The organism is Massilia sp. YIM B02769 (assembly GCF_030411995.1).
Lineage (GTDB): Bacteria > Pseudomonadota > Gammaproteobacteria > Burkholderiales > Burkholderiaceae_D > Telluria.
Map to the genome: position 1 here is coordinate 1 of NZ_JASNRC010000005.1, position 371,429 is coordinate 371,429.

Sequence of the window (371,429 nt, forward strand, 5' to 3'; positions counted from 1 at the left end):
TCTTCGAGGCGCGGGTTTCCGCCTTGCGACGGAGCGGGGTCGCTGCCGACCGGCTCATCCTCGATCCGGGGATGGGATTTTTCTTGAGCCCCGCACCGGAAACATCGCTGCACGTGCTGTCGAACCTTCAAAAGCTGAAGTCGGCGTTGGGGCTTCCGCTATTGGTCTCGGTGTCGCGGAAATCCTTCTTGGGCGCCACCGTTGGCCTTCCTGTAAAGGATCTGGGTCCAGCGAGCCTTGCGGCGGAACTTCACGCGATCGGCAATGGCGCTGACTACGTCCGCACCCACGCGCCTGGAGATCTGCGAAGCGCAATCACCTTCTCGGAAACCCTCGCGAAATTTCGCAGTCGCGACGCCAGAGACCGAGGGTTAGATCATGCCTAGCATTCACCTTCCGGCCGCCCGCTAGCGGACCCTGGTCAGGTTCCGCGAAGGTGGGCGCAGACATGCTGGGCTCGTCAGGATCAAACTGCACTATGAGGCGGCGGTTCATACCGCGCCAGGGGAGCGAATGGACAGCGAGGAGCCTCCGAACGTTCGGGTCGCCTGCTCGGGTGATATCGACGAGGTTGTGCGGCTGATGCACGACGCTGCGGCGTGGATGTCCGCCAAGGGAACGCCCGCCTGGGACGTCGCGCGGATCGACCGGACATTCGCGGAGACCTTCGTCCTGAGATCCGAGCTCCTAGTCGCGAGTTGCAGCGACGGCATCGTCGGCTGTTGCACCTTGTCGGCCGAGGATCCCGAGTTCTGGCCCGACGCCCTCAAGGGGGAGGCCGCATATCTGCACAAGCTCGCGGTGCGACGGACACATGCGGGCCGGGGTGTCAGCTCCGCGCTGATCGAGGCTTGCCGCCATGCCGCGCGAACGCAGGGGTGCGCCAAGCTGCGGCTCGACTGCCACCCGAACCTGCGTGGCCTATACGAGCGGCTCGGATTCACCCACGTCGACACTTTCAATCCCGGCTGGGATCCAACCTTCATCGCAGAACGCCTAGAACTCGAAATCTAACGTCCGTTCGGGCATCGAGGTCCATGTCGGGGTGGGACGGGCCCGTGGCTTCAAGATCACTTGCAGTCCGACCGCGATGTCTTGGTTGCGCGAGAGGTTGTCGATATCCTCCACTTCCATCATCAACCCTGGATAATGCCGCCGCCGTCATCGCCGCCGACGCCCGTGCCGGGCTTTTCGGGCCTGTCAGGCTTGCTCGGCCTTCAGCCTGCCTGGGCGAGATCTCCGGCGGACGGATTAACGGCGGAGCTTCGCCGCCTTTCGTGCGTGTGAAGGCCGAAGATAGTTCTCTCAAAAACATCCGTTTATGAGAGATACCAAATGTCATTTTCAGAAGACGACTGCACCAGTTGATTGGGCGTAATGGCTGTTGTGCAGCCAGCTCCTGACAGTTCAATATCAGAAGTGATCTGCACCAATCTCGACTATGCTCAATACTCGTGTGGGCTCTGTTGCAAAAATCGTGAAGCTTGAGCATGCTTGGCGGAGATTGGACGGACGGAACGATGACGGATTTCAAGTGGCGCCATTTCCAGGGTGATGTGATCCTGTGGGCGGTGCGCTGGTATTGTCGCTATCCGATCAGCTATCGCGACCTTGAGGAAATGCTGGCGGAACGCGGCATTTCGGTCGACCATACGACGATCTATCGCTGGGTCCAGTGCTACGCCCCGGAGATGGAGAAGCGGCTGCGCTGGTTCTGGCGGCGTGGCTTTGATCCGAGCTGGCGCCTGGATGAAACCTACGTCAAGGTGCGGGGCAAGTGGACCTACCTGTACCGGGCAGTCGACAAGCGGGGCGACACGATCGATTTCTACCTGTCGCCGACCCGCAGCGCCAAGGCAGCGAAGCGGTTCCTGGGCAAGGCCCTGCGAGGCCTGAAGCACTGGGAAAAGCCTGCCACGCTCAATACCGACAAAGCGCCGAGCTATGGTGCAGCGATCACCGAATTGAAGCGCGAAGGAAAGCTGGACCGGGAGACGGCCCACCGGCAGGTGAAGTATCTCAATAACGTGATCGAGGCCGATCACGGAAAGCTCAAGATACTGATCAAGCCGGTGCGCGGTTTCAAATCGATCCCCACGGCCTATGCCACGATCAAGGGATTCGAAGTCATGCGAGCCCTGCGCAAAGGACAGGCTCGCCCCTGGTGCCTGCAGCCCGGCATCAGGGGCGAGGTGCGCCTTGTGGAGAGAGCTTTTGGCATTGGGCCCTCGGCGCTGACGGAGGCCATGGGCATGCTCAACCACCATTTCGCAGCAGCCGCCTGATCGGCGCAGAGCGACAGCCTACCTCTGACTGCCGCCAATCTTTGCAACAGAGCCTCCGTCGCCATGCTCACCTCGCTTTGGTGCACACGAGTATTGAGCATAGTCGAGATTGGTGCAGATCACTTCTGATATTGAACTGTCAGGAGCTGGCTGCACAACAGCCATTACGCCCAATCAACTGGTGCAGTCGTCTTCTGAAAATGACACCTTGCCTGACATCCAGTTAGGGTATAGCTCAGGCTGACATCCAAGCAGGACGCCCTACTCAGGGTTGACTCGCAGTAATTACCCTCTTCCTGTAGACTGTCGCGGCCATTGAGTTACCAAAGACACTCGATAAGACCTCATGCTTACCCTGCAAAACATGATCTGGCTGCCTACGCCGCCATAGCGCTTCGCCCCCCGCATCATCTGTGACTGCTTGCTCTGCCAGCGGTCGCGCTCTGCTGTGCTTTCGGTTTCAACACCCGCCACAGCCCCCCTACATCCGACAATTTGACCTCATATCGACCAGTTGCACATGGCCTGCGCCATGCTGCGCTGCGTGATCCATTGCCTTGGGAATTCTGATGCTCCACTCGTTAAAACAAACCTGGTTATCCAACATCCGTGGCGACATCCTCGCCGGTATTGTGGTCGCACTGGCCCTCATCCCTGAAGCCATCGCTTTCTCGATCATTGCCGGGGTTGACCCCAAGGTCGGCCTGTACGCCTCTTTCTGTATCGCCGTGGTGATCGCCTTTGTCGGTGGCCGACCCGGAATGATCTCGGCCGCAACCGGGGCCATGGCACTGCTGATGGTGACCCTGGTCAAGAATCATGGTCTCGAATACCTGCTGGCCGCCACGCTGCTATGTGGTGTTTTACAGATCGCTGCTGGGTACCTGAAGCTCGGCTCACTGATGCGCTTCGTCTCGCGCTCGGTGGTGACCGGCTTCGTCAATGCCCTGGCGATCCTGATCTTCATGGCTCAGCTACCCGAGTTAACCAACGTCACCTGGCACGTCTACGCCATGACAGCCGCAGGCCTCGGCATCATCTATCTGTTCCCCTACGTCCCCAAGATCGGCAAGCTCATCCCATCGCCGCTGGTGTGCATCATCGTGCTGACCGCCGTCGCCATGTCGGTTGGGCTAGATATCCGCACGGTCGGCGATATGGGCCAACTGCCCGATACGCTGCCAATCTTCCTCTGGCCTGACGTGCCGCTGACGTTCGAGACGTTGGCCATCATCTTCCCTTACTCGGCAGCACTGGCCGTGGTCGGTCTGCTGGAGTCGATGATGACCGCGACCATTGTTGACGACCTGACCGACACCCCCAGCGACAAGAACCGCGAGTGCAAGGGCCAGGGCGTGGCCAACATTGCTTCGGGTCTGCTCGGCGGTATGGCCGGCTGCGCGATGATTGGTCAGTCGATCATCAACGTGAAATCCGGTGGTCGTTCGCGCCTGTCGTCCCTTGCCGCAGGCGTATTCCTGCTGCTGATGGTGGTGTTCCTCGGCGACTGGTTGAAGCAGATCCCGATGGCGGCGCTGGTGGCAGTGATGATCATGGTGTCCATCGGCACCTTCAGTTGGGATTCGCTGCGCAACCTGAAGAAGCATCCGCTGTCGACCAACATTGTCATGGTCGTCACCGTGGTGGTCGTGGTCGCCACCCATAACCTGGCCTTCGGCGTGCTGGCCGGCGTGCTGCTGGCCGCGATGTTCTTCGCCAACAAGGTTGGCCATTACATGGCGATCAGCTCTTCGCTGGACGAAGCCGGCGAGCATCGTAGCTATAACGTCACCGGCCAGGTGTTCTTCAGCTCAGCAGACAAGTTCGTCGCGGCCTTCGACTTCAAAGAAGCCCTGAACAAGGTAACCATCGACCTGAATCGCGCCCACTTCTGGGATATCACCGCCGTTGCCGCTTTGGACAAAGTGGTCATCAAGTTCCGCCGCGAAGGCACCGAAGTCGAAGTGCTGGGCCTCAACGAAGCAAGCGCCACTATCGTGGATCGCTTCGGCGTTCACGATAAACCCGACGCCATTGATCAACTCATGGGCCACTGAGAAGGAGAACAACAATGAACCACATAATCGCCTGTATCGACGGTTCCGCCTCGGCCCCAGCCGTGTGCGACTATGCGGCCTGGGCCAGTCTGAGCCTGGAAGCCCCGTTGACCTTCCTGCATGTGCTGGATCAGCGCCAGTACCCGGTTGCACCGGATCTGAGTGGCAATATCGGCCTTGGCAGCCGCGAGCACCTACTCGATGAGCTTGCTTCCCTGGATGAACAGCGCGGCAAGTTGGCCCTGGAGCAGGGGCGGATCATGTTAGCGGCCGCGAAAGAGCGGGCCATGAAGGATGGTGTGGCCGCACCGGAGTCCAAGCAACGTCATGGCGATCTGCTGGAGAGCCTGCAAGAGCTGGAAAGCGAAACGCGCCTACTGGTCATCGGTCGCCAGGGCGAGTCTAGTGGAGGCCTGAGTCAGCATGTCGGAAGCCAGCTGGAAAGCGTGATTCGTGTCATGCACCGGCCGATCCTGGTCACCCCGACCAGCTTTCAGAAGCCCCAGAGCGCAATGCTGGCCTTCGATGGCAGTGCTACTACCCGCAAGGGTGTGGAGATGCTGGCAGCCAGCCCCCTGCTGAAGGGACTACCGATCCACCTGGTCATGGTCGGGCCCGTGAACGACGAGTCGTCGGCGCAGCTGGACTGGGCGCAAAAAGTGCTGCTCAACGCCGGGTTCACTGTTCGTGCCGAGACCCTGAGCGGTGAGATAGAGCCTACCCTGCACGCCTATCAGAAAGAGCATGGCATTGATCTGCTGGTGATGGGGGCCTATGGCCATTCCCGTATCCGGCAGTTCCTGGTCGGAAGCACCACGACCAGCATGCTCCGCACCACCACCAGTCCGCTGTTACTGCTGCGCTAATGGCCATGGACGACGCCCTCGATCTTGCCCATTTCAAGACCCTGCTGGAACAGCGGGCTGCCGAGCTGGATCGATTGCTGGAAGACGCTGAGTCTCGCTCGCAATCGGTAGAGCTGGATCAAGGCAAGGTAGGGCGTTTGTCGAGGATGGATGCACTCCAGCAGCAAGCAATGAACGATGCCATCCGCAGTCGGGCGCAGCATGAACGCGTCCGCCTCCAGCTGGCCCTCAAGCGTTGGCACGAGGGTGAGTATGGCTGGTGTAACCAATGCGGCGAGTTGATCGCCTCAGGCCGCTTGGAATTCGATCCGGCCACGCCACTGTGCATCACCTGTGCCAGCCGCGTCGAGTCGGGTTGAAACCACCGCGCGGCGCGCTGCATCTCCCAATTAACGAGGTCTCTGATGTATTCGATGGCTAAACACTGGCTGGGCCGAACACGGAAAGCAAGTGCTTGGATGTGGGTGCTGTTGTGCCTTGCCCTGCTCGCCGTATTCCAAGTCCGCACCCATCACCTTGATGATCGTTTGTACTTCTGGATCAAGACCCACTGGCACACCGATGATTGGCAGGAGCGCTCTGTGTGGCTGCCTGACTATCGGGTTGAGCTGGATGCTAAGCCGGTTCCAGGTGTGGACAACAATCTTTCGGGCCTGACCTTCGACCCTGACCTAAACCTGCTGTGGGCGGTCACCAACGGCCCAAACGAACTATTGGCCCTCAGTCGTGACGGTGATGTGGAAAGACGTTACAGCCTGGATGGCTTCCACGATGTGGAGGCGGTGTCCTATGCCGGCAACGGCCAGCTGGTAATCGCCGAAGAGCGCCGGCAGAGCCTGGTTGTCGTGGATGTCCCCATCGCTGAAGACGGTAAACTTTCTCCTGATCGACCATTGAGCCGAGACCAGTATCCAGCTCTGACCCTGGCGCTTGGCAAGGAGGACAACAAAGGCCTTGAAGGGCTCGCCTACGACCTGAAAGGCGACCGCCTGTTTGTGACCAAGGAGCGTGACCCCCGCCAATTGCTGGAAGTGGGCGGCCTTCGTGCCAGCCTGGCAGGAGGTTTTTCCCTGCACGTCCGCGACCTGTCCAGCTTGGTAAAGGACAAGGTGTTTGCGACTGACTTATCTTCGGTCGTCTTCGACCAACAGAGTGGCCATCTGATTCTGCTCAGTGACGAGTCGAAACTGCTGATTGAAATGACCGACGAGGGCAAAGTGGTGAGTTTCCGCTCCCTGGCGAGAGGGTTTGCTGGTTTGCTGAAGGGCATACCCCAGGCCGAAGGCGTAACCATCGACGATGAAGGGTATTTGTACGTGGTCAGCGAGCCGAACCTGTTCTATCGCTTTAGCCGCGAGACAGATTAACCGGTCAACAAGCTACAGTCGGGCGTGGTCGGGACGCTTGCACTGTTAGCGTACGATTTTTTCCGAATTCTGCGGGCTCCCCTTCAAGGTCCCGCCGCGCCTGATCGCCGCCATCATGGCCTTCGGCAGCGGCGTCCTGATTTCCGCCCTCTCCTTCGAACTGATGGAGGAAGCCTTCCACACCGGCGGCTTCACTGCCACCGCGCTCGGTTTCCTGGGCGGCGCCGCCGTCTATACGCTGGCCAACTGGTGGCTCGCGCACCGCGGGGCGCGGCACCGCAAGCGCTCGGGCGACCAGCAGCCCAAGCCCGATGAAGACGGCAGCGGCGCCGCCATCGCCGTCGGCGCCCTCCTCGACGGTATTCCGGAATCGATCGTCATCGGCCTGTCGATGCTCGGCGGCGGCAAGGTCAGCATGGTGGCGGTGGCGGCGATCTTCCTGTCGAACGTGCCCGAGGGTTTGTCGAGCGCGGCCGGCATGAAAAAGGCCGGGCGTTCGGCGGCCTACATCTTCGGGATCTGGGGCGGGATTGCGCTGGCGTCCGGTATTTCGGCGCTGGTCGGCTACACCGTGTTCGAAGGGTTTTCGAACGAGGTGGTGGCGGCGACGACGGCGGTGGCGGCCGGTGCGATCCTGGCGATGCTGGCCGATACCATGATTCCGGAAGCCTTCGAGGAGGCGCACGATTTCGCCGGATTGATCACCGTGGCCGGCTTCCTGTCGGCTTTCGCGTTGAGCAAGATGGGTGGGTGAAGGAGCGGATTGCCGGCTGATCGCGGTGACGCAGGCGCCTGTTGGACGCGTGGACGGCGCAGCCGTCCACCCTACCGCGCCGTGCACGCGTCATCGACACCCTGGCACCCTATACCCTGGGCGGATCGGTCTCGCGCTCGTACACCCGGTGCCGCATGATCGCCGCCTTGAAGGCCGCGAACGCCGCCGCCGGTTCTCTTGCTCCCATGATCAGGCCCCAGTCCTCGCCACCGTCCGGGAGCCGCTGCGGAATGCCGGCCGCCTGCAGCAGGCCGGCGCCGCTGCCCAGGGCCAGGATCGGTTTCAGGTGGCGGTACTGCTCGCGCACGAATTCCAGTGCACGGCCGTCGCGGCTAAGGGCCAAGATGGCGGCGTCGCCCGGCGGCAGGACCAGGGCGTCGTACATCACGGCCGGGCTGGTCTCGAGCGTGATCTCGATGTCGAGCGGATGGCCCGTGCTTGACTCGGCCTTGCCCAGACGCTGGCCGACCAGGCGCGGCTGCTCGCCCTCTTTCAGCAGCGCGGCATACAGCTCGCGCACCGTGTCGCCATCGACGCCGGACGCCACCAGGATCGCGATGCGCCGCGTGCGGATGCCGGTCTTGCCGGGCCGCGACAGCAGCGACAAGGGCGGCGAAGCCGGATAATCCGGGATCGGCAGTTCGGTCGCGCGCGGCAGCGGCGCCGGCACGGCGATGCCCAGCTGGCTGGCCACGGCTTGCGCGAGCGCCGGATCGACGTTGACCAGGCCGGCGACGATGCGCTCGCGTACCGCCGGCGTCTGCACCCGCGTCAACTCGAAGCGGTAGGCATTGATGATGTGCGCCTGCTCGACCGGCGTCTGGCTTTTCCAGAACAGGCGCGCCTGGCCATAGTGTTCGGCAAACAGCTCGGGTTTGCCGCGCACTTTACTTCCCTCGACCGGCTCCGGATAGCTGTTGAAGCCACGCGCGCCGGCCTGGAACGGACAGCCGCCGGCCAGTGAATTCGGCTCGTAGGCCACCCGGCCGCGGTTGATGGCCTGGCGATGAAAACCGTCGCGCTGGTTGTTATGGACCTGGGCCACCGGCGCGTTGATCGGGATCTCGTGGAAGTTCGGCCCGCCCAGGCGCGTGAGCTGGGTGTCGACATACGAGTGGATACGTCCTTGCAGCAGCGGGTCGTTGGTGAAGTCGATGCCGGGAATGACGTGGGCGGTGCAAAAGGCCACCTGCTCGGTCTCGGCGAAGAAGTTGTCGGGGTTGCGGTCCAGGACCAGGCGACCGACCGTTCGCACCGGCACCAGTTCTTCCGGCACCAGCTTGGTCGCATCGAGCACGTCGAACACGCCAAAGGCGGCCGCTTCCTGTTCGGTGAAGACCTGCAGCCCGAGTTCCCATTCCGGGAAGTGGCCCGCCTCGATGGCTTCCCACAATTCGCGCCGGTGATAGTCGGGGTCGGCGCCGGCCAGCTTCACGGCTTCGTCCCAGACCAGCGAGTGGGTGCCCTGTAGCGGCGTCCAGTGGAATTTGCAGAAGCGCGATTCGCCGGCGGCGTTGATCAGGCGGAAGGTGTGCACCCCAAAACCCTGCATCATGCGGTAGCTGCGCGGAATGGCGCGGTCGGACTCGACCCACATCAGCATGTGGAAGATCTCGGGCGACAGCCCGGCGAAGTCGTAGAAGGTATCGTGCGCGCTCGACGCCTGCGGGATCTCGTTGTGCGGCTCCGGCTTCACCGAATGGATAATGTCGGGGAACTTCATCGCATCCTGGATGAAGAAGACCGGGATGTTATTCCCGACCAGGTCCCAGTTCCCCTCCTCGGTGTAGAACTTGGTGGCGAAGCCGCGCACGTCGCGCACGGTGTCGCTTGATCCGCGCGAGCCGGCCACCGTCGAGAAGCGCACGAACACCGGCGTCTTCTTGCCGGCCTTGGCAAACGGTGCGGCGCGCGTGATGGCGGATAGATCCTGGTAGCTCTCGAAGTAGCCGTGCGCCGCCGAGCCGCGCGCATGCACCACGCGTTCGGGAATGCGCTCGTGGTCGAAGTGGGTGATCTTTTCGCGCAGGATGAAGTCTTCCAGGGCTGTCGGCCCGCGCAGGCCGATCTTCAGCGAATCCTGGTTGTTCCCGACCGGGACGCCCTGGTTGGTGGTGAGCACGCGGCCGCTGTCGTCCACACGCACGCGGTCGAGCGGGCCATTCAGGGGGTTGCGGCCGATTTCCGGGGTGCCGTCGCCGGCCTTGGGCGAGGCGATGTTTTCGGTGGTGGTGCTGGCGGTGGCCAGCGGCGTCGAGGGCGCGTGGCGCGCCCCTTCGTGCGGCGGTATCGAGTCCTCGCCGTACTCCAGCGGCTTGGTCGGGTTGAAGGGCATCTCGGCGGCCAGGGCCTGGTCGGACACCACTTTCTCGAGCAGGCGCTCGCTCTCCGGGGTCCTGGCACCCAGGCTGGTCGGCGGCCTGGCGTCGGCCGGGCCGGCGACCGTGCTGAGGATGGAGCCGGCGCCGTCGAGCGCCCCGTTCTTCTTGCGTGTGGCCATGGGTTACCTCGTCAATTGATTGTCGGATAGACGGCGCACAAACCAATTTGTGATGCACGGCAAGATGCGACAAATCGGCGGCGCTCAATGGACGAGTCTGCTTTTGGTGTTCAGGCTACTTCTTGATATTCGTCAATCTCCGTGTGCCTCCCAGCGGAACTGACAGGTGATGAACGCACTCAGTCTGGTTCCAGGCTGGCAGGGTCGACGAGCGGCAACACCACGGTGAAAGTGCTGCCGCGCCCGGCGCCTGCGCTGTCGGCACGCACGCTGCCGCCGTGCATCTCGGTCAGGCGCTTGACCAGGGCCAGGCCCATGCCCAGGCCGCCTTCCGAGCGTTCGGGCGTGAGCGCGGCCTGGGTGAACATCTCGAACACGCTCGGCAAAAGTGCCGCTTCGATGCCTGCGCCGTCGTCGCGCACGGCAATCTCGGCCTGCCGGCCGTGCGCACGCAGCGTCAGGTACAGCTTGCCGTTCGGCGGCGTGTACTTGGCGGCGTTGTTCAGCAGGTTCGCCAGCACCTGCACCAGGCGCTTGCCGTCGCCCAGCACCCAGACCGGATGGGCGGGCGCGTCGATGCGCAACGCGTGGTGGCGGCGTTCGATCAGCGGGCGCACCTGTTCGTGGGCGGCGCCGATCACGCTGTTCAGGTCGACCGGCGCCTGCTCCAGCGCGATCTGGCCGCTGCGCACGCGCGACACGTCCATCAGGTCCTCGACCAGGTTCACCAGGTGGTCGACCTGGCGTTCGATGATGCCGCTCATGCGGCGCAGGTGCTCGGGGTCGGTGGCGCCGGTGCGGCCCAGCAGCTGGGCCGTAGCCTTGATCGGCGCCAGCGGGTTGCGCAGCTCGTGGGCCAGGGTGGCCAGGAAGACGTCCTTGCGCTGATCGGCGGCATGCAGCTCGTGCATGGCGCGGCGCACCTCGGCCTCGGCGTGCTGGCGCGCGACTTCCACCTCGTGCAGTTGCAGGCAGAGGCGCCAGATGATCACTGTGAACACGACGATCGTGCCCCACACCAGCAGCGGCAGCGCGCTCACGGCATCGTAGAGTTCCGCCTTCAGCGCCAGGGTCACGCCGATGCCCAGGCCCAGCGGCACCAGCACCGCCGAGAGCAGCAGGCGGCGCGCGATGCGGATCGCCGGCAGGTCGCTGGTCACGGCCGCCATGATGCCGTGCCGCGGCTGGAGGAACAGCACGCCAACGGAAAGCATGAGCGCGGAGAGGGTGGTCGTGATCGCCACGCCCTGTCCCGGCAGGACCTCGAACAGGAAGGTATCGCGGAAAAAATAGACGCTCGCATTCAGCAGCGACACCAGGAACACGGCCATGGCAGCCGCCTGCGCCAGCACCGCCGAGCGGCGCAGCGCGAACAGCGACAGGGAAATGCCCAGCCCCATGAACACCAGCGACGTAAAGGTGGACGACAAACTGATGGCGCTCTGGCTGCCGAACGCGGCTGCCAGGAAAGGCCCGATCGGCAGCTTGAACAGGTGGCCGAGCGCCATCGTCAGGCCGAGCAGCGCCGCAGCCGCGCCGAAACACAGGGCCGGCACCCGCAGGGGCAAGGCGCGCGCCTGGCACGCGAGGCTGGCCGTGGCCAGTACCAGCAGCAAGGTGGTGGCCGGCACCATCTTCGGCAGCGACGGCAGGACCGACACCAGGACCGGCAGGCCGAACACCCAGCCCACGGTATTCGCCAGGGCGATCAGCGCGCACAGCAAGACGGCGCACCTGGAGACGATGAAGCTGGAGGTCAGTCGGTCCACTTGTGGAGGGTTATCCTGTCGAAAGGGCAAGCGTTGATGAAGGCAGCATGGATGGTCGCATGCATACCTTGGCATGCTGACAATGTTATCAGGTCTATATTAAGAAACCGTTAACTGCCGCGCGTAACCTTGGACGCGACGGCAGGATTTACCGGCGCTTTACCTCAAGGCCTGCGCTTTTTAGACAATCTTTACGGGCCGACGGCTAATCTGGCCGGGCTGTTTCCCTGCCCGCCGGACCGTCCGGCGGGCCTTACCGTTCGTCCGAAAGAGACCCATGAAGAATGTCATCCTGCTGGCTGCGGGCCTGGCCAGCCTGGCCGGCGCCGCCCAGGCGCAAGAAGCCGCCGCCACCGCCACCGCCACCGCCAATGTTGCCCTCACCTCCGACTACCGCTACCGCGGCATCTCGCAAACCCGCCTGCAGCCCGCCGTCCAGGCCGGCGCCGACTACGCCGCCGCTTCCGGCTGGTACGCGGGCGCATGGGCGTCGTCGATCACCTGGACGCGCGACGCCGGCGGCTCGGGCAGCATCGAGGCCGACATCTACGGCGGCAAGCGCGGCAGCTTCGCCAACGGCATCGGCTACGACGCCGGCCTGCTCGGCTATCTCTACCCCTCGAACGGCCTGTCGCATGTGAGCGGCTTCGACAACGCGAATACCGCCGAAGTCTATGCCCAGCTGGGATACGGCGTCGCCACCCTGAAGTATTCGCACAGCCTGAGCAACCTGTTCGGTATCCCGGATTCGCACGGCAGCGGCTACCTCGACCTGAACTTCAACTTTGCCGCCGGCGAGAAAACCACCGTCAACCTGCACGCCGGCCGCCAGCGCGTGCGCCACGCGAGCGCCGCCAGCTACACCGACTGGAAGGCAGCCGTCGCCCACGACTTCGGCATCGCCACCGTGACCCTGGCCGCCATCGGCACGGACGCCAGCCGCGCGGCCTATGCCTCGCCGGCGGACGGCCAGTTCCTCGGCAAGCGGGCCTTGCAACTGACCGTCGGCCGTACTTTCTGAGCCGTTTTTACATTTCCTGTACAGCGGCGGGCCAGGTCTTTATCCCATCTTGAGGCGGCCCGTCTTACGCTTCCCACAACAAGAACAACGTGAGGGTTTTCCATGGATGTGATCTTCATTGCCGCCCTTGGCGGCTTTACGGCGCTGTGCTGCGCCCTGGTGGCGCTGTGCGCGCGTTTGGGGAGGACCGAATGAGCGGCCTCTATCTGGGAGCGGGCCTGCTGGCCGCGGCCCTCCTCGTCTACCTGGTCTACGCGCTCATGAAAGCGGAGGACCTGTGATGACGACCCAATCGATGTTGCTGCTCGCAGCCTTCCTGCTGGCCCTGCTGGCCCTGGCCTGGCCGTTGGGCCTGTTCATGGCCCACGTGGCCGGCCGCGACAAGGTGCCGGGCATGGGCTGGCTGGCGCCGGTGGAGCGCCTGCTCTACCGCGCGGCCGGTCCCGCCGCCACCCAGGACCAGGGCTGGCGCGGCTACGCCGTCGCGCTCCTGCTGTTCAATGGCGTGGGCGCCCTGTTCACCTATGCCGTCCAGCGCCTGCAGGGCGTGCTGCCGCTGAACCCGCAGGCCCTGCCGGGCGTGTCCCCCGACTCCTCGTTCAATACCGCCATCAGCTTCGTCGCCAACACCAACTGGCAAGGCTACGCCGGCGAACAGACCATGAGTTACCTGAGCCAGATGCTGGTCCTGGCCGGCCAGAACTTCTTTTCCGCCGCCACCGGCATCGCCGTCGCCTTTGCCCTGATGCGCGGCTTCAGCGCGCGCTCGGCCGGCGCGATCGGCAACTTCTGGGTCGACCTGACGCGCTCCGTGCTGTACGTGCTGCTGCCGCTGTCGCTGCTGTTCGCGCTGTTCCTGGTCAGCCAGGGCGTGATCCAGAACTTCGACGCTTATAAGGAAGTGGCGCTGATCGATGCCGCAAAGGATGCAAGCAGCCAGCTGCTGGCCATGGGCCCGGTCGCTTCGCAGGAAGCGATCAAGCTGCTCGGCACCAACGGCGGCGGCTTTTTCAATGCCAACTCGGCCCATCCTTTCGAAAACCCGACGGCGCTGTCGAACTTCGCGCAGATGCTGGCGATCTTCCTGATTCCGGCCGGCCTGTGCTTCACCTTCGGGCGCGTGGTCGGCGACCGGCGCCAGGGCTGGGCCGTGCTGGCCGCCATGAGCCTGCTGTTCGTGCTCGGCGCGGTGGCGGTGGCCGGTTTCGAGCAGCAGGCCAATCCGGTGCTGGCGGCGCTCGGCGTCGACCAGGCGGCAAGCAGCCTGCAGGCCGGCGGCAACATGGAAGGCAAGGAGGTGCGCTTCGGCGTGGCCGCCAGCAGCCTGTTCGCGGCCGTCACCACCGCCGCCTCCTGCGGCGCGGTGAACGCCATGCACGATTCCTTCATGCCCCTGGGCGGCATGGTGCCGCTGGTCATGATGCAGCTGGGCGAAGTGGTGTTCGGCGGCGTCGGCTCGGGCCTGTACGGGATGCTGGTGTTCGCCATCCTGGCCGTGTTCGTGGCCGGCCTGATGATCGGCCGCACGCCGGAATACCTGGGCAAGAAGATCCAGGCCTTCGAGATGAAGATGGCCGCCATCGTGATCCTGGTGGTGCCGGTGCTGGTGCTGGCCGGTAGCGCCGCGGCCGTGGTGATGGATGTCGGCAAGGCCGGCCTGGCGAACCCCGGCGCGCACGGCTTCAGCGAAGTGCTGTACGCCTTTACCTCGGCCGCCAACAACAACGGCAGCGCCTTTGCCGGCCTGTCGGCCAACACGCCCTTCTATAACACCATGCTGGGCATTGCCATGTGGTTCGGACGCTTCGCCGTGATCGTGCCGGTGCTGGCGATCGCCGGTTCGCTGGCCGCCAAGGGGCGCCTGAACGCCACCGCCGGCACGCTGCCGACGCACGGCCCGATGTTCGTGTTCCTGCTGGTTGCCATCGTGGTGCTGGTCGGGGTGCTGAACTACGTGCCCGCGCTTGCCCTCGGCCCCGTCGCCGAGCACCTGCAGCTGTTCGCCCGCTGAAATTCATCCTGGAGTAAACGATGTCCGCCATATTGCCTGCACAATCAACGCCGGACCGCGCCAGCCGCGGCCTGACCCTGTTCGACCCCAAGCTGGTCGGCCCCGCCATCAAGGGCGCCTTTGCCAAGCTCGACCCGCGCGTCCAGCTGCGCAGCCCCGTGATGTTCGTGGTCTACGCCGGCAGCATCCTGACCACGCTGCTGTTCTTCCACGCCCTCGCCGGCGCGGGCGACGCGCCGCCGGGCTACATACTGGCGATCGCCGTCTGGCTCTGGTTCACGGTGCTGTTCGCGAACTTCGCCGAGGCCCTGGCCGAAGGCCGCAGCAAGGCGCAGGCCGCCTCGCTGCGCGGCCTGAAGGTGGCCACCATCGCCAAGAAGCTCAACGCCCCGCACCACGGCGCCGGCTGGCTGCCGGTCTCCGCGTCCGACCTGCGCAAGGGGAACGTGATCCTGGTCGAAGCCGGCGACGTGGTGCCGATCGACGGCGAAGCCATCGAAGGCATCGCCTCGGTCGACGAAAGCGCGATCACCGGCGAATCCGCCCCCGTGATCCGCGAAGCCGGCGGCGACTTCTGCGCAGTCACCGGCGGCACCCGTGTGCTGTCGGACTGGCTGGTGGTGCGCGTCAGCGCGAATCCAGGCGAGACCTTCCTCGACCGCATGATCGCCATGGTCGAAGGCGCCCAGCGCCGCAAGACTCCGAACGAGATCGCGCTGACCATCCTGCTGGTGGCGCTCACGATCGTGTTCCTGGTAGTGACGGTGACCCTGCTGCCGTTCTCGCTGTTCGCGGTAGGTGCCGCCGGCAGCGGCGCGCCGGTCTCGGTGACCACCCTGGTAGCCCTGCTGGTGTGCCTGATCCCGACCACCATCGGCGGCCTGCTGTCCGCCATCGGCGTGGCCGGCATGAGCCGCATGATGGGCGCGAACGTCATCGCGACGTCTGGCCGCGCGGTGGAAGCCGCCGGCGACGTCGACGTCCTGCTGCTGGATAAAACCGGCACCATCACCCTCGGCAACCGCCAGGCCAGCGATTTTCTGCCCGCTCCGGGCGTGACCGAGCCGCAATTGGCCGACGTCGCGCAACTGGCGTCGCTGGCCGACGAAACGCCGGAAGGCCGCAGCATCGTGGTGCTGGCCAAGACCCGCTTCGCCATGCGCGAACGCGAACTGGCTGCGCTCGGCGCCCATTTCGTGCCTTTCACTGCTCAGACCCGCATGAGCGGCGTCGACATCGGCGAACGCTGTATTCGAAAAGGCGCCGCCAGCGCGGTGCGCAAGCACGTCGAAGCCCTGGGCGGCGCCTGGCCCGACGCCGTGGCGCGCGCCGTGGACGAGGCGGCGCGCCGCGGCAGCACGCCGCTGGCCGTGTCCGACGGCGCCCGCGTGCTGGGCGTGGTCGAACTCAAGGACGTGGTGAAAGGCGGCATCCGCGAGCGCTTCGGCGCCCTGCGCCGCATGGGCATCGAGACGGTGATGATCACCGGCGATAACCGGCTCACTGCGGCCGCGATTGCCGCCGAAGCCGGCGTCGACGACTTCCTGGCCGACGCCACGCCCGAGGACAAGCTGGCCCTGATCCGCCGCTACCAGGGCGAAGGCCGGCTGGTGGCGATGACCGGCGACGGGACCAACGACGCCCCGGCGCTGGCCCAGGCCGACGTGGCAGTGGCCATGAACTCGGGCACGCAGGCCGCCAAGGAAGCCGGCAACATGGTCGACCTCGATTCAAACCCGACCAAGCTGCTCGAGATCGTCGAGATCGGCAAGCAGATGCTGATGACGCGCGGCTCGCTGACCACCTTCTCGATCGCCAACGACATCGCCAAGTACTTCGCCATCATCCCGGCGGCCTTTGTCGGCGTGTATCCGCAGCTGGGCGCGCTCGACATCATGGGCCTGCACAGCCCGTCCTCGGCGATCCTGTCGGCGGTGATCTTCAACGCCCTGATCATCGTGTTCCTGATTCCGCTGGCCTTGCGTGGCGTGGCCTACCGCCCGATCGGCGCCACCGCCCTCCTGCGCCGCAATTTGCTGGTGTATGGCGTAGGCGGCCTGCTGCTGCCGTTTGCGGGCATCAAGGCCATCGACATGCTGCTCGTTCTCTTCAACCTTGCCTGACCTGGAAAACATCATGAAGAATGCCATTCGTCCCGCCCTTGCGGTCTTCGCGGCCCTCACCCTGCTGTGCGGCCTGGCCTACCCGCTGGCAGTCACCGGCCTGGCCCAGCTGCTCATGCCGCGCCAGGCCAACGGCAGCCTGGTCGAACAGGACGGCAAGGTGATCGGCTCGCAGCTGGTCGCCCAGTCCTTCACTTCTCCGGCCTACTTCTGGGGCCGGCCGTCGGCCACGGCGCCGACGCCGAACAATGGCGCCGGCTCCTCGGGCGCCAACCAGGGGCCGAGCAACCCTGCCCTGAAGGAGGCGGTCGCCGGCCGCATCGCCGCCCTGCGCGCCGCCGATTTAAGCAACCGCGACGCCATCCCGGTCGACCTGGTCACCGCCTCGGCCAGCGGCCTCGACCCGCACATCAGCCCGGCTGCCGCGCTGTACCAGGTCAACCGGGTAGCCGCCGCGCGTGGTTTCCCACGCGAGCGCGTGCTGGGCCTGGTCGAGGCGCATACCGAGCGGCCCTGGCTGGGGGTGTTCGGCGAGGCGCGGGTTCATGTGCTGGCCCTGAACCTGGCATTGGACGAGCAGATGCCGCATACTCGCTGACATGATGACCCGACCCGACCCCGACACCGTGCTGGCCCAGGTGCGCGCGCAGGAAAGGCGTGATGCGCGCGGCAGCCTGCGCATTTACGTCGGGGCCTCGGCCGGCGTCGGCAAGACCTATGCGATGCTGCTCGAGGCGCGCAAGCTGGCCGCCAGCGGCACGCCGGTGCTGGCCGGCGTGGTCGAGACCCACGGGCGCCAGGACACGGCGGCCCTGCTGGCCGGCCTCGATCTGCTACCTGCCCGCCGCCTGCCCTACCGCGGCCGCGAGCTGCCTGAATTCGACCTCGACGCCGCGCTGGCGCAGCGCCCGGCGCTGATCCTGGTCGACGAGCTGGCGCACTCGAATGTGCCCGGCTCGCGCCACCCGAAGCGCTGGCAGGACGTCGAGGAGCTGCTGGCGGCCGGCATCGACGTCTTCACCACCCTGAACGTCCAGCACCTGGAGAGCCTGAACGATGTCGTCGCCGGCATCGCCGGCGTGAAGGTGGCCGAGACCGTGCCCGACAGCGTGTTCGACGGCGCCGACGAGGTGATCCTGGTCGACGTCCCGGCCGACGAACTGCTGGCGCGTCTGAAGGCCGGCAAGGTCTACCAGGGCGCCCAGGCCGAGCGCGCATCGAACAACTTCTTCCGTAAGGGGAATTTGATCGCGCTGCGCGAGCTGGCCCTGCGCCGCACCGCCGAGCGCATTGGCGACGACGTGCGCGCCTACCGCGTCGAGCAGGCGATCGCGCCGGTGTGGAAGACCGACGGCGCCCTGCTCGCCTGCGTCGGCCCCGGCGCGTCTGGCGAACACGTGGTGCGCAACTGCGCACGCCTGGCCGGCCAGCTCGATTGCGCCTGGCATGCCGTGTACGTGGAGACGCCGGCCTTGCAGCGCCTGCCGGATGCGGCGCGCGAAGCCACGCTCGGCGTGCTCAAGCTGGCCCAGGAATCGGGCGCCACCACCGCCGTGCTGCCCGACGCCGAACCGGCCCAGGCCCTGCTGTCCTATGCCCGCGCCCACAACCTGCAGCGCCTGGTGCTGGGGCGTGCGCGCAGGCGCTGGGGCCGGCGCCTGCACGCGAAGCTGGCGCGGCTTGCGCCGGACGTCGACCTGCTCGAAGTCGGCGCCGGCGCCGCCGGCCGTCCGCGCGCCGCCCAGGAGCCGTCGGCCATCCCGCCGCCCCAGGCAAGCCGGCTGCGCTACCTGTGGGCGGGACTGGCCGGCCTGGGCGCGGCGCTGCTGTTCGCGCCGCTTTCGGGCTGGCTCGACCTGGCCAACATCGCGATGCTGTTCCTGCTGGTCGTGCTGCTGGTGGCGGTGCGCTTCGGGCGCGGGCCGTCGGTGCTGGCCACCTGCGTGAGCGTGGCCGGCTTCGACTTCTTCTTCGTGCCGCCGCGTTATACCTTTGCGGTGAGCGACGTGCAGTATCTGATCACCTTCGGCGTGATGCTGGCCGTCGGCCTGATCACCGGCCAGATGACCGCCGGCCTGCGCTTCCAGGCCCAGGTGGCGAGGAGGCGCGAGGCGCGCGCCCAGTCGCTCTACGAATTCGCACGTGAACTCTCTGGCGCGCTGCAGAACGAACAGGTGCTGGAATCGACGCGCGCCACCATCGCCGCGGCCTTCGGGGCGCGCGCCGTGCTGCTGCTGCCGGATGCCGAGGGCAAGCTCGTCGCGGGCGCTTCCGACCTGGCCGGCCTGGACGCGGGCGTCGCCCAATGGGCCTTCGACCACGCCAGCCCGGCCGGCCACGGCACCCACACCCTGCCCGGCAGCCCGCTGTTCTACCTGCCGCTGGTGGCGCCGATGCGCACCCGCGGCGTGCTGGCGATCGCGCCGGATGGCGGCCGCTGGCTGCCATTGCCCGAACAACGCCAGCAGCTCGACACCTATGCGGCGCTGGCCGCCATCGCCCTGGAACGGGTGCACTACATCGAGGTGGCCCAGGCGGCACTGGTGAGCATGGAATCCGAGCGCCTGCGCAATTCGCTGCTGGCGGCGCTGTCGCACGATCTGCGCACGCCGCTCACCGCCCTGGTCGGCCTGTCCGAATCGCTGCTGCGCGCCGAGCCGCCCTTGCCGCCCCAGGAGCGCGACACCGCCGTGGCCCTGCACGAGGAATCGCGGCGCCTGGGCACGATGGTGGCCAACCTGCTCGACATGGCGCGCATCGAAAGCGGCGCCGTGCGCCTGAACCAGCAATGGCAGGCGCTGGAAGAAACCGTGGGCAGCGCGCTGCGGCCGCTGCGCCAGGCGCTGGGCGCGCGCACCATCCGCACCCGCATCCCGCCCGACCTGCCGCTGCTGCGCTTCGACGCCGTGCTGCTGGAACGCGTGCTGTCCAACCTACTGGAAAATGCGGCAAAATACACGCCGCCGGCGAGCACGATCACTATTGCCGCGCAGGTGCGCGAGGACTGGGTCGACGTCACCGTCAGCGACGACGGCCCCGGCCTGCCGCCGGGCCGCGAGGAAGCACTGTTCGAGAAGTTCGCGCGCGGCCAGCAGGAATCGGCCTTGCCGGGCGTGGGCCTGGGGCTGGCGATCTGCCGCGCCATCGTCGAGGCGCATGGCGGGCGCATCGTGGCGGGCGCCGCGCCCGAAGGCGGCGCCGCCATCACCTTCTCGCTGCCGCGCGGCGAACCGCCGGCCCTGCCCGAGCCACATACCTTAGACATGGAAGTCCACGATGAGTGAACCGCGCCCCACCGCCCTGCTGGTGGAAGACGAACCCCAGATCCGCCGCTTCGTGCGCGCCGCCCTCGAACAGGAAGGCTGGCAGGTGCACGAGTCGGTCGAGCTGAAACGCGCCCTGATCGACGCCGGCACCCGCCGCCCCGACCTGGTGGTGCTCGACCTCGGCCTGCCGGACGGCGACGGCGTCGATTTCATCAGCGACGTGCGCAAGTGGTCGGGCATGCCGATCATCGTGCTGTCGGCGCGCGACGCCGAGCAGGCCAAGATCCGCGCGCTCGATGCGGGCGCCGACGACTACCTGACCAAGCCTTTCGGCACCGGCGAGCTGCTGGCGCGCATCCGCGCCACGCTGCGGCGCCAGCGCCAGCCCGCGGCGGCGGATGCGGTGGTCCGTTTCGGCGAGATCAGCGTGGACCTGGTCGAGCGGATCGTCATGAAGAACGGCAGCCGCGTGCACCTGACGCCGCTGGAATTCAAGCTGCTGTCGGTGCTGGTGGCGAACGCCGGCAAGGTGATGACCAACCCGCAGCTGCTGCGCGCGGTGTGGGGGCCGTCGAACGGCGAGAACGGGCATTACCTACGCGTGTACATGGGGCACCTGCGCCACAAGCTGGAGGATGAACCGGCGCAGCCGCGGCACCTGATCACCGAGACGGCGGTCGGTTATCGCCTGGTCCTCGTTCCCTGAGCGCCGAGGCCTTACAATACGGGCTTCACCAAACGAGGCGGTAATGAAAGTATTGAAGGTTCCGTACGCGGAGAAAGACGAAGCCAAGGCGCTGGGCGCGCGCTGGAATCCCACCCGCAAGAGCTGGTATGTGCCGGATGGCGTGGCGGTGGAGCCGTTTGCGAAATGGCTGGCGGGTAGCGCCGCTGCCGGTGCAAGTGCGGGCGAGCCATCGTCGCGCGATGCGCGGGCGGCCAAGCCGGTGGTCGGGTCGAAATACGTCGAGCTGGCCCACGCCTGCAACCCGTTCGAGGAATGCGCCGAGTGCAGGCCGAAGCTGATCGACAGTGGCTGGTTCGAGGCGCACCAGACCGTGCGCAAGATGCTTGCCGCGCTTTAATTCGTAGGGTGGCCCGCTCTACCCTACGCCCCTTCGGCCCGCGACGTGAATGTTCGTAGGGTGGGCGCCCTGTGCCCACGCGGTGATCGTCACCGTCCAAGGTGCTGCACACGTCGATCTTGACGCATGCTTTACGCGTGGGCACGGGGCGCCCACCCTACATGTCACCTGCCGCGGGCGTTATTTGACGCGCTGCTTTTCGAGCTTGCGCGCCAGGGTGCGCCGGTGCATCCCCAAACGCCGCGCCGCTTCCGAGATATTGAAATCCGTCTCCGCCAGCACCGCGTGGATATGCTCCCACTCCAGCGTCTTGATCGATGTCGAGCGGTTCGTCACCTCCACATCCGTGCTCCCCGCCACGTGCCCGAAGGCGGCCTCGATGTCGTCGGTGTTCGACGGCTTGGCCAGGTACTGGCAAGCCCCGAGCTTGATCGCCTCCACCGCCGTGCCGATGCTGGCGAACCCGGTCAGCACCACGATCAGCATCTCCGGGTCGTGCGCATGCAGCATCTGCACGCAGGACAGCCCCGACGCATTGCCCTTCAATTTGAGATCGACCACCGCGTAGCCCGGGTCGTGCTCGCGCAGCACTTCCGCCGCTTCCTCGTAGCCCGGCGCGTGCAGCACCTTGTAGCCGCGCCGTTCGAACGAGCGCCCGAGCGTGCGGGCAAAGGCTTCGTCATCCTCGACGATCAACAGTACCGGCGTCTCAGGCATGCTCGCCCTCCCCGGCCAGGCGGATCGCCGCCAGTGGAATCGTCAACTTCACTTCCGCACCGCCTTCATCTCCATTGCGTGCCACGACGGCGCCACCCAGGGTGCGCGCCACGTTCACGACCAAAAACAATCCCAGGCCGCCACCCGAGCGTCCCTTGGTGCTCTGGTAGGGTTTGCCGAACTGGGCCAGTACCGACGCCGGGAAGCCCGGCCCGCGGTCGGTCACGATCACGCACAGATGATCGTCCTCCACGCTCGCACTCATGCCCACCCAGCCGGTCGGCGAGGCTTCCAGCGCATTGTCGAGCAGGTTGTCGACGGTCTGCTTCAGGGCAGAGTCAAAGGCGACCGGCATGTCGTCGAGAATCGAATTCTCGTACACGAAATCCTTGACGGGCCGGCTGTCTTCCCACTCCTCGGCCAGGCCGTCGAGGAAGGTATGGATGGTCGTGCGCACCGCCGATTCGCCGCGCGCCTTGCCGGCCGAGAGCAGGATGCCGCTGACGATGGACTTGCAGCGCTGGAGCTGGGTCTGCATCTCGCCGATCTCTTCCAGCAGGTCCGGGCTGCCCCGGAACTCCGGCATGCGCTTCCAGTCGCCCAGGATCACCGACAGGGTCGCCAGCGGCGTCCCCAGCTCGTGCGCCGCACCGGATGCCAGCAGGCCCATGCGCACGATGTGGTCTTCCTCGGCCGCGCGCTGGCGCAATTCGGCCAGTTGCGCCGCCTTGGCCCGCACCGTACCGCTGATGCGCGAGACGAAGATCACCAGCAGCCCCGCATTCAGCGCGAAGCAGATCAGCATCCCCTGCACGTACAGGCTCGCGATGCCGCGCGCGTGGTCGAACGGCAGCGCGAGCGGCTGCGCATACACGGCCAGCGCACCGAGGCAGGCAATGGTGATGGCAACGATGGTCCAGGTCGACCAGGCTTCGAGCAGCACGGCAGAAATAATAATCTGGAGCAGATACAGGAAGGCGAAGGGGTTCGTCGTGCCGCCCGACAGATACAGCTGGACGGTGAGCGTGGCCACGTCCACCAGCAGGGCCATGAACAGTTCGCTGTTGGCGACCGGGCGCCGTTCATGCCAGCGCAGGTGGCTGGCGATATTGAAAGCGATCAGGCAGGCCAGCACCTGCAGCATGTGCACCAGCGGCAGGTTGATGTCGAAGATGAGGATCGCGCCGGCGATGGTCGTGACCTGGCCGATGACCGCAATCCAGCGCAGCTCGATGAGCTGCAGCATGTTCTTGTGGCCGGCGGCGTATTCGACGTGGGCTTCTTCGGCGGAAGCGATCGAAGGCGTTATTCTTGTTAGTAGATCAAACTTTACTGCCATTGTTGCGCGACCGAGCGGTCTCTCCTTTACCCAAGCGCGCAATATACCACCACGCGCCCATCACCATCAAAGCCAATGCATACCAGGTGCCGGCATACACGAGATGGTTGTTCGGGAAAGAGATGACGGTCAGGCCGCCAACGGGCTGGTCGGGCGCGCCAGGAGGCTCCTGCCCCTTGGCGGCGTCGATGAAGTAAGGAGCAACATTGGTCAAGCCGCGCGCGGCGGCGATGCCGGCGACGTCGCGCGAGAACCAGCGGTTGCGCGCCGGATCGTTATCGCGCAGGAAGCCGCCGCCGGGTTCGGCGATGCGCAGCAAACCGGTCAGCGTATGCGGCGAGCCGGAAGCGGCAGCGCAGGCATCGGCGGAACCTTGCCGTGCCGGGAAGCGCGCAGCAGTGTTGCCGGAAGAAGCGATGAAGCCGCGGTTCACCAGCACGATGGCGCCGTCGGTACCGCAGAAAGGCGTGACCAGCCAGAAGCCGGCGCCCAGGTCGGATACGGCCTGGACAGGCGTCGTGTATTCGTAGAGGAAGTGCCCGGCGAGACGTACATGCCGGTATTCGTCGGATTCTTTGGAGACTTGCGCCCAGCGGGAAGATGCGGGCGGTGCAACGGGAGCCGCGTGCACACGCGACTCCACCCGTTCGATCAGGGCCAGTTTCCATTGCAGGCGTACCACCTGCCAGGTTCCCAGCCCTGCGAACAGCACGATCAGGAGCAGCCCGAGGATCGCGAGGATCACTCGCACCACACTACGCCGCGGAGCGGCTGCTGCCGGATCGTGCCTCGACATCACTGCATGTCGTGAGGACCGTGGCCGGTCACGGCCGCGGCGTCGCCCATGCCGGGCATCATGTTGGCGTTCATGTGGTGCATGACCCAGATCGAGCCCGAGAGCACGATGACCAGCAGGACAATGGTCAGGATCAGCGCCATCATGTTCCAGCCGCCTTCCGACTTCGAGTTCATGTGCAGGAAGTAAATCATGTGCACGATGAGCTGGACGCCGGCGAAGCCGAGGATGACGAACTTGGTGGTCGACGGATCGAGCACGTTGCCCATCACCAGCCAGAACGGGATCACGGTCAGGATCACGGCCAGCACGAAGCCGGTGGTGTAGTCCTTCAGGCTGTAGTGCACGCCAGGGTGGTCGCCGTGGGTGTGGCCGTGCAGCGCGTCGTGGCCATGGTCGTGGTGTTGGTTGCTCATGGCAGCACTCCCATCAGGTAGACAAAGGTGAAGACGAAGATCCAGACGACGTCCAGGAAGTGCCAGAACAGCGACAGGCACGACAGGCGGCGCATGTTTTCTACGCTCAGGCCATGCTTGGCCAGCTGGAACATCAGAACGACCAGCCACACGATACCGAACAGCACGTGCAGGCCGTGGGTACCGACCAGCGAGAAGAACGCGGTCAGGAAGCCGCTGCGCGACGGGCCGGCGCCTTCGTGGATCAGGTGGTAGAACTCGTACAGTTCCAGCGCCAGGAAGCAGGCGCCCAGGACGCCGGTGATGCCGAGCCAGAGCTGGGCCGAGCCCAGCTTCTTGGCCTGCGCCGCGATCATCGCGAAGCCGAAGGTGATCGACGACACCAGCAGGAAGCCGGTATTGATCGCCACCAGCGGCAGGTCGAACAGCTCGGCGCCCGACGGGCCGCCGGCGAAGTTACGGCCCAGCACTGCATAGGCCGCGAAGAGCGATGCGAACAGCAGGCAGTCGCTCATCAGGTAGATCCAGAAACCGAGCAGCGTGCCCTGTTCCGGGTGATGCTCGCGCACGTGGTATTCGCGCACGGCAGCGGCGCCGCCGTCGGCGCCGGTCATCGTTACGTTAGTGTTAGACATGGGCTTCCAGCAGTTTGGTACGCTCGTTCTCGGTACGGGTCACTTCTTCGGCCGAGATGTAGTAGTCGCGCTTGTAGTTGAAGGTGTGGACGACGATCGCCACCATCATCGCGATGAACGCGAGGCCGGTCAGCAGCCACATGTGCCAGATGATGGCGAAACCGATCACCATGGCGATGGCCGAGATCACGAAGCCAGCCCAGGTGTTCTTCGGCATGTGGATCGCGACGTAGTCCTTCAGCGGACGCTTCCAGCCGGCTTTCTTCATGTCGGCGAAGGTGTCGTTGTCGTACACCACCGGGGTGAAGGCGAAGTTGTAGTCTGGCGGTGGCGACGAGGTCGACCATTCCAGGGTACGGCCATCCCATGGGTCGCCGGTGACGTCACGCAGTTGCTTGCGGTTTTTCCAGGTCATGAAGAACTGCATCAGCAGCGCGCCGATACCGCCGGCGATCATCAGGGTGCCCACGAAGGAGATCTGGAACAGCCATTGCAGTTCAGGATCTTCGAAGTGGCTCATGCGGCGGGTCACGCCCATGAAGCCCAGGATGTACGGTGGCGTGAACGCAACCCAGAAGCCGATCGACCAGAGCCAGAACGACACCTTGCCCCAGAACTCGTTCAGCTTGTAGCCGAAGGCTTTCGGGAACCAGTAGTTGATACCTGCAAACAGACCGAACACCACGCCGCCGATGATGACGTTGTGGAAGTGGGCGATCAGGAACAGCGAGTTGTGCAGCACGAAGTCGGCCGCCGGGATCGCCAGCATCACGCCGGTCATGCCGCCGATGGTGAAGGTCAGCATGAACGAAATCGTCCACATCATCGGCAGTTCGAAACGGATACGGCCGCGGTACATCGTGAACAGCCAGTTGAAGATCTTCGCGCCCGTCGGGATCGAGATGATCATCGTGGTGATACCGAAGAACGAATTGACGCTCGCGCCGCTACCCATGGTGAAGAAGTGGTGCAGCCAGACCAGGTAGGACAGGACCATGATGACGCAGGTCGCATACACCATCGAGGTGTAGCCGAACAGGCGCTTGCCCGAGAAGGTCGAAACGACTTCCGAGAAGATACCAAAGGCCGGCAGGATCAGGATGTAGACCTCAGGGTGGCCCCAGATCCAGATCAGGTTCACGTACAGCATGGCGTTGCCGCCGCGGTCGTTCGTGAAGAAGGCGGTGTCGAACAGGCGGTCCATGCCCAGCATGGCCAGCGTGGCGGTCAGGATCGGGAAGGTCACCACGATCAGGATGTTGGTGCACAGCGAGGTCCAGGTGAAGACTGGCATCTTCATCATGTCCATGCCTGGCGCGCGCATCTTGACGATGGTGACGATCAGGTTAACACCGGACAGCAAGGTACCTACCCCGGCCACCTGCAGCGCCCAGATATAGTAGTCGACCCCGACACCCGGACTGGCCAGGATGCCCGACAGCGGCGGATAGGCCAGCCAGCCGGTACGCGCGAATTCGCCGACGAACAGCGAAGCCATCACCAGCACCGCGCCCATGGCCGTCATCCAGAACGAGAAGTTGTTCAGGAACGGGAAGGCCACGTCGCGCGCGCCGATCTGCAGCGGCACCACGTAGTTCATCAGGCCGGTAATCAGCGGCATTGCCACGAAGAAGATCATGATCACGCCGTGGGCGGTGAAGACCTGGTCGTAGTGGTGCGGCGGCAGGAAGCCGGCGTTCTCGCCGAACGAGAGCGCCTGCTGGGCGCGCATCATCAGTGCGTCAGCGAAGCCGCGCAGCAGCATGACAATACCGAGCACCATGTACATGATGCCGATTTTCTTGTGGTCGATGCTGGTGAACCAGTCGCGCCACAGGGTGCCCCACAGGCGGAAGTAGGTGATCAGGCCGATCAGGGCCGCACCACCGACGAGCACGCCTGCGAAGGTAGCGATCAGGATCGGCTCATGGAAGGGAATCGCATCCCAGCTGAGCCGTCCGAAGATAAGCTTCGTCAAGTCAAAAGAGTCTTGCATGGTTACTTCTTCACAGAATTGGTAGGGGTTTCGCAGACTTCCGTCGTCGCACCCAGCGCCGCATTCGCGGCGACCTGGCGGCGTGCTTCGGCCGGCAGGTTCTTCAGGGCGACGTCGTTGCGCAGGCGGGTCATGTCGGAAGCCATCTGGTGGTTCGCGCAGACCGCGCCTTCGGCGACGCAGCGGTTCAGGATGGCGTTGAACAGGGCTGGCTGCACGTTGCCGTAGTGACGGACCGGCTCTTTCTCCGACGGCTTTTCCAGGGTCAGGTACTCGGCGCGGCCGAGGGTGTTGCCGCTGGTCTTGGCCTTGGCGACCCAGGCGTCGAAGTCGGTCGCCGACACGCCGCGGTAAGCGAAGTGCATGTGCGAGAAACCGTCGCCGCTGAAGTTGGCCGAGAGACCCTTGTAGTCGCCGGCCTTGTTGATCACCGCGTTCAGGGTGGTCTCCATGCCGGGCATCGTGTAGATCATGCCGGCCAGGGTCGGGATGTAGAAGGTGTTCATCACGGTCGACGAGGTCATCTTGAAGCGGATCGGGGTGTCGATCGGCGTGACCAGTTCGTTAACGGTGGCGATGCCCTGCTCCGGATAGATGAACAGCCATTTCCAGTCCAGCGACACGACCTGCACTTCGAGCACCTTGTGTTCGGCCGTGACCGGGCGGTTGGCGTCGATGCGGTCCAGCGGACGATACGGGTCGAGCTTGTGGGTGCTGATCCAGGTGATCAGGCCCAGCGCGATGATGATCAGCAGGGGCGCGCCCCAGATCACCAGTTCGAGCTTGGTCGAGTGGTCCCAATCGGGCTCGTAGCGTGCGTTGGCGCCTTTGCGGTACTTCCAGGCGAAAACCACGGTCAGGATCAACACCGGAATGATGATGATCAACATGAGCAGGACCGATACGGTGATCAGGTCTGCCTGCTGCTTTGCAATGTCGCCGGCTGGATTCATCACCACCGTATTGCAGCCGGACAGCACCGCAAGCAGGAGGAGTGAAAGTCCGGGACGGACTATTTTAGGAATCATGCTAGGTATCTAACGTTACATGGGAATGAGAACATGCTACTGTAATGCCATCGGCATTCGTTGCACATTGGACGTTTTGTCCCACCCTTGCCCAGGCCAGGGGGATTCCTGAAGGCCACTGACTTACCTGGAGACCCATCTATGCAAAGCTCGAATACGTATGGCGGCGCAGGCGCTGCTCCCGTCACGGCGCCACATAGCGGCGCCCGTAACATCAATGCCCGGGATGCCCACATCTCCCCGGGTGAAATAGCTGTTGGTGTGGTCATTGGCCGCGCCTCCGAATATTTCGACTTCTTCGTGTATGCCATCGCCTCGGTGCTGGTCTTTCCAGCAGTTTTCTTCCCGTGGGCAGATCGGCTCGAAGGCACACTCTACTCGTTTACGATTTTTGCGTTCGCATTCATCGCGCGCCCCCTCGGGACCGTGATCTTCATGGCCATCCAGCAGCGCTTCAGTAGGGAAATAAAGCTCACGATTGCCCTGTTCCTGCTCGGGACGGCAACCGTGACCATTTCTTTCCTGCCAACCTACGCCCAGCTCGGCACCACCTCCATCGTCCTGCTGGCCCTGATGCGCATCGCCCAGGGCGTGGCCCAGGGCGGCTCCTGGGACGGCCTGCCCTCGCTGCTCGCGCTGAACGCGCCGGAACACAAGCGCGGCTGGTACGCCATGCTCGGCCAGCTGGCCGCGCCGCTCGGCTTCCTGATCGCCGCCGGCCTGTTCGCCTACCTGCTGGATAACCTGCAGACCGACGACTTCCTGGTCTGGGGCTGGCGCTTCCCGTTCTTCGTCGCCTTTGCCATCAACGTGGTCGCCCTGTTCGCCCGCCTGCGCCTGGTCTCGACCACCGAGTACTCGCACCTGCTGGACTCCCACGAACTCGATCCGGCCCCGGTCGGCGAGCTGGTCAGCAAGCAAGGCACGAACATCGTCATCGGCGCCCTTGCCGCCCTGGCCAGCTATGCGCTGTTCCACCTGGTGACCGTGTTCCCGCTGTCCTGGATCCAGCTGTACGACACTCGTCCGATCAGCGGTTTCCTGTACCTGCAGATGTGGGGCGCGGCCATTGCCGGCGTGTGCATCCTGATCTCCGGCCTGGTCGCCGATAAAGTCGGCCGCCGCACCACGCTCGGCACCTTGGCGGCGCTGATCGCGATCTTCTCGGCCTTTGTCCCGATGCTGATCGACGGCGGCGAAGGCGGCCAGAACGCCTTCATCCTGATCGGCTTCGCCCTGCTCGGCCTGTCGTACGGCCAGGCCGCCGGCGCCGTGACCTCGAACTTCCAGTCGCGCTTCCGCTACACCGGCGCCGCCCTCACCTCGGACCTCGCCTGGCTGGTCGGCGCCGCGTTCGCACCGCTGGTCGCCCTGGGCCTGTCGGCGCACTTCGGCCTGGGCTATGTGAGCCTCTACCTGCTGTCGGGTGCGGTCGGTTCGCTGGCGGCGCTGTCGCTGAACCGCAAGCTCGAGATCAAGACCGACCGCGAGTAAGCGAACTGGCGTGACCTTTTCGGCCTGGTGTGCGCACCCGGCCAAACTGTTCCGGCGGGCTGCGGCTTGCCGGAATTTTTTTTGCCTGTCGTGGTCAAAGGCGTATTTGCGCAAGGCCTGCACGATGACCCGCACGATGCCCGTGACCGTTCCAGCGGGGGCGGCCCAGCTGGAAGGCATACTTGCCCTGCCCGCGTCACCCATCGGGGTGGTGCTGTTCGCGCATGGCAGCGGCAGCGGGCGCCTCAGCCCGCGCAACAGCTTCGTCGCGGCCGAGCTGCACGCGGCCGGCATCGCCACCCTCCTCCTCGACCTGCTCACCGTGCAGGAAGATAGCGTCTACCAGAACCGCTTCGATATCGCCTTGCTGTGCCGGCGGCTGCACGCTGCCGCATCCTGGCTCGGCACCGAACCCTTGACGGCGCCGCTCGCGCTGGGCCTGTTCGGAGCGAGCACGGGCGCGGCGGCGGCCCTGCGCCTCGCCGCGGACAGCGGCAGCGGCGTGGCGGCGGTGGTGTCGCGCGGTGGCCGGCCCGACCTGGCCGGAGCGGCGCTCGCGCAGGTGGACGCGCCGACGCTGCTGATCGTCGGCGGCGAGGATGGGCTGGTGATCGGGATGAACCGGCAGGCGCTGGACACGCTGCGCTGCGAAAAGGAACTGGCGATCATACCCGGCGCCGGGCATTTGTTCGAGCAGCCCGGGACCTTGCAGCAGGCGGCAGACCTGGCCCGTGCCTGGTTCGTCCGGCATTTCGCGCCCGCCTGATCTGACGCCGGCGGAAACCTTTGAGGCGGCCTCAACGTAGGGTGGGCACCCCGTGCCCACGCGAAAACACGCCTCGCGATCGCGCTCGCAGAACCTGTAAAGCTGCCAGTCGTTAGCGCGTGCGAATGATCATTCGAAACGTTTCGAGCGGCCCAGGTCGGCATTGGAGACGGAGCCAACATGACGCGACCTTCGGCGTGGGCACAGAGTGCCTATCGCGGCCGGGACCACCATACCCAGCCGCCCATCCGTGGCTCAGGACCGCGATTTCCGTTCGACCGGCGATTCGACGAGCGCGAACACCCAGAGCACGATCAGGTTCACGCCCGGAATCAGCGTCAGGATCGACCAAGCGCCCGAATAGCCAGCCTTGTTAAGAATGCGCCAGAAAGGAAACAGCGCGAACGCGACGAACGCGAAAAGAATAAGCCAGTGCCAGATGCTGAATGTGTTCGAACCCATGTCGAGGACCTCGTTTTCGGCATCGATGCGTGCCGATTCGCCCCGCTATTGTAGTCAGGGGCGGGGGCTCGAAATCTCGTCAATTGTCACGTAGCGGCATCGCCGGATGCCGCCCAGGACCGGCATCCACGGGCGCTAGGCCAGCGCCGTATCCAGCACCGTCATCAATATGAAACCGAAAATGAGCGCAATCGTCGCCGTGGTCCCGTTCCCGCTTTCGCGCATCTCGGGAATAACGTCATTGACGATCACGAACAGCATCGCGCCACCCGCCGCCGCCAGGGCAAACGGCAACAAGCCCGCCGAGATGCCGATCAGGGCCACGCCGAGCGCGGCGGCGATCGGCTCGATCACCCCGGACAGCACGCCCAGGCCGACCGAGGTCAGGCGGCCGTAGCCGACGGTGCGCAGCGCCAGCGCCACGACCAGGCCTTCCGGCACGTCCTGGATCGAGACGCCGGTGGTCAGCGAATTGGCTTTTTCGAGGTCGATGCCGGCGTAGGCGACGCCGATGGCCAGGCCTTCGGGCATGTTGTGCAAAGCGACGGCGGCGACGAACATCCAGGCGCGGCGCAGCGAGTTGCCGCGCACGTCATCGCGTTCCAGCACGTGGGCCGGTTCGATGGCGCGGCCGAGCAGCAGGATGGCGCCGGCGCCAAACATGATGCCGGCGCCGGCCAGCAGGCTGGCTTCCCAGGCGCCGGCGCCGGCCGAGCGGGCGGCGGCGAGCGCGGGGATCACGAGGGAGAAGGCGGTGGCGCCCAGCATCACCCCAGCGCCGAAGCCGAGGAAGCTGTCATAGGTGCGTTTCGAGAAATTCTGGGAGAGCAGCACCGGCAAGGTGCCGAGTGCGGTGGCGGCGGCGGCCGTCCCGCCGCCCAGCAGAGCGGCATGCATCTTCGGATTGGCATTCATGATCTGCTCGGCCAGGCTGCCAAGCAGGAGCAGGCAACCCACCGAACAAATCAGCAGGCCAACGGCACGGCGTACGGTGAAGGCGCGTACCAGCGCGTCGGTCCAGCGCAGCTTCTGTGAATCTGGGTCCATCAGGAATCCTTTCTGCGACGCGGGATGTGCGCCTGCGCCTACCGGCTTGCTGCCGGTCGGCGCAGTCATCTGCTACCCTTGCGTCGATTCTACGCCAACGGCGCGGAAAACTCCGGCACCGTTGGTTGCCAGACAAGCTTACGGCTTGCTGATGGCGGACGCGCCCTTCGGCGTGGACGGGTCGAGGCCGAGTTCGGCGCCGGTCTGCGGATCCTTGGTCGGATCGGACAGCGTGCGCGCCTGCATCTGCTTCAGCACTTCGACGTCGGCCGCCGGCAGCTTGACTTCGGCTTCGCCGGAGCCGCCATCGACACCCATCTGCTTTTCGCGGTCGGTGACGAAGTCCCACTTCTCCCCCTGGTTCCATGGGCCGCGCATTTCGCCCGGACCTTGGGACATGTTGAAGTACACGCTGGCGAAGCGCGGATCGGCCGGCATTTTGCCCGGTGGGAAGTTCGATTCCATCGAGTACAGGGCTTTCTCGAAGGACTTCTGGTGCGCGACCTCGCGCGTCATCAGGAAGCCCAGGGCTTCCTTCACGCCCGGGTCGTCGGTACAGGCGATCAGGCGCTCATAGACGATCTTGGCACGTGCCTCGGCTGCGATGTTCGAGCGCAGGTCGGCGGTCGGTTCGGTGATGGAGTCGATGTAGGCGGCGGTCCATGGCACGCCTGCCGAGTTGATCAGCGGCGTCCCGGCGCCGTACAGCACCTGGGTGATGTGGCTGTCGTTGCCGGCGCCGGTGATCTGCTTGTACATCTCGGCTTCGGTATCGACGGCCTCGGCCAGACGGCCCTTGGCGCCCTTGTTCAGCATCGCGATGATGTGGCCGATGATCTCGAGGTGGCTGAGTTCCTCGGTAGCGATGTCGAACAGCATGTCCTTGCGGCCTGGATCGTCTTCCGATACGGCCTGGGTGAAGTAGCGCATGGCCGCAGCGAGCTCGCCCTGTGGGCCGCCGAACTGTTCCAGCATGAGGTTTGCCAGACCAGGATTCGGGCCGCTGACGCGGACCGTATATTGCAGGCGCTTGTTATGTGCAAACATTCCGACTCCTTTGATAGATGAAAACTAAGCGTCCACGCGACAGCGTGCGACGCCATCCAATCACGGCTGCACGGTACTGCACCGTCAGTCGAACGTGGATTCATCTTGGCAGCGATGCGGAGTCAAGTAATCAGAAGTGCCGCCGTATCCGTGTAGGACTAGGGTGACAAACCGTTAAGGCTCATTGAAACCTTTCCGTAACTCATCGTTCTAGAAGTTAGGCGACGTTCGTGAAAGATGACGGCAAGAAACGACAGTCGGCGCCCGTCAAGCTGCCAGTGATAACCCTACTGGCGTCGCGCCTTTTGCCGACGTTGACATACGGCGTCGTCCTACGTTACTCGCTATTTTGACGAGCTAGGATATTAGTCAATCACTAACTAGGAGACACACATGTTTTCTTTGAAACAACTCAGCCCGACCATTACCGACATGATCCGTTTCGATCACTCCCACGTGATGGTCACCTTCCACCAATACACCAAGGACAAGGCGCCGAGCGTCAAGAAAGCGCTGGCCGAGACCATCTGCACCGCGCTGGAAATCCACGCGACGCTGGAAGAGGAAGTGTTTTATCCGGTGATGCGCCAGCTCGACAAGGGCGAGCCCTTCGTGCACAAGGCCGAGCCCGAGCACAACGAGATGCGCCGCATCATCAGCGAGCTGCGCCGTACCAGCGGTTCCGATCCGCGCCACGACAAGCTGATCCTGGAGCTGATGCGCGACGTGATTCACCATGTGGCCGACGAGGAAACCACCCTGCTGCCCCAGGCCGAAACCCTGATGAGCAAGCAACGATTGTCGGAACTGGGCGCGCAGATGACCAAGCGCCGCATGGAGCTGGTGGCGCCGAAGGCGGGCAAGCTGGCCAAGAGCCACGCGGTGGGATTCTCGGGCAGCACCGCGGCGATGGTCGTGGGTGCGGCGAGTGCGCTGATTGCGCTGCGTACGCTGGTGAAGAAGCCGTCGATGCCGGGGACGAACCGGACCTGGGCGCATGCGAATTCGACGCCGGGGCAGTAATCGCCTGGTGATCGTCGGAGGCAATTCGACAGTCGGTGGTTCCGTCGTGGTGGGTACGAGTACCCACCCTACAGACTCGTATCCACCACAACCACGTTTCCAAAATCGAAACGTCAATGAAGGCGTGTAGGGTGGGTACTCGTACCCACCACAACCACGTTTCCAAAATCGAAACGTCAATGAAGGCGTGTAGGGTGGGTACTCGTACCCACCACAACCACGTTTCCGAAACCGAAACGTCAATGAAGGCATGTAGGGTGGGTACTCGTACCCACCACTCGAACGTTTCCGATATCGAAAAACGAATTACGCCACTTCCGCCTGCTTGATCGCCCCACGCTTGATCTGGTCACGCTCGATCGACTCGAACAGCGCCTTGAAGTTACCCTCCCCAAAGCCCTCGTCGCCCTTGCGCTGGATGAACTCGAAGAACACCGGCCCCAACTGCGCTTCGCCGAAGATCTGCAGCAGCAGGCGCGGCTTGCCGTCGGTCACGGCGCCATCCAGCAGCAAACCGCGCTTCTGCAGTTCGCCCGCGTTCTCGCCATGGCCGGGAATGCGGCCGTCGAGCATCTCGTAATAGGTTTCCGGCGGTGCGGTCATGAGCGGCACGCCGGCGGCGCGCAGGCCGTCGACGGTGGTGATCAGGTCGTCGCACAGCAGGGCGATGTGCTGGATGCCCTCACCGTTGAACTGCAGCAGGAATTCCTCGATCTGGCCGCCACCGGCCTTGCCTTCTTCGTTCAGCGGGATGCGGATCTTGCCGTCCGGCGCGGTCATCGCCTTCGAGGTCAGGCCGGTGTACTCGCCCTTGATGTCGAAGTAGCGGATTTCGCGGAAGTTGAACAGGCGCTCGTAGAACGCGGCCCAGAACGCCATGCGGCCACGGTAGACGTTGTGGGTCAGGTGGTCGATGATCTTCAGGCCGTGGCCGAACGGACGGCGTTCGACGCCTTCGATGAACTCGAAGTCGATGTCATAGATCGACTTGCCGTCCTCGAAGCGGTCGATCAGGTACAGCGGCGCGCCGCCGATGCCCTTGATCGCAGGCAGGCGCAACTCCATCGGGCCGGTCGGGATCTCGATCGGGTGGGCGCCCAGTTCCAGCGCGCGCTGGTAGGCGGCGTGCGAATCCTTGACACGGAAGGCCATGCCGCAGGCCGACGGACCGTGCTCGGCCGCGAAATAGGCGGCGTGGCTCTTCGGCTCGTTGTTGATGATGAAATTGATTTCGCCCTGGCGGTACAGCGCCACGTCCTTCGAGCGGTGCTTCGCCACCTTGGTGAAGCCCAGCGCCTCGAAGATCGGTTCCAGCGTGCCCGGGGTCGGGGATGCGAACTCGACGAATTCGAAGCCCATCAGGCCCATCGGATTCTCAAACAGGTCAGCCATGTTGTGTTCCTTCTTCTTGCAATTGTTATCTCCTCCAGACGGCGCCCCCTCTCGTGGATGCGGGCGCCGCAAGGAACCATGCGGCCGGGAGCGATGCCCGGCCGGACGAATGCACGACAGTGCCGCCGGTACGCCGTGGCGCGCCGGGATGGTGTCGACGTGACCCGAATCATACGCCAGAGCGGCGGCGCCGATGTGCAGTTTTTGATGTCGAATCGGCACGATGGCACGCCAGGCGCCCTACTCCGCAAAGGCCTGGGCGACCAGGCTGCGCAGCCAGGCATTGCCCGGGTCCTGGTGGTAGCGGCGGTGCCAGAACATGTTGGTCTGCAGCGTCGGCAGCGTCAAAGGCGGCGTGATCCAGGCCAGGCCGAAGGGCGGTCCGGCGCGCTCGGCCAGCTTTTGCGGCACCGTCACCACCAGGTCGTGGCCGGCGACGATATACGGCACCGCCGTGAAATGGGGCACGCGGAAGCGGGTCGACGCGCCGATGCCGGCCTTTTCCAGCAAGCCGTTCACCCGGTCGTAGGGGCTTTCGGCGGAGTCGACGAACAGATGTTCGGCGGCGGCAAAGCGCGGCAGGTCGACCTTGCCATCGAGCAGAGGGTGGCCGCGCCGCATCATCGAGACATAGGGCTGGCGAAACAGCAGGCGCTGGTAGAGCGCCTCGGAAATGTCCCCGAACGGCCCGATGGCCAGGTCGACGCGCCCGCTTTCCATCTCTTCCTTCAGCGCGATGCTGCCGGCGCGCACGGTGCTCAGCTGCAGCTGCGGGGCGGCTACCCGGCAGCGTTCGATCAGCGCCGGCATGAAGTGCAGTTCGCCCACATCGGTCATGGCCAGGGTGAAGCGGCGGCCGCTGGTGGCCGGATCGAAGCCGCTGCGCCGGTTCAGGGCCAGCGCCACCTGGGCCAGGGCGCTGCCGATCGGTTCGGCCAGCCCTTCGGCAAACGGCGTCGGCTGCATTCCCTGCCCGGTGCGCACGAACAGCTCGTCGCCGAACAGGCGGCGCAGGCGCGCCAGGGCATTGCTGACCGCCGACTGGGTCAGTCCGAGGCGCTTGGCCGCGCCGGAAATCTGGCGCTCACGGTAGACTTCCTGAAACACGGCCAACAGGTTCAAATCGATGCTGTGGGGCTCGATCATGGATACTCCACTATTGATGAGATGAATAGTCTACATTCATCTATTCATGTCGTAAAATACCAACGGCTGGCTTAGAGTGCGTACTAATCTAGAATCGACGCATTTTGCGAGGAGACGCGCATGAGTCAGCACATGAGCCAGCACATCGGCACCGACACGGGCTACCAGTCCGGTTTCGGCAACGAATTCGCCACCGAGGCCCTGCCCGGCGCCCTGCCGCGCCACCGTAATTCGCCGCAACAGGTAGCCTACGGCCTGTACGCCGAGCAGATTTCCGGCACCGCGTTTACCGCGCCGCGCGGCCACAACCGCCGCTCCTGGCTGTACCGTATCCGTCCGGCCGCCATGCACGGCCCGTTCGAGGAAATGGGCAATGGCCGCATCGTGGCGGGATTCACCGGCGTCGCGCCACCGCCGAACCAGCTGCGCTGGAGCCCGCTGCCGATGCCGGATGCGCCCACCGACTTCGTCGACGGCCTGGTCACGATGGCCGGCAACGGCTCGCCGGAGAGCATGAACGGCTGCGCGATCTACCTGTACGCCGCGAATCGCTCGATGACGGAGCGCTTCTTCTACAGCGCCGACGGCGAATTCCTGATCGTGCCCCAGCAGGGCCGCCTGGAGCTGGCCACCGAACTCGGCACCATCGACCTGGAGCCGCAGGAAATCGCCGTGATCCCGCGCGGCATTCGCTTCCAGGTGCGCCTGCTCGACGGCGAAGCGCGCGGCTATGTGTGCGAAAACTTCGGCGCCTTGCTGCGCCTGCCCGACCTGGGGCCGATCGGCTCGAACGGCCTGGCCAATCCGCGCGATTTCCTCACGCCCGTGGCCCGCTATGAAGACCGCGAAGGCGACTTCGAACTGGTAGCCAAGTTCTGCGGCAATTTGTGGCGCGCGCAGCTCAAGCATTCGCCGCTGGACGTGGTGGCCTGGCACGGCAACTACGCGCCCTATAAATATGACCTGCGCCACTTCAACACCATCGGCTCGATCAGCTACGACCACCCGGACCCGTCGATCTTCCTGGTGCTGCAGTCGCCCTCGGACACGCCGGGCGTCGATACCCTCGACTTCGTGATCTTCCCGCCGCGCTGGCTGGCCGGCGAAGACACCTTCCGTCCGCCCTGGTTCCACCGCAACGTGGCCAGCGAATTCATGGGCCTGGTGCACGGCGCCTACGACGCCAAGGCCGAGGGTTTCGTGCCGGGCGGCGCCAGCCTGCACAACTGCATGAGTGGGCACGGGCCGGACGCCGCCACCTTCGAGAAGGCGAGCAGCGCCGATACCAGCCAGCCGGCCAAGGTCGCGAACACCATGGCCTTCATGTTCGAGACGCGCAATGTCCTGTGCCCGACCGCCCAGGCCCTGGCCTCGCCCCAGCTGCAGGGCAGCTACCACGAATGCTGGGCCGGTATCCGCAAGCACTTCCGCGCCACGCCATGAGGACGTAACACATGGCGCACCAGGCGATCCTCAGCTTCGATACCCCAGGGCGCGGCACGCGCGACATCACCCGGGACGTCGCGCACGTGCTGGCGCAGTCCGGCGTGGAATGCGGCCTGGTCCAGGTGTTTGTCCAGCACACCAGCTGCTCGCTGACCATCACCGAAAACGCCGATCCCGACGTGCGGCGCGACCTGGAAACGCTGATGGAACGCCTGGCGCCGGACGGCGACCCGGCCTGGCGCCACGACGACGAAGGCCCGGACGACATGGCGGCGCACGGGCGCAACGTGCTGACCGACACTGGGTTGACGGTCCCGGTGGGCGGCGGCCGCCTGCTGCTCGGCACCTGGCAGGGCATCTATCTGTGGGAGCACCGCACCGCGCCGCACCGGCGCAAGGTGGTGGTGACGGTGCTCGGATAAGGGCGCTGGCGGCCTGCTACTGCGCAGGCGTGCGCCCCGTGAATTCCAGATAGCCCTCGAAGCGTGCCGACGGCGCGACCCGGAACGGCCAGCGCGGGTCTTCCTGCGCCGCCTCCAGCGCGACCGGCCCATCGCACCAGTCGCCGATGACCCGCGTCCCCTCAACGCTGGGCACGACCGCGCTCAGCTCGACATAATTGAACCAGAAGGGTTCGCGCAGGCTGGCGAGAAAGGTGTGCAGCCCGGTTTCCTGGCGTTCCTTTTCAAGCAGCCTGTTGTAGAGACCCTGCGGATTCAGGCGGTTGATCCTCTGGTCGGCAAACTGCGCGCCTTCCGGGATGAACACGTGCGGCACGATGAGAAGGACCGCCGGTTTCACCGACACGAGGAAGAAGCGGTTGTTCGCGAAATACACGGGATTGCCAGGCTTGCTGCTGGGCAGGCGCGCCGCATCCAGGCCGTCGAACTTCGTCATCAGCCGCATGGCGACGGCGTTCATGTCGTCGAGCGAATAAGTGTTGAACATGCCGGCCTTGAAGCGGATATCGCGCCTGCGCCTGGCCGGACTGAAGTCGATCAGGTGGTAGCGGAATTGCGCCTGCAAGGGCAGGCCCTCGTGCAGCGGGGTGGAGGTCGTCTCGGTGACGGGTTCCCAAGCAGCCACCGCCTGGCGTAGCGGCAAGAGCATGAAGAAGACGAGTGTGCAAGTCAGTGTACGGATAGAGACAGGGTTGATTGTCATGTGCATAAACGCGGGACTCGGAGAGTAGCGCCGAGCCCGCCCTGTGCCGGCTGCGGCGTGAAGCATCTTATCGTGGGCGGTGTTGATCATCAATAAACAACAGCCTGGCGTGATCCCTCGTGGCGCGCGCAGGCTGGCCGGCCGACGCCGCGCCAGCGGTGTGCGGCGGGCCCTGCCGCCCGTGCGATGATGACAACAACTCCACCGCACCCATCGAGCAAGCACGCCACATGACCGACATCCTCATCATCCTGTTCCTGATCCTGCTGAATGGGGTCTTCGCGATGTCCGAACTGGCCCTGGTCTCGGCCAAGCGCACGCGCCTGGAAAGACAGGCCGCCGAGGGCAGCCGCGGCGCGCGCACGGCATTGAAGCTGGCCGATAACCCCAGCCACTTCTTGTCCACCGTCCAGGTCGGGATCACCGTGATCGGCATCTTCAACGGGGCCTTCGGCGAGGCCTCGCTGGTGGCGCGCCTGAAGCCCTGGCTGGAATCGATGCCGGCGCTGGCGCCCTATTCCTACCAGCTTTCGCTCGGCATCGTGGTGGCCTGCATTACCTTCGCCTCGATCATCCTGGGCGAACTGGTACCGAAGCGCATCGCCATGCAGTACCCGGAAGCGATGGCCACCCTGATCGCCCCGCCGCTGCGCCTGCTCTCCACGCTGATGTCGCCTTTCGTGAAGATCCTGGCCCTGAGCACCGAGGCGATCGCGCGCCTGCTCGGCATCGGCAGCCACAAGGCCGAGGCGCCAACCGAAGAAGACATTACCGGCATGATCAAGGAAAGCACCGACGCCGGGGTGTTCGAGAAGACCGAGTACGACATCGTCTCGCGCGCGCTGCGCCTGGACGACCGCCACCTGAAGGCGCTGATGACGCCGCGCGTCGACGTCGCCTTTGTCGACCTCGAGGGCGACCGGAATACGGTGCTGGCCCGGATCGCCGACAACAACTACAGCCGTTTCCCGGTCTGCCGCGGCGACCGCACCCGGGTGGTCGGCTTCATCCACACGCGCGACCTGTTTGCCCAGGCGGTGCGCGCCGGTTCGCTCGATGCGGTCGACATCGACGCCGCGGTGCAGGACATCCTGTATGTGCCGGAAACCGTCAGCGCCATGGCCCTGTTAGAGCTGTTCAAGAAGCGCGGCGCCGAGCTGGCCCTGATCGTCGACGAGTACGGCGACATCCAGGGCATGGTCACCCTCACCGACGTGATGAGCGCGCTGGTGGGCGACGTCACCGTGATCGGCGAACACCACGATGCCGACGCCGTGCAGCGCGAGGACGGCAGCTGGCTGGTCGACGGCGGCGTGGCGCTGGACCGTTTCCGCGACCTGTTCGGGCCGCACGTTCGCTTCCCGGGCGAGGAAGTGGCGGCCTACCACACCCTGGCCGGCTTCCTGCTCTACCAGCTGGGCTATATTCCGCGCGCGGCCGAGTGCGTGGAGTGGGAAGAATTCAGGATCGAGGTGCTGGACATGGACGGCAACCGCATCGACCGCGTGCTGGTGACGCACACGCCGCGCCCGCCGGCGCCGAGCGAGGACGACGAGGAGGCCGCCGGCACGCCCTGAGCACGGCCCGCCGCTGTCGCATCAACCCGTCCGGGTCACGTGGGCATCGCGCAGCGAACGCCAGCCCAGCCTGGCGGCGATCACGCGCCGGTAGCGGGTGTCGATATGGGCCGGGGTGCGGCGGATGTAGTCTTCGGCGGCGGCGCGCTGGTCGCCGCTGCGGCTGTCCAGCCAGGCGACCACCTCGTCGGCGCTCGGCACGCGTCCGCTCACGCCCTCGAACTTCGGCGGCAGCGCGGTCCAGACGGCGGCGGCGATCCCCTTTTCCTTCAGCCAGTCCTGGATGCGTGCATCGACGCGGGCGCCGTCGACGGGCGGGATACTGCCGATGTAGTCCGGCCGGTCCTCTGCGATCTTTTCGCGCGCGCCCAGCATGGCGCGCGCCGCATCGAGATCGTCGGTGTCGAGATAGGCCCAGTAGGTCGGCATGGGGCGCGCGCCTTCGCACAGCACCAGGGCCAGTTCCGGGCTGTCGTCGCTCTGGCGCGTGTATTCCAGTGGCAGCTTCGGTCCGCCCGGGTGCCAGCCGGAGGCGAGTTTCAGGGGCTGCGGCTTCCACAGCAGCGAACCCCAGGCAATGCAGACGATATTCATGACGGTATGTACTGAAAGTAGGAGAAACAAGACGACAGTCTAGCCCGCCATGGGAATAGGCGAAGCGCGGCTGGGTTGGCGCGGCCGCGGGCTTGCGCAGTTTGCGAGATAGCGAACGGAAGGCCGGCGGCCTTGCGCGCACACTGGCCGCATCAATCTGCACTGGAGTCTTGCCATGACACGCCGTTTCACGCTTGCCACCACCGTTCCCGCCTCGGCCGCCGAGGCCTGGTCGTGGTCCACCTCGATCAAGGGCATCAAGCAGGAAATGTGGCCGGTGCTGAAGATGACCTTCCCCAAGGGCCTGACCCACATCGGCAAGGACACCACCCTCGACAAGCCGCTCGGCCGCTGCCAGTTCCTGCTGCTCGGCCTCTTCCCCATCGACATGTCGAAGCTGACCTTCGTGGAAATCGAACCGGGAAGGCGCTTCGTCGAGCAGTCGCCGCTGCTGTCGATGCGCCTGTGGCGCCATGAACGCATCGTTACGCCCTCGGGCGATGGCGCCATCGTCACCGACAACGTGGAATTCACGCCGCGCTTCGCGCCGCCGGTCGTCGGCTGGTTCGTGAAGCGCTTCTTCGAGCACCGCCACGCCGTGCTCTCGCGTTCCCTGCGCTGATTCGACCCGCCCTCCTCCCGCGCTTCGCTCCGCCCATGCCGGGCGGGTAAGCGCGCACGCCTGCAACGCGGCGGTTTGACGCTGCGCGCAAATCGGCCTATATTTTTCCTCAACGATTGGAAAGGTTTCCAGTCAACGTATCCCCAAGCTTCGATCAAGACCAACCCCCGAGTTGGCAAGCCGTGGTGTGGCCGTCCTGGCCGCTCCACTTTTCTTGGAGTAACACGAGGAGATAGCGTGCATAACGATAACCAACAACACCAGCGGAAATGGAAACCTTTCCAGGCAATCGCGGCGGGGCTGCTGCTGGCTTGCGGCGCCCAGGCATCGGCCAGCGTCACGAATCCGGCCATCGGCCAGCTGCTGTGGTCCGAGGAATTCAACGGCAACAGCGTGGACAGCGCCACCTGGACCGCGCAGGATGGCAATGGCTGTCAGATCAATCTCTGCGGCTACGGCAACGCCGAGTTGCAGTACTACAGCCCGAACAACGCCTCGATCTCCACCGTCCCCTTCGAATCCGGCACCCGGGCCCTGGCCATCCGCGCCCAGCGCCAGACCGTCGGCGGCAACAGTTTTACGTCGGCCCGGCTCGACACTAAGGGCAAGGTGCAGGTCCAGTACGGCATGATCGAGATCCGCATGAGCACGCCGCCGCTGGGCACGGGCTTGTGGCCGGCGGCCTGGATGCTCGGCGTCAGCCCGCAGACCTGGCCGCGCAACGGGGAGATCGACATCATGGAGATGGGCCACAAGGCATCCAGCCGCGCGGCGTCCGGCGCGCCCTCGCCCGACCGCTTCACCGCCTCGAACGTGATCACCTGGCAGCAGGCCGCCTGCGTGCCGGGCAACGAGAGCTGCGCCGCATCGACCGCCTGGCAGACCAAGAACTGGGTGGTGCCCCCGACCTCGCTGGCCAACCGTTTTGTGCTGTACCGCATGTACTGGCTTGATAACGAAATGCGCTTCACGGTGGTCGACAACGGCGTCGAGCGCAACATGTACGACGCACCATTGCCGGTGAATTCGACCGCGCTGCAGGCGCCCTTCTACCTGCTGCTGAACATGGCGGTGGGCGGCAACTTCACCGACGCCGCGTCGCCGGCACAGGTGACGTCAAGCCTGCCGGCGACGATGTACGTCGACTATGTCCGCGTCTACCAGCTCGACGGCAAGGGCAGCGTGAAACTCGGTAACCAGACGCTGCCGGAAGTCGGCAAGTTCGGCGTCTTCACCGACAACACGGCCGTGAACAGCAAGCTCGTTGCCGGCACCAGCTCCGACATCTTCCTGTGGAACGGCGCTTCCAGCGGCGCCGGCAACACCGCGCCCTACGAGGGCAGCAACGTGATTGCCTGGAACTACACGGCGCCGGGGCAATGGTTCGGCGGCGGCGTGCAGGCGCGCCAGGCGCGCGATTTGTCGAACTTCCGCAACGGCACGGTGAAATTCCGCATCAAGATCCCGGCCAACGTGTCGTTCAACATCGGCGTCGGCGATACCTACACCAACCAGAACTGGGTGAATTTCCCGGCGAACACCACGACGTACGGGCTGGTGAGGAATGGCGACTGGGCCCAGGGCAGCATCCCGGTCTCGACCCTGATCGGGCCGAGCGTGGCGCTGCAGTCGATGCTGGACGTGTTCATGATCTCGAGCGACGCCAACCGCCTGCCGGCGTCGGCCTTCCAGTTCGCGATCGACGACATCGTCTGGGATGCCGGTTCGAGCGGTGGCAGCACCAACCCGCCGCCGAGCAGCGGCCCGACCTCGGTCAGCCAGCTGTCGGCCACCACACTGCAGTTCACGACCACCACCGGCAGCTGGGCCGACGTCCACTACACGGTCAACAACGGCCTGCAGCAGAACATCCGCATGCGGCTCGACGGCAGCACCAACACCTATGTGGCGGGCGGCCTGAAGATCGGCGACGTAGTGCGCTACAGCTTCACCTACTGGGACACGGCGCGCAATTTTGCCGTGGATAGTGCGCAGCAAAGCTATACGATGAAGTAAGGCAGTAGAAAACGGGAAACCACCGGGCTGCCTGCAAGGGCCGGCCCGGCGCCTGGGGGACGCATTCCAGGCCCCTCTGCCAAGCTGTCTCGTTCGGCCTGTGCATCGTGTCCGGTTTTGTCTTTTTTTGGCTCGGCCGGCGGCGCGACAGAAACGAACGAAAAAAGACAAAACGCGCATGCATAACGAGACAGCTTTTCAGCGGGACCCCCGACGGGCTCCCCGCCCTGCCGTCGGCTGACCTCCCCGGTAACCGTCCTCAGCGCCGGTCCTCAGCTGCGCCCTCAAGCGCGCAGCACCAGCCCCGCCAGCACCAGCATGGTCACGCCCGTCAACGCTTCGACCCCGCGCCACACCGCCGGCCGCCCGAGCACGCCCGCGCAGCGCCGCGCCAGCAGTCCCAGCAGCGAAAACCACAACAGCGACGCCGCCATCGCCCCGGCCGTGAACGAATGGCGGTGCTCCAGCGCCAGGCTGCTGCCGACCGCGCCGAGCAGCACGACGGTGTCTAGATACACGTGGGGATTCAGCAGCGACATCGCCAGCACGGCGGCCAGGGCCTTGTGGGCGCCGCCCTTCGCCGGCCCGCCTTGCGGGTCTTGCAGGTCTTGCGGGCCTTGCGGGCCGTGCGCCAATCCCGGTGCAGCGCCGCCGCGCCAGCTGCTTGCCAGGCAGCGCAGGCCGTACCACAGCAGGAAAGCCGCGCCGCCCCAGCGGCAGGCGGCCAGCAGGCCGGGCGAGGATGCGACCAGGGCGCCGAAGCCCGACGTTCCGAGCGCGATCAGGCTGATGTCGACGATCACGCAGGCCGCCACCGTCAGCACCACGTGACGCCCGCGGATGCCGGTGCGGATCACGTGCGCGTTCTGGGCGCCGATCGGCATGATCAAGCTCGCGCCCAATCCCAGCCCCTGCATGAATACCTGTTGCGAAAACATTGCGCGCTCCCCGATAAAGCCCACAGCATGCGGGCGCGCCGTCTTCTCATCAATTATATTCATGCTTTCTAAGGATGGATTAGCGAGGCTAATGTATGAAGATCGATCCGCGCCGCAGCGCCGCGTTCATCGCCGCCGTCGATACCGGCAGCCTGGAAGCGGCCGCGCTGCAACTGCGCATTACGCCCTCGGCCGTCTCGCAACGTATTACCGCGCTGGAGCAGGACATGGGCACGCCGCTGCTGGTGCGCGCCCGTCCCTGCCGCCCCACCGCGCCCGGCACCCGCCTGCTGCAGTTCCTGCGGCGGCAAGCCCTGATGGAAGCGGAATTCCTGGCCGAGCTCGACAACGATGCCGGCCCGGTGCGCGTGGCCCTGGCCGTCAACAACGACACCCTGGCCACCTGGCTGCTGCCGGTGCTGGCGCCGGTGCTGGTCGAGGAAGGCTTGCTGGTGGAATTCGTACTCGACAATCAGGGCCACACCTTTGCCCTGCTCGAGGGAGGCCAGGCGCTGGCCTGCGTGTCGGGCGAAGACCAGCCGATGCGCGGCTGCACCGTCACGCCGCTCGGGATGATGCGCTACCGGATGGTGGCCTCGCCGGCGTTCGCGCATCGCTGGTTCCCCGAGGGCATCAACCGCGATGCCGCCCGCCACGCCCCGGTGATGGTGTTCGACCGCAAGGACAACCTGCAAACCGCCTTCCTGCTCCAGCACTTCGGCTTGCCGGACGGCGCCTATCCCTTCCATTACGTGCCGGCCAGCGACCCCTACGTGCAGGCGATCCGGCTCGGCCTCGGCTACGGCATGCTGCCGCAGGAACAGTGCGCCGCGCTGCTGCACAGCGGGGAGCTGGTCGACCTGACGCCGGCGCTGCACGTCGACGTGCCGCTGCATTGGCATGCCTGGCGCATCCAGCCGCCGCGGATCGAGCGCATGGGTGCGGCGCTGGTCAAGGCGGCGCGCGCGGTCTTGCTTCCGCTACCTTGAACACCTGCCTTCCGAGAATGTAGAATGATAAGCATTCTCATCTGGATCGCACCCATGCCTCGCCTCGACCACACACCGCAGATGTCCCGCCGCCGCCTGCTCGGCGCCTCCGCCCTCGCCGCCAGCGGCATGTTCAGCCTGCCGCTGGCGCGCGCCGCCGAAGGCTGGCAGCCCGCCACCCTGCCGCAGGGCCAGCAGCGCGACATCGACTCGGCCAGCACCGGCCAGCGCTACCGCATCTACGTCAACATCCCGTCCACCCCGGCGCCGGCGGGCGGCCACCCGGTCCTGTATGCCCTCGACGGCAACGCCACCTTCCCGGCCCTGGCCCTGATGGCGCGCAGCACGGCCAGCCGCAGCGCCACCACCGGCCGCACGGCGCCGGTCATCGTCGGCATCGGCTACCCGAGCGGCCAGGATTTCGGCGGCGGCCGCGCGCGCGACTACACGCCGCCGGGCGGCAAGGACACGCCCGCCGGCGAAGGCGGCGCCGACCGCTTCCTCGATTTCATCGAGCGCGAACTGAAACCCCTGGTGGCGACACTGGCCCCGCTCGACCCCGCACGCCAGGCCCTGTTCGGCCATTCCTACGGCGGCCTGTGCACGCTGCACGCGCTGTTCACGCGCCCGGGTATGTTCCAGGCCTACCTGGCGGCGAGCCCGTCGATCTGGTATGGCGAGCGTTTGATCCTGGCCGAGCTCGAGGGCTTTGCGAAACGCGTGGCGGCCCTGCCCGCGAAACCGGCGCTGATGCTGTCGGCAGGCGAACTCGAAGCATTCAGGGCCAGGGGCGCCGCGCCCAAGGACCGCGCCGCCATCGCCGCCGGACGGCGCATGGTCGGCGAGGCCGAGGACCTGGCCACCAAGTTGACGGCTTCGGGCAGCCTGGCGCGCGTGGAATACCACCTGCTGGCCAAGGAAAACCACGGGACGGCGATGTTCCCGGCCATGGCGCGCGGGATGGAGTTTTTTGTCGGCTGAGGCCAGCGCAGGCTTAATCAACCGTTAATATTGCTGCGCTAACATTCGCGCACGATCAATCGGGAGAGATGCCTTTGGATGCCATCAACATCGGCCCTGTGGCCATGCCGGTCCGCGTGCTGGCGGCCCTTGCGGCGGTGCTCGCCGCCAACCTGGCCGCGCTGTGGTGGCGGCGCCGGCGCGGGATCGATACCGATCCCGCCCTGTGGCACATGCTGCTGTGGGGCTTCCTGGCGGCGCGCGCCGCCTTCGTGCTGAAGCACTTCGCCAGCTACCGTGACGATCCCCTGTCCATGCTCGACATCCGCGACGGCGGCTTCGTCGCCTTTGCCGGCCTGCTGGTGGCATTTGCCATCGGCTTCGAACACGTGCGCCGCCATGGCGCGCTGCGCCGGCCGCTGATGAGCGCGGCGCTGCTGGGCGTCGCCGTCTGGGCCGGCGCCACGTTCGCGGCCTACGCGACAGGACCGGCCGCGCCGCCGCTGCCCGACATCGCGCTCAAGCGCCTCGACGGCAGCGACGTCGCCCTGCGCTCCCTGTCCGGCAAGCCGATGGTGGTGAATTTGTGGGCCACCTGGTGCCCGCCCTGCCGCCGCGAGATGCCCGCCCTCGGCCGAGCCCAGGCGGCCGACCCCGGCGTCGCCTTCGTGTTCGTGAACGGCACCGAGGACGCCGCCACCATTGGCCGTTATCTCGACGACGCCGGACTGAAGCTGGGCAACATGCTGGTCGACCCGGCGCTGGCACTGGCGCGCGCCACCGGTGTCCAGGGCTACCCGACCACGCTGTTCTACGACAGGGACGGCAAGCTGGTGGCGCGCCACATGGGCGAACTCTCGCCGGCCCAGCTGCAGGAGCAGATGGCAGCGCTACGCTAACACAGCGGGGGTCAGGTCTGACATCCGGACACGAGCTCAAGCGTAACTCCCGGTCCGAAAGAAGCGGCGTGCGGCGTCGCCCGGTCGAATTGCGGTATGCTCGTATTGACGTCGGAGAGCCACCATGACGATCGACTGGCTTCACTTCACTCCCTGGACCTCGCTGGCCGGCGGCATGCTGATCGGCCTGGGCGCCGCCCTGCTGATGTTGCTCAGCGGACGCATCGCCGGCATCAGCGGCATCCTCGGCGGCCTGCTGCGCCCCGGCCGCGGCGACACCGCCTGGCGCCTGTTGTTCCTGGGCGGGATCGTCCTCGCGCAGCCGCTCTGGTCGCTGCTGGCCGACCCACCCGCAGCCCGCATCGACGCCGACGGTGCCACCCTGGTCCTGGCCGGCCTGCTGGTCGGTATCGGCACCCGCTACGGCGCCGGCTGCACCAGCGGCCATGGCGTGTGCGGCGTCGCGCGCCTGTCGCCGCGTTCCCTCGTAGCCACCGCCTCCTTCGTCGCCGCCGGCTTCGTGACGGTCTGGCTCGTACGCCATGCCTTCGCCTGAGGAGGGGCCATGCAACTAGTCATCGCTTTCGGCGCCGGCCTCGTGTTCGGCCTCGGCCTGCTGGTCTCCGGCCTGACGAACCCCGCCAAGGTGCTGGCCTTCCTCGACCTCGGCGGCGCCTGGGACCCGTCGCTGCTGTGCACGATGGGCGGCGCGATCGCCGTGGCCGCCCTCGCCTTCCGCAGCGCCAGGCGGCGCGGCCGCACGCTGCTGGGCGCGGCGCTCCGCCTGCCGTCGGCTACCGACATCGACCGCCGCCTGGTGCTGGGCAGCGTGGCCTTCGGCATCGGCTGGGGCCTGGCGGGCTTTTGTCCCGGCCCGGCCATCGCCTCGCTCGGCGCCGGGTCGTCCAAGCCGCTGCCGTTCGTGCTGGCCATGGTGGCCGGCATGGGCCTGTTCGAGCTGGCCGAGCGGCTGCGCCGGCGCCATCCGGAAGTCGCCTGAGCATGACGCGCGTGGCGTAGAATGCGGCTCCCGAACCGGAGGCCACCATGCACATCAATCCGATCCAGCTGTTCGACGCCGAGTCGTCGACCTTTACCTATATCCTGGCCGCCCAGGACGGCAACGACGCCGTGATCATCGATCCGGTCGACCGCCATTGCGAACGCGACCTGGCCCACCTGGCGCGCCTCGGGCTGAAGCTGGCGTACGTGCTGGAGACGCACGCCCACGCCGACCACGTCACCTCGGCCGGCCGCCTGCGCGAACGCACCGGCGCGCGCGCCGCCGTGCCCAGCGGCTGCGGCATCGCGCCGGCCGAGCTGCAGCTGGACGACGGCGACACGGTCCGCTTCGGCGCCGCCGAGGCGATCCGGGTGCTGCACACGCCCGGCCACACCGCCGGCAGCGTCAGCTTCCTGTGGCGCGACAACCTGTTCAGCGGCGACACCCTCCTGATCGACGGCTGCGGCCGCACCGACTTCCAGGGCGGCAGCGCCGCCGCCCTGTACGACAGCATCCACGGCAAGCTGTTCACCCTGCCCGGCGCCACCCGCGTCTGGCCGGCCCACGACTACAAGGGCCAGAGCGTCTCGACCATCGGCTGGGAGCGCGAGCACAATGCCCGCCTGGCCGGGCGTTCGCGCGCCGACTTCATCGCCCTGATGGACGGCCTGGACCTGCCGCGCCCGAAACTGATCGACATCGCCGTGCCCGCCAACCGCCAGCTCGGCCTCGGCCACGCGGCCTAGGCCATCCAGAGCCGCCCGTTGGTAAGATTGCACGCCGGCATCGCCAACATGCATTAGAATCATCGACTTTTGCACACTGGCGCAGGCGGCAATGGCAGAACCGACGCAACAACTCACCCGCGGCCTGAAGGGCCGCCACATCCAGCTCATCGCCCTCGGCGGCGCAATCGGCACCGGCCTTTTCCTCGGCATCGCCCAGACCATCCAGATGGCAGGCCCCTCGGTACTGCTCGGCTACGCGGTCGCCGGCCTGTTCGCCTTCCTGATCATGCGCCAGCTCGGCGAGATGGTGGTGGCCGAACCGGTCGCCGGCTCGGTCAGCTACTTCGCCGACAAGTACGGCGGCCACATGGCCGGCTTCGTCACCGGCTGGAACTACTGGATGATGTACATCCTGGTCAGCATGGCCGAGTTGTCCGCGGTCGGCGTCTACGTCCAGTACTGGTGGCCCGAGATCCCGACCTGGGTCTCGGCCCTGGCCTGCTTCGCCGTCATCAACTCCTTCAGCCTCCTGAATGTGCGCGCCTTCGGCGAGCTCGAATTCTGGTTCGCCGTCATCAAGGTCGTGGCCGTGATCGGCATGATCCTGTTCGGCGGCTATCTGCTGGTGAGCGGCACGGCCGGCCCCGAAGCCGGCGTGGCCAACCTGTGGCGCCATGGCGGCTTCTTCCCGAACGGCGTAGGCGGCCTGGTGATGGCGATGGCCGTCATCATGTTTTCCTTCGGCGGCCTGGAACTGATCGGCATCACCGCGGCCGAAGCGGCCAACCCGGAAAAGACCATCCCGCGCGCCACCAACCAGGCCCTGTACCGGGTGCTGATCTTCTATGTCGGCGCCCTCTTCATCCTGCTGTCGCTGTTCCCGTGGCAGAAGGTTGTCAGCGGCGGCAGCCCGTTTGTCCTGATCTTCGCGGCGCTGAACAGCAATGCGGTCGCCACCATCCTGAACGTGGTCGTGCTGACCGCCGCGCTGTCGGTGTACAACAGCGGCGTGTACGCGAACACGCGCATGCTGTACGGCCTGGCGGTGCAGGGCAATGCGCCCGGCGTGCTGAAAAAGCTGACGACCAGCGGCGTGCCGCTGGCGGCGCTGGGCGTGTCGGCCGCCGCCACCCTGGTCTGCGTGGTGGTGAACTACCTGATGCCGGGCGAAGCCTTCGGGCTGATGATGGGGCTGTCGGTGTCGGGCCTGATCATCAACTGGGCCACGATCTCGCTGGTGCACCTGCGCTTCCGCCGTACGCGCGCCGCGAACGGCCAGGGCGCCACCGTCTTCCCGAGCCCGGTGCATCCGCTGTCGAACTGGCTGTGCCTGGCCTTCCTGGCCGGGGTGCTGGTGGTGATGTACATGACGCCCGGCCTGCGCACCTCGGTCTACATGATCCCGGCCTGGCTGCTCCTGCTGTGCGCAGGCTACGCCCTCCGCCAGCGCAGGGCAGCCTGACGAGATGAAAGGATGGCAGCCAAGGCACGGCCCGGCCGCGCCTTGGCTGCGCCACCAATTTTGCTTTAAGGTTACTATCCCCGGCTGACTACAGCGTGGCCGAGGCATGAGAACACATCACGAACCAACAGGACCAGGGGGCAAGTTCTTCCCGCCCGAGGCCGCGGCGCCGCCCGGCGTCGACGCCCTGCTCGATATCGTGCCGGCCGGCGTAGTGGTGCACGGCCCGGATTCGCGCGCCTTTTACGCCAACCGCTACGCCCTGACCCTGCTCGGCCCCGCCCTCGACATCATGCGCACCGCACCCGCGGCCTCGGGCGCCTGGCCGCTGCTGCGCGCCGACGGCGGCGCCCTGCCCGCGCACGAGAATCCGGTACAGCGCGCACTCGACAGCCGCAGCGCCGTGGTCGATGTCGTGATCGGCCTGCGCGGCGCGGCGACCCGCTGGCTGATCTGCAGCGCGCACCCGGCGCTCGGCGCCGGCGGCGAGGTGGCCGAGGTGGTGGTCTGCTTCACCGACTGCAGCGAACTGAAACGCATGGAGCAGTCGCTGCGCGACTCGAAAGAGCGCCTGCGCCTGATGCTGCAGGGCTCGACCGACGCGCCCTGGGACTGGAACCTGGCCGAGCCCCAGCCCTACCTGTCGCCGCGCTGGTGGGAGATGCTCGGCTACGCCAAGGGCGAACCCGGCGCCGACGACGCCTCCTGGCCCGGCCTCGTGCACCCGGAAGACCTGGCGCACCTGAACGACTACGTCGCGCGCCTGCTGGCCTCGAGCGAGTCGGCCTACCGCATCGAGTTCCGCCTGCGCCACCGCGACGGCCGCGACGTGCCGGTGCTGGCGCGCGGCCTGGTCCAGCGCGACGCCGCCGGCAAGGCCCAGCGCATCTCCGGCACGAATACCGACCTGACCGCGGCCAAGCATGCCGAGCAGCGCATCTACGAGCTGGCCTACTTCGATGTCCTGACCGGTCTCCCCAACCGCCGCCTGCTGCACGAGCAGATGGCCAAGATCCTGACCCGCAGCGCGCGCTCGCGCCAGTACGGCGCCCTGCTGTTCATCGACCTCGACAACTTCAAGCTGCTCAACGACACCCTCGGCCACGACGTCGGCGACGAGTTGCTGCGCATGGTGGCCGGGCGCCTGCGCGACACGGTGCGCGAAAGCGACCACCTGGCGCGTTTGGGCGGCGACGAATTCGTGGTGGTGCTCGAGAACCTGGGCGAGACCCAGGAAACCGCGGTGCACGAGACCCAGGCGATCGGCGCCAAGCTGCTGGCGGCGCTGGGCCAGCCCTACCGCCTGTCGGCGCGCGAGCACCGCAGCACGCCGAGCATCGGCGTGGCCCTGTTCGGCGCCGACGCCACGGGTGTCGACCTGCTGCTGCGCCAGGCCGACCTGGCCATGTACCGCGCCAAGGGCGACGGCCGCAACACGGTGCGCTTCTTCGCCCCCGGCATGCAGGCCGCGGCCGACCGCCAGATCGATTTGCAGAACGACCTGCGCGACAGCATCCACCACGAGCATTTCGAGCTGCATTGCCAGCCCCAGTTCGGCGCTGACGGCCGCCTGCTCGGCGCCGAGGTGCTGGTGCGCTGGCGCCACGACGTGCGCGGCCTGCTCGCGCCCGGCGAATTCATTTCGCTGGCCGAAGCCTCGGGCCTGATCGTGCCGCTCGGGGCGCTGGTGTTGTCCGAGGCCTGCCGCATCCTGGCGCGCTGGGCCCTGCACCCGCGCCTGAAAGGCTTGACCCTGGCGGTGAACGTCAGCGCCCACCAGCTGCGCGAGCCCGACTTCGTCGAGCGCGTGCTCGACACCCTGCTGCGCAGCGGCGCCGACCCGCGCCGCCTGTGCCTGGAACTCACCGAAAGCGTGTTCGCCGAAAACGTCGACGCCGTCAGCGCCAGGATGAACGCCCTGCGCGCCCATGGCGTGCGCTTTTCGCTCGACGATTTCGGCACCGGCTACTCCTCGCTCAGCTACCTGAAGCGCTTCCCGCTGAACGAACTGAAGATCGACCGCAGTTTTGTTGCGGACCTGCCCGGCGATACCCACGCCGGCGCCATCGTCGACGCGGTGTTGGCCCTGGCCCATACCCTCGACCTGCAGGTGGTGGCCGAAGGCGTGGAGACGCGCGCCCAGCGCGACTACCTGGTCGCCCACGGCTGCCGCGTATTCCAGGGCTACCTGCTGGGCGAGCCGCTGCCGGTCGCCGGCTTCGAGGCCGGGTTCGGCACTGCCTGACATGACGCCGCCTGTCGGAAAAGGATTACAATCCTGTATTGACATCGATGCAGGCAGGCATGATGGGTTCTGAACGTTCCGATGAGCAAGCATCCGCGCCACCCGGATGGCGCTCGCGCGATTTCAAGGTGCTGCTCGACCATATTCCCGCCGGCGTCGTGATCCACGGCGCCGATTCGCGCGCCGTCTACGCCAACCGCTGCGCACAGCGCCTGCTCGGCCCCATTATCGATCTGATGCGCACCTACCCGGCCGACTCGGGCGTGGTGCCGCTGCTGCGCGCCGACGGCAGCGCGCTGCCGGCCGACGCCAACCCCGTGTCCTGCGTGCTGCGCACCGGCAGGACCGTGCACGACACGGTCGTCGGCCTGCCCGGCGACAGCGTGCGCTGGCTGATCTGCAATGCCTATCCCCTGCACGACGCCGAGGGGCGGATCCACGAAGTGGCGGTCTGCTTCACCGAATGCACCGACCTGAAGCGCACCGAGGAGACCCTGCTGCGCTCGGAAGAGCGCCTGCGCCTGGCCATGCAGGGCAGCACCGACGCGCCTTGGGACTGGAGCGTCGACACCGGCCTGGTGCATTATTCCGAACGCTGGTGGGACATGCTGGGCTTTCCGCATTCGCACGGCGAGCGTGACCCGGTGGCGTGGCGCACGCAAATGCATCCCGAGGACATGCCGCGCGTGGATGCCTTTGTCGCGTCCCTGGTGGCGTCCGGCGAGAGCACCTACAGCGTCGAATTCCGCCTGCGCCACCGCGACGGCCACTACGTGCCGGTGCTCTCGCGCGGCTTCGTGCAGCGCGACCGCAACGGCAAGGGCGTGCGCATCGCCGGCACGAATACCGACCTGACCGCCGCCAAGGAAGCCGAACGCCGCATCCACGAACTGGCCTATTTCGACTATCTTACCGGCCTGCCGAACCGGCGCCTGCTGATCGACGAACTGTCGCGCATCCTCTCGCGCAGCGACCGCAACGGCGAGTATGGCGCCCTGATGTTCATCGACCTCGACAACTTCAAGCTGCTCAACGATACCCTCGGCCACGACGCCGGCGACGCCCTGCTGCGCGAGGTGGCGAAGCGCCTGCGCGGCACCGTGCGCGCGAGCGACCACCTGGCGCGCCTGGGCGGCGACGAATTCGTGGTCGTGCTCGACGACCTGGGCACGAGCGAGCGCGATGCGATCCACGAGGCGCGCCTGGTCGGCGCCAAGCTGCTGGAAGCCCTGGCCCAGCCGCACGCGCTGGGTGCGCGGCCCAGCATCAGCACCCCCAGCATCGGCGTGGCCATGTTCGGCGCCGGGGCCGGCGCCGACAGCGTCGACCAGCTGCTGCGCCAGGCCGACCTGGCCATGTACCGCGCCAAGGCCGAGGGCCGCAACACCCTGCGTTTCTTCGATCCCGACATGCAGGCGGCGGCCGAGCGCCAGGCCGAGCTGGAGGGCGACCTGCACGACGCCATCGGCCAGCACCGCTTCGAGCTGTATTGCCAGCCGCAGGTCGGCGTCGACGGCAGGCTGGCCGGCGCCGAGGTACTGCTGCGCTGGCGCCACGCCACGCGCGGCCTGGTGCCGCCCGACGAATTCATCGGCCTGGCCGAAACGAGCGGCCTGATCGTGCCGCTGGGCGCCATGGTCCTGGCCGAAAGCTGCCGCGCCCTGGCGCGCTGGGCCGGCACGCCGCTGCTGCGCGAGCTGACCCTGGCCGTGAATGTCAGCGCCCAGCAGCTGCGCGACCCCGGTTTCGTCGACGCCGTGCTCGCCACGCTGGCCGCGACCGGCGCCCCGCCCCAGCAACTCTTCCTCGAACTGACCGAAAGCGTGTTCGCCGAAGACCTGGACGCCGCCTGCGCCAAGATGCATGCGCTGCGCCTGCACGGCGTGTGCTTCTCGCTCGACGACTTCGGCACCGGCTATTCCTCGCTTGCCTACCTGAAGCGCTTTCCGCTTACCGAACTGAAAATCGACCGCAGCTTCGTCAAGGACTTGCCGGGCGAAGCCCACGCCGGCGCCATCGTCGACGCCATCCTGGCCCTGGCCCGCACGCTGCAGCTCGACGTGGTGGCCGAAGGCATCGAGACCGGCGAGCAGCGCGATTTTCTCGTTGCGCGCGGCTGCCGCCTGCTGCAAGGCTACCTGCTGGGCAAGCCGCGTCCCATGGCCGAGTTCGAGGCCAGCTTCGGCGCTGCCGACGCCTGAGCCGGCCGCATGCGCCGGAAAGGCCGAAAGCGCGCTTATTCGGGCGGTATAATTGCCTGAATGAAAACACAAATGCTGGTCCGCCGCATGCGCGGCTTGTCCTTTGCCGCGCTGCTGGCCGCCGATCCGGTGCAGGCGGCCGAGACCGACGGCTTGCGCGCGCTGCGCATCGACCGCGCCGACACCCCGACCATCGACGGCATGCTCGACGACGCCGCCTGGCGCCGCGCCCCGCTTCACACGGGCTTCCACAAGCACCTGCCGCGCGATGGCGAGGCGCTGCCGGCCGCGCTCAGGACGAGCGTGCAGCTGGTGGTCGAGGATGACGCGCTGGTGTTCGGCATCCGCGCCTGGGACGGCGATCCGGCGCGCCTGCGTGGCCTGCTGGCGCGGCGCGACAAGGTGAATGTGGACCAGGACTTCATCGGCATCTGGATCGACCCGGCCGGCCACGGCCGCGCGGCCCAGTTCGTGCGCGTGAACATCGCCGGCGTTGTCAGCGACGGCATGCACCGCGCCGACAACGACGAATCCGACCTCGGCCCGGACTTCCCGGTCGACGCCGCCGTCCGGCTCCTGCCCGACGGCTACAGCATGGAAGTGCGCTGGCCATTGTCGAACCTGCGCTTCCCGTATGCGGACGGACGCAACTGGCGCGTGCTGGTCGAGCGCAGCATTCCGCATGCCGACGGCGCCCTGGTGGCGACCGCCCCGTTCCGCATCGACACCCTGAGCCGCCTGAGCTACCTGCAGGAGGTCGAGGGCATGGGCGCCACCGTGGCGGCCGTGCGCGACCGCGGCTTTGTCGAGCTGCGCCCGGAACTGACGGTGCGGCGCGAACGCGCCACGGCGCCGGGCGCGCGCTCGCGCGGCCAGCAGGCCGAGATGGGCCTGGAAATCAATGCGCGTCCGCGCGCCGACTGGGTCTTCAACGCCACGCTGAACCCGGATTACTCGCAAGTCGAGATCGACGTGCCGACCTCGCAGGGCGCCGGCAACATCGCGCTCAGCCTGCCGGAAAAGCGCGGCTTTTTCCTGGAAAGCGCCGACGTGCTGGGCCTGCCGCTGCCGGCGTTTTATTCGCGCACCGTGAACGACCCGGAGTACGGCCTGCGCGCGACCTGGCGCGGCGCCGAGATGGACGCCACCGCGATGAGCCTGCGCGACGAACCGGGCGGCCTGCTGCTGCGCGGGCGGCCCTACGAAACCCTGGAAACGATCCAGACTGGACGCACCGTGGCTAGCCTGGCGCGCGCCCGCTGGCACGGCGACGGGCTGCTGCTCGGCGCCTTTGCCTCGCAGCGCGACTACGGGCGCCATGGCAGCAACGACGTGCTCGGGCTGGACGCCCAGTGGCAGGCCGAAGGCGGCGACGGCGCCCAGCATCAGGTCTCCAGCGTGGCCATGGCCTCGCGCACCACGGCCGGCTTCGGCGCCGACGGCATGGCGGCGCGTGTGGGCGGGCGCGCGGGCGGCTATGCCTGGGGCAAATACCTGCACAAGACCGAGCGCTGGTGGCACGAGGTCGAGCTGGAAGCGATCGCGCCGGGCTTCGTCAACGACAACGGCTTCGTGCCGCAGGCCGGCGTCGCCCGCGTCAGCGGCTCGATCAACCGCATCCTCGGCGCGCAGGCGCTGGGCAAACTGGAACTCTACGAATTCGAGACCTACCTGGCTTTCCACGAGATGCGCACGCTGGCCGACCACACGACGGGGCAGCGCGGCGGCGAGACCGTCGAGCGCAGGCTGCGGCCCGGCGTGTGGATGGCGGCGCCCTTGCAGACCGGCTTCTGGGCCGAACTCGGCTTCGACCGCCAGCGCGCAGGACCCGGCGCCCGCCTGCACGATACGCGGGTCGTCAACTTCGGCATCGAGACGACGCCGGCGCCGTGGATCTCGAAGATCGCGGCGGAAGTTGCCATTGGGCGCCAGCTCGACTTCGCCGCCGACCGCGTCGGCCCCGGCGGACAGGCGATCCTGGATGTGGGACTACGCCTGCCGCTGCCGATCCGGCCGGGCTGGTCGCTGGAACTCGACGGGCACCTGAACCGCAGCTGGATTCGCGGCCGCCTGGGCCAGCCGGCGTTTGCCGACACCGCCTGGCGCGCGCTCGCCATCGTCCACTTCAGCCCGCGCGATTCGCTGCGCCTGCTGGCCCAGAACACCTGGGCCGCGCGGCGCGACGACGGCGTGACCCAGCTGGAAGCATGGAATGAGCGGCAGGTGCACCGCTCGCTGCTGTACCGCTACCAGTGGCGCCACGGGCGCACGCTGTCGCTGGGCGTTGTCGACGACAGGCTGCCGCTGGTGGACGAGAACAGCAGGTCGCTGACTTTCAAGCTGCAATGGGAAGTGTGAGCGTGCCGCCACCCTCCTTTGCGCCGCATGGCGCGAACGCGATGCGATTGTGATAACAGTGCACCATGAGCGAACCATCCTGTGCGATGCTGCCGCCAACGGCTTCGTTCATTTCGATCATGGGCACCCACACACCTGACCAGGCAGCGCAAGAGACCCTCGACAACGCCCCGCTTTCCTTTCCGATCGTCGGCATCGGCGCATCCGCCGGCGGCCTGACGGCGCTGGTCGACCTGCTGGAACACCTGCCGCCTGCGCCGGGCATGGCGTTCATCATCGTCTTCCATTTGCCGGCCGACCAGCACAGCAACGCGGACCGGGTATTGCAAGGGTCGACCCGCCTGCCGGTCGTGCAGGTCAGGCATGCGACCCCCATCCTGCCCGACCACATCTACGTCGTTCCGCCCGCCTGCAGCATGAAGATGGAGAACGCCCACCTGGTCCTGTACGAACTCGATCGCACACCGGGCATTCCGGCGACCATCGACGGTTTCTTCGCGACGCTGGCCATGGCGCACGGTGCACGAGCGGTCGGCGTCGTCCTGTCGGGCCTCGGGTCGGATGGCACCGCGGGCCTGGCGCGCATCAAGGGACAGGGCGGCATCACCCTGGTCCAGTCGCCCACCGATGCCGAGCATTCCGGCATGCCGCAGGCGGCGATCGATGCCGGCACGGCCGATTTCGTGCTTGCCGCCGCCGACATTCCGGCCAGGCTGGCCGCACTGCATGGCGCCACGCAGCCAGGCCGGGGGAACGCTCCGGATGGCCATGCCGGCGCCAGCCCGGACCTGGAGGGCGCCTTGCACGAGGTGCTGTCGACGCTGCACGAACATACCGGCCATGACTTTCGCCAGTACGCGCGCGCCACCCTGCTGCGCCGGCTGGAGCGGCGCCTGGAGCTGCGCCGGCAGCCGGATTTGCCGAGCTACCATGCGCTGCAGCGGCAAGACCCGGCCGAATCGCAGGCCCTGCTCAAGGACCTGTTGATCGGTGTGACCCGGTTCTTTCGCGACCCGGCGGCGTTCGCCCTGCTCGAGCACGCTGTCCTGCCGCAGATCTTCGCCGGCAAGGGTCCGGACGATACGGTGCGGGTGTGGGTGGCCGCCTGCTCCACCGGCGAGGAAGCCTATTCGATGGCGATGCTGCTGGCCGATCATGCCGCCGCACTGGCCGATCCGCCTGCGATCCAGGTATTCGCTTCCGACATCGATGCCCAGGCGATTCGCACGGCGCGTGCCGGCCTGTATCCCGCATCCATCGCGCAGGACCTGCCGCAGGACCGGCTGCAGCGCTATTTCACCGTCGAGAACGGCGCCTACAAGGTGCGCAAGGCGCTGGCGCGGCAGGTACTCTTTGCCGAACATAACCTGTTGCGCGACCCCGCCTTTTGCACGCTGGACCTGGTCAGTTGCCGCAACTTCCTGATCTACCTGAACAAGGACATGCACCGGCGCGTCCTGGACATGGTTCACTTTGCCCTGCGTCCCGGCGGCTACCTCATGCTTGGCAGCACCGAAACGATCGATGAGGCATCCGGCCTGTTCGTCACGGTCGATGCCGGCATGCGGCTGTATCGGACGGCGGCGGCGCCGGCGCACCAGCCGGCGCGCGCCCTGCCCCGGCCTGTCGAAGCGCCACAAGCGCAGCCCGGCATGCGCCGCCGCAGCCGCCTGTTTTCCTTCGCCGACATCCACCTGCACAAGATCGCCGAGCAGGCGGCCCCCAGTATCCTGGTCGACGGCAATGCCGACATCGTGCACATCGCGGCGGAGGCCAGCCGCTTCCTGCGCCATGCCGGCGGCGAGCCGACGCGCGACCTGGTGGCACTGGTCCCGCCGGCATGGCGGCTGGCATTGCGCACCGCGCTGTTCCAGGCACGGAAGACCTGCCGCGAGACAGCCACCGGTGCGGTGCGCTACGAGGAAAACGGCGAACAGCGCGCGCTCGACATGCGCATCCTGCCGTTCCATGACGAGCATGCCGAAGGCTTGCTGATGCTGGTGAGCTTCTTCGATCTCCCGATCATGCCGGTGACGGCCGCGCCCTCCGACACATGCGAGCAGCCGCTGCTGGAACAATTCGACCAGGAACTGCGCGCTACCCGCCGCAAGCTGCTCGACACCATCGACCAGGCCGAACAGTCCGACGCCGCATTGCGCACCACCCTGGAAGAGATGACGACCACCATCGAAGCGCTGCGCTCGGCGAACCGGCAGCTCGGCGCAAGCCTGGAGCATGCGCAGGCCGCCAACCGGGAACTGCGCGCTGCCAACGGCGACCTGGCGCAACGCCTCGACAGCCTGGTCAAGTCGCACGACGACCTGAACAACCTGATCGCATCGTCCGACGTCGCGACCCTGTTCCTCGACCCGCACATGTGCATCGAGCGCTACACGCCGCGCATCGCCGGCCTGTTCAACGTGATCCCCGCCGATGTCGGCCGCCCACTGCAGCACATCACCAGCCGGCTCGACAACCCGAACCTGGCCGAGGATGCCGCCCGCGTGTTCGAGACGCTGCAGCCGCTGGAGCAGGAAGTCGGCAGCAGGGACGGCCAGGTGTACATCGTGCGCGTCTATCCGTATCGGACCGGCGCGCATCGCATCGCGGGCGCGGTGATGACCTTCTTCGACATCACGGGACGCAAGGAAGCGGAAGACAGGCTGCGCGAGAGCGAGGTCTTGCTGCGTACGCTGCTGGAGAGCCATGCGCAAGCCATCTGGCAGACCGATGCGCATGGGCGCGTGGTAAGCGATTCGGCGTCGTGGCTCGCCTTTACCGGGCAGACAGGGATGGAATGGACCGGCGAAGGCTGGGCCGACGCACTGCATCCGGACGACCGCAGGATGGCGCTGCGGGTGTGGCGTGCCGGCATCGCTGCCGGCCAGGTCATCCGCAACCGGTTCCGGCTGCGAACCGCGCATGGCGGCTGGCGCTGGACCAGCGTGCTGGCCGCGCCGGTGCGCAATCCGGATGGGTCGGTGCGCAAGTGGGTGGGCATGAACATCGACATCGATACCGAACAGCGCGCCGCAGACCTGCTCCGCGCGAGCGAGACGCGCTTCCGGGCACTGGCCAGCGTCGGGGCGTCGTCGTTCTACCGCATCAGCGCCGACTGGCATGCGATCCATCGGTACGACGGTTCGGGCATCCTTGCCGATGACAAGCAACCGGGCGCCGGCTGGCTGCAAGACTGTATTCCCGCGGACGAGCGTCCACGGCTGCGCGCCGCCATCGCGCGCGCGATCGCCAGCCGCAGCGCTTTCGCGTTCGAGCACCGCGTGCTGCGCCCGGATGGGTCGGTGGCCTGGGTCGCCTCGCGCGCGGTCCCGCTGCTGGACGACCACGGCGACATCCTCGAATGGTTCGGCGCGCAAACCGATGTCACCGCGCGCGTCAAGGCCGACCAGGCTTTCGCGCGCCTGTTCGAGGCCGCGCCGGCGCCGCTCCTGGTGCCCGGAACCGACGCGCCGCGCTTCACCATTCGCCAGGTTAACAGCGCCTGGCTGGCGGCCACGATGCGCACGCGCGACGCCATCCTCGGGCGCGGCATCGTCGTAGCCTACCCCGACAATCCGGACGGCACTGGCGCCGGCGCTGCCGCACTGCTGCGCGCCTCGCTCGAACAGGTGCTGGCCTCGCGCCAATCCGACCGCTTGCCCGACCTGCGCTACGATGTCGCGCGGCCGGACGGCAGCGTCGAGGAACGCTGGTGGCGCCCGGTGAGTGCGCCGGTCCTCGACCCGGACGGCATGGTCGAGGCCATCCTTCACCATGCCGACGACGTGACCGCCGCCTGCCGCGCCGGGAACGGCGCCGGGCAGTAGCGGCGCGCGCCCGGGGCCGTGGTCCGTGGCGTGCGCTGGATACCGCACGAATCGCAGTATTCTAGTAGCAAATAGACAATGAGCAACGCCGTGCGCAAGCAATGCCGCACCGCCCTCCTTGCATGCCCCGATCAACCGGACAAAGGTGTCCCACTTGACCACCACGCTTCGCTCCGACGCCGCCCTGCGGCGCGACCAGATCCTCGACGCCGCCGATGCCGTCTTCTCGCGCCATGGCGTGACCGCGCCGCTCGAGCTGGTGGTGGCGCAGGCCGGCGTCGGCCGGGCCACCCTGTACCGCAACTTCCCCGACCGCGCGGCCCTGATGGACGCCCTGCTGGAACGTTCGCTGGCCGGCCTCGAAGGCCAGGCCGGCGGCGCCGATTTGTTCGCCCTGCTGGAACAGGTGGCGCAATGCATCGTTGCCTCGCCTGCCGTGACCGATTACTGGCGCGCGGTCGAGGCCGACCATCCGGTGGCCAAGGCCGGACGCGAACGCCTGGCCAGGCTGTTCCGGGCGCCGCTGGCCGCCGCCGTGAAAAGCGGCGCCTGCCGCGCCGACCTGAAACCGGCCGACATCGTGCTGGTCTGCGGCATGCTCGGCGCCGCCCTGCGCGGCAGCACCCCGGCCCAGCAGCGCAGCCTGGCGCGGCGCGCGCTCGAACTGGTCGGGGGCGGGATCGCCGCGCAAGCGCCCACCCGGAAACGCTAGCATGGCGGTGCTGCTCAAGCCGACGCCGAACTGGGAAGAGCACGAAAAGCCCACCCTGCCCGGCTCGGCCTCGATGCCCTACCACACCCCGGCGGTGCGCGCGGCCTATGCCTGCGTCGCGCTGCTGGTCGGGATCACGGGCGGCCTCGGGAATGCCCTGGTCACGGCCAACCTGGCGACCATCCAGGGCCAGCTCGGCCTGACGCCGTCCGAAGGCGCCTGGCTGCCGGCCGCCTACGTGATGGTCAACATCACGGTGAACATGCTGGTCTTTAAATTCCGCCAGCAGTACGGGCTGCGCCTGTTCGCCGAGATCGGCCTCGGCCTGTACGCCGCCGTCACCCTGCTGCACCTGATGGTCGGCGGCTTTGCGATGGCGGTGGCGGTGCGCGCCGCCAGCGGCTTTGCCGCCGCCACCGCCACCACGCTGTCGATGCTGTACATGCTGCAGGCAGCGCCGCGCGCCTACACCGGCAAGATGGTCGTGCTCGGCGTCGGCATCCCGCAGCTGGCCACGCCGCTGGCCTGGCTGCTGTCGCCGACCCTGCTGGTGTTTGGCCAGTGGCACAACCTCTACCTGTTCGAGGCCGGGCTGGCACTCTGTTCGCTCGCCGCGGTGGTGGTACTGAAGCTCCCGCCCGGCATGCACATCAAGGTCTTCGAGAAAAAGGACTTCATCAGCTTCGCCCTCATGGCCCCCGGCGCGGCGATGCTGGTGGCGGTGCTGGCCCAGGGCTATTCGCACTGGTGGCTGGACGAAGCCTGGCTGGCCTATCTGCTGATGGGCGCCGTGGTGCTGATCCTGGCGGCGCTGTATGTCGAGCACCACCGCGAGAACCCGCTGCTGCAGACGCGCTGGCTGGTCACGCCGAACATCCTGCGCTTCATCATCGGCGCCTTTTTGATCCGCTTCCTCACCTCCGAGCAGACCTTCGGCGCGGTGGGCCTGCTGCGCACGCTCGGCATGGGGCCGGACCAGATGCAGCCGCTGTTCGTGGTAATCCTGGCCGGGACGGTCGCCGGCATGGTCGCCAGCGCCCTCACCTTCAGCCCCAAGACCCTGATCGCCCAGCTGATCGCGGCCATCGTGCTGTTCGGCGTGGCGGCGCTGCTCGACTACGGCCGCACCAGCCTGGACCGGCCGCAGGACTTTTACCTCAGCCAGTTCCTGGTGGCCCTGGGCAGCGGCATGTTCATGGGGCCGCTGGTCCTGCTCGGCATCACCCAGGCGCTGAAGTTCGGGCCGAACTACGTGGTGACCTTCACCGTGGTGCTGTCGCTGACCCAGTCGCTCGGCGCCATGACCGGCTCGGCCCTGCTGTCCACCTACCAGCTGCACCGCGAGCAGGTGTATTCGAGCGAACTGACCGCCGACATCAACCCGGCCGACCCGCAGGTGGCCCAGCGCCTGCAGCAGCAGGGCGGCGTGTACCGCGCCCTGATCACCGACCCGGTGCTGCGCAATGCCCAGGGCACGGCCCTGCTGGCGCAGATCGCCCGGCGCGAAGCGAATGTGCGCGCCTTTAACGACGTATTCGCCCTGTCCGGCGTACTGGCGATGGCCTTCCTCTCCTGGTCGCTGTTCGTGGCGATCCGCGCCGCGATCCGCAACCGCAGGGCCGCTCCAAACAACCCTTGAAACATGAAGAACGCATGAACACCCCGAACCAGCCGACACGCGCAGAAATCGAAGAAGCCGAAGCCAACCCGCCGCCGCCCGGCGACGCCAACGACGCCAGCGAAAGCCGGCCGACGCCGGGCGCTGTGCAGGCCGCCAGCACGCCCCCCGCGCCGGCATCCGGCGCCGCGCCAGGCCCGGTGCCGCCGCCGGCAGGCACTGCCGGTACCGCCGGCGGCGCGCCACCCGCGCCCGAGGCCCCGCCCAAGAAAATCCGCGCCACGCCGGCCTCGATCGGCATCATGGTCGTGGTGGCGGCGGTCGGCATCGCCCTCATCATGTGGGCCTGGCACATCGGCCCATTCAACAGCACCCGCATGAGCACCGACAACGCCTATGTGCGCGGCGCCGTCACCGTGCTCTCGCCCCAGGTCAACGGCTACGTCGCCGAGGTATTGGTCAAGGACTTCCAGTACGTGAAGGCCGGCCAGGAGTTGCTGCGCATCGACGACCGCATCTACGCCGAGCGCGTGCGCCAGGCCGAGGGCCAGCTGGCGAACGCCGTGGCCCAGCTGAACAACGCCGAACAGACCCAGGCCCAGAACACGGCCTCGGTCGGCTCGGCGCGGGCCAACCTGGCCGCCGTCCAGGCCGAGCAGGCACGCGCCCGCGCCGAACAGGGCCGCGTCGACGAACTGGCCGAGCGCGGTTCGGTCTCGCTGAACGAGCGCGACCGTGTGCGCACCACCGCGCGCCTGGCGGCGGCGAATGTACTCAAGGCCCAGGCCGACATCGACATCGCTCAGCAGCGCGTGAAATCCACCACGGTGGCGCGCGGCGGCCTCGAAGCCCAGGTCAGCATGGCAGAGGCCCAGCTGGCCCTGGCGAAGATCGACCTGGCGAATACCGTCGTCAAGGCGCCGCGCGACGGCCAGGTGAGCGAAGCGACGGTGCGGCGCGGCCAGTACGTGACCGCCGGCTCGCAGCTGCTGTTCCTGGTGCCGGACCAGTTGTGGGTGGTGGCCAACTTCAAGGAAGGGCAAACCTGGCGCATGCGCATCGGCCAGCCGGTGCGCTTCACCGTCGACGCCTTCGAGGGCGCGGCGCTCACCGGCCACGTGGAGCAGATCGCCCCCGCCACCGGCTCCGAGTTCAGTGTGCTGCGGCCGGATAACGCCTCGGGCAACTTCACGAAAGTCGTGCAGCGCCTGCCGATCCGCATCGCCATCGATCCCGGCCAGGAGCTGGCCAGGCGCCTGCGGCCGGGCATGTCGGTGACCGCCGAGGTCGATACCGGGGCCCAGCCGAGGCAAGCGCGCACCACCGGGGCCGCCCGATGAAGCGCAGGACGTTCAACACCGCGCTGGCGATCGTCGGCATCGGCGCGCTGGCCGGCTGCGCACCGGCCTGGCGTCCGGCCCCGCCGCTGGCCAGCGTCACGCCGCCCAATGCCTGGCGCGAACCGAACGACGGCATGGCGCCGGTCGATGCGCACTGGTGGCGCAGCTTCGGCGACCCGGTATTGACTACCCTGGTCGAAGCGGCCCTTGTGCGCAACAGCGACGTGCTGATCGCGTTGGCGCGCGTGGACGAAGCGCGGGCCCAGGCCGAACTGGCCGAGGCGGCGCGCCTGCCGGCGCTGAACGCCGCCGTCGGGCTGCAGGCCGGACGCTCGCTGCAGGCGACAGGCATCAGCGATGCGCGCGCGGTCCAGCCTTCGCTGCAGGCCAACTGGGAGCCCGATCTGTTCGGACGTATCCGCACCCAGATCCGCGCCGCCGCACTGCAGTTCCGCGCGACCCAGGCCGAGCGCGATGCCGCTGCCCTCACGGTGGCAGCGACCACTGCGCAGAACTACATTGCCCTGCTGGCGGTCGACGCCCAGCTGCGCATCACGCGCGAGACGGTGGCCTCGCGCGCCGAGGCGCTGCGCCTGGCCAGCGACCAGGCGCGCGTCGGCTATATCTCGCAACTGCAGCTGACCCAGGCCCAGTCCGAGTACGAGGCGGTGCTGCAATCGATCCCCGAACTCGAGCTGGCCATGCGGCGCCAGGAAAACGCGGTGCGCCTGCTGGCCGGCGAACTGCCGGGCGCGGTCGAACGCGGCAAGGCCTTCGCGGACCTGACCCTGCCGCCGGTGCCCGCCGCCCTGCCCTCGCAACTGCTGGCGCGCCGGCCCGACGTGGCCCAGCGCGAGCTGTTGCTAGCCGCCAGCGACGAAGCGCTGGCCCTGCGCCGCCAGGCCTTCCTGCCGCAAGTGAGCCTGACGGCGCAACTCGGCAGCATTCTCACCAGTTCGCTCGACTACGACCCGGTGAGCGTCTGGAGCATCGGCGGCAGCGTGCTGGCGCCGCTGTTCTCGGGCGGCCGGCTGCGCGCGCAGTACGCGGCCTCGGCATCGGTGCGCGACCAGGCCGCGTTTGCCTACCGGCGCACGGTGCTGACCGCGTTTTCCGAAGTCGAGAATGCGCTGGCCGGGGTGCCGCGTTTGCAGGACCAGGTGGGGCATGCGATGCGGCGCCGCGAGATTTTGACGCGCTCGCTGGGCTATGCGCGCGACCGTTACCAGGCCGGATATGCCTCGTATCTCGAGGAATTGGATGCGCAACGCAATTTGTACCAGGTGGAGTTGTCCATGGTTACGCTGCGGCGCACACAAATCGAGAACCTGATCAACCTGTATCGGGCGCTGGGTGGCGGCTGGACGCATTCTTGACGCGCACGTTTGGCGGGGATCGTGTCTCCGGGTACTGCAGGGTGCTAGGGTTTTCTCTTGTGCGCCGGTGCATTTCCGATTTTCATACGGCAAGGATCAACGCGTGGACGGGGAACCCGTCCACGCGTCGATCCGCGCAATAAATGCATTCGAACGCGCTCCGGTTCCGCACTATTTCACCCAATAAATGCTGCATAGCAGCACGAAAATACTTCTACGCAATGCTCGTGCGCGCTCTTGCAGGATTTATCATTCCCGCCTGCCGCACATCACCTCACAAAGGGAAAGCGTATTATGAGCCAGGGTAATCCTCTGTCGCTGCATGTTCCGGAGCCAACCGGCCGTCCGGGTTGCAAGACTGATTTTTCGTATCTCCAGTTGTCCAAGGCAGGCGACGTCCGCCGGCCGCCGGTCGACACCGCATTCGGCGACACCGCCGACCTCGTGTCCTCCCTCATCCGCGTCCTCGACGAGGACGGCAATGCCGTCGGTCCGTGGGCGCCCGAGATCGGCGTCGACCAGCTGCGCTTCGGTTTGCGCACGATGATGAAGACGCGCATTTTCGATGCGCGCATGGTCATCGGCCAGCGCCAGAAGAAAATGTCCTTCTACATGACCTCGCTCGGCGAGGAAGCCATCGGCACCGCGCATTCGCTGGCCCTGAAGGATGGCGACATGTGCTTCCCGACCTACCGCCAGCAAAGCCTGCTGATGGCGCGCGAATACCCGATGGTCGACATGATCTGCCAGCTGCTCTCGAACGAGCGCGACCCGATGAAGGGCCGCCAGCTGCCGGTCATGTACTCGGTCAAGGACAAGGGTTTCTTCACCATTTCCGGCAACCTGGCCACGCAAGTGCCGCAGGCGGTCGGCTGGGCCATGGCCTCCGCGATCAAGGGCGATACCAAGATCGCCTCGGCCTGGATCGGCGACGGCGCCACCGCCGAATCCGACTTCCACACCGCCCTGACCTTCGCCCATGTCTATCGGGCGCCTTGCATCATCAACGTCGTCAACAACCAGTGGGCGATCTCGACCTTCCAGGCGATCGCCGGCGGCGAGAGCGTGACCTTTGCCGCGCGCGGCGTGGGCGCGGGCATTGCCTCGCTGCGCGTGGACGGCAACGACTTCCTGGCCGTCTACTCGGCTTCGTGCTGGGCCGCCGAGCGCGCCCGCCGCAACCTCGGACCGACGCTGATCGAATGGGTCACCTACCGCGCCGGCCCGCACTCCACCTCCGACGATCCGTCGCGCTACCGTCCGGCAGACGACTGGACCCGCTTCCCGCTCGGCGACCCGATCGCCCGCCTGCGCCAGCACCTGACGAAAATCGGCGCCTGGTCGGACGAAGAACACGAGCGCGTCCAGGCCGACCTCGAAGCCGAGGTCATCGCCGCGCAAAAGCAGGCGGAACAATACGGCACGCTGGCCGACGGCCGCGTCCCGAGCGCGGCCTCGATGTTCGAGGATGTCTACAAGGACATGCCGGAACACCTGCGCCGCCAACGTCAACAACTGGGGGTGTGAGATGGCACGCGATAGCGACAACAATACCGCGGAAAAAGACGCGGTGAACGAGGGTGCCGCCAAGGCTGGCACCTCGCAAATGACCATGATCCAGGCCCTGCGTTCGGCCATGGACGTGATGCTGGGCCGCGACGACAACGTCGTTGTCTACGGCCAGGACGTAGGCTACTTCGGCGGCGTATTCCGCGCCACCGACGGTTTGCAGGTGAAATATGGCAAGCAGCGCGTGTTCGACGCGCCGATTTCCGAAGGTGGCATCGTCGGCACCGCGGTCGGCATGGGCGCCTACGGCCTGCGCCCGGTGGTCGAGATCCAGTTCGCCGACTACTTCTATCCGGCGTCGGACCAGATCGTCTCGGAAGCGGCGCGCCTGCGCTACCGCTCGGCCGGCGATTTCACCGCCCCGCTGACGATTCGCATGCCTTGCGGCGGCGGCATCTACGGCGGCCAGACCCACAGCCAGAGCCCGGAAGCCCTGTTCACCCACGTCTGCGGCCTGCGCACCGTGATGCCGTCGAACCCCTACGATGCGAAAGGTTTGCTGATTGCCGCCATCGAGAACGACGACCCGGTGATCTTCCTGGAACCGAAACGCCTGTACAACGGTCCCTTCGACGGCCACCACGACCGTCCGGTGGTCTCCTGGGCCAAGCACCCGATGGGTGAAGTGCCCGAGGGTTACTACACCGTCCCGCTGGACAAGGCCGCGATCTTCAGGCCGGGCAACGATCTGACCGTGATCACCTACGGCACCATGGTCTGGGTCTCGGAGGCGGCGGCACTGGAAACCGGCGTCGACGCCGAGATCATCGATTTGCGCACCCTGTGGCCGCTGGACCTCGACACCATCGTCGAATCCGTGAAAAAGACCGGCCGCTGCGTGGTCGTGCACGAAGCCACCCGTACTTCCGGCTTCGGCGCGGAACTGGCCGCGCTGGTGCAGGAACACTGCTTCTATCACCTGGAAGCCCCGATCGAGCGCGTCACCGGATGGGACACCCCCTACCCGCACGCGCAGGAATGGGCGTATTTCCCGGGGCCCGACCGTGTCGGCGCCGCGTTCAAACGTGCGATGGAGGCAAAATAAATGGGTATTCACGTCATCAAGATGCCTGACCTCGGCGAAGGCATCGCGGAAGTCGAAGTCGTCGCCTGGCACGTCAAGCCGGGCGACACGGTCAAGGAAGACCAGGTGTTGGCCGATGTCATGACCGACAAGGCCACCGTCGAAATCCCGTCTCCGGTGAACGGCACCGTCACTTCGCTCGGCGGCAAGCTGGGCGAAGCGATGGCCGTCGGAGCGGAACTGATCCGCCTCGAAGTCGAAGGCGCGGGCAACCACAGCGGCGAATCCGCCGCGGCCAACACCGCCACGGCGGCGCGCCAGCATACGTCCACGGCCAAGGCGGCGGCAGGTAGTAATAACAGCAGCAGCGACACGGTCGACGAATTCATCCCGATCACCGTCGCGCAACCGGAAACCGTGGTCACGACCGTGACGAGCGAAGCGACGACGGCGCCAGCCAAGGCCGCGCCACAGCGTCCAGCCGCACCTTCGTACACGCAGCCAGGCGGTCAAGCCTCGACGCCATCGCACCACGGCCGCGCCGCCGGCGAAAAGCCGCTGGCCGCACCGGCCGTGCGCCAGCGCGCCTGGGACATGGGCATCGAACTGCAATACGTCACCGGCACCGGCCCGGCCGGCCGCATCCAGCACGCCGACCTCGACGCCCACGTGGCGCGCGGCCAGCGCAAGGCGGCCGAAGGCGACCGCCGCTACGCCGTGCTCGAAGGCGAGCAAGCCATGCCGCTGATCGGCATGCGCCGCAAGATCGCGGAAAAAATGCAGGAAGCCAAACGCCGCATCCCGCACTTCACCTACGTCGAGGAAATCGACGTCACCGAACTCGAAGCCCTGCGCGTGCAGCTCAATACCCGCTACGCCGGCCAGCGTCCGAAGCTGACCCTGCTGCCCCTGATCATGCGCGCCGTGGTGCTGGCGATCCGCCGCTATCCCTCGGTGAACGCCCGCTTCGATGACGACGCGAATATCGTCACCACCTACAACGCCGTCCACCTGGGCATCGCCGCCCAGACCGACGCCGGCCTGATGGTGCCCGTGGTGCGCAACGCCGAAGCGCGCGACCCGTGGTCGGCCGCCGCCGAAGTGGCGCGCCTGGCCGAAGCGGCGCGCACCGGCAAGGCCCTGCGCGAGGAACTCTCCGGCTCGACCATCACCATCACCAGCCTGGGCGCACTGGGCGGCATCGTCACGACGCCGGTCATCAACCGTCCGGAAGTGGCGATCGTCGGCGTGAACCGCATCATCGACCGCCCTGTCATCAAGGACGGCGCCATGGTGGCGCGCAAGCTGATGAATTTGTCGTCGAGTTTCGACCACCGCGTGATCGACGGCATGGTGGCGGCCGAGTTCATCCAGACCATCCGGAGCTACCTCGAGTGCCCGGCAACCCTGTTCGTGGAATAACGCAATGAATCCAATCTCCACAACCCTGCTGGTGATCGGCGGCGGCCCGGGCGGCTACGTGGCCGCCATCCGCGCCGGCCAGCTGGGCATCAAGACCATCGTGGTCGAAGCCGCGCAACTGGGCGGCACCTGCCTGAACATCGGCTGCATTCCCTCGAAGGCCCTGATCCACGCCGCCGAGGAATTCGACAAGGCCCAGCACTACGCCAGCGGGTCGGCCATCGGCATCTCGGCCAGCGCGCCGAGCATCGACCTGGCCCGCACGGTGCAGTGGAAAGACGGCATCGTGAAACGCCTGACCGGCGGCGTCGGCGCCCTGCTCAAGAAAAACGACGTGCAGGTAATCAACGGCTTCGCCCGCATCCTCGACGGCAAGACGGTTGAAGTCAAACAGGCGGACGGCGAGCTGGTGCGCATCCGCTGCGAGCACCTGCTGCTGGCTGCCGGTTCCGAGGCCGTCGAACTGCCCTTCATGCCCTATGGCGGCATGGTGGTCTCGTCGACCGAAGCGCTGTCCCCAGGCACGGTGCCGCAGCAGCTGGTGGTGGTCGGCGCCGGCTACATCGGCCTGGAACTCGGCACCGCCTACCGCAAGCTGGGCGCGGAAGTGACGGTGGTGGAAGCGGCCGACCGCATCCTGCCGGCCTACGACGCGGAACTCACGAAACCGGTGGGCGCGGCCATCAAGCGCCTCGGCATCGACCTGCGCCTGGGCACCTCGGTGCTGGGCCTGAACGCCGGCGGCGACGGCGTGCGCGTGCGCGAAGCCAATGGCGAGGAAACCCTGCTCTCCTGCGACCGCGTGCTGGTGGCCGTCGGCCGCCGCCCGCGCACCGGCGGCTGGGGCCTGGAATCGCTGCAGCTCGACATGAACGGCCGCGCCGTGAGGATCGACGACCAGTGCCGCACCTCGATGCGCAATGTCTGGGCCATCGGCGACCTGGCCGGCGAACCGATGCTGGCGCACCGCGCCATGGCGCAAGGCGAGATGGTGGCAGAGATCATCGCCGGCAAGCGCCGCCATTTCACGCCGAACGCGATTCCTGCCGTCTGCTTCACCGATCCGGAAGTCGTGGTGGTCGGCCTGTCGCCGGGCGAAGCGGAAAAGGCGGGTTTCGACGCCATCAGCGCCAACTTCCCGTTCGCCGCCAACGGCCGCGCCATGACGATCGAGTCGACCGACGGTTTCGTGCGCGTGGTCGCGCGGCGCGACAACCACCTGATCCTCGGCTGGCAGGCGGTAGGACGCGGCGTGTCGGAACTGTCGGCGGCCTTTGGCCAGTCGATCGAACTCGGCGCCACGCTGGAAGATATCGCCGGCACCATCCACGCCCACCCGACCCTGGGTGAGGCGGTGCAGGAAGCGGCACTGCGCGCCCTGGGCCACGCCTTGCACATCTGAGCAAGCTTCAGGCTAACGACAGCGCGGGAGCGGGCCATCGGCCTCCTCTCGCGCTGTCGTTTTTGCACTACATTTTTGCCCAACCGTGTGATCTCCATGCACCAATATGTGGCATAACGTCAATCCCATTCGTCCTGGCTGCCCGATCAGCGCACGACGTGGGTTAATCGTTCGTGGCGGCGCGCTGCGCCGTTCATTCATCCCATACGAGAGATCACACACCATGTTCAAGAAAATCGCATTTGCCGCAGCACTCGTCATCGCCTCCGCGGCGGCTTCCGCCCAGCAGGCGCCACAGTGGTACGCCGGCGTCGACGCCTCCTCGACCAAGATCGAAGGCGCGGACCGCGAAGGCGGCGGCGGCGTCTTCGTCGGCTACACCTTCAGCCCCAACCTCGCCGTCGAAGCCGGCTGGCACCGCCTGGCCGAAGCCGACCTCTACTACTGGGACCTGGACGCGCGCGCCAAGGCCAAGTTCGACCAGACCGACATCTCGCTGATCGGCACCCTGCCGCTGAGCAATGGCTTCGGCGTGTATGGCCGCCTCGGCTACAACCACCTGAAGATCAAGGCATCGGCACGTGCCGGCAACGTGACCGTGTCGGAATCGGATTCGGAAGACAAGGTGCTGTATGGCCTGGGCCTGTCCTATGCCTTCTCGCCGCAAATCGCGGGCCGCCTGGAAGTGCAGAAACCGCATAGCGACATCACCAAGGTGGCGGTGGGCGTCGGCTTTAACTTCTAAGCAGCCAATTCCCGGCCACGACGCATGGCCGGAATAAGCAAGGCAATGAATACGTAATGCGAGAATGTGTGAGAATTGAATTCCACACATTCTCGCATTTTATTTTGCCCGATTCATCTGCCGATAAAGGCTGTTGCGGTACGACAGGAAATGGCGCTATCCGTCTGCAGGCACCGATTTGCGATTTCCGATATTTACCATGCCAGGGGCATATTCATTCCCGAATCCGTCTTTGCACGCACAATCTTATACATGCATGTGTCTCTTTTTATGACATATGTATTTAATAAAACTGTCTTTCATTTGTAACTGACACGACAATATGTCATAATGATTCTCGACGGCAATATTAGAGCCGTGTAACTATTCGAGAAAGAAAAACTGTCATGTTCAAGAAAATCGCAGCTGTAGCAGCACTGGTTATCGCTTCGTCGTCGGCATTCGCCCAACAAGCGCCGCAATTCTACGTCGGCGGCGAAGTCGCTTCGACCAAGATCGACGGCTTCAAGCGTGACGAAGGCGCCGGCGTCTACTTCGGCTACAACTTCAACCAGAACTTCGCCGTCGAAGCCGGCTGGAGCCAGCTGGCCGAGTACAAGGAAACCGCCGGCGAAGTCCGCGGCAAGGCAACCTTCGAGCAGACCAGCATCTCGCTGATCGGCACCCAGCCGCTGAGCAACGGCTTCAGCGTATACGGCCGCCTGGGCTACAACCAGATCAAGGCCAAAGTGCGCCTGAGCGTCGATGGCGAAAGCGGTTCGGGTTCGGACGACCTGAACAAGGCCGTGTACGGCCTGGGCCTGGCTTACACCTTCGCTCCAGCCATCACCGGCCGTATCGAAGTGCAGAAGCCACACAGCGAGATCACCAAGGTTGCTGTCGGCGTCGCTTACAACTTCTAAGTTGAACGCTTCCGGCTGGTCCGGATAAGACGAGCCCCGGAATACAGCCGTATTCCGGGGCTTTTTCTTTTATGTTGGAAGGCTTTAACCTAGCTAGCTGCAAAGCGGGATATAGATTGTCTTGTTCCAGCGGATGGATGTGAATAAACAGCTTCCATTCGGTCTGGATGACCTGACAATACGCTGGCACCGGTTATGCAATATGACTGTCAGGAAATTTTACAGTATTACAAAAAGTATATTGATATACGTAAATTTTTCCAATTGGAATCAATGGCTTATGTAAATATTTCATCCATGGCACGCTCCTTGCAAACACGAAGGGTCCACACTAACCGGAGATCAACATGTCCCTGAATGCCCTGAAAGCTGTGCTCGCTGGCCTGACCCTGCTCGCTTCTTCTTCGCTGTTCGCTGCACAGATCACCGTCGATATCGGTGGCGTCAACAGCTATGGCGAAATCGGCGATCCGGCCAACTCCATCATCAACCAGTTTATCGGTGAGAATTCCCATCTCACCGGCATCAGTTACGACATCAACGTCACCGCTTACCGCCCAAGCTGGCTGGAAGAGCTGGGCCTGTCGATCACCAACTCGAAAGGCACGGCAGGCATCTTCTTCAATCCAGGCATTGGCGACTGGTTCGCCGGCACCACCTCGTATTCCGGTTCCGCCAACCTGGTGGACCTCGGCCTGGACTTCTTCGTCGGCAACGATGGCATCCTGCGCCTCGAGTTCTTCGAAGACTTCGACGATTTCGGCGTGAATCCGGACGGCCGCTGGAACTTCGGCACCATCACCTTCGAGTACACCCCGCAAGCCGACCCCGTGGATGTGCCGGAACCGGCCACCGCCCTGCTGCTGGGCGGCGGTGCGATGCTGATGGGCTTCGCTGGCCGTCGCCGCCGTGCCGGCAAGGCGTCGGCAGCCGTAACTGCCTGATCTGTATCAAGTTTTCCAGCAAAGGCGCCTCAGGCGCCTTTGTTCGTTTACAGTCCCGCCAGCCCATCGTTAAGTTGGCTCCAACAGCGCTTCACCGCAGAAAGTTTAGCCTTGCCAGCAGGAAAAATACGTTCGTGCGATAATCCGGCCCCGGCCGAAACATGGCGTTTCGGCCCTTTCCGTTTTACCGCAAGAAAAGGCAACAAAACATGTTCAAGAAATTCGCAGTCGCAGCAGCCCTCGTCGCCGCATCGTCGGTTTCCTTCGCAGCCGCACCAACCCCGTTCTACGCCGGTGTCGACGTCTCCTCGACCAAGGTCGACGGCTTCGACGACAAGGGCGGCTACGGCGCCTTCATCGGCTACAAGCTGAACGAGAACGTCGCTGTCGAAGGCGGCTACCACCGCCTGGCCGACACCCACGTCAACTTCGACGGCTACCGCGCCGCCACCACCCTGGACCAGATCGACGTTTCGCTGGTCGGCACCGTGCCGCTGTCGAACGGCTTCAGCCTGCTCGGCCGCGTCGGCTACAACCGTGTCAACGGCGAAGTCAAGTTCGACGGCATCAAGTCGAAAGACCACTCGACCAACGCCCTGTACGGCATGGGCCTGGGCTATACCTTCAGCCCGCTCGTCAGCGCCCGCCTGGAAGTGCAGAAGCCTGACACCGACATTACCAAGCTGGTCGTCGGCGTCGCTTACGCCTTCTAAGGGCGGCTAGTGCCCGGCGCCTTGCCGGGGCATTCCAGAAAACCGGGCTGCCAGTGCAGCCCGGTTTTTTTATGTCCACGCCGATGGCCCACGCCAGGACCGGGGCAGCTGTACAATTTGGACAACACCATTACTCCGCTCCCATGTCCAATCACCGCATCCTGGTGCTCTACGCCCATCCTGCGCCGCACCGCTCGCGCATCAACCGCCGCCTGGCCGATGCCGCGCGTGCGCTCGACGGCGTGCTGCTGCACGATCTCTACGAAACCTGTCCCGACTTCTTCATCGACGTGGCCCGCGAACAGGCGCTGGTCGAACAGGCCGGGCTGGTCGTCCTCCTCCACCCTTTGCGCTGGTACAGCATGCCCTCCCTGCTGAAGGAATGGGTCGATGCCGTACTGCAGCCCGGCTGGGCCTACGGCCCCGGCGCCACTGCCCTGCGCGGCAAGGGCTACCTGCTGGCCATCACCGCCGGCAGCGCGCTCGATGCCTATGCCGGGGGCGAACGCCATGGCCATGCCTTCGACGCCTTCCTGCCGCCCTTCCGCCAGACCGCCGCCCTGTGCGGCATGCACTGGCTGGAACCCCATGTCCTGCACGGCGCCAACAGCGCCGACGAAGCGGCGGTGGATGCCCACGTGGCCGCCTTCCGTGCGCGCCTGCTGGCCTTTCTGGAAGGACAAGACGATGGAGCATAACCTGCTGTCGAACGCCCTGGTCTATCTGGCCGCCGCCGTGGTCGCGGTGCCGCTCGCCAAACGCCTGGGCCTGGGCGCGGTGCTCGGCTACCTGCTGGCGGGCATGGCGATCGGGCCTTGGGGCCTGGGCCTGATCGGCGACGTCGAGACCATCCTGCACTTCTCGGAATTCGGCGTGGTGCTGCTGTTGTTCCTGATCGGCCTGGAGCTCGAGCCCGAGCGCCTGTGGTCGCTGCGCCGCCAGATCTTCGGCTGGGGCACGGCCCAGGTGCTGGGCGTGGCCGCGGCCTTGTTCGGCGCGGCCCTGCTGCTCGGGATCGACTGGCATGTGAGCCTGATCGCGGCGCTCGGCCTGTCGCTGTCGTCCACCGCCATCGCCCTGGCCACGCTGGGCGAACGCAATTTGATGGGCACGCCCGCCGGCCAGGCCGGCTTCGCCCTGCTGCTGTTCCAGGACATCGCCGCGATCCCGATGATCGCCCTGGTGCCGGTGCTAGGCGTGGCGGCGGCGGACGCAGCGCACGGCGCCGGCGGCTGGCAGAACGCGGCGCGCCTGGCGGCCGTCATCGCCGGCGTCGTGGTCGGCGGACGCTACCTGGTGCGCCCCGCCCTGCGCATCATCGCCAAGGCGGGCATGCGCGAGATCTTCACCGCCTTTGCCCTGCTGCTGGTGATCGCCATTTCGCTCCTGATGCAGTGGGTCGGCATGTCGATGGCCCTGGGCGCCTTCATGGCCGGCGTGCTGCTGGCCGACTCCGAATACCGTCATGCACTGGAAACCGACCTCGAGCCGTTCAAGGGGCTGCTGCTCGGGCTGTTCTTCATCGCGGTCGGGATGTCGGTCGACTTCGGCGTGTTCCTGTCGAAACCCCTGCTGATCCTGGGCCTGGTGCTGGGCTTCCTGGCCATCAAGCTGGCGGTGCTGTTCCTGCTGTCCTTCCGCTTCGGCATCGCGCGCGGGCAGCGCTGGCTGTTCGCCTTCCTGCTCTCGCAGGGCGGAGAATTCGCCTTCGTCGTGTTCGGCGCGGCCGCCACGGCGCGCGTGTTCGCGCCGGAAACCGGGTCGATGCTGGTGGCGGTGGTGGCGCTGTCGATGGTCTCGACGCCGCTCCTGCTGCTGTTCCACGACAAGGTGCTGGAGCCGCGCTACCGCGGCCAGAACAAGCGCGAGCCGGACGCCATCGACGACAACGAGGACCACGTCATCATCGCCGGCTTCGGGCGCTTCGGCCAGATCATCGGGCGCCTGCTGAACGCGAACCGCGTGAAACTGACGATCCTGGACCACGACCCCGACCAGATCGAGCTGCTGCGCCGCTTCGGCTTCAAGGTGTTTTATGGGGACGCGACCCGCATCGACCTGCTCACCGCCGCCGGCGCCGCCAAGGCGCGCGCCCTGGTGCTGGCCATCGACGACATCGACGACAGCCTGGCCCTGGCCGACGCCGTGCGCGAGAACTTCCCCGACCTGCCCATTCTGGCACGCGCCCGCAACGTGACCCACCTGTACCAGCTGATGGACCGCGGCGTGACCATCATCGAGCGCGAGACCTTCGAATCGGCCCTGCAGCTGGGGCGGCGTGTGCTGCACCAGCTCGGCTTCGGCGCCTACCGCGCACGCGAAGCCATGCTCAAGTTCCGCGAGCACAACCGCGCCAGCGTGGACGCCGTCTATCCCTACTACAAGGACCGCGAACAGTACGTCTCGCTCGCCAAGCGCGCCCGCGACGAACTCAACGACATGTTCGCCCGCGACTTGAAGAACATCGACAACGAAACCGACAAAGGCTGGGACTGAACAGCCGGGGTCAGGTCTGACATTCGGACACGAGCTCACCCGTAACGCGGCTACGGCCGAGGCCGTGTCCGAATGTCAGACCTGACCCCCGTTGTGGTTTTACAACTGGCGCGGCTGGGCTGCAGTTGGCGCTGTTGGGGTGCATTTCGTCGCATGGCCAGGTTGACGGGACGGGCGGGTGGCAAAGTGGCGGCAACTTAACCCACTTTGCGGAGCCTGCCATGAACCACCTGCTGACCCATACTCCTGCCTACGTCTGGCTGATCCTGGCGCTGGTCGTCGCGCGCGGCGTGATCGCCCTGCGCGCGCGCGAGACGACGCTCGGGAAGCTGTTCGTCATTCCCGCCATCATGCTGCCGGTTGCGCTGCTCGATATCGCACGCAAATTCGGCCTGGAAGGATTGCCGCTGGGCGCCTGGGGGCTGGCCGTGGCGGCGGCGATGTGGGCTGTGTGGTCGCTGGGCGGTACGCGGATTGCGGCCGGCGCGGCGCCGGGCCGGGTGCGCGTGGGTGGCAGTGCGATGCCGCTGCTGTTGATGCTGCTGATCTTTGTCGTCAAGTACGTGACGACGGTGCTGCTGGTGACGGCGCCGGCGCTGCTGCATGGCGCTGCCGTGACCGCCGTGGCCTGCGCCCTGATGGGCGGCGCGAATGGCTGGTTCTTCGGCAGGCTGCTGCGCGATGTGGTGGATGTGCGGGCGGCCGCTGGCGGCGTGGCGAAAAACGCGGCCGTCGCGGCATGAGGTTGGGTGGGTTCTCGAACCCACCTGCGTGATGTTCCGGTCCATACCGGTGGGTTCAAGAACCCACCCTACGCGCTGGAGGCGCTGGCGCCGGTCAGCCGCCCAGCTGCTCGCGCAGCGTCGCCGCGAAACGTTCCTTGTCGAACAGGCAGATCACGCGTTCCACGCCGCCCTCGTCCGGCACCTCCAGCACCTCGTTCAGGTCGCGCCGCATGTCGCCGGCCACGCCGTCGTTGCGGGTCAGCTTCGGCGACGGGCGGCGCTGGCGGTCCGATACCGTCATGATGCTGTCCACGCCGTCCACCACCAGGCCGAAGCTCTCGCCCTCGTGCTCGAGGATCAGGATCTTGCGCTCCGACAGGTCATCCAAGGCCGGCATGCCGTACAGGCGGCGCAGGTCGACCACGCAGACCATCTGCTGGCGCAGCTGCATCATGCCTTCCACGCATTCCGGCATGCCCGGCGGGCGCAGGGCGATCGCGCCGAAGGGCACGATCTCGCGCACCTGGCTGATGTCGGCGGCCCAGCTGGAGCCCAGCGAGAACGCCAGGTAGACCTGGCGCCGCGTCACGCTGGATGCGGCGCGGCTGGCGGCGGCCGCTTCGTCGCCGTACAGGCGGCGGTGGCCGGCGCAGATCTCGGCGACTTCGCCCTGGGTGAAGATGTGTTCCGGCGCCAGGAACAGCGCGTCCTTGCCGTCGGGATGCGGCAGGCAGCCGCGGAACATGCCGGCGCGGCGCGTACCCAGCATCGGGATCGGCAGGATGTCGCTGTCGAAGTAGGAGCGCACGTCGTTGACCGAATCGACCAGCAGGCCGAGCAGGTCCTCGCCCATGCGCACGATCAGGATGCGGCGTGCGTCGTCGCCCTCGGCGGGCGCGGCGCACTGCAGCAGCACGCCGAAGTCGACCACGCCGACGGCCTTGCCGCGCAAATTGATCCAGCCCCTGCACAGCTGGCTGAGCATGACCGAAGCCTTGATTTCCGGGACGCGGATGATTTCCTGGATCGCCAGCATCGGCAGTGCGAAGGTCATGGCGCCGGCGCGGAAGGTGATGCCCTTGTGGCCCTCGGCCTGGCGCAGGAAGCGCGCGCGCTCGGCGCTGCGGGCGGCGCCGGCCAGCGAACGCACCTGAGGAACATTCTCCACGCGGATCAGGGCGTTCGCATCGAGCACCTGCACCAGGCGCCGGCCTTCGTCGAGCAGGATGGCGCCGTTGATCACGGCAGCGGCGCCTGTACTTTCCCCATACTGCACGCTGCTGCGCTGCTCGGGACGCACACGCAGCACTTCGCCGGTGGCGTCGAACAGCAGGCCGACCTGCACGCCGTCGTGGTCGAGGATGGCGATGCGCTGGCCCTCGGCCACGCCGGGAGCCGAGGCGTCGAAGATGCGGCCCAGGTTCAGCACCGGGATCGCGGCGCCGCGCAGGGTGAAGATGCCTTCCAGGTAGCCTGGCGACAGCGGGATCGCGGTGATCCGTTCCGGCAGGTTCACCACTTCGCGAATCGCCAGCGCCGGCAGCGCGAACTCCTGGCCGGCGAGCAGGAAGGTGCCGTACAACTCCATGCCGGCGGCCTCAAGCAGCACGCGGGCGGCCTGGGCGCGGGCGGCGTTCATGGCGGCCAATGCCTGTTTCGGATCGAGCGCCGGTTCGATGGCAGCCGCTTCATGCCCCAGTGCCGGCATCATTGCAGCACCCCTGGCGTACGGCCGATGCCGACCACCGAGTAGCTGTGGCTGTCGCAGTCGATGCTGATGCGGCGGCCCTGGTGGCCACCGACGTCCTCGTAGCGCACGCGCAGGCCGCGCCGGGTCAGGTGTTCGCGTGCGGCGGCCACGTTGCGGCGGCCGATCGGCTCGGCGCCGCGCAGCGCGGCCAGCATGCTGGCGCCGCCGGCAACCACCACTTCCACTTCGTCGTACTGCTCGCGGCGCACGCCGAGTTCGCGCAGCATGCGCGGCACGGCGTCGCTGACGTAGCGCGCGCCCAGTTCCGGCGTCGCGACATCGGTTTCCGGCAGCAGGCAGTGCGCCAGCGCGCAGCGGCGGCCGTTACGCCAGATCATGCCGATGCCCACGCAGGAGCCGAGCAGCGCGGTCAGGACCTGCTCGCCGGCGCCAATCTGCATCTGGCCGGCAAAAACGTGACGGGTTTGTTCGATCGTGTTCAGGTTCATGCTTGGCCTTGGCGGATGCGGTAGACGTGGGTTTGTTCAAAGTCGAAAGGGGTGGCGATACGCGTGATCGATTCCTGCTCGCCCAGGATCAGGCGCGCCTGTGGCGCCATGGCGGCGCGCACGCTGTGCAGCACGCGCTCCTGGGTCGCTTCGTCGAAATAGATCAGCACATTGCGCAGCAGGACCAGGTCGAACTGGGCGCCCTGGCGCCATGGCGCCAGCAGCTGGTGCTCGCCGAAGCGCACCGTGGCGCGCAGTTCGGGAATGGCGCGGATGCCCGCCCCTTCGCTGCGGAAGTACTTGCGCACCAGCTCGGGACGACTGGCGCCGAAGCGCTCGGCCGAGCGGCCCTCGTAGTAGCCGGCGGCGGCGGCGGCCAGCACGCCGGTGTCGATGTCGGTGGCTTGGATGGCGAACCTGAAGCCGCGGTTGCGCTCCGCGAATTCGCTGCACAGCATCGCCATCGAGTAGGCTTCCTCGCCGCTGGCGGCGGCAGCCGACCAGATGCGCAGGGTGCAGCCCGGGTTGCCCGCCAGCCAGGCCGGCAGGAAGTCGCGTTCCAGGTAGTCCCACACGGCCGGGGTGCGGAAGAAGGCCGTGTCGTTGGTCGTCACCAGATTGATGAAGGGCTGCAGCTCCGAGCGGTCGGCACGCACGCGCTCGATATAGTCGCGGTAGCGCGCGAGACCCAGCGTGCGCATGCGCGGCAGCAGGCGGCCCTGGAGCAGCACACGCTTGTGCTCATGCATGGCGATGCCGGTGTGCTCGCGCACCAGCCCGGCCAGTGCGGCGAATTCCAGCGGGTTCAGGTCGGTTTGTTCCGGCATGTCCTTACACCACGAAGCTGGAAACGATGCGGTTCAGCTGCTCGGCGTTCTCGTTCAGGCCTTCGGTCGAGCGGGCGATGCTGTCGCAGGAGCCGGCGGAACGCTCGGTTTCCTGGGCGATGTAGGAGATGGCGGCGGCCACTTCCTTGGCGGTCAGCGACTGCTCGTCGGCGCTGCGCGAGATGTCGGAGATCGCCAGCGAGGTCTTTTCCACGCCCGAGGCGATGCGGTCGAAGGCATCGCTGGCCTGGCGCGAGATGTCGCTGCCCTGCACCACGCGGCGCACCGATTCGTTGATCAGCTTCGAGATTTCCTTGGTCGCCTGCGAGGAGCGCTCGGCGAGTTTACGCACTTCGTCGGCCACGACCGAGAAGCCCAGGCCGTGTTCGCCGGCGCGCGCCGCCTCGATCGCCGCGTTAAAGGCCAGCATGTTGGTCTGGCTGGCGATTTCGCCGATTACCTTCACGATTTCGCCGATGTCTTCCGAGGACTGGTTGATCAGGCCCATCGCCTCGATGGTCTTGGCCACCGCCTTGGCGCCCACTTCCGCTTCGTTGCGGGTGGCTTGCGCCAGGGCGTTGGCGTCCGTGGTGCTGCGGGCGATCGAGCCGATCGAGGCGGTCAGGCCGTCGACCGAGGCGTTCATTTCCTCGACGGTGGCGCCGAGCGCCTGGGCGCTGGCGGCCACCACGTTCGAGCGGTCGGCGATGGTGCGCGAGGAACCGGACAGCTTGCCGGCGGCTCCCACCACCTCGCCGATCACGCCGCGCAAATCGGCAATCATTTTCATCACGCCGCGCGAGAGCTGGTCGAGCGGCTCGTCGCCGACGACGACGGTCTCGCCGGTCAGGTCGCCGTCGGCGGCGCGCGCCACCAGGTCGAGCAGCACGGCCACCTTGCGCTGTTCGGCTTCGGCACGCGCGGCGCAGCCCTGCTCCAGCAGCACCTGCTCGGTGATGTCGGTGGCGAACTTGACCACCTTCACCGGGTTGCCGTTCAGGTCGAGAATGGGATTGTAGGTGGCCTGGATCCAGACCACCTTGCCGTTGTTGCCGAGGCGGCGGTAGCGGCCGCAGTCGAACTCACCGCGGTTCAGCTTTTGCCAGAACTTGCGGTAGGCCAGGCTGGCGGCATAGTCGTCGTCGCAGAACACGCGGTGGTGTTCGCCGCGCACGTCGTCAATGGCGTAGCCCATCAGGTTCAGGAAATTCTCGTTGGCATTGACCAGCAGGCCATCCATGTCGAACTCGACCACGGCTTGCGCCTTTTGCATGGCGTCGACCAGGCCGGCCAGCTCGGCGGTGCGGGCTTTCTCGGCGGTCACGTCGGTGGCGAACTTGACGATCTTGTGGACGCGGCCTTCGGCGTCGAGCACCGGGTTGTAGGAGGCATTGATCCAGACTTCACGCCCACCCTTGCCGATGCGCTTGTACTCGGCGCGCTCGATCTTGCCCGAGGCCAGGTCGGCCCAGAAATCCACATACGCCGCCGACTGCTCGAACGACGGCTCGCAGAACATCGAATGGTGCTGGCCGACCACTTCTTCCAGGGTGTAACCCATGACGGCGAGGAAATTCTCGTTGGCATGGGTGATATAGCCGTCGAGGGTGAATTCGATGACGGCCTGGGCGCGGTTGAGTGCGCTGTGGATGGCTTGCAGTTCGTGCACGGCGTTCTGGGATTCCTGTTGGTTGATTTGCATGGCTGACCTGTTAAGAGCGTGTTAGGAGCAAGGAGCTGCGGCACCCTGTGTGCCGGAGACGGGCTGACGGTCTTTCTTGGTCAGCGGAACGTATGATGCCGCAAATCAACGAATCAGTAAATCCGGCAAATCGGAAAATACCGAAATGATGCTGAGGTGTTGCCAGAAGACAACAAACACTTGACACGCCGCCGATTTTGGCGAATTGGCACCAAATTTTCTGCAGCTGAGCACCCGCCAGGTGTGTAACCGGAAGTCGCAGCGAAACCAAATTTAATATTGCTGAGCTTTGGGTCGGCGTGGTCGGCCCCTTCTTCCGTTCCGAATTTTCCACAGCCGGGCGATAGGCAAGCACGGGCCAAGGCCCCGTGCAGACAATGGGCCGCCGACCAAGGAAGGTGCACAAGCCGCCTTTATAAAGGGTGCTCGCGTACCTCTCGTCCACCATGCCCGTGCAACACAGCAACAATCATTCTCTGAGGAAAAAAAGTCTTTGCACCAAATCGGTAAATTCAGTAATATGCGTTGCGTCAGGGCAATTCAGTAAAGTCAGCAGCCGTGACCGGCCTTCGCCACCCGGGCCTTTTCCAGCGGGCGGCTCTCGATACCGGAGCAATTGTGGAACGCGTCTTTCTCTTCCTGGCACTCTGCCTTTTTCAACTGAGCTCGGCATTCGCCGCTTCGGGCGATGTCGATGTCACCCTGCAAGCTTTCCAGGTTGTTAATACGGCCAAGGAAGTCAAGCTGGTCCCGACCACCCGCGCCAACCCAGGCGACACCATCGAATACCAGGTGACCTACCGCAACAACGGCAGCACCGCGGCAAAACAGACCAAGGCTGTGTTGCCGGTCCCGGCAGGCGGAATGGCTTACCTGCCCGACACGGCCTCCCCGGCCAAGGTCGAAGCCAGCCTGGATGGCAAGACCTACGCCGCCGTGCCCCTGAAGCGTGAAGTAGTGCGCGAAGGCAAGAAAGTCACCGAAACCGTTCCTGCAACCGAATACCGCTTCCTGCGCTGGGACCTGGGCGATTTGCCCCCCGGCCAGGCAGCGACCGTGAAGTCCCGCATGCGCCTGAACAGCGCTTCCAAGTAAACATAAACCTCTGTTTTTAAAAGGAATAACAAGATGAAACTTCGTTTCAATGCTCCTGCACGCCTGTCGCTCGCGGCAACCATGCTCGTGCTCGCTTCCCAGGGCGCGCATGCGGCGACCACCGCCGCCGGCACCGAGATCACCAACCAGGCCAGCGCCTCCTACCTCGACTCGCTGCTGCGCGGCCATACCGCCGTGTCGAACATCGTCACCACCGTCGTGCAGCAGGTCGGCAGCGCCGACATGGGCGACGGCTCGGCCAAGAATGCCGCCGCCAGCGCCCAGGTCGTGTACTCGCACAGCATCACCAACACCGGCAACGGCGCGGACACCTTCACCCTGAGCTCGACCAACGGCGGTAACTTCGCCATGGCCAACGTCGTGTTCTACGCCGACGCCAACGGCGACGGCATCGCCGACAACAACACCCCGATCACCAGCACCGGCAGCCTGCCGGCCGGCGAAACCTTCCGCTTCGTTGCCGTGGCAACCCTGCCGGCGAACGCCGCCGCGGGCACCAACAACGAGCTGACCGTCACCGCCACCAGCACCTTCAACCCGCAAGTGACTGCGACCAGCAAGGACACCACCACCGTCACCGCCTCGGCGCTGATGGATATCACCGCCAACGCCTCGGGCAACGGCGCGGCAGGCGCAGGCGCCGGCGCGGAACCGAACGCCGTGATCACCAACACCACCACCGCCGGCGCGACCACCCGCTTCACCCTGTACCTGAACAATGCCGGCGGCAGCAACGAAACCTTCAACCTGGCCGCCAGCACCAGCGCGACCTTCGCCAACACCGACCTGCCGAGCGGCTGGACCGTGGTGTTCAAGGATGCCTTCGGCAACACCATCAACAACGCCACCGTCAACAGCGGCGCCTACCGCCTGGTGTATGCCGACGTCACGGTTGCCGCCGGCGCCACCCCGTCGACCACCCAGCTGTACTTCCGCGCCCTGTCGGGCACGACCAACGTGGGCGACACCATCCACCAGGCCGTGAACATCGTCAACGAAGCCGTGCAAGTGACCCTGAGCAAGAAGCAAGCCCTGGACAAGACCTGCGATGGCACGCCGGATACCGCCTTCAGCGCCGACAACATCACCACCGGTGCGGTGCCGGGCGCCTGCATCCGCTACGAAATCACCGCCACCAACACCGGCGCGACCGACGTGAATACCCTGGTGATCCGCGACACGATCCCGGCCTACACCACCTTCCACTCGGCACCGGGCAGCACCACCGGTTCGGTGGTGGCACCGATCGTCAACCTGCTGGGCACCCTGTCGGCCACCATCGGCACGATGACGCCGGGCCAGTCGTCGACGATGACCTTCGGCGTCAAGATCTCGCAGTAACACCCCCGGCATTCGCCAACAACACACCAAGTAATTAACAAGAAACGCCCTGTCCACCGCCAGCAATGGCGGCGGATAGGGATCTCTACGCCCGAATTCCTGAGTTTGCCGCCATGAAAAATCGTCTGCGTTTCCTGATCTCCCTGTTCACCCTGCTGTTCCTGTGCAGCGGCGCCCATGCGGCGATCCGCAACCAGGCCAGCGTCGGCTTTGCCGATCCGCAAGGCAAGAATGTAAACCTGCAGTCGAACGTCGTGCGTGCGATGCAGCCGGAAACCATCCGATATTTCACCAACGCAAACTACAGCACCCCGGCCATGGCCACGACCTATGGCCGCGCGCTGTTCGTCGAAGCGGTCGCGCCGGCCTGCGACACCGACCCGAACAAGATCGACACGATTACCCTGAACATCGCGTCGAAAAAGACCGGCGACACGCAAAGCTACCTGGCCGACGAAACCGATGTCGACAGCGCCGTGTTCCACATCACCTCGAAAGTGACGACCAGCGAAGCGTCGACGATGAGCGACGTCAGCGCCAGCAACGGCGCCCTTGACGTCATGGCCGACGACACCCTGATGGCCACCATCGAGAGCTGCGGCAGCAAGACCGCGTTCGCCTCGATCCTGGTCGACCCGGTCGGTATCGTGTTCGACAGCAAGACCAACCAGCCGCTGGCCGGCGCCACCGTGACCCTGATCGACGTGACCGGCGACGGCAACGGCGGCCGTCCGGGCGAAGCCGCGATCGTGTTCGACGTCGACGGCGAAACCCGCGTACCGAGCACCGTCGTCACCGACGCCGACGGCCACTACCACTTCCCGCTGGTCGCGCCGAGCCTGTATCGCCTGGCCGTCACCTCCCCTACCAATTACACTTTCCCGTCGAAGGTCGCTCCGGGCCTGCTGCCAGAAGGCCGCGAAATCAACCTGTACGGTTCCTTCGGCGGCAGCTTCACCGTCAGCGCCGCCAGCGGCGTGGTCACCATCGACATCCCGCTCGACGCCGTGCCGGGCACGCTGTACCTGGAAAAGAACGCCTCGCGCGCCATTGCCGAGATCGGCGACTTCGTCGACTACACGGTCGTCGTCCACAACACCGCCGAGCAAGCCCTGGTGGGCGTGAAGGTCGATGACGTGCTGCCGGCCGGCTTCGCCCTGGTCCCTGGCAGCGTGCGCCTCGACGGCGCCAAGGCCGCCGATCCAAAGGCCGGCGCCGCCACCGCCCTGCAATTCGACATCGGCGCCGTGCCGGCGAGCGGCAGCGTGACCCTGCGCTACCGCGTGCGCCTCGGCGCCGGCGCGCTGCAAGGCGACGGCATCAACCGCGCCAGCGCCACCAGCGCCGCGCCGCTGGCCCTGGCCAGCGTGGTCGCGGCCGCCAAGGTCAAGGTCGAGGCCGGCGTATTCACCGAAAAAGGCGTGATCCTGGGTAAAGTCTTTGCCGACTGCAACGCCAATGGCGTGCAGGATGGCGACGAGCCGGGCGTGCCGGGCGTGCGCCTCTACCTGGAAGACGGCGCCTTTGCCCGTACCGACATCGACGGCAAGTACAGCTTCCTGGAAACCCGCCCACGCACCCACGTCGCCAAGGTCGATCCATCGACCCTGCCGCAGGGCGCGACCCTGTCGGTGCTGTCGCAGCGCAATGCGGGCGACGCCGGCAGCCGCTTCGTCGATGCCAAGGATGGCGAACTGGCCAAGGCCGATTTCGCCCTGGCCGGCTGCAGCGACGCCCTGCGCCGCGAGATCGCCCTGCGCCGCGCCGCCATCAAGGCCGACAACAAGATCGTCGACGCCAGCGTGCAAAAGGCGCCGGCTACCGCTGCCAAGGCCGCTAAAATCGACGTCGCCCAGCTCGACAACACCCTCGGCTTCGTCGATCTGAAGGACGGCGCCGTGCTGGCCTCGAGCCAGGCCACCGTGCGCGTCAAGGGCGCGCTGGGCGCCCGTTTCGCCCTGGTGGTGAACGGCGAAGCCGTGGCGGATACCCATATCGGCCAGCGCAACAAGGTCGCCGAGCGCCAGCTGGAAAGCTGGGACTACGTCGGCGTCGCCCTGCGCGCCGGCAAGAACACCCTGGAACTGCGCCAGAACGACAGCTTCGGCAACGCCCGTGGCAGCAGCCGCGTGGACGTGATCGTGCCGGGCGCCCTGGCCAAGCTGCGCATCGACGTGCCGCAAGCCAAGGTCGCCGCCGACGGCCGCGCCGCCGCCAGCGTGGTCGTGCACCTGGAAGACGCGCAAGGCGTGCCGGTGCTGCAACGCACCCCGGTCACCCTGGACGCGACCCACGGCGCCTGGCTGCAGGCCGACCTCGACCCGCGCGAAGCGGGCCTGCAAGTCTTTGTCGAAGGCGGCCAGGCGGAATTCGCCCTGCGCGCCCCGACCGCAGCGGCTGAAGCCAAAGTGATCGCCGCCAGCGGCGCGGTGAAGGCCGAAGCCCCGGTCTCGTTCGTGCCGGACCTGCGCCCGCTGGTCGCCGCCGGCGTGATCGAAGGCGCCGTCAGCCTGAACAACATCCGCGGCAACACCAGCAACCCGAACCGCTCGTTCGACGCGTTCGAAGACCAGCTGCGCAGCGTCTCCGGCAAGGCCGGCAACACCGACGCCGAACTCGGCGCGCGCGCCGCAGTCTTCATGAAGGGCACCGTTGCCGGCGACACGCTGCTGACCCTGTCCTACGATTCGAGCAAGGAAAAAGAAGAAAAGCTGTTCCGCGACGTCGACCCGGTCGCCTTCTACCCGACCGTCGGCGACAACGCCGAGCGCGGTTTCGAAGCGCAGTCGACCAGCCGCGGCTACCTGCGCGCCGACCGCAATAAATCCTGGCTGCTGTACGGCGACATGACCCCGCCCGGCACCACCCCGGCGCGCAACCTGGGCGCCTACAACCGCAGCCTGACCGGCCTGCGCCATCACTACGAAGACGGCGGCCTGACCGTGGACAGCTTCGCCAGCCGCGACAGCACCCGTCAGATGGTGGAAGAAATTGCCGCCAACGGCACCTCGGGTCCCTACCTCACCGGCAGCGCCCTGATGGTGCTGAACAGCGAACGCGTCGAGATCGTCGTGCGCGACCGCAACCAGAACGGGATCGTGCTGTCGAGCACGACCCAGGTGCGCTACGTCGACTACGATATCGAGCCGCTGACCGGCCGCATCCTGTTCCGCGGTCCGGTGGCCAGCCTGGATGCCGACCTGAACCCGGTGTCGGTGCGCATCAGCTATGAAGTCGACCAGGGTGCGCCGCAGTTCTGGGTTGGCGGCGTCGCCGCCCAGTACAAGCTGAACAAGATGATCGAAGTTGGCGGCAGCTACGTCAACGACCGCAACCCGATCGCCCAGCAGACCCTGACCAGCGTGAACGCTACCGTCAAGCCGGACGACAAGACCACCGTCATCGTCGAAGCCGCGCAGATGAACAAGCAGCTGCACGACGGCACCGCCGCGCGCATCGACGCCACCCGCGTCGACGGCAAGCTGGAAAGCCGCCTGTACGCCGTGCGTACCAGCGAATACTTCGACAACCAGTCGGCCATCCTGCCGAAAGGCCGCATGGAAGCGGGCCTGCGCGCCAGCTACAAGCTGACCGAACAGGTGCGCCTGGACGCCGAAGCCCTGCATACCGAAGACCTGGTCACCGGCGCCGCGCGCGACGGCGTCCAGCTCGGCGCCGGCTATGCCTTCAAGAACGGCGTGCGCGTCGAAGGCGGCGTGCGCCACTCGAAGGAAACCGCGGCCGAAGGCACCACCCTGGTGCAACCGGACCTGACCAGCGTGCGCGCCAAGGTGAGCAGCCAGATCCCGGGCCTGCCGCAGGCCAGCGTCTCGCTGGAAGCCGAGCAGGATATCAAGGACAGCGGCCGCCGCATGGTCGCCCTGGGCGGCGACTACCGCCTGGCCGGTGGCAGCCGCATCTACGGCCGCCACGAGCTGATCAGCAGCCTGGGCTCGAACTACGCCCTGAACGAAGGCCAGGAACGCAACGCCACCGTGTTCGGCATGGATTCGGAATACATGAAGGATGGCCGCGCCTTCTCGGAATACCGTGCCCGCGGTTCGGCCATCGGTTCGAAGGAAGCGGAAGCGGCAATGGGCCTGCGCAACCTGTGGACGATCGCCGACGGCGTGCGCGCCAGCACCAGCTTCGAGCGTGTGCGCGTGCTGAGCGGCCCGGCCACCAATGAATCGATCGCCGCCGCCGGCGCCATCGACATCACGCGCAACCCGCTGTGGCGCGGCAATGCGCGCCTGGAAGTGCGCCATGGCGAAGACAGCGACGCCGTGCTGAACACCCTGGGCCTGGCGTATAAACTGAGCGACGAGTTCACCTTCCTGGGCAAGAACACGTATGCTGCCAACCGCAGCCGCACCACCGACAGCGAGCGCGTCAACGAACTGCTGCAAAGCGGCGTCGCTTACCGCGCGCCGGGCACCCTGGGCCTGAACGCCCTGGCAAAGTACGAGTTCAAGCTCGAGTCCGACAACGGCCCGGCCGACCTCAAGCGCGCCGTGCACGCCGTGTCGGTGGCCGGCAACTGGCAGCCCACCCGCGAGACCGTGTTCAGCGGCCGCTACGCCGGCAAGCTGGTGCGCGACCGTTCGAGCGGCCTGGATACGCGCGGCACCGCCCACCTGCTGGCCGCCCGCGTGACCCATGAAATCAAGCGCGACTGGGACGTCGGCGCGGTTGCCCAGGTGCTGTTCAATGGCGAAGGCAGCGGCCGCCAGTACGGCCTGGGCCTGGAAGCCGGCTACCAGCTGCAAAAGAACATGTGGGTCTCGGCCGGCTATAACTTCCTGGGCTTCAAGGAACGCGACCTGGCCGGGGCCGATGCCACCAGCAAGGGCGTGTACCTGCGCCTGCGCATGAAGTTCGACGAACGCGCCCTCGAGGGCATGATGAACGCATTCAACTAAGGTAACGACGATGACCTTCCTGACGAACCGTTTCACCTGGCTGCGCGCCCTCTTCCTCGCCTGCGCCCTGCTGGCCGTGCTGCCGGCGCAAGCCGCCTGCGTGGCCGGCGCCTGCATCTCGGCCGGCCCGCGCCTGGCCAGTGTCGACAGCACGCAAAGCGCCCTGCTCAATCCACTGCTTGGCGGCCTGCTCGGCACCAGCCTGAATCTCAGCGTGGCCGACTGGAACGCCCTCGCCGGCGGCGACGTCAAGCTGCTCGACTTCCTCAACGCCCTCAAAGTGCAGGCGAACGTGTCGAGCCCGACCCAGGCGCTCGGCACCACGGTCACGCTGGCCCAGGTGGCCGCGGCCCTGAACGTCGCGGCCCAGCTTGATGCGAAGACCAGCCTGTCCGGCGTGCTGGGCCGTTTGCAGCCGGTGCTCGCCAACACCGGCGCCAGCGTGCGCGTAGGCGACCTGCTGAAAGTGAGCACCGATGCCGGCGCCCTGGCCGGCACCGCCATCAACTCGCTCGACATGCTGACCGGCTTGATCCAGCTGTACAACCACCGCAACATGCTCACCACCCCCACCCCGGTCGGCATTTCCGGCGGCGCGCTGGGCATGGCGGGCCTGGTCAACAACCTGCAGCTGTACGCGCAAGTGATCGAGCCGCCGGTGTATGTGTGCGGGCCGACCGGCGCGCAATTCCACACCGCCGCAGTTCGGCTCAAGCTCAAGCTCGACCTGGTGACCCTGAGCCCGGTGACCGATACCCTGAAAGCGGTGGCCGGCGTAACCAGTGCATCGGTTGCGATCAGCAAGCTCGACGTGTACGTGGAAGCGGCGCGCGGCGAAGGCAGCCTGTCGGCGGTCGACGCCGTGGCGAAAGCCGTCACCCTGCAGGTCGCGCCGGGCGTGGGCGACATCTATCTCGGCAGCATTCCGGACAGCGTGTTCTTCAACCGCACCCGTACCCTCTCCGCCGCCGACGTCGGCTACGGCCAGATCGGCGAACTGGTGCTGAACGGCGTCCGTGTCGCACTCGAGATCAAGAGCACGGCGCGCGGCCAGGCGCCCTTCGCGTCCAGCGTGACCATGTCGGGCAGCTTCCCGCAAACGCGTACCGTGAGCACCAGCGCTGCCTTCGTGACCGGCCTGACCAATAGCCTGGTCGGCAATCTGTCGCTGCGCACCACCATCCTCACCAGCGGCCTGCTCGACATCGTGCTGATCCCGGTGACCCGCCTGCTCGACGGCCTGCTGCAGCCGGTGCTGAAAGCGCTGGTGGCCGACACCCTGTCGCCGGTCCTGACCCCGGTGCTGACCGGGATCGCCGATCCGTTGCTCAAGCTGCTGGGCATCGGCCTGGGCGAGATGACGGTGACGGTGAACGGCATCTGCCAGTCCTGCGACAGCTTCATGCTGACCAAGACCGCTGACAAAGCGAATGCCGTGCCCGGCAGCACTATTACCTACGAAGTCGCGTTCGAAAACACCGGCACCACGACGCTGTCGGGCCTGACGGTGACCGACAACACGCCGGCATTCACCACCTTTGCCGGCGCCGAGTGCGGCACGATGCCGGCCGACCTGACCACCTGCGCGATCGCGGTGCAGCCGAAGCCGGGCGAAAGCGGCCCGGTCGAGTGGCGCTTCACGGGCAGCCTGCAGCCGGGGGCCAAGGGCAGCGTGCGCCTGAAGGTCGTGGTCCAGTAGCGGCTCACATGCCATGACAAGGGCGTGGCGGCGTCACCCGGAGCGGGTGGCGCCGCTTCATATGTGTACAATGCAAGTTTTCGCATCGAGGACAAGCGTGGACAGGACTACCGGCGAGCATGCGTTCCTGGACAACGGCGGCGCGATGGGTGAACGCATCCGCGCGCGCGACTGGTCCGGCCATGCCCTGGGTCCGGTCTCGGGCTGGGCGCCAGCGCTGCGCACGGGCCTGGGCATCGTGCTCGGCTCGGCCTTTCCGACTTTCCTCGCCTGGGGCGAAGGCCTGACCCTGTTCTTCAACGACGCCTATGTGCCAATGCTCGGCAACAAGGCCGACACCGCCCTGGGCCGCCCCCACTCCGAGGTCTGGCACGAAGTCTGGCCCGAACTCGCGCCGTATATGCGCCGCGTACTCGGCGGCGAATCCTTTTTCTTCGAAAACTATCAGGTCACGCTGACGCGCCACGGCTACGAGGAGCAGGCCTGGTTTACGTTCTCGTACAGCCCCCTGCGCGACGAGACCGGCGCTGTGCGCGGCGTGATCTGCACCGTGATGGAAGTCACCGACAAGGTGCGGGTGCTGGCGCGCCACAAGGAAGCCGAGGAACGCCTGGCGCTGTCGCTCGAGGCCTCGGGCAATATCGGGACCTGGAGCTACGACCTCGATACCCTCGCCACCCACGTCGACGAGCGCTTCGCGCGCCTGTTCCAGGTCGAGGCGGCGCTGGCGCGCGAAGGCACGGAGCTGAACCGCTTCACCGACATGATCCACCCCGACGACCGGCCGCGCGTGCTGGCCGCCATCGAACACGCGATCCGCAGCGAGACCCTGTACGACATCGAGTACCGCATTCCGCAGCGCTCCGGCATCGACGTCTGGGTGAATGCGCGCGGCAAGGTGTTCGCCGATGCGGCGGGCGCGGATGGCCGAATGCGGCGGCGCTTCGCCGGCATCGCGGTCGACATCAGCGAACGCAAGGCGCAAGCCGAAGCGCTGCGCGCCAGCGAGGCGCGCGCCGAGGAAGACCGGCGCCGTCTCGACGCCCTGCTCGACGCCGCCCCGGTCGGCATCTTCTATGTCGACCGCGACGGCAAGCTGCTGGTCGCGAACGCCGCCAACAATGCGATCTGGGGCAATTATCCGCAAAGCCAGTCGGCCGATGAATACGGCGAGTGGCGCGGCTGGTATATCGACGGCCCGCGCGCCGGCGAACCGCTGGCTGGCGGCGACTGGCCGGTGGCGCGCGTGCTGGCCGGGCGCGAGCAGGACGCCGGCGTGTTCGAGATCGAGCCCTTCGATATTCCAGGGCTGCGGCGCACGGTGATGGTACGCGCCGCCGTGCTGCGCGACGCCAATGGCGAGATCGCCGGCGCGGTCGCCGCCCACATGGACATCACGCCGCAGGTGGCGGCCGAGAAGGCGCTGAAGGAAAGCGAGGGGCGTTTCCGCGCCATCGCCAACGTGATCCCGCAAATGGTGTGGGCCACCCACGTCGACAGCGGCGTCTATTATTTCAACGAGCGCTGGCAGGACTTCACCGGGCTTGATGCGGATGCATTGCAGGCAGGCGCCTGGCGCGGCGCCGTCCATCCCGACGACCGCGAGGCCCTGCACGCCAACTGGCAGCGCAGCCGCGACGCCGGCGTGCCCTTCGAGTTCGAGCACCGCCTGCGCCACCAGGGCGGCGAATACCGCTGGGTGCTGAGCCGCGCCCTGCCCTTCGCCGACGCGCACGGCAAGGTCACCGACTGGATGGGCACCCTGACCGACATCCACGCGCAAAAGACCGGCGAAGCCGAGCTGCGCGCCCAGGCACGCCGCAAGGACGAATTCCTGGCGATGCTGGCGCACGAGCTGCGCAACCCGCTGGCGCCGATCAGCAACGCGGCCCAGCTGCTCGGCATGCCGGGGCTGGACGAACGGCGCCTGCGCCAGTCGAGCGAGATCATCGCGCGCCAGGTGCGCCACATGACCGAGCTGGTGGATGACCTGCTGGACGTGTCGCGCGTCACGCGCGGCCTGGTGCAGCTCGACCGCGCGCTGGTCGACGTCGGCGCCGTGGTGGCGGGCGCGGTGGAACAGGCGCGCCCCTTGATCGAGGCGCGCGGCCACACGCTGGAACTCCAGCTCGACGCCGGCGGCCGGATCGACGGCGATCGCACGCGCCTGGTGCAGGTGCTGTCGAATTTGCTGAACAACGCCGCCAAGTACACGCCGCAGGGCGGGCGCATCGCGCTGCAGGTGGCGCGCAGCGAAGGCCAGGTGACGATCTCGGTGCGCGACAACGGCATCGGCATCGCCCCCGACGTGCTGCCCCAGGTGTTCGACCTCTTCACCCAGGCCGAGCGCACCCCGGACCGCTCCCAGGGCGGCCTCGGCCTGGGCCTGGCGCTGGTGAAAAGCCTGGTGCAGCTGCACGGCGGCAGCGTGCGCGCCGAGAGCGCGGGCCTGGGCCAGGGCAGCGTGTTCAGCGTGACGCTGCCGCTGGCGCAGCGCGAAGACGCGGCCCTGGCACAGGCCCAGGCCGGCTCCCCGGCGATACCGGGCGCCAGCGGCCGCGCGCGCATCCTGATCGTCGACGACAACCTGGATGCCGCCGCCTCGCTGACCGAGGTATTGCGCGCCTTCGGCCACGTGGTGGCGAGCGCCGCCTCCCCGCACGAGGCGCTGGCCATGGCGCAGCAGGACTGGCCGCAAATCTTCGTGCTCGACATCGGCCTGCCCGACATCGACGGCTACGAACTGGTGCGGCGGCTGCGCGCCCTGCAGGCCGGCCGTCCGGCCCTCTACCTGGCGCTGACCGGCTATGGCCAGGCGCACGACCGCGTGCTCTCGCGCAGCGCCGGTTTCGACCACCATTTTGTGAAACCGGTCGACCTGCGCGCCCTGGTTGCCGTCATCGACGGCATCGGGGCCGCGCCGTGACCGCTGCCGTTCCGTTTCCCCGCACGCACGCCAACCACGGTAGAGGCAGCTCTATGGCCGCTAGTGGTAGCATGATGCCCTACGCGTTTGCGCCCCTGGCACATGCGCCGCAACAGGGCCACCGCGTCGTCTTGACAGAAGACCCGGCGGCCCCAAGAATCCTTATTTATGCTGAAACCTGAAGAAGAAGTCCGCGACCCGGCCTATAACGCCGCCGAGTTCTGTTCCACCAAAGACGCCGCACGCCTGCTGGGCGTCTCGCACCGCACCGTCCAGCTGTGGGTCGAGAACGGCACCCTGCAGGCCTGGAAGACCGCCGGCGGCCACCGCCGCATCACCATGGCCTCGGTCAACAAGCTGGTCAACGAACGTCACGAGGCGACGGCCCCGGCCGCGCCGGCCGCCCTGCCGGAACCGGAAAAGTCCCGCCGCAAGAAGGTGCTGCTGGTCGACGACGACCGCACCCTGCTGCGCCTGTACGAACTGGAACTCCAGGGCTGGGACCTGCCGCTCGACGTGGTCAAGGCCCACGACGGCTTCGAGGCCCTGATCCGCATCGGCGAACAGCGCCCCGACCTGCTGGTTAGCGACCTGAGCATGCCCGGCATGGACGGCTTCCGCATGATCCGCACCCTGCGCGGCGACGCCGGCTATGGCCAGATGGCGATCATCGTCGTCAGCGGCCTGGACCGCGCCACCATCGCCTCGATGGGCCTGCCCGCCGACATCCCGGTGTTCCCGAAACCGGTGCCGTTCGCCCAGCTGCGCGCCGCCGTCGAGGATGCGCTGGACGTGCGGGCCGGCGTGGCCTGACACCGACCCGACGCCGCCGACCGCCATGCTGGAACCGACACTGCCACCCGACGAAGAGCGCCGCCTGCAGGTCCTGCTCGACCTGCAGCTGCTCGACACCGGCCCGGATGAATGTTTCGAGCGTATCACGCGACTCGCCTCGCGCCTGTTCGAGGTGCCGATCGCCTCGGTTGGGCTAGTCGACGCCCAGCGCGTCTGGTTCAAGTCGCATCTTGGCGTGGCCGAGCAGGAGATACCGCGCCGCACCTCGTTCTGCGCGCACGCCATCCTGCAGGATGGCGTGTTCGTGATCGAGGATGCGGGCGCGGACTGGCGTTTCGCCGACAACCCGTATGTGACCGGCCCGCACAACCTGCGCTTCTACGCCGCCCAGCCCGTCGCGGCACCTGATGGCAGCGTGGTCGGCACGCTTTGCCTGCTGGACCATGCGCCACGCCGCTTCAGCGAAGCCGAATGCGCTCTGCTGCGCGACCTCGGCGCCGTCGTGGCCAACGAATTCGCGTCGCGTGAACTGCGGCTTGCGCTGCGCCGGCAGCGCGAGAGCGAAACCTGGCTGCGCGCCCTGCTCGACCACCTGCCCGAAAGCGTGCTGATGCTCGACGACGCGGCCAAGGTGCTGTCGGTGAACCCGGCGGCCGAGCGCATGTTCGGCGCTCCCGCCGACCAGCTGGTGGGGCGCAGCCTGCAAAGCCTGCTGGTGGAAGCCGTGCCCGACCTGGTGCGCTGCCTGCCCGAAGGCCAGGTCTGCACGCGCGAAGGCACCGGCCGGCGCCTGGACGGACACACCTTCCCGCTCGAGATCTCGACCAGCGTGATGCACCTGGGCGGCTACCGCCGCTACGCCGCGATCGCGCGCGACAATGCGGCCCAGCTCGAAAATGCGCGCCGCATCCGCGCCGCCGGCGAACCCCGCGGCACCTTCTTCAAGATGGCCTCGCACGAACTGCGCACGCCGCTGGCCAGCATCCTCGGCTTTTCCGACCTGCTGCTCAAGCGCGATTTCGACGCCGCCACCGCGCGCGAACTGCTCGACATCGTGCACCGCCAGGCCACCCACCTGTCGGCCCTGGTGACCCAGGTGCTGGAACTGGCGCGCCTGGAAGCCGGCGGCCCGGCGGCGCTGCAGCTGGGGCCGCAGCGCATCGAGACGATCGTGGCCCAGGCGCTGAAATCGGTCGAGCATCGCGGCCAGAACGGGCGCATCGCGCTCGACCTCGGCGCCGGGCTGCCGCCGGTTGCCGCCGACGCCCACAAGCTGTGCGCGGCGCTGGTCCATGTGCTGGACAACAGCATCACCTACTCGGCGCCGGACAGCCCGATCACGGTGCGCGCCTGGCGCGGCCCGGACGCGGCCGTCGGCACCGTGCTGCTGCGCGTCAGCGACACCGGCATCGGCATGAGCGCCGAGCAGCAAGCCAGCATGTTCGAGGCCTTCTGGCGCGCCCAGCCCGGCGCCAAGCCGGACAGCACCGGCCTGGGCCTGGCCATCTTCCGCGAGACCATCGCCCTGCACAACGGCAGCATCGAGGTCGGCTCGACCCTGGGCCGCGGTACCGACATCACCATCACCTTGCCGGCCGCGGCCGAGATTCCCCATGCCTGAAGCCATCCTTGTCGTCGACGACCAGCCCGAACTGCGCCTCCTGATCCGCCTGACCCTGCAAACCGTGGGCAAGGTGGCCGTGGCCGGCTCCAGCCAGGAAATGCGCGAGCGCATCGCCGCCGAGCGCCCGCGCGTGATCGTGCTCGACGTCTCGCTCGGCCACGAGAACGGCCTGGAGATCTGTAGCGCGCTGAAGGCCGACCCAGGCACGCGCGACATCCGCATCCTGCTGCTGTCGGCGTTTGTCCAGGAAGCCGACATCGCCGCCGGCAAGGCGGCCGGCGCCGACGACTACATGGCCAAGCCCTTTGCCCCACGCGACCTGCAGACCGCGGTGGCGGCGCTGCTGGCTTGATGCAAACGATATGGCGCTGTCACCGTTAGCTATGGATGAGCAGTGAACTGTTGAGTTCATTCGTGGTCCAACCCGTCTCGCCATCGATACGGGTCGACCATGAAAGCACCGCGCTTCACGAAGTGGTTTGCGGCCTTGCCCGCACTGAACGGGCCACAGCGGCTGCGCGTCCTCGACGCCTTGCGGCCGGCTGCCGGGCTGCACCAGGTCCTGGCGCTGATCGCACAATGCAGGGCGGCCGGCCGCCGCTGCCCGCATTGCCAGTGCGAACGCTGGCACCGGCACGGCCACGCAAACGACCTGCAGCGCTACCGCTGCTTCTCATGCCGGCGCACCTTCAACGACTTGACCGGCACCCCGCTGGCGCGCCTGCGACTGCGCGGGAAATGGCTAGGCTATCTCGATGCGCTGCTTGCGTCGCGCCCGGTGCGCGCGGCGGCGGACACTGTCAAGGTGCACCGTAACACCGCCTTCCGCTGGCGCCATCGCTTCCTGGATCGGGTGAAGGAAGACCGCCCGGGTTGCCTGAACGGTATCGCCGAGGCCGACGAAATGTTCATCCTGGAATCGCAAAAAGGGTCGCGCAAGCTCGACCGGCCGGCGCGCAGGCGCGGCGGCGGCGCCGGCAGGCGCGGCATTTCACGCGAGCTCGACTGCATCCTCGTCGCGCGCGACCGCAACAAGCAGACCATCGATGCCGTCACCGGCCGCGGCCCCGTCAGCAAAGTCCAGCTGGAGCGCCACCTGCTGCCGTTTTTGGACAAGGACGTCTTGCTTGTGACAGACGCGAACGCGGCTTATCGGGCTTTCGCCCGCGCCCACGGTATCGCGCACCAAGCCGTGAATGTCAGCGCCGGCAAGCGTGTCCGCCCGCACCCCAACGGCGCCATCCACGTGCAGAACGTAAACGCCTATCACCAGCGTTTGCGCGAGTGGCTGGCGCCCTTCCACAGCGTGGCGTCGCGCTGGCTGCCGAACTACCTGGGCTGGCGCCGGATGCTCGATGGCGGAAAAGTGACGTCTGCCGATCAATTGTTTCGCCTTGCAATTGGGCTCATCCATAGCGAACGGTGACAGCGCCAACGATATTTGCCTGCAAGGCCTAAAATCGATAAAAACGATACCAAGATCGGCCAACGTCGCCCTATTCTTTGCTTGCAACCACCGCCAGGCAAATTTCGTGTATCATCGTCTTGCAATTGATTTACAGCAATATCTGTAGAAACCGAAACAAGCACCCCCATTCCATGAGCCGTTCCCTGATCCCTGGCGCCCTGTTGCTGGCCCTGCTCGCGCTTCCCGCGCAGGCGGGTACGGCCAACGCGTCCATGCAGGTCAGCTTCGTGCTCACCGAAGCCTGCACCGTCAGTGCGCAGGCGACTACCCCGACTGTATCGTGCTCGCACGACCGCCCCTACCGCCTCGGCCGCATCGACGCGGGCGTGCAGCAAAGCCCGCAGGCGCCGGACGGCGCCTGGACCATCTACTTCTGAGTCAGCCGAAGCGCGACTGGTATTCGCTCGGCAGCACGCCCAGTTGCGCCACGAATGCCCGGCGCAGGTTGTATTCGCTCCCATGGCCGCTTTGACGCGCCACCTGTTTTACCAGGGCGCCCGGCTGTTCCAGCAGCAGGCAGGCGCGCTCCAGGCGCAGCCGGGCCAGCAGCTGCGCCGGCGTCAGGCCGACTTCCGCCCCCAGCTTCCGGTACAGCGAACGCTCCGACAGCGCACAGGCGCTTGCCATCTGGCCGATATCGATCTGCCGGGCCAGGCGCGGGCGCAGCCAGGCGGTCAGCCGGGCGCTGACGCCCGGCGCCGGCGATTGCGCCAGCAATTCCGAGCTGAACTGGCGCTGTCCGCCCGGCCGCTTCAGGAACAGCACCATGCGCTTGGCCACCGCCAGCGCGGCCTCGCGTCCCAGGTCTTCCTCGACCAGGCTCAGCGCCAGGTCCATGCCGGCGCTGATGCCTGCCGAGGTACGGAACTTGCCATCCCTGACGTGCAGTGCGTCGTCCAGCACATGGAGCGCCGGCTGCTCGGCGCGCAGGGCGTCGACGTCGGCCCAGTGCGTGACCGCGCGGCGCCCCGCCAGCAAACCGGCGCGCGCCAGCACGAAACTCCCCGTGCACACCGACCAGCAACGCCCCGCCGCCGCGCCAGCCTGCGCGACCCAGTCCAGGGCGGCGCGGCCGGCCGCTTCGGCGGCGGAGGGCAAGTCATCGACCCGTCCACCCGAGACGATCAGCGTCGCACCTTCCAGGCCGATCGGGGGCAAGGCCTCCGCCAGCAGACTGATGCCTGAAGACGAGGCGACCACACCTCCGCCGGCTGCGACCAGGCGCATGCGGTAAGGCGGCGCCAGCCCGGCGTCACGCGCTTCGTCGTTTGCGCTCGAGAACACCTGGGCCGGGCCGGTGGCGTCGAGCAGCAGGAAGCCGGGGAAGACCAGGATGCAAATGTCGATGGCGGCGGCGCCATGGGGCCGGGTGGACGAGGCGGATCGGTTCATATTGGCAGATATTCATGCAAGGCTGACATTTCTGTCAAGCATCCCCCAACTACGATGGCGGCTCCCTTGTCGACCTGCGATCAACCGATGCCGAACCTGTCCTGCACCCGCCTTGCGAGCATTGCCGCCGCCATTTTCCTGTTCTCCGCCCTGGCGAACCGGGCCGCCGCCCAGGCGCCGCTGCCACCCGGCTGCCAGATGGCCGACGCCAACCCGGCCCCCGCCGAGCGCACCGAACCTGCCCCGGTCTTCCCGCCGGTCCAGCTGCAAGTGCGCACGCCGCTGGCGCCGGCCGTCTTGCCGGACGCGGGGCGCAACTACCTGCTCTACGAACTGCACCTGCAGAATTTCACCACGGAGGCCATGACGGTGCGCGGCGTCGAGGTGCGCGACGCCGACCGCCCGGACGCTGCCCCGCTGGCCGTGCTGGATGGCGCCGCGCTGCGTGAACGCCTGCGCCAGGTAACGATCGGCGACGATGCGGCGGAGATCCGGCGCCTCGGCGTCGGCCAGGGGGCGGTCGCCTTCCTGTGCCTGGCCTTCGATGCGAGCGCGCGGGTGCCTGCCAGGCTCAGGCATCGGATCCTGCTCGATACGGCGCAGGCGGATGGCCCTGCGGTTCCTGTCCGGCAAACGCCCCTGCCGCGCCTCGGCCGCCCCCTTGTGGGGCCGGACTGGACGCCCGGCAACAATCCGAGCCTGGCATCGCATCACCGCATGGGCCTGTGGGTGGTCGATGGCGAAGCGCGGATTTCGCGCCGCTATGCGCTCGACTGGAAAAAATACGACAAGGATGGCAAGGCGTATGCCGGGGACCCGCGCGACGTGCGCGCCTATTACGCCTATGGCCAGAAGGTGCTGGCCGTGGCCGATGGTCTTGTGGTGGACGCGCGCGACGGCTTCCCCGACAACGTCCCGAAAACCGGGGCCGGCTTCACGCCGGCGCGCCTGGTGACACTGGACAGCATCGGCGGCAACCAGGTCGTCCTCGACCTGGGCAATGGCCGGTTCGCCGCCTATTACCACCTGCAGCCGGGCAGCGTGTCGGTCAAGCCGGGCCAGCGCGTGCGGCGCGGCCAGCCGCTGGCGCGCATCGGCAATTCGGGCGACGCCCGCTGGCCGCACCTGCACTTCCAGGTGACGGACCGGGCCGATGCGATGGCGAGCGAAGGCCTGCCCTTCGTGTTCGGCCATTACCGGGTCAAGGCCGCCGGCGGCGCGTGGGAAACGCGCCGCGACGCGTATCCGATGGGCGATGTCGTGCTCGACTTCGGCCCCGATGGCGCCGCTCAGAAGTAGATCGTCGCGGTGACCGTGTCCTTGTAGTCCCCCGGCGACGGCGTGGTCTGCTTCGGCACGCTGCCGAAGATCGGCACGCTCTGCACGGCGCCGGTCCCGGTGCCGGTCACCATGCTGGTACCCAGGCTGCCGTCGCCCCAGACCGGGCCGTCGGGCGTGCCCGAGATCGCATACAGCACCATTTCGCCCGTGCTGGGGTTGCGCATGCGGCGCGCGGCGACGGTGCCGTTCAAGCCGCCGTTCAGGCTGATGCGATAGGCGTTGTTGGCCGTGCACTGCACCGACAGCGCCGCATTGGCGCGCACGGTGCCGGTCAACACAGTGCTGGCGCCGAAGGCCAGGTTCGAGGCGTTGATCACGCAGTTGTTGATGACCGTGGCGCGCACGCGGAACGGCACCGTGGCGCTGGCGCCGGCCGTGCAGGGCGAGGACACCAGGCTCCAGAACGCATAGTTGATGATGGCTTCGCCGGAAAAGTCGCTGGAAAACACGGTGTCGACGTTGCCTACCGTGCCGACGCCGCCCAGCGCATTCCCGGGAATCTTGCCGTAGATGGTGAAGGTCGCCGTCTGGGTTCCGAGCGACAGCAGGCCGGCGCTCATGTTGAGGTTCAGGCCGGTCGGGCTGCCTGGCGTGCTGGGGCTGCCCCAGACCGACGCGGCGGCGTAGCTGCTGTCGCGGTAGAGGTTGAACGGCAGGCGCCCGGTGCCGCCGGTCATGGTGCGCCACTGGCCCTGGACGCCGCCGGTCCCGAGGCCGAGGTTGACGCAGATCGACGCATTCGGGAACAGCAGTTGCGGCGGGATCCCGGTCAACAGGCCCCAGGTGCAGCTGACCGTCAGGGTGCCGCTGGCGTAGCTGTCGGCGCCCGCGATCGGGCTGACGTTGGCGAACACGATGTCGGTCATGGTGCCGCTGCAGCTGTCGGCGCGCGCCGCGCCCGCTCCCATCAGCCAGAACACGGCCGCCAGGGCCACTACCCGCATCAGGCGCTTGCACCTCGACTTATACGACATTACTTTCCTCCCTTGATGGGCACGCAGGTCAGCGGCCCGATGCTTGCCATGCCGCTGGCCGCAGCCGCGGCTGCGGCCGGATAGCGGAACTTTACTTCGCATGCGCCGTCCCGTGCGCGCAGCACGAGGCGGTTGTCGGCGCCCGCGTTCTCGACGAAGACCACGCCGTCGTGGCCGACGATGGTGGCGGCGCCGCCGTCCACTTCCACCGCCGTGCCCAGGGCGACCGGCCGGCCCTGGGCATCGTGCACGGTGACGCTGGCCGCCTGGTAGCGCTCGAGGGTGAAGCCGGCCACCACGCCCGACAGCAGGCGCGGCGCGATCTCGACGCTGGTGGCGCGCACGCGCACGTCGAGCGGCAGGTCGCTGGCGTCGATCGCCAGCTGGTTGGCCGCGTACGGCACCAGGTCGGGCACCAGCAGGCGGCCGTGGCGGTCGGTGCGGCCGATGACGCGGTTTTCCTGCAGCACCGGCACGTCCGCCACCCCGGCCGACACCAGCGCAAAGGCGCGCCCCACCTGGCGCGCCGGCAGCAGCGCGCCATCCATGGCGACCAGGGCGCCGGTGGCGTTCAGGGCGGTCGTGACGGCGGCGCCGCTGTCCTGCACCAGCACGCCCACCTGGCCGGCATTGCCGAGGTATTGGAGTTGCGCCTGGCCGTAGCGCTGGCCGGCCTGGCTGGCGCTTTGCACGTTCCAGCCGAAGCCGCCGGCGAAATCGGCCGAGCGGTTCAGGCCCACGTTCCAGGTCGGATCGCCGCCACGGCGCCCGCCGCCGACGCTGGCGCCGATCCGGCCCGGCAGGCTGAAGCTGAGCGAGGCCGAGACCCCGCGCGCCGACGCCAGCCCGAGGTCCTGGTAGGCGTTCACGCCCAGGTAGGCGCCCTCGCCCAGGCGCATCGACCAGGCCAGCGAGGCGATGCGCGAGGTGGTTTGCCCAGGCGCGCCGCCGGCCAGGCGGTAGGCGACCAGGCTGGCGCTCACCGATTGCCCGGCCGAGGGCGAGAAATTCGCGGTGATGCGGTCGTCGACGCGGCTCACCGGCACGCCTTCGCGGGTGCCGAGGTCGGCGTAGCCGGCGCTGGCGCGGGTGCTCTGCACGTCGAACGACAAGCGCGGCGACAGATACTGGTAGCCGAGCGTGGCCTGGACGCCGCGCCCATCGCCGCCGCTGGCGGCCAGGGCGCCATGCAGCACGCCGGCGTGCCCGAGCCGGACCAGGGCGCCGGCGCCGGCATTCGCCACGCCGGCGCCGGCTTCCGCATGCGCTTCCAGCGTCAGCGCGTCGTTGACGCCATGGCGCAGCGAGCCGGTCAGCGCCGGGCGCGCGGCATAGCTGAACGAGCGCAGGCCATAGTCGCGCCGCGGCAGGCCGAAAGCGACGGCGTAGTCGGACAGGCCGGGCGCCAGCAAGCGGGTGTCGACATACAGCGGCACCGAGGTGGCGACTTCGCGCCCCAGGCTGTCGCGCGTGACCACGGTGGCCTGGCCGGCGCCGTTCAGGCCGGCCACCTGGTCGAGCACGAAGGGGCCATCCGGCACCGTCGAGCTGTACTGCTGCATGCCGTTCACGTACAGGGCGACGCTGCTCGGCACCACGGCCGAGCCGGCGATCCGGGCCATCGGGTAGGTCACCAGGTCGGGGCGCAGGTCGAAATTCTTGCGCCACTCGATGCCGCCGATGCGCAGCGAGCGCGACCAGCTGAGCGAGCGCGTGATCAGGTCGCCCACCTGGAGCGAGGTCAGGGCCACCGGGTCGGCCCAGCTCCAGGAGGTGTCGTGGCGCAGGTAGCGGCGCCCGCCGCCGCTCAGGCCGACCACGCCGGTGCTGCTGAGCGCCCCGCGTTCGTCGAACCAGCGCAGCTCGTGCAGCATCGAGGTGCGCGCGTTGGCGCCGAGCTGGGCGTACACATCGTAGTTGAGCAGCATGCCGGGACTGGCGCTGCCCGCCCCGACCGGCCGGGCGTTGCGCGCCTGCAGGCGCACGGGCGTGCGCAGGGCATCGGCCAGGCGCAGGGCGATGCTCTGGGCGGCGGCGTCGAAGCTGTAGGTAAGGCCGGGAAGCGCGTCGAGATCGCGCTCGCGCGCGTCGCCGAAGCCGAGGGCCGCCGGGTCCAGGCCGAGTTCGCGCAGGGTGTCGGCATCGACGCGCAGGCCTTGCGGTCCGCGCGTGAAACGGGCAACGGCGCCGGTGGCGGCGCCGTTCAGGGTGACTTCGAGGTAGAGCTCGACCGGGGCGGCCGCGTTGGCCGGGTTGGCGGGAAGGTTGGCTGCGGGCGCGCCCGCCTGTGCGCGTGCCGGCAGCGGCAAGGCCGCAGCCAGGGCAAACGCCATGGCAAGCGCCATGGCAAGCGCCGGGAACGCGCAGGACAGCAGCGCGCGTGCGCGGTTACCGCCTCGCTTCATCGGCCGTTCACTTGCCGCCGGCGCTCTCCGCCGCCACGCTGGGGGCTGCGCTGCTGGGGCGCGCATTCACGTTGGCGCGCACGGTGAGCGGCGCGCTTAGGCGCACCGACGGCTCCACCGGCAGGCGCCATTCGCGTTCGCGCCCGGCCAGGGCGTAGCCGAGCAGGCCCTTGCTGATTTCCGTTTCCTTGCCGGCGCCGTCGACCAGGCTGGCCGCGCCCACTTGGGCATGCAGCGCGCCGCTGTTCCGCACGCGCAGCACCCAGGCATTGTCCTTGCGCAGCACGCTCCAGGCCAGATTCGGCGCCGCGGCTTCGTCGACCGGCGCCACGAACACCGGCACCGAATATTGCAGGCGGATCGCCACGCCCGAGGCCTGCTCGTCCTCGCGCGGGATCTCGTCGATCAGCAGGCGATAGGTGCGTTCGCCGGCCGCGGCGCCGGCGGCCGCGCCGCCCTTGCGCACCAGGCGGATGGTCTGGCTGCCCTTGGCGCCGACTTCGATGATCGGCGGGCTGGCCACCAGTTCGTCGGTCGGAGTCAGCACGTCTTCGCCGTTGCGCTGGTTCCAGGCGAATACCCGCACCTGGCCGTACACCGGGCGCTCGCCCAGGTTCTGCAGGTTGATGCCGCCCGCCGCCTGGTTGGCGCGCAGGCTGATCGAAACCGGCGAAATCTGCAGGCTGGCCGCCTGCGCGCCCAGGGCCAGGACGGAGCCGGCGAGCGCGGCCAGGACGATGAAGGGGGACAGGCGCGCGCGCAGTGACGGGAAGCGGATCATCTATCAGAAGTAGACGGTGGCGGTGATGGTGGATTTGTAATTGTCCGGCGTCGGCGTGTTCTGGGCCGGAATCTCGCCGTAGACGGTCAGGTTCTGGGCGGCGCCGTTGCCGGTGCCGGCCAGGGTGTTGTTGCCCTGGGTTGCGCCCCATGGGGTGCCGCCCTGTGCCTGGTACAGGTTGAACTGGATGGTCTCGGTGTTGCTGCCGGTGCCGCGCATGTAGCGGGTGGTGCCGCTCGAACCCGGGCCGGTGCCCTGGTCAAGACCGATGTTGTACGGGGTGGTGTTGCTGCAGGTGACGCTGATGTTCGCGGTGGCCGCAACCGTGCTCGACAGCACGCCCTGCCGCTGGCCGAAGTCCAGGCCGTTTGCCGAGATGGCGCAGTCGGCGTTGATGCGCAAGGTCACATCGAAGCTCGCAGGCTGGCCCGACTTGGCATAGACGGCGGCGTTGGCCAGTGCCGGGAAGGCTGCGATGACGATGGCGCCGAAGGCGGCGGCGCGAAGCTTGGCTGCGAACATGGATTCCCCTGTAAAAAATCGAAATTGATGAATTGCCGTACATCAACTATACGACAATTACCGAAAACGGTAAAGTCGAAACTTTCAGAAATTTCGATACGAGTTGCGCAAAAGCATCACTCAGATTTTTTCGTCGCTCACTCCATGGTGACAGTGGTTTTCGCCGGCGCCACCGACACTTCGCGCGGCAGGTTCACGTGGAATACCGTGCCGCCACCCGGGGCGTCCGCGATCGAGATCGTGCCGCCGTGTTCCTCGACGATGCGCTTGCAGATCGCCAGGCCGAGGCCGGTGCCGCCCTGCGGCTTGCCGCCATCCTTCTGGGCGATCTGGACGAAGGGCTGGAACACGCGCTCGCGCAGCTCGGGGCGGATGCCGGGGCCGCGGTCGGCCACCGACAGGCGCGCCCCGTTGGCCTGGGCGATCACATGCAGGATCACGGCGCTGCCGGACGGCGCCACCTTGATCGCATTCGACAGCAGGTTGGTCATCACCTGGGTCATGCGGTCGTAGTCGATCAAGGCCACGGCTTCCTGGGCATTGGCGCCGGTGTCGAGCACCAGCGAGACGTTGTTGGCGGTGGCCATGCCCTGCATGGTGCGGATCGCCTCGCGCGCCAGCGGCAGCACCGGCTGGGTGACGGGGATGAAGGACATCATGCCGGCCTCGATCTTCTGGATGTCGAGCATGTCGTCGACCAGGCGGTTCAGGCGGATGCAGTTGTTGTAGCAGATGTCGATCAGTTCCATCACGTCGGGCGAGAGTTCGCCCATGGCGCCGTCGGCCAGCAGGGCCAGCGAGGCGCGGATCGAGGTCAGCGGCGTGCGCAGCTCGTGCGAGACGGTGCCGACGAATTCGTTCTTGGCGCGGTCGATGCGCTTGCGCTCGCTGATGTCGCGCAGGAAGATGCTGAGCATGGTGCTCTCGCCCTGCCCGGTCAGGCTGGTGCTCATCTCGACCGGGATCTCGGCGCCGTGGCGGTCGATCACCACGCGTTCGACGCGGCGGTCGAGCGCACCCTGGCGGTTCGAGGCCAGCAGCTGCGGCAAGGCGTCGCTGTCGCTGCCGCGCAGCGGGTCGGCCAGGTTCAGGTCGTCGAGGCGGCGGCCCAGGGCTTCGGCGCGGCGCCAGCCGAGCATCTGTTCGGCCTGCGGATTCCATTCGCTGATGCAGCCCTTCAGGTCGACCCCGATAAAGGCATCCTGGGCGGTGTCGACAATCGCGCGGATGCGCATTTCGCTGCCCTGGACGGTTTCCAGGGCGCGCCGCAGTTCCACCGTGCGCGACTCGACCAGCTGTTCCAGGGTGCCGTTCAGCTGCTGCAGCTGGCGGCGCCGCTCGCCGAGATCGAACACCAGCGAATTCAGGGAGCGGCTCAGGGCCGCCACTTCCTCGTAGGGGCCGCCGCTGGCGATCGCGACCTCGGCGCCGTCGCGCAGTTCGCCGGCCGAGGCAGCCAGCTGCTTGAGCGGACGGGTGATGCGGCGTGCCAGCGCCATCCCGACCAGCGAGAACAGGAGGGCCAGGATCAGGCCGCTGACCAGCGCATAGCGGCGCATTTCGTCAAGCGGCTGCCAGGCAAGATCGGCGGGCTGGCGCACCAGCACCACCCAGCCCAGGCCCGGATAGCTGGCGTAGCCGCTGCCCTTCTGGTAACCGACCAGGTAATCCTTGCCGTCCGGCCAGCGCTCGACCGTGTAGTCGCCGCGCCGGGTTGGCGTGGCATTCCGGAAGCTCTCCAACGACAGCGTGGTGTCCATCAGTTCCTTCGGCCCGAGCAGCACGCGCCCGGTCGAACTCAGGATCAGGGTTTGAACGGTGCCTTCGCGGTCGGCCGAACCGACCACCGAGCGCTCGACGTCGCGCGCCCAATTCCACGACAAATGGGCGCCGAGCACGCCGCGCACCCTGCCCTCGTCGTCGGCGAACGGAAACGCCACGTCGACGAAGCGGCGCGGCGCGTTGCCCTCCTGCGGCGGCAGCAGCTTGTCGAGCAGCAGGGCTTCGTGCACGTCGCCGACGTGGCCGCCGCGCAGGCCGTCGGCGAACCAGGGGCGCTTCGACACGTCGGCGCCTTCCAGCAGGCCGTTCGAGGCGACCAGCACCTTGCCGTCGAGGTCGGTCACGCCCAGCCACTCGTAGTAGGCATAGCTCTGCTGCACCCGCGCCAGGGCCTGGCGCCGCTGGTTCAGGTTGTAGTCGGGATTGGTGAGGATGGTGCGGCTGGCGATCAACCCGACCTCGCGGTAGCGCTCGAACATGCCGCGTTCGAGCTTGTCGGAAGTCTGGGCAGCCAGGTCGGCCAGGCTATTGCCGATCCGGATCTTGATCTGGTCGACGGCGCGGCGCTCGACCACGGCGACCAGGGCCAGGGTCAGCACGACCGACAGCAGCGAAAACGCCAGCGCCAGCTGGGCGCCGAGACCGCGTGGGATAAAACTGTTGAGTTTGCTTTGCAAGGCAGCCCTCTGGTTGATCCGATGACGCCGACGTGCCGAGGCTACCATATTGCGAAATGCCGAGCGGTTAGCTTGCCAGGCGTGCGGATTCATGCGCCTTGCATGAAGTGCGCACCGGGCGCACGCGGGACCGTGCCGTTGCGCCGGAACGCGGCCATGCGGTGGTCTAGCGCAGTATAAGGAGGGGCGGGTTGCTTGTTGAGGACAATAAATGCATAACAAAAAGGCGCTGTTCATGAAACAAGTGAATCGCCGCCTTCCGCGCCCGGGACTGCCATTGCTATTCGCCATGCGAAGGAGGAGACGGCATGCGCCCGATATCGGCCCGGGCGCGCCAGGCATCCGCGAACCGATCCTGCGCGACACCGTCTGCTTGCCCGCACCCGGCCGAGGACACATGCAAGCCGCTGCGCGACCTGGTGCTGGACGCCGGTTTGTTTACCGACCAAGAACTTATCCGGCGGTGCTGGCCGCGGGCTTGCGCCGCGGCGCCGGCGCCGCCAGCACCATGCCCAGGCGCAGCGCGGTTTCGGTGACGCTGTCGAGCGACGGCTGGTAGCCCTGCTCGATCCAGCGCAGCGCGATGTGCATCACGCCGCCCACGATGCCGGACTGCAGCAGCTCGTCCCCGGCGGCGCCGGGTGCGGCGTAGCGCGCCACTTCCTGCCCGATCGCGCGCAGCGAGGCGTCGAAGGCCTTGTCGACGGCGCGGCTGACACCACGGATCTCGACCAGGAACACGCGCGCCGACAGCGGATCGCGCTGCAGCGCCGCAAAATAAGCCTTCAGCATGGCCCGCCCCTTGTCGCCGCGCGTCTTGCCGGCCGCCTTCCCGGCCGCCGCGATCTCGCCGAAGACCTGGTAGGTCACGGCGTTGTAGGAGGTGATCAGGAGATCTTCGCTGTTCTCGAACGACTCGTAGAAGTAACGCTCGGTGAGGCCGGCCGCTTCGCACACCGCCTTGACGGTCGCCTGCCGGTAGCCGCGTTCGCCATACACGGCGATCGCCGCCGCGATCAGCTTGCTGCGCCGCTGGGCACGGCGTTCTTCGGGCGACACGCCGCGGTAGGCGCGTGCAGGTTGAGGGTCTGGGGTGGCTGGCGTCATCCATCTATTTTGACACACCCACGCTGCGCGACGGAAAGTTTCGTCTTGCCATACGAAAGTTGACAATGTAGAGTGTCAATTAGAAAAAACTCATCAAACCATCACGAGACACCATGCTTACTGCTCCTGACGAGGACGGCCTGCTCGATGTGCTGATCGTCGGCGCCGGCCTCTCGGGCATCGGCGCGGCCGCGATCCTGCAGGCGCGCTGCCCCGGCAAGCGCTACGCCATCCTGGAAGCGCGCGAGGCCATCGGCGGCACCTGGGACCTGTTCCGCTACCCCGGCATCCGCTCCGACTCCGACATGTACACGCTGGGCTATGGCTTCAAGCCCTGGCGCGATGCCAAGGCGATCGCCGATGGGCCGTCGATCCTGCACTACATCCGCGAGACCGCGCGCGAGCACGGCATCGGGCAGCACATCCGCTACGGCCACAAGGTGGTGCGCGCCGACTGGTCGAGCGAGCAGGCCTGCTGGACCATCCACGCCGTGCATGCGCCGGGCGGCGAAACGCGCACCGTACGCGCCCGCTTCCTGTACATGTGCAGCGGTTACTACAGCTACGACCACGCCTACCGCCCAGAATTCGATGGCGAGGACGCCTACCGCGGACGCATCGTGCAGCCGCAGTTCTGGCCGCGCGACCTCGATTACAGCGGCAAGCGGGTGGTCGTGGTCGGCAGCGGCGCCACCGCCGTGACCCTGGTGCCGGCGATGGCGAGCCAGGCCGCCCACGTGACCATGCTGCAGCGCTCCCCGACCTATGTGGTGGCGCGTCCGTCCGAATACGGCTTCGCCCGGCGCCTGCAACAGCGGCTGCCGCCGAAGGCCGCCTACTGGGCCACGCGCTGGCGCGTGATCCTGGAATCGATGCTGCTCTACCGCCTGGCGCGCGCCAGGCCGGCGCTGGCCAGGCAGCGCATCGTCGACATGGCCCGCCACGAGCTGGAGCCGGGCTTCGACGTCGCCACCCATTTCACGCCCAGCTACAAGGTCTGGGACCAGCGCGTCTGCGTGGTGCCCGACGGCGACCTGTTCCGGGCGATCCGCAAGGGCCAGGCCTCGGTCGTTACCGACCACATCGCGCGCTTCACCGAGCGCGGCCTGCTGCTGCAGTCCGGCCGGGAACTCGAGGCCGACGTGGTCGTCATGGCCACCGGCCTGAGCCTGTCCATCCTCGGGGGCGCCGCCATCAGCGTCGACGGCAAGCCCTTCGCGCCGAACGAGGCGATGTCGTACAAGGGCATGATGCTGTCGGACTTGCCGAACTGCGTGATGAGCTTCGGCTACACCAATGCCTCGTGGACCCTGAAGGCCGACCTCACGGCCGAGTGGGTGTGCCGCCTGCTGAAGCACATGGACAAGAAGGGCCAGGACGTCGCCGTGGTGCGGCGCGAGCCGGGGGTGGCGCCCGCGCCCTTCCTCAGCTTCACCTCCGGCTATGTGCAGCGCGCCGCCGCCCTGCTGCCGCAGCAGGGTTCGCGCCGCCCCTGGCAGGTCTATCAAAACTATTTGCAGGACATGATGACGATCCGGTTCGGCCGCATCGCCGACGGCATCATCCGCTTTGGAAGCAAAGGAACCGCCTCTTGAAGGTCTCGAACCGTGTAGCCCTGATCACCGGCGCCGGCAGCGGCATCGGCCGCGCCACCGCCCTGGCGCTGGCGCGCCGCAGCTGCCACCTAGCGCTGGCCGACATCAACGCCGGGGGCCTGAAGGAAACGGCCTGGATGCTCGCCAACCTGGGCGTGCGCGTCACCACCCACCCCCTCGACGTGGCCGACCGCGAAGCCGTGCAGGCCCTGCCCGCCGAAATCGAGGCCGCCCACGGCCGCCTCGACATCCTGATGAACAACGCCGGGGTCGCCCTGGGCGGCAGCTTCGAGCAGGTGTCGGAAGCCGACTTCGACTGGCTGATGGACATTAACTTCAATGGCGTGGTGCGCATGACGCGCGCCTTCCTGCCGCTGCTGCGGCGCAGCGACGACGCGCGCGTGGTGAACGTGTCGAGCATCTACGGCATCGTCTCGCCGCCGGGCCAGTCGGCCTACTCGGCCAGCAAGTTCGCGGTGCGCGGCTTTTCCATGGCCCTGCGCCACGAGCTCGAAGGCAGCACCGTCGGCGTGAGCGTGGTGCACCCGGGCGGCGTGGCGACCTCTATCGCGCGCAACGCCCGCATCCCGGCCGGCGCACCGCCCGAGGAAATCGAACGTGGGCGTAAAATCGCGGAACGCCTGCTGCGCCTGGCGCCGGAAGAAGCCGGCGAGATCATCGCGCGCGGCATCGAGCGGCGCGACGCCCGCATCCTGGTCGGCAGCGACGCCAAGGCCGTCTCCATCCTCGAACGCCTGTCGCCGGTGAACTACTGGCGCTACCTGAAGAAAGCGACTTCCCGATGAAAGCACTGTTGTTCGTTCTCGGCCTGGTGGCCCTGGTCGTGCTCGGCCTGGCCTGGTTCACGCGGCGCACCGCGGCGCGCATCGTGCAGTACCTGCCGGCGAAAGGCCGCTTCGTCGACGTGCCGGGCGGACGCCTGCACGTGCGCGAGAGCGGCGACGCGCAGGCCCCGGCGGTGCTGCTGGTGCACGGCCTCGGCGGCCAGATGAGCCACTTCGACTACGGCCTGGCCGAGCGGCTGTCGGCGTCGTTCCGCGTGGTGGTGGTCGACCGCCCCGGTTCCGGCCATTCGCTGCGCGACGAGATGACCTCGGCCGACGTCTCGACCCAGGCGCAGGCGCTGGCGGTATTGATCGACAAGCTGGGACTGGGCCGTCCGACGGTGGTCGGCCATTCGCTCGGCGGCGCGATCGCGCTGGCGCTGGCGGTCGAGCACCCGCAGTCGGTGGGCGCCCTGGCCCTGGTGGCGCCGCTGACCCATGCGCCGGAAACGGCGCCGCAGGTGTTCAGGGCGCTGACCATCGAGACGCGCTGGGTGCGCACCCTGTTCGCCTGGACCCTGGCCACGCCGGGCGCAATTGCCGGCAGCAAGAAGGTGCTGGCGGCCGTGTTCGCGCCGGAACAGGCGCCGGCCGACTTCGCGGTCAAGGGCGGCGGGCTGCACAGCCTGCGTCCTTCGCAATTCCTGGCCGCCTCGAACGACCTGCAGGCGATCCCGCTGCGCATGCCGCTTGTGCAGGGCCGCTACGCCGAACTGGCGCTGCCGGTGAGCGTTCTGTACGGGCGCCAGGACGCCATCCTCGGCTGGCAGGAAAATGGCCAGGCCCTGGTCGACAAGGTACCGGGCGCGCGCCTCGAACTGGTGGAGGGTGGGCACATGCTGCCGGTGACCCAGCCGCTGGTGGTGGCCGATTTCGTCGAGCGCGCGGCGCGTGCGGTGGCGCCGCAACAGCGGGCGGGGTGACGCCCCGGCGTATTGGTGGGTTGGGGGACCCCACCAAAAANGTGACCCAGCCGCTGGTGGTGGCCGATTTCGTCGAGCGCGCGGCGCGTGCGGTGGCGCCGCAACAGCGGGCGGGGTGACGCCCCGGCGTATTGGTGGGTTCGAGAACCCACCCTACATGTGAATGCTGCGCCGGCAACCCGCCGCCGCTGTAGGGTGGGTTCTCGAACCCACCATCCACTATGCCGGCTCGCCGGCGCGTTTTCGTTGCTTCCCGACTCGGCTTGGCTCTACACTGGCGCTGGCGCCCGGCCGTCGAGCCGGGTTTTTCGCAACCGACCTCCAACCCGGCCACCATGCTGACCGCGCTCGACAAGCTCCTGCTCGACGACCGCCCGCGCCAGCTGGCCGGCCTGCGCCGCGGCCTGCTCGAATTCTGGTACTTCGGCATCAAGCAGGCGCGCGCCTGCCTGTTCGTGTTCACCTTCATGGCCGCCGTGCTCCTGATGCCGCGCACCGGCATCGCCGGCATCCCGCGCTACGACCTGCTGCTGGTGGTGGCGCTGGCGATCCAGCTCGGCATGGTCTGGACCAGACTGGAAACCTGGGACGAACTGAAGGCGGTCTGCCTGTTCCATGCGGTCGGCTTCGCGCTGGAAGCCTTCAAGGTGTCGGGCAGCATCCAGTCCTGGACTTACCCGGACTTCGCCTATACCAAGGTGCTGGGCGTGCCGCTGTTTTCGGGCTTCATGTACGCCGCCATCGGCAGCTACATCATCCAGGCCTGGCGCATGCTGGACCTGCGCGTGCGTCATCACCCGCCCTACTGGATGGCCGCCACCATCGCGATCCTGATCTACGCGAACTTCTTCACCCACCACACCATCGGCGACTACCGCTGGTACCTGGCCGCCTGCGCGCTCGGGCTGTATTCGCGCACGGTCGTCATCTACCGCCCGCTCGACCGCGAACGCCAGATGCCGCTGCTGCTCGGCTTCGTGCTGATCGGCTTCTTCATCTGGCTGGCCGAGAACATCGGCACCTTCTGGGGCGTGTGGCGCTACCCGAACCAGCTGGGAGCGTGGTCGCTGGTCCACCTGAGCAAATGGAGCTCGTGGTCGCTGCTGGTGATCATGACCTTTACCATCGTGGCCAGCCTGAAGCACGTGAAGGCGAAGATTCATATTCCGGAGGCGTGAGCACCGAGCCGGCGACCGCGTTCACGCCTCGGCGTCGCCGTCCGCCTCGATCTCGCCCGGCTCGTAGCGGATGATGTCGCCGGGCTGGCAATCGAGCCGCTCGCAGATCTTCGACAGCGTCGAAAAGCGGATGCCCTTCACCTTGCCGGACTTGAGCAGGCTGAGGTTCTGTTCGGTGATGCCGACGTAGCTCGCCAGCTCCTTCGACTTCACCTTGCGCTGGGCCAGCATCACATCGAGATACAGGACGATCGCCATTAGACGAAGCCCTCGTTGTCCTCGGCGATGCGGCGCGCCTGGTGCATCATCGATGCGACCAGGAAGAACAGCGCACACACCAGCACCAGCGTCAGTTCTTCCGAGGAGACACCGACATTCACCGCACGGCCGCTGTCGCCGAAGCCGATCTTCCAGACCAGGGCGCGCAGCGCCGGCTCGACGATGGTCAGCACCAGGGTGGCGAGCACCCCACCGGAAAAGGCCTTCATGTGGCCGACGGTCGCTTGCGCGAACATCTGGCCGCGTGCGCAGGCGCCCAGCATCAGGTCGAGGCGCCACAGCGCATAGGCCAGGGTGAACAGGGCCGGCAGCGCACAGGCCAGGCCGGACCAGCGCAAGGCTGGCGCCAGGCCGGCCACCACGCCCGGCGCCAGCCCGCGCGGCGTAAAGGTGACGGCAACCGGGCCAAGCTGCGTGGCATCCGCGAACACCCACGACAGCAGGAAGTAGCCGAGCTGCAGCAATGCCAGCAGTACGCAAAGCACGCGCACAAGGCGCGCATAACGGCGATGTGCCAACGTTGACTTATCGTTATCCATTGCTTTATTATCGTTTTACGTTAAGTAGTTACCCTATAACGATCAGTATAACAGGAGCTTCGATGCGTTTACCCTTGCTGGCGGCCTGCATGTTCTTGTCCCTCGCGCTGACCGGATGCGCCAGCATCCGCGTGACCGAAGCGCACTTCCTGAAACCGGATGCACCCGGAGCGATCCAGCCCGAGCGTTACGCCGCCGACGGCATCACGGAGCTCAGCGTGGTCCGTCCGGACGGCGCCGTCCTGAACGGCGTCCTGCTCGGACAGCCGGGCGCGCGCACGACCATCCTGTACTACGGCGGCAACGTGTTCCACCTCGACCAGCACGCGCAGGCCTTGCTGCCGGTACTGGCTGCCTGCGGGACCAACGTCGCCGTCTTCGACTACCGCGGCTACGGCCGCAGCAGCGGCAAGCCGACCGTCGCCCACATGCAGGACGACGCCCTGGCCATGTTCGATGCCGTGGATGCCCGCTTCCCGGGCCGGGTGATCGTGCACGGGCAGTCGCTGGGCAGCTTCATGGCGGCGCACGTCGCGGCCAGCCGCCCGGTGCTGGCGACGGTGCTGGAAACCACTGCCACCAGCGCCGCCGAACTGGTCGAAGCCCAGGTGCCGTGGTATGCCGCGCCCTTCCTGACGATCGAGATGGACCCGGCGCTGCGCCAGGTCGACAACCGGGCGGCGGCGGCGCGTTTCCAGGCCGCGACCCTGGTGATCGCCGCCGGGCGCGACAAGATGACCCCGCCGAAACTGGGCAAGAAGGTGTTCGAGGCGATTGCGCGCCCGGACAAGCAGTTGCTGATGCTCGAGGACGCGGGCCACAATGACGCCCTGCGCGCACGAGGCGCGCAGGGGGCCTATTGTAGATTCTTGCAGTCCGTGTAGGACAATTTACTGCGCGCTCACCAGCCAGCAAGCCGCACGAAACGATACCGACTCTCCGCTGACAAAGGCATTGAAGGCGGTGTGCACTTTACTGATCACACCTTCGCGCGTGACCGTATCGACTGAATCCAGCGCCCGCCCCACCGGCCCCATGCGGCTCAGGTAGCCGATGAGCTCGCTTTCGGGAAAACGGCACGGCACATCGACCGGCTCCATCCTCACATCGCGCCAGCCCGCACGGGTGACGATGTCGCGCACCCGCCCCTCACGCGCAAATCCGAACTGCCCGGCCTCGTCGGTCTGACGGACCGGCAGGCCCGGCAACAAGGGCCGCGCCGCGTGCTCGGCGGCCGTCATGAAGGGGTTTTCCTCGGCAGAGCGCCAGACAACGACGTGCAGGCGTCCGCCGGAGCGCGTGGCTTGCCGCAGGTTGGCAAACGCCGCCACCGGATCGTCGAAGAACATCACGCCGAAGCGCGACACGACCACGTCGAACGTGCCCGGCTCGAAGCGGTGGTGCTGGGCATCCGCGCACACGAAATCGACCGGCAATCCCTCCTGCCCCGCTTGCCGGCGGGCGCTGGCGATCATCGGCTCCGAGATATCGATGCCGGTGCACCGGGCGCCGCGTCCCAGCCGGCGCGCCAGGGCCAGCGTGGTGCCGCCCGTGCCGCAGCCGACATCGAGCACCCGCGTGGCCGCGCCCGATGCCGCCGCATTCACCAGCAGCGTCTCGATCTGCCGGAACATCTGGTCGATGACGGCCTGTTCCTCCACCCAGGCGTTGCCGGCGCCGCTGTTCCACAACGCGCCCTGCCCGCTCGCTTGCGTTCCCATGGTCTGACTCCTTGTCTGAAATACATGCCTGGTGCTATCGTGCCAGCTCAAGTGGACTTGAAGTCAAGGACGATCGATGGACATTGGTGAAGTCGCCGCGCGCTCCGGCCTGCCCGCCTCGACGCTGCGCTATTACGAGGACAAGGGACTGATCGCCTCGACCGGCCGGCGCGGCCTGCGCCGCGTGTTCGACCGGGGCGTGCTCGAACGCCTGGCCCTGATCGCCCTGGGGCGCGCCTCCGGCTTTTCGCTGGCCGAGATCGCCGGCATGTTGTCGGCAGACGGCAAGCTGGCCATCGACCGTACCCTGCTGGACGCCAAGGCCAACGAGCTCGACCACACGATCCGCAAACTGACCGCCCTGCGCGATGGCCTGCGCCATGCCGCCGCCTGCTCGGCGCCCAGCCACCTGGAATGCCCGCGCTTCCGGCGCATTCTTGCCGGGGCGGCGAAGCCGGGAGCGCGTGCAAAAGGCACAAGCCCGAAGCAAGCCCCCGGTCTCGTGAACAAGCGCGCAGCGCCGCACTGCTGAGCCCGGCAGAGCGGCGAAGGATGGGTTAAGATCGCCCGTCCCCGGCGGCAATGCAGACCTGCGCCGGCCTTCCTCGATCATGCCGCCCGGCGGCGCAGCCAGACCATGTTTTCGATCATCCTGAACGTCATCGGTTCCCTCTTCCACTTCTACGTCGCCCACCGCATCTACCGCGTCGGCCCGGTCCGCGGTCGCATCTCTCCGCGCGCCTGGTGGCTCGGCGCCATCGTCGTCTGGGCTATCTACCTGTGGGGCGTGCGCCTGGGCGACGAGGCGATCGACTGGCGCTGGTGGCCCGGCCAGTTCGCGATGACCTGGCTCGGCGTGCTGTTTCTGATGACCCTGTGCCTGCTGGTGGCCGACCTGCTCACCGGCTTCGGCCTGTGGTGGCGCGCGCGGGCGCCGCGCCTGCTCGGCATCGCGGCCGTGGCCGGGGTGATGGTGAGCGGCTTCGCCATCTTCCAGGCGGTGCGCGCACCGGCGATCAGCCAATACGAAGTCAGCGTGAAGAACCTGCCGAAGGAGCTGGACGGCATGGTGCTGGTGGCGGTGTCCGACCTGCACCTGGGCGCCCAGCGCCGCTCCGCCTGGATGGCGCAGCGGGTCGCGCAGATCAATGCCCTGCAGCCGGCGGCCGTGCTGATGGTGGGCGACCAGGTCGAGGACAATCCGCTGGGCGAGCCGGAACTGGCCGGCGTACTGCGACAACTGAAAGCACCGCGCGGCGTGTTGGCGGTGACCGGCAACCACGAGTTCTACGGCGACGTCGACACGACCATCACCGAGTTCAGCGCCGGCGGCGTGCGCTGGCTGCGCAACGAACAGGTGGAACTGGCGCCGGGCCTGCTGCTGGCGGGGGTCGACGACATCGGCCGCACCATGCGCGGCGGCGGCGAATTCCTGGGCGGGCTGGACAAGGTGGTGCCGCGCGATAGCGGCGTGGCCACCATCCTGCTGTGCCATATTCCGGCCACCCGCATCGTCGAGGGCGCGGCCGCGCGCGGCGTCGACCTGATGCTGTCCGGGCACACCCACGGCGGCCAGATCTGGCCGTTCAACTACCTTGTGCAGCGCCAGTTCCCGCGCTACATGGGCGAGTACAAGGTGGGCGACATGGCGCTTGTGGTCAGCCGCGGCGCCGGTGGCTGGGGGCCGCGCATGCGCTTGTGGCAGCCCGGCGAGATCGTCAAGCTGACCCTGCGTTCCGGCAGCTGAACGACGGTCCGGCTGGGTCAGCCGTCGATCGCCCGCGCCAGTGCCGCGCGCGCCAGCAGGCGCGTCGAATCGAGCGTCGGCAAACGTGAATTCGTGTGGTTGATGACCAGCGGAATTTCGGTACAGCCGAGCACGACCGCGTCGCAGCCTTCGGCGGCAAGTCCCCCGATCACGCCTTGGAAGCGCGGCACGGCTTCGGGCTTGATGTCGCCGCGGACCAGCTCGTCCATGATGAGACGGTTGATATCCTCGCGCTCTTCGGGCGGCGGCCGCAGGCATGCGATGCCCAGCGGCGCCAGGCGCTCCGGGTAGACGTCGCTCTCGACCAGCCAGCGTGTGCCGAGGAGGCCGAGTTTCCGGTAGCCGCGCGCCTGCGCCTGGGCGGCGACCGCGTCGACGATGTGCAGCCAGGGCAGCGGCGTGCGCACTTCGATCAGGGGCAGCGCCTGGTGGATCGTGTTGTCCGGGCAGATCAGGAAGTCGGCGCCGCTGCGCGCCAGTTTTTCGCTCGATGCCAACATCAGCTCGCCCACGCCCTCCCAGTCGCCCGCCTCGATGCAGGCGACGTAGTCGGCCAGCGAATGGGTGTGCATGCTGATTTCCGGGTGGGCATGCGGACCGAGCTGCTCCGCGCCTTCGATGCAGATGGTGCGGTAGCACAGGGCCGTGCCCTCGGCCGAGCAGGCGACAATACCGATGTGTTGCGTCATGCTGGTTCGCTCTCGCTTGTTGTGCTTTCTTGATAGCGCCGGCACCGCTGCGCGGGCGGACGAGTGCACGTGATGACGCGCCCGGACGGCATGCCGCCCGGGCGTGGGTCGTGCTCACGGCACCCGGCGCCCGGCGCCGGTCCGGACGGCCTGCTTAACGGTTACCCGAGCCGCTATCCGACTCGTTCGCGCCGCGCGCTTCCGACTGGGCTTGCTGCTCGTCTTTTTGCCGATTACCCGCACCGTTGCCGCTCAGGCTGCCGATGCCGGCCATGCCGGTCTGGATCTCTCCCTTGCCTTTCGGGTTCTGGAAGCCTTCGGCGCCGCCCTTCTCGTCCGCACCGGATGCCAGCAGATCGTCGGTGCGCGTGTCCTGCTGGCTGCTGCCGGCATCGGTATTGCCCGACATGCTGCCGATGTCACCCGTGCCGCCGGTGCCCATGCTGCCGGCACTGCTGGTGCCATCCTTGGTCACCTGGTCCCAGGAACGGCCTTTCACATCCTTCGGGTTGTCTTTCGTATCCATGGTGCTTCCTCCGTATCGTTACAGTAGTTTCCATACTACCGTTCCAGCAGAGTGAGGCAATAGGTACACGGGCGATGCGGTTGTAGGACTAGCCGCACGGAGTACGTGCAGGCAACGGATTACCCGGCGGCCTTCGGAATGCGCTCGAGCTGGAGGCGCGCCAGGGTCGGATACAGCGGCGGGCTGATCAGGCGCGACACGAAGCTCGCCACAAGCGCGCAACTCATCAGGCTGAGCACCATCGCGTGGCCGTTGACCATCTCCATCACGATGATGAAGGCGGTCAGGGGCGCCTGGGTGGCCGCGGCCAGGAAGCCGACCATGCCCAGCGCGATCAGCGCCGGCACCTGGGTGTGGAAGACCAGCAGGGCCACGTCGTTGCCGAGCGCGGCGCCGATCGCCAGCGAAGGCGCGAAGATACCGGCCGGCACGCCCGACCAAGTGGAGAGCCAGGTGGCCACGAATTTGAAGAGCACATACACCGGCTGCATGACTTCGCTGCCCTCGACCATGGCGCGCGTCGATTCGTAGCCGGAACCGAAGGTGGCGCCGCCGGTCACGACGCCGATCACCGCCACCAGCAGGCCGCAGACGGCGGCAAACAGCACCGGGCGGCTGCGGCGCAGGCGGCTCATCGGGTCGTTGCCAAGCCCGCGCAGCGAGGTGATCAGCAGGCGCGAAAACAGTCCGCCGGCCACCCCGGCCAGCAGGGTCAGCACCAGGCCCGGCAGCAACAGGTTGAAGTCGAGCGAGGCCACGCGGATGATGCCGAAATAGGTGGCGTTGCCGTAGACCGACACCGCGATCATGCCGGCGAGCACGATGGCCGTGATGATCAGGCCGCTGTTGCGCTGTTCCGGCGAGCGCGCCAGTTCCTCGATGGCGAACACGACGCCGGCCAGCGGCGTATTGAAGGCGGCGGCGATGCCGGCCGCGCCGCCGGCCACCAGCAAACCATGGACGTTCATGCGGCGCAGGTCGGGCACCAGGCGCCGCGCCTGCAGCATGACGCCGGCGGCGATCTGCACCGATGGCCCTTCGCGGCCGAGCGACAGGCCGGCAAGCAGGCCGCCCGTGGTCAGGGCGATCTTGGCCAGGCTCAGCCGCAACGACACGAACAGGCCGCGCGAACCGGCGCCCGAATCGAGCGCCGCCATCACCTGCGGGATGCCGGAGCCGGCCGCGCCGGGAACGAAGCGCCGGGTCAGCCACACGATGCCGGCCGCCAGCAACGGGGTCCACAGCAAGGGAAACCACCAGCCGATGCTGCGCACATCCTGGAAGATACGGAAGGCATGTTCGGCAAGGGCGGTGAAGGCGACGATGACCAGGCCGGAGGCCACGGCCAGCGCCACCACGACGGCGCGCGCCCACCATGTGCGCCAGTCCGAGAATTCGGTGCGCATCGCGAGGCGCCAGTCGTGTCCGCGTCCGCCCTTGGCGTGTGGTGGCTGGGGCGGTTCCTGCTGTTCCGGTGGCGGGGCGCCCGGATCGGTCGGTGTCATGTGCAGCTTTGTCGGGAATAAAAAAACGAGCCCGCAGGCTCGCTTCCAAGACTACTCCTGCTCGCGCGGTTTGACAACTCCATTTGCACAAATAGAGTTGACTATCGCGCGAGCGGCAGCGGATTACTTGTCCTTGTACAGCACGCGGCCCGACAGCTTGATGGTGCCCTGGCCGGTGGCCATGTCTTCGCCGCCGGTCAGGATGCCGCCGCCGGTGATCTTGGCGTACTTGCCGGTGCCGCCGGTCACCTGGAAGGTGGCGCCCGAGAACACGTACTGGGTACCCTGGCCGGTCGGCACGAACTGGCCGCTGTAATTGGCGTAGATCTGGTCGCCCGAGGTGGTCATGACCACGAACTTGCCGCCGCTGAAATTAAACAGCGGGCCGATCGGCGTGATGCAGTCGGTGCCGATGAAGACGACCTTGCCCATGAGCGCACTGTTGCCGTGGCCGCTGATCGTGCCGCCGAACTTCGACAGGCAACGGCTTGCCGGGCCGACTTCCTCGACCAGGACGCCTTCGATCTCGAGCGGCTTGTAGGTCCATCCGCCGGCCGCGGCATGGGCCGAGGCAGCCAGCAGGACGGAAGCAGACAGCACGCGCAGGGGTTTTTTGAACATGAACATCTCCAGTGGTGGTTGTGTAAAATCCAATACTATCTTTTTTGCAAAAATTTACGCGCACACTCAGCAGTTCGTGCGCGGCCATGCCCGTGGCATGACCAGCCGCGCTGGCGTGCGCCCACGCCGCTCAGGCTACGTTACAAAGAACAACTCATCAGACTGGAGAATCCATGCGCATCGCCACCTTCAACGTCAACGGCATCGGCAGCCGCTTGCCCGCCCTGCTCCAGTGGCTGGAAGAAACCAGGCCGGACGTCGCCTGTTTGCAGGAACTGAAGGCGCCGCAGGAACGCTTTCCGCTGGCGGAGATCAACGCCGCCGGCTATGGCGCCATCTGGCATGGCCAGAAAAGCTGGAACGGCGTGGCGATCCTGGCGCGCGGCGTCGACCCGGTCGAGGTCACGCGCGGGCTGCCGGGCGACCCCAGCGACGAACAGAGCCGCTATATCGAGGCGGTGGTCAACGACATCGTGGTTTGCGGGCTGTACCTGCCGAACGGGAATCCGGCGCCGGGGCCGAAGTTCGACTACAAGCTGGCCTGGTTCGAGCGGCTGATCGCGCGCGCGGCGCAGTTGCTGGAGACCGGGGCGCCGGTGGTGATTGCGGGTGACTACAACGTCATGCCGACCGAGCTCGACGTATACAAGCCCGAGCGCTGGGGCGACGATGCGCTGTTCCGGCCGGAGACGCGCGAGGCCTTCCACCGGCTGGTGGCGCAGGGCTGGACCGATGCGCTACGCACCATGCATCCGGGCGAAGTGATTTATACCTTCTACGATTATTTCCGGAATGCGTATGGGCGCAATGCCGGCCTGCGGATCGACCATCTGCTGCTCAGCCCGAGCCTGGCGCCGGCCTTGACGGCGGCCGGGACCGATCACGAGGTGCGTGGGCGGGAGAAGCCGAGCGATCACGTGCCGACGTGGGTAGAGCTGGATTTGTCGAAGCTGAAAAAATAGTGTTAACGTGACCCGTACGGTGGGCACTCCGTGCACACGCGGAACGCGCCGCTGTGTTGGCGGCGTTTGGACCCGGGATGCGGCCGTTTGCAGGCGCCTCCAAATGATCATTCGAGACGCTTCGATGGGCCGACAATTCCGGCGGAAGTGATGCCAACGATGTGCGCCGTTCCGCGTGGGCACTTCGTCATTGATGCCCCCAGCATCAATGACCCCACCGTACGGTCAAGGTTTCGGGCCAGGCTTGGTCCCGGAGGCGTTCAACGGTTACTGCGATCCGCCAGAAACTGCTGCGCACGCGGATGCTGCGGCTGCGTGAAGAACTGCTCCGGCGTCCCCTTCTCCAAAATCTTCCCCTCGGCCATGAACAGGATCCGGTCCGCGACATCCCGCGCAAACCCCATCTCATGCGTCACGCACACCATGGTCATGCCCTCCCCGGCCAGCCTGCGCATCACCTGCAGCACCTCGCCCACCATCTCGGGATCGAGCGCGCTGGTCGGCTCGTCGAACAGCATGATCGGCGGGCGCATTGCCAGCGCGCGGGCAATCGCCACCCGCTGCTGCTGGCCGCCGGACAGCTGGTGCGGATAGGCATCGGCCTTGTGCGCCAGCCCCACGCCCTCGAGCAGCTCCATCGCATACGCCCTTGCCTCGGCCTTGCTGGCGCGCTTCAGGTTCACCGGCGCCAGCATGCAGTTCTCCAGCGCCGTCAGATGCGGGAACAGGTTGAACTGCTGGAACACGAAGCCGATCCCGGCGCGCAGCGCGTTCGCATCGAGCCCACGCGCATGGATGTCGCGGCCGTCGACGGCAATGCGGCCGCCGTCGATTTCCTCCAGCCGGTTCAGGGTACGGATCAGGGTCGATTTACCGGAACCCGAAGGCCCGCACACGACCACGACTTCGTTCTTGGCGACGGTTTCGGTCACGTCGACCAGCGCGTGATACGCGCCGTACCACTTGTTGACTTGTTCGAGAACGATCATCGTTCACCTCTCTTTACAGCGAAATGGGTGTGACCCGCGCGGCGCGGCCGCCGAGGCGGCGTCCCAGCAGGAAGGCCAGCCGCGACAGGCCGAAGCACAGCACGAAATAGGTCAGCGCCAGGATGATGTAGACCTCGACCGCCTTGGTGAACACCAGGGTATTCACCTGGGTGGCGATGAACGACACTTCGGACAGGCCGATGATGTAGCCCAGCGAGGTCGCCTTGATAGTCGACACCAGCTGGTTGAACAGCGACGGCAGCACATGCTTCAGCGCCTGCGGCAGCAGCACCAGGCGCAGCGCCTGGAAATAACCCAGGCCGAGCGAACGGGCACTTTCCAGCTGCCCTTTCGGCAGCGCGCGGATGCCGGCGGCGACGATCTCGGCCAGGTAGACCGCGTCGAACAGCACCAGCGTCATCAGCATGGTGGTGGCTTGCCCGGTCTTCACGCCGGTCACGGCCGGCAGGAAGAAGTAGGCCCAGAATACGACCAGCAGCAGCGGCACGGCGCGCACCACCTGCACCAGCGCCGTCACCGGCCAGCGCACGGCGCGGTAAGGGCTGACGCGCGCCACGCCCAGCAGCAAGCCGAGCGGCATCGCCAGCACCAGGGCGCCGGCCGACAGCAGGATGGTCAGCGAGAGGCCGCCCAGCGGTCCGTTCGGGTATTGGCCGACAAGGAAGTACAGCCAGTATTCCTGGATCAGTTCGATCATGATCGTCCCCTTACACCGTACGCACCGGGAAGCGGCGCTGATACAGCTGCGCGGCCAGGGAAATCAGCAGCGACACCGTCAGGTAGGCCAGTGTCGCGAACGTGAACGCTTCCACGCTGCGGAAACTCGCCGTTTCCACACGCGCGGCCTGGTACATCATCTCGGCGGCGCCGATCACGGTGGCGACGCTGGTGTCCTTCCACAAATTGACGGTTTGCGACAGCAGCGGCGGCACCGAGATACGGATCGCCTGCGGCATCAGCACCAGGCGCACGGCGGCGAAGCGTCCCAGGCCGAGCGAGCGCGCCGCTTCCAGCTGCGCGGCCGGCACGGCGCGGATGCCGCTGCGGATGTCCTCGGCCATGTGCACGCCGGCATACAGGCTCAGGGCGATCACGGCGCAGATGGCTTCCGGGTTGCTGTCGTAGAGCGCCATCCTGACCGGTTCGGGCAGCAGCTCGGGGAAGGCGAAGTACCAGAACAGCAAATGGGCCAGCAGCGGCACGTTGCGGATGCCTTCGACGATGACGGCGCCGACCGATTGCAGCACCCGGTTCGGCGAGCTGCGCATCAGCGCGAGGAGCGCGCCAAACGGCAAGGCCAGCACGAAGCTGGCCGCCGTCAACTGCAGGGACAGGATGAAACCCTGTACCAGCCAGTCATGGTACTGGCCGGATTGCAGGATGCTGGGATCGAAAAACGTCAAGGCTTACTGCTCAGATCTTGTCGGTGCTGATAGTGAACGTGCGCTTGGCCATGTTCGGGCGGGTGCCCGGCCCATACCACTTGTTGAACAGGCCGTTGGCCGCGCCGCTGGCTTCCAGTTCGCGCAGGGTGGCGTCGACCACACCCTTCAGGTTCTTCTCGCCCTTGCGCAGGCCGAGGGCGATCGACTCGACGCCGATGCTGGTCGGCAGGATGGTGAAGTTCTTCGCCGCCGGACCCAGCTTGCCGTAGTCGGCCAGCAGCGAGGATTCGTCGTTCACGTAGGCGATGCCCTTGCCCTGCTGCAGCGCCTGGAAGGCTTGCTGGGTGTTTTCGAAGGTGACGATATTCGCCGTCGGCACGGCGGCGCGGATATTCGTTTCCTGGGTGCCGCCACGGACGGTGACGACCTTCTTGCCGGCCAGTTGCGGCAGCGCGGTGATGCCGCTGGCGGCGCGCACCATGACTTTCGAACCGGTGACGAAATGGGTCAGCGCGAAGTCGACCTGGGACTCGCGTTCCTTGTTGTGGGTAAGCGTGGCGGCCAGCACGTCGACGTGGCCCTGCTGCAGCTCCGGAATGCGGGCGGCCACCGACAATTGCTTGAACACCGGCTTGACGCCGATCTTCTTGGCCACGGCCTTGGCCAGGTCGATCTCGTAGCCGACCAGTTCGCGGGTTTTCGGATCGATGAAGCTGTTCGGCTCGTCCGTGCCGAGCACGCCGAACACGATCTCGCCCTTCTTCTTGATGTCGGCCAGCTGGTCGGCATGAGCGGCATTCGCGAAGGCGAACTGGGCGCAAAGCGCGATGGCGCAGCTGGCAAGGGAAAAGCGCAGGGTACGGCTGGTGGCCATGAGATCTCCGACGGCATGAATGAACGAACCGTGAAGTATATTCGATGTGAATGACAGGGTGAAGGATCGAATTCCCATAAGGACATGTCGGAATGGCATAAAGGCGCGGCGCCGGGTGGTCGGCGCCGCGCCTGCTGCAACGCTCGCTCCTGCGTCAGTTACCGCCGGCTGCCTTGCCCGCCGCCTGGCCGCTGCCCGAGGCGCCGCCGCTGAGCGAGCCATTCACCGAGGCCGCGGCCGGCAACTGGCTGGCCCGCGCCTGGTCCGCCAGGCCGCGCGCGCCGCCGGTCACGCCAGCTGCGCCGGACTGGACCGCACTACGGGCGTTGGCGGCGCTGCCGGCGGCGTAGTCGCGGGTAGCGGCGGCCTGGCTGCGGGCGGCGCCGGCCACGGGCGCGGCGGCCGACCGGGCACTGCCTGCCGCGCTGCCGGCCAGCTCGCGCGCGCCGCCCACGAATCCGGCCGGGTTGACGCTGCCGGAAACGCCGACACTGCCCGCTGCATTGCCGTTCGCGTTGGCGCCCGCACTGCCCGTGGGTTGTGCGGCGGGTGCGGCAGGTGCGTCGCTCGCAGGCGTGGCGCCGGCCAGGCCTGGGCCACTGCGCGAAAGGCTGCCGGCCAGGCCGGCATCGCCGTTACCGCCGATGCTGCCGCTGGCGCTGCCGCCAGCATTACTGTTCGATTGCATCGCGCCGCCGCCAGCCGCGCCGAGGGCGCCGCTCAAGCCGCCGGCCAGGCTGCCCGCCGCGCCGCCGCGGCCACTGCCGCCCGCTTCGGCGGCGGACTGGCGCACCGGGGTGGCACGTTCGGCCGGCAGCGCACGTTCGACGCGGCGCACATCCGGCATCGGTGCAGCCTGGCGCATGCCGCCCAGGCCGCCGCCCATGCCGCCGCCGATCATGCCGCCGACGGAGCCGCCCAGGCCGCCGCCGCCGCCCAGCAACTGGGCCTGGGCCGACGCGGCGGCGGACAGGGCGAAAACGATGGCGAGCTGGCGAACGATGTTGTTGGTATTCATGGTGGTTTCTCCTGTTAGAGGCGCGCATTCGGCGCCGTTATCAGGAAAACGAACGGGCTCGGCCGTTTATTCCGTCCATCCAAAAATATTTTTAGACATCTAGCGGAAGCGTGCCGGATCGATGCGCAAGGCGGCGCCGACGACGCCATGGCCGGTAGCATTACTGATACGGTCGCCCTCGCGCACCGCCTGGGCCGTCAGCGCGGCGATGGCGCGCGCAGCGCCGGCGCGGTCCGGCCGGGGCAGCGACTTCGACAACAGGCCGGCAACCAGGGGCGCCGCAAACGAGGTGCCGCGCACCTGGCGGTAAGGCGGCGTGCCGATCGCCGCGCTCACCATCTGGCTGCCGGGCGCCGCGAACATGACTTGCGGACCGCGGCCGGCTTCCGGCAGCGGCCGGCCCTGGCGGTCGACGCCGCCGACCCCGACCACGCCCGGGTAGCTGGCCGGATACAGTGGCGGCGCGGCCGGTCCGTCGTTGCCGACGGCCGCCACCAGCAGGTGCCCGCGCGCGACCATCGCGGCCACCACCCTTGCCAGGGTCGCGTTCGGCGGCCCGACCAGGCTGATGTTCACCACGCCCACGCCCGAGCGCGCCATCCAGCCGAGTGCGCCTGCGATCTTGTCGGCCGAGCCGCCGGTCGGACTGTCGCAGTAGACGTCGGCCGCGAACAGGCGCGTTCCCGGAGCGGCGCCGGCAAAGCGGTCCGAACGTCCGACCAGCAGCGCCGCCACCGCCGTCCCGTGCGGCGCCGGGTGGCGCGTGCCGTCGCAGCCGAAGGATTCGATGGCGGCATCCTCGAAGACCGGATGGCCGGTGTCGACGCCGCTGTCGACCAGGCCCACCGCGCCGCTCCCGCCCGGCCCGCCGCGCGCGGCCTGGCCGGCTGCGCCACCGGCCGGCGGCGGCGCGCCGCTGCCCGTATATACATGGTTGAAGTCGTAGGAGCCTTCCGGGTCGAGCGCGCGCAGGCGGGCCAGGGCCTCGCCCGTCGCCAGGTGGGCGGGCGCGCGCAGCACGACCAGCGACTCGCCCAGTTCCTCGTAGCGTTCCTCGCGCACCACCTGGAAGCCGAGGCCAAGCGCGGTGCGCAAGGCTTCCGGGTCCGGCGAATTGGCCAGGATCTCGCGCCGCACCACCGGCGCGCCGCGCGGATCGGCTTCCAGCAGCGCGCCGTGGCGCTGAAGCAGGCGCGCCACACTGTCCAGGCGCAGTCCGCGCAGGTCGCCCGGCACGCTGCGCTCGATCAGGCGCTCGGCCGGACGCGCCAGGCCGTCCAGTCCGACGACGCCCGCGGGCTGGGGAAGGTTCAGGCTGGGCAGGCGCAACTGCGCCTGGGCCGCCCCGGCCCAGCACAGGAGCAGCAGGCAAGCCAGGCGCGTGCGGCGTAAATGGACACTGTTCATGAAGGCGATCATAAGGGTTGCACACTGTTCTGTATGAAAAAACGTTTGGCGGATGGAATAAAATCCATGCCGCCATCGTTTTACTCCATGTGAACCCTGCCCAACCCATGCTTGCCAACGAACTTGCCGCCCTGCTGCCCCGGATGCGACGCTTCGCGCGTTCGATCACCTTCCATCGGGAAGATGCCGATGACCTGGTCCAGGTCGCGATGGAGCGTGCGCTCGGCCGCGGCGAACAATATACAGAAGGAACCCGGCTCGACAGCTGGCTGTTCCGCATCATCCGCAATGCCTGGATCGACGAAGTGCGCAGCCGCATCCGGCGCGACGCCGTCTTCGCGCCGGAAGAAGAAGGCGAACACGTCGGCCACGACAGCCTCGAAGCGCACAGCCAGCGCCTGGCCGTGCAGAAGGCGATGAGCCTGCTGTCCGAGGAACACCGCATGGTGATCGGCCTGGTGCTGGTCGACGGGCTGCCCTACAAGGAAGCCGCGGCGGTGCTCGAAATCCCGATGAGCACGCTTACCAGCCGCCTGTCCCGGGCCCGTGAAGCCCTGCAAAAACTGTTGTCCGAAGAAAGAGCCGCATCATGAACCCGACCTCCCCCTACCCTGACGACATCCTGATGGCCTATGCCGATGGCGAGCTGGACGAGCCGCAGCGCAGCGAAGTGGAGCGCGCCGTACGCGCCGATCCGGCCCTGGCCGCCGCCGTCGAACGCCACCGCGCACTGCGCAAGGAGGTCTTCGAGGCATTCGCCGGCGTGCTGGACGAGCCGGTGCCGGACCGGCTCCAGCACGCGGGCTCGGACAAGGTGCACTCGCTCGCCGCTGCGCGCAACGCCCGCGCCCGTGGCGGCGCGGCGGCAAGCGCCGCGCGCCGCGCCGCCTGGCCGCGCTGGACCGCGCTGGCCGCCACCCTGGTCGTGGGCGTGCTGGCGGGCGGCGTCTGGCTCGGCGGCGACGGCGGCGACGGCGGCTATGTCAGCGCCGACGCCAGCGGACGCCTGGCCGCGCGCGGCCAGCTGGCCGACGCCCTGTCGCGCCAGCTGGCCAGCGAGCCGGCGCCGGACAGTCCGGTGCGCATCGGGGTCAGCTTCGCTACCCGGGACGGCGGCTATTGCCGCAGCTTCAGTGTGGGCGCCGATGCCGGCCTGGCTTGCCGCGACGGCGACGGCTGGCGCATCCCGGTGCTGGACAAGGCCGGCGCCACCGGCGGCGCCTACCGCCAGGCTTCCAGCGGCATGCCGCCGGCGGTGCTCGACGCCATCGACGAGCGGATCGCCGGCACCACCATGGACGCGGCCGCCGAACGCGCGGCGCGCGAACGCGGCTGGAAGCGCTGAACGGCTACCGGCAACTTTCGGGCCCGTGCTATACAATCGACGCCACCCGGCGCCTGGACGCCGGGGCCGCATCGAATAGGAGAAAAACATGTCGGGCTACAGCATCAACATCGAACAAAAAACGCTCGCGGGGAACAACTTCCGCGAAGTCCTGTACACCACCGAGCGCAGCCAGCTGGTCATCATGACCCTGCAGCCGGGCGAAGAAATCGGCCTGGAACACCATACCGGCCACGACCAGTTCATCCGCGTCGAGGCGGGCGAAGGCGTGGCCATCCTGGACGGCGAACGGCACCAGCTGGAAGACGGCGTGGCGGTCGTGATCCCGGCCGGCACCGAGCACAATGTGATCAATACCTCGCAGACCGAAGCGATGCGCCTGTACACGCTGTACACCCCGCCTGAGCATCCGGACGGCATTGTGCATGCGACCAAGGCGGAAGCGGACGAGTACGAGAAGCAGCATCACGCGGAGTGATGTGCTGTAGCGCGCCGGTGCTGACCGGCGCTCGCCTGTTTGGGGCGTTCGCAGTGGTGGGTTCGAGAACCCACCCTACGCGCTTCTCGGAGCGGCGTGATTGGACGGTTTTGTAGGGTGGACTCCCGAGTCCACGCTGTCGTACCTGGGCAGGCCGCAATGTGTGAACCAGATCGCGGCGCAAGCAGGCCAGATGAAGCCTCTCGACGGGCACACGCCGTACCGCGTGGACTCGGGAGTCCACCCTACGGGACTGCCTCGGTAGCGGGCCTCAGGCATCCTTGGCGCGGGCGCGGTCTTCCAGCAGCGCGCGTTCGCGCGCATTCGTCGTCATGGCCGCCGCGCGGGTGAATTCGGCGCGGGCTTCCTCCCTTCTTCCCAGCTTTTCCAGCAGATCGCCGCGCACGCTCGGCAGCCACTGGTAATCCTGTAAACGCGTATCGCCGGCCAGCCTGTCGACCAGGGCCAATCCCGCCGCCGCGCCCTCGGCCATGCCGACCGCCACCGCGCGGTTCAGCTCCACCACCGGCGACGGCATGACGCGCGCCAGTTCTCCGTACAGTCCGGCGATTGTCGACCAGTCGGTCTCCTGCGCGGTGCGCGCCTGCGCATGGCAGGCTGCGATTGCCGCCTGCAGCGCATACGGGCCGTGACGTCCGCCCAGCGCCTCGGCGCGCGCCAGCGCAGCCAGGCCGCGCCGGATCAGGAGCTTGTCCCAGCGCGCGCGGTCCTGGTCGAGCAGCAGCACCGGCCGGCCGGCGGCATCGACCCGGGCCTTGGCGCGCGCGGCCTGCAATTCCATCAGCGCGGTCAAGCCATGCGCTTCGGGTTCCGCGGGCGCCAGGCCGGAGAGCATGCGGCCCAGGCGCAGGGCTTCGTCGAGCAGCGCCGGGCGCATCCAGTCGTCGCCGGCGGTGGCTGTGTAGCCTTCGTTGAAGACGAGGTACACCACCTCGAGCACCGAGCCCAGGCGCTCCGGCAGCGCTTCCGGCGGCGGCAGCTCGAACGGTATGCCGGCCTGACCCAGCGTGCGCTTGGCGCGCACGATGCGCTGGGCGATCGTCGGCTCCGGCACCAGGAAGGCGCGCGCGATCTCGTGGGTCGACAGGCCGCCGACCAGCTTCAGGGTCAGCGCCAGCCGCGCTTCCTTCGACAGGACAGGATGGCAGGCGATGAACATCAGGCGCAGCAGGTCGTCGCCGACACCGCTGAGGGCGTCGTCGAGACTGTCGACGAAATCGGGCACGATGGTCGCCTCCCGCGCTTCCAGGTCGAGCCCGATCTGCTGGAGCTTTTCCCGAAGCAGCTTGTCGCGGCGCAGGCGGTCGAGCGCGGCGTTCTTTGCCACGCGCATCAGCCAGGCGCCTGGGTTGTCGGGCACGCCGGCGGCCGGCCAGGTTTCCAGCGTGGCCACCAGCGCGTCGCCGGCCAGTTCCTCAGCCAGGCCGATGTCGCGCACCAGGCGTGCGACACCGGCCACGATCCTGGCCGACTCGATGCGCCAGACCGCGGCGATGGCCTGGTCGGCGCCAGCCCAGGTGCTTGTTTGCGTCATGCCTGGGGCGGCACGGCGTTCGGGTCCATGTACATCAGTTCCCAGCCGTGGCCGTCGAGGTCTTCGAAGCTGTGGTAGTACATGAAGCCGTGGTCCTGTTTCTCGTTCGGCGCGCGCCCGCCGCCGGCCACCGCCTTGGCCACCATGCTGTCGACCTGTTCGCGGCTGTCGCAGGACAGGCAGGTCAGCACCTCGGTACTGGTCCGGGCGTCGGCCACCGGCTTCTTGGTGAAGGTCTGGAAGTAGGCTTCCTGCAGGAGCATGGCGTAGATGTTCTCGCCGATGATCATGCAGAGCGCGCGCTCGTCGCTGAACTGCGGGTTGAAGGTAAAGCCGAGGCCCGCGAAGAATGCGCGGGTCTTGCCGATGTCCTTCACCGGCAGGTTGACGAAGATCTGCTTATGCATGGGATGTCCCTGTTCTGTGTGGTCGAGGATGGCGCAACTTAATGTCGAGGCTGGCTACCGGCTTCCAGTTCGCGGAAGCGCTCGATGGCCGGCGTCTCGGGAAAATCGTCGAGCTCGAGAATCTGGCGCACCTCGATTTCGGCGTCCAGCCCTTCGCCGCGCGGGTTTGGGAAGCGGCGCGCCCACTCAAGGGCTTCCTCCCGTGAGCGCACCCCGATCATGGTGAAGCCGGCGATCATTTCCTTCGATTCCGTGAACGGGCCGTCGATGACGGTGCGTTCGCCGCCCCGGTAGCGGATGCGCATGCCGCGGCTGCTCGGGTGCAGGCCGCTGGCGTCGAGCAGGACGCCGGCGCGACCGAGTTCGCCGTGGTAGTCGGCCATTGCATTGAGCAGGTCTTCGCCGGGCATGCAGCCGGCTTCGGACTCTGGCGTCGCTTTGACGATGATCATGAAGCGCATGGTCGTTCTCCTGTGTGTCGAAAGAACCGGCCCGGAGCCGTTGCCCCGTCAACACCGGTTCTTTCCATGACGACGAACGGACGGGCCGGGAATCGACACGCCATGCAAACATTTTTCAGCGCAGGCTCAACTTTCGTAGCACGGCGCCAGGGCACGCACCTCGACTGTTGCCCACTCCGCGGCCGGACAGCGGGCGGCCAGCGCCACCGCCTCCTCGTGCGTGGCCACATTCACGTGGAAAAAGCCGCCGATCATTTCCTTGGCTTCCGCAAACGGCCCGTCGACGACGCGCGCCTGGCCGTTGTCCTTCGTGACGCGCGTGGCCCGGGCCAGCGGCGCCAGCGATTGCGCATCCAGCAGCACGCCTTCTTCACGCAAGGCATCGCCGAAGCGCAGCATGCGCTCGTACAGGGCACGGCCCTCGAGGTCGGAGCGGGTGGCGCGCTGGCCGACGGGCTCGTGGATCAGCAACATATAGGACATGGGGCTCCTTGGCGAGGTGTGGAGTAAATGTCGGAAGGTGACAGAATCACAATCACGCATTCTACGTGCGGACTGCCCAGTCAAGCACGCTGCGGCGCGCAAAAATCCCGGCTGGCGCAATCGTGCGCGCGCTGCTGTGTTGGCGCGACAGGAACATTGGCCAACTGCGCGGTGGGCACAGATTGCGCTCGGAATTGGCTGAGGCGCCGTCCGACAGTTCCTACAGATGTATCGCGTTATCTCCTATTGTTCCTCGCTGCCCACGCGCTACCATGGGTCATCGACATGCAAAGCGGGAGGCAACGATGGGTGAAAACAAGGGTAAAGGTACGAAAGGCCGGAATTACGACGAACTGAGCGGCGTCGGCACCAGCAGTGCCGGCATCACCGGTACCACCGGTAACCTGAACAACGGTGTACGCGACGGCGGCATCGGCAAGCCATCCTCGCGCGACAGCGGCAACCGGGCCGGCAACATGCAATCGGCCGAGATCGACGACGATGTCACGCCGGCGCTCGGCACGGGCAGCCGCTCGGGCGGCGCCGCAGGCAACCAGCAAAGCGGACTGCAGCAGCAACAGCAGTCCGGCCAGCAGCAGTCCGGTTCCCTGCAGTCGCAATCAGGCTCGCGGCAATCGGGTTCGCAGCAACCAGATTCGCAGCAATCAGGTTCGCAGCAGTCGGGGTCCCAGCAGTCCCAATCCGGGCAATCCGGATCGCAACAATCCAGCACATTGCAATCGAAGCGCAGTCTGGACCAGGACGTGTTGGGCAAGGAGAACTGAGGCTCCGGCGGCATCCTCCGCCGCCACGACTCCGACCGGCGCAGGCGCTGCGGTACCATCCGCACGCCTGCGCATCCTTGCGTACAGCCGCGGCACGTGCAGGGCGCCGCCCACCTCACCTGACATCCCATGCGAATACTGCTGCGCAGCCTGGTCCTGATCGTGCTCTTTGTCGGCGCCTATGCGCTGTTCGGTCCCTACATCAAGAACGCGCTGTACGCGATGCGCCTGGCCGCGCAGCCGGTACCGACCGCGCTGCCGGTACCGGTACGTGGCGTCGAGCCGCGCGCCCTGCGCGACACCTGGGGCGGCGCACGCAGCGGTGGCCGCAGGCACGAGGGCATCGACATCTTCGCCAGGCGTGGCACGGCCGTGATCTCGTCCACCGAGGGCGTGGTCCTGCGCGTCAGCACCAACAACCTGGGCGGCCAGGTGGTCTGGGTGCTCGGACCGGGCGGCCAGCGCCATTATTACGCCCACCTCGACAGCTATGCCGACATCGAGAACGGCCAGCGCGTCCGTCCCGGCACCATCCTCGGCTACGTCGGCACAACCGGCAACGCGGCCGGCACGCCGCCGCACCTGCACTACGGCATCTACGAAAGCGGCGGCGCCATCAATCCCTACCCCCTGCTGCGCGCGCAAGCCGCGCCGGCGCGCACGACGACACCCGCGCGCTGACGCCATTTTCCTGGCTGTGATGTAATGCAGGCTCGCATACCGAACAGGAGAACCCGATGCAATCCCAGGAACCGCCACGCCCCGCCAACCCGAGCGAACTCGACGAAGACACCCTCGCCTTGGTGCGCCGCGTGTTCCAGCATGCGCGCACCGGCGAGGCGGGCGAGCTGGCCACCCTCCTCGGCCAGGGCCTGCCGCCCAACCTGCGCAACGAACGCGGCGACAGCCTGCTGATGCTGGCCTGCTACCACGGCCACCTGGACGCCGCCCGCGTCCTGCTCGAACACGGCGCCGACCCGGAACTCCTGAACGATGCGGGCCAGACCCCGCTGGCCGGTGCCGCCTTCAAGGGTGACCTGGCGGTAGCGACCCTGCTGCTCGACAGCGGCGCCGGGGTCGACGCCTCCGGCCCGAACGGCAAGACCGCACTGATGATCGCCGCCATGTTCAACCGCGTCGACATCGCCCGCCTGCTGCTGGCCCGCGGCGCCGACCCCTACGCCGTCGACGCCACCGGCATCTCCGCCCTCGACGCCGCCGCGAAAATGGGCGCCGACGACACCGTCGCCCTCCTCACGTCGATCACCGAAGAACGCTAACACGTAGGGTGGACCGGGCCGCGCAAGGCGGCTGTGCCGTCCACGCGTTCAACCAGCACTCGATAAGCCACGACCTCTGCAAGAATCGCTTACCGATGAATACGTAGGGTGGGCGCCCCGTGCCCACGCGTCCAACGACCGCAGAATCAATCGCGCTACGAGCATCAACCCGCTATCGCGTCGCCTAAAACGCCCCCACATAATTCTCCGCCAGCGCCGTACTCATCGCCCGCGACGCCACCACATTTTCCAGCTCGGCCCGCTGCACCTGCCGCTCGAACGGCGACGCATCCGCAAACGTATGCAGCATCCTGGTCATCCACCACGAGAAATACTCCGCCCGCCAGATGCGCTTGAGGGCCGCCTCCGAATACCCATCCAGCCCCGCCTCGCTCCCCTTCTTGTAAAAATCATCCAGCGCCCGCGCCAGGATCTTCACATCCGAAATCGCCAGGTTCATCCCCTTGGCCCCGGTAGGCGGCACGATGTGCGCCGCGTCCCCCGCCAGGAACAGCCGCCCCGCGCGCATCGGCGCGCACACGAAGCTGCGCATCCCGATGATCCCCTTCTGGAAGATGCGCCCTTCATTCAGCTTCCAGCCATCGTTGTTCTCCAGCCGCCCATGCAGCTCGGCCCAGATGCGGTCATCCGACCAGTTATCGACGTGGTCCTTCGGATCGCACTGGAAGTACAGCCGCTGCACGGTGGGCGAGCGCGTCGACACCAGCGCAAACCCGCGTTCGTGCTGCGCATAGATCAGCTCATCCGACGACGGCGCCGACTCGACCAGGATGCCGAACCAGCCGAAGGGATACGTCCGCTGGTAGTCCTGGCGCAGCGTCTCCGGAATCATCGGACGCGACACGCCATGGAACCCGTCGCAGCCGATCACGAAGTCGGCCTCGATGTGCTGGGCCTCGCCCTTGTGCACAAAAGTCACCACAGGCCGGCTGCCGTCCGTGCCCTGCAGCTTCACCTCGCTCGTCTCGAACAGGATTTGCCCGCCGGCAGCCAGCCGCGCCGCCACCAGGTCGATGATCACCTCGTGCTGCGGATAGACGGTAATCGCCTTGCCGGTGAGTTCGGTGAGATCGATACGGTGCCGTTGTCCGCCGAAGGCGAACTCGATCCCGTGGTGCAGCGCACCCTCCTTGCGCATGCGCTCGCCGACGCCCGCGTCGTTGAGGATATCCATGCTGCCCTGTTCCAGCACGCCGGCGCGGATCGTCGCTTCGATCTCCGCGCGGCTGCGCGACTCGAGCACGCTTGATTCGATACCGTTCAGGTGCAGCAGATGGGATAGCAAAAGGCCGGCCGGACCGGCGCCGATGATGGCGACCTGGGTGCGCATGATGTCTCCGTTTGTGTTTTGTATAAGGAGATCGTAGTGCGCGTGATCGCCGATATGAATGGATGAAACCCGATAAAACTTGTACTATTTTTGCATTCCCTTGCAGACACCGAGGACCGCCATGCCCGTTTCGCCCTCCGCGCGCACGTTTCCCGCTACCGCCCAGATCCCGCAATTCGCCTTGTATGGCGAGCTCACGCGGGGCACGGATGCCGAAGGCGTGCACATCGAGCTGATCGAAACGCGCAGCCGCAAATACGACTGGCATATCGACACCCATACCCACGCCGGCCTGTTCCAGGTACTTTTTTTACTCGGTGGACAGGTCCGTGCGAACATCGACGGCGCCCTGTGGGAATGCGACGCGCCGGTGGCATTGACGATCCACCCTTCGCTGCCGCACGGCTTCGACTTTTCGGAAGAAGCGCACGGCTACGTGCTGACCATCGACCAGAACATGCTGTTCGCCGCCGCAGGCCACGAGGGCGATCTGTTCACGCCGCTGTTCGTGCAGCCGCTCGCCGTCCAGCTCGACGCCGTACCCGAGACCGCCGCGCGCATCGAGGCCCTGCTGCAGAACCTGATCTTCGAGGCCGCCTGGCCGCGCCAGGGGCACACGCTGATGCTGGAATGGCTGGCGCGCAGCGCACTCCTGATGCTGGTGCGCGTGCAGGCCGAACGGAGGATTGCCGATACTTCGGGGCGCGGGGATTTCGAGCTGTTCAGCCGCTTCCGGGTGGAGGTGGAGCGGCACTACAAGGAGCAGTGGCAGGTCGGGCGCTATGCCGACCTGCTGCGGGTGGCGCCAACGCGGCTGAACCGCCTGTGCCTGAAACTGTCGGGGAAGTCGGCCTTCGAGATCACGCAAGACCGCCTGATGCTGGAGGCCTGCCGCAAGCTGACCTATGTACCGGCGGGGATCGCCAGCATCGCCTATGAACTCGGGTTCCAGGACCCGGCCTACTTCAGCCGGCTGTTCAAGAAGCTGGTCAAGGTGACGCCGAAGGAATTCCGACAGCAGACCCAGCACGGCACGGCCGGAGCGAGCGGCGACTCCCCGGCCTGATCGCATAAGGACGTGCCGCCTGCGCTGCGGGTGCGCAGGCGGGCGCGCACATTACCAGGTGTAACCGGCCTTCAGGTAGTAGAAGCGGCCATTGAAACCGTTCGGCGCCCACACGCTGTACGGCTGGGTGCCGTTCACGTTCAGGTTCGACAGCGACGTCACCTGCGCCGGGTAGCGGTTGGTCACGTTGTCGATGCCGGCCGTCAGGCGCCACCCGCTGCCGACGCGCACGCTGGCGGCCAGGTCCAGCACCCATTGCGGATCGTAGGTCTGGTCGCGGGTCGGGTCGTTTTGCGGCACGGTGAACTCGCCGTAGCGCGTGACGGTGGCGCGGCCATTCCACATGCCGCGCGTGTAGTCGCCCGACAGGCTGAACTTGTCCTTCGGCGAACCGACGGTCAGGCGGTTCACGGTCTGGCGGTCCACCAGCACCAGGTTCTGCTCGGCCAGCACGGCCGGCGTATCGGCCACGCGCTTCACCTCGTTGTCGTTGTGGTTGTAAGCCAGGGTCAGGTCGGCACGCCCGTACTGCTGCAGGTTCAGGCGGTAGGTGCTGACCAGGTCCACGCCTTTGGTCCGGGTGTCGACGGCATTCGTGAAGTAGCGCGCGGCGCCGACGTACACGCCGCGGGCCGCCAGCGCGCCCGCCAGGTCCGGCTTGTTCGCCAGCTGCAGGTTCGACGAGAACACGATGCGGTCGTCGATGTCGATGCGATAGAGGTCGAGCGTCGTGGTCCAGTTGCGGGTTGGCTGCCACTGCGCGCCGATGCTCAGGTTGCGCGCCTTTTCCGCCTTCAGCGGCTGCGCGCCGAGCAAGGCGGCGGCGGCGCTGGCGACCGGGAAGGTGCCGGTTTCGACCAGGGCGCTGTTGCCGTTCACCAGCAGCGAATTGGTGGTCGTGATCGTGTAGAACGACTGGGCCAGCGACGGCGCACGGAAGCCGCTCGACGCGGTGCCGCGCAGCGCGAACTCTGGCGTGAAGGCATAGCGCGCCGAGGCCTTGGCCGAGGTCGTGTTGCCGAAGTCGCTGTAGCGCTCGTGGCGCAGCGCGAGGGAGCCGGACAGTTCCTGCGTGATGTCGCCTTCCAGGTTCAGGTAGAGCGACTTGTTGTTGCGGGTGTTCTTGCCGGCGTTTTCGGGACGGAAGCCGGCATAACCCTGGGCGCCGGAGCCGAAGTAGGAATTCGCTTCGCCCGCACCGATTTCATACGACTCGAAACGCGCTTCGGCGCCGACTGCCACCGTCAGCGGGCCGCTCATGAAGGAGACCGGGATGTCGCGCGCGACGTCGAGGTTCGCCAGCTTCTGGGTCGAGGTCAGCTCGCCGGCATAGAAGCGCGTCGGGCTGGTGGCGCCCAGGTCGTAGTTGACGGTGTTGTCGACGTCCAGCGTGAAACGGTTGCGGCCGAAGTTCACGCTGGCGTCCCAGCGCCAGCCGGCCAGGTCGCCGCGCAGGCCGGTAACCAGCGAGGAATCGACCGACTTGCTGTCGAGCAGAGGCTGGAAGCCTTCCGGATACAGCGGGGTGCGCAGCGCGGTCTGGAAGTCGTTGGTGAAAGCGGTGCGGAAGGTCGCCGCCGACGAGGTCTTGCGCTCGCCGTAGTTGGCAAAGGCGTACCAGTCGAGGTTCTCGTTGATGCGGTACTGGCTGTTGGCAAAGACCGTGCGCGGCTTGCTGTCGGGGTCGCCGTAGCGCTGGGTCACCGTGCCCTGGCGCGGGCCGGCGGACAGGCGCGGATCGGGGAAGGAACGGTTGGTGAAGTCGCGGTCGGCCGCTTCCACGGCCACGCGCACCCAGCCGTCGTCGCCCAGCTTGAAGCCGGTCGAGCCGCGCACGGTGACCTGTTCGCCGTCGCCCTTGTCGTACTGGCCATAGACGATCTCGGCTTCGCCGCCTTCGGCGCCTTTTTTCAGGATGATGTTGACCACGCCGGCAATCGCATCCGAACCATATTGGGCCGCCGCGCCGTCGCGCAGCACCTCGATGCGCTCGATCGCCGCCAGCGGAATCGCGTTGAGGTCGACCGGGGCCGAGCCGCGGCCGAGCGTGCCGTTGACGTTGACGACCGACGATGCATGGCGGCGCTTGCCGTTCACCAGCACCAGGGTCTGGTCGGGCGACAGGCCGCGCAGCTGCGCCGGACGCACCGCGTCGCTGGCGTCGGCGCCGCTCGGGCGCGGGAAGTTCATCGATGGCAGCAGGCGCGACAGCACGGTGGCGAGTTCGCCCGAACCGGTGCTCAGCAACTCCTTGGTGCCGATGACGTCGACCGGCGATTCGGAGTCGAGGGTGCGGCGGTTCAGGGAACGCGTGCCCGTGACGACGACGGTTTGCAGCTGCGCCGATTCATCTTGTTGGGCTTGCGGGGTCTGCGCGGCCGCCGGCACCGCGCTGGCGATCAGGCCGAGGATCAGCAAGGCGCGGGCCGGGTTGGCGTGTGGATGTTTGCAGCTCATGGGTTCCTTCTCTTGTTCTTGAATGTAGAGCGGCAGCACCCTGGCTGCCGACGGGAAGCAAGCTTAGCAGGCACAGAATGGCAATTCCAATACCGATTACGCTTATGCTTATGCGTGCGGTGCTGCCGGACCCTCTCGTGTGAGAGCGGCCCTGTTTGCCCTGATAGGTTCGGCGTCTGCTTGCTTAACGGAAAATGTCGATGCACCGGCGAAGCGGGCGACAGCAGCGGTTTCCGCCCTGCCGGTTTCGCCGCAAGACCGCACACACTACTGAGGATCTATGCCGGAAATCTTCCTGATCATTGCCTGCATCCTGGCGTTTATCGTTGCCCTCCTGGCTCTCGCTGCGCAGCTGCGCGTGCTCAATTTCATCGACTACCGTTCGGACCGGGCAGTCGTGCGCCTGAACCGTTACGCCGCCGCGCGCCTGGCCGTTCCCATCGCCGTCAACCTGGGGAGCGGCTGCCTTGGTCTTGAATGGCCGGAATATACGCTGCCGCTCCTTTTCCTGGCGCCGGTTTCGATCCTGAGTGCGGTGATCTGGATCGCTGCGGGCGCGAACGGCGTGAACCTGCGCGCGGAACTGGAGTAGCGGGAGTCCGTCAGAGCAGCGCCCCGAGTTCCACCTGAATCTTGATCATCGCCGGCAGGCAGCGTTCCACCATCTGCGCCACCGGCAGCCGGCCGGCATGCACACTGACGTTCATCGCCGCCACCACGTCGCCACGGAAATTACGCAGCGGGACGGCCACCGTGCGTAGCCCCAGCTCCAGTTCCTGGTCCACCAGCGCATAGCCCTGCGCCCGCGCCCGCGCGATCTCCAGCGCCAGGCGCTCCTTGTTGACGATGGTGTGCTGGGTGATCTGTTCCGGCTCGGCGCGTTCGAGAAAGCGCGCGATCTGGTCTGGCGGCAGGCTGGCCAGCAGCATGCGGCCGTTCGCGGTGCAGTAGGCGGGCACGCGCGTGCCCGGCTGCAGCGTGGCCGATACCAGTTGGCCGGCACTCACCGCCGCCACGCAGACCAGCTGATCATGGTCGAGCACACCGACCGAGGCTGCCTCTCCCAAGGAATAGGCCAAGCGGTACAGCAAGGGCTGGGCGATGCGCGGCAGGCGCGCCGAGTGCAGGTAGGACTGGCCCAGGCGCAGCACCGCGGGCGTCAGCGAAAACAGCTTGTTTTCGTGCCGCATGTAGCCGAGGTGGGTCAGCGTGATCAGGTAGCGGCGGGCGGCGGCGCGCGTCAGGCCGGTGGCCTCGGCCACCTCGGCGATGGTCAGGCGCGAGCGTTCCTGGTCGAAGGCCTCGATGACTTTCAGGCCTTTTTCGAGGCCGGCGACGAGGTCGCGTTCCAGCGGTGGGTCGGTATCTTGAGGCATGGGAGCAGATAATCGGCAATTTGTGCGAGTATCGCACAATGTGTGCGCTCTGCGATTACCTCCTGCACGCCGGCGCTTGTGAGGCATTGAGGAATCTTCTACGATTTTTGCCATCACAAGACCTCAGCGAAGGAGACACGCCGTGAAATTCGATACCGTCGAGCCGGGCACCTGGCCGGAACTCATCTATCCTCCCTATAAATCGACCGTCAAGCGCGGCCCATTGCAGCCGAACCTGCGCATCGAAGCCTTGGCGCCGGTGTCGCAGAACATCGTCGCCGCGCCGCGCATCCTGCTGCCGCACGACACCGACCTGACGGCCCACGGCGAATCCGAGCCGCTGGGCGAAAAGATCGTCGTCACCGGCCGCGTGCTCGACGAGGACGGCAAGCCGGTGCGCAATTCGCTGGTCGAGGTCTGGCAATGCAATTCGGCCGGCCGCTACTGGCACAGCCGCGACCAGCACGCCGCGCCGCTCGACCCGAATTTCTACGGCCTGGGCAAGATGCTGACCGACGACGACGGCCGCTACCGCTTCGTCACCATCAAGCCCGGCCCCTACCCCTGGGGCAACCATGACAAGGCCTGGCGCCCGGCCCACATCCACTTCTCCCTGTTCGGCAACGTGTACGCCCAGCGCCTGGTAACGCAGATGTATTTCCCGAGCGACCCGTTGTTCGACTACGACCCGATCTTCCAGAGCATTCCCGACGAAGCGGCGCGCCAGCGCCTGATCTCGCGCTTCAGCCTGGAGCAGACGGTCGGCGCCGAGATGCTCGGCTACGAATTCGACATCGTCCTGCGCGGACGCAACGCCACGCCGATGGGCCTGTAAGGAGAACACCATGAGTAAGATCACGACATCCCAGACCATCGGCCCCTTCTCGCACGAAGCCTGGAAATGGGCGACCGACGCCACCCTGCCCGGCAGCCTGAAGATCGATGGCCCGAGCATCCTGGTCAGCGGCGTCATCTACGACGGCGACGGCACCCCGATCAACGACGCCCAGATCGAAGCCTGGATCCCGGACGGCGCCGCCGCCGAGTCCGAGCACGCGATTCCGGGCTTCCGGCGCGTGCCCAGCGGCGCGGACGGCGAGTTCAGCATGCGCGTGCCGCTGCCGCAGCCGGCCACGCGCGGCGAGCCGGTCATGTACGTGACCGTGTTCGCGCGCGGCCTGGTCAAGCACCAGTTCACCGCCGTCTTCCTCGAGGACGATACCGGCCTGGCGCAGTCGACCATCCTGAACCAGGTGCCGGAAGCGCGCCGCGCCGCCCTGCTGGCGCGCAAGAGCGGCGACGCGCAGTATCATTGGGACATCTGGATGCAGACCGAGAAGGAAACCGTCTTCTTCGACTACGCCTAATAGCTGTTCAGACAGGAGCTTCAATGAGTGTGTCGATCTTCGACAGTTTCCTGACCACGCCCGACATGATCGCCGCCTTCGACGACGCGGCGGTCGTGCAGGCGATGTTCCGCTTCGAGGCGGCGCTGGCGAAAGCCCAGGCCGAGGAAGGCCTGATTCCGCACGGCGCCGCTACCGCGATTGCCGGCGTGTGCAATGCCCAGCTCTACGACATCCCCGCCCTGATCGTCGCCGGCCGCCGCGCCGGCAGCCTGGCGATCCCGCTGGTGAAGGAGCTCACCAAGACCGTCGGCCTGTACGACGAAGCCGCCGCGCGCCACGTGCATTGGGGCAGTACCAGCCAGGACGTGATCGATACCGCGATGGTGCTGGTCACGCGCGAAGCCTTGCAGCTGCTGGACGACGGCCTGCACGACCTGTGCGGCCATTTGCTGCGGCTGGCCGAGGAACACCTGGCCACGCCGGTGCTGGCGCGCACGCTGATGCAGCCGGCCCAGGTGACGAGCCTCGGCTTCAAGGCGGCCAACTGGCTGGCGCCGCTGGTGCGTGCGCGGGCGCAGATCCGCGCGGCCTCGGCACGCGCACTGCAATTGCAGCTGGGCGGCGCGGTCGGCACCTTGTCGGTCATGGGCGAAGCTGGCGGCGCCGTGGCCGAACGCATGGCGCGCGAACTGGGCTTGAAGGTGGCCGACGCCGCCTGGCATACCGGGCGCGACGAGTGGGTGCGCCTCGGCATGGAAGTGGCGGTGCTGACCGGCAGCCTGGGCAAGCTGGCGACCGACCTGAGCCTGATGGCCCAGGGAGAAATCGGCGAACTGGCCGAGCCTTCCGGCGGCGGCCGTGGCGGCTCCTCGGCCATGCCGCACAAGCGCAACCCGGTGTCGGCCATGATCACGGTTGCCGCCGCACGGCGCACGCCCCAGCATGCGGCGGCCCTGCTGGCCTGCATGAATCAGGAACACGAACGCGGGCTCGGCAACTGGCAGGCGGAACTGGCCGAGTGGCCTGGCCTGTTCCTGTCGGCCCACGGCGCCCTGCGCGCACTGGACGAAGCCTTTGCCGGCCTGAAGGTCGATGGCGAACGCATGCTGGCGAACATCCACGCCCTGCACGGGCTGGTGTTTGCCGAAGCCGCGTCGAGCTACCTGGCCTCGGCCGTCGGCCGTCCGAAAGCGCACGCGCTGCTGGAAGACCTGAGCGGCCGTGCCGCGGGCGGCAAGCGCGGCCTGGACGACTTGCTGAAGGAAGCGGTGCAGGCCGATCCCGCGCTGGCCTCGCATGTCGACCTCGACAAACTCACCACGATCTTCGACCCTGCCGCCGCCGCCCTGCCCGCACGCCGCCTGGCCGAGCGCCAGCTGAACCGACTGCGCGCCGACATGGCCGCGTTCGACCACCACCACCCTTTTCACGAGTGACGAATCACGATGAGTTTCGACCCGATTGACCACGACTTCGAACGCGGCCTGCAGAACCGCCGCAATGTGCTCGGCGACGCCTGGGTGGACCGTTCGCTGGACAAGGCCACCGGCTTCAACGCCGACTTCCAGAACCTGATCACCCGCTTCGCCTGGAACGAGATCTGGGGAAGGCCCGGCCTCGACCACAAGACACGCCGCGCGATTGTCCTGTCGATCACGATCGCCCTGGGCCGCTGGGAAGAGTTCGAACTGCACGTGCGCGCCGCCTTGCTGGGCGAGCCGGACAGCCGCCTCACGCCCGACGAGATCAAGGAAGTCCTGATGCAGTCGGCCATCTACGCCGGCGTGCCGGCAGCGAACACCGCCTTTACCCACACGCTGGCGATCCTGCGCGAAGTGGGCGAGCAGATCGGCTACGTGCTGGAACCGGCCGCGCCGGCCGCGGCGAGCCACAGCGGCATCGGGCGCGAGGGCCGCACCGTCAGCAGCCCGGTGCTGCACTACAGCGTGCGCGAGCCGCGGAGCGGCAAGGCGCCGCGTCACACGGTGGTGCTGAGCCATGCGCTGGGCTGCGACCTGACGATGTGGGACGCGCTGGCGAACACCCTGGCGCAGGACTGCCGCGTGATCGCCTACGACCACCGCGGCCATGGCAGTTCGGATGCGCCGGATGCGCTGTATTCGATGGCGGAGCTGGCGGACGACGCGGCGCGGCTCCTGCGCGAGCTCGATACCGGGCCGGTGGTATGGGTGGGCCTGTCGATGGGCGGCATGGTGGGCCAGGAGCTGGCCTTGCGCCACCCGGCCCTGGTGCGTGCGCTGGTGCTGGCGAACACCACGGGCGGCTATCCCGAAGCGGCGCAGGCGGTGTGGGAGCAGCGCATCGCCACCGTACGCGAACAGGGAATCGAGGCGATTGCCGATGCGGTGATGGGGCGCTACTTCCACGATGGCTTCCGGGCGCAGAAGCCGGGCACGGTGGCGCGCTACCGCCGGCGCGTGGTGAGCACCGACCCGGTGGGGTATGTCGGCTGCTGCAATGCGGTGGGCAAGGTGGATACCACGCCGCGCCTCGGATCGATCACCGTGCCGACGCTGGTCATCGCGGGCGAGCTCGATCAGGGCACGCCGGTGGCGATGGCGCAGGCCCTGGCCGATGGGATCCCTGAGGCGCGGTTAGTGGTGCTGCAGGAGGCGTCGCACCTGAGTGCGGCCGAGCAGCCGCAGGCGTTCGAGGAAGCGGTCGTGGGGTTCGTGACCTGGATTTGACCTTTCGCTTCGGTGGCGGTGGTAGGATTGCGGCACATCCCGTACCCGTCGGAGCGGCCATGATCCTGCATCCCCAGCATACCTATGTTCATCTCGCCGAAGACGGTGCGGCGCGTGCGTTGTCGGCCGCGGGGTTCTGGCAGCTTCCCGAAGCCGAGGCTGACCAGAATGGCCAGGGCTGGCTGATCAGCGAATACGAATTCGTGGAAGATTGGCCTACCTGGGAGATGCATCCGGAAGGTGACGAATTCGTTTATTTGTTATCGGGCGCGGTGGAGTTGCTCCTTGACCGCGCTGGCACGATCGAGCGTATTTTTGTGGACGGCTCCGGCGCGGTGGTCGTGCCGCGCGGCGTCTGGCACACCGCCAAGGTCTGCATTCCAAGCCGCATGCTGCACGTCACGCGCGGCGCCGGCACCCAAACGCGGCCCGTGTAGGCTGTTGTAGATTTTGTAGGGTGGGCTCTCGAGCCCACGCGGTACGACATCGGCACCTCGAAAAACCACCCGATAGGGTCATGCCTCCGGCACAGCGATACGTTTGGGGGCGATACCTCTCCGCCGCAGGTGCAAGCAACCACACGTAACCGCGTGGGCACGGAGTGCCCACCGTACGATTGACGTTCCCGACTCTACAGATCCAGCACCAGCACCGGCGTCTTTGCCCGCGAACAACATGGCGTGAACTGATCGTTCGCCGCCTGCTCTTCCTCGGTCAAGTACATGTCCCGGTGATCCGGCACGCCCTCGATCACCCGCGTCAGGCAGGTCCCGCAGACGCCCTCCTCGCATGAATACGGTATCACCACGCCCTGCTCTTCCAGGATCTTGATGACCGTCTTCCCGGCCGGGATGGTAAACGTCTGGCCGCTCGAGGCCAGCTTGACGTCGAACGGCCCATCGCCCGAGGTATCCACCGCCGCCGCACCGAAGTACTCCACATGCAGCTGCGCCGCCGGCCAGCCCTGCGCCTTGGCCGTATTCATCACGTAATCGATGAAACCCTGAGGACCGCACACGTAGACATGCGTGCCCTGTTCCGGCTGCGCCAGGAGCGTGGACAGGTCGAGCTTCTGCGCCGCATCGCCACTGTCGTAATGAAACTGCACCTGCGCCGCGAACCCGCAGGAAGCCAGGCGTTCCTTGAACGCCGCCTTCTCCGGCGAACGCGCGCTGTAATGCAGCTCGAAGCGCGCGCCCTTCGCCGCCAGCGCCTCGGCCATCGCCAGGATCGGCGTCACGCCGATGCCGCCCGCCAGCAGCACGGTACGCTGCGCCTCCACCAGCGGAAAGTGGTTCTTCGGCTCGCTGATCTGCAGCACCGACCCCGTGTCCACATGGTCGTGCATCGCCTGCGAGCCGCCGCGCGAATCGGTGTCGCGCAGCACGCCGATCTGGTAGCGATGGGTCTCGCCCGGCGCATTGCAGAGCGAGTACTGGCGGATCAGGTTGCCGGCCAGGTGGACGTCGATGTGGGCGCCGGCGTCGAACGGCGGCAAGGCCTGCCCATCGGTGCGCACCAGTTCGTAGCTGCAGATGCCGTCGGCCTCGCAAACGCGCTGTGCGACCTTCACTTCGATGGTGCTCATGCCGCAACCTCCTGCTGTTGCGGACGCTCGCGCGCCAGCCAGCTGTCGATGATGCGGCGCGACTGCACGCCGCCGGCATCGATGTTCAGCATCAGCAGCTTGCGCTCGGGGTGGCGCAGGATGTTCTGCTGCTGCAGCTCCAGCATCTCGCGGTCTTCGCTGAAGATTTTCCCTTGGCCGGTGCGGATGGTGTCGGTCAGCGCCGCATCGTCGGGCTTGAAGTTGCGCGCCATGCCCCAGAAGTACCAGTGCGAGGTCTCGGTTTCGGGCGTGATGAAATCGACCACGATGCTCGACGCCTTGTGTTCGGCCGGCGCGTGGTAGCCGCCCTTGCCCGCATGGGCCACGCCGACCTCGATCATCACGTGGCTCGGCGCGTTGAAGCGGCAGATCTGCCAGCGGTCGACCGGTACGTCGTCAGCCAGGCCGTTGCCGCGCAGGGCCGCCTGCCAGAACGGCGGCGGCATGATGTTCTCCATGAAGCGGCTGGTGACAACCTGCTCGCCTTCGAGCTTGGTGGTGACCGGCGCTTCGTCGATCTCCTTCTGGCCGATGCTGGACGCGTGGACGTAGGTCTCGTGGGTCAGGTCCATCAGGTTATCGACCATCAGGCGGTAGTCGCAGTTGATGTGGTACAGGCCGCCGCCGTAGGCCCACTCCGGGTTGTCGGCCCATTCGAGGTGGTGGATGGTGGCCGGATCGGCCAGCGCCTTGTCGCCCGGCCAGACCCAGATGAAGCCGTAGCGCTCTTCGACCGCATAGCTGCGGATGCAGGGGAAGCCGCGCACGCGCTGGCCGGGCATGGCGATGGCCTTGCCTTCGCAGCCCATTTCCAGGCCGTGGTAGCCGCAGACCAGGTTGCCGTCGCGGACGAAACCGAGCGACAAAGGCGCGCCGCGGTGCGGGCAGAAGTCTTCGACGGCGGCGACCTTGCCGCCTTGGCCGCGGTAGAACACGATCTTTTCGCCGCAGATCTGGCGGCCCAGGGGTTTGCCTTCGATCTCGTCAGGCGTGCATGCAACGTACCAGGCGTTTTTGGGGAACATCGTTGTCTCCTTGATGGTTGTGCTTTATATTCAGTGTACTGAATGTGGAAAAAAGTATCACGCGTTTGCGGGACAAAGTAAACTGCGTTTTCAAACTTTTTTGATGGTGCAGCGCACCAGATTTAGATGAGAAATATGCCGACAGAAAAAGCAGCCGACAGCCAGGGCACGATGCTGGATTTGTACGAACATCCTGGCCACTTGCTGCGCCGGGCACAGCAGATTTCGGTGTCGTTGTTCTACGACGAGATGGGCGATGAGCTGACGCCGGTGCAGTATGCGATGCTGAGCCGGCTGGCCGAGCATCCGGGGATCGACCAGGTGTCGCTGGCGGGGCTGGCGGCGATCGATACGTCGACCGGGGCGACGGTGTGTGCGCGGCTGGAAGAAAAGGGGCTGCTGGAGCGGAAGGTGTTGCCGCATAATCGGAGGCAGCGGGCGTTGACCATTACGGCGGCAGGGAGCGCCCTGCTGCGTGGGCTGGTGCCAGGGGCGCAGAGGTTGCGGGATCGGTTGCTGGCGCCGCTCAGTGAGGCGGAGCAGGCGAAGTTCATGGAATTGCTGGGCAAGCTCGTTCGCGAGAACAATGGCCAAAGCCGCGCACCGTTGACCTTGTAGGGTGGGCCGGGCCGCGCAAGGCACTCGTGCCCACGCGGTTTCATTGGCGCCATCAAATTCAACATCGATCGCATGCCCAAACGGGGCTGTTGCCTGTCCCGCTAACGGTGTGTTGAATCCGCGTGGGCACGGGGTGCCCACCGTACGAGACAGGCCGCAGGCCGTTATCGACAATCCGAGACAGGCCGCAGGCTCGCATCGACAACCCGAAACAGGCCGCGGGCCGTCATCGACAATCGATGCGCCGCCGGCTGCCGGTCATGCAACCCGGCGTCGGCGGCGGGTCAATCAATCCACGCCGGGATCCTTGAACTTCTCGACCTTGTCGAATTCGACGTTGTAGATCCCGCCATCCACCTGCTCCGCCTTGCGGATATACACGGTCTGCACGATATCGCGCGTTGCCGGATCAATCGACACCGGTCCGCGCACGCTGTTCCAAGACAGGCCCTTCATCGCCTCGACCAGCTTCGGTCCGGTGCTGTCGCCGTTGGTTTTCTTCAGCGCCGCATACAGCATCTGCATGCCGTCATACGCGCCGACGGCATGGAAGTTCGGGCGCATGTCCTTGTTGGCCTTGGTGAAGGCGGCAACGAAGGCCTTGTTCTCGGGCGACGGGTGGGCGGCCGAATAATGGTGGCTGCTGACCACGCCCAGGGCGGCTGGCCCGATGCTTGGCATCAGGTCGTCGTCGAGCACGTCGCCGGTGGCGATCAGGCGAATGCCGGCGTCAGCCAGGCCGCGGTCGGTGAACTGCTTCAGGACAGCGGCGCCCTCCCCCGACGGTACGAACACGAAGACCGCGTCCGGCTTGGCGTCCTTCACGCGCGCCAGGAAAGGCGCGTAGTCCGGGTTGCGCAGCGGTGCGCGCAGCGAGGCGACGATCTTGCCGCCGGCCGCGGTGAAGTCCTTCACGAAGACCTTCTCGGCGTCGATGCCGGGACCATAGTCGGACACGAAGGTGACCACCGACTTGATCTTGTTCTTGGCCGCCCATTGCGCCATCGGCGCGGTCACTTGCGCCAGCGTGAAGCCGCTGCGCACGATGTAGGGCGAGCGCTGCGGGATGACCGAGGTGGCGGCGTTCATGACGATCATCGGCACCTTGGCCTGCGTCGCCACGGGCGCGGCGGCAAAGGCCAGCGGGGTCAGGCCGAAGCCGGCCAGGACCTGCACCTTGTCGCGCGCCACCAGCTCCTGGACCAGGCGCTTGGTGACGTCGGGCGAGACACCGCCGTCGTCCTTCAGGATGATCTGCACCTGGCGGCCGGCGACGGTATTGCCGTTTTGCTGAAGGAAGAGTTTCACCGCCGCGTCGACCTGGCGTCCGGTGGAGGCGAAGGGGCCGGACATGGGGACGATCAGGCCGACTTTCAGGGGTTCGGCGGCGTGGGCGGTGAAGCCTGCGGTGAGCATGGCGGCGCCGAGCAGGATGTGACGGCGGGTGGTGTTCAGTGTTGACACGTTGTCTCCTTGGTTTTTATGGTTGCGCGTTGTTGGCGCTTTAATGTGACCGTAGGGTGGACGGGTTCCCCGTCCACGCGTCGATCGTTATCGGCTCCGATTGCGTGCTCGTTGATCTCGCTGCCAACTATCGACCGTGGACGGGGGGACCCGTCCACCCTACGCGACAGCCACGAGCCGATCGAGCTTTTCTCCATCGGCCAGCAAGCTGGCCGAATCCGAGTCATGCACGATCCGCCCGCGATCCAATACGATCGCACGCGAGGTCAGCGACAAGGCGAGCCGCGCATGCTGCTCGACCACGATCACCGACATGCCTTCATCCGCCACCAGCCGCCGGATCACCCGCACCAGTTCCTGCACGATGATCGGCGCCAGCCCTTCCATTGGCTCATCCAGCAGCAGGATGCGCGGATTGGTCATCAGCGCCCGGGCGATGGCCAACATTTGTTGTTCGCCACCAGACAATTGATTGCCCATGTTGGCGCGGCGCTCGTGCAAGCGCGGGAAGATCTCGTAGATCTTGGCCAGGTTCCACGGCCCCGGGCGTTCGACGACGGTCAAGTGTTCCTCGACCGTCAGCGACGGGAACATATGGCGTTCCTGCGGCACCCAGCCCAGCCCCGAGCGCGAGCGCTTATAGGTCGGCACGCGCGCGATGTCGCCGCCGGCCCAGCGGATCGAGCCCTTGTGCAGCTTGGTCAACCCCATCAGCGTGACCAGCAGACTGGTCTTGCCGACGCCATTCCGGCCCAGCAGCGCCAGGCTGTCGCCCTCGTTCATGGTGAACGACACATCCTCTAGAACGATCGACTCGCCGTATCCGGCGGTCACGCGGTCAAGCGCAAGCAATTCAGGCATGTTCGGCCTCCCCCAGATACACTTCCTTCACGCGCGGATCGGCCGCGATCTCCTCGGGCGTGCCTTCGGTCAGCACCTTGCCGCCCACTAGCACGGTGATGCGGTCGGCAAAGCGGAACACCAGGCCCATGTCGTGCTCGATGAAGAGTACCGTCACGTCGCGCGGCAGGCCGGCGATGACCTCGAACAGCTCCTTGCTCTCGGCCGAGGGAATGCCGGCCGCCGGCTCGTCCAGCAGCAAAATCGTCGGCCTGGTGGCCAGCGCCAGGGCGATCTCCACCAGGCGCTGCTTGCCGTAAGCCATGCTGCGCGTGATGCTGTTCGCCTCTTTCGTCAGCTTCAGCGTGGCCAGCAGGGCCATCGCTTCCTCGACCACGTCGGCATGGTTCGCGACCGTCTTCCACCATACTTTCTGCAGGCCGCGTCGCTCGCAGATCGCCAGCATCACCGATTCCAGCACCGTCATGCCCGCGAACAGGGTATTGATCTGGAAGGTGCGCGTCATGCCGCGCTTTACCCGCTCGTGCTGGGCCAGTTTGGTGATGTCCTCGTCGCCGAGCCAGACCTTGCCGCTGGACGGCGGGAAGCCCCCGGTCAGCAGGTTGATGAAGGTGGTCTTGCCGGCGCCGTTCGGGCCGATCAGCGCGTGGCGCGCGCCCGGTTCGAAGGTCAGCGAGATATCGGTGTTGGCCTTGAAGCCGCCCCACTGCTTGCAGAGCGCTTCGGTGCGCAGGGTCATGGTCATGCTGCCTCCGAACGTTTGAAACGGGCGACGATTTTTTCCAGGCCGCCGAGGATGCCGCCGCGTGCGAACAGCACGATCAGCACCAGCAGCAGGCCGATGTAGAACTGCCAGTAGGTCGGATCGAAGCCCGAGATCTTGTCCTGGGCGACCATGAACACGGCCGCGCCGACCAGCGCGCCGTACAGGCGCCCGGTCCCGCCCAGCACCAGCATGATCAGGAGTTCCGCCGAACGCGGGAAGCCGAGCACGTCCAGGCCCACGAACTGCGTGGTCTGGGCCAGCAACGCGCCGGCGATGCCGGCCACCGCCGCGCCCAGGGTGAAGACGGCCACCAGGCGGCGGTCGACATGCGCGCCGATCGCCGGCATGCGGCGCCCGCCTTCGCGGATGCCGCGCAGCGACAGGCCGAACGGCGAATTCACCAGGCGGCGCATGGCCACGAACAGGATGAACAGCACGGCAAAGCTGTACCAGAAGGCCGTCTTGCCGAAGAGGTCGAACTCGAAGGTGCCGAACAGCGGCTCCATCACCATGCCCGACAGGCCATCGACACCGCCGGTGATGAAGGCCGCCTTGTTCGCCGCCTCGAACAGCATCAGGCCGATGCCGAGGGTGACCATCAGCCGCGCCAGGTCCTGGCCGCGCACCACCAGGAAGCTGACGATGAAGCCGGCCACCGCCGCGACCACGGCCGCCGCCAGCAGCCCGGAGATCGGCTCGCCCCAGCCATGCACCGACAGCAGGCCAGCCGTATAGGCGCCCAGCCCGAAGAAGGCCGCGTGCCCCAGCGAGACGATGCCGGCATAGCCCAGGATCAGGTCGAGCGACATCGCGAACAGGCCGATGATCATGATCTGGCTGATCAGCACCAGGTAGTCCGGGAAGAAGAAGTAGGAGGCCACCGGCAGCAGCCAGAACACGATCTCCAATGCCTTCCAGCGGTCGTTCGGCAGGCGCAGCGCGCTGTGGTTCACGGCTTGCGCTTCCGGGCTTGGGGTGGCATCAGTCTTGGCCTTCAGGGCCGTCGTCGAATAGGCGTTCATGCTTTCCTCCGTACCAGGCCGAACGGGAACAGGATGAGCAGCACCACCATCAGCGTGTAGATGACGAAGGCGCCCACTTCCGGCACATAATATTTACCGGCGACGTCGAACACGCCGAGGATGATCGCCGCGATCAGCGGCCCCTTGATGGAACCGGCGCCGCCCACGGCCACCACCAGCAGGAAGTAGACCATGTACTTGACGGGGAAGCTCGGGTCCAGGCCCAGCACGTCGATGCCGAGGCCGCCGCCCAGGCCGGCCAGGCCCGAGCCGAGCGCGAAGGTCAGCGAGAACACGCGGCTGACGTTGATGCCCAGGCCTTCGGCCGCGGTCTGGTTGTCGACCGAAGCGCGGATCTGGGCGCCGAAGCGGGTGCGTTCGATCAGCAGGTAGAGGCCGAGCGTGACCAGCACCACCACGCCGATCAGGAACAGGCGGTAGGAGCCGAGGTCGAGACCGAGCACGTGTACCTGGCCGCGCAGCCAGTCCGGCAGGTGCACCGGCTGCTGGGTCGGGCCGAACAGGAAGGTGGCGCCGGCCACCGCCATGAAGGTCAGGCCGATCGAGAACAGCACCTGGTCCAGGTGCGAGGCTTTATACAGCTGGCGGTACAGCGAGCGCTCCAGCACCAGGCCGACCACGGCCGCCGCAACAAAAGCCAGCGGCAGCGTGGCCAGGAAAGGCAGGCCGAGCTTGCCGAGCAGGCTCACGCAGACATAGCCGCCGACCATGGCGAAGGCGCCGTGGGCCAGGTTAATGAAGTTCATCATGCCCATCGTGACCGAGAGGCCGACGCTGATCAGGAACAGCAGCGCGCCGTAGGCGATGCCGTCGAATAGGACGCCGATGAAGTTGCCGATCATGGCAGCCTCCCGCGTGAGGTGTCTTGGTATGTCATGTTTGTCTCCTGCTTCTCTTCTTGTCAATCAACGCGCTCAGACGCGTTCGATCACCATGGCGATGCCCTGCCCCACGCCGATGCACATGGTACACAGCGCGTAGCGCCCACCGGTGCGGTGCAGCTGGTACATCGCCGTGGTCACCAGCCGGGCGCCGCTCATGCCCAGCGGGTGGCCCAGGGCGATGCCGCCGCCGTAGGGATTCACCCTCCGATCGTCGTCTGCAACGCCGAGTTCGCGCAACACGGCCAGGGCTTGCGATGCGAATGCTTCGTTCAGCTCGATGATGTCCATCTGGTCGATCGTCATACCCAGCTGGGCCAGCAGTTTCTTCGATGCCGGCGCCGGGCCGATGCCCATCACGCGAGGCGGCACGCCGGCGGTGGCCATGCCGACGATGCGCGCCTTGGGCGTGAGGCCATATTTCGCCACCGCCTCGCCGCTCGCGATCAGGAGCGCACAGGCGCCATCGTTCACGCCGGAGGCGTTCCCGGCCGTGACCGAGCCTTCCGGATGCACGACGCCTTTCAATTTCGCCAGCGCCTCGAGGCTGGTCTCGCGCGGATGCTCGTCATGCTCGAAGCGGACGTGGTAGGCCGCCCCCGCTGCGCGGCGGCTCTGGGGAATCAGCACCGGCACGATCTCGTCCGCGAACAGGCCTTCTTTCTGGGCGCGCGCCACCTTCTGCTGGCTGGCCAGGGCAAAGCGGTCCTGGTCTTCGCGCGACACCTTGTAGTCCACGGCCACGTTCTCGGCCGTTTCCGGCATCGAATCGGTGCCGTACAGGTGCTTCATCTGTTTATTCGGGAAGCGCCAGCCGATGGTGGTGTCGTAGATCGTGGCCTGGCGCGAGAAGGCGGCATCCGCCTTGCCCATCACGAAAGGCGCGCGCGTCATCGATTCGACGCCGCCGGCGATCATCAGCTGGGTTTCGCCGGCCTTGATGGCGCGCGCGGCGATGCCGATGGCGTCCATGCCCGAGCCGCACAGGCGGTTCACGGTGGTGCCCGGCACGTCCGGCGGCAAGCCGGCCAGCAGCGAGGCCATGTGGGCGACGTTGCGGTTGTCTTCGCCTGCCTGGTTGGCGCAGCCGTAGATCACGTCGTCGACCTGGCTCCAGTCGACGGAGGGATTGCGCGACATGAGTTCGCGCATGGGGATGGCGCCGAGGTCGTCGGCGCGCACGTCTTTCAGCGACCCGCCGTAGCGGCCGATGGGCGTGCGGATCGCATCGATAATGTAGGCGTCGGTCATGCTGGGTCTCCTGATTCTGGTGGCAGCAAGGGCGCCGCCGTGACGGCCTGCAGCTCGGGCAGGCTCAGGCCCGGCGCCATCTCGCGTACGCGCAGGCCATGCGGCGTGACGTCGAGGACAGCCAGGTCGGTATAGATACGGTTGACGCAGGCCACGCCAGTCAGCGGGTAGGTGCATTGCTGCACCACCTTGCTTTCGCCGGTCTTGGTCTGGTGGTCCATCATCACGAACACCTGCTTGGCGCCGATTGCCAGGTCCATGGCGCCGCCGACGGCGGGAATCGCGTCCGGCGCGCCGGTATGCCAGTTGGCCAGGTCGCCCTTTTCCGAGACCTGGAACGCGCCCAGCACGCAGATGTCGAGGTGGCCGCCGCGCATCATGGCAAACGAATCGCCGTGGTGGAAATAGGCGCCGCCGGTGAGCAGGGTCACCGGCTGCTTGCCGGCGTTGATCAGGTCTTCGTCTTCCTCGCCTTCAGCCGGCGCCGGACCCATGCCGAGCAGGCCGTTCTCGCTGTGCAGGAAGACTTCACGGTCTGCCGGCAGGTAGTTGGCCACCATCGTCGGCAGGCCGATGCCGAGATTGACGTAGGCGCCCTCGTGGATGTCCTGGGCCACGCGCGCGGCGATCTGGTCGCGGGTGAACTTGTTCATGCTGCCTCCTTGACGACGCGCTGGACGAAGATGCCCGGGGTGACGATGACTTCCGGGTCGAGTTCGCCGAGCGGCACGATGTCCGCCACCTGGGCGATGGTGGTCTTCGCCGCCATCGCCATGATCGGGCCGAAGTTGCGCGCGGTCTTGCGGTAGACGAGGTTGCCCCAGCGGTCGCCGCGATGGGCCTTGATCAGCGCGTAGTCGGCGTGGATCGGCGACTCCAGCACGTAATAGCGGCCCTCGATCAGGCGCGTTTCCTTGCCCTCGGCCAGCAGCGTGCCATAGCCGGTGGGGGTAAAGAAGCCGCCGATGCCGGCGCCGGCGGCGCGGATGCGTTCGGCCAGGTTGCCTTGCGGGGTGAGTTCGAGTTCGATCTCGCCGGCGCGGTACAGGGCGTCGAAATGGTGGGAGTCGGTCTGGCGCGGGAAGGAGCAGATGATCTTGCGTACCCGCTTGGCGGCCAGCAGCGCGGCCAGCCCGGTGTCGCCGTTGCCGGCGTTGTTGTTGACGATCGTGAGCTCACGCGCGCCCTGCGCGATGAGTGCGTCGATCAGCTGCGCGGGCATGCCCGCATTGCCGAAGCCGCCGATCATGACGGTCGCCCCGTCGTGCACGTCGGCGACGGCACGCTCCAGCGATTCATAGGTTTTGTCGATCATGTCTCCACCTTGGGGCCTGATCCATCCGGCCCACTTGAAATGATGTTGCCGTTGTTCGATAAGCGAACTATTGTTTGATTACCGCCCAACGCAGTGTAGTGGTAGCGTGGCCGAAAGGTCAAGAAAAAAGACCAATCGAAGCGCACCCCGCTGCATTACAATCCCGCCATGACAAATATTGCGATCCCCCATACCGAGGCCGACAGCCTTGAACTCGATGCCGGCGGCGAAGAACGCGAACTCAGCATCGCCGAGCAGATCGACGCCCTCACCGACCCGAGTTTCATGACCTCGCTGGCGCGCGGCCTGGCCGTGGTGCGCGCCTTCAGCGATTCGCGCAAGCCGCAGACCATCGCCCAGATCAGCCAGAAGACCGGCATCCCGCGCGCCGCCGTGCGCCGCTGCCTGTACACGCTGCAGCAGCTCGGCTACGTCGACGCCGAGCACAACAACTTCTCGCTGCGGCCCAAGGTGCTGACCCTCGGCTACTCGTATTTGTCGTCGACGCCGCTCACCGTCTCCAGCCAGCCCTACCTGAACAACATCAGCCGCGAGCTGGGCGAATCGAGTTCGCTGGCCGTGCTCGACGACGGCGAAGTGCTGTACGTGGCGCGCGCCGCCACCACGCGCGTGATGTCGGTGGCCCTGAACACCGGCAGCCGCCTGCCCGCCTACTGCACCTCGCTGGGCCGGGTGATGCTGGCCCACTTGCCGCCGGACGAACTGAACGCCTACTTCGCCAGGACCCGCCTGAAGGCGATGACCGACAAGACCGTCACCACGCAAAAGCGCCTGCGCGAGATCCTGCTTGGAGTGCGCCAGGACGGCTACGCCATCAACGACGAGGAACTGGAACTGGGTCTGCGCTCGATCTCGGTGCCGGTGCGCGGCGCCTCGGGCCAGGTGGTCGCGGCGCTGAACGTGGGCGCCCAGGCGGCCCGCGTCAGCGTCGAGCGGATGCAGGGGGAGTTCCTGCCGGTGCTGTTGCGCGGGGCGCAGGAACTCTCGGTGCTGCTGCCGTGACGCCCTACTCACGCGGCCATCGGGTGGGTGCTCGAACCTGACATCGCCACGGGCCGCGTTTCGACATGCGGCCGCGGTCATGGTGGGGTCGAGAACCCACCCTACGCCGCCCGATACCGTAGGGTGGGTTCTCGAACCCACCAGACAGCACCGTGGCCGGGAAATCAGAAATGGTGGCGCAAGCCCACCATGACACCATTCTGGGTCTTGCCCGCACCGACAGTACCGCCGGCGTCCAGCGCGACCGCCGAGGCGCCGTCGTTGTCCATGCGGCCAATCGCCGTGTACAGGACGGTGCGCTTCGACAGCGCGTAGCTCAGGCGCGCCACCAGCATGGTGACGTCGTCGTCGGAGTTCTTCGTGTTGCGCGCCGCGGCCTGGACGTCGACCACGAAGTTGTTGACCGGGTGGCTCACGCCCAGGTACCACAGCAGCGACTCGGTCTGGCCGGTGGCCGCATTCGTTTCGCGGTCGATGGCGCCGCCGCCGATCTTGGTGGCGCCCAGCATCAGGTAGCCGTTGACGGTGGTGCGGATGTCGGTGTTGTTCGGGCTGGTCAGGCCGCCGGCCGCGCCCGTGTTGCCGTTCAGGCGGTCGTAGGACGCGTTCAGGCCCCACTGCTTGTTCTCGTAGCCGAGCAGCGCCGTGTACTGGCGGCAGGCCTTCGAGTTGCCCGCCACTTCGCCGCCGCAGTTGGTGGCGGCCGGTCCGCCGGCGGCGGAGGCGTCGCGCCCGAAGCTGTAGGTGGCGCCCACCACGAAGCCGTTGAAGTTGCCCATGTAGCCGATGGCGTTGTCGCTGCGCGCGTTAGGCAGGTAGGGATCGATGCTGCCGATCGCGAACAAATGCGGGCCGAGGACGTCGGTCTTCAGGCCCGAGATGTAGGTCATGTTGTTCTGGCGGCCCAGGGTCAGCGTGCCCCAGTCGCCCTTCAGGCCCACCTGCGCCGCGCGGCCGAACATGCGTCCGCCCTGCTGGGACGATCCGTTGTCCATCGCCAGGCCGCTTTCCAGCACGAAGAACGCCTGCAAGCCGCCGCCGAGTTCCTCGCTGCCCTTGAAGCCGATGCGCGAGGGGAAGGAGCTGGTCAGCGACGGCACCTTGGTGTTCGAGTCGCCGGCGGCGTTCACATTGGTCATGTGGGCGACGCCGCTGTCGACGATACCGTAGACCTGGACCGAGGTCTGGGCTTGTGCCGAGGTGGCGGCAGAAACGGCGGCCAGGCCGCACACCAGCGCGGCTGCGCTGGACAGGATGTTCTTCATGTTGTCTCCGTTGGTTTATTGTACGCGTTCGATTATCGAACAAGAGGTTGTTAATCGAACGCTAAAACGATACTATTGTTGTCACGGAACCTTGTCAACAATATGCTTGAGTCATTTTTTGATGAGGTTGCGACATAGCGACGACATCGCCGGCGTGCACATGGACGACAAGTAAGCGACAAGCAGACGACAAGCAGACCAACCGACAGGAGACAAGCATGCAATCGAAGACCATCGCGGCGCTCGCCGCGGCCACCGCCTTTGCCACTACCTTCGCCGCACCCGCGGCCTGGGCCCAGGACACCATCAAGGTCGGCGTGATCGCCTCCTTCTCGGGTCCCTTCGCCGACTACGGCAAGCAGATGCAGGGCGGGATCAAGGCCTGGATGGCGCAGAACGGCGACAGCGTCGCCGGCAAGAAGATCCAGATCATCTACAAGGACACCACCGGCCCGTCGCCGGAGATCGCCAAGCGCCTCGCGCAGGAGCTGGTGGTGCGCGACAAGGTCGACTTCCTGGCCGGCTTCGGCCTGACGCCGGAAGCCCTGGCGGTGGCGCCGATCGCGCAGCAGGCCAAGAAGCCGATGATCATCATGAATGCGGCGACGTCCGTCATCACCACCAAGTCCGACTACATCGCGCGCTTCTCGATGACGCTGCCGCAGATCTCGGCGCCGATGGGCGACTGGGCGCTGAAGAACAAGATCAAGAACGTGGCGACGGTGGTGGCCGACTACGGCCCCGGCATCGATGCCGAGAAGGCCTTCAGCGACCGCCTGGTGAAGAACGGCGGCAAGGTGGTGGAAGCGATCCGCGTCCCGCTGCGCAATCCGGAGTTCGCCCCCTTCATCCAGCGCATCAAGGACGCCAAGCCGGACGCCGTGTTCGTGTTCGTGCCGGCCGGAGAGCAGAGCATCGCCTTCATGAAGGGCTACCGCGAGCGCGGCCTGGCCGCTGCCGGCATCAAGGTGATCGCCACCGGCGACCTGACCGACGACCACGTACTGCCGGCCATGGGCGACAACACCTTGGGCGTGATCACCACCTTCCACTACTCGGCCGCGCACAAGTCGCCCGAAAACGACGCCTTCCTGAAAAGCTTCGCCGCCACCAACCCGCAGGGCGGCCGCCCGAACTTCATGGCCGTTGCCGCCTACGACGGCATGAACGCGATCTACCAGGTCAGCAACAAGCTCGGCGGCAAGATCGACGGCACCGAGGCGATGGCGGTATTGAAGGGCATGAAGATCAACAGCCCGCGCGGCCCGATCAGCATCGACCCGGCCACGCGCGACGTGGTGCAGACGGTGTACGTGCGCAAGGTGGAAAAAGTCAACGGCGAACCCTACAACATCGAGTTCGACCAGTTCCCGAACTTGAAGGACCCGGGCAAGCAGTAACAGCCGGGGTCAGGTCTGACATTCGGACACGGGCTCAGCCATGCTGTCCGAATGCCGGGTATCTGCACGCGGGGACGCGGCTACGCGCCCGGCTTGCGCACGGTCGTCACCAGGGTCGGCAAGGACCAGGCGCCGCCGGGCGCGATGCCATTGCAGGCGCCGCTGTTGCCCAGGTTCGTATGGACGAAGCGCTTGCCGTCCCAGGTCCAGTGTTCGAAGGCCCAGCAGTCGCCCATGCCGCGGCCCTTTTGCGAGCCGTCGATCTTGCCGGCGTCGTAGCCCGCGCCGTAGCTGGTCACCAGTTCGGGCGCGTACGGCGGGTTCGCATTGATCACCCAGTAGGCATCGCCTGTGTTGGAAGCCCCGCGCCAGCACAGCGTGGAAGCCAGCAGCTTGCCACCCGACAGGCGCCGCACGATGATCTCGTTTGGCGACTCGCCGGGTTCGGTCAGGACCGGGCAGTCCTCGGCCTGCGTCTTGAGCGCCGCACGCAGGGCATCCAGGCGCGCCTTCGGCCACGTGACGAGATCCTGACGCGGCACGGCGGCGGCCACCACCACGGGCGCCGGCAGCGGCGGCAACACGGTCTTCTCGTCGCGCGCGCCCTTGCGCGCCAGGGCGCCGGGCGTACCGAGGCGGCCCTGGAATTCATCCATCTTGAGCAGCACCGCCGCCGCTCCCTTGTCGGACAGGCGCCAGGTGCGGGTGCCGTCCGTCCACGCGATCCTGCTGCGGCGGGTCAGCGATGACAGCAGCGCCTGCGTCTGGGCCGGCGCCAGGTCGACTGTCCATTTGCCCTGCTCGATCAGCACCTTGCCATGCGCCTGCCCGTTGATCCTCATCGCCAGCGTCATTCGCTGCGGCAGCTGGTCGGTGGTCTGGTCGGCGCCGGGGTTCCCGATCTGGAATTCGCCGCGTACGGCTTCGTTCGGCCCGGCCTTGCGCGTGAACAGGACGGACACCGGCAGCGGCTCGCCGTTGCCGGCGGCCTCCGCGTCGTCATCGTCGCTGCCGCTCGTGCTGTGGTAGCCGGCGGCGCGGCAGGTGCGGGTATTGTCGCAGGCCAGTTCCCAGTCGCCGTGCTCGAAGCGCACGCCAGGCGCACCGGCAGGCTCGATGGCGGCCGCCCCGGTCGTGGCGCAGGCAGCCAGCATGGCCAGGAAGGCCGCATTGCGGGTCGATCTCATTCGTCGTTCTCCAATCGAGCGTGACGGCCCTCAGGGCCTGTTTGTAGGGCGCGCCGGCTGCACGGCGGTCACCATTACCGGCAGCACCCAGGCGCCACCCGGCGCGACCAGCCTGCAATCGCCGGTGTCGCCCTCGCTGCTATGCACGAAGACCTTGCCGTCCCAGGTCCATTCGTCGAACGAAAAGCAGTCGCCCAGCCCGCGTCCCTTCAACGAGGAACCGATGATCCCGGACGCGTAGCCGTTGCCGGCGGTCGTCACCAGCCGCGGCGCGTACGGCGGCCTGGCGTTGACGACCCAATAGGCGGCGCCCTCGTTATACGCCGCCCGCCAGCACGGCAAGGACGCCAGCAGCTTGCCGCCGGTCAGGCGCCAGACGGCGATGTCGCCGGGCGTGCCGTCGATATTGTCCGGCTCCGTGCAGGTGTCGGCCGGCGCCTTCAGGGCCTGGCGCAAGGCTGCCAGCCGGGGCGCCGGCAGGTCGATGGCCCTGTCGTCGAGCGCGGGTACGCGGACCACGGGTTCCGGCAAGGGGGCCAGGACGCTGGTTTCAAGCCTGGCGCCCTTGCGCACCAGCGCGCCTGGGGTGCCGACGCGGCCCTGGAACGCGTCCATCTTGAGCAGGACCGCGGCGGCGCCGGCGTCGGACAGGCGCCAGGTAAACGGGCCGTCCGTCCACGCGATCTTGCTCACCCGTGTGAGCGCCGCCAGCAAGGCTTGCGTCTGGCCGGGCGCGAGGTCGACCGTCGGATTGTCCCCGGTGACGGCGACCTTGCCGTGCTCCTTGCCGTCGATGGTCATGGTCAGCGACAGCGTCCTAGGCAGCGGCGCGGCGGGCTGGGTGTCCTCGTAGGTGCCGATCTGGAGTTCGGCATGGACGAGGGTATCCGGACCGGCCTTGCGGGTCAGCAGCACCGACATCCGCCGCTGCCCGGCGCCGTCATTGTTCCCAGCGTCGCTGCTGTTTTCACTGTCATACCCGGCGGCGCGGCAGGTGCGCGTGTTATCGCAGGCGATCTCCCAGTCACCGTAGGAAAACCGCAGCCTGGGCAGCTCGGCGCCATTGGCGTTCCAGGAAGCGGCCAGCAGGGACAGGCCCAGGGCCGGGAATGCGGTGAACAGTCGTTTCATGTGTCGTATTGTGCGCGAGCGCCCGCGGGCTCGGCCCATCGGCTTGTTCCAGGACAACCGAAGTCTACGTTACCGTTGTTTTGTTGGCAAGACAACTCAGCCGCTATCCGTGTGGACCGCGTGCTCGACGGTCAACTCCCTGCAAGAAAACACGATCCGGGCCGTTGGAGTTTGCGAACGGGAAGCAAGCCGCACCGCATATTGCTTCAAGCCGCGCTGTTCGGCCCCTGGCCTGTTCTTCCATGAACGCTCAAGGAGGCGACGTGGCGTCATCCGATTCGTGCCTGCGCAGCCAGGCTCGTGCCGTGTCGTTGTCCGGTTCGAGCGCGATTATCGTGCGGTAGGTTTGCGCGGCGGCTTGTACCTCTCCGGTCTTGACCTGCATCTCGGCGAGGTCCAGCTTCGCCCACAGGCTGGGGTAGAGATGGTCGCCGAGGCGGAAGATTTCGCGCGCCTGGGCAAAGCGCCCGCGCTGTTTCAGGGCGGTGGCCCAGCCGATGAAGTCGTTGCGCTCGACCTTGAAGCTGGCGCCCTGCGCCTGCAACTGCGTGTACACCGGAATCGCATGCTCGAAGCCTTGCGCCCTCAGCCGCGCGACGAAGCTCTCCCAGCCTGGCGCAGGGTCCTGCGTCTTGCGGCGGATGTCGACCGTCACCAGGTTGCCGGCCGCGCCGTTCGCAGCCGGCGTGTTATCGATGAAGGCGCGGCCGGCAGCGTCCCCCTTCAGCTGGGCGTCGAGGAAGCGCAGCGTATAGCGTGCGGCCCAGCCATAGGCGGTCGCCACCTCGTCGCGCGTATGGCTCACGAAGTCGCTGTCCGCCGCAAAGCGCCCGTTCAGCGACGAAAAATCGACATGGCGCATCGGCTCCAGGGTGACCAGCACCACGTCGGCGTAGCGCATCCCGTCGATGAAGGACGGAGCCGGGTCCTTGCTGGGCGCTTCGTCGGGTTCCGGGCGCGCGCCCACATACAGCAGCGGCACGGCCACGCGCGCCGGCGAGACGTTCCTGACCGCGTCCTTGCCGCCGTCGACGAGTTCGGGGAAGTAGCGCACCGAGCCTTCCAGGCTGACGAGCGCCTTGATGCGCGGGTCCCTGGCCGCGGCCACCATATTCGCCAGCCCGCCCCAGCTGAAGCCGGCCACCGCCAGCCTGCCGGTATCGGCGTGCGCGAGGGTGTCCGCAAAGCCGATCAGCCAGGAGATGTCGCGCGCTTGCGGTTCCAGGCCTTCGGCGGTCAGCGTGGTTTCGCGCCGGTGCTCGCCCAGCGAGGGACTGGCCAGCACGACGTAGCCGTGGCTGGCCAGGTATTCGCACAAGTCGGCGTTCTCGATGGCGCTCGCCGAAAAGCCCGGGGCATAGACCACGACCGGAAACCTGCCCTGCTTCGCACGGGCATCGCGTACCGCCAGCATCGGGCGCGCCAGGTCGCGCAGCAGTGCCGCACGGCGCGCACCGCCGCCCTCCTCGATCAGGCGGTCGGCGAAGCGCCTGCGCTCGGCGGCACTGCGCGTGAAGTCGTCCTCGCCCATGCTGGTGTCGAGATAGTCGCGGAAGCTCAGGCGCTTCCCGCCCTGTGCGGCCGGATACCAGACGAGCACCTGGATCGGACGCGCCCTTTCGCCCTGGGCCGGCTCGCCGGTGTAGAGGTCGATTGCCGTCTTGTAGAGACGCGAGCGGTCGTACTGCTGGACCACTTTCACGCCCACGGCATGCGGCCCGGGCGGGTTCGAGAAGGTGAAGCTATCGGCCGCGCGGGCGGCCATGGCGCTGCACAGGAACAGGAGCATGAGCATGAGCGTGAACAGGCGCGGCATCGCAAGGGCTTTCTTTCGTGTGAGGTTTGGCGGGATGGCTGGCAACGACGGGTATGGCGGAGCCGATGGTAGAGCATCTAGACAAGTTTGTCTATGAATGGATGCGAGGCATGCGCATGGCATGGCCGCTGCGGTCGTCGGTCAACCGTGCCCTCCCCTGCGATGGTGCGGTGTAGCATAAGTCAGGGAGGCGACCGGCAAACCGCGCCCCACCGACTAACCGAACGAGAAAGGACCAATGGTGAACCAGCGCTATCGACCGATCACGCGCCTGGGCCTGGGTGGCACCGGGCTGGGCGACATGTACCACACCACCAGCGACGAGGCGGCATCGGCCACCGTCGACGCCGCGTGGGAAGCGGGCATCCGCTATTTCGACACCGCGCCGCACTACGGCGCCGGCCTGTCCGAGCACCGCTTCGGCCAGGCCCTGCGCCGCCGTCCGCGCGACGCGTACACGCTGTCGACCAAGGTCGGGCGCCTGCTGGTGCCGCACGCGGGCGGCGAGATCGCGGCGCCCTTCGTCGGCTCGCTGCCCTTCAAGCGCGTGCTCGACTACACGGCCGACGGCGTGCGCCGCGCCGTCGAAGACAGCCTGCAACGCCTGGCGCTCGGCCACGTCGACATCGTCTACGTGCACGACCTCTCGCCCGACGCCCTGCCCCAGGCCGAATTCGAACACCATTTCGGCATCGCGGCCGGCAGGAACGGCGCCTTCGAGGGCCTGGTCAAGCTGCGCGAGGAAGGCCTGATCAAGGGCTGGGGCATGGGCGTGAACACCATCGAGCCCTGCATGCGCGCGCTGCGGCAGTCCGACCCCGACATCTTCCTGCTGGCCGGCCGCTACACGCTGATGGAAACCACGCCGCTGCAGGAGTTCTTCCCGCTGTGCGCGCAGCGCGGCGCCAGCGTGGTGCTCGGCGGGCCCTTCAATTCCGGCTTCCTGGCCGGCGGCGAGCATTACGACTACCAGCCGGCCAAGCCCGAGCAGCATGCGCAGCGCGAGCGCCTGCGCAAGGTGGCCGCCGAACACGGCGTCGACTTGCCGGCGGCGGCGCTGCAGTTCGGGCTGGCGCATCCGGTGGTGGCGGCGACGATTCCTGGCGCCAGCAGCCCGCAGCACCTGAAGCGCAATGCCGCGCTGATGGATATCCAGATCCCGGCCGCCTTCTGGGAAGCGCTGCAGGCCGAGGGCCTGCTGCCGCAGGACGCACCCATCCCACCGCGCAAGCCGGTGGTGTAAGCTGTAGCATACGCAAGACAGGCCGCCGCCCTGCCCCGCAGGCGCGGCGGCCGACGTCATGCATCTGCGCCCGCGTATGCGGGGCATGCCGACTGCGCGGCACAGCGCAGCGGCACACCATAGACAACAACAAGGATATGGAGACAACATGCAAGCCCAGCCAAGCTACGTCCATGGCGCGCACGACGTGCCCCTGATCGGCCAGACCATCGGCGACTTCCTTACCGACATCGCAGCCCGCCACGGCGACAACGACGCGCTCGTCGTCCCGCACCAGGGCGTGCGCTGGACCTACCGCGACTTCGACGAACGCGTGACACGCCTCGCGGCCGGCCTGCTGGCCCTGGGCCTGCAGCCGGGCGACCGCGTCGGCATCTGGTCGCAGAACTGCGCCGAATGGGTATTGGTGCAGTTCGCCACCGCGCGCGCCGGCCTGATCATGGTGAACATCAACCCGGCCTACCGGCGCTCGGAACTGGAGTATGTGCTGGGCAAGGTGCAGTGTGCGGCCCTGATTTTGTCGCCCGTCTTCAAGACCAGCGACTACATCGGCATGGTGCAGGACGTGGTGCCGGAAATCCGCGACGCGGCGCCGTCGCAGCTGCGCTCCGGGAAGCTGCCGCAACTGCGCCATGTGATCCGCCTGGGCAGCGAGCAGACGCCGGGCATGCTGAACTTCGACGATTTGTTGGCGCAGCCGAGCGCCGGGCAACTGGAGAGCCTGGCGACGCTGGGCGCGGCGCTGCAATTCGACGACCCGGTGAACATCCAGTTCACCTCGGGCACCACGGGTTCGCCGAAAGGCGCAACGCTCACGCACCACAATATCCTGAACAACGGCTTCTTCATCGGCGAGGCGATGAAGCTCACGCACATCGACCGCCTCTGCATCCCGGTGCCGCTGTACCACTGCTTCGGCATGGTGCTGGGGAACCTGGCCTGCGTGACGCATGGCGCGACCATGGTCTTCCCCGGTGAAGGTTTCGAGCCGAAGTCGGTGCTCGAGACGGTGCAGGCCGAGCGCTGCAGCGGGCTGCATGGCGTGCCGACCATGTTCATCGCCCTGCTCGACCATCCGGACTTCGGCCAATACGATCTGTCGACCCTGCGTACCGGGATCATGGCCGGCTCGCCCTGCCCGGCCGAGGTGATGAGCCGCGTGATCGAGCGCATGCACCTGTCCGAGATCACGATTGCCTACGGCATGACGGAAACCTCGCCGGTCAGCTTCCAGAGTTCGACCGATGATCCGGTGCCGCTGCGGGTGGCCACCATCGGCCGCGTGCACCCGCACCTGGAAGTCAAGATCGTCGACGCCGACGGGCGCATCGTGCCGCGCGGCGTGAAGGGAGAACTGCTCACGCGCGGCTATTCGGTGATGCTGGGCTACTGGGGCGACGAGGAAAAGACCCGGGAGACCATCGATGCGGCGCGCTGGATGCATACCGGCGACCTGGCCGTGATCGACGAGAACGGTTTCGCCACCATCGTCGGCCGCGCCAAGGACATGGTGATCCGCGGCGGCGAGAACATCTATCCGCGCGAGATCGAGGAATTCCTGTACAAGCATCCGAAGGTACTGGACGTGCAGTGCGTCGGCGTGCCGGATGCGAAGTTCGGCGAGGAGCTGTGCGCCTGCATCATCCTGCGGCCCGGGATGGAAGCGGAGGCCGACGAGATCCGCGACTTCTGCAAGGGGCAGATCGCCCACTACAAGATTCCGCGCCATATTCGCTTCGTGACGCAATTTCCGATGACGGTGACCGGCAAGATCCAGAAGTACCTGCTGCGCGAGCAGGCGGCGACCGATCTCGGGCTGGCGGGTTGAGGCGAACATGGAAACGGCGCGCTGGTACTACGATCTGATTTCGCCTTTCGCCTACCTGCATTTTCATTCGCTGTCGCCGCTGCGCGAACGCATGCGGATCGAGCCGGTGCCGGTGCTGCTCGCGGGGATGCTGAAGCACTGGGGCACCAAGGGGCCGGCCGAGACGGCGCCCAAGCGGCTGCACACTTACCAGTATTGCGTATGGCAGGCCGGCGTGCAGGGCCTTCCCTTCCGCATGCCGCCGCGCCATCCCTTCAATCCGCTCGCGGCGCAGCGGCTGATGGTGGCGCTTGATGCGCCGGAGGACGCGATCGGCAAGGCCTTCGGTTTCATCTTCGGCGAGGGGCGCGATCCGGAGGTCGAATTCGATGCGCTGGCCGAGAGGCTCGGCGTGCGCGAGCCGGCCGGGCTGATCGGCCGGCCGGAAGTGAAGCAACAGCTGATCGCGAATACGCAGGAAGCGATCGACGCGGGCGTGTTCGGCGTGCCGAGCCTGCTGCTGCGCGGGCAGGTCTTCTGGGGCAATGACACGGTCGCGTGGGCGACGCGCTTCCTCGATGAGCCAGGTTTGTTCGCGCGCCCCGAATACACGGCAGTGCGCGCAACCGGCGTGGGTGTTGTCAGGGCTTGAATCGCATGGTTGCCGACTACGCCCTGCCTGGAACGATCCAGACGCCGATGTGTTCGGCCAGGGCCAGCAAGGCGCCGTAGCACGCCGCGTCGGCGGCAACGCCGAGCGGCGTCGAAACAGGCGTCAGTACGCCAGCGGGGATGCGGTCGCCGAACAGGACGACGGCCTTGGCGCTGTCGTCCTGGCGCGAGGTCCAGCATAAACCCTGGATATCCGGCTCCTGCGCGTGGATCGCCTCGGCCCATCGGCGGGTCATCGGGTACTGGTCTTTTTCGGTATCGATCAGCTGGTCGCGGCGTACACCGAGTTTCCTGAGTGCCTTGCTGCTGAAATCAGCGAGAAAGAGGTCGTGGGCGGCTTGCAGCTGGCTACACGTTTGACCAGTCAACTTCGCCTTGTCGTAAGTCTTGACGCCGGCGACATATGGCACATCGTGGAATACCGTTTCCATGGCGGCGCATTCGAACGAGTCGCCGGCATACAAGGTGGGGATGAGCGCGCCGGCGGCGTCCTTGATGGGACTGAAGCGCGCATTGCCGCGGATGCCGGGATTGAATACCTCGCCCGGATAATCCTCAAGATGGATGCGATGGAGCACATTCCCGCTGCGCCAGCGGACCCTGGACACATGCGGCATGGGCGGCGGCGCGATGGCTTTGCCGGCATCAGCCATGCGCCACGCCTTCCAGCTCGTCCGCGGCGGCATCGGCAACCCGTTGCGGCGCACTGCGCAGCAGGTCTTGCGGCCTCTGCCCGCCGAGGAAGCTGTTTGGCGACAGGAACCAGTAAGCCAGTCCCCATCCATCCTTGCTGTGTTCGAAGATCTGGATGATGTTGGCCAGGGTCTTCAATGGCCGGTAGCCTGCGGCAGGGTCGAGCCCGTAACCTGGAAAATAGTCGACGCCATTGTGCGAAATCGTGAAGATGGCTTTCTCGCGTTTCCACTTGCTCGGCTGGGCGCTCGGATTGGAAGAACTGAAGCCGGCTGCGTTGGCGATCTGGCTCGCCGTCATCCAGTCGCCGCTGGCCAGCACCGCGGCCCGCGCACGGGCTTGCATCTCGGCCTCTTTCAGCACGTTCGGCAGCGGCATCACCTTCGGCATCAAGGCCTCGACCACCGCCTTGATCGCCTGCTGCTGCTGGGACTCGATCAGCGACGGCACCAGCTGGGCGATGTTTTGGAGTGTTTGCGCGATCGCACCCGCCGACGCCCCACTCCCCCGGGGCAAGACGACGGCCACGACAGGCTCGTTCGGCACCGTCTCCAGCTTCTCTCGCACCTCGCGCCCCAGGCCAGTCAAGGTCGACCCTTCGGGAAACGCAAGCGGGTAAGCGGCTAGGACACTCATGGCAGCTCCAGATGAGATGAGTTAACGTGATTTCATGGCAACCCAAATAACCTTACATTGCTAGTAGCGGCATCGTTGCGAACCTGGTAGCAAGCGTTTCCTACGGACGAGCGCCTCGAGAATGTAGCCGGCACACGGGATCAGCCGCAGGCAGCGGCTTGGTTACAGGCCCTGCAAACTGAGTGCCCGCACCGCTCCCCGCAACTGCGCCTGCAACGTCGTCTTCGCGTCCTCGTCCAGGTCGGCAAACATCAACTGCTCCAGCTCGGCCACGTGCGCATCGCATTCGTCCAGCGCCGCCTGCCCGGACTCCGTCAAGCCGATCTGGATGATGCGCCCATGTGCCGGATCGGGCGTGCGCGCGATCCAGCCCTTCGCTTCCATCTGCTTGACCATCTCGTTGGCCGATTGCGGCGAGGTCATCGTGCGTGCCGCAAGCTGGGCGTTCGAGAGCGAACCGTGCGCGCGGAACACCGACAGCGCCGTGTACTGCGGCACCGACAGCCCGCAGGGCGCCAGGCTGTCGCGCAGACGCTGCTTCAAGATGTGGTCGAGGCGGCCCACCAGGTAGGCCAGGCTGGTCGGTTTCGAGGTCTTCGGGACGGGCGATAATTTTTTTGCAGTGTTCATAAAAAGGTACTTGTAAAGCCGATCAGGCCCGTATAGTATAAGCCACATATCAGGCAGCCTGATACAAAATTTACTACGAGGAGACATTGTATGTCCAAATACGAGGCACGCTGGCAAACCGTCAAAGTGGATGTGGAGAACGGTATCGGCTGGATCACCCTGAACCGTCCGGAGAAGCGCAATGCGATGAGCCCGACGCTGAACCGCGAGATGATCGACGTGCTCGAAACCCTCGAGCTCGACGACGATGCGCAAGTCATCGTCCTCACCGGCGCCGGCGACGCCTGGACCGCCGGCATGGACCTGAAGGAATACTTCCGCGAAACCGACGGCAAGCCGGAAATCACCCAGGAACGCATCCGCCGCGACTGCTCGCAGTGGCAGTGGAAACTGCTGCGCATGTACAGCAAGGCGACCATCGCGATGGTCAACGGCTGGTGCTTCGGCGGCGCGTTTTCTCCGCTGGTCGCCTGCGACCTGGCGATTGCCGCCGACGACGCCGTATTCGGCCTGTCGGAAGTCAACTGGGGCATCCCGCCGGGCAACCTGGTCAGCAAGGCCGTGGCCGACACCATGGGTCACCGCAACGCCCTGCACTACATCATGACCGGCGACACCTTCACCGGCAAGGAAGCGGCGAGCATGGGCCTGGTCAACAAGAGCGTGCCGAAGGAGCAGCTGCGCGAGGCCGTGATCGAACTGGCCGGCAAGCTGCTGGAAAAGAACCCGGTGGTGCTGCGCTACGCCAAGATCGGCTTCAAGCGCGCCCGCGAACTGACCTGGGAACAAGGCGAAGACTACCTGTACGCCAAGACCGACCAGTCGAATTACCGCGACCCGGAAAAAGGCCGCAAGGAAGGCCTCAAGCAGTTCCTGGACGACAAGACCATCAAGCCGGGCTTGCAGACCTATAAACGGGGCTAATAAATATAACTGCGTATTAAGAGCAAAACAATAATAATGGCGGCAGCCACTCTGAGAGCGTGTGAAAAAGCGTCAGGGCAAGGGATGCGGCCACCCGACGCATCGTCGAAGACAGTACGAGTGTACGGCGAGACGATGCAACGCAGCCATGGCGATTTTTCACACGCTCTCCGCAGCGGCCGCCTTCTATCCGATAACAGAGGAGACCTCTGATGTTCCAGACCGATCTGCTGATCAACGGCGAGTCGCGCCCCGCCTCGAATGGCGCCAGCTTCGAACGCCACAATCCCGCCACCGGCGAAATCGCCACCCGCGCCCCGGCCGCCACGCTCGACGACGTCGACGCCGCCGTCGCCGCTGCCCAAGCCGCCTTCCCTGCCTGGTCGGCCATGCAACCGGGCGCCCGCCGCGCCCTGCTCCTGAAAGCCGCCGACAAGATGGAAGCCCTGCGCGGCCAGTTCGTCGAAGCCGCGGTCGAAGAAGCCGGCGGCGCGCCGGTGTGGTACCAGTTCAACGTCACCCTGGCCGCCAACATGCTTCGCGAAGCGGCGTCGATGACCACCCAGATCGCCGGCGAAGTCATCCCGTCCGACGTGCCGGGCTCGCTCGCCATGGGCGTGCGCCAGGCCTGCGGCGTGGTGGTCGGCATCGCCCCGTGGAATGCGCCGGTGATCCTCGGCACGCGCGCGGTGGCCATGCCGCTCGCCTGCGGCAATACCGTGATCCTGAAAGCCTCGGAACTGTGCCCGGCCCTGCACCGCCTGATCGGCCAGGTGTTCGTCGACGCCGGCTTCCCGCCGGGCGTGATCAACGTCATCACGAACGCGCCGGACGACGCGCCGGCCATCGTCGAGCGCCTGATCGCCGCACCGGCCGTGCGCCGCGTGAACTTCACCGGTTCGACCAAGGTCGGCCGCATCATTGCGCAGACCGCCGCAAAATACCTGAAGCCGGTGCTGCTGGAACTGGGCGGCAAGAACCCGGTCGTGGTGCTGGACGACGCCGACCTCGACGCCGCCGTCGAAGCCGCCGCCTTCTCCGCCTTCTTCAACCAGGGCCAGATCTGCATGTCGGCCGACCGCATCCTGGTCGATAGCAAAGTGGCCGATGCCTTCGTCGAGAAGCTGGCAGTGAAGACCGCCACCCTGAAGGCGGCCCGCTCCGACGCGCCGCTGGCCGGCATGGTCGACCCGGCGGCGGCCCTGCGCGTGGACGCCATGCTGCAGGACGCGCGCGCGCGCGGCGCCAAGGTCACGCAATCCGGCGAAGGCGTCGAGGGCAACATCATGCAGCCGGCCATCGTCGACAAGGTCACGCCGGAGATGCTGGTCTACCAGGAAGAATCCTTCGGCCCGATCGTCTCGGTGCTGCGCTTCGACAGCGACGAGGAAGCGATCCGCCTCGCCAACGACAGCGAATACGGCCTGTCCTCGGCCGTGTTCAGCCGCGACATCGGCCGCGCCATGGCGGTGGCCCAGCGCATCGAATCGGGCATCTGCCACATCAACGGCCCGACCGTGCACGACGAGGCGCAGATGCCCTTCGGCGGCGTGAAGGGCAGCGGCTACGGGCGCTTCGGCGGCAAGGCGGCGATTGCCGAGTTCACCGACCTGCGCTGGATCACGGTCCAGACCACCCCGCGTCACTTCCCGATCTGAGCGGAGGCCGCCATGACCCAATCGACGATTGAGGAAGGCGGCAGCGGTAGCGTAAAAAGGCGTCAAGTCGAACTCGGGCACCCCGAGGTCGCAGCGTACCAGGTGGATGGCGCCTGGCACGTGGACGCCGTCACGCCGCTGCAACCCGTGCCCGCGCGCTTCACCGACCGCCTGGTCGAGGGCGCCCGGAATCACCCCGAGCGCACCCTGGTGGCGCGCCGCGGACTGGACGGCGAATGGATCCGCCTGTCGTATGCCCAGGTGCTGGAGAGCGCCCGCAGCATCGGCCAGGCCCTGCTCGACCGCGATTTATCCAGCGAGCGCCCGCTGGTGATCCTGTCCGGGAACGACCTCGAACACTTCCAGTTGGCCCTGGGCGCGATGTACGCCGGCGTGCCCTATTCTCCGCTGTCGCCGGCCTACTCGCTGGTGGCCACCGACCCGGCCAAGCTGCGCGACCTGATCGAGCAGCTGACGCCCGGCGCCATCTACGCCTCCGACGGCGCAGCGTATGCGCGCGCCATCGACGCCGTGCTGCCGGACGGCGTGGAACTGATCCTGGCCCACGGCGACGTGCCCGGACGCCCTGCGACGCGCTTCGCTGCCATGCTCGCCACCGAGCCGACGACGGTCGACGCCCGCAACGCCGACGTCGGTCCGCAGACGATCGCCAAGTTCCTGTTCACCTCCGGCTCGACCAAGAAGCCGAAGGCCGTGATCACCACACACGGCATGTTGTGCAGTAACCAGCAGATGCTGCTGCAGACCTTCCCCTTCCTGGGCATGGACCCGCCGGTGCTGCTCGACTGGCTGCCCTGGAACCATACCTTCGGCGGCAGCCACAACGTCGGCATCGTACTGTATAACGGCGGCACGCTGTACATCGACGACGGCCGCGCCACCCGCCGCGAGTTCGAAGGCACGCTGCGCAACCTGCGTGAGATCGCGCCGACCGTCTACTTCAACATCCCGGCCGGCTGGGAGATGCTGGCCGAGGCGCTGGAAGCCGACGACGCCCTCGCCGCCAACTTCTTCTCGCGCGTGAAACTGTTCTTCTGCGCCGGCGCCGGCCTGTCTCAGGCCTGCTGGGACCATCTCGACCGCGTAGCCCTGCAGCGCGCCGGCGAAACCATCCGCATCATGACCGGCCTCGGGATGACCGAGACCTCGCCGTCCTGCACCTTCGGCACCGGCCCCATCGTCAAGGCGGGGTATGTCGGCGTGCCGGCGCCGGGTTGCAAGGTCAAGCTGGTGCCGGTCGGCGACAAGCTGGAAGCGCGCTTCCACGGCCCCCATGTCACGCCCGGCTACTGGCGCGCGCCGCACCTCACGGCCGAGGCCTTCGACGACGACGGCTATTACTGCACCGGCGACGCCCTGCGTTTCTTCGACCCCGCCCAGCCGGCGCTCGGCTTCATGTTCGACGGCCGCATCGCCGAGGACTTCAAGCTCAGCTCCGGCACCTTTGTCAGCGTCGGCCCGCTGCGGGCGCGCGTCATCAGCCAGGGCGCGCCGTATGTGCAGGACGCGGTGGTCACGGGCATCAACCGCAGCGCCATCGGCCTGATGGTGTTCCCGCGCATGGACCACTGCTGCGAACTGGCCGGGCTGCCTGCCGGTTCGCCGGCAGAAGACATCCTCGCGCACGCAACGGTACGCGCCCACTTCAAGACCCTGCTGGACAGGCTGAACGTCGGCGCCAGCGGTTCCTCGATGCGCATTGACCGCCTGCTCCTGCTGGCCGAGCCGCCGTCGATCGACCACCGCGAGCTGACCGACAAGGGATCGATCAACCAGGCGGCGGTGCTGAACCGGCGCGCGGCACTGGTCGAGGCGCTGTACGACGGTACGGATTCGAGCACGATAGTTGCGGCATAAAGACAGGCATGCATCACGACAGAAGTACATAACTACGACAAACTGGAGACGACATGAAACTGAACACCCTGGCTTGCATCGGTTTGGCATTCTCTTTCGCGGGCGGCAACGCCTACGCCCAGGACGACACCATCAAGATCGGCGTCATCGCCGCCCTGACCGGACCGTTCGTCAACATCGGCAAGCCGTTCGAGGACGGCATCAAGACCTACATGAAGCAGCACGGCGACACGGTGGCCGGCAAGAAGGTGCAGATCATCTACCGCGACGACGGCGGCAGCAACGTCGAGCTGTCCAAGCGCGCCGCGCAGGAGCTGATCGGGCGCGAGAAGGTCAACTTCCTGATCGGCTTTTCGCTGACCCCGAGCGCGCTGGCCGTGGCGCCGGTGGCCACCCAGGGCAAGACCCCGATGATCGTCATGAACGCCGTCACCACCGGCATCACGGCCAAGTCGCCCTACATGCTGCGCACCTCGATGACGATGCAGCAGATGACCGAACCCTTCGGCACCTGGACCGCGAAGAACAAGATCAGCAACGTGTACTCGCTGGTCACCGACTACAGCACCGGCCACGACGCCGAGGCCAAGTTCGCCAAGGGCCTGCAGGAAGGCGGCGGCAAGATCGTCGGCTCCTCGCGCGTGCCGCTGGCCAACCCGGACTATTCGCCCTTCGTGCAGCGCGTGAAGGACCAGAAGCCGGACGCCCTGTTCTTCTTCGCCCCTGGCGCGGAAGACGGCGCCGGCCTGCTGAAAGCCTTCAGCGACAAGGGCCTGGACAAGGCCGGCATCAAGTTCCTGGGCGTGGGCGACATGACCAGCGATTCGCCGACCCTGGAAGCGCTGGGCGAGCGCGCGCTGGGCGCCGTCACGGTGCTGAACTATTCCACGGCGCTCGACAACGAGGCGAACAAGACCTTCCTCAAGGCCTATGCCGAGGCGAACCCGAACCGTCCGGCGCCTACTTTTGTTACCGTCGCCGCCTATGACACCATGGGCATGATCTACGAGACCGTGCGCAAGCTGAACGGCAAGGTCACCGGCGACGCCGCCGTCAAGACCCTGAGCGGCATGAAGTGGAACAGCCCGCGCGGCCCGATCAGCATCGATCCGAAAACGCGCGACATCGTACAGAACATGTACATCCGCGAAGTCAAGAAAGTCAACGGCAAGCTGGTGAACCAGCCGATCGGCGTCCTCAAGGACGTGATGCCCGACTAATCAGCCTTCTCCCCGCAGTGCAGGTCCGCCGCAGCCCCGTCAAAGGGCTGCGCGGACCGGTTCGTCCCGACGTTTTGCAAATCCAACCGGTTTCACGACAGGAGACAACACGCATGAAGATCCAGCACATCACCGGCCTCGCCGCCCTCGCCCTGCTCGGCCTCGCCGGCTGCAGCGACAACGACCACGACGAACCCGACACCCCGGCGCCGCCACCGGTGGCCCAGTTGCCGCAACTCAGTCCCGCCGTCGGCGCCACGCTCGGCGCCTGCACCGAACTCGCCACCCGCGTCAACATCGCGGACACCACCATCACCGCCGCCAACGAGATCGCGGCCGGCACCCTCACCGTCGCCGGTAAACCCGTTGCAGCGCACTGCCAGGTGCTGGGCCAGATGTTCCGGCGGGTCAGCCCGGTCGACGGCAAGAGCTACGCGATCGGTTTCGAAATGCGCCTGCCGCGCGACTGGAACGGCCGCTTCTTCTACCAGGCCAATGGCGGCGTGGACGGCAGCGTCGTTACCGCCACCGGCCCGGTGGGCGGCGGCGGCCCGCTCGATAACGCGCTCAATCAAGGCTTTGCCGTGATCAGTTCCGACGCCGGCCACGGTGCCCCGACGCCCTTCTTCGGCATCGACCCGCAGGCGCGGCTCGACTACGGCTACCAGGCTGTCGGCAAGCTGACGCCGATGGCGAAGACCCTGATCCAGACTGCCTACGGCAAGGCGCCCGACCGCTCCTACATCGGCGGCTGCTCGAACGGCGGGCGCCACACCATGGTCGCGGCGGCGCGCTATGCCGAGCAGTACGACGGCTACCTGGCCGGCAATCCCGGCTACCGCCTTCCGCTGGCGGCGCTGGCGAACATCGCCGGCGCCAAGAGCTACGCGTCGCTGGCCTCGACGCCGGGCGACCTGACCACCGGTTTCACCCAGGCCGAACGCAGCCTGGTGTCGAACGCGGTGCTGGGCAAGTGCGATGCGCTCGACGGCGCGGCCGATGGCCTGGTCCAGGACACCGGCGCCTGCCAGGCCGCCTTCAACCTGGAGCGCGACGTGCCCACCTGCAGCGGCACGCGCGACGGCACTTGCCTTTCCGCCGCCCAGAAGACCGGCATCGCGGCGCTCTTCACGGGGGCGAAGACCGAGAGCGGCGCCACGATCTATACCAGCTTCCCCTACGATGCCGGCTTCGGCACGAACGGTTGGGCCAGCTGGAAGTTCGGCGCCCCGATCGACCGCGATTCGGGCGCCGCCGCCTTCATCTGGGCGGTGCCGCCGGAAGACCCGGCCACGTTCAATGGGCGCGATTTCGTGCTGAACGTGAACCTGGCGAGCCTGCTGGGACGGGTGAATGCGACCAACGCCACCTATACCGAATCCGGCACCTCCTTCATGACGCCGCCCGACGGCGCCAACCTGGCGCGGCTGAAGAACCGTGGGGCGAAGATGCTGGTCTACCACGGCACCAGCGACCCGATCTTCTCCAGCGACGACACCACGGGCTGGTACGAGGCGCTGCGCGCGGCCAACAGCGGCGACGCATCGAACTTCGCGCGCTTCTTCCGGGTGCCGGGCATGAACCACTGCTCGGGCGGCCCGGCGACGGACCAGTTCGACATGCTGACGCCGCTGGTGAACTGGGTCGAAAAGGGCCAGGCGCCGGACAGCGTGCTGGCAAGCGCGCGCGGCGCCGGGAATGCGGGCGGGGTGAATGCCGACTTGCCGGCGGCGTGGTCGGCTGCGCGCTCGCGGCCACTGTGCCCGTATCCGAAAGTGGCGCGCTACAAGGGCAGTGGCAGCGTGGAGGATGCGGCCAGCTTCAGTTGCCAGTGATGCCGTTGTAGGGTGGACTCCCGAGTCCACGCTGTCTGACCGGCCGAAAGCCACGGTGATACCGCGGTCGTCCCGGTAAGCGCCTCGGATTTTCCGGCGGCCGGACAGTGTGGACACAGGTGTCCACCCTACACAAGCGCAGGCGCGGTGTACCTTGGATAACGCTTCAGCGCCTCAGGAAATCCGTCGCCTGCGCCGCCGGCAGCGGCCTGCTGAACAAGTAGCCCTGGAACAGATCGCAGTTCGCCGCCGCCAGCGCATCGTGCTGCTCGCGCGTCTCCACGCCCTCGGCCACCACGTGCATGTCGAGCTTGTGCGCGAGCGCCATGATGCCGGCGCACAGGTCGGCGTCCTTGGCGTCGACCGCGATGTTGCGCACGAACGAGCGATCCAGCTTCAGGGTATTCACCGGCAGCTGGCGCAGGTAGGCCATCGAGGAAAACCCGGTCCCGAAATCGTCGATCGACAGCGCGATGCCGCCTTCGCGCAAGCGGTTCAGGATGGCGATCGCCCGCTCGGGGTCGGACATCATCATCGACTCGGTCAATTCTATCTCCAGGCAGCCGTCGGCCACGCCATGTGCGCGCATGCGCTCGAACACGAAGTCCGGCAGCGCGGCGCTGGCGAGCTGGCTGGTCGACAGGTTGACCGCCACCGGCACGTCGCCCATGCCCTGCTCGCGCCAGCTTGCCACCTGGCGGCAGGCTTCGTCGATCACCCAGCGGCCCAGGCCCAGCAGCAGGCCGAGCTGCTCGGCCAGGGGGATGAATTTATCGGGCGACACCAGGCCGACGCCCGGCCGGTTCCAGCGGATCAGCGCCTCGAAGCCGGCGACGGTGCCGTCGCGCCGCATCTTCGGCTGGTAGTGCAGCGTGAATTCGCGCGAACCCATGCGGCGCGCAGGTCGCGCTCGAGGGCCACCCGCTCGGCCACCGTGGAGCCGAGCTGGCGCGAGTAAAAGCGGTACTGGTCGCGCCCGTTGTCCTTGGCCGAATACATGGCCGCCTCGGCGCGGCTCAGCAAGGCGTCGGCGCTGCTGCCGTCTTCGCCCGAGAGGGCGATCCCGGCGCTGAAGGTCAGGTGCAGCGGCGGCTCCTGCACCGCGTAGGGTTGCGACAGGAAGGCGCGGATCTGCTCGACCTGGCAAGCCACCTCCTCCACCGTGTCGGCCTGCGGCAGGGTAAAGCCGAACTCGTCGCCGGACAGCCGCGCCAGGCTGCCGATGCTCACGCCGCACTGCTGCAAGCGCGTGCCCACCGCCTGGATCAGCCCGTCGCCGACGGCCTGGCCGAAGTTGTTGTTGATGTACTTGAACTGGTCGAGATCGACCATCACCACCGCCAGGCGGGTGTTCCCGAGCCTGGCCATCAATAGCTGCTCGTCGAGCGCCGACTCGAACATGACGCGGTTGGCCAGGCCGGTGAGGGAATCGGTGATGCGGTCGTGCTCGATGCGCTTGCGCAGGCCGCGCAGCTCGGTGATCTCGGTCGAAAAGCCGATCAGGCAAGTCGGCTGGCCGGGCAACTGCAAGGGCATCTTGCGCGACCAGAAATGGTGTTTGCGCCCATCCACGCCGAACACGCTTTCCTCGATGCCGCTGCGCGCGCCGCCGGCCATCACCGCGCGGTCGTTCTCGATTACCTGGCGCGCCTGCTCGGGCGGCAGGATCTCGTTGTCGGTGCGGCCCAGCATGTCTTCCAGCTTCAGGCCGAGCAGCTTCAGCACCTGGCCGTTGGCGTACAGGTAGCGGCCCTCGATGTCCTTCATGTAGATCGAGATCTCGACGTTCGAGAGGATGGTGTCGAGCAGGGTATTGCGCTCGATGAGCTTCTCGACGGCGCGCTGCTGCTCGGTGACGTCGGTCGAGATACCGCACAGGCCGGTCACGCGGCGCGCCGCATCGAACAGCGGCAGCTTGACGGTGCGAAACACACGGTGCGCGCCGTCCGGCATGCAGAGTTCCTCGTCGCGTTCCAGCCTGGCGCCGCTGGCGAAGACTTCGCGGTCGCTGACGAGCAGCATGTCGCAGGCCTCGACGTCGACGAAATCGGCGTCGGTGCGGCCGACGATGTCGGCGGGGTCGGCATCGAAGGCGACGCCGAGCGCGCGGTTGGCAAACCGGTAGCGCCCGTCGAGGTCCTTGACGTAGAAGCACGCATCGAGGTTATCGATCAGCGTCCACAGGCTATCGAGCTGTTCCGGAGCGGCCGATGCCGCCCGCGCCGTCTTGCGCATGCCACCTCCCTTGCCACCGGCGCAAACAAGCCGCGCCAGCGGCGAGTGTACCCCCGTTCGACTGCCACCGGAGCACCGCAGGCCGGCAAGATGAAAAAAAGCCTTTGCCTGCCTGCATCAGAAAAACGAACAACATTTCCTGGGAAATTTTGCGGCTTTCAACGCCCTATACGCCGGCTTATTTGCGGGCTTACTTGCGGGATTATTTCGTAACGGCCAGCACCGTACGCCGTCCACCCTTGAAGGTGTACAGCGTGATCGTGCCGTCGCGGATATCGCCGCGCGCATCGAAGGCGATCGGACCGGTCACGCCCTTGGTCTCGATCTTCGCCAGCACCGGCAGGTATTTCGCCGGCGCGCTGGAACCGGCTTTCACCATGGCCTCGGCCATCGTCATCACCGCGTCATAGGCGTAGGGCGCGTTGATCTGCACGTCGATGCCGAAGCGCTTCCTGTAGTCGGCGCGGAACTTGCCGGCCGCATCGACACCGCCGGCCTCGGCACAGAACACCTGCCCATCGGCCATGGCGCCGCCCGCCAGCTTGTGGATCTCGTCCGAGCAGATGCCGTCGCCGCCCATCATCTTGACGTTCATGCCGAGCTGCTTCATCTGGCGCAGCATCGGGCCGGCCACGGCGCTCATGCCGCCGAAGAACACCAGGTCGGGTTTAGCGGCACGGATCTTGGTCAGGATCGCATTGAAGTCGCTGGCCTTGTCGTGCGTGAACTCGCGCGCGACAATGGCGGCGCCCTGGTCGCGCAGGCCCTTGCTGAATTCGGTGACGAGTCCCTGGCCGTAGGCGGTGCGGTCGTCGATCACGGCCACGCGGCGCGCGCCCATCTTCTGCACCGCGTAATGGCCCAGCGCCTGGCCCAGCTGCACGTCGTTGGCGACCACGCGGAAGGCGGTGTTGAAGCCCTGCTTGGTGTAGACCGGGCTGGTGCTCGACGGCGAAATCTGCGGGATGCCGGCCTGGTGGTAGATCTTCGAAGCCGGAATCGTGGTGCCCGAGGTCTCGTGCCCGACCACGCCGTTCACGCGGCCGTCGACCAGCTTCTGGGCCACGCTGGTGGCCTGCTTCGGATCGCCGCCGTCGTCCTCGGCCACCAGCTCGAAGCGCACCTTCTTGCCGCCGATGACGACACCGCGCGCATTCAGGGCCTCGATCGCCATGCGGGCGCCGTTTTCGGTGTCCTTGCCGAAGTAGGAGACGGGGCCGGTGACGGCGGCCGAGTGGCCGATCTTGACCACTTCCTGGGCAGTGGCGAGTCCGGCGACGGACAGGATGGCGGCGGCGATGGCGTACTTCTTCATTGTTTCCTTATCGATGAGTCTTGTGATGGGCGTGGCGGGCCGAGACGACAGCCGCGACCAGGCAGGCGTGGGCGAGCAGCCACACGTAGAAGCCTGGACGAATGATCTCGCCGCTTTGCAACACGAAAGGCGAAACTATAGCAAGGATCAAGCCGCACAGTGTGGCGGGCGGCAGCCAGCGCGGCAGGCTGCCCTTCCCTCTCCTGCGGTACAGGCAGACCCCGGTCACAATGAAGTTCAGGTTTGACAGGGCCGCGAGGAACGGCAGCAGATACAGCGGCTTGAGGCTGGCGATCCCGGTCAATGCGTCGTCCAGCGTTCCGGCGCCGGCAGCGAACGAAAGCAGCATGGCGGCCCAACCCGGAATCAGTACCGGCTGCCTTCCGTAATTGGCTCGCATGGCGGGCATGAACAACGACGCGACAAGCAGCACGACGGCGAGCATCAACAACACCTTATGCGCCCGGGAAGCGTCGATCTTCATCTCTAAGTTACCCCGGGAAGCGCACTGCACATATAGGTGGCGACGGACGGGTAGCTGGCCAGCGCCAGCCGGGCGGCATGGCCGGCGCAGGCTCGCTCCACAAACCCCAGCCCTTCCCAGAACGTCTTCGAATCCTGGACCGATACGAGCGCGCACTGCGCCAAGTTGGCGCCGGCCGCCAGGGACCGCAACCTGGCAACCAGCTGCCTGGCAATGCCCAGCCCGGCGGCCGCGGGTGCGACCGACAGGTCATGGATGTAGAGGGTGTCGCCGGCTTGCTTGACCTCGAACGGCGCGTCCAGCGGTGTCACCGCGCCGGCGTCGCTGCGGTAGGCAAACACATAGGCGCACACGGCGCCGCCTTGCAGGGCAACCAGGGTGGTGTCGCTCGCCGCCCGCAGGCGCGACAGGACCACCGCGCGCGGCTCCTGCATCGCCGGCGGATAGCAGGCTGACTGGACCCGCAGGACAGCGTCGAGGTCGTCCTCGCGAATGGCTCGGATCAGGATGGGCGCGTGCGTGGTCATGCTGGATGGGATAGTCAAAGACGCCATCCTAGCGGCTAGCCGGGCATTTGCCCAGCCGTGGCGCAGTTGACACGCAGAATTGCTACTGGGATTTTGTTTCCGCACGGTTTGACGCTGCCGAGCAGCGGCCGCGCCGCTTCCGGCATACTGGGGTTTCGTTTGCCCGCCCTGGACGAAAGTTGACCATGACGACCACGCCGGAACCACAGCGCACACCGCCCACGACCGCACAGCAGGTCGAGGAGCTGCCGTTTTGCACGCTGCTCTACCGCTTCATCTTCTTCGACTGGCTGTTCAAGGACGTCGGCGGCGCCCGCACGGCCATCGAGCGCCACGCCGCTTTCCAGCACAACCGCCGCATGAGCAAGTACCTGCCGGTCTACCTGCGGCGCTGGTCCTTCTTGACCGCCTTCGACTTCGCGCTCGGTTTCCTGCTCGAGCGCGCGCTGCAGGCGACGCTGCTGTCGGCCTGGTTCTTCACCTGGAGCTGCGTAACGGCCACGGGCATGGTCGTGATCGCCGTGGCCTGGATTTTCCTGAGCCAGCCACCTCAGTCCTGAACCATTCAGTCCTGTGCGCGCCGCCGGCGCCGGGCACTCGCGAGCGCCGCAGCACCGCCAAGCATCAGGAAGGCCGCGGTCGGCTCTGGAATCTCGCTCGGCGCAACACGTTGCAACGAAGTGATGTCTGCATCGAATGCGAAGTAGCTGCCGGTTTCCAGATCGTCGAACCATCCGTTGAAAGTGAAGTAATGCGCCAGGTCGAACGTCTCTGGGAAATGCGTATCGTCCAGCGCATCGCCACCCCAGTCGTAGTAATTCAACAAGGCGTAGCTGGTTATCTTGTCCTCCTCGCGAATCGTGTGGAATTGGACCTCGTCCCATGAGTACCCTGCGTCGCTATCGCGTACGAGATCAGTCTTGCGTGCATTCAACGACGGCATCGAGGCCCAGTCAAAGCCATTAACCTGATAGGAGACGAAATTCGTCCCGGGAATTTCATACCGTATCACCCGCGTGTAAAACGGCACATACGGCGGCTGCACGCTCGCAGGTTTGGCCGCTGTGTCGTAGCTGAATCTGCCGCTAATCACCGAGCCTTGCTGAATCGGCAGGAGAGATAGACGGCCACCTTGCGCCGATTCAGGCTCATACAGGCTTGTATCAGACACAGTTGCAGTGAAATCGTAGGTAATGACTGCCGCGTTCGCAACTCCAGCGAGCACACTGCCCAAAAGGAAAATGCCGATTTGTTGTACAAGGCCCATATTCAATTCCATAAACAGGTTAGCTAAATTGAAATTATAAAAATATTATTTATAGAATGCAATTACAACGCTCCAGGACAATCCACGCACCTACTAACCGGCCCACGGCTTTGGTCGTCACGCAACAGTTCAGCAGCTTTGCTGCTTGACACCAAACTATATTCGGCCTACAGTCGTATCAATGTCTACCCAATTGCATCTGCTAACTGTCCTATCGCACGCTGCGCTATCGCCGGCGTCGCACCTACTACGCGCCTGATCTGCCGCGTCCGAGTCCGGCCACCCTCGCCGGAACCTTCAAAGTAGTCATAGGAAAGTTGTACGATGCCAGTCTTCCCGAATCTCCAGTCTGTATTTCCTTGCCAGGACGCGTTCCTGCCGGCCGGCGCACGCGCCGCGCTAAACCTACCGATCGGTTGCCGGGCCTAGCGTCTCGTGGCCCGTCCGGCAGCCTTCGCCACTCCCCGCCGCCTCGCATACCGATGATGCGGCACCGTTTTTACCGCACAAGCAGGAGTACCGATCATGTTGACCAACCCATCCGCCAAATACCGCCCGTTCGCCGCCGTTCCCCTCGACAACCGCCAGTGGCCCGGCAACACCATCACCCGCCCGCCAATCTGGATGAGCACCGACCTGCGCGACGGTAACCAGGCCCTGATCGAGCCGATGAGCGTGGACAAGAAACTGCGCTTCTTCCAGACCCTGGTACAGATCGGCCTGAAGGAAATCGAAGTCGGCTTCCCGTCTGCCTCGCAGACCGACTTCGATTTCGTGCGCATGCTGGTCGAAGACGGCCACATTCCCGACGACGTCACCATCATCGTTCTGACCCAGGCGCGCGACGAGCTGATTCGCCGCACCGTGGATTCGGCGGTCGGCGCCAAGCGCGCCATCGTCCACATCTACAACTCGGTGGCGCCGGTTTTCCGCCGCGTGGTGTTCGGCATGGAGCGCGAGGAGATCGTGCAGATCGCCGTCAACGGCACGCGCCTGATCAAGGAATTGGTCAGCCAGCACCCGCAAACGCAATGGGGCCTGGAGTATTCGCCGGAATCCTTCTCCACCACCGAACTCGATTTTTCGAAGCAGATCACCGATGCGGTGAGCGCCGTGTGGCAGCCGACGCCGGATAACAAGATGATCGTCAACCTGCCGTCCACCGTGGAAGCGAGCACGCCGAACGTGTATGCCGACCAGATCGAATGGATGTGCCGCAACCTGAACAACCGCGAGTCGCTGGTCATCAGCGTTCACCCGCACAACGACCGAGGCACCGCCGTGGCGGCCGCCGAACTGGCCGTGATGGCCGGCGCCGACCGCGTCGAGGGCTGTCTGTTCGGGAATGGCGAGCGCACCGGCAACGTCGACCTCGTCACCCTCGCCATGAACCTGTACACGCAAGGCGTACACCCGGGCCTGGACTTCTCCGACATCGACGCCGTGCGCCAGCTGGTCGAGGAATGCAACCAGTTGCCGGTGCACCCGCGCCATCCGTATGCCGGCGACCTGGTGTTCACCGCCTTCTCCGGCTCGCACCAGGACGCGATCAAGAAGGGCTTCGCCCAGCAAAAGCCGGACGCCATCTGGGAAGTGCCCTACCTGCCGATCGACCCGGCGGACCTCGGCCGCAGCTACGACGCGGTGATCCGCGTGAACAGCCAGTCGGGCAAGGGCGGCATGGCCTACCTGCTCGAACAGGAATACGGCCTGCAGCTGCCGCGCCGCTTGCAGATCGAATTCTCGCGCGTGGTCCAGCAGCTGGCCGACAGCAGCGGCCGCGAGATCGCGGCGGGCGACATCCACGCCCTGTTCGGGCGCGAGTACCTGGAGCAGGAAGCGCCCTACCGCTATATCTCGCACCGCATGAGCGAAGACAGCACGGGCGAACAGCCGGTGCAGATCGAAGTCACGGCGATGCAGGACCGCGTACAGGCGGTGCGCCGCGGCGCCGGCAACGGTCCGATCGACGCCTTCGTGAACGCGCTCGGCCTGGATATCCGTCTGATGGACTACCACGAGCACTCGATCGGCTCCGGCGCGAACGCGCGTGCGGCCTGCTATGTCGAGCTGCGCGTGGGGAACGGCCCGACCCTGTTCGGCGCCGGCATCGACAGCAACATCGTCACCGCCTCGTTCCGCGCCGTGCTGTCGGCAGTGAACCGCCACATGGCCGCGCAGGGCGAAGCGCGCACGCCGATCGCAGCCTGACACGGGGCCCACGACGGGCAGCCGCCGCTTCCGGCAACGGCGCTGCCCGCCGGGCTTCCGGTATCGATATAATTGGGCTCAGCCGTGCACGTGGCGCGGCGCGTTCATCTACCGGAAAGCCCATGAAGAAAGCCCTGTACCTGCCTTTGTTCCTGCTCGCGTCGAACGCAGCCCTCGCGGACGACGCCGCTGTCCTGAAATGCCGTACCCTGCCCGATACCGCCCAGCGCCTGGCCTGCTATGACGCCATGCCGGTCGGCGCCGCAGCGCAGGCTTCCGTTCCTGCCGCCATCCCCGCCGCCCCCGCAGCCCCGTCGGCAGCCGTCCCTGCCGCGGCGCCGGCAACCGCCGCGGCCCGCACGGCCGAGCAGAACTTTGGCATGGAAAAGGCCAAGAAGAAGGACGAGGCGGACGTCATGGAAAGCACAGTCGTCGGCACGTTCAGCGGCTGGGAAGGCAATACCACGATCAAGCTCGCCAATGGCCAGGTCTGGCGCGTTGTCGACGGCAGCAGCGCCGTCTTGCCGCAGCAGACCAATCCCGCCGTGCGCATCAAGCGCGGCGTGTTCGGCGTGCTGTACCTCCAGGTCGTCGGCCAGAACCCCATGGCGCGCGTGCGCCGCATCCAGTAAGCCCTGCGCGAGCCGGCCCTGTGCCGGCGCCACCAATGGAACCCATGACCAAAAGCGAAGCCCGGCGCGAGGCCATCCTGCGCACAGCCACCGAGGTGTTCCACGAGGCCGGCTTCGACCGCGCCTCGATGTCCGACATCTGCAACCGCGTCGGCTATTCTAAGGCGACGGTGTACGCCTATTTCAAGTCCAAGGAAGAACTGCTGGTGGCGATTGCCCTCGACGCCGCCGAAGCCGAGTTCGAGGCCGTGCGCGCGGCGCTCGGCGAGGCGCCCGCCGGGCTCCAGGCCGCGCTCGAACACGTCGCGCAGCGCTACCTGGCCCACGCCTGCGCGCCTGCCACGCTGGCGGCGCGCCGGCTGATGCTGGCCGAAGCCGGACGCGCCGGGCTGGGGCAGCAATGCTACGATCTGGGTCCGGCGCGGGTGATCGCCGTCCTCGCCGCCTTGCTGCACGCGGCGATGGACGACGGCCGGCTGCGCGACGCCGGCAGCGAACTGGCGGCGCGCCACCTGAAGGGCCTGTTCGATGCCGAATGGAGCGAGCGCCTGCTGTTCCAGGCAGCCGGCGCGCCGGGCGCGGACCAGCTCGCGGCGGCAGCGGCGCGCGCCGTGGCGGTCTTCCTGGCGGCCTATGGCGCCGCCACGTCAGTTTCCTGAACCTGTCCCGATAATGAAGAACCTCAGTCTGCTCCTGCTGCTTGGCCTGCACTTCGGTGCGCACGCCGCGGACCTGAACAACGGCCAGCGCCTGTTCGGCGCGCGCTGCTCCTCCTGCCACGCCGTCGGCCCCTCGGCCAGCAACGGCTTCGGCCCGCAACTGAACGGCCTGTTCGGCCGGCGCGCCGGCAGCACGCCCGGCTACGCCTTTTCGCCCGCCATGAAGCGTTCGAACATCGTCTGGTCCGACAAGACCCTGGCGGCCTTCCTCGACGACCCGGGCGAGCTGGTTCCCGGCACCAAGATGCGCTTCTGGGGCATGAGCAATGCGAAGCAGGTCGGCGACCTGCTGGCCTACCTGCGCAGCCAGCAGCCGGCGCCGCAGCGCTGATGCGGCCGCCCGTGCGCGACGGCGCCTTGCCCATGCAGATCAGCCTTGCCGAGGCCGCCGATGCGCCGCGCCTGTTCGAGGTCTGGGAAGCTTCGGTACGCGCCACCCACCACTTCCTGCCGGAGCACGCGATCGCCAAGCTGGCGCCGATCGTGCGCGAGCTGTTGCACACCTTCACCCCGATCCACTGCATCCGCGACGCATCGGGCCTGCCCTACGCGTTCATGGGAACGAGCGGCAGCATGCTCGAGATGCTGTTCGTCGATCCGGCGCGGCGCGGCAACGGCGCGGGACGCGTGCTCGTCGTCCATGCGATCGAACGGCTCGGCGTCACCGAGGTCGACGTCAACGAGGACAATGCCCAGGCGCTCGGCTTCTATGAACACCTGGGCTTTCGCCGCCACGCACGCTCGCCCGTCGATGCCTTTGGCGATCCCTATCCCATCCTGCACCTGAAACGCTAGGCGGCGGCTGGCCGGAAGCCGGGCAGCAATGGCCGCGTGACGCGACATCCGGGTGACATGTCAATACAATTTCACCAAGATTTCGCCGCGCCGCTCTGCCATACTTTCCAGCTCCGTTCCGGATCGACTGCCGCCATGCGCTTCTTCGCCGACTTGTCCGCATCCTCCCCCCCGCGCCGCCCGGCTGCGCTCCTGTTCCTGGCTGCGGCCGCCGTCCTGTCGGCGTGCGGCGGTTCCGGCGCCGGCGCCGATACGCCAGCGCCCCAGCCGGTGCCGCCCCGGCCGAACCTGGCGCTCGCCCTGCCCGGCGTATTGCCCGTCAAGCTGCGCAGCGAGGGCGATACCTGGGTCGTGCTGGCCGAGAAGCCGCATGGCTTCATGGACGAGACCATCATGGAGAGACGGCTGCGGATCTCGGATGCCAATGGCGCCGACGCGCATGAATGGACGCCGCCAGCAGGCTGGACCCTGGTCGACTTCGCCCTGCACCCGCAGCGCGAGATCTCGGCGGTACTCTCGAACGGCGTCACGCTCCGGCTGGTGCGCCTGGACAGCCAGGGCCGCCAGCTGGCCATGCAGGATTTCCGCGACCAGAACCTGGCGCAGGATCCCTATTTCGGCCGCCCGGGCGAAGTGCGCGACCGCGCGGCGATGGCGCCGCTGAAGACACGCGACGCGGTGCGCATCGCACCCTCGGGCGAACACCTCGGCCTGGCGCTGCGCAGCGGCGGCAACGGCGTCGTCGCCTACCGTTTCGACTACACGGGCGGCCGCTTCGCGCAGCGCTGGCGTACCCTGGTCGAGCCCGGGATCTACCTGGACGGCATCCGGCCGCGCAGCGGCAGCTACGATCCCTTCGAGGGCAGCGACAACCACTGGAAACTGGTGATGGACATGGACGCGCGCGGCCGCATGGCGGTCGGTGTCCTGGTGTCGAGCCGTTCCGACCTGGCCTTCGCGCACCGCCAGACCTTCGACGAACCCCTGCCCGCCGGCTTCGCCGATGGCGTGCTGCTCACCGTCCTCGACGAGCGCGGGATGCGCTCGCGCGCGCTGGCCATCGACAACCGCGACAAATCCGAAGTCCATGCGCTGAAGTGGGCGGGCGAGACGCTGCTGGTGGCGGGCCGGGTGCGCACGACGCGCGCGTCCGACGGCAGCGGCTGGGACGGCTACGTGGCCCGCACCGACGGCGCCGCCGCTCTGCGTTCCTACCGGCTGGTCGACGTCGACCGCGGCGACGCCATCCTCGACCTCATGCCCCTCGACGGCAATGCCGTGCTGCTGGCCGGCGCCAGCGGCTACACCCAGAACCCGGACGGCGAAAGCGTCTCGGAGACCAGTGCGCCGCTGCTGGCGCGCCTCGACACCGGCACCGGCGCAACCACCCGCATCGCGCTGCCGGCCGGGCCGCGCGGCAACCAGGTGCGCGGCCTGGCCGCCTACCGCGCGCGCTGGCTGGCCGCCGGCATGCAGAACGTGCCGGGCACGCACAGCGCCGACAGCGACCCGCGCCTGCTGGTCACCGACGGCTGGCTGCGCGAAGTCGAGCCGGCGCGTTGAGCGAGCGGCCGCTCAGGCTGGCCGGGGCCGCGCCAGGCGATACAGGACATGGCGTGACAGCGGGTGCTCCGGCGCCAGTGCCGGGTGGGCGAAGTCGCCTGCCGGATCGTGGCGCAGGCCCAGCCCTTCCATCACGCGGCGCGAACGGACGTTTGCAGGCACCGTGAACGAAATGATCTCGTCGAGCCCGAGCGTGCCGAATCCGTGTTCGATGCTGGCGCGCGCGCCTTCGCTCGCATAGCCGCGCCCCCAATGCGCGCTGCCGAGGAACCAGCCAAGCTCGAAACAGGGTGCGAAGGGCTGGTCGAAATCCTGGTACTTCAGGCCGACGAAGCCGATTAGTTCGCCGCTGTCGCGCAGCGTGGACGCGAAATAGCAGGTCCGGTCGCGTGCGCACAGCCGGTTCTGCGTGGCGATGAAGACACGGGCCTTGTCGTCGGTCCAGGGGCCGGGCAGGAACTCGTAGACCGCCGGATCTTCGCTCAGGCGTACGAAGTCGCCGATGTCCTCGTCGCGCCAGGTGCGCAGCGACAAGCGGGCGGTACGTAATATCTCCATGGCGGTCTCCTGGTCGGCAAGTCAACAGGCGTGCAGTGTAGGCGAAGAAGACGTGTTTGCCGACGCTTGCGGCAGCTTGCGCCCCCACCGAACACGTCTAGCCCTCCGCATCTCGCGCCAGGTTCGACCGCACCCGCAGCAGCAAGCCATGCAGCTGCTCGCGTTCCGCTTCGCTCAGCCCCTCCAGCGCCACGCCCGACAACCCGGCCCCGATTTGATGCAAACGCCCGTGCAGCGCCAGCCCGGCCGCGCTCAGGTGCAGGCGCGTGCTGCGCCGGTCGGCCGCGTCGGCGCTGGCGTCGAGCAGGCCGCGGTCGCGCAACCCCTTGATCAGGCGCGTCAGCTGCGCCTTGTCGCGCCCCGAGTGCGCCACCAGGTCGCTCAGCGTCGCTCCGGGCTGGCGGGCGAAGAAGCGCAGCACCTTGCTCTCCATGTGGGTGAGCTCGTGCTCGGCGCCGGCAAAGGCGCGGAACTGCTGCGAGCGGTAGAGGTGCATGATCGAATGGATGGCATCGAACACGTCGCCCACCGTTCCTGACGGATTTTGGTTGACTTTATCAACTTGTTTTCGCATAATAGGTGACATTATCAACCAATCTCAATGAAAGTGTGAATCATGGAACAGCAACAACGCAAGACCGTCCACCGCGTGCGCCATGAACTGCGCATGCGCGAGGTCACCGTCGCCAGCATCGCGCCGGTCGGCGAACACTTCGCCAGCATCACCTTCCAGGGCGAGGCGCTGGCCGACTTCGTATCGCTGTCGTTCGACGACCATGTGAAATTCATGTTCGACGACGGCGCCGGCAACCAGGTGCGGCGCGACTATACGCCGCGTCGCTTCAGCGCGCAATCGCGCGAGCTGACGATCGAATTCGCCTTGCATGGCGACGGCGCGGCTTCAAACTGGGCGCGCAACGCCAGGCCCGGCGACCGCGCCATCATCGGCGGGCCGCGCGGCTCGATGATCGTGCCGCCCGACTTCGACTGGCACCTGCTGGCCGGCGACAGCACCGCCCTGCCGGCCATGCGCCGCCGCCTGGAAGAATTGCCGGCACCGGTGCGCGCCACCGTGGTCGCGTTTGCCGGCGCCGGCGACCGCCTGCCCTTTACCAGCGCGGCGCAGGTCGAGGTGCACTGGGTCGACAGCGAAGACGCCCTGGTCGAACGGGTGCGCGCATTCAGCGTGCCGGCGGGCGAAGGCTTTGCCTGGGGCGCCGGCGAAGCGGCGACGATGCGCCGCCTGCGTACGGTGCTGGTCGAGGAAAAAGGCATCGCCAAGGAAGCGATGCGCGTCTCGGCCTACTGGAAACAGGGCGTGGCCGACCACCACGAGAACCTCGAGTAAAGCCTCAGCGCTTACGGCCGTGCAGCGCCTGGCGCGAGCGCTTGCGCTCCTCGGCCTTTTCGTAGCGCCGCAACTGGTCTTCGCCTTCGGGCACCAGCTTCGGCACCGCCTGCGGCTTGCGGTTCTCGTCCACCGCCACCATCGTGAAGTAGCAGCTGTTCGCATGGCGCACCGTGCGCGCCTGGATGTTCTCGCTCACGACGCGAATGCCGACTTCCATCGAGCTGTTGCCGGTGTAGTTCACCGACGCCAGGAAGGTCACCAGCTCGCCCACATGGATCGGCTCCAGGAACATCACCTGGTCCACCGACAGCGTCACGACATACGAGCCCGAATAGCGGCTGGCGCAGGCATAGGCCACGCTGTCGAGGAATTTCAGGATGGTGCCGCCGTGGACATTGCCGGAGAAGTTGGCCATGTCGGGCGTCATCAGGACCGTCATGGTCAGTTCGTGGATCGGGCGTCCGTGCTGGTCGTTCATGGTGCTGTCCTGCGATTCGAAATGTAAAGACTTATTGTAGCGGCAATCGGTTTGACTTTCCCATTCGCAATTGGTTCACGCCGAAGCAAACGCCACGTTACCCTCGACCGCCACCCGGCCTGCGCTCACCAGCACAAAGCGGCCGGCGCCGGGCGCATGCAGCAGCTGCACGGCCGCACCCAGGGGTACCGTCGAACGGAAGCGCACCTCGACCGAACGCACGCGTTCGCCGCCGCTTTCCAGCAAGGCCAGCGCCCTGGCCACCGAATGCATGCCGTGGATGATGGGTGCGCGCAGGCCGAACAGCCGTGCCGCCGGGCGCGCCAGGTGGATCGGGTTCCAGTCGCCCGACACCCGCGCGTAGGCCCGCCCTTCGCCGTGGCCGACCTGCCAGCCGCCATATGCCGGTAGCGCAGGCATGGCTTGCGGCGCACTGCGCGCCCCGTCCTTGCGCCCCGCCAGCGCCAAGTACTTGCTGGTACAGCCGAACACGCTCGTGGCGCCGTCCCAGGCCATGGTCTCGAGCACGCAGAAGCGCGCGCCGCTGCGGGTTGGCGGCTCCACCCGCAGCGTCGTTGCCAGGCGCAGCAGCCGGCCCGGCACGGCAGCCGCATGCTCGGCGATGCTGTTCTCCACATGCACCATGCCCAACAGACGAAACGGAAACCGCGGCGACAGCATGGTGGCGAGGTGGGCGCGCTGCGCCAGCAGGTAATGTGCACTCACGGGCAACGAGCCAGGCGCAAAGCCGAGCAACGCGTTGTAGCGCCCGAGTGCGGCCGCGTCGAGCGCCGGAGCGTCGAACACAGTGGCGGGCACCTGCGGCGCGTCGCCGGCCTGGGCGCCGCGCTTGAACAGCGCCCGCAACAGGAGCGCCGGCGCGGCGGGCAACGGAGGCGCAGTCGGCGTCTGCGCTGGCGGTATCTGGAACAAGCACGAGCTCCTTGGGGGCGACACCGAATTATACGCAGCCAAAGCGGCCATTCAGGCAATGTTGACGCTTTCAAAATGCCATTCGCAACAAACCCGGCGAATTGACCGATAATAGGGGTTTTGCGGGCCAGCACCATGCCCACCCGCTGTTTCTGGAGACTGTATGAACAAAGAAGGCCAATCGACGCTGTCGATCGAAAAATGCTTGATTCCCCTGCCGCCGGCGGACCGTTCGGCGCTGCTGCAAAACCCGGGCTTCGGCCGCGCGTTCAGCGACCACATGGTCACGATCCGCTACACCGAAGGCAAGGGCTGGCATGACGGCAAGGTCGAGGCGCGCGCCAACCTGCCGCTCGATCCGTCGACCATGGTCCTGCACTATGCGCAGGAAATCTTCGAAGGCCTGAAGGCCTACCGCCTGCCGCAAGGCGGCGCCGCCCTGTTCCGTCCGGACGCCAACGCGCGCCGCTTCGCCAACTCGGCCCGCCGCCTGGCCATGGCGCCGCTGCCGGACGAATTGTTCCTGGAATCGGTGCACGCGCTGGTCAGCGAAGACCGCGACTGGATCCCGGAAGCCGAAGGCTCGGCCCTCTACCTGCGTCCGTTCATGATCGCCACCGAAGCGGCCCTGGGCGTGAAGCCGGCCAGCGAATACCTGTACTGCGTGATCGCTTCGCCGGTCGGTTCTTACTTCAAGGCCGGCGCCGCCGGCGTAACCCTGTGGGTCTCGGAAAACTACATCCGCGCTGCGCCAGGCGGCACTGGTGACGCCAAGTGCGGCGGCAACTACGCCGCCAGCCTGGCCGCGCAGGCCGAGGCGATCCGCCAGGGCTGCGACCAGGTCGTCTTCCTCGACGCCGTCGAGCGCAAGTACGTGGAAGAGCTGGGCGGCATGAACGTCTTCTTCGTGTTCGAAGACGGCTCGATCCAGACCCCGCCGCTGACCGGCACCATCCTGCCCGGCATCACCCGCGATTCGCTGATCACCCTGGCGCGCGACATGGGCATCACCGTGCGCGAAGAAGCCTACTCGATCGACCAGTGGCGCGCGGACGCCGCCAGCGGCCGCTTGACCGAAGCCTTTGCCTGCGGCACCGCAGCCGTTGTCACCCCGATCGGCAAGGTCAAGGGCAGCAGCTTCGAAGCGACCATCGGCACCGGCGGCGCCGGCGAAGTGACCACCAGGCTGAAAGCGGCCCTGCTCGACATCCAGAACGGCCGCGCCGAAGACAAGCACGGCTGGCTGCAACGCGTTTTCTAAGCGGCACCGCACCAGCTCCACTGCGCGGCCGCTCCGGTCGCGCAGCTTTTCTGCAGCGGCGTCCTGCCGCTGCAACATTTCCCGCCCTTTGCCCCGATCTCTGCAAAAGAAATTGCAAAGAAGAAATGGCATCTTTACAATACCGGTCCACGGGAATGCGCAAGCCCGGGCACTGCCGTCATTACAATAACGATATCGACCAATGAAAAAACCTGCATTCGCACTTTTCCTGGCCCTGACCGCCTTCGGCGCCCAGGCACAAACCGTTGAATCGGCGCCGGCGCCCGTCGCGGCCCCTGCCGTCCAGTACGAACCGGTCGGCGCCAAGCCGCTGCGCTTCGTCCTCGGCATCGGCGCGACCTTCGGCGGCGACAAGCTGGCCACCGCCTACTACGACGACGGCGACGAAGTCGACCTGAAGGCCGGCGACCTGGTGGCCCTGGTGGCGGGCGTGGATTACCGCATCAACCAGGAGTTCTCGGTGCAAGGCACCGTCGGCTACCACGTCGACCGCGCCGGCGCCGACAACGGCGACATGCGCTTCGAACGCATTCCCTTCGAGCTGCTGGGCTACTATCATGTGAACGACAAGGTGCGCGTCGGCGGCGGCCTGCGCTACGTCACCGGCGTCAAGTTCCGCAGCAGCGGCGCCGGCGACATCGGCGACTACAAGTTCAAGGACAGCACCAGCGCGGTGGCCGAGATCGAATACCTGTTCTCGCCGCGCATGGGCCTGAAGCTGCGCTACGCGAACGACGAGTTCAAGGAAAAGTACTACGGCGGCAAGGTCAAGGGTGACCACGTCGGCATCTTCGCCAACTTCTACCTGTAAGCTGCTCCTGAAAACCACGGCGCCGCCCCGTGCGGCGCCCGCATGAGACCATGTTGAAACTCAGCCTCGACGCCCTGCTCACCGTCGACACCATCGCCCGCCGCGGTTCGTTCGCGGCCGCCGCCAAGGAACTCTTTCGGGTGCCGTCGACGATTTCGTACACGGTCGCCAAGCTCGAGGAAGACCTGGGCGTGCAGCTGTTCGAGCGCTTCGGCCCGCGCGTGACGCTCACCGACGCCGGAGAAGAGCTGCTCAAGGAAGGCCGCTATCTCCTGAAAGCGGCCGGCGACCTGGAACGCCGCGTACGCCGCGTCGCCTCGGGCTGGGAAACCGAATTCACCATCGCCATCGACTCGATGCTCGACCCGGGCGCATTGATGGGCGATATCCAGGCCTTTTACGAAGTGGCCGACCAGACCCGTCTGCGCCTGTTGAAGGACGCTTTGTCCGGCACCTGGGAAGCCCTGCTCGACCGCCGCGCCGACTTGCTGGTGGGCGCGGCCGGCAGCGGCCCGTCGGGCGGCGGCTATACCTCGCTGCCGCTGGCGACCGTCTCGTTCGTCTTCGTGGTGGCGCCCGGCCACCCGCTGGCCGCCATCGAGCGCCCGCTCTCGAAAGCCGACCTGAGCGCCTGGCGCGCGGTGTCGGTATCGGATTCCGCGCGCCAGCTGCAGGCGCGCACCGTCGGCCTGCTGTTCGGCCAGGACACGCTAGCCGTGCCTGACATGCAGACCAAGTACGACTTCCAGCGCGCCGGCCTGGGCTTCGGCTTCCTGCCCGAACCCTGGGTGCGCGACGACCTGGCGCAGGGCCGCTTCGTGGCCAAAACGGTGGACGAACCGAAACCGGACGAGACCCTGCACCTGGCCTGGCGCACCGGCGAAGAAGGCGCGGCGCTGGCATGGTGGAAAGACCGTTTGCGCGAATCGGACACGGTCGCCGAGATGCTGCGGCGCGGACCGCGCTAGGCGGCAATCTTCTGCTGCGCCGGAACGAAACACGGCGCCGCCAGTCCAATCGCATGAGCTAACGAACCTGCGAGGACGCCATGAGCACGAGCATTACCGGCAGCACGGTTACCACCCGCGACGGCACGTCGATCTACTACAAGGACTGGGGCCAGGGCACGCCCGTGGTCTTTTCCCACGGCTGGCCGCTGCAGGGCGACGCCTGGGAAGACCAGATGCTGTTCCTGGCCGAACACGGCTACCGCGTGATCGCCCACGACCGCCGCGGCCACGGCCTGTCGAGCAAGCCCTGGGACGGCAACCACATGGACACCTATGCCGACGACCTGGCCGACCTGCTCGACGCGCTCGACCTGCAGGGCGCCACGCTGGTCGGCCACTCCACCGGCGGCGGCGAAGTCACGCGCTACATCGGCCGCCACGGCACGGCGCGCGTGGCCAAGGCCGTGTTGATCAGCGCGGTGCCGCCGCAGATGCTGCGCACCGACACCAATCCCGAGGGCCTGCCGATGGAAGTGTTCGACGCCATCCGCGCCGGCGTGCTGCACGACCGCTCGCAATACTTCAAGGATCTCGCATTGCCCTTCTATGGCTACAACCGGGCGGGCGCGACGCCCTCGCAAGGCGTGATCGACACCTTCTGGCTGCAGGGCATGCAATGCAGCATCCGCAGCGCGCATGCCTGCATCGCGCAATTCTCGGAAACCGACTTCACGGCCGACCTGGCGAAGATGACGATCCCGACCCTGCTGCTGCACGGCGACGACGACCAGATCGTCCCGATCGGGGCGAGCGCCCGGCACGCGGTAGAGCTGCTGCCCCAGGCCAGGCTGGTCGTCTACGAAGGTGCGCCGCATGGCATTCCCACCACGCACAAGGACCGCATCAACGCCGACCTGCTCGACTTCCTGCGCTCCTGAGGCAGGCCGATGAAAAAACGCGCCGGCCACCGCTTCCGGCGCCGGCGTAGGGTGGGTTCTCGAACCCACCATTGCCACCACCGGCCCGCTACCACTCGTAGGGTGGGTTCTCGAACCCGCCATTCTCACCACCAGCCAGCTACCGCTCGTAGGGTGGGTTCTCGAACCCACCATTGCCACCACCAGCCAGCTACCGCTCGTAGGGTGGGTTCTCGAACCCACCATTGCCACCACCGGCCCCCTACCTCGCTCAGTGCGGCAAATCAAACAGCAGCACTTCCGCGTTATCCGCACCATTGAGCACGATCGCCGCTTCGTCGTCGACCCGTACCGCATCGCCCGCCTTCAGTGCGATGCCGTTCACGGTCAGCGCCCCCTGGGCCACGTGCAGGTAGCCGATGCGGCCGGCCTGCAGCGGGAAGCTGACTTCGTCGCTGCCGGTCAGGATGCCGGCGTACAGCGCCGCGTCCTGGCGGATCGTCACCGATCCCTCGCGGCCGTCGCTTGACGCCACCAGGCGCAGGCGGCCCAGTTTCGATGCGCGGTCGAAGTGCTTTTCTTCGTAACCGGCCGGAGCGCCGATCTGGTTCGGCTGGATCCAGATCTGCAGGAAGTGCACCGGGTCGGTCTTCGAGCCATTGAACTCGCTGTGCACCACGCCCTTGCCCGCACTCATGCGCTGCACGTCGCCGTAGCGCAGGACCGAGCCGTTGCCCATGCTGTCCTTGTGCTCCAGCGCGCCATCCAGGACATAGGAGATGATTTCCATGTCGCGGTGGCCGTGGGCGTCGAAGCCGCGGCCGGCGTGCACCCGGTCTTCGTTGATCACACGCAGCGGACCGACGCCCATGTGGGCCGGGTCGTGGTAGTGGCCGAACGAGAAGGTGTGCTTCGAATCGAGCCAACCCAGGTTGGCAATGCCGCGTTCTTCGCTTTTACGTACTTTCAACATGATCTGCTCCTTTTATTGTGGGCCGTTCGAACTGTTCGAACATCGGCGCCGGCGGGTCCTTCGACTCCCCGTTTGCGCTGTGGCCGCGTTGTCGATGGAGTCATTATGCGACGTCCCGGCCGGATCAAAAAGCGAGTAGTTTGCCGCTGTATCGTCGAAATTTTCGAACGAGCATTGGACGCCTATTCGGGGTGCACCACGTGCGCCGCCATCGCCTCGCCGATCGCGTAGAAATGCCCGCCCGCCACGTGATGAATGCTGCGCCATTCCGGCCCCGCCTGTTCGAACTCCCAGTGCCCATTGCAGAACACGCGGTCGTCGGCCCAGGCAGCGGTCACTTCGCCGATGAACAGGTCGTAGACCTGCTGGTTGTGCGGCTCGGGAATCAGCCGGCATTCGAGCCAGGCCGAGCAGCCGGCCACGAACGGCATGCCGCTGGCGCCCAGCCGGATCAGTTCCACACCGATCGCGTCCAGTTTCCCGGGTTCGCGCGCACGGCTGCGCGTCCCCACCTCGTGCGTCAGCTGCAGCAGCTGCGCGGTCGGCACCTGGATCACGAACCCGCCACTGGCTTCGATCAGCTCGCGCGTGCGGGTGCTCTTGTCGAGCACCACGGTAAGTTTCGGCGGGGCGAAGTCGAGGGCGCAGGCCCAGGCGGCGGCCATCAGGTTGTCGATGCCGTCGTGGCGGGCCGAGACCAGCACGGTCGGCCCATGGGTCAGCAGGCGGTAGGCTTTTTCGAGCGGGACGGCATGGATGTGTTCGTTCATGTTCGATTCCATTGTCAGTTCAAGGATGCAGTTGCGGGTGGGCGGCGAACAGCGCCTCGATCCAGGCGTTGAAGACGCGCAGCTTGGGCGCCGCCATTTGCCCCTTAGGATAGACCAGCGAGACCGGCATCGCCGCACAGGGGAATTGCGCAAGCAGCGGCACCAGCGCGCCGCTGCGCAGGTGCGCTGCCACCTGGTAGCTGGCCGCCTGGATCAGGCCCAGGCCCTGCAGGCCGGCGCAGACATAGGCATCGGCGTCGTTCACCGCCACCGGTCCGGCGAATGTCATGCGCCGCACCTCGCCATCGACCGCGAAATCCCAGTCGAAGGCACGCCCGGTACGGCCCGAGAAATGCACGACCGCGACGTGGCCCTCGAGATCGGCGATGGTCTCCGGCCTGCCGTGGCGCTCCAGGTAGCCAGGCGCCGCGCAGGTGATGAAGCGCATGCTGCCGATGCGGCGCCCGATCAGGGCCGAGTCCTCGAGTTCGCCGACGCGCAGGGCGCAATCGATGCCGTCGCGGTTCAGGTCCGCCAGCCTGTCGCTCAGGCCGACCACCAGTTCGACCTCCGGGTAGGCGGCGTGGAATTCGGCGAGGCGCGGCATGACCACATTCCGGCCCAGCGCCCCGGGCAGTTCGACGCGCAGGCGGCCCTGGGGCGGCGCATCCGCCATGCGGAACGGCGCCTCGGCCGCGTCGAGCGCGGCCAGGATGGCGATGCAGTGTTCATAGTAGGCCGCCCCATCGCTGGTAAGCGACACGCTGCGCGTGGTCCGCTGCAGCAGTGTGCGGCCCAGGTAGGCTTCCAGGTTCTGCATGGTTGCCGTCAGCGAGGCGCGCGGCAAGTCCAGGCTCTCGGCGGCGCGCGAGAAGCTGCTGGCCTCGACGATGCGGACAAAGGTCTGCATGGCTTTGATACGGTCCAAATCGAGCACCCTCCAGCATGGTCGTGATTGTTCAGATAATATGAATTGTAAGGGAGGCCGGACGGTGGATTATCTTTTGCGCCGGCCTTTCTAGAATGGACACATCATTTGTCCATCCCACAGGAGAATCCATGAACCACCCAGCCACACCCGGCGCCGACATCGCGCCCGGCATGGTGCGCCTGCTGGCGCTGTCCGCCGGCCTGATCGTCGCCAACCTCTACTACTCGCAAACCCTGGTCGGCCCGATCGCCGCCAGCACCGGCCTGTCAGAGGGCGCCGCCGGCCTGATCGTCACGCTGACCCAGATCGGCTACGCGCTCGGCCTGTTCTTCATCGTGCCGCTCGGCGACCTGCTGGAAAACCGCCAGCTCGTGTTCTGCCTGCTGCTCGGCACCGCCGCAGCCCTCGCCTGCGCCGCCTTCAGCAGCAACGCCTGGCTGTTCCTCGCCAGTTCGCTCGGCATCGGGCTCGGCTCGGTGGCGGCCCAGGTGCTGGTGCCGTTCGCCGCCCATCTGTCGCGCGAGGAAACGCGCGGCCACACGGTCGGCAAGGTGGTCAGCGGCCTGCTGCTCGGGATCATGCTGGCGCGTCCGGTCTCCAGCCTGGTGGCCGACCATGGCGGCTGGCACACCGTGTTCGGCGCCGCCGCCCTCATCGTGATGGTGCTCGCCTTTGTGCTGCGCACCCGCCTGCCGGAGCGCCGTCCCGCGCACAGCATGTCCTATGCCCGCCTGATCGCCTCGCTCGGCCACCTGTTCGCCAGCACGCCGGTCCTGCGCCGGCGCGCCGCCTACCACGCCGCCATGTTCGCGTGCTTCAGCCTGTTCTGGACCGTCACGCCGATGATGCTGTCCGGTCCCGCCTTCCACCTGTCGCAGACCGGTATCGCCATCTTCGCCCTGGTCGGCGTGTCCGGCGCCGTCGCGTCGCCGATCGCCGGCAAGCTGGCCGACCGCGGCCACACGCTGCCCGCCACTGCCTGCGCCATGCTGCTGGCCATCACCGGCTTTGCCTTGCCGCTGTTCGCACCGGAGTCGCGGAATATCGCCCTGGCCCTTCTGGTAGTCGCCTCGATCGTGATCGACATGGGCGTGGCCGGCAACATGGTGCTGGGCCAGCGCGCCATCTTCTCGCTGCCGGCCGAGGTGCGCAGCCGCCTGAACGGCCTGTACTTCTCGCTGTTCTTCGTCGGTGGCGCAGTGGGTTCGGCCTCGGGCGCCTGGGTATTCTCGCAGTACGGCTGGCATGCCGCCCTGCTGCTGGGCATGGCCTTCCCGGCGCTGGCCCTGCTCTACTGGGCCGGCGAACTGATGGCCAGCACCAAGTCGGTGCGCACGCCGGTGTGAACCAGCGTTGATCAGCCGAAGCGGGCCAGCTCCGCTTCGCTGAAGCCCGCACGGCGCCGGGCTTCGATGTTGAACGGCCCCTTCAAGACCGGCGCCTTGTAGCGCACGGTGAGCTCGTCATAGGTGGCCATCGGTTCCAGGCCGCGTTCGGCGCACAGGTGGAAGAACCAGCGGTTGCCGATCTCCACGTGGCCTTCTTCCTCGACCAGCAGGATATCGAGGATGGCGGCAGCGGCCAGGTCACCGGCCTGGGCCAGTTTCGCGCGGAGCGGCGGAATCGCATCCAGGCCGCGCGCCTCCAGGGTGCGCGGCACCAGCGCCATGCGCGCCACCACGTCGCCGCTGGTCTTCTCTACCATCTCCCACAGGCTGTTATGGGCCGGGAAGTCGCCATAGGCGTGTCCCAGCGTGGCCAGGTGCTGCGAGAGCATGTCGAAGTGCGTCGCCTCCTCCTTGGCCACGCGCAGCCAGTCGGTGTAATAGGTGTCCGGCAAACCGGGGAAGCGCCACAGGGCATCCAGCGCCAGGTTCACCGCATTGAACTCGATGTGGGCCAGCGCGTGGACCAGCATCGCCCTGCCCTCGGTAGTGGCCATCGAGCGGCGTCCGACCTGCAGCGGCGGCACCAGGTCTGGCTTTGCAGGGCGGCCGGGAATGCCGGGCGGCGGCGCCACCTCTGCGGCGCTGTCCACGGTCCAGTTGCCGGCGCGGTGCTGCTGCGCCATGGCGAACACCATGCCCACCTTGGCTGCCGGATCGCATTCCAGCAGGCAGGCCAGCGCCTGTTCGCGCAGCTCGATAGGGAGCGACTTCATACACTTTCTCTATATGTTTAGAACGAGCCGCGCAGTTTACCGCATCGCGCACGCCTCTTGCCCCGGCAAGGCTCTTCTTATGCGAAAAACAAATACGTATGGTCAAAAAGCTTCGTTCACACGCCAGGGCCGCCGCCAGTAAGGTGCTCCTACTGATGACTTCTCTTAAGAAACAACCATGATCAAGAAAAAATTGCTGGTCCTGCTGGCCGCCACCGCACTGCTGCAACCGGCCTTCGCCGCAGACGTGAACCTGCTGAACGTGTCCTACGACCCGACCCGCGAGCTGTACCAGGACGTGAACGCCGCCTTCGCCAAGTCGTGGAAAGCGAAAAGCGGCGACAACGTCAAGATCAAGCAGTCGCACGGCGGCTCGGGCAAGCAGGCGCGCTCGGTGATCGACGGCCTGGAAGCGGACGTCGTCACCCTCGCCCTCGGCTACGACATCGACGCCCTGAGCGAGAAGAACCTGCTGCGCAAGGATTGGCAGACCCGCCTGCCGCACAACGCGTCGCCCTACACCTCGACCATCGTGCTGCTGGTGCGCAAGGGCAACCCGAAAGGCATCAAGGACTGGAACGACCTGATCAAGCCGGGCGTCGCCGTCATCACCCCGAACCCGAAGACCTCGGGCGGCGCGCGCTGGAACCACCTGGCCGCCTGGGGCTATGCCCTGCGCCAGCCGGGCGGCAACGAAGCCAAGGCCAAGGAATTCCTGAGCAAACTGTACAAGAACGTGCCGGTGCTGGACTCGGGCGCACGCGGCGCCACCACCACCTTCGTCGAGCGCGGTATTGGCGACGTGCTGATCGCCTGGGAAAACGAAGCCTACCTGGCGGTCAAGGAGCTCGGCCCGGACAAGTTCGACATCATCACCCCGTCGGTCAGCATCCTGGCCGAGCCGCCGGTGGCGGTCGTCGACAAGTTCGCCGACAAGCACGGCACCCGCAAGGTGGCCGAGGCTTACCTGAACTTCCTGTATACCGACGAAGCGCAGGCCATCATCGCCCAGAACTACTACCGCCCGGCCACGCCGAAAGCGGCCAAGCAGTACGCGAAGAACTTCCCGCAGGTGAAGCTGTTCACGATCGGCGACGTTGCCGGTAACTGGGCCAATGCGCAGAAGACCCACTTCGCCGACGGCGGCGTGTTCGACCAGATCTACCAGCCGAAGTAATTGCCGGCCCAAGCCTCAGCGTGAGGGCAAACCGGGCGATAATCGCAGGATTGTCGCCCGGAGCATGACCATGTACGTTCCCTCCCATTTCGCCGAAAACCGTCCCGAGGTCTTGCACGACCTCATCCGCCGGCATCCGCTCGGCATCCTCGTCACCCACGGCGCGGCGGGGCTCGACGCGAATCACCTTCCCTTCGAACTGAGTGCCGCAGCGGGCAGCCTGGGCATCCTCAGCGGCCACGTGGCGCGTGCCAATCCGGTCTGGCAGGAGCTGGCCGACGGTGCCGAGGTGATGGTGATCTTCCGCGCGGCCGACGCGTATATCTCGCCGAACTGGTATCCATCGAAGCACGAGCAGCACAGGCAGGTGCCGACCTGGAACTACGTGGTGGCGCATGCGCACGGGCGGGTGCGGATCGTCGATAACGAGCGCTTCGTGCGCGGGATCGTGGGGCGGCTGACCAAAGCACATGAAGCGTCGCAGCCGGTGCCGTGGACGATGGCGGACAGTCCGCGCGAGTTCATCGACGGCCTGCTGCAGGCGATTGTCGGCATCGAGATCGAGATCACGCGGCTGGAGGGCAAGGCGAAGCTCAGCCAGAACAAGGAAGCGCGCGATGTGCAGGGGGCGGTGGATGGGCTGAAGGCAGCGGGTAAAGACGACGTTGCCGAGGCCGTGCAGCGCGGGCCTCGGTAGCGTACCCGATTGGTGATCGAATCGCACTCTTCGGCACCAGTTATCGTGCGGTCGGTAAACATGTTGTGCCAGCCGCTGCATTCGGGTGTAGAGCATCCACACTTTGTAGCCCGTAACTGCTCAGTCAACGCGGCATATCGAGGAAATTCCGGTATAGCCGGCGCACGTCGGACAGCCAATGCCGCTACACTGGTTATTTCCATTCACGGCAAGCCTGCCGGCGCGATTGCAGGCAGCGACTTCTTACGGAAACCGATCATGCACCGCACCCGCTTTCGCAATCGTCGCACCTCCCAACCCATCCTGGCAGCCTGCCTGTCGGCGCTGACGCTGCTGTCATCCGCCAGCATCGATGCCGCGCCACAGGCAGCCGCCGCCGACACGCGCTATGAACGCGTCGCCCCCAGTCCGGATGGCATCGGCAAGCGCTACATGGGCCGCGAGATTGCTGGGGTGATGGGATGGGAAGGCGCGCAATGGCTCGAGCGCGAAAGCCGCGCACGCGAGGAGCGGCCCGAACTGCTTCTGCGGGAACTGGCGCTCGCGCCCGGCATGACGGTGGCCGACATCGGCGCCGGCACCGGCTACTACACCTGGCAGCTGGCGAAACAGGTAGGGCCTGGCGGTCGGGTGTATGCGGTGGACGTGCAGCCGGAAATGATCGGCATGCTCGACCGCCAGATGGCGAAGCGCGGCGTGCGCAATGTGGTCTCGGTGCTAGGCAGCGAGACCACCGTTAAATTGCCGCCGGCTAGCGTCGATTTGGCAATCATGGTCGATGTCTATCACGAGCTCGCCTATCCCTCGGAGGTCCTCGACAGTATCGTCGCGGCCCTGAAGCCGGGCGGGCGCGTCGTCTTCGTCGAATATCGGGCTGAGGATCCTGCGGTCGCGATCAAGCCGCTGCATAAGATGAGCGAGCGGCAGGTAAGGCGTGAAGCCACGGCGCATGGCATGAAGTGGGAACGTACGATCGAATCGCTGCCGATCCAGCATGCGATCGTATTTCGGAAGCCGTGAGCGCAGCGTCTCTTGCCGTTGCTATTGATGAGTAACGGCCAAGGGATGGAATGCTTTTAGCTTGCCGTTACCGACAGAACCCGCTTCTTGCCGATTGCGGACTTATTGTAGCGTTCGCTTCCGCCCCAAATCAGACGTTCAGGAAGCAAGCACGCCATAAAAAAAGAAAACTAACGGTACAGCCAGTACCACCCACAAAACCTTGCGTACCACGGCATACTGCCTGGCACTGATTGGACCGAGAATATTCAGAATCAGGTCGGCAAATATACGTTTTCCTTCAGGTGTCTTCTACAGTATAGGTGATCTGCTCGCGTACGTCCGCTAATGACGGGTCGGGATCTCTTGTCACGTCCGCTTACGACCCACAGCGGACGTTCAGAGTCAGAGATGAAGGCTCTAAAGCTTGTAAGTAAAAGCGACCTGCAAAAAGCAATAAAGCGCGAGGTTCACATCAGCTTCCAGGTCACCGTCCTGAAGCTCGACCAGATCACTTTTAAATACTCGATTGAATGACAGCTTCGCTTTGGCCGTATATGGAGCTGCATCCACAATTTTCTCAACCAGATCAGATCCGAAGGATCGCGCGCTCAAAAACCCGCGAATTCCTTCGAGGCACACCTTAATCACCGTCTCTGCATTTTTTTGGTCGAGCGAGAACTCGACGTTCATTAAGCGATGGCTCATCCAATCCGTTACCCAAATCGTAGGATTGAGTTCTCGCTTCAGATGTTCGAAATACTCTTCTCGAGTTGGGGTGTCCACTAGCTATCCTCCTCCGCCACCAGGCGATTTATCCGATGATCGCTACGTCCGCTTCTGGCCGAAAGCAGCTGTCCGAAGCAGCATAGCAGGTTGCTGAGGCAACAAACTCGCCGATTATCACGACCGGCCGCTACCGACCCATTGCTGACATGGCTACACTTCGAAAGCGGACATTCAACGTGAGGTGTCAGCTGNTCCCTGCCAGTCTGCGACAGACCGGACCCGACCCGAAGCGGACCTCACAGCTACCGCTAGTCTTGAAGCGAAGCGTTTCCGCAAACGAATTCAACGCCTAGTGGCTGGGTGACTTCGAGATTGTCCTCTCCCGGTAACGGGCCGCGATACCGTTCAAGGTACGGATGCTGGAAGTTATCGGGCGTGCTTTCTGGAGCAACCACACCCCACACCCATCCCTCTGGGTGGCGCATGATCGAAATAAATCTACGGTCCGGATTTCTTACCTTACCCCCAACCCGCCGTAGACAGCCTTTTTTATCAACCAGCGCACACGTCGCGGTTCAGTTATGCGTGCTTCGTCCGGTAAAGGCGATATAAACTGCTCTGTTGGCTCCAAACTTTTCTCCACCCCTTTAGGTCGGTTCCTGGCCGATAGCAGACCTCCCTAGCCTCATCCGCCACAACCGCATCGCTTAAGCATTGCTCTCCTATCGGCTAACCTCACGGTCGCCGTCGAGGCAGTGAACACGACTTACCGCTTCTCGTTATTCAATGCCTGCAGCAGCTTGAACGCCTCGTGCTGGATTGCCGGTTCCGCAGCCGCAAGCTCCTTGCTCGCCTGGACATACGCCGCACGCTTGCGTTCTTTCTTTTCTTCCGGCGGCACAGCACTCGACATCCCCGGCATCATGATTTGCGGGCCGCTGTTGTACTTCTGCTGGTTGAGTTTCTTGCCGTATGGGGTGTTATAAAAGCGGGTCATCTCGAGCGCCGTATCGGCGGAGATCTTGCCGGCCAGTGTAGGCGCAAGACGGCGATGCACTTCCGCCGGTGGCATCTTGTCCAGCTTGGCGTTCACGGCCTTGCGCTGCGCCTCGCTCGGGAAGCGGGTGCGGGCGGCGACCGCGCGCAGTTCGTATTCGACATGCATCACGCCGAGCAGGTCCTGCACGGCCTGGACGTGCGCCGGGCTGGCTGCAACGGCATTTGGCGCCGGCGCGGCAGTGGCGGAAAACACAGGTGCGGCGACGAGCATGGAAAAACCGAACGCGGCTTGCATTACGAACTTCATATATTTCCCTTTGGATGAGCATGTCATGGCGTCGAGGTGGCGCGCAGCGAGTATATACCGCTGACTTCCATTGGAATCTCGCCAATTATTGCAGGAATAAAAAAGGCCTTTAGTACGTTGACGACTGGCTTTCTTGCAATTCCGGCGAACGACCTCGTACACTCCGTTTTCCCGCGTCCCCTTTACCTCCCGGCTTGCACAGTCAATGAACATCCGGCACTTCCTGATCCACTCTTATCTATTCTGGGCGGTCTTCTCGCTCCTGAATTTTCCGCTGCTGTGGTTCCTGGTCGTGCCCTTCCTGCCGCTTGTGTTCGTTCCGCGCGTATTGGAAATTTTCCCCTTCCTGTGGACGCCGGCAGTCGCGGCAGCAATATCGAGCGTGGTGTTGCTGCTCGCGGCCACCATGGCGACGCGCCGATGGCGCACGAAATGGGTCGTACCGGTGTCACTGGCCTATGTGGCGAATGGAGCCTTCCTGCTGGTTTTCCTTGCGATGGCAGAGCACGAAAAGAACGCGGCAATCGAAACGCGTTTGTCCACGCGCCATCCCGACTGCGTCGAAGTCCACTCGGTAATCGAATCGATCCAGCAGGCCAGTGGCGACTTCAACTTCACCGCGCACGCGCTGATCAAGGAAGACGAAAAAAACTTCTACTGGAGTTTCAAAACGATGGATTTTTTCGAGGGGCATGAAAGCCTGGACCGCAATTTCCCGTGCAGGCCATCGAAGGGGTGGACCACGGCGGCGGTCCGCAATCTCCCGCAGCGACCCGACTAGATCGGAGACGCCCCGCCATCCACCGCAACCCGGTCACGCCCGCCGCGCTTGGCCGCATACAACGCCTTGTCCGCCGCCGCGACCAGCGCGGCAGCCTCGTTCAACCCCGATCCGTCGAAGCCGGCCACGCCGATGCTGAGCGTGACCACCGGCCGCACGGCAGCAGGCGCCTGCGCCAGTGCCAGCGAGGCCACGTGTTCGCGGATTGCATTCGCATGCGCGCATGCCTGTTGGAGTGTGGTGTCCGGCAGGATGGCCGCGAACTCCTCGCCGCCGTAGCGCGCCGCCACGTCCGCCGGACGCTTGAGCATGGCCGCCAGCGCCTGCGCCACCGTCGACAAACAGACGTCGCCCTGCTGGTGGCCGAAGTGGTCGTTGTAGGCCTTGAAGGAATCGATGTCCATCAACAGCAGCGCCAGCGGGCTGCCGGTGCGCTGGGCGCGGCGCAGTTCGCGGTCGAGGGCGACGTCGAAGTAGCGGCGGTTGGCGATGCCGGTCAGGCCGTCGACGTAGGAGCGGGCGCGCAGCGTTTCGGCATGCTCGCGCAGCTGGCGTTCGCGGCCGACGCTGCCGCTGACGTCGCGGATCTCGATCAGGCAAAAGCGCGCGCCCTCCTCGACAAACGGCGTCACCGACACCACCTGGTCGATCCGCGCGCCGTCGAAGCTGCCCGCTTCGCGCAGCGGAAAAGGCGCGCACTCCTGGGCTTGCGGGACATTCCCCGCGATGTTCGACGCCAGCGCCGCCAGCACCGCCGTCTCCACGCGCGAGCCGCGCAATTCCGGAAACACCTCGAACAGCGAACGCTCCTGCACCCGCGCGCCTGCGTAGCCCGAGCGCGCCGCCATCCAGCGGTTCCACAACACGATCCGGTGCGCGTCGTCGAGCACCACCAGGCCGCAGTTGACCAGGTTCAGGGCGCGCGTTGCAAGACTGGTGGCGGTAGTGGTGGCGGTCACGACGAAGTTGGAATGGGCAGGACCGGCGATGATAACGGAAATGCACGCCCTTGCCGAGGGCGGGAACGCCCTACTTCGCCGCCCGCATCCGCGCCCGGTCCAGCGGCAAGTCGCGCACGCGCACGCCGGCTGCCTGCGCCACCGCGTTCGCCAGCGCCGCAGCCGCCGGTCCCTGCGACGCTTCACCGGTGCCGAGATACGGTTCGCCCGGCCGGTCGATCAGATGCACCTCGAGCTGCTGCGGCACCTGATTGAACCGCAGGATCGGATACGAGGCCCAGTCGACGGTCTGGACCTGGCGCTCGTCGAAGCGCACCTGCTCCAGCAAGGTCCAGCTGGCCGACTGGATGATGCCGCCCTCGATCTGGTTGCGCACGCCGTCCGGGTTCACCACCTCGCCGCAGTCGACCGCCGCCACCGCACGCAGGATGCGCACGAATCCCGTCTCGCGCGCGACCTCGACTTCCAGCGCGATCGCGCAGTACGCCGCCAGGTTCTTATAACGCGCAAAGGCGAAGCCGCGGCCACGGCGCGGACCTGGCCGATAGGCGTTCCAGCCGAACTTCTCGGCGGCGCGCTTCACTACATCGATGGCGCGCGGGTCATCCAGGTGGCGCAGGCGGAAGGTCACCGGGTCGGCATTCGCGGCCTGCGCCAGTTCGTCCATGAAGCTTTCGATGGCGAATACGTTGCAGTAAGCGCCGAGCGAACGCAGGGCCGAGGTGCGCAGCGGCGCATGCTGCTGGAAACGGTGCACCACGCGCGCATTCGGCAGCACGTAGTACGGGACCGCATTGCGGTCGCCGCCGCCCTCGGGCTGGGGAATCGGCTTGCCCGGCGGCGGCGTGAATGGCTTGGCCAAATGGGTTGCGGCCAGCAGGTTGCCGGCCTTGCCGGGCCGGTTGTTGTGCGACGGGCTGGTCACCGCATAGTGCCAGTCGGCGATGCGGCCATCGGCGCCGAGGGTGGCCCGCGCTTCCACCAGCATCGCCGGGCCGATCGGTTCCCAGGCATGTTCTTCCTCGCGCATCCACTGCACCCGCACCGGCCGGCCCGGATAGCTGCGCGCCAGCAGCGCGGCGTCGGCAGCCACATCGTCGGCCGCATTATGGCCATAGCAGCCCGAACCCTCGACGTGGATGCAGCGGATGGTCTCCTTGTCCACGCCCAGCAATTCGGCCAGCGCCTCGCGCAGCGGATACACGCCCTGCGAGTGGGTCCAGACGGTGTACTGGCCGTCGACCAGCTGGGCCACCGCGCACGACGGGCCGACCGAGGCGTGCAGTTGCCAGGGCCGGGTGTAGGTGGCGCTGAGCGTGCGCCCGCCCGCCTGGACCGTGCCGCGTTCGAGGATGGGAATGGCTTCGGCGGGCCGCGCGCGCACGTCCGCCGGCACATTCGCCGTGCCCGGCAACGATGCGGGCACGTCCCAGCGCGTGGCGCGGGCCAGCGCCGTTGCCGCCTTCACGGCGCGGTATTCGCCGTCGGCGATCACGGCCAGGTAGCGGCCATCGCGCACCACCTTCAGCACGCCGGGCAGCCGCGCCACGGGCGCCGTATCGACAGCGACCAGTTGCGCGGCTTGCGAAGGCGGACGCACCACGCGCGCATGCACCATGCCGGGCAGGCGCAGGTCCTGCACGTAGGCGCTGCCGCCGCTGACCTTGGCCGGGATGTCGGTCCGGCGCAGCGACTTGCCCGACACCGTGTGCACGGCGCGTGCCCGCAATGGCGCCTTGCCGTCGGCGCGCAGGTGCAACTGGCGCCCGGCAAGCAGTTCGCCGTAGGTGACGCGTCGTCCGCCGGGCGCTTCGAAGACGCCGTCGCGCAGGGTCAAGGCGCTGTCGGCTAGCTGGAAGCGCTGGGCCGCCATGCCGGCCAGGATGAAGCGCACCTGGGCCGCCGCGTGGCGCAAGGCCGTGCCGCTGTCCTGCATCGAATGGCTGCCGGCGGTATAGCCCTCGTTCGGGGTGCGCGCGGTATCGGCCGTCACCAGGCGGATGCGGCCTGGGTTGACCTGCAACTCTTCCGCCGCCACCTGCAGCAGCGCGGTCTTGATGCCCTGCCCCAGCTCGGCCTTGCCGGTGAAGATGGTGACGGCGTTGTTCGCCTCGATACGGATCCAGGCGTCGAGCCATGGCTCTTTTTCCAGGCTGCCGGGCAGGCCGCCTTTTTCCTCGCCGCCGCCTCCTTCCTGGGTCCAGGCAGGATGCATGGCAAACGCCAGGGTCAGCGAGCCGCCGGCAAGCAGCAGGCGGCGCCGCTGCGGATTCGGCAAGGGCGCGTTCACGAACGCCCTCCGCCCGCCTGGCCGCGCAGCGTATCGGCGGCGCGCCGTACCGCGCGCAGGATGCGCATGTGGGTTCCGCAGCGGCACAAATTCGGCATCATGTGGCTGCGGATCTGCGCATCGGTCGGCGCCGGATGCTTGTCGAGCAGGGCCTGGGCGCGCATGATCATGCCGGCGATGCAGTAGCCGCATTGGGCCGCCTGCTCGTCGATGAAGGCCTGCTGCAGCACACCCGGCTTGTCCACCGTACCCAAACCTTCCACCGTGCGCACCGGTCGCTTGCCGACCACCGACACCGGCACGATGCACGACATCACCGGCGCGCCATCGAGCATCACGGTGCAGGCGCCGCACTGGCCGAGACCGCAGCCGAACTTGGCGCCATTCAGCTGCAGGTCGTTGCGCAGCACGTAGAGCAAGGGCGTGTCGGCGTCGGTGTCGACCCGGTGCCGTTTGCCGTTGACCTGGAGTTCGTAGCTCATTCTTTGCCTTTCCGGACCTGTTTCTCGAGCTCGGGCCAGTCGGGCTGGCCGGCGCCGTAGCGGCGCAGGTAGGCCGCCAGCGCGGCCGTCTGTTCGTCGGTGAGGATGGCGCCGAAGCCGGGCATCCAGCGCGCCGGCTCGCCGTCGGGCGGGGCGATGCCGTCGCGCACCAGGTGGATCAGGCTGCGCGGGTCCGGGTCGTACAGGGCCACCGCCTGCTGCAGCTGCAGCGCCGTGCCCGAGCTTTCGGTGCGGCCGGCGTCGTGGCAGCGCGCGCAGGCGTTGGCATACACCTGGTGCCCGAGGCGCATGCGCGCCAGGTCCGGGTCGTCCGGTTTGGGAGCGGGCAGGCTGCCGCGACGCGTGGCCGGCGTGTCGCGCGCGGGCGCCTGGGCCAGGTAGCTGTGGATGTAGGTCGCCAGCGCGTCGATGTCGGCCGGGTCGGCATGGCGCAGGTTTTCGGCCACGCTTTGCATCGGCCCGCCCGCCGCCGCATGGCCCGGCGCGATCCCGGTGCGCAGGTAGGCGGCAAGGTGGTCGCGCGTCCACGGCAGCGGCGACGGCGACCTGGCGTTCAGCGCCGGCACGTACCAGTCCTCAGCCTCACCGCCATCGAAGAAGCGCTGGTTGTCCGGGCCACCGAGGCGCGTGCGCGGCGTGTGGCAGGCGCTGCAATGGGCCAGTGCATCGGCCACGTAGGCGCCGCGGTTCCATTCGGCCGACTGTTTCGGGTCGGGGCGAATTGCTTCGTCGTCGAGATACAGGATGTTCCAGAAGCCGACCAGCGGCCGGAAACCGAAGGGGAAAGTCATCTCGTTCCGGCGCGCCGGGGCTTCCAGCGGCGGGCGCGTCATGAAATAGGCATACAGGGCGCGCACGTCGTCCTGGCTCAAGCGCGCGTAATGGTTGTAGGGGAAGGCCGGATACAGCAGGTGGCCGTCGCGCGAGACGCCCTTGCGCATGGCGCGGTTGAATGCCTCTTCGCTCCATGTGCCGATGCCGGTACGCGCATCCGGGGTGATATTCGTGCTGTAGACGGTGCCGAAGGGCGTCGCGAGCGCGAAGCCGCCGGCGAACGGCCGCGCCGGGTCGACCGTGTGGCAGGCGGCGCAGGTGCCGAGCGCCGCCACGCGGGCGCCACGCTCCACCAGGCCGGGCTCGAAGCGCGGGGTGGCCTCGATCGGCGCCAGCGCCGGGTGCCAGATGACGGCCACGGCCACGATGCCCAGCACGGCGGCTACCAAGGATAGCCAACCCAGCCAGCGCACGGCATGCCCGCGGCGCCGCCGGCGCCCAGCCTGTTTCATCTCCGCTCCTGTTTCTTGTGTATTCTTGGTATGCAGTGTCGGGCGACCAGGCCGTGGCGGTCTGTTCGCTCGCGCACGATCCGGCCTTGCCTCCTGCCGATCAAACCCCATCTGATGCCGATGAACGACCGCCCTTCCCCCGACAATTTGCGGCACGATTTCCACCCGGCGGTCAGCGCCTGGTTCGCCGCCAGCTTTCCGGCCGCTACCGAGGCGCAGCTGCGCGCCTGGCCGCCGATCCAGGCCGGCCGCGCCACCCTGGTGGCGGCGCCCACCGGTTCCGGCAAGACCCTGACCGCCTTCCTGGCCGCCATCGACGCCCTGGTGCGCGAAGGCGCAGTGGCGCCGCTGCCGGACGAAACCCGGGTGCTGTACGTCTCGCCGCTGAAAGCCTTGTCGAACGATATCCGCGTCAACCTGGAGGGGCCGCTGGCCGGCATCGGCGCCCAGCTCGACGCCATGGACCTGGCGCCGCACGGCATCCGCACCGCGGTGCGCACCGGCGACACCACCACGGCCGAGCGCAACGCCATGCGCCGGCGGCCGCCGCACATCCTGGTGTCGACGCCGGAATCGCTGTACGTCCTGCTCGGCTCCGACAGCGGCCGCGCCATGCTGCAAACCGTGCGCACCGTGATCGTCGACGAAATCCACGCCGTGGCCGGCAGCAAGCGCGGCAGCCACCTGACGCTCAGCCTGGAACGCCTGGACGCTCTGTGCACCGGATGCGGCGGCCGGCCGCCGGTGCGCATCGGCCTGTCGGCCACCCAGAAGCCGATTTCCGCCGTGGCCGATTTCCTGGTCGGACGCGCCGGCGGGCCGTGCGCCGTGGTCGACGTCGGCCACGTGCGGGCGCGCGACCTCGGCCTGGAACTGCCGCCGGTGCCGCTGGAAGCGGTGATGCCGAACGAAGTCTGGGAGCGCGTCTACGACCGCATGGCCGAACTGGTGGTGCTGCACCGGACCACGCTGATCTTCGTGAACACGCGCCGCATGGCCGAGCGCCTGGCGCGCCACTTGGGCGACCGCCTCGGCGCCGGCCACGTGGCCGCCCACCACGGCAGCCTGGCCAAGGAGTACCGGCTCGATGCCGAGCAGCGCCTGAAGCGCGGCGAACTGCAGGCGCTGATCGCCACCGCATCGCTGGAGCTGGGCATCGACATCGGCGACGTCGACCTGGTCTGCCAGGTCGGCTCGCCGCGCAATATCGCCGCCTTCCTGCAGCGCGTCGGGCGTTCCGGCCACTTTGTCGGCGGCACGCCGAAGGGCCGGCTGTTCCCGACCTCGCGCGACGACCTGGTCGAATGCGCGGCCCTGCTCGACTGCGTGCGGCGCGGCGAGCTCGACGCGCTGCGCATCCCGCAGGCGCCGCTCGACGTGCTGGCCCAGCAGATCGTGGCCGAAGTGGCTTGCCGGGAATGGAGCGAAGACGCGCTGTTCGATCTCGTGCGCCAGGCCGAACCCTACGCCGAACTGCCGCGCGAAAAATACGACGCCCTGCTGCGCATGCTGGCCGAAGGCTACACCACGCGCGCCGGCGTGCGCGGCGCCTACATCCACCGCGACGCCGCCACCCGGTCGCTGCGCGGGCGGCGCGGCGGCAAGCTGGCCGCCGTCACCTCGGGCGGTACCATTCCCGAGAACGCCGACTACACGGTGCTGCTGGAGCCGCAGGGGCTGTCGGTCGGCACTGTCAATGAAGACTTCGCGGTCGAGAGCCTGGCCGGCGACGTCTTCCAGCTCGGGAATACCTCCTATCGCATCATGAACATCGAATCGGGCCGCGTGCGCGTGGAAGACGCGCACGGCGCCGCGCCGAACATCCCGTTCTGGCATGGCGAAGCGCCGGGGCGCAGTGACGAGTTGTCGCAGGGCGTGGCGCGCCTGCGTCTTGAAGTCGAGCGCCAGCTGGCCGAACCGGCCGGCGGCAAGGGCAAGGCTGCGCCGGCCGACAACAGCGCCGCGCTCGATCGCGCCGTCGACTGGCTGGGCGAGCACCTGGGCCTGAAGGATGACGCGGCGAACCAGATCGTCGACTACCTGGCGCGCGCCCGCGCGGCGCTGGGCGCCCTGCCGACCCAGGACACGCTGGTGATGGAGCGCTTCTTCGACGAATCCGGCGGCATGCAGCTGGTGATCCACACGCCTTTCGGCAGCCGCATCAACCGCGCATGGGGCCTGGCGTTACGCAAGCGCTTCTGCCGCAACTTCAATTTCGAGTTGCAGGCGGCGGCCACCGAGGATGCGATCATCCTGTCGCTGTCGACCAGCCACAGTTTTCCGCTGGATGAAGTCTGGCGCTACCTGCGCGCCGCCACCGCCGAACCGATCCTGGTGCAAGCCCTGCTGGACGCACCGCTGTTCAACGTGCGCTGGCGCTGGAACGCGACCACGGCGCTGGCCCTGCCGCGCTTTGCCGGCGGGCGCAAGGTGGCGCCGCAGCTGCAGCGCATGAAAAGCGACGACCTGCTGGCCACCATCTTCCCGGACGGTGCCGCCTGCCTGGAAAACATCGTGGGCGAGCGCGAGCTGCCGGAACACCCGCTGGTCGACCAGACCCTGGACGACTGCCTGCACGACGCCATGGACAGCGAAGGCTGGCTGGCGCTGCTGCGGCGCATGGAAAACGGTGACGTCCGCCTGCTGGCGCGCGACTTGCCCGCGCCCTCGCCGCTGGCGGCCGAGATCCTGAACGCCCGTCCCTACGCCTTCCTCGACGATGCGCCGCTGGAAGAACGCCGCACCCAGGCCGTGCTGAACCGGCACTGGAGCGACCCGGCTTCTCCTGACGACCTGGGCGCGCTCGATCTCGACGCCATTAAGGCCGTGGCCGAGGAAGCCTGGCCGCGCGCCAGGAATGCCGACGAGGTGCAGGAAGCGCTGGTGGCGCTGGCCTGCGTCACGCAGGAGGAGGCCGTGCGCCAGGCGCAAGCAGATGAAAATTGGCCGGCCTGGCTGGCCGCTCTGGCAACGGCGGGCCGCGCCACGCGTATGCGCGGTGCCGGCGGCGTCGACTTCTGGGTCGCGCTGGAACGGCTCGATTGCCTGCAGGCCGCCTATCCCGACACCACGATCGAGCCGCCTTTGAGCGTCCCCGACAGCCACCGCGGCAACGATGGCGAACCCTGGACCCGAGATGCGGCCCTGGTCGAAGTGGTGCGTGCGCGCCTGTCCGGCAGCGGTCCGCAGCCTTTGCCGGCCATCGCCGCCAGCCTGGTCCTGCCGGAGAGCACCGTCGCCATCGCCCTCGGCCAGCTGGAAAGCGAGGGCTACGTGATGCGCGGCCGCTTCACCCCGGGCGTGCAGGAAGAGGAATGGTGCGAACGCCACCTGCTGGCGCGCATCCACCGCTACACGATCCGGCGCCTGCGGCGCGAGATCGAACCGGTCGAGCTGCAGGATTTCATTCGCTTCCTGTTCGACTGGCAGCACCTTGCGCCCGGCACGCAATGGCAGGGCCAGGACGCCCTGCCCCAGCTGCTGGCCCTGCTGGAGGGTTACGAGGCCCCGGCCGGCTCCTGGGAACCCGATCTGCTGGCCCTGCGCCTGCCCGATTACTCCATCCTGTGGCTGGACGATTTGTGCCGCGCCGGCAAGATCGTCTGGACCCGCATCGACGCGCCGCGTTCGGCCGCCGGCGGCCCGGTACGCACCACGCCCATTGTGCTGCTGCCGCGGCGCCAGACCGCGCTCTGGCATGGCTTGCCGCAGCCGGACGGACCGCCGGAGATCTCGCCGCGTGCCGCCCTGGTGCTGGACGCGCTGCGCCGCCATGGCGCCATGTTCTTCGACGAACTGCAGTTCGAGATGCGCATGCTGCCGGTGGAACTGGAAAACGCGCTCGGCGAACTGGTTACCACCGGCCTGCTGAACGCGGACAGCTTCGCCGGCATGCGCGCCATGCTGCTACCGTCGAGCAAACGCGCCAGCAACGACCGCAAGCGCCGCCGCGGCGCCGGCCCGACCATGGAAGAAGCCGGGCGCTGGGCCCTGGTTCGGCGCGCCGAACCCGAGGCGCCGCTCGACCCTGCCGCCCCGCCGCGCCGGCGCCGGCTCGACCCGGAAACGCTGGAGCACGTGGCCATGACCCTGTTGCGGCGCTACGGCGTGATGTTCTGGCGCCTGCTCGAAAGGGAAGCCGGCTGGCTGCCGTCCTGGCGCGAACTGCTGCCGGTGTACCACCGGCTGGAAGCGCGCGGCGATATCCGCGGCGGGCGCTTCGTGGCCGGCTTCTCGGGCGAACAGTTCGCGCTGCCGGACGCCATTCCGTTGCTGCGCGAAGTGCGGCGCCGCCCGCATGACGGCGCCCTGGTCACGCTGTCGGGCATCGACCCGCTGAACCTGATCGGCACCCTGCTGCCCGGCGACAAGGTGCCGGCCCTCGGAGCCAACCGCATCCTGTTCCGCGATGGCTTGCCGGTGGCCAGCATCGTCGGCGGCAAGATCGTGTATCCGACCAATCCCGGGGCCGACCGCGACCTGTTCCACGCGCACCTGGTCGGGCGGCGCTATTAAGAACCTCTTCCAGTAGGGCTGGGAGGGGTTCCAAGGCTCTCGCAGGATAGGTCTTGCGAGCAAGGCCAAGGCATGGTGGTTGATCGAAAGCCGGCCAGGCGCGAAGCAATGCGAACTCGGCGCCGCCTGTGCGGTCGAACTGGCTGCGAGAGTCAACTCAGCCATTGCATCCGCCCGCCACCATGGATCCTGTCGAAGCCGCACGCATTGCCACAGGCATCGAGCCGCCCCGGCCGCGCCCGAGCATCGGGCTGCGCGCGGCCGTCGCCCTGATCGTCGGGGCCGTGATCGGCGCCGGCATCTTCAAGGCGCCGGCCATCGTGGCTTCGTTCAGTCCCAGCGTGGAAGCCATGTTCGGCCTGTGGCTGCTGGGCGGCCTGGTGTCCCTGGTGGGCGCCCTCTGCTATGCCGAACTCGCCACCAGCTACCCGAACGCCGGCGGCGACTACCACTTCCTGCAGCGTGCCTATGGCCGCTCGGTCGCCTTCCTGTTCGGCTGGGCGCGCTTTTCCGTGATCACCACCGGCTCCATCGCCCTGCTCGGCTTCGTGTTCGGCGACTACCTGCAACAGGTGCTGCCCTTCCCGCTGGGCCCGCCCGGCGCTGGCCCTCCGCTGTACGCCGCCGCCATCATCGTGGTCCTGACCCTAGTGAACATGCGCGGCATCCGCGCCGGCGCGAACACCCAAAGCTGGCTGACGCTGCTGGAAGTGGGTGGTTTGCTGCTGATCGTGGGCGCCGCTGCCTTCCTGGCCGAGCCGGCATCCGGACCAGCCGCCTCGGCGGCCACGGCAGCGGTCGCCGCAGCGGATACACCGCCCGCAAACACAGCCCCGGCGTCCTGGGGCATGGCCATGGTCTTCGTCCTGCTCACCTATGGCGGCTGGAACGAGGCCGCCTACATCAGCGCCGAGGTACGCGACGGGCGCCGCAACATGGTCAAGGCGCTGGTGCTGTCGGTCCTGCTCATCACCAGCCTCTACCTGCTGGTAACCTGGGCCTGCTGGCACACCCTCGGTCTGGAAGGCATGGCCGCTTCCGACGCCCTGGCGGCGGACGTGATGCGGCGTGCGCTCGGCCAGCCCGGCGAAGTCCTGATCGCCCTGCTGGTGGCCGTCTCGGCGCTCACCTCGATCAACGCCACCATGATCGTCGGCGCGCGCACCGGCTACGCCATGGGCTGCGACTGGCCGCGCCTGCGCCGGCTCGGACGCTGGGACGGCGAGCGCGGCACGCCAGCAGTGGCCATGCTGGTGCAGGGCGCGGCGGCACTGCTGCTGGTGGGCCTGGGCGCCGCCTTCGGCAGCGGCTTCAAGGCCATGGTCGAATTCACGGCGCCCGTGTTCTGGCTGTTCTTCCTGCTCGCCGGCCTGTCGCTGTTCGTGCTGCGCCGGCGCGAACCCGAGCGGCCGCGGCCCTTCAAGGTGCCGCTGTTCCCCCTGCTGCCCCTGCTGTTCTGCGCCAGCTGCGCCTGGATGCTGTGGTCCAGCCTGTCCTACGTGTTCAGCCAGACGCTGGGCGGCCTGAACGCGGCATGGATCGGCGTGGCCGTGCTCGCCCTCGGCGTGCTGCTCCTGCCGCTGCTGCGCCATCCGCCGGCCAGCACCGGCGCCACCCACCCGCCCTGACCGACCTAGGAGAATCCCGATGACCACCGAAACCAGCCGCCGCAAGCTCCTGCTGCTCGGCGCCGCCACCACCGGCCTCGGCCTGCTGCCGCTGCGCCCGGGCCTGGCGCAGTCCGACGCCACCGCCACCGCCCCTGATACCGCCCCGGCCACTGCCGCCAGGCTCGACGTCCCATATGTGCCCACGCCGCAGGAAGTGGTCGACCGCATGCTGGCGCTGGCCCGTGTCGGCAAGAACGACGTGTTGATCGACCTCGGCTGCGGCGACGGCCGCATCGTCGTCACCGCCGCCAAGCAGCTCGGTGCGCGCGGAACCGGCATCGACCTCGACCCGATCCGGATCGCGGAAGCGAAAGAGAATGCGCGCAAGGCCGGCGTGGAAGACCAGGTGAGCTTCCAGGTCGGTGACTTGTTCGAGGCTGACCTGTCGGCCGCGTCGGTGGTCACCCTCTACCTGCTCCCGACCATTAACACCCGGCTGCGCCCGCGCCTGTGGCAGCAGTTGAAGGTGGGTTCGCGCGTGGTCTCGCACGCCTTCGACATGGGGCCGGAATGGCCGCCGGAGAAAACCGCCAGCGTCGACGGCCGCAGCATTTATTACTGGACCATCACCCAAGTCCAGAAGCGCAGGGCCAAGGCCTGAACCGGTGCGATGGCTGGCGTTGTCCATGGCGCCGCTCGGGGTGTGGCTGCGGCTGTGACTGTGGCTGTGGCCGTGGCGGCGCCGCCGGCACTGGCGTCGATGCAGCGGCGATCCCGGCACTGGCGTCGATGCAGCGGTGATCCCTGCAATAGTGCCGGGCGCCCAGCACCGTAGCGATCCAGTTTGCACAGGCGGCGAATCCGTGTACACTTGAATGAGAATCATTCGCATCATAGGCGAGGCCGGGTCGTACTGGCCGCCTCGCCGGGGTGCCCGACACCGACCACAGCCATCGCCACGCAAAGGATCCGTATGTGCGACAAACACCGTTCGCTCGACCCAGCCAATGTGCAGTTCCAGACCCAGCAGAGTTCGCGCCGGCGCCGCATCTGGGAGCTGTCCCGCAATTGCCACTGCCCGCTGATCGGCGTCGCCCTGCCGTTGGGCACCCTGCGCAAGCTGGTGGAAAAAGTCACCGGCGGCGAGCTGATGCATGACGACTACGAAGTCCACGTTGGCGCCGTCAACGACTGCACCAGCCGCAACCGGCTGGCCGAAGCCGTGCAGAAGGAACTCGAACGCCGCTATGCGCAAGTGATCTTCCGCTTCCGCAGCGCCAGGACGGCGGCCCAGGTCGCCGAGCTGTGGGAGGCGGCGGTGGCCGCGGGCGACGTGGCCGGCGCCTTCTGGGCCGGCCTGTCGCACCCGGCCTGCGTCCCGGCGCTGGAAGAAAAGATGTGCCGCGACATCCACATGGTCCAGCACCAGGCCGGCGCCTGTGCGCGCGCCGACATCGGCAAGTACAATGCCCTGCTCGGCGACAAGGCGCGCCTCGAAGGCGAACTCGCGCGGCTGCAGGCGCGCTGCAACGCCCTGCTCCAGGAACGGAAACAGGATGCCGACCGCTTCGAGCAGCAGCTGATGCAGGCGCGCGCCACCACCATCGCGCGCGAAACCGACGTCCACAACCTGCGCAACGAGCTGGCCCAGCTGCGCTCGACGATTCCCGAACTGGAAACCCGCAAGCGCCTGGCAAACCAGCTGGCGCGCATGGAACTGCGCGAAGCGGCCCTGCGCGGCCAGCTCGCCGAGCTGAAGGCCAGCCGTGCGGAAGCCGTCGCGCGCGCAAGCGAAGCGGCGCCGGCAGCGGCGACTGCCGTGCCCGCCCCGGCTGCACCCCAGGTCACGATCCCGATCCAGCTGGTCAACCAGAGCGTGCTCTGCGTCGGTGGGCGTAGCGGCAACATTTCCTTCTACCGCAAGATGGTGGAGAAAATCGGCGCCCAGTTCGCCCACCACGACGGTGGCCTGGAGGACAGCAGCAACCAGCTTGACGCCAGCCTGGCTGCCGCCGACCTGGTCATCTGCCAGACCGGCTGCATCAGCCACGGCGCCTACTGGCGCGTGAAGGAATACTGCAAGCGCACCGGCAAGCGCTGCGTGTTCGTCGACAACCCGAGCGTGTCGAGCCTGGCGCGCGGACTCCAGGAAATCGGCGCCGAACCGATCATGGCTGGACAGGAGGAAGAAGCGGCCAGCGACAGCGGTGCCTGCAAGGCCTAGCCTGCCGGCAAATCTTGCGAAGCGGCTGTGCCGGGGTCGCCGCTTGGCCCACCTGTGCCCGCTTGGCGGCCAGGTTTTCAGCCCGGTGCTCAGCCCGCTTTTCCACCCGCTGATTAGCCCGATCTCCACCCCGCGCTTCAGCCGATTCGACGCCGCGCAAACGAGGCCGCGTTCGATTGGAATGCGCTTGGTAGCAGACCCATGGTGGCGTAAAGTGCTGCCACCAGAACCGGACGAGGACGCCATGTACGCAAGCAACTGGAACGATCTATCGACCCTCGGGGTCGCCGCCCTGAAGCAAATGGACCGCTCGCGCCAGGCGCGCGGGCAACTGCTCGACCGCGCCGGCTACGGCCCGCGCGAAACACCCTCGACCGTCCTGCACGCCGAGCCGGGCCTCAAGCTGCGCCGCTATGGCGCCTCTTTGGCGGGTCCGGCCGTGCTGCTGGTGCCGGCGCCCATCAAGCGCGCCTACATCTGGGACCTGGCGCCCGAGATCAGCGTCGTGCAGCGCTGGCTGGAACGCGGCTACCGCGTCTACCTGGCCGAATGGGTGCCGCTGGACGAGGCCGGCACAGCAAGCGATGACGATTTCAGCCTGGCCGGCTACGCCGACCGCCTGCTCACGCATTGCCGCGAACACATCCGCCAGGACAGCGGCGAGGACAAGGTCGTCATCGCCGGCCACTCCCTGGGCGGCATTCTTGCGGCCATCCACGCCTGCCTGTATCCCGCAGCGATTGCCGCCACGGTGCTGCTGGAAGCCCCGCTCGGCTTCGACCCGGCCAGCGACTGCTTCGCGCCGCTGGTACAGGCCACGCCCGATGCGCGCCGCATCGCCGACGCTTTTGGCCAGGTGCCCGGCAGCTTCCTGAACATGATGAGCGCCGCCGCCGAGCCGCATGCCTTCGGCTGGGAACGCCTGCTCGACCGCACCGCGTCGATGACCAGTCCGCAAGCCTTGAGCAGCTACATGCAGGTCGAACGCTGGACCCACGACGAATTCCCGCTGCCCGGCCCGCTGTTCGTCGACCTGGTCGAGTCGCTGTACCGCAACGACGCCTTCACCCGGGGCAAGCTGGCCATCGGCACGCGCACGGTCGGCCCGCACGACATGAAAGCGCCGCTGGCCAGCGTCTTCGACGCGCGCAGCAAGGTCATTCCGCCGCAGTCGGTCATGCCCTTCCACGATGCGGCGGCCAGCACGCGCAAGCTGCTGCTCGAGTACAGCGGCGACATCGGCGTCAACCTGCAGCACGTCGGCGTGCTGGTCGGGCGCAATGCCCATGCCCGTATCTGGCCGGCGATTTTCAACTGGCTGGACGCCCTGCACGAAGCGGCGGAGGCGCCGGCAAGCGTCGACGCCAGGGACGCCGCACCTGGCGCGATCACGCCGACGGACTGAGCCGGCCCGCGCGTTGCGGCACCTGGCCAGGCGTGGCTAGAGGTCCAGCACCAGCGTACCTTGGCCGCGCGAACAGCAGGGCGTGAACTGGTCGTTCGCCGCCTTTTCTTCGACGGTGAAGTAGTGGTCGCGGTGCTCGATGGCGCCCTCCAGCACACGCGTGATGCAGGTGCCGCACACGCCTTGCTCGCAGGAGACCGGAATCGCCATTCCGTTCTCTTCGAGCACCTGGGTCACGCTCCGGCCCGGCGGCACCGTCAAGGTCTGCCCGCTGCTGGCGATCCTGACCTCGAACGGCTTATCCACTCCTTCCGTCGCCGGCGCGGCGCCGAAGTGCTCGACGTGGATACGGTCGCCGCTCCAGCCCAGCTTGCGGGCGGCGCCGGTGACCGCATCGATGAAGCCGGCCGGGCCGCACACGTACAGGTGGGTATCCGGCGCCGCCTCGGCCAGCGCGGCGTCGAGATCCAGGCGCATGCCGGCCGCGTCGCAGTGCACCTGCACCCTGTGCGCGAACGGCGCGTCCGCGATGCGCTGGCGGAAGGCCGTGCGTTCGGCCGAGCGCGTGCAGTAATGCATCGTGAACGCCGCGCCATCGCAGGCCAGGCGCTCGGCCATGCTCAGGATGGGCGTGATGCCGATGCCGCCGGCGAACAGCAGGTAGCGCGGCGCGCCCAGCAGCGGAAAATGATTGCGCGGCGCACCGATCTGCAGCACATCGCCCGCTTGCAGGCTGTCGTGGAGGGCGCTGGAACCGCCGCGTGACTGCGGGTCGCGCAGCACGGCAATCTGGTAGCGGTGCCGCTCGGAAGGGTCGTTGCACAGCGAGTACTGGCGCACCAGGCCGGGACGAATATGCACGTCGATGTGCGAACCGGCCGAGAACGCCGGCAGCGCTTGCCCATCGAGCGCGGCCAGCTCGAAGCTGACGATGTCCTCGGCTTCGTCCACGCGTGCCAGCACGCGCGTACGGATCGTTGGAGTTGTGTTCATGAGATGGTCATCCAGGTGAAACGCCGGCACGACGGCGCACGCGCTTGCCATCGGCCCGTCGTGCCCGGCCTCCTGTCGATCAAGGCGCCGCCGCCGCCACCGCCGCCAGCGGCGCAACACCGGCGCCACACTGCTGCTCCTGTAGCCGCCCTTGCTGCGATTGCTGTTGCGGTTGCGGTTGCGGTCGCGGTTCCGGTTGCTGTTGCGCTTGCTGCTGCTTCAGCAAGCGCTCGATCACCCGCCTTGCCCGGTTCGGCCCGACGTCCACATGGATGTCGACCTGCGGCGCGCCAGGAAAGCGCAGCATGTTCCGGTACTGGGCCTCGATCACGACCTTGTCCTCGTAGAAGGTCAACGCCGTCTGCTCGTACACCAGCTCGCTCATGTCCGGCTTGTCCGGATGCCTGTTCGAGGCCATGGTCCACATGTAGTGGGCCGTGGTATCGGTCTCCGGCGTGATCGCGTGGAAGCCGCGCATGTGGAAGCCGCCGCGCTGCGGGTCGTGCATGTCGACCGCGCCGACATCCGCCCCGCCGGTCCAGATGTTCAGGTGGCTGAGGTTGAACTCGACTTCCTGCCAGCGGTCGATATTCCCCTTGAACGGCCAGGCGCCCGTGTAGGTGGGCGGCGGCGCCGAATCGGGCATGTGGCGCAGCACGCGCACCTGGTCGCCGCTGGCTTCCACCTTCAGCTGGGCGTTCATGTGCACCTTGGCATTGCCGCCGATGGTTTTCAGGTGCACGTAGCCGAGGTGGCTCAAATCGAGCAGGTTGTCGTGGATTAGCTGCCAGGGCGCGTCGTAATGGAAGACCGCGCCCTTGAAGGTGTAGCGCGGGTCCTTGTGCACCCAGTAGGACGGCGGCGCATGGGTGGGGGCCGCGCCCTGCTCCTGCGGCATCCAGATCCACAGGATCTGGTCCTGCTCCACCAGCGTGAACGATTTCACGCAAGCCTTGGTGGGAACGCGCTCCTGGCCCGGCACTTCGAGGCAGGCGCCCTTCGGCGAGAACAGCAGGCCGTGGTAGCCGCAGCGCAGGCCACTGTCCTCGACCGTGCCGCAGGACAGCGGCAGCGACTTGTGGCAACAGCGGTCTTCCAGCGCCGCCACCTCGCCGCTTCCGGTGCGAAACAGCACCACCTTGTGGTTCAGCAGGGTGCGCGCCAGCGGTTGATCGGTCAATTCCCAGGCAAAGCCCGCGACATACCATTGGTTCAGTGGAAACATGCTCATGTCCTCCTTATTTCGCTTCCTTGCCCGGATCCTTCACCGCATCGAAACGGTCGATCTCGGTGGCGACCAGCTTCGTGCCCTGCTTGTCGATGCGCCGGATGTACATGGTTTGCACGATGTCGCGCGTGGCCGGGTCAATCGCCACGGTGCCGCGCGGGCTGGTGTTCGAATAGCCCTTGAGCGCCGCCATGAAGACCGGGCCGCTGGCGTCGCCCTTGGTTTTGGCCAGGGTCCTGGCGATCAGTTCCATGCCGTCGTAGGACGAGGCAGCCAGGAAGGACGGCGCCATCTTGCCGTTCACGGTCTTGCCGAAGGCTTCGACGAATTTGGCGTTCTCGGCGCCGGGACGGGTGTACGAATAAAAGCCCGAGGAATAGATGCCGACCAGCGCATCGCCGCCGGCCTTCAGCACATCCTCGTCGCCCCAGCCTTCGCCGCCGAGGAAGCGGATGTTGGCCTTGTCCAGGCCCTTCTCGCGGTAGGCCTTGGTGAACGAGACCATCGGCTGGCCGTTCGGCAGGAAGACGTGGATGGCGTCCGGCTTTTCGTCCTTGATGCGCTGGACAAAGGCGCCGTAGTCGACGCTGCCGATCGGCATGCGCACCGAGCCGACGATCTTGCCGCCCAGCGCAGTGAAGGTATTGTTGAACCAGGTCTCGGCATCCACGCCGGGCGCATAGTCGGCCACCACCGTGAACACGCGCCGCGCCCCGGTCTTGTAGGCCCATTCGGCGAGCGGCTTGGCCGACTGCGCGATGGTATAGGACACGCGCGTGACGTAGGGCGAGCGCGCCGTGATGGCCGAGGCGGCGGCGTTCATCACCACCATCGGCTTCTTGCCCTGGTCGGCGATGCCGGCGGCGGCCATCGCGTTCGGCGTGAAGACGAAGCCGGCCAGCAGGTCGACACGATCGCGCGTCACCAGTTCGGTGGCCAGGCGCTTGGCGATGTCGGGCTGGGTACCGGTATCGTCCTTGTAGATGACTTCGATGCGCTTGCCGGCCACGTTCGGGCCGTGCACGCGCAGCCAGGTATCGATGCCGGCCTTCATCTGGGCGCCGCTTTCGGCGGCAGGGCCGCTGAGCGAGGTGATGACGCCGATCTTGACCGTGTTGCCCTCGGCGTGGGCGAAGCTCGCCGCGCTGCCGAGGGATAAAGCGATGCACCAGGATGCGGCGGCGCATCCGTTCGTCCAGTGGTTCATGCTGTCTCCATGAGTGTTGTAGGAATCGTCGTCGGCTTGGCGCCGGCTGTTTTTACCTGATTGCCATCCCATCATAGAGAAGCTGTGTTATAACTCAAGCGCATTCGCTGCATAACATTTATTCCAATTTCGAATACAGGAGCGGACCATGAAGCGCGACGAGGAATTCGACCTGAACCTGCTGCCGGTGGTGCTGGCGATCGCCGAGGAGCGCAGCGTCAGCCGCGCGGCCGAGCGCCTGGGCTGGAGCCAGCCGAAGGTGAGCATCGCCCTGAACAAGCTGCGCGTGGCGCTGGACGATCCGCTGTTCGTACGCGGCTCGCACGGCATGGCGCCGACGCCGCGCGCCGAAGCGCTGATCGCCCCCACGCGCGACATCCTGCTGCGGGTGAAGACCGAGGTGCTGGCGAGCGCCGCCTTCGACCCCGCCAGCACCACGCGCCGCTTCACCTTCGCCCTGTCGGATATCGGCGAAATGACCTTCCTGCCCAAGCTGCTGGCCTACCTGCAGACGCATGCGCCGAATGCCACCGTGCGCTCGGTTACGCTGCCGCCCGAGGCGATTGCCGAAGGGCTGGAGGCAGGCGACATCGACCTCGCGGTCGGCTACTTCCCCGACCTCAAGGCGCGCAACTTCTTCCAGCAGCGCCTGTTCACCCACACCTTCATCAGCCTGCTGAACGCGAAGCACCGCATCAAGGGGCCGCGCATCGCCATGGACGACTTCCTGCGCATCGGCCACGCCGTGATCAGCGCCGAGGGCCGCAGCCAGGAGATCTTCGAGCAGCTGCTGACGCGCCACCGCATCGAGCGCCGCATCGTGCTGTCCACGCCGCACTTCATGTCGATCCCCTTCATCATCGCCTCCACCGACCTGCTGGTGACGGTGCCGTACGCCGTGGGCGAATCGTTTGCCCGGATCGCGAACATCCGCCTGATCGAGCCGCCGCTCGAGATACCGAATTTCGACCTCAAGCAGCACTGGCACCGCAAGTACCACAAGGACGCGGCCAACACCTGGATCCGCGGCGTGCTGGCGAAACTGTTCTCCGCCTGACCCCGCCGCGGCAAGGATTTGCACCGCGCCGGGCGCGGCAGCGTAGAATCGCGTCTTTGCCCGGTGCCTGCGCATGACTGCCCAACCCCGCCCCCCAGCCTACCTGCCTGCCTCGCTTCCCTCGTCGTCCCCGGCCGCACCCGACCTGGTCCTCGGTCTGGAAGACCGCCCCACCGCCTGGGTCGGCATGCTGGCCGCCCTCCAGCACCTGCTGGCCATCATCGTCCCCATCGTCACGCCCGGCCTGCTGATCTGCCAGGCGCTGGGTGTGCCCGCACGCGATACCAATCTGATCGTCTCGATGTCGCTGGTCATCTCCGGCATCGCCACCTTCATCCAGTGCCGCCGCTTCGGCCCCTTGGGCGCGGGCCTGCTGATCGTGCAGGGCACCAGCTTCAACTTCGTCGGCCCCTTGATTGCCGGCGGCTCGCTGATGGTCAAACAGGGCACGCCGGTGGAAGCCGTGATGGCCGCGATCTTCGGCGTGGTGGTGGCCGGTTCGTTTGTCGAGATGGGCGTCTCGCGGATCCTGCCCTTCGTCAAGCGCATGATCACGCCGCTGGTCACCGGCATCGTGGTGCTGATGATCGGCCTCACCCTGATCAAGGTGGGCCTGATCAGCATGGGCGGCGGCTTTGCGGCGATGGCCAACGGCAGCTTCGCGAATGGCGAGAACCTGCTGTTGTCGGGCATGGTCCTGGCCATCATCGTGGTGCTGAACCGCATACCCGTGGTCTGGCTGAGGAGCAGCGCCATCGTGATCTCCCTCGCTGCAGGCTATGCGCTGGCCGGCTTCCTCGGGCGGCTCGATTTCACCGGCATGCACGAGGCGCCGGCCTTCCAGGTGCCGGTGCCGCTGCACTTCGGCCTGAGCTTTTCGTGGTCGCTGTTCATTCCGATGATCGTGATTTACCTCGTGACCTCGCTCGAAGCGATCGGCGACGTCACCGCCACCAGCAAGATTTCGCGCGAGCCGGTCGAGGGGCCGGTGTGGATGCGGCGCATCAAGGGCGGCGTGCTGCTGAACGGCGCGAATTCCCTGCTGGCCGGTATCTTCAACACCTTCCCGAGTTCGATCTTCGCCCAGAACAACGGCGTGATCCAATTGACCGGCATCGCCAGCCGCCACATCGGCATCTGGATCGCGCTGTTCCTGGTCGTGCTCGGCCTGTTCCCGAGCGTGGCCGGCGTGATCCAGGCGGTGCCGGAACCGGTGCTGGGCGGCGCGGCGATGGTCATGTTCGGCGCCGTCGCGGCGGCCGGTATCAACATCCTGGCCAGCGTGGCGCTGGACCGGCGCGCCCTGCTCATCATTGCCGTGTCGCTGGCGCTGGGCCTGGGCGTGTCGCAGGTGCCCGAATTCCTGGTGCACATGCCGGCCGCGATCCGCAACGTGCTCGAATCGGGCGTCGCTACCGGCGGCATCTGCGCCGTGCTGCTGAACTGGTTCCTGCCTGACAGCCATCCGCAGCACGACAGCACGCCACACTAATCCCGCGCTTCCGGCTCCCGCCCCGCGCGGGAGCCTCCTCCCCTCCCGCCCCTTGTCGCATTCTCCCGAGTAAGTGATTTTACGTACTTACTTCAGAAATGTACTATTCAGTGTTAAAATACGTTCCGACGGACCGATACGGCCCGCCTTCTTTCACTCACATTGGCGGACAACATGAAAACCACTTACCTGATTCCAGCACTTCTCGTTACCCTCCTTGCCGGTTGCGCTTCGACCAACCCGGTTGCCTCGAACGACCCGGTGCGCCAGCGCGTCCTGGCCGAACTCGAGCAAGCCAAGGCCGACGGCTCCTACCCGGTGACCGAAGCCTTCTACGCCAACCTGCCGCTGCCGCAAGAACAGCATCGCCGCCAGGTGGCCCAGCAGAACGCGGCCGCTGCCGCAGGTGCCTCGACCGAAGCAACGGCGGCCCCCTGATAGCGGCGGGTACAATCTGCGCTTTCTTCTCTGCAGGGGATTCCGATGAGCGACTTTGGCCCGACCGACCAGCGACTGCGACGCGTGAAGGCGCGTATGCCTGACTTTGCCGTAGATGCCATGCGCCTGGTGCGCATGACGAATCACCTGCAGAAGACCTTCCGCGACCGGACCAACGGCCTGCTCAAGAAGTTCGACCTGGCCGACCCGAGCTACACCGTGCTCGCCATCCTGTATGGCAGCGTCGACGAATCGGCGAGTGCCTCCGAACTGAGCGAAACCTGCCACGAAAAGCCGGCCAACCTCACCCGCGTCTGCGACGAACTGGTCGCACGCGGCCTGATCGAACGCCGGCCGAAGCCGGGCGATCGCCGCTCGGTGATGATCTCGCTGAGCGACGCCGGCCGCGCCCTGATCGAACAGGTCATACCGCAGGTGTCGAACATGGTCGGCGAGGCAACCGCCGGCTTCACCACGGAAGAACTGCGCCAGCTCTCCAGCTTGTATGCACGGCTGCTGGCGAGCCTGAATGGGCGCGCCTGACGCTCGCCGTCGGCCCGCGCCCTGTTTTACCCGGCCTCTCGCGGCAGGGTTCATTGTTGTAGCAAGCTTTTGAATTGAATAAGAAATGCGTAAATTACTTGCAGTTCCTCTGACCGTCGCTGTTTCCGGCGCCCTCCTCGCTTCCTGCGGCAAGGCCCCTGCACCGTCGAACGACAAACCGGTCGACGTGGTCCTGATCGGCGCCGGCGTCATGAGCGCCACCCTCGGCACCATGCTGACCGAACTGCAGCCCGACCTGAAGGTCGAGATGTTCGAGCGCCTCGACAAGGTCGCCGCCGAAAGCTCGGATGCGATGAACAACGCCGGCACCGGCCACTCGGCCTTCATGGAGCTGAACTACACGCCGGAAGCCAAGGACGGCACGATCGAGACCAAGAAAGCGGTCGATATCAACGAGCAGTTCGAAGTGTCGAAGCAGTTCTGGGCCTACCAGGTCAAGCACGGCTACCTGCCCGACCCGCGCGCCTTTATCAACAACGTGCCGCACATGGCCTTTGTCTGGGGCGACGACAACGTCAACTACCTGCGCAAGCGCTACGCCGCCCTGCAAAAGGAAAACCTGTTCAAGGGCATGCTGTACAGCGAAGACCGCGCGCAGATCCGCGAATGGGCGCCGCTGACCATGGACGGGCGCGACCCGAACCAGAAGGTGGCCGCGACCCGCATGGACATCGGCACCGACGTCAACTACGGTAACCTGACCCGCACCATGGTCAAGAACCTGACCGAGAAAAAGGGCATGGACCTGCACCTGCGCACGCAGGTCGAGGACATCAAGCGCGGCGCCGACGGTATCTGGAACGTGACGGTCAAGGACCTGGCCACCGACAAGCTGCAGACCGTGCGCGCCAAGTTCGTCTTCATCGGTGCCGGCGGCGGCGCCCTGCCGCTGCTGGAAAAGACCGGCATCCCTGAAGTCAAGGGCTACGGCGGCGTGCCGGTCGGCGGCCAGTTCCTGGTCACCACCAACCCGGCGCTGGTGAACACCCACCTGGCCAAGGTGTACGGCAAGGCCTCGGTCGGCTCGCCGCCGATGTCGGTGCCGCACCTGGACACCCGCATCATCGACGGCAAGAAGACCCTGCTGTTCGGACCGTTCGCGACCTTCTCGACCAAGTACCTGAAGAACGGTTCCTGGATCGACATGCCGGCCGCGGTCACGACCAACAACGTGCGTCCGATGCTGCAGGCCGGTATCGACAACATCCCGCTCACCAAGTACCTGATCGAGCAGGTGATGCTGTCGCCGGAAGACCGCCTGGCGACCCTGCGCGATTACTTCCCGAACGCGAAGATGGAAGACTGGACCCTGGCCACGGCCGGCCAGCGCGTGCAGATCGTGAAGGACACCAAGGACGGCGGCATCCTGCAGTTCGGTACCGAAGTCGTCGGTTCGGCCGACGGCAGCGTGGTCGCCCTGCTCGGCGCTTCGCCGGGCGCCTCGACCGCGGCGCCGATCATGCTGAAGGTGCTGAAGCAGTCGGCCTTCAAGAATGCGCTGGAAACCCCGGCCTGGAAGGCGAAGATGCTGGAAATGGTGCCGTCGTATGGCCAGAAGCTGAACAACGACCCGGCCCTGGCGAACCGCATCCGCCACTACAGCAGCGACGTGCTGGGCCTGAAGGCGTTCACGCTGGACGAGCCGGCAACGGCGGTTGCAGCTGCCGCCCCGGCTGCCCAGGTCGTGGCGCAGAAGTAAAAGCAGGAGAACAGCCTGCCGCGTACCCGCGCGGCAGGTCGGATATCGCGAGGTATCGAGAAGTATCACAAACGGCGCCGCTACATCGGCGCCGTTTTTACGTCCAGACCAGGCACCGCCGCCACGTGTGGCGGAATCGGGCAGACCGGCGGCGCATCGCTCGCCATGTACCCATCGCGCAGCGCGGCCGCCTGCGCATCCTCTTCCAGAGACAATGCCCGGTACAGGCGCCCATACGGCCAGCCGTAGCCCCAGCGGAACGGCGACGGCAGCCAGGGCACGCCGCCCACGCGCACCGCGCCATACATCGTGCCTGCCAGCGCCGGGCTGCGGCTCGCGGTTTGTACGCACGCCTTGAACCGGCGGTCCGAGGCAAGGCGCTCCCCGGCGCTGCCGCCGCGCCAGTAGTCCAGGTCGTGTGCGAGGCAGCAGCCGCACCAGTCGGCCTGCCCAAGCGGTGCGCGGTCGGGAAACAGGCTGCAGCCATCGCTTCGGAAGGAAGCCGGGCCGGACGCCAGGTCCGGGCTCATTGCACAGCCGCCCAGGGCGGCAAGTCCGGCGCTCAACGCGACGCGCAGGATCGTAAAACGGATAGAAAGCCACATGAGCCGACATCCTAGCCGAAATCTCTCCACAGATTTCTACTATTCAATTATTATTAGACAACACCAGCCAGCCAGGCACCGGATCGACGACGTCCGGCAACGCCCGGCACCGCGGCAGGCAACCCGCCAGGCCGCCGTCGACCACCATGGCCAATCCGGCTGTGCAAAGGTACACAATCGTCGTGCAGTTCCGCACAGCAGAACAGCGAATACGGGCAATTCCCACTCGCTAGGGCCTTTATTCTGCGAATGTGTTCCTTGTGAGACAAAAACCCACAATGGATAACGCGTTTACTGCCGGCTAACTAATAGTTGTTGACAGTGTTGTCACATGAAAATAGAGTTTCACTATAGACGGCTGAGTTCCACCAAGAGAAACCGTGCCGCTATGCAACTTCAGTGCGATTGGCCTCGCCGGGGTCAAGCATGAATAAAAAAGGAGACAGCTTCAGTGAAAAAGCACATCATCGCGTTGGCCGCCCTCTGCGCCTGCATGTCCGCCGCATCCGCGCAAACCAGCGTGACGATCTACGGTATCGTCGACGCAGGCATCACCCATGTGAACAATGATGGCCCGAACGGCGGACGCACCACCGTCGAAGCCGGCCAGATGGCCGTGTCGCGCTGGGGCTTCAAAGGCGTGGAAGACCTGGGCGGCGGCCTGAAGGCCCGCTTCGGCCTGGAAGGCACCCTCCTGAACGATACCGGCGCCGCCGGCGTCGGCACCGGCAACCCATCGGTCACCAGCCTGTTCGACCGCGAAGCGACGGTCGGCCTGACCGGCAACTTCGGCTCGATCGACTTCGGCCGCCAGAACATCCTGGGCGTGCTGTCGGTCGGCATGGCCGATCCGATGGGCCTGGCCTTCGCCGCCACCAGCCCGAACGTGCTGTTCTCGGCAATGAACAACTCGGCCGTCTACGGCGCCTACGGCGCCAACGGCAGCGGCACCGCGCTGCGCCAGAACAACTCGGTCCGCTATGTCTCGCCATCGTGGGGCGGCTTCGGCTTCGGCCTGATGCGCGCCTTCGGCGAGCAAGGCGGCGACTCGCAGCGCAGCTCCTACCAGGGCGTATCGGCCTTCTACAACGCCGGTCCGCTGAACGTTGCCGGCGCCTATGCGCGCATGAAGAACGCCACCAACACCGACCTGCTGACTTCGCACGCCATCGGCGTCAAGTACACCATGCCGCGCGCGGTGCTGAAGGCCACCTACTCGGAAAACGAGCTCGATAGCACCAACCGCAAGATCGCCGTCTTCGGCGCGGGTGTCGACGTGCCGGTCGCACCGAACATCACCCTGACCGGCGCTTTCTACAACACCAAGCGTTCCGGCGACCTGAGCGACGATTCGCAGCAGTACATCTTCATCACCCGCTACGCGCTGAGCAAGCGCAGCACCGCCTACTTCTCGTACGGCCACGCTGCGACCGACAGCATCGTCACCGCCACCCAGATCAACCTGGCGCAAGGCGTGGTTGCCGTCGGCAGCGATTCGGCGAACCGCCTGACCGTGGGTATCATGCACGCGTTCTAAGCTTCGGCAAGGACAGGAAAGCCGGCAGGGTTTGCGCCCTGCCGGCTTTTTTTATCGGTATCCTGTCGAGGATGCGTGATTCGGGCGTGCGTTGGACGCGTGGGCGGCGCAGATGCTACGTGTGTGCAGCCGCCCGGGTGGAGCCGACCACCCTACAGCCCGCGCCACTGCACCTTGCCGGTCGCCGACTTCGGCAGGCTGTCGCGGAACTCCACGATGCGCGGACTTTTATACGCCGCCATGTTCGCATGCGACCAGTCGATGATGTCCTGCTCGCTCACGGTGCCGGCAAAGCCGTCTTTCAGCGCCACCACCGCCTTCACCGTCTCGCCGCGGCGAGCATCGTTCGCGGCCACCACGCACACTTCGCGGATCGCCGGATGCCGGTACATCAGCGTCTCGACCTCGGCCGGCCAGACCTTGTAGCCGGAGGCGTTGATCATGCGCTTCAGGCGGTCGACCATGAAGAAGTAGCCATCCTCGTCGACCCGTCCCAGGTCGCCGGTGCGCAAGAAGCGCTTGCCGTCGATCTCCACGAACGTGTCGCTGCTGGCCTGCGGGTTGTTCCAGTAACCCTGCATCACCTGCGGTCCGTGCACGATGATCTCGCCGACTTCGCCTACCCCCAGCTCCCGCATGCTGTCCGGATCGACCACGCGCGCATCGACGTCGCAGATCGGGATGCCCAGGCACTGCTTCTTCGGCCTGTCGTTCGGGTTGATGTGGGTCGGCGCGATGGTCTCGGACATGCCATAGCCCTCGATGTAGCGGATGCCCATCAGGTCCTGCATGCGCTGGGCGATCGCGTCCGGCATCGCCGCCCCGCCGCCGGACAGGCGCCGGATGCTCGACAAGTCATACTCCATCACGCGCGGGCTGGAGAGCAAATCGACCACCATCGTCGAGATCAACTGGGTCGCGTTCACGCGGTAGCGGCGGATGCACTCGGCCGCGGTGTCGCGGTCCCAGCGCGACAGCACCACCACGGTGCCGCCGCAGAAGATCGAGCCGTTCATCCCGCCCTGCATGCCGGTCACGTGGAAGAACGGCAGCACGCACAGGGCGATCGAATCCTGCTGGGCGCCGAACCACTGCACGCCGGCCACCGTGTTGTACATCACGCTGCGGTGGGTGTGCATGCAGCCTTTCGGATGGCCGGTGGTGCCCGAAGTGTACGGCATGCAGGCCAGGTCGTCGGGGCCGGCGGTGACCGCACCGGGCTGGCAGCCGCGCGCCAGCACGTCGCTCCACAGCGTCACGCCGGGACCGGCGATGTGGCGCCGCGGCGCGGCCACGAAGTCGGGCACCTTCAGGTCGGTCTCGTGGTCGATGTAGTCGGCATAGGCGGCGACCACCACGTGCTCGATTCCCTGGCCGACAAGCGGCTCCACTTGGGCATACAGGTCTTGCGGCGCGAAGATGGTGCTGGCGCCGGTGTCGCTGACGTAGTGGCGCAATTCCTCGGTCAGGTTCATCGGGTTGACCGGCACCACCACCGCGTTCGCGCGCAGGATGGCGTAATAGGCCAGCATGAACTGCGGGCTGTTCTGCATGTAGAGCAGGACGCGGTCGCCCCGCTTCACGCCGCATTCCTGCTCGAGGAAGCCGGCGATCTGCTCGACTTCGCGCTTGAATTCGGCGTAGCTGAGCGGCGTGTCGTAATAGATCGAGAAGGTCTTGTCGGGATAGCGGGCGGCGGACACTTCCAGGTTGTAGAACAAATTCGTCTGCGGCACGGTGAGGTGGCGCGGCAGGCCCAGGGGCCAGAAATCGTGATGACGCTGCGACATGGCTGTCTATTCTCCGGTTAACGATACTGGTTAGCGGTACTTCAGCAGTTCCAGCTTGGCGATCGCGTTGCGGTGCACTTCGTCCGGGCCGTCGGCCAGGCGCAGCGAGCGCGCATTGGCGTAGGCCTGGGCCAGGCCGAAGTCCTGGCTGACGCCGGCGCCGCCATGGGCCTGGATCGCCCAGTCGATCACGGTGCAGGCCATGTTCGGCGCGATCACCTTGATCATCGCGATCTCGCGCGCCGCCGCCTTGTTGCCGACCCTGTCCATCATCTCGGCCGCGTTCAGCACCATCAAACGCGCGCTGTCGATCAGGATGCGCGACTCGGCGATGCGTTCGCGCCAGACGCCCTGGTCGGCCACCTTGCGTCCGAAGGCCACCCGGTCCAGCGTGCGCCGGCACATCGCTTCCAGCGCCATCTCGGCGCGCCCGATCAGGCGCATGCAGTGGTGGATGCGGCCCGGCCCCAAACGGCCCTGGGCGATCTCGAAGCCGCGCCCTTCGCCCAGCAGGATGTTCTCCGGCGGTACGCGCACGTTCTCGAACAGGACTTCGGCGTGGCCGTGCGGCGCGTCGTCGTAGCCGAACACATACATATCGCGCACGATGCGCACGCCAGGTGTGTCGGCGGGCACCACGATCATCGATTGCTGGCGGTGCCGCTCCGGGTTGTCCGGGTCGGTCTTGCCCATGAAGATCATCACCTTGCAGCGCGGGTCGGCCGCGCCCGAGGTGAACCACTTGCGGCCGTTGATCACGTAGGCGTCGCCGTCGCGCACGATGCTGGCCGTGATGTTGGTCGCATCCGATGATGCCACTTCCGGCTCGGTCATGGCAAAGGCCGAGCGGATCTCGCCGGCCAGCAGCGGTTCCAGCCACCGCTCCTGGATCGCCGGGGACGCATAGCGCACCAGGGTTTCCATGTTGCCGGTATCGGGCGCCGAGCAGTTGAAGACTTCGGAGGCCATCGGCACCCGGCCCATCAATTCGCACAGCGGCGCGTAGTCGAGGTTGGAAAGGCCGGCGCCGCGATCGGACTCGGGCAGGAACAGGTTCCACAGGCCGGCTTCCTTTGCCCTGGCCTTGAGGCGTTCCATGGTGGGTGGGACGATGAAGGCATTGCCTGCCTTGCGTGCGGTATCGACCTCGCTCTTGCAGGCCGCCTGGGCAGGCACGATCTCGGTGTCGATGAACTGCTTCACGCGCCCCTGCAGCTCGAGGGCGCGCTCGGAAAACTGGAAAGCCATATGTCTCCTGTTTCTATTTATAGTATCGCAGAGCAAAAACCGGTTTTGAAGATCGGGATTGACTACGGCCGAGTGTAGCAGTGCGAAATTCGGAAGACAATGCGCGAACCGCAGAGCGAAATGGTATTTTCGGCACAGCGTATTGCAGGGTTGACACCATGGCGCGCGTGTTTTACTGTGCAGAATCGAGACGCCGACTGTAGAACGGCGCACAAGGCTCAAACATGACATCAGTGGACATCGGCACGGACGTGCCTGCAGGCTTCGAACGCCTGAAACGCGGCGGCCCTTACATGGCCAACCTCGGCGACCTGTATTGCAGCCGCGAGAACGGCGCCATCATCATCGGCATGCGCATCACCGAGAACCACACCAACATGCGCGGCATCGCCCACGGCGGCATGCTGGCCAGCCTCGCCGATTCGGCGCTCGGCCTCGGCCTGACCATGCATTGCGAAGGGCGCCAGTCCTTCGTCACGGTCAACCTGAGCACCGACTTCGTCGACGCCGCCCGGCCGGGCGACTGGGTCGAGGCCCATGTGGATATCCAGAAGCTGGGCGGACGCGTGGCGTTTGCCAACTGCTACCTGCAGGTCGGGACGAAACGCATCCTGCGCGCAAGCGGCGTGTTTGCGGTGATGAATGCGCTTACGCCGGAGCAGCTGGCCAAGGGTTACTGAAGGCCTGCATAACTACAGGCGGACCCAGTTGCCCTTGTAGAGGATCGGCCCGCTCGGGCCATTCGGGTCGCGCGACCCGCCGCGCGGTTCGAGCGACACGGCCAGCATCGCGACGTCGGCGCCGATCGCCGCGCTGTTCAAGTCCAGCGTTGCGGCGCGGCCGGGCAGCACGCCGAGCGAACGCGGACTGCCCTGCTTCGGCACGGCCCACAGCTGCAGGCTCTTGTCGGCCGCTAGCGACACCTCGCCCACGAGCTGCACGCTCAGGTCGCCACGCCGGCTATCGCCGCTGAGCAGCAGCACCGGTTGCGCCTTGTCGTCGGCGAGGGTGGCGATATAGTCGGGCCGTGGGCGCTCCAGCACGCCCCCCGCCAGCACCGCCACGAGCAGCAGCGCCGCCAGCGTCGACAACCCGCCGAGCGCGCGCCAGAAACGTAGCGAGTCGACGCGCCGGAAGCGCCGGCCCGGGCGCGCACTGTCCAGGTCCAGGCGCCGCGCGATACCGCGCCAGACCCGCCGGTGCGGCTGTTGCGCTCGCACGAGCTCGCCCATCGGCAGCAGGCGCTCCTGCCACTCGGCCACCAGGCGGCGCAATGCCGCGTCGCCGTGCAGATGGCCTTCGAAACGGCGCCGGGCGTGACCCTTCAGTGTGCCGAGCACGTATTCGGCCGCGAGTTTGTCGCGCAGAACCGGCTTGTCGCGCAAGTTCATGGCAAGTCTCCCCTGGCGAGGCAGGTCTTCAGGCGCTCCAGGCTGCGCCGTATCCAGGTCTTGACGGTCCCCAGCGGCAGCGCCAGCTGCTGCGCCACCTCGCTGTGCGACAGGTCGTGGAAAAAGGCCAGCCCAACCACCTGCCGCTGCATCCCGTCGAGCGTGGACAGGCACCAGGCCAGGCGGCGCGCCTCGCGGCTCGTGGCCAATGCCTCCGGCGGCGTCGCGCCCGGGTCGCGCGCGGCCTCCAGCACCTCGCTGTCGAAACGGCCGGCGTCGATTATCAGCGCATGCCCGCTGCGGCGCAGCAGGTCGAGCGCCTTGTGGCGCACGATGGTGGCCATCCAGGTCAGCGGCGCGGCCAGCGCGGTCTCGTAGCTGCCCGCGTGGTCCCAGATCGCGACGAAGCCATCCTGCAAGGCTTCCTCGGCCAGTTCCGGCTTGCCCAGGATGCGCAAGGCAAAGCCGTACAGCCGCGGCGACGTGGCGTCGTACAGGAGGCGGAACGCCGCCGGTTCGCGCCTGGCCGCGCCAAGCAGCCAGGCGCGCAACTGCGCCGGATCGGGACTGTGAAGATCGGTCACTGCAAGCCTTGTCGGTGATGCGCACGCCGAAATGCGCGCGTTCACCGAAAGTAGCACAGGCCGCGTGTCCGCCGCGTACGGCTGGGCTGATCGGTCAGGCGTAGGCGCTGCTCATGTTCAGCGTACCGTTGGCGCCGCGCGGGAAGAAACCGCCCATCGTCACCGATTCCTTGGTCAGATACACGATGTTCAGTACGTCGCCCGGGGTCCGGCTGAAGGCGATCCCGTCGCGGTCGAGCGGAACGATGTTCGAGACGCTGGCGTCGCCGGCCGTCACGATGCCCTGGTCGACATCGGCCGAGTTATCGAGGCTGTCGCGCGCATCCGAGATCGCCCCGGCCGCCGTGCGCAGCGTCGGGGTGCTCAGCCCTTTCGCGTACAGCACGGTTCGCACCAGGCCCGCGTGGTAGGCCTCGGCGGCCAGGATGCCGGCCGCCGCCTCGAGGAAGGTTTTATTCTGGATCAGCGGCGACGCGCCTTTATAGGCCGTGACGCCGACGTCCTCGAAGATAAAGGCGCCCAGCAGGAAGTTCTCGTCGCTGGCATACGGATCGAAGGCGACGCCAGGGCCCACCAGGCCGGCCGCGCGCGCCGCGTTCGAAAATGCGCCGTTCGGATCCGTGCCGCCGATATCGATGGCCGGCTGCGCCACCGCGGCCGCGCCGAGCGTCCGGCGCAGGAAGCCGACATGCGCGATTTCATCCTGGGCGATCTCCTTGGCATACTGCGCCACCAGCGGGTCTTTGAACGGCACCTGCTTGCCGCCGGTGACGGCGCCCTGGTTGCCGCTGCCGGTCACCAGGTTGGCGGCGAGGCCGGTGCCGAAAACGGCATACGAATAGAACTGGGCCTCCAGATATTCGAGGTTCAGGGCGAAGTTCAGGATGTCGGTGTCGGTTGGCTGCGCGGCCTGCGCGATGGCGTCGTGCACCGAGCCGCCGCAGGCGCTGAGGAAGGTGCCGCCGACCAGGCCGACGCTCAGGCCGCCGACATTCTTGAAGAAGGAGCGGCGTTTTTCGATTTTCTGCTTGCGGGATTCGAGTAAGGCAAGGGTGAGGTTCGTGTCCGTCATGGCATTTCTCCGGTTGGTGAGACGTCGGGAACAGCATGGGCCGCACGCCTTGTGTCACACCGGAAATAATCGGGGACAGAACCGCGGGCCGTACACCATGTACGCAGCGGCCCGCCGTTCGGATTCAACTATTTCGCTTGTGCCGATTCTGGCGGCCTCCAGCACGAAAAGGTAAAAAGCGCGAAAATAGCGGGTTACGTCATTACGCTCCTTCACGACATGTCCAATTCAGCATCCTTGTCCGCGCCGTCGCGGATCGGCAGCAACCCGAAGCCGCTCGCGGCCTCTCTTTTCCTCATTTTGGTCGGCGCCCTGTACCTGCTGCAGGTGGTCGACGCACGCCAGGCGGCGCTGTACATCGTCGGCGCCCTGCTCGGCGTCGCTCTCTACCACGCCGCCTTCGGCTTCACCTCGGCCTGGCGCGTCTTCATCGCCGACGGCCGCGGCGCTGGCCTGCGCGCGCAGATGATCATGCTCGCCGTCGGCGTGGCGCTGTTCTTCCCTGCCCTCGCTGCCGGCACGCTGTTCGGCACGCCGGTCTCGGGCCTGGTGTCGCCGGCCGGCACCTCGGTGGTGATTGGGGCCTTCATCTTTGGCATCGGCATGCAGCTGGGCGGCGGTTGCGCCTCGGGCACGCTGTACACGGTGGGCGGCGGCAGCACGCGCATGCTGGTCACCCTGCTGTTCTTCATCATCGGCTCGGTGATCGCGACCGCCCACATGCCTTACTGGACCTCGTTGCCGCAGCTCAAGCCGATTTCGCTCGTCACCGAACTTGGCCTGCTGCCGGCGCTGCTGCTGAACTTTGCCGTGTTCGCGGCAATTGCCGGCATCACCGTGATCGTCGAGAAGCGCCGCCATGGCCGCCTGGTCAATCCGAGCACGCCGACGGCACGCGGCGCATCGTGGATTTATGGACCGTGGCCACTGGTGGCCGGCGCCATCGCCCTGGTGGTGCTGAACTTCGCCACGCTGGCGCTGGCGGGCCGCCCATGGGGCGTGACCTCGGCCTTTGCGCTGTGGGGCGCCAAGGCGGCAAGCGCCATCGGCATCGACGTCGCCAGCTGGACCTACTGGTCGACCAAGGCGAATGCGGCCGCGCTGGCTGCGCCGCTGTCGAAGGACGTGACCACGGTGATGGACATCGGCATCGTGCTCGGCGCGATGCTGGCCGCCGCCCTGGCAGGCCGCTACGCGCCGGTATGGCGCCTGCCGCTGCGCTCGCTCATCGCCGCGGTCGTCGGCGGCCTGATGCTGGGCTACGGCGCCCGCCTGGCCTACGGCTGCAACATCGGCGCCTACTTCAGCGGCATCATCTCGGGCAGCCTGCACGGCTGGCTGTGGCTGGTGTTCGCGTTTGCCGGCAACGTGCTCGGCACCCGCCTGCGTCCGCTGTTCGGCCTCGAAGTCGAGCGCATCAAGGCGAGCGGCTGCTGAGCAGCCGCAGGGCCAGCACCCAGCCGATGACCGGTGAGGCGCCATAGCCGATCACCGGTACCGGGTAGTTCCCCACCAGGCCTGCCAGCAGCAGGCCGCTCCAGAATCCCGCCAGCGCCACGCCGGCGCCGCGCTGGCGGGGCTCAAGGGCGGCAAGGACGAAGGGCAAGGGCAGCATGACCAGCAGCACGCTGGCCGCGATGCCCAGCAGCGCCGACGCCGTCCAGGTGTGCGAGACGATCAGCTCGACCCAGGGCACCGGCGCCAGGGTATCCGGCCGGGTCCAGCCCCAGGCCGCCAGGCACCAGGCCAGCACGCACAGCGGCAGCAGCGTTTTCCACGCCTTCCTTTCCACGAGCAGCAATGCGGTTGAGCCAAGCGCAAAGGCCAGGCTGGCTGCGCCATCGTTCCCCAGGCCGAAGCAGGCAATCGCGGCGCCGGCCAACAGCATGCACCACGCATTCCCCGGTGCGCGGGCCAGGGCCAGCAGCAGGATGGAACCCAGCAGGCTGGCCGGGTGCACCAGCACCGGCCCGATGCGCAGCCAGCGGCGCGCGCCATCGATCTCGACGCCGGCAACCAGCACCGCAACCGCCACCAGCAGGATGGCGCCGCCCAGCCAGCGCGCATCGAGGCTTTCGATCCACGCTGCCATGCGCTTCGGCAGGGCCAGCAGCGCCGCCAGCCCGAAGGCGATCGCCTGCACAGCGAGGCTGCCGTTCGGCGCGCCGGATACATGCATCGCCATCAGGCTAACCAGGGCGGCCGCGATCACCAGAAGCGGGACGAACGACGCGGGCACACGCATGAAATGCTCTCCTTGTAGTTAAATAATAGTAACTGCTGACGGCCGAACTGGGCGAGAATATCGCACCGTCGAATTCCAGCGTACCGCCTCATGTTCCGTACTTCGCTTGCCGTTCTTTGCCTTGCCGCCCAGCCCGCGTTTGCCCAATCCGTCGACGCTCCTGTCGATGCCGGAAAAGAGGCGAGGCCGATCAGCGCGGACAGCGCCAAGCCCCAGCCGGAAAAAATCCAGCGCGTCGAAGTCAAGGGCGCGAATACCTATGACGCGCGGCGCGACGACACCGCCAGCCGCATCGTGGTGTCGAGCGAAGAAATCCAGCGCTACGGCGACACCTCGGTGCTCGACGTGTTCAAGCGCCTGCCCGGCATCACCGTCAGCGGTGCGTCCGGGCGCGGCGGCGAGATCCGCATGCGCGGCCTGGGCAGCGGCTACACGCAGATCCTGCTGAATGGCGAGCGCGCCCCGGCCGGCTTTTCGATCGACCAGCTCTCGCCCGACGTCATCGAGCGTATCGAGATCCTGCCGGCGGCCAGCGCCGAGTTCTCGACCCAGTCGATCGCCGGCACCATCAACATCGTCCTCAAGAAGACCGTCAGGAAGGCGCAGCGCGAACTGAAGCTCGGCGTGGGGAAAAGCGCGGACACGACCAACCCGAACGCCAGCCTGCAGCTGTCGGACCGCGCCGGCAAGCTGTCGTACTCGCTGAGCGCGAATGCGTCGGCCTACGAATTCGACCGCGCGTCGCCGGTCGAGGAATCGCAGCGTACGCTGGCCGACGAACTGTTCCTGCTGCGCCGCACCGCGCAGGAAGACCGTGGCCGCTCGAAGAACCTGAACCTGGCGCCGCGCCTGAACTGGACCGGCGAGAACGGCGACACGCTCACCTCGCAGAACATCTTCAACTACAACCAGAACAGCTTTCATGGCGATGGCGCGACCAGCACCCTGCTCGGCCGCCCGCCGCTCTACGACGTGCGCGACACCAACAACCGCGCGAACAACGCCTTCCTGCGCTCGGACCTGAACTGGACCCATGCTTTGGCGAGCGGCGCCAAGCTGGATGTGAAAGTCGGCGTGAGCGGCATGCGCAACCGCGGCACCTGGCGCGAGTTCGACTACGCCGGCGGCCCGCTGGCGCGCGAATCCACGGTGTGGAGCAAGACTTCGGAGCGTGGCCTGAGCTCGACCGGCAAGTACGCCACCACCTGGCGCACCGGTCATGCGCTGTCGGCCGGCTGGGACGGCGGCCTCACGCGCCGCAACGATGCGCGCGTCGAGGACGAATCCTTCCCCGCGGCCGGACGTGACGCCTTTGCCAACGAGCGCTACCAGTCGCGGATCGAACGCCTGGCCGTGTTCGCCCAGGACGAATGGAGCGTCACGCCGCGCTGGTCGATGTACGCCGGCCTGCGCTGGGAAGGCCTGGAGACGACCAGCGAAGGCAACACCTTCGGCGCCACGCGCAACCGCAGCAGCGTCTGGAGCCCGCTGGCGCAGACCCTGTACAAACTGCCCGACAGCCGCGACCAGGTGCGCCTGGCGCTGACGCGCACCTACAAGGCGCCGTCGGCCAGCAACCTGATCCCGCGCCGCTTCACCACGCCGAACAACAGCCAGACCGATCCCGACTACCGCGGCAACCCGGACCTGAAGCCGGAACTGGCGACCGGCATCGACGCCTCCTACGAGCATTACTGGGCCGAGAAGGCCTTGTTGAGTGCCAGCGTTTCGGTGCGCCGCATCCAGGACTACACGCGCCAGGGTCTGGTCGTGGAAAACGGCCGCTGGATCCAGACACCGGTGAACGACGGCAGCGCCACCACGCGCAGCCTCGAACTCGAAGCGAAGTTCCCGCTATCGTCGATCCGGGAGAACGTGCCCGATATCGACCTGCGCGCCAGCGTCTCGCGCAACTGGTCGCGCGTGGACGCCGTGCCCGGCCCCGACAACCGCCTCGACCAGCAGACGCCCTTCTCCGCCACCCTCGGCGTCGACTGGCGCGCGCGCGGCGGCAAGCTGAGCGCCGGCTCCAGCTTTGCCTTCAAGAGCGGCGGCCCGGTACGCATCAACGTCGACCAGTACGGCTACCAGAGCGTGCGCCGCGACCTCGACATGTACGCGCTCTACAAATTCAACCCGCAATACCAGCTGCGCATGGCGCTGTCGAACCTCCTGGCCCAGGACTTCATCGGCGACTCGCGCTATGTGGACGAAAACGGCACCCTGCGCCGCACCAGCATCTACCCAGGCCGCACAACCGCGCGGGTCACGCTGGAAACCCGCTTCTGAACAGCCGGGGTCAGGTCTGACATTCGGACACGGACTCAGCTTTAAGCATGCCGTTTCGCGCCTTACGGTCGAGCTCGTGTCTGAATGTCAGACCTGACCCCGGCTTTCAGGATTCCAGGCGGGAGGCGATTTCGATCAGGCGCGGCCGCACTTCCTGCAGCAGGAATTCCTTCGATACGCTCGACGACGGGCCGCCGCAGTTCACCGACATCAGCTGGCTGCCGCCGATCGGGAAGAAGCCGACCGCGATGCCGTTGACGTCCTTCTGCCACTCGCCGAACGAGGTGGCGCAGCCGTACTGGGCGTAGTCGCGCAGGCCCTTGTCCAGGCCGTCCTTCATGGCCGTGAAGGCGAGTTCGTCGAGTTCCAGGCAGCGGCTGAGGATATCCTTGCGCTCCTGCTCGGAAGCCTTGACCAGGTAGGCGCGGCCGATGGCCGACGCCGCCAGCGGCATGCGCGAGCCGACCTGCAGCGACAGCGACAGCGCCGCCGTGCTGCGACAGACTTCCACGTAGATCATCGACAGGCGGTCGCGCATCGCGATCGACACCGTGGTGCCCGAGAAATCGGCCAACTCCTGCAGCATCGGCCGCGCCAGCTGGCGGATGTCGAGCCTGGCCAGCATCGCGCTGCCCAGGCCCAGCGTGGCGGTGCCGAGCATGTAGCGCCCGCCGGTTTCCTGGGTCAGGTAGCCGAGCCTGGTGAGGGTGTAGGTGAAACGCGTGACGGTGGACTTGGGCAGGCCGCAGCGCTCGGCGATCTGCTGGTTGGTCAAGCCCTTGTCGGCCGAGCGGAAGCAGGCCAGCACCTCGAGCCCGCGTGCGAGGGCCGTGATGTAGTAGCGGTCCTCGGTGGTCTTCGATGCGTCCGGGCTGTCGGCCGGTTCGGCGTCGTCGGCGGTGCGGTGTGATTCGCTCAATTGCATGGCTTACCCCAGGTGTGAAAACGGTGATCCGACGATTTCTTTTGTTATGACAGCGAAGGCTCTATGCGAGAGGGATTCCGCGTGGCAAACTGGACCGGTTTGTTCGTCGATGAAACCAAAATGGAATGCATCGCGATGGTTTCGTAGGGTGGGATCTCGATCCCACCGATGCGGCACCCGTTCGATCGAAACGCCAACCACCTTGGCCAAATAGTGCAGCAGATCGCATGTTCAACGCGGTGGGTTCCAGAACCCACCCTACGGCTCCGCGGTATTGATGAACAAACCGTTGCTACCGTTGCAAAAGTATCGTATTCTTTTTTCGTTCCATTTTACATCGCTTTGTTTCACCTAGCAAAACAAATGATCTGAATACCCATGAGCTCGCGAGGGCTCGCGCACAGGAGTCAGAAGCATGGCATTAGCTCAGGTTCAGTCGAGCACGAACGAAACCACCGGCCGCGAGGCCACGCCCTCCTCTCCACCTGGCGACGCATTGCGCGTTCACGAACACGTCTTCATCAATGGCCGCTGGATCGCACCGCGCGGCCATGGCAGCATCGATGTCATCCAGTCCTCGAACGAGCGTGTGATCGGCCGCATCCCGGAAGGCGTCGATGCCGACGCCGGCGCCGCCGTCGCTGCCGCCCGTGCAGCCTTCGAACGCTGGAGCATCACCACTCCGCAGGAACGCGGCGCCTATCTCGACAAGATCGCCGCCGGCCTGCGCGAGCGCGCCGACGAACTGGCCGACCTGATCGCCCGCGAAGTCGGCATGCCACTGAAACTGGCGAACATGATCCAGGTCGGCTCGCCCACCGCCACCTTCGCCAATTACGCGAAGATGGTGACCGCATTCGAATGGGAGCACACGGTCGGCCATTCGCGCGTGCTGCGCGAACCGGTCGGCGTGGTGGCCTGCATCACGCCCTGGAACTACCCGCTGCACCAGATCGCCGCCAAGGTCGGCGCCGCGCTGGCCGCCGGCTGCACCGTGATCCTGAAACCCTCGGAAATCGCACCGCTGAACGCCTTCGTGCTGGCCGAGATCATCGAAGGCGCCGGCCTGCCGCCGGGCGTCTTCAATCTCGTCAGCGGCTACGGCCCCGGCATCGGCGAAGCGCTGGTGCGCCATCCCGACGTCGACATGGTTTCCTTCACCGGCTCGACCCGCGCCGGCCGCCGCATCTCGGAGGTCGCCGCCGGCACCATCAAGCGCGTGACGCTGGAACTGGGCGGCAAGTCGGCCGCCGTGATCCTGGACGACGCCGACCTGGCCGCCGCCGTGAAAGGAACGCTGAACGCCTGCTTCCTGAACAGCGGCCAGACCTGCTCTGCCCACACCCGCATGCTGGTACCGGAAGCGCGCTATGACGAAGCGGCCCGCCTCGCCGTCGACGGCGCGAAATCCTTTACCGTGGGCGACCCTTTGCTGCCCGGTTCCCGTCTCGGCCCACTGGTGTCGGAAGCCCAGCGCGACCGCGTGCGCGGCTACATCCGCGCCGGTCTGGAAGACGGCGCCGAACTGCTGTGCGGCGGCGCCGATGCACCGGCCGGCCTGGAAGCCGGCTACTACGTGCAACCGACCGTCTTCGGCCATGTGCACCCGGACAGCACCATCGCCCAGGAAGAAATCTTCGGCCCGGTCCTGTCGATCATCACCTACCGCACCGAAGACGAAGCCGTACGCATCGCGAATGGCACGCCGTATGGACTGGGCGGCGCGGTATGGGCCGGCAGCGACGATCGCGCCATTCAGGTGGCGCGCGGCCTGCGCACCGGCCAGGTCGACATCAACGGCGGCGGCTTCAATGGCCAGGCGCCCTTCGGCGGCTACAAGCAATCCGGCAATGGCCGCGAACTGGGCAGCTACGGCCTGGACGAATTCCTCGAATACAAATCGCTGCAATGCCGCGTGCAGAAGTAAGCATGCGCGCCAGAAAGGAGACAGAAGCAGATGAGTGAAACGAAGCACCAGCGCGCCAAAGCGGTCGTGTGCCGCACCACCGGCAAACCCGTGGTGGTGGAAGAGATCGAGGTCGAATACCCGCGCCGCGGCGAAGTGATGATCAAGATGGCCGCCTGCGGCATCTGCCACAGCGACCTGTCGGCCACCAACGGCACCATCCCGATGCCGGCCCCGCTCGTGCTCGGCCACGAAGGCGCCGGCGTCGTGGTGCGGGTCGGCGAAGGCGTCACCGAATACGCGGTCGGCGACCACGTGCTCAGCTCTTTCGTCAGCATGTGCGGCAAGTGCCGCTGGTGCCAGACCGGCCGCCCGCAACTGTGCGACCAGGCCGCGAAAGCCGCAATCTCGCTGCCCGACGGCACCGTGCGCACGCGCGGTCTCGACGGCCAGCCCCTCAACATTTTCTCCGGCTGCGGCGTGATGGCCGAATACGCCACCCTGCACGTCGATAACGTCGTCAAGATCGCCCAGGACGTCGCGCTCGACCGCGCCTGCCTGGTCGGCTGCGGCGTGATGACCGGCGTCGGCGCTGCCGTCAACACGGCCAAGGTGGAACCAGGGTCGATCGCCGTTGTATTCGGCTGCGGCGGCGTGGGCCTGAACGCGATCCAGGGCTGCCGCATCGCCGGCGCCGCCACCATCGTGGCAGTCGACATGTCCGACGCCAAGCTCGAGATGGCCAAGGAATTCGGCGCCACCCACGTACTGAACGCCGCCACGCCTGACCTGGTCAAGGCCTTGAAGAAGCTCACCGGCGGCGGCGCCGACTACGCCTTCGAGTGCGTCGGCAAGGGAGAGATCGTGGCCCAGGCCTACGGCGTGCTGGCCAAGGGCGGCACGGCCGTGGCGGTGGGCGTGGCCTCGCCGAAGGACACCACCACCGTGCGCACCGGCAGCCTCACGTTCGAAGAAAAGACCCTCACCGGCAGCTACTTCGGTTCGGCCCGCCCGCGCCAGGACTTCCCGCGCCTGCTGGCCCTCTACCGCGAAAAGCGCCTGAAACTCGACGAACTCATCACCCGCCGCTACCGCATCGACGAAGCGCCACAGGCATTTGCCGACCTGGCCGAAGGCCGCAACGCACGAGGGGTCATCATGTTCGAGTAATCCGCTTCCCAGCACGGCATCCAAAAGCAGTACGGCATACATAAATGCGCGCCCCAAGAGGCGCACATAGAAAACAATGGAGACACATTTTGGAGCTTTTCCTGCAACAGGTCCTCAACGGACTCACCCTGGGCGGCGTGTACAGCCTCGTCGCGCTCGGGCTCACGCTGGTGTACGGCATCCTGCACGTACCCAATTTCGCGCACGGCGCCTTCTACATGGCCGGCGCCTATGCCGCCTTCTACATTATCGATAAGCTCGGCCTGAACTACTGGTGGGGCATGCTGGGCGCCGCCGTCGTGGTCGCCCTGATCTCGGTGGTGTCGGAACGCCTGGTGTTCCACCCGCTGCGTAACGCCCCCTACCTGCACCACATGATCGCCTCGATCGGCATCCTGCTGTTCCTGGAAGCCGGCGCGCAAGCCATCTGGGGCGCGGACTTCCACCGCATGGCCACGCCGTATAACGAGATCCTTACCTTCGGCGGCCTGACCATGCCGGCCCAGCGCCTGTTGATCATCGGCGCCGCCTTCTTCCTGGTCGTGCTGCTGCAGCTGTTCCTGAAGAAGACCGTCACCGGCGCCACCATCGTGGCCATGGCCCAGAACCGCGAAGGCGCGGCCCTGGTCGGCATCGACGCCACCCGCGTGGCGATGCTCACCTTCGCCATCGCCGGCGCCCTGGCCGGCGTGGCCGCCGTGCTGTACGCACCGATCAACCTGGTCTACACCTCGATGGGCAACCTGGTCATCACCAAGGCCTTCGTCATCATCGTGCTGGGCGGGATGGGCAGCGTGCCGGGCGCCATCGTCGGCGGCCTGATCATCGGCTTTGCCGAAGCCTTCGGCGCCTTCTACATCTCGACCGACTACAAGGACATCATCGCCTTTGCATTGCTGGTGCTGATCCTGTCGGTACGTCCGCAGGGCCTGTTCGCCAAGGGAGCACACTGATGAAGCTGATTCGCCCCGCAACCGGATGGCTGCTCCTGCTGGCGCTGGCGCTGGCCTTTCCCTTCATGGCCGGTAACGACTACCACCTCACCGTGATGTCGACAGCCTACATCTACGCGATCGCCACCATCGGCCTGAACCTCATCACCGGCTACACCGGGCAGTTCAACCTGGCGCACAGCGGCTTCATGGCCGTCGGCGCCTACACGGTCGGCATCCTGACGGTGGACCATGGCATGTCGTTCTGGCTGGCCTTCGGCCTGTCCGGCTTCGTCGCGGCCTTCCTCGGCTTCTTCGTCGGCATCGTGTCGCTGCGCCTGAAGACCCACTTCTTCTCGATCTTCACGCTGTGCGTGGGCTACATCATGTACCTGGTGATCGAGAAGTGGGAAAGCCTGACCCACGGCACCGTGGGCATCATGGGCATCCCGGCGCCGGAGAACATCGGCCCGCTGGATTTCTCCGAAGCGCGCACCCAGTACTACCTGGTGCTGTTCTTCCTGGTCGCGAGCCTGTGGATCATGCACCGCATCGTGCACTCGCTGCTGGGCCGCACCTTCATGGCGATCCGCAACGGCGACGACCTGGCGCAGGCCCTCGGCATCAACCTGATGCGCAACAAGCTGCTCGCCTTCATGCTGTCGGTGTTCTTCTCCGGCCTGGCCGGCGGCCTGTATGCCGGCTACGTGCGCTTCCTCGGCCCCGGCATCGCCGGCGTCGAGCACACCTTCGACATGACCATGTACATGCTGATCGGCGGCATCGGCACCCTGCTCGGGCCCCTGCTCGGCGCGATCTCGATTCCGTGGCTGACCCAGTACCTGCAGGTGCTGCAGGAATACCGCTTCGTGGTGTTCGGCCCGGTGCTGGTCCTGCTCGTCATCTTCCTGCCGTACGGGATCGTCGGCACTTACCTGAACCGCCAGCGCCGCAAGGCGGCGCTGCGTGCGCCGGCGGCGCCAGTGCCATCGGCCGATATGGCCAGCGCGCAGCCGGCACCGAAGCAAGGAGCAACGCATGCTTAAGATCGACAACCTCACCAAGCGCTTCGGCGGCCTGTGCGCGGTGAACAACGTCAGCGCGAGCTGCGAACCGGGCACCATCAACGCCATCATCGGCCCGAACGGCGCCGGCAAGACCACCTTCTTCAACCTGATCAGCGGAGCGATCGCACCGACCTCGGGCAAGGTGATCTTCAAGGGCGAGGACGTGACCGGCCTGCGCGCCGACCAGGTGGCGCGGCGCGGCATGGCGCGCACCTTCCAGACCACGACCCTGTTCGACACCGCCACCGTGCTCGATAACCTGATCGTCGGCCACCGGCTGCGCACCGGCTCGACCCTGGTCGACGCCGTGCTCGGCACGCGCCGCATGAAGGAAGAAGAACGCCGCTGCCGCGAAAAGGCACGCGCCGCGCTCGACTTCGTGGGCCTGGCCCACATCGAATCGCGCATCGCCGGCGACATCTCGCAGGAAGAACGCAAGCGTGTTGCCTTCGCCCTGGCCCTGTCGACCGACCCGAGCCTGCTGCTGCTGGACGAACCGGCCGGCGGCGTGAACCCGGAAGAAACCGAGGGACTGGCGCGCCTGATCCGCAAGATGGCCGACAGCGGCCTGACGATCTGCCTGATCGAACACAAGATGGACATGATCATGAATTTGGCCGACAAGATCCTGGTGCTGAACTACGGCGAGCGCATCGCCGAAGGCACGCCCGCCGAAATCCGTTCGAACCCGGTCGTGATCGAAGCCTACCTGGGGAGCGAACATGCTTAAACTCGACAAGGTGAATCTCTCTTATGGGAGTTTCCGCGCCCTGCACGACGTAACCCTGCACGCCGACGAGGGCGAGCTGGTGGTGCTGCTCGGCTCGAACGGCGCCGGCAAAAGCTCGATCTTCCTCACCATGAGCGGCTTGAACAAGGCCTCATCCGGCAGCATCCACTTCGGATCGCAGAACCTGGTGGGCCGCAAGCCCTCGCAGATCGTGGCCGATGGCCTGGTCCACTGCCCGGAGGGCCGCAAGCTCTTCCCCGGCATGTCGGTGCTGAAGAATTTAACGCTCGGCGCCTACGTGCACCGCGGCGACAGCAAGGGCACCCAGCGCACGCTGGACGAAGTGTTCGAGCTGTTCCCTATCCTGCACGAGAAGAAGGACATGCCGGCCGGCTCGCTGAGCGGCGGCCAGCAGCAGATGGTGGCCATCGGCCGCGCCCTGATGGGCCGCCCGAAAGCGCTGCTGCTGGACGAACCCTCGCTCGGCCTGGCGCCGCTGGTGGTGAAGCAGATGTTCGAGATCATCGCGCGCATCAACAAGGCCGGCACCACGGTGCTGCTGGCCGAGCAGAACGCATATGCGGCGCTGAACATCGCCAGCCGCGCCTACGTCATCGAACAAGGCCGCATCGTGCTCGAAGGTGGGCGCGAGGAGCTGCTGAACAACGCCCAGGTGCGGCGTGCGTATATTGGCGCTTAAATTCGCGGCGCTTGACGGCCGGACCGGATTCGACAGAGTATTCATGAGTAGCACCCACAACAAGCAAAACCAAGGAGACACCACCATGCAAGTGCAAGCCAAGCTTACCCGCCGCACCCTCCTCGCCGCTGCCGCCGCAGCGGTCGCTTTTGCCGGAGGCGCAGCCCACGCCCAGGAAGTCATCAAGATCGGCTTCTCCGGCCCACTGAGCGGCGGCGCCGCCCTGTACGGCAAGAACGTCCTGTCGGGCATGGAGATGGCCGCGGCCGAGATCAACGCCAAGCCGCTGGAAATCGGCGGCAAGCGCTACAAGGTCGAGATCGTGGCGCTGGACGACAAGTACAACCCGGCCGAAACCGGCATCAACGTCCAGCGCCTGGTCCAGCAGCACAAGACCGCCGCCGTACTGGTGCCGCACTCGGGCGGCGTGTTCGCGGTCCAGGCCTTCAACGAAAAATCGAAAGTGCTGCTGCTGGCCTACACCAGCCTGCCGCAGGTGACCGACCGCGGCAACAAGCTGACCATCCGCATCCCGCCTGACTTCACCGGCTACATCATGCCGTTCACCAAGGCCATGATGGCCAAGCATGGCAAGAACGTCGCCATGGTCCAGGCCGACCACGACTACGCGAAAGCCTGGTCGGCGGCCTTCAAGCCGGTGTGGGAAGCGCAAGGCGGCAAGGTCGTGGCCGAGAACCCGATGTCCTATAACAAGGCGACCGACTTCTACAGCGGCGTGAGCCGCGCCATGCAGGCGAAACCGGACGTCATGTTCATCGGCGGCGCGTCGGAGCCGACCGCGCTGGTGGCCAAGCAGGCGCGCGAACTGGGCTTCAAGGGCGGCTTCATCATCCTCGACCAGGCCAAGATCGACGAGATGGCCAAGGTGGTCGGCGGCATCGCGCCGCTGGAAGGCTCGATCGGCGTGATGCCGCTGGCGAACGACGATCGTCCGGAAGCGGTGGCCTTCACCCAGCGTTATCGCAAGCTCAATCCCGGCAAGGACCCGAGCACCGAGATCAGCCTGAACTACTCGACCGTGCACGCGACCGTGGCGGCCATGAAGCTGGCGGGTACCACGACCGATGCGGAGAAGATTCGTGCGCAGATGGAGAAGGCGTATACGACGCTGCCGGCGGAGTACAACCCGAACGATATCGATGGGCTCGATAGCAAGGGCGGGACGATTGCCAACGTGATCCTGGGGACGGTTGAAGGCGGGAAGATCAAGGGGCAGTTCCTGCGCGCCCTGAACGCCGGGAAGTAAGCGCATCACGGACAGCCGGCCTGGCTGTCCGTTCCGATCACGGGGCCGTTACCAACGCTGGTGACGGCCCTGTTCGTATTTGCAGTTCATCCAGCGGTGGTCTCAAGGCGCCACGAAACGCTTGCTCGCGAATGCAGCACGCTGCGCCTTGGCAGTATTGGCCAGCGCAACCACGATGTATTCCTTGCCCTTGGCCAGCTTCGCACCGCGCAAGTCGAATTTGGTGACAGGGCCAGGCAGGATCGTCTGTACCTTGATCGGATTGCCGCTTCCGGCGAGGGCCACGGCCGTGTCGATCACGTACACCAGTGTCATCGCCGTGTTCGTCACCGCTCGCCAGGACACCTGTCCACCGGCCAGATCGAGCTTGAAGCTGGCCGGCTGGTTCTGCTCGACGGCGTACATTTCCCACGCCCCTTTGGGCGCGATGTAGTACTGGATACATCCTTCGATATTCTTGAGCTGCTTGCCGGCGGAAACCGAGTAGGTCCCTTTGAAGGCGCCGCTCGCCTTGTCGTAGGTGCCGGTGTATGCGCCGGACTGGGCGCTATTGTCGATCGTGCCGGACCAGGTGCCCGTCAACGCCGTGCCAGCCTTGATACCCTTGACCGCGCCCACATTGCTGCTCTGGCAGCCGACGAAGGTGAAATACATGGCGCCACCGAATGCAGCGTCCTCCTCCGGCAGCTTGAGCACGAAAGCGCCCGGCGTCGGGTCTTCGGGATTGGTCAGCGCGTCTTCCTGGTAGTAGCCGACATACAGGCCACCCGGAGACACTGCGGGTGCTGCAGCCGCTCCGGGCACGCAAGCAGTATGGGCCAATGCGAACAGCGACAATGCGGCAAGCCGGCGAGCCGGCACAAGCGAAATCAACCTGCTTTTCATTTCGAACCCTCTGGTGACTGGATGCCGCGGCACGTGGACCGCGTTGCCATGGATGAGTGGCACGACATTATCGCATCAAGATGTCGAATAAATAACTATCACGATCACCAGTGGACCACGCATGCGATAGCGCGGCGCCGATCCAGGCGCCGGCTTGCCGGCACAGGCGGCTAATACGCTTTCAGGCGCGCCCAGCGGTCCGTATGAAAGCGCGCATCGCCCAGCATTTCCTCGACCACGCGCGCGCGCTTCATGAAGAAGCCGATCTCGAACTCGTCGGTCATGCCGATCCCGCCGTGCATTTGCACGCCTTCCTGCACCGCCAGTGTGGCCGTGGTGCCGGCGCGTGCCTTGGCAGCCGACACCAGCGCCGCCGCATTTGGCGCAGCTTCATCGAGCGCCTGCTGCGCGCCCAGCACCAGTGCTCGCGTGATCTCGATGTCGGTGTAGAGCGTGGATGCGCGGTGCTGCAACGCCTGGAATTCCCCGATGATCTGGCCGAACTGGCGGCGCTCCTTCAGGTAGCCGGCGGTACGCTCGAAAGCTTCCTCAGCAATGCCCAGCAGCTCGGCGGCCAGCGCGGTGCGGCCGATGTCGAGCACGCCGTCCAGCAGTTCGGCGCCTTGCCCGATCTCGCCGATGACGGCATCGCTGCCTACGCGTACGCAATCGAACACGATGCGCGCCGCGTTGTGTGCATCGACCATGATGCTGCGGTCACGCCGCACGCCCTGCGCCGCGCCGTCAACCAGGAACAGGGTAACGCCGTCCCCAGTGCGCGCGGAGACGATCAGCTGGTCGGCGACGTGGCCATCGACCACGAAGACCTTCTCGCCGCGCAGGACATAGCCGTCGCCATCCTGCTCGGCGCGCAACGCCACCTTCTCGGGCCGGTGCTTGACGGATTCGTCTACCGCCAGCGCCACCAGCATCTCACCGCTGGCAATCGCCGGAAGACAGCGTTCCTTTTGCGCCGTGCTGCCATGCCGCGCCAGCGTTGATGCGCCCAGTACCGCCGTCGAGAAGAACGGGACCGCCGTCAGGTTGCGGCCGATGGCTTCCATGATCGCGCCGGCTTCCACCATGCCCAATCCCAGTCCGCCGAATTCTTCCGGCACCAGCACGCCGGTAAAGCCCATCTCGGCAAAGCTGGCCCACGTCTCGCGCGAAAAGCCTTCGTCGCTGCGGCTGTCGCGCAAGCCGCGCAGTTGCGCCACCGGGGCGCGTTCCTTCATGAATTGCAGCGCACTCTCGCGCAGCATGTCCTGTTCCTGGTTCAGTACCAATGCCATGTTGTGCTCCGTTGTTATGCGCCCGGCAGGCCGAGGATGCGTTTCGAAATGACGTTCAGCTGCACTTCGCTGGTGCCGCCCTCGATCGAGTTGGCTTTTGCGCGCAGCCATTCGCGCGCGATCTCGCCACCGTGGCTACGCTCGCCCTCCCACTCCAGCGCCACGCTGCCTCCAGCAGCCATCAAGAGTTCGTAACGCCGCTTGTTCAGCTCCGCACCGTAGTACTTCAGCACCGACGAAAACGCCGGATGCACCTTGCCCTGGCGCGCCAGGTCGCCGCTGCGTTCCAGCAGCAGGCGGAACGCCACTTCGTCGATCTCGAAGCGCGCGATGTCGGCGCGCAGGACCGGTTCGTCGAGGCGGCCCTGTTCGTCCAGGCCGATCGACTCCACGGCGAACTGCCCCAGCTTCGGCGGCTGCGCCACTTCGCCCATCGCGCCGATCATGTCGCGCTCGTGGGTCAAGAGGTACTTGGCAATCGTCCAGCCGCCATTCAGCTCGCCCACCAGGTTGCGCTTCTCCACGCGTACGTCATCAAAAAAGGTCTCGCAGAACGGCGACTTGCCCGAGATGAGGGTGATCGGCCGGGTCGACACGCCCTGTGTCGCCATGTCGAACAGGACGAAGCTGATGCCGGTGTGCTTGCTGGCCGTCGGGTCGGTGCGCACCAGGCAGAAGATCCAGTCGGCCTTGTCGGCGTACGAGGTCCAGACCTTCTGGCCGTTGACGACGAAGTGGTCGCCGCGGTCTTCGGCGCGGGTCTGCAGCGAGGCCAGGTCGGAGCCGGCGTTCGGCTCCGAATAGCCCTGGCACCAGCGGATCTCGCCGCGTGCGATCGGCGGCAGGTGTTCGCGCTTCTGCTCTTCGCTGCCGTACTTCAGCAGCGCCGGGCCCAGCATCCAGATGCCGAAGCTTTGCAGCGGCACGCGGCAGCCGAGCGAGGCCATCTCCTGGCGCAGCACCTTGGCCTGCTCGCGCGACAAGCCGGCGCCGCCGTATTCGGTCGGCCACTCGGGCACGGTCCAGCCCTTGGCGGCCATGCGTTCAAGCCAGGTGCGCTGGGCCTCGGACTTGAACTGCATGCGGCGGCCGCCCCAGGTGATCTCGTCGTCGCCGGCCATCGGCAGGCGCATCTCGGGCGGGCAGAATTCTTTCAGCCAGGCGTGGACTTCCTGGCGAAAGGCTAAGAGTTCATCCATGTGTCTCTCCTCGGATCAAATGGTCACGCCGCCATCGACCACGATGTTCTGGCCGGTGACGAAGCTGCCTGCGCGCGAGGCCAGGTAGATGGCGGTGCCGGCGATTTCGTCGGGGTCGCCGATGCGGCGCAGCGGCGCGCGCTCGTTGACTTCTTTCAGGCGCGCCGGGTCTTCCCAGAGGGCGCGCGCGAAGTCGGTCTTGATCAGGCCCGGGGCGATGCAGTTCACGCGCACGTTGTGCGGGCCGAATTCGACGGCCAGGTTGCGCGCCAGCTGCATGTCGGCCGCTTTCGAGACGTTGTAGGCGCCGATGACGGGCGAGCCGCGCAGGCCGCCGATCGAGGAGACGATGATGATGGCGCCGTCCTTCCTTTCGATCATCTGGGGCGCGACCATGTTGATCAACCAGTGGTTGGCGAGGACGTTGTTCTCGAGGATCTTGCGGAACTGGTCGTCGGCGATGCCGGCCATCGGACCGTAGTACGGGTTCGAAGCCGCGTTGCAGACCAGGATGTCGACCTGGCCAAAGGTGTTGTTCGTCTCGTCGACCAGACGCTGCAGGTCTTCTTTCGACGAGATGTTGGCCGGGATGGCGATGGCGCGGCCTTCGCCGTGGGCTGCGGTGATTTCGGCGACGACCTCTGCGCAGGCGGCTTCCTTGCGCGACGAGATGACTACCTTGGCTCCCTGCTCCGCCATCCGCACCGCGATCGCACGGCCGATGCCGCGCGAGGAACCGGTGATGATGGCGACTTTACCGCTCAGGTCGAACAGTGACATGTGTCTCCTCCATTGTGTTTGGCACGGCGACGCGTGCTCGGTAGGGTGGGCGCCCCGTGCTCACGCGTGACGTTCGCATGGTGTTGGCTAATCAAAGCGGCCAACACGACGCAACGTTCACGCGTGGGCACGGGGCGCCCACCCTACGTTATCGCGCTCTGCCATGCTGCGCAATACCCATCTTGCGAAAAAATCTAGACTACTCCCTCGGACACGCGAATTATGCGATACCGCATTTACTAAAAATCAGGCTTCCACAAGAAGCCCTTCGAACAAGGGCCGCACAAACAACTCCAACGCATTCTCGCCATTCACGTCTTCCACCCAGCGATCCAGCAGCACCGCCGCATTCACCATCCCGCTCACCAGTGCCCCCGCAATCGCCTGGTCCAGCGGCCGGATCGACCCGTCCTGCATGCCCTCCACCAGCATGCTCACGAAACGCTGGTCCAGCTGCGCCGTGGCAGTCAGCTTGGCTTCGCGAATGTCGTCCGGCAGTTCGCTCCACGCCGAGGTGCGCAGCAGCGGGCCATGCTCCGAGAAGTGATACCGCACCAACGCGCGCGACACGGCGCACAGCTTGTCCCAGCCCGAGCCGCCGCTGGCCATGGCCACGCGCTGCATCTCGCGGATCACCGTGAACTTGCGCTCGAAGCAGGCGGCGATCAGGTCCTCTTTGTTCGGATTGTGGTGGTAGAAGGCGCCCTTGGTCACGTTCAGGCGCGCGGAGATGCGCTCGACCGAGGCGCCGCGGTAACCCTGCTCGTTGATCAGCGCCGTGGCCGCGCGAAGAAACGCGTCCTGGGCGCTGTCGCCGGCCATTGGGGGCGCCGTCAGGGCCGTGTCCAGCGCACCAAGGCGCCATGCCGATTTGCCGGAACGGATACCGCCGATCAGGATGTCGCCCATGCGCTCGGCCGCGATGCCGAAATCCTCGGGGTCGTAGCGCCCGCTCCACGACATCGTCCACAGCGTCAGCGTCAGCAGCAGATGGGTGCGCGCATTCAGCGACAACCGCCTGGCCGGCTTGATGGGGCCGAGCAGCAGCAGGCGCCGGCAACTGCGGAACATCTCGATGTAGGCGGCGAACACGACCTCGCTGTGCGGGCTACCCAGCACGTGCACGTCGCGGAAGGTCATCATTTCGCTGGCCCCGCCGGTGGCGGTCTCGGCCAACCGCGCCAGGAACAGCCGCACGAAACTGCGCACCCGCCCTTCCGGCGCAGGCTCCTCGGCCGCCTGGGCAATGATGCCGCTCACCGTCTCGATCGAGCGCAGCAGGCAAGCGACGACCAGGTCTTCCTTCTTCTTGTAGTAGTAGGTGATGCTGTTGGTGCTCAGGCCCACGGCTGCGGCCACGTCCGACAGCGTGGCGCCCTTCATGCCGCGTGCATTGAACAGCCGCGCCGCCTCGTGCAGGATGGCCTCGCGCTTTTGCACGTAGCGCTGCGTCATGCGGCTGGCGTTGATGGGTTCTTCCATGGCGGCACCGGAACAGTTGAGCAGCACGCATTATAGCGTGGCGAAAAACACAAGTGCTCATCGATTACTCACCGCCACGCGCGCAGACCGATTTTTCTAAAATGTGTCGCCCGGTCGACTACAAGCCACCCGCACCGTGCTATGATTTTCCACACTACATACCATAACCCCTAAAAAGGCGAGACACATGATCAGCTTCGCAGGAAAGACAGCCATCGTCACCGGCGCCGGCGGCGGCCTCGGTCGTTGCTATGCACTCGAACTGGCCCGCCGTGGCGCGCGCGTGGTCGTCAACGACCTGGGCGGCGCGGCCGATGGGCGCGGCACCGGCGGCGCGGCGGACGCCGTGGTCGAGGAAATCAAGGCCATGGGCGGCGAAGCGATTGCCAACCGCGCCAGCGTCACCGACCGCGACGGCGTCGCCGCGATGGTCCAGCAGGCGCTGGACGCGTTCGGCCGCATCGACATCCTGGTCAACAACGCCGGCATCCTGCGCGACAAAAGCTTCCTCAAGATGGAACTCGACGACGCGCAGGCCGTGCTCGATGTCCATCTCATCGGCGCCTTCAACTGCACCAAGGCTGTGTGGGCGATCATGGCCGAACAGGGTTACGGCCGCATCGTGATGACGACCTCGCCGTCGGGCCTGTACGGGAACTTCGGCCAGGCGAACTACGGCGCCGCGAAAATGGGCCTGGTCGGCCTGATGAATACGCTGAAAATCGAAGGCGCCAAGCGCGACATCCGCATCAACGCCATCTCGCCGGTGGCCGCCACGCGCATGACCGAAGGCCTGCTGCCGCAAGAGCAGTTCGACAAGCTCGGCCCGGAGCACATCGTGCCGGGCGTGGTCTACCTGGCCAGCGACGACGCGCCCACCGGCGTGATCCTGCAGGCGGCAGGCGGCAACTTCAGCGTGGCCGCCATCGTCGAAAGCCCATGGGTTGACCTCGGCCCGCAATCGAGCGCCGACGACGTGGCGGCGCAGTGGGAACGCATCAGCGACCTCACCAACGCCCGTCCGCGACACCAAAGCAAGTAAGCCATGACGACCAAAGCGGCGCCCGAGCTTGACGCAACCACCGGCGCCGACGATCGACAGGCGGTCTACGATGCCCAGGTCGCCCGCGACCTGCCGCGCAACTACGCCGCCAATCTGGTCCACGGCTTCCTCGGCGTTACCGGCTTCCGGCTGGTCACGGCGCCGACCTTCGTGCCTGCCTATATCTACCTGCTCTCTCAATCGAACCTGACGGTAGGCCTGGCCCTGGCCGGCCAGTCGCTGGGCATGGCGCTGTCCTCGATCTGGAGCGCCACGCTCATCGAGCACCGCAAACGCGTGATGCCGGTGGTGTTCGGCGTCGGCTGGCTGATGCGCGCGCAGGTGCTGGGCCTGGCCCTGTCCGGCTTCCTGCTCGACGGCGATGCGGCGCTGGTGGCCGTGTGCGTCTTCCTGGCGCTGTTCGGCTTCTTCTGGGGCATGCAGGCGGTCAGCTTCAACTTCGTGATGGCGAAGGTGATTCCCGCCAAGCGGCGCGGCGAGCTGGCCGGCATGCGCAACTTCCTCGGCGGGTTGTCGGCCTCGGTCGTCGCCTACTTCGGCGGCAAGCACCTGGTCGAGGCGAACGCCTTCGGCAACGGCTATGCCTCGACCTTCATGGTCGCCTTCATATTGACCAGCGTCGGCATCTCGGCGCTGAGCTTCCTGCGCGAGCCGGAGTCGCTGGCCGTGCGCGCCGCATCCAGCCTGATGCAGCGGCTGCGCGACATCCCCGCCATCCTGCGCCGCGACCGCCAGTTCACCCGCTTCTTCATCGCCCGCGCGCTCGCCGCCCTCGGCATGATGGCCGCGCCCTTCTATGCCATCCACGCCGGCAAGTTCGTCGGCCTGGACGGCGCCACGCTTGGCTACCTGTCGCTCTCTTTTCTCCTCACGCAAACCGTGAGCAACCTGGCATGGGGCCGCATTGCAGACAGGCGCGGCTACCGCCTGGTGTTCCTGCTCAGCGTGGGCCTGTGGCTGGTCTCGACCCTGGCCTTGATGGCCTCGCACAGCCTGACGCTGTTCATCATCGCGTTCTGCGGCCTCGGTGCGGGCATCGGTGGCTACCTGATCGCGTCGCAGAACTTCGTGCTGGAGTTCGGCTCACAACAGGAGCTGCCGATGCTGATCGCGGTATCGGACACCGCCTCGCACCTGATGATGGCCATCGGACCGCTGCTCGGCGGCGTGCTGGCCCACGCGTATGGCTTCGCGCTGGTGTTCTGGATCGCGGTGGCCGTGAAAGCGGTGTCGCTGGTGGCGATGCTGCGCATGCGCGAACCCCGTGCCGCGGCGGGCGACGCCGCGGGCATGTCGTCCGACCCCGGCTAAAGTCCTAGTGGACCAGATGCCAGGGATTGGCTAGCCGGCTGCGCGCATACAGTTCGCTTCCTTCGTTGTAGAGCGGGTCGGGCATGAGGTAGACCAGGACTTCGTGGTCGAGCATGCCGCTCGGCGCCACCTGGTTCAGGGCAAACGTACTGACGATCGGGCAGGCGTTGAAGTTCCAGGCAAAGGCCTGGCCTGCGGATTCGAAGCGCACCACGTCGCCGCCGATGACGTTGACGTAGCGGGTTGCGGGGCTGATGCTGACGGTGCGGCTGGCGGCGTCCACCGGCACGGGCGTGCCGACCAGATCCTGGCGCGGCGTGATCGGGGCGCAGGCGCCCATGACCACGGCCAGGGCCGCGATGACTAGACATTTCATGACGTACTCCTCCCTGCCGGCGCACGAAAGCGTTCGCCGGCAAAGGCGTTGGAGCGCGTTTTAGGGTGAGGGTTCCATACCGTCCAGCAGATCGCAGGTATTTCGATGGCGATCCGCTGGACAGACGCTTATCGCGAGACGCCACGCTCCTTGAGGCTGGCCAGCTTTTCGCTGGAGAGGCCGAGCAGGTCGGACAGCACCTCGTCGGTACCCTCACCCAGGCGCGGCGGCGCGCTGCGGATCGGCAGGCGTTCGCCATTGAAGCGGTACGGCGAGGCCAGCACGGCCACCTGGCCCACCTCCTCGTGCGACATGTACTGCACCAGGCCGCCGTCCGTCGCGCGCTGCGAAGTCAGCGCCTCGTGCAGGCCCGCCACTTCGCCGCATGGAATGCCGACCCGGCTCATCGCATCGAGCAAATCGCGGCGCTGGCGCTTGGCCAGTTCGCTGCGGATCATCGGCATCAGCTCGTCGCGGTGCTGGGTGCGCGTGAGGTTGGTTTTGAAACGCTCATCGCTCGCGATGTCGGCGCGGTCGATCACATCCGTGCAGAAGCGCAGGAACTGGCTGTTGTTCCCGACAGCGATCACCAGCGGGCCGTCGGCCGCCTCGTACACGCCATACGGCATGATCGACGGGTGGCCGTTGCCGAAGCGCGGCGGGTCGTTCCCGCGCAGCAGGGCTTCCAGTCCGTAGTAGGCGGTGATCATCAGGCCGCAATCGAACAGCGCCATGCCCACGTGACGTCCCTGCCCGCTCTTCTCGCGCTCGTACAGCGCGGCCAGCACGCCTTGCGCCGCATACATCCCGGTCATCATGTCGACCGCCGCCACGCCGAATTTCAAGGGCGGCTGGGTCGGTTCGCCGTTCAGCGCCATCAGGCCGGCCTCGCCCTGGATCACCAGGTCGTAGCCGGGACGCGTGGCTTCCGGTCCGGTGCGGTCGTAGCCGGTGATCGAGCAGTAGATCAGGCCCGGCTGCTCCTTGCTGAGTTCATCGTAGCCCAAGCCCATGCGCTCGACGTCGCCGAACTTGAAGTTCTGGATCACGACATCGCTCTTGCGTACCAGCTCGCGTGCGATTTCCTGGCCTTCCGGGGTCTTCAGGTCGAGGCAGACGGAACGCTTGTTGCGGTTCACGCTGTTGAAATAGGCGGTCCCGGTGGACCCGACGCGCATGCCCCAGTCGCGCGTGTCGTCGCCGCGCTCGGGGTGCTCGACCTTGATCACTTCCGCGCCAAGGTCGCCGAGGACCATGGCGCACCAGGGCCCGGCCAGCACGCGCGACAGGTCCAGCACGCGCACGCCTGCCAGCGGCAGATTGGATTTGCTGTTCAACTTGATCTCCACTGTTCTACTTGCCGGCGTCCGCAGAAGCGGCGCCGGCAGCTTGTTCTTGTTACTGCTTGAGGCGCAGCGCCTTGAAATCCGGCGTGCGCTTGCCGAAGAAGGCGGCAATGCCTTCCTGACCTTCGTCGTCGCCCTGCGACTCGACCATCAGCTGCGCTTCCAGGTCCAGCTGTTCGTTCAGGCTGTTCGAGCCTGCCTGCGCGCACAGTGTCTTGATGCGCGCGTTGGCATTGGCCGGGCCGTCTGCAATGCGGGCTGCCAGCATAACCGCTTCCGCCAGTGCCGCGCCGCGATCGGTCAGCCGATTCACCGCGCCCAGCGCATGCAGCCGCTCGGCCGTGAGACGCTCGCCCAGCAGGCACAGCTCCGTCATCACCTGTCGCGACAGGAACTGCGACAGGAAAGCGGTCGCGCCGCCATCCGGGCTGAGGCCGACCTTCACGTAGGCCATCGCAAAAAAGGCGTCGCGCGCGGACACCAGCATGTCGCAGGCCAGCGCCAGCGACAAGCCTGCGCCGGCCGCCCCGCCCTCGACCGCCGCGATGACGGGCTTCGGGCAGGCGCGGATCGCGCGAATGGTCTCGTGCAGGCGCTCGATCTTCACGCGCCGTTCGGCAGGCGCGAGTTCGCGCCGCGTCGCCAATGCGCGCAAGTCGCCGCCGGCGCAGAAGAACTCGCCGTCGCCGACCAGCACGACCGCGCCAATGGCGGGATCGGCTGCAGCATCCAGCAAGGCCGCCTGCAGCGCGTCGTACAGCTCCGGCCGGATCGCGTTGCGCGCCGCCGGATTGCTGTTGACGAGGACGCGCACGGCGCCCTCGGTCCGCACGATCAGTGCGTCGCTCATGCCGCAACAGCCGGGTCTTGCTGAACTGCGCGGCCCAGCGCGATGTAACGCTCGAGGTGGTGGTCTTCATCGCCCAGCTGGTGGTCGATCAAGACCAGGCGCTTGGCGAAGTGGGCCATCGGCAGTTCCCAGGTCATGCCGATACCGCCGTGCAGCTGGATGCATTCTTCCGCCACCAGGGTGCCGATGCGGCCGATGCTCATCTTGGCTGCCGACAGTGCGCGCTCGCGGGTGATGCGGTCGGCGTCCAGCGCGGCGGCGGCGTTGATGACGGTCGAACGGGCTTGCTCGATTTCCAGCAGCAGGTCGGCCATGCGGTGCTGCAGGGCCTGGAAGGAACCGATCACCACGCCGAACTGCTTGCGGGTGCGCAGGTAGTCGAGGGTCGCTTCCTTGGCCGCCTCCATCGCGCCCAGGGCTTCCGCGCACAAAGCCAGGATCCCACGGCCGACCGCGCGTTCCAGCGTGGCGTAGGCCTTGCCTTCTTCGCCCAGCAGGGCGGCGCCGGTCAGCTGCACGTTGTTGAAGGTGACATCGGCCACGCGGCCGCCGTCCATGGTCGCAATGCCGCGCATCGACACGCCCGGCGCGCCTTGCGGCACCAGGAACAGCGAGATGCCGTCTTCGGAACCGACGTCGCCCGAGGTACGCGCCGACACGACGAAGACATTCGCCTGTTCGGCCGCCTGCACCACGGCTTTGACGCCGTCCAGCACCCAGGCGTCGCCTTCGCGGCGGGCCGTGGTCTGCACGCGCGCCAGTTCGTAGTGGGTGTTCGGCTCGTCGTGGGCGAAAGTGGCGATGGTGGCGCCGGCCGCGATTTCTTCCAGCACCGCCTTTTGCTCGGCATTGCCGGCAAACGAAATCGCCTCCGCAGCCAGCACGGCGCTGCCCAGCACGGGTTCCAGCACCAGGCCACGGCCCAGGGCCTCGAAGACCACGGCGATGTCGAAACCGCCGCCGCCGAAGCCGCCGTCTTCCTCGCGCAGCAGCGCGCCGATCACGCCCAGCTCCGCGAATTTTTCCCACATCTCGCTCGAGTAGCCCTGCTCGGTCGCGGCGGTACGGTTGCGCGTCTCAATGTGATACTGCTCGGCGATGAAGCGGTTCAGGCTATCGGCGAGCATGCGCCGTTCTTCAGTGTGTTCGAAGTTCATGTCTGTCTCCCTCTTACAGGCCGAGGATCATCTTGGAGATGATGTTTTTCTGGATCTCGTTGGAGCCGCCGAAGATCGACAGCTTGCGATTGTTGAAGTACTGCGCCGTGGCGGCTGCCGCGAAGTCCGGGCCGAATGGCTCGCCGGCGTAGTCGGCATCGAGCATATCCTGGGTGAACGGACGCGCATACACGCCCATCGCGCGGCGGGTCAGCGACAGGATCTCCTGGCGGATCTCGGTGCCGCGAATCTTCAGCATCGAGCTTTCCGCACCCGGCACGCCGCCGCCGGCCACCGCCGCGATCACGCGCAGGTTGGTGGTCTTCATGTTTTCCAGGTCGATCTCGACGCGCGCCAGGCGCGAAGCGAAGGTCGGGTCCTCAAGCAGCGGCTTGCCGTTGCGAGTCTGCTCGGCGGCGATGCGCTTCAGGCGCGCCAGGGCGGCGACCGAGAAGCCGACGCCGGCGATGTTGGTGCGCTCGTAGGTCAGCAGGTATTTGGCGCAGGTCCAGCCGCGGTTCTCTTCGCCCACCAGGTTCTCGGCCGGTACGCGCACGTCGGTGAAGAAGACTTCGTTGACTTCGTGCTCGCCGTCAAGGGTGATGATCGGACGCACTTCGACGCCCGGCGAATTCATGTCGACCAGCAGGAAACTGATGCCTTCCTGTTTCTTGGCTTCGCGATTCGTGCGCACCAGGCAGAAGATCATGTTGGCGTGCTGGCCCAGCGTGGTCCAGGTCTTCTGGCCGTTGACGATGTAATGGTCGCCCTCGGCATCGGTACCGCGCACGGCGGTGGTCTTCACGGCGGCCAGGTCGGAGCCGGCGCCCGGTTCCGAGTAACCCTGGCACCACCAATCCGAGCCGTCCAGGATGCGCGGCAGCCAGTATGCTTTTTGCGCTTCGTTGCCGTACTTGATCAGGACCGGGCCCAGCATGTTGACGCCGAACGGCACGATGCGCGGCGAGTTCGCCAGCGCGCACTCGTTCTCGAAGATGAACTTCTCGATGGCGGTCCAGCCCGGGCCGCCGTATTGCTCCGGCCAGTGGTTGGCCAACCAGCCGCGTTCGTTCAGGATCGCGTGCCACTCTTCCATGTCGGCCTTGGTCAGGTGCTTGCCGTTGGCGACTTTATCCGACAGGCGCTTCGGCAGCTTCTCGGCCAGGAAGGCGCGTACTTCGGCGCGGAATGCTTCTTCTTGGGGGGTGAAATTCAGATCCATGACGTTCCTCAGAAAATCTCGAACAGGCCAGCCGCGCCCATGCCGCCGGCGATGCACATCGTGACCACGGCGTACTTCACGCCACGGCGCTTGCCTTCCAACAGGACGTGGCCGGCCAGGCGCGCGCCGGTCATACCGAACGGGTGGCCGATCGAGATCGCGCCGCCGTTCACGTTCAGGCGCTCGTCGGGGATGCCGAGGCGCTGCTGGCAGTAGATGGCTTGCGAAGCAAAGGCTTCGTTCAGTTCCCACAGGCCGATGTCGTCGACGGTCAAGCCGAAGCGGCCGAGCAGCTTAGGCACCGCGAACACCGGGCCGATGCCCATTTCGTCAGGCTCGCAGCCGGCGACCGCCAGGCCACGGAAGGCGCCGAGCGGCTCCAGGCCGAGGCGCTCGGCTTCCTTCGCTTCCATCATCACGCAAGCCGAGGCGCCATCCGACAGCTGCGAGGCGTTACCGGCGGTGACGAATTTACCTTCGCCCATGACAGGCGCCAGTTTTGCCAGGCCTTCGTAGGTGGTGCCGCGGCGGTTGCAGGTGTCCTGGTCGACGGTCACTTCGCGCTGGGTGACGGCGCCGGTCTCCTTGTCGGTGACCTGCATGGTGGTCGTGCAGGCGACGATTTCGTCCTTGTAGCGGCCAGCCAGCTGCGCTTCCTCGGTCTTGCGCTGCGACTCGAACGAGAAGCGGTCCTGCGCTTCGCGGCTGATGCCGTAGCGGGCGGCGACGATGTCGGCGGTGTCGATCATCGGCAGGTAGAGTTCCGGCTTGTTCTCGAGGATCCATGGGTCGATGCCGGAGTCGCCCTTTTCGCGGGTGCGGATCTGCGAGATGCTTTCCACGCCGCCTGCGATCACGGCCGGTGCGCCGTCGACCACGATGCGGCCGGCGCCGATGGCAATCGCTTGCAGGCCCGAGGCGCAGAAGCGGTTGACGGTGGTGCCGGCGATGCTGATCGGCAGGCCGGCGCGGATGACGGTCTGGCGCGCGACGTTACGGCCGGTGGTGCCTTCCGGGTAGCCGCAGCCGAGGATGGCGTCCTCGATCAGGGCCGGGTCGATGCCCGAACGGTCGACTGCGGCGCGCACCGCGAATGCGGCCAGCTGCGGGCCGGTGGTGATGTTGAATTCGCCGCGGTGCGCCTTGGTCAGCGGCGTGCGGGCGGTTGAAACGATGACTGCTTCGCGCATGGCGAGTCTCCTGAGTGTGTCTATTATTTGATTTGGTTCAAGCTTGCGAAATCGGCGCCCTTCTCGACCAGTTCCACCAGCAGCGGCGACGGCTGCCAGAAGACCGGGTCTTCCTTGGCAAATTCCTGGATGTCGGCGAGGATCTTAGCCAGGCCGACGGTATCGGCATACTTCATCGGGCCGCCGCGGTAGCGCGGGAAGCCATAACCATGGACGAAGGTCACGTCGACGTCCAGCGGACGCAGGGCGATCCCCTGGTGCACCACGTTCGCGCCTTCGTTGATCATCGCCGCCAGGTAGCGGCGCACGATCTCTTCGTCCGAGAATTCGCGCGGGGTGACGCCCGCGCGCTGGCGTTCGGCGTCGATGATGTCTTCGACTTCCGGGTCGGGCGTGCCGATGCGCGCGCCTTCCGGATACAGGTAGTAGCCGCGGCCGGTCTTCTGGCCGAACCAGCCGCGCTCGGCGATGCGGTCGGCGATCTGCACATAGCGCGCCTTCGGATCGCGGGTGGCGGCGCGGCGCTTGCGCGTGGCCCAGCCGATGTCGCCGCCGGCCAGGTCGGACACCTGGAATGGGCCCATCGGGTAGCCGAAGTCGCGCAGCGCCTTGTCGATCTGGTACGGGGAAGCGCCGTCTTCCATCATGTAGTGCGCGGCCTGGCCATACACGGCGAGGATGCGGTTGCCGATGAAGCCGTCGCAGACGCCGGCACGTACCGGAGTCTTTTTCAACTTCTTCGCCAGTTCGAAGGCGGTGGCGACGACGTCGTTAGCCACTTTCGCAGGCACGACGATCTCCAGCAGCTTCATGATGTTCGCCGGCGAGAAGAAGTGCAGGCCGATCACGTCTTGCGGACGCGAGACGCTGTCGGCGATCTCGTTGATGTCGAGGTAAGAGGTATTCGTGGCCAGCACGGCGCCCTGCTTGCAGACGCGATCGAGCTCCGCGAACACGGCCTTTTTCACACCCATTTCTTCGAACACGGCTTCGATGACCAGATCGACATCGGCCAGCGCATCGTAGGCGGTGCTGCCGTTCCAGCGCGCCATGACGGCGGCCTTGCCTTCTTCGGTCATGCGGCCCTTCTTGACCAGGCCGTCGTACACTTTTTCGACGTTCTTGCGGCCGCGCGCCAGGGCTTCTTCGTCGCGCTCGATCATGGTCACCGGCAGGCCGGCGTCCAGGGCAGCGACGGCAATACCGGCGCCCATGGTACCGCCGCCGACGATGCCGACGCTGGCAATCGCGCGCGGTTTAGCATCGCGGGTCTCAGGGGACTTGGCTGTTTCGCGCTCGGCGAAGAAGGCGTGCACCAGGCCGGCGCGCTGCGGGCTGTCCAGGCATTCGATGAAGAGCTTGCGTTCCAGCGCCAGGCCTTCGTCGAACGGCAGGTCGATGGCGCCCTGCACCGCGTCGACGATTTTCAGTGGCGAGAACAGGCCGCGCGACTTCTTGGCCGTCTCGGCGCGGGCGGCGTCGACCACGGCGCTTTGCGCTGCGCGGTCAGCCAGCGCTTCGGCGTCGCGCGTGCGGCGCACCGGTGCTTTCGCATCCAGCAGTTCTTGGGCATAAGTGAGGCCCACGGCCACCGGGTCGCTGCCTTCGACGATGCGATCGACCAGGCCGAGCTTCTCGCCTTCCTTGGCGCTGGCGTGACGGCCGGTGAGCATCAAATCAAGGGCGGCTTGCGCACCGATCAGGCGCGGAGTACGCTGGGTACCGCCGGCGCCCGGCAGCAGGCCGAGGGCCACCTCCGGCAGGCCGAATTTGGCGGTCGGCAGGGCCACGCGGTAGTGCGCGGACAGGGCCACTTCCAAGCCGCCACCCAGGGCGACGCCATTGATGGCGGCGACGACCGGCTTGGTCGAGGCTTCGATGCGGTTGCAGACGTCAGGCAGGGCCGGCGCCATCGGCGGCTTGCCGAATTCGCGGATGTCGGCGCCGCCGATGAAGTTGCGGCCCGCGCCGACGATCAGCACCGCCTTCACCGCAGGATCGGCGTCGGCGGCTTCGATGGCTTCCAGCAGACCGCGGCGCACATCCACGCCCAGGGCGTTGACGGGCGGGTTGTCGATGCTGACCAGAAGGATGTCGCCATGCTGCTCACGGGTGACCTGCGGCACGGCCTGAGCGTTTGCACCGGAATTCATGAGTCCTGTCTCCTTGTTTTCTAGTTGGTTCGCTATGCGAAATTGTGTTTTGCATCTTGCAGCGAATTCAACGATAACCGATTTTCGGCGCGAATGTAAACGTCTTGCCGACACCGATTTCACGTCCAGAAAACCGCAAATCCGCGTGTCGAACGGGGATTTACCCTTCTGTCATAGGAACGTCAATATCCATCGTTTCGCTGTGCGAACGACCATTTCACAAAACTGTTGACACCCCGGTTTTTGATATGTGATCATCATTTCCAGACTCAGCCAAAGATGCTGGGCAACGGAGACAATGAGATGGAAGAAATCCAGTCATACACTGAGGAAGAAAACGCCAAGGACCGTCAGTTCGTGACTGCCCTGGCGCGCGGGCTCGAGATCCTGCGCTGCTTCCGTCCAGGCGAGGCTTACCTCAGCAACAGCGAGATGGCCAAGCGCACGGCGATGCCGAAGCCGACTATCTCCCGCCTGACCTATACGCTGACCAAGCTCGGCTACCTGAATTACTCGCCCGAACAGGGCCGCTACCAGCTCGGTGCCCCCGTACTGGCGCTCGGCTATACCCTGCTCGCCAACCTCGACGTGCGCAAACTGGCCCGCCCCGGCATGCAGGAACTGGCCGAATACGCCCAGTGCTCGGTGGCGATCGGCATTCGCGACCGCCTGCACATGGTGTACGTCGAGGCCTGCCGCGGCAGCGCCGCCGTCACCCTGCGCCGCGACGCCGGTTCGCGCATTCCGCTGGCGACCACCGCGATGGGCAAGGCCTATTTGTGCGGCCTGCCCCAGGCCGACCGAGACTTCTTGATGGACCACATCCGCCTGCACGCGGAAAACAACTGGCCGAAGATCAAGGCCGACATCGAACAAGGCTTCAAGGACTTCCAGGACCGCGGCTTCGTGCTGTCCTCGGGCTACTGGGACGCCAACATCAGCGCCGTTGGCGTGCCGCTGGTCGATCCCGACACGGCGAAATCGATGGCCTTCAACTGCGGCGGCCCGGCCTTCCTGCTGCCGCAGGAGAAGCTGATCGAGGATCTGGGCCCGCGCCTGGTCCAGCTGGTACGAAATGTAGAAATGAGCATGGGCCGCAACATCGGCTGATGGCGCGGTATTGCTAAATCACGCGCTGGCCCGTACACGGGTACGGCGCAAATCAACCCGGTCCCGGCAACGGGATCCGATTCATGGCAACAATCTGAATAGGTGGAGACAATGAGCAAGGCAAAAACAATCGCCCTCGCAGTATTCGCGGCACTGAGCGCAGGGTCGGCAAGCGCCGAGGAATTCCTGGTCGGCGTGCAGATCCCGTTGACCGGCCCACTGGCCCGCGTCGGCATGGGCACGCAGGAAGGCATCCGCGTTGCGGCGGAAGTCTTCAACAAGACCAACGGCAAGCACACCATCAAGCTGGTGACCGTCGACGACGAATCGGCGCCGGCCAAGGCAGTGGCAGCTGTCGAGAAGCTGGCCAGCCAGGGCGTGGTTGCCGTGACCGGCGGCTACGGCTCGAACAACATCTCGCCTGCGTCGGACGCGGCGAACAAGCTGGGCCTGGCCTACATCACCTCGGGCGGCGTCGACGACGGCCTGGTGAAAGCCGGCCGCAAGAACTTCTTCCGCATTAATAACACCGAGGGCTACCAGAAAGCCCTGGTCGGTTTGATCTCGGACCTGGGCGTGAAGTCGGTCTCGATCATCTACTCGACCAAGGATGCGACCCACGGCCTGGCCGCCGACGTCGAGAAGACCCTGGGCGCCAAGGGCATCAAGGTCGGCATGCACGCCTTCGACCCGGCGATCACCGACTTCAAGCCTATCCTGAACAAGGTCAAGCTGCGCGACAAGTCGGAATTCATCGCCATGGTCGGCTATGAAAACGAATACGTCGGCATCCTGCGCGCCGCCCGCGTGCTGAAGCCGAACGTCAAGGCGATCGCCGGCGTGTGGTCGCTAGCCACCCCGAAAATGGCGGCCGACTTCCCGGACCTGATGCCGAACGTGTACGGCACCGCCGTCCTGCCCTTCCCTGTCACCTTCACCTCGCCGGACGGCAAGGCATTCGGCGACGCCTACAAGAAGCTGCTGAACAAGGAGCCTGACTACCTGGGCCAGTTCGGCTACGTGCAATCGATGCTGCTGTTCGAAGCGATCGCACGCGCCGCCGACGCCGGCACCATCAAGAAGGGCGGCGTAATCGAAGAAATGCGCAAGACCGACAAGCAGACCCTGATCGGCCGCGTGCAGTTCGACGCCAACGGCGACAACAAGAACTTCACCCAGCGCATGGGCCAGCACCAGGGCAAGAAGGTCGAACTGGTGTGGCCGAAGGAATCGGCAACCGCCAAGCCTGTGTTCCCTGGCGTGCCTTGGTAATACGCTTCTCGCAGCCACCCCTCTATATATAGAGCGTTGGCTGCAACCGTGGTTTGAAGGACCGGGCAGGACCTCTCCTGCCCGCATGAATTCGATGGGAATGCAGAAATGACGGACTTGATCTTACAAGCCGTGTATTCCGGGCTGTTGCAGGGCGGGTCGTACGCCCTGATCGCACTTGGCCTGGCGCTGGTCTTCGGCGCCATGAAAGTGATCAACCTGGCACACGGCGAACTGGTACTGCTGGCGGCGTACATCGCCTACACGGTCGAATCGAAACTTGGCTGGAATCCGATCATGGCGATTCCGGCAGCGGTGATCATCGTGACGATCACCTCGGCACTACTCTATATGGTGGTCGGCAAGATCAAGACCAACCGCGAAATCAATTCGCTCACCCTGACCTATGGCGTCGGCGTGATCCTGACCAACCTCGTGCTGATGATCTGGAGCGCCGACGTGCGCGCCACCAGCTCGAGCTGGATGCAGGAAGCCTTCGTGGTTGGCGAGCTGTACTCGATGCGTTCCGAAGTGCTGTTCTTCGGCGTGAGCATCGTGCTGATCGTCGCCCTCTGGTGGTGGCTGTCGCGCTCCTGGTATGGCCGCGCCGTGCGCGCGGTCTCGAGCAACCGCGACGCAGCAAAACTCATGGGCATCAACCCGGGCAAGACCGAACTGGTGTCGTTCATCGTGGCCGGCATCCTGGCCGCCTTCGCCGGCGTTGCCCTGTTCTCGTACGGCGTCATCACCCCTGCCTACGGCGGCGTGCTGACCGTGAAAGCCTTCATCATCACCGTGCTGGCCGGTATCGGCTCGATCCCGGGTGTGCTGATCGGCGCGGTCCTGCTGGGCATTGCCGAGTCGCTGACCGTCACGCTCGCGAGCTCGGCGCTGCAAGAGTTGGCCGGCATGGGTCTGTTCCTGCTGGTGTTGTTCGTCATGCCGAACGGTCTGTTTGGTGCTGCCCGGAGGCGCGGATGAAAATCAATAAGTTACTCATTGCCGTCCTGCTGGCGGTATACATCCTGGTCCCGGTACTGCTGGGCGGCGACGCCTACGTGATGTCGCTGGTGATCGCTTCGCTCGTCATCGGCGGTATCGCCCTGTCCTGGGCCCTGCTCGGTAACCTGGGCGGCATGGTGAGCTTCGGCCACGCGGCCTTCTTCGGCGTGGGTGCCTATACCTCGGCGGTGCTGAGCATGCAGCATGGCCTGCCGATCTTCCTCGGCCTGCTGATGGGCGGCGTCGGCGCCGTGATCTCGGCGGTCCTGATGCTGCCGGTGCTGCGCCTGCGCGGCCCCTACTTTGCGCTCGCCATCCTGGCCTATGCCCACATCTTCCGCATCTTCGCCACCGAGTGGGAATCGGTCACGGGCGGTTCGGCCGGCATCGCCAGCATCCCGCAGCTGCCAACCGTGTTCGGGATCGACTTCTCGACCAAGATCGGCAACTACCTGGTGATCCTAACCATCGTGCTGGTATTCGCCTGGATCTACGACCGCATCCGCCGCAGCCCGCACGGCCTGGCCCTGCGCGCCATGCACGACAGCGAAGACGCAACCCGCGTGGTGGGCGTGAACAACACCCTGCTGAAAGCGCTGATGCTGCTGGTATCGGCCTTCATGTGCGGCGTGGTGGGCGCCTTCAACGCCCACTACATCAACTTCCTCGAGCCGGATTATGCCTTCAGCGCACTGTGGGTGACGATCCCGATCGTGGCGGCCATCTTCGGCGGCTACCGCACCATCACCGGCCCGCTGATCGGCGCCGTGGTGGTCTACCTGGTCGACCAGCTGTTCGTGAAGAACATCATGCCGACCGGCCACCAGCTGGTGCTCGGCCTGGTCCTGGTGGTGATGATCATCGCCAGCCCGGATGGCCTGCTTGGCCTGTTCCGCAAGTTCATGAGGAAAAAAGATGCTGCAGCTTGAAAACGTCACCGTCCGCTTCGGCGGCCTCACGGCGGTCAATGACGTGACCCTGTCGGTGGGTACCGGCGACGTCGTCGGCCTGGTCGGCGCCAACGGCGCCGGCAAGACCACCCTGTTCAATGCGATCTCGGGCCTGGTGCGCCCGACCACCGGCCGCATCGTCTTCAACGGCACCGACGTGCTGAAGGCGCCGATGTACCAGCGCGCCCGCATGGGCATCGGCCGCACCTTCCAGATTCCGCAGCCGATGCACGAGCTGACGGTGCGCCAGAACCTGGAAGTGTCGCAGCGCTTCGGCACCGGCAAGATCGACCAGAAACGCATCGACGAGATCCTGGCCTTTACCAACCTGAGCGCCAAGGCGGAGCGCGACGCCTCCACCGGCCTGGCGCTGACGGAACTGAAGGCGCTGGAAGTGGCCAAGGCGCTGTCGACCAATCCGAAGCTGCTGCTGCTGGACGAAGTGCTGGCCGGCCTGGAAACCAACGGCAAGCGCGCCTTCATGAACATGCTGAAGGACCTGCACCGCGAGTTCTCGGTGGGGATCGTCATCATCGAGCACGACATCGAGACCATCAGCAACCTGTGCGAACGCGTGGCGGTGCTGAACTTCGGCGGGCTGATCGCACAAGGCACGCCGGCCCAGGTGTTCAGCGATCCGGCTGTGATCAAGAGTTATACGGGAGGCTGAGATGCTGGAAGTTCAAAACGTACGCGCCGGCTACGGCGCCATCAACGTGCTGTGGGACCTGTCGCTCAGCATCGCCCCGGGCAAGCTGACCACCATCATCGGCCAGAACGGCGCCGGCAAGACCACCCTGCTGCGCGCCATCATGGGCCTGATCCCGGTCTCGCAGGGCACCATCACCCTGGACGGCAAGCCGTTGAACGGCACCCCGACCTGGGACATGAACCTGGTCTCGATGGCCATGATCCCGGAAGGCCGCATGGTCTTCCGCGACATGACGGTCGAGGAAAACCTGATGATGGGAGCGTTCGCGCCCCAGCACCGGGCAGGCGCCAACGCCAACCTGGAGAAATCGTTTGCCATGTTCCCGCGCCTGCGCGAGCGGCGCAAGCAGCTGGCCGGGTCCTTGTCCGGCGGCGAAGCGCAGATGCTGGCGATGGCGCGCGGCCTGATGAGCGACCCGAAGGTCCTGATCATCGACGAACCCTCGCTCGGCCTGGCGCCGGTGATGGTCAACGAGCTGTTCGAGATTCTGGGACGGCTGAAGCAGGATGGCCGCACCATCATCCTGGTGGAACAGAACACCCACCGCGCGGTGGGCGTGGCCGACCACGTGTACCTGATGCAGAGCGGGAAAGTGGTGCTGTCGCAGGCCGCGCCCGAGGTCAGCCTCGACCACCTGCACGATTTATATTTCGCCCGCTGATACGGAGTCCGCGACATGAGTCTGATTGAAGAATACGGTCCGCGCGAGTCGATGGAGTATGACGTGGTGATCGTCGGCGGCGGGCCTGCGGGCCTGTCGGCCGCGATTCGCTTGAAGCAGCTCGCAAGCGAGAAAGGCCAGGAAGTCTCGGTCTGCGTTCTGGAAAAAGGCGGGGAAATCGGTGCCCACATCCTGTCGGGTGCGGTGATGGACCCGATCGCGCTGAATGAACTCTTCCCGAACTGGAAAGAGCTGGGCGCGCCGCTACATACGCCGGTGACCGAAGACCAGGTGCTGTTCCTGACCGAGACCAAGTCATATCGCACGCCTGGTTTCATGGTGCCGAAGATGCTGACCAATCACGGCAACTACGTGATTTCGCTGGCCAACGTCACGCGCTGGCTGGGTCAGCAGGCCGAAGCGCTGGGCGTGGAGATCTTCCCTGGCTTCCCTGCCGCCGAGATCCTCTACAACGAGGATGGTTCGGTGAAGGGCGTCGCCACCGGCAACATGGGCGTCAAGCGCGACGGCGAGCCGGGTCCGGACTTCCAGCTCGGCATGGAGCTGCATGCGAAGTACACCTTCTTTGCAGAGGGTTCGCGCGGCCACCTGGGCAAGCAGCTGATGGCCAAGTATGAGCTGAACAAGGATGCCGATCCGCAGACTTACGGCATCGGGATCAAGGAACTGTGGGAGATCGACCCGGCGAAACACAAGCCGGGCCTGGTGATCCACACGGCCGGCTGGCCGCTTGACAGCGACACCTATGGCGGCTCCTTCCTGTACCACCTGGAGAACAACCAGGTGGCGGTGGGCTTCGTGGTGGGGCTGGCTTACCAGAACCCGTATTTGTCGCCGTACGAGGAGTTCCAGCGCTACAAAACGCATCCGGCGATCCGTGGGTACTTCGAGGGCGGCAAGCGCATCTCCTACGGTGCGCGGGCGATCACGGCGGGCGGGCTGCAGTCGCTGCCGAAGACCGTGTTCCCGGGCGGTTGCCTGATCGGCTGCGACGCCGGCTTCCTGAACACCAGCCGTATCAAGGGCAGCCACGGCGCCATCAAGACCGGCATGCTGGCGGCGGAATCGGCGTTTGCGGCATTGGGTGCGGGACGCCAGCACGACGAACTGGCCAGCTATCCGGAAGCGTTCAAGCAGTCCTGGCTGCATGAAGAGCTGCACGTGGCGCGCAACTTCAAACCGTGGATGAGCAAGGGCCTGTACATCGGCACCGTCATGACCGGCATCGACCAGATCGTCTTCAAGGGCAAGGCGCCCTGGACCCTGCGCCACAAGCACGCGGACCACGAGTGCCTGCGCCCTGCTTCCGAGTTCACGCCGATCGTGTACCCGAAGCCGGACGGGAAGCTCACCTTCGACAAGCTGTCGTCGGTGTTCATCTCGAACACGAACCACGCCGAAGACCAGCCGGTGCACCTGACGCTGAAGAACCCGTCCGTGCCGGTGCAGATCAACCTGGCCAAGTACGCCGGGCCGGAGGGGCGCTACTGCCCTGCCGGCGTCTACGAGTACGTAAAGACGGACGCGGGCGAGGACCGCCTGCAGATCAACGCCCAGAACTGCGTGCACTGCAAGACCTGCGACATCAAGGACCCGACCCAGAACATCGTCTGGGTGACGCCCGAAGGCGGCGGCGGGCCGAACTACCCGAACATGTAATTTTCATTTTTCGATAAAGAGATCATCATGACCAAAACGGCATTCCACTGGGACGACCCGCTGCTGCTCGACCAGCAACTGACCGACGAAGAGCGCATGGTGCGCGACGCGGCCGCCGCCTACTGCCAGGACAAGCTGCAGCCGCGCATCCTCGAGGCCTTCCGCCACGAGACCATGGATACCTCGATCTTCCGCGAGATGGGCGAATTGGGCCTGCTCGGCCCGACCATCCCGGAACAGTACGGCGGCCCCGGCCTGAACTACGTCGCCTACGGCCTGATCGCGCGCGAAGTCGAGCGCGTGGATTCGGGCTACCGCTCGATGATGAGCGTGCAGTCGTCGCTCGTCATGGTGCCGATCTACGAGTTCGGTAACGAAGCGACCAAGCAGAAGTACCTGCCGAAGCTGGCGACCGGCGAATGGATCGGTTGCTTCGGCCTGACGGAACCGAACCACGGTTCGGACCCGGGCTCGATGGTGACCCGTGCGCGCAAGGTAGACGGTGGCTATGCCCTCACCGGCTCGAAGATGTGGATCACGAACTCGCCGGTGGCGGACGTGTTCGTGGTCTGGGCCAAGGATGACGAAGGCGCGATCCGTGGCTTCGTGCTGGAAAAAGGCTGGGAAGGTTTGTCGGCGCCGGCGATCCACGGCAAGTTCGGCCTGCGTTCGTCGGTGACCGGCGAGATCGTGATGGACAATGTGTTCTGCCCTGAAGAGAACGCCTTCCCGGACGTGCGCGGCCTGAAAGGTCCGTTCACCTGCCTGAACTCGGCGCGCTACGGCATCGCCTGGGGTGCGCTCGGCGCGGCGGAAGCCTGCTGGCACACGGCGCGCCAGTACACCATGGACCGCAAGCAGTTCGGTAAACCGCTGGCGGCGAACCAGCTGGTGCAAAAGAAACTGGCCGACATGCAGACCGAGATCACGCTCGGCTTGCAAGGCTGCCTGCGCCTGGGCCGCATGAAAGACGAAGGTACCGCGGCGGTCGAGATCACCTCGATCATGAAACGCAATTCCTGCGGCAAGTCGCTGGACATCGCGCGTACCGCGCGCGACATGCTGGGAGGGAATGGCATCTCGGACGAGTTCGGAATCATTCGCCACATGGTGAACCTGGAAGTGGTGAATACCTACGAGGGTACGCACGATATCCACGCCCTGATCCTGGGACGTGCACAAACCGGTATTGCTGCGTTCTAAGCCCTGCCCTACTAAAAACGCCGGCTGCGACTTGTGTCGCGCCGGCGTTTTTTATTTGGGGCTTCAACTCAAACGACGGCGGTGACCCGCGCTGATGCTCCTGGTATGGCTATGGAGGCGATCGCATTCGCAGTCAATGCTAGGTCAACTTCTTGAACACGATATACGCAAGGTAGAGCGAGGTTTCGCGCCACAAGAAATTGCTCCAATAACGCCATGATTGGAAGCGACTCGACGTTGTGGGTGCCGGCTTTGCGTGCAATCCGATATCGGTCGCCATGCGCATGGCTCTGCGCATATGGAGCGGGTCGCTCACCAAGAGTACCGTGTCCAGCTTCGCCGCTGCCACCAATTTCTTTGCATTAGTCAGGTTTTGCCAGGTGCTGCGGGATTCGGTGTCGAGCAGGATGGCCTTGGCAGGGATGCCGTGGGCCAGTGCGAATTTGCGGCCTACCTCTGCCTCAGTCAGATATCCCGGTTTCGGTGTCCCACCCGTGAAGATGATCCAACGTACCCTTCCGGTCTGGTAGAGAATAAGTGCTTCGTTGAGACGCTCCCGGTACACAGGAGACGGCTGGTCGCCCCAAGCGGCAGCACCGAGTACCACTGCCGCATCGGCCGGTTCGTCGGAACGTTCATTTCCAAACTGCGCGACTCGCCAGGCGGCTGCGGCATAGCCCAGCACGACCAACACGAGTACCAGGAAAACGGGCTTGCCCAATACGAGCCATATTTTTGAAATCATTACTTCACTAATTCTAGGAGGCGCACCCCCGTTGTCTTTAAACGCGCCAGCTCCTGCGGAGGGCGTTTTCCCCGTGCAAAGACAACGTGTAACATGCACCCCGACGGAGCATCAGGGCCAGGGCCGCGCATGTCGTCATTGTAACAACGCATCGACCCGGCTGCTGAATGAACGATGGTTGCAAGTCCCCACCCTGCGGTTCAAGGTTTGGCTGAGAAGCACTCCGAACGTCTGTCGGCGGTTGCCATCCAAGGCGAGTTCAGCCAGCGCTCTTTATTCTTCGGTCTCGCGCGTCGGTGCTTTGCCACCTGGGCGGCAAGGACAAGGTTCGGCGTCTTTCGCGGCTGGGTCGTCTGGCATGGGCGAAGAGGCAGAGCGACTGAGAAGTAACTGTTTCGTTTCTTCGCCTCGTGCCGCGCGTATGGCGCCGCCCTTATGCGAATCGGCGGGCACGCCAGCGTCGAGCAACAAGCGAAGCGCGTCCAGATTCCCTGTCTTGGCACCTGCCAACAGCAAGACATAGCCGTTATCGACGGCAGCAGCCCAGCGCCGGTTGGTTTTGAGCCGGTATTCCAGCATGTCCCAATTGCCGGTAATGATGCTGTGTTCAATCATCCCTTTATCTACCGACTCGTCTGGTTCCAGCGACAGCACATAGCGCTCGCTGATTGGGCGCTGGCCCTTTTCCGTTTCCATCTTCGCCAACGCCGCGGCTTGCTCCGGTGTTAAGCGAACGAGTTCCGGATGTCCGTCCACCAAACGCTTGAGCGTCGGCATATCGCGTTCGTGCAGCGCGTCCAGCGCCTTGATCAGTACCGGCGTTGGAGCCAGCTTGACGATCCCTACATAGGCCACTGCGACCGGAATCCCGATGATGCAAGTCACCCCTTCGCAGGGCAATTTGTCGGCGCGCGCCGGGCCTGCCAATGCAAGCGCCAGAGACGACGCCATCAGACCGTGAACTGCCATCTTTTTTTCATAAGCACCGATAGTCCGAGTATTGCGGGTTGTCGAGCACAGCGAGCGCCAGTAGATGCGCCTGAATGTATCGTATGGACCCGCTGGCGTCCACTCGTCCCGCATGGCCGATCAGTTTCTTGGATCGCGTACTCGATTGCTGAAAAAACGTTTTGGACGTACGCTTTTGATGAGCCCGGCAAGATCGCCGACCTACCCATTTTTGCGCCGAATGAGACCATACTTTCACGTGTTGCTCGCCTGCCTGGCGATAAGTCCCCTTGCTTGCGAGGCAAGCGAAGACTACCTGAGCGCGCCTGACCGCATCGAATGGATTGGGGGCGCGCTATATGACGGCGTTTTCGGCGACGGCACCGGTTTCCAGATGGAGCTTGGCTATCCGTTCCCGCCCAATCGAGGCGGCGCGGCCGGCACCAAGTTTCATCCCTCTTACTGGTATCCAAAGTTTTACCAGGGTAGCCCGATTCCGCTGGGAGGCTTCGAATATGCGGGTAATCCGATGCCCTTGGTGCGAAGCGTTCCAGACAAGTGCTACCACCGCGACGAGGAATACTTTTCTATCAGCCTGGCCCCGGATATGGCCACGGGAAACGGGCACTGGAAATCGGTAAGTCTGAACAAGGAGCTGGACTTTTCCTTGCAACGGGAAGTGGTTTATAAAAGCATACTGGTACGGCGCCCGTTTCGCAATCGACTTACCGGCCACGAAGAGGCGGCAAACGCCTTCGAATATTCGGCAGTCTTTCCCGTGGTGGGCGAAGCCGAAGCCGATGCATGGATACGCGAACAGGCGCGCATTTGCGAACACGACCGGCAGTGTCTCAATCGCATTCGCATTACGTGGAAGTCCAGAACGCTGTTGTCGATCCATGCTGCCGTATCAGGCTACAACAGGGATGCCCCCAGCAGCGAAAGTTACGAGCTGACCCGCCATTATCAGCTCAAGGACGGGCATTTGTTGCCACTTGACTTCGCGTCCTTCATCAAGCCGGATCGGGTCTGCCGCGCCAGGATGTCGAAAGCAATCGTGGCCAGCCTGCGTGCGCGCAAGGCACCGTGGGCTGCCAAGGCAGGATTGAAAGACGGTCAGGAACCTGCGTTTACACCAACGCCCACCGGCATCGCGTTTCACTTCGATTGGTCGGAAGTAAAAGGTGATGCAGAAGGCGAGGCGTCGGCATTTGTCGCGCTCAAGCCGAATGACCCTTGCGTCCTGTTTTTGCCGGCGTACGACAAAGGCTGAACCCTGGGATCGAGGTGGTGCAAATCCGCACCGATTCGATCCATCCAGCAACAAATACCCGATACCGGTCAGAGGAGCAGGTTCCGTAGCGGCCGGTTGTTGCGCTATCATTGCGCCCTTTGTCCATACAAGCTGTCCACCCAAGGTAACAACGTGTTCGATGTCCTCACCCTCGACGTAGACGCCGCCATCAAGACCCTCGTGCTCACGCTCGACTTGGTCGGCACCTTCGTCTTCGCTCTCTCCGGCGCCACGGCCGGCGCGCGCCGCCGCCTCGATATCTTCGGCGTGCTAGTGCTTTCTTTCGTGGCCGCCAACTCGGGCGGTATCGTGCGCGACCTGCTGATCGGCGCCACGCCCCCTGCGGCAATCAGCGACTGGCGCTACCTGGCCGTCTCGCTGCTGGCCGGCGTAGTGATCTTCTTCTGGTACCCCATCATTAACCGCCTGCAAAGCCCGGTGCTGTTCTTCGATGCGGTCGGCCTGGCCCTGTTCTGCGTGGCCGGTTCGCAAAAGGCGCTGGTGTTCGGGCTGGAGCCGATGATGGCGGCACTATTGGGGATGCTGACCGGGATCGGCGGCGGCATCGCGCGCGACGTTCTGCTGTCGAACGTGCCAGGAGTCTTCAGGTCGGATATCTATGCGGTAGCAGCGCTGGCCGGCGCCAGCGTGGTGGTCATCGGCCACGTGCTGGGCTGGCCGACTACGATCACCGCTTGCGCCGGTGCGGCGCTGTGCCTGGGATTGCGCCTGGCGGCGATCCGCTACGGCTGGCATTTGCCGACGGCGCGCTGGCCGGAGAAGACCGAAGCGCACCGCGACGAAGAGCGTTAAAGCGTCGTCACGAAGTCCGCAGGCTGCGGCCGTTCGCGCGGCGGCCGTGGCTCGCTGGCCGTGCCGAACGCAACGAAGCAGATCGCCCGCTCGTGCGGCGCCAGGCGCAGCAAGTCGCGCATACCTTGCGAACCCATCGCCGCGCCGCTCGCCAGGCCACTGGAATAACCCGTAGCCTGCGCCGCAATCAGCATGTTCTGCACCGCGCAGCCAAGCGACACCAGCTTCTCGGCAGCCGGCACCTTGTTCGCTTCAGGCGCGTCCACCAGCACCGCCACCACCAGGCAAGGCGCATGAAAAGCCTTCTCACGCGCCCGCGCACGTACCGTCTCATCGCTGTCCGGATCGCGCTCGGCCAAGGCCTGCGCAAACACCTCACCTAGATCGGCACGCCGCGCCGATGGCACCACGATGAAGCGCCACGGCTGCAACTGCCCATGATCCGGCCCCTGCGCCGCCGCCTCAAAGATGCGTTCGAGCGACACCGCATCCGGCCCCGGTGCAATCAAACGCCGCGGCGGATAATTGCGCCGCCCCGCCAGCGCCGTCCACAACGCCTGGTCCACCGCCCTCACGCCCCGGCCTCGACATCGAGGCCGAGATGCTGCGGATGCGTATAGCAAACGAAGTCGCGCCCGCGCGCAAACGCGAGCAAGGTCATGCCGGCCCGCTCGGCCAGTTCGACAGCCGCCAGCGTCGGCGCCGACATCCCGACCAGCGCCGGCACCCCGGCCACGATGGCCTTCTGCGCCATCTCGAAACTGACCCGGCTAGTGATGAGGAAGAACCCGTCTTCTGGCGACGCTTTACCGCGCGCCATGGCCCCAATCACCTTGTCCAGCGCATTGTGGCGGCCGACATCTTCCCGCACGATACGCAACGAACCATCCATCCCGCACCAGGCCGCCGCATGCGCAGCGCCAGTCAAACGCGTTAGCTGCTGCTCAGCACCGATCAACCCCAAGGCCTTGCGCACCCCGGCAGCATGGAAACCGACCGCCGGCGCCAGCACGCGCTCGGGCCGCCGCACCTGCTCCAGGCTATCCACCCCGCACAAGCCGCAGCCCGTCCGCCCGGCCAACGTCCGCCGCCTTTCCTTCAACCCGACAAACGCCGAAGACGCGATCTCCAGCTGTACCGCAATCCCCTGCCCGCCCTGCTCCACCTCGATCCCATAGCAGGCAGCCGCGGAATCGATGATCCCTTCGCTCAGCGAAAACCCAAGTGCAAAGTCTTCCAGGTCGGCTGGCGTCGCCATCATCACCGCATGCGAAAGCCCGTTGTAAACCAGCGCCACCGGCACTTCGTCGACCACCATATCGGCGGTCTCGGCCAGTACGCCGCCACGCATGCGCAGCACCCCACGCGAGCGCGCAGTCGGCATGGAAACGTCCTCTTCCGAATCGATCAGATTTGTCATTTTTTTAACGCAACCGTATAAAATTGCGTTTCAAGCATTGTGGAAACTACGTATTTGAGCAGATTAGAGCATTTATTCGTCAATTTTAGCATTCGTTGCTGGAAGCCAAAGGTGTAAGCTTCGCCTCTCGTATTTCCTGTGAGAAGGATCTTTGATGAACCAGATGTCTCGCCGCCAGTTCCTGAAGGTTTCTGGCGCCACCATCGCGGGTTCGAGCCTGGCGCTGCTCGGCTTTGCTCCGGCTACGGCACTTGCCGAAGTCCGGCAGTACAAGCTCGCCCGCACCACCGAAACCCGTCAAACCTGCCCGTACTGCTCCGTCGGTTGCGGCATCCTGATGTACGGCCTTGGCGATGGCGCCAAGAACGCCGCCGCATCCATTATCCACATCGAGGGCGACCCCGACCACCCGGTCAACCGCGGCACCCTGTGCCCGAAGGGCGCTTCCCTGGTGGACTTCATCCACAGCCCGAGCCGCCTGCTCGAGCCGGAATACCGCAAGCCGGGCGGCACCGAATGGACCAAGATTTCCTGGGACCAGGCGCTGGACCGCATCGCCACGCTGATGAAGGAAGACCGCGACGCCAACTTCATCGAGAAGACGGCAGACGGCAAGGTCGTGAACCGCTGGCTGACCACCGGCATGCTGGCCGCTTCGGCCGGCAGCAACGAAACCGGATACATCACCCACAAGACCGTGCGGTCTTTGGGCATGCTGACATTCGATAACCAGGCGCGTGTTTGACACGGTCCGACGGTGGCAGGTCTTGCCCCGACGTTTGGCCGTGGAGCGATGACGAATCACTGGGTCGACATCAAGAATGCAGATGTCATCCTCGTCATGGGCGGCAATGCCGCTGAAGCACACCCTTGTGGTTTCAAATGGGTCACCGAAGCAAAGGCCCACAATAAAGCGAAGCTGGTCGTGGTCGACCCGCGCTTTACCCGTACCGCGTCCGTTGCAGACTATTACGTCGCGACGCGTACCGGCACGGACATCGTGTTCCTGGGCGCGATCGTCAACTATCTGCTGACGACCGACAAGATCCAGCATGAATACGTCCGCAATTACACGGACATGCCTTTCATCGTGCGCGAAGATTTCGCCTTCAATGACGGCATCTATTCCGGCTACGACGAAGCCGCCGGGAAATACACCGACAAATCGAGCTGGAACTACGAGATCGGCGAAGATGGTTACGCCAAGGTCGACCCGACCCTGAGCCACCCGCGCTGCGTGTACCAGCTGATGAAGAAACACTATTCCCGTTACACGACGGAGATGGTGGAAAAGATTTGCGGCGTCTCGCCTGCGCAGTTCCAGAAGGTTGCCGATGCCCTGGCGTCGACCGCCGTGCCTGGCCGCGCCGGTACCATTTTGTACGCACTGGGCTGGACCCACCACTCCACCGGCGCCCAGACCATTCGCCTCGGCGCCATGGTCCAGCTGCTGCTGGGTAACATGGGTATCGCCGGCGGCGGCATGAACGCGCTGCGCGGCCACTCGAACATCCAGGGCTTGACCGACCTCGGCCTGATGTCGAACCTGCTGCCGGGCTACATGACACTGCCGAACGAAGCCGAACAGGACTTCGACGCCTACATCAAGGCGCGTGCACCGCAGGCCCTGCGTCCTAACCAGCTCAGCTACTGGAGCAACTACAAGAAGTTCCACGTCTCCTTCATGAAGTCGTGGTGGGGCGATGCTGCGACCCAGGAAAACAACTTCGCCTTCGACTACCTGCCGAAGCTGGACAAGCCCTACGATCTGCTGCAAGCCATCGAGCTGATGAACCAGGGCAAGATGAACGGTTACATCTGCCAGGGCTTCAACGTGCTGGCATCGGCGCCGAACAAGGCCAAGGTGCAGGCCGGTCTGTCGAAGCTGAAGTTCCTGGTCGTGATGGACCCGCTGGAAACGGAAACGGCCGAGTTCTGGAAGTCGCATGGCGAATTCCACGACGTCGACCCGACGCAGATCCAGACCGAAGTGTTCCGCCTGCCGACCACCTGCTTCGCCGAAGAACGCGGCTCGCTGGTCTCGTCCTCGCGCGTGCTGCAGTGGCACTGGCAAGGCGCGGAGCCGCCGGGCAAGGCACGTTCGGACATCGAGATCATGTCGGAACTGTTCCTGCGCATGAAGGGCGCCTACCAGAAGGATGGCGGCAAGTTCCCGGATCCGATCCTGAACCTGACCTGGAACTACGCCCGTCCGCACAGCCCGACCCCGGAAGAACTCGCGATGGAGTTCAACGGCAAGGCGCTGGCCGACGTGTTCGACCCGAAAGACCCGACCAAGGTGTTGGCGAAAAAGGGCGAGCAGCTGGCAGGCTTCGCGCAACTGCGCGACGACGGTTCCACCGCCTCGGGCTGCTGGATCTTCGCGGGTTCGTGGACGCAAGCCGGTAACCAAATGGGCCGCCGCGACAACAGCGACCCGACCGGCATCGGCAATACGCTGAACTGGGCCTGGGCCTGGCCAGCGAACCGCCGCGTGCTGTACAACCGCGCGTCCTGCGATACGCAGGGCAAGCCGTTCGACCCGACCAGGAAACTGATCGGCTGGAACGGTGCGGCCTGGACCGGCGCCGACGTGCCCGACTTCAAGGTCGACGAGAACCCGGTGGGCGGCATGAACCCGTTCATCATGAATGCCGAAGGCGTGGCGCGCTTCTTCGCCCGCGGCATGATGAACGAGGGTCCCTTCCCCGAGCACTACGAGCCGTTCGAGAATCCGGTTGGCAAGAACCTGATGCACCCGAACAATGCCCGTGCGACCAGCAACCCTGGCGCGCGCGTGTTCCCGGAAGACCGCAAGCAGATGGGCACGGCGGCCGAGTTCCCGATCGTGGCGACCACCTATCGCCTGACCGAGCACTTCCACACCTGGACCAAGCATGCTCGCCTGAACGCGATCATCCAGCCGGAACAGTTCGTGGAAATCGGCGAAGCGCACGCCAAGACGATTGGCGTGGTGGCCGGCGACCATGTGAAAGTGACGTCGAAACGGGGCTCGATCATCGCGAAGTGCATCGTCACCAAGCGGATCAAGGCCCTGAAAATCGACGGCAAGGAAACCTTCACCATCGGTATCCCGATTCACTTTGGCTTCAAGGGACTGACCAAGCCTGGTTATTTGACCAACACCCTGACCCCAGTCGTGGGCGACGGTAACTCGCAGACACCGGAATTCAAATCGTTCCTGGTGAAAGTCGAGAAGGCTTGAGGACCGGAGAATAGATATGGCACTACAATCGTTGGACATCAAACGGGTCTCGGCCACCACCGTGACCCCGCCTACCGCGCGTTCGCCGGTGGGCGGCAGCGTCGCCAAGCTGATCGACGCCTCGAAATGCATCGGCTGCAAGGCTTGCCAGACCGCCTGCATGGAGTGGAACGACATCCGCGACGAAGTGGGCGTGAACTCGGGCATCTATGACAACCCGACCGACCTGACCCCGAAGTCGTGGACGGTGATGCGCTTCTCGGAGCACGAGAACGAAGACGGCAACCTCGAGTGGCTGATCCGCAAGGACGGCTGCATGCACTGCGAGGACCCGGGCTGCCTGAAGGCCTGCCCGTCGCCGGGCGCGATCGTGCAGTACGCGAACGGCATCGTCGACTTCCAGCAGGAAAACTGCATCGGCTGCGGCTACTGCGTGACGGGCTGCCCGTTCGACGTGCCGCGCATCTCGAAGCAGGACAACCGTGCATACAAATGCACGCTGTGCTCGGACCGTGTTGCCGTGGGCCAGGAACCGGCCTGCGTCAAGACCTGCCCTACCGGCGCCATCATGTTCGGCACCAAGGAAGAGATGAAGACGCACGCTGCCGAGCGTATCGAAGACCTGAAGGAACGCGGCTACCAGAACGCCGGCCTGTACGACCCGGCCGGCGTGGGCGGCACCCACGTGATGTACGTCCTGCATCACGCGAACAAGCCCTCGCTGTACCACGGCCTGCGCGACAATCCAAGCATCAGCCCGGCCGTCGCCATCTGGAAGGGCCTGGCCAAGCCGCTGGCGATGGCCGGCATGGCCGCCGCCGCACTCGCCGGCCTGTTCCACTACACCCGTGTCGGCCCGAACGAGGTGAGCAAGGAAGAGGAAGCCGAGGCGCTGGCGGAAGCCAAGCAGCTGCAGGGAGACAAGCATGAAGCATGAGCTCCGTGATAAAGATGGCAACCCGCTGATCGAGCGCTACAACGCCAACGAGCGCAGCAACCACTGGATCACGGCGATCTGCTTCGTGCTGGCCGGCTTGTCGGGCCTGGCCATGTTCCACCCGGTCATGGCCTGGTTGGCGCTGCTGTTCGGCGGCGGCCAGTGGACCCGCATCCTGCACCCGTTCTTCGGGCTGGTGATGTTCGTCGCCTTTGCCGTGCTGGTGGTGCGCTTCTGGCACCACAACCAGTTCGAACCGGGCGACAAGCAGTGGCTGCGCCAGATTCCGGACGTCCTGAACGGGAACGAGCACGCGCTGCCGAAGGTGGGCCGCTACAACGCCGGTCAGAAGATGCTGTTCTTCACGCTGATCGCCTGCATGGCCTTCCTGCTGCTGACCGGCATCGTCATCTGGCGCGCCTGGTTCTCGCACCTGTTCCCGATCGGCGTGATCCGCCTGTCGGCCCTGCTGCACGCGTTCTTTGCCTTCGTGATCATCGTCTCGATCATCGTGCACGTGTACGCCGGCATCTGGATCAAGGGCACGATGGGCGCCATGGTGCGCGGCACCGTGACCTATGGCTGGGTACGCAAGCACCATCCGCGCTGGTTCGAGCAGCTGATGCGCAACAAGGGCGGCCGCTAAGGCCTAGCCGCGAGCGGATCGAAGCGCCGCCGACGCGCTTCATCCGCTTGATTTACAATGGGCCGGGTTCGCACACGCGACCCGGCCCTGCTTTTTTCGAGAGATTATTTTGGTACAACGTCTACTCCAACCGGGCGAGATCGAATCACTCGATCACAACGCCATCCCACGCTTGCTGCTGCCTCACCCTGCCACCCTGTTTGCCGCGCGCGCCACGCGCCTGCGCCAGCTGGCGGCCGGCGAAGTGCCGGGCATTCCCGTCGAGGAAGCACTGCGCGGCTACCTGGGCCTGATGGCGCAACTGGCCGATGCCCAGCAAGCCGTCGTCGCCGGCAGCGTTGCCTACCAGGTCGAGCTGCCGCCGGACGCCAGCATGAAGCTGGCCCACGACCACAACATGCCGCCGCTGCCGGTCAGCGGCGCCCGTCCTGCCGGCTGGCGCGCTGTGTTCGCCGCCCTGCTGGAAGCCCTGAAGCCGGGTGTCGAGGCGTCGCCGCAACTGGCGCCGGCCCTGGCCCTGCTGCGCGGCCTGAACGACGCCGAGCTCGAAGGCATGGCCGACGCCATCCTGAACGGCTATGCCGAGGGCATCGACCCGCTGTGCGCGCCCTTCATCGCCGCCGCCCTGCAGGTGAGCTGGAGCCTGATGGCCTCGCGCCTCGACCCCGCCTGGGCCCAGCCGCTCGTTACCGGCACGCTGTGCCCGGTATGCGGTTCGCAACCTGTCGCCAGCGTGGTGCGCATCGGCGGCCAGTCGCAGGGATATCGTTACCTGCACTGCAGCTGCTGCGAAAGCGAGTGGCACATGGTACGCGTGAAGTGCTCGTGCTGCGAAGCCAACGGCAAAGTCGCCTACCAGGGCCTGGTCGGCAAGGACGCCGATCCGCAGGCCGCCAACGTGGCCGCCGCCGGCGAAGGCAAAACGTTAGATAAGGCGAACGACCCGACCAAGGTCGCACGCGCCGAGACCTGCGACGACTGCCACACCTACCGCAAGATCTTCAACCAGGAACACGATTACCACGTGGAGCCGCTGGCCGACGATTTGGCCAGCCTGCTGCTCGACGTGCTCGTCTCCGAAGCCGGGTATGCGCGCGCCAGCGGCAATCCGCTGCTCTGGCTGAAGGACGAGGCGTGACGGGCGGCGCCGCGCCGATGCCGCGCCTGCCGGCCGTGCATGTCCTGCTGGACGCGCCGGGCTGCCAGGCATTGATTGCCGAGTATGGGCGCGAGCAGACCGTGGACGCGCTGCGCGCCCTGCTCGACGAGCTGCGCGCAAGCTTGCGCGGCGGCGCCGCCCTCGACGTCGCCCCGGATGCGATCCTGGCGCGGCTCGGCGAGCGCCTGGCTGCGGCGAATGCCTCGCGCCTGCGTCCGGTGTTCAACCTCACCGGCACGGTATTGCACACGAACCTCGGCCGCGCCCTGCTGCCGGACGTGGCGGTGCAGGCGGTCGTCGAGGCGCTGCGCTGGCCGATGAACCTGGAATGGGACATCGATACCGGCAAGCGCGGCGACCGCGACGACCTGGTCGAGGAACAGCTGCGTGCATTGACCGGCGCCGAAGCCGTCACGGTCGTGAACAACAACGCCGCCGCCGTGCTGCTGATGCTGAACGCGCTGGCGGCCGAACGTGAAGTGATCGTCTCGCGCGGCGAACTGGTGGAAATCGGCGGCGCCTTCCGCATCCCCGACATCATGGCGCGCGCCGGCGCGACCCTGCGCGAAGTGGGCACGACGAATCGCACCCACCTGAAAGACTACGAAGAATATGCGGGCGAGCAGACCGCCCTGCTGCTGAAGGTCCACGCGAGCAACTACGCGATCACCGGCTTCACCAAGGAAGTGAGCGTTGCCGAACTGGTGCCGTTGTCGCGCGAACGCGGGATTCCGATTGCCGTCGATCTCGGCAGCGGCACCCTGGTCGACCTGGAACGCTACGGCCTGCCGCACGAGACCACGGTCAAGGAAACCATCGCCGCCGGCGCCGACCTCGTGACCTTCAGCGGCGACAAGCTGCTGGGCGGGCCGCAGTGCGGCATCATCGCCGGCCGCGCTGATCTGATCGCGAAGATCAAGAAGAATCCTTTGAAGCGCGCGTTACGTGTGTCGAAGCTGACCCTGGCCGCGCTGGAACCGGTGCTGAATTTGTACCGCGCGCCGGACCTGCTGCCGCAGCGCCTGACCACGCTGCGTTTGCTGACCCGGCCGGCCGCCGAGATGCGTGCGCTGGCCGCGTCGCTGGCCGCACCGCTGCAGGCTGCGCTGGGCGACAGCTACACGGTGAGCGACGCGCCGATGAACAGCCAGATCGGCAGCGGCGCCCTGCCGGTGGAACTGCTGCCGAGCCATGGCCTGGCGATCCGCGCCGGCGCCCGCATCCGCGGCAATCCGCTCGGGCTGTTGGAGCGGCGCCTGCGTGCGCTGCCGCGCCCGGTGATCGGCCGCATCGCCGACGACACCCTGTGGCTCGATTTGCGCTGCCTGCAAGACGACCAGGTGGCTGCCTTTGTCGACCAGCTGACCATCCTTCGGGAGAACGCTGCTCCATGATCGTCGGTACCGCAGGCCATATCGACCATGGCAAGACCACGCTGACGCGCGCCCTGACCGGGGTCGACACCGACCGCCTGAAAGAGGAAAAAGCGCGCGGCATCACCATCGAACTGGGTTACGCCTACGCGCCGCTGCCGGGCGGCGAAACGCTCGGCGTGATCGACGTGCCGGGGCACGAGAAATTCATCCGCACCATGGCCTCGGGCGTGACCGGGATCGACCTCGCCCTGCTGGTGGTGGCAGCCGACGACGGCATCATGCCGCAGACGCGCGAGCATTTGGCGATCCTGGAACTGCTCGGCGTGCGCCGTGCCTGCGTGGCGTTGACCAAGGCCGACCGCGCGAATGAGGCGCGGCTGATCGAAGTCGAGAACGAGGTTGCTGCCCTGCTGGACAGTACGCCGTTTTCGGGTGCGCCGGTGTTCCGCACCGCCGCCGCGCATCCGGGCGATCCGGGCGTGGCCGCGCTGCTGGAGCATCTTGGAAGCGAGGCAGCAGCACTGCCGGGCCGCAGCGAAGAACGCCTGTTCCGTCTCGGCGTCGACCGCGTGTTCACCGTGTCCGGCCAGGGTACGGTCATCACCGGCACCGCGCTGGCAGGCCGCGTGGTACCGGGCGACCTGGTGCAGCTGGCGCCGGGTGGGCAGCAGGCTCGCGTGCGCGCGATCCATGCGCAGGGCAAACCTGCCGAGGAAGGACGCGCAGGCCAGCGTCTGGCGCTGAACCTGGCCGGTGTGGGCAAGGACGATATCGCGCGCGGCAGCTGGATCGTCGATCCGCGCATGGCCGAGTGTTCGGAACGTTTGGATGCCGACATCACGTTGCTGCCCGATGCCACGGCGCTCGGTTCCTGGGCGCCGGTGCACGTGCACATCGGCGCTGCCCACTACACGGCGCACCTGGTGCCGCTCGACGCCGAGCAGCTGGCACCGGGCAAGCGTACCCGCGCGCAGCTGGTGTTCGACGCGCCCCTGCACGCGGTGGCCGGCGACCGCTTCGTGCTGCGCAATGCGGGCGCCACCCAGACCCTGGGCGGCGGCGCGGTGCTCGATCCCTTCGGGCCGGCGCGCAAGCGGCGCAGTCCGGCGCGACTGGCGTGGCTTGATGCGCTGGCCGGCTGGGTTGCCGACGGCGACCTGGGCAAGCTGGTTGCGGCCAGTCCTGGCGGCATTGCGGTATCCAGCCTGGTGCGCTTGACCCAGTTGGCGCCCGAGAGCCTGCAACTCCCTGACGACATCCTGCGCCTGCCGCTGGCGGGTGGCGACAGCCTGTTGATCGCCCCGGCCATGCTGGCGCCGCTGGAAACGCGCATGCTCGACGGCCTGGGCGCCTGGCACACGCGCCAGCCGGACGAAGCGGGCCTGGAGATGTGGCGCTTAAAACGCATGGTGGCGCCGGAACTGGGCGACGCGGTCTGGAGTGCGCTGATATCGCGCATGCTGGAGGCGGGAACGATCGCGCGCAGCGGCGCCAGCCTGCACCTGCCCTCGCACAGCGTGGCCTTGAGCGAGGCGGAACAGGCGATGGCGGCGCCGTTGCTGGCAGCCCTGGAGGCCGGGCGCTTCGATCCGCCGTGGGTACGCGACCTGGCGCGCGATTTCAGGCTCGAAGAAGACGCGGTGCGCGCCCTGCTGCGTAAACTCGCGCGTGCCGGGCAACTGAGCCAGGTCGTGCCGGACTTGTTCTATCACCCGGCGCCGCTGGCGGAGATGGCTGGCATCGTTGCCGGTTTGCCGGATGCGCAGGCGGCGAGCTTCCGCGATGCGACCGGTTTGGGACGCAAACGCGCGATCCAGGTCTTGGAGTTCTTTGACCGCGTCGGGTATACTCGCCGGGTCCGCAACACCCACCTGCCAAGGCCGCAAGCCAGCTGGCCCGAGCCACCGCAGGTGTAAGCCAAAGGGCGCGCGGCTTGTCGCCGCCGCTGCAAAAGGAAGGCATTCTCATCCGGTGATGGGGCCGGGCTTCAAACCCGGTGGGGGGCGTCAGCCGCTCTCCTGTAAGTTCGACTCTTTCTGCCTTCCGCCAATTCCCCGTTCCGCAGATGCAGGCGTAATTAGCACCGCCGACATATCCCATGTAGGGTGGGCGCCCCGTGCCCACGCGTGACGTTCGCATGATGCAGGCTTCACGCGTGGGCACGGGGGCGCCCACCCTACCTAGCCGGCGTTCCGGTAACGCCGGCCGTGACGGCCAGGTAAAGCCTCAGAACCGCTGGTTGTACGCCACACCCACCAGCTGCATATGCGTCTTCCACGTCCCGCGCGTGGTCTCGCCATTGCCCGTGCAGCCCACGGCCACCGGATTGCAGCTGTTGGTGTACGCGCCGTACGCGTCCTTGAAGTCCAGGTAGCTATACGCGAAGTCGATCGACGAGGTCGGGGTCAGTTTCCAGTTGGCGCCGAACGACAGCTGGTTACGGTCCGCATCCGGCAGCGCCGCATGACGCAGTTCGCTCGAACGCACCGGCGCATTATCGTGCGCGATACCGGCGCGCAGCAGCACGTCGTCATTGAGCTTGTAGCTCGCGCCCAGCGACACGCGCACCGTGTTCTTCCATTGCTGGCGAATCACCTCGTCGCCCTCGCCGGTCCCGAGGAACTCGATGTCGATGTTCTCCATGCGCGAGTTACGCGACCAGGTCACGTCGGCCATGCCGGCCCAGCGCGCATCGAACTGGTGGAAGGCATTGACCGACAGCGTTTCCGGCGTGCGCAGCTCGACGCGCGCATCCGAGTTCTGGCGGCGCGACACGCCTTGCAGCACGCCGTTCACGACCGCGTCCGAGGTCACGGTCGTGAAGTCCCACACCGCCCCGCCCTTCAGTTCATGTTTGATCGACGAACGGTAGGCGATGCCGAAGCGGGTGTTCTCGTCCAGCGTGAACAAATAGCCCAGGTTGAAACCCACGCCCCAGTCCTTGCCCTTCACGCCCGCATACGCGTCGCCGGCGCTCGCCAGCAGGGCCGGATTGCCGCCCAGGCCCGCGATCTGGCGCGCCAGCACGGCGCCGGTGCCGCTGTGCTGGGCGGCGGCAATCGTACCCGGCACGTCGACCGCCTGGCCCAGGCTGGCCTTCATGTAATCGAGGTCGATGCCGAAGCCGAACGCGTGCTGCTCGTTCAGCTTGAAGGCAAGCGACGGGTTCAGGGTCAGCGATTCGAGCTTGATGTTGGTGAGCGAGTAGCGGCCGGCCCAGTCGCGGTCGTAATCGAGGTCGGTCCCGAAGGGGACGAAGGCGCCGAAGCCGGCGGTCCAGCGGCTGTTGATTTGATGGCTGTAGTACAGCGACGGCGCGGCGACGGCGCTTGGCGCGTAGTCGTCCTGGCCCGCCTGGCCGCCGGTGGGGCTGCCGGTGAAGCGGGTCGAGCCGTCGTCCTGGTAGGTGGAGTGCGGCACCAGGGCGGTAACGCCGCCGGTGAACTGGCGGCCTTCCAGGCGGCTCAGGCCGGCCGGGTTGGCGAACACGGTCGACGCGTCGGCCGCTTCGGCGCCGTTGGCTTCGGCCGTTCCCTGCGATGACACGCTCTGCGAGCCGAAGCGGTAGCCGGATGCGCCGGCCGTGGCGGAGATGCCGGCCAGCGCCAGCGCAATGATGAGGTTCAGGTGTTTCTGGTTCACGGTGGTTCTCTTGGTTTGGTTGTCTTCTTCAACGCTCCCCTCATGCCTTTGGATTGCAGAGGTTATGCGGGGCGAAGCATACACCAAACCGGGAATTTAATTACGACCGTGCTTTTTTATCCATCCTGCCCGAACAACGTCGCAATCGCCCCGCGCAGCCAGCGGTTCGACGCATCGGCATGGTAGCGCTCGTGCCAGTGCTGCTTGACCTGGAAGCTGGGCAGCGCCAAAGGCACCGGCAGCATGCGCACGTCCTCGTTGTCCACCATCGAGGCGCCGTAGCGGTAAGGAACGATGGCCAGCAACTCGGTCTCGGCCACGATGCGCGCCACGCCCAAAAAGCTGGGCAACTGCAGCTGCACGCGCCGCACCACGCCTTCGCGCTCCAGGGTCTTGTCGACGATGGCGTGGCCGGTGCCCGATGAGCGCACCAGCACGTGGTCCTCGGCCTGCAGCGCCTCCAGCGAAAGGCTGTCCCGCACGCGCGGATGGCGGTTCGACACCAGGCACACGAAGTGCTGGTCGAACAGCACCTGCTGGTAAAAGCCCGCCTCCAGGTGCGGCATGAAGCCCACCGCCAAATCGACCGTGCCGTCGGCCAGGTCTTGCGGGCTGTCCTGCGTGATCTTCGAGATGTCGACGCGGATGCCCGGCCCCACCTGGCGCAGATGGTTCAGCAGGCGCGGCACCAGTACGATCTCGCTGATGTCGGTCATGCAGATACGGAATTCGCGCGTGCTGCCGACCGGGTCGAACACCGGCTCGTCGGCCAGCGCATGCTGCAGCGCCTGCAGGGCGCGGCGCACGTCGTCGATGGCGTTCTCGGCACGCGGGGTCGGCTCCATGCCCTTGGCCGTGCGGCTGAACAGGCGGTCGTTGAAATGCTCGCGCAGCTTGCCCAGGCCCAGGCTGACGGTCGACTGCGGCAAGCCGAGGTTGTCGGCGGCCCGGGTGACGTTACGGGTCTTGTAGATCTCGTCGAAGATCAGGAGCAGCTCGATATCGAAACGTTTCATCGCCAGCACCACTATTTAAAAAGCTGATTATAACAATCGACAACGATCAGTTTTCGGCATACGGGGTTTTCGGCAGACTGTGGTCATTCACGGGATGTATGGAGACCATCATGAAAACGACTAACACAACAGCACCCTCTGTGATCGTGGCCGGCGCCGGTATCGGCGGCATCGCCACCGCATTGTCGCTGTCGCGCCTGGGCCTGTCGGTGACGGTGCTGGAACAGTCGGCCACGCTGGGCGAGATCGGCGCCGGCCTGCAGCTCGCACCAAACGCCTTTGCCGCCCTCGATGCGCTGGGCGTGGGCGCCGCGGTGCGCGAGCGCGCCGTGTTTACCGAGCGCCTGGTGATGATGGACGCGGTCGACTGCAGCGAAGTCGGCGCCTTCGAAGTGGGCGAGCCCTTCCGCCAGCGCTTCGGCAACCCCTACGCCGTGATCCACCGCGCCGACATCCACACCGCCATCCTCGAACACGTGCGCGGCAACCCGGCCATCGAACTGGTGACCTCCTGCCACATCGACGCCATCGAGCAGGACGAAAAAGGCGTCACCGTACTGGCGCGCGACGGCCGGCGCTACGGGGCCGATTACCTGATCGGCTGCGACGGCATCAAGTCGGTGGCGCGCGACGTGGTGGTGGGCGACCCGGTGCGCGTGTCCGGCCACGTGGTCTACCGCGCCGTGGTACCGGCCGCCGAAATGCCCGAGGCACTGCGCTGGAACGCGCCGGTGGTCTGGGCCGGCCCGAACTGCCACCTGGTGCACTACCCGCTACGCAGCGGCGACCAGTACAACCTGGTCGTCACCTTCCACAGCCGCGAGCCCGAAACCTGGGACGTGCGCGACGGCAGCAAAGAGGAAGTGCTGTCCTACTTCAGCGGCATCGCCGACCTGCCGCGCCAGTTGCTGCACTGCCCGTCGAGCTGGCGCCGCTGGAGCACCGCCGACCGCAACCCGGTCGACAACTGGACGAAGGGCCGCATCACCCTGCTCGGCGACGCCGCCCACCCGACCCTGCAATACCTGGCCCAGGGCGCCTGCATGGCGTTGGAAGACGCGGTCACCCTCGGCGAGGCCGTGCGCGCTACCGGTTTCGACATGGAAGCCGCCTTTGCCCTGTACCAGAAATCGCGCATCGCCCGCACCGCGCGCGTGGTGCTGTCGGCGCGCGAGATGGGCCGCCTGTACCACGCCCACGGCGTCGAGCGCCTGATACGCAACGGTTTGTGGAAGGGCCGCGGCCAGGCCGGCTTCTACGACGCCCTGGACTGGCTGTATGGCTGGAGCGCCGAGCGCTGCCTGGCCACCGCATAAAAAAGGAGAACCGACATGCACAACGACCTGCAAGGCGCGCGCCGCGCCCTCTACCACGACATGCAGTCCCTGCACCTGACGCCGCTGTGGGAATCGCTGCACAACCTGGTGCCCAAGACCCCGGCGCCCGGCTACGAAGCGGCGCTGTGGCGCTACGCCGATATCCTGCCGCATTTGCAGCGCGCCGGCGAACTGATCTCGGCCGAGGAAGCCGTGCGCCGCGTGCTGGTGCTGGAAAACCCGGCCCTGCCCGGCAGCTCCTCGATCACGCATTCGCTGTACGCCGGCCTGCAGCTGATCCTGCCGGGCGAGGTGGCACCGGCGCACCGCCACACCCAGTCGGCGCTGCGCTTCATCGTCCAGGGCAAGGGGGCCTACACGGCGGTCGACGGCGAGCGCAGCACCATGCACCCGGGCGACTTCATCCTCACGCCGTCCTGGACCTGGCACGACCACGGCAACCCCGGCATAGACGGCCAGGCCGAACCCGTGGTCTGGCTCGACGGCCTGGACATTCCGATGACGCGCTTCTTCAGCGGCGGCTTTGCCGAGAACGGCGAAGCGGCCAGCCAGCCGGTGGCACGCCCCGAGGGCCGCAGCCTGGCCGCCTACGGCCACAACATGGCGCCGGTGCGCCGGCTGCACACCCGCGCCAGTTCGCCGATCTTCAACTACCCTTACGAGCGCTCGCGCGAGGCGCTCGACACCCTGCGCCGCCAGGAAGAGATCGACCCCTGGGTCGGCGTCAAGCTCCGCTACATCAACCCCTTGAACGGCGGCTCTCCGATGCCGACCATCGGCGCCTGCATGCAGCTGCTCCCCGCCGGATTTATCGGCCGCGCCCACCGCAGCACCGACGGCACCGTCTACAGCGTGGTCGAAGGCAGCGGCACGGCTGTCATCGACGGCCGGCGCTTCGCGTTTGATGCGCGCGACACCTTCGTGGTGCCGTCCTGGGCCACGCTCGCCTTCGAGGCGCCGCAAGACGTGGTGCTGTTCAGCTTTTCCGACCGCCCGGTGCTGGAGGCCATCGGCCTGCTGCGCGAAGAATTCCTTCCCGAATAACCTAGAAAGAGACCATCATGAGCGACCACTATCTGTTCCCGCCCCAGGCCACGGTCGGCCTGCCCGTCAATGGCAGCGAGGCTGCCTTCCCGGTACGCCGCGTCTACTGCGTCGGCCGCAACTACGCGGCGCACGCGCGCGAAATGGGTTTCGATCCGGAGCGCGAACCGCCCTTCTTCTTCTGCAAGCCAAACGATGCGCAGTCGATCGTGCCGGTGCCGGCCGGCGCCACCGTCGAGATCCCCTACCCGCCGCGCACCGAGAACTATCATTATGAAATCGAACTGGTGGTCGCGATCGGTAAGGCCGGCGCCAACATCTCGCCGGAAGACGCGCAGGCGCACATCTTCGGCTACGCCGTCGGCCTCGACATGACCCGGCGCGATCTGCAGATGCGCATGCGCGAACAGGGCCGCCCCTGGGAGATCGGCAAGGCCTTCGACTGTTCGGCGCCGATTGGCCCGATCACGCCTGTTGACGCCAGCGGCGTCGTGAACGCCGGCGCCATCGCCCTGACGGTGGACGGCAAGACCGTGCAGAGCAGCGACATCACCCACCTGATCTGGAACGTGAACGAGACCATCGCCCAGCTCTCGACCCTGTTCGAACTCCAGCCGGGCGACTTGATCATGACCGGCACGCCGGAAGGCGTGGGCGCCGTGGTGCGCGGCCAGGCCATGCAGGGCACGGTGGATGGCCTGACGCCGATCAGCGTGAAAGTCGTCTGAGAAGTGAGCTAAGTAGCGAAACCCGGCCAGCGCTCCAGCGAAGAAGCGCGGCCATACTGAAATTCAACCTGCAGCGAGGAGACACCCATGCAAGCGCAGAACGTCCAGCAGTTCATCGACCAACATCCCTTTTCGCCGCTCCAGAAGCGCGTGCTCGCGCTGTGCTTCCTGGTGGTGGCGATCGACGGTTTCGACACCGCCTCGATCGGCTTCATCGCGCCCGCCCTGCGCGGCGAATGGGGCTTGAGCGCGGCCGCCCTGGCGCCGCTGTTCGGCGCCGGTCTGTTCGGCCTGATGGCGGGCGCCCTGCTGCTCGGGCCCATGGCCGACCGCTTTGGCCGCAAGCCGGTCTTGCTGCTGTCGGTCGCCTTCTTCGGCCTGACCTCGCTGCTGTCTGCCTTTGCCGACAACATGACGACGCTGCTGGTGCTGCGTTTCCTCACCGGCCTGGGCCTGGGCGGCGCGATGCCGACCACGATCACCCTCACCTCCGAATACTGCCCGCAGGCGCGGCGCGCCAGCCTGGTGACGCTGATGTTCTGCGGCTTCACCATCGGCTCGGCCCTGGGCGGCCTGGTGGCGGCGCAGCTGCTGGCCAGCGTGGGCTGGCGCGGCATTCTCACCATCGGCGGGGTGATTCCGCTGCTGCTGGTGCCGGCGCTGCTGTTCGCCCTGCCCGAGTCGCTGCGCTGGATGGTGCTGCGCGGACGCGGCGCCAGCGCGGCGGCACAAGGCATCATGCGCAAGATCGCGAAGACCGCGCAAGCACTCCCGCCGCTGACGGTCAGCGACGTCAAGCTGCCCGGCTCCCCGGTCACCCAGCTGTTCCGCCCCGGCCTGATCGGCGGCACCCTGCTGCTGTGGTCCACCTTCTTCATGAGCCTGTTGATCATCTACCTGCTCTCGAGCTGGTTGCCGACCATCCTGAACGGGGCCGGCCATAGCCTGTCGCAAGCTTCCTTCATCAGCTCGGCCTTCCAGATCGGCGGCACCCTCGGCGCGATCCTGCTGGGCCGCTGGATGGACCGCTACCGCCCGCACCGCGTGCTGGCCACGGCCTACCTGGCGGCGGCCGTCTGCATCGTGGTCGTCGGCATGGCCACGCAGAACGTGCCGCTGCTGGTGCTGGCCGTGTTTGGCGTCGGCTTTGGCGTGAGCGGTTCGCAGGTCGGCGCGAACGCGCTGGCTGCGGCGTTCTACCCCACCACCAGCCGCGCCACCGGCGTCAGCTGGGCCTCGGCCATCGGCCGCAGCGGCTCGGTGCTCGGCTCGATGGTCGGCGGCGCCCTGCTGGCGGCGGAACTGAGCACGCAGACCATCTTCCTGATGCTGGCCGTACCGGCGGTGCTGGCCGCGTTTGCGCTGCTGGCCATGGGCCGGCTGCAGCAGCCTGTCGCCACCGCGCCGGTCATGCCGCTCCAACCCACCACCAACAATTCGCTCACATGAAACTGCATACCTATTACCGCAGCTCGGCGTCCTATCGCGTCCGCATCGCCCTGAACCTGAAGGGACTGGCCCACGACCAGGCCTACGTCCACCTGTCGAAAGACGGCGGCGGCCAGTTCGCACCCGCGTTCGACGCCCTGAATCCCCAGCACCTGCTGCCGGTGCTGGAGGTCGACGGCATGATCCTGCCGCAGTCGCTCGCGATCATCGAGTACCTCGACGAGACCCGCCCCGCCGTGCCGCTGCTGCCGGCGGACGCCAGGGGCCGCGCCCGTGTGCGTGCGCTCAGCCAGGCCATCGCCGCGGACATCCACCCGATCAACAACCTGCGCGTGCTGAAGTATTTGAGCGCGGAGCTGGGCGTGAGGACGGAGCAGAAGAACGCCTGGTACCGCCACTGGGTGACGCTGGGGCTGGACGCGCTGGAACGCCAGCTGGCCGGCAGCCCGGACACCGGCGCCTTCTGCCATGGCGACACGCCCGGCATGGCCGACTGCTGCCTGGTGCCGCAGCTATACAACGCGCGCCGCTTCGAATGCGACCTGACGCCCTATCCGACGCTGCTGGCGATCGAGGCACGCTGCGCGGAACTGGCGGCCTTCCGCGACGCCCGGCCGGAAGTCCAGCCCGACGCCGAGTGACACGGCCCCCTGGCGTGCTCAGGCGCCGCCAAGCAAAGCGGCGACGCCCTGCATCACGCGTTCGAGCAGCGCTTCGTCATAGGGCAGCCAGGGTACCGCGCCCAGCTTCCGGTCGGACGCCGGAAGCGCCAGCTCGACCGGCGCGCCATCGCGCAGCACGCGGCCGGTACGCATGCTGACCCGGGCGCCGCCCACCTCCACATGAAAACCATCCAGCTTGACGCTGCCGTCCGCGATCCGCGGCGCCAGCAGCGCGGCGAGCACGCGGCGGCGCATCGCGTCGCGCCCGGTCTGGCCGGCCAGCAGCAGGAGCCGGCGGCTGCGTTCGCAAGGGTTGCCGTCTTCGGTGTCGAGCGCGACCGAGGACACGCTGACCAGCAAGTCGACCGCGCGGCAGGCTTCCGACAGGACGCGCGGCGGCACGGCAGCGGGTGCCAAGGTTGCGGCGCCATGCCGGAACAGCAGCGCGCGGCTGGCGACCGCGCCGCCGCAGCCCGGATACAGGCGGTCGCTCACCACGAACAGCGCGCGCAGGTCGCCGAACCGGCGAAGCAGGCCGTCGTGGTCCAGCTTCCAGCCCTCGCGCCGCGCCAGCCCGACCAGCGGCACCGCATCCAGTTCGTAGCCGGCGAAGAGTTCGCCATCCGTTGGCCGGTACCACTCGCGGAATACCTGGCGCAGGGGCTGGCGCAGTTGCTGCGCCAGGATACGGGCGCGCCAGGCCTCGCGCTCGGCTTCGTCGGCCTCGACCGGATGCCAGAGCGTGACCGGCTCGTCGTCCGCGACCGCTACCGCCTCTCCCTGCGCATCGAGCGGCCGGTCTTCCGGCCCGAGCATCCAGGCGGCGCCGCTGCGCCAGACCAGGCCCCGGGCGAATTCGGCGGCGGTCTTGTTGGCCAGCAGGCGCGCACGCCACGCGCCGTAGGGCAGCACGAGCGGTTCGACGAAGCAGCGCTCGAAGAACTGGACCAACAAGGCGCGCAGCGCCTTCGGTGCAAGACCGGCGTCCAGCAGCCGCAGCGCCACTGCCGGGCGCGCGGCCAGGCCGCGCTCGGCCGGCTTCTGGTGCCGCGCCAGCTTCTTTTGCAGGCCGGCGTGGCGCACCAGCGCCAGCGCCTGGCGCAGGGCGAGCACGCCTTCGGGCGTCGGCACGGCTTCGATCGCGTGCCCGAGCGCGACGGTCAGGGCCTGCGAGGGTGCGGTGCGCGCCGCCGTCGGCGCCACGCAGGCCTGCGCCAGCAAGGGACCGATCAGCCCCGCATACCAGGCTTCGTCGCGCGTGGCCGCCACCCGCGCCGCCATGCCCAGCACCAGCGCATCGTCGCGGTCGAAGGCGGCGTCGGCCACGTACGGCAGCTCGCCGGCATGCAGGCGCGCGAGCTGTTCCGCCGCTCCGGCCAGTGCCGCGCGCGCGAAATGGAGATAACCCCTTGGTTCGTCCGGCTCTGCAGCCAGCATGGCGGCGGGGTCCGCTTCCTCGCCCTCGTCCGCGACCAGGGAAGTGTAATGGCCGCTGAAGGCCAGCGCGAACAGGGTCTCGGGCGCCACCGCGCGCAGGGCGGCATACTCGCGCGCGGCCAGGTCGTGCGCCGGCCGTCCCGCGATAAGCGCATCCAGGCGCGCGAGTAGGCCGTCGGCACCGGTGGCGCGCGCGATGGCCAACAAGGCATGGCGATCGGCGAACCAGCGTTCTTCAGGCGGCAACCGCGGCAGCAAGGCTGCCTCGAGCCCGGCGCCGGGCAGCGGCGCGAGGTAACGCACCTGGCCCAACAGCCAGGACAAGTGCACGGGCCCCGAGGGCACGGCCTGCAGCGTGGCCAGCAGACCCGCATTGTCGAGGCGCGGCAGGAGGCCGCGTTGCGCGGCCTGGCGCAGCACCTCCCCGGCCTGCTGGCGCAGCGCGTCGCCGGCATCCGGGCTCCACTGCACGCGCTGCAGCAGCGGCCACAGCGCACCCAGCTCGTCCGGGCTCAGGCCGCCGATATCGATCGGCACGCCGACAAAGCGGGGATGGTCGGGCTGCGTGCCGAGACGGTCGCGCAGTTCGGCGTAGTGGCTCATGCTCTACTCATGCCGCGCGCCCGCTTGCCGTCAGGCGTCGGCCTGGCAGCCCTGGAGCGAAGCGCCGGCGTCGCGCCGCTGCACGCCGATCAGCTTGCCCGCGGTATCGTAGGTCACATGGAACATCGGTCCGTCCGACACCTGGAAGGCATAGGTCACCTGGTTTTCGCCCGGCATGATCATCACCATCTCGGTCGTGGCGCGGCTCAGGTCGAAGCTGTCGCTGCCCACGGTGGCAATGCCGCCGGCAAGCTTGTATTCGGCCGTCTTCGCTTCCATCGGGTTGGCCGGGTTGAAGCACTTCAGCGCCACACCAGGCGTTTCGATGAAGCGCGCCATGCTCTTGTACAGGGGCTGGCCGCGCAGTTGATCGAGCCCCGGCCCCTTCGGACAGCTGAGCAGCTGCTCGCCGCGCATCAGGCCAGCGCTTCCTCCCTCCGGCCCGGCCTGGTCGCTCAGGGTCAGCACCGGACCCTTCTCCGCTTCCATGGACAGCATCGCGCCGGCCTTGACGACGCCATTCACCGTCTCGCGCGTCAGCGTGATCAGCTGCGGCTTGCGCATGTCCAGGGTGAGGTCGGGCGCGGTCATCTTGCCGTCGGCGTCGAGACGGATGCTGGCCTCGATGGTGTCGAGTTGCGGCGTGCGGGTGCAGCCGCCGGTGTAGCTGCGGCTGCCGTTGCCGACGAGAAGCGGCGCCACCAACGGCCACGGGTCGGCGGCGGACACGGCCGAGCCGGTACTGCCTGCGGCGCCCGGCGCGGCGGCGTCATCCTTCTTGCCACATGCTCCCAGGCTCAGGGCGGCAAGGACGGCGGGTAACAGGATGGCTCGGCGCATACTTATCTCCAATGCAATAAAAGCGCAACCTTAGCATAAAAATTGCGCCAAACGGCTCAGCGAAGCCTGTTCATGCCGTGTGCATGTCCGGGGCGATAGCGCCCGGCTCGGCAGGGCCGCCATGCTATACTGGCATCGTCATCTTTTCCCTTAGCGTATGAGACGCGCGTTCGTCATTTTCCTGATCCTGTTGTTCCCCCTGAACGTGCTGGCGCTGTCCTGGTCCGTCGCGACCGAGCCTGCCGCCATGGCAACGCCCGCAAACGCGCCGGCCGACACCGACTCCTTCTTCGCCAAGCTGTTCGACGCCGACACCACGCTCGACCTGGACCCCGACGAACCGCCTCCGATGGACCTGCACGACATCGTGAACCACGAGGCCGGCCTGCAGTTCATCACCCTCCCCGGCCGCGCGGCTTCCTGCCACGACGCGCGCCGCCAATGCCTGTCGATTCCGCCTCCCGTCCGGCCGCCCCGGCCCGTCTGACGCTCCCCGCCGCACGTGCGCGCCGCATCCGGCCCGCGCGCGCATGACCGTCGACACATCAAAGAGGTAATAACATGGAATGGCTATTCGACCCCACCATCTGGGTGGGCCTGTTCACGCTGGTGCTGCTGGAAATCGTCCTCGGCATCGACAACCTGATCTTCATCGCGATCCTGGCCGATAAACTGCCGCCGCACCAGCGCGACAAGGCGCGCCTGCTCGGCCTGTCGCTGGCAATGGGCATGCGCCTCGGCCTGCTGACCATCGTGTCCTGGCTGGTGACCCTGACCACGCCGCTGTTTTCGCTGGGGTCGTTCAGCTTCTCGGGGCGCGACCTGATTCTTCTGGTCGGCGGGGTCTTCCTGCTGTTCAAGGCGACGATGGAACTGCATGAGCGCCTGGAAGGCGTGGAGCATACGCAGTCGGAGTCGAAGGTGTACGCCAGCTTCGCCGCGGTCGTGGCCCAGATCGTCGTGCTCGACGCCGTGTTCTCGCTCGACGCCGTGATCACCGCGGTCGGCATGGTCGATGAACTGGGCGTCATGATGGCGGCCGTGATCATCTCGATCGGCGTGATGATCCTGGCCTCGAAGCCCTTGACGCGCTTCGTCAACGCGCACCCGACCGTGGTGGTGCTGTGCCTGAGCTTCCTGCTGATGATCGGCCTGAGCCTGGTGGCCGAGGGCCTGGGCTTCCATATCCCGAAGGGCTACCTGTACGCCGCGATCGGCTTCTCGATCGTGATCGAGACCCTGAACCAGTTCGCGCGCCGTAACTTCCTGAAGAACGCGGCCCGCGTGCCGCTGCGCGAACGCACCGCCGAGTCGGTCCTGCGCCTGCTGGGCAGCCGCAAGCGCGGCGCCCCGGTCCAGGCCGAAGCGGAAGCGGAGCAGGAAGCGCCGCTGGAGCCGGCCTTTGCGCTGGAAGAGCGCAACATGGTCAGCGGCGTGCTGACCCTGGCCGACCGCTCGATCCGCTCGATCATGACGCCGCGTTCGGAGATGTCGTGGGTGAACCTGGAACACGCGCCGCCCGCCATCCTGGCCCAGCTGCGCGACACCCCGCACAGCCTGCTGCCGGTGTGCCGCGGCGAGCTCGATAACGTGACCGGCGTGGCGCGCACCAAGGACCTGATCGCCGCCCTGCTGCTGCGCGAACGCGGCGACCTGCCGGTGGAAGCGAGCTTCGCGCCGGTCATGCGCACCCCGATCATCCTGCCGGAAACGAGCGGCGTGCTGCGCGCCATGGACACGCTGAAGCGCGCCCATGGCCAGCTGGTGCTGGTGTCCGACGAATACGGCACCGTGCAGGGCCTGCTGACGCCGATCGACATCCTGGAAGCGATCGCCGGCGAATTCCCCGACGAGGACGAACAGCCGGCGGTGCGCCCGCAAGGCCCGGGCCTGTGGGAAGTCGACGGCGCGGCCGACCTGCACCTGCTGGAGCAAGTGCTGGAAACCGATGCCCTGGTGGGCGAGTCCGACGACTACACCTCGCTGGCCGGCTTCCTGCTGGCCCGCTTCGAGACCTTCCCCGAGCCTGGGCAAGCAATCGAGCTCGACGGCCTGCGCTTCGAGATCCTGGCGGTCGAGGAAAGGCGCATCGCCCGCGTCGCCATCCGCCGTATCGAAGCCGCCGCCGAACAGGAACCCGTAGCGTAAAAACAACTGGGGTCAGGTCTGACTTCGAGACACGAGCACATGTGTAGTTCAGCTACCGCCGAGGCCGTGTCCGGATGTCAGACTTGACCCCCGTTGTGTTGTTTATTTATGGGTGAGTACTTGGTACCAGGGCGCTGCCTTGTTCGACGAAGCTGGCGCCGGCGCCGTGGAAGGGAGCGCAGCCTTCCTCGCTGAGGACCTTCGCACGCGCGTCGTCGAGATCGATCACCAGGGTGCACAGCGGAGGGCGGTCGAGCTGGCCGTCGGGCTGGAATACCGGCACCTTTGCAACCAGCCGGGCGCCGGCGCGTGTCGCATAGCCCTGGACGTGGCCGGTGTGCCGGCTCGGGGTCGACGCCACAATGGTCAGGTCGACGGCGTAGCCGTTCGGCTCGACCTCGGTTACGCGCAGGCGCGCCGTGCCGGCTGCCGCGGCGTTCGGCGCTGTCTGGTAGACGATGGTCTGCGGGGCTCCTGTTTGGGCATGGGCCTGTGCCAGCGCCGCGAGCAGGAACAGCATGAGGGTGCGTTTCATGGGCGATATTCTTGTTCGATGTTAATAAGGCAAGCCTAATGTTTACTTATCGACGCGTCCAGATGCGTTCCTGCTTTTCGGCATCCTGGGCGGCGATTCGTGCAGCCTGTCCATTCCCTGTTGTGCTGCGCGGACCTTGTTTCTACATTGTCCAGCTGTTCAATCACATTGGAAGGACACCGGAATGGCACGACATATGGTTTGGCTCTGCGGCCTGCTGGCCGCCCTGCCCCTTGCTGCCGAAGCGCAAATCGACCTCACCACGCTCGACCGCGGCATGACCGGGCCGCGCGCGCAGGTGCTCGTGCTCGGCACCGTGCACCTGAGCGGCATGCCCGCCAGCTTCAAGCCGGCGGCGCTGGACAGCCTGCTCGAGCGCCTGGCCGCCTGGCGGCCCGAGATCGTCACCATCGAGACCGAACCCGGCGAAGAGTGCGACACGGCCGCGCGTCATCCGGCCAGGTATGGCGCCGACTATTGCGCGTCGACGGCGGCGGCGCGGGCAGCCACCGGGCTGGACGTGCCGGCGGCCCTGGCCGAAGTCGACAAGACGCTCAAGGCCTGGCCAGCCGCGCCGGCCCCTGCCCAGCGGCGGCGCCTGGCAGCGGCCTTCCTGGCGGCGCACGACCCGGCCTCCGGCTACGTGCAGTGGCTGCAGCTGCCGGAAAGCGAGCGCCGCGCCGGCGACGGCCTCGACGCGAAGCTGGTCGACACGCTGGTCAGGATCGCCCAGCGCAACAACGAAAACTACCAACTCGCCGCGCGCCTGGCGGCCCGGCTTGGCCTGCAACGCGTGTACCCGGTCGACAACCATACCGGCGACCGCATGGATGTGCCCGACACGAAGGCCTTTGCGCGTTCGCTGGAAGCAGCCTGGGCGGCGGGCGGCGGAGACGAATGGCAGCAACGCCAGAAACAGGAGGCGATCCTGGGCGCGGCGGACGACCTGCTGCCGCTCTACCGCTACATCAACACGCCCGAGAGCCTGAAGCTGCTGGCCGAGATCAACGTCAGCGCCTCGCTGCGCGCCAGCTCGCGCGACGGCTATCCGCAGATGTTCGTCGCCGGCTGGGAAATCCGCAACCTGCGCATGGTGGCCTATGTGCGCGAGACCTTCCGCGAACGCCCCGGGGCACGGGTGCTGTCGATTGTCGGCAGTTCCCATAAACCCTGGTTCGATGCCTGGCTCGGACAGTTGCAAGGCGTCGATATCGTCGATGTCGCCTCGGTACTCAAGTAAGGCCTCAGCCATGGCCGGGGTCGCGCGCCCCGGCCATGAACAAGATAACAACACACGGTAAGCGAACGCGTGTGCATTTTGTGAATGAAATGAGACAATCTCTCGCAGAAATGTAGGAATCTTCTTACAGAATTGGAAAGTTTCCCTAAAGAATGTGGATGTTCTTGATAGCATTCATCCCATCGTGAAGACAGTTCCTTGGCTCGCGTTGCCGAAGCCTTTCTCACCCTAGCACGTCCATTCCGCTGAACGCTTTTTTTGCGTATGACCATACGCAGGGCATCGTTCGCCCTGAAGAACGGCAGCGGCCGCTTTTGATCTTTAGGTGATATTTCGATGCATTCCATTTCCTTCTCTACCAAGGCCAGGCGCACTGCCATTGCCGAAGTCGTCTTTTTGATGTTGAGCGGCATGAGCGTGGTCGACGCGGCCGCGCAAACGGTCCCGAGTCCGGGCGCGGTCCTCGACTCCACCCGTTCCGCCGCATCCCCGATCCCTGCGCCGAAGAAGGAAAGCAGCCTGGTCCTGCCGGCCGCGCAGGATGCCGCCGCCCTCGACCCGAACGCCGCGCGCACCCAGGTGAACGCCTTCCGCATCGTCGGCAACAAGGAAATCGACGCCGCCACCCTGCACGGCCTGATCGACAGCGAAGCCGGCAAGCCGCTCAACCTGTTCGAGCTGAGCAAGATCGCACGCGTGATCACCGAGTTCTACCGCAGCCACGGCTTCCCGGTCGCGCGCGCCGTGATCCCGGCCCAGAAGGTCGAGAACGGCACGGTCACCATCGAAGTCATCGAAGGCCGCATCGACCGCACCACCTTCACCGGCAACAAGCTCTACAGCACCGAATTCCTGCAGCGCTGGGCCGCGCCGCTGATCGGCAAGACCGTGCAGGTCGCCGCGCTCGAAGAGCGCGTGCTGACGCTGAACGACCTGCCGGGCCTGCAGACCCAGGCGGTCCTGATCCCGGGCCTGGAATACGGCACCACCACCACCGAATTCCTGGCCACGGAAAAGCAGTACGACGGCGAGATCAGCCTGAACAACTACGGCCGCCCGGAAATCGGCCGCACCCGCATCGACGCCAACGCCAACCTAAACAACCCCTTCGGCATCGGCGACCAGCTGGGCGTGCGCACCAGCGTGTCGGAACACGGCCTGCTGAAACTCGGCGGCATCAACTACAGCCTGCCGCTGAACACCGACGGCACCCGCCTGGCGCTGAGCTACACCCACATCCGCTACGGCATCGGCGGCGAGCTGGCCTCGCTCGACATCCAGGGCAAGAGCCAGCTGGCCAGCGCCACCGTGATCCACCCCTTCCTGCGCAGCGCCGCGCAAAACCTGTACGGCACCTTCGCCGTGCGCAGCTTCTCGGGCAAGCAATCGGCCCTCGACGTCGAACTGTCGAAGAGCCGCGTCAGCGTATTCGAAGCCGGCGCCGCCTGGAACCACATCGACGAGCGCTTCAACGTGGCCACCGCCGGCATGCGCGTCTCGACCAACTTCAACCCGTACAAGGAAGAGCACTCGAACGTCGGCCAGAAGTTCAAGATCGACGCCGACGCGAGCTACCTCTACAACCTGGACAGCAGCTGGAGCGTGAAGGCCGCGGGCGCCGCCCAGTGGACCCCGGACACCCTGGCCGACGCGGAAAAATTCAGCCTCGGCGGCCCGACCTCGGTGCGCGGCTATCCGTCGGCCGACGTGCGCGCCGACCGCGGCGTGTTCGCCAGCCTGGAACTGCGCTACCGCACCCAGGTGCTGGGCGCCCCGGGCTATTTCAGCACCTTCGTCGACGGCGGCCACGTGTCGCGCGTTGAACAGGTCGAAGGCCTGCCGAAGTCCTACTCGATCGGCAGCGCCGGCTTCGGCGCCACCTTCTTCCCGACCCGTCAGCTGCAGCTCGACCTCATGGCCGGCACCCCGACCGGCAGCCTCGATCCGAGCGACCTGCGCAAGAACGGCCGCCTGTGGTTCAACCTGACCACGCGCTTCTGATACCGCCGCCGATCCGCATCCCCGAATGTCCATGCCTACGCACACCATGACCAAACATACCGCCACGCCGTCGCACGCCCTGCCGCAACTGAAACCGCTGGTCGCCTCGCTCTTCACCTGGGTCCAGCGCCCGGGCACCCTGGCCCTGACCCTGGGCGCCATGCCGGCGCTCGCGCTGGCCAACATGCCGGCCGGCGGCAAGGTCGTCGCCGGCGCCGCCACCATCAGCATCCCGGACGGCAACCACACCATCATCAACCAGACCAGCGACAAGGCCGTCCTGAACTGGCAATCGTTCTCGATCGGCGAAGGCGGCTACGTCCAGTTCGTCCAGCGCGACGCCAACTCGGTCGCGCTGAACCGCGTGGTCGGCTCCGACCCGTCGGCGATCCTCGGCAACCTGAGCGCCAACGGCCAGATCTTCCTGGTCAACCAGAACGGCATCTTCTTCGGCCACAGCGCCAAGGTTGACGTTGCCGGCATCGTCGCCACCACCCTCGATATCAAGGACGAGGACTTCATGCGCGGCGACTACCGCTTCTCGCGCGGCGCCAACGCGCCGGCGCGCGCCACCGTCATCAACGAAGGCGCCCTGAACGCCAATGGCGGCTACGTCGTGCTGGCCGGCGACTACGCCGCCAACAAGGGCATCGTCCAGGCCCAGTTGGGCACCGTGCTGCTGGCCTCGGGCGATTCGCTGACCCTGCAGATGGCGGGCAGCAGCCTGATCAACTACCAGGTCGACAAGGCCACCGTCGCCCACCTGGCCGGCGTCGAGAACAGCGGCCAGATCCTGGCCAACGGCGGCCGCGTCATCATGACCGCCGACGTCGCCCAGGACCTGGCCTCGACCGTCGTCAACAACTCGGGCCTGATCCAGGCCCAGAGCGCGGTCGAGAAGAACGGCGCGATCTACTTCGAAGGCAATGGCGGCAATGTGGCCAACAGCGGCACCCTGGACGCCTCGGCGCAAGCCGGCGCAAGTGGAGCACATGGCGGCCACGTCGAGATCCGTTCGACCGGCGACATCGCCCATGAAGCAGGCAGCAAGATCGACGTCTCCGGCGCGGCCGAAGGCGTGTCGGACGCCGGCTCGGTGAACACCTGGGCCGACGGCGTCAACCGCTACAAGGAAGGCGCCAGCATTGCCGCACGCGGCGGCGCCCAGGGCGGCAACGGCGGCGACGTCGAACTGTCGGGCAACCAGGTCGTCAACCGCAGCATCGTCGACCTGAGCGCAGCCAAGGGCCAGCTCGGCACCCTGACCCTGGACCCGCTGGCGATCACGGTCGCCGACGGCGCCGGCACGAACACCGAAGACGGCGCGACCATCTACGAACAAAACCTGGAAGCCCAGCTGAAGGTCGGCAACGTCAGCCTGCTGGCCACCGGCCAGGATGCCAGCATCACGGTTGGCGCGCTGTCCGACGGCGTGCTGGACGGCTCGAACAACGGCAGCGGCGGCTCGCTCAGCCTGCGCGCCGAGGGCAGCGGCAATCCGGCCGTGCGCTTCGCCGACAAGACCAATACCATCAAGGTCGACAAGGCCATCTCGATTTCCACCGGCGACCTCGAAGCCCCGGCCAGCGGCACCATCGACGTCGGCCACCTGCAGGCCGGCACCGGCATCGCCCTCGATTCGGGCAGCATCAAGGCGGCCAGCCTGAGTGTCCAGAAAACCATCGCCACCCCGGGCGACACCAGCTACGCGATCAACGCGCGCGCCACCAACGGCGGCATCACCGTCGACGGCGACGTCAAGCTCGACGTCACCAACACCGCGGCCGGCGCCCTGTCGACCACGGTCTCCCTGCGCGCCGACAACGGCGACGTGAACGTGGGCGGCGCCGTGACCTCGAACGCCACCGGCCTGGGCTACTACCACTACAACTGGACCACTGCCGGCAACGACGCCACCACCTACTACGGCGAACAGCCGTGGAGCCTGGTCGGCCAGGGCGACCACCCGATCCTGGCGAACCTGAACATCCAGGCCTCGGGCAGCGTGCGCGCCGGCGCGGTCAACGTGCTCGCCACGGACAAGAACATCGCCTTCGACACCACCCCGGGCGGCTACTGGCAGACCGCCACCGCGACCCAGCACAACTTCTGGCGCGCGACCGGCGCCAAGGCAGCCGCCAGCGTGAGCGCCGGCGCCGACGTGGCCGTGGGCGGCAACGTCAACGTCAAGGCCGACGGCTACGCGACCGCCAGCTACGGCGAGACCGAATCCTGGCGCACGATGGTCGACAACTTCAACTACACCAGCGGCAGCCAGACCGTGGTCACCACCCGCAGCGACGGCAACGGCGGCACCACGCAAACGTCGACCACGAACAACTACAACAACCTGAAGGGCTCGATGAAGGGCGCCGGCGGCGATCGCTACATCTGGAAGTTCGGCCCCTACACCATCATCAACGGCGGCACGGTCCAGGACTATTCGCGTATCGATACCCGTACCGACAGCAGCGGCTCGAGCGCTTCCACCGCCATGTCCTACAGCGGCGTGAGCGGCATGAGCGCGACCCTGAACGTGAACGCCACCGGTTCGGTGGCGATGAACGGCATGGAAGTGCGTTCGACCAACCGCTCGGCAAGCGGCAACGGCACCTTCACCGACGCCAACTGGGGCCGCCAGGACACCGCCGCCAACCTGAACGGCACCGGAGACAGCTTCACGTCGGCCCAGCAGGAAATCGACTACAGCAATGACTTCAGCACCCGCTACACCGCCGCGACGTCGACTGCCACGGCCAACATCAGCGCCGGCGACAATGCCTCGGTCACCATTGGCAACGGCAATGGCGTGAACAACGTCGTCGCCGAGCACACGAAGCTGAATGCCGCCGGCAACAACCTGGCCGGCGCCACGCTCGCCATCACCGCCGGCAGCAACAGCGGCGCCACCGGCAGCGGCCTGGTCAGCATCGCAGGCGGCCTGAATGTAAGCGGCGCGAGCGGCAGCGACGTCAGCCTCAACATCCGCAACTACGACGGCGGCGTCGTGCTGAGCGAAGCCGGCACCAGCGTCACCAACGCCTACAACGGCGCCGACGGCCGCGCCACCGTGCAGAGCGACAGCGCCGCCGTGCAAATGGACGGCATCGCCGTCTCCGGCGGCCGCTCGGCCTGGCTCGACGTGAACGGCGCCACCATCACCGTGGACAAGGCCTCGAGCGCCACGGCAACCGCACCGAACAGCGTCGGCACCGCGCGCATCCGCATGAACGCGGCGGGCGACATTTCGACCGGCGACATCCTTGCCACCTCGGACAAGAACCTGGTCACCCGCGTATCCGAGTACTACAACAACGGCTACGACTACACCGTCGACGGCGGCGCAGCCGCGATCGACGTACGCAGCGCTGCCGGCAGCCTGGACCTGCGCGGCGATGTCAAGGCAAGCGGCAACAAGACCGCCGACGTCAACCTGAATGCGTATGGCGCAGGCGCGACCCTGCGCACCGCCGCCGGCAAGACCGTCAGCGCCAATGCCAACGGCGCCACCTACACCAGCACGGGCTACCAGCGCTACCTGTCGGTGCCGACCTATTCGGCGAACACCACGCTCGGTTCGAACGGCGCCATGACGCTCGGCAGCAGCGTCGAGGCCACGCTCGCCAACCGCAACGGCGCCGCCAGCGTCTACCTGGGCACGACGGGCGGCATCGACGCGGCCATCAGCCAGGCGGCCGGCGCCCGCATCCTGGCCGACGGCAGCAGCGGCAGCGTGGTCCTGCAAGCCGGCAGCGGCGCAGCCTACGGCGCCGCCATTGACCTGCAGGGCAGCATCGCGGCCCAGGGCTCGACCGGCAGCGCCCTGGTCAACGTGACCGCGGCCTCCGGCCTGGTGCACGACTTCGGCGCCAGCTCGCGCGACAGCAATGCTTCGGTGACCGTGAATGCACGCGACGCAGCCGGCAAGCTGACCGTCGACGGCGTCGGCGCCATCAGCGGCAACGGCAACGCCTACAACAGCGCGGCCCTGGCCATGAACGCCGCAGGTGCGCTCGATGCCGGCGCCATGCGCGCCACGGTTACCAACGTCAACACCGGCGCCAGCGCCGGCGCCACCGCCAACCTGGGTAGCGCCAACGGCGACCTGCAGCTCGGTTCGCTCGCCGTCAGCGGCGCCAAGACCGCGACCGCCATGGCGATCTCCAGCGGCAACCTGGACGCTTTCGGCGACGTTACCGCCAGCGCGAACGCGGCATCGGGCAATGCCCTGGTATCGCTGAACGCCAGCGGCGCCATGGACCTGGACGCCGACGCGTCGGCGGCGGCCACCGCCAACGGCAACCTGGGCAACGCCAGCGTCAACCTGAGCGCCGCAACCGGCATGACCCTCGACGGCGACTTGGGCGCGACCGCGGTCGGCAACGGCCAGGCCAACGTCGTCGCCAACACCGTCGCCGCCGGCTCGGTACTGGCGCAAGGCGCGGACAGCGTCATCAGCGCCAATGGCGCCCAGAGCGGCAGCATCAGCCTGACGGCGGGCAACGCCAACAACGGCGCCTTCGATCTGCAGGGCGACCTGCGCGCCCGCGCCAACAGCGGCGCCGCCGGCATCGTGGTGAACGGCACATCCGGCACGGTCCACGACTTCAGCGCCGTCTCCACCGGCGCTGTGGCCACGGTCAGCATCAACGCCCTGAACGGCGACCTGGCCCTGACCGGCGACGCCAGCCTCGCCGGCCTCAATGGCGCCACCCTGAACGCGGGCGCCAGCCGCGCCCTGGACGTGAGCGGCAACCTGGCCGCATCGGCCAGCGGCGCCAATGCGCTGGCCCAGGTCAACCTGAGCGCCCTGGGCGGCACGCTGGCAGTGGAAGCCGGCGCCAGTGCGGCCGCCAGCGCCACCGGCAGCGCCGGCCGCGCCGACCTGAATGTCACCTCCACCGGCGCCATGACCGCCAACGGCGACCTGCGCGCCAATTCGCTGTCGGGCGAGGCCAGCGTCGACCTGGCGACCCTCGGCGGCACGGCTGCCGGGATTACCCAGGGCGCCAGCTCGACCATCGCCGCCAGCGGCAACCGCGGCACGGTCGGCATCAACGCCGGGGATACCCTCCCGAACGGCGCCACCGGCGCCGCCTATGCGCTCGCCGGCGACATCCAGGCGCGCGGCACGCTCGGCACCGCCGCCATCGCGGTCAACGGCAGCGGCGGTTCGGTGCACGACTTCAGCGCGCAATCGGCCAACGGCAACGCCACGGTCACCTTGCGTGCCCTGGCACCCGCAGGCGCCCTGGCGCTCGACGGCGCCGGCAGCGTCCGCGCCAACGTCAATGCCGTCAGCGGCGCCCTGCTGAATGCAAGCGCCGCCAGCCTCGATACCGGCGCGGCCAGTCTGGCCATTACCAACCTCAGCGCCGGCGCCACGGCCAGCGCGCGCGCCGACCTGGGCGGTGCGACGCTCACCCTTGGCGACATCGCCGTGGGCGGCAACGCCGCCATCCTGAACGCCGCCGCCGACAACAGCCTGGCCGTGACCGGCGCCCTGTCGACGGCAGCCAACGGCGCCAACGGCGCGGCCCAGACCATCGTCGCCGCCCAGGGTGTTCTCACCGTGGACGCGGGCGCCAGCGTGGCAGCGAGCGCCAGCCGCAACCTGCAGGCCGGTCTGGCATCGGCCACCGTCACCGTCTCCGGCGCCCAGGGCGTGACCCTGGACGGCAACCTGAGCGCCAGCGCAGGCGGCTACGCCGGCATCGATGTCGCGGCAGCGAACGGCAGCCTGGCCCTGAACGCGGACCAGACCGCCGCGGCGGACCGCAGCGCCAGCATCGCCAACCGCGCCATGAATGGCGGCCTGACCCAGGCTGCCGGCAGCACCCTGCACAGCAGCGCGCTGGACGGCGGCGCCGACATCGTCCTGAACAGCCTGGACGCGATGCGGATCGCCGGCAAACTGACCGCGGCGGCCACCGCCGACGGCAGCGCCGGCGGCATCCACACCGGCAGCGCCACGATCGGCATCGCTACCACCGGCGGCGCCCTGGCCGGCATCACCCAGGACGCCGGCAGCACGATCGAGGCGATCGGCCAGGCCGCCCGCCTGTCCGTGAATGCGGGCAGCGCCTTCCCGGCCGGCGACATCGCGAATGCCGCCGCCTTCAGCCTGAACGGCAGCCTGCGCGCCATCGACGACATCGGCGGCTCCAGCCTGGACATCGCCGGCGCGGCGGGCAATGTGCACGACTTCACGGTCGCGGCAGCGAATGCCTCGGCCAACGCCACGATCACCGCCCTTTCCGGCGACCTGGTCCTGGACGGCGCGGGCAGCGTCAGCGCCAACGGCAGCGCCACGCTGCTGGCGGAAGCGGCAGGCGCGCTCGATGCCCGCAACGCCAATATCGCCGTAACCAGCACCGGCAACGACGGCATGGACTACGCCGACGCTTCGCTGGCGGCCTACGGCGGCGACATCCAGCTGGGCCAGGCGGCGGTCAGCGCCAACGGCGGCACGGCCGGACTGTATGCTTCGGCCAGCGGTGCGCTTGCCGTATCGGGCAATGCCAGCGCCCGCTCGACGGCGAGCGACGCCATGGTCGATCTGTCGACCACCGGCGGCGTTGCATCGACCATCACCCAGGATGGGGGCACGGCCATCGTGGCAGACGGCGCCAGCGGCGCGGTCAAGTTCCACGCTGGCAACATGAAGTACGGTAACTACGCGGCGGTGACGCTGGACGGCGACGTCCAGGCGCATGCCACTACCGGCAGCGCCGAGCTCGTCATTAGCGGCGCCAGCATGACGCTGAACGACTTCAGCGCGGCCTCGACCGGCGGCAGCGCCTTTGTCGCGATCGAGACCCTGGCTGCGGACGGCCACGTGGTCATGAACGGCAACGGCAGCGCGTCCGGCGCCACCTCGGCCGAGCTGAACGCCACGTCGTCCGGCAACATCGCTGTCAACGGCCGCCAGAGCGTCTACGCTTCCGGCACCAATGGCGATGCACGCGTGGTGCTGGATGCCGCCGGCTCGGCCAGCGTCGCGGCGGGCGGCGTGGTCAACGTGACCGGCGCCAGCGCCAGCATGGACATCGATGCCGATGGCAGCATCGGCATCGCGGGCAGCCTGAACGCTGTCGGCAACAACGCCGGCATCGACTTGCTGGCCGCCAGCGGCAACGTCGTCCTGGACGGCAGCCTGGCCACGCAAGGCGGCGAGCGCGGCGCCATCGGCGTGCGTGCACAGGACGGCAGCCTGACCCAGGCCGGCACCCTGCGCAGCGGTGCAAGCGCCGGCGTGGCCCAGGTCGACCTGTCGAGCAAGGGCGCGATGACGATCAGCGGCCAGGTGAGCGCAGCCGCCACGCTGGACGGCACGGTCGACGGCGCCCATACCGGCGCGGCCCTGGTCGGCCTCACCACCAATGGCGGCGCGAGCGCCACGGTCGTGCAGTCGGCCGGCAGCACCATCGCGGCCGTCGGCCGCTCGGCGCGCCTGGACGTCAAGGCTGGCAGCAGCAGCCCGTTCGAGAGCACCAGCCGCAGCGCCGCCTTCGAACTGGACGGCACCCTGCGCGTCATCGACGCCATCGGCGGCTCCAGCCTCGACATCGCCGGCGCCTCGGGCCGCGTGCACGACTTCAGCGTCGGTGCAGCCGATTCGACCGCCAGCGCCAACATCGCCGCGGTGAACGGCGACCTGGTGCTGAACGGCGCCGGCACGGTTGCCGGCAACAGCAACCGCGGCGCGGGCGCCAGCCTGAACGTCTCGGCTTCGGGCACGCTCGACACCTCGGCCGCCGTGCTGACAGTCGCCAACGCCAGCAACGGCGACAGCGCGGGCGCACAGGCCGTGCTGCAAGCCGGCGCCAGCGCCGTGCTGGGCCGCGTCGACGTGAGCAGCGTCCGTGCGTCGGTGCTCGACGTGACGGCCAACGGCCGGATCGACGCGACCACCGTTCTCGCTTCGACCGCAAGCGGTGTCGGCGGCAACGCCGGGGTCTCGCTGGCGGCGGGCGGCCTGGCCAACGTCGCGGCGAACGGCAGCGTGCAGGCCGGCGCCGCCAACGGCGCGGCCAAGCTGGCCGTGTCCGGCAACGCCGGGGTGAACCTGGACGGCCAACTCGACGCCAACGGCGCCGAGGCCCATATCGAGCTCGCTTCGGCAGCCGGCGCCATCGCGCTGAACGCCAATGTGAACGCCCTCGCCAGCCAGCAGGCCGGCATCGACGTGCAGGCCCAGGGCGGCACGCTGACCCAGGCCGCCGGCACCACGATCGCAGCCGGCGCCACCTTCGGCGCGGCCGAGGTCGACCTGTCGAGCAGTGGCGCGCTGGCGATCAACGGCAAGATCCTTGCCGCCGCCACCGCCGACGGCACGGCAGGCGGCGCCCACACCGGCGCCGCCCTGATCGGCATCACCACCACTGGTGGCGCGGCATCAAGCATCAGCCAGTCGCAGGCGAGCAGCATCGAGGCCGTCGGCCGCGCGGCACGCCTGGCGATCAACGCCGGCAACGCCAACCCGGGCGACGACGTGACGCAGGCCGCCGCCTTCAAGCTCGACGGTACCCTGCGCGCCATCGACGACATCGGCGGTTCGAGCCTGCAGATCGCCGGCGCCTCGGGCAGCGTGCACGACTTCACGGTCGCCGCAGGGGATTCGACTGCCAAGGCCAGCATCACGGCCGTGAGCGGTAACCTGGTCCTCGACGGCAAGGGCGAGGTCAGCGGCGCCGACGCCACGCTGGACGCCAGCGCCGCCGGCAAGCTGGACGTAGTGAACGCCCTGGCCGTGAGCGGCAAGGCCGACGCCGGCATCGAGCTGGCGGGCCAACAGGGCGTGACCCTGGGCGCCGCGCTGAACGCGAGCGCCGACCGGGCCTACATCGACGTCAGCGCCGCCAGCGGCAACGTCGCCCTGAACAGCGCCGTGACGGCACTGGGCGGGGACCGCGCCTCGGTGGCCGTGCAGGCCCTGAACGGCAGCCTGACCCAGGCCGCCGGCACCGCGATCACGGCCGGCGCCACTGCCGGCGTGGCCGAGGTCGACCTGTCGAGCAGCGGCGCGCTGGCGATCAACGGCAAGATCCTTGCCGCTGCCACCGCCGACGGCACGGCAAACGGCGCTCATACCGGCGCCGCCCTGGTCGGCATCACCACCACCGGTGGCGCCGCGGCCGGCATCAGCCAGTCGCAGGCGAGCAGCATCGAGGCCGTCGGCCGCGCCGCACGCCTGGCGATCAACGCCGGCAACGCCAACCCTGGCGACGACGTGATAAAAGCAGCTGCCTTCAGGCTCGACGGCACCCTGCGCGCCATCGACGAAATGGGCGGTTCGAGCCTGCAGATCGCCGGCGCCTCGGGCAGCGTGCACGACTTCACGGTCGCCGCAGCGGGCGCCACGGCGCACGCCGACATCGCCGCCGTCAACGGCGACCTGGTCTTGCGCGGCACTGGCAGCGTGAGCGGCAATGCCAACGCGCTCGATGGCGCCAGCCTGACGCTGTCGGCCTCGGGTTCGCTCGACACCACCGGCACAACACTGAAAGTGGTCAACGTGAACAGCGGCGACGAAGCCGGCGCCCAGGCAGTCCTGCTGGCGTCGACCGGCGCGGCCAAGCTGGGCGTGGCGAAAGTCACGGCCCAGGGCGGCGGCACGGCAAGCTTCGCCGCTACCGCCGGCACCACGCTGGTGGCGACCGCCAAGCTCGACGCCGCGAACCTCGGCCTGGGCACGGCGGCCGGCAATGCGCTGGTCAAGCTGAACACCACCGGCAAGACCGGCGTCACCAGCACCATCACCCAGGACAGCGGCGCCACCATCACGGCCGCAACGAAGGGCAATGCGGGCAACGCCACGGTCGACATCCAGGCCGGCAACTGCTGCAACTCGGCGGTTACGCTGAACGACACGGTGAAAGCCGTGGTGGACGGCGGCACCGGCAGCGCGACGATCGCCGCGCGCGGCGCCACCGTGACCGTGAAGGACCTGACGGCCAACGTGCTGGCGGCAGGCACCGGCAACACCATGGTGTCGCTGGCGGCGCCGACCGAAGTCAAGCTGGCCGGCACCATCGACAGCCAGGCAGCGGCCAGCACGGCGCGTGCCCAGGTGCAGCTGGTGTCGGACAAGCTGACCGACGGCGCGACGTTCAAGCTGTCGAAAGGCAATGGCCACGTGCAGCTGACGCCGTTCAGCACCGGCAAGATCATCGGTGTGCACTCGGACAAGGACTTCGACGAAACCGCCGACGTGAACTACAACCTGTTGACCCTGAAGAAATTCATGACCCAGGGCGCCGAGCTGCGCTTCGGCGGCGAGTTCGACCGTTCGGCCTGGCTCGACCCGGTGACGGGCGAAGTCTGCCTGCCGGGCATGGAAGCCTGGGCCAGCCAGTTGCAGCACACTGGCGCGATCCACGTGGCAGGCAACGGCCGCCTGAACCTGGGCGACGTGAAGATGGTGTTCGATACCACGGGCACCACCACCTACCACGATCCGAAGATGAGCGCCTGGAGCGTGCCGACCGGCCGCGTCGCCACCCTGGTGGTTCCGCCAAGCAACGTCGACCGTTACCTGGACCGTACCGACAACACCGTTCAGAACATGAACAAGGTGGTGCAGGACACCACGGCCATGACCCGTTCCTCGGGCGCGGTCGAGGCCGGCCAGCCGGCGCCGCGCGGCACGCAGATCGGCGGCAAGCTGTTCATGGACGGTAACGGTGTTAACATGGCACGCAACGACGCTGCCGAGGGCAGCCAGGCCGATGCGCAAGGTCCGGAAAGCAAGAGCCGTCAAAACGGCGACAGCACCGAGCAGTAATCCTCGCGCTTCTTCCTCGACATGAGGATGACTCCGGCCCCTGATGGGGCCGGTTTTTTTTCAGGAACCCGCATATGCAGCAAGAAACCAGCAGCCTGTCCATCACCCCTCCGTTCGGCTACGGCGCAGTCGTGCCAGTCCTCAACAGCCAGCGCATCCGTCCGGCAGCCGGCCTGGTGCCGCCGGCCCTGCGCCGCACCAATGCGATTCCGGTCACCATGGCCGAGATCGGCCCGGCCAGCCGTCATTACCCGGTGATCTTCGCCAGCGCCGACAACGGCCAGAGCTTCGGCGTGGTGGCCCTGGTCGGCCTGGCCAACAACGAAAACCTGTTCGTCAGCCCGAGCAACACCTGGGTCGACGGCGTCTACCAGCCGGCCTACCTGCGCCGCTATCCCTTCTGCATGGCCACCGTCAGCCAGGGCGGCCAGCAGCAGGACGAGCGCATCGTCTGCGTGGCCAGCGAAGCGCTGGACGACGCCAACGGCCAGCCCCTGCTCGACGCCGAGGGCAAGAACCAGCCCTGGTGGGACAGCCAGCGCCACCTGGTGCTGGAATACGAAGCCGACCTGATCCGGACCCAGCAGATGTGCGACCTGCTGGCGAAGCTGGATGTGCTGCGTCCCTTCGGCGCCCAGGCGATTTCGAAGAGCGGCGCCATTACCAACCTGGCCGGCATGTACCGCGTGGAAGAGCAATTGCTGGAACGCCTGAAGGCCGACGACCTGCGCATGCTGATCGGCAAAGGCGTCATGAGCCGCCTGTATGCGCACATGATTTCGCTCGACAACCTGGGCGCCCTGCTCGACCGCCAGCCGGCCTGACCATGAGCTACGACCTGATGGTATTCGCGCCCGAAGCGGCGCCACGCAAACGCGCCGCTTTCCTCGACTGGTACGAGGCCCAGACCGAGTGGCCGGAAGAGCATGGCTACGACGACCCGGCCCTGGCCGCACCTGCGCTGCAAGCCTTTTATGCCGAGCTGAGCCAGGAGTTCGCGCCGGTATCGGGCGACACGCCGGAGGAGCTGGAAAGCGGCGCCGACTACACGATTGCGCGCGACCTGATCTATATTTCCTTCCTCGACTGGGACAAGATCGACCAAGCGCACGAGACGGTGTACCGGCTGGCTGCCAAGCATGCGTTGGGGTTTTTCGATGTGAGTTCGGATATTGCCGAGGTTTGGCTGCCGGATAACAAGGATGGGTTGCGGGTGGCGCACTCGGATTAGCGGTGCTTGAGTAACCGTACAATGGTGGATCCGAGAGGTATCGACACAGATTCTTTTCAAACCTGTGTTATCGGTCCCGACTCTGTACGAACGGAGGCTTCGGGGAAGCCAAATGATTAGCCTTAGACCGGATCCCATTTGGTACGCTAAAGCCGAAATCGCTACGACTTTAGAATGCCGAGTAGTCGCGCACTCATTAGTCACATCCTAGCAGAACCATTATACATTTAGCAGGGGATAAATTGCATATCTTCGTAGACGAGTCCGGCACATTCACTCAATCCGGCGAGCTTAACTCTTGGTGTATAGTCGCGGCTTATGTCGTTCCTGAACATCGCCGGCGGCATATCGAAGGACTTATGAAGAAGGTCAACCTCCTTAATAAAGGCGCGGAGACGAAGCTTAAACATTTCAGTGAAGACCAATATATTTGGTTTCTCCGAGAATTAGTCAAACTTGATGGATTAGCGTTTGCTGTAGCTGTCGACGTAGGCTTACATCGGCGCGAACAAGTTGAGATCCATCGAGATATGCAGGCTACTAAAGTGATCGAGCACCAGAATAAAATGATCCACGAATCAGGACGGCGAGCAGTCCTTGATTTATCTAAACAGATTCAGTCACTTCCAGCTCAACTTTACACACAATTGGTGTGCCAGGTAGTTTTGTTTCAGCAGATTATAGCGAGCAGCACGCTCTACTTTGTGCAACGTCATCCGTCAGCCTTGGCTAATTTTAGATGGCAACTGGATCAAAAGGCACAGGTACCTACCCAATATGAGGACGCATTCTACAAAATTCTACCGGCGCTACTACAGACGAGCTCATTTAACGACCCAATGATCAGTTTAAAAGAGGCAGACTACAGCCATTTTTCAAAATATATTTACCAACCTGACCAGATACCTTCATATTTAAAAGACACCTACGGCATCGAAATTAACAGTGGTATCGACATCGGGAAAATTATTCGCGAAAATTTCCGGCTCGTGAATTCAGCTGATACCCCTGGGATTCAGGTTGCAGACCTGCTAGCGAGCGGGATACGACGTCTGCTCCGTAATGGGTTCGAAAAAAAAGATCAAATAGCGCATCTTATCGGCGCAAATTTTGTGCAGTCTATAAACAATGAAACACCAGTTAAATTGATAAGTCTTGACCAATCTGCCAGTACGGATAATGAAGTCGCTAGAGTACTGAATATAATGGGCCGCAGTGCAAAACCTATGGTAGCCTAGGCGCCCCAGGACAGCCGCCACTACTCATCCTCGATCACGACTAAATTGATAACAAATTAAAAGTAGGCGCACCGCTCGCAGTTAGGGATTAACTCGTTTCACCGGCGCTTAAGCCACTATCTGCTTCCGCTACAATTCTATAGTTGATCTCTCTCGGTTATAAATTAGCTAAAAGCTCCTAACAAAACATCTCGTAATATCGCCATTTATGGCAGAGCCTTTGCCCGAGTCCTTTTGCGGCATATCTGAGGCTTGGGCCGTGTTGGCGGTCCGAACCTCATCTGCATCGTCGGAAGATGTCGAGAAAATTATCGCGCCCTGATACTGCTCCGTGGCGGATCCACGCAACAGACAAACGCTCCATTACATGGCATCATGGCGGGTTTTCCCATCAGCAACTGACCATGTCCGCCGCAGTTCGCCTACTTGTTTTCCTGTCCATCCTCTTCTTCAGCGCAGTCGGCCGCGCCGAGGACACCGCACCCGCCCTGCCCGCCACCCCGGCCGCCGTCGCCACCGCACCGCTGAACGTCGGCGCCCGCACCATCTTCGTGTTCCGCTCCAGCCTGGCCGGCTTCCCGCCCCAGGACCGCGCAGACGGCGCCCGCAAGCGGCTCGACAAGGCGATTGCCGCCGGCGGGCCGCAGCACGCCAGCACGCGCTCGATCGGCGAAGGCACGCAAGTCATGCTGGACGGGAAGCTGCTGTTCCTGGTCACCCCGAACGACGTCAACGCCCTGGCCGGCGACACCACCGAGGAAGCCGCGCAGGAAGCCGCCGCCACCCTGAACCGCGTGCTGCAGGAACGGCGCGAACAGGCCAGCCCGCGCGCCCTGCTGATCGCCGGCGCCTGGTGCCTGGCCGCCACGCTCGGCTACTGGCTGGTGCTCCGCAGCCTGGGCATCCTGCACCGCCGCGTGCGCGCCTTTACCAAGCGCTCGGTCAGCCGCAAGCTCGAGCAGGTGCGCTTCCGCAACGTCGCCGTGCTCGACGCCGACTACATCGTACGCTTCCTCCGCCAGCTCGCCGGCCTGCTGCTGTGGGCGCTGCGCCTGTTCGCCACCTTCCTGTGGGCGACCTTCCTGCTCGGGCACATCCCGTATTTCCACGACTGGGGCGACCGCCTGCGCGACTACCTGGTCGCCACCGGCTTCGACGTCCTGGCCGGCATCGGCCGCGCCCTGCCCGGCCTGCTGGTCGTCGCCCTGATCGCGCTGCTGGCGCGCATGGCCATCCGCACCGCCGGCTCGATCCTGAAGCGCGTGGAAAGCGGCGAACTCGAAGTCGGCTGGCTCGACCAGGACACGGCGCCGCCCACGCGCCGCCTGGTAAACGTCGCCATCGTGCTGTTTGCGCTGGCGATGGCCTATCCGTATCTGCCGGGTTCGCACACCGCCGCCTTCCAGGGCGTGACCGTACTGGCCGGTATCATGGTGTCGATCGGCGGCTCCAGCCTGGTGGCGCAAGGCGCCTCCGGCCTGATCCTGATGTACACCCGCACCCTGCGCAAGGGAGAATACGTGCGCATCGGCGAGGCCGAAGGCACGGTGGTGGAACTGGGCATGTTCGAGACGCGCCTGCGTACCGGCCTCGGCGCCGAGATCTCGCTGCCGAACGCGCTGGTGCTGTCGAACACGACCCGGAATTTCTCGCGCACCGGCGTGGAGGATGGCTTTGCCGTCGAGGCGGCGGTGACCGTGGGCTACGACACGCCCTGGCGCCAGGTGCACGCGCTGCTGCTGCAGGCTGCGCGCGATGCCCAGGGCATCCTGGCCGAGCCGGCGCCTTTCGTCGCGCAGACGGCCTTGTCGGACTTCTATATCGCCTACCGGCTGGTGGCGCAGTCGCATGTGGCGAATCCGCATGAGCGGGTGGCGCTGCAAAGCCGCCTGCACGGGCGCATCGTGGACGAGTTCAACCGCCATGGCGTGCAACTGACCTCGCCGCACTACATGCAGGAGCCGGCCAGCTCGCATGTGGTCGCGCCGGGCGCCTGGACACCCGCGCCGGCCAGGGAAGCCCAGGCAGCGGAGTAAGCAGGCGGGTGGCGCGGAATTTTATCGCCTGGCGGAAACTTGTTGGCTATACTTGCCGTATAACCAACGAGTCCAGCAATGCGCCCTCTCTGCCTACTCCTCTTGCTGTTGCCGGCCCTCGCATCGGCAGCACCCGCTGCGCCGGCTGCCAATGCGCCGGATCAGTATGCGCCGAAATTTGCCCGGATTACCCAGCCGGCCGAAATCCTGTCCTGGGACCTGTGTCCGAAGCCGGGGTATCCGCGCGCATCGATCCGCAACGAAGAGACGGGCGTGGTCACGCTCGGTTTCACGGTGGCGGCAAGCGGCCACCTGCTGGGCGCCACGGTGGCGCGCAGCTCGGGTTTCCCCAACCTCGACAACGCCGCCTATGCCGCGCTGACGCGCTGCCGCTTCCGTCCCGCCAGCCTCGACGGTCAGCCGGTGCAGGCTTCCATGCAGGTGCAATACGTATGGACACTCGATTGATGCGCGCCCTGATCTTCTGCCTGCTGGCCGCATCCGGCAGCGCCGTTGCACAACTGCCCCCCGCCGGCGCCATCGTCTGCGACACGCCGGTCTACCAGGTCGACCCGGATGGCCTGGCGCGCGCGAGGCAGGCGTTGGACACCGCCAGGGCCGCGCCCGGCCCGCACGACCTGGCCCTCGCCGCCGCCCAGGCCGACCTCGCCTTTGCCACCGCGCGCCAAAGCGGACCGCAGCCGCAGCGCGATGCCAACCGCAAGGCGGCGCTCGACCTGGCCGAGCGCGCAGGGGCGACCTGGAAAGCGGCCCCTGCGAGCGCCGCCCTGGCCCAGGAAATCCTGCGGCGCGGACGCACGGCGCGCGCTGCCGCCCACTGCCCGCTCGCCCTGAACCTGCTGGAGTCGGCGCTGGCCGTGGCCGACAAGACCGGCGGCGCCAACGATCCGGTGTCCTTGTCCGTGGCGCGCGAGCTGATGCTGCTGGCCACCGCAATGGGCGACGACCCGACAGTCAACGCGCTGGCGCCGCGCCTGTTCGCCGCGCTGGATGCGGACCCGGCGCCATTCGACGGCATCAACTACAACGCCTACCTGGCTGCCACGGACCATTACTACCGCAGCGAAGACCACGAGCGCGCCGAAGCACTGGTGAACCGCTTGATCGACAAGGCCAAGGCAAGCGGCGCGGATGCACTCAAGCTGCGCCGCCTCGATTTCGAGCGCGCCAGTATCTATTATGCCCAGGGGCGCTACCGGGAGGCCGAAGCGCTGGCGGCGCTGGCCGACCGTCCGCAGGCCAAGCCCGATGGCCTGCGCGCCGACCTGGCGCGCGTGGAAGAGGACATGGCCGTCCAGGTGCGCAGCGGACGCCTGCAGGCGGCGCTGGCCACGGGCGAAGCCCAGCTGCCGCGCCTCGAAGCCGGACGCGCGGCCAGCGCGGCGGCCTTGCAGGCAGCCGAAGCCGACTGGGAAGCGGCAAAGAAAGAAGGAAAGCGCGACGCGATGGCCGCGGCCAGGACCCGCTACGCGACGGCGCGGCGCGATGGGACCATCTGGCAGCTAGGGCTGGCGGGCATGGAGAGCTACGTCGGCGAGGTGCAGCATGCGCTTGGCCGCCTCGATCTGGCGCTGCCGCTGTACGAAAAGGCGCTCGACCATTATCCGGCCGCCGGCGGCGCCAACGTCTACGACATCGAGCGCGTGCGCGCCGACATGGCGCTGGTCTACCGCGCCCGCGGCGACACGGCCCGCGCCCTGGCGTTGCAGCAGCAGGTGAAGCAGGCCTTGCTGCCGCTGCTCGGCGCCCGGCATCCCGATGTGCTGGAAGCCGAGGCGCAGATCGCGCAGCTGAGCAACCCCACCCCGGAACCGGCCCCGGCGCCCGCCACCCCGCCGCAGCGCAAAAAATAAGGGCCGGCGCGGTGCCTGTGCACCGGCCGGCCCCGTTTGGAGCGAACGCCGCGCCAGTCAGGCCGCCGCTTTCGCCGCGCGCGCGGCCAGCGCCGCGAACAGCGCCGCCAGCAGCAAAATGCCCGCGCTCAGGCTGAAGGTGGCCGCATGGCCGCGCGCATCGAACAGCACACCGCCCAGCGTCGCGCCGCCGGCAATCGCCAGCTGCACCGTCGCCACGATCAGCCCGCCGCCGCCTTCCGCTTCCTGCGGCAGGCTCTGCGCCAGCCAGGTCCACCAGCCGACCGGCGCGGCGGTGGCCACCAGGCCCCACAAGCAAAGCAGGACGGCGGTTGCCGCCACCGAGCCGCCCCAGGCCAGCAGGCCGCCGGCGATGACCGCCATCAGCAGCGGAATCGTCACCAGGGTGCGGTACATGTGGTTCTTCAGGAAGCCGCCGATCAGCGTGGTGCCCACGAAGCCGGCCACGCCAACCAGCAGCAACAGCAGCGACAGCGTCGTCACGCCCGCATGCGTCACCGTTTCCAGGAAAGGCCGCAGATAGGTATAGAGCGCGAACTGCCCCATGAAGAACAGGCCGGTGCCGGCCATGCCGAGCACGATGGCCGGCCGCTTCAGCAATGTGAAGGTCGCACCCAGGCTGGCGCCGCCCTTGCTCGGCAGCGGCGGCAGGCTGACGAACTTCCAGAGCAGCGCGAACGCCGCCACCGGCACCAGGCAGAAGAAAGCCCCACGCCAGCCGATCACGCCGCCGAGGAAGCTGCCCAGCGGCGCGGCGATCACGGTGGCGAGCGCATTCCCGCCGTTCAGGATGGCCAGCGCGCGCGGCACCTGCTCCTTCGGCACCAGGCGCATCGCGGTGGCCGCCGACATCGACCAGAAGCCGCCGATCGCCACGCCGATGAAAGCACGCCCCAACATGAAGACCGGGTAGTTCGGGGCGAACGCCGCCACCGTGCTCGAGACGATCATCATCACGGTCAGGCCGAGCAGCAGGACCTTGCGGTCGAGACGTCCGGCAAGCGGCGCTAGAACCAAGCTGGTGAGCAGGGCGAAGGCCCCGGACACCGAGATCGCCTGCCCGGCCTGGCCTTCGCTGATGCCGAGTTCCGCAGCCACCGGCGTAAGCAGGCTGACCGGCATGAACTCGGAGGCGACCAGGGCAAAGGCGCCCAGGGCCATGGCGAAGACCGCGCCCCAGGCGGCATTGGTTGGCACCGCCGGCGCGGCGGTTGTGGATACTGGCGGATTCATGCTGCTACTGCTTCTTCCTCATCGATGGGGGTGTTCAAGCGGCCAGGGTGGCGCTGTCGATCACGAAACGGTACTTGACGTCGCCCTTGAGCATGCGCTTGTAGGCGGCGTTGATCTCGTCGGCGCGGATCATCTCGATGTCGGCGACGATGCCGTGCTCGGCGCAGAAATCCAGCATCTCCTGGGTTTCCGGAATACCGCCGATCATCGAGCCGGCGATGGCACGGCGCTTCATGATCAGGTTGAACACCTGCGGCGACGGGTGCGGCGACGACGGCGCGCCGACCAGCACCATGGTGCCGTCGCGCTTGAGCAGGTTCAGGAAAGCGTCCAGGTCGTGCGGCGCGGCGACGGTGTTGACGATCAGGTCCAGGCTTTTCGCCTGTTCGGCCATCGCAACAGGATCGCGCGAGACCACCACTTCGTGAGCGCCGAGCGCCAGCGCATCCGCGCGCTTGGCTTCCGAGGTGGTGAAGGCAACCACGTGGGCGCCCATGGCGCGCGCCAGCTTGATGCCCATGTGGCCCAGGCCGCCGATGCCGACGATGCCCACGCGCTTGCCGGGACCGGCGTTCCAGTGGCGCAGCGGCGACCAGGTGGTGATGCCGGCGCACAGCAGGGGCGCCACGGCGGCCAGCTGCTCTTCCGGGTGGCTCACGCTCAGGACGAAGCGCTCGTGCACGACGATCTGCTCGGAATAGCCGCCCAGGGTGTGGCCGGGGGCGTCGGCGGTCGGGCCGTTGTAGGTGCCGACCATGCCGTCGCAGTAGTTTTCCAGGCCGTCTTCGCAGTCGGCGCAATGCTGGCAGCTGTCGACCATGCAGCCGACGCCGACCAGGTCGCCGACCTTGTGCTTGGTGACGTGGGCGCCGATGGCCGCGACGCGGCCGACGATTTCGTGGCCCGGCACGCATGGGTACTGGGTGCCGGCCCATTCGCCGCGCACCTGGTGCAGGTCGGAGTGGCAGACGCCGCAGAAGGCGATGTCGATCTGCACGTCGTGCGCACCCGATTCGCGGCGGGTGATGTCGAGGGAAACGAGGGGCTGGTCGCCGGCGTGGGCGCCGTAGGCTTTGACGGTCATGTTGGTCCTTTGGGATGTTTGTCGAAGGTGTTGCGCGATGCGGACCTGGCGCTTGCAGGGCGCGAGGTCGAAACAGGCGATGATGGTAAAGGAAAACGGGCAGGCAAAACGGAGGCGAAATTGCATGCCCTTATGAATATCCATCATGAATCGACACGTCGATTCGGTGCGCGGTATCATAAACGATCCGGCGGAACGGCGTCGGCCGCCCCCTATTTTCGAGATCCACCATGGCCCGCGACAACATCAACGACATCCTGGTCTTCCTCGCCGTCGCCCGCGAGCGCAGCTTTACGCGCGCTGCGAGCCAGCTCGGCATGACGCAGTCGGCCCTCAGCCACATCATCCGCGGCCTGGAGGAGCGCCTCGGCGTGCGCCTGCTGACGCGCACCACGCGCAGCGTGTCTCCCACCGAAGCCGGCGAGCGCCTGCTGCAGAACGTCGGCCCGCGGCTGGAAGAGATCGAGGCCGAAATCACGGCGGTGAGCGACCTGGGCGACAAGCCGGCCGGCACCATCCGCATCACCGCCATCGACCACGTGATCGAGAGCCTGCTGTGGCCGCGCCTGGCGCCGCTGCTGCCGCTGTATCCCGACCTGCACGTCGAGCTCAGTTCCGACTACCGCCTGGTCGACATCGCGGCCGAGCGCTTCGACATCGGCGTGCGCTACGGCGACCAGGTCGACAAGGACATGATCGCAGTGCGGCTGACGGTCGACATGCCGATGTCGATTGTCGCCGCGCCAGGCTACTTCGCGAATCGTCCGCTTCCGGAGACGCCGCAAGACCTCATGAAACACAACTGCATCGCCCTGCGCCTGGCCAGCAGCGGCGGGCTGTATGCCTGGGAGCTGCAGAACGCGGGACGCGACCTCGAACTGCGGGTGCGCGGCCAGGTGGTGTGCAACACCGCACCGCACATCCTGCAGGTGGCGCTCGACGGCTGCGGCATCGGTTTCCTGCCCGAGGAGATGACGGCGCCGCACGTGGCGGCCGGACGATTGGTCAGCGTGATGCAGGACTGGTGTCCGCGCTTTCCGGGGCTGTTCGCGTATTACCCGAGCCGGCGCCAGTCTTCGCGGGCACTGGGGCTGGTGATCGATGCGATTCGGTACAAGGGGTAGGCTGCGCTGCCCGACGCAGCACCAGCAAGGCCTGGCGAACCCGTTCGTGGACCGGCCCATGCAGGATCGTGTAGTCGACACCCCGGTGCGCCAGCGTCGCCAGGTACCAGTCGTGCTGGCGCTGGCGGAAGGCCGCATCGCGCCGTGTGCCGTCCTGCACGAAGGGGAAATCCGGCGCGCAGACGAAGGTGTGGCTGTAGCGGCGGCGGCCCAGCCTCTCGACCAGCGGGTCGACCCTGCCATAGCCATCCTCGCTGTAGAACACCGTGGTCAGGGCGCTGCCGTCGCAGATCAGCGGACCGGGCGTGTGCTGGGCCAGCGCGATCTCGAGCGCGACCTGGTCTTCGGCAATCGCCCGCATGTCCGCGTAGACGAAATGTCCGCCCTTCTCTTCCCCGCGGGTTCGTCCGACTTCCGGCACCGCCACCGTGCCCAAGGCAGCGGCGAGCGCCTCGACCAGCGTGGTCTTGCCGCTCGACTCGCCGCCCAGGATGCACACGCGGTCGACCAGATCGGCATACACCAGCGGATCGAGGAACTCGCGCCAGGCGGCGGGATCGCTGCGCACGGCGGTCCCGGATACCGGCACCGCGCCGCGCGCCAGGTCGACGCAGACGTGCTCGACGCGATGCGCACGTCCGGACCACGCCGAAAAATCGGCCGACAGGACAGCCGCAAAGCCATCGCCATATTCCTCGCTGGTGAACACCGCATCGACCGGCCCGCCGCCGAAGGTCCGGCACAGCCAGGCGCAGAATTCCCGGTGCACGGCGGCGGGCGCGTCGTTGTGCGGCAGCGCCACAGGATGCGTGATCTCGCCGCATGACAAGGCTGCACCCAGCCAAGCGTCGTCGACCACCAGGCGCCGCACTCCGGGGAACAGGCCGGCCAGCCAGCCGTCGCGCGTGTCGGTGGCGCAGCGCGCGAACCCCGGCTTCGTGTAGCTGATGACCAGCACCTCGTCGCAGGCTTGCAGTGCACGTTCGATCAGGAACATGTGCCCGCGGTGCAGCGGACAGAACTTGCCGACCACCAGGCCGCGCCGGTAGCGCGTCATGCCTGCGCCAGCACCGTCCCGCCGTCTTTCTGCAGCCGCGCCAGGCGGCGCCAGCGCACCCAGGCGACAATGGCGTTGACCCAGTAGACGCCGTACAGGAAGGCCGTCAGGTACAGCTCGCGGCTGGCATACAGCGGCACCGCGATCGAGTTCACCAGCAGCCAGAACGGCCAGTTCTCGATGCGGCGCTTCATCAGCAGCAGCTGGGCGATCACGCTGAAGACCAGCACCATCGAATCGGCGAAGGGCGCGTAGGCGTCGGTCCAGAAGTGCAGCAGCGCGCCATAGCCGACGGCGCAGGCCAGGCCCAGCGGGACGATCCAGGCCAGGCTGCGCAGGTCGGCCGAACGGACGCCGAGCGCACGCCCGTGGTCGCCGCGCAGCCACAGGCGCCAGCCGGCCACGCTCGACAGCACGAAGAAGACCTGCAGTATCACGTCGGCATACAGCTTCGCCTCGAAGAACACGAGGCCGAACAAGGTGCAGCCGACGATGCCGGTCCACCAGGTATGGATGCTGTTGCGCCCCGCCAGGAGGATGGCGGCGGTGGCGAAGCCGTTGGCGGCGATTTCGAGTGGTCCGATCATGGTCGTCAGTATGCCAGCCCGGGGCGCATCCGGGCCAGCAAAAATCGCCTGCGGCAAGCGGCCGCAGCGCGCCCCGTCCACCGATTCTTCCTGCTAGTGATATGCTAGTCCGCTCGAATAACATCCGGCCCGCCCTGCACGCGCACGAACGGCCGCTCAACGACACGAATCCGACATGACGCCAACACCAGCCCACGACACCGATCTCCCTCTCGACATGGTCATCTTTGGCGGTGTCGGCGACCTTGCGATGCGCAAGCTGCTGCCGGCCCTGTACATGGCCTACCTGCACGGCAACCTGCCGGACGCCACGCGCATCCTCTCCACCGGCCGCCAGGACTTCGACAACGCGGCCTACGCCGGCTACGTGACCGAACACTCGCGTCCCTTCATCGCGGCCGAGAACTTCAACGAGACCACCTGGTCCGGCTTCCTGACGCTGCTCGAATTCGTGCGCCTCGACGTCCAGGCCGCGCCCGACTTCGGCGCCCTGACCGAGGTGTCGCGCACCGGCGCCCAGCGCGTGTTTTATCTGGCCACCGCACCCTCGCTGTTCACCACCATCTGCGACAAGTTATCAAGCGCCGGCCTGGTCGACAAGAACGCCCGCGTGGTGCTGGAAAAGCCGCTCGGCCGCGACCTGGCCTCGGCCGTCGAGATCAATGAGGCGGTCGGCAAGCACTTCACCGAATCGCAGATCTACCGCATCGACCATTACCTGGGCAAGGAAACGGTGCAGAACCTGACCGTGCTGCGCTTCGGGAACTCGATCCTTGAACCGATCTGGCGCGCGCCGAACATCGTCAGCGTGCAGATCACGGTGGCCGAAGAAGTGGGCGTGGGCAGCCGCGCCGGCTTCTACGACAGCACCGGCGCCATGCGCGACATGGTGCAGAACCACCTGCTGCAGCTGCTGTGCATCGTGGCGATGGAGCCGCCGACTTCGCTGGCGCCGGACGCCGTGCGCGACGAAAAGCTGAAGGTGCTGCGCTCGCTGCGCCGCTTTACCCTGGCCGACATCGCGCGCGACACCGTGCGCGGCCAGTACAGCCACGGCGTGGGCGGCGGCGAGGAAGTCAAAGGCTACCTGGAAGAAGCCAATGTGCCGCAGGACAGCCGCACCGAGACCTTCGTCGCCTTGCGCGCCCACATCGACACCTGGCGCTGGTCGAAGGTGCCGTTCTACCTGCGCACCGGCAAGCGCATGGCGCGCCGTTCGTCGAAAATCGTGATCGAATTCGCGAATCCCCCTTTCCCGCTGTTCCCGGAAAACCCGGCCGGCGTGACCAACCGCCTGGTGATCGAGCTGCAGCCTGAAGAAGCGATCAAGCTGCAGATCATGGCCAAGCAACCGGGCAGCGGCATGCAGATGCAGCAGGTGGAACTGAACCTCGATTTGCAATCGGCCTTCCAGCAGCGCCGCGCCGAGGCCTACGAGCGCCTGCTGATCGACGTCGTGCGCGGCCGCCTGACCCACTTCATGCGCCGCGACGAACTGGAAGCGGCCTGGGACTGGGCTGACCCGATCATCGAAGGCTGGAAGACCCTGGGCGAAAAGCCGCAGCAGTATGCGGCCGGCTCCTGGGGCCCCGCCGCGTCGTTCGCGCTGCTGGCGCGCGACGGCTTCGCCTGGTTCGAATGACCTAACAGCGGGGGTCAGGTCTGACATTCAGACACGGCCTCGGCAATAAGGCAGATTTCAGCGTCGCCAGGAACCACCGAAAATGGACGTCACGGCAGAGCTCGTGTCCGAATGTCAGACCTGACCCCGGCTTCTCGGCTCCCTTCAGCGGCGATATTGCTGGGCGCTGACTTTTTCCAGCCATTCGACGTTCTTGCCGTCGCGGGTGGCGGTGAGGGCGATATGGCTCATCGCGGTGGTGGGGGTGGCGCCATGCCAGTGCTTGACGCCGGGCGGGCACCAGACGGCGTCGCCGGCGTGCAGCTCCTCGACCGGGCCGCCCTCGGCCTGGGTCCAGCCCGTCCCTTTTGTGACGATCAGGTACTGGCCGGCCGGGTGCGTATGCCAGGCCGAGCGGGAGCCGGGTTCGAAATTCACCGTGGCCGCGCTGAAGCTGCCCTGCGCGCCGGCCGGGAACAGCGGATCGACGTGCACCTTGCCGTCGAAATTGGCGGCGGGTCCGTTCGAGGACGGCGCGGCCCCGGCGCGGAAGATGGTTTGCTCCCTCGCGCCGTTCTCGCCAGCCGCGTGGGCCAGCCCGCATGCCGCCAGCAGCATCGTCATGATCATCGCTCGCTTGTTCACATGGCTCTCCTTGTCATTGTGGTCATGCCCTCACTGTAACGGCCAGCCTGCGCGATGAACAGCGCACACAGGCGCTAAGCCTTATGAACAGGCCTCATGAATAGGCAAGCGCCCTCGGTTCACCCTACAATGCGCGTTACGACTCTTTTCGAAAGAACCATGCGCACCACCGACCTGCCCTTCCGCGCCACCACGTCAGAAGCCTGCGACTGGCTGGCCTGTCAAACCGGCACACCCTGGACCCTGGCGCGCCTGCTGGAGCACGCGCTCACGCCTTATGTCTGGCTCGACTACGACCCGGCCTACCCGGACCTGTTCGGCGACGCCAACGGCGGCTACGCGGCGCCGATCTTCTTCGAGGACGACATCGCGCGCCTGGCCGCCGGCAGCGAGGACGTCCTGATCACGATGACCAAGGATGCCTACAAGATCGTGGCGCGCCTGCCCGCGCCAGGCTTCACGCGGCCGCTGGACGACCTGCGCTTCCAGAAAAAGGAGATCGAAAAGCTGGCCGCAAGGCTGAAACACGAGGCGCAGCCGCAAGCTGCGGCCAAGCCGAAGCCCGCCGCCGAATCCCAGCTCGGCATCGGGAAGGCCGAGGTCCTGGCCGCCTTCGGCCCCATCGTGCGCATGAATTTGGAAAAGGCGCTGGACGACGCCATCGGCATTTTTGGGGACGATGGCGCCCGCGTGAAAGCCAGCGCGCGCAAGTCGAAGCGCAACGCAGTGTGGAACCCGGTGACGCTGGCGCTGGGCCTGCACGACGTGTACCGCGCGCCGCTCGGCGCCCTGAAGCGCGCCTTCAAGACCCACGACTGCCTGCTGGACTGGAACGAGAACTGGGAGCAGTCGCTGCGCCTGCTTGGTAAATAAGCCGAGTAAATGAGCTAGCGCGCCAGCAGGCGTCTCAGCTGCGCGGCCTGGTAGGCGCCGAAGGTATCGCTGAACAGGGTACGGATCAGCGGATCGTCGACCACGTCGGCTTCCAGCAGGTCGCGCTCGGTATCGGGGTCGAACACGGTATCGTTGATGCGCAGGTACATCGTGGTCAGCGACTCGCCCTGCTCCAGCGCGCCATACAGCTTGGTGGCCGGGATCTCGGTGGTCCAGCCCAGCGGTTCCTCGCTCTCGTCGATGGTCGCCTTGCCCTCGGGCGCCAGGCGGTAGCGCCAGCGCGTCACGGCGCCATCGCTATCGACCACCGAGAGCTGCCAGATGCGCGGCTGCTCGAAGTAGTCGGAGGCCGCCTCGACCTCGCCGTATTTTTCCGGCAGGCCGCTGCGGCAGTAGTCCAGCACGCGCTCGCGCTGGACGGCGGTCAGCGGCGCGAAATGGCGTGCGATCTCGCTCGTCGGCGGCGCGGCCGCATTGCCCTCGTAGACGTAGTCGACATCCTGCTCGCCGACCGGGATCACCCAGGGCAGCGGCGCTGCCGGCTGCAATCCGGCCGCATCGAGCCTGACCGAGACGCCCGGGTCCAGGCGCACGATCCGCGCCTGCGGCAAGGCAGCGCCCACCTCGCGCGCGAACTGCGCGTAGGAGATCGGGAAGAAGGCCCGGTTGTACCAGGACCAGGGCTCCTGCAGGAACTGGCAGGAACTCGGCACCACGTAGCGCGGCGCCAGTGCTTTCAACTGATCGATCCACTCCTCCGGCAAGGTCGGCGGCGCGGCCGCGTGGCGCGACGGCGCCAGCACCTCCAGCTCGCGCATGGTCTGGAAGGGCCACAGCACCATGTCCCACGGCCCTTCCTCGGCCAGTTGGCCCAGTGTCGTGTCGTCGATCCACGAGTCGACCACGTTCAGCACGTTCAGGCCGGCCGCGCGCACCTGGAACATCGAGTCGACATCGGCATCCATCGCTTCGCGCGGCGTCACCTGGAAGGGTCCGACCGTCACGGGTTCGTTCAGGCGCAGCGGCTGCACCTTCGCGAAGCCGAGCTGGCGCAGCATGGCAAACAGTTCGTCGAAGATGCAGTACAAATAGATCGGCGTGGCGCGGTCCAGCAAATCCAGGCTCTCGAGCGAGCAGTGGTCGTCGTGGAAGTGCGAGATGAAGACCGCGTCGAAGCGCTGCCGCCGGATCGCGGCTTCGTCGAAGCGCATGCCCGGGAACGCATGGCAATTGCGGCTGAACGGGTTTTCAAAAATCGTGTCGAAGGCGATGCGCGTGCCCTCGCATTCGAAGACGTAGCCCGCATGCAGGATGCGGGAGATGGTAATGGCTGGGTTCATGGTGTTCATGCGTTGGTGGTTTCGTGCAGCGGCACCTTCAGCGTCCAGGTCGTGCCCTGGCCCGGCGCCGAGGCCACGTCGAGGGTGCCGATGCCGGCCGCGCGCTCGCGCATGCCGGGGATGCCCCAGTGGCCGTCGCGGCCGCCGTCGGCCACGCTCACTTCCAGTGCCTGCGCCTGACGACGCCGGCCGGCGCGCCGTCGGCCGCGTTCCAGCTGGTGTGCTGCATGGCGATCACGGGCAGCGGGTTCGCCGGATCGGCTGCCCGGGCCGGGGGCATGGCGCCCAGGTGGCAGGCAAGGACGGCGCTGACGGCGAAACGGAATGCTGGATGCATGGATGGCGGATCGCGAAAAACGGGGTGCCACTGTAGCAGCAATACCGGGTATTCGCCTAGCTCTGGGAACCTGTCCGCCCGCAGGCATCACTGGCCGGCGCCCTCCGCCGCTTGCGCGATGCTGCGTTCGATGCGCCGGTCGGGGATGAACCAGACCATGGCGACGATGACGTACACCGCCAGCCCCAGCGCGGCATGCACGAAGCCAAGCCCGATCCCGCAGCCGTACAGCAGCAGCGACAGCCAGCCCTTGCGGTCGGCGCCGATGGCGCGCCAGGCCGGCATTCGCACCATGCAGGCTGGCCAGCCGGTGTTCGAGGATGGCATAGGCCACGGCGCACATGAACAGCACCACCCCATACGCCGCGACCGGCACCGTGGACACGCCGGCCTCGCCCATCCACGCGGTCACGAAGGGCAGCAGCGACAGCCAGAACAGCAGGTGCAGGTTCAGCCACAGCACGCCGCCGCTGATGCCGCGCACGGCCTGGAACAGGTGGTGGTGGTTGTTCCAGTAGATGCCGACGTAGACGAAGCTGAGCGCATAGCCGAACAGGGTCGGCAGCGCCGGTTCCAGGGCTGCCAGCGAAGCGCCGTGCGGCACCTCGAGTTCCAGCACCATGATGGTGAGGATGATCGCGATGACGCCATCGCTGAAGGCTTCGAGCCGGTTCTTGCCCATGCTTCCCCACACCCTGAGAATGGCCAGGTTTGGCTCAGCGGTTCTGGTAGCCGCCGTACGTCGCCACCGGACTCCAGGCCGGCGACACCGCGGGCAGGCTTGGGGCCAGCGGCGCATACTCGCCGGCGCCGTACACCACCTTGCCGTTCACGACCGTCAGCAGGCTTTCCATGCGCTTGATTTTCTCGGCATCGACGCTGAAGTAATCCTGCGGCAGCACGATGAAGTCGGCGTACTGGCCCGGCTGCAGCTTGCCCTTGGCCGTCTCTTCGCCGCTCATCCAGGCCGAGCCGGTCGTCATCAGCTGCAGCGCCTCGAAGCGGCTCGGCACGTCCTTGTCCTGCCAGATCCGCATGCCGCCGGCCGTCTTGCCGGTCACGGCCCAGTAGACCGAGGGCCAGGGGTTGTAGCTCGATACCCGCGTGCCGTCGGTGCCCAGGCCGACCGGCACCTTCATGTCCAGCATCTTGCGGATCGGCGGCATTTGCCGCGTCTGCGCGCCGTAGCGCTTCCAGTAGGCTTCGCCCTGGAAGTGCATGCGGTCCTGCACGGCCACGCCGCCGCCGAGCTTCTTGATGCGCGCGAGCTGGACGTCGGTGATGGTCTCGCCGTGGTCGACGATGAAACGCAGGCCGTTCAGCGGCGTTTTCGCATTCACCTTTTCGATCACGGCCAGGTCGCGGTCGATGCTTTCGCCGTAGGTGGCATGCAGGCGGAAGGGCCAGCGGTTCTTCACCAGCAGGCTGACCACCGCTTCGAGTTCGCCTTCCATCGACTCCGGCAGGTCGGGCCGCGGCTCGAGGAAGTTCTCGAAGTCGGCCGCGCTGGCCACCAGGTTCTCGCCGCCGCCCTCGGCCGAGAAGCCGTTCGGGTAGAACATGTGGTCGTTCTTCTTCGGGTGGGTCATGGTCAGCCAGCGCCCGAAGTCTTCCAGCTCCTTGCCGGCGCGCTGGGCGAACAAATAGTAGGAGGTGCGCACGGTGAGCTTGCCCGCGCGCGCCAGCTCCAGGGTCACGCCGTAGTCGTCGGGGTAGTTCTGGAAGCCGCCGCCGGCGTCGATGGCGCTGGTCACGCCCAGGCGGTTCAGTTCGCGGTAGAAGTGCAGCGTGGAGTTGACCTGGTCGGCGCGGCTGAGCTTATTCGTCCTGGCCAGGGTCGAGTACAGGATCAGGGCATTCGGCTTGGCGATGAGTTTGCCGGTCGGCTTGCCGGCCGCATCGAGTTCGACCACGCCATCCTTGAACTTGGTGTCCTTGTCGTAGCCGAGGGTGGCGATGCCTTTCTGGTTCAGGAAGCCGAGGCCGTACAGGTAGAGGATGAACACCGGACGATCGGGCACGGCGGCATTCATCTCTTCCAGCGTCGGCAGGCGCTTTTCTTCGAACTGGTATTCGTTCCAGCCGCCGACCACCTTCACCCATTCGCCTTCCGGCGTGCGTGCGGCCTGCTCCTTCAGCATCTGCAATGCGCGCTTGAGCGAGGTGACGCCGTCCCAGCGCAGCTCCATGTTGTAGTTCAAGCCCTCGCGGATCACGTGCAGGTGCGAATCGTTCAGGCCTGGGATCACGGTTCGCCCGCCGGCGTCGACCAGCTGGGTGGTGGGCGTTTTCAGCTTCAGCACCTCGGCATTGCTGCCGGTGGCCAGCACCTTGCCGTCCTTGACGGCGAGCGCCTGCACGAATTCGCCTTCGCGCGCCATGGTGGCGACCTTGCCATTGGTGAGGATCAGGTCGGCCTGGGCGTAGGCCAGGCTTGACGCGAACATGGCGGCGGCCAGGCTGGTGAGCAGCAGCGCGCGTTGGGGTGCGGTGGAAGGTTTCATGGCGGGTCTTTCGTCGGTTGCGTGGGCGGCAGCTGCAAAGGCCGCGCCGGATAAGCTCACGATAGCAGTGGGCGAATGTGCCGTCCCCTGCCTTTTTGCCGGGGGCGGCCGATGGTCATGCCAGGACGGTGCGGATGGCAATCTGGCCGGACAGCGTCTTGTGCACGGGGCACTTGTTGGCGATGTCGAGCAGGCGCTCGCGCTCTTCCCCGCTCAGGTCTCCGAGCAGGCGGATGCTGCGCTGGAAGCCATAGGCCGCGCCTTCCTGGCCGTGCTGCACCGAGACCAGCACGTCGTCCAGCTTCCAGCCTTTGCGTTTCGCGTACAGGTTCACCGTCAGCGTGGTGCAGGCTGCCAGCGCAGCCGCCAGCAGGTCGTGCGGGGCCGGGCCGCTCGCTTCGCCGCCGGCGTCGACCGGGGCGTCGGTGAGGAGCCGGTGCGGCCCGATCTCGATGACTTGCTGCAGCGGGCCGGTGCCGCGGTGGGTCGTGACTTCCATGATGCGCCTCCTTGTTATCCGTTGATGATTCAGGCTGCCTGGGTGCGCAGGATTGCGCCGCCGGTCTGGCGCACGGCCTGGCGTTCGCTTTCAATGGCAAAGATGACCAGCATGCCACCCAGGATCGACAGGTTTTTCAGGAAGTGGTTCAGCTGGTTCTGGAACGACGCCGCATCGGCCAGCCAGAAGCCGTGGAAGACCAGGGTCACGGGCACCAGGAACAGGGCCAGCGCGAGCGCCGCAATGCGCGCCTGGAAGCCAGTGACCATGGCCAGGCCGCCGCCGATCTCGAGCAGGATCGTCAGCACCAGCAGCACGCCGGCGGCCGGCAGTCCGGCGCTGTTCATCCAGGCGGCGACGCCGGCGAAACCGATCACCTTGCCGATGCCGGAGACGAGGAAGAGGACGCCTGCGAATGCGCGGCCGATCGGGTAGAGTTTGGTGGTGTTCATGATCGTTCTCCTTCAGGTAGAGGTTGGATGGATGTTTGTTGCGACCGCTGTGGCGTCCGTCTATCGATTTCATCGAACGCGGCAGCCCATGGGGCCCGGCCAGCTGCGGCAGGGATTCGCCCCTGTCGCTTTGCATGAAAAGCATTATGGACGGATCGCCAAGGGATGAAAAACGAGTAGTTTGGCGGCCTATCGTCGAATTTTTCGATGGCTGATTATCGGCGGCGGCGTGGCCGGCGTCCCTTGCCAAAGGGCGGGGTTCAGGTTGACGGGCGCTTGCTAACATCGGGCGCTTCCAACTGACCTTTATGCCCATGAAAGCGACGATCCTCCGCACCGCCCTCCTCGGCCTGGTATCTGCCCCTTGTCTCGCCCAGGCCGACAACCTGCAACTGTATGGCCGCCTGAACCTGGGCCTCGAAGCCGTGCGCGTGCATGGCGGCGAGGCCGGCACGCGCCTGTCGAATTACCGCTCGGTGTTCGGCGTGCGCGGCAGCGAGGAACTGGCAGATGGCTTGCGTGTGCTGTTCCAGGTCGAAGGCACGCTGTCGCCGGATACAGGCGCCGGCGCCGTGGCCGCGCGCGATACCCGCGTCGGCATCCAGGGCCGCTGGGGCACGCTCTTCGCCGGCAACTGGACCACGCCCTACAACGGCGCCACCGCCGGCCTCGATCCCTTCTACCCGACCACGGCCGGCTACATGAGCATTATCGGCAACGGCTCTGCGGCCAGCGCGAACAACGTCAGCGACACCAGCTCCTTCGACCGCCGCCAGCAGAACAGCCTGCACTACTGGACGTCGGCCTGGCGCGGCGTGTCGCTGCGGCTGGCGCATGGTTTCAACGAGGAGTCACCGCCGAACGGCGCCAGGCCTTCCTTGCGCTCGGGCGCGCTGGTCTTCGAGAAGGGGCCGCTGTACGCCACGCTGGCCCACGAGCGCCACCGCGCATACCGTGGGCCGGGGCTGAACGACCGCGCCACCAAGCTCGGCGCGGCCTGGCAGTTCGGGCCGATGCGGGTGGCGGCGGTGGCCGAGCAGCTGCATTACGAAACCGCCGGCGGCGACCTGGAACGGCGTGCCTATTATGTGTCGCTGACGCGGCAGTTCGGCGCGCACGCGCTGAAACTGGGCGTGGCCAGGGCGCGCGACGGTAAAGGCTTCACGCGGGAACAGGTCGGCTTCGTGCGCGCCGGCAGCGGCACGGGCGCCGTGCATGCGACGCTCGGCTACGACTACGCGCTGTCGAAGCGGACAACGGTGTTCGCTTTCTACACCCACCTCGACAACGACGCGCGCGGCGTGGTCGATTTCGCGATCAATGGCGTGACGACGCCTGTTGGATCGACCGCCAGAGGCGCCGCGCTCGGCCTGCGCCACGCGTTCTGAGTCAAGCCTTTGCGGATGATGGCCGCGCCAGGTAGAGGCGATAGAAATCGATGAAGCTGCGCACCTTGCCCGGCACCAGCCGCCCTGAAGGATAAACGGCATGGACCCCGGCATCCGGCAGCGACCATTCCGGCAGCAGCCGCACCAGGCGCCCGGTCCGCATGCCCTCGGCGGCGCTGAACGCATCGAGCACCGACATGCCTGCGCCGCTTTCGACCAGCGCCCGCATCGCGCCCGGCGCATCGACGCGGATGCGCGACTTGAAGTGCACCGTCTGCACCGCACCGCCGGGACCGGTGAAGCGCCAGGTCAGCGGCGTCGGCATGAGGGTCAGGGCGATCCAGTCGACGCTGGCCAGGTCCTGCGGGCTGGCCGGCGCCGGTAAGCTGGCCAGGAAAGCGGGCGACGCCAGCAGGTATTGTTCGAAGCCGGCCAGCTTCACCGCCCGCTGCGAGGAATCGCGCAGCCAGCCCAGGCGGATGGTGAGGTCGATGCCCTCCTCGACCAGGTCGAGCACGCGGTCGCTGGTGCGCAAATCGATGGACAGATGCGGATGCAGGCGCGCGAATTCGGCAAGCGCGGGCGCCAGCGACAGGCTGGCATGGTCGACCGTGGTGCTGATGCGCAGCGCCCCGGACAGCTCGTCCTTGCCGGCGCCCGCTCGCTCCAGCGCTTCGCCCAGCCCTTGCAGCAGCGGGCGGCATTCCTCGTACAGCGCCTGGCCGGCGTCGCTCATCGCCACCCGGCGCGTGGTGCGGCTGAACAGGACCAGGCCGAGCTTGTCCTCCAGGCGGCCGATCTCGACGCTGACCTTGGCGGTGGCCACGCCGAGGCGCCGCGCCGCCGCCGTGAAGCTCCCGGTCTCGGCCAGGGCCTGGAATACCAGCAGGTCGTTTAGATCGATCCGTCCGGGCAGTGCCATCGCTCACCTCATCGTTAAGAAAACTGGAAAAGTGAATTATGGATTGATCTGTTTTTCTATTCAATCTGCCGTGTGATGATGCGCTTCATCGCAGGCCGATCGCCGCCTGCTCTCAACCAGAAAGGACACACATGAAGATCGCACTCATCGGCGCCACCGGCTACGTCGGCTCGGCCATCTTGCAGGAAGCGCTGGCGCGCGGCCACGCCGTCACGGCCCTGGTCAAACACCCGGAAAAGGTGGTGGCGCAGGATGGTGTGTGCGCCGTCGGCGCCGACGTGACGGACGAGGACGAACTGGCGGCCCAGCTGAGTGGGCACGATGCCGTGATCAGCGCCTTCAGCGGGCATGCCCAGGGCGACGTGCTCGGCTACTACCTGCAGGGCATGGCCTCGATTGTCGCGGCCACCAAACGCGCCGGCGTGCCGCGCCTGCTGGTGGTGGGCGGCGCCGGCGGACTGGAAGTGGCGCCGGGCGTGCAGTTGCTCGATACGCCCGCCTTTCCGGCCGAATGGAAGGCGACGGCCGAAGGCGCACGCCAGGCGCTGGCGCGCCTGCGCGAGGAACCGGAACTGGACTGGACGGTGCTGGCGCCGTCGGCCCACCTCGATCCGGGCGAGCGCACCGGCCGCTTCCGCCTCGGCAGCGCCAGCCTGCTGGCCGACGCGGACGGCAACAGTCGCATTTCGCTGGCAGATTATGCGGTGGCGATGATCGACGAACTGGAAAAGCCCGCGCACTCGCGCACACGCTTCACGGTCGGCTACTAATCTAGCGACTACGCGTCTTTTCGATCCGCAGCCGCTCGGCGTCGCGCACCAGGTCCGGCAGCGAGCGCGCCGCCATCTTTTCCATCACCTTGCGCTTGTGGGTCTTGGCCATGATCTCGCTCACGCCCAACGCGTCGGCTACCTGCTTGTTGAGCAGGCCGCCGATCACCAGCTGCATGGTCTCGCGTTCGCGTGGGGTCAGGCTGGCATGGCGCTGGCGCAATTCAAACAGTTCGCGGCGCCCGGCCAGGCGCGCCGTGTCCAGCGCGAGTGCGTCGCGCACCGCCTGCAGCAAGGCATCGGGCACAAGAGGCTTAGTGAGGAATTCGACCGCGCCGGCCTTCATTGCCCGCACCGACATGGGTATCGTGCCGACGCCGGTCATGAAGATGACGGGGATATCGATGCCGTCGCGCGCCAGGGCGGCGGCCACGGCAAAGCCGTCGAGGCCGGGCATGTGCATGTCGCAGACCAGGCAGGACGGCGCTTCGCCGCCCACCTGCGCCACAAAGTCAGCCACAAACGCGGCGCCGTCGGCAAACCCGCGCGCGGCATGGCCTTCGGCGCGCAGGAGGTCGAGCACGGCGCCGCGCACGCTGTCGTCGTCGTCGACCACGTAGATGGCCGGACTCGCTGCCTGCGCCATCTGTTCTGCCATGTCCATGCCCGCCTCCCGGTTCAGTTCAGACGCTATTGTCGCCCGAAGCGCGGTTTTGCGCAGCACCCGGCCTGGCCTCGACGCCGGTGATTTTCGCCACGCATTCGGTACGCAGCCAGCTGGTCGTGATCGGCTCCCTGGCCAGCGCCTTCCTGATGACCGGCCCGGCCTGCTCGCCGATCAGCATGCCCAGCAGGCCGACCAGGGCGATGGCCGGCGGCGCCGGCGAACGTACCTGCAGCAGCGCGTAGATCAGGCCGACCAGGATGCCGGCGGCCAGCGATACGATGTAGATCTTCATGGGTCCCTCGACAAATAAGAAAGGGGCAGGCATGCGGCGCGTCGCCGCTTGCCTGCCTCCGTCGTCAATGCACGCCCTGCCTTATTTTGCCGGCACCGGCGCCAGGGTCTCGTGGCTGCCGCTGATGCGCTGCGGCGCCTTGTGCACCATGGTGTAGGCGTAGTCGACGCCCATGCCGTACGCACCCGAGTGCTCGCGCACGATGTCCATCACGGCGTTGTAGGTATCGCGGTGCGCCCAGTCGCGCTGCCACTCCAGCAGCACCTGCTGCCAGGTGACCGGGATCACGCCGGCCTGGATCATGCGCTGCATGGCGAAGTCGTGGGCTTCCTTGGTGGTGCCGCCCGAGGCGTCGGCCACCATGTAGATCTCGTAGTCGCCTTCCAGCATGGCGCACAGGGCGAAGGTGGTGTTGCACACTTCGGTCCACAGGCCAGACACGATCACCTTCCTGCGGCCGTTGGCCTTCAGGGCGTCGCGTACCTTCTGGTCGTCCCAGGAGTTCATCGAGGTGCGTTCCAGGATCGGCTGGCCCGGGAACACGTCCAGCAGTTCCGGGTAGGTGTGGCCCGAGAAGCTTTCGGTTTCGACGGTGGTGATGGTGGTCGGGATGCCGAACACCTTGGCGGCCTTGGCCAGGCCGACGGTGTTGTTCTTCAGGGTCTGGCGGTCCATCGACTGCACGCCGAAGGCCATTTGCGGCTGCTGGTCGATGAAGATCAGCTGGCAGTTTTGCGGGGTCAGGACGTCGAGTTTTGGATTGCTCATGTTGTCACCTTCTGTGGTTGATTGATGCGGCGCCCGGCGCCGCGGTTAGGAAATGGTGGGCTGGGCTTGCGCCAGCTGCTGCGGCCGTTCGGATACCAGCAGGCCGACCAGGATCAGCACCGGCAGCGCCAGCGCGGCGAAGCCGAACCAGAGGTAGCCGAATGCCGCCGCGATGCAGCCGATGGCGAACGACAGCAGCGGCCACAGCACCTTGGCGAAGCGCGCCTTCAGGCCCGGGTCATCGGCGCCGCGCAGCAGGTCGACGGCGTCGATCACGATTTGCGTCACGTTCCCGGTCATCATCGAGGTCGGCGCCAGGTGGCCCAGCAGCAGGCGGCTGATGGCGCTGTGCGCACCCATCGCGGCTGCACCGAGCAGGCCCGAGGTCATGGCCAGCGGACCGGCTTCGCCCCCGACCGGGGTGGCCGCGATGCCGAATCCCATGAAGCCCAGCAGCAGGACCAGCTCCAGCAGCAGCGCCGGCCGCAGGGCCAGTGCCTGGCGCCGCTCGACCAGCAGCACCAGGATGCGCCCCGCCGCCACGCCGGCGATAAAGGCCGGGAAAGCGAGGAACTTCAGCAGCACCGAGCTGCGCGACGGGTCGGCCAGGGCCGCGCCGATCAGGATGAAGTTGCCGGTCACGTGGGCTGTGAACAGGCCGAACAGGGCCAGGAAACCGAGCGTATCGACATAGCCGGCAAAAAATCCCAGCGCCATGCCCTGGCGCTGGATGTGTTTGGTGTCGCTCATCGTTTCTCCTTCAACGTGCGGTGCTGGGGCATTGAGGGCACCCCAGGCCACCGCAACGTGGAAGCATCCTAAGCCTGCCCATGGCGCCCGACCCCTCCCATTTGGCCAGTTGGCTCCGGACCCGGTCTTTCGGCCAGTGCCGGCCAGGGCGCCCGTCCCTACACTGCCAGTCACTGCCATCCAGCGCAGACCACCTATCCTGAAAGGACCACCATGTCGAACAATTCCCTCTCGCGCCGCTCGCTGCTGACCGGCGTCGCCACCGCTGCTGCCGGCGCGGGCCTGGCTGCGGCCGGCAGCGCCGCAGCCGCCGCCGGTGCAAAACCCTCCGCCCCGGTGCAGCCGGGGGGCCGCGCCGGCCACTACCTGACGGTTGCCGACGGCACCGTCATCCACTACAAGGACTGGGGCAGCGGCCAGCCTGTCGTCTTCAGCCATGGCTGGCCGCTGCAGGGCGACGCCTGGGAAGACCAGATGTTCTTCCTGGCCTCGCACGGCTACCGCGTGATCGCCCACGACCGCCGCGGCCATGGCCTGTCGAGCCAGCCGTGGAGCGGCAACGACATGGACACCTATGCCGACGACCTGGCCGCCCTGATGAATCACCTGGACCTGAAGAACGCGGTGCTGGTCGGCCACTCGACCGGTGGCGGAGAAGTGGCCCGCTACATCGGCCGCCACGGCAACGCGCGCGTGGCCAAGGCCGTGCTGGTGGGCGCCGTGCCGCCGCAGATGGTGAAGTCGCCGACCAACCCGAACGGCCTGCCGATGGACGTGTTCGACGGCATCCGCAAGGGCGTGCTGGAAGACCGCGCCCAGTTCTTCATGGACCTGACGATTCCGTTCTACGGCTACAACCGCGCCGGCGCCAAGCCGTCGCAGGGCGTGCGCGACACCTTCCGCAACCAGGGCATGCAGTGCGGGATCAAGAACGCCTACGACTGCATCAAGCAGTTCTCGGAGACCGACTTCACGGCCGACCTGAAGAAGATCGACGTGCCGACCTTGGTCGTGCACGGCGACGACGACCAGATCGTGCCGATCGACGCCTCCGGCCGCGCCGCCGCCAAGCTGCTCAAGCGCGGCAGCCTGCTGGTGTACGAAGGCGCGCCGCACGGCCTGCCGACCACGCACAAGGCGCGCCTGAACGCCGACCTGCTCGCCTTCATCAAGGCCTAAGGTTGCTAGCTGCGTCGGCCTATCCTTTCGTATAACTGGTGCGGCGGCCGGCGCACGCCGACAATCGAGGGGCTGGCGCGCTCGCGCCGGCCCTTTTTTTCGCCAGCCTCAGGAGCCACGCCATGGAGCAGCCCACCATCTCGCTGGTCGTCGCCGACGACCATCCCCTGATCCTCGCCGGCATCGCCGCCCTGATCGAGGCCGAAACCGGCCTGGCCCTGCTCGGGCAGGCGGTCGACGCCGACGGCGCGGTGGCGCAGTACGAGCGCCTGCGCCCGGACGTGCTGCTGGTCGACCTCAACATGCCGGGCGGCGGCCTGGACGCGATCGCGCGCATCCGCACGCGCCATCCCGACGCGCGCATCGTGGTGCTGACAACCTTCGACGGCGACGAAGACGTGCACCGTGCCCTGGCGGCCGGCGCCTGCGGCTACCTGCTGAAGCAGTCGGCCTTCGAGGAGATCGTGCATTGCCTGCGCCAGGCGATGGCGCGGCGGCGCTACCTGCCGCCCCAGCTGGCCGCGAAGCTCGCCGGGCGGATTCCCGCCAGCGCCCTGTCGGTGCGCGAGCTCGACATCCTGGCCCACCTCAGCGCCGGCAAGAGCAACAAGCTGATCGCGCGCGACGCCGGCATCGGCGTCGGCACCGTCAAGTACCACATCAACAACATCCTCGCGAAACTCAACGTTGCCTCGCGCACCGAAGCGGCCAGCGTCGCCCAGCGGCGCGGCCTGCTGCCCACCTACTGAACCCAAGGAGCACCCATGACTTCAACGGCCCCGGCACCCTCGGCCCCTCTCATCCTTTTCAACGGCTGCTTCCATACCGTCGACCGCGAAAATCGCCAGGCCAGCGCGGTGGCCATTCAGGACGGCACCTTCCTCGCCGTGGGCGACACGGACGACGTCATGCGCCACCGCGCGCCCGGCAGCCAGGTCATCGACCTGAACGGTCGCACGGTGATCCCCGGCCTGAACGACTCGCACCTGCACCTGATCCGCGGCGGCCTGAATTACAACCTCGAATTGCGCTGGGAAGGCGTGCCTTCCCTTAGCGACGCGCTGCGCATGCTGAAAACCCAGGCCGACCGCACGCCGAACCCGCAGTGGGTACGCGTGGTCGGCGGCTGGAACGAATTCCAGTTCGCCGAAAAGCGCATGCCGACCATCGAGGAAATCAACTGCGCCGCGCCCGACACCCCGGTGTTCGTGCTGCACCTGTACGACCGCGCCCTGCTGAACCGCGCCGCCCTGCGCGCCGTCGGCTACGACCGCAACACCCCGAACCCGCCGGGCGGCGAGATCGTGCGCGATGCCGACGGCAATCCGACCGGCATGCTGATCGCACGGCCGAACGCGATGATCCTGTACGCCACCCTGGCCAAGGGCCCGACCCTGCCGCACGATTTGCAGGTGAACTCCACCCGCCAGTTCATGCGCGAACTGAACCGCCTGGGCGTGACCAGCGCCATCGATGCCGGCGGCGGCTTCCAGAACTACCCCGAGGACTATGCCGTCATCGACGAGCTGGCGCGCGCCGGGCAGCTGACCATCCGCATCGCCTACAACCTGTTCACCCAGAACAAGGGCAAGGAGCTGGGCGATTTCGAAAAATGGACCGGCATGATCAAGCCTGGCGACGGCAGCGACTTTTATCGCCATAACGGCGCCGGCGAAATGCTGGTGTTCTCGGCGGCCGACTTCGAAGACTTCCTGCAGCCGCGCCCCGACCTGCCCGAAGGGATGGAAGACGAGCTGGAAAAAGTGGTGCGCCATCTGGTAGAGCAGCGCTGGCCATTCCGCCTGCACGCCACCTACGACGAATCGATCTCGCGCATGCTCGACGTGTTCGAGAAGGTGAACCGCGACATCCCGTTTGCCGGCCTGTCCTGGTTCTTCGACCACGCCGAGACCATCAGCCCGCACAACATCGAACGCGTGCGCGCCCTGGGCGGCGGCATCGCGATCCAGCACCGCATGGCGTTCCAGGGCGAGTTTTTTGTGGAGCGCTACGGCGCCGAGGCAGCCAAGGCCACGCCGCCGGTGGCGCGCATGCTGGAGATGGGCGTGCCGGTGGGCGGCGGCACCGACGCCACTCGCGTGGCCAGCTACAACCCGTGGACCGCGCTCTACTGGCTGGTGTCGGGGCGCACCGTGGGTGGCATGCGCCTGTACGACGCCGGGCAGCGCCTGTCGCGCGACACGGCGCTGGAGCTGTGGACCAGCGGCAGCGCCTGGTTCTCGAGCGAGCAAGGCAAGAAGGGGCGAATCCGCGCCGGCATGCTGGCCGACCTGGCGGTGCTTTCAAGCGACTTCTTCCGCGTGCCGGAAGACGACATCAAGGCGATCGAGTCGGTGCTGACGGTGGTCGGCGGCAAGGTGGTGTATGGGCAGGCCGAGTTCTCGTCGATCGCGCCGCCGCCGATCCCGGTGCTGCCGGAGTGGTCGCCGGTGAACAAGGTGGCCGGCCACTACCGCGCCGCAGCGCCGCAGCCGGTGGCCCAGCTGGCGCACCAGTGCGCGGGCGCATGCGGCGTGCATGGGCATGGCCACGACCGCGCACGGCGCTCGACCGTGCCGGTGTCGGACTACCAGGGCTTCTGGGGCGCGTTCGGCTGCAGCTGCTTCGCGTTTTAAGTGTAGGGTGGATGGCTCGGCCGACCACGCTTCCAACTCCTGTATGCACCGTGGATATGCTTGGGCTAGTTGGACGCGTGGACGGGGGACCCGCCTCTCGTGGCCCGGTCCACCCTACCTGTCCATACAGATTTTGTGAAATCGGTACGACTATCGTATGAAAGGTTTCACGCTGCAGGGCAGCATAATGGCTCGGACGTCGCGGCACCGCCCGCGATGCACTGAACGAACGGATGAGAGCCGATCCATGAACCTGATCCTGAAACCTCCCCCCAAGTCTCCTTCGGTCCTGCGCCAGCTGGCCGCGCACCGTGGCTGCGGCAGGGCCTGCGCCACCTGCCACGCGCCCTGCCCGGGCGCCGCCTCCGACAGGCTGCACCAGGCCATCGCCCACGAGGTCAACCAGCCGCTGGCCGCGATCGCCCTGCATGCGGCGGCCGCCCGCAAATGGCTGAGCCGCGCCGAACCCGACATCGACCGCGCGCTCGAATCGCTGGCGCTGATTGCCGGTGCGGGCCGCCAGGCGGGCGACATCGTGCGCGGCCTGCAGCGCCAGGCCGCCGGCGAAGGCCTGGAAACCGCGCGCGTCACCGTCGACACGGCCGTGCGTGCGGCGCAGGGCACGCTCTGCTGGCCGCTGCGCAGGCACGGCATCGCCATCGACAGCGTCTACGGTCTGGACAACATCGCCATCGATGCCAACCGGGTGCAGCTGCAGCAGGTCGTCACCAACCTGCTGGTGAACGCGATCGAGGCGCTGGCCGCCCGGCCGCAGGCACAGGCGCCGCGCATCCGCCTCGAGACCCTGCGCCGCGGCGACGAGGTCGAGATCGCCGTCACGGACAACGGTCCGGGCATCGCGCCGGCCTGCCAGGCGCGGGTGGTTGCCAGCCTGGCCGGCAGCGCCGATAATCGACCCGGCAAGCATCCGGAACAGACCCGCGGCCTGGGGCTGGCGATCAGCGCCGCCATCGTGCGCGCGCATGGCGGCCAGCTCTGGTTCGAACCCGTCGCGCCGCATGGCGTGTGCTTCCGCGTGCGCATGCCGATGCGCCGGCCGGCGGCAAGCGCCCGGCCGGCACCAATCAACGCCTATGCCACCTGACGACATCGACATGACCACTCCCTCGACCATGCCCATCCGCGTGATGGTGGCCGACGACCATCCGATGATGCGCGAAGGGATCAGCGCCGCCCTGCTGGCCCAGGGCGGCATCGAGATCGTCTGTACCGCCGCCAACGGCGCCGAGGCGATCGCCGACTTCGCGCGCCACCGGCCCGACGTGTCGCTGGTCGACCTGCAGATGCCGGTCAAGGATGGGCTGGAAGCGATCATCGGCATCCGGGCATTGCATCCCGATGCGCGCATCGTGGTGCTCACCACCTACAGCGGGGACGCGCGCGTGGTGGCGGCCCTGAAGGCGGGCGCCGCGGCCTACCTGCTGAAGGACGCCTCCGGCGCTGCGCTGGCCCAGGCGGTGCGCAATGTCTACCGCGGCGCCAGCGTGATCGCACCCATGGTCCAGCGCGACGTCGACAACCACCACCGCGCGGATGCCTTGTCGGCGCGCGAACTCGAGGTACTGCGTCTGGCCGCCAACGGCAACTCGAACCGCGTGATCGGCGAGGTGCTCAGCATCAGCGAGCCGACGGTCAAGACGCACATGAGCACGATCCTGGTGAAGCTGGGTGCCGGGGACCGTACCCATGCCGTCACGCTGGCCGTGAAGCGCGGATACATCAGCCTTTGATGGGTAGCTGGTGGGTTCGAGAACCCACCCTACGCGTCATCGGATGTAGGGTGGGTTCTCGAACCCACCATCCCAGCCATCAACCCATCCACCCGTCATCGGATGTAGGGTGGGTTCTCGAACCCACCATCCCAGCCATCAACCCACCCATCCTAGCTATCCCATCGTATAGCTATTCCGCCGCAGGCAAGACCTTCAGAATGACCCGGACGCCGCGGTTCGCGCGGCGCACCCACCACCTGAAAGGACACCATCATGACCGCCACCCGCACCATCGATTCCGTCACCGCCCGCGACGGCACCCGCATCCACATCGCCGATTGGGGCCACGGCGCGCCGGTGGTCTTCAGCCACGGCTGGCCGCTCTCCGGGGACGCCTGGGAAGACCAGATGCTGTTCCTGGCCAACCACGGCTACCGCGTGATCGCCCACGACCGCCGCGGCCACGGCCGCTCGAGCCAGCCCTGGCACGGCAACGACATGGACACCTACGCCGACGACCTGGCGACCGTGCTCGACACCCTCGACCTGACCGGCGCCACCCTGGTCGGCCACTCGACCGGCGGCGGCGAAGTCGCGCGCTACATCGGCCGCCATGGCACCGGCCGCGTGGCCAAGGCCGTGCTGGTGGGCGCCGTGACGCCGCAGATGATGGTCTCGCCGAACAACCCGGAGGGCGTGCCGATGGAGGTGTTCGACGGCATCCGCGCCGGCGTGCAGGCCGACCGTGCCCAGTTCTTCCTCGACCTGACCATGCCTTTCTTCGGCTTCAACCGCGATGGCGCCAAGGTATCGGAAGGCATGCGCCAGTCCTTCCTGCGCCAGGGCCTGCAATGCAGCATCAAGAGCGCCTATGCCTGCATCAAGCAGTTCTCGGAAACCGACTTCAGCGAAGACCTGAAGAAGATGACGGTGCCGACCCTGGTGGTCCACGGCGACGACGACCAGATCGTCCCGATCGCCACCACCGCGCGCCGCGCCGTCGAGCTGCTGCCGCAAGGCCGCCTGTCGGTCTACGAAGGCGCCGGCCACGGCCTGCCGCTGACCCACAAGGACAAGCTGAACGCCGAGCTGCTGGCCTTCCTGCGCGGCTGATTCCGCGGTAACGGGAGGGGCCGCAAAAAAGGGAGGGGCTTACGCTCCTCCCTCCCATCCTTCCCCTCCTTTCTCGATTACTCTCCCAGACGCTCGAACGCCGCCTGCACGCCGGCGCCGTAGGCCTCGTCGGCCCTGGCGCAGTTGGCCACGTGGCGCGCCTTGATCTCCGCCCTCACTCCACGCATGGCGCGCGCCGTATTCTCGAACAGGACCATCTGCTGCTGCGGCGTCATCAAGCGGAACAAGGCGCGCGGCTGCGAATAATAATCGTCGTCGACGCGGTGGTTCCAGTGGTCGGCCGCGCCCTCCAGCGTCAGCGGCGGCTCGCGGAAGTCGCGCTGCTCCCGCCATTCCCCATGGCTGTTCGGCTCGTACGGCGTGGCGCCACCCATGTTGCCGTCGACCCGCATCGCGCCGTCGCGGTGATAGCTGTGGAAGGGACACTGCGGCGCGTTCACCGGGATCTGGTGATGGTTCACGCCCAGCCGGTAGCGCTGCGCGTCGCCGTACGAGAACAGGCGGCCCTGCAGCATGCGGTCGGGCGAGAAGCCGATGCCCGGCACGATGTTGGCCGGGTTGAAGGCAGCCTGCTCGACCTCGGCGAAGTAATTATCGGGATTGCGGTTCAGCTCCATCACGCCGACTTCGTGCAGCGGATAATCCGCATGCGGCCAGACTTTCGTCAAGTCGAACGGGTTGATGTGGTAGCGCGCGGCGTCGGCTTCCGGCATCACCTGCACGTACATGGTCCAGCGCGGGAACTGGCCGGCCTCGATGGCCTCGTACAAGTCGCGCTGCGCGCTTTCGCGGTCGCGGCCGATCAGGTCCCGGGCTTCGGCGTCGCTCAGATTCTCGATCCCTTGCGCGGTCTTGAAGGTGAATTTCACCCAGTGGCGCTCGTTGGCGGCGTTGATGAAGCTGTAGGTGTGGCTGCCGAAGCCGTGCATGTGGCGGTGGCTGCGCGGCAGGCCGCGTTCGCTCATCAGGATGGTGACCTGGTGCAGGGCTTCGGGCAGCAGGGTCCAGAAGTCCCAGTTGCTGTCGGGGTTGCGCAGGCCGGTGCGCGGGTCGCGCTTGATGGCGTGGTTCAGGTCGGGAAACTTCAGCGGGTCGCGCATGAAGAAGACCGGCGTGTTGTTGCCGACCAGGTCCCAGTTGCCTTCTTCGGTATAGAACTTCATGGCGAAGCCGCGGATGTCGCGTTCGGCGTCGGCGGCGCCGCGCTCGCCGGCGACGGTCGAGAAGCGCACGAACATCGGCGTGGTCTTGCCGACCTCGCCGAAGAAGCGCGCCCTGGTATAGGCGCTAATGTCGTGGGTGACGGTGAAGCTGCCCCAGGCGCCCGCGCCCTTCGCATGCATACGGCGCTCGGGAATGACCTCACGGTCGAAATGGGCCAGCTTTTCGATGAACCAGACATCCTGCAGCAGCATCGGTCCGCGCGGGCCGGCGGTCTGCACGTTCTGGTTGTCGGCAACGGGTGCGCCGGCGGCGGTGGTAAGGTTTTTCATTGGTCTTCTTTCAGTGGTTGGAACCGGGGCAGCGTATAACGCCGCCGCCGGCTTGCCACCGGCCGAAAGACCAGTCGACAAGTCAGCCTCGTGGCCGGCCTTTGACATCGACCCAGGCCACGATCAGGAAGGCGCCGACCAGGCCCAGGTGCTCGAAGAAGCCGTTTGCCGCCATCGTGCGCGCGGGCTCGGCCATTTCCCAGAAACGGTTGGCGACGAAGTTCGCGGCAAAGGTGAACAGCGCCAGGTACAGCGCCCCGGCCCAGCGCAGCACGCCGCACAAGATCAGCAGCGAGGCGCCGAGTTCGCCGGCGATGGTGAGCAGCGCCAGCGGCCGTTCGGGCGCCAGGCCGAAGTGGTGCATCTCGGCCAGCGCCGCCGGGAAGTCGACAGCTTTCGTCAGTCCGCCCTGGATGTAGGCGGCGCACAGCAGCAGGAGGAAGCACCAGTACAAAGGATGCGTGCGGCTTTGTTGGCGCTGGGTGGGGATGGCGTGGGCCAGGCGTTGATGCATGATCGCTCGTGGTGGATGGGTTGGGATAGGCGGCTCAGGCGGGAATCGCATAGCGCGACAGGTCGGGCCTCGGGACCGGAATGCCGGCGTCGGCCTGGCTGGCGGCCCGTTCCAGCAGGCGCCGCACGTGGGTGGCCAGCAGGCAGCGCCGCTTGCCCTTGCGGAAAAAGGCATGGCTGCCGCTGACCACGTAGCCGTCGTGGAAGGTCACTTCGAAGCCGACCGGCCGCCCATCGTGCAGGCTGCCCCAGCGCGCCAGCACGCGGTCGGCGCTGTAGAACTCGCCAAGCAAGGCGGTGGCGCTGGAAGGATTCCACAAGCGGATGCGCGCCACCTCGATCGGCTCGTCGGCAGCGAAGTCGGCGCCATCTGGCGGGTGGAGGCAGGCATGCATGGTCGCGGTCCGGGCTGTTCTTGGATGTTGGACGCGCAAATTGGCGTCCGGTTCCAGCATACGGACAGCAAGCATGCCTGCCCCCTGCCGGAAGGCAGGTTTTACCGCTCAAGCCACGTGGAACACCTCGCCCTGCGCGCGGAAGGGCAGGCGCCGGCCCTGCGGCAGCAGGTAGGCATGGTCCATCGCCGTGGCCAGCTTGCTCTCGCACTCGCCATCGGTGATCACCAGGATCGGGCCGGCACGCGGAAACGCGCCGCGCGCGGCCAGCTCGCGCAGGCAGTCGAACCCCGGCTGCAGCACGGTGCCGCCGCGCCCTTGCACGCGAAAGCGCTCCAGCAGGCGTTCCGGCTCGACCCAGCCGATGTCATAGGCGGCCGCGTCGCAGCAAACCAGGCGCACGGCCGCGACTTCGCGCGCCAGCGCATAGCTGGCAATCGAGCCCAGCGCCTTGCCGAGGATGGCCGCGTCCATCGAGCCGGAGGTATCGAGCACAACGCCGAACACGCGGCTGGCGCGCGATTCCTCGTCCGGCCGCACTGTCGACGGTCGCGGGATGTCGGGCGTGGCCGACTGGCGGCGCGACGGCCGCGCATAGCTGCGGCGCCGCTCCGGCGGCGGAAAACGTTCGTCGAACCAGTGCGCCAGCCGCACGTCCCAGGGGATCGGCGGCTGGCTCAGGCTGCGGATTTCCTCGGCCAGGCCGGCCGGCACGGTGCTGCGCCCGGCCACCGTGGTGAAGCGCTCGAAGCCCTGCGCCAGCGCGCGCCGGCAATAGGTTTCGGCGTCGACGAAGATGCTGCCCTCGTCGCTGCCGATCAGGTCGGGCGCGCCCGGTCCACGCAGCGTGGCCAGCTTGCGCGCGCGGCGCATGTCGGTGGCCAGGCGGTCGTAGATCTCTTCGGCCGACTGGCCGGCCAGGCCGGCGTCGTGCAGCAGCCCCATCGCAGGCGGCACGCCGATGCGCATGTCCACCAGCCAGCCATTGATCGCGAAGTCGCAGGCGATATTCCACAGCAGCGCGTCGCGGCCCTGGCACCGCGACGCGTGGTTCAGGCCCGCGTGCAGCAGCTCGTGCGCGAACACGAACAGGCACTCGTCGTCATCCAGCGGCGCGGCCGGGTTCATCCAGATGCGGCGGATGCCGACGTCGATGGCGGCCACCTGCACCTCGTAGCGCTGGCAGGAGCGCGGGTCTTCGTCGAGGTCGAAGCTGGCGGCCAGGGCGCCGAGCAGCGGATAATGGTCGATCAGGCGCCGGCGCGCACGCCCGGCACGCGTGACCGGGCCGGCGCCCGGGCCGTCCGCGCCCGAGGCCACCGCCAGCGCCCGGCCGACACCCTGGGCGATGCCGTCGGCCAGGCGCTCGCGCCAGTTGACGGGTTTGCGCCAAGACGGCGGCGCCGCGTCGAGTTCGCAGAACAGCGCGCCGCCCTGCGCGAGCTGTCCATGCCAGGCACGCAGGGCGGGCGGGCAACCGTCGACGCAGAACTGGCGCAGCAGCCCTTCGGCGCCGCCCGCCGGCAAGGGGTGCTCCGGGTAGTGCAGCGCGGTCGGCAGCGTGCCCAGGCGCAGCTCGTCGCAGAAGCGGTCAGCCACCAGGAAGCTGGCGATTTCCCACAGTTCGCGCGGCTCCTGGCGCCGCACCAGGCCGAAGCCGAGACAGGCGAGCAGGATGCCGAACATGCGCGCCCATTCGCCCGCGCTGGCCTGGCGGCTGGCGTGGGCCCACAGCGTGCCCTGGGGCGAGATCGCCGCCCAGCCCTCTTCCGCCACATGGCGCGCGTCGCTGTCGGCATACCTGTCCACTTCCGCGGCGACGTGGCCGAACACCGGGTGCGCCTGGACCAGCGCCCAGCCTTCGTGGCGGGCCTGGACGGCGATGGCGCCGGGCTTGGCGCGCGCGTTGCGGCCAGCGCGGCTTGCGCTGCGGCTCATGCCCGCACCTTGTCGCGTCCGGCCAGGCGCGGCAGGTCGCGCGCCACCTCGACCAGGAACCAGGCCGGCAGGCGCCCGCCCGCCTCGTCCTCGCTCATCACCGACTGCGCGATCTCGACGCTGATGCGGGCCAGGTCGCGCAGCATGTCCTTGGCGCGCAGCGCCAGCGCCTGGTGGTGCGGGCGCACCGAGGCGTCGTCGGCCGGCAGTTCCTTGCGCAGGTGGGCGCGGAAGGACTGCGCCAGGAAGTACAGCACGTCGCGGTTGGCCGGGTCCGATGGCCAGGGCGCGTCGCCCTTCAGGATCGCGTGCAGGGCGTGCTTCTGGTGCACCTGCTTCAGGTAGCCCTTGAAGTGGCCGGCGTGGGCCGGCGTCAGCAGGCCGTAGGCCAGCGCCTCGACCATCTCTTCCTCCACGCCGTCGCCGAAGGAATGCAGGGCGTCCGACAGCATGTGCCAGCTGCGCGGCGTCGAGAACGGTTCCTCGTGCTTGGGCGGCTCGCTCCACAAGTGGTCGGGCCGCGTGCCGATGTATTCCAGCACCCAGGGGTGGATGCCGCCTTCCTGCGCCGCCCAGCCCAGCCACTGGCGATGGTCGGCGCGCAGGTGGATGTGGGACATGCGGTTGACCAGCGCCGACGGCATCGGCTTGACGATGGCCGCGTCCTTCGCGCGGTTGCCGGCGCCGATCACAACGGTGCCCTGCGGCAGGCGGTATTCGCCAATGCGCTGCTCCAGGATCAGCGAATAAAACGCTTTCTGGATCTCGTGCGAGGAGGCGTTCAGTTCGTCGAGGAAGAGCACGAACGGCGCCGTGCGCACGATCGCGGCCGGCGGGTAGAAGCGCGAGCATTCTCCGTCGATGCGCGGGATGCCGAGCAGGTCTTCGGGCGCGAGCTGGCTGCCGAGCAGCGACACGCACTCCATGCCGACCGAGTCGGCGAAGCGCTGCACCAGGGCGCTCTTGCCGATGCCCGGCGGTCCCCAGATGAAGACCGGACGCACGATGGCCACGTGCAGGAGAAAGTCGATGGCCTGCTGCTGATTGAGTTCGATTGCGGTTTGCATGTTGTTCTTATCCTTTGATGCAGATGACCTGGCGCAGCGTGTGCACCACCTCGACCAGGTCGGTCTGGTGCGCCATCACCTGTTCGATGTCCTTGTAGGCGGCGGGGATCTCGTCGACCACGCCGGCATCCTTGCGGCACTCGATGCCTTCGGTCTGGGCGGCCAGGTCGAAGCGGTCGAAGCTGCGCTTGGCTTCGCTGCGGCTCATGCGCCGTCCGGCGCCGTGCGAGCACGAGCAGAACGCGTCCGGGTTGCCCTTGCCGCGCACAACGTAGCTGCGCGCGCCCATGCTGCCCGGGATGATGCCCAGCTCCCCTTCGCGTGCCGAGATCGCGCCCTTGCGCGTCACGTACAGGCGCTCGCCGCCGTGGGTCTCGCGCGCCACGTAGTTGTGATGGCAGTTGATCGCTTCGCCGTCCAGGCGGAATGGCGGCACGTGGCGCGCCAGGGCCTCGAGCGCGCGGCGCATCATCTCGCTGCGGTTCAGCAGCGCGTAGTCCTGGGCCCAGTCGACCGCTTCCACGTAGTCGTCGAACAGGGTCGAGCCTTCGCTGAAGTAGGCCAGGTCGCGGTCCGGCAGGTTCACTTGGTGGCGCCGCATGTCCTTCTGCGCCGCCGCGATGAAGTAGCGGCCGATCACGTTGCCGATGCCGCGCGAGCCGGAGTGCAGCATGATCCAGACGCGCTCTTCCTCATCGATGCAGACTTCGACGAAGTGGTTGCCGCCGCCCAGGGTGCCGAGCTGGCAGATCCAGGTCTGCACGAACTTGCGCTGCATTTTCATGATGCCGCCGTGCTTCGCGACGATGCGGTCGAGGCGGTCGTTCAGCGGGCGGCCGGCGCGCGCATGGCTGGAGCCGCGCACCTTGTCCCAGTCGTGCTGGCCGAGACCGACCGGCACCGCCGCTTCGATGGCCGAGCGCAGGCGCGCCAGGTTGTCGGGCAGCTGGCTGGCCGTGAGCGTGGTGCGCACGGCGTTCATGCCGCAGCCGATGTCGACGCCGACGGCGGCCGGGATGACCGCGCCGCGCGTGGGGATCACGCTGCCGACAGTGGCGCCGATGCCGGCGTGGACGTCGGGCATGGCAGCGACGTGGGGATGGACGACAGGCAGGCTGGCCACGTTCAGCAATTGCTGCAGGGCCGCGTGGTCGATGTCGTCGGTGTAGATGTGCACAGGGACGCGCGCCTTGTGCATGGTGGTAACGATGGGCATAACTTTCCTTGATGGGTAGTCATGCCGGAGGCCTGCCTGCGAACGCGCGTCCGCATAAAGCAAAACCCCGGCAAGTTTCCTCGCCGGGGTTCAGGGAAGGTCCGGCTCGGAGCGGCATGAGTGCCTGCCCCGAGCGCCATGCGCTGGGGGCTATCTGTGCTGCGCTGTGCGCTGCGCTAGGTTGATAGCCGTACGTGGCATGCCCGTTCCTTTCCTTGTAAATCGGTTAATCGAATGATGAGCTGTGATTCTGAATCCGCCCGCCCAATGATGTCAAGCTTTCATGATTGTCATCATTGAAACTGTTGTGTGAAATACACAGCCCTTATTGCGGATCGGGCTGGATGTATGTATCGAAGTTGGCGATGAAATCGTCGAGGTTGGCGCTCATCATGCCGCGGAACTGGGCCATGAAGTATTCCAGCGCTTCTTCCCGCTCGCCCTTCATGTTGTCGGCGTTGCCCGTGCCTTTTGCCAGCAGGAAGGCGTTGAAGCGGGCGGCGGCGAACAGTGTCGAGGCCGCGACTTCGTTCGCGGTGGCCGCGTCGCACTGGTCGTTGGCGACGTTGACGACAGCGTCGACACGCTGCCAGAACTCCGGGCCGGGGATGTTGTTGCTCATGATGGTTCCAGACTGTGGTTGAACGTTGAAATAATCCGGCCGGGCGGCGGTCGCGTTACACGTCCCGGCGTGACGCGCACTCTAGCACAAGCGGCGCGGCCGCTTTCCCCTCCAGCACCACCGGCATCGCGCGCGACCAGCGGTTGGCCGACAGCGAGAACGCCAGCGAGCGCACCTGGTGGTACCAGCCGGCCGGCACGTACAGCATGTCGCCTGCTTCGACCACGACCTCGACCAGCGCCGCCTGGCGCGCCAGCGGATAGCGCTCGTAGTCCGGCGCGTCCGGGTCGAAGGGCGAGCCGAACAGCAGCGCATTCGCCTCGCGCGGATAGAGGAATTCGTCGTGGTGCGGCGGCGCCAGCCAGATGCGCTTGCCGCCCCAGACTTGTGCGAACAGGTTGTCGTCGTAGTCGCAATGCAGCGGCGTGACCGTGCCGGCCGGGCCCAGCCAGAAGCGCGGCGGGCCGGGCTTTTCCAGCCAGGCAGGCCAGTGGCAGAAGCGGTTCAGTTCGCGCAGCTCGAGGTTGCCGACATACGGCGGCAGCGCCTCGGCACCGGCGGCGGCCAGTTCCAGGTAGGCCAGCATCGACATGTCCCGCATCGCCCGGTCGGGGGCAAACGCGGTATGGATGTAGTCGCCGACGCGGGCGCGCACCGGCAGCGCGCCGAATTCTTCGCGCAGGGCCTGGGGCGTCATGCCGCACAGGGGCCAGCGCTTCGCCGCGCCGTCGATCAGGAAGGGTGAACCAGCGGCGGCGCGGCGGCGGAAGTCGCGGGTGTCGCGGATGCGCACGCGCGGCACCGCATCGAGCGGCGGCAGCGTACGCGAGACGCTTTGTACCGCGTCGCGCATGGCGGCAATCGAACTGACGCCGCGCACCTCGGCATCGCGGCGCGCGCGGGCCGCCTGCCTGGCCTCCGGGTCCGCGCTCGGCGCGGTGTCGAGCACGGTGGGGCGCGGCGGCAGGCGCTCCAGGCCGGGCGCCGGTTGCGCTGCGTCCGCGTGCTCGTGATGGTACTTCTTCTCTGACATGTGCTTCTCGCCCCGGCTGCCCGGGCGCTTCTCAAACGCGTAGGGGAGACAGCATAGCGCATGCGGCTGTCCGATTGCCAGCGCGGCCCATTCCGTGGATGATCCTGTTTTTGCCAACCCGCGCCGTGATGACCACTTACCACCCCTGCCCCGACGACGACGGCCGCCCCGTCGTGATCCGCCAGCCGTCCACGCCCACGCCCTTGTCGCACTGGGACGACGCCAGCCGCATCGCCACCGTGCTGCCAGGCGGCAGCCTGCCGCCCATGCTGAACGGCCTGGCGTTCGCGCCCTGGGCCGATGCGCCCGCCGTCAGCGAGGGCTGGAGCGCCTGTGTCGCCGGCATCGGCATCGAGGAGCCGCCTTTCGTGCTGCCGGCCGGGATGGCAGCTGCCGCCGGCGCCGTGATCCTGGAAGACGACGGCCGCGTGTGGCTGGTGGCGCCCTCGAATGGCTTCGGCGGCTACAGCGCCACTTTCCCCAAGGGCCGGGTCGATCCGGGCACCAGCCTGCACTGCGCCAGCGTGCGCGAAGCCTTCGAGGAGTCGGGGCTGCAGGTACGCGTGGAGGCCTTCCTGCTCGACGTGCGGCGCACCCTCACCTATACCCGCTACTACGTCGCGCGCCGCATCGGTGGCAGTCCGGCCGCCATGGGCTGGGAATCGCAGGCGGTCCACCTGGTGCCGCTGGCCCGGCTGCGGCAGGTGGCGGTGCATCCGAACGATGCGCCCTTGATCGCCGCGCTCGAAGACTGGCTGGCCTGCCATGGACCTGCACGCTAGGCGGCGCGCGGCGCTGCTGCTGGCAGGGCTGGCCGCGATCCTCGGCCTGGCCGCCTGGGGCCTGGCGTGGTATGGCGCCATGACCAGCCGCGACCTGCGCGCGCAGGCGATCGCCATCGCCGCGGGCCAGCCGTTCTGCGTGCAGGTGGCCAGGGACGCCAGCGACCGCAAGGGACAGGTCTACGTGCCGGTGCGCACGGCGGACGATACCTCGGGCCTGCACCTGGCCGGACGCATCGCCCATCACCATGCGGTGCTGGTGGTCGGCGACGATGCCGAATCCCTGACCTTCCACTGGTCGCGCGTCAAGCACCGCTTCGTGGAAGGCACCTACGGTCCGTTTCCGATCGTCTGCCAGCCATCGCGCCGCTACTTCGACGATGCCGGCAAGATCCCGCTCGACGCCACCTACCGGTTCAGTCTCATGGGCAGGCGCTTCGCCATCCCGCGGGTGTACCGGCCCCGGGCACAGTGGCCGGGCAGCATGGTCGGATACAGCGTCGAGGCCGAGGCGCCCGGCTTCCAGCCGGCAGGCGCTGCCTGCACCCAGCCATTCTGCGCGACGGTCTACGCGGCCTTCGAATACGACGGCAAGCCCTTCGGGATGTCGAGGGAGGTGCCGGCGCACCTCGTGGAGGAAGGCGGCGCACTGCGCGGGCTGTTCCGGCTGGAGTCAAGGGGTGCGCACGACCTGCGTTATGTCCAGGTCGATGGGCATGGCAACCGGATCGGCGAGGTCTTTTGCGTCCGTGACTGCCTGCACCGGTTTTCTCGCAACGGCATGACCTTCAGCTTTCGTCATGCGTCGCGTGACTTGCCTGCCTGGCGAACGATGCAGGACCGGGTGGTGGTGCTGCATACGCGGTTTGAGCAGGCAGGCGCAAGTGGCGGTAAGCACGGGCCGCGCGCGGAATAAGGCGGCGCGTTTCGGGGCGGCTGGTACGCCCCGGCCCCTCTTCCTGGATGCCTGGTTGTGTTTTGTTGATATTGCCGTAGTCCGGAACCTTGAATGATCTGGGTTTGTTGCGGCTTTTTGTTGGTTAGTTACATTTTTAGGTATCGTAAAAGCACATGCCGAGCGTGCACGACACCGCCATGCTGGTGCTGGTATTCGCAGTGCCGGCCCGCCGGGCCGCGCTCAAGGCAGTTCCGGCTTGCCTGCTTTCGCCGCGATCAGCCCTGCCAGCAGCGCATCGCGCGCCGGCGCCAGGGCGGTCCGGTCGTGTTCAAGCAGGGCCGCATCCAGGCCGGCGCACAGGGTCTGCTTCAGTTCCTCGGTGATGTGGGGCGTACCCAGGTCGGCCCACCAGCTCTCCATCGGTGGGCCGATGTGATCGAGCATGTGGCGCAGGCCGCCCTCCCCGCCCGACAGGTGCAGGTTCAGGAATGGACCCATCAGCGCCCAGCGCAGGCCGGGGCCGTAGGCAATCGCGGTGTCGACATCGGCCACGCTGGCCACGCCCTGCTCCACCAGGTGGAAGGCTTCGCGCCACAGCGCCGCCTGCAGGCGATTCGCGATATGGCCCGGCACCTCCTTGCGCACGTGGATCGGACGCTTGCCGATGGCGGCGTAGAAGGCCATGGCGCGATCGACGGTCTGCTGCGAAGTCAGCGCACCGCCGATCACCTCGACCAGCGGAATCATGTACGGCGGATTGAAGGGGTGGCCGAGCACCACGCGTTCCGGATGGCGGCAGGCGCCCTGCACCCGGCTCATGAGCAGGCCGGAGGAACTCGAGGCCAGGATCACCCCGGGCGCCAGCAGCGCATCCATGTCGCGGAACAGCGCCACCTTCAGGTCTTCGCGTTCCGGCCCGTTTTCCTGGACGAAGTCGACGCCCTGCAGGGCCTCGGCCAGGTCGGCGCTGAAGCGCAGGCGCGCGGGCGATGCGCCATCGGCCAGGCCCATCCCTTCCAGCACCGGCCAGTGCCGGGCGACCGCCTCGCGCAGGCGCTCCTGCGCGCCCGGCATCGGGTCGCAGGCCGACACCTCGTAGCCGCGCGCCAGGAACCAGGCCGCCCAGCTGGCGCCGATGACGCCGGTCCCGATCACGCCGACACAACGGATTGCGTTCGCTTCCATGCTCACCTCATGCGGATTTCTTGTTCAGGCCCAGATAGGTATCGATCACTTTCGGGTCGTTCGCCAGTTCGCTCGCCGGCCCTTCCATCACCACGTCGCCGGTCTCCAGCACGTAGGCGTAATCGGCCGCCTGCAGCGCGGCGCGCGCGTTCTGCTCGACCAGCAGGATCGCCACGCCGGTCTCCTTCAGGCGCACGATGATGCGGAAGATCTCCTTCACGATCAGCGGCGCCAGGCCCAGGCTCGGTTCGTCCAGCATCAGCAGCGCGGGCTTGGCCATCAACGCGCGGCCCAGCGCCACCATCTGGCGCTCGCCGCCCGACATGGTGCCGGCCGCCTGGGTGCGCCGCTCGCGCAGGCGCGGGAACAGGTCGTACACGAGCTCCAGCTGCGTGCGCAGGTCCTTCTCGCCGCGCTTGTAGCGCGTGTAGCTGCCCAGCAGCAGGTTGTCCTCGACGCTCATGGTGGTGAACAGGTCGCGGCTTTCGGGCACCAGGCTCATGCCCTGGGCCACGCGCTCCTCCACCGGCCAGGCCTTTACCTCCTGCCCGCGCAGCAGCACCGCGCCCTGCGTCGATGCGTTGGCGCCGAGCGCGCCGGCGATCGCGTTCAGCATGGTCGACTTGCCGGCGCCGTTCGGGCCGATGACGGTGACGATCTGGCCGGCGTCGACGCGCATGCGCGCGCCATGCAGGGCCTCGACCTTGCCGTAGGCGACGTGCAGGTCCCTCACTTCCAATACGGGTGCGGCGTTCATCAGTCCAGTCCTCCGAGATAGGCTTCCAGCACGGCCGGGTCCTGCTGCACCTGGGCCGGGTTCCCTTCCGCGATCTTGGTGCCGAATTCCATCACGATCAGGCGGTCGGTCAGGTTCATCACGAAGTCCATGTCGTGCTCGACCAGCAGGATGCTCATGCCTTCGCCCTTCAGTTTGTTCAGCAGCTCGGCCAGCGCCTGCTTTTCCTTGTAGCGCAGGCCGGCGGCCGGTTCGTCGAGCAGCAGCAGGGCCGGGTCGGCGCACAGGGCGCGTGCGATTTCCAGGATACGCTGCTGGCCCAGGGCCAAGTTGCCGGCCTGCTCGTACAGCAGTTCGCCCAGGCCCACGCGTTCGAGCTGGCGGCGCGCCTCGAACAGCAGCGCGTCCTCTTCGGCGCGATCCGCCCCCACCGCGCTGGCCAGCACGCCCTTGTGCGCGCGCAGGTGGGCGCCGATGGCCACGTTTTCCAGCACCGTCATCTCGGGCAGCAGGTGCACGTGCTGGAAGGTGCGGCCGATGCCCAGTTCGACGATGCGGCGCGACGGCAGCGAATCGATGCGCACCAGCTCCTCGCCGCGGCGCAGGCGCACTTCGCCGCTGGTCGCGGGCAGCACGCCGGTAACCAGGTTGAACATGGTGGATTTACCGGCGCCGTTCGGCCCGATCAGGCCGACGATCTCGCCGCCGTGTACCGTGAAACTCATGTCGTTGACGGCGACCAGGCCGCCGAACTGCTTGCGCACCTTGTCGATCACCAGCAGCGGATAGCCGGCCACCGCCTTGGCGCGCTGGACCAGCGGGGCCGCCGTCTCGGGCGCCACCGCGTCGCGGTGCTGCGGCAGGCGCGCCGCGATGAAGGGCCAGATGCCGTTGCGGGCGCGCTGCAGCAAAATCACCATCAATATGCCGAAGACGATGATCTCGAAGTTGCCGTTCGATCCCAGCAGCGCCGGCAGGTAGCTTTGCAGCTGGTCCTTGAGGATGGTGAGCACGGCCGCGCCCAGGATCGCGCCCCACAGGTAGCCGGCGCCGCCGATCACCGCCATGAACAGGTATTCAATGCCGGCGTTCAGGCCGAATGGCGACGGGTTCACGGCGCGCTGCAGGTGCGCATACAGCCAGCCCGACACGCAGGCCAGCAGCGCGGCAATCACGAAGATGCGGATCTTCATGGCCGCCGTGTTCACGCCCATGGCTTCGGCCATCAGGCCGCCGCCCTTCAGGGCGCGGATCGCGCGGCCGGAGCGCGAATTGAGCAGGTTGCGCAGCAGGACCACCGCCACCAGCAGCACCAGCCAGATCAGGAAGTACATGCTCTTGCCGGAGCTGAGGTCGAGCCCGAACAGGGTGAGCGGCGGGATGCCGGCGATGCCGTCGTGCTTGCCGAGCGACTCCATGTTCCCGAACAGGTAGTACAGCGACAGGCCCCAGGCGATGGTCCCGAGCGGCAGGTAGTGGCCGGACAGGCGCAGCATGATCGCGCCGATGAACAGCGCGGAGACGGCGGTGACGGCCAGTCCGGCCACCAGGCCGAGCCAGGGCGAGAGGCCTGCGCTCGTGGACAGCCAGGCGGTGGCATACGCGCCCAGGCCGACAAAGGCCGCCTGGCCGAAGGAAGTCAGGCCGCCGACGCCGGTGAGCAGCACCAGCCCGAGCGCCACGATGGCGTACAGGCCGATGTAGTTGCCGAGCGTGACCCAATAGGCCGGCAGCGGCAGCAGGCCGAACACGCAGACGGCCAGCGCGAAGATGAACAGGGAACGCCGCGTCATGCCTCGCCCTCCTCGACTTGCGGATGCACGATCGAGCGCCACAGCAGCACCGGGATGATCAGGGTGAACACGATGACTTCCTTGTAGGAGCTGGCGTAGAACGAGGAATAGGCTTCCAGCAGGCCGACCATCAAGGCGCCGGCCGCGGCCAGCGGATAGCTGGCCAGGCCGCCGATGATGGCGCCGACGAAGCCCTTCAGGCCCATCAGGAAACCGCTGTCGTAGTAGACCGTGGTGAGCGGCGCGATCAGCACGCCGCACAGGGTCCCGATGCTGGACGCCAGCAAGAAGGCGAGGCGCCCCGCCGCCGTGGTGCCGATGCCGACCAGGCGCGCGCCGCGCCGGTTCACGGCGGTGGCTCGCAGGGCTTTACCGGACAGCGTGCGGTCGAAGTAGAGATACAGGGCGCCGATCAGCAGCACGGCGGTGGCGATCACCACCACGCTCTGGCCCGAGATACTGAGGGTGCCGAGGTTGAACACGTGGGAGGAGAACGGCGTGGTACGCGAGCCTTCGGCCCCGAACATGACCAGGCCGATGCCGAGCAGGACCAGGTGCACGGCGACCGAGACGATCAGCAGCACCAGCACCGGGCTTTCGGCCAGCGGCTGGAAGGCGAGCCGGTACATCATCGGCCCCATCGGGGCGACGATGGCAAAGGTGAACAGCACCTGCGCCAGCATCGGCAGCGCCGTGCCGTCCACTGCACGCGCTGCCGCGTACAGGGCGGCCGGCAGCAGCACGAACTTGAGGAAGGAAGCGCCCAGCACCCGTGTACGGCTCTGCCCGACCGAGGCGCCGCGCAGCGTGCCGAACAGCGCCTGCACGAAGCAGGCCAGGCCCAGCACCAGCAGCAGGAGCGCGCTCTGCGGCGGCGTGCCGGCCTGCAGCGCGGCCATGGTCAGTGCACCGAAGGCGACGAACTCGCCGATCGGGATGAAGATCACGCGCGTGATCGAAAACACCAGCACCAGCGCCAGGGCCAGCAACACGTACACGGCCCCGCTGGCAATGCCATCCTGGGTCAGGATGGCGAAGATCGATAACTCCATACCGCTGCCGCCGGGTGTGGCGAACTCCCCACCCTAGGCCCTCCTCTCCTCAATAGTTGTCCCGAGGGCGGGCCTTTTACGTCTCGCCTGAAGGCCTGGCGTTTCGCCAGGCGGCACAAAAAGAGAACGCACAGGCCTTCTGGTGCCCGATTTGTTTTAGATGATATGCGAAAACTGTTGAGAAACCGACATTTTTTGCTTTCGCTGGGCCATACTACGGTTTGTTCCTGCCGCATAACCAACAACAAAGGAGACTCCATGAACCGCCTCACTTCCTTGCGCAAGACCGCCCTCACCGTCGCCACGCTGGCTGCCTTCGGCGCCGCCGCGACCGCCCACGCCCAGATCAAGGTCGGCGTCTCGATCTCGACTACCGGCCCGGCCGCCTCGCTCGGCATCCCGGAAAAGAACACGGTGTCGCTGTTCCCGACCGAGATCGCCGGCCAGAAGGTCCAGTACATCGTGCTCGACGACGCGTCGGACGCGACCCAGGCCGTGAAGAATGCGCGCAAGCTGGTCTCGGAAGACAAGGTCGATTTGCTGATCGGTTCCTCGATCACCCCGACCTCGCTGGCGATGCTGGAAGTCGCTGCCGAAACCGAGACGCCAATGATCACCATCGCCGGCGCCGCCCGCATCGTCGAGCCGATGGATGCCAAGCGCCGCTGGGTCTTCAAGACCACCCAGCACGACGGCCAGATGGCGGCCGCGATCACCCAGCACATGAGCAACAACGGCGTGAAGACCATGGGCTTCATCGGCTTCTCCGATGCCTACGGCGAAGGCTGGTGGGGCGAGGTCGAGAAGGTGGCGCCGGCGCGCAAGATCAAGGTCGTGGCCAACGAGCGCTTCGCGCGCACGGATACCTCGGTCACCGGCCAGGTGCTGAAGATGGTGTCGGCCAACCCCGACGCGATCCTGATCGCCGGCTCCGGCACCCCGGCCGCGCTGCCGCAAAAGGCGCTGCGCGAGCGCGGCTACAAGGGCAAGATCTACCAGACCCACGGCGTGGCCAACAGCGACTTCCTGCGCGTCTGCGCGGCCGACTGCGAAGGCACCTTCCTGCCGGCCGGCCCGATGCTGGTGGTGAACCAGCTGCCCGACACCAACCCGGTGAAGAAATCGGCGCTGGCCTATGTGAACAAGTACAACGGCGCATTCAAGAAGGAGAGCCTGTCGACCTTTGGCGGCCATGCCTGGGATGCGGCGATGCTGCTGCAGGAAGCCGGCAAGACCGCGGTGCCGAAGGCGAAGCCGGGTACCAAGGAGTTCCGCGCGGCGCTGCGCGATTCGCTGGAAGGCATCAAGAACCTGCCTGCCTCGCACGGCATCTTCAACATGAGCCCAACCAACCACCAGGGCCTGGACCAGCGCTCGCAGGTGATGGTGCGCATCGAAAAAGGCAACTGGAAATACGTGCCCTGATTCGTTCGCCGGTTCAAGCAGAATGCGTTGCCCTCGGGGGTGACGCATTTTTTTCGTGTTCAGTAACCGACCAGCTTGAGAAGCGCGTCGGTGATGCCCTCGAGGCCGCGGCTGATGCGCCCCTGCCGGCCGCCTCCCGGCGTTTCGTCGTAGAGGTAAACGCCGGCGCCGCCGAAGCGGTCGTACAGCAAAGGCGCCTGGCCGCGCAGATAAGGCAGGAAGGGTTCGCTGCGCACCGTCGAATACGCCACGTCGGTGGAGAAGCCCAGGGTCGCGGTTTGCCGGATGGTGTGGCTGGCCTGGGCCGCCTGCACGCGCACCCCGCGCCTGCCCTGCACGGCCAGGGTGAGCGGGCCGCGGATGACGAAGTAGCGCAGCTGCAGCGTCAGCCAGGCGTGCAGCGAAGCGAGGCGCCATTGCCAGCCGATGTCGATCGGCCCGCGCCGATCTGCCGCCACGCCGACCAGGGCACGCGGCCGGATCACCAGCGCCTGGCCGGCGGGAATGCGCAGCAAGGCGATTTCGCTCAGGCCGTCGTCGCTGGCGGACAGCACGACCCCGTCGCCGGGGTGACGGGTCTGCACGCAGGTCAGCAGCGCCATGCCCGAGGTCAGGCTGGCCCAGGGCCGGCCCGCGATGAGCCAGCGCGTGGCGCGCGCCGCGCCGACCGGGGCGCTTTGCAGGTAGCTGGGGAGGACCAGCAGCTCTTCGCCCGGCGCCAGGGACACGGTTTGCGAGACCGCCGACGCTGACAGCAGCGTGACCGCTTGCGGCGGCTTGCCTCCCTCCTCCGCTGGCCCGCCTGGGCGTGCAGGGTCCAGTCGCACGGGTGCGCCGCGTGTGACCAGCGGCGCGAGCGCGAAGTAGAACAGCGCCTTGATACCGGCCTTGCCCGCGAGTGCGAGGAGCAGGATGCCGGCGGCCAGCGGCAAGGCCCGCTTCAACGGCTCGGCCAGACGCGCGAACCAGTTGCGCGACACGGCCGCGCGTGCGTCGGCCAAGCGGTCCCGCAGGGGCTGGACGGCCTGGTCGAGCTGGCGGTGGTCGACCGTGAACGCGGCCAGCGCGGTCACCGATTGCATGCGCTGCAGGGCAAGCAGCTGGGTTCGGTAGGCAGCGGCGGCGCGCGCGTTGTCGGCGCTCAGGCTCCTGACTTCGGCAGCCAGCCTGTCCAGCTTCGGACTCCTGGCCCAGGGACGTTCGAAGCGCTGCGCATCGACCCAGCCGAGTTGCGACACCTCCCTCTGTTTTTGCAGGAGCCGTGCGTAGACCGCGCGGTGCTGGCCCAACAGCCTGCTTAGCTCCGCGCTGGCCGCGGCCCGGCTCTGCAGGGCGAACAGGTGGGCGCGCACTTGCTGGAGATAGCCCAGCTCCTGCAGCAGGACCGCGCGCGCCAGCCGCGTCTTGTAGCGCGCCGCAAGCCGTTCGGCGTAGCCTTGCGGTCCGGCTTGCAGCAGGGCTTCCAGCTCGCCTGCTTCCTCGGATGCGGTGCTTGCCAGCTCCCGCGTGACGAGGCCGATGCGCTCGTCGATTGCCGCCAGCGGCAGCTGGCCTGCTCCCGTCAGCCCTTGCGCCAGCGTGGCCACGCGTTCTGCGCGGTAGCGTTCGACCTCGACCTGTACGCCAACGAGCAACGCCAGCTGCTCGCGTGCCGAGTATGCTCCCTTGACACCCTCGATGACATACTTCCCGCCGATGAGCACCGCCGCAATCGCCAGGACCGACAGCAGATAGGTCAGCGCTGCGCGAATGAGGGGCTTGAGGACGGAATGCAAATCAATGACCGTGATGAGCGAACGAGACTGCATTCTACACGCGGACCCATCCGGCTTGCGCCGGGTGGACTCGTCGCTGGGCCGGCTGCCCTCCCTCAGAACCGGATGATGCCACCCAGCGCGATCCCGTTCATCTTGTCCCTGGCCCCGGCAAAGGCCTTGGAGCGCGTCTGGCTCCCTTCCGCCACCAGGGTAATGACCTCGTTCAGGGCGTAATAGGCGCCGGCGGTGACATTGCTGTTCGACTTCAGCCCGCCCGTGCCCACGGTGTCGTCGGCATTCCTGCTCTGCCCATAGCTGAGGCCCAGCTTGAGTTTCTCGGACTGCTGCCAGGTGCCCTGTGCCAGCACATGGGTGGTGCGCACCCTGCCCTGGTCGGCATCGGCCAGGATGCCGAGTCCCCGGCCACGCTGCACGTTGAACAGGATGCCGATCGGACCGGACTGGTAAAGCAGCCCCGCCTCGATGCCGCGCAGGGTGAGGTCGGGCGTTCCCGGCGCCTCCGGGTCGAGGCGCTGCGATTTCGCGCCGATCCAGCCCTTGATCTCGCCGACGGTCATGGTCACCTGCGCCTGGAACTGGGGCGTCGAGTCGGCCAAGTAGGCGGAGCCGGCGATCACCGGGGTGTCGTCCACCGGACTCATGACGCCAACGTCGACCGTCACCCCGGAGTCGAGCAGCGGCGAGGTGTAGGCGATCTGGCCATAATGGCCGAAATAGGCGTAGCCGGCGCCGATGTGACCCAGTGCGACGCGGCCGCGCTGGGTCGCCTGCACCGGTGCGCCGGCGCCCAGCAGCGTCATGTCGTTGAGGATGGCGTTGGCGCCGAAGATGCCATGGTCGCGCCCCAGCTTGAAGGTGCCCAGCCCGGCGTTACCGAACGAAAAATACGCCTGGCGCACATCGACTTCGCTATTCTGGGCAATGGCGCTGTCGGTGGCGGCATGCACGTAGATGCTGATGAGCGCCTTGACGTCGTAGCCGCCCTTGTTGGTGGTGGCGGAGGTGACCACGGCGCTCGGCAGCAGGCCGTTGCCGATGGTCGTGCGGCGATCCTTTCCGGCGCAGCCCAGCGCCTGCCCGGCCAGGGCCAGGCCGCCGACTTCGCCGCCATCGCAATCGACGAAGGTGTAATACGCGTTCACGTTGCCGCCGACGTTCACGGTCCAGTCCCCGGTCTTGATGTCGACCGCCAGTGCCGGCTGCATGCAGGCGGCCAGCGCGCCCAGTGCACAGATCCTCTTCATCGCCGTCTCCTTGTTCAGCTCGTGGTTATGCGCATCGGATGATGCTGACCACGGCACTGGCAAGTTGCGTGCCCGGCAGTGCACGGGGCGAAGTGAGCAGCATTCTCCTGCTGAGCCACGTCGAAACGGATCAGCTGTGCTTGAGCTTGCTGCGCAGATTACGAACGGAAGAGTTGGCGTATCGTGGGCTTTCGAACCCACCGGCGTTGTTGTGTTGCGTGTTGACGGCGTTGCGGTGGGGACAAGTCCCCACCCTACGATGGCGTACGTCCCCGATCACGTACGGTGGGTTCTCGAACCCACCTGCTTTGTCGTGTTGCTGGCGTGCCGGTGGGGACGAGTCCCCTCCCTACGATGGCGTACGTCCCCGATCACGTCCGGTGGCTTCACGCACCCACCTGCTTTGTCGTGTTGACGGCGTGACTGTGGGGACGTGTCCCCACCCTACGATGGCGTACGTCCGATCGCGTAGGGTGGGTTCTCGAACCCCCCGGTTGTTCGTGTTGATTGGGTTCGGTGGGGACGAGTCCCCACCCTACGATGGCGTACGTCCCCGATCACGTACGGTGGGTTCTCGAACCCACCTGCTTTGTCGTGTTGATGGCGTGACGGTGGGTTCGAGTCCCCACCCTACGATGGCGTACGTCCGATCGCGTAGGGTGGGTTCTCGAACCCACCGGTTGTTCGTGTTGATTGGGTTCGGTGGGGACGAGTCCCCACCCTACTATGCACAGCCGTACGTGCAAACGGACGCACCAAAGCAAAAAGCCCACCAAGTTCACTTGGTGGGCTTCGCTTTATAACTAGCCTGACGATAACCTACTTTCACACTGGTTGCAGCACTATCATCGGCGCAAAGTCGTTTCACGGTCCTGTTCGGGATGGGAAGGGGTGGGACCGACTTGCTATGGTCATCAGGCATGACTTGTACGAGCTGCGTGGCCTGTGGTCACGCGCTCTGAATCTGGAGGAAGTAAAGTTGGGTAGTAACT

General features: G+C 66.7%; 326 protein-coding genes, 1 tRNA gene, 1 rRNA gene and 1 pseudogene. 180 read left to right on the forward strand and 149 right to left on the reverse strand.

All coding sequences use genetic code 11. The annotated features are described in order from the left end of the window. From QPK31_RS09055 to QPK31_RS09100, 8 genes are all read left to right on the forward strand, one after another. Nucleotides 1–386, forward strand: a 386-nt coding sequence (locus tag QPK31_RS09055) for a dihydropteroate synthase (RefSeq protein ID WP_000385703.1), incomplete at its 5' end; no start/stop codon positions are given. A gap of 127 nt (nt 387–513) precedes the next feature. Beyond that, a complete protein-coding gene (locus QPK31_RS09060) occupies nt 514–1,014 on the forward strand; it encodes a GNAT family N-acetyltransferase (RefSeq protein WP_000376623.1) in 501 nt (166 codons plus the stop codon). A 506-nt stretch (nt 1,015–1,520) separates the two neighbouring features. After that, nucleotides 1,521–2,285, forward strand: a complete 765-nt coding sequence (locus QPK31_RS09070) for an IS6-like element IS6100 family transposase (RefSeq protein ID WP_001389365.1) — start codon at nt 1,521–1,523, stop codon at nt 2,283–2,285. Between the two features lie 569 nt (nt 2,286–2,854). Then, the gene (locus QPK31_RS09080; protein WP_119673428.1) at nt 2,855–4,342 is read left to right on the forward strand and encodes a SulP family inorganic anion transporter; all 1,488 of its coding nucleotides are present in this window, start codon (nt 2,855–2,857) and stop codon (nt 4,340–4,342) included. A gap of 14 nt (nt 4,343–4,356) precedes the next feature. Then, nucleotides 4,357–5,208, forward strand: coding sequence for a universal stress protein (locus tag QPK31_RS09085; protein WP_119673427.1), 852 nt, complete (start codon nt 4,357–4,359; stop codon nt 5,206–5,208). A 5-nt stretch (nt 5,209–5,213) separates the two neighbouring features. Continuing rightward, nucleotides 5,214–5,567 (forward strand): TraR/DksA family transcriptional regulator, encoded by a 354-nt coding sequence (locus QPK31_RS09090; RefSeq protein ID WP_199699786.1) that lies wholly within the window; start codon nt 5,214–5,216, stop codon nt 5,565–5,567. Between the two features lie 45 nt (nt 5,568–5,612). Beyond that, entirely contained in the window at nt 5,613–6,575 is a 963-nt protein-coding gene (locus QPK31_RS09095) for an SdiA-regulated domain-containing protein (RefSeq protein WP_119673425.1), read from the forward strand. A gap of 115 nt (nt 6,576–6,690) precedes the next feature. Then, entirely contained in the window at nt 6,691–7,329 is a 639-nt protein-coding gene (locus QPK31_RS09100) for a ZIP family metal transporter (RefSeq protein WP_290422612.1), read from the forward strand. Between the two features lie 109 nt (nt 7,330–7,438). Here the strand turns inward: QPK31_RS09100 and QPK31_RS09105 are convergent, their stop codons facing one another. Further along, the gene (locus tag QPK31_RS09105) at nt 7,439–9,850 is read right to left on the reverse strand and encodes a catalase (protein ID WP_290422613.1); all 2,412 of its coding nucleotides are present in this window, start codon (nt 9,848–9,850) and stop codon (nt 7,439–7,441) included. 179 nt (nt 9,851–10,029) lie between these two features. After that, nucleotides 10,030–11,619, reverse strand: a complete 1,590-nt coding sequence (locus tag QPK31_RS09110) for a HAMP domain-containing sensor histidine kinase (protein WP_290422614.1) — start codon at nt 11,617–11,619, stop codon at nt 10,030–10,032. A gap of 277 nt (nt 11,620–11,896) precedes the next feature. On the opposite strand from QPK31_RS09110, the gene QPK31_RS09115 reads away from it, so the two are divergent. From QPK31_RS09115 to QPK31_RS09150, 8 genes are all read left to right on the forward strand, one after another. After that, on the forward strand, nt 11,897–12,640 hold the full coding sequence (locus tag QPK31_RS09115) for a TorF family putative porin (RefSeq protein WP_290422615.1): 744 nt from the start codon (nt 11,897–11,899) through the stop codon (nt 12,638–12,640). A gap of 191 nt (nt 12,641–12,831) precedes the next feature. After that, complete coding sequence (kdpF, locus tag QPK31_RS09120; protein WP_290422616.1) at nt 12,832–12,921, forward strand: K(+)-transporting ATPase subunit F; 90 nt, start codon at nt 12,832–12,834, stop codon at nt 12,919–12,921. After that, complete coding sequence (gene kdpA / locus QPK31_RS09125) at nt 12,921–14,651, forward strand: potassium-transporting ATPase subunit KdpA (RefSeq protein ID WP_290422617.1); 1,731 nt, start codon at nt 12,921–12,923, stop codon at nt 14,649–14,651. The genes kdpF and kdpA overlap by 1 nt, the downstream gene beginning before the upstream one ends. Before the next feature lie 20 nt (nt 14,652–14,671). Continuing rightward, on the forward strand, nt 14,672–16,774 hold the full coding sequence (gene kdpB / locus QPK31_RS09130; protein WP_290422618.1) for a potassium-transporting ATPase subunit KdpB: 2,103 nt from the start codon (nt 14,672–14,674) through the stop codon (nt 16,772–16,774). A gap of 13 nt (nt 16,775–16,787) precedes the next feature. Beyond that, nucleotides 16,788–17,372: a potassium-transporting ATPase subunit KdpC gene (gene kdpC, locus QPK31_RS09135; RefSeq protein ID WP_290422619.1), complete on the forward strand. Its 585-nt coding sequence runs from the start codon at nt 16,788–16,790 to the stop codon at nt 17,370–17,372. 1 nt (nt 17,373) lies between these two features. After that, complete coding sequence (locus tag QPK31_RS09140) at nt 17,374–20,058, forward strand: DUF4118 domain-containing protein (RefSeq protein ID WP_374045796.1); 2,685 nt, start codon at nt 17,374–17,376, stop codon at nt 20,056–20,058. Beyond that, a complete protein-coding gene (gene kdpE / locus QPK31_RS09145; protein ID WP_290422620.1) occupies nt 20,051–20,746 on the forward strand; it encodes a two-component system response regulator KdpE in 696 nt (231 codons plus the stop codon). The genes QPK31_RS09140 and kdpE overlap by 8 nt, the downstream gene beginning before the upstream one ends. Nucleotides 20,747–20,789: 43 nt before the next feature. Continuing rightward, nucleotides 20,790–21,125, forward strand: a complete 336-nt coding sequence (locus QPK31_RS09150) for a DUF5710 domain-containing protein (protein WP_290422621.1) — start codon at nt 20,790–20,792, stop codon at nt 21,123–21,125. Between the two features lie 180 nt (nt 21,126–21,305). On the opposite strand, the gene QPK31_RS09155 is transcribed toward QPK31_RS09150, so the two are convergent. Genes QPK31_RS09155 through cyoA form a run of 7 tightly spaced genes read right to left on the reverse strand, consistent with a single transcriptional unit; the run spans nt 21,306 to nt 28,052 of the window. Further along, complete coding sequence (locus QPK31_RS09155; RefSeq protein ID WP_290422622.1) at nt 21,306–21,842, reverse strand: response regulator transcription factor; 537 nt, start codon at nt 21,840–21,842, stop codon at nt 21,306–21,308. Next, nucleotides 21,835–23,181, reverse strand: a complete 1,347-nt coding sequence (locus tag QPK31_RS09160; RefSeq protein WP_290422623.1) for an ATP-binding protein — start codon at nt 23,179–23,181, stop codon at nt 21,835–21,837. The genes QPK31_RS09155 and QPK31_RS09160 overlap by 8 nt, the downstream gene beginning before the upstream one ends. Further along, nucleotides 23,165–23,932: an SURF1 family protein gene (locus QPK31_RS09165; protein WP_290422624.1), complete on the reverse strand. Its 768-nt coding sequence runs from the start codon at nt 23,930–23,932 to the stop codon at nt 23,165–23,167. The genes QPK31_RS09160 and QPK31_RS09165 overlap by 17 nt, the downstream gene beginning before the upstream one ends. Nucleotides 23,933–23,976: 44 nt before the next feature. Then, a complete protein-coding gene (gene cyoD, locus QPK31_RS09170; RefSeq protein WP_290422625.1) occupies nt 23,977–24,393 on the reverse strand; it encodes a cytochrome o ubiquinol oxidase subunit IV in 417 nt (138 codons plus the stop codon). Then, entirely contained in the window at nt 24,390–25,028 is a 639-nt protein-coding gene (gene cyoC / locus QPK31_RS09175; protein ID WP_290422626.1) for a cytochrome o ubiquinol oxidase subunit III, read from the reverse strand. The genes cyoD and cyoC overlap by 4 nt, the downstream gene beginning before the upstream one ends. Further along, entirely contained in the window at nt 25,021–27,024 is a 2,004-nt protein-coding gene (gene cyoB, locus QPK31_RS09180; protein WP_290422627.1) for a cytochrome o ubiquinol oxidase subunit I, read from the reverse strand. Before cyoB ends, cyoC begins: the two co-directional genes overlap by 8 nt. Before the next feature lie 2 nt (nt 27,025–27,026). Then, entirely contained in the window at nt 27,027–28,052 is a 1,026-nt protein-coding gene (gene cyoA / locus QPK31_RS09185) for a ubiquinol oxidase subunit II (RefSeq protein ID WP_290422628.1), read from the reverse strand. A gap of 141 nt (nt 28,053–28,193) precedes the next feature. On the opposite strand from cyoA, the gene QPK31_RS09190 reads away from it, so the two are divergent. Further along, nucleotides 28,194–29,546 carry an MFS transporter gene (locus QPK31_RS09190; RefSeq protein WP_290422629.1) on the forward strand — a complete coding sequence of 451 codons (1,353 nt, stop codon included), beginning with the start codon at nt 28,194–28,196 and terminating at the stop codon, nt 29,544–29,546. Nucleotides 29,547–29,670: 124 nt separating this feature from the next. Continuing rightward, nucleotides 29,671–30,312, forward strand: a complete 642-nt coding sequence (locus tag QPK31_RS09195) for a dienelactone hydrolase family protein (protein ID WP_290422630.1) — start codon at nt 29,671–29,673, stop codon at nt 30,310–30,312. A gap of 255 nt (nt 30,313–30,567) precedes the next feature. Here the strand turns inward: QPK31_RS09195 and QPK31_RS09200 are convergent, their stop codons facing one another. The 3 genes from QPK31_RS09200 to QPK31_RS09210 form a co-directional block, all read right to left on the reverse strand. After that, a complete protein-coding gene (locus tag QPK31_RS09200) occupies nt 30,568–30,774 on the reverse strand; it encodes a hypothetical protein (protein WP_290422631.1) in 207 nt (68 codons plus the stop codon). A gap of 135 nt (nt 30,775–30,909) precedes the next feature. Then, nucleotides 30,910–31,821 carry a ZIP family metal transporter gene (locus tag QPK31_RS09205; RefSeq protein WP_290422632.1) on the reverse strand — a complete coding sequence of 304 codons (912 nt, stop codon included), beginning with the start codon at nt 31,819–31,821 and terminating at the stop codon, nt 30,910–30,912. 138 nt (nt 31,822–31,959) lie between these two features. After that, the gene (locus QPK31_RS09210) at nt 31,960–32,868 is read right to left on the reverse strand and encodes a manganese catalase family protein (RefSeq protein ID WP_290422633.1); all 909 of its coding nucleotides are present in this window, start codon (nt 32,866–32,868) and stop codon (nt 31,960–31,962) included. Nucleotides 32,869–33,261: 393 nt separating this feature from the next. Between QPK31_RS09210 and QPK31_RS09215 the strand changes: the two genes are divergently transcribed. Beyond that, a complete protein-coding gene (locus tag QPK31_RS09215) occupies nt 33,262–33,891 on the forward strand; it encodes a hemerythrin domain-containing protein (RefSeq protein ID WP_290422634.1) in 630 nt (209 codons plus the stop codon). A gap of 306 nt (nt 33,892–34,197) precedes the next feature. Here the strand turns inward: QPK31_RS09215 and hppD are convergent, their stop codons facing one another. Next, on the reverse strand, nt 34,198–35,283 hold the full coding sequence (hppD, locus tag QPK31_RS09220; protein WP_290422635.1) for a 4-hydroxyphenylpyruvate dioxygenase: 1,086 nt from the start codon (nt 35,281–35,283) through the stop codon (nt 34,198–34,200). A gap of 240 nt (nt 35,284–35,523) precedes the next feature. Then, on the reverse strand, nt 35,524–36,429 hold the full coding sequence (locus tag QPK31_RS09225) for a LysR family transcriptional regulator (RefSeq protein WP_290422636.1): 906 nt from the start codon (nt 36,427–36,429) through the stop codon (nt 35,524–35,526). A gap of 120 nt (nt 36,430–36,549) precedes the next feature. Here QPK31_RS09225 and hmgA point away from each other — a divergent pair, with 120 nt between their 5' ends. Next, complete coding sequence (gene hmgA / locus QPK31_RS09230) at nt 36,550–37,872, forward strand: homogentisate 1,2-dioxygenase (RefSeq protein ID WP_290422637.1); 1,323 nt, start codon at nt 36,550–36,552, stop codon at nt 37,870–37,872. A gap of 11 nt (nt 37,873–37,883) precedes the next feature. Further along, nucleotides 37,884–38,297 carry a secondary thiamine-phosphate synthase enzyme YjbQ gene (locus QPK31_RS09235; protein WP_290422638.1) on the forward strand — a complete coding sequence of 138 codons (414 nt, stop codon included), beginning with the start codon at nt 37,884–37,886 and terminating at the stop codon, nt 38,295–38,297. Nucleotides 38,298–38,313: 16 nt separating this feature from the next. On the opposite strand, the gene QPK31_RS09240 is transcribed toward QPK31_RS09235, so the two are convergent. After that, the gene (locus QPK31_RS09240; RefSeq protein WP_290422639.1) at nt 38,314–38,985 is read right to left on the reverse strand and encodes a hypothetical protein; all 672 of its coding nucleotides are present in this window, start codon (nt 38,983–38,985) and stop codon (nt 38,314–38,316) included. 284 nt (nt 38,986–39,269) lie between these two features. Between QPK31_RS09240 and QPK31_RS09245 the strand changes: the two genes are divergently transcribed. Further along, on the forward strand, nt 39,270–40,616 hold the full coding sequence (locus QPK31_RS09245) for a hemolysin family protein (protein ID WP_290422640.1): 1,347 nt from the start codon (nt 39,270–39,272) through the stop codon (nt 40,614–40,616). 21 nt (nt 40,617–40,637) lie between these two features. Here the strand turns inward: QPK31_RS09245 and QPK31_RS09250 are convergent, their stop codons facing one another. Continuing rightward, complete coding sequence (locus QPK31_RS09250; RefSeq protein WP_290422641.1) at nt 40,638–41,210, reverse strand: hypothetical protein; 573 nt, start codon at nt 41,208–41,210, stop codon at nt 40,638–40,640. A 175-nt stretch (nt 41,211–41,385) separates the two neighbouring features. Here QPK31_RS09250 and QPK31_RS09255 point away from each other — a divergent pair, with 175 nt between their 5' ends. Both QPK31_RS09255 and QPK31_RS09260 read left to right on the forward strand, forming a co-directional pair. Further along, on the forward strand, nt 41,386–41,832 hold the full coding sequence (locus QPK31_RS09255) for a hypothetical protein (protein ID WP_290422642.1): 447 nt from the start codon (nt 41,386–41,388) through the stop codon (nt 41,830–41,832). 237 nt (nt 41,833–42,069) lie between these two features. Further along, complete coding sequence (locus tag QPK31_RS09260; protein ID WP_290422643.1) at nt 42,070–43,848, forward strand: glycoside hydrolase family 16 protein; 1,779 nt, start codon at nt 42,070–42,072, stop codon at nt 43,846–43,848. Nucleotides 43,849–44,132: 284 nt separating this feature from the next. Here the strand turns inward: QPK31_RS09260 and QPK31_RS09265 are convergent, their stop codons facing one another. Next, nucleotides 44,133–44,786, reverse strand: coding sequence for a LysE/ArgO family amino acid transporter (locus tag QPK31_RS09265; protein WP_290422644.1), 654 nt, complete (start codon nt 44,784–44,786; stop codon nt 44,133–44,135). A 95-nt stretch (nt 44,787–44,881) separates the two neighbouring features. Between QPK31_RS09265 and QPK31_RS09270 the strand changes: the two genes are divergently transcribed. From QPK31_RS09270 to QPK31_RS09395, 26 genes are all read left to right on the forward strand, one after another. Further along, complete coding sequence (locus tag QPK31_RS09270) at nt 44,882–45,775, forward strand: LysR family transcriptional regulator ArgP (protein WP_290422645.1); 894 nt, start codon at nt 44,882–44,884, stop codon at nt 45,773–45,775. An 81-nt stretch (nt 45,776–45,856) separates the two neighbouring features. Next, nucleotides 45,857–46,756 carry an alpha/beta hydrolase gene (locus QPK31_RS09275; RefSeq protein WP_290422646.1) on the forward strand — a complete coding sequence of 300 codons (900 nt, stop codon included), beginning with the start codon at nt 45,857–45,859 and terminating at the stop codon, nt 46,754–46,756. Nucleotides 46,757–46,824: 68 nt separating this feature from the next. Further along, on the forward strand, nt 46,825–47,634 hold the full coding sequence (locus tag QPK31_RS09280; RefSeq protein WP_290422647.1) for a TlpA disulfide reductase family protein: 810 nt from the start codon (nt 46,825–46,827) through the stop codon (nt 47,632–47,634). 124 nt (nt 47,635–47,758) lie between these two features. Further along, complete coding sequence (locus tag QPK31_RS09285; RefSeq protein ID WP_290422648.1) at nt 47,759–48,190, forward strand: YeeE/YedE family protein; 432 nt, start codon at nt 47,759–47,761, stop codon at nt 48,188–48,190. A gap of 9 nt (nt 48,191–48,199) precedes the next feature. Further along, nucleotides 48,200–48,634, forward strand: a complete 435-nt coding sequence (locus QPK31_RS09290) for a DUF6691 family protein (protein WP_290422649.1) — start codon at nt 48,200–48,202, stop codon at nt 48,632–48,634. A 47-nt stretch (nt 48,635–48,681) separates the two neighbouring features. Next, complete coding sequence (locus QPK31_RS09295) at nt 48,682–49,383, forward strand: MBL fold metallo-hydrolase (RefSeq protein WP_290422650.1); 702 nt, start codon at nt 48,682–48,684, stop codon at nt 49,381–49,383. Between the two features lie 91 nt (nt 49,384–49,474). Next, on the forward strand, nt 49,475–50,827 hold the full coding sequence (locus QPK31_RS09300; RefSeq protein WP_290422651.1) for an amino acid permease: 1,353 nt from the start codon (nt 49,475–49,477) through the stop codon (nt 50,825–50,827). A gap of 106 nt (nt 50,828–50,933) precedes the next feature. Next, on the forward strand, nt 50,934–53,072 hold the full coding sequence (locus QPK31_RS09305; RefSeq protein ID WP_290422652.1) for a bifunctional diguanylate cyclase/phosphodiesterase: 2,139 nt from the start codon (nt 50,934–50,936) through the stop codon (nt 53,070–53,072). Nucleotides 53,073–53,131: 59 nt separating this feature from the next. Continuing rightward, nucleotides 53,132–55,273, forward strand: coding sequence for a bifunctional diguanylate cyclase/phosphodiesterase (locus QPK31_RS09310; RefSeq protein ID WP_290422653.1), 2,142 nt, complete (start codon nt 53,132–53,134; stop codon nt 55,271–55,273). Nucleotides 55,274–55,333: 60 nt separating this feature from the next. Then, a complete protein-coding gene (locus tag QPK31_RS09315) occupies nt 55,334–57,631 on the forward strand; it encodes a hypothetical protein (protein ID WP_290422654.1) in 2,298 nt (765 codons plus the stop codon). A 65-nt stretch (nt 57,632–57,696) separates the two neighbouring features. Beyond that, nucleotides 57,697–61,458: a CheR family methyltransferase gene (locus tag QPK31_RS09320; protein ID WP_290422655.1), complete on the forward strand. Its 3,762-nt coding sequence runs from the start codon at nt 57,697–57,699 to the stop codon at nt 61,456–61,458. A gap of 154 nt (nt 61,459–61,612) precedes the next feature. Continuing rightward, nucleotides 61,613–62,170, forward strand: a complete 558-nt coding sequence (locus tag QPK31_RS09325; protein WP_290422656.1) for a TetR/AcrR family transcriptional regulator — start codon at nt 61,613–61,615, stop codon at nt 62,168–62,170. 1 nt (nt 62,171) lies between these two features. Then, nucleotides 62,172–63,809, forward strand: coding sequence for an MFS transporter (locus QPK31_RS09330; RefSeq protein ID WP_290422657.1), 1,638 nt, complete (start codon nt 62,172–62,174; stop codon nt 63,807–63,809). A gap of 14 nt (nt 63,810–63,823) precedes the next feature. After that, the gene (locus tag QPK31_RS09335) at nt 63,824–65,128 is read left to right on the forward strand and encodes an HlyD family secretion protein (RefSeq protein ID WP_290422658.1); all 1,305 of its coding nucleotides are present in this window, start codon (nt 63,824–63,826) and stop codon (nt 65,126–65,128) included. Next, the gene (locus QPK31_RS09340; protein WP_290422659.1) at nt 65,125–66,504 is read left to right on the forward strand and encodes an efflux transporter outer membrane subunit; all 1,380 of its coding nucleotides are present in this window, start codon (nt 65,125–65,127) and stop codon (nt 66,502–66,504) included. Before QPK31_RS09335 ends, QPK31_RS09340 begins: the two co-directional genes overlap by 4 nt. A gap of 294 nt (nt 66,505–66,798) precedes the next feature. Next, the gene (locus QPK31_RS09345; RefSeq protein WP_290422660.1) at nt 66,799–68,031 is read left to right on the forward strand and encodes a 3-methyl-2-oxobutanoate dehydrogenase (2-methylpropanoyl-transferring) subunit alpha; all 1,233 of its coding nucleotides are present in this window, start codon (nt 66,799–66,801) and stop codon (nt 68,029–68,031) included. Between the two features lie 79 nt (nt 68,032–68,110). Then, nucleotides 68,111–69,118 (forward strand): alpha-ketoacid dehydrogenase subunit beta, encoded by a 1,008-nt coding sequence (locus QPK31_RS09350; protein WP_290422921.1) that lies wholly within the window; start codon nt 68,111–68,113, stop codon nt 69,116–69,118. After that, nucleotides 69,119–70,519 carry a dihydrolipoamide acetyltransferase family protein gene (locus QPK31_RS09355; protein WP_290422661.1) on the forward strand — a complete coding sequence of 467 codons (1,401 nt, stop codon included), beginning with the start codon at nt 69,119–69,121 and terminating at the stop codon, nt 70,517–70,519. A 4-nt stretch (nt 70,520–70,523) separates the two neighbouring features. After that, entirely contained in the window at nt 70,524–71,921 is a 1,398-nt protein-coding gene (gene lpdA / locus QPK31_RS09360) for a dihydrolipoyl dehydrogenase (protein ID WP_290422662.1), read from the forward strand. Between the two features lie 223 nt (nt 71,922–72,144). After that, nucleotides 72,145–72,666 (forward strand): porin family protein, encoded by a 522-nt coding sequence (locus QPK31_RS09365; protein ID WP_290422663.1) that lies wholly within the window; start codon nt 72,145–72,147, stop codon nt 72,664–72,666. Between the two features lie 386 nt (nt 72,667–73,052). Then, complete coding sequence (locus QPK31_RS09370) at nt 73,053–73,568, forward strand: outer membrane beta-barrel protein (protein ID WP_290422664.1); 516 nt, start codon at nt 73,053–73,055, stop codon at nt 73,566–73,568. 347 nt (nt 73,569–73,915) lie between these two features. Beyond that, nucleotides 73,916–74,512: a PEP-CTERM sorting domain-containing protein gene (locus QPK31_RS09375; protein ID WP_290422665.1), complete on the forward strand. Its 597-nt coding sequence runs from the start codon at nt 73,916–73,918 to the stop codon at nt 74,510–74,512. 209 nt (nt 74,513–74,721) lie between these two features. Beyond that, nucleotides 74,722–75,225: a porin family protein gene (locus QPK31_RS09380; protein WP_290422666.1), complete on the forward strand. Its 504-nt coding sequence runs from the start codon at nt 74,722–74,724 to the stop codon at nt 75,223–75,225. 143 nt (nt 75,226–75,368) lie between these two features. Further along, nucleotides 75,369–75,923, forward strand: a complete 555-nt coding sequence (locus tag QPK31_RS09385) for an NAD(P)H-dependent oxidoreductase (RefSeq protein ID WP_290422667.1) — start codon at nt 75,369–75,371, stop codon at nt 75,921–75,923. Next, nucleotides 75,913–77,721 carry a glutathione-regulated potassium-efflux system protein KefC gene (gene kefC, locus QPK31_RS09390; RefSeq protein WP_290422668.1) on the forward strand — a complete coding sequence of 603 codons (1,809 nt, stop codon included), beginning with the start codon at nt 75,913–75,915 and terminating at the stop codon, nt 77,719–77,721. Before QPK31_RS09385 ends, kefC begins: the two co-directional genes overlap by 11 nt. 221 nt (nt 77,722–77,942) lie before the next feature. After that, complete coding sequence (locus tag QPK31_RS09395) at nt 77,943–78,464, forward strand: DUF6622 family protein (protein WP_290422669.1); 522 nt, start codon at nt 77,943–77,945, stop codon at nt 78,462–78,464. 94 nt (nt 78,465–78,558) lie between these two features. On the opposite strand, the gene QPK31_RS09400 is transcribed toward QPK31_RS09395, so the two are convergent. Genes QPK31_RS09400 through QPK31_RS09415 form a run of 4 tightly spaced genes read right to left on the reverse strand, consistent with a single transcriptional unit; the run spans nt 78,559 to nt 83,174 of the window. Beyond that, the gene (locus QPK31_RS09400; RefSeq protein ID WP_290422670.1) at nt 78,559–80,157 is read right to left on the reverse strand and encodes a chemotaxis protein CheW; all 1,599 of its coding nucleotides are present in this window, start codon (nt 80,155–80,157) and stop codon (nt 78,559–78,561) included. Further along, nucleotides 80,154–80,645: a chemotaxis protein CheD gene (locus QPK31_RS09405; RefSeq protein ID WP_290422671.1), complete on the reverse strand. Its 492-nt coding sequence runs from the start codon at nt 80,643–80,645 to the stop codon at nt 80,154–80,156. The genes QPK31_RS09400 and QPK31_RS09405 overlap by 4 nt, the downstream gene beginning before the upstream one ends. Continuing rightward, nucleotides 80,642–81,472 carry a protein-glutamate O-methyltransferase CheR gene (locus QPK31_RS09410; RefSeq protein ID WP_290422672.1) on the reverse strand — a complete coding sequence of 277 codons (831 nt, stop codon included), beginning with the start codon at nt 81,470–81,472 and terminating at the stop codon, nt 80,642–80,644. The genes QPK31_RS09405 and QPK31_RS09410 overlap by 4 nt, the downstream gene beginning before the upstream one ends. 4 nt (nt 81,473–81,476) lie before the next feature. Next, nucleotides 81,477–83,174: a PAS domain-containing methyl-accepting chemotaxis protein gene (locus QPK31_RS09415; protein WP_290422673.1), complete on the reverse strand. Its 1,698-nt coding sequence runs from the start codon at nt 83,172–83,174 to the stop codon at nt 81,477–81,479. Between the two features lie 618 nt (nt 83,175–83,792). Here QPK31_RS09415 and QPK31_RS09420 point away from each other — a divergent pair. The 10 genes from QPK31_RS09420 to QPK31_RS09465 all read left to right on the forward strand — a co-directional run bounded on the left by QPK31_RS09420 (nt 83,793) and on the right by QPK31_RS09465 (nt 99,442). Further along, nucleotides 83,793–84,269 carry a hypothetical protein gene (locus QPK31_RS09420; RefSeq protein ID WP_290422674.1) on the forward strand — a complete coding sequence of 159 codons (477 nt, stop codon included), beginning with the start codon at nt 83,793–83,795 and terminating at the stop codon, nt 84,267–84,269. A gap of 33 nt (nt 84,270–84,302) precedes the next feature. After that, nucleotides 84,303–85,631, forward strand: coding sequence for a hypothetical protein (locus tag QPK31_RS09425; protein WP_290422675.1), 1,329 nt, complete (start codon nt 84,303–84,305; stop codon nt 85,629–85,631). Nucleotides 85,632–85,744: 113 nt separating this feature from the next. Further along, entirely contained in the window at nt 85,745–90,553 is a 4,809-nt protein-coding gene (locus QPK31_RS09430) for an SdrD B-like domain-containing protein (RefSeq protein ID WP_290422676.1), read from the forward strand. Between the two features lie 10 nt (nt 90,554–90,563). Beyond that, complete coding sequence (locus QPK31_RS09435) at nt 90,564–92,252, forward strand: hypothetical protein (RefSeq protein WP_290422677.1); 1,689 nt, start codon at nt 90,564–90,566, stop codon at nt 92,250–92,252. A 97-nt stretch (nt 92,253–92,349) separates the two neighbouring features. Next, on the forward strand, nt 92,350–95,178 hold the full coding sequence (locus tag QPK31_RS09440; RefSeq protein ID WP_290422678.1) for a PAS domain S-box protein: 2,829 nt from the start codon (nt 92,350–92,352) through the stop codon (nt 95,176–95,178). 168 nt (nt 95,179–95,346) lie between these two features. Then, nucleotides 95,347–95,991, forward strand: coding sequence for a response regulator (locus QPK31_RS09445; protein ID WP_290422679.1), 645 nt, complete (start codon nt 95,347–95,349; stop codon nt 95,989–95,991). A 25-nt stretch (nt 95,992–96,016) separates the two neighbouring features. Beyond that, entirely contained in the window at nt 96,017–97,594 is a 1,578-nt protein-coding gene (locus tag QPK31_RS09450) for an ATP-binding protein (protein WP_290422680.1), read from the forward strand. Further along, the gene (locus tag QPK31_RS09455; protein WP_290422681.1) at nt 97,587–97,949 is read left to right on the forward strand and encodes a two-component system response regulator; all 363 of its coding nucleotides are present in this window, start codon (nt 97,587–97,589) and stop codon (nt 97,947–97,949) included. Before QPK31_RS09450 ends, QPK31_RS09455 begins: the two co-directional genes overlap by 8 nt. Before the next feature lie 99 nt (nt 97,950–98,048). Then, nucleotides 98,049–99,023: an IS1595 family transposase gene (locus tag QPK31_RS09460; RefSeq protein ID WP_290422682.1), complete on the forward strand. Its 975-nt coding sequence runs from the start codon at nt 98,049–98,051 to the stop codon at nt 99,021–99,023. A gap of 173 nt (nt 99,024–99,196) precedes the next feature. Continuing rightward, entirely contained in the window at nt 99,197–99,442 is a 246-nt protein-coding gene (locus QPK31_RS09465) for a hypothetical protein (RefSeq protein ID WP_290422683.1), read from the forward strand. Nucleotide 99,443: 1 nt separating this feature from the next. On the opposite strand, the gene QPK31_RS09470 is transcribed toward QPK31_RS09465, so the two are convergent. Next, nucleotides 99,444–100,457, reverse strand: coding sequence for a GlxA family transcriptional regulator (locus QPK31_RS09470; RefSeq protein ID WP_290422684.1), 1,014 nt, complete (start codon nt 100,455–100,457; stop codon nt 99,444–99,446). A 54-nt stretch (nt 100,458–100,511) separates the two neighbouring features. Here QPK31_RS09470 and QPK31_RS09475 point away from each other — a divergent pair, with 54 nt between their 5' ends. Continuing rightward, nucleotides 100,512–101,756 carry a M23 family metallopeptidase gene (locus QPK31_RS09475; RefSeq protein ID WP_290422685.1) on the forward strand — a complete coding sequence of 415 codons (1,245 nt, stop codon included), beginning with the start codon at nt 100,512–100,514 and terminating at the stop codon, nt 101,754–101,756. Here QPK31_RS09475 and QPK31_RS09480 read toward each other — a convergent pair. The 6 genes from QPK31_RS09480 to QPK31_RS09505 all read right to left on the reverse strand — a co-directional run bounded on the left by QPK31_RS09480 (nt 101,747) and on the right by QPK31_RS09505 (nt 110,046). Next, nucleotides 101,747–102,772 (reverse strand): spore coat U domain-containing protein, encoded by a 1,026-nt coding sequence (locus QPK31_RS09480; RefSeq protein ID WP_290422686.1) that lies wholly within the window; start codon nt 102,770–102,772, stop codon nt 101,747–101,749. The genes QPK31_RS09475 and QPK31_RS09480 overlap by 10 nt on opposite strands. Further along, a complete protein-coding gene (locus tag QPK31_RS09485) occupies nt 102,772–105,177 on the reverse strand; it encodes a fimbria/pilus outer membrane usher protein (protein WP_290422687.1) in 2,406 nt (801 codons plus the stop codon). Before QPK31_RS09485 ends, QPK31_RS09480 begins: the two co-directional genes overlap by 1 nt. Before the next feature lie 7 nt (nt 105,178–105,184). Next, complete coding sequence (locus tag QPK31_RS09490) at nt 105,185–105,958, reverse strand: molecular chaperone (protein ID WP_290422688.1); 774 nt, start codon at nt 105,956–105,958, stop codon at nt 105,185–105,187. Nucleotides 105,959–105,961: 3 nt separating this feature from the next. Then, complete coding sequence (locus QPK31_RS09495) at nt 105,962–106,480, reverse strand: spore coat U domain-containing protein (protein ID WP_290422689.1); 519 nt, start codon at nt 106,478–106,480, stop codon at nt 105,962–105,964. A 137-nt stretch (nt 106,481–106,617) separates the two neighbouring features. Further along, nucleotides 106,618–108,939 carry a sensor histidine kinase gene (locus QPK31_RS09500; RefSeq protein ID WP_290422690.1) on the reverse strand — a complete coding sequence of 774 codons (2,322 nt, stop codon included), beginning with the start codon at nt 108,937–108,939 and terminating at the stop codon, nt 106,618–106,620. Between the two features lie 453 nt (nt 108,940–109,392). Continuing rightward, nucleotides 109,393–110,046 carry a TetR/AcrR family transcriptional regulator gene (locus tag QPK31_RS09505; RefSeq protein ID WP_290422691.1) on the reverse strand — a complete coding sequence of 218 codons (654 nt, stop codon included), beginning with the start codon at nt 110,044–110,046 and terminating at the stop codon, nt 109,393–109,395. A gap of 113 nt (nt 110,047–110,159) precedes the next feature. Between QPK31_RS09505 and QPK31_RS09510 the strand changes: the two genes are divergently transcribed. The 4 genes from QPK31_RS09510 to QPK31_RS09525 all read left to right on the forward strand — a co-directional run bounded on the left by QPK31_RS09510 (nt 110,160) and on the right by QPK31_RS09525 (nt 114,587). After that, nucleotides 110,160–111,641, forward strand: a complete 1,482-nt coding sequence (locus tag QPK31_RS09510) for an NAD(P)/FAD-dependent oxidoreductase (protein ID WP_290422692.1) — start codon at nt 110,160–110,162, stop codon at nt 111,639–111,641. Further along, a complete protein-coding gene (locus QPK31_RS09515) occupies nt 111,638–112,447 on the forward strand; it encodes an SDR family oxidoreductase (protein WP_290422693.1) in 810 nt (269 codons plus the stop codon). Before QPK31_RS09510 ends, QPK31_RS09515 begins: the two co-directional genes overlap by 4 nt. Next, on the forward strand, nt 112,444–113,409 hold the full coding sequence (locus QPK31_RS09520; RefSeq protein WP_290422694.1) for an alpha/beta fold hydrolase: 966 nt from the start codon (nt 112,444–112,446) through the stop codon (nt 113,407–113,409). Before QPK31_RS09515 ends, QPK31_RS09520 begins: the two co-directional genes overlap by 4 nt. Nucleotides 113,410–113,744: 335 nt before the next feature. Beyond that, a complete protein-coding gene (locus QPK31_RS09525; protein WP_290422922.1) occupies nt 113,745–114,587 on the forward strand; it encodes a DUF817 domain-containing protein in 843 nt (280 codons plus the stop codon). 21 nt (nt 114,588–114,608) lie between these two features. On the opposite strand, the gene QPK31_RS09530 is transcribed toward QPK31_RS09525, so the two are convergent. Then, nucleotides 114,609–114,845, reverse strand: coding sequence for a helix-turn-helix transcriptional regulator (locus tag QPK31_RS09530; protein ID WP_290422695.1), 237 nt, complete (start codon nt 114,843–114,845; stop codon nt 114,609–114,611). Next, nucleotides 114,845–115,351: a hypothetical protein gene (locus QPK31_RS09535; RefSeq protein ID WP_290422696.1), complete on the reverse strand. Its 507-nt coding sequence runs from the start codon at nt 115,349–115,351 to the stop codon at nt 114,845–114,847. Before QPK31_RS09535 ends, QPK31_RS09530 begins: the two co-directional genes overlap by 1 nt. A 116-nt stretch (nt 115,352–115,467) precedes the next feature. Here QPK31_RS09535 and QPK31_RS09540 point away from each other — a divergent pair, with 116 nt between their 5' ends. Then, complete coding sequence (locus QPK31_RS09540) at nt 115,468–116,289, forward strand: alpha/beta hydrolase (RefSeq protein ID WP_290422697.1); 822 nt, start codon at nt 115,468–115,470, stop codon at nt 116,287–116,289. A 6-nt stretch (nt 116,290–116,295) separates the two neighbouring features. Here QPK31_RS09540 and QPK31_RS09545 read toward each other — a convergent pair whose 3' ends face one another. Continuing rightward, a complete protein-coding gene (locus tag QPK31_RS09545; protein ID WP_290422698.1) occupies nt 116,296–117,126 on the reverse strand; it encodes a class I SAM-dependent methyltransferase in 831 nt (276 codons plus the stop codon). 76 nt (nt 117,127–117,202) lie between these two features. Here QPK31_RS09545 and QPK31_RS09550 point away from each other — a divergent pair, with 76 nt between their 5' ends. Both QPK31_RS09550 and QPK31_RS09555 read left to right on the forward strand, forming a co-directional pair. After that, nucleotides 117,203–117,658 carry a helix-turn-helix domain-containing protein gene (locus QPK31_RS09550; protein WP_290422699.1) on the forward strand — a complete coding sequence of 152 codons (456 nt, stop codon included), beginning with the start codon at nt 117,203–117,205 and terminating at the stop codon, nt 117,656–117,658. 105 nt (nt 117,659–117,763) lie between these two features. After that, nucleotides 117,764–118,873, forward strand: a complete 1,110-nt coding sequence (locus QPK31_RS09555) for a metallophosphoesterase (RefSeq protein ID WP_290422700.1) — start codon at nt 117,764–117,766, stop codon at nt 118,871–118,873. A 17-nt stretch (nt 118,874–118,890) separates the two neighbouring features. On the opposite strand, the gene QPK31_RS09560 is transcribed toward QPK31_RS09555, so the two are convergent. The 4 genes from QPK31_RS09560 to QPK31_RS09575 form a co-directional block, all read right to left on the reverse strand. Then, a complete protein-coding gene (locus tag QPK31_RS09560; protein ID WP_290422701.1) occupies nt 118,891–119,583 on the reverse strand; it encodes an aspartate/glutamate racemase family protein in 693 nt (230 codons plus the stop codon). A gap of 154 nt (nt 119,584–119,737) precedes the next feature. Then, on the reverse strand, nt 119,738–120,109 hold the full coding sequence (locus QPK31_RS09565) for a hypothetical protein (protein ID WP_290422702.1): 372 nt from the start codon (nt 120,107–120,109) through the stop codon (nt 119,738–119,740). Between the two features lie 119 nt (nt 120,110–120,228). Continuing rightward, entirely contained in the window at nt 120,229–121,515 is a 1,287-nt protein-coding gene (locus QPK31_RS09570) for a chloride channel protein (protein WP_290422923.1), read from the reverse strand. 222 nt (nt 121,516–121,737) lie between these two features. Further along, nucleotides 121,738–122,235, reverse strand: a complete 498-nt coding sequence (locus tag QPK31_RS09575; protein WP_290422703.1) for a hypothetical protein — start codon at nt 122,233–122,235, stop codon at nt 121,738–121,740. Between the two features lie 173 nt (nt 122,236–122,408). Between QPK31_RS09575 and xth the strand changes: the two genes are divergently transcribed. Continuing rightward, nucleotides 122,409–123,197 (forward strand): exodeoxyribonuclease III, encoded by a 789-nt coding sequence (gene xth / locus QPK31_RS09580; RefSeq protein ID WP_290422704.1) that lies wholly within the window; start codon nt 122,409–122,411, stop codon nt 123,195–123,197. A 260-nt stretch (nt 123,198–123,457) separates the two neighbouring features. Here the strand turns inward: xth and QPK31_RS09585 are convergent, their stop codons facing one another. From QPK31_RS09585 to QPK31_RS09610, 6 genes are all read right to left on the reverse strand, one after another. After that, nucleotides 123,458–124,186, reverse strand: coding sequence for an amino acid ABC transporter ATP-binding protein (locus QPK31_RS09585; protein ID WP_290422705.1), 729 nt, complete (start codon nt 124,184–124,186; stop codon nt 123,458–123,460). A gap of 13 nt (nt 124,187–124,199) precedes the next feature. Beyond that, nucleotides 124,200–124,904, reverse strand: coding sequence for an amino acid ABC transporter permease (locus QPK31_RS09590; RefSeq protein ID WP_290422706.1), 705 nt, complete (start codon nt 124,902–124,904; stop codon nt 124,200–124,202). Nucleotides 124,905–124,914: 10 nt separating this feature from the next. Beyond that, complete coding sequence (locus QPK31_RS09595; protein ID WP_290422707.1) at nt 124,915–125,610, reverse strand: amino acid ABC transporter permease; 696 nt, start codon at nt 125,608–125,610, stop codon at nt 124,915–124,917. Between the two features lie 10 nt (nt 125,611–125,620). After that, complete coding sequence (locus tag QPK31_RS09600) at nt 125,621–126,466, reverse strand: ABC transporter substrate-binding protein (RefSeq protein WP_290422708.1); 846 nt, start codon at nt 126,464–126,466, stop codon at nt 125,621–125,623. A gap of 154 nt (nt 126,467–126,620) precedes the next feature. Continuing rightward, complete coding sequence (locus QPK31_RS09605) at nt 126,621–127,484, reverse strand: hypothetical protein (RefSeq protein ID WP_290422709.1); 864 nt, start codon at nt 127,482–127,484, stop codon at nt 126,621–126,623. Between the two features lie 99 nt (nt 127,485–127,583). Then, nucleotides 127,584–128,891, reverse strand: coding sequence for a S8 family serine peptidase (locus QPK31_RS09610; RefSeq protein WP_290422710.1), 1,308 nt, complete (start codon nt 128,889–128,891; stop codon nt 127,584–127,586). 107 nt (nt 128,892–128,998) lie between these two features. Between QPK31_RS09610 and QPK31_RS09615 the strand changes: the two genes are divergently transcribed. From QPK31_RS09615 to QPK31_RS09625, 3 genes are all read left to right on the forward strand, one after another. Further along, nucleotides 128,999–129,484 carry an RNA polymerase sigma factor gene (locus tag QPK31_RS09615; RefSeq protein WP_290422711.1) on the forward strand — a complete coding sequence of 162 codons (486 nt, stop codon included), beginning with the start codon at nt 128,999–129,001 and terminating at the stop codon, nt 129,482–129,484. Next, a complete protein-coding gene (locus QPK31_RS09620) occupies nt 129,481–130,236 on the forward strand; it encodes an anti-sigma factor (RefSeq protein WP_290422712.1) in 756 nt (251 codons plus the stop codon). The genes QPK31_RS09615 and QPK31_RS09620 overlap by 4 nt, the downstream gene beginning before the upstream one ends. 88 nt (nt 130,237–130,324) lie before the next feature. Then, on the forward strand, nt 130,325–130,714 hold the full coding sequence (locus tag QPK31_RS09625) for a cupin domain-containing protein (RefSeq protein WP_290422713.1): 390 nt from the start codon (nt 130,325–130,327) through the stop codon (nt 130,712–130,714). Between the two features lie 271 nt (nt 130,715–130,985). On the opposite strand, the gene QPK31_RS09630 is transcribed toward QPK31_RS09625, so the two are convergent. The 4 genes from QPK31_RS09630 to QPK31_RS09645 form a co-directional block, all read right to left on the reverse strand. Then, nucleotides 130,986–132,269, reverse strand: coding sequence for an RNA polymerase sigma factor (locus QPK31_RS09630; RefSeq protein WP_290422714.1), 1,284 nt, complete (start codon nt 132,267–132,269; stop codon nt 130,986–130,988). Continuing rightward, nucleotides 132,266–132,676, reverse strand: a complete 411-nt coding sequence (locus QPK31_RS09635; protein ID WP_290422715.1) for a VOC family protein — start codon at nt 132,674–132,676, stop codon at nt 132,266–132,268. The genes QPK31_RS09630 and QPK31_RS09635 overlap by 4 nt, the downstream gene beginning before the upstream one ends. A 38-nt stretch (nt 132,677–132,714) precedes the next feature. Further along, a complete protein-coding gene (locus QPK31_RS09640) occupies nt 132,715–133,137 on the reverse strand; it encodes a YciI family protein (RefSeq protein WP_290422716.1) in 423 nt (140 codons plus the stop codon). A gap of 126 nt (nt 133,138–133,263) precedes the next feature. Next, complete coding sequence (locus tag QPK31_RS09645; RefSeq protein ID WP_290422717.1) at nt 133,264–133,620, reverse strand: YciI family protein; 357 nt, start codon at nt 133,618–133,620, stop codon at nt 133,264–133,266. 305 nt (nt 133,621–133,925) lie between these two features. On the opposite strand from QPK31_RS09645, the gene QPK31_RS09650 reads away from it, so the two are divergent. The 3 genes from QPK31_RS09650 to QPK31_RS09660 all read left to right on the forward strand — a co-directional run bounded on the left by QPK31_RS09650 (nt 133,926) and on the right by QPK31_RS09660 (nt 135,685). Beyond that, nucleotides 133,926–134,405 (forward strand): hypothetical protein, encoded by a 480-nt coding sequence (locus tag QPK31_RS09650; protein ID WP_290422718.1) that lies wholly within the window; start codon nt 133,926–133,928, stop codon nt 134,403–134,405. 129 nt (nt 134,406–134,534) lie between these two features. Continuing rightward, nucleotides 134,535–135,086, forward strand: a complete 552-nt coding sequence (locus QPK31_RS09655; RefSeq protein WP_290422719.1) for a M23 family metallopeptidase — start codon at nt 134,535–134,537, stop codon at nt 135,084–135,086. A gap of 56 nt (nt 135,087–135,142) precedes the next feature. Further along, complete coding sequence (locus QPK31_RS09660) at nt 135,143–135,685, forward strand: ankyrin repeat domain-containing protein (protein ID WP_290422720.1); 543 nt, start codon at nt 135,143–135,145, stop codon at nt 135,683–135,685. A 184-nt stretch (nt 135,686–135,869) separates the two neighbouring features. Here QPK31_RS09660 and QPK31_RS09665 read toward each other — a convergent pair whose 3' ends face one another. After that, complete coding sequence (locus QPK31_RS09665; protein ID WP_290422721.1) at nt 135,870–137,036, reverse strand: 4-hydroxybenzoate 3-monooxygenase; 1,167 nt, start codon at nt 137,034–137,036, stop codon at nt 135,870–135,872. Nucleotides 137,037–137,157: 121 nt separating this feature from the next. Here QPK31_RS09665 and QPK31_RS09670 point away from each other — a divergent pair, with 121 nt between their 5' ends. Continuing rightward, on the forward strand, nt 137,158–138,102 hold the full coding sequence (locus QPK31_RS09670; RefSeq protein ID WP_290422722.1) for a helix-turn-helix domain-containing protein: 945 nt from the start codon (nt 137,158–137,160) through the stop codon (nt 138,100–138,102). A gap of 51 nt (nt 138,103–138,153) precedes the next feature. Here the strand turns inward: QPK31_RS09670 and QPK31_RS09675 are convergent, their stop codons facing one another. Then, nucleotides 138,154–140,559, reverse strand: a complete 2,406-nt coding sequence (locus tag QPK31_RS09675; protein ID WP_290422723.1) for a TonB-dependent siderophore receptor — start codon at nt 140,557–140,559, stop codon at nt 138,154–138,156. Between the two features lie 280 nt (nt 140,560–140,839). On the opposite strand from QPK31_RS09675, the gene QPK31_RS09680 reads away from it, so the two are divergent. Beyond that, nucleotides 140,840–141,151, forward strand: coding sequence for a hypothetical protein (locus QPK31_RS09680; protein ID WP_290422724.1), 312 nt, complete (start codon nt 140,840–140,842; stop codon nt 141,149–141,151). 10 nt (nt 141,152–141,161) lie between these two features. On the opposite strand, the gene QPK31_RS09685 is transcribed toward QPK31_RS09680, so the two are convergent. Continuing rightward, nucleotides 141,162–141,935: an IclR family transcriptional regulator C-terminal domain-containing protein gene (locus tag QPK31_RS09685; RefSeq protein ID WP_290422725.1), complete on the reverse strand. Its 774-nt coding sequence runs from the start codon at nt 141,933–141,935 to the stop codon at nt 141,162–141,164. 142 nt (nt 141,936–142,077) lie between these two features. Between QPK31_RS09685 and pcaH the strand changes: the two genes are divergently transcribed. Genes pcaH through QPK31_RS09710 form a run of 5 tightly spaced genes read left to right on the forward strand, consistent with a single transcriptional unit; the run spans nt 142,078 to nt 146,429 of the window. After that, complete coding sequence (gene pcaH, locus QPK31_RS09690) at nt 142,078–142,770, forward strand: protocatechuate 3,4-dioxygenase subunit beta (RefSeq protein ID WP_290422726.1); 693 nt, start codon at nt 142,078–142,080, stop codon at nt 142,768–142,770. A 10-nt stretch (nt 142,771–142,780) separates the two neighbouring features. Further along, nucleotides 142,781–143,302, forward strand: a complete 522-nt coding sequence (locus tag QPK31_RS09695) for a protocatechuate 3,4-dioxygenase (protein WP_290422727.1) — start codon at nt 142,781–142,783, stop codon at nt 143,300–143,302. Nucleotides 143,303–143,325: 23 nt separating this feature from the next. After that, complete coding sequence (gene pcaB, locus QPK31_RS09700; RefSeq protein WP_290422728.1) at nt 143,326–144,720, forward strand: 3-carboxy-cis,cis-muconate cycloisomerase; 1,395 nt, start codon at nt 143,326–143,328, stop codon at nt 144,718–144,720. Nucleotides 144,721–144,729: 9 nt separating this feature from the next. Continuing rightward, the gene (gene pcaD / locus QPK31_RS09705) at nt 144,730–145,992 is read left to right on the forward strand and encodes a 3-oxoadipate enol-lactonase (protein ID WP_290422729.1); all 1,263 of its coding nucleotides are present in this window, start codon (nt 144,730–144,732) and stop codon (nt 145,990–145,992) included. A 59-nt stretch (nt 145,993–146,051) separates the two neighbouring features. Beyond that, entirely contained in the window at nt 146,052–146,429 is a 378-nt protein-coding gene (locus tag QPK31_RS09710) for a cupin (RefSeq protein WP_290422730.1), read from the forward strand. 194 nt (nt 146,430–146,623) lie between these two features. On the opposite strand, the gene QPK31_RS09715 is transcribed toward QPK31_RS09710, so the two are convergent. Together QPK31_RS09715 and QPK31_RS09720 are read right to left on the reverse strand one after the other, a co-directional pair. Next, nucleotides 146,624–147,580, reverse strand: coding sequence for a PDR/VanB family oxidoreductase (locus QPK31_RS09715; protein WP_290422731.1), 957 nt, complete (start codon nt 147,578–147,580; stop codon nt 146,624–146,626). After that, nucleotides 147,577–148,626: an aromatic ring-hydroxylating dioxygenase subunit alpha gene (locus QPK31_RS09720; protein WP_290422732.1), complete on the reverse strand. Its 1,050-nt coding sequence runs from the start codon at nt 148,624–148,626 to the stop codon at nt 147,577–147,579. The genes QPK31_RS09715 and QPK31_RS09720 overlap by 4 nt, the downstream gene beginning before the upstream one ends. Before the next feature lie 135 nt (nt 148,627–148,761). Here QPK31_RS09720 and QPK31_RS09725 point away from each other — a divergent pair, with 135 nt between their 5' ends. Continuing rightward, nucleotides 148,762–149,244 (forward strand): MarR family winged helix-turn-helix transcriptional regulator, encoded by a 483-nt coding sequence (locus QPK31_RS09725; protein ID WP_290422733.1) that lies wholly within the window; start codon nt 148,762–148,764, stop codon nt 149,242–149,244. A gap of 288 nt (nt 149,245–149,532) precedes the next feature. Here the strand turns inward: QPK31_RS09725 and QPK31_RS09730 are convergent, their stop codons facing one another. The 8 genes from QPK31_RS09730 to QPK31_RS09765 all read right to left on the reverse strand — a co-directional run bounded on the left by QPK31_RS09730 (nt 149,533) and on the right by QPK31_RS09765 (nt 156,825). Then, entirely contained in the window at nt 149,533–150,660 is a 1,128-nt protein-coding gene (locus QPK31_RS09730) for an ABC transporter substrate-binding protein (protein ID WP_290422924.1), read from the reverse strand. Nucleotides 150,661–150,867: 207 nt separating this feature from the next. Further along, nucleotides 150,868–151,569 (reverse strand): ABC transporter ATP-binding protein, encoded by a 702-nt coding sequence (locus QPK31_RS09735; protein ID WP_290422734.1) that lies wholly within the window; start codon nt 151,567–151,569, stop codon nt 150,868–150,870. Further along, nucleotides 151,562–152,314 (reverse strand): ABC transporter ATP-binding protein, encoded by a 753-nt coding sequence (locus tag QPK31_RS09740; protein WP_290422735.1) that lies wholly within the window; start codon nt 152,312–152,314, stop codon nt 151,562–151,564. Before QPK31_RS09740 ends, QPK31_RS09735 begins: the two co-directional genes overlap by 8 nt. Beyond that, a complete protein-coding gene (locus QPK31_RS09745; RefSeq protein WP_290422736.1) occupies nt 152,311–153,357 on the reverse strand; it encodes a branched-chain amino acid ABC transporter permease in 1,047 nt (348 codons plus the stop codon). Before QPK31_RS09745 ends, QPK31_RS09740 begins: the two co-directional genes overlap by 4 nt. After that, nucleotides 153,354–154,220: a branched-chain amino acid ABC transporter permease gene (locus QPK31_RS09750; protein ID WP_290422737.1), complete on the reverse strand. Its 867-nt coding sequence runs from the start codon at nt 154,218–154,220 to the stop codon at nt 153,354–153,356. The genes QPK31_RS09745 and QPK31_RS09750 overlap by 4 nt, the downstream gene beginning before the upstream one ends. 72 nt (nt 154,221–154,292) lie before the next feature. After that, entirely contained in the window at nt 154,293–155,510 is a 1,218-nt protein-coding gene (gene pcaF, locus QPK31_RS09755) for a 3-oxoadipyl-CoA thiolase (RefSeq protein WP_290422738.1), read from the reverse strand. Further along, complete coding sequence (locus QPK31_RS09760; protein WP_290422739.1) at nt 155,507–156,163, reverse strand: CoA transferase subunit B; 657 nt, start codon at nt 156,161–156,163, stop codon at nt 155,507–155,509. The genes pcaF and QPK31_RS09760 overlap by 4 nt, the downstream gene beginning before the upstream one ends. After that, nucleotides 156,160–156,825, reverse strand: coding sequence for a 3-oxoacid CoA-transferase subunit A (locus QPK31_RS09765; protein WP_290422740.1), 666 nt, complete (start codon nt 156,823–156,825; stop codon nt 156,160–156,162). Before QPK31_RS09765 ends, QPK31_RS09760 begins: the two co-directional genes overlap by 4 nt. A gap of 168 nt (nt 156,826–156,993) precedes the next feature. Here QPK31_RS09765 and QPK31_RS09770 point away from each other — a divergent pair, with 168 nt between their 5' ends. Continuing rightward, nucleotides 156,994–157,848 carry an IclR family transcriptional regulator C-terminal domain-containing protein gene (locus tag QPK31_RS09770; RefSeq protein WP_290422741.1) on the forward strand — a complete coding sequence of 285 codons (855 nt, stop codon included), beginning with the start codon at nt 156,994–156,996 and terminating at the stop codon, nt 157,846–157,848. 164 nt (nt 157,849–158,012) lie between these two features. Here the strand turns inward: QPK31_RS09770 and QPK31_RS09775 are convergent, their stop codons facing one another. Then, nucleotides 158,013–159,113 (reverse strand): porin, encoded by a 1,101-nt coding sequence (locus tag QPK31_RS09775; RefSeq protein WP_290422742.1) that lies wholly within the window; start codon nt 159,111–159,113, stop codon nt 158,013–158,015. Nucleotides 159,114–159,331: 218 nt separating this feature from the next. On the opposite strand from QPK31_RS09775, the gene QPK31_RS09780 reads away from it, so the two are divergent. Further along, nucleotides 159,332–160,513: an ABC transporter substrate-binding protein gene (locus QPK31_RS09780; protein ID WP_290422743.1), complete on the forward strand. Its 1,182-nt coding sequence runs from the start codon at nt 159,332–159,334 to the stop codon at nt 160,511–160,513. A gap of 80 nt (nt 160,514–160,593) precedes the next feature. Here the strand turns inward: QPK31_RS09780 and QPK31_RS09785 are convergent, their stop codons facing one another. From QPK31_RS09785 to QPK31_RS09795, 3 genes are all read right to left on the reverse strand, one after another. Beyond that, complete coding sequence (locus QPK31_RS09785) at nt 160,594–161,700, reverse strand: DUF1176 domain-containing protein (RefSeq protein WP_290422744.1); 1,107 nt, start codon at nt 161,698–161,700, stop codon at nt 160,594–160,596. A gap of 30 nt (nt 161,701–161,730) precedes the next feature. Beyond that, nucleotides 161,731–162,831, reverse strand: a complete 1,101-nt coding sequence (locus QPK31_RS09790) for a DUF1176 domain-containing protein (protein WP_290422745.1) — start codon at nt 162,829–162,831, stop codon at nt 161,731–161,733. A 250-nt stretch (nt 162,832–163,081) separates the two neighbouring features. After that, a complete protein-coding gene (locus QPK31_RS09795) occupies nt 163,082–164,647 on the reverse strand; it encodes a CocE/NonD family hydrolase (RefSeq protein ID WP_290422746.1) in 1,566 nt (521 codons plus the stop codon). 238 nt (nt 164,648–164,885) lie between these two features. On the opposite strand from QPK31_RS09795, the gene QPK31_RS09800 reads away from it, so the two are divergent. From QPK31_RS09800 to QPK31_RS09810, 3 genes are all read left to right on the forward strand, one after another. After that, the gene (locus QPK31_RS09800) at nt 164,886–165,890 is read left to right on the forward strand and encodes an aldo/keto reductase (protein ID WP_290422747.1); all 1,005 of its coding nucleotides are present in this window, start codon (nt 164,886–164,888) and stop codon (nt 165,888–165,890) included. 148 nt (nt 165,891–166,038) lie between these two features. Continuing rightward, nucleotides 166,039–167,718, forward strand: coding sequence for an AMP-binding protein (locus QPK31_RS09805; protein WP_290422748.1), 1,680 nt, complete (start codon nt 166,039–166,041; stop codon nt 167,716–167,718). A 7-nt stretch (nt 167,719–167,725) separates the two neighbouring features. Next, complete coding sequence (locus QPK31_RS09810; protein ID WP_290422749.1) at nt 167,726–168,349, forward strand: 2-hydroxychromene-2-carboxylate isomerase; 624 nt, start codon at nt 167,726–167,728, stop codon at nt 168,347–168,349. A 16-nt stretch (nt 168,350–168,365) separates the two neighbouring features. Here QPK31_RS09810 and QPK31_RS09815 read toward each other — a convergent pair whose 3' ends face one another. The 3 genes from QPK31_RS09815 to QPK31_RS09825 form a co-directional block, all read right to left on the reverse strand. Continuing rightward, the gene (locus QPK31_RS09815) at nt 168,366–169,022 is read right to left on the reverse strand and encodes an RES family NAD+ phosphorylase (protein ID WP_290422750.1); all 657 of its coding nucleotides are present in this window, start codon (nt 169,020–169,022) and stop codon (nt 168,366–168,368) included. After that, entirely contained in the window at nt 169,015–169,698 is a 684-nt protein-coding gene (locus tag QPK31_RS09820; protein ID WP_290422751.1) for a hypothetical protein, read from the reverse strand. The genes QPK31_RS09815 and QPK31_RS09820 overlap by 8 nt, the downstream gene beginning before the upstream one ends. Before the next feature lie 162 nt (nt 169,699–169,860). Continuing rightward, nucleotides 169,861–170,328, reverse strand: coding sequence for a MarR family winged helix-turn-helix transcriptional regulator (locus tag QPK31_RS09825; protein WP_290422752.1), 468 nt, complete (start codon nt 170,326–170,328; stop codon nt 169,861–169,863). A 90-nt stretch (nt 170,329–170,418) separates the two neighbouring features. On the opposite strand from QPK31_RS09825, the gene QPK31_RS09830 reads away from it, so the two are divergent. The 5 genes from QPK31_RS09830 (at nt 170,419) to QPK31_RS09850 (ending at nt 177,843) form a co-directional block, all read left to right on the forward strand. After that, nucleotides 170,419–171,252 (forward strand): p-hydroxycinnamoyl CoA hydratase/lyase, encoded by an 834-nt coding sequence (locus QPK31_RS09830; protein ID WP_290422753.1) that lies wholly within the window; start codon nt 170,419–170,421, stop codon nt 171,250–171,252. 212 nt (nt 171,253–171,464) lie between these two features. After that, nucleotides 171,465–172,910 (forward strand): aldehyde dehydrogenase, encoded by a 1,446-nt coding sequence (locus tag QPK31_RS09835; RefSeq protein WP_290422754.1) that lies wholly within the window; start codon nt 171,465–171,467, stop codon nt 172,908–172,910. A gap of 12 nt (nt 172,911–172,922) precedes the next feature. After that, nucleotides 172,923–174,788: a feruloyl-CoA synthase gene (locus tag QPK31_RS09840; protein ID WP_290422755.1), complete on the forward strand. Its 1,866-nt coding sequence runs from the start codon at nt 172,923–172,925 to the stop codon at nt 174,786–174,788. Between the two features lie 53 nt (nt 174,789–174,841). After that, nucleotides 174,842–176,008 (forward strand): ABC transporter substrate-binding protein, encoded by a 1,167-nt coding sequence (locus QPK31_RS09845; RefSeq protein WP_290422756.1) that lies wholly within the window; start codon nt 174,842–174,844, stop codon nt 176,006–176,008. Nucleotides 176,009–176,121: 113 nt separating this feature from the next. Next, the gene (locus QPK31_RS09850; RefSeq protein WP_290422757.1) at nt 176,122–177,843 is read left to right on the forward strand and encodes a tannase/feruloyl esterase family alpha/beta hydrolase; all 1,722 of its coding nucleotides are present in this window, start codon (nt 176,122–176,124) and stop codon (nt 177,841–177,843) included. A 166-nt stretch (nt 177,844–178,009) separates the two neighbouring features. Here the strand turns inward: QPK31_RS09850 and QPK31_RS09855 are convergent, their stop codons facing one another. The 5 genes from QPK31_RS09855 to QPK31_RS09875 all read right to left on the reverse strand — a co-directional run bounded on the left by QPK31_RS09855 (nt 178,010) and on the right by QPK31_RS09875 (nt 182,404). Continuing rightward, entirely contained in the window at nt 178,010–178,735 is a 726-nt protein-coding gene (locus tag QPK31_RS09855) for a bifunctional diguanylate cyclase/phosphodiesterase (protein ID WP_290422758.1), read from the reverse strand. Beyond that, nucleotides 178,657–180,078 (reverse strand): diguanylate cyclase domain-containing protein, encoded by a 1,422-nt coding sequence (locus tag QPK31_RS09860; protein WP_290422759.1) that lies wholly within the window; start codon nt 180,076–180,078, stop codon nt 178,657–178,659. The genes QPK31_RS09855 and QPK31_RS09860 overlap by 79 nt, the downstream gene beginning before the upstream one ends. 202 nt (nt 180,079–180,280) lie before the next feature. Then, the gene (locus QPK31_RS09865) at nt 180,281–181,393 is read right to left on the reverse strand and encodes a branched-chain amino acid ABC transporter substrate-binding protein (protein ID WP_290422760.1); all 1,113 of its coding nucleotides are present in this window, start codon (nt 181,391–181,393) and stop codon (nt 180,281–180,283) included. Nucleotides 181,394–181,400: 7 nt separating this feature from the next. Further along, the gene (locus tag QPK31_RS09870) at nt 181,401–181,877 is read right to left on the reverse strand and encodes a hypothetical protein (RefSeq protein ID WP_290422761.1); all 477 of its coding nucleotides are present in this window, start codon (nt 181,875–181,877) and stop codon (nt 181,401–181,403) included. 2 nt (nt 181,878–181,879) lie between these two features. After that, on the reverse strand, nt 181,880–182,404 hold the full coding sequence (locus QPK31_RS09875; RefSeq protein WP_290422762.1) for a GNAT family N-acetyltransferase: 525 nt from the start codon (nt 182,402–182,404) through the stop codon (nt 181,880–181,882). 185 nt (nt 182,405–182,589) lie between these two features. On the opposite strand from QPK31_RS09875, the gene QPK31_RS09880 reads away from it, so the two are divergent. After that, on the forward strand, nt 182,590–182,964 hold the full coding sequence (locus QPK31_RS09880; RefSeq protein WP_290422763.1) for a hypothetical protein: 375 nt from the start codon (nt 182,590–182,592) through the stop codon (nt 182,962–182,964). A gap of 5 nt (nt 182,965–182,969) precedes the next feature. Here QPK31_RS09880 and QPK31_RS09885 read toward each other — a convergent pair whose 3' ends face one another. Continuing rightward, nucleotides 182,970–183,683 (reverse strand): PEP-CTERM sorting domain-containing protein, encoded by a 714-nt coding sequence (locus QPK31_RS09885; protein WP_290422764.1) that lies wholly within the window; start codon nt 183,681–183,683, stop codon nt 182,970–182,972. Nucleotides 183,684–184,193: 510 nt separating this feature from the next. Between QPK31_RS09885 and leuA the strand changes: the two genes are divergently transcribed. The 6 genes from leuA to QPK31_RS09915 all read left to right on the forward strand — a co-directional run bounded on the left by leuA (nt 184,194) and on the right by QPK31_RS09915 (nt 189,591). After that, nucleotides 184,194–185,882, forward strand: a complete 1,689-nt coding sequence (gene leuA, locus QPK31_RS09890; RefSeq protein WP_290422925.1) for a 2-isopropylmalate synthase — start codon at nt 184,194–184,196, stop codon at nt 185,880–185,882. A 122-nt stretch (nt 185,883–186,004) separates the two neighbouring features. After that, complete coding sequence (locus QPK31_RS09895) at nt 186,005–186,514, forward strand: hypothetical protein (protein ID WP_290422765.1); 510 nt, start codon at nt 186,005–186,007, stop codon at nt 186,512–186,514. 44 nt (nt 186,515–186,558) lie between these two features. Continuing rightward, the gene (locus QPK31_RS09900; RefSeq protein WP_290422766.1) at nt 186,559–187,173 is read left to right on the forward strand and encodes a TetR/AcrR family transcriptional regulator; all 615 of its coding nucleotides are present in this window, start codon (nt 186,559–186,561) and stop codon (nt 187,171–187,173) included. A gap of 13 nt (nt 187,174–187,186) precedes the next feature. Then, nucleotides 187,187–187,564 carry a cytochrome c family protein gene (locus QPK31_RS09905; protein WP_290422767.1) on the forward strand — a complete coding sequence of 126 codons (378 nt, stop codon included), beginning with the start codon at nt 187,187–187,189 and terminating at the stop codon, nt 187,562–187,564. A gap of 32 nt (nt 187,565–187,596) precedes the next feature. Next, the gene (locus QPK31_RS09910; RefSeq protein WP_290422768.1) at nt 187,597–188,028 is read left to right on the forward strand and encodes a GNAT family N-acetyltransferase; all 432 of its coding nucleotides are present in this window, start codon (nt 187,597–187,599) and stop codon (nt 188,026–188,028) included. Between the two features lie 153 nt (nt 188,029–188,181). After that, on the forward strand, nt 188,182–189,591 hold the full coding sequence (locus QPK31_RS09915; protein WP_290422769.1) for a hypothetical protein: 1,410 nt from the start codon (nt 188,182–188,184) through the stop codon (nt 189,589–189,591). Between the two features lie 12 nt (nt 189,592–189,603). Here the strand turns inward: QPK31_RS09915 and QPK31_RS09920 are convergent, their stop codons facing one another. Further along, on the reverse strand, nt 189,604–190,149 hold the full coding sequence (locus QPK31_RS09920; protein ID WP_290422770.1) for a GNAT family N-acetyltransferase: 546 nt from the start codon (nt 190,147–190,149) through the stop codon (nt 189,604–189,606). Between the two features lie 97 nt (nt 190,150–190,246). After that, nucleotides 190,247–190,669: a MarR family winged helix-turn-helix transcriptional regulator gene (locus QPK31_RS09925; RefSeq protein WP_374045797.1), complete on the reverse strand. Its 423-nt coding sequence runs from the start codon at nt 190,667–190,669 to the stop codon at nt 190,247–190,249. A 96-nt stretch (nt 190,670–190,765) separates the two neighbouring features. On the opposite strand from QPK31_RS09925, the gene QPK31_RS09930 reads away from it, so the two are divergent. Then, nucleotides 190,766–191,497, forward strand: a complete 732-nt coding sequence (locus QPK31_RS09930) for a siderophore-interacting protein (protein WP_290422772.1) — start codon at nt 190,766–190,768, stop codon at nt 191,495–191,497. A gap of 4 nt (nt 191,498–191,501) precedes the next feature. On the opposite strand, the gene QPK31_RS09935 is transcribed toward QPK31_RS09930, so the two are convergent. Both QPK31_RS09935 and QPK31_RS09940 read right to left on the reverse strand, forming a co-directional pair. Beyond that, entirely contained in the window at nt 191,502–191,978 is a 477-nt protein-coding gene (locus QPK31_RS09935) for an acyl-CoA thioesterase (protein WP_290422773.1), read from the reverse strand. Nucleotides 191,979–192,053: 75 nt separating this feature from the next. Then, nucleotides 192,054–192,911, reverse strand: coding sequence for a MaoC/PaaZ C-terminal domain-containing protein (locus tag QPK31_RS09940; RefSeq protein WP_290422774.1), 858 nt, complete (start codon nt 192,909–192,911; stop codon nt 192,054–192,056). Nucleotides 192,912–193,074: 163 nt separating this feature from the next. Here QPK31_RS09940 and QPK31_RS09945 point away from each other — a divergent pair, with 163 nt between their 5' ends. The 4 genes from QPK31_RS09945 (at nt 193,075) to QPK31_RS09960 (ending at nt 196,892) form a co-directional block, all read left to right on the forward strand. Beyond that, nucleotides 193,075–194,172 (forward strand): branched-chain amino acid aminotransferase, encoded by a 1,098-nt coding sequence (locus QPK31_RS09945; protein WP_290422775.1) that lies wholly within the window; start codon nt 193,075–193,077, stop codon nt 194,170–194,172. Nucleotides 194,173–194,374: 202 nt separating this feature from the next. After that, nucleotides 194,375–195,004 carry an outer membrane beta-barrel protein gene (locus QPK31_RS09950; RefSeq protein ID WP_290422776.1) on the forward strand — a complete coding sequence of 210 codons (630 nt, stop codon included), beginning with the start codon at nt 194,375–194,377 and terminating at the stop codon, nt 195,002–195,004. Between the two features lie 50 nt (nt 195,005–195,054). Further along, complete coding sequence (locus QPK31_RS09955; RefSeq protein WP_290422777.1) at nt 195,055–195,972, forward strand: LysR substrate-binding domain-containing protein; 918 nt, start codon at nt 195,055–195,057, stop codon at nt 195,970–195,972. Between the two features lie 80 nt (nt 195,973–196,052). Beyond that, on the forward strand, nt 196,053–196,892 hold the full coding sequence (locus tag QPK31_RS09960; protein WP_290422778.1) for an alpha/beta fold hydrolase: 840 nt from the start codon (nt 196,053–196,055) through the stop codon (nt 196,890–196,892). A 250-nt stretch (nt 196,893–197,142) separates the two neighbouring features. On the opposite strand, the gene QPK31_RS09965 is transcribed toward QPK31_RS09960, so the two are convergent. The 3 genes from QPK31_RS09965 to QPK31_RS09975 all read right to left on the reverse strand — a co-directional run bounded on the left by QPK31_RS09965 (nt 197,143) and on the right by QPK31_RS09975 (nt 199,542). Next, nucleotides 197,143–197,844: a pirin family protein gene (locus QPK31_RS09965; protein WP_290422779.1), complete on the reverse strand. Its 702-nt coding sequence runs from the start codon at nt 197,842–197,844 to the stop codon at nt 197,143–197,145. A gap of 182 nt (nt 197,845–198,026) precedes the next feature. Continuing rightward, the gene (locus tag QPK31_RS09970; protein ID WP_290422780.1) at nt 198,027–198,614 is read right to left on the reverse strand and encodes a flavin reductase family protein; all 588 of its coding nucleotides are present in this window, start codon (nt 198,612–198,614) and stop codon (nt 198,027–198,029) included. A 19-nt stretch (nt 198,615–198,633) separates the two neighbouring features. Continuing rightward, complete coding sequence (locus tag QPK31_RS09975) at nt 198,634–199,542, reverse strand: LysR family transcriptional regulator (protein ID WP_290422781.1); 909 nt, start codon at nt 199,540–199,542, stop codon at nt 198,634–198,636. A 131-nt stretch (nt 199,543–199,673) separates the two neighbouring features. Here QPK31_RS09975 and QPK31_RS09980 point away from each other — a divergent pair, with 131 nt between their 5' ends. Beyond that, nucleotides 199,674–200,891 (forward strand): MFS transporter, encoded by a 1,218-nt coding sequence (locus QPK31_RS09980; protein WP_290422782.1) that lies wholly within the window; start codon nt 199,674–199,676, stop codon nt 200,889–200,891. 11 nt (nt 200,892–200,902) lie between these two features. Here QPK31_RS09980 and QPK31_RS09985 read toward each other — a convergent pair whose 3' ends face one another. Beyond that, nucleotides 200,903–201,706 carry a ferritin-like domain-containing protein gene (locus QPK31_RS09985; RefSeq protein ID WP_290422783.1) on the reverse strand — a complete coding sequence of 268 codons (804 nt, stop codon included), beginning with the start codon at nt 201,704–201,706 and terminating at the stop codon, nt 200,903–200,905. A 178-nt stretch (nt 201,707–201,884) separates the two neighbouring features. Between QPK31_RS09985 and QPK31_RS09990 the strand changes: the two genes are divergently transcribed. The 3 genes from QPK31_RS09990 to QPK31_RS10000 all read left to right on the forward strand — a co-directional run bounded on the left by QPK31_RS09990 (nt 201,885) and on the right by QPK31_RS10000 (nt 204,600). Next, nucleotides 201,885–202,883 carry a sulfate ABC transporter substrate-binding protein gene (locus QPK31_RS09990; protein ID WP_290422784.1) on the forward strand — a complete coding sequence of 333 codons (999 nt, stop codon included), beginning with the start codon at nt 201,885–201,887 and terminating at the stop codon, nt 202,881–202,883. Nucleotides 202,884–202,953: 70 nt separating this feature from the next. Next, a complete protein-coding gene (locus QPK31_RS09995) occupies nt 202,954–203,580 on the forward strand; it encodes an FMN-binding negative transcriptional regulator (RefSeq protein ID WP_290422785.1) in 627 nt (208 codons plus the stop codon). A gap of 258 nt (nt 203,581–203,838) precedes the next feature. Beyond that, nucleotides 203,839–204,600, forward strand: a complete 762-nt coding sequence (locus QPK31_RS10000) for a class I SAM-dependent methyltransferase (protein ID WP_290422786.1) — start codon at nt 203,839–203,841, stop codon at nt 204,598–204,600. A gap of 399 nt (nt 204,601–204,999) precedes the next feature. On the opposite strand, the gene QPK31_RS10005 is transcribed toward QPK31_RS10000, so the two are convergent. Both QPK31_RS10005 and QPK31_RS10010 read right to left on the reverse strand, forming a co-directional pair. After that, nucleotides 205,000–205,365 carry a hypothetical protein gene (locus tag QPK31_RS10005; RefSeq protein WP_290422787.1) on the reverse strand — a complete coding sequence of 122 codons (366 nt, stop codon included), beginning with the start codon at nt 205,363–205,365 and terminating at the stop codon, nt 205,000–205,002. Between the two features lie 709 nt (nt 205,366–206,074). Beyond that, the gene (locus tag QPK31_RS10010) at nt 206,075–206,827 is read right to left on the reverse strand and encodes a hypothetical protein (protein WP_290422788.1); all 753 of its coding nucleotides are present in this window, start codon (nt 206,825–206,827) and stop codon (nt 206,075–206,077) included. On the opposite strand from QPK31_RS10010, the gene QPK31_RS10015 reads away from it, so the two are divergent. Then, nucleotides 206,820–207,395: a hypothetical protein gene (locus tag QPK31_RS10015; RefSeq protein WP_290422789.1), complete on the forward strand. Its 576-nt coding sequence runs from the start codon at nt 206,820–206,822 to the stop codon at nt 207,393–207,395. The two genes, QPK31_RS10010 and QPK31_RS10015, sit on opposite strands and share 8 nt — an antisense overlap. Here the strand turns inward: QPK31_RS10015 and QPK31_RS10020 are convergent. From QPK31_RS10020 to QPK31_RS10035, 4 genes are all read right to left on the reverse strand, one after another. After that, nucleotides 207,392–208,354 carry a diguanylate cyclase gene (locus tag QPK31_RS10020; RefSeq protein ID WP_290422790.1) on the reverse strand — a complete coding sequence of 321 codons (963 nt, stop codon included), beginning with the start codon at nt 208,352–208,354 and terminating at the stop codon, nt 207,392–207,394. The two genes, QPK31_RS10015 and QPK31_RS10020, sit on opposite strands and share 4 nt — an antisense overlap. A gap of 70 nt (nt 208,355–208,424) precedes the next feature. Beyond that, on the reverse strand, nt 208,425–210,644 hold the full coding sequence (locus tag QPK31_RS10025) for a molybdopterin cofactor-binding domain-containing protein (RefSeq protein ID WP_374045798.1): 2,220 nt from the start codon (nt 210,642–210,644) through the stop codon (nt 208,425–208,427). Further along, the gene (locus tag QPK31_RS10030; protein ID WP_290422791.1) at nt 210,641–211,126 is read right to left on the reverse strand and encodes a (2Fe-2S)-binding protein; all 486 of its coding nucleotides are present in this window, start codon (nt 211,124–211,126) and stop codon (nt 210,641–210,643) included. The genes QPK31_RS10025 and QPK31_RS10030 overlap by 4 nt, the downstream gene beginning before the upstream one ends. Next, nucleotides 211,123–212,433 (reverse strand): c-type cytochrome, encoded by a 1,311-nt coding sequence (locus QPK31_RS10035; protein ID WP_290422792.1) that lies wholly within the window; start codon nt 212,431–212,433, stop codon nt 211,123–211,125. Before QPK31_RS10035 ends, QPK31_RS10030 begins: the two co-directional genes overlap by 4 nt. A 120-nt stretch (nt 212,434–212,553) precedes the next feature. Between QPK31_RS10035 and QPK31_RS10040 the strand changes: the two genes are divergently transcribed. The 5 genes from QPK31_RS10040 (at nt 212,554) to QPK31_RS10060 (ending at nt 222,187) form a co-directional block, all read left to right on the forward strand. After that, on the forward strand, nt 212,554–216,948 hold the full coding sequence (locus QPK31_RS10040) for a DEAD/DEAH box helicase (RefSeq protein ID WP_290422793.1): 4,395 nt from the start codon (nt 212,554–212,556) through the stop codon (nt 216,946–216,948). Between the two features lie 182 nt (nt 216,949–217,130). Continuing rightward, nucleotides 217,131–218,576, forward strand: coding sequence for an APC family permease (locus QPK31_RS10045; protein ID WP_290422794.1), 1,446 nt, complete (start codon nt 217,131–217,133; stop codon nt 218,574–218,576). Nucleotides 218,577–218,595: 19 nt separating this feature from the next. Then, nucleotides 218,596–219,219 carry a cyclopropane-fatty-acyl-phospholipid synthase family protein gene (locus QPK31_RS10050; protein WP_290422795.1) on the forward strand — a complete coding sequence of 208 codons (624 nt, stop codon included), beginning with the start codon at nt 218,596–218,598 and terminating at the stop codon, nt 219,217–219,219. Between the two features lie 312 nt (nt 219,220–219,531). Continuing rightward, nucleotides 219,532–220,782, forward strand: a complete 1,251-nt coding sequence (locus QPK31_RS10055; protein WP_290422796.1) for a DUF2325 domain-containing protein — start codon at nt 219,532–219,534, stop codon at nt 220,780–220,782. 214 nt (nt 220,783–220,996) lie between these two features. Beyond that, nucleotides 220,997–222,187, forward strand: a complete 1,191-nt coding sequence (locus tag QPK31_RS10060; RefSeq protein ID WP_290422797.1) for an alpha/beta fold hydrolase — start codon at nt 220,997–220,999, stop codon at nt 222,185–222,187. 36 nt (nt 222,188–222,223) lie between these two features. Here the strand turns inward: QPK31_RS10060 and QPK31_RS10065 are convergent, their stop codons facing one another. The 3 genes from QPK31_RS10065 to QPK31_RS10075 all read right to left on the reverse strand — a co-directional run bounded on the left by QPK31_RS10065 (nt 222,224) and on the right by QPK31_RS10075 (nt 225,615). Then, nucleotides 222,224–223,180 carry a PDR/VanB family oxidoreductase gene (locus QPK31_RS10065; RefSeq protein ID WP_290422798.1) on the reverse strand — a complete coding sequence of 319 codons (957 nt, stop codon included), beginning with the start codon at nt 223,178–223,180 and terminating at the stop codon, nt 222,224–222,226. A 79-nt stretch (nt 223,181–223,259) separates the two neighbouring features. Continuing rightward, on the reverse strand, nt 223,260–224,405 hold the full coding sequence (locus tag QPK31_RS10070; protein WP_374045799.1) for a Rieske 2Fe-2S domain-containing protein: 1,146 nt from the start codon (nt 224,403–224,405) through the stop codon (nt 223,260–223,262). Nucleotides 224,406–224,418: 13 nt separating this feature from the next. Next, a complete protein-coding gene (locus QPK31_RS10075) occupies nt 224,419–225,615 on the reverse strand; it encodes an ABC transporter substrate-binding protein (RefSeq protein ID WP_290422800.1) in 1,197 nt (398 codons plus the stop codon). A gap of 148 nt (nt 225,616–225,763) precedes the next feature. On the opposite strand from QPK31_RS10075, the gene QPK31_RS10080 reads away from it, so the two are divergent. From QPK31_RS10080 to mqo, 5 genes are all read left to right on the forward strand, one after another. Beyond that, nucleotides 225,764–226,672 (forward strand): LysR family transcriptional regulator, encoded by a 909-nt coding sequence (locus QPK31_RS10080; protein ID WP_290422801.1) that lies wholly within the window; start codon nt 225,764–225,766, stop codon nt 226,670–226,672. Nucleotides 226,673–226,745: 73 nt separating this feature from the next. Next, complete coding sequence (locus tag QPK31_RS10085; protein ID WP_290422802.1) at nt 226,746–228,164, forward strand: nucleobase:cation symporter-2 family protein; 1,419 nt, start codon at nt 226,746–226,748, stop codon at nt 228,162–228,164. Nucleotides 228,165–228,338: 174 nt separating this feature from the next. Continuing rightward, complete coding sequence (locus QPK31_RS10090; protein ID WP_290422803.1) at nt 228,339–228,602, forward strand: DUF4148 domain-containing protein; 264 nt, start codon at nt 228,339–228,341, stop codon at nt 228,600–228,602. Between the two features lie 96 nt (nt 228,603–228,698). Further along, a complete protein-coding gene (locus QPK31_RS10095) occupies nt 228,699–229,145 on the forward strand; it encodes a MarR family winged helix-turn-helix transcriptional regulator (protein ID WP_290422804.1) in 447 nt (148 codons plus the stop codon). Between the two features lie 85 nt (nt 229,146–229,230). Next, complete coding sequence (gene mqo / locus QPK31_RS10100) at nt 229,231–230,865, forward strand: malate dehydrogenase (quinone) (RefSeq protein ID WP_290422805.1); 1,635 nt, start codon at nt 229,231–229,233, stop codon at nt 230,863–230,865. Between the two features lie 80 nt (nt 230,866–230,945). Here mqo and QPK31_RS10105 read toward each other — a convergent pair whose 3' ends face one another. Beyond that, nucleotides 230,946–231,470 carry a hypothetical protein gene (locus QPK31_RS10105; RefSeq protein ID WP_290422806.1) on the reverse strand — a complete coding sequence of 175 codons (525 nt, stop codon included), beginning with the start codon at nt 231,468–231,470 and terminating at the stop codon, nt 230,946–230,948. Between the two features lie 451 nt (nt 231,471–231,921). Here QPK31_RS10105 and QPK31_RS10110 point away from each other — a divergent pair, with 451 nt between their 5' ends. Continuing rightward, nucleotides 231,922–233,007: a porin gene (locus QPK31_RS10110; RefSeq protein WP_290422807.1), complete on the forward strand. Its 1,086-nt coding sequence runs from the start codon at nt 231,922–231,924 to the stop codon at nt 233,005–233,007. A gap of 152 nt (nt 233,008–233,159) precedes the next feature. On the opposite strand, the gene QPK31_RS10115 is transcribed toward QPK31_RS10110, so the two are convergent. Together QPK31_RS10115 and QPK31_RS10120 are read right to left on the reverse strand one after the other, a co-directional pair. Further along, the gene (locus QPK31_RS10115) at nt 233,160–234,797 is read right to left on the reverse strand and encodes a long-chain fatty acid--CoA ligase (RefSeq protein ID WP_290422808.1); all 1,638 of its coding nucleotides are present in this window, start codon (nt 234,795–234,797) and stop codon (nt 233,160–233,162) included. Between the two features lie 30 nt (nt 234,798–234,827). Beyond that, a complete protein-coding gene (locus QPK31_RS10120; protein WP_290422809.1) occupies nt 234,828–236,045 on the reverse strand; it encodes an acyl-CoA dehydrogenase family protein in 1,218 nt (405 codons plus the stop codon). A 224-nt stretch (nt 236,046–236,269) separates the two neighbouring features. Between QPK31_RS10120 and QPK31_RS10125 the strand changes: the two genes are divergently transcribed. After that, the gene (locus QPK31_RS10125) at nt 236,270–236,725 is read left to right on the forward strand and encodes a PaaI family thioesterase (RefSeq protein WP_290422810.1); all 456 of its coding nucleotides are present in this window, start codon (nt 236,270–236,272) and stop codon (nt 236,723–236,725) included. Nucleotides 236,726–236,737: 12 nt separating this feature from the next. Here QPK31_RS10125 and QPK31_RS10130 read toward each other — a convergent pair whose 3' ends face one another. The 3 genes from QPK31_RS10130 to QPK31_RS10140 all read right to left on the reverse strand — a co-directional run bounded on the left by QPK31_RS10130 (nt 236,738) and on the right by QPK31_RS10140 (nt 239,092). After that, a complete protein-coding gene (locus QPK31_RS10130) occupies nt 236,738–237,436 on the reverse strand; it encodes an anti-sigma factor domain-containing protein (RefSeq protein ID WP_290422811.1) in 699 nt (232 codons plus the stop codon). Further along, nucleotides 237,433–238,020, reverse strand: coding sequence for a sigma-70 family RNA polymerase sigma factor (locus QPK31_RS10135; RefSeq protein WP_290422812.1), 588 nt, complete (start codon nt 238,018–238,020; stop codon nt 237,433–237,435). The genes QPK31_RS10130 and QPK31_RS10135 overlap by 4 nt, the downstream gene beginning before the upstream one ends. A 94-nt stretch (nt 238,021–238,114) precedes the next feature. After that, nucleotides 238,115–239,092: a ferritin-like domain-containing protein gene (locus tag QPK31_RS10140; protein WP_290422813.1), complete on the reverse strand. Its 978-nt coding sequence runs from the start codon at nt 239,090–239,092 to the stop codon at nt 238,115–238,117. Nucleotides 239,093–239,311: 219 nt separating this feature from the next. On the opposite strand from QPK31_RS10140, the gene QPK31_RS10145 reads away from it, so the two are divergent. After that, nucleotides 239,312–240,529 (forward strand): YeeE/YedE family protein, encoded by a 1,218-nt coding sequence (locus QPK31_RS10145; RefSeq protein ID WP_290422814.1) that lies wholly within the window; start codon nt 239,312–239,314, stop codon nt 240,527–240,529. Here the strand turns inward: QPK31_RS10145 and QPK31_RS10150 are convergent. After that, nucleotides 240,510–241,337, reverse strand: a complete 828-nt coding sequence (locus QPK31_RS10150; protein WP_290422815.1) for a hypothetical protein — start codon at nt 241,335–241,337, stop codon at nt 240,510–240,512. The genes QPK31_RS10145 and QPK31_RS10150 overlap by 20 nt on opposite strands. A 90-nt stretch (nt 241,338–241,427) precedes the next feature. Here QPK31_RS10150 and QPK31_RS10155 point away from each other — a divergent pair, with 90 nt between their 5' ends. Then, nucleotides 241,428–243,626 carry a TonB-dependent siderophore receptor gene (locus QPK31_RS10155; RefSeq protein WP_290422816.1) on the forward strand — a complete coding sequence of 733 codons (2,199 nt, stop codon included), beginning with the start codon at nt 241,428–241,430 and terminating at the stop codon, nt 243,624–243,626. Between the two features lie 106 nt (nt 243,627–243,732). Here QPK31_RS10155 and QPK31_RS10160 read toward each other — a convergent pair whose 3' ends face one another. Further along, entirely contained in the window at nt 243,733–244,551 is an 819-nt protein-coding gene (locus QPK31_RS10160; protein WP_290422817.1) for an IclR family transcriptional regulator, read from the reverse strand. Between the two features lie 496 nt (nt 244,552–245,047). Between QPK31_RS10160 and QPK31_RS10165 the strand changes: the two genes are divergently transcribed. The 7 genes from QPK31_RS10165 (at nt 245,048) to QPK31_RS10195 (ending at nt 252,323) form a co-directional block, all read left to right on the forward strand. Next, nucleotides 245,048–246,478 (forward strand): aldehyde dehydrogenase family protein, encoded by a 1,431-nt coding sequence (locus QPK31_RS10165; protein ID WP_290422927.1) that lies wholly within the window; start codon nt 245,048–245,050, stop codon nt 246,476–246,478. A gap of 30 nt (nt 246,479–246,508) precedes the next feature. Then, nucleotides 246,509–247,627: a Zn-dependent alcohol dehydrogenase gene (locus QPK31_RS10170; protein ID WP_290422818.1), complete on the forward strand. Its 1,119-nt coding sequence runs from the start codon at nt 246,509–246,511 to the stop codon at nt 247,625–247,627. A gap of 89 nt (nt 247,628–247,716) precedes the next feature. Then, on the forward strand, nt 247,717–248,580 hold the full coding sequence (locus QPK31_RS10175; RefSeq protein ID WP_290422819.1) for a branched-chain amino acid ABC transporter permease: 864 nt from the start codon (nt 247,717–247,719) through the stop codon (nt 248,578–248,580). Further along, the gene (locus QPK31_RS10180; protein ID WP_290422820.1) at nt 248,580–249,605 is read left to right on the forward strand and encodes a branched-chain amino acid ABC transporter permease; all 1,026 of its coding nucleotides are present in this window, start codon (nt 248,580–248,582) and stop codon (nt 249,603–249,605) included. Before QPK31_RS10175 ends, QPK31_RS10180 begins: the two co-directional genes overlap by 1 nt. Then, nucleotides 249,598–250,356 (forward strand): ABC transporter ATP-binding protein, encoded by a 759-nt coding sequence (locus QPK31_RS10185; RefSeq protein WP_290422821.1) that lies wholly within the window; start codon nt 249,598–249,600, stop codon nt 250,354–250,356. Before QPK31_RS10180 ends, QPK31_RS10185 begins: the two co-directional genes overlap by 8 nt. Beyond that, on the forward strand, nt 250,349–251,056 hold the full coding sequence (locus QPK31_RS10190) for an ABC transporter ATP-binding protein (RefSeq protein WP_290422822.1): 708 nt from the start codon (nt 250,349–250,351) through the stop codon (nt 251,054–251,056). The genes QPK31_RS10185 and QPK31_RS10190 overlap by 8 nt, the downstream gene beginning before the upstream one ends. A 91-nt stretch (nt 251,057–251,147) precedes the next feature. Next, nucleotides 251,148–252,323, forward strand: coding sequence for an ABC transporter substrate-binding protein (locus tag QPK31_RS10195; RefSeq protein ID WP_374045800.1), 1,176 nt, complete (start codon nt 251,148–251,150; stop codon nt 252,321–252,323). Between the two features lie 102 nt (nt 252,324–252,425). On the opposite strand, the gene QPK31_RS10200 is transcribed toward QPK31_RS10195, so the two are convergent. From QPK31_RS10200 to QPK31_RS10220, 5 genes are all read right to left on the reverse strand, one after another. Next, a complete protein-coding gene (locus QPK31_RS10200) occupies nt 252,426–253,208 on the reverse strand; it encodes a hypothetical protein (RefSeq protein ID WP_290422824.1) in 783 nt (260 codons plus the stop codon). Between the two features lie 170 nt (nt 253,209–253,378). Next, entirely contained in the window at nt 253,379–254,500 is a 1,122-nt protein-coding gene (locus QPK31_RS10205; protein WP_290422825.1) for an acyl-CoA dehydrogenase family protein, read from the reverse strand. Nucleotides 254,501–254,514: 14 nt separating this feature from the next. Beyond that, the gene (locus QPK31_RS10210) at nt 254,515–255,699 is read right to left on the reverse strand and encodes an acyl-CoA dehydrogenase family protein (protein WP_290422826.1); all 1,185 of its coding nucleotides are present in this window, start codon (nt 255,697–255,699) and stop codon (nt 254,515–254,517) included. A 15-nt stretch (nt 255,700–255,714) separates the two neighbouring features. Next, nucleotides 255,715–256,479 carry an SDR family NAD(P)-dependent oxidoreductase gene (locus QPK31_RS10215; protein WP_290422827.1) on the reverse strand — a complete coding sequence of 255 codons (765 nt, stop codon included), beginning with the start codon at nt 256,477–256,479 and terminating at the stop codon, nt 255,715–255,717. Between the two features lie 246 nt (nt 256,480–256,725). After that, the gene (locus tag QPK31_RS10220) at nt 256,726–257,961 is read right to left on the reverse strand and encodes a TetR/AcrR family transcriptional regulator (RefSeq protein WP_290422828.1); all 1,236 of its coding nucleotides are present in this window, start codon (nt 257,959–257,961) and stop codon (nt 256,726–256,728) included. A gap of 187 nt (nt 257,962–258,148) precedes the next feature. Here QPK31_RS10220 and QPK31_RS10225 point away from each other — a divergent pair, with 187 nt between their 5' ends. Then, nucleotides 258,149–259,003, forward strand: coding sequence for an SDR family NAD(P)-dependent oxidoreductase (locus tag QPK31_RS10225; protein WP_290422829.1), 855 nt, complete (start codon nt 258,149–258,151; stop codon nt 259,001–259,003). Nucleotides 259,004–259,006: 3 nt separating this feature from the next. Further along, the gene (locus QPK31_RS10230; RefSeq protein ID WP_290422830.1) at nt 259,007–260,335 is read left to right on the forward strand and encodes an MFS transporter; all 1,329 of its coding nucleotides are present in this window, start codon (nt 259,007–259,009) and stop codon (nt 260,333–260,335) included. Nucleotides 260,336–260,339: 4 nt separating this feature from the next. On the opposite strand, the gene QPK31_RS10235 is transcribed toward QPK31_RS10230, so the two are convergent. From QPK31_RS10235 to QPK31_RS10265, 7 genes are all read right to left on the reverse strand, one after another. Next, a complete protein-coding gene (locus tag QPK31_RS10235; RefSeq protein WP_290422831.1) occupies nt 260,340–260,711 on the reverse strand; it encodes a CzcE family metal-binding protein in 372 nt (123 codons plus the stop codon). A gap of 128 nt (nt 260,712–260,839) precedes the next feature. Continuing rightward, nucleotides 260,840–262,048: a CaiB/BaiF CoA-transferase family protein gene (locus QPK31_RS10240; protein WP_290422832.1), complete on the reverse strand. Its 1,209-nt coding sequence runs from the start codon at nt 262,046–262,048 to the stop codon at nt 260,840–260,842. A gap of 61 nt (nt 262,049–262,109) precedes the next feature. Further along, nucleotides 262,110–262,907 carry an oxepin-CoA hydrolase, alternative type gene (locus QPK31_RS10245; protein ID WP_290422833.1) on the reverse strand — a complete coding sequence of 266 codons (798 nt, stop codon included), beginning with the start codon at nt 262,905–262,907 and terminating at the stop codon, nt 262,110–262,112. Beyond that, a complete protein-coding gene (locus QPK31_RS10250; protein ID WP_290422834.1) occupies nt 262,904–264,064 on the reverse strand; it encodes an acyl-CoA dehydrogenase family protein in 1,161 nt (386 codons plus the stop codon). The genes QPK31_RS10245 and QPK31_RS10250 overlap by 4 nt, the downstream gene beginning before the upstream one ends. Before the next feature lie 13 nt (nt 264,065–264,077). After that, nucleotides 264,078–265,286 carry an acyl-CoA dehydrogenase family protein gene (locus QPK31_RS10255; protein WP_290422835.1) on the reverse strand — a complete coding sequence of 403 codons (1,209 nt, stop codon included), beginning with the start codon at nt 265,284–265,286 and terminating at the stop codon, nt 264,078–264,080. Nucleotides 265,287–265,294: 8 nt separating this feature from the next. Then, the gene (locus QPK31_RS10260) at nt 265,295–266,476 is read right to left on the reverse strand and encodes an acetyl-CoA C-acyltransferase (RefSeq protein WP_290422836.1); all 1,182 of its coding nucleotides are present in this window, start codon (nt 266,474–266,476) and stop codon (nt 265,295–265,297) included. Between the two features lie 23 nt (nt 266,477–266,499). Continuing rightward, nucleotides 266,500–268,629: a 3-hydroxyacyl-CoA dehydrogenase NAD-binding domain-containing protein gene (locus tag QPK31_RS10265; protein WP_290422837.1), complete on the reverse strand. Its 2,130-nt coding sequence runs from the start codon at nt 268,627–268,629 to the stop codon at nt 266,500–266,502. Between the two features lie 303 nt (nt 268,630–268,932). Between QPK31_RS10265 and QPK31_RS10270 the strand changes: the two genes are divergently transcribed. The 8 genes from QPK31_RS10270 to QPK31_RS10305 all read left to right on the forward strand — a co-directional run bounded on the left by QPK31_RS10270 (nt 268,933) and on the right by QPK31_RS10305 (nt 277,219). Beyond that, nucleotides 268,933–269,739 (forward strand): IclR family transcriptional regulator, encoded by an 807-nt coding sequence (locus tag QPK31_RS10270; protein ID WP_229439697.1) that lies wholly within the window; start codon nt 268,933–268,935, stop codon nt 269,737–269,739. Nucleotides 269,740–269,850: 111 nt separating this feature from the next. Continuing rightward, the gene (locus QPK31_RS10275) at nt 269,851–271,011 is read left to right on the forward strand and encodes an ABC transporter substrate-binding protein (protein WP_290422838.1); all 1,161 of its coding nucleotides are present in this window, start codon (nt 269,851–269,853) and stop codon (nt 271,009–271,011) included. A 108-nt stretch (nt 271,012–271,119) separates the two neighbouring features. Then, nucleotides 271,120–271,992 (forward strand): branched-chain amino acid ABC transporter permease, encoded by an 873-nt coding sequence (locus QPK31_RS10280; RefSeq protein ID WP_290422839.1) that lies wholly within the window; start codon nt 271,120–271,122, stop codon nt 271,990–271,992. Next, nucleotides 271,989–272,942, forward strand: a complete 954-nt coding sequence (locus QPK31_RS10285; protein ID WP_290422840.1) for a branched-chain amino acid ABC transporter permease — start codon at nt 271,989–271,991, stop codon at nt 272,940–272,942. The genes QPK31_RS10280 and QPK31_RS10285 overlap by 4 nt, the downstream gene beginning before the upstream one ends. Continuing rightward, nucleotides 272,929–273,633 (forward strand): ABC transporter ATP-binding protein, encoded by a 705-nt coding sequence (locus QPK31_RS10290; RefSeq protein ID WP_290422841.1) that lies wholly within the window; start codon nt 272,929–272,931, stop codon nt 273,631–273,633. The genes QPK31_RS10285 and QPK31_RS10290 overlap by 14 nt, the downstream gene beginning before the upstream one ends. Before the next feature lies 1 nt (nt 273,634). Beyond that, complete coding sequence (locus tag QPK31_RS10295; protein ID WP_290422842.1) at nt 273,635–274,336, forward strand: ABC transporter ATP-binding protein; 702 nt, start codon at nt 273,635–273,637, stop codon at nt 274,334–274,336. A gap of 51 nt (nt 274,337–274,387) precedes the next feature. Beyond that, a complete protein-coding gene (locus tag QPK31_RS10300; RefSeq protein WP_290422928.1) occupies nt 274,388–276,016 on the forward strand; it encodes an electron transfer flavoprotein-ubiquinone oxidoreductase in 1,629 nt (542 codons plus the stop codon). A 27-nt stretch (nt 276,017–276,043) separates the two neighbouring features. Next, entirely contained in the window at nt 276,044–277,219 is a 1,176-nt protein-coding gene (locus QPK31_RS10305; protein WP_290422843.1) for an acyl-CoA dehydrogenase, read from the forward strand. Between the two features lie 139 nt (nt 277,220–277,358). Here QPK31_RS10305 and QPK31_RS10310 read toward each other — a convergent pair whose 3' ends face one another. Together QPK31_RS10310 and QPK31_RS10315 are read right to left on the reverse strand one after the other, a co-directional pair. Beyond that, complete coding sequence (locus QPK31_RS10310; protein WP_290422844.1) at nt 277,359–277,940, reverse strand: YdcF family protein; 582 nt, start codon at nt 277,938–277,940, stop codon at nt 277,359–277,361. Nucleotides 277,941–278,237: 297 nt separating this feature from the next. Then, nucleotides 278,238–278,933: a hypothetical protein gene (locus tag QPK31_RS10315; protein WP_290422845.1), complete on the reverse strand. Its 696-nt coding sequence runs from the start codon at nt 278,931–278,933 to the stop codon at nt 278,238–278,240. Nucleotides 278,934–279,078: 145 nt separating this feature from the next. On the opposite strand from QPK31_RS10315, the gene QPK31_RS10320 reads away from it, so the two are divergent. Both QPK31_RS10320 and QPK31_RS10325 read left to right on the forward strand, forming a co-directional pair. Next, nucleotides 279,079–280,185: a hypothetical protein gene (locus tag QPK31_RS10320; RefSeq protein WP_290422846.1), complete on the forward strand. Its 1,107-nt coding sequence runs from the start codon at nt 279,079–279,081 to the stop codon at nt 280,183–280,185. Nucleotides 280,186–280,338: 153 nt separating this feature from the next. After that, complete coding sequence (locus QPK31_RS10325; protein WP_290422847.1) at nt 280,339–281,019, forward strand: trimeric intracellular cation channel family protein; 681 nt, start codon at nt 280,339–280,341, stop codon at nt 281,017–281,019. Here the strand turns inward: QPK31_RS10325 and QPK31_RS10330 are convergent. Continuing rightward, nucleotides 281,016–281,594, reverse strand: a complete 579-nt coding sequence (locus tag QPK31_RS10330) for a nitroreductase (protein ID WP_290422848.1) — start codon at nt 281,592–281,594, stop codon at nt 281,016–281,018. The two genes, QPK31_RS10325 and QPK31_RS10330, sit on opposite strands and share 4 nt — an antisense overlap. Further along, entirely contained in the window at nt 281,591–282,439 is an 849-nt protein-coding gene (fdhD, locus tag QPK31_RS10335; protein WP_290422849.1) for a formate dehydrogenase accessory sulfurtransferase FdhD, read from the reverse strand. Before fdhD ends, QPK31_RS10330 begins: the two co-directional genes overlap by 4 nt. Nucleotides 282,440–282,593: 154 nt before the next feature. Here fdhD and fdnG point away from each other — a divergent pair, with 154 nt between their 5' ends. From fdnG to QPK31_RS10370, 7 genes are all read left to right on the forward strand, one after another. Next, entirely contained in the window at nt 282,594–285,665 is a 3,072-nt protein-coding gene (gene fdnG, locus QPK31_RS10340) for a formate dehydrogenase-N subunit alpha (protein ID WP_290422850.1), read from the forward strand. Nucleotides 285,666–285,681: 16 nt separating this feature from the next. Further along, entirely contained in the window at nt 285,682–286,602 is a 921-nt protein-coding gene (fdxH, locus tag QPK31_RS10345; RefSeq protein ID WP_290422851.1) for a formate dehydrogenase subunit beta, read from the forward strand. Further along, nucleotides 286,592–287,248 carry a formate dehydrogenase subunit gamma gene (locus tag QPK31_RS10350; RefSeq protein WP_290422852.1) on the forward strand — a complete coding sequence of 219 codons (657 nt, stop codon included), beginning with the start codon at nt 286,592–286,594 and terminating at the stop codon, nt 287,246–287,248. The genes fdxH and QPK31_RS10350 overlap by 11 nt, the downstream gene beginning before the upstream one ends. Before the next feature lie 109 nt (nt 287,249–287,357). Next, the gene (gene fdhE / locus QPK31_RS10355; RefSeq protein WP_290422853.1) at nt 287,358–288,386 is read left to right on the forward strand and encodes a formate dehydrogenase accessory protein FdhE; all 1,029 of its coding nucleotides are present in this window, start codon (nt 287,358–287,360) and stop codon (nt 288,384–288,386) included. A 17-nt stretch (nt 288,387–288,403) separates the two neighbouring features. Beyond that, nucleotides 288,404–289,801 carry an L-seryl-tRNA(Sec) selenium transferase gene (gene selA / locus QPK31_RS10360; RefSeq protein ID WP_290422929.1) on the forward strand — a complete coding sequence of 466 codons (1,398 nt, stop codon included), beginning with the start codon at nt 288,404–288,406 and terminating at the stop codon, nt 289,799–289,801. After that, complete coding sequence (selB, locus tag QPK31_RS10365) at nt 289,798–291,699, forward strand: selenocysteine-specific translation elongation factor (protein ID WP_290422854.1); 1,902 nt, start codon at nt 289,798–289,800, stop codon at nt 291,697–291,699. Before selA ends, selB begins: the two co-directional genes overlap by 4 nt. 37 nt (nt 291,700–291,736) lie before the next feature. After that, nucleotides 291,737–291,832: transfer RNA gene (locus QPK31_RS10370), tRNA-Sec, on the forward strand. A 177-nt stretch (nt 291,833–292,009) separates the two neighbouring features. Here the strand turns inward: QPK31_RS10370 and QPK31_RS10375 are convergent. Then, nucleotides 292,010–293,425, reverse strand: coding sequence for an OmpP1/FadL family transporter (locus QPK31_RS10375; protein ID WP_290422855.1), 1,416 nt, complete (start codon nt 293,423–293,425; stop codon nt 292,010–292,012). Between the two features lie 116 nt (nt 293,426–293,541). Further along, nucleotides 293,542–294,441: a LysR family transcriptional regulator gene (locus tag QPK31_RS10380; RefSeq protein WP_290422856.1), complete on the reverse strand. Its 900-nt coding sequence runs from the start codon at nt 294,439–294,441 to the stop codon at nt 293,542–293,544. Nucleotides 294,442–294,551: 110 nt separating this feature from the next. On the opposite strand from QPK31_RS10380, the gene QPK31_RS10385 reads away from it, so the two are divergent. The 5 genes from QPK31_RS10385 (at nt 294,552) to maiA (ending at nt 299,640) form a co-directional block, all read left to right on the forward strand. Next, nucleotides 294,552–295,757 (forward strand): 3-hydroxybenzoate 6-monooxygenase, encoded by a 1,206-nt coding sequence (locus QPK31_RS10385; RefSeq protein WP_290422857.1) that lies wholly within the window; start codon nt 294,552–294,554, stop codon nt 295,755–295,757. Nucleotides 295,758–295,772: 15 nt separating this feature from the next. Then, nucleotides 295,773–296,822, forward strand: coding sequence for a gentisate 1,2-dioxygenase (gene gtdA, locus QPK31_RS10390; RefSeq protein WP_290422858.1), 1,050 nt, complete (start codon nt 295,773–295,775; stop codon nt 296,820–296,822). A gap of 17 nt (nt 296,823–296,839) precedes the next feature. Then, nucleotides 296,840–297,550, forward strand: a complete 711-nt coding sequence (locus QPK31_RS10395; protein WP_290422859.1) for a fumarylacetoacetate hydrolase family protein — start codon at nt 296,840–296,842, stop codon at nt 297,548–297,550. A gap of 87 nt (nt 297,551–297,637) precedes the next feature. Further along, on the forward strand, nt 297,638–298,999 hold the full coding sequence (locus tag QPK31_RS10400; RefSeq protein ID WP_290422860.1) for an aromatic acid/H+ symport family MFS transporter: 1,362 nt from the start codon (nt 297,638–297,640) through the stop codon (nt 298,997–298,999). Continuing rightward, nucleotides 298,996–299,640: a maleylacetoacetate isomerase gene (maiA, locus tag QPK31_RS10405; protein ID WP_290422861.1), complete on the forward strand. Its 645-nt coding sequence runs from the start codon at nt 298,996–298,998 to the stop codon at nt 299,638–299,640. Before QPK31_RS10400 ends, maiA begins: the two co-directional genes overlap by 4 nt. Before the next feature lie 18 nt (nt 299,641–299,658). Here the strand turns inward: maiA and QPK31_RS10410 are convergent, their stop codons facing one another. Continuing rightward, nucleotides 299,659–301,701 carry a DUF4132 domain-containing protein gene (locus QPK31_RS10410; protein ID WP_290422862.1) on the reverse strand — a complete coding sequence of 681 codons (2,043 nt, stop codon included), beginning with the start codon at nt 301,699–301,701 and terminating at the stop codon, nt 299,659–299,661. A 30-nt stretch (nt 301,702–301,731) separates the two neighbouring features. Next, complete coding sequence (locus QPK31_RS10415; RefSeq protein ID WP_290422863.1) at nt 301,732–302,541, reverse strand: hypothetical protein; 810 nt, start codon at nt 302,539–302,541, stop codon at nt 301,732–301,734. A 157-nt stretch (nt 302,542–302,698) separates the two neighbouring features. Here QPK31_RS10415 and QPK31_RS10420 point away from each other — a divergent pair, with 157 nt between their 5' ends. Then, nucleotides 302,699–303,028, forward strand: a complete 330-nt coding sequence (locus tag QPK31_RS10420; protein ID WP_290422864.1) for a hypothetical protein — start codon at nt 302,699–302,701, stop codon at nt 303,026–303,028. 74 nt (nt 303,029–303,102) lie between these two features. Beyond that, nucleotides 303,103–304,689, forward strand: coding sequence for a TerC family protein (locus QPK31_RS10425; RefSeq protein WP_290422865.1), 1,587 nt, complete (start codon nt 303,103–303,105; stop codon nt 304,687–304,689). A gap of 106 nt (nt 304,690–304,795) precedes the next feature. Here QPK31_RS10425 and QPK31_RS10430 read toward each other — a convergent pair whose 3' ends face one another. Next, on the reverse strand, nt 304,796–305,224 hold the full coding sequence (locus QPK31_RS10430) for a hypothetical protein (RefSeq protein ID WP_290422866.1): 429 nt from the start codon (nt 305,222–305,224) through the stop codon (nt 304,796–304,798). A 184-nt stretch (nt 305,225–305,408) separates the two neighbouring features. On the opposite strand from QPK31_RS10430, the gene QPK31_RS10435 reads away from it, so the two are divergent. From QPK31_RS10435 to QPK31_RS10475, 9 genes are all read left to right on the forward strand, one after another. Then, entirely contained in the window at nt 305,409–306,464 is a 1,056-nt protein-coding gene (locus tag QPK31_RS10435; RefSeq protein WP_290422867.1) for a DUF5694 domain-containing protein, read from the forward strand. 336 nt (nt 306,465–306,800) lie between these two features. Further along, nucleotides 306,801–308,465 (forward strand): ShlB/FhaC/HecB family hemolysin secretion/activation protein, encoded by a 1,665-nt coding sequence (locus QPK31_RS10440; protein ID WP_290422868.1) that lies wholly within the window; start codon nt 306,801–306,803, stop codon nt 308,463–308,465. A gap of 46 nt (nt 308,466–308,511) precedes the next feature. Then, nucleotides 308,512–319,251 (forward strand): filamentous hemagglutinin N-terminal domain-containing protein, encoded by a 10,740-nt coding sequence (locus QPK31_RS10445; protein ID WP_290422869.1) that lies wholly within the window; start codon nt 308,512–308,514, stop codon nt 319,249–319,251. Nucleotides 319,252–319,325: 74 nt separating this feature from the next. After that, complete coding sequence (locus QPK31_RS10450) at nt 319,326–320,075, forward strand: SapC family protein (protein WP_290422870.1); 750 nt, start codon at nt 319,326–319,328, stop codon at nt 320,073–320,075. A 2-nt stretch (nt 320,076–320,077) separates the two neighbouring features. Then, entirely contained in the window at nt 320,078–320,482 is a 405-nt protein-coding gene (locus QPK31_RS10455) for a hypothetical protein (protein WP_290422871.1), read from the forward strand. Nucleotides 320,483–320,724: 242 nt separating this feature from the next. Further along, on the forward strand, nt 320,725–321,720 hold the full coding sequence (locus QPK31_RS10460) for a DUF3800 domain-containing protein (RefSeq protein ID WP_290422872.1): 996 nt from the start codon (nt 320,725–320,727) through the stop codon (nt 321,718–321,720). 404 nt (nt 321,721–322,124) lie between these two features. Then, nucleotides 322,125–323,756, forward strand: coding sequence for a mechanosensitive ion channel family protein (locus QPK31_RS10465; protein ID WP_290422873.1), 1,632 nt, complete (start codon nt 322,125–322,127; stop codon nt 323,754–323,756). 78 nt (nt 323,757–323,834) lie between these two features. Then, complete coding sequence (locus QPK31_RS10470; RefSeq protein ID WP_290422874.1) at nt 323,835–324,224, forward strand: energy transducer TonB; 390 nt, start codon at nt 323,835–323,837, stop codon at nt 324,222–324,224. Further along, a complete protein-coding gene (locus tag QPK31_RS10475; RefSeq protein WP_290422875.1) occupies nt 324,209–325,630 on the forward strand; it encodes a tetratricopeptide repeat protein in 1,422 nt (473 codons plus the stop codon). Before QPK31_RS10470 ends, QPK31_RS10475 begins: the two co-directional genes overlap by 16 nt. Nucleotides 325,631–325,687: 57 nt before the next feature. Here QPK31_RS10475 and QPK31_RS10480 read toward each other — a convergent pair whose 3' ends face one another. Continuing rightward, complete coding sequence (locus QPK31_RS10480) at nt 325,688–326,884, reverse strand: MFS transporter (protein ID WP_290422876.1); 1,197 nt, start codon at nt 326,882–326,884, stop codon at nt 325,688–325,690. Between the two features lie 34 nt (nt 326,885–326,918). Then, entirely contained in the window at nt 326,919–327,968 is a 1,050-nt protein-coding gene (locus QPK31_RS10485; RefSeq protein WP_290422877.1) for an NAD(P)-dependent alcohol dehydrogenase, read from the reverse strand. Between the two features lie 230 nt (nt 327,969–328,198). Here QPK31_RS10485 and QPK31_RS10490 point away from each other — a divergent pair, with 230 nt between their 5' ends. Beyond that, nucleotides 328,199–329,092 (forward strand): LysR family transcriptional regulator, encoded by an 894-nt coding sequence (locus QPK31_RS10490; protein ID WP_290422878.1) that lies wholly within the window; start codon nt 328,199–328,201, stop codon nt 329,090–329,092. Here QPK31_RS10490 and QPK31_RS10495 read toward each other — a convergent pair. Further along, on the reverse strand, nt 328,974–330,149 hold the full coding sequence (locus QPK31_RS10495) for an AAA family ATPase (RefSeq protein ID WP_290422879.1): 1,176 nt from the start codon (nt 330,147–330,149) through the stop codon (nt 328,974–328,976). The genes QPK31_RS10490 and QPK31_RS10495 overlap by 119 nt on opposite strands. Beyond that, nucleotides 330,146–330,736, reverse strand: coding sequence for a nicotinamide riboside transporter PnuC (gene pnuC, locus QPK31_RS10500; RefSeq protein WP_290422880.1), 591 nt, complete (start codon nt 330,734–330,736; stop codon nt 330,146–330,148). The genes QPK31_RS10495 and pnuC overlap by 4 nt, the downstream gene beginning before the upstream one ends. A 175-nt stretch (nt 330,737–330,911) precedes the next feature. Here pnuC and zwf point away from each other — a divergent pair, with 175 nt between their 5' ends. Then, entirely contained in the window at nt 330,912–332,378 is a 1,467-nt protein-coding gene (gene zwf / locus QPK31_RS10505; RefSeq protein WP_290422881.1) for a glucose-6-phosphate dehydrogenase, read from the forward strand. Nucleotides 332,379–332,522: 144 nt separating this feature from the next. Here zwf and QPK31_RS10510 read toward each other — a convergent pair whose 3' ends face one another. Continuing rightward, entirely contained in the window at nt 332,523–333,002 is a 480-nt protein-coding gene (locus tag QPK31_RS10510; protein ID WP_290422882.1) for a cupin domain-containing protein, read from the reverse strand. Between the two features lie 159 nt (nt 333,003–333,161). Between QPK31_RS10510 and QPK31_RS10515 the strand changes: the two genes are divergently transcribed. Continuing rightward, nucleotides 333,162–333,875 carry a hypothetical protein gene (locus QPK31_RS10515; RefSeq protein WP_290422883.1) on the forward strand — a complete coding sequence of 238 codons (714 nt, stop codon included), beginning with the start codon at nt 333,162–333,164 and terminating at the stop codon, nt 333,873–333,875. A gap of 14 nt (nt 333,876–333,889) precedes the next feature. Here the strand turns inward: QPK31_RS10515 and QPK31_RS10520 are convergent, their stop codons facing one another. The 7 genes and pseudogenes from QPK31_RS10520 to QPK31_RS10550 all read right to left on the reverse strand — a co-directional run bounded on the left by QPK31_RS10520 (nt 333,890) and on the right by QPK31_RS10550 (nt 339,028). Further along, a complete protein-coding gene (locus tag QPK31_RS10520; protein WP_290422884.1) occupies nt 333,890–335,245 on the reverse strand; it encodes an MBL fold metallo-hydrolase in 1,356 nt (451 codons plus the stop codon). After that, nucleotides 335,242–335,397, reverse strand: a complete 156-nt coding sequence (locus QPK31_RS10525; protein ID WP_290422885.1) for a hypothetical protein — start codon at nt 335,395–335,397, stop codon at nt 335,242–335,244. The genes QPK31_RS10520 and QPK31_RS10525 overlap by 4 nt, the downstream gene beginning before the upstream one ends. Further along, the gene (locus QPK31_RS10530) at nt 335,394–335,573 is read right to left on the reverse strand and encodes a hypothetical protein (protein WP_290422886.1); all 180 of its coding nucleotides are present in this window, start codon (nt 335,571–335,573) and stop codon (nt 335,394–335,396) included. Before QPK31_RS10530 ends, QPK31_RS10525 begins: the two co-directional genes overlap by 4 nt. A gap of 87 nt (nt 335,574–335,660) precedes the next feature. Further along, nucleotides 335,661–336,255: pseudogene (locus QPK31_RS10535) on the reverse strand (TMEM175 family protein). Between the two features lie 34 nt (nt 336,256–336,289). Further along, nucleotides 336,290–338,077: an amidohydrolase gene (locus QPK31_RS10540; RefSeq protein ID WP_290422887.1), complete on the reverse strand. Its 1,788-nt coding sequence runs from the start codon at nt 338,075–338,077 to the stop codon at nt 336,290–336,292. 115 nt (nt 338,078–338,192) lie between these two features. Next, nucleotides 338,193–338,576 carry an OsmC family protein gene (locus QPK31_RS10545; RefSeq protein WP_290422888.1) on the reverse strand — a complete coding sequence of 128 codons (384 nt, stop codon included), beginning with the start codon at nt 338,574–338,576 and terminating at the stop codon, nt 338,193–338,195. Nucleotides 338,577–338,605: 29 nt separating this feature from the next. Then, nucleotides 338,606–339,028: a DoxX family protein gene (locus QPK31_RS10550; RefSeq protein ID WP_290422889.1), complete on the reverse strand. Its 423-nt coding sequence runs from the start codon at nt 339,026–339,028 to the stop codon at nt 338,606–338,608. 314 nt (nt 339,029–339,342) lie between these two features. Between QPK31_RS10550 and QPK31_RS10555 the strand changes: the two genes are divergently transcribed. Next, nucleotides 339,343–340,416 carry a porin gene (locus QPK31_RS10555; RefSeq protein ID WP_290422890.1) on the forward strand — a complete coding sequence of 358 codons (1,074 nt, stop codon included), beginning with the start codon at nt 339,343–339,345 and terminating at the stop codon, nt 340,414–340,416. Nucleotide 340,417: 1 nt separating this feature from the next. Here the strand turns inward: QPK31_RS10555 and QPK31_RS10560 are convergent, their stop codons facing one another. Then, nucleotides 340,418–341,338, reverse strand: a complete 921-nt coding sequence (locus QPK31_RS10560) for a LysR family transcriptional regulator (protein ID WP_290422891.1) — start codon at nt 341,336–341,338, stop codon at nt 340,418–340,420. Between the two features lie 131 nt (nt 341,339–341,469). Between QPK31_RS10560 and QPK31_RS10565 the strand changes: the two genes are divergently transcribed. Further along, nucleotides 341,470–342,108, forward strand: coding sequence for an NAD(P)-dependent oxidoreductase (locus QPK31_RS10565; RefSeq protein ID WP_290422892.1), 639 nt, complete (start codon nt 341,470–341,472; stop codon nt 342,106–342,108). 1 nt (nt 342,109) lies between these two features. On the opposite strand, the gene QPK31_RS10570 is transcribed toward QPK31_RS10565, so the two are convergent. From QPK31_RS10570 to QPK31_RS10585, 4 genes are all read right to left on the reverse strand, one after another. Continuing rightward, on the reverse strand, nt 342,110–342,772 hold the full coding sequence (locus QPK31_RS10570) for a response regulator transcription factor (RefSeq protein WP_290422893.1): 663 nt from the start codon (nt 342,770–342,772) through the stop codon (nt 342,110–342,112). Nucleotides 342,773–342,791: 19 nt separating this feature from the next. Further along, nucleotides 342,792–343,067: a XapX domain-containing protein gene (locus QPK31_RS10575; protein WP_290422894.1), complete on the reverse strand. Its 276-nt coding sequence runs from the start codon at nt 343,065–343,067 to the stop codon at nt 342,792–342,794. A gap of 81 nt (nt 343,068–343,148) precedes the next feature. Further along, nucleotides 343,149–343,835, reverse strand: a complete 687-nt coding sequence (locus QPK31_RS10580) for a hydrolase (protein ID WP_290422895.1) — start codon at nt 343,833–343,835, stop codon at nt 343,149–343,151. Nucleotides 343,836–343,880: 45 nt separating this feature from the next. Next, entirely contained in the window at nt 343,881–344,585 is a 705-nt protein-coding gene (locus QPK31_RS10585; protein WP_290422896.1) for a YoaK family protein, read from the reverse strand. A gap of 213 nt (nt 344,586–344,798) precedes the next feature. On the opposite strand from QPK31_RS10585, the gene QPK31_RS10590 reads away from it, so the two are divergent. The 6 genes from QPK31_RS10590 (at nt 344,799) to QPK31_RS10615 (ending at nt 351,246) form a co-directional block, all read left to right on the forward strand. Next, nucleotides 344,799–345,764: an alpha/beta fold hydrolase gene (locus QPK31_RS10590; protein ID WP_290422897.1), complete on the forward strand. Its 966-nt coding sequence runs from the start codon at nt 344,799–344,801 to the stop codon at nt 345,762–345,764. 122 nt (nt 345,765–345,886) lie between these two features. After that, on the forward strand, nt 345,887–346,513 hold the full coding sequence (locus QPK31_RS10595) for a response regulator transcription factor (protein WP_290422898.1): 627 nt from the start codon (nt 345,887–345,889) through the stop codon (nt 346,511–346,513). Nucleotides 346,514–346,528: 15 nt separating this feature from the next. After that, nucleotides 346,529–348,400 (forward strand): amidohydrolase, encoded by a 1,872-nt coding sequence (locus tag QPK31_RS10600; RefSeq protein WP_290422899.1) that lies wholly within the window; start codon nt 346,529–346,531, stop codon nt 348,398–348,400. Nucleotides 348,401–348,647: 247 nt separating this feature from the next. Continuing rightward, the gene (locus QPK31_RS10605; RefSeq protein ID WP_290422900.1) at nt 348,648–349,505 is read left to right on the forward strand and encodes a sensor histidine kinase; all 858 of its coding nucleotides are present in this window, start codon (nt 348,648–348,650) and stop codon (nt 349,503–349,505) included. Continuing rightward, entirely contained in the window at nt 349,495–350,151 is a 657-nt protein-coding gene (locus QPK31_RS10610) for a response regulator transcription factor (RefSeq protein ID WP_290422901.1), read from the forward strand. The genes QPK31_RS10605 and QPK31_RS10610 overlap by 11 nt, the downstream gene beginning before the upstream one ends. Nucleotides 350,152–350,406: 255 nt before the next feature. Then, a complete protein-coding gene (locus QPK31_RS10615; protein WP_290422902.1) occupies nt 350,407–351,246 on the forward strand; it encodes an alpha/beta fold hydrolase in 840 nt (279 codons plus the stop codon). 77 nt (nt 351,247–351,323) lie between these two features. Here the strand turns inward: QPK31_RS10615 and QPK31_RS10620 are convergent, their stop codons facing one another. The 8 genes from QPK31_RS10620 to QPK31_RS10655 all read right to left on the reverse strand — a co-directional run bounded on the left by QPK31_RS10620 (nt 351,324) and on the right by QPK31_RS10655 (nt 359,544). Continuing rightward, nucleotides 351,324–352,760 (reverse strand): catalase, encoded by a 1,437-nt coding sequence (locus QPK31_RS10620; RefSeq protein ID WP_290422903.1) that lies wholly within the window; start codon nt 352,758–352,760, stop codon nt 351,324–351,326. Between the two features lie 82 nt (nt 352,761–352,842). Beyond that, a complete protein-coding gene (locus QPK31_RS10625; RefSeq protein WP_290422904.1) occupies nt 352,843–353,274 on the reverse strand; it encodes a DoxX family protein in 432 nt (143 codons plus the stop codon). A 34-nt stretch (nt 353,275–353,308) separates the two neighbouring features. After that, a complete protein-coding gene (locus QPK31_RS10630) occupies nt 353,309–353,668 on the reverse strand; it encodes a hypothetical protein (RefSeq protein WP_290422905.1) in 360 nt (119 codons plus the stop codon). Between the two features lie 108 nt (nt 353,669–353,776). After that, on the reverse strand, nt 353,777–355,606 hold the full coding sequence (locus QPK31_RS10635) for a VWA-like domain-containing protein (protein WP_290422906.1): 1,830 nt from the start codon (nt 355,604–355,606) through the stop codon (nt 353,777–353,779). After that, on the reverse strand, nt 355,603–356,673 hold the full coding sequence (locus QPK31_RS10640) for an AAA family ATPase (protein ID WP_290422907.1): 1,071 nt from the start codon (nt 356,671–356,673) through the stop codon (nt 355,603–355,605). Before QPK31_RS10640 ends, QPK31_RS10635 begins: the two co-directional genes overlap by 4 nt. 7 nt (nt 356,674–356,680) lie before the next feature. Next, nucleotides 356,681–357,889, reverse strand: coding sequence for an RtcB family protein (locus QPK31_RS10645; protein ID WP_290422908.1), 1,209 nt, complete (start codon nt 357,887–357,889; stop codon nt 356,681–356,683). Between the two features lie 325 nt (nt 357,890–358,214). Further along, the gene (locus tag QPK31_RS10650; RefSeq protein WP_290422909.1) at nt 358,215–358,511 is read right to left on the reverse strand and encodes a DUF3144 domain-containing protein; all 297 of its coding nucleotides are present in this window, start codon (nt 358,509–358,511) and stop codon (nt 358,215–358,217) included. 55 nt (nt 358,512–358,566) lie between these two features. Continuing rightward, entirely contained in the window at nt 358,567–359,544 is a 978-nt protein-coding gene (locus tag QPK31_RS10655) for a cupin-like domain-containing protein (RefSeq protein WP_290422910.1), read from the reverse strand. A gap of 128 nt (nt 359,545–359,672) precedes the next feature. On the opposite strand from QPK31_RS10655, the gene QPK31_RS10660 reads away from it, so the two are divergent. Further along, on the forward strand, nt 359,673–360,326 hold the full coding sequence (locus QPK31_RS10660) for an NUDIX hydrolase (RefSeq protein ID WP_290422911.1): 654 nt from the start codon (nt 359,673–359,675) through the stop codon (nt 360,324–360,326). Further along, on the forward strand, nt 360,310–361,242 hold the full coding sequence (locus QPK31_RS10665) for a hypothetical protein (protein ID WP_290422912.1): 933 nt from the start codon (nt 360,310–360,312) through the stop codon (nt 361,240–361,242). Before QPK31_RS10660 ends, QPK31_RS10665 begins: the two co-directional genes overlap by 17 nt. Before the next feature lie 222 nt (nt 361,243–361,464). Here the strand turns inward: QPK31_RS10665 and QPK31_RS10670 are convergent, their stop codons facing one another. From QPK31_RS10670 to QPK31_RS10685, 4 genes are read right to left on the reverse strand one after another with little or no spacing between them, the layout of a single operon-like run. Further along, a complete protein-coding gene (locus QPK31_RS10670; RefSeq protein ID WP_290422913.1) occupies nt 361,465–362,409 on the reverse strand; it encodes a 3-hydroxyacyl-CoA dehydrogenase NAD-binding domain-containing protein in 945 nt (314 codons plus the stop codon). A 7-nt stretch (nt 362,410–362,416) separates the two neighbouring features. Next, the gene (locus QPK31_RS10675; RefSeq protein WP_290422914.1) at nt 362,417–363,166 is read right to left on the reverse strand and encodes an ABC transporter ATP-binding protein; all 750 of its coding nucleotides are present in this window, start codon (nt 363,164–363,166) and stop codon (nt 362,417–362,419) included. Beyond that, on the reverse strand, nt 363,166–364,938 hold the full coding sequence (locus QPK31_RS10680; RefSeq protein ID WP_290422915.1) for an ATP-binding cassette domain-containing protein: 1,773 nt from the start codon (nt 364,936–364,938) through the stop codon (nt 363,166–363,168). The genes QPK31_RS10675 and QPK31_RS10680 overlap by 1 nt, the downstream gene beginning before the upstream one ends. After that, on the reverse strand, nt 364,935–365,990 hold the full coding sequence (locus tag QPK31_RS10685) for a branched-chain amino acid ABC transporter permease (RefSeq protein ID WP_290422916.1): 1,056 nt from the start codon (nt 365,988–365,990) through the stop codon (nt 364,935–364,937). The genes QPK31_RS10680 and QPK31_RS10685 overlap by 4 nt, the downstream gene beginning before the upstream one ends. 258 nt (nt 365,991–366,248) lie before the next feature. Between QPK31_RS10685 and QPK31_RS10690 the strand changes: the two genes are divergently transcribed. Next, on the forward strand, nt 366,249–367,415 hold the full coding sequence (locus QPK31_RS10690) for an ABC transporter substrate-binding protein (RefSeq protein WP_290422917.1): 1,167 nt from the start codon (nt 366,249–366,251) through the stop codon (nt 367,413–367,415). Between the two features lie 59 nt (nt 367,416–367,474). On the opposite strand, the gene QPK31_RS10695 is transcribed toward QPK31_RS10690, so the two are convergent. The 3 genes from QPK31_RS10695 to rrf all read right to left on the reverse strand — a co-directional run bounded on the left by QPK31_RS10695 (nt 367,475) and on the right by rrf (nt 371,356). Next, nucleotides 367,475–369,190 carry a hypothetical protein gene (locus tag QPK31_RS10695; RefSeq protein ID WP_290422918.1) on the reverse strand — a complete coding sequence of 572 codons (1,716 nt, stop codon included), beginning with the start codon at nt 369,188–369,190 and terminating at the stop codon, nt 367,475–367,477. 95 nt (nt 369,191–369,285) lie between these two features. Beyond that, nucleotides 369,286–370,437, reverse strand: a complete 1,152-nt coding sequence (locus QPK31_RS10700; protein WP_290422919.1) for a porin — start codon at nt 370,435–370,437, stop codon at nt 369,286–369,288. An 806-nt stretch (nt 370,438–371,243) separates the two neighbouring features. Then, nucleotides 371,244–371,356: ribosomal RNA gene (rrf, locus tag QPK31_RS10705) — 5S ribosomal RNA — on the reverse strand. Nucleotides 371,357–371,429: the final 73 nt, after the last annotated feature.

Bases quoted from the DNA above. Each gene is read 5' to 3' on its own strand.
- QPK31_RS09560 (WP_290422701.1), bottom strand. From the start codon at position 119,583: ATGACGCAACACATCGGTATTGTCGCCTGCTCGGCCGAGGGCACGGCC.
- QPK31_RS09655 (WP_290422719.1), top strand. From the start codon at position 134,535: ATGCGAATACTGCTGCGCAGCCTGGTCCTGATCGTGCTCTTTGTCGGC.
- QPK31_RS09195 (WP_290422630.1), top strand. From the start codon at position 29,671: ATGACCCGCACGATGCCCGTGACCGTTCCAGCGGGGGCGGCCCAGCTG.
- QPK31_RS09735 (WP_290422734.1), bottom strand. From the start codon at position 151,569: ATGCCTGAATTGCTTGCGCTTGACCGCGTGACCGCCGGATACGGCGAG.
- QPK31_RS09485 (WP_290422687.1), bottom strand. From the start codon at position 105,177: ATGAAGCGAGGCGGTAACCGCGCACGCGCGCTGCTGTCCTGCGCGTTC.
- QPK31_RS10315 (WP_290422845.1), bottom strand. From the start codon at position 278,933: ATGGCAGTTCACGGTCTGATGGCGTCGTCTCTGGCGCTTGCATTGGCA.
- QPK31_RS09600 (WP_290422708.1), bottom strand. From the start codon at position 126,466: ATGGCCACCAGCCGTACCCTGCGCTTTTCCCTTGCCAGCTGCGCCATC.
- QPK31_RS10575 (WP_290422894.1), bottom strand. From the start codon at position 343,067: ATGAAGATCTACATCGTATCGCTGGCCGCCGGCATCCTGGTCGGCCTG.
- QPK31_RS10250 (WP_290422834.1), bottom strand. From the start codon at position 264,064: ATGAACTTCGAACACACTGAAGAACGGCGCATGCTCGCCGATAGCCTG.
- QPK31_RS09100 (WP_290422612.1), top strand. From the start codon at position 6,691: ATGGCCTTCGGCAGCGGCGTCCTGATTTCCGCCCTCTCCTTCGAACTG.
- maiA (WP_290422861.1), top strand. From the start codon at position 298,996: ATGAAACTGCATACCTATTACCGCAGCTCGGCGTCCTATCGCGTCCGC.
- QPK31_RS10410 (WP_290422862.1), bottom strand. From the start codon at position 301,701: ATGAGCCACTACGCCGAACTGCGCGACCGTCTCGGCACGCAGCCCGAC.
- QPK31_RS09425 (WP_290422675.1), top strand. From the start codon at position 84,303: ATGAAACTTCGTTTCAATGCTCCTGCACGCCTGTCGCTCGCGGCAACC.
- QPK31_RS10000 (WP_290422786.1), top strand. From the start codon at position 203,839: ATGCACCGCACCCGCTTTCGCAATCGTCGCACCTCCCAACCCATCCTG.
- QPK31_RS09080 (WP_119673428.1), top strand. From the start codon at position 2,855: ATGCTCCACTCGTTAAAACAAACCTGGTTATCCAACATCCGTGGCGAC.
- QPK31_RS10280 (WP_290422839.1), top strand. From the start codon at position 271,120: ATGACGGACTTGATCTTACAAGCCGTGTATTCCGGGCTGTTGCAGGGC.
- QPK31_RS10215 (WP_290422827.1), bottom strand. From the start codon at position 256,479: ATGTCACTGTTCGACCTGAGCGGTAAAGTCGCCATCATCACCGGTTCC.
- QPK31_RS09460 (WP_290422682.1), top strand. From the start codon at position 98,049: ATGAAAGCACCGCGCTTCACGAAGTGGTTTGCGGCCTTGCCCGCACTG.
- QPK31_RS10685 (WP_290422916.1), bottom strand. From the start codon at position 365,990: ATGGAGTTATCGATCTTCGCCATCCTGACCCAGGATGGCATTGCCAGC.
- QPK31_RS09155 (WP_290422622.1), bottom strand. From the start codon at position 21,842: ATGCCTGAGACGCCGGTACTGTTGATCGTCGAGGATGACGAAGCCTTT.
- QPK31_RS10540 (WP_290422887.1), bottom strand. From the start codon at position 338,077: ATGAAACCTTCCACCGCACCCCAACGCGCGCTGCTGCTCACCAGCCTG.
- QPK31_RS09430 (WP_290422676.1), top strand. From the start codon at position 85,745: ATGAAAAATCGTCTGCGTTTCCTGATCTCCCTGTTCACCCTGCTGTTC.
- QPK31_RS09355 (WP_290422661.1), top strand. From the start codon at position 69,119: ATGGGTATTCACGTCATCAAGATGCCTGACCTCGGCGAAGGCATCGCG.
- QPK31_RS10550 (WP_290422889.1), bottom strand. From the start codon at position 339,028: ATGAACACCACCAAACTCTACCCGATCGGCCGCGCATTCGCAGGCGTC.
- QPK31_RS10160 (WP_290422817.1), bottom strand. From the start codon at position 244,551: ATGCAATTGAGCGAATCACACCGCACCGCCGACGACGCCGAACCGGCC.
- QPK31_RS10295 (WP_290422842.1), top strand. From the start codon at position 273,635: ATGCTGGAAGTTCAAAACGTACGCGCCGGCTACGGCGCCATCAACGTG.
- QPK31_RS09870 (WP_290422761.1), bottom strand. From the start codon at position 181,877: ATGAAGATCGACGCTTCCCGGGCGCATAAGGTGTTGTTGATGCTCGCC.
- QPK31_RS09850 (WP_290422757.1), top strand. From the start codon at position 176,122: ATGAAGATCCAGCACATCACCGGCCTCGCCGCCCTCGCCCTGCTCGGC.
- QPK31_RS10140 (WP_290422813.1), bottom strand. From the start codon at position 239,092: ATGACGGACACGAACCTCACCCTTGCCTTACTCGAATCCCGCAAGCAG.
- QPK31_RS10275 (WP_290422838.1), top strand. From the start codon at position 269,851: ATGAGCAAGGCAAAAACAATCGCCCTCGCAGTATTCGCGGCACTGAGC.
- fdxH (WP_290422851.1), top strand. From the start codon at position 285,682: ATGGCACTACAATCGTTGGACATCAAACGGGTCTCGGCCACCACCGTG.
- QPK31_RS09070 (WP_001389365.1), top strand. From the start codon at position 1,521: ATGACGGATTTCAAGTGGCGCCATTTCCAGGGTGATGTGATCCTGTGG.
- QPK31_RS09630 (WP_290422714.1), bottom strand. From the start codon at position 132,269: ATGACGCAAACAAGCACCTGGGCTGGCGCCGACCAGGCCATCGCCGCG.
- QPK31_RS09350 (WP_290422921.1), top strand. From the start codon at position 68,111: ATGACCATGATCCAGGCCCTGCGTTCGGCCATGGACGTGATGCTGGGC.
- QPK31_RS10090 (WP_290422803.1), top strand. From the start codon at position 228,339: ATGAAAACCACTTACCTGATTCCAGCACTTCTCGTTACCCTCCTTGCC.
- QPK31_RS09650 (WP_290422718.1), top strand. From the start codon at position 133,926: ATGGGTGAAAACAAGGGTAAAGGTACGAAAGGCCGGAATTACGACGAA.
- QPK31_RS09320 (WP_290422655.1), top strand. From the start codon at position 57,697: ATGAGCGAACCATCCTGTGCGATGCTGCCGCCAACGGCTTCGTTCATT.
- QPK31_RS10180 (WP_290422820.1), top strand. From the start codon at position 248,580: ATGAAGCTGATTCGCCCCGCAACCGGATGGCTGCTCCTGCTGGCGCTG.
- QPK31_RS10620 (WP_290422903.1), bottom strand. From the start codon at position 352,760: ATGAAAAACCTTACCACCGCCGCCGGCGCACCCGTTGCCGACAACCAG.
- hppD (WP_290422635.1), bottom strand. From the start codon at position 35,283: ATGGCTGACCTGTTTGAGAATCCGATGGGCCTGATGGGCTTCGAATTC.
- QPK31_RS09670 (WP_290422722.1), top strand. From the start codon at position 137,158: ATGCCCGTTTCGCCCTCCGCGCGCACGTTTCCCGCTACCGCCCAGATC.
- QPK31_RS09790 (WP_290422745.1), bottom strand. From the start codon at position 162,831: ATGAAACGACTGTTCACCGCATTCCCGGCCCTGGGCCTGTCCCTGCTG.
- QPK31_RS10095 (WP_290422804.1), top strand. From the start codon at position 228,699: ATGCCTGACTTTGCCGTAGATGCCATGCGCCTGGTGCGCATGACGAAT.
- QPK31_RS10105 (WP_290422806.1), bottom strand. From the start codon at position 231,470: ATGTGGCTTTCTATCCGTTTTACGATCCTGCGCGTCGCGTTGAGCGCC.
- selA (WP_290422929.1), top strand. From the start codon at position 288,404: ATGCCGCGCCTGCCGGCCGTGCATGTCCTGCTGGACGCGCCGGGCTGC.
- QPK31_RS09990 (WP_290422784.1), top strand. From the start codon at position 201,885: ATGATCAAGAAAAAATTGCTGGTCCTGCTGGCCGCCACCGCACTGCTG.
- QPK31_RS10690 (WP_290422917.1), top strand. From the start codon at position 366,249: ATGAACCGCCTCACTTCCTTGCGCAAGACCGCCCTCACCGTCGCCACG.
- QPK31_RS09335 (WP_290422658.1), top strand. From the start codon at position 63,824: ATGAACACCCCGAACCAGCCGACACGCGCAGAAATCGAAGAAGCCGAA.
- QPK31_RS10565 (WP_290422892.1), top strand. From the start codon at position 341,470: ATGAAGATCGCACTCATCGGCGCCACCGGCTACGTCGGCTCGGCCATC.
- QPK31_RS09640 (WP_290422716.1), bottom strand. From the start codon at position 133,137: ATGCGCTTCATGATCATCGTCAAAGCGACGCCAGAGTCCGAAGCCGGC.
- QPK31_RS10270 (WP_229439697.1), top strand. From the start codon at position 268,933: ATGGAAGAAATCCAGTCATACACTGAGGAAGAAAACGCCAAGGACCGT.
- QPK31_RS10520 (WP_290422884.1), bottom strand. From the start codon at position 335,245: ATGAACACCATGAACCCAGCCATTACCATCTCCCGCATCCTGCATGCG.
- kdpC (WP_290422619.1), top strand. From the start codon at position 16,788: ATGAAGAATGCCATTCGTCCCGCCCTTGCGGTCTTCGCGGCCCTCACC.
- QPK31_RS09820 (WP_290422751.1), bottom strand. From the start codon at position 169,698: ATGAGTGTCCTAGCCGCTTACCCGCTTGCGTTTCCCGAAGGGTCGACC.
- QPK31_RS10010 (WP_290422788.1), bottom strand. From the start codon at position 206,827: ATGTTCATTGACTGTGCAAGCCGGGAGGTAAAGGGGACGCGGGAAAAC.
- QPK31_RS09895 (WP_290422765.1), top strand. From the start codon at position 186,005: ATGAAGAAAGCCCTGTACCTGCCTTTGTTCCTGCTCGCGTCGAACGCA.
- QPK31_RS10235 (WP_290422831.1), bottom strand. From the start codon at position 260,711: ATGAAATGTCTAGTCATCGCGGCCCTGGCCGTGGTCATGGGCGCCTGC.
- QPK31_RS09365 (WP_290422663.1), top strand. From the start codon at position 72,145: ATGTTCAAGAAAATCGCATTTGCCGCAGCACTCGTCATCGCCTCCGCG.
- QPK31_RS09950 (WP_290422776.1), top strand. From the start codon at position 194,375: ATGAAAAAACCTGCATTCGCACTTTTCCTGGCCCTGACCGCCTTCGGC.
- QPK31_RS09955 (WP_290422777.1), top strand. From the start codon at position 195,055: ATGTTGAAACTCAGCCTCGACGCCCTGCTCACCGTCGACACCATCGCC.
- QPK31_RS09565 (WP_290422702.1), bottom strand. From the start codon at position 120,109: ATGGATACGAAAGACAACCCGAAGGATGTGAAAGGCCGTTCCTGGGAC.
- QPK31_RS09445 (WP_290422679.1), top strand. From the start codon at position 95,347: ATGCTGAAACCTGAAGAAGAAGTCCGCGACCCGGCCTATAACGCCGCC.
- QPK31_RS10155 (WP_290422816.1), top strand. From the start codon at position 241,428: ATGTTCCGTACTTCGCTTGCCGTTCTTTGCCTTGCCGCCCAGCCCGCG.
- QPK31_RS09585 (WP_290422705.1), bottom strand. From the start codon at position 124,186: ATGATCGTTCTCGAACAAGTCAACAAGTGGTACGGCGCGTATCACGCG.
- QPK31_RS09450 (WP_290422680.1), top strand. From the start codon at position 96,017: ATGCTGGAACCGACACTGCCACCCGACGAAGAGCGCCGCCTGCAGGTC.
- QPK31_RS10570 (WP_290422893.1), bottom strand. From the start codon at position 342,772: ATGGACATGGCAGAACAGATGGCGCAGGCAGCGAGTCCGGCCATCTAC.
- QPK31_RS09385 (WP_290422667.1), top strand. From the start codon at position 75,369: ATGTCCAATCACCGCATCCTGGTGCTCTACGCCCATCCTGCGCCGCAC.
- QPK31_RS09340 (WP_290422659.1), top strand. From the start codon at position 65,125: ATGAAGCGCAGGACGTTCAACACCGCGCTGGCGATCGTCGGCATCGGC.
- QPK31_RS10265 (WP_290422837.1), bottom strand. From the start codon at position 268,629: ATGAATTCCGGTGCAAACGCTCAGGCCGTGCCGCAGGTCACCCGTGAG.
- QPK31_RS09150 (WP_290422621.1), top strand. From the start codon at position 20,790: ATGAAAGTATTGAAGGTTCCGTACGCGGAGAAAGACGAAGCCAAGGCG.
- QPK31_RS09740 (WP_290422735.1), bottom strand. From the start codon at position 152,314: ATGACCATGACCCTGCGCACCGAAGCGCTCTGCAAGCAGTGGGGCGGC.
- QPK31_RS09280 (WP_290422647.1), top strand. From the start codon at position 46,825: ATGCCTTTGGATGCCATCAACATCGGCCCTGTGGCCATGCCGGTCCGC.
- QPK31_RS10285 (WP_290422840.1), top strand. From the start codon at position 271,989: ATGAAAATCAATAAGTTACTCATTGCCGTCCTGCTGGCGGTATACATC.
- QPK31_RS10445 (WP_290422869.1), top strand. From the start codon at position 308,512: ATGACCAAACATACCGCCACGCCGTCGCACGCCCTGCCGCAACTGAAA.
- QPK31_RS09085 (WP_119673427.1), top strand. From the start codon at position 4,357: ATGAACCACATAATCGCCTGTATCGACGGTTCCGCCTCGGCCCCAGCC.
- QPK31_RS09455 (WP_290422681.1), top strand. From the start codon at position 97,587: ATGCCTGAAGCCATCCTTGTCGTCGACGACCAGCCCGAACTGCGCCTC.
- QPK31_RS09245 (WP_290422640.1), top strand. From the start codon at position 39,270: ATGACCGACATCCTCATCATCCTGTTCCTGATCCTGCTGAATGGGGTC.
- QPK31_RS09435 (WP_290422677.1), top strand. From the start codon at position 90,564: ATGACCTTCCTGACGAACCGTTTCACCTGGCTGCGCGCCCTCTTCCTC.
- QPK31_RS10545 (WP_290422888.1), bottom strand. From the start codon at position 338,576: ATGGAAGTCACGACCCACCGCGGCACCGGCCCGCTGCAGCAAGTCATC.
- QPK31_RS09880 (WP_290422763.1), top strand. From the start codon at position 182,590: ATGACGACCACGCCGGAACCACAGCGCACACCGCCCACGACCGCACAG.
- QPK31_RS09685 (WP_290422725.1), bottom strand. From the start codon at position 141,935: ATGCCTCAAGATACCGACCCACCGCTGGAACGCGACCTCGTCGCCGGC.
- QPK31_RS10600 (WP_290422899.1), top strand. From the start codon at position 346,529: ATGACTTCAACGGCCCCGGCACCCTCGGCCCCTCTCATCCTTTTCAAC.
- QPK31_RS09855 (WP_290422758.1), bottom strand. From the start codon at position 178,735: ATGGGTTCGCGCGAATTCACGCTGCACTACCAGCCGAAGATGCGGCGC.
- QPK31_RS09985 (WP_290422783.1), bottom strand. From the start codon at position 201,706: ATGAAGTCGCTCCCTATCGAGCTGCGCGAACAGGCGCTGGCCTGCCTG.
- QPK31_RS09495 (WP_290422689.1), bottom strand. From the start codon at position 106,480: ATGTTCGCAGCCAAGCTTCGCGCCGCCGCCTTCGGCGCCATCGTCATC.
- QPK31_RS09610 (WP_290422710.1), bottom strand. From the start codon at position 128,891: ATGAACAGTGTCCATTTACGCCGCACGCGCCTGGCTTGCCTGCTGCTC.
- QPK31_RS09490 (WP_290422688.1), bottom strand. From the start codon at position 105,958: ATGATCCGCTTCCCGTCACTGCGCGCGCGCCTGTCCCCCTTCATCGTC.
- QPK31_RS10350 (WP_290422852.1), top strand. From the start codon at position 286,592: ATGAAGCATGAGCTCCGTGATAAAGATGGCAACCCGCTGATCGAGCGC.
- QPK31_RS09415 (WP_290422673.1), bottom strand. From the start codon at position 83,174: ATGCAAATCAACCAACAGGAATCCCAGAACGCCGTGCACGAACTGCAA.
- QPK31_RS10385 (WP_290422857.1), top strand. From the start codon at position 294,552: ATGAAAACGACTAACACAACAGCACCCTCTGTGATCGTGGCCGGCGCC.
- QPK31_RS09645 (WP_290422717.1), bottom strand. From the start codon at position 133,620: ATGTCCTATATGTTGCTGATCCACGAGCCCGTCGGCCAGCGCGCCACC.
- QPK31_RS09505 (WP_290422691.1), bottom strand. From the start codon at position 110,046: ATGACGCCAGCCACCCCAGACCCTCAACCTGCACGCGCCTACCGCGGC.
- QPK31_RS09780 (WP_290422743.1), top strand. From the start codon at position 159,332: ATGCAATCGAAGACCATCGCGGCGCTCGCCGCGGCCACCGCCTTTGCC.
- QPK31_RS10030 (WP_290422791.1), bottom strand. From the start codon at position 211,126: ATGAGCTACGAACTCCAGGTCAACGGCAAACGGCACCGGGTCGACACC.
- QPK31_RS09840 (WP_290422755.1), top strand. From the start codon at position 172,923: ATGACCCAATCGACGATTGAGGAAGGCGGCAGCGGTAGCGTAAAAAGG.
- QPK31_RS10220 (WP_290422828.1), bottom strand. From the start codon at position 257,961: ATGGAAGAACCCATCAACGCCAGCCGCATGACGCAGCGCTACGTGCAA.
- QPK31_RS09265 (WP_290422644.1), bottom strand. From the start codon at position 44,786: ATGTTTTCGCAACAGGTATTCATGCAGGGGCTGGGATTGGGCGCGAGC.
- QPK31_RS09380 (WP_290422666.1), top strand. From the start codon at position 74,722: ATGTTCAAGAAATTCGCAGTCGCAGCAGCCCTCGTCGCCGCATCGTCG.
- QPK31_RS10450 (WP_290422870.1), top strand. From the start codon at position 319,326: ATGCAGCAAGAAACCAGCAGCCTGTCCATCACCCCTCCGTTCGGCTAC.
- selB (WP_290422854.1), top strand. From the start codon at position 289,798: ATGATCGTCGGTACCGCAGGCCATATCGACCATGGCAAGACCACGCTG.
- QPK31_RS09825 (WP_290422752.1), bottom strand. From the start codon at position 170,328: ATGAACACTGCAAAAAAATTATCGCCCGTCCCGAAGACCTCGAAACCG.
- QPK31_RS10380 (WP_290422856.1), bottom strand. From the start codon at position 294,441: ATGAAACGTTTCGATATCGAGCTGCTCCTGATCTTCGACGAGATCTAC.
- QPK31_RS09240 (WP_290422639.1), bottom strand. From the start codon at position 38,985: ATGCTCTTGCCGCTACGCCAGGCGGTGGCTGCTTGGGAACCCGTCACC.
- pcaF (WP_290422738.1), bottom strand. From the start codon at position 155,510: ATGACCGACGCCTACATTATCGATGCGATCCGCACGCCCATCGGCCGC.
- QPK31_RS09205 (WP_290422632.1), bottom strand. From the start codon at position 31,821: ATGGACCCAGATTCACAGAAGCTGCGCTGGACCGACGCGCTGGTACGC.
- pnuC (WP_290422880.1), bottom strand. From the start codon at position 330,736: ATGATCGGACCACTCGAAATCGCCGCCAACGGCTTCGCCACCGCCGCC.
- hmgA (WP_290422637.1), top strand. From the start codon at position 36,550: ATGAGTCAGCACATGAGCCAGCACATCGGCACCGACACGGGCTACCAG.
- kdpA (WP_290422617.1), top strand. From the start codon at position 12,921: ATGACGACCCAATCGATGTTGCTGCTCGCAGCCTTCCTGCTGGCCCTG.
- QPK31_RS09605 (WP_290422709.1), bottom strand. From the start codon at position 127,484: ATGAATACCAACAACATCGTTCGCCAGCTCGCCATCGTTTTCGCCCTG.
- QPK31_RS10120 (WP_290422809.1), bottom strand. From the start codon at position 236,045: ATGGCTTTCCAGTTTTCCGAGCGCGCCCTCGAGCTGCAGGGGCGCGTG.
- QPK31_RS10645 (WP_290422908.1), bottom strand. From the start codon at position 357,889: ATGCCCATCGTTACCACCATGCACAAGGCGCGCGTCCCTGTGCACATC.
- QPK31_RS10680 (WP_290422915.1), bottom strand. From the start codon at position 364,938: ATGACGCGGCGTTCCCTGTTCATCTTCGCGCTGGCCGTCTGCGTGTTC.
- QPK31_RS09900 (WP_290422766.1), top strand. From the start codon at position 186,559: ATGACCAAAAGCGAAGCCCGGCGCGAGGCCATCCTGCGCACAGCCACC.
- QPK31_RS09115 (WP_290422615.1), top strand. From the start codon at position 11,897: ATGAAGAATGTCATCCTGCTGGCTGCGGGCCTGGCCAGCCTGGCCGGC.
- QPK31_RS09300 (WP_290422651.1), top strand. From the start codon at position 49,475: ATGGCAGAACCGACGCAACAACTCACCCGCGGCCTGAAGGGCCGCCAC.
- QPK31_RS09785 (WP_290422744.1), bottom strand. From the start codon at position 161,700: ATGAGATCGACCCGCAATGCGGCCTTCCTGGCCATGCTGGCTGCCTGC.
- QPK31_RS10555 (WP_290422890.1), top strand. From the start codon at position 339,343: ATGAAAGCGACGATCCTCCGCACCGCCCTCCTCGGCCTGGTATCTGCC.
- QPK31_RS09995 (WP_290422785.1), top strand. From the start codon at position 202,954: ATGTACGTTCCCTCCCATTTCGCCGAAAACCGTCCCGAGGTCTTGCAC.
- QPK31_RS09410 (WP_290422672.1), bottom strand. From the start codon at position 81,472: ATGCCGGAACAAACCGACCTGAACCCGCTGGAATTCGCCGCACTGGCC.
- QPK31_RS09140 (WP_374045796.1), top strand. From the start codon at position 17,374: ATGATGACCCGACCCGACCCCGACACCGTGCTGGCCCAGGTGCGCGCG.
- QPK31_RS10465 (WP_290422873.1), top strand. From the start codon at position 322,125: ATGTCCGCCGCAGTTCGCCTACTTGTTTTCCTGTCCATCCTCTTCTTC.
- kdpF (WP_290422616.1), top strand. From the start codon at position 12,832: ATGAGCGGCCTCTATCTGGGAGCGGGCCTGCTGGCCGCGGCCCTCCTC.
- QPK31_RS09190 (WP_290422629.1), top strand. From the start codon at position 28,194: ATGCAAAGCTCGAATACGTATGGCGGCGCAGGCGCTGCTCCCGTCACG.
- QPK31_RS10080 (WP_290422801.1), top strand. From the start codon at position 225,764: ATGAAGCGCGACGAGGAATTCGACCTGAACCTGCTGCCGGTGGTGCTG.
- QPK31_RS09540 (WP_290422697.1), top strand. From the start codon at position 115,468: ATGCGTTTACCCTTGCTGGCGGCCTGCATGTTCTTGTCCCTCGCGCTG.
- QPK31_RS10065 (WP_290422798.1), bottom strand. From the start codon at position 223,180: ATGAACACAACTCCAACGATCCGTACGCGCGTGCTGGCACGCGTGGAC.
- QPK31_RS09795 (WP_290422746.1), bottom strand. From the start codon at position 164,647: ATGCCGCGCCTGTTCACGCTCATGCTCATGCTCCTGTTCCTGTGCAGC.
- QPK31_RS09470 (WP_290422684.1), bottom strand. From the start codon at position 100,457: ATGAACCGATCCGCCTCGTCCACCCGGCCCCATGGCGCCGCCGCCATC.
- xth (WP_290422704.1), top strand. From the start codon at position 122,409: ATGCGCATCGCCACCTTCAACGTCAACGGCATCGGCAGCCGCTTGCCC.
- QPK31_RS10590 (WP_290422897.1), top strand. From the start codon at position 344,799: ATGTCGAACAATTCCCTCTCGCGCCGCTCGCTGCTGACCGGCGTCGCC.
- QPK31_RS09200 (WP_290422631.1), bottom strand. From the start codon at position 30,774: ATGGGTTCGAACACATTCAGCATCTGGCACTGGCTTATTCTTTTCGCG.
- QPK31_RS09285 (WP_290422648.1), top strand. From the start codon at position 47,759: ATGACGATCGACTGGCTTCACTTCACTCCCTGGACCTCGCTGGCCGGC.
- QPK31_RS09250 (WP_290422641.1), bottom strand. From the start codon at position 41,210: ATGAATATCGTCTGCATTGCCTGGGGTTCGCTGCTGTGGAAGCCGCAG.
- QPK31_RS09295 (WP_290422650.1), top strand. From the start codon at position 48,682: ATGCACATCAATCCGATCCAGCTGTTCGACGCCGAGTCGTCGACCTTT.
- QPK31_RS09835 (WP_290422754.1), top strand. From the start codon at position 171,465: ATGTTCCAGACCGATCTGCTGATCAACGGCGAGTCGCGCCCCGCCTCG.
- QPK31_RS09865 (WP_290422760.1), bottom strand. From the start codon at position 181,393: ATGAAGAAGTACGCCATCGCCGCCGCCATCCTGTCCGTCGCCGGACTC.
- QPK31_RS09815 (WP_290422750.1), bottom strand. From the start codon at position 169,022: ATGGCTGATGCCGGCAAAGCCATCGCGCCGCCGCCCATGCCGCATGTG.
- QPK31_RS09730 (WP_290422924.1), bottom strand. From the start codon at position 150,660: ATGCTCACCGCAGGCTTCACCGCCCACGCCGCCGAACCCCTGAAAGTC.
- QPK31_RS09860 (WP_290422759.1), bottom strand. From the start codon at position 180,078: ATGCGCAAGACGGCGCGGGCGGCATCGGCCGCTCCGGAACAGCTCGAT.
- QPK31_RS09525 (WP_290422922.1), top strand. From the start codon at position 113,745: ATGCTGACCGCGCTCGACAAGCTCCTGCTCGACGACCGCCCGCGCCAG.
- QPK31_RS10045 (WP_290422794.1), top strand. From the start codon at position 217,131: ATGGATCCTGTCGAAGCCGCACGCATTGCCACAGGCATCGAGCCGCCC.
- QPK31_RS10055 (WP_290422796.1), top strand. From the start codon at position 219,532: ATGTGCGACAAACACCGTTCGCTCGACCCAGCCAATGTGCAGTTCCAG.
- QPK31_RS09845 (WP_290422756.1), top strand. From the start codon at position 174,842: ATGAAACTGAACACCCTGGCTTGCATCGGTTTGGCATTCTCTTTCGCG.
- QPK31_RS10580 (WP_290422895.1), bottom strand. From the start codon at position 343,835: ATGAGCAATCCAAAACTCGACGTCCTGACCCCGCAAAACTGCCAGCTG.
- QPK31_RS10260 (WP_290422836.1), bottom strand. From the start codon at position 266,476: ATGCGCGAAGCAGTCATCGTTTCAACCGCCCGCACGCCGCTGACCAAG.
- QPK31_RS09830 (WP_290422753.1), top strand. From the start codon at position 170,419: ATGTCCAAATACGAGGCACGCTGGCAAACCGTCAAAGTGGATGTGGAG.
- QPK31_RS09215 (WP_290422634.1), top strand. From the start codon at position 33,262: ATGTTTTCTTTGAAACAACTCAGCCCGACCATTACCGACATGATCCGT.
- QPK31_RS10225 (WP_290422829.1), top strand. From the start codon at position 258,149: ATGATCAGCTTCGCAGGAAAGACAGCCATCGTCACCGGCGCCGGCGGC.
- QPK31_RS10050 (WP_290422795.1), top strand. From the start codon at position 218,596: ATGACCACCGAAACCAGCCGCCGCAAGCTCCTGCTGCTCGGCGCCGCC.
- QPK31_RS09590 (WP_290422706.1), bottom strand. From the start codon at position 124,904: ATGATCGAACTGATCCAGGAATACTGGCTGTACTTCCTTGTCGGCCAA.
- QPK31_RS10585 (WP_290422896.1), bottom strand. From the start codon at position 344,585: ATGAGCGACACCAAACACATCCAGCGCCAGGGCATGGCGCTGGGATTT.
- QPK31_RS10595 (WP_290422898.1), top strand. From the start codon at position 345,887: ATGGAGCAGCCCACCATCTCGCTGGTCGTCGCCGACGACCATCCCCTG.
- QPK31_RS09480 (WP_290422686.1), bottom strand. From the start codon at position 102,772: ATGTCGTATAAGTCGAGGTGCAAGCGCCTGATGCGGGTAGTGGCCCTG.
- cyoB (WP_290422627.1), bottom strand. From the start codon at position 27,024: ATGCAAGACTCTTTTGACTTGACGAAGCTTATCTTCGGACGGCTCAGC.
- QPK31_RS09805 (WP_290422748.1), top strand. From the start codon at position 166,039: ATGCAAGCCCAGCCAAGCTACGTCCATGGCGCGCACGACGTGCCCCTG.
- QPK31_RS10475 (WP_290422875.1), top strand. From the start codon at position 324,209: ATGGACACTCGATTGATGCGCGCCCTGATCTTCTGCCTGCTGGCCGCA.
- QPK31_RS10210 (WP_290422826.1), bottom strand. From the start codon at position 255,699: ATGGATGAACTCTTAGCCTTTCGCCAGGAAGTCCACGCCTGGCTGAAA.
- QPK31_RS10040 (WP_290422793.1), top strand. From the start codon at position 212,554: ATGAACGACCGCCCTTCCCCCGACAATTTGCGGCACGATTTCCACCCG.
- QPK31_RS10490 (WP_290422878.1), top strand. From the start codon at position 328,199: ATGGCCCGCGACAACATCAACGACATCCTGGTCTTCCTCGCCGTCGCC.
- QPK31_RS09090 (WP_199699786.1), top strand. From the start codon at position 5,214: ATGGACGACGCCCTCGATCTTGCCCATTTCAAGACCCTGCTGGAACAG.
- QPK31_RS09095 (WP_119673425.1), top strand. From the start codon at position 5,613: ATGTATTCGATGGCTAAACACTGGCTGGGCCGAACACGGAAAGCAAGT.
- QPK31_RS09665 (WP_290422721.1), bottom strand. From the start codon at position 137,036: ATGCGCACCCAGGTCGCCATCATCGGCGCCGGTCCGGCCGGCCTTTTG.
- QPK31_RS09810 (WP_290422749.1), top strand. From the start codon at position 167,726: ATGGAAACGGCGCGCTGGTACTACGATCTGATTTCGCCTTTCGCCTAC.
- mqo (WP_290422805.1), top strand. From the start codon at position 229,231: ATGCGTAAATTACTTGCAGTTCCTCTGACCGTCGCTGTTTCCGGCGCC.
- lpdA (WP_290422662.1), top strand. From the start codon at position 70,524: ATGAATCCAATCTCCACAACCCTGCTGGTGATCGGCGGCGGCCCGGGC.
- QPK31_RS10015 (WP_290422789.1), top strand. From the start codon at position 206,820: ATGAACATCCGGCACTTCCTGATCCACTCTTATCTATTCTGGGCGGTC.
- QPK31_RS10675 (WP_290422914.1), bottom strand. From the start codon at position 363,166: ATGAACGCCGCACCCGTATTGGAAGTGAGGGACCTGCACGTCGCCTAC.
- QPK31_RS10085 (WP_290422802.1), top strand. From the start codon at position 226,746: ATGACTGCCCAACCCCGCCCCCCAGCCTACCTGCCTGCCTCGCTTCCC.
- QPK31_RS09310 (WP_290422653.1), top strand. From the start codon at position 53,132: ATGATGGGTTCTGAACGTTCCGATGAGCAAGCATCCGCGCCACCCGGA.
- QPK31_RS09395 (WP_290422669.1), top strand. From the start codon at position 77,943: ATGAACCACCTGCTGACCCATACTCCTGCCTACGTCTGGCTGATCCTG.
- QPK31_RS10435 (WP_290422867.1), top strand. From the start codon at position 305,409: ATGGCACGACATATGGTTTGGCTCTGCGGCCTGCTGGCCGCCCTGCCC.
- QPK31_RS10485 (WP_290422877.1), bottom strand. From the start codon at position 327,968: ATGACCGTCAAAGCCTACGGCGCCCACGCCGGCGACCAGCCCCTCGTT.
- QPK31_RS09375 (WP_290422665.1), top strand. From the start codon at position 73,916: ATGTCCCTGAATGCCCTGAAAGCTGTGCTCGCTGGCCTGACCCTGCTC.
- QPK31_RS09405 (WP_290422671.1), bottom strand. From the start codon at position 80,645: ATGAACCTGAACACGATCGAACAAACCCGTCACGTTTTTGCCGGCCAG.
- QPK31_RS09750 (WP_290422737.1), bottom strand. From the start codon at position 154,220: ATGATCGGCAACTTCATCGGCGTCCTATTCGACGGCATCGCCTACGGC.
- QPK31_RS09550 (WP_290422699.1), top strand. From the start codon at position 117,203: ATGGACATTGGTGAAGTCGCCGCGCGCTCCGGCCTGCCCGCCTCGACG.
- QPK31_RS09970 (WP_290422780.1), bottom strand. From the start codon at position 198,614: ATGAACGAACACATCCATGCCGTCCCGCTCGAAAAAGCCTACCGCCTG.
- QPK31_RS09555 (WP_290422700.1), top strand. From the start codon at position 117,764: ATGTTTTCGATCATCCTGAACGTCATCGGTTCCCTCTTCCACTTCTAC.
- QPK31_RS09720 (WP_290422732.1), bottom strand. From the start codon at position 148,626: ATGTTCCCCAAAAACGCCTGGTACGTTGCATGCACGCCTGACGAGATC.
- QPK31_RS10700 (WP_290422919.1), bottom strand. From the start codon at position 370,437: ATGAAGAGGATCTGTGCACTGGGCGCGCTGGCCGCCTGCATGCAGCCG.
- QPK31_RS09800 (WP_290422747.1), top strand. From the start codon at position 164,886: ATGGTGAACCAGCGCTATCGACCGATCACGCGCCTGGGCCTGGGTGGC.
- QPK31_RS10650 (WP_290422909.1), bottom strand. From the start codon at position 358,511: ATGAGCAACAACATCCCCGGCCCGGAGTTCTGGCAGCGTGTCGACGCT.
- QPK31_RS10625 (WP_290422904.1), bottom strand. From the start codon at position 353,274: ATGCATCAACGCCTGGCCCACGCCATCCCCACCCAGCGCCAACAAAGC.
- QPK31_RS09775 (WP_290422742.1), bottom strand. From the start codon at position 159,113: ATGAAGAACATCCTGTCCAGCGCAGCCGCGCTGGTGTGCGGCCTGGCC.
- QPK31_RS09680 (WP_290422724.1), top strand. From the start codon at position 140,840: ATGCCGGAAATCTTCCTGATCATTGCCTGCATCCTGGCGTTTATCGTT.
- cyoA (WP_290422628.1), bottom strand. From the start codon at position 28,052: ATGATTCCTAAAATAGTCCGTCCCGGACTTTCACTCCTCCTGCTTGCG.
- QPK31_RS09905 (WP_290422767.1), top strand. From the start codon at position 187,187: ATGAAGAACCTCAGTCTGCTCCTGCTGCTTGGCCTGCACTTCGGTGCG.
- QPK31_RS09615 (WP_290422711.1), top strand. From the start codon at position 128,999: ATGCTTGCCAACGAACTTGCCGCCCTGCTGCCCCGGATGCGACGCTTC.
- QPK31_RS10640 (WP_290422907.1), bottom strand. From the start codon at position 356,673: ATGCAAACCGCAATCGAACTCAATCAGCAGCAGGCCATCGACTTTCTC.
- QPK31_RS09270 (WP_290422645.1), top strand. From the start codon at position 44,882: ATGAAGATCGATCCGCGCCGCAGCGCCGCGTTCATCGCCGCCGTCGAT.
- QPK31_RS10440 (WP_290422868.1), top strand. From the start codon at position 306,801: ATGCATTCCATTTCCTTCTCTACCAAGGCCAGGCGCACTGCCATTGCC.
- QPK31_RS09695 (WP_290422727.1), top strand. From the start codon at position 142,781: ATGAGTAAGATCACGACATCCCAGACCATCGGCCCCTTCTCGCACGAA.
- QPK31_RS09545 (WP_290422698.1), bottom strand. From the start codon at position 117,126: ATGGGAACGCAAGCGAGCGGGCAGGGCGCGTTGTGGAACAGCGGCGCC.
- QPK31_RS09465 (WP_290422683.1), top strand. From the start codon at position 99,197: ATGAGCCGTTCCCTGATCCCTGGCGCCCTGTTGCTGGCCCTGCTCGCG.
- QPK31_RS10205 (WP_290422825.1), bottom strand. From the start codon at position 254,500: ATGGCATTGGTACTGAACCAGGAACAGGACATGCTGCGCGAGAGTGCG.
- QPK31_RS09980 (WP_290422782.1), top strand. From the start codon at position 199,674: ATGAACCACCCAGCCACACCCGGCGCCGACATCGCGCCCGGCATGGTG.
- QPK31_RS09400 (WP_290422670.1), bottom strand. From the start codon at position 80,157: ATGATGCCGGCACTGGGGCATGAAGCGGCTGCCATCGAACCGGCGCTC.
- QPK31_RS09885 (WP_290422764.1), bottom strand. From the start codon at position 183,683: ATGGAATTGAATATGGGCCTTGTACAACAAATCGGCATTTTCCTTTTG.
- QPK31_RS09330 (WP_290422657.1), top strand. From the start codon at position 62,172: ATGGCGGTGCTGCTCAAGCCGACGCCGAACTGGGAAGAGCACGAAAAG.
- gtdA (WP_290422858.1), top strand. From the start codon at position 295,773: ATGCACAACGACCTGCAAGGCGCGCGCCGCGCCCTCTACCACGACATG.
- QPK31_RS10200 (WP_290422824.1), bottom strand. From the start codon at position 253,208: ATGAAAAGCAGGTTGATTTCGCTTGTGCCGGCTCGCCGGCTTGCCGCA.
- QPK31_RS10290 (WP_290422841.1), top strand. From the start codon at position 272,929: ATGCTGCAGCTTGAAAACGTCACCGTCCGCTTCGGCGGCCTCACGGCG.
- QPK31_RS09635 (WP_290422715.1), bottom strand. From the start codon at position 132,676: ATGCATAAGCAGATCTTCGTCAACCTGCCGGTGAAGGACATCGGCAAG.
- QPK31_RS10145 (WP_290422814.1), top strand. From the start codon at position 239,312: ATGTCCAATTCAGCATCCTTGTCCGCGCCGTCGCGGATCGGCAGCAAC.
- QPK31_RS10305 (WP_290422843.1), top strand. From the start codon at position 276,044: ATGACCAAAACGGCATTCCACTGGGACGACCCGCTGCTGCTCGACCAG.
- kdpE (WP_290422620.1), top strand. From the start codon at position 20,051: ATGAGTGAACCGCGCCCCACCGCCCTGCTGGTGGAAGACGAACCCCAG.
- QPK31_RS10400 (WP_290422860.1), top strand. From the start codon at position 297,638: ATGCAAGCGCAGAACGTCCAGCAGTTCATCGACCAACATCCCTTTTCG.
- QPK31_RS09255 (WP_290422642.1), top strand. From the start codon at position 41,386: ATGACACGCCGTTTCACGCTTGCCACCACCGTTCCCGCCTCGGCCGCC.
- QPK31_RS09875 (WP_290422762.1), bottom strand. From the start codon at position 182,404: ATGACCACGCACGCGCCCATCCTGATCCGAGCCATTCGCGAGGACGAC.
- QPK31_RS10530 (WP_290422886.1), bottom strand. From the start codon at position 335,573: ATGCATCCAGCATTCCGTTTCGCCGTCAGCGCCGTCCTTGCCTGCCAC.
- QPK31_RS10300 (WP_290422928.1), top strand. From the start codon at position 274,388: ATGGAGTATGACGTGGTGATCGTCGGCGGCGGGCCTGCGGGCCTGTCG.
- QPK31_RS10035 (WP_290422792.1), bottom strand. From the start codon at position 212,433: ATGAAACAGGCTGGGCGCCGGCGGCGCCGCGGGCATGCCGTGCGCTGG.
- QPK31_RS09105 (WP_290422613.1), bottom strand. From the start codon at position 9,850: ATGGCCACACGCAAGAAGAACGGGGCGCTCGACGGCGCCGGCTCCATC.
- QPK31_RS10515 (WP_290422883.1), top strand. From the start codon at position 333,162: ATGCGCACCACCGACCTGCCCTTCCGCGCCACCACGTCAGAAGCCTGC.
- kefC (WP_290422668.1), top strand. From the start codon at position 75,913: ATGGAGCATAACCTGCTGTCGAACGCCCTGGTCTATCTGGCCGCCGCC.
- QPK31_RS09710 (WP_290422730.1), top strand. From the start codon at position 146,052: ATGATCCTGCATCCCCAGCATACCTATGTTCATCTCGCCGAAGACGGT.
- QPK31_RS09745 (WP_290422736.1), bottom strand. From the start codon at position 153,357: ATGAACGCCTATTCGACGACGGCCCTGAAGGCCAAGACTGATGCCACC.
- QPK31_RS10255 (WP_290422835.1), bottom strand. From the start codon at position 265,286: ATGGATCTGAATTTCACCCCCCAAGAAGAAGCATTCCGCGCCGAAGTA.
- QPK31_RS09765 (WP_290422740.1), bottom strand. From the start codon at position 156,825: ATGATCGACAAAACCTATGAATCGCTGGAGCGTGCCGTCGCCGACGTG.
- QPK31_RS09935 (WP_290422773.1), bottom strand. From the start codon at position 191,978: ATGAACGACCAGCACGGACGCCCGATCCACGAACTGACCATGACGGTC.
- QPK31_RS09625 (WP_290422713.1), top strand. From the start codon at position 130,325: ATGTCGGGCTACAGCATCAACATCGAACAAAAAACGCTCGCGGGGAAC.
- QPK31_RS10185 (WP_290422821.1), top strand. From the start codon at position 249,598: ATGCTTAAGATCGACAACCTCACCAAGCGCTTCGGCGGCCTGTGCGCG.
- QPK31_RS10130 (WP_290422811.1), bottom strand. From the start codon at position 237,436: ATGAACTTGCGCGACAAGCCGGTTCTGCGCGACAAACTCGCGGCCGAA.
- QPK31_RS09475 (WP_290422685.1), top strand. From the start codon at position 100,512: ATGGCGGCTCCCTTGTCGACCTGCGATCAACCGATGCCGAACCTGTCC.
- QPK31_RS09520 (WP_290422694.1), top strand. From the start codon at position 112,444: ATGAAAGCACTGTTGTTCGTTCTCGGCCTGGTGGCCCTGGTCGTGCTC.
- QPK31_RS09345 (WP_290422660.1), top strand. From the start codon at position 66,799: ATGAGCCAGGGTAATCCTCTGTCGCTGCATGTTCCGGAGCCAACCGGC.
- QPK31_RS10075 (WP_290422800.1), bottom strand. From the start codon at position 225,615: ATGAACCACTGGACGAACGGATGCGCCGCCGCATCCTGGTGCATCGCT.
- QPK31_RS09225 (WP_290422636.1), bottom strand. From the start codon at position 36,429: ATGATCGAGCCCCACAGCATCGATTTGAACCTGTTGGCCGTGTTTCAG.
- QPK31_RS09290 (WP_290422649.1), top strand. From the start codon at position 48,200: ATGCAACTAGTCATCGCTTTCGGCGCCGGCCTCGTGTTCGGCCTCGGC.
- QPK31_RS09210 (WP_290422633.1), bottom strand. From the start codon at position 32,868: ATGTTTGCACATAACAAGCGCCTGCAATATACGGTCCGCGTCAGCGGC.
- QPK31_RS09575 (WP_290422703.1), bottom strand. From the start codon at position 122,235: ATGTTCAAAAAACCCCTGCGCGTGCTGTCTGCTTCCGTCCTGCTGGCT.
- QPK31_RS09760 (WP_290422739.1), bottom strand. From the start codon at position 156,163: ATGAACAAGTTCACCCGCGACCAGATCGCCGCGCGCGTGGCCCAGGAC.
- QPK31_RS10170 (WP_290422818.1), top strand. From the start codon at position 246,509: ATGAGTGAAACGAAGCACCAGCGCGCCAAAGCGGTCGTGTGCCGCACC.
- QPK31_RS10125 (WP_290422810.1), top strand. From the start codon at position 236,270: ATGACATCAGTGGACATCGGCACGGACGTGCCTGCAGGCTTCGAACGC.
- QPK31_RS10660 (WP_290422911.1), top strand. From the start codon at position 359,673: ATGACCACTTACCACCCCTGCCCCGACGACGACGGCCGCCCCGTCGTG.
- cyoD (WP_290422625.1), bottom strand. From the start codon at position 24,393: ATGAGCAACCAACACCACGACCATGGCCACGACGCGCTGCACGGCCAC.
- QPK31_RS10630 (WP_290422905.1), bottom strand. From the start codon at position 353,668: ATGCATGCCTGCCTCCACCCGCCAGATGGCGCCGACTTCGCTGCCGAC.
- QPK31_RS09160 (WP_290422623.1), bottom strand. From the start codon at position 23,181: ATGGCAGTAAAGTTTGATCTACTAACAAGAATAACGCCTTCGATCGCT.
- QPK31_RS10395 (WP_290422859.1), top strand. From the start codon at position 296,840: ATGAGCGACCACTATCTGTTCCCGCCCCAGGCCACGGTCGGCCTGCCC.
- QPK31_RS10070 (WP_374045799.1), bottom strand. From the start codon at position 224,405: ATGTTTCCACTGAACCAATGGTATGTCGCGGGCTTTGCCTGGGAATTG.
- QPK31_RS09620 (WP_290422712.1), top strand. From the start codon at position 129,481: ATGAACCCGACCTCCCCCTACCCTGACGACATCCTGATGGCCTATGCC.
- QPK31_RS10455 (WP_290422871.1), top strand. From the start codon at position 320,078: ATGAGCTACGACCTGATGGTATTCGCGCCCGAAGCGGCGCCACGCAAA.
- QPK31_RS10610 (WP_290422901.1), top strand. From the start codon at position 349,495: ATGCCACCTGACGACATCGACATGACCACTCCCTCGACCATGCCCATC.
- QPK31_RS10635 (WP_290422906.1), bottom strand. From the start codon at position 355,606: ATGAGCCGCAGCGCAAGCCGCGCTGGCCGCAACGCGCGCGCCAAGCCC.
- QPK31_RS10430 (WP_290422866.1), bottom strand. From the start codon at position 305,224: ATGAAACGCACCCTCATGCTGTTCCTGCTCGCGGCGCTGGCACAGGCC.
- pcaD (WP_290422729.1), top strand. From the start codon at position 144,730: ATGAGTTTCGACCCGATTGACCACGACTTCGAACGCGGCCTGCAGAAC.
- QPK31_RS09920 (WP_290422770.1), bottom strand. From the start codon at position 190,149: ATGGAGATATTACGTACCGCCCGCTTGTCGCTGCGCACCTGGCGCGAC.
- QPK31_RS09945 (WP_290422775.1), top strand. From the start codon at position 193,075: ATGAACAAAGAAGGCCAATCGACGCTGTCGATCGAAAAATGCTTGATT.
- kdpB (WP_290422618.1), top strand. From the start codon at position 14,672: ATGTCCGCCATATTGCCTGCACAATCAACGCCGGACCGCGCCAGCCGC.
- QPK31_RS09910 (WP_290422768.1), top strand. From the start codon at position 187,597: ATGCAGATCAGCCTTGCCGAGGCCGCCGATGCGCCGCGCCTGTTCGAG.
- QPK31_RS09960 (WP_290422778.1), top strand. From the start codon at position 196,053: ATGAGCACGAGCATTACCGGCAGCACGGTTACCACCCGCGACGGCACG.
- QPK31_RS09715 (WP_290422731.1), bottom strand. From the start codon at position 147,580: ATGAGCACCATCGAAGTGAAGGTCGCACAGCGCGTTTGCGAGGCCGAC.
- QPK31_RS10560 (WP_290422891.1), bottom strand. From the start codon at position 341,338: ATGGCACTGCCCGGACGGATCGATCTAAACGACCTGCTGGTATTCCAG.
- zwf (WP_290422881.1), top strand. From the start codon at position 330,912: ATGACGCCAACACCAGCCCACGACACCGATCTCCCTCTCGACATGGTC.
- QPK31_RS09965 (WP_290422779.1), bottom strand. From the start codon at position 197,844: ATGTTGAAAGTACGTAAAAGCGAAGAACGCGGCATTGCCAACCTGGGT.
- QPK31_RS10605 (WP_290422900.1), top strand. From the start codon at position 348,648: ATGAACCTGATCCTGAAACCTCCCCCCAAGTCTCCTTCGGTCCTGCGC.
- QPK31_RS09060 (WP_000376623.1), top strand. From the start codon at position 514: ATGGACAGCGAGGAGCCTCCGAACGTTCGGGTCGCCTGCTCGGGTGAT.
- QPK31_RS09315 (WP_290422654.1), top strand. From the start codon at position 55,334: ATGAAAACACAAATGCTGGTCCGCCGCATGCGCGGCTTGTCCTTTGCC.
- QPK31_RS10420 (WP_290422864.1), top strand. From the start codon at position 302,699: ATGAGACGCGCGTTCGTCATTTTCCTGATCCTGTTGTTCCCCCTGAAC.
- QPK31_RS10470 (WP_290422874.1), top strand. From the start codon at position 323,835: ATGCGCCCTCTCTGCCTACTCCTCTTGCTGTTGCCGGCCCTCGCATCG.
- QPK31_RS10615 (WP_290422902.1), top strand. From the start codon at position 350,407: ATGACCGCCACCCGCACCATCGATTCCGTCACCGCCCGCGACGGCACC.
- QPK31_RS09370 (WP_290422664.1), top strand. From the start codon at position 73,053: ATGTTCAAGAAAATCGCAGCTGTAGCAGCACTGGTTATCGCTTCGTCG.
- cyoC (WP_290422626.1), bottom strand. From the start codon at position 25,028: ATGTCTAACACTAACGTAACGATGACCGGCGCCGACGGCGGCGCCGCT.
- QPK31_RS09725 (WP_290422733.1), top strand. From the start codon at position 148,762: ATGCCGACAGAAAAAGCAGCCGACAGCCAGGGCACGATGCTGGATTTG.
- QPK31_RS10230 (WP_290422830.1), top strand. From the start codon at position 259,007: ATGACGACCAAAGCGGCGCCCGAGCTTGACGCAACCACCGGCGCCGAC.
- QPK31_RS10415 (WP_290422863.1), bottom strand. From the start codon at position 302,541: ATGCGCCGAGCCATCCTGTTACCCGCCGTCCTTGCCGCCCTGAGCCTG.
- pcaB (WP_290422728.1), top strand. From the start codon at position 143,326: ATGAGTGTGTCGATCTTCGACAGTTTCCTGACCACGCCCGACATGATC.
- QPK31_RS10245 (WP_290422833.1), bottom strand. From the start codon at position 262,907: ATGAGCGACGCACTGATCGTGCGGACCGAGGGCGCCGTGCGCGTCCTC.
- QPK31_RS10665 (WP_290422912.1), top strand. From the start codon at position 360,310: ATGGACCTGCACGCTAGGCGGCGCGCGGCGCTGCTGCTGGCAGGGCTG.
- fdhD (WP_290422849.1), bottom strand. From the start codon at position 282,439: ATGACAAATCTGATCGATTCGGAAGAGGACGTTTCCATGCCGACTGCG.
- QPK31_RS09275 (WP_290422646.1), top strand. From the start codon at position 45,857: ATGTCCCGCCGCCGCCTGCTCGGCGCCTCCGCCCTCGCCGCCAGCGGC.
- QPK31_RS10115 (WP_290422808.1), bottom strand. From the start codon at position 234,797: ATGTCGCAGCGTCATCACGATTTCTGGCCCCTGGGCCTGCCGCGCCAC.
- QPK31_RS09770 (WP_290422741.1), top strand. From the start codon at position 156,994: ATGACAAATATTGCGATCCCCCATACCGAGGCCGACAGCCTTGAACTC.
- QPK31_RS09530 (WP_290422695.1), bottom strand. From the start codon at position 114,845: ATGGCGATCGTCCTGTATCTCGATGTGATGCTGGCCCAGCGCAAGGTG.
- QPK31_RS10425 (WP_290422865.1), top strand. From the start codon at position 303,103: ATGGAATGGCTATTCGACCCCACCATCTGGGTGGGCCTGTTCACGCTG.
- QPK31_RS10495 (WP_290422879.1), bottom strand. From the start codon at position 330,149: ATGACGCGCTACCGGCGCGGCCTGGTGGTCGGCAAGTTCTGTCCGCTG.
- QPK31_RS10655 (WP_290422910.1), bottom strand. From the start codon at position 359,544: ATGTCAGAGAAGAAGTACCATCACGAGCACGCGGACGCAGCGCAACCG.
- QPK31_RS09930 (WP_290422772.1), top strand. From the start codon at position 190,766: ATGGAACAGCAACAACGCAAGACCGTCCACCGCGTGCGCCATGAACTG.
- QPK31_RS10190 (WP_290422822.1), top strand. From the start codon at position 250,349: ATGCTTAAACTCGACAAGGTGAATCTCTCTTATGGGAGTTTCCGCGCC.
- QPK31_RS09235 (WP_290422638.1), top strand. From the start codon at position 37,884: ATGGCGCACCAGGCGATCCTCAGCTTCGATACCCCAGGGCGCGGCACG.
- QPK31_RS09570 (WP_290422923.1), bottom strand. From the start codon at position 121,515: ATGCGCACCGAATTCTCGGACTGGCGCACATGGTGGGCGCGCGCCGTC.
- QPK31_RS10150 (WP_290422815.1), bottom strand. From the start codon at position 241,337: ATGCGTGTGCCCGCGTCGTTCGTCCCGCTTCTGGTGATCGCGGCCGCC.
- QPK31_RS09510 (WP_290422692.1), top strand. From the start codon at position 110,160: ATGCTTACTGCTCCTGACGAGGACGGCCTGCTCGATGTGCTGATCGTC.
- QPK31_RS09660 (WP_290422720.1), top strand. From the start codon at position 135,143: ATGCAATCCCAGGAACCGCCACGCCCCGCCAACCCGAGCGAACTCGAC.
- QPK31_RS09675 (WP_290422723.1), bottom strand. From the start codon at position 140,559: ATGAGCTGCAAACATCCACACGCCAACCCGGCCCGCGCCTTGCTGATC.
- QPK31_RS09305 (WP_290422652.1), top strand. From the start codon at position 50,934: ATGAGAACACATCACGAACCAACAGGACCAGGGGGCAAGTTCTTCCCG.
- QPK31_RS10670 (WP_290422913.1), bottom strand. From the start codon at position 362,409: ATGGAAGCGAACGCAATCCGTTGTGTCGGCGTGATCGGGACCGGCGTC.
- QPK31_RS10480 (WP_290422876.1), bottom strand. From the start codon at position 326,884: ATGAATCCGCCAGTATCCACAACCGCCGCGCCGGCGGTGCCAACCAAT.